At 66.8% G+C, this 329732-nt stretch carries 264 protein-coding genes and 2 pseudogenes (2 of these 266 running past the window's edge); 87 read left to right on the forward strand and 179 right to left on the reverse strand.

Annotation, left to right across the window (positions count from 1 at the left end; genetic code table 11):
* Positions 1-726, forward strand: the 3' portion of a protein-coding gene (locus tag AC6I0Y_RS07960; RefSeq protein WP_497730781.1) for an aspartate aminotransferase type Ic. Its footprint begins 564 nt before the window's first position; the window shows 726 of its 1290 coding nt (coding positions 565-1290); its start codon lies off the left edge, out of view; the stop codon is at positions 724-726.
* A 95-nt stretch (positions 727-821) separates the two neighbouring features.
* Here AC6I0Y_RS07960 and AC6I0Y_RS07965 read toward each other — a convergent pair whose 3' ends face one another.
* From AC6I0Y_RS07965 to AC6I0Y_RS08000, 8 genes are all read right to left on the reverse strand, one after another.
* Positions 822-1682 (reverse strand): dimethyl sulfoxide reductase anchor subunit family protein, encoded by an 861-nt coding sequence (locus tag AC6I0Y_RS07965; RefSeq protein ID WP_497730784.1) that lies wholly within the window; start codon positions 1680-1682, stop codon positions 822-824.
* A gap of 1 nt (position 1683) precedes the next feature.
* Positions 1684-2304 (reverse strand): 4Fe-4S dicluster domain-containing protein, encoded by a 621-nt coding sequence (locus tag AC6I0Y_RS07970; protein WP_160709492.1) that lies wholly within the window; start codon positions 2302-2304, stop codon positions 1684-1686.
* Between the two features lie 13 nt (positions 2305-2317).
* Positions 2318-4714 (reverse strand): DMSO/selenate family reductase complex A subunit, encoded by a 2397-nt coding sequence (locus tag AC6I0Y_RS07975; RefSeq protein WP_497730787.1) that lies wholly within the window; start codon positions 4712-4714, stop codon positions 2318-2320.
* Positions 4715-5021: 307 nt separating this feature from the next.
* Positions 5022-5915, reverse strand: coding sequence for a dimethyl sulfoxide reductase anchor subunit family protein (locus AC6I0Y_RS07980; protein WP_160709496.1), 894 nt, complete (start codon positions 5913-5915; stop codon positions 5022-5024).
* Positions 5916-5924: 9 nt separating this feature from the next.
* Entirely contained in the window at positions 5925-6575 is a 651-nt protein-coding gene (gene dmsD / locus AC6I0Y_RS07985) for a Tat proofreading chaperone DmsD (RefSeq protein WP_160709498.1), read from the reverse strand.
* 199 nt (positions 6576-6774) lie between these two features.
* On the reverse strand, positions 6775-7641 hold the full coding sequence (locus AC6I0Y_RS07990) for a dimethyl sulfoxide reductase anchor subunit family protein (protein ID WP_497730789.1): 867 nt from the start codon (positions 7639-7641) through the stop codon (positions 6775-6777).
* Position 7642: 1 nt separating this feature from the next.
* On the reverse strand, positions 7643-8263 hold the full coding sequence (locus AC6I0Y_RS07995; protein WP_160709502.1) for a DMSO/selenate family reductase complex B subunit: 621 nt from the start codon (positions 8261-8263) through the stop codon (positions 7643-7645).
* A gap of 25 nt (positions 8264-8288) precedes the next feature.
* Complete coding sequence (locus AC6I0Y_RS08000) at positions 8289-10697, reverse strand: DMSO/selenate family reductase complex A subunit (RefSeq protein ID WP_160709504.1); 2409 nt, start codon at positions 10695-10697, stop codon at positions 8289-8291.
* A 328-nt stretch (positions 10698-11025) separates the two neighbouring features.
* Here AC6I0Y_RS08000 and AC6I0Y_RS08005 point away from each other — a divergent pair, with 328 nt between their 5' ends.
* From AC6I0Y_RS08005 to AC6I0Y_RS08030, 6 genes are all read left to right on the forward strand, one after another.
* The gene (locus AC6I0Y_RS08005) at positions 11026-12576 is read left to right on the forward strand and encodes a helix-turn-helix transcriptional regulator (protein WP_497730792.1); all 1551 of its coding nucleotides are present in this window, start codon (positions 11026-11028) and stop codon (positions 12574-12576) included.
* A gap of 264 nt (positions 12577-12840) precedes the next feature.
* The gene (locus tag AC6I0Y_RS08010) at positions 12841-14433 is read left to right on the forward strand and encodes a helix-turn-helix transcriptional regulator (protein WP_497730794.1); all 1593 of its coding nucleotides are present in this window, start codon (positions 12841-12843) and stop codon (positions 14431-14433) included.
* Between the two features lie 408 nt (positions 14434-14841).
* Positions 14842-16299, forward strand: coding sequence for a carboxylate--amine ligase (locus AC6I0Y_RS08015; RefSeq protein WP_497730797.1), 1458 nt, complete (start codon positions 14842-14844; stop codon positions 16297-16299).
* On the forward strand, positions 16296-17219 hold the full coding sequence (gene cuyB / locus AC6I0Y_RS08020; RefSeq protein WP_160710472.1) for a cysteate racemase: 924 nt from the start codon (positions 16296-16298) through the stop codon (positions 17217-17219). The genes AC6I0Y_RS08015 and cuyB overlap by 4 nt, the downstream gene beginning before the upstream one ends.
* Positions 17204-19042, forward strand: coding sequence for an asparagine synthase (glutamine-hydrolyzing) (gene asnB / locus AC6I0Y_RS08025; RefSeq protein ID WP_497730800.1), 1839 nt, complete (start codon positions 17204-17206; stop codon positions 19040-19042). The genes cuyB and asnB overlap by 16 nt, the downstream gene beginning before the upstream one ends.
* 474 nt (positions 19043-19516) lie before the next feature.
* Positions 19517-20110 carry a hypothetical protein gene (locus AC6I0Y_RS08030; RefSeq protein WP_160710470.1) on the forward strand — a complete coding sequence of 198 codons (594 nt, stop codon included), beginning with the start codon at positions 19517-19519 and terminating at the stop codon, positions 20108-20110.
* Positions 20111-20560: 450 nt separating this feature from the next.
* Here AC6I0Y_RS08030 and nifJ read toward each other — a convergent pair whose 3' ends face one another.
* Positions 20561-24106: a pyruvate:ferredoxin (flavodoxin) oxidoreductase gene (nifJ, locus tag AC6I0Y_RS08035; protein ID WP_497730802.1), complete on the reverse strand. Its 3546-nt coding sequence runs from the start codon at positions 24104-24106 to the stop codon at positions 20561-20563.
* A gap of 457 nt (positions 24107-24563) precedes the next feature.
* Here nifJ and AC6I0Y_RS08040 point away from each other — a divergent pair, with 457 nt between their 5' ends.
* The 4 genes from AC6I0Y_RS08040 (at position 24564) to AC6I0Y_RS08055 (ending at position 30285) form a co-directional block, all read left to right on the forward strand.
* Positions 24564-26156, forward strand: a complete 1593-nt coding sequence (locus AC6I0Y_RS08040) for an ABC transporter substrate-binding protein (RefSeq protein ID WP_497730805.1) — start codon at positions 24564-24566, stop codon at positions 26154-26156.
* A 274-nt stretch (positions 26157-26430) separates the two neighbouring features.
* Positions 26431-27387 carry an ABC transporter permease gene (locus tag AC6I0Y_RS08045; RefSeq protein ID WP_160709137.1) on the forward strand — a complete coding sequence of 319 codons (957 nt, stop codon included), beginning with the start codon at positions 26431-26433 and terminating at the stop codon, positions 27385-27387.
* Positions 27388-27391: 4 nt separating this feature from the next.
* Positions 27392-29431, forward strand: coding sequence for a dipeptide/oligopeptide/nickel ABC transporter permease/ATP-binding protein (locus AC6I0Y_RS08050; protein WP_160709135.1), 2040 nt, complete (start codon positions 27392-27394; stop codon positions 29429-29431).
* Complete coding sequence (locus AC6I0Y_RS08055) at positions 29428-30285, forward strand: ABC transporter ATP-binding protein (RefSeq protein ID WP_497730809.1); 858 nt, start codon at positions 29428-29430, stop codon at positions 30283-30285. Before AC6I0Y_RS08050 ends, AC6I0Y_RS08055 begins: the two co-directional genes overlap by 4 nt.
* Before the next feature lie 1198 nt (positions 30286-31483).
* On the opposite strand, the gene AC6I0Y_RS08060 is transcribed toward AC6I0Y_RS08055, so the two are convergent.
* From AC6I0Y_RS08060 to AC6I0Y_RS08085, 6 genes are all read right to left on the reverse strand, one after another.
* Positions 31484-31726: a zinc-ribbon domain-containing protein gene (locus AC6I0Y_RS08060; RefSeq protein WP_497730811.1), complete on the reverse strand. Its 243-nt coding sequence runs from the start codon at positions 31724-31726 to the stop codon at positions 31484-31486.
* Positions 31727-31800: 74 nt separating this feature from the next.
* Positions 31801-32391 (reverse strand): FKBP-type peptidyl-prolyl cis-trans isomerase, encoded by a 591-nt coding sequence (locus tag AC6I0Y_RS08065; protein WP_160709129.1) that lies wholly within the window; start codon positions 32389-32391, stop codon positions 31801-31803.
* A gap of 13 nt (positions 32392-32404) precedes the next feature.
* Positions 32405-32599: a zinc-ribbon domain-containing protein gene (locus AC6I0Y_RS08070; RefSeq protein ID WP_497730814.1), complete on the reverse strand. Its 195-nt coding sequence runs from the start codon at positions 32597-32599 to the stop codon at positions 32405-32407.
* 124 nt (positions 32600-32723) lie between these two features.
* The gene (locus tag AC6I0Y_RS08075) at positions 32724-33068 is read right to left on the reverse strand and encodes a 4Fe-4S binding protein (protein WP_160709125.1); all 345 of its coding nucleotides are present in this window, start codon (positions 33066-33068) and stop codon (positions 32724-32726) included.
* Between the two features lie 150 nt (positions 33069-33218).
* Entirely contained in the window at positions 33219-35840 is a 2622-nt protein-coding gene (locus AC6I0Y_RS08080; RefSeq protein WP_497730818.1) for a molybdopterin-dependent oxidoreductase, read from the reverse strand.
* Between the two features lie 392 nt (positions 35841-36232).
* Positions 36233-37774, reverse strand: a complete 1542-nt coding sequence (locus AC6I0Y_RS08085) for a helix-turn-helix domain-containing protein (RefSeq protein ID WP_497730820.1) — start codon at positions 37772-37774, stop codon at positions 36233-36235.
* A gap of 234 nt (positions 37775-38008) precedes the next feature.
* Between AC6I0Y_RS08085 and AC6I0Y_RS08090 the strand changes: the two genes are divergently transcribed.
* On the forward strand, positions 38009-39673 hold the full coding sequence (locus tag AC6I0Y_RS08090; RefSeq protein ID WP_497730822.1) for a PucR family transcriptional regulator: 1665 nt from the start codon (positions 38009-38011) through the stop codon (positions 39671-39673).
* 70 nt (positions 39674-39743) lie between these two features.
* Here the strand turns inward: AC6I0Y_RS08090 and AC6I0Y_RS08095 are convergent, their stop codons facing one another.
* Complete coding sequence (locus AC6I0Y_RS08095) at positions 39744-41063, reverse strand: MFS transporter (RefSeq protein WP_497730824.1); 1320 nt, start codon at positions 41061-41063, stop codon at positions 39744-39746.
* Positions 41064-41118: 55 nt separating this feature from the next.
* Positions 41119-42399, reverse strand: coding sequence for an MFS transporter (locus AC6I0Y_RS08100; protein ID WP_497730827.1), 1281 nt, complete (start codon positions 42397-42399; stop codon positions 41119-41121).
* 543 nt (positions 42400-42942) lie between these two features.
* On the opposite strand from AC6I0Y_RS08100, the gene AC6I0Y_RS08105 reads away from it, so the two are divergent.
* The 3 genes from AC6I0Y_RS08105 to AC6I0Y_RS08115 are packed head-to-tail and all read left to right on the forward strand — an operon-like array spanning position 42943 to position 46521.
* A complete protein-coding gene (locus AC6I0Y_RS08105; protein ID WP_497730830.1) occupies positions 42943-43887 on the forward strand; it encodes a dihydrodipicolinate synthase family protein in 945 nt (314 codons plus the stop codon).
* 39 nt (positions 43888-43926) lie between these two features.
* On the forward strand, positions 43927-45141 hold the full coding sequence (locus tag AC6I0Y_RS08110; RefSeq protein ID WP_497730832.1) for an AGE family epimerase/isomerase: 1215 nt from the start codon (positions 43927-43929) through the stop codon (positions 45139-45141).
* Between the two features lie 3 nt (positions 45142-45144).
* Entirely contained in the window at positions 45145-46521 is a 1377-nt protein-coding gene (locus AC6I0Y_RS08115; RefSeq protein ID WP_160709111.1) for an ROK family protein, read from the forward strand.
* 685 nt (positions 46522-47206) lie between these two features.
* On the opposite strand, the gene nagA is transcribed toward AC6I0Y_RS08115, so the two are convergent.
* The 26 genes from nagA to tig all read right to left on the reverse strand — a co-directional run bounded on the left by nagA (position 47207) and on the right by tig (position 70916).
* The gene (gene nagA, locus AC6I0Y_RS08120) at positions 47207-48346 is read right to left on the reverse strand and encodes an N-acetylglucosamine-6-phosphate deacetylase (protein ID WP_160710553.1); all 1140 of its coding nucleotides are present in this window, start codon (positions 48344-48346) and stop codon (positions 47207-47209) included.
* A gap of 98 nt (positions 48347-48444) precedes the next feature.
* A complete protein-coding gene (gene nagB, locus AC6I0Y_RS08125; RefSeq protein WP_497730836.1) occupies positions 48445-49185 on the reverse strand; it encodes a glucosamine-6-phosphate deaminase in 741 nt (246 codons plus the stop codon).
* Positions 49186-49651: 466 nt separating this feature from the next.
* Complete coding sequence (locus AC6I0Y_RS08130) at positions 49652-51832, reverse strand: cytochrome C oxidase Cbb3 (protein ID WP_497730838.1); 2181 nt, start codon at positions 51830-51832, stop codon at positions 49652-49654.
* A 75-nt stretch (positions 51833-51907) separates the two neighbouring features.
* Positions 51908-52531, reverse strand: coding sequence for an adenylate kinase (locus tag AC6I0Y_RS08135; protein WP_160710037.1), 624 nt, complete (start codon positions 52529-52531; stop codon positions 51908-51910).
* A 60-nt stretch (positions 52532-52591) separates the two neighbouring features.
* On the reverse strand, positions 52592-53872 hold the full coding sequence (secY, locus tag AC6I0Y_RS08140) for a preprotein translocase subunit SecY (protein WP_160710038.1): 1281 nt from the start codon (positions 53870-53872) through the stop codon (positions 52592-52594).
* A complete protein-coding gene (gene rplO / locus AC6I0Y_RS08145; protein WP_497730840.1) occupies positions 53866-54315 on the reverse strand; it encodes a 50S ribosomal protein L15 in 450 nt (149 codons plus the stop codon). Before rplO ends, secY begins: the two co-directional genes overlap by 7 nt.
* Positions 54316-54474: 159 nt before the next feature.
* Positions 54475-54666, reverse strand: a complete 192-nt coding sequence (gene rpmD, locus AC6I0Y_RS08150) for a 50S ribosomal protein L30 (protein ID WP_160710040.1) — start codon at positions 54664-54666, stop codon at positions 54475-54477.
* A gap of 5 nt (positions 54667-54671) precedes the next feature.
* A complete protein-coding gene (rpsE, locus tag AC6I0Y_RS08155) occupies positions 54672-55196 on the reverse strand; it encodes a 30S ribosomal protein S5 (RefSeq protein WP_160710041.1) in 525 nt (174 codons plus the stop codon).
* A 14-nt stretch (positions 55197-55210) separates the two neighbouring features.
* On the reverse strand, positions 55211-55579 hold the full coding sequence (gene rplR, locus AC6I0Y_RS08160; protein WP_497730843.1) for a 50S ribosomal protein L18: 369 nt from the start codon (positions 55577-55579) through the stop codon (positions 55211-55213).
* Positions 55580-55612: 33 nt separating this feature from the next.
* Complete coding sequence (gene rplF, locus AC6I0Y_RS08165; RefSeq protein ID WP_160710043.1) at positions 55613-56152, reverse strand: 50S ribosomal protein L6; 540 nt, start codon at positions 56150-56152, stop codon at positions 55613-55615.
* 18 nt (positions 56153-56170) lie between these two features.
* The gene (gene rpsH / locus AC6I0Y_RS08170) at positions 56171-56569 is read right to left on the reverse strand and encodes a 30S ribosomal protein S8 (RefSeq protein WP_160710044.1); all 399 of its coding nucleotides are present in this window, start codon (positions 56567-56569) and stop codon (positions 56171-56173) included.
* A gap of 102 nt (positions 56570-56671) precedes the next feature.
* Positions 56672-56857, reverse strand: coding sequence for a type Z 30S ribosomal protein S14 (locus tag AC6I0Y_RS08175; RefSeq protein WP_041239446.1), 186 nt, complete (start codon positions 56855-56857; stop codon positions 56672-56674).
* 95 nt (positions 56858-56952) lie between these two features.
* Complete coding sequence (gene rplE / locus AC6I0Y_RS08180) at positions 56953-57498, reverse strand: 50S ribosomal protein L5 (RefSeq protein WP_160710045.1); 546 nt, start codon at positions 57496-57498, stop codon at positions 56953-56955.
* A gap of 151 nt (positions 57499-57649) precedes the next feature.
* Positions 57650-57973 carry a 50S ribosomal protein L24 gene (gene rplX / locus AC6I0Y_RS08185; RefSeq protein ID WP_160710053.1) on the reverse strand — a complete coding sequence of 108 codons (324 nt, stop codon included), beginning with the start codon at positions 57971-57973 and terminating at the stop codon, positions 57650-57652.
* A gap of 44 nt (positions 57974-58017) precedes the next feature.
* Positions 58018-58386 carry a 50S ribosomal protein L14 gene (rplN, locus tag AC6I0Y_RS08190; RefSeq protein WP_160710046.1) on the reverse strand — a complete coding sequence of 123 codons (369 nt, stop codon included), beginning with the start codon at positions 58384-58386 and terminating at the stop codon, positions 58018-58020.
* Between the two features lie 50 nt (positions 58387-58436).
* On the reverse strand, positions 58437-58697 hold the full coding sequence (gene rpsQ, locus AC6I0Y_RS08195; RefSeq protein WP_160710047.1) for a 30S ribosomal protein S17: 261 nt from the start codon (positions 58695-58697) through the stop codon (positions 58437-58439).
* A gap of 20 nt (positions 58698-58717) precedes the next feature.
* On the reverse strand, positions 58718-58912 hold the full coding sequence (gene rpmC / locus AC6I0Y_RS08200; protein ID WP_160710048.1) for a 50S ribosomal protein L29: 195 nt from the start codon (positions 58910-58912) through the stop codon (positions 58718-58720).
* The gene (gene rplP / locus AC6I0Y_RS08205) at positions 58912-59334 is read right to left on the reverse strand and encodes a 50S ribosomal protein L16 (protein WP_016309215.1); all 423 of its coding nucleotides are present in this window, start codon (positions 59332-59334) and stop codon (positions 58912-58914) included. Before rplP ends, rpmC begins: the two co-directional genes overlap by 1 nt.
* Positions 59335-60054: a 30S ribosomal protein S3 gene (gene rpsC / locus AC6I0Y_RS08210; protein ID WP_160710049.1), complete on the reverse strand. Its 720-nt coding sequence runs from the start codon at positions 60052-60054 to the stop codon at positions 59335-59337.
* Between the two features lie 3 nt (positions 60055-60057).
* Entirely contained in the window at positions 60058-60399 is a 342-nt protein-coding gene (rplV, locus tag AC6I0Y_RS08215) for a 50S ribosomal protein L22 (RefSeq protein ID WP_160710050.1), read from the reverse strand.
* Positions 60400-60413: 14 nt separating this feature from the next.
* The gene (gene rpsS, locus AC6I0Y_RS08220; protein ID WP_160710051.1) at positions 60414-60686 is read right to left on the reverse strand and encodes a 30S ribosomal protein S19; all 273 of its coding nucleotides are present in this window, start codon (positions 60684-60686) and stop codon (positions 60414-60416) included.
* Between the two features lie 23 nt (positions 60687-60709).
* Complete coding sequence (gene rplB, locus AC6I0Y_RS08225) at positions 60710-61540, reverse strand: 50S ribosomal protein L2 (RefSeq protein ID WP_497730851.1); 831 nt, start codon at positions 61538-61540, stop codon at positions 60710-60712.
* Positions 61541-62603: 1063 nt separating this feature from the next.
* Positions 62604-64187, reverse strand: a complete 1584-nt coding sequence (locus AC6I0Y_RS08230; RefSeq protein ID WP_497730852.1) for a uracil-xanthine permease family protein — start codon at positions 64185-64187, stop codon at positions 62604-62606.
* Between the two features lie 1918 nt (positions 64188-66105).
* Positions 66106-68472, reverse strand: coding sequence for a YgiQ family radical SAM protein (locus AC6I0Y_RS08235; RefSeq protein WP_497730854.1), 2367 nt, complete (start codon positions 68470-68472; stop codon positions 66106-66108).
* Between the two features lies 1 nt (position 68473).
* A complete protein-coding gene (locus tag AC6I0Y_RS08240) occupies positions 68474-69472 on the reverse strand; it encodes a diacylglycerol/lipid kinase family protein (protein WP_497730857.1) in 999 nt (332 codons plus the stop codon).
* A gap of 109 nt (positions 69473-69581) precedes the next feature.
* Positions 69582-70916 (reverse strand): trigger factor, encoded by a 1335-nt coding sequence (tig, locus tag AC6I0Y_RS08245; protein WP_497730859.1) that lies wholly within the window; start codon positions 70914-70916, stop codon positions 69582-69584.
* Between the two features lie 323 nt (positions 70917-71239).
* Between tig and AC6I0Y_RS08250 the strand changes: the two genes are divergently transcribed.
* A complete protein-coding gene (locus AC6I0Y_RS08250) occupies positions 71240-72694 on the forward strand; it encodes an MFS transporter (protein ID WP_497730860.1) in 1455 nt (484 codons plus the stop codon).
* Positions 72695-73125: 431 nt separating this feature from the next.
* Here AC6I0Y_RS08250 and AC6I0Y_RS08255 read toward each other — a convergent pair whose 3' ends face one another.
* The 12 genes from AC6I0Y_RS08255 to AC6I0Y_RS08310 form a co-directional block, all read right to left on the reverse strand.
* Entirely contained in the window at positions 73126-73941 is an 816-nt protein-coding gene (locus AC6I0Y_RS08255; RefSeq protein WP_497730862.1) for a 4Fe-4S dicluster domain-containing protein, read from the reverse strand.
* A gap of 1 nt (position 73942) precedes the next feature.
* The gene (locus tag AC6I0Y_RS08260; RefSeq protein WP_497730864.1) at positions 73943-76561 is read right to left on the reverse strand and encodes a molybdopterin-dependent oxidoreductase; all 2619 of its coding nucleotides are present in this window, start codon (positions 76559-76561) and stop codon (positions 73943-73945) included.
* A 156-nt stretch (positions 76562-76717) separates the two neighbouring features.
* Complete coding sequence (locus AC6I0Y_RS08265; protein ID WP_497730865.1) at positions 76718-76903, reverse strand: hypothetical protein; 186 nt, start codon at positions 76901-76903, stop codon at positions 76718-76720.
* An 81-nt stretch (positions 76904-76984) separates the two neighbouring features.
* Positions 76985-77344: an oxidoreductase gene (locus tag AC6I0Y_RS08270; RefSeq protein ID WP_497730867.1), complete on the reverse strand. Its 360-nt coding sequence runs from the start codon at positions 77342-77344 to the stop codon at positions 76985-76987.
* 3 nt (positions 77345-77347) lie between these two features.
* Positions 77348-79924 (reverse strand): molybdopterin-dependent oxidoreductase, encoded by a 2577-nt coding sequence (locus AC6I0Y_RS08275; RefSeq protein WP_160708256.1) that lies wholly within the window; start codon positions 79922-79924, stop codon positions 77348-77350.
* 149 nt (positions 79925-80073) lie between these two features.
* Positions 80074-81360 carry an MFS transporter gene (locus AC6I0Y_RS08280; protein ID WP_497730869.1) on the reverse strand — a complete coding sequence of 429 codons (1287 nt, stop codon included), beginning with the start codon at positions 81358-81360 and terminating at the stop codon, positions 80074-80076.
* Between the two features lie 109 nt (positions 81361-81469).
* Positions 81470-82780, reverse strand: coding sequence for an MFS transporter (locus AC6I0Y_RS08285; RefSeq protein ID WP_497730871.1), 1311 nt, complete (start codon positions 82778-82780; stop codon positions 81470-81472).
* A gap of 283 nt (positions 82781-83063) precedes the next feature.
* Positions 83064-85616 (reverse strand): molybdopterin-dependent oxidoreductase, encoded by a 2553-nt coding sequence (locus tag AC6I0Y_RS08290; RefSeq protein ID WP_497730873.1) that lies wholly within the window; start codon positions 85614-85616, stop codon positions 83064-83066.
* A 134-nt stretch (positions 85617-85750) separates the two neighbouring features.
* A complete protein-coding gene (locus AC6I0Y_RS08295) occupies positions 85751-86089 on the reverse strand; it encodes a 4Fe-4S dicluster domain-containing protein (RefSeq protein WP_160708248.1) in 339 nt (112 codons plus the stop codon).
* Complete coding sequence (locus AC6I0Y_RS08300) at positions 86090-88630, reverse strand: molybdopterin-dependent oxidoreductase (protein WP_497730875.1); 2541 nt, start codon at positions 88628-88630, stop codon at positions 86090-86092. It lies immediately after the preceding gene.
* 231 nt (positions 88631-88861) lie between these two features.
* Complete coding sequence (locus tag AC6I0Y_RS08305) at positions 88862-89080, reverse strand: response regulator transcription factor (RefSeq protein WP_497730876.1); 219 nt, start codon at positions 89078-89080, stop codon at positions 88862-88864.
* A gap of 46 nt (positions 89081-89126) precedes the next feature.
* Positions 89127-90446, reverse strand: coding sequence for a hypothetical protein (locus AC6I0Y_RS08310; RefSeq protein ID WP_497730878.1), 1320 nt, complete (start codon positions 90444-90446; stop codon positions 89127-89129).
* Between the two features lie 356 nt (positions 90447-90802).
* Here AC6I0Y_RS08310 and AC6I0Y_RS08315 point away from each other — a divergent pair, with 356 nt between their 5' ends.
* Entirely contained in the window at positions 90803-93247 is a 2445-nt protein-coding gene (locus tag AC6I0Y_RS08315; protein WP_160708242.1) for a molybdopterin-dependent oxidoreductase, read from the forward strand.
* A 9-nt stretch (positions 93248-93256) separates the two neighbouring features.
* Positions 93257-94033 carry a hypothetical protein gene (locus AC6I0Y_RS08320; RefSeq protein ID WP_497730879.1) on the forward strand — a complete coding sequence of 259 codons (777 nt, stop codon included), beginning with the start codon at positions 93257-93259 and terminating at the stop codon, positions 94031-94033.
* A 94-nt stretch (positions 94034-94127) separates the two neighbouring features.
* Here AC6I0Y_RS08320 and AC6I0Y_RS08325 read toward each other — a convergent pair whose 3' ends face one another.
* From AC6I0Y_RS08325 to AC6I0Y_RS08380, 12 genes are all read right to left on the reverse strand, one after another.
* Positions 94128-94310 carry a hypothetical protein gene (locus tag AC6I0Y_RS08325; RefSeq protein ID WP_160708240.1) on the reverse strand — a complete coding sequence of 61 codons (183 nt, stop codon included), beginning with the start codon at positions 94308-94310 and terminating at the stop codon, positions 94128-94130.
* Positions 94311-94322: 12 nt separating this feature from the next.
* Positions 94323-95315 carry a uroporphyrinogen decarboxylase family protein gene (locus AC6I0Y_RS08330; protein ID WP_497730881.1) on the reverse strand — a complete coding sequence of 331 codons (993 nt, stop codon included), beginning with the start codon at positions 95313-95315 and terminating at the stop codon, positions 94323-94325.
* 72 nt (positions 95316-95387) lie between these two features.
* On the reverse strand, positions 95388-97373 hold the full coding sequence (locus tag AC6I0Y_RS08335) for an FAD-dependent oxidoreductase (protein ID WP_497730883.1): 1986 nt from the start codon (positions 97371-97373) through the stop codon (positions 95388-95390).
* 111 nt (positions 97374-97484) lie between these two features.
* Positions 97485-98492, reverse strand: coding sequence for a uroporphyrinogen decarboxylase family protein (locus AC6I0Y_RS08340; RefSeq protein WP_497730884.1), 1008 nt, complete (start codon positions 98490-98492; stop codon positions 97485-97487).
* A gap of 4 nt (positions 98493-98496) precedes the next feature.
* Positions 98497-99135 (reverse strand): corrinoid protein, encoded by a 639-nt coding sequence (locus AC6I0Y_RS08345; RefSeq protein ID WP_497730885.1) that lies wholly within the window; start codon positions 99133-99135, stop codon positions 98497-98499.
* Positions 99136-99183: 48 nt separating this feature from the next.
* Positions 99184-100173, reverse strand: coding sequence for a uroporphyrinogen decarboxylase/cobalamine-independent methonine synthase family protein (locus AC6I0Y_RS08350; RefSeq protein WP_497730886.1), 990 nt, complete (start codon positions 100171-100173; stop codon positions 99184-99186).
* A gap of 342 nt (positions 100174-100515) precedes the next feature.
* Positions 100516-100740 (reverse strand): hypothetical protein, encoded by a 225-nt coding sequence (locus AC6I0Y_RS08355; RefSeq protein WP_160710301.1) that lies wholly within the window; start codon positions 100738-100740, stop codon positions 100516-100518.
* A 219-nt stretch (positions 100741-100959) separates the two neighbouring features.
* A complete protein-coding gene (locus tag AC6I0Y_RS08360) occupies positions 100960-102360 on the reverse strand; it encodes a helix-turn-helix transcriptional regulator (protein WP_497730888.1) in 1401 nt (466 codons plus the stop codon).
* 107 nt (positions 102361-102467) lie between these two features.
* Positions 102468-104117, reverse strand: coding sequence for an FAD-binding protein (locus AC6I0Y_RS08365; RefSeq protein WP_497730889.1), 1650 nt, complete (start codon positions 104115-104117; stop codon positions 102468-102470).
* Positions 104118-104210: 93 nt separating this feature from the next.
* Complete coding sequence (locus AC6I0Y_RS08370) at positions 104211-104888, reverse strand: cytochrome c3 family protein (protein ID WP_497730891.1); 678 nt, start codon at positions 104886-104888, stop codon at positions 104211-104213.
* A 426-nt stretch (positions 104889-105314) separates the two neighbouring features.
* Positions 105315-108854 carry an FtsX-like permease family protein gene (locus tag AC6I0Y_RS08375; protein ID WP_497730893.1) on the reverse strand — a complete coding sequence of 1180 codons (3540 nt, stop codon included), beginning with the start codon at positions 108852-108854 and terminating at the stop codon, positions 105315-105317.
* A gap of 95 nt (positions 108855-108949) precedes the next feature.
* Positions 108950-109651, reverse strand: coding sequence for an ABC transporter ATP-binding protein (locus AC6I0Y_RS08380; RefSeq protein WP_160708999.1), 702 nt, complete (start codon positions 109649-109651; stop codon positions 108950-108952).
* 469 nt (positions 109652-110120) lie between these two features.
* Between AC6I0Y_RS08380 and AC6I0Y_RS08385 the strand changes: the two genes are divergently transcribed.
* On the forward strand, positions 110121-110294 hold the full coding sequence (locus tag AC6I0Y_RS08385; RefSeq protein WP_160709001.1) for a type II toxin-antitoxin system HicA family toxin: 174 nt from the start codon (positions 110121-110123) through the stop codon (positions 110292-110294).
* A 15-nt stretch (positions 110295-110309) separates the two neighbouring features.
* A complete protein-coding gene (locus tag AC6I0Y_RS08390; RefSeq protein WP_160709003.1) occupies positions 110310-110762 on the forward strand; it encodes a helix-turn-helix domain-containing protein in 453 nt (150 codons plus the stop codon).
* 67 nt (positions 110763-110829) lie between these two features.
* Here the strand turns inward: AC6I0Y_RS08390 and rplW are convergent, their stop codons facing one another.
* The 10 genes from rplW to AC6I0Y_RS08440 all read right to left on the reverse strand — a co-directional run bounded on the left by rplW (position 110830) and on the right by AC6I0Y_RS08440 (position 120359).
* The gene (gene rplW, locus AC6I0Y_RS08395; protein ID WP_160709005.1) at positions 110830-111117 is read right to left on the reverse strand and encodes a 50S ribosomal protein L23; all 288 of its coding nucleotides are present in this window, start codon (positions 111115-111117) and stop codon (positions 110830-110832) included.
* A complete protein-coding gene (gene rplD, locus AC6I0Y_RS08400) occupies positions 111118-111744 on the reverse strand; it encodes a 50S ribosomal protein L4 (RefSeq protein ID WP_160709007.1) in 627 nt (208 codons plus the stop codon). It lies immediately after the preceding gene.
* Positions 111745-111775: 31 nt separating this feature from the next.
* The gene (gene rplC, locus AC6I0Y_RS08405; RefSeq protein ID WP_160709009.1) at positions 111776-112396 is read right to left on the reverse strand and encodes a 50S ribosomal protein L3; all 621 of its coding nucleotides are present in this window, start codon (positions 112394-112396) and stop codon (positions 111776-111778) included.
* A 13-nt stretch (positions 112397-112409) separates the two neighbouring features.
* Entirely contained in the window at positions 112410-112718 is a 309-nt protein-coding gene (gene rpsJ, locus AC6I0Y_RS08410) for a 30S ribosomal protein S10 (RefSeq protein ID WP_160709011.1), read from the reverse strand.
* A 36-nt stretch (positions 112719-112754) separates the two neighbouring features.
* Complete coding sequence (gene fusA / locus AC6I0Y_RS08415) at positions 112755-114872, reverse strand: elongation factor G (RefSeq protein ID WP_160709013.1); 2118 nt, start codon at positions 114870-114872, stop codon at positions 112755-112757.
* An 18-nt stretch (positions 114873-114890) separates the two neighbouring features.
* Positions 114891-115361 (reverse strand): 30S ribosomal protein S7, encoded by a 471-nt coding sequence (rpsG, locus tag AC6I0Y_RS08420; protein ID WP_160709015.1) that lies wholly within the window; start codon positions 115359-115361, stop codon positions 114891-114893.
* Between the two features lie 111 nt (positions 115362-115472).
* The gene (gene rpsL, locus AC6I0Y_RS08425; protein WP_160709017.1) at positions 115473-115844 is read right to left on the reverse strand and encodes a 30S ribosomal protein S12; all 372 of its coding nucleotides are present in this window, start codon (positions 115842-115844) and stop codon (positions 115473-115475) included.
* A 1142-nt stretch (positions 115845-116986) separates the two neighbouring features.
* Positions 116987-118336, reverse strand: a complete 1350-nt coding sequence (locus tag AC6I0Y_RS08430; protein WP_497730897.1) for a M20/M25/M40 family metallo-hydrolase — start codon at positions 118334-118336, stop codon at positions 116987-116989.
* A 132-nt stretch (positions 118337-118468) separates the two neighbouring features.
* Positions 118469-118837 carry a hypothetical protein gene (locus AC6I0Y_RS08435; protein WP_236643368.1) on the reverse strand — a complete coding sequence of 123 codons (369 nt, stop codon included), beginning with the start codon at positions 118835-118837 and terminating at the stop codon, positions 118469-118471.
* A 160-nt stretch (positions 118838-118997) separates the two neighbouring features.
* On the reverse strand, positions 118998-120359 hold the full coding sequence (locus tag AC6I0Y_RS08440) for a putative manganese-dependent inorganic diphosphatase (protein ID WP_497730899.1): 1362 nt from the start codon (positions 120357-120359) through the stop codon (positions 118998-119000).
* A gap of 187 nt (positions 120360-120546) precedes the next feature.
* On the opposite strand from AC6I0Y_RS08440, the gene sdaAA reads away from it, so the two are divergent.
* On the forward strand, positions 120547-122154 hold the full coding sequence (gene sdaAA / locus AC6I0Y_RS08445) for an L-serine ammonia-lyase, iron-sulfur-dependent, subunit alpha (protein ID WP_160709023.1): 1608 nt from the start codon (positions 120547-120549) through the stop codon (positions 122152-122154).
* Positions 122155-122420: 266 nt separating this feature from the next.
* Here the strand turns inward: sdaAA and AC6I0Y_RS08450 are convergent, their stop codons facing one another.
* A complete protein-coding gene (locus AC6I0Y_RS08450) occupies positions 122421-124766 on the reverse strand; it encodes an ATP-dependent helicase (protein WP_160709025.1) in 2346 nt (781 codons plus the stop codon).
* Positions 124767-125374: 608 nt separating this feature from the next.
* Here AC6I0Y_RS08450 and AC6I0Y_RS08455 point away from each other — a divergent pair.
* A complete protein-coding gene (locus AC6I0Y_RS08455; RefSeq protein WP_160709027.1) occupies positions 125375-125734 on the forward strand; it encodes a hypothetical protein in 360 nt (119 codons plus the stop codon).
* 379 nt (positions 125735-126113) lie between these two features.
* Here AC6I0Y_RS08455 and aroF read toward each other — a convergent pair whose 3' ends face one another.
* The 11 genes from aroF to nrfD (AC6I0Y_RS08510) all read right to left on the reverse strand — a co-directional run bounded on the left by aroF (position 126114) and on the right by nrfD (AC6I0Y_RS08510) (position 137198).
* Positions 126114-126914 carry a 3-deoxy-7-phosphoheptulonate synthase gene (gene aroF / locus AC6I0Y_RS08460; protein ID WP_160709029.1) on the reverse strand — a complete coding sequence of 267 codons (801 nt, stop codon included), beginning with the start codon at positions 126912-126914 and terminating at the stop codon, positions 126114-126116.
* Positions 126911-127192: a chorismate mutase gene (locus AC6I0Y_RS08465; protein ID WP_160709031.1), complete on the reverse strand. Its 282-nt coding sequence runs from the start codon at positions 127190-127192 to the stop codon at positions 126911-126913. Before AC6I0Y_RS08465 ends, aroF begins: the two co-directional genes overlap by 4 nt.
* A 224-nt stretch (positions 127193-127416) precedes the next feature.
* The gene (locus tag AC6I0Y_RS08470) at positions 127417-127968 is read right to left on the reverse strand and encodes an HdeD family acid-resistance protein (RefSeq protein WP_160709033.1); all 552 of its coding nucleotides are present in this window, start codon (positions 127966-127968) and stop codon (positions 127417-127419) included.
* 321 nt (positions 127969-128289) lie between these two features.
* Positions 128290-128736 (reverse strand): DUF4405 domain-containing protein, encoded by a 447-nt coding sequence (locus AC6I0Y_RS08475; protein WP_160709035.1) that lies wholly within the window; start codon positions 128734-128736, stop codon positions 128290-128292.
* Positions 128737-128741: 5 nt separating this feature from the next.
* Positions 128742-129101 (reverse strand): hypothetical protein, encoded by a 360-nt coding sequence (locus AC6I0Y_RS08480; protein WP_370520287.1) that lies wholly within the window; start codon positions 129099-129101, stop codon positions 128742-128744.
* Between the two features lie 185 nt (positions 129102-129286).
* On the reverse strand, positions 129287-130486 hold the full coding sequence (gene nrfD, locus AC6I0Y_RS08485) for an NrfD/PsrC family molybdoenzyme membrane anchor subunit (RefSeq protein WP_497730903.1): 1200 nt from the start codon (positions 130484-130486) through the stop codon (positions 129287-129289).
* 10 nt (positions 130487-130496) lie between these two features.
* Positions 130497-131120: a 4Fe-4S dicluster domain-containing protein gene (locus AC6I0Y_RS08490; protein ID WP_160709039.1), complete on the reverse strand. Its 624-nt coding sequence runs from the start codon at positions 131118-131120 to the stop codon at positions 130497-130499.
* The gene (locus AC6I0Y_RS08495; RefSeq protein ID WP_160709041.1) at positions 131120-133645 is read right to left on the reverse strand and encodes a molybdopterin-containing oxidoreductase family protein; all 2526 of its coding nucleotides are present in this window, start codon (positions 133643-133645) and stop codon (positions 131120-131122) included. Before AC6I0Y_RS08495 ends, AC6I0Y_RS08490 begins: the two co-directional genes overlap by 1 nt.
* An 826-nt stretch (positions 133646-134471) precedes the next feature.
* Positions 134472-135485, reverse strand: coding sequence for a slipin family protein (locus AC6I0Y_RS08500; RefSeq protein WP_370520342.1), 1014 nt, complete (start codon positions 135483-135485; stop codon positions 134472-134474).
* 5 nt (positions 135486-135490) lie between these two features.
* Positions 135491-135955, reverse strand: a complete 465-nt coding sequence (locus tag AC6I0Y_RS08505) for a GntR family transcriptional regulator (protein ID WP_160710613.1) — start codon at positions 135953-135955, stop codon at positions 135491-135493.
* A 34-nt stretch (positions 135956-135989) separates the two neighbouring features.
* Positions 135990-137198 (reverse strand): NrfD/PsrC family molybdoenzyme membrane anchor subunit, encoded by a 1209-nt coding sequence (nrfD, locus tag AC6I0Y_RS08510; RefSeq protein WP_497730906.1) that lies wholly within the window; start codon positions 137196-137198, stop codon positions 135990-135992.
* A gap of 897 nt (positions 137199-138095) precedes the next feature.
* On the opposite strand from nrfD (AC6I0Y_RS08510), the gene AC6I0Y_RS08515 reads away from it, so the two are divergent.
* Both AC6I0Y_RS08515 and AC6I0Y_RS08520 read left to right on the forward strand, forming a co-directional pair.
* Positions 138096-138821 (forward strand): B3/B4 domain-containing protein, encoded by a 726-nt coding sequence (locus AC6I0Y_RS08515; protein ID WP_497730908.1) that lies wholly within the window; start codon positions 138096-138098, stop codon positions 138819-138821.
* A gap of 168 nt (positions 138822-138989) precedes the next feature.
* Positions 138990-139313, forward strand: coding sequence for a DMT family transporter (locus AC6I0Y_RS08520; protein ID WP_497730911.1), 324 nt, complete (start codon positions 138990-138992; stop codon positions 139311-139313).
* Between the two features lie 121 nt (positions 139314-139434).
* Here the strand turns inward: AC6I0Y_RS08520 and AC6I0Y_RS08525 are convergent, their stop codons facing one another.
* From AC6I0Y_RS08525 to AC6I0Y_RS08560, 8 genes are all read right to left on the reverse strand, one after another.
* The gene (locus AC6I0Y_RS08525) at positions 139435-140082 is read right to left on the reverse strand and encodes a TorD/DmsD family molecular chaperone (protein ID WP_497730914.1); all 648 of its coding nucleotides are present in this window, start codon (positions 140080-140082) and stop codon (positions 139435-139437) included.
* A gap of 116 nt (positions 140083-140198) precedes the next feature.
* A complete protein-coding gene (nrfD, locus tag AC6I0Y_RS08530) occupies positions 140199-141386 on the reverse strand; it encodes an NrfD/PsrC family molybdoenzyme membrane anchor subunit (RefSeq protein ID WP_497730917.1) in 1188 nt (395 codons plus the stop codon).
* A gap of 12 nt (positions 141387-141398) precedes the next feature.
* Positions 141399-142016, reverse strand: coding sequence for a 4Fe-4S dicluster domain-containing protein (locus AC6I0Y_RS08535; protein WP_497733658.1), 618 nt, complete (start codon positions 142014-142016; stop codon positions 141399-141401).
* Between the two features lie 5 nt (positions 142017-142021).
* Complete coding sequence (locus AC6I0Y_RS08540; RefSeq protein WP_497730920.1) at positions 142022-144400, reverse strand: molybdopterin-dependent oxidoreductase; 2379 nt, start codon at positions 144398-144400, stop codon at positions 142022-142024.
* Between the two features lie 689 nt (positions 144401-145089).
* Positions 145090-146040: a slipin family protein gene (locus AC6I0Y_RS08545; protein ID WP_497730923.1), complete on the reverse strand. Its 951-nt coding sequence runs from the start codon at positions 146038-146040 to the stop codon at positions 145090-145092.
* 37 nt (positions 146041-146077) lie between these two features.
* The gene (locus AC6I0Y_RS08550) at positions 146078-146497 is read right to left on the reverse strand and encodes a GntR family transcriptional regulator (RefSeq protein ID WP_497730926.1); all 420 of its coding nucleotides are present in this window, start codon (positions 146495-146497) and stop codon (positions 146078-146080) included.
* A 90-nt stretch (positions 146498-146587) separates the two neighbouring features.
* Positions 146588-147514 (reverse strand): NrfD/PsrC family molybdoenzyme membrane anchor subunit, encoded by a 927-nt coding sequence (gene nrfD, locus AC6I0Y_RS08555; protein ID WP_497730929.1) that lies wholly within the window; start codon positions 147512-147514, stop codon positions 146588-146590.
* Positions 147515-148446: 932 nt separating this feature from the next.
* On the reverse strand, positions 148447-149499 hold the full coding sequence (locus AC6I0Y_RS08560; RefSeq protein ID WP_497733660.1) for an undecaprenyl-diphosphate phosphatase: 1053 nt from the start codon (positions 149497-149499) through the stop codon (positions 148447-148449).
* 280 nt (positions 149500-149779) lie between these two features.
* Between AC6I0Y_RS08560 and AC6I0Y_RS08565 the strand changes: the two genes are divergently transcribed.
* From AC6I0Y_RS08565 to AC6I0Y_RS08580, 4 genes are all read left to right on the forward strand, one after another.
* Positions 149780-150547: a TatD family hydrolase gene (locus AC6I0Y_RS08565; protein ID WP_497730931.1), complete on the forward strand. Its 768-nt coding sequence runs from the start codon at positions 149780-149782 to the stop codon at positions 150545-150547.
* 502 nt (positions 150548-151049) lie between these two features.
* Positions 151050-151541: a pyridoxamine 5'-phosphate oxidase family protein gene (locus AC6I0Y_RS08570; RefSeq protein ID WP_160710416.1), complete on the forward strand. Its 492-nt coding sequence runs from the start codon at positions 151050-151052 to the stop codon at positions 151539-151541.
* Position 151542: 1 nt separating this feature from the next.
* Entirely contained in the window at positions 151543-151980 is a 438-nt protein-coding gene (locus AC6I0Y_RS08575) for an acyl-CoA thioesterase (protein ID WP_160710417.1), read from the forward strand.
* Between the two features lie 85 nt (positions 151981-152065).
* Positions 152066-152926, forward strand: a complete 861-nt coding sequence (locus tag AC6I0Y_RS08580) for a TrmH family RNA methyltransferase (RefSeq protein ID WP_497730934.1) — start codon at positions 152066-152068, stop codon at positions 152924-152926.
* A 251-nt stretch (positions 152927-153177) separates the two neighbouring features.
* Here AC6I0Y_RS08580 and AC6I0Y_RS08585 read toward each other — a convergent pair whose 3' ends face one another.
* Complete coding sequence (locus tag AC6I0Y_RS08585) at positions 153178-154575, reverse strand: sodium-dependent transporter (protein WP_497730937.1); 1398 nt, start codon at positions 154573-154575, stop codon at positions 153178-153180.
* A 74-nt stretch (positions 154576-154649) separates the two neighbouring features.
* Here AC6I0Y_RS08585 and AC6I0Y_RS08590 point away from each other — a divergent pair, with 74 nt between their 5' ends.
* Positions 154650-155615 carry an L-lactate dehydrogenase gene (locus tag AC6I0Y_RS08590; protein ID WP_201751075.1) on the forward strand — a complete coding sequence of 322 codons (966 nt, stop codon included), beginning with the start codon at positions 154650-154652 and terminating at the stop codon, positions 155613-155615.
* A gap of 515 nt (positions 155616-156130) precedes the next feature.
* Here AC6I0Y_RS08590 and AC6I0Y_RS08595 read toward each other — a convergent pair.
* From AC6I0Y_RS08595 to AC6I0Y_RS08625, 7 genes are all read right to left on the reverse strand, one after another.
* Positions 156131-157474, reverse strand: coding sequence for a serine/threonine protein kinase (locus AC6I0Y_RS08595; protein WP_497730941.1), 1344 nt, complete (start codon positions 157472-157474; stop codon positions 156131-156133).
* A gap of 184 nt (positions 157475-157658) precedes the next feature.
* On the reverse strand, positions 157659-158102 hold the full coding sequence (locus AC6I0Y_RS08600; RefSeq protein ID WP_497730944.1) for a helix-turn-helix domain-containing protein: 444 nt from the start codon (positions 158100-158102) through the stop codon (positions 157659-157661).
* Between the two features lie 105 nt (positions 158103-158207).
* A complete protein-coding gene (locus AC6I0Y_RS08605) occupies positions 158208-158912 on the reverse strand; it encodes a DUF4190 domain-containing protein (RefSeq protein ID WP_497730948.1) in 705 nt (234 codons plus the stop codon).
* Positions 158913-159451: 539 nt separating this feature from the next.
* Entirely contained in the window at positions 159452-160498 is a 1047-nt protein-coding gene (locus AC6I0Y_RS08610; protein WP_497730951.1) for a DUF368 domain-containing protein, read from the reverse strand.
* Between the two features lie 917 nt (positions 160499-161415).
* Positions 161416-162405, reverse strand: coding sequence for a diaminopimelate dehydrogenase (locus AC6I0Y_RS08615; protein WP_160710455.1), 990 nt, complete (start codon positions 162403-162405; stop codon positions 161416-161418).
* A 208-nt stretch (positions 162406-162613) separates the two neighbouring features.
* Positions 162614-164548, reverse strand: a complete 1935-nt coding sequence (locus AC6I0Y_RS08620; protein WP_497730954.1) for a sensor histidine kinase — start codon at positions 164546-164548, stop codon at positions 162614-162616.
* Entirely contained in the window at positions 164538-165257 is a 720-nt protein-coding gene (locus tag AC6I0Y_RS08625; protein WP_160710457.1) for a response regulator transcription factor, read from the reverse strand. The genes AC6I0Y_RS08620 and AC6I0Y_RS08625 overlap by 11 nt, the downstream gene beginning before the upstream one ends.
* Before the next feature lie 325 nt (positions 165258-165582).
* Between AC6I0Y_RS08625 and AC6I0Y_RS08630 the strand changes: the two genes are divergently transcribed.
* Positions 165583-166656, forward strand: a complete 1074-nt coding sequence (locus AC6I0Y_RS08630; RefSeq protein ID WP_497730957.1) for a C39 family peptidase — start codon at positions 165583-165585, stop codon at positions 166654-166656.
* 103 nt (positions 166657-166759) lie between these two features.
* Here the strand turns inward: AC6I0Y_RS08630 and AC6I0Y_RS08635 are convergent, their stop codons facing one another.
* Both AC6I0Y_RS08635 and AC6I0Y_RS08640 read right to left on the reverse strand, forming a co-directional pair.
* The gene (locus tag AC6I0Y_RS08635; RefSeq protein ID WP_497730962.1) at positions 166760-167233 is read right to left on the reverse strand and encodes a hypothetical protein; all 474 of its coding nucleotides are present in this window, start codon (positions 167231-167233) and stop codon (positions 166760-166762) included.
* Between the two features lie 547 nt (positions 167234-167780).
* Positions 167781-168920, reverse strand: coding sequence for a CapA family protein (locus tag AC6I0Y_RS08640; protein WP_497730965.1), 1140 nt, complete (start codon positions 168918-168920; stop codon positions 167781-167783).
* A gap of 1292 nt (positions 168921-170212) precedes the next feature.
* Here AC6I0Y_RS08640 and AC6I0Y_RS08645 point away from each other — a divergent pair.
* Positions 170213-170905 (forward strand): sortase domain-containing protein, encoded by a 693-nt coding sequence (locus AC6I0Y_RS08645; protein ID WP_497730967.1) that lies wholly within the window; start codon positions 170213-170215, stop codon positions 170903-170905.
* 128 nt (positions 170906-171033) lie between these two features.
* Here AC6I0Y_RS08645 and AC6I0Y_RS08650 read toward each other — a convergent pair whose 3' ends face one another.
* The 4 genes from AC6I0Y_RS08650 to AC6I0Y_RS08665 all read right to left on the reverse strand — a co-directional run bounded on the left by AC6I0Y_RS08650 (position 171034) and on the right by AC6I0Y_RS08665 (position 176880).
* Positions 171034-172338, reverse strand: coding sequence for a (Fe-S)-binding protein (locus AC6I0Y_RS08650; protein WP_497730969.1), 1305 nt, complete (start codon positions 172336-172338; stop codon positions 171034-171036).
* A gap of 150 nt (positions 172339-172488) precedes the next feature.
* Entirely contained in the window at positions 172489-173091 is a 603-nt protein-coding gene (gene thrH, locus AC6I0Y_RS08655) for a bifunctional phosphoserine phosphatase/homoserine phosphotransferase ThrH (protein ID WP_160710551.1), read from the reverse strand.
* A 436-nt stretch (positions 173092-173527) separates the two neighbouring features.
* On the reverse strand, positions 173528-174451 hold the full coding sequence (locus AC6I0Y_RS08660; RefSeq protein WP_497730972.1) for a spermidine synthase: 924 nt from the start codon (positions 174449-174451) through the stop codon (positions 173528-173530).
* Positions 174448-176880 (reverse strand): elongator complex protein 3, encoded by a 2433-nt coding sequence (locus AC6I0Y_RS08665; protein WP_497730974.1) that lies wholly within the window; start codon positions 176878-176880, stop codon positions 174448-174450. Before AC6I0Y_RS08665 ends, AC6I0Y_RS08660 begins: the two co-directional genes overlap by 4 nt.
* A gap of 612 nt (positions 176881-177492) precedes the next feature.
* On the opposite strand from AC6I0Y_RS08665, the gene AC6I0Y_RS08670 reads away from it, so the two are divergent.
* The 4 genes from AC6I0Y_RS08670 (at position 177493) to cydC (ending at position 185109) form a co-directional block, all read left to right on the forward strand.
* Positions 177493-178551 (forward strand): class I SAM-dependent methyltransferase, encoded by a 1059-nt coding sequence (locus tag AC6I0Y_RS08670; protein ID WP_160710326.1) that lies wholly within the window; start codon positions 177493-177495, stop codon positions 178549-178551.
* A gap of 423 nt (positions 178552-178974) precedes the next feature.
* Positions 178975-179400 carry a PaaI family thioesterase gene (locus AC6I0Y_RS08675; protein ID WP_497730976.1) on the forward strand — a complete coding sequence of 142 codons (426 nt, stop codon included), beginning with the start codon at positions 178975-178977 and terminating at the stop codon, positions 179398-179400.
* Positions 179397-180638, forward strand: a complete 1242-nt coding sequence (locus AC6I0Y_RS08680) for an acetate/propionate family kinase (protein ID WP_497730979.1) — start codon at positions 179397-179399, stop codon at positions 180636-180638. The genes AC6I0Y_RS08675 and AC6I0Y_RS08680 overlap by 4 nt, the downstream gene beginning before the upstream one ends.
* 925 nt (positions 180639-181563) lie before the next feature.
* Positions 181564-185109, forward strand: coding sequence for a thiol reductant ABC exporter subunit CydC (gene cydC, locus AC6I0Y_RS08685; protein ID WP_497730982.1), 3546 nt, complete (start codon positions 181564-181566; stop codon positions 185107-185109).
* Between the two features lie 758 nt (positions 185110-185867).
* On the opposite strand, the gene ettA is transcribed toward cydC, so the two are convergent.
* From ettA to AC6I0Y_RS08705, 4 genes are all read right to left on the reverse strand, one after another.
* The gene (gene ettA / locus AC6I0Y_RS08690; protein WP_497730984.1) at positions 185868-187547 is read right to left on the reverse strand and encodes an energy-dependent translational throttle protein EttA; all 1680 of its coding nucleotides are present in this window, start codon (positions 187545-187547) and stop codon (positions 185868-185870) included.
* 403 nt (positions 187548-187950) lie between these two features.
* Positions 187951-189984: a hypothetical protein gene (locus AC6I0Y_RS08695; RefSeq protein WP_497730987.1), complete on the reverse strand. Its 2034-nt coding sequence runs from the start codon at positions 189982-189984 to the stop codon at positions 187951-187953.
* 149 nt (positions 189985-190133) lie between these two features.
* Positions 190134-191501 (reverse strand): galactokinase, encoded by a 1368-nt coding sequence (locus AC6I0Y_RS08700; RefSeq protein ID WP_497730990.1) that lies wholly within the window; start codon positions 191499-191501, stop codon positions 190134-190136.
* Entirely contained in the window at positions 191498-193756 is a 2259-nt protein-coding gene (locus AC6I0Y_RS08705) for a glycoside hydrolase family 2 protein (protein ID WP_497730993.1), read from the reverse strand. The genes AC6I0Y_RS08700 and AC6I0Y_RS08705 overlap by 4 nt, the downstream gene beginning before the upstream one ends.
* A gap of 354 nt (positions 193757-194110) precedes the next feature.
* Here AC6I0Y_RS08705 and AC6I0Y_RS08710 point away from each other — a divergent pair, with 354 nt between their 5' ends.
* Together AC6I0Y_RS08710 and AC6I0Y_RS08715 are read left to right on the forward strand one after the other, a co-directional pair.
* Complete coding sequence (locus AC6I0Y_RS08710; protein ID WP_497730995.1) at positions 194111-194884, forward strand: SDR family NAD(P)-dependent oxidoreductase; 774 nt, start codon at positions 194111-194113, stop codon at positions 194882-194884.
* 118 nt (positions 194885-195002) lie between these two features.
* Positions 195003-195521, forward strand: coding sequence for a nitroreductase family protein (locus tag AC6I0Y_RS08715; protein ID WP_160710342.1), 519 nt, complete (start codon positions 195003-195005; stop codon positions 195519-195521).
* A 212-nt stretch (positions 195522-195733) separates the two neighbouring features.
* Here AC6I0Y_RS08715 and AC6I0Y_RS08720 read toward each other — a convergent pair whose 3' ends face one another.
* From AC6I0Y_RS08720 to AC6I0Y_RS08735, 4 genes are all read right to left on the reverse strand, one after another.
* Positions 195734-197335 carry an SLC13 family permease gene (locus tag AC6I0Y_RS08720; protein WP_497730998.1) on the reverse strand — a complete coding sequence of 534 codons (1602 nt, stop codon included), beginning with the start codon at positions 197333-197335 and terminating at the stop codon, positions 195734-195736.
* A 27-nt stretch (positions 197336-197362) separates the two neighbouring features.
* Positions 197363-197920, reverse strand: coding sequence for a DJ-1 family glyoxalase III (locus tag AC6I0Y_RS08725; RefSeq protein WP_160710596.1), 558 nt, complete (start codon positions 197918-197920; stop codon positions 197363-197365).
* 281 nt (positions 197921-198201) lie between these two features.
* A complete protein-coding gene (dtd, locus tag AC6I0Y_RS08730) occupies positions 198202-198648 on the reverse strand; it encodes a D-aminoacyl-tRNA deacylase (RefSeq protein WP_160710597.1) in 447 nt (148 codons plus the stop codon).
* Entirely contained in the window at positions 198645-198917 is a 273-nt protein-coding gene (locus AC6I0Y_RS08735) for a TfoX/Sxy family protein (protein WP_160710598.1), read from the reverse strand. The genes dtd and AC6I0Y_RS08735 overlap by 4 nt, the downstream gene beginning before the upstream one ends.
* Positions 198918-199517: 600 nt before the next feature.
* Between AC6I0Y_RS08735 and AC6I0Y_RS08740 the strand changes: the two genes are divergently transcribed.
* The 4 genes from AC6I0Y_RS08740 to AC6I0Y_RS08755 all read left to right on the forward strand — a co-directional run bounded on the left by AC6I0Y_RS08740 (position 199518) and on the right by AC6I0Y_RS08755 (position 203900).
* Positions 199518-200138 (forward strand): helix-turn-helix domain-containing protein, encoded by a 621-nt coding sequence (locus tag AC6I0Y_RS08740; RefSeq protein WP_160710153.1) that lies wholly within the window; start codon positions 199518-199520, stop codon positions 200136-200138.
* Positions 200139-200386: 248 nt separating this feature from the next.
* The gene (locus AC6I0Y_RS08745; RefSeq protein ID WP_497731003.1) at positions 200387-201310 is read left to right on the forward strand and encodes a MerR family transcriptional regulator; all 924 of its coding nucleotides are present in this window, start codon (positions 200387-200389) and stop codon (positions 201308-201310) included.
* 515 nt (positions 201311-201825) lie between these two features.
* Entirely contained in the window at positions 201826-202365 is a 540-nt protein-coding gene (locus tag AC6I0Y_RS08750) for a rubrerythrin family protein (protein WP_160710154.1), read from the forward strand.
* Between the two features lie 173 nt (positions 202366-202538).
* Positions 202539-203900, forward strand: a complete 1362-nt coding sequence (locus tag AC6I0Y_RS08755; protein WP_497731007.1) for a Na+/H+ antiporter NhaC family protein — start codon at positions 202539-202541, stop codon at positions 203898-203900.
* A 229-nt stretch (positions 203901-204129) separates the two neighbouring features.
* On the opposite strand, the gene AC6I0Y_RS08760 is transcribed toward AC6I0Y_RS08755, so the two are convergent.
* Positions 204130-205074, reverse strand: coding sequence for a DNA/RNA nuclease SfsA (locus tag AC6I0Y_RS08760; RefSeq protein ID WP_497731009.1), 945 nt, complete (start codon positions 205072-205074; stop codon positions 204130-204132).
* Between the two features lie 410 nt (positions 205075-205484).
* On the opposite strand from AC6I0Y_RS08760, the gene AC6I0Y_RS08765 reads away from it, so the two are divergent.
* The gene (locus tag AC6I0Y_RS08765) at positions 205485-208118 is read left to right on the forward strand and encodes a DEAD/DEAH box helicase (RefSeq protein WP_497731011.1); all 2634 of its coding nucleotides are present in this window, start codon (positions 205485-205487) and stop codon (positions 208116-208118) included.
* A 96-nt stretch (positions 208119-208214) separates the two neighbouring features.
* Here the strand turns inward: AC6I0Y_RS08765 and AC6I0Y_RS08770 are convergent, their stop codons facing one another.
* From AC6I0Y_RS08770 to AC6I0Y_RS08815, 10 genes are all read right to left on the reverse strand, one after another.
* Complete coding sequence (locus AC6I0Y_RS08770; RefSeq protein WP_160710158.1) at positions 208215-209705, reverse strand: APC family permease; 1491 nt, start codon at positions 209703-209705, stop codon at positions 208215-208217.
* A 434-nt stretch (positions 209706-210139) separates the two neighbouring features.
* Positions 210140-211708 carry an amidohydrolase gene (locus tag AC6I0Y_RS08775; RefSeq protein WP_497731014.1) on the reverse strand — a complete coding sequence of 523 codons (1569 nt, stop codon included), beginning with the start codon at positions 211706-211708 and terminating at the stop codon, positions 210140-210142.
* A gap of 10 nt (positions 211709-211718) precedes the next feature.
* Positions 211719-212858, reverse strand: a complete 1140-nt coding sequence (locus AC6I0Y_RS08780; protein WP_497731016.1) for an aromatic amino acid transport family protein — start codon at positions 212856-212858, stop codon at positions 211719-211721.
* A gap of 437 nt (positions 212859-213295) precedes the next feature.
* On the reverse strand, positions 213296-215077 hold the full coding sequence (locus AC6I0Y_RS08785; protein ID WP_497731019.1) for an ABC transporter ATP-binding protein: 1782 nt from the start codon (positions 215075-215077) through the stop codon (positions 213296-213298).
* A 148-nt stretch (positions 215078-215225) separates the two neighbouring features.
* Positions 215226-217376, reverse strand: coding sequence for a HelD family protein (locus AC6I0Y_RS08790; protein WP_497731021.1), 2151 nt, complete (start codon positions 217374-217376; stop codon positions 215226-215228).
* 1 nt (position 217377) lies between these two features.
* Positions 217378-217797: a peptide deformylase gene (locus tag AC6I0Y_RS08795; RefSeq protein ID WP_497731023.1), complete on the reverse strand. Its 420-nt coding sequence runs from the start codon at positions 217795-217797 to the stop codon at positions 217378-217380.
* Positions 217798-217991: 194 nt separating this feature from the next.
* Complete coding sequence (locus AC6I0Y_RS08800) at positions 217992-219407, reverse strand: SLC13 family permease (RefSeq protein ID WP_497733662.1); 1416 nt, start codon at positions 219405-219407, stop codon at positions 217992-217994.
* A 95-nt stretch (positions 219408-219502) separates the two neighbouring features.
* Positions 219503-220921 carry an SLC13 family permease gene (locus AC6I0Y_RS08805; protein ID WP_497731026.1) on the reverse strand — a complete coding sequence of 473 codons (1419 nt, stop codon included), beginning with the start codon at positions 220919-220921 and terminating at the stop codon, positions 219503-219505.
* 79 nt (positions 220922-221000) lie between these two features.
* The gene (locus AC6I0Y_RS08810) at positions 221001-221810 is read right to left on the reverse strand and encodes a 4Fe-4S dicluster domain-containing protein (protein WP_497731029.1); all 810 of its coding nucleotides are present in this window, start codon (positions 221808-221810) and stop codon (positions 221001-221003) included.
* A 2-nt stretch (positions 221811-221812) separates the two neighbouring features.
* On the reverse strand, positions 221813-224425 hold the full coding sequence (locus AC6I0Y_RS08815) for a molybdopterin-dependent oxidoreductase (protein WP_497731032.1): 2613 nt from the start codon (positions 224423-224425) through the stop codon (positions 221813-221815).
* 567 nt (positions 224426-224992) lie between these two features.
* On the opposite strand from AC6I0Y_RS08815, the gene AC6I0Y_RS08820 reads away from it, so the two are divergent.
* A complete protein-coding gene (locus tag AC6I0Y_RS08820) occupies positions 224993-225964 on the forward strand; it encodes a LysR family transcriptional regulator (RefSeq protein ID WP_497731035.1) in 972 nt (323 codons plus the stop codon).
* Between the two features lie 811 nt (positions 225965-226775).
* Here AC6I0Y_RS08820 and AC6I0Y_RS08825 read toward each other — a convergent pair.
* A complete protein-coding gene (locus AC6I0Y_RS08825) occupies positions 226776-226994 on the reverse strand; it encodes a hypothetical protein (RefSeq protein WP_160710522.1) in 219 nt (72 codons plus the stop codon).
* 280 nt (positions 226995-227274) lie between these two features.
* On the opposite strand from AC6I0Y_RS08825, the gene AC6I0Y_RS08830 reads away from it, so the two are divergent.
* The 4 genes from AC6I0Y_RS08830 to AC6I0Y_RS08845 all read left to right on the forward strand — a co-directional run bounded on the left by AC6I0Y_RS08830 (position 227275) and on the right by AC6I0Y_RS08845 (position 231105).
* A complete protein-coding gene (locus AC6I0Y_RS08830) occupies positions 227275-227535 on the forward strand; it encodes a hypothetical protein (RefSeq protein WP_497731038.1) in 261 nt (86 codons plus the stop codon).
* 193 nt (positions 227536-227728) lie between these two features.
* Positions 227729-228580: a hydroxyethylthiazole kinase gene (gene thiM, locus AC6I0Y_RS08835; RefSeq protein WP_497731041.1), complete on the forward strand. Its 852-nt coding sequence runs from the start codon at positions 227729-227731 to the stop codon at positions 228578-228580.
* On the forward strand, positions 228581-228877 hold the full coding sequence (locus tag AC6I0Y_RS08840; protein ID WP_497731044.1) for a thiamine-binding protein: 297 nt from the start codon (positions 228581-228583) through the stop codon (positions 228875-228877).
* Positions 228878-229203: 326 nt separating this feature from the next.
* Positions 229204-231105 (forward strand): CLIPPER-2 domain-containing protein, encoded by a 1902-nt coding sequence (locus AC6I0Y_RS08845; protein ID WP_497731047.1) that lies wholly within the window; start codon positions 229204-229206, stop codon positions 231103-231105.
* Between the two features lie 85 nt (positions 231106-231190).
* Here the strand turns inward: AC6I0Y_RS08845 and AC6I0Y_RS08850 are convergent, their stop codons facing one another.
* From AC6I0Y_RS08850 to AC6I0Y_RS08860, 3 genes are all read right to left on the reverse strand, one after another.
* Positions 231191-232072 (reverse strand): DUF362 domain-containing protein, encoded by an 882-nt coding sequence (locus AC6I0Y_RS08850; protein WP_497731049.1) that lies wholly within the window; start codon positions 232070-232072, stop codon positions 231191-231193.
* Between the two features lie 79 nt (positions 232073-232151).
* Positions 232152-232814, reverse strand: coding sequence for an energy-coupled thiamine transporter ThiT (locus AC6I0Y_RS08855; protein ID WP_497731052.1), 663 nt, complete (start codon positions 232812-232814; stop codon positions 232152-232154).
* Positions 232815-232823: 9 nt separating this feature from the next.
* A complete protein-coding gene (locus AC6I0Y_RS08860) occupies positions 232824-234689 on the reverse strand; it encodes a GNAT family N-acetyltransferase (RefSeq protein WP_497731054.1) in 1866 nt (621 codons plus the stop codon).
* A gap of 1302 nt (positions 234690-235991) precedes the next feature.
* On the opposite strand from AC6I0Y_RS08860, the gene AC6I0Y_RS08865 reads away from it, so the two are divergent.
* The 3 genes from AC6I0Y_RS08865 to AC6I0Y_RS08875 all read left to right on the forward strand — a co-directional run bounded on the left by AC6I0Y_RS08865 (position 235992) and on the right by AC6I0Y_RS08875 (position 239103).
* On the forward strand, positions 235992-237437 hold the full coding sequence (locus tag AC6I0Y_RS08865; protein WP_497731057.1) for a DNA cytosine methyltransferase: 1446 nt from the start codon (positions 235992-235994) through the stop codon (positions 237435-237437).
* A gap of 434 nt (positions 237438-237871) precedes the next feature.
* On the forward strand, positions 237872-238336 hold the full coding sequence (locus AC6I0Y_RS08870; protein WP_497731059.1) for a hypothetical protein: 465 nt from the start codon (positions 237872-237874) through the stop codon (positions 238334-238336).
* A 29-nt stretch (positions 238337-238365) separates the two neighbouring features.
* The gene (locus AC6I0Y_RS08875; protein ID WP_160709752.1) at positions 238366-239103 is read left to right on the forward strand and encodes a hypothetical protein; all 738 of its coding nucleotides are present in this window, start codon (positions 238366-238368) and stop codon (positions 239101-239103) included.
* An 88-nt stretch (positions 239104-239191) separates the two neighbouring features.
* Here the strand turns inward: AC6I0Y_RS08875 and AC6I0Y_RS08880 are convergent, their stop codons facing one another.
* Together AC6I0Y_RS08880 and AC6I0Y_RS08885 are read right to left on the reverse strand one after the other, a co-directional pair.
* Positions 239192-239986: a PmeII family type II restriction endonuclease gene (locus tag AC6I0Y_RS08880; protein WP_497731062.1), complete on the reverse strand. Its 795-nt coding sequence runs from the start codon at positions 239984-239986 to the stop codon at positions 239192-239194.
* Positions 239987-240074: 88 nt separating this feature from the next.
* Positions 240075-240284, reverse strand: coding sequence for a hypothetical protein (locus AC6I0Y_RS08885; protein ID WP_497731064.1), 210 nt, complete (start codon positions 240282-240284; stop codon positions 240075-240077).
* A gap of 143 nt (positions 240285-240427) precedes the next feature.
* Between AC6I0Y_RS08885 and AC6I0Y_RS08890 the strand changes: the two genes are divergently transcribed.
* Entirely contained in the window at positions 240428-241105 is a 678-nt protein-coding gene (locus AC6I0Y_RS08890; RefSeq protein ID WP_497731067.1) for a nitroreductase family protein, read from the forward strand.
* Between the two features lie 47 nt (positions 241106-241152).
* Here AC6I0Y_RS08890 and AC6I0Y_RS08895 read toward each other — a convergent pair whose 3' ends face one another.
* Both AC6I0Y_RS08895 and AC6I0Y_RS08900 read right to left on the reverse strand, forming a co-directional pair.
* Positions 241153-242196, reverse strand: a complete 1044-nt coding sequence (locus AC6I0Y_RS08895; protein ID WP_497731069.1) for a VanZ family protein — start codon at positions 242194-242196, stop codon at positions 241153-241155.
* A 145-nt stretch (positions 242197-242341) separates the two neighbouring features.
* On the reverse strand, positions 242342-242563 hold the full coding sequence (locus AC6I0Y_RS08900) for a hypothetical protein (RefSeq protein ID WP_497733687.1): 222 nt from the start codon (positions 242561-242563) through the stop codon (positions 242342-242344).
* 196 nt (positions 242564-242759) lie between these two features.
* On the opposite strand from AC6I0Y_RS08900, the gene AC6I0Y_RS08905 reads away from it, so the two are divergent.
* The 9 genes from AC6I0Y_RS08905 (at position 242760) to AC6I0Y_RS08945 (ending at position 256113) form a co-directional block, all read left to right on the forward strand.
* Entirely contained in the window at positions 242760-242948 is a 189-nt protein-coding gene (locus tag AC6I0Y_RS08905; RefSeq protein WP_497731072.1) for a hypothetical protein, read from the forward strand.
* Positions 242949-243116: 168 nt separating this feature from the next.
* Positions 243117-243329 (forward strand): YlcI/YnfO family protein, encoded by a 213-nt coding sequence (locus AC6I0Y_RS08910; RefSeq protein WP_497731074.1) that lies wholly within the window; start codon positions 243117-243119, stop codon positions 243327-243329.
* Positions 243330-243334: 5 nt separating this feature from the next.
* Entirely contained in the window at positions 243335-246568 is a 3234-nt protein-coding gene (locus tag AC6I0Y_RS08915; protein WP_497731076.1) for a helicase-related protein, read from the forward strand.
* Entirely contained in the window at positions 246562-247182 is a 621-nt protein-coding gene (locus tag AC6I0Y_RS08920) for a DUF4391 domain-containing protein (RefSeq protein ID WP_497731079.1), read from the forward strand. The genes AC6I0Y_RS08915 and AC6I0Y_RS08920 overlap by 7 nt, the downstream gene beginning before the upstream one ends.
* 8 nt (positions 247183-247190) lie before the next feature.
* Entirely contained in the window at positions 247191-248888 is a 1698-nt protein-coding gene (locus AC6I0Y_RS08925; RefSeq protein ID WP_497731082.1) for an ATP-dependent nuclease, read from the forward strand.
* Between the two features lie 16 nt (positions 248889-248904).
* Positions 248905-250788 (forward strand): site-specific DNA-methyltransferase, encoded by a 1884-nt coding sequence (locus AC6I0Y_RS08930; RefSeq protein ID WP_497731084.1) that lies wholly within the window; start codon positions 248905-248907, stop codon positions 250786-250788.
* Between the two features lie 9 nt (positions 250789-250797).
* The gene (locus AC6I0Y_RS08935) at positions 250798-253980 is read left to right on the forward strand and encodes a type III restriction-modification system endonuclease (protein ID WP_497731087.1); all 3183 of its coding nucleotides are present in this window, start codon (positions 250798-250800) and stop codon (positions 253978-253980) included.
* Positions 253981-253989: 9 nt separating this feature from the next.
* A complete protein-coding gene (locus tag AC6I0Y_RS08940; RefSeq protein ID WP_497731090.1) occupies positions 253990-255123 on the forward strand; it encodes a hypothetical protein in 1134 nt (377 codons plus the stop codon).
* Between the two features lie 60 nt (positions 255124-255183).
* Entirely contained in the window at positions 255184-256113 is a 930-nt protein-coding gene (locus AC6I0Y_RS08945) for a DUF4268 domain-containing protein (RefSeq protein WP_497731093.1), read from the forward strand.
* 3 nt (positions 256114-256116) lie between these two features.
* On the opposite strand, the gene AC6I0Y_RS08950 is transcribed toward AC6I0Y_RS08945, so the two are convergent.
* Together AC6I0Y_RS08950 and AC6I0Y_RS08955 are read right to left on the reverse strand one after the other, a co-directional pair.
* Complete coding sequence (locus AC6I0Y_RS08950; RefSeq protein WP_497733664.1) at positions 256117-256542, reverse strand: plasmid mobilization protein; 426 nt, start codon at positions 256540-256542, stop codon at positions 256117-256119.
* 12 nt (positions 256543-256554) lie between these two features.
* Positions 256555-257622 (reverse strand): annotated as a pseudogene (locus AC6I0Y_RS08955) (site-specific integrase); the annotation flags it as partial.
* Positions 257623-257959: 337 nt separating this feature from the next.
* On the opposite strand from AC6I0Y_RS08955, the gene AC6I0Y_RS08960 reads away from it, so the two are divergent.
* A complete protein-coding gene (locus AC6I0Y_RS08960) occupies positions 257960-258373 on the forward strand; it encodes a helix-turn-helix domain-containing protein (RefSeq protein WP_497731095.1) in 414 nt (137 codons plus the stop codon).
* A 1246-nt stretch (positions 258374-259619) separates the two neighbouring features.
* Here the strand turns inward: AC6I0Y_RS08960 and AC6I0Y_RS08965 are convergent.
* The 5 genes from AC6I0Y_RS08965 to AC6I0Y_RS08985 all read right to left on the reverse strand — a co-directional run bounded on the left by AC6I0Y_RS08965 (position 259620) and on the right by AC6I0Y_RS08985 (position 262164).
* Entirely contained in the window at positions 259620-260060 is a 441-nt protein-coding gene (locus AC6I0Y_RS08965; protein ID WP_497731097.1) for a hypothetical protein, read from the reverse strand.
* Positions 260047-260436, reverse strand: coding sequence for a hypothetical protein (locus AC6I0Y_RS08970; protein WP_278853272.1), 390 nt, complete (start codon positions 260434-260436; stop codon positions 260047-260049). Before AC6I0Y_RS08970 ends, AC6I0Y_RS08965 begins: the two co-directional genes overlap by 14 nt.
* Positions 260437-260621: 185 nt before the next feature.
* Positions 260622-261182, reverse strand: a complete 561-nt coding sequence (locus AC6I0Y_RS08975; RefSeq protein WP_278853274.1) for a YdeI/OmpD-associated family protein — start codon at positions 261180-261182, stop codon at positions 260622-260624.
* Positions 261179-261781, reverse strand: coding sequence for a class I SAM-dependent methyltransferase (locus AC6I0Y_RS08980; protein WP_497731101.1), 603 nt, complete (start codon positions 261779-261781; stop codon positions 261179-261181). Before AC6I0Y_RS08980 ends, AC6I0Y_RS08975 begins: the two co-directional genes overlap by 4 nt.
* The gene (locus AC6I0Y_RS08985) at positions 261778-262164 is read right to left on the reverse strand and encodes a MerR family transcriptional regulator (protein WP_278853277.1); all 387 of its coding nucleotides are present in this window, start codon (positions 262162-262164) and stop codon (positions 261778-261780) included. Before AC6I0Y_RS08985 ends, AC6I0Y_RS08980 begins: the two co-directional genes overlap by 4 nt.
* Before the next feature lie 54 nt (positions 262165-262218).
* On the opposite strand from AC6I0Y_RS08985, the pseudogene AC6I0Y_RS08990 reads away from it, so the two are divergent.
* Positions 262219-262589 (forward strand): annotated as a pseudogene (locus AC6I0Y_RS08990) (carboxymuconolactone decarboxylase family protein).
* A gap of 15 nt (positions 262590-262604) precedes the next feature.
* On the opposite strand, the gene AC6I0Y_RS08995 reads toward AC6I0Y_RS08990, so the two are convergent.
* The 4 genes from AC6I0Y_RS08995 to AC6I0Y_RS09010 all read right to left on the reverse strand — a co-directional run bounded on the left by AC6I0Y_RS08995 (position 262605) and on the right by AC6I0Y_RS09010 (position 265627).
* Positions 262605-262973, reverse strand: a complete 369-nt coding sequence (locus tag AC6I0Y_RS08995) for a Sip1-related alpha-galactosidase (RefSeq protein ID WP_497731104.1) — start codon at positions 262971-262973, stop codon at positions 262605-262607.
* A 72-nt stretch (positions 262974-263045) separates the two neighbouring features.
* Positions 263046-263705 carry a hypothetical protein gene (locus AC6I0Y_RS09000; RefSeq protein ID WP_497731107.1) on the reverse strand — a complete coding sequence of 220 codons (660 nt, stop codon included), beginning with the start codon at positions 263703-263705 and terminating at the stop codon, positions 263046-263048.
* Between the two features lie 365 nt (positions 263706-264070).
* Positions 264071-264346, reverse strand: coding sequence for a hypothetical protein (locus AC6I0Y_RS09005; RefSeq protein WP_497731109.1), 276 nt, complete (start codon positions 264344-264346; stop codon positions 264071-264073).
* A gap of 9 nt (positions 264347-264355) precedes the next feature.
* Positions 264356-265627: a Y-family DNA polymerase gene (locus AC6I0Y_RS09010; RefSeq protein ID WP_497731112.1), complete on the reverse strand. Its 1272-nt coding sequence runs from the start codon at positions 265625-265627 to the stop codon at positions 264356-264358.
* A 900-nt stretch (positions 265628-266527) separates the two neighbouring features.
* On the opposite strand from AC6I0Y_RS09010, the gene AC6I0Y_RS09015 reads away from it, so the two are divergent.
* The 18 genes from AC6I0Y_RS09015 to AC6I0Y_RS09100 all read left to right on the forward strand — a co-directional run bounded on the left by AC6I0Y_RS09015 (position 266528) and on the right by AC6I0Y_RS09100 (position 284884).
* A complete protein-coding gene (locus AC6I0Y_RS09015; RefSeq protein WP_278853285.1) occupies positions 266528-266770 on the forward strand; it encodes a helix-turn-helix domain-containing protein in 243 nt (80 codons plus the stop codon).
* A 49-nt stretch (positions 266771-266819) separates the two neighbouring features.
* Entirely contained in the window at positions 266820-267062 is a 243-nt protein-coding gene (locus tag AC6I0Y_RS09020; protein ID WP_278853287.1) for a helix-turn-helix domain-containing protein, read from the forward strand.
* A 4-nt stretch (positions 267063-267066) separates the two neighbouring features.
* On the forward strand, positions 267067-267528 hold the full coding sequence (locus AC6I0Y_RS09025) for a hypothetical protein (RefSeq protein WP_497731115.1): 462 nt from the start codon (positions 267067-267069) through the stop codon (positions 267526-267528).
* A 16-nt stretch (positions 267529-267544) separates the two neighbouring features.
* Complete coding sequence (locus AC6I0Y_RS09030; protein WP_497731118.1) at positions 267545-268351, forward strand: ATP-binding protein; 807 nt, start codon at positions 267545-267547, stop codon at positions 268349-268351.
* A gap of 163 nt (positions 268352-268514) precedes the next feature.
* Positions 268515-269264, forward strand: coding sequence for a hypothetical protein (locus AC6I0Y_RS09035; RefSeq protein WP_497731121.1), 750 nt, complete (start codon positions 268515-268517; stop codon positions 269262-269264).
* A 21-nt stretch (positions 269265-269285) separates the two neighbouring features.
* The gene (locus AC6I0Y_RS09040) at positions 269286-269831 is read left to right on the forward strand and encodes a hypothetical protein (protein ID WP_497731124.1); all 546 of its coding nucleotides are present in this window, start codon (positions 269286-269288) and stop codon (positions 269829-269831) included.
* A complete protein-coding gene (locus AC6I0Y_RS09045) occupies positions 269828-271654 on the forward strand; it encodes a VirD4-like conjugal transfer protein, CD1115 family (RefSeq protein ID WP_497731127.1) in 1827 nt (608 codons plus the stop codon). The genes AC6I0Y_RS09040 and AC6I0Y_RS09045 overlap by 4 nt, the downstream gene beginning before the upstream one ends.
* Positions 271655-271847: 193 nt before the next feature.
* Positions 271848-272063 carry a hypothetical protein gene (locus AC6I0Y_RS09050; protein ID WP_160325015.1) on the forward strand — a complete coding sequence of 72 codons (216 nt, stop codon included), beginning with the start codon at positions 271848-271850 and terminating at the stop codon, positions 272061-272063.
* A gap of 13 nt (positions 272064-272076) precedes the next feature.
* A complete protein-coding gene (locus AC6I0Y_RS09055; RefSeq protein WP_497731131.1) occupies positions 272077-272493 on the forward strand; it encodes a PrgI family protein in 417 nt (138 codons plus the stop codon).
* Positions 272465-274963, forward strand: a complete 2499-nt coding sequence (locus AC6I0Y_RS09060; protein WP_497731134.1) for a VirB4-like conjugal transfer ATPase, CD1110 family — start codon at positions 272465-272467, stop codon at positions 274961-274963. The genes AC6I0Y_RS09055 and AC6I0Y_RS09060 overlap by 29 nt, the downstream gene beginning before the upstream one ends.
* Entirely contained in the window at positions 274963-276588 is a 1626-nt protein-coding gene (locus AC6I0Y_RS09065) for an NlpC/P60 family protein (RefSeq protein WP_497733666.1), read from the forward strand. The genes AC6I0Y_RS09060 and AC6I0Y_RS09065 overlap by 1 nt, the downstream gene beginning before the upstream one ends.
* 11 nt (positions 276589-276599) lie before the next feature.
* Entirely contained in the window at positions 276600-277349 is a 750-nt protein-coding gene (locus tag AC6I0Y_RS09070; protein WP_497731137.1) for a hypothetical protein, read from the forward strand.
* The gene (locus AC6I0Y_RS09075) at positions 277349-278359 is read left to right on the forward strand and encodes a VirB6/TrbL-like conjugal transfer protein, CD1112 family (protein ID WP_497731140.1); all 1011 of its coding nucleotides are present in this window, start codon (positions 277349-277351) and stop codon (positions 278357-278359) included. Before AC6I0Y_RS09070 ends, AC6I0Y_RS09075 begins: the two co-directional genes overlap by 1 nt.
* Positions 278360-278476: 117 nt before the next feature.
* The gene (locus tag AC6I0Y_RS09080) at positions 278477-278947 is read left to right on the forward strand and encodes a DNA gyrase (protein WP_278853308.1); all 471 of its coding nucleotides are present in this window, start codon (positions 278477-278479) and stop codon (positions 278945-278947) included.
* Positions 278948-278957: 10 nt separating this feature from the next.
* Positions 278958-282704: a VaFE repeat-containing surface-anchored protein gene (locus AC6I0Y_RS09085; protein WP_497731143.1), complete on the forward strand. Its 3747-nt coding sequence runs from the start codon at positions 278958-278960 to the stop codon at positions 282702-282704.
* Between the two features lie 101 nt (positions 282705-282805).
* Positions 282806-283477: a class B sortase gene (locus AC6I0Y_RS09090; protein ID WP_497731146.1), complete on the forward strand. Its 672-nt coding sequence runs from the start codon at positions 282806-282808 to the stop codon at positions 283475-283477.
* Positions 283478-283533: 56 nt separating this feature from the next.
* Positions 283534-284592: a MerR family transcriptional regulator gene (locus AC6I0Y_RS09095; RefSeq protein ID WP_497731149.1), complete on the forward strand. Its 1059-nt coding sequence runs from the start codon at positions 283534-283536 to the stop codon at positions 284590-284592.
* 1 nt (position 284593) lies between these two features.
* A complete protein-coding gene (locus AC6I0Y_RS09100) occupies positions 284594-284884 on the forward strand; it encodes a hypothetical protein (protein WP_497731152.1) in 291 nt (96 codons plus the stop codon).
* 104 nt (positions 284885-284988) lie between these two features.
* On the opposite strand, the gene AC6I0Y_RS09105 is transcribed toward AC6I0Y_RS09100, so the two are convergent.
* The 10 genes from AC6I0Y_RS09105 to AC6I0Y_RS09150 form a co-directional block, all read right to left on the reverse strand.
* Positions 284989-285180, reverse strand: a complete 192-nt coding sequence (locus tag AC6I0Y_RS09105) for a hypothetical protein (RefSeq protein WP_497731155.1) — start codon at positions 285178-285180, stop codon at positions 284989-284991.
* A 117-nt stretch (positions 285181-285297) separates the two neighbouring features.
* Entirely contained in the window at positions 285298-286206 is a 909-nt protein-coding gene (locus AC6I0Y_RS09110) for an ORF6N domain-containing protein (RefSeq protein ID WP_497731158.1), read from the reverse strand.
* A gap of 115 nt (positions 286207-286321) precedes the next feature.
* Positions 286322-287026, reverse strand: coding sequence for a hypothetical protein (locus AC6I0Y_RS09115; protein WP_497731160.1), 705 nt, complete (start codon positions 287024-287026; stop codon positions 286322-286324).
* Positions 287027-287082: 56 nt separating this feature from the next.
* Positions 287083-287649, reverse strand: a complete 567-nt coding sequence (locus AC6I0Y_RS09120; protein ID WP_497731163.1) for a hypothetical protein — start codon at positions 287647-287649, stop codon at positions 287083-287085.
* Positions 287646-288881, reverse strand: a complete 1236-nt coding sequence (locus AC6I0Y_RS09125) for a relaxase/mobilization nuclease domain-containing protein (RefSeq protein ID WP_497731166.1) — start codon at positions 288879-288881, stop codon at positions 287646-287648. The genes AC6I0Y_RS09120 and AC6I0Y_RS09125 overlap by 4 nt, the downstream gene beginning before the upstream one ends.
* A 2-nt stretch (positions 288882-288883) precedes the next feature.
* On the reverse strand, positions 288884-289303 hold the full coding sequence (locus AC6I0Y_RS09130) for a plasmid mobilization protein (RefSeq protein WP_278853325.1): 420 nt from the start codon (positions 289301-289303) through the stop codon (positions 288884-288886).
* Positions 289304-289568: 265 nt separating this feature from the next.
* On the reverse strand, positions 289569-290474 hold the full coding sequence (locus AC6I0Y_RS09135) for a ParB/RepB/Spo0J family partition protein (RefSeq protein WP_497731170.1): 906 nt from the start codon (positions 290472-290474) through the stop codon (positions 289569-289571).
* On the reverse strand, positions 290461-291228 hold the full coding sequence (locus AC6I0Y_RS09140; RefSeq protein ID WP_497731173.1) for a ParA family protein: 768 nt from the start codon (positions 291226-291228) through the stop codon (positions 290461-290463). Before AC6I0Y_RS09140 ends, AC6I0Y_RS09135 begins: the two co-directional genes overlap by 14 nt.
* 159 nt (positions 291229-291387) lie before the next feature.
* On the reverse strand, positions 291388-291762 hold the full coding sequence (locus AC6I0Y_RS09145; RefSeq protein WP_497731176.1) for a hypothetical protein: 375 nt from the start codon (positions 291760-291762) through the stop codon (positions 291388-291390).
* A gap of 101 nt (positions 291763-291863) precedes the next feature.
* The gene (locus AC6I0Y_RS09150; RefSeq protein ID WP_497731178.1) at positions 291864-292295 is read right to left on the reverse strand and encodes a YraN family protein; all 432 of its coding nucleotides are present in this window, start codon (positions 292293-292295) and stop codon (positions 291864-291866) included.
* A 445-nt stretch (positions 292296-292740) separates the two neighbouring features.
* On the opposite strand from AC6I0Y_RS09150, the gene AC6I0Y_RS09155 reads away from it, so the two are divergent.
* Both AC6I0Y_RS09155 and AC6I0Y_RS09160 read left to right on the forward strand, forming a co-directional pair.
* The gene (locus tag AC6I0Y_RS09155; protein ID WP_497731181.1) at positions 292741-293730 is read left to right on the forward strand and encodes a helix-turn-helix transcriptional regulator; all 990 of its coding nucleotides are present in this window, start codon (positions 292741-292743) and stop codon (positions 293728-293730) included.
* Positions 293731-293742: 12 nt separating this feature from the next.
* Complete coding sequence (locus tag AC6I0Y_RS09160) at positions 293743-296814, forward strand: sigma factor-like helix-turn-helix DNA-binding protein (protein ID WP_497731184.1); 3072 nt, start codon at positions 293743-293745, stop codon at positions 296812-296814.
* Between the two features lie 28 nt (positions 296815-296842).
* Here the strand turns inward: AC6I0Y_RS09160 and AC6I0Y_RS09165 are convergent, their stop codons facing one another.
* From AC6I0Y_RS09165 to AC6I0Y_RS09220, 12 genes are all read right to left on the reverse strand, one after another.
* On the reverse strand, positions 296843-297307 hold the full coding sequence (locus AC6I0Y_RS09165; RefSeq protein ID WP_497731187.1) for a hypothetical protein: 465 nt from the start codon (positions 297305-297307) through the stop codon (positions 296843-296845).
* Positions 297307-299313 carry an AAA family ATPase gene (locus AC6I0Y_RS09170; protein ID WP_497731190.1) on the reverse strand — a complete coding sequence of 669 codons (2007 nt, stop codon included), beginning with the start codon at positions 299311-299313 and terminating at the stop codon, positions 297307-297309. The genes AC6I0Y_RS09165 and AC6I0Y_RS09170 overlap by 1 nt, the downstream gene beginning before the upstream one ends.
* Positions 299303-299425, reverse strand: a complete 123-nt coding sequence (locus tag AC6I0Y_RS09175) for a hypothetical protein (protein ID WP_497731193.1) — start codon at positions 299423-299425, stop codon at positions 299303-299305. Before AC6I0Y_RS09175 ends, AC6I0Y_RS09170 begins: the two co-directional genes overlap by 11 nt.
* A 52-nt stretch (positions 299426-299477) precedes the next feature.
* Positions 299478-301670 carry a DEAD/DEAH box helicase family protein gene (locus tag AC6I0Y_RS09180; protein WP_497731196.1) on the reverse strand — a complete coding sequence of 731 codons (2193 nt, stop codon included), beginning with the start codon at positions 301668-301670 and terminating at the stop codon, positions 299478-299480.
* Between the two features lie 7 nt (positions 301671-301677).
* Positions 301678-302829, reverse strand: coding sequence for an aminotransferase class V-fold PLP-dependent enzyme (locus AC6I0Y_RS09185; RefSeq protein WP_497731199.1), 1152 nt, complete (start codon positions 302827-302829; stop codon positions 301678-301680).
* Positions 302826-306422 carry a hypothetical protein gene (locus AC6I0Y_RS09190; protein WP_497731201.1) on the reverse strand — a complete coding sequence of 1199 codons (3597 nt, stop codon included), beginning with the start codon at positions 306420-306422 and terminating at the stop codon, positions 302826-302828. Before AC6I0Y_RS09190 ends, AC6I0Y_RS09185 begins: the two co-directional genes overlap by 4 nt.
* 3 nt (positions 306423-306425) lie before the next feature.
* Complete coding sequence (locus AC6I0Y_RS09195) at positions 306426-307361, reverse strand: DUF4007 family protein (RefSeq protein WP_497731204.1); 936 nt, start codon at positions 307359-307361, stop codon at positions 306426-306428.
* Positions 307358-309073 (reverse strand): phosphoadenosine phosphosulfate reductase domain-containing protein, encoded by a 1716-nt coding sequence (locus AC6I0Y_RS09200; RefSeq protein ID WP_497731206.1) that lies wholly within the window; start codon positions 309071-309073, stop codon positions 307358-307360. Before AC6I0Y_RS09200 ends, AC6I0Y_RS09195 begins: the two co-directional genes overlap by 4 nt.
* 620 nt (positions 309074-309693) lie before the next feature.
* A complete protein-coding gene (locus AC6I0Y_RS09205; RefSeq protein ID WP_497731209.1) occupies positions 309694-310773 on the reverse strand; it encodes a tyrosine-type recombinase/integrase in 1080 nt (359 codons plus the stop codon).
* A gap of 2 nt (positions 310774-310775) precedes the next feature.
* Entirely contained in the window at positions 310776-311141 is a 366-nt protein-coding gene (locus AC6I0Y_RS09210) for a plasmid mobilization protein (RefSeq protein ID WP_497731210.1), read from the reverse strand.
* A gap of 5 nt (positions 311142-311146) precedes the next feature.
* A complete protein-coding gene (locus AC6I0Y_RS09215) occupies positions 311147-312220 on the reverse strand; it encodes a site-specific integrase (RefSeq protein WP_497731213.1) in 1074 nt (357 codons plus the stop codon).
* Positions 312217-312417, reverse strand: coding sequence for a helix-turn-helix domain-containing protein (locus AC6I0Y_RS09220; RefSeq protein WP_497731216.1), 201 nt, complete (start codon positions 312415-312417; stop codon positions 312217-312219). Before AC6I0Y_RS09220 ends, AC6I0Y_RS09215 begins: the two co-directional genes overlap by 4 nt.
* A gap of 140 nt (positions 312418-312557) precedes the next feature.
* Here AC6I0Y_RS09220 and AC6I0Y_RS09225 point away from each other — a divergent pair, with 140 nt between their 5' ends.
* Complete coding sequence (locus AC6I0Y_RS09225) at positions 312558-312974, forward strand: helix-turn-helix domain-containing protein (RefSeq protein WP_497731219.1); 417 nt, start codon at positions 312558-312560, stop codon at positions 312972-312974.
* 696 nt (positions 312975-313670) lie between these two features.
* On the opposite strand, the gene guaA is transcribed toward AC6I0Y_RS09225, so the two are convergent.
* Positions 313671-315263 carry a glutamine-hydrolyzing GMP synthase gene (gene guaA, locus AC6I0Y_RS09230; RefSeq protein WP_497731222.1) on the reverse strand — a complete coding sequence of 531 codons (1593 nt, stop codon included), beginning with the start codon at positions 315261-315263 and terminating at the stop codon, positions 313671-313673.
* Between the two features lie 230 nt (positions 315264-315493).
* Positions 315494-316348: a tyrosine-protein phosphatase gene (locus tag AC6I0Y_RS09235; protein WP_497731225.1), complete on the reverse strand. Its 855-nt coding sequence runs from the start codon at positions 316346-316348 to the stop codon at positions 315494-315496.
* 270 nt (positions 316349-316618) lie between these two features.
* Here AC6I0Y_RS09235 and AC6I0Y_RS09240 point away from each other — a divergent pair, with 270 nt between their 5' ends.
* The 4 genes from AC6I0Y_RS09240 to AC6I0Y_RS09255 all read left to right on the forward strand — a co-directional run bounded on the left by AC6I0Y_RS09240 (position 316619) and on the right by AC6I0Y_RS09255 (position 321266).
* Positions 316619-316903 (forward strand): ArsR/SmtB family transcription factor, encoded by a 285-nt coding sequence (locus AC6I0Y_RS09240; protein ID WP_160710325.1) that lies wholly within the window; start codon positions 316619-316621, stop codon positions 316901-316903.
* 192 nt (positions 316904-317095) lie between these two features.
* Positions 317096-317320, forward strand: a complete 225-nt coding sequence (locus AC6I0Y_RS09245; RefSeq protein WP_497731228.1) for a cation transporter — start codon at positions 317096-317098, stop codon at positions 317318-317320.
* A gap of 316 nt (positions 317321-317636) precedes the next feature.
* Positions 317637-319562 (forward strand): heavy metal translocating P-type ATPase, encoded by a 1926-nt coding sequence (locus AC6I0Y_RS09250; RefSeq protein ID WP_497731231.1) that lies wholly within the window; start codon positions 317637-317639, stop codon positions 319560-319562.
* A 462-nt stretch (positions 319563-320024) separates the two neighbouring features.
* Positions 320025-321266, forward strand: coding sequence for a baeRF3 domain-containing protein (locus tag AC6I0Y_RS09255; RefSeq protein WP_497731233.1), 1242 nt, complete (start codon positions 320025-320027; stop codon positions 321264-321266).
* Positions 321267-321414: 148 nt separating this feature from the next.
* Here the strand turns inward: AC6I0Y_RS09255 and AC6I0Y_RS09260 are convergent, their stop codons facing one another.
* The 6 genes from AC6I0Y_RS09260 to AC6I0Y_RS09285 form a co-directional block, all read right to left on the reverse strand.
* Entirely contained in the window at positions 321415-322134 is a 720-nt protein-coding gene (locus tag AC6I0Y_RS09260) for a tRNA threonylcarbamoyladenosine dehydratase (RefSeq protein ID WP_497731234.1), read from the reverse strand.
* 481 nt (positions 322135-322615) lie between these two features.
* Positions 322616-322993: a 50S ribosomal protein L7/L12 gene (rplL, locus tag AC6I0Y_RS09265; protein WP_160710139.1), complete on the reverse strand. Its 378-nt coding sequence runs from the start codon at positions 322991-322993 to the stop codon at positions 322616-322618.
* An 85-nt stretch (positions 322994-323078) separates the two neighbouring features.
* Positions 323079-323600 (reverse strand): 50S ribosomal protein L10, encoded by a 522-nt coding sequence (gene rplJ, locus AC6I0Y_RS09270; protein ID WP_160710140.1) that lies wholly within the window; start codon positions 323598-323600, stop codon positions 323079-323081.
* Positions 323601-323954: 354 nt separating this feature from the next.
* The gene (locus tag AC6I0Y_RS09275; RefSeq protein WP_497731238.1) at positions 323955-326048 is read right to left on the reverse strand and encodes a Tat pathway signal sequence; all 2094 of its coding nucleotides are present in this window, start codon (positions 326046-326048) and stop codon (positions 323955-323957) included.
* Between the two features lie 188 nt (positions 326049-326236).
* Entirely contained in the window at positions 326237-328909 is a 2673-nt protein-coding gene (gene acnA, locus AC6I0Y_RS09280) for an aconitate hydratase AcnA (RefSeq protein ID WP_497731241.1), read from the reverse strand.
* 6 nt (positions 328910-328915) lie between these two features.
* Positions 328916-329732, reverse strand: partial view of an isocitrate/isopropylmalate dehydrogenase family protein gene (locus tag AC6I0Y_RS09285; protein ID WP_497731244.1) — the 3' portion only. 278 nt of this gene lie beyond the right edge of the window; 817 of the gene's 1095 nt are visible here — the last part of the coding sequence; its start codon lies off the right edge, out of view — the gene reads right to left on this strand; its stop codon occupies positions 328916-328918.

Below are 329732 nucleotides of genomic sequence, written 5' to 3' on the forward strand. Positions count from 1 at the left end.
TCCAACCCCGGCGGCATCACCTATTCCGACGAGGTGGTGCGCCGGCTGGCGGCCATGGAATGCGCCGCGCCCGACTTCCGCATCTTCTGGGACAACGCCTACGCCGTGCATCACCTGGCCGACGACCCGGCCGAGCAGGACCAGGTGCTCGACATCGCCGACGCCTGCGTGGAGGCCGGGGTGCCCGACCGCTACCTCAAGTTCGCCTCCACCTCCAAGGTGACCTTCCCCGGCGCCGGGGTGGCGGCGATGGCGGCCAGCCCGGAGATCCTGGCCGAGACGCGTGCGCAGATGGCGCCCCAGGTGATCGGCTACGACAAGATCAACCAGCTGCGCCACGTGCGCTTCCTGCGTGACGCCGACGGCATCGCGGCGCACATGCGCGCCCACGCGGCCGTGCTGCGCCCGAAGTTCGCGCTCGTGCAGGAGAAGCTCCACGCAGCGCTCGACGAGGCGGGCATAGCCACGTGGAGCGACCCGCGCGGCGGCTACTTCGTGTCCTTCGACGGGATGCCCCGCACGGCGGCGCGTACGGTGGCGCTGGCCCGCGAGGCCGGCGTGACCCTGACCGGCGCGGGGGCCACCTGGCCCTACGGGCGCGACCCCGAGGACGCCAACATCCGCATCGCCCCCACCCTGCCGCCGCTCGAGGAGCTCGGCGAGGCGCTCGACGTGTTCGCCTGCTGCGCCAAGATAGCCGCACTCGAGCAGCTGCTGGAGGCGTAGCCCGCGCAGACGGGCACCCGCGCCTGCGACGTGCCTTCCGGCACGATGAGGGCCCCGGCCAGACGGTCGGGGCCCTCGTGCGTCCGAAAAGGCGTCTAGGCCAGGCCGACGGAGAGCTCGGTGGCGTAGAAGGCCAGGCGCAGGGCGAGGATGCCGACGAAGGCGAGCACGACGGCACCGCCTCCAACCCAGGTGGTGCGACGACCCGAGGCCGCGACCACGGTGGCGACGGCTGCGGCGACCGAGCACACGACGCCCACCACCACGGCTCCCGCCACCGACGCCACCTGCTCGGCGCCGGAGGCGAGGGGGCTCGCCAGGGCAGCGGCACCCGTCAGCTGGGCGGCGGCCCCGCCCAGGCCGAGGACCAAGCCCGCCGCCGCCAGCACGCCCAAGGCCAGCCGCGGCGCCCGCGCCGCCAGGGCCGGGACGCAGCCGCCCACCCCGGCCATGAAGGTTCCCACAGCCGCGCCGCCGAGCAGGGCGAAGCCCGCCACCGACACCGGCGTGGCCAAGGTGTCCCACGAGGGGATGGTGCTGACCAGGTAGGCCATGCCGATGAACAGCGCGAACACGATGCCCAGGGCGGCGGTCGCCGTGACGAGGGCCACCCGGGCGCCCTCCGCCATGCGCCCGCTCAGGGCCCAAGCCCAGTAGGCGACCATGAGGACGCCGAACACGATGCCCGCCGCCACCTCGTTGGACAGAGGCGAGGAGCCCACGCCGGCAAGCACGCCCACGGCGCGCCCGGGGCTGGCCAGGTGCAAGGTGGCCGCGGCGAACCCGACGGCCACCAGGGCAACGGGAAGGGCCGTCAGCCGGTCGAGGGCCCGGCGCTGGTCGTCGGTGAGGCCAGCGGCCAAGAACAGGGCGGCCAGGGCCGCGAAGGAACCGGCGCCCATGGGCGCCACGGTGCTGAACAGGGCGAGGGGCATCTCGCTCAGGGCTGCCTCCATGCTAGATCACCTCCAGGGGGTTGACGACCGCGGCCGCCGGGTCACCCGCCGGCCGCGCGTCGGCCGAGGGCTTGACGAACAGGCTGGGGCGAGTATGGGCCGGCGGTGGGAGGGGCGCGATGCTCGCGTGATCTCCCCTCTTGCGCATGGCCTCCACCGAGCCGAAATCGAGGGCCCGGGCCGGGCAGGCCTCCACGCACACGGGCTTGAGGTCGCGCTCGACCCGCTCGGCGCAGCCGTCGCACTTGACCGAGCAGCCGCGCTCGCGGTCGACCTTGGGAGCGCCGTAGGGACAGGCCATGGCGCAGTAGCCGCAGCCGACGCAGCGGCCCTCGTCCACGGCCACGAGCCCGGTGGCCTCGTCCTTGCCCATGGCGCGGGTGGGACACACCCGCACGCAGGCCGGATCGGCGCAGTGGTTGCAGGCCACAGACACCGGATAGCTCGCGCAGGTACTGGCGAAGGTGCCGTCGGCCTGCCGCGTGGTGTCTCCCAGGGTCACCTCGTAGACCTTCCGAAAGGCAGCGCCCAGCCCCAGGTCGTGATAGTCCTTGCAGGCCAGCGCGCACGTCTTGCACCCCGTGCAGCGCGAGCCGTCGAAATGGAACGCGTAGTGGGTCATGGGTCTCCTCTCCCTAGGCCTTCTTCACTTCGCAGATGTTGCTATGCTGGGGGTTGCCCTTCGCCAGCGGCGAGGGGCGGTGGGTGGTGAGCGTGTTGATGCAGCCGCCCCTATCCACCCGGTCGCCGTACATGTCGGCGTCATGCCAGGCGCCCTGGGCCATGCACACGGTGCCCGGCACCACGCGCGGGGTCACCTTGGCCAGAAGCTCCACCTTGCCGAAGTCGTTCTCGACCCGCACGACGTCTCCCGCCGCGATGCCGCGCGGGCGGGCGTCGGAGGGGTTGATCCACAGCTCCTGGGGGTTAACCTCCTTGAGCACGTCCACGCCGCCCCACGACGAGTGCACCCGGCCGCGATAGTGGAAGCCGCTGCAGCGCAAGGGGTAGGACTCGGTAGGGATGTCGGTCTCGGCGAAGCCGGGGGTATAGACGGGCACGGGAGCGATGACGTCGTCGGGCCCGAGCTCCCAGGCATCCGCTATCTGGGCGAGGGTCTCCGAGTAGATCTCGATCTTGCCCGAGGGGGTGGTGAGCGGGTTGGCCTCAGGATCGGCGCGGAAGGCCTCGTGGACGATGGTGCAGCCCCGCGGGTTCGTGCGGAGGTAGACGCCCTGGTACTGGATCTGGGCGTAGGACGGCAGCTCCGGATCCTTGGCGCGGCTCTGCTCGTAGAGCTCCTCGATCCACTCCTGCTGGGTCTTGCCCTCGGTGAACTGCTCCTCCACGCCCAGGCGCCGGGCCAGGTCGGTCAGGCAGTCGTAGAGGCTGCGGCGCTCGAACTTGGGGGTGGTGCAGGGCTGGCCGGCGATGAGGTAGGCCGTGTCGCCGCCGGCGGCTATCATCGAGGGCTGCTCGAAGCGGAACAGGTCGGGCAGCACGATGTCGGCGTACTTGGCCGAGTCGGTCAGGGCCGTCTCCCACACCACGATGAACTCGCACTTCGACTCGTCGGCCAAGATGTCGTGGGCGCGGTTGATGTTGCCGTGCTGGTTGGTCAGGCAGTTGCCCGCGTAGTTGAGGATGCACTTGATGGACTGGTCGAGCTTGGGCGCGCCCTGGACGCCGGCGTTGAGGGCCGTCATCCGGCGGCCGTCCTCCACCGCGTCGGTGAACAGGAACACGGGGATGGACGCCTTCACCGGGTTGTCGCCGGCGGGAATGGAGCGCAGGCCGAGGGAGTAGGTGCCCTCGCGGCAGCCGTTGCTCGTGCCGGGCAGACCCACCTGGCCGGTGAGCAGGGGCAGCATGGTGATGGCCCAGCAGTTCATCTCGCCGTTGCTGCGGCGCTGCGGGCCCCAGCCCTGCACCACGAACAGCGGCTTGGCCGAGCCCACCTGAGCGGCGAGCTCGCGGATGCGCTCAGCGGGGACGCCGGTGATGGGAGCGGCCCACTCGGGGGTCTTGGCCACCTTGTCGTAGCCGGTGCCCATGAGGTAGTCCTTGTAGGAGCGATTCTGGCCACGGGCCGACTCGGGCATGGTGTCCTCGTCGAAGCCCACGCAGTAGGTATCGAGGAACTCCTTGTCGATGAGGTCGTTCCTCACCAGCTCATGCCCGATGGCCGCGACGAGCGCCGCGTCGGTGCCCGGGTTGATGGGCAGCCATTCCCCAGAGCGGCCCATGGCCGAGTCGCTCAGGCGCGGATCGATGTAGATGATGCGCGCCTTCGTGCGCTCACGCAGGCGCACCCAGTCGTAGTGGGACACCGCACCGCCCTGGCGCGTCTCCACCGGACTTGTCCCGAAGGCCAGGATGAGCTCGGCGTCCTCGGCAGCGTTGAGGGTGCTGCCGTAGAAGCCGGTCATGCCCTGGACAAGCGGGATGGTGCGCTGCATCTGCATGGCGCTGTAGTCGCCGTAACCGGCCAGGTAACCCCCGAGGCAGTTCATGAGGCGCGGCAGGGTGCGGGCTGTGGTGGCGCTCACGCCGGTGGCATAGGAGAGGTAGATCGACTCGTTGCCGTAGGCGTCGATGATGCGGCGCAGCTCGGAGGCGATGGTATCGAGGGCCTCGTCCCAGCTGATGCGCTCGAAGCGCCCCTCCCCGCGCTTGCCGACGCGGCGCAGGGGGTAGTTCACGCGGTCGGGGCTGTTCATCCACCGGCGGTAGGTGCGCCCGCGCAGGCAGGCACGAGGTTGGGGTTCGTCGAAGTCCGCGTTCGGGCTCGTGCAGGTGTCCACCCAGCGCACCTCGTCGTCGCGCACGTGGAACTTAAGCGCGCAGCGGCCGGGGCAGTTGATGGCGCAGTGGCCCCAGACGGTGCGCTCCTCGGGCTGGGCGTCGGCCCGGGCAACGCCGGCGCCGAACAGCGAGTCGGTCGCGGCCGCCGCTCCCCCGGCGGCGGCCAGGCCCCCGAGGGCCCCCGACGCGCGCAGAAACGAGCGTCGGCTCAAGGTGGTATCAGCCATGGTCTTCCCTTCTGATCGGGGCTGCGCGGCCGTCTCCTTCCCGCTCGGAGAAGGCGGCCCGCCGCGACCAGGGAGCTGGCGGGCGCAGCGGGTGCCGGCCGCATCCGGGCCGCCCCATCGAGGAGGAGCGAACCCGGACACAACGAGGCAAACCTTACCGGCCGCGCGGGGAAGCGCTGTCCCATAAAGTGAGTGAATTTGAAGAAATACCTGATCAGAAGCGTGTCTAACGAGGCCGAGAGGCGGCACGGGATGACGGCGGGGGATCCGCGGGCGACAAGGGCGGAGCCGCAGGCGGCCGGCAGGCCTAGAGCCCCACGGTCATGCGGGTCATGTAGAAGGCGAAGCGCATGACGAACAGGCCGGCGGCCACCAGAGCGAAGGCCGCGGCGAGCCGCCAGGGCGGCAGCGCCGTCAGGGCAGGCACGCGCGCCGCGGCGGCCCCGGCGAGCGCCACGCCCGCAGCCGCAAGCACCGCGAAGACGCCGACCAGGGGTATGAAGGCGGGCGCGAGGTCGCTCGCGGCTCCCAGGGCGTTCTCGATCTGCGGAAGGGACGCGCCCCAAAGCAGGTAGAGCGCCACGTTCGCCGCCCAGGCGAGCACCGCGACCGCGACGAGTCCGCGCTCAAGCCGGCCGTCCCGCGATCGGTAGCCCGCCGCCGCGAGCCCCACGAGGGCGAGCAGCGGCCCACCGAGCAGCGCGTTGGCCCACAGGGAGAGCGGCACCACCGGCAGGTGCCACGACTCGATGGTCTCCGCGTCGTACGCGAAGGCGATGGCCGTAACGAAGACGACGCCAAGGGCGCAGATGGCGACAAGGGCGGCCCGACGCAGGCGCGGACGGCCGCCGTCGGCCGAGAATGCCGTGAGCCAGTACACCCCCGCCGATCCCAGGAACACCACGCCGCTCGCCACCTCGTTCGACAGCGGGCTGCGACCGACGCCCGCCAGCACGTAGAGGGCGTTCGCCGGGTTGCCGAGATGCGTCGCCGAGGCTACGAGGCCCACCATGGTCACGAGGATGGGAACCCACAGGAAGCGGTCGATGGCCACACGCAAGGCGGTGTCAAGCGCCGGTCCGCGCACCACGAAGACCAGCGCCATGATGATGAGGGCCGCCACCCCCGAGGGCGCGAGGGTGGTGAAGAGCACGAGGGTGATCTCGTCCCAGGCGTTGGCGAACCCGACAGCCGCGTTCATGGAGCCCTCCTATCGGTAGAAGCGCGGTTCCTCAACCGCAAGCCCGCGCGCCGCGCGGACGCCTTCGAGCGAGGTGCGCGTGAGCGCAGCGAGGCCCCGGTAGAAGGGATGGTCGGACGCCGCCTCCACGATGCCGAGGAAGTGCGGCGTCCACGGCAGCAGGTGATCGGCCAGAAACGCGTCGAGCAGCTCCGGGCGGTGACGTGCGAGCCACGCCATGAGCAGCAGCATCGTGCCCACGTGGTCCTCGGGCTCGGACTCGGCGCCCCCACGCTCCACGCCGCTTTCGCGCATCCACTGGCGCAGGGCCAGCGTGGCCGCGCCGAACACCACGCCGTCGCGGTCGGTGTAGACCGAGCCCCACGGGGGCGCCGCCTTCGGCCCCGGCCCCACGAAGAGCCGCCGGTACTCCCACACAAGCGCGTCATTTGCCCCGTCGGCCAGGCCGCGGGCCATCTCGGCGAGCGCACGCGTGGCGCCTGCCGCGTCCCCGAGAGGCCACTCCTCCCCCGCCGCGGCCGGATCGAGCGCCGCGAGCGCGTCATAGAGCCCCGCGACCTCCTCGTCGGCGGGATCGTGGGCGAACAGCGGACCGAGGGTCTCGCCGATAAAGGCGACGCCCTCGCAGATGTCAGCCAGATCAGCGCAGGTCGGCTCCATGGCCACCTCCTTGCAAGCGATCGGTGCGACGCGGCTCCCTCCCCAGACCACGTCGGCACCATGGTAGCAGAAGGCGGGACGCCCCCGAGGGCGCCCCGCCGCAGAGTCATCCGGCATCGTGCGCCAGAACCAGGTTCCGACGCACGATGCGCGAGGAAGAGCCGCCGCGGGGAGGGAGCGTCCGCGGCGGCGCCGTCCCCTAGAGCACGCTCAGCCCCACGGAGAGCTGCATGCCGTAGAAGGCGAGGCGCAGGCAGAGCACGCCGGCGATGGCGAGCACCGAGGCCACGCCCGCCGTCGCCGCGGCGGACTTGCCGCGCAGGGCGAGCAGCGTGCAGACCACCGCGAGCACGAGCGCGACCGCACCCGCCACGATGACGCCCATGACATCGGCCACCAGGTCGGAGCCGGCATAGAGCGGGGTGGACAGCGCGCCTACCGCAGACACCTGCAGGGCGAAGGCGGCCAGGCCGATGACGGCGCCTGCCAGCGCGAGCGCGGCCACCGCCGTCTTGAGCGGGCTCGCGGCCAGCTCGGCGCCGCAGCCGGCAGCGCCCAGGACGAGCACGCCAAGGGCCATGCCGCCCGCCAGGCTGTAGCCGAGCATCTGGGCCGGCACCGCGGGCGTGTTCCACGAGGCGATGGTGTCCATGAGGTAGGCCATGCCCGTGAACACGGCGAACACGAGGCCGACCAGCGCCACGGCCACCACGAGTCCCTTGCGGGCGCCAGCCGACAGCTTGCCGGCGAGCGCGGCCACCCAGTAGACGAGCATGAGCACGCAGAACACGCAGCCCACGAGAATCTCGTTGGACAGCGGCGAGGTGCCCACCCCCGCGAGCACGCCGAAGGCGTTCAGGGGGCTGGCCAGGTGGAAGAACGCCGCAATGAAGCCGATGATGACGACAGCCACGGGAAGGGCGGTCATACGGTCGATCTTCTTGAGGCTGTCGGCCTCAAACGACGTGGTGAGAAACGCCACGGCAAGGGCCGTGAAGGCGCCCGCGCCCAGCGGCGCGAGGGTTGAGAACAGCGCGAGGGGCATCTCGGCGAACGCGGTCTCCACGCTACATCACCTCCAGGGGATTCGACACCTTCGCGGCGGCGTCGCCAGCTGGCTTCGCGTCCGCGGAGGCCTTCACGTACAGGTTCGGCTGGGTGTAGGAGGGCTCCGGAAGCGGCGCGATGGCGGCGCGCTCGCCCTTCTTCCTCATCTCATCGACGGGGCCGAAGTCCAGCGCGCGGGCCGGGCAGGCCTCCACGCACACCGGCTGCTCGCCGGCGGCCAGGCGCTCGGCGCAGCCGTCGCACTTCACGGAGTGACCCTTCTCGCGGTTCACCTTGGGCGCGTTGTAGGGGCACGCCATATGGCAGTAGCCGCAGCCCACGCACTTGCCGGCATCGACCGCCACCAGGCCGGTCTCGGCGTCCTTGTGCATGGCGCCCGTCGGGCACACCCGCACGCAGGTCGGGTCGTCGCAGTGGTTGCACGACAGGGACAGCGGGTAGCTCGCGCACGTGGTGGTGAAGCAGCCCTTGTCGTCGCGCTTCGTCTCGCCGGTGGTCACCTCGTACACCTTGCGGTGCGCCACGCCCAGATCGAGGTCCTTGTAGTCCTTGCAGGCCATCTCGCAGGTCTTGCAGCCGGTGCAGCGAGTGCCGTCGAAAGAGAAAGCGTATTGCGTCATTGTCTATCGTCTCCTTTCCTCGCCGCTAGGCCTTGGCCACGTCGCAGATGTTGGTGTGCTGCGGGTTGCCCTTCGACAGGGGCGAGGGGCGCTGGGTCGTGAGCGTGTTGATGCTGCCGCCCTTGTCCAGCCGATCGCCGTACATGTCGGCCTCGTGCCAGGCGCCCTGGGAGACGCCCACCGTGCCGGGGACGATGCGGGGCGTGACCTTGGCCAGAAGCTCGATCTCACCGAACTCGTTTCTCACGCGCACCGTGTCGCCCTGGGCGATGCCGCGGGGCTCCGCGTCGAGGGGGTTGATCCAGGCCTCCTGCGGGTTGACCTCCTTGAGCTCGGGCATGAAGCCCCACGAGGAGTGGATGCGGCCGCGGTAGTGGAAGCCGGAGAGCAGCAGCGGGTACTCGTCGGTCGTCGTCTCCACGCCGTACCACTCGGGCAGGTACACCGGAATGGCGGGCAGGGTGTCCAGGCCGGGCAGGGTGTCGTCGGCCTCGAGCTCCCAGCCGTCGGTGAAGTCGAGCAGCTTCTCAGAGAAGATCTCGATCTTGCCCGAGGGCGTGGTGAGGGCGTTGGCCACGGGATCCTCGCGGAACTTGGCCATGGAGACCACCGGGGCGTGCTCCTCGATGTAGACGCCCATCTCGACCGCCTCATCCCACGTGGGGAGCTTGGAGCTCTTCGCGCGCGCCTGCTCGTACTGCTCCTTGATGCGCTGCTCCTCGGTCTTGCCCTCGGTGAACTCGTCGGCGACGCCGAGCTTCTCGGCCATGAGCGTGGCCATCTCGTAGGCGCTCTTGCGCTCGAACTTCGGCGAGGTGCAGGCCGTGCCCGTGATCAGGTAGCCCGTGTCGGAACCCGTGGATATCTGGGAGGTCTGCTCGAAGCGGAACAGGTCGGGCAGGATGACGTCGGCGTACTTCAGCGAGTCGCAGAGCACCGTGTCGATGCCCAGGATGAACTCGCACTTGCTCTCGTCGGCCAGGACGTCGTGCGCCTTGTTGATGTCGGAGTGCTGGTTGGTCAGACAGTTGCCGGCGTAGTTGATCATGTACTTGATGTTGACCGGCAGCTTGTCGACGCCCTTGACGCCCGCGTTCTTGGAGGTCATCTCGGTGCCGTGGTCGATGGCGTCGGTGAACAGGAAGCACGGGATGGAGGCCTTCACGGGGTTGGTGCCGGCCGCCATGGAGACGCTCGCCGGGCTCGTGCGGTCCTCGCGGGTGCCGTTGTTGGTGCCGGGCAGGCCCACCTGGCCGACGAGGCAGGGCAGCGCCATGATGGCCCAGGCCGACCACTCGCCGTTGCTGCGGCGCTGCGGGCCCCAGCCCTGGTTCACGTAGAGGGGCTTGGTGGTGCCGATCTCCTCGGCAAGGCTCTCGATGCGCTCGACGGGGATGCCGGTGATCTTGGAGGCCCACTCGGGGGTCTTGGCCACCTTGTCGTAGCCCTCGCCCATGACGTAGGCGTAGTAGGACAGGTTTTTGCCCTGGTACGCCTCGGGCATGGTCTCCTCGTCATAGCCCACGCAGTAGGTGTGCAGGAAGTCGAGGTCCACCAGGTCGTGCTCGATGAGGTAGTGGGCGATGCCGGCCACCAGCGCGGCGTCGGTGCCCGGGTTGATGGGCAGCCACTGATCGGAGTGGCCCACGATGGAGTCGTTCATGCGGTAGTCGATCATATAGATCTTCGCGCCCGTGCGCTCGCGCAGGTGCACCCAGTCGTAGTGCGTGGTCAGGCCGCCCTGGCGCGTCTCGGTGGGGCTGGAGCCGAAGATGAGCACGAGCTTGGCGTCCTCGGCGGTCTTGAACGAGCTGCCGCCGGCGTTCTTGCTGCCGTACATGTACGGCGTGATGCAGGAGATCTGCGCGGTGGAGTAGCTGTTGTAGAAGTTCAGGTAGCCGCCCACCAGGTTGAGCAGGCGGTTGAACGGGCGCGACGTGGTAGCCGACACGCCGGTGGCGTAGGGCACGTACACGGCCTCGTTGCCGTACTTCTCGATGACCTCCTTGAGCTTGGAGGTGGCCAGCTCGATGGCCTCGTCCCAGCTGATCTGCTCGAACTTGCCCTCGCCGCGCTTGCCGACGCGCTTCATGGGATAGCTCAGGCGGTCGGGGCTGGCAAGCCAGCGGCGGTAGCTGCGGCCGCGCAGGCAGGCGCGGGGCTGCGGATCATCGAAGTCCGCGTTCGGGCTCGTGCAGGTATCCACCCACACGACCTCGTCATCGCGCACGTGGAACTTGAGCGCGCAGCGGCCGGGGCAGTTGATGGCGCAGTGCCCCCAGGTGATCTTCTCCTCGGGCTCGGCCACGGCCGCGGCCACGCCGGAGCCGAAGAGCGCGTCCGCGGCGGCCACGGACCCGCCGGCGGCGGCCAGGGCCCCGAGGGCCCCGCTCGTCTTGAGGAACGTACGACGACTTAGATTGGTGTCAGGCATTGACTCCCCTCCTTCTCAGGTGCTGGGCGGGATGCCGGCTCCGACCGGCTGGGAGACGTCCCGCGACGGCTGCGCCGCCGCCCCGCGCACGGCGGCCGTTCCTCCTTCGGCCACCGCATCTCACGAGACGACCATACCCCCACCCGCTCTCACCCTTGTCACATAATCCATGTGAATTTTCGTGTTTTCCCAGGTCAAAAATATTATTCTCGAATGAATATAATGAAGAATGGCCTCGCCTGGCACCTCGGGCGCACGGGCTTTGTCTATACTGGCATCAGGGGAAGCACGACCGGCCGCCAGGGCGGCCGCATGAGGGGGACCGACCATGGATCGGCAGCTGGCCAAGGCCTTCGCGCCCAACGCGGCGTCGATGGGCTACGCCCTGTTCCTGGCCATCAACGCGGCTGGCGTGTGGGGCGGGGTGTTCCCCTTCCTCCCGCTGGAGTTCCAGACGCGCGAGATCATCTTCTGGTTCTTCCTCTCCGAGTCGCTCGTCTACTTCGCCGCCTACGCGGCGAGCGCGGTGGGGGCCTACTATCTCCCGCAGCTCACGCGCAAGTTCCTCGTGAAGACGGCGAGCGTCCCCTACTTCGTGGGCTGGTGCCTCCTCATCGCGGCCATCTACCTCGACGCGGCGGCGCTGCCGCTCGTCATCGCAGGCGGCGCGCTGCTCGGGCTGGGAAGCGCCGGCTACTACATGCTCTGGCAGCGTCTCTTCACGAGCGAGGACGCCGACACCGGCACGCGCGACCTCCTGGTGGGCACGGCCTGGAGCGCCCTGCTCTACTACGGGCTGCACCTCATCCCCCAGGCGGTGACAGCGTTTCTCATCACCGTGGCGTTCCTGCCGCTGTTCGGCCTGGCGGTGACGGTGAAGAGCCGCGAGATAGACCTCGACCAGCCCATGTTCGACGACATCCCGCGCGAGCACCCCCAGGTGTACCGCTCGGTGCTCGCCGACCACTGGCGCGGGGCGCTGTGCGTGGGCGCGCTCGGGCTGTGCGCCGGGGTGATGCGCTCGGTGGCCGTGGCCGAGCCCGCCGTGGGCGGCCTTGTGAACATCCTGTCCATGGGCGGCATGTTCCTCGCGGCGGTGGCAGTGCTCGCCGTCTGGCAGTCGAAGAACCTGCGGCTGTCCATCACAGCCGTCTACCGCCTGTTCTTCCCCTTCCTCATCACGTCGTTTCTCGCCCTGCCGCTCGTGGGCGTAGAGTACGCCCGCTGGCTCGCTGCCATCCTCTACGCCGCCTACGGGGCCGCCATCATGCTCATGATGATGCAGTGCGCGCAGATCTCGCGCGACCGCGGCATCAACCCCGTCTTCATCTACGGCTTCTACGGAACCATCGTCTACGCCCTCCATGACCTGGGGTTCATCGGCGGCTCGCTTGCCGAGGGCTCCACCTTCACGGGCGTGGCGCCGCTTGCCATCGTGGCCCTCATCGCCGTGTGGGCCCTCGGGTTCATGCAGTTCGTGGGCACCGGCGGGTTCTCCGGCGCCCTCGGCCGCCTCGACCGCGACGAGGCCATCGAGCTCGTGTCTCCCCACGGGCCCGTCCCCGGCGCGCTTCCGGCCGCCTCGACCGCGGCGCCGCGCGAGCCCGCCTCGACCGCGGCGCCGGCGATGGAGGCCGGGCAGCCCATCGACCTCATCGCAGCCCAGGCGCAGGTCGTCCGCGAGCGCTACCGCCTCTCTGCGCGCGAGACCGAGGTGATGGAGCTCATCGCCCGCGGGCACTCGGTAGCGCGCATCGCCGAGGCGCTCGTCGTGTCCGAGAACACCATCCGCACCCATTCCAAGCGCATCTACGCCAAGCTCGACATCCACAAGAAGCAGGAGCTCGTCGACCAGCTGGAGAGCGTCGGGGAGCCCTAGGGCGCCGCGCGGCGGCGCGACCGGCGGCGGCGCTCTGTCACATAAAATGGGTGAACTTTCGGAACCACCTGGTCAATCCTTATTATCCTCATTTATGAATAAATGGAGAACGAGACACGCCACGTAAGGGACGGCGCCGCTTCCCTATACTTCTGCGGGTGCCGCGCGCCGACGCGCCCGGGACGAGGGACGCCGAGCGGCGCCGCGGCACGCCCGACAAGAGCCCGACGCGCCCCTCGCGGCGCTCGCACGAGAGGAGGGCCTTTGCCCCTCGGCGTCTTCCGCATCCTCGCCCCCACGCGAGCCTCGACCGGCTATGCGCTCTACCTCGCCATCAATGCCGCCAGCGTGTGGGGCGGCGTCTTCCCCTTCCTGCCCACCTCGCTCCAGTCCCCGACGGTCACGCTTTGGTTCTTCGCGGCCCAGATGACGGCGGCCTGCGTCGCCTTCGCCCTGACCGCGCTCGGCTCCTACCGGCTGCCCGGATCGCCCCGCGCCTTCTGGGTGCGCTCGGCGGGCCTTCCCTACGTGCTGGGCTGGGCGGCGCTCGCGGCGGCGCTGCTGCGGCCCGACGAGGCCGTGGCGCTCGCGGCGACGGGCGGCGCCCTCATCGGCCTGGGGTCGGCTGGGTTCGCGCTGCTCTGGCAGCGCCTGTTCGCGGGACGCGACGCCGAGGCCGCCAACCGCGACCTGCTGGCGGGAACGGCGTGGGCCTCGGCCTTCTACTACGCCCTGTGCCTCATACCCCAGCCGGCGCGCGCCCTCATCGTCCCCGCGGCGGTGGTGCCGCTGTTCATCCTGGCCGTGCTGCTCAACGCCCGCGAGGTGCCGCGCGACCAGCCCATGTTCGCCGACCAGCCGCGCGACAACGCCCGCGTCTACCGCCAGGTGCTGCGTGACCACTGGCGCAGCGCGCTGTGCGTGGGCACCGTGGGGCTCAGCGCCGGGGTGATGCGCGCGGTGGCCGTGGCCGATCCGGAGGTGGGCTCGCTCGTGAACCTGCTGTCCATGGCCGGCGTGCTGGTCATCACGATACTCATAGCCTGGCTTTGGAGCGCGCAGACGCTGAGCCTGTCCATCGTAAGCGGCTACCAGGTGGTGTTCCCCTTCCTCATCACGTCCGTCCTCGCGCTGCCCCTGCTCGGGGACGGCTACGCGCGCTGGCTCGCGGCCGTCATCTACGCCGTGTACAGCGGCGCGCTGCTGCTCACGGTGATGCAATGCGCCCAGACCTCGCGCGACCGCGGCGTCAACCCGGCGTTCGTCTACGGCTACTTCGGAGCCATCGTCTTCACGCTGCACGGCGTGGGGTTCCTCGGCGGGTCGCTCGCCGGGGCCGTCGAGGCGGCGGGCGTCGCCCCGCGGGCCACGGTGGCCCTTGTGGCGGCATGGGCGCTCGGCCTCATGCACTTCGTGGGATCCGGCGGCTTCTCGCGCGCCCTGCGCCGGCCGGAAGACCCCCACGACATCGAGCTCGTGGCGCTCGGGCCGCCGCATCCGGCGAGCAGCTCGGATGCCGACGCAGCCGCAGAGGATGCCGGCACCGCCCCAGCCGACGGGCGCACGACAGGCGCCGCAGACGCGGGGCGCCCCTGCCCGCACGCGTGCGACGAGGCGGCGCCGATCGACCGGGCGACCCTCCAGGCGCAGCGGCTGCGCGGGCGCTACCGGCTGTCGGCTCGCGAGACCGAGGTGGTGGAGCTCATCGCGCGCGGCCACTCGGTGGCGCGCATCGCCGAGACGCTCGTGGTAACGGAGAACACCGTGCGCACCCACGTCAAACGCATCTACGCCAAGCTCGACGTCCACAAGAAGCAGGAGCTCGTCGACCTGCTCGAGTCCATGGCGGAGGGCTAGCCGCGCCCGCGGCGCTCCCCTGCCGCCCGCGCGCCCGTCGCGGGCACCGCCGCGCAGACGCTCGCTCCCCGTCGTTCGCGTGCCTGTCGCCCCCTCGCGCTGCTCGCGCGCCCGTCGCCCTCTGCGCTGCTCACGCGTTTCCGCCGCGCCTGCACCCCCGAGTCTGCGCGCGCATCACCCCCCCATCCTCGTCGCGGGCGCGTGGCGCCTCCCCATCCGCGCCGCCCGCATGTCCCACGCCCTCCTCAGCGTTTAGCGTCCTTCTGCGGCGCGCCCGCGCATCCCCTCGCGGGCGCCCCCCCCTCGCCTTAAGGAAACTTAAGCCCTGTTAAGGGAATGCTCAGCATTTGCTATGGGAAGGTTAAGCGGCCTCCGCGATAAGGTTTTACCTGATCAGAGGAGGACGTTATGAACAATGACCGCAGCAGCTCCCCCGCAGGCCCCGCCAAGCCGCCCGTCTGCTTCCTTCCCGTCATCTTAGGAGGGGACATCGGGGCCTACAGCCTGGCGCGCGCGTTCCACGAGGCCTACGGCGTGCGCGCGCTCGTGCTGAGCCAGTCGCGCACCCACCTGATCGCCGACTCGTCCATCCTGGCAAACCGCGTGGTGGCGCGCCTTGACGACGAGTCGGTGCTGCTCAGCACGCTTGCCGCCGTCGCCGCGGAGCAGGACGGCACGCAGCTCCTCCTCCTGGCGTGCGGCGACTGGTACGTGCGCCTCATCGCCGAGCACCGCGCCGAGCTGGAGGGCTCCTACGTCATCCCCTACGCGGCGCCCGAGCTGCTCGACCGCCTCACGCTCAAGGACCGCTTCCACGCGCTCTGCGACGAGCTGGGCGTCCCCACCGCGCGCACCGCGGTGGTCGACCCGGCCGACCCGGCATGCCTCGAGGGGCTGGCGCTCGCCTTTCCCCTCGTGACGAAGGCGGCGTCCTCGGCCGCCTACCACTATGCCGCCTTCCCCGGCAAGCGCAAGGTGTTCTTCCTCGACGACCGCGCGGCGCTCGAGGAGGTGCTTGCCAGCCTGCGCGCCAGCGGCTACGGTCACAAGCTGCTGATCCAGGAGCTCATCCCCGGTGACGACACGCAGATGCGCATCCTCACCACCTACAGCGACCAGGCGGGGAAGGTACGTCTGATGGCTTGCGGCCAGACGCTCCTGGAGGATCGCCACCCCCTGGCCGTCGGCAACCCCGTGGCCATCGTGAGCCGCGTGGACGAGCGCATCATGGCCGACGCGCGACGGCTGCTCGAGGCGGTGGGCTACGTCGGGTTCGCCAACTTCGACGTGCGGGTGGATCCGCGCGACGGCTCGCATCGCTTCCTCGACCTGAACGCGCGGCTCGGCCGCAGCAGCTACTACGTCACCGCCGCCGGCCAGAACGTGGCCCGCTGGATGGTCGACGACCTGCTGGGGAACGGCGCGCTGCCCGCAGGCGTCACCGTGGCGCGGGAGGAGTCGCTCTACACGGTGGTGCCGCGCGATGTGCTCCTAGGCTGGGTAGCCGACCCGAGCCTGCGCGCCGAGGTGCGCCGGCTCTACGCCGAGAGACGCGTGCACGACCCCCTGGCCAACCCCGCCGAGCGCCGGCTCGTACACCGGCTCTGCCCGCTCGCCCAGCGGATGCGCGCACGCCGCGCCTTCCGCGCCGCACGGCGCGAGCAGCGCACCCAGCTGCGCGCCCCCGGCACGCAGGGCCTGGCCGCCGCCGCGCTCACGGCGCGCGCCGCGGGCGAACGCTGGACGTTCGTCCGGCCCGCGTCGCCCGGCAACTCCGAGCCGTCCCAGACCGCGGCGGCGTGGCCGGCTCCCGCCCCGGGCGACACGGCGGCCCTGGCCGACGCGGCGGCAGGAGCGCGGCCATGACGGCGCTCGTCGGCGTGATCGGCGGCATGGGGCCGGCAGCCACCGCGCGCTTCTCGACGCTGCTCGTGGAGCGCGCCGACGTGCGCCGCGACCAAGACCACGTGCGCACCCTCGTGCTCAACGACGCTGCGCTACCCGACCGCACCGCCTTCCTGCTCGGCCGCTCCCCCGCCTCCCCCGCCCCTGGGCTGGCGGCTGACGCGCGCGTGCTCCAGGATGCCGGCTGCGCCTTCCTCGCGCTGCCCTGCAACACGGCGCACGCCTTCGCAGGCGCCATCCGCCAGGCCGTCTCCGTCCCGCTCGTCTCCATGATCGACGAGGCCGCTGCGGCCTGCCAGGCCCTCGGCCTCGCGCGCGTCGGCGTGCTGGCCACCGAGGGAACCGCGACCGCGGGGCTCTACGACCACGCCCTCGCCGCCCGCGGGATAGAGTGCGCCTACCCCTCCCCAGCGCTTCAAGCCCGCGTCACCGCCCTCATCTACGAGGGCGTGAAGGCGGGAGCCCCCGTGCCCTCCGTCGCCGTCGCCCTCCTCTGCGCGCGTCTGGCCGCCGAGGAGGGCTGCGCGGGCGTGGTGCTCGGCTGCACCGAGCTCTCCTGCGCCTGGCACGCGGCCGAGACACCCGGCGGCGTGGCCGTAGTGGACTCCCTCGCCGCGCTGGCCGACGCCGTCATCCTGCGCGCCGGTGGCCGGCTGCGCCCGGGGATCGCGACGACGAGGCCGGCCCGCACCTCGGACGCCGCGGGCTCCGCCGCCGCAGCCGCCCGCCAAAACCGCGCGGCATCCGCCGTCGCCGCACCTGGCAGCCGGGGGCCTGCGACGGCCGCAGGGGATGATGCTCAGGTCCGCCCCCGGGCCGACCGGAACCGCGCATCATCCAGCCACCCGTCCCGAGAGGAGGCGCCATGTGCGGCTTCGTAGGATTCGCCTCGCCTTCCCGCAGCTACGACCGCGCCGCTGTCGTGCGCGCCATGGCCGATGTCATCGCGCATCGCGGCCCCGACTCGGAGGGCTACCTCGTCGACGAGGCCGTGGCCCTGGGGTTTCGCCGGCTCTCCATCATCGACCTGGCTGGCGGCGACCAGCCGATGGAGACACCCGACGGCCGTGTGGCGGTGTGCTTCAACGGCGAGATCTACAATCACCACGCGCTCCGCGCCACGCTCGAGCAAGCCGGTCACGTCTTCCGCACGAGGAGCGACACCGAGGTGCTGCTCCACGGCTGGGAGGAGTGGGGAGCCGACCTGCTGGGACACCTGCGCGGCATGTTCGCCTTCGTCATCTACGACCGACCCCGGCGGATGCTCTTCCTGGCGCGCGATCCCTTCGGCATCAAGCCGCTCTACTACTATGCGACCGGCGATGAGCTGCTCTTCGCCTCGGAGGTCAAGGCGTTCCTGGCGCATCCCTCCTTCGAGAAGCGCCTTGACGAGCGGCTGCTGCCGGCCTACCTGTGCTTCGAGTACCTTCCCGGCGACCGCACCCTGTTCGAGGGCGTGAGGCGCCTGCCTCCGGCGACGTGCCTCACCTGGCAGGACGGCGAGCTGCGCGCCCACCGCTACCACCGCCTCGCCTTCGCAGAGGAGAGCGCCGCGCCCGAGGAGTGGGACGCGCGCATCGCGGGAGCCGTGCGCGACTCGGTGCGCGCTCACGCCGCAGCCGACGTGGAGGTGGGGTGCTTTCTCTCCGCCGGGGTGGATTCGTCGCTCGTGGCGGCCGAGGCCGCGCAGGTCATGGACGCGCGCACGTTCTCCATCGGCTACGGCGAGGAGCGCTACTCCGAGCTGGCGGCTGCCGGCGAGCTGGCCGGCACGCTCGGCCTGCGCAACACGGCGGCCGTCATCGGGCCGGCGGAGTTCTTCGGCTCCGTCCCCGCCGTGCAGTACCACCTGGACGAGCCGCTGCCCAACCCCTCGGCCATCCCCCTCTACCACCTGTGCCAGCTGGCCGCCCGCGACGTGAAGGTGGTCATGTCCGGCGAGGGCGCCGACGAGCTGTTCGGCGGCTACGCCTACTACCAGGAGTGCCTGGACTTCGCCCCCTACCTGCGCGTGCCCGCGCCCTTGAGGCGCTTGGCCGGTAACGTGGCCGAGGCGCTGCCGCCCTTCCACGGGCGGCGCTTCCTCATGCGCGGACGCCACGCGCTTCCCGTGCGCTACCTGCGCAACGAGTACGTCTACGCCTTCGAGGAATGCGGGCGCTACCTGCGAGCGCCCCTGGACTGCCCGCCTCCTCCCTGGTGGACGGCGGACGTGTTCGCCGAGGCGGAGGGGCTGGACGAGGTCACGGCCATGCAATATGCCGACCTGCGCGTATGGCTGCCCTGCGACATCCTCCAGAAAGCCGACAAGATGTCCATGGCGGCCTCGCTCGAGCTGCGCGTTCCCTTCCTCGACCGGCACGTGGCGGACGTGGCGCTGCGCCTGCCCACGGCCGAGCGCGTCGCCCGCGCCCAAACGAAGCCGGCCCTGCGCCGCGCCGCCGCGCTTTCGCTGCCGGCCAAGACGGCGCAGATGCCCAAGATAGGCTTCGTCACCCCGCTCGCCCAGTGGCTGCGCGAGGAGCCGTGGCACACGCTGGTGCGCGAGCGCCTCACCGGCGCCGAGGCCGCGCGCTTCTTCAACGTGGGCGCCTTGGCGCAGCTGCTCGACGAGCACCGCGAGGGACGCTGCTCCCATATGAAGCGCATCTGGTCGGCCTACTGCTTTTTGGTGTGGTACGACGAGTTCTTCGTCAGGCGCTGAGGCCGACCCTCTCCGCCTCTCTCGCGCCCGCACGTCCTTCGCGCCTCCCGAAAAAACCTTTCCTCCCGCGAAACCATCGACCTTTTTTCCGGCTTGGCCCTCGCAGCCGGGCCCACCTCATCAAGTTGGAAATACGGAGGCTCGGCAAAAGGGTGCTCAACGATACGGACGGTCGCAAAGACCGCCTTTGCCACTTCCGAGGTTGTCGCGAATTCCTATCTGCCTGCCGGGAGAACGGGGGCCCAAGCCGTGCTCTCTATCGGAGGCTCGCGCATCGGAGAGAGCTACTACCAATACAACAACTCGGCATTGAACAGCGGGCAAAGCATAACCGCCGCATATTCCAGCGGCGTGGCAGCAGGCGTGAGCACAAGCTGCTTCTCCTACGGAAACAGGTACTACAACGACGGACAGAGCGGCTCTTACTATTCGCTCTATCAGTCAGGAACCCTCAACCTCTAGGAGGCGAATCCCATGCGACACGATAACAAGAGGAGCATTCGATGGGCCCTGGGCGGAACCCTTGTCGTCCTCTCGCTTATGGCGACCGCAGGACTCCACTTCGTCGAGCCAGCCGAAGGGGCCGATCCCATCAAGACCAACGAGGCAGGCTTATCCTACGGGCCTGTGGAAGGATTCGAGCAGCGAGGCCAATACCCCGACCTCATCGCAGTTCAGGCGACCAACGGAAACAAAGGGTACATCCTGCGAGAGGACGAGGAACGTGCTGCAGGCGTGGTGTCAACGCCAGAAGAGGCCATTGCCTTCGCCACTGCTCGCAAAGAGAGACTTGCCGCCTCTCTCAAGGACGCCATGAACGAGCAGCTACCCCCCGGTGAAGGCATCAGCTTAGCGGAGGCGTCAGAGATCACGGCCGTCTTGCAAAGCACGCCTCCCGCCACTGCCGCCCCGCAAGCGCTTGGCATTCTCTCCGAAAGCGCGGAGGAGAAACTGAGCGAGGAGGCTGTTTTGACCGCCTACGAGAAAGCGCTCAAGGAGGACATCACCTACATCCCCGTTTACGAGGCAGACGGAGTGACCCAGGTGGGCGTATATCCGATAGGCTGACGACGAGGCTCGTATCAGGCTAGGGGCATGCTTGCAAGCGCAGGGGGGGCCTCCCGCACCCCCTGCGCCTATGCGCGGGACACGATTCTGCACAGTTTTTTCGACTTTGCGACAACACTGCCGAGCCGCTTCGCGCAGCTCTTCCACCCGCTTTTCATCCCACCAGGTCATCATTGTTCTCGTAGGGGAATATAAGTCCGCCCCTGCCCGACCCGTCCGTCTTCCCCAGCGCCAGGCCGGTGAAAAGCCGCCCAAGCGTCGCAAAGTCGAAAAAACTGTGCAGAATCGCGCCGGAAGGGCGTGGGCAGGGGCGGGCGGGGGCGCAGCTGCGGGCGCGGGCGGGGGCGCGGCTGCGGGCGTGGGCGGGGGGCGCGGGCGCGGACGCGAACGCGGGCACAAAAAAGGGAGGCCCGCTGGGGGCCTCCCTCCTCAGGACTCGGGCGTCATCGCCTAGGCGTCGGCGTACAGATCCTTCAGCTTGACCAGGTGGTCGTAGCGGGCCATGGCAGCCTGCTCGTTGGCCTCGAACAGCTCCTCGGCGCGCTCGGGGAACTCGCGGGTGAGACGGCTGTAACGGGCCTCGTTCATGAGGAAGTCGCGGTAGCCGCCCGCGGGCTCCTTGGAGTCCAGCGTGAACTTCTTGCCCGCCGGCGCCGCCGGGTTGTAGCGCAGCAGGTTCCAGTAGCCGCACTCGACGGCCTTCTTCATCTCATCCTGGCAGTGGCCCATGCCGCCCTTGATGGAGTGCATCTCGCAGGGCGAGTAGCCGATGATGAGCGAGGGCCCCGGATAGGCCTCGGCCTCGGTGATGGCCTTCATGGTCTGGGCCTGGTTGGCGCCCATGGCCACCTGGGCCACGTAGACGTAGCCGTAGCCCATGGCGAGCTCGGCCAGGCTCTTCTTGTTGATGTCCTTGCCAGCCGCGGCGAACTGGGCCACCTGGCCCAGGTTGGAGGCCTTGGAGGCCTGGCCGCCGGTGTTGGAGTACACCTCGGTGTCGAACACGAACACGTTGACGTCCTTGCCGGAGGCCAGCACGTGGTCGAGGCCGCCGTAGCCGATGTCGTAGGCCCAGCCGTCGCCGCCGAAGATCCAGACGGACTTCTTCGTCAGGTACGTGCGGTTCTCGAGCACCGCCTCGGCCAGGGCCGCCAGCTCGCCGCCGGCAGCGGCCACGCGCTCAAGCTCGGCCAGGTAGGCCGCGGCCGCCTCCTTGGAGGCGTCGGCATCGAGACGCGCGTCCTTCCAGGCGCCAGCCGCTGCAGACAGCGCCTCGTCAGCGCCGGCGGCCAGCAGGGCCTCGGTGTCGGCGAGCGCCTTCTCCTGGACGGCCTCGTAGCCGAGCAGCATGCCCAGGCCGTGCTCGGCGTTGTCCTCGAACAGCGAGTTAGACCAGGCCGGCCCGTGCCCGTCCTTGTTGACGGCGTAGGGAGACGTGGCCGCCGGGCCGCCCCAGATGGACGAGCAGCCGGTGGCGTTGGCGATGAACATGCGGTCGCCGAACAGCTGGGTGACCAGGCGCGCGTAGGAGGTCTCGGCGCAGCCGGCGCACGAGCCGGAGAACTCGAGCAGCGGCTCGCGGAACTGGCTCGCCTTCACCGACGTGCCGGTGAGCTGCTCCTTGACCGACACCTCGGACACGCAGTAGTCGAACACGGCCTGCTGAGGCTGCTCGTCCTCGGCGGGCACCATGGCCAGCGAATTAGTGGGGCACACGCCCGCGCAGAGCGTGCAGCCCATGCAGTCGAGCGGCGAGATGGCGAGCGTGTACTTGAGCCCGGCCGCGGCCTTGCCCTTGGCGTCCACCAGCTTGGCGGCCTCGGGCGCTCCGGCCGCCTCGGCCTCGTCCAGGGCGAACGGGCGGATGCAGGCATGGGGGCACACGAAGGCGCACTGGTTGCACTGGATGCAGGTCTCAGGGTTCCACGTGGGAACGTTCACGGCCACGCCGCGCTTCTCGTAGGCCGAGGCGCCCAGCGGGAACTGGCCGTCGGCATGCTCCATGAACACCGACACGGGCAGGGAGTCGCCCTCCATGCGGGCCACGGGCTCCATGATGTCGGACACCATGCGCACCAGGCCCGGCGCGCCGGCCAGCTCGGGCGCGATGACCGGGTCGACCGCGTCGGCCCACTCGGCCGGCACCTCCACGGCCACGGCGGCGGTGGCGCCCGCCTCGATGGCGCGGTGGTTCATGTCCACCACGTCCTGGCCCTTCTTCAGGTAGGACTTGGTGGCCGCGTCCTTCATGTACTGGATGGCCTCGTCCTGGCCCATGACGCCGGCCAGCGCGAAGAAGGCCGATTGCAGGATGGTGTTGGTGCGCTTGCCCATGCCGATCTCGGCGGCCAGGTCGATGGCGTTGATGACGTAGAGGCGGATGCCGTTCTCGGCGATGTAGCGCTTGGTGGCCGCGTCGAGGTGGCCCGCCAGCTCCTCGGGCGTCCACTGGCAGTTGATGAGGAAGATGCCGCCGGGCTTGACGTCTTGGACCATGCGGAAGCCCTTGATGATGTAGGACGGGTTGTGGCAGGCCACGAAGTCCGCCTTGTTCACGTAGTAGGGGCTGCGGATGGGGGCGTCGCCGAAGCGCAGGTGCGAGATGGTCACGCCGCCGGTCTTCTTCGAGTCGTACTGGAAGTAGGCCTGGACGTACTTGTCGGTGTGGTCGCCGATGATCTTGATGGAGTTCTTGTTCGCGCCCACGGTGCCGTCACCGCCGAGGCCCCAGAACTTGCACTCGATGGTGCCGGGGGCGGCAGTGTTGGGGGCGGGCACCTCGGGCAGCGAGAGCCCGGTCACGTCGTCGACGATGCCGATGGTGAACTCGCGGCGCGGCGCGTCCTTCTTGAGCTCCTCGTACACGGCGAACACCGAGGACGGCGGGGTGTCCTTCGAGCCCAGGCCGTAGCGGCCGCCCGTGACGGTGAGGCCGGCAACGCCCTCCTCAGCGAGCGCGGTGATGACGTCTTGGTAGAGCGGCTCGCCGATGGAGCCCGGCTCCTTGGTGCGGTCCATGACGGCCAGCTTCTTCGCCGTCTTGGGCAGCGCAGCCACGAACTTGTCCGTGACGAAGGGGCGGTACAGGCGCACCTTCACCAGGCCCACCTTCTCGCCCTGGGCGTTGAGGTAGTCCACGACCTCCTCCACCACGTCGCAGAACGAGCCCATGGCCACGATCACGCGGTCGGCGTCGGGGGCGCCGTAGTAGTTGAACAGCTGGTAGTCGGTGCCGAGCTTCTCGTTCACCTTCTCCATGTACTCCTCCACCACGGCGGGCAGGGCGTCGTAGGTGCCGTTGCAGGCCTCGCGGTGCTGGAAGAAGATGTCACCGTTCTCGTGAGAGCCGCGCATGGCCGGGCGCTCCGGGTTGAGGGAGTGCTCGCGGAAGGCGCGCACGGCATCCATGTCGCACAGCTCGGCCAGGTCGTCGTAGTCCCACACGGCGATCTTCTGGACCTCATGGGAGGTGCGGAAGCCGTCGAAGAAGTTGATGAAGGGGACGCGGCCCTTGATGGCGGCCAGGTGCGCCACGGCGGAGAGGTCCATGACCTCCTGGACGTTGCCCTCGGCGAGCATGGCGAAGCCGGTCTGGCGGCAGGCCATGACGTCGGAGTGGTCGCCGAAGATGTTGAGGGCGTGGGTCGAGACGGTGCGGGCGCTCACGTGGAAGACGCTCGGCAGCTGCTCGGCCGCTATCTTGTACATGTTGGGGATCATGAGGAGCAGGCCCTGGGAGGCGGTGTAGGTGGTGGTCAGCGCGCCGGCTGCGAGCGACCCGTGCACCGCGCCGGCGGCGCCGGCCTCGGACTGCATCTCGCACACCTGGACCTCGGTGCCGAAGATGTTCTTGCGTCCGGCCGCCGCCCACTGGTCGACGAAGTCGGCCATGGGGCTTGAGGGGGTGATGGGGTAGATGCCCGCCACCTCCGTGAAAGCGTAGGAAACATGCGCCGCGGCGTTGTTCCCGTCCATCGACTTGAGTTCTCTCGTCATATACTTCCTCTCCTTGAAGGTAAGGGGCGGTACATAACAGAGGATGATAGCAGCCGGGCGGCTCGCGGCGCCCTGAGGAGCGTCCGGGGCAGGGCGAATTCGGTAAAAGGGACACAACGCGCCGCTCCCCCGCCCCGGGCCGCCACCCGCCTCCGAGGGCCGCGCGGGGCGGCCACGCAGCTGAGGATGGGATCCTCCTCGATAACTCCATGAGCCCCTTAGTCGCGCATTGTTACCTTCTTGTTACAAAAGCCGCAGGTCACCGCCGAGCGGCGCTCCTTCGCTTCTCGAGACGCCGTCGCGCGGGACTTGCGGGGATCGAACCAGACCCAGGTTCTTTATTTCTCGCGCGTTTTCGCCGATAATAGGCGCAATGCGCACTAGCACGACTCACCTATATGAACGTTCGCGCGCATGCGGGGCAGGCGCCCCGCCAGACCACCTGTTGGAGGGAAACATGGAAAAGCACAGCTTGACTCGCCGCGGCTTCCTCGCCGGCACCGCGGCCACCGGAGCCATCGCGGCGCTCACCCTGAGCGGCTGCGGCGGCGGCGACCAGAAGAAGGACGAGCCGAAGAAGGACGCTCCTGCCGAGAAGACGGTCGCCGACTCCATCACCGCGGCCGTTGCCTACACTTCCACGAACTGCAACCCCATCGGCAACAGCTCCGCGCTGATGCTGGCCGCCACCTGGCACGTGTTCGAGGGCCTCTACGACCTCGACCTGCACAACTACAAGACCTACACCGCGCTGGCCGCCGGCGAGCCGGTCAAGGTGTCCGACACCGAGTACGAGGTGTCCCTGCGTGACGGCGCCAAGTTCTCCGACGGCACCGACGTCACCGCCGCCGACGTGGTGAACGCCTTCGAGAAGAACATGGCCGACGCCACCTACGGCGCGTTCCTCACCTTCATCGAAACCGTCGCCGCCAAGGATGACAAGACCGTCACCTTCGCCCTGAAGTACCCCTTCGAGTCGCTGCTGAAGGGCCGCCTGTCCGTGGTCAAGGTCTTCCCCGCCTCCCTCACCGAGGACCAGCTGAAGACCATGCCCATCGGCTCGGGCCCCTGGAAGTACGAGTCCATCAACGGCGATGACGGCGGCACCATCAAGTTCGTGCCGAACGACCAGTACAACGGCCCCATGCCGGCCACCTGCGCCGAGATGGACTGGAACGTGCTGCTCGACGGCACCGCCCGCACCACCGCCATCACCGACGGCGCCGTGCTCGCCATCGAGTCCGTGCCGGACGCCAACGCCGACCAGATCGCCAACACCGGCGCCACCGTCGAGTACGTCCCCGGCTTCGCCCTGCCGTTCCTGATGTTCAACACCAAGAAGGCCCCCTTCGACGACGTTCGCGTCCGTCAGGCCATCTACTACGCCCTGGACATCGAGAAGCTCATCGCCAACCAGATGGACGGCCATGCCGCCCCGGCCACCAGCTTCCTGCCCGAGGCCTACGCCAACTACCACCGCGCCTCCACCGTCTACAGCCATGACCCCGAGAAGGCCAAGAGCCTGCTGGCCGAGGCCAACGTGGCCGACCTGTCCTTCGAGCTCATGGTCAACAACAACTGGGTCAAGGACCTGGCTGCCCAGATCAAGGAGGACCTCGGCGCCATCGGCGTGACCGCCACCATCAACGAGACCAAGATCGACTGGGCCGCGCTGGCTCCCTCCGAGTCCATCCTGCCCTACGACGTCATGCTGACCCCGGGCGACCCGTCCTGCTTCGGCAACGACCCCGACCTGCTCATGACCTGGTGGTACGGTGACAACATCTGGACCGAGGGCCGCTCCTGCTGGAAGGGCACCCCGGAGTGGACCCAGCTCCAGGAGCTGCTGCAGCAGGCCCGCGAGGAGGCCGATGCCGCCAAGCAGCAGGAGATCTGGAACCAGTGCTTCGACCTCATCGCCGACAACATTCCGATCTACCCGCTGTTCCACCGCGAGACCTCCACGGGCTTCCAGGCCGAGAAGCTCGAGGACTTCGCCCCCATCTCCACCACGGGCCTGGTCTTCCTGGGCACCACCCCGCTCGCCTAAGCTGCCACGACGCAGCATTCGCGCTTCGCGGACACGAAGGGCGCCGGTTTTCCGGCGCCCTTTTTCGTAGGCGCGGACCTTGCGGGGAAACCACGGCGAACTCCGCCATTTACCACGCTATTTCTCCCCTTCACCGCAGTGATTCGGTTTACAATAAGGCCAGTCTGTGCACGCGTTTGCCCTTAGGGAAAAAGGGGGGCGGCGCGTTCCTGTTTCGCACGGAGGAACGTATCAGAGGGCCGTCCCGTCGGCCCACGCGGGAAAGGGGGGTGCGGTGAACAATCTCTTGCGATTGATAGGCAATCGCCTGCTCTGGCTGCCTGTCATGATCATCGGAGTCACCATCCTCGTCTTCTTCATCATGGCGCTTTCCCCGATCGACCAGGCCTACTCGGTCTTGGGAGAGAACGCCACGGAAGCCCAGGCGCAAGCCTATCGCGAGGAGCACGGGTTGAACGACCCGGTCATCGTCCAGTACGGCCGCTTCATGGCCGGCCTGGTCACAGGAGACCTGGGCAGCTACGGCGCCAACAGCGCCTCGGTGGCCCAGCGCGTGGCCGAGGCCCTGCCCGTCACGCTGCAGCTGACCTTCCTCGGCCTCATCATCGCGGTGTTCTTCGCCGTCATCCTGGGCGTCATCTCGGCGCTGTACCGCGACAAGTGGCCCGACCAGGTGATCCGCATCTTCTCCATCGCCTGCATCGCCACCCCGTCGTTCTGGCTGGCCGTCCTGCTCATCCTGCTGTTCTCCTCCACGCTCCATATGCTGCCGGCCTCCGGCAAGCTGCCGGACTTCTTCGTGGACCCGCAAGGCTGGCTCGCCCGCATGGCGCTGCCCGCCTTCTCGCTGGCGGTGCCCGTCACCGGCCAGCTCACCCGCGTGGTCCGCACCTCCATGGTGGAGGAGCTCGACAAGGACTACGTGCGCACCGCGCTCGGCGCCGGCATCCCGAAGGGCGTCGTGGTGGCCCGTAACGTGCTGCGCAACGCGCTCATCACGCCGGTGACCGTGCTCGGCCTGCGCATCGGCTACCTGATCGGCGGCGCCGTCATCATCGAGGTCATTTTCAACCTGCCGGGCATGGGCATGGCCATCCTCTCGGGCATCCAGTCCAACTACGTCATGCTCGTGCAGGGCGTCGTGCTGTGCGTGGCCGTTGCCTTCATCGTCATCAACATCATCGTGGATATGCTCTATATCCTGATCGATCCGCGGATTAGGACGGTGTAGCGCCATGGTGAAACTACGTGAGAAGACCACCCAGAAGCTCGAGGGCAAGAAGGTCCGCTTCCGCCGCTGGAAGAACATGTCCGTCGGCGCGCGCATCTCCTTCATCGTGCTGCTGGCCATCGTGCTCGTGGCCGTGTTTGCCAACTTCCTGGCCCCGCACAACCCCTACGAGATCTTCACCGCGCGCCAGGCCCCCGATGCCGAGTTCCTCTTCGGCACCGACGACAAGGGTCGCGACGTGCTGTCGCGCATGATGTACGGCGCGCGCTACTCGCTCGTCATCGGCCTGGGCGCCACCGCCTTCGCGCTGGTGCTCGGCTCCATCATCGGCGCGCTGGCCGCCGTGGCGCGCCCGTGGCTGTCCAACCTCATCATGCGCATCCTCGACATCATCATGTCGTTCCCGGGCATCGCGCTGGCCGCCACGTTCGTCATCGTGTTCAGCGCCAACGGCACGGCGGAGAACCGCCTGCCGGCCCTCATCTTCGCCATCGGCTTCCTCTACATCCCCCAGATCGCCCGCATCGTGCGCGCCAACGTCATGAGCGAGTACAACCAGGACTACGTGCGCGCGGTCATCGTCTCCGGCGCCCAGGCGCCCTGGATCCTGACGAAGCACGTCATCCGCAACTGCATCGCGCCGGTCATGGTGTTCACCATCGTGCTCGTGGCCGACGCCATCGTGTTCGAGGCGTCGCTGTCGTTCATCTCCGCCGGCATCCCGGAGCCCACGCCCACCTGGGGCAACATCCTCTCCGATGCCCGTGACGGCGTGCTGGCCGGCCGCTGGTGGCAGGCGCTGTTCCCGGGCCTCGCCATCATGATCACCGTGCTGTGCCTGAACATCCTCTCCGAGGGCATGACCGACGCCCTGGCCGCCGCCCCCAAGGCGCCCGTGGCCGCCGGCGACGACAAGCTCAGCTCCAGCCGCGAGGCCGACCGCATGGTGGCCGACCCGAAGCTGGCCTACGCCGCCCAGGCCGAGATGCTTGAGAAGCGCCTCGCGCGCCTCAAGGAGATGGAGGGCCTGCGCACCGACCGGTTCGAGGCGCGCACCGACGTGCCGCCCATCCTCGAGGTTCGCGACCTGTGCATCAAGTTCCCGCGCCACGGCGACGTGAACGTGGTCGACCACGTGTCCTTCGTGGTGCGCCCGCACCAGACCATGGGCCTGGTCGGCGAGTCCGGCTGCGGCAAGTCCATCACCTCGCTCACCATCATGGGCCTGCTCGACAAGAAGGCCCAGATCTCCGGCGAGATTCTCTACGACGGACGCAACCTGCTCGACCTCAACGAGAAGCAGATGAACGAGCTGCGCGGCCGCGAGATCGCCATGATCTACCAGGACGCGCTCTCCTCGCTCAACCCGTCCATGCTCATCCGCGCCCAGATGAAACAGCTCACCAAGCGCGGGGGCACCCGCACCGCCGAGGAGCTGCTCGAGCTGGTGGGCCTCGACCCGAAGCGCACGCTCGACTCGTATCCCCACGAGCTCTCCGGCGGCCAGCGCCAGCGCGTGCTCATCGCCATGGCGCTCACCCGCGACCCCAAGGTCATCATCGCCGACGAGCCCACTACCGCCCTCGACGTGACGGTGCAGAAGCAGGTCGTCGACCTGCTCAACCGCCTCCAGCAGGAGCTCGGGTTCGCCATGGTGTTCGTCAGCCACGACCTGGCGCTCGTGGCCGAGGTGGCCAACTCCATCACGGTCATGTACGCCGGCCAGGTGGTGGAGCAGGGCCCGGTGAAGGACATTCTCACCGCCCCCATCCACGAGTACACCCGCGGCCTTCTGGGCTCGGTGCTCTCCATCGAGGCGGGCGGCGACCGCCTGCACCAGGTGCCCGGCTCGGTTCCCAGCCCCAAGGACTTCCCCGAGGGCGACCGCTTCACCCCGCGCTCGAGCCATCCGGACCAGGTCTCGACCATCCGCCCGATGCTCAAGCGCTACGGCGACACCGATCACTACTACGCCGAGCTGCCTGACAGCGAGCTCAAGCGCCTCGGCATAGAGCCCTACGTTCCGGGAGGTCCCCTGCTATGAGTGAGAACGAGAAGCTGAACGAGACGGCCGAGGCCGCCGATAAGGACACTCCCATCATCTTCCTCGATGACGTGAAGGTGACCTTCAAGACGCGCACGGGCTCCATCCTGCACCCCAACAAGGTCCAGGCCGTGAAGGGCCTCACCCTGAAGCTCATGCCCGGCGAGACCATCGGCATTGTGGGCGAGTCCGGCTGCGGCAAGTCCGCCACGGCCAACGTCATGTGCGGCCTGCAGAAGCCGACAAGCGGGCGCGTGTACTTCAAGGGCAAGGACGTCACCAACCGCACCGCGGCCGACCGCCGCGTCATCGGCCGCGTCATCTCGGTGGTGTTCCAGGATCCGGCCACGGCGCTCAACGCGCGCATGACCATTCACGACCAGCTCATGGACCCCATGGTGGTGCACAAGGTGGGCGACGCCGCCTACCGCGAGAACCGCGTGCACGAGCTCATCGAGATGGTGGGCCTGCCCGAGTCGGTGCTCGACGCCCTGCCCGGCCAGATGTCCGGCGGCCAGCGCCAGCGCGTGGCCATCGCCCGCGCGCTCTCGCTCAAGCCCGACGCCATCATCGCCGACGAGCCCACGTCCGCCCTGGACGTGTCCGTCCGCGCGCAGATCCTCAACCTGCTGATGGACCTGAAGAAGGAGCTCGGCCTGGCCATGGTGTTCATCAGCCACGACATCCAGACCGTGCGCTACATCTCCGACCGCATCGTCGTCATGAACGGCGGCCTGGCCGTCGAGGAGGGCACCGCCGAGCAGATCTTCGACAACCCGAAGGACGAGTACACGCGCCTGCTTTTGGGCGCCGCCCCGTCGCTGCTCCATCCCGACCTGGGCAAGGCGTCCTAGGCGTCACGCAGGACAACCGATCGCACGAGCAAGGGGCCCCGGCATATGCCGGGGCCCCTTGCTTGGCAGTACATGCCGGGTCGCAGGGCCCGCCCGCGACCCGGCATACGCCCGCAAGCGGGCGAAGTCGCCCCGAGGGCGCAAGGCCCCCGGGGGGGGGGGAGGGGTGCTCGCGCCGGCGCGGGGATAGACGCGAGACCGCGGGGGTCGACAGCGGGCGAGAGGGTCGCCCCCCCCGGGGGCGGCGCAAGGCCCCGGGGCGCGCCGCCGCCTTTTCGGCCCGACGTGGCACAAAACGGCGGTTTGGTACGGTGCCCGCGGCCCCTCGGGAAGGGCGGCCGTCCGCGACCTGGGGTTTTGGGGCGGCGGCGGGGCCACGAGAGCCCGAGAGACCCCGGGAGCCCCCTTCGAACCGTACCAAACTGCCGTTTTGTGCCATTTCTCAGCGAAAAAGTGGCTGTGACAGAAGACGGCAAGACAGGCAGGCTGCCGGCGAGACTCCAGACCGCAAGAGCCGCAGGCGCGCCTGCGGCTGGCGGAGGGATGCAGGAGCCCGTGGAGCCGGGGGCCCGCCGCTGGCGTGCCGAGGCCAGCGAGGAAACCGTGAAGGCCGCGACGCAGGAGCTCGCAGGGTCATAAGCCCGGAACCGGCGCGGGGATAGGCGCGAGACCGCGGGGGGGCGGCGGGCGGGAGGGTCGCCGGGAGGCGGCGCAAGGCCCCGGGGCGCGCCGCGAGCGGCCCGCGCCCGCAGCGCGCCTCCCCTCGGAGGCGCCCTTGGGGGGGTGCTCGCGCCGGGGCATGGCGGACGCGGCGCGAGCGCGTCCCCGGGGTCGCGCCGCCGCCTTTTCGGCCCGACGTGGCACAAAACGGCGGTTTGGTACGGTGCCCGCGGCCCCTCGGGAAGGGCGGCCGTCCGCGACCTGGGGTTTTGGGGCGGCGGCGGGGCCACGAGAGCCCGAGAGACCCCGGGAGCCCCCTTCGAACCGTACCAAACTGCCGTTTTGTGCCATCTGCCAGCGAAAAAGTGGCAGCGCGGCGCGGCGGCGGCCGTCGGATGCGCGGATGCCCGCCGGGACACGGCGCTGGAAAGCCGTGCATCCAGCCCCCAAGTACAAGGGGCGCCCGCCTGCCGCACGCCCTGCGAGGGTGCGACGGACGGGCGCCCCGGAAAGCCGACGGCACCAGCCGCGGCAGCTCCTAGTGCGAGCCGGGAGCCTTAGGCGCGCCGGGCGCCTTGGGGGCACCGGGGGCCGCCGGGGCGCCGGGAGGCACCGGAGCGCCCGGGGCCGCAGGGGCGCCGGGGGCGCCGGGCATGCCCGGCATGGCGGCGGCGCTCAGCTCGGCGCCGCACTTGGTGCAGGCCGTGGTGCCCGGGTCGTTCATGGTGCCGCACTCGGGGCACTTGACGGGCAGCGAGATCTCACTCGGTCTAAAACACATGCTCTTTCTCCTTCGTAGAACGATGAAACTCCGGGCAGCCGACCGCCGGCTGCCCCTATCCTCAGCCCTGCGACCTACTCGTCGGGCGGAAGATCGCGTTCGCCGGCGCGCATGACATCGGCCGGCGTGAGGCCCAGGTTGTCCAGGAAGTTGTTGAACACCGGCTGCTCGCGCACGGGGCGCGTGGCGGCGGTGCGCCCCATGGCCCCGTAGGAGCTCAGCGGCGTGCGTCGGGTACGATCGGGCAGCACCTCGAGCACCTCCAGGTCGAAGACGAGATCCTGACCCGCCAGCCGGTGGTTGAAGTCGAGGTAGGCGAAGCCGTCCTCCACCTTGAGCACCTTGGCCGGCACCTTCTGGCCCACGGGCCCGAAGAAGCTGATCGTCTCCCCCACCGGCAGCTCGTCGGCGTTGGGGATGTAGCGCAGGTCGCGCTTCTGGACGTTGCGCGGGTCGTAGGCGCCGTAGGCGAACTCGGCGGGGATGCGCACCGTGGCGCGCTGCCCCACGTCCATGCTCATCACGGCGTCGTCGATGCCCTTGATGACCTGGCCGCAGTCGGTCTGGAACTCCATGGGGCCCTCGGCCTCGCTGCTGTCGAAGACGGTGCCGTCCTCCCGGTAGCCGGTGTAGGCGACCCTTACGTAGCGGTTCTTTCCTATCATGGGTGCCTCCTTCTTAGCCCCTCACGTTCTTGCCGATGGTGTTGGTCACCCCGGGCCTCAGCTCAAGGGAGGCCCCGCAGGCGGCGCAGACAACGCTCCCGCGCGGGTTCTCGTGGCCGCAGGCGACGCACCGGGGGACGAGGATGGGCTTGGGCAGGATGCCCCGGCACCTTCCGCAGTTGATGCAGGCGTAGCCGCACTTGGACACGGCCTCCTCCTTCCTCGCCCCGCGGGGCGGCTGGCGCCGAGGGCGACCGGCCCTCCCACCGGCCGCCCCGGCGTCGGCGGGCGCGCGTCGGGATCGAGTCCCGGGCGCGCCCGCCGCGGCGCCGTTAGCGCACGTAGATGGCGATGTCGCTCTTGCCAGCCTCGGCGGCCTTGCGCGCCAGCTCCTCCACGGTGCCCCAGACCACGACGGCGTTCTGGCAGTGGTGCACGCAGCTGGGCAGCTTGCCGGCAGCCACGCGGTCAGCGCACAGGTCGCACAGGTGGGTGGGCATGGGCAGGTAGGTGTACTCCCACACCCCGTCGGTGCACTGGCGCGGGCCGTCCTGCAGCAGCACGATGCCGAAGTCCTCAGGCGCCATGCCGTGCTCCATCTTGCAGGCCGTCACGCAGGCCTTGCAGCCCGAGCAGAACTCGTAGTCGATGAACAGGCCGTACTGTCCCTTTTCCATGGTGGTTGTCTCCTTCTCTTTGACACCCGGCCCGCCGCGGCCCCCGGGGCGGCGCGGCGGCACGCGTCGGGAGCCGGGCGGCCCTCCCCTCTCGGAGGCGGGCCGCCCTTCCCGCGGCGGGCCGGCGATGGGATCCTTCTCGCAGGTGAGCTACTTGCGCTCGTGGGTCTTCCAGTACTCCTCGATGTCGAAGAAGCCCTCGGCCGGCTCGTAGTCCGGCGTCCAGCCGTCGTAGAAGCTGGGCTTGTCGGAGAGGTGGGTCTTGCCGTGGGTGTAGCCGGTGGTGCACACCTGGTAGCTGGGCTGGTCTTCGGGCGCGTCGTTCTCCGGCGTCACCTTGTAGACGGTGCCCATGGCGCACTTGATGGGAGCGCCGTAGCCGTTGGTGCCGTTCTCACACTGCGGGATGAGGTTGTTCGGGTTGGAGTCGAACACGCCGAACAGGCTCGGCTCGGCCGGCTCGCGCTCGGGGAACCACCAGCCGTGCTCGGTGGAGATGACGCGCGGGTCGAGCGAGGGGTTCAGGCGGGCGCGCTGCTTCATCTTGCCCATCTGGTTCTCGATCCACACCCAGTCGCCGTCGATGATGCCGTAGGCGGCCGCGGTGTCGGGATGGATGTCGAACATCGGGTCGGGATGCAGCTGGCGGCTGATGGTCTCGGGCTGGCGCCACTCGGAGTGGAAGAACTCGAAGGAGCGCTTGCCGGTGGTGATGATGAGCGGGTACTTCTCGGCCAGCTCCGGCGTGGAGACGGGGCTCGTCGGCGGCTCCTGGTAGTAGGGCAGCGGATCGTCGCCGAAGGCGGCGAACAGGGTGCAGTACAGCTCGTAGCGGCCGGTGGGGGTCATGAAGCCCGGGGCGCCGTCGGGGCGCAGGCCGCCGATCTCGTACTTCTTGTAGCGGAACTTGTGGTACCACATGCCGTGGTACTTCTCCTCGACACGGTCCATGGTCATGGTGGTGCCGTCGTCGTCGAGCACGCCGTCGCGCGCCAGGCGCCAGTCCATGTAGGAGCGGTCGTCCACCACGTACTCGGGCCACTTCTCGGGGGCGATGCGATGGCCCAGCTCGATCATGATCTGCTCGTCGGATTTAGCCTCGTAGAAGGGCTTGTCGGAGGCCTTGGTCAGGGTGCGCAGCGGGTCGAACCACACGCGGATGCAGTCGCGCTCGTTGGACATGGCGCAGGGGATGACCAGGTCGGCGAAGGCCACGGCCGTCGGGGTGATGAACAGGTCCTCCACCACGAGGAAGTCGATGGTCTTGAGGGCGCGGTAGAGGCGCGGCGCGTCCTGGCCCATGTTGGCGATGGGGTTGGCGGACTCGATCCAGAGCATCTTCACCGGGTGGGGCTCCTCGGTCTCGATGGCCTGGAGGATGGAGTCGGCCTGGGACGAGGCGGTAAAGCCGTACTTCTTCAGCGGGTAGCGGTCGACGCCGAGGCGCTTGGCCACCATGTCAGTACCGTCGAGCTCCCAGATGCCGGAGTTGTAACCGAACTCGAGGCTGGCGGCCTGGTCCACCAGCACGTTGCCGCCAGGGATGTCGATGTTGCCCGTGATGCCCACCAGGCAGGCGATGGCATGGGCGGTGATGACGCCGATCTTGGCCATGTCGACGGCCAGGCCCCACTGCACGGTGGCCGGCTTGGCCTGGGCGTACATGCGAGCCGCCGCGACGATCTGATCCTCGGGGATCCAGGTGATCTCCGCCACGCGCTCAGGGGTGTACTCCTGAACGCGCTCGGCGAGGGCCTCGAAGCCGTAGGTCCAGTTCTCGACGAACTCATGGTCGTAGAGGTCCTCGTTGATGATGACGTTCATCATGCCCAGGGCCAGGGCCGCGTCGGTGCCGGGGCGCAGGCGCAGCCACATCTCGGAGCGGGCGCCGATCCAGGTGAGCTGCGGGTCGATGGTGATGAGCTTGGTGCCGCGCTTCATGGCCTCGACGATCCAGTGGCCCAAGAACGCGTCGGAGTTGCAGACCACGGGGTTGGTGCCCCAGATGACGGCCACCTCGGGCAGCACGTACTCGGGGTCGTCCTCGTAGCGGCGGGCGCGGAACTGCGAGAAGTCGGCCACCCACTGGTTGCCCATGATGACGTAGCACAGAGCCGTGCGGGGCAGCATGCAGGAGTCGCCCGACAGGAAGCACAGGGTCAGGTCGGCGCCGCCGAAGTTGGCGTACTGGTTGTGGGCGATGGCCTGGGAGACGTTGCGGCCGGTGCCGATCATGGAGACGATGCACTCCGGACCGTAGTCCTTCTGGATGCGCTTGACGTTCTCGATGATCAGGTCGTAGGCCTCGTCCCAGCTGATGCGCTGCCACTTGCCCTCGCCGCGCTCGCCGACGCGCTTGACCGGCCACTTCAGGCGGCGCTCGGAGTTGACCATCTGGGGAAGCTCAAGGCAGCGCATGCACAGGCGGCCGCCGGACAGTGGGCTGTTGGGGTCGCCCTCGGTCTTCACGAGCTTGCCGTCCTCGTCGGTGTAGAAGATGATCTGGCAGCCGGAGTGGCAGCCAGGGCCCGACCACATGGTGGTGCGCGTGGCGGTGAGGTCGCCCTCCTGCCACCTCACCTGGTCGGGGTAGAGGTCCATGTTGTAGGTGTTGTTATAGGGCATGCCGTAGGCGATGCCCTTCTCGCGGACGAAGTCGCCGACCTGCTCGTTGTCGGAGGCAAGCTCACCACCAGCGATGTTGGCGGTCTTACCGTCGCTGAGAACCTCCTCCTTGGCGACTTCCTCGACGCTCAGCTTTTCCTCACTCATGTTCTTCTCTCTCCTCTTGGTGAATCGCAGCCGGCACGGAACCGGCTGCCCGGCGTGCTCGCGAGGAGCGTGCCGGGGGGGACTCATCGGCCAGGGTCTCGATGCCGCCAGGAGATGGGAGAAGGCAGGTACCCGCATCACAGGAGGCGTCTGGGCCGCATGGCCGCTGGACAACGTCGCCTCATCGTCGTGCACCCCCTTGGTGATAAGGCGACCGCGTGTGCCAAAGCGGGCGTCAGCTCGGGTGAGAATCGCCTCGGACGCGCAACTTCGCCCAGGGCGTCCCGGGCTCCCCTGCCCGCTAGAACGTCTTCAGGTTACCGAGCGGCGCGGGGCCGGAAAATCGGGCATCGGGTCTGATGATGGCCGCGCAGCGGGGCACGGCAGCGTTCTCATACCCGGGGGTTGATGCCTTGACCAGGGGTTTCGAGGGAGGTGAAGTCATCGCCCTCGATGAGGTCGTAGAGGTCTTGGCGCGAGTGGATGTCGAGCTTGCGGTAGATGTTGTAGACATGAGTCTTGGCCGTGGCCCGCGATATGGTGAAGCGGTCCATGATGTACTGGGTGTCGCGCCCGCGGGCCAGAAGATCGAGGATCTCGCACTGGCGCGGGGAGAGCCCGTAGTGGGCGCCGATGTCGTCGAGGCGCCGGCGCAGGTAAGATCCGGCGGGGATGAGCTTGTCGTCGGGGCCGTCGCCTTCGGGGGCTGGCGCCGGCGCGGGCTCCGCCTCCCCCGGCGCCGCGGCGGAGGCGGCCGGCGCCGGATCGTCAGCCCCCGACCAGTCCTCCGGGAAGGAGACGCGGTTCAGCTGCACCTGGACGACAGCCGCGTAGAGCACGACGGCCGCGCAGGCGGCCACGAGGGCCTGGCCCGGCACGAGGAGGCCCACCGCGAAAACGCCGAGCGCGCCGATGACGGAGCCGCCCACCAGGTAGGCGGCCTCACTGAAGCTGTAGAGGGGCGAGAGCTCCTCGAAGCGCACCAGCTCGGCCCCGGCCAGAAACACGATGCACGCCTGAACGAACACCACGGCGACGAGGTAGACGTAGACGAGGCCCGTCCCCAGCCCGCCCACGAGGGGCAGCAGCAAATAGCCCAGGGCGAGGGTGGCGCAGAGGTAGTCCTTGGACAGGCGCTCCATGTCGAAGCCGCGCGCCCGGCAGGCCACGCCCAGGAAGGTGCCGGCGGCCACGAGGGCCGCGCCCATGAGGAGCACCGGCGGAAGCAGACTGCCATCCGCTTGGCGGCTCAACAGCACCCACAGGCCCCCGTCGGCGCCCAGGATGACGCCGACGGAGAAGTAGTTGAGCTCGCCCAGGCGGCTGTACATGCGGTTGCGCCGACGGTCGCGGGACTCCGCCACGCTCACCTGCAGAAGCCGGTCGCGCAGGTCGTTCTGCACGCCCAGGAGCAGCAGGCACGAGGCGAGGGAGGCCATGTCGCTCAGGTAGTCGGTCTGGGGAACGCCGGCCGGCAGGAAGCTCGTGAGGGCCAGCAGCGCGCCGGCGAGAGACACCGCCCCGGCCACGACGAGCGACAGGAGGGTGCGCCCCACGGTGCAGGCGTGGGACCACCACAGAAACACGAGGGCCACCGACCCAGCCGCCACGCAGGGGATGCCGAGGGGCCAGACGGGGGTGGCGAGGATGAGGGGGCAGGGCACGGTGCCCACGAAGGCCACCACGGCCAGCGCCCGCAGGCCCCGGGGAGCCGACAGCGGGCGCGCGAAGACGCGCAGGCCCACCAGGCAGAGGAAGGCGCAGGCCATGAGCAGGGTGTCGACGAGGAAGCGGCCGTCCACGCCCGCGGCGACGTCCACGCGCGCGGCGGCGCTGCCGAACAGCGAGCAGACGGCGAACAGGGCCAGGGCCAGTCCGAGCAGGAGCAGCAGGGCCGATCGGGCGTCCTCAGCCCGAAGCGGGACGTGCCTCATCTCGATCCGATCCTCCGCCGCCGGCAAGCCTCCGCGCCCCTCCAAGGACCGCACCCCCTTTGCGTCTCCTGAGGCCTTGGCGGCCTCGGGGCCATTATCCCCGCTCAAAGCTGGCAATTCCTTAGAGGATATTCCAAAATGTACCCTACAATATTCCATGCCAGCGGGTCGGATATTGTGACCCCCTTGGCTTCAAAGGCGTTAAAATCCGTGGTCAGCCAAGGGGGTAGCACTATGGAGGAAATTACAATGCTGGCAAGCGGATCGTTTCCCGAGCACCAAGCGTGGGGAAACGCCACCGTGGGCATGCTCCTCGACGTGCTGGAGCCCCTCGGCATCATCGGGGCGCCCGATTCCGCCGCGGACTCCCCCACCTTCCGCTGGGCCACCTGCGCCGGCGGCGCCGACATCCCCGAGAGCGCCGTCTGCGTCCCCTGGGACGCGCCGCCCGCCGAGGTCGTCCACGTGTGCACCCCCGCGGACTACCTGGCCCTGCGCCGGGCCGACCCCGCCGCCTTCGCCGTGGTGTGCGTTCCCGACGAGGCCGCGGCGCCTGACGACCCGCGCTGCATAGCCGTCAGGACGAGCCGGCCCCTGGTCTACGTCTACCTCATGGTGAAGGAGTTTCTGGGGTCGCTCTTCGCCTGGGAGCAGACCCTCGCCTCCATCGTGCGCAACGACGGCGGGGTGGCGACGGCCCTCGACGTGTCACGCGCGGCCATCCCCCGCTACCTCTTCGTCGCCGACAAGAACGGCTGCGTGCTGGCCCAGTCCTCCTACCTGGAGCCGCCCGACGCCTTCCACCAGGCCGTCTCGCTGTCGGGCTTCGTCCCCGTCAGGGCCGACGGGCTGCCCCGGGCGCGGGCGGCCGAGGGGATGACTACCTGGGTGGAGGGTGATGGCGAGGCGGAGGCGAGTCGCCTGGTCATCCCCCTCTACCTCGACCACGCCTTCGTCGGCATCCTCAGCATGGCCTGCCCCGACGGGCTGCCGAGCCCAGGGCTGCGCGACCTGGTGCGAGTGCTCGCCCGCTACGTGGAGCGCCTCTGCGCGGGGCTGTGGTCGTCGCAGTCGAGCGTGAACATCCCGCGGCTGCGCTTCTTCGACCTGCTGCTGGAGGGGAGCCGCTTCGACCGCATGGTGGCCAACAGCCAGCTCGAGGAGCTGCGCATACCAACCGGCTCGTGGTTCAAGGTGATCCTCGTGGACATCGACGAGGGCGCCGAGCCGGCCAAGGCGTCGCTCATCGCCATGACCTTCCTGTCCGACAAGCACGTCAACGCGCGCTGCTTCCTCCACAACGGGGCCCTCGTGGTGCTCCAGTACGGCCCCACCGGCCCCGACCTCTCCCACCTGGCCACCGAGCGGCAGCTGGCATCCTACGACTTCTCCCGCTTCGACGTGGCCTTCGGGGTGTCGGACGTGTTCAACGACATCGCCTCGCTGCGCCACGCCTACCACGAGGCGCGCATCGCCCTCGACCTGCGCAAGGTGGTGCTGGCCCAGCGCGACATCGAGCAGACCTCGCGTCGGCGCGGCAACGCGTTCTTCTTCTACGAGGCCCTCCCCTTCTTCCTGGTGGATCCGGCGCCCAAGGACGAGGCCCTCATGCGCTTCGTCTTCGACGTGTCGTTTTTGCCCGTCATCTTGGAGGAGGACGCCGAGCGCGGCACCAACGACTTCCGCCTGCTGTGGACCTACCTCATCAACGAGCGCAACGCCACCAAGACGGCGCAGATGATGTACGTGCACCGCAACACGGTGCTCTACCGCATCGAGCGGCTCCAGGAGCGCTTCCGCATCGATTTGGACGACCCCGACCTGCGCGAGAAGCTGTGCTGCGACTACCGGATGTACTTCCTCTCGTCGCTGGGCAAGCCCCGCTGGGAGACGGCCTAGGCAGCAAGGAGGGCCGGAGCCCGCCGTCGGCAGGCCCCGGCCCTCGAAGGACGCAGGATGCAAGCAGGCCCTAGAGGTGCTCGCCCTCCAGGATTCCCTCGGCGTCGTCGTCGGCAATCTCCCGCGCCGAGGGGCCCTCGGCGCGCGCCTGGTCGTCGGCGATCTTGCCGGCGACGCTCGAACGGACGTTGGGGAACAGGAACAGCGACACGATGGCCACGGCGCACACCACGCCGACGCCCACGTAGACGCCCTCGTAGTAGGCCACGCCGTCCGTGGCGCCGGTGAAGGCGATGGCCAGCGGCGACACCACGTAGGAGGCGATGAGGAACATGCCCACGTTCTGGAACGTGGCCTGGATGCCGCCCACCACGCCGTAGTGCTCCGGCTTGATGTCGGGGATGAGCGTGGGGAGCATCTTGGTGAAGGGCATGACGGCCGCCATGAACACGGGCAGGATGACCAGGTAGGCCACCCAGGTCCACACCCCGTAGGGGATGAAGAACGTCACGGCGAAGGTGACGCCGGTGACGGCCAGGCAGATGACGAAGGGCGCGCGCAGGTTCTTGAACGCCTTGGCGAACACCACAGGCATGAGCATGGAGGCGATGCACGTGATGACCGTGTTGATGGTGGACAGGTCGCCGGCGATGGGCGCGGCCGCCGGGTCGCCCATGAGGGCGGTGACGGCCGGTACCATGTAGGAGCCGTTGATGTTGGTCATGCCGAACACGAGGAAGGCCACCACGCCGATGGCCCAGACGTTGCGGTCGCGGAGCACCTCGCGCAGCATCTGGCCGACCGGCTCGTTGGCGCAGTGCTCGTCGGGGTGCTTGCGGTAGACCGCGAACCACACCACCAGGCCCACCACGATGAGCCCGAAGCTGATCCACCACGCCTGGTGGATCTCGGGCAGGTGTGACCCCACGTAGATGGCGAGCGCCGCGCCGCCGGACATGCCGGCGGTGTAGACGCCCATGGCGAACGAGTTGGCCGTGCCCGGGAACCACATGCGCAAAAGCTTGGCGGAGTTCGCGTTGAGCGCGGCCACGCCGGTGCCCATGAAGAAGCTGGCCGCGAACAGCGTGCCGTAGTCAACGGCGAGGCAGCGGCCCAGCGCCCCGAGCGCGGCTATCACGAAGGCCACGAGGAACACCTTGCCCAGGCCGATGCGGTCAGCCAGGACGCCGCCGGCGATGCAGAGCAGCACGCCGGAGAAATAGGGGATGGACATGATCATGGAGAACGCCATGGGCTCGCACTGGTACTCCTGCATGACGAGCATGGCGGCCCCGCCGGGAATGATGAACGCGAACTGCAGCGAGACGAGCAGGATCGTCATGCCGACGAGGATGGCCCAGCGCCAGGGCAACAGCTTCTCTTCGTGCAACGCTACCCCCTCCTTTGCGAGGATCGATTACCTGACAGCAGCCTGAAGGGCGCCGCTAGTTCTGGCCGTCGGCCGTGCGGGCCGCGGCGATGCCCTCGCGGGAGGCCTTGCCCAGCTTGAGGCTGAAGACGATGGCGCAGACCAGGCCCACCGCCGACACGACGGCCGGGGGCACGCCGAGCATGAACCAGTCGCAGCCGGCCTCGATCATGGCGCCCATGACCGGCGCCGCCGGGATGCCGCCGCCGTTGGAGGCGATGGCGCAGATGCCGAAGGCCGCCGCGATGACCGCGGGGCTGGAGGACACCCACTGGACGTTGGTGAAGATGGCGGGCATGACCATGTTCACGGCCAGGCCGAAGAAGAACATGGAGCAGATGGCCAGGGTCACGGTGTTGAACGCGAAGGCGGCCAGGCACGCCGCCACGGTGAGCACGAAGATGACCACGAGCACCTTGGTGTGGTCGCTCACCTTGTTGAGGATGAAGCCGATGATGAGGCCGGCGGCGATGCCGATGATGTTGAGGATGCCGTTCCAGCTCTGGGCCGCGGCGGGATCCATCCCCACGTCGGTCTGCAGGTAGGCGACGATCTCGCTGGTATAGCAGGAGAACGAGAACGCGAAGCAGAGCACCATGACGAAGCACAGCCACACGTATCCGTTCTTGAACGCGTCGGAGATGCGCACGTTGTCAGACCCGGCCACGGCCTCCATGATCTCGGCCTTGGGGATGCGGACGCCCGCGATCACCAGGACGAGGGCCACCGCCGCGAACGCGATGCCGAACCAGAACAGCGGATGCCAGTCGAGGTTCGGGCCGCCCGTCAGGAAGTTCACGCCCTCGCCGGGGGTCATGAGGAACGGGGCGAGGAAGTTGATGAGCACGCCGCCCAGGGCGATCCACATGGTCCAGATGGCGTTGGGCATGCCGCGCTTGGTGGGATCGCTGAACAGAATGGTGACGAACGTCGGCCCGGCCGTGGCGATGAGGCCGTTGGCGAAGCCGAAGATGAAGCGCCCGACGAATGCGATGGTAATGTCGGTGGTCATGACGACCATGACGTCCGACACTAGGATGCATGCCAGGGCGATGATGATCATGTTCTTCGGCCCGATCTTCGACTGGATGGTGGCCGTGAACAGGGCCAGGATGGTGCCGGCCACAGAGTTCCAGGACATCAGCCAGCCGGCGCCGACCATGTCGCCGCCAAAGGTGTCGGCGACGTAGATCATCGCCGTCGGTATCGCCATCAGCGATATGGAGTAGGCGATGCCCGCGATGAGGATGATGAGGAACGTCCCCCAGGAGGCACCGGCGCTTCTCTCTTGCGTCATGAGCGTTTCCTTTCAGATAACGAGTTGTCACGCTGGGCTCTCTGCGGGGGCCGCCAGGCAGCAGCAGGCCGCCGGCAGCGCACGCGGGCGCGTCGGAGCGGCGCCGGCGAGCACGTCGGCGCGATATGACATCGAGGTACTGATAGAGAACGCCCCGAACCGAGGGGCAAGCTGCACCATCATAGGGCGGTCCCCCTTAGAGAATCAGCGTCGGCAGCGGGCCTCTGTCCGATAGTTGCGGGATCGGACGGGCTCTGCCTTGGTAGCGTGTTCTCCGCGGATCTCTCCCCTGCCTTAGCGAAGCACCCCCAGTATAGGGCCGGCCCCCAGGGGCTCCCATACGTGACTATCTCCATTTTTCGCGCCCATCCCTTGGATGATGCTCCAAAGCTGGGGCGGGGGGCGGTGGGTGAACGGTCGTTTGCGGGGGTTGTGCGGAAGCTGTTCGTTTAGGCGATGCTCCTTGACGCACGGGGGCAAACCCGCAGATAATCAGCGGGTTAGGAACTATTCCGTCCCTTAAGCAGAAAGAGAAGCGCTTACATGGAAACCTCTCAGTTCCGCGGTGTCATCCCTCCCGTCGTCATCCCCCTGACCGAGAAGAAGTCCCTCGACCTCGAGGCCTTCGACCGCACCATCAACCGCATGATCAACGCGGGCGTGGACGGCCTGTTCTTCCTGGGATCGAGCGGCGAGGTGGCCTTCCTCACCGACGCCCAGCGCTACCACGTGCTGCAGGAGGCCGTGGCCATCGTCAACGGGCGGGTGCCCGTGCTCGCCGGCATCATCGACATGGAGACGATGCGCGTGGTGGACCAGGCCAAGCGCGCCGCCGGCTTCGGCGTGGACGCGCTCGTGGCCACCGCCCCCTTCTACGCCCTGGGCGGGCCGAAGGAGGTGGAGCGCCACTTCCGCGCCATCCGCGAGTACACCGACCTGCCGCTGTTCGCCTACGACCTGCCCGTGTGCGTGCACACCAAGCTCGACCCGGACATGCTCGTGCGCCTAGGCGAGGACGGCGTGCTCCAGGGCGTCAAGGACTCCTCCGGCGATGACGTGAGCTTCCGCTGGCTCATGCTGGAGAACGAGGACGCGGGGCACCCGCTGCAGCTGCTCACCGGGCACGAGGTGGTGGTCGACGGCGCCTACCTGGGCGGAGCCGACGGCAGCGTGCCGGGCCTGGCCAACCTCGACCCCGTCTCCTACGTGGAGCAGTGGCGCGCGGCGCAGGCCGGCGACTGGGCGCGCGTCAAGGAGATCCAGGATCACCTGGCCCGCCTCATGTTCGTCACCCGCCGCGTGAAGGCCACCGTGGGCTTCGGCGCCGGAGTGGGCGCCTTCAAGACGGCGCTGTGGCAGATGGGCGTCTTCAACACCAACCAGATGCGCGAGCCCGTGCAGCCCCTGGAGGGCGAGGACGTGGAGGCCATCGTCGCCATTCTCAAGAAGGAGGGCATGCTCGACCCGGACGCCCCCGTCCGCGCCTAGCTGCCTGGCAGGGCAAGAACCGAAACCAAAGGAGGGACTTTGACCGCAGACAACACCGCGAGGCTGATCGAGGCGCGCGCCTGGATCCGCGACCAGCTGGACACCTGCACGGCCTTCTGGCTCGAGCACGGCATGGACCCCGTCAACGGCGGCGTCTACACGTGCCTCGACCGCAAGGGAGCCGTCTACTCCACCGACAAGAGCGTGTGGATGCAGGGCCGCTGCGCCTGGACGTTCTCGTACCTGTGCCACCTCTACGGCACCCGGCCCGAATGGCTCGAGGCCGCCAAGAGCTGCCTTGACTTCCTCGAGGAGCACTGCATCAACCACGAGGCCGGCGGGCGCCTGTACTTCACGGTGACCGCGGAGGGCAAGCCGCTGCGCCAGCGCCGCTACTGCTTCTCCGAGGGCTTCTACTGCATCGCCAACGCCGAGTACTACGGCGTCACCGGCGAGGAGGAGCACCTGGTGCGCGCGCGTCGCGCCTACCAGCTGGTCTACGACCTGAACAACGGCCTCATCGAGGATCCGGCGGGGCTCGGCCCCAAGACCATCGCGGAGACCCGCGCGGGGCACGCGCTCGGCGACCCGATGATCTTCCTCAACATCATCGGCATCATGCGCCGCGTCGACCCCGCCCACGCCGAGGAGTACGACCGCCACGCGCGCGAGTGCACCGACCGCATCGTGGGCGAGCACTACCGCCCGGAGCTGGGCTGCACGCTGGAGAGCGTCAACCTGGACGGCGAGCCGGAGCTGTGGTACACCGCCGGGCGCGTGGTGAACCCGGGGCACGACATCGAGTGCAGCTGGTTCATGATGGACGAGGCCAACTACCGCGGCGACGCGGAGCTGCACGCCACGGCCGAGGCCATCTTCCGCCTGGCCATCGAGGCCGGCTGGGACGAGGAGTTCGGCGGGCTTCTGTACTTCATCGACGCCAAGGGCCTGCCGCCTGAGGCCTACGAGCACGACATGAAGCTGTGGTGGCCCCACAACGAGATCATGATCGCCGCGTCCAAAGCCTACCGCGACACGGGCGACGCATACTACCTGGACTGGTTCTTCCGCACGCTCGACTACTGCAAGGAGCACTTCGCCGATCCCGAGTACGGCGAGTGGTACGGCTACCTGCGCCGCGACGGCCAGCCCACCATGCCGTCCACGAAGGGCTCCACCTTCAAGGGCCCCTTCCACGTGCCCCGCGCGCTGTGCATGACCGAGCGTATCCTCACCGAGATCATAGGAGACTAACCCATGAACTACCTTGGCATCGACTACGACATCAAGAACGTCCCCGTCCTGGACGAGGGATTCATCCCCTTCGGCGTGTGGATGCGCGAGTACCTGAAGGGCGCCGAGCACCCCATCGCCATCGCCGTCGAGCGCGAGGACGGGCTCATCTCCGTGCGCCGGAGCTTCATCCGCGGCGGCGAGTTCGCCGAGGCCGACCTGCGCTACGTCGAGCGCCTCATGAAGTTCGAGCTGTGGTCCATCGGCGGCTTCCGCGTGTACCTGTGCGGCTGCGACGACATCGCCGCGAAGCTGGCCGCGACCTACTCTCCCGACGGCGCGCGGCGCTTCGACTACGGCTTCGTGGGCGACGTCTACGAGAAGCCGCTCGAGGTCATCGCCGTGGACGAAGCGGACTTCCCCGCCGCCAACGAGGCTGCGAAGAAGATCGGCGGCCACATGGAGGGCTGCCGCATCGGCTTCGACGCCGGCGGGTCGGATCGCAAGGTGTCGGCCGTCATCGACGGCGAGGCCGTCTACTCTGAGGAGGTCGTCTGGTTCCCCAAGATCACCGAGGACCCCGAGTACCACTTCAACGAGATCGTGACCGCCTTCAAGACGGCCGCCTCCAAGATGCCGCGCGTGGACGCCATCGGCGTGTCCTCGGCCGGCACCTTCGTGGGCAACTCCCCCATGGTGGCCTCGCTGTTCATCAAGGTGCCGCGCGAGCGCCGCGAGGAGGTCAAGTCCATCTACGACCGCGCCGGCGCCGAAATCGGCGACGTGCCGCTCGTGGTGGCCAACGACGGCGACGTGACGGCGCTCGCCGGCTTCATGTCCACGGGCGAGGGCGACATCCTCGGCATCGCCATGGGCACGTCGGAGGCCGTGGGCTACGTGAACGCCGAGGGCAACGTGCTCGGCTGGATCAACGAGCTGGCCTTCGCGCCGGTGGACCTGTCGCCTGACGCCATGCAGGACGAGTGGTCGGGCGACTTCGGCGTGGGCTGCAAGTACTTCAGCCAGGACGCGGTCATCAAGCTGGCGCCGGCCGCCGGCATCGAGCTCGACCCCGAGCTCTCCCCCGCCGAGAAGCTCAAGGTGGTCCAGGGCCTGGCCAACGAGGGCCACGAGGGGGCGCTCGACATCTACCGCTCCATCGGCAGCTACCTGGCCCACACGCTCGTGCTCTACAGCGCGTTCTACGAGATCAAGACGCTGCTCGTGCTTGGCCGCGTGGCCTCCGGCAAGGGCGGCGACCTGCTCATCAGCGAGTGCAACCGCATCCTGGCCGAGGAGCACCCGGAGCTGGCCGCCCAGATCACGGTGACGCTGCCCGACGAGAAGATGCGCCGCGTCGGCCAGTCCGTGGCCGCGGCGAGCCTGCCGGAGACGAAGTAGCCCGGCCCGCTGATCGCGGACGAGGCGCCCGCCGCCGATGGCGGACGCAAGAGGGGAGGTCCTGCGGGGCCTCCCCTTTTTTGGTGTGGGGCAGGCAGGGGTGTGGGGGGGGCGAGTAGGGAGCGGCACGGGAGGCGACGGGCGCTGCCGGCGGCGGGGATGCGGGGCCCGCCGGCTGCTGGGCGGACTTTCTGGCCATTTTCGGCACGGTTTACGCAACTTCGAGGCCCTCGCAGGCGACGTGCTGCGAGGTCGCCGCCGATGACCTGGGGTTATGCGGAGGCGCACGGCCAGCCGGGCCGGCCTGCAGCCCGCCAGCCGCGTAAACCGCGCAGTTTTTGGCCAAAAACTGCCGAATGGAGTGTCAGAGGACGAGGCATCCGAGCCAATCAGGCTAGCCTGGAGGGGGACGAACCAGGGCTGGCGAGCAGCAGACGCCAGAGAAGCCGACAGCGCCACCAACGAGGCGCAACAGCGCCAAGCTAGGAAGCAGACGGCATCATCACAGGGGAAGCCGGAGGCGACTCAGCCAGGAGGGATCACCCGAAGAAGCGAGCACAGATCCCCCAACAGGACAGCACCATGACCCTCGCCTCACAAGATCCCACGGGCCCCTCCCCGAACGCAACGGCGGGCGGCCCCGCTGGGGAGCCGCCCGCCGCCTCGGGGCTCGGGAGCGCGGCGCCTAGAGCGCCCGACCGCGCAAGACGGCCTGGCGCACCTCCAGCGTCTGCTTATCGAGCAGCACCACGTCGGCCACGGCACCGGGGGCCAGCGTGCCGTAGCGCCCCTCCAGGCCAATGGCACGGGCCGGATTGGCCGTCGCGGCCTTCACGGCACTCACGAGCGGGATGTCCATCTCGCGCACCGCCACGTAGAGGCAGCGCATGAGGTCGCTCACCGATCCGGCCAGCGCGCCGTTGTCGATGCGCGCCTCGTAGCCGTCCACCGTCACGTCCTGGCCGCCCAGGTCGTACACGCCGTTCGGCATGCCGGCGGCACGCAGCGTGTCGCTCACCAGGATCATGCGCTCATCCCCGAACAGGTTGAACGCCAGGCGCACCATGGCCGGGTGGATGTGCACGCCGTCCGCGATGATCTCGGCCGTCACGTCGTCGCGCTCGGCGGCGGCGGGGATGGGACCGGGCGTGCGATGATGCATGCCGGGCATGGCGTTGTAGAGGTGCGTGAGGTGCCGCGCGCCCTCGGCGAACGCACGGGCCGCCGTGTCGTAGTCGGCCGTGGTGTGGGCCACCGAGATGCGCACCTCGTTGGCGAGCGCGCCGATGAACGCATCGGCCCCAGCCTCCTCTGGCGCGATGTCCACGAGCTTGAACAGGCCGCCAGCCGCCTCCTGAAGGCGGCGGAACTCGTCCACGCTAGGATTGCGCACGTGCTCGGGATTCTGGGCGCCCACCTTGCCCGGCGAGATATAGGGGCCCTCCATGTTGATGCCTACGAGGTCGGCTTCGTTGGCCGCCGGCTCATAGGCCGCGGCGACCTCGGCGGCGCGCAGCAGCACGTCCTCGGGCAGCGTCATGGTGGCGGGACACATGGCCGTGACGCCGCGCGACGCCTCATAGGCGCCCATGCGATGCAGACCCTCCGCATCACCATCGCTCACATCTGCGCCCGCACTGCCGTGGAAGTGGATGTCCACAAGGCCGGGGATGACATAGCAGCCGGAGGCGTCGAGCTCCTCCCCGTCAGCCTGAGCCTCCTCAGCCACGGTGAGCCCACCCGCCAGATACACGTCGCGCGCCGTGAAGCGCCCGCCGTCAAACACCTCGCCGCCGCGAACGGCGCCGATCTTCCTCAGTTCCATGGTCGTATCCTCCTTGCACTCAGGGGATGGTCAGGCGCCCCGGCCGAGCAGGCGGCCTCACGCCGCCGCTCGATCCTCAGGCGCCGCGTCTCGTGACGTTACGCCAAATGCTCGCGGCAGCGGGCGCCGGCAGCGGCGTCGCACACCACGGTCACGTCGGGGTGAAGCTGGAGGGCGGAGGCGGGCACCTCGGGCACCACCGGCCCGAACAGCGACTGCTCCAGGATGGCAGCCTTGTCCTCTCCGCTCACCACCATGAGGATCTTACGCGCCTTCATGATAGTGCCGATGCCCATGGTGTAGGCCTCGCGCGGCACCTCGTCGATGGAGTCGAACAGGCGGCTGTTGGCCTGGATGGTGGACTCAGTCAGCTCGACACAGTGGGTGGCCACCGGGAAGCTGTCGGCCGGCTCGTTGAAGCCGATGTGGCCGTTATGGCCCAGGCCGAGCAGCTGAATGGCGATGCCGCCGGCAGCCTCGATGGCCTCCTCGTAGGCGGCGCAGGCCGCATCGGCGTCCGGGTCGAACCCATCGGGCACATGGGTGCGGGTCGGGTCGATGTCCACGTGGTTGAACAGGTTGTCAGCCATGAAGTAGTGGTAGCTCTGATCGTGGTCATGGGCCAGCCCGCGATACTCGTCGAGGTTGAACGTGGTCACGTCGGCAAAGCTCACCTTGCCGGCGGCGCAGTCGGCCACCAGGTCGGCATAGAGCCCGATGGGCGTGGAGCCCGTGGCCAAGCCGAGCACGCAGGAGGGGTCGTCAGCGATGACGGCCTCGATCTGCTCCGCAGCGACGCGGCTCATGTCCTCATAGGTATCGACGATGACAAGATCCATGGATGTTCCTTCCTGATGATTGCGAGACGTGTCTATCTTAGCGGTTCAGGCGCTTGAGGGCCATAAGCGCCGCCATCTCGTAATGCCAGCCAGCGAAGGCGCCGCTCGCACCTGCCGCACGCAGGCGCCAGTCGATGCGAAGCGCGGGAAACTGCACCGTTTCTTCGACTTTGTGACAGAAAGGGGGCTTCAAGAGCGCCCCACCGGCTCCGGCACCGCCCTCGGCTTGTATATCCTTGCCTCAGTATCATTTTGACCAGGCACGCAGCGTAAGCCCGTTGGAAGGGCTCGTGGCTTCTTGTCACAAACTCGAAGAAACTGTGCAGAAACGAACGCAGCAGCCCGCACGCACCCCCGCGCGCCCGCTGCACACGGCAGCGCCGCACCAACGCGCACCCGCACCCGAGCACCCATGCCCGCCGCCCCAGCGCGCCCCAGCGCCCCACGCGCCCGCGCGCTCGTCCGCCTAGGTCCAGAACTGCGCCATCTCGATGACGTCCTGGTAGGCCCAGGGGTAGATGTCGGAGTACCAGCCCGTCTCTGGCACGAAGCACAACAGCGTGCTGTAGAGCAGCGACACGGCCACCATCACGATGAGCACCTTGAGCAAGAGGTCGCGCGCGACGGTGCCGGGCGCCAGGTTCTCGTTGACGACGAACAGCAGCAGCACCGTGGCGGCTAGGAACATGAAGCTGAAATCCGCGTAGTAGCGCTGAAGGATGCCAGCCATCTCCGCGTCGAGCAGGGCCACGATGACGCCGGAGACCAAGAGCACCACGATGACGCCCCAGATGGTGCGCGTGGCACGCTGGCGGTAGCGCATGAGCAGGATGCGCCGCGCGAACGCGAGCACCCACAGCACCGGCAGGCAGGCGAAGATGCCGCCGAAGGTGACTTCGCGGATGGTCTGCCCCATGTAGGTGGTGTCGAAGGGCTCCGGCTGGAGGTACGGGAACACGCCCGTCACGCAGGGCGGCTGAAGGAAGTAGGCGAAGAAGGCCGGCGCGAGGCGGCCGACGTTCATGCCGCGCTTGGTCATGTCGTTGACCGTCAGGTTGTAGTTGGCACCGAAGTCGGTGACCGACCCGAAGCGCGCGTAGTTGTAGCCCATGATGCCCGCCGCCACGATGACATACGGCGCCACCAGGCAGGCGAACTCGCGGGCGCCGACCGGAGTGAGCAGGCGTCGCTCGGTGACGTAGGAGCGCCAGAACAGCGGGAAGGCCAGAAGCGACAGCGCCAGCAGCTGCGGACGGCAGCCGGCCACGAGCGCCATGCAGAGCGAGCCGGCGAAGTACCATGCGCAGGCATGGCGCGAGAGCCGCCCCCTCATCCAGCAATAGAGCCCCCACACCGAGAACGCCAGCCCGCACATGATGGGCAGCGAGTAGAACGTGGGGAACTTCACCAGGTAGAGGATGCCGCAGCAGAACACGAGCGGCACCTGGAGCAGCAGGTAGAGCCCGAGCGAGACCGATTTGAAATGGTAGCGCGCGAACCGGTCGAGCAGCGCCGAGCAACCCAGCACGAAGGCGAGCGCCGCCACGAGCACGCCGATGGCCGTCGGGAAGTTCAAGCCCGTCAGCAGGTAGAACGGCAGGTAGAACAGCAGCACCGGCACCACGCCGAAGTACACGTAGTAGTGCCCGTCATGATAGGCCACGTCAAAGAGGTACGGCTCGCCCGTCTCCTTCTGCGCCTCGTCGCGGGCGCCCTTGTCGTAGGGGTCGTCCATGGCCTTGAGCCACTCGGGCGGCTCCTCGTCCAGGTAGAGCTGGCCCTTGGCGAAGGCGCGCGCGAGCTCGGCGTACTGCTGGGCGTTCTCGCCGCCGGTCTCGTAGACGTTGACGATGCTCTTGCCGTCCCATGATCCGTAGTTGTAGGAGGAGGTGGCCACGCCCACGAGGTTCGACCCGTAGAAGAGAAACGCGCTCACCAGCGCAAGCTCCACGGCCACGGCCGCGATGATCCCCGCCTTCGAGCGGCGCGGGTTCTCCACGATGTTGATGCGGTAGATGGCCGACTTAGGCCGGAACAGGTACACGAGCGCCAGGATGCCCACCGTCCAGGCGAAGCGCGTCAGGTTGAAGTCGAAGGGGTGGTGGGCGTTGAGCGAGACCGTCCACAGCTTGATCGGATAGCGCGTGTCCTCCCCCACCACCTCGATCCGCAGGTTGTCGACGTAGCCCGCGGTGTTGAGGTTGAGGTACTCGCTCTGCGTGGACATGGTGGACACCGAGGTCACCGGCACGCCCACCGTGTACTCCGTGGAGTCGAAGTACGTCTGGTGCGCCTCGTCGGTGAACTGGATCTTGATGGCCAGGTTCTGCGCCGGCTGGTCGGAGTCGAAGTCGATGCGGATGTTGTTGACCTTCGTGTTGAGGTCGGAGAACTCCATGGTGTGGTTGACCGCCGTGAGGCTGAACAGGTCGTCGTCGCGGTCGTAGGGCAGCGTGATGCGGCTCTTCAGGTTGATGGGGTCGTAGCCGGCCGAGGCAAAGTAGTTGAAGTTGAAGACGAAGACCTCAAGCGCGACCGCGAGGGCCACGAGCACCGTAGCCACGCGCAGCGCGTGCGCGAGCGCGCGCCCGTGCGCCGCGCGGACGCGGCCGTAGGCGTAGGCGATGTTGTCCCTGACGGTTGGCATACGCTGGATTATAGACGAAAGGGGGACCTGCCGGATGACAGGTCCCCCTCATAGGACGATGGAAGCGGCCGGGTCTTAGGCCAGGGCCTCTTTGACGTCGGCGTACACCACGTCAGGGTCGCGGTCGCCGTCGATGGTGACGAGCAGCTCGCAGCCTCGGTAGTAGTCGATGAGCGGGCTCGTGGACTTCTCGTAGACGTCGAGGCGGTTGCGCACCGTAGCCTCGTTGTCGTCGTCGCGCTGGTACATCTCGCCGCCGCACTTGGGGCACGTCGCGTCGGCGACAGTGCCGATGTGACCGCACTCGCGGCACATGCGACGGGAGCACAGGCGACCCACGATGACCTCGGGGTCGACGTCGATGAGCAGGGCCGCGTCGAGCGGGCGCTCCAGCTTGGAGAGCTCCGCGTCAAGCGCCACGGCCTGGGCCGAGGTGCGCGGGAAGCCGTCCAGGATGAAGCCAGCCTCGGTGTCGGGCTCCTGCAGGCGCTCGGTGACCAGGCCGATGATGACGTCGTCGGGCACGAGGTCGCCGGCATCCATGTAGCCCTTGGCCTTGAGGCCAAGCTCGGTGCCGGCCTTCACCGCCGCGCGGAGCATGTCGCCGGTGGAGATGTGCGGCAGGTTGTACTCCTCGATGAGCTTAGCCGCCTGCGTGCCCTTGCCGGCGCCGGGAGCGCCCAGAAGAACGATGTTCATGGCAGTCCTTTCCTCTCAGAAGGAGATCCGCCCGCCCTCCCCCGGACGAGCGGATCGTCATTACTTGAAGAAGCCGTCGTAGTTGTGCATCTTCAGCTGGGACTCGATCTTGCTCATGGTGTCGAGGGCCACGCCGATCATGATGAGGATGGACGTGCCGCCGAAGGCCTGGATGAGCTGGTTGCCCGTGAAGAAGAAGATGATCGTCGGAATGACGGCGATGCAGGCGATGAACAGGCCGCCCGGCAGCGTCACGCGGTTGATCACGTTCTTGATGTAGGTCACCGTGGCCGTGCCCGGACGCACGCCCGGGATGAAGCCGCCCTGCTTGCGGATGTTATCCGCCGTCTCCTCCGGGTTAAACACCATGGAGGTGTAGAAGTAGGCGAAGAACACGATGAGCAGCACGGTGAGAATCCAGTTGACCCAGCCCGTGGAGACCGCGTCGGCAAAGCCCGTGAGCCAGTCGACGTTGAAGATGGCCGCCAGCTGCGCCGGGAAGTAGATGATGCAGCTCGCGAAGATGATGGGGATGACGCCGGCCGCGTTCACCTTGAGCGGGATGTAGGTGGACTGGCCACCCATCATCTTGCGTCCCTGCACGCGCTTGGCGTAGTTGACGGGGATGCGGCGCTGCGCGCGCTCCACGAAGATGATGAGCGGGATGCACACGAGCACCACCGCCACGATGAGGATGGTGAGCGCGATGCCCATGCCCATGTCAGCCGTCAGGTTCACCGACGAGAAGATGGCGGACGGCACGCGGGACACGATGCTCACGAAGATGATGAGCGACATGCCGTTGCCGATGCCGCGCTGGGTGATGAGCTCGCCCATCCACATGATGAAGGCCGTGCCGGCCACGAGCGTGAACACGATGATGAGGTCGGTCACGATCTCGGGCACCTCGGGGCTGAAGACCACGCCGTAGGCGGGAGACTTGAACAGCAGGAGGTAGCCGATGGCGTTGATGAGGCCCAGGCCCAGCGTGAGGTAGCGGGTGACCTGCGTGATCTTGCGACGCCCGGCGTCGCCCTCGCGGGCCCAGCGGCCCACGGCGGGGATGACGCCCTGCATCAGCTGCATGATGATGGACGCGGTGATATAGGGCATGATGCCCAGGGAGAACACCGAGAAGTTCGAGAGGGCGCCGCCCGTGAACAGGTCGAGCATCGTCATGGCCACCCCGGTATCGGAGAAGGCCGTGGCGAACTCGTGGAACGGGATGCCCGGCACCGGCACGTAGGCGCCGAAGCGGTACAGCGCCAGGATGGCCAGCGTGAACAGGATCTTCTTACGGAGCTCCGGAACTTTCAGCGCGTCAAGGATTGAGCTTAGCAAGGCTCCTCGACCTTTCCTCCGGCCGCCTCGATCTTGGCCTTGGCGGAGACGGACACCTTATCGACGCGCACGGTGAGGGCCTTGGTAAGCTCACCGTCGCCGAGCACCTTCACGAGGGCGTCGGCATGCTTGATGATGCCCTTGGCCTTGAGGGACTCGCCGTCGACGACCTCGCCGGCCTCGTACTTCTCCTCGAGGCGCTTGACGTTGACGGGCAGGTACTCCACGCGGTTGATGTTGCGGAAGCCGGGCAGCTTGGGAAGACGGCGCGCGAGCGGGGTCTGGCCGCCCTCGAAGCCGGCGCCCTTACCGCCGCCAGCGCGGGACTTCTGGCCGTTCAGGCCGCGACCGGCGGTCTTGCCGGTGCCGGAGGCACCGCCGCGGCCGACGCGCTTGCGGGCCTTGGTAGAGCCCTCGGCAGGGGTGAGATCCTTGAGTTCCATGAGTTGTTTCTCCTTCGTTTCGCTTCCGGGCGGACTCCCCCGCCCGGGGCCGGCAGCTCGCCGCCGGCAAACTTCCTTCTATCATGGCAACGGCGCACCCGCGAAAAACGGGCACGCCGATTGTCAATTATATCTGAGACCGCACGCTCAAGCGAGGGTCTAGATCTCCTCGACGGTGACGAGGTGCTTCACCTTGAAGAGCATGCCGCGGACGGACTCGTTGTCCACCTGCTCGACGGTGCGGCCGATCTTGCCGAGGCCGAGCGCCTTGAGGGTCTTGCCCTGGTCGGCGGGGCGGCCCACCGCGCTCTTCACCTGGGTGACGCGCAGGGTCTTCTTAACGTCTGCCATGGGAGCTACTCCTTCCAGCCGAAGATCTCGGCCACGGACAGGTCACGGCGGGCGGCGACCTCCTGCGGGGTCTCGAGGCCCTTGAGGCCCTCGGCCGCGGCCTTGACGATGTTCATGGCGTTAGAGGTGCCCAGGGACTTGGTGATGACGTCCTGGACGCCGGCGAGCTCCATGATGGCACGCACCGGGCCGCCGGCCATAACGCCGGTGCCGGGAACGGCCGGCTTGATGAGCACGCGGCCGGCGCCGTACTCGCCGAGAATCTCGTGCGGCACGGTCTTCTCGGGGGTGAGGGCCACGGTGAACATGTTCTTCTTCGCGTCCTCGACGCCCTTCTTGATGGCGGTGGGAACCTCCTGGGACTTGCCCATGCCCACGCCGACGCGGCCGTTGCCGTCGCCGACGACCACGAGGGCCGTCAGGGCGAAGCGGCGGCCGCCCTTGACCACCTTGGACACGCGGTTGATGTAGACGACGCGCTCCTGGAGCTCGGGAACGGAGCTCTCCTGCTGTCTGTTGTTACGAGCCATAAGCTTAACCCCTTCTAGAATTTCAGACCCGCTTCACGGGCGGCGTCGGCCAGGGCCTTGACGCGTCCGTGATACAGGTGGCCGCCACGGTCGAAAACAACTTCCGTCACGCCGATTTCCAGTGCCTTCTTGCCGATGATGTCGCCGAGGACGGCAGCGCCCTCCACGGTGGCGCCGCTCTTGCCCTGGGCCTTGAAGTCCGGGCCGAGGGTGGAGGCAGCGCAGAGGGTGCGATGGGCGACGTCGTCGATCACCTGCACGTAGATGTTGGAGTTGCTGCGGGTGACGCACATACGGGGCCGCGTGGGGGTGCCGGAGATCTTGCCGCGCACGCGACGGTGGCGGCGGCGCAGCCCGGCTTGCTTTTTCTGAAGCTTGTTCATGATTATCCCTTCGAATCAGATGCCGAAACGCGCTTAGTCCTTGCCGGCCTTGCCGACCTTGCGGCGGACATGCTCGCCCTCGTAGCGAATGCCCTTGCCCTTGTAGGGCTCCGGCTTACGCCACTTGCGGATGTTGGCGGCAACCTGGCCGACCTGCTCCTTGGAGGGGCCGGTCACGACGATCTCGGTCTGGCTGGGAACCTCGAAGGTGATGCCCTCCGGGGCCTCGACCAGCACGGGGTGGGAGTAGCCCAGCTGCATCTCCAGATCCTTGCCCTTGAGCGCGGCACGGTAGCCGACGCCCACGAGCTGGAGCTTCTTGGTGAACCCGGCGGACACGCCCTCCACCATGTTGTGGATGAGGGTGCGGGTCAGGCCGTGGAAGGCCTTGGCCTCGCGGGAGTCGTCCGGGCGGGTGACGATGATCTCATCGCCCTCGCGGGTAATGGTCATCATGGGCTGGAAGGTGCGGGTGAGCTCGCCCTTCGGGCCCTTGGCCGTCACGGTGGTGCCGTCGATGGTCACGTCGACGCCAGCAGGAACGGCGATGGGCATCTTGCCGATACGAGACATGCTGATTCCCTTCCTTTCCTACCAGAGGTACGCGATGACCTCGCCGCCGACGCCCTTCTTGCGGGCGTCGCGGTCGGTCATCACGCCGTTGGACGTCGAGATGATGGCGGTGCCAAGGCCGCCGAGCACGCGGGGCAGCTCGTCCTTGCCGGCGTAGATGCGCAGGCCGGGCTTCGAGATGCGCTTGATGCCGCGGATGATCTTGGCCTTCTTCGGGCCGTACTTGAGGGTGATCTCAAGGGAGCCGCGGGGCTCGCCGTCGATCACCTGGTAGGAGCGGATGTAGCCCTCCTGCTCCATGATGCGGGCGATCTCGACGAGCTTCTTGCTCGTGGGCATGGACACCGTTTCCTTGCCGGCAGACTGGGCGTTACGCACGCGCGTAAGCATATCTGCGATGGGATCGGTCATTGTCATTTTGTGTTTCTCCTTTGATCCGTGATGAGCCGAACGTTCGGTTCGTCAGCGCCCATAGCGCCTCCGCCTTTCACGCCGGCACACCCAAAGCGTTTTCCAGTCTTACCAGGAGGACTTGGTCACGCCGGGCAGCTCGCCTTTGTTGGCCAGTTCGCGCAAGCAGACGCGGCACAGGCCGAACTTGCGGTAGTAAGCACGGGGACGCCCGCAACGCGTGCAGCGGTTGTGCTGACGCGTCGAGAACTTCGGCTCGCGCTTGGCCTTGGCGATCATCGATTTCTTAGCCATGCATTTCCTTCTTTCTTATGCTTGAGCCCGCTTTCCCCAGCGGGCCTTTGCCTGAGGTTACGCAAGCGGGCCGCCCGTGAGGCGGCCGGCTTGTTTTACTTGCTCTTGAACGGGAAGCCCAGCGCGGAAAGCAGCGCGAAGGCACCGTCGTTGTCACCCGCGGTGGTGACGAAGGTGATGTCCATGCCACGGGTGCGGTCGATCTTGTCGTAGTCGATCTCGGGGAAGATCAGCTGCTCGGTAATGCCGAGCGTGTAGTTGCCGCGGCCGTCGAAGCTCGTCGGCGAGATGCCGCGGAAGTCGCGCACGCGCGGCAGGGCGGTGGCCAGCAGGCGGTCGAGGAACTCCCACATGCGGTCGCCGCGCAGGGTCACCTTGCAGCCGATGGCCTGGCCCTCGCGCACGTGGAAGCCGGCGATGGACTTCTTGGCGCGGGTGACGCAGGGCTGCTGGCCGGTGATGACGCGCATGTCGGCCATGGCGGCGTCGAGCAGCTTGGAGTCGCCGGCAGCGGCGCCGACGCCCATGTTGACCACGATCTTCTCGAGGCGCGGAACCTCGTTGATGTTGGGGATGTTCAGCTCGGACTCGAGCTTGGGAACGATCTCGTTCTTGTACTTTTCCTTCAGACGAGGAGCCATAGTCTCTCTCAACCTCTCTACGATGAATTAAACGCAGGATTTCCGACCCTGCGTCCCCGGCGCGTCCTTACGCCAGGGCCATGGGGCGCGGGGCGCCCGACTGGGGAACGTTACCGGAGTACGCCCCGTCGGTCAAGCCCCGCGATTGGCGCTAGTCCTGAACGGCAGGGATGTCCTTGCCGCACTTCTTGCACACGCGCACGAGCTTGCCGTCCTCCTCACGACGACGGGCCACGCGGGTGGCCTCGCCGCAGGCGGGGCAGACGAGCATCACGTTGGACACGTGGATGGGAGCCTCGATGGTGGAGATGCCGCCCTGGGGGTTCTGCTGGGTCGGGCGCATGGCCTTCTTCATGAAGTTGACCTTCTCCACGACCACGCGCTGCTTCTCGGGGATGCAGCGCAGGACCTTGCCCTGCTTGCCCTTGTCCTTGCCGGAGATCACCTTGACGGTGTCGCCGCGGCGGATGGTCATCTTGTGCTTCTTCTGCTGAGCCTTAGTCAATCTGGACACCTCCTCTACAGCGTCTCAGGTGCCAGAGACACGATCTTCATGTACTTCTTGTCGCGCAGCTCGCGGGCCACGGGCCCGAAGATGCGCGTACCGCGCGGCGCGCCGTCGTTGTTGATCAGCACGCAGGCGTTCTGGTCGAAGCGGATGTAGGAGCCGTCGGCGCGACGGACCTCCTTCTTCACGCGCACGACCACGCAGCGAACGACCTCGCCCTTCTTGACGTTACCGTTGGGCATAGCCTCCTTGACGCTGCAGATGATCACGTCACCGAGGCCCGCGTAGCGGCGCTTGGAGCCGCCGAGGACCTTGATGCACTGCACCTTGCGAGCGCCGGAGTTATCGGCCACCGCGAGCATGGTTTGCATCTGAATCATTGCTCTAACCTATCTTTCTCACTAGTAGGTAGCTTGGCGGAGCCGGTAAGCTACTTGGCCTTCTCTACGATCTTCACCAGGCGCCAGCGCTTCATCTTGGACAGCGGACGCGTCTCCATGATCTGAACGGTGTCGCCGACGCCGGCCTCGTTGTTCTCGTCATGGGCATGGAACTTCTTCGTGGAGGTGATCATCTTGCCGTACACCGGATGGGGCTTGCGCTCCTTGATCGCCACGACGATGGTCTTGTCGTTGGCATCGCTGACGACGATGCCCTGACGGACCTTACGCAGATTGCGCTCATCAGTCATATTCAACACCCTTTCCTAAGCTACGCGCTCAGCTCGCGAGCACGCATCTCGGTCTGGATGCGCGCGATGTCCTTCTTGACCTGCTTGACACGGGCGGTGTTGTCGAGCTGGCTGGTGGCCATCTGGAAGCGCAGGTTGAACAGCTCCGCGCGGGCCTCCTTCAGCTTGGCCTGCAGGTCCTCGGCAGAAAGTTCACGGATCTCTGCTGCTTTCATTATTGCTGCCCCTCCGTTTCACGAGTGACGATCTTGCACTTGATGGGCAGCTTGTTGATGGCCAGGCGCAGAGCCTCGCGGGCGGTCTCATCGTCCACGCCGGCGATCTCGAACATGATGCGGCCCGGCTTCACGACAGCCACCCAGCCCTCGGGGTTGCCCTTACCGGAGCCCATGCGGGTCTCGGCGGGCTTGGAGGTGATGGGCTTGTCGGGGAAGATCGTGATCCACACCTTGCCGCCACGCTTCATGTGGCGGGTCATGGCGATACGAGCAGCCTCGATCTGACGGTTGGTGATCCAGTGAGCCTCGAGGGCCTGGATACCGTACTCACCGTGGTTCAGGCGCGTGCCACCCTTGGCCTTGCCCTTCATGGAACCACGCTGCACCTTGCGGTGCTTGACGCGCTTGGGTACGAGCATTTACTTCTGCCCCCTCTCGTTACGGTCACGATCATTGCGACGGCCGCGGCTCGGGCGAGAGCTGCCCTCGAGCGCCGGCTGGGGAGCCTTCTGGCCGGGAAGCATGTCGCCGTGGTACACCCACACCTGGACGCCGATGGAGCCCATGGTGGTGGCGGCGGTGGCGAAGCCGTAGTCGATCTTCGCACGCAGGGTGTGCAGCGGCACGCGACCCTCGCGGTACCACTCGCGGCGGCTCATCTCCGCGCCGCCGAGGCGGCCGGAGCACTGGATGCGGATGCCCTTGGCGCCGGACTTGCGGGCCGACTGGACGGCCTTGCGCATGGCGCGGCGGAAGGCCACGCGGCCCTCGAGCTGCTCGGCGACGGACTGGGCGATGAGGGCGGCATCGAGCTCGGGGCGCTTGATCTCGACGACCTCGACGGAGACGGGGCCGTTGGCGACCTTCTCGAGCTTCTTGCGCAGGGCGTCGATCTCGGCGCCCTTCTTGCCGATCACCACGCCGGGACGGGCGGTGGTGACGATGACCTTGATCTTGTCGCCGGCGCGCTCGATCTCGATCTTGGAGACGGCGGCGCGGGCCAGGTACTTGTCGAGGAACTTGCGGATGGCAAGGTCGTTCTCAAGGGTCTTGGCGTAGTCCTTGCCGGCGTACCAGCGGCTGCGCCAATCCTCGGTGATGCCGAGGCGGAACCCGGTGGGGCTTACTTTCTGGCCCATGCTTTAGGCCTCCTCTCGCGGAGCGACGACGATGGTGATGTGGCTGGTGCGCTTGCGGATGCGAGACGCGGAGCCCTTGGCGCGGGGGCGGATACGCTTGAGCGTGGGACCCTCGTCCACATAGGCGGCCTTCACCACCAGCGTGTCGGCGCGCAGGTGATTGTTGTGCTCGGCGTTGGCCACGGCGGAGTTCAGCGTCTTCTCGACGGTCTCGGCCACGGCGCGGTTGGTGAATGCGAGAATCTCGCGGGCCTGCTCGACGGACTTGCCACGCACCTGGTCAACGACGATGCGTGCCTTGCGGGGGGAGACGCGAACGTAGCGCGCTACTGCTCTAACTTCCATTCTTCACCCCTATCCTATCGCTTGCCCTTGTCGGCGGAATGACCCTTGAAGGTACGCGTAGGCGCGAACTCGCCCAGCTTGTGGCCGACCATGGATTCGGTAACGTAAACCGGCACGTGCTTGCGGCCATCGTGCACGGCGATGGTGTGGCCCACCATGTCCGGGAAGATGGTGCTGGCACGAGACCAGGTCTTGATGACGTTCTTTTCGCCGGCCGCGTTCATAGCCTCGATACGGGCGAGAAGGCGCGGCTCTACGAAAGGACCCTTTTTCAGACTTCTGCTCACTATTGCTCCTTAATGCTTCCGCGCTACTTCTTGCGACGACGGATGATGAGGCGGCTGGAGGCCTTCTTGGGGTTGCGGGTGCGATGGCCCTTGGTGGGAACGCCCCACGGGGTGACCGGGTGACGGCCAGCGGACTTGTTCTTGCCCTCGCCGCCGCCGTGCGGATGGTCGACCGGGTTCATGACGGTACCGCGGACGGAGGGACGGATGCCCTTCCAGCGGTTGCGGCCAGCCTTGCCCACCTTGATGTTGGAGTGCTCGGCGTTGCCGACCTCGCCGATGGTGGCGCGGCAGGTGATGAGCACGCGACGCATCTCGGAGGAGGGCATGCGGAGGATGGCGTAGTTGCCCTCCTTGCCCATCAGCTGAATGGAGGTGCCGGCGGAGCGGGCGATAGCGGCGCCCTTGCCCGGCTGGAGCTCCACGTTGTGGACGAGGGTACCCACGGGGATGTTGGCCAGGGGCAGCGCGTTGCCGGGCTTGATGTCAGCCTCGGGGCCGCTCATGACCATGTCGCCCACCTTCAGGCCCTTCGGGTGGATGATGTAGCGCTTCTCGCCGTCCACGTAGTGGAGCAGGGCGATGCGGGCGGAGCGGTTGGGGTCGTACTCGATGGTCGCGACCTTGGCCGGCACGCCGTCCTTGTTGCGCTTGAAGTCGATGATGCGGTAGCGCTGCTTCGTGCCGCCACCCTGGTGACGGGTGGTGATGCGGCCGTTGTTGTTGCGTCCCGCCTTCTTCGGCTTCGGGGCCAGCAGCGACTTCTCCGGCTTAGACGTGGTGATCTCCGCGAAGTCGGAGACCGTCTGGAAGCGTCGGCCGGGGCTGGTCGGCTTGTACTGTTTTACTCCCATTTCTTTCCTTCCTGGGGGCATCGCGCCGGGTCGTGCCTGGTAACGGCAGGCGTCTCCGGAGATCGCCCTTCCTTCGAGGTTCCTGCTCGCGCGCCTCTCCGCACACCAGGAGCCTCCTCTGTATTCCGTGGCCAGGCGATTGCCGAACGGGCTCCGAGGGAGGCTCGGGGCCTCGACTCCGCCTAACCACGCGTCCGGGTGTATCTATACACGAGCAGACGCAAAGAGACATTATATCCGCGCGGAATGGTGGATTCAAGAGTGAATTTGGGGTGTGAACTGGCCACACATTTTGCGCACATGGGGGGATGGGGGGGATGGGGGGGATGGGGGGGTGGGGGGGCCGGGGGGGCGGAGCCGAGCGCGCAGAAGGTTGCGGGGTCGAGGGGGGTCGTGCAAGATTACCCCGCGAAACTGGCCAAAAGCGTCGAAATTCCGAGGTCCTCGGGCGTCTCATCGAGCAGCGAGCCCGCAAAACCCCAGGTCGCGCTTTTTACCCAACGACGAAAGAGGCGCTCTGACCCCAAATCAACGCCATCTGCCTCGGAATTTCGGCGCTTTTGGCCAGTTTGCACGCCAATTGCCGCGCTCGTTCTTGGGAATGCGGCGCGGCATGGCGTGGGAAGAGGCGGGCGCGAGCACGGAGTGCGAGACGGGGGGGGCGCGAGCACGGAGTGCGAGACGGGGGGCCTGCGGCGGTCGCGTAACGGACGCGCAAAAGCGGCAGGCTGACTTGGACGGGGAGCAGTGCAGCCCTCTCGCCGTTTCGTATCCAATTTGGCGAGTTATCCGAGACGGAGTAGGGCCGCTTGAGCGCGAGTGGCGGCAAAAGGCCAGGTCGCGCTTTGAGCGAACGACCAAGGCCCTCCGATTCCGGGAAATCGGAGGGCCTTTGGCTCGGATAGCTCGCCAGATTGGATATGAAACCGCCAATCAGCACACGCCCTCCGGGAGCGCGCGGGGCGGCCGCCGAGATCAGAAGGGCGGCAGGGGGCGCCCAAGGCGGCGGCCCACCAAGTGCAGGCGCCGTTCCGGCAACAACCGCGCGCAAGGCGGCCGCCGACTAGCCGATGCGCTCGTTTTCCAGCTCGTCCTCGAGGGCACGGGGCGCGCCGTCCGCAGACGCGGCGGGCGCGGTCTCGCCGCCGGCGGCAACGACACCGGCCTCCGTGCCGGCCACGGCCCCGGAGGCGGCGACGCCCGCAGCGGCAGTCTCGTCCGCGAGCGCGCCCTCCCCTGCCGCGACGGCCTCGCCGCGCTTGAGGGGGCGGCTGGCAGGCTGGGCGGCCAGCTCCTCGACGGCAGCCGCGGTGGGCGCGCCGTCGTCGGGCAGCACCACGTTGAGCAGGATGCCGGCCACCGAGCCCACGGCCAGGCCGGAGAACCCGATGGTCACACCGGCGACCACGATGGTGACAGCCCCGCTCGCGCTGTAGGCGATGCCGAGGGACAGCACGAGCACGATGGCCGTGATGAGCACGTTGCGGCTGCGGGTGAAGTCGACGTGGTTCTCCACGAGGTTGCGGATGCCCACCGCCGAGATCATGCCGTAGAGCACGAGCGAGACGCCGCCGATGACACAGGCGGGCATGGCGGCGATGACGGCCGCGAACTTGGGGCAGAACGAGAACACGATGGCGAACAGCGCCGCCAGACGCACGACGCGCGGGTCAAAGACGCGGGTGAGGGCGAGCACGCCGGTGTTCTCGCCGTAGGTGGTGTTGGCCGGCGCGCCGAACAGCGACGCCAGGATGGTGGCCAGGCCGTCGCCGAGGAGCGTGCGGTGCAGGCCGGGGTTGGCGATGTAGTTGCGGCCGCAGGTGGAGCTGATGGCCGACATGTCACCGATGTGCTCGATCATGGTGGCGAAGGCGAGCGGCATGATGGTGATGATGGCGGTGATGGCCAGCCCGGCGTTGAACCCAGGTCCGAAGAGGGAGAACACCGTGTTGTCCCACAGCACCGGCAGGCCGATCCAATCAGCCTCGGCCACCGGCGCGAAGTCGACCTCGCCCACGAGGGCCGCCACCAGATAGGCGCCGATGACGCCGAGCAGGATGGGGATAATACGGATCATGCCACGGCCCCAGATGTTGGCCACGATGATGATAGCGATGGCCACGAGGGCAACGGGCCAGTTGGTCTCGCAGTTGGCGATGGCCGACGAGGCGAGGATAAGCCCGATGGAGATGACGATGGGGCCGGTGACCACCGGCGGGAAGAAGCGCATGACGCGCAACGGCCCGAAGACGCGGAACAGCGCGGAGAGCACCAGATAGAGCAGACCCGCGCAGGCGACGCCCAGGCAGGCGTAGGGCAGAAGCTCGGCCTCGCCGTTGGGGGCAATAGCCGCGTAGCCGGCGATGAAGGCGAACGACGAGCCGAGGAATGCCGGCACCTGACCCTTCGAAATCAAGTGGAAGAGCAGCGTGCCGATGCCCGCGAACAGCAGCGTCGCCGAGACGGACAGGCCGGTCAGCGTGGGCACGAGGATGGTGGCGCCGAACATGGCGAACATGTGCTGGAGTCCGAAGAGCGCCATCCGAGGCGCGCCGAGGCTGCGCGCGTCATAGACGGCCTTGGCTCCAGGGGCCGCGGCGTCGTCGGCGACAGCCTGGTCTTGGGGAATGGTCTCCTGCTCGGTCATGGGTCCTCCGCTCCCGTGGGTTCCTCTCGCGGGCGCCCGAAGGCGCCGTGGGCGATAGTACCACGTCATGGTCGCTCCAAGCGAGGCGACGGGGCAGAACCCGCGCTTGTAAAGGTGAGCGCGACAGAGGGCGCGGGCGCGAAAGGGACCCATCTCGTGGCGAGCAAACACGGCTCTGCAACATTTTTCCGCGCGCAGGGCGACGCAGCTAGGTGAGATCCAAGCGTTTTCGCAGGTCGGCGCTGGCTAAGGCGGGATTTGCGACGCAAAAGGAAGCCAAACCCCACCGGAAAAGGTTGCAGAGCCGTGTTTGCTCGCCAGAAAAGGGGGGGCATTTGCCGCCCGGGCGGCTGAAGGACAGTGCCCCCGGAAGGAGCATCGAGCGCGATGCGCCCGGAAGGCGGCGCCCTCCCCCCCACGCGACGCAAAGGCACCGCCGAGGGCCCGGGCGGCAAGGCTGGGGGGGGAGGCGCGAGCGCGGGGCAACGGCCGGGGCTCCTCGCGAGAGGCCTTCGCAAAGGCGCGGGGCGGCGAGGACGACAGTCGGCCTCGGCACGAGCGCGGCGCTCGGGCGGCGGCCGGCCCGGCGCCTCGCCCGCGCGGCGCGGGCGGACGCGCGGCAAGGGGACGGACGGCAGCGATACGCAGCGGGAAGGCACCGTTGAAGGCCCGGGCAGCAAGGCTGCGGCCGGGCGGCGCGAGCGCAGGGCAACGGCTGGAGCTCGGCGCGAGAGGGGAGCCAGCGCGAAGACGCGGGGCGGCGAGCGCGGCCGGCGCAGCCCCGCCTGCGCCCCTCATTGCAGAGGACTTGCCGTTTTCTGGCCACTTGCTTCGAAATTCCGAGGCTGATGCGGCCTTGGTCAGGTCTCCCACGCGCACGTGTGTAACGAACGCACCGTTTTTGGTGCCAAACGACACGCAGGGCCCCGGCGGACGCCCGCCTCTCGGATTCACCCTCGGAATTTCGAAGCAAGTGGCCATTTTTCGCCTGGATCCTCGCAAGGCGCCGCTCTCGCTCCGCCCAATGCGTCAGCCCCCCTATAAACAGGCCGCCAGGCAGCTTGCGGGGAGACGAGCCGGCCAAAGCAGGGCGACGCCGAGCGGCGGCGGGCGGGAAGCCGGCGAGGCGGAGGCGGTGCGGAGGGTCGGCTGACGCGGGCTTGCGACTGACCGGCGCGAACGCGGGGCGCGGGCGACAGCCGCCCTCGGCGCGAACGCGGCCAAGGACAACACGCCTCTCGAGGCGCGGCCTCATCGCCCCAGACCGAGACGCACTGCCGACGCGAAGACGCACGCGAGCGGAGGCGGAAGGCACGACGCGAAAAGCGCGGCCGACGCAGCCCCGCAGCCGGCTGACGCGGGCCCACGGCCGACCGATGCGAACGCGGCGCGCAGGCGACAAGGACGGCAGCCGGCCTCGGCGCCTCGTCCGCGCGGCGCGGCGCGGGCGCGCGGACGGCGGCGGGAGCGAAACGCTGTGCGGGGGGGCGCCGCGAGGGCCGGGCGGCAGGGCTGCGGCCGGGCGACGCGAACGCGGGGCAACGACGGGCTCGACGAGAGAGAGGCCTGCGCGAAGACGCGGGGCGACAAGCGCAGCCGGCGCGGGCTTGCGGCCGGGCGGCGCGAACGCGATGCGGGGACACCGCCGAAAGCCCGGGCGGCAAAGCCGTGGTCAGCCTCGGCGCGAACGCGGCCAGGAGCAACGCGCCCCGCGAAGCGCGGTCGCTCCGCGCCAGCCCGAGGCGCACCGCCGGCGCGAAGGCGACGGGGGATACAACGCGAAAGGCGCAGCCAGCACGAAGCCGCAACACGAAGACAGGCAACCCCCCCCCTCCGAAGCGCCCCCACCGCCCCGTGGCCGCGCTGGCCGCAAGGACCAACCGGGGCCACATGCCTCGCGAAGCGCGCCCCTCCCCTGCTACTTGCCCTGCTTGCGGATGCCGCCCTTGTGGCCGTTGGCCTTGGGGGCCGGGCCTCGGCTCTTCCGGCTGGGAGTGCGCAGCCCGACGTCGCGGCCGCCCCGTCCCCCGGGGGCGCCGCCCCGCAGGGCGCGCACGCCGCGGGCGCCGCCCCTCCCAGGCGCATCGGGTCGACCGCCCTTCCCGGCGCCGTCCGGCTTGCCGCCCCCTCCGAGCCCCTCGGCCCGACCGCCCCTCGCGGGCGCATCGGGTCGGCCGCCCTTCCTGGGCGCGGAGGAGCGGCCGTCTCGCGCTTCGCCCTTCGCGTTCGCATCCCGCGCGCCCCTCGCGTTCGAGCCGGCCGCCTCGTCCCCGCGGGTGCCTCGCCCCGCCGCGCGGGATGCGCCCTTCGCGCCGGCGCCGCTTTTGCGCGAGCCGCCCGCGGACGCCCCGCCCTCGTCCGCCTTTTCGGGCCTGACCAGGCACTCTGGGCCGTAGCCAATGAGGTCGGCACGGCCGGCGCGACGCAGGGCCTCGCGGACGAGGGGGCGGTTCTTCGGGTCGCGGTACTGGATGAGCGCGCGCTGGAGCGCCTTCTCGTGAGCCGAGCGCGGCACGTAGACGGGCTCCATCGTGCGCGGGTCGAGGCCGGTGTAGTACATGGCGGTGGCCATGGAGCCGGGCGTGGGATAGAAGTCCTGCACCTGCTCGGGGTTGTGGCCCATGTCGCGGCAGAACTCGGCTAGCTCAACGGCGTCGGCCAGCGTGCAGCCGGGATGCGACGACATGAGGTAGGGCACGAGGAACTGCTGCTTGCCGGCGCGGCGGTTCTCCTCCTCGTAGGCGGCGGCGAAGGCCTCGTACACCTCGTGGGGCGGCTTGCCCATCACGTCGAGGACGCGCCGCGAGACGTGTTCGGGCGCCACCTTGAGCTGGCCGCTCACGTGATGGGCCACGAGCTCGCGCAGAAACGTGCGGTCGGGGTCGGCCATGACGTAGTCGAAGCGGACGCCCGAGCGCACGAACACCTTCTTCACGCCGGGAAGGGCCCGCAGCTCGCGCAGGAGGGCCACGTAGTCGGTATGATCAACTTCCAGCTTGTGGCAGGGCTCAGGCGCCAGGCAGCGCTTGGACGGGCAGGCGCCGCGCCGCAGCTGGGCGGCGCAGGCCGGCCCGCGGAAGTTGGCCGTGGGGCCGCCGACGTCGTGGATGTAGCCCTTGAAGCCGGGGTCGTCCACGAGGGCCCGGGCCTCCTCGATCAGCGACTCATGGCTGCGCGCCTGCACGATGCGACCCTGGTGGAAGGTGAGCGCGCAGAAGGCGCACTCGCCGAAGCAGCCGCGGTTGCTGATGAGCGAGAAGCGCACCTCGTCGAGGGCCGGCACGCCGCCGGCGGCGTCGTAGGCGGGGTGCCACGCGCGAGTGAAGGGCAGGCGGTAGACGGCGTCGAGCTCAGGGGTCGTAAGCGGCTCGGCCGGCGGGTTCTGCACCACGTAGACGCCGTTCGGATACGGCTCGACCAGGCGCGTGCCGGTAAAAGGGTCGGAGTTGGCGTACTGCGTGGCGAAGCTGGCGGCGAAGGCGCGCTTGTCGGCGCTCACCTCGTCCCACGAGGGCAGCAGCTCGTAATCCACGACCGAGCCCAGATCGGAGGTACGGTAGACCGTGCCGGGAATAAACGTGAGGTCGGCAGCCGTGAGCCCCGCGTCGAGCGCCTCGGCGATGGCCACGACGGACCGCTCCCCCATTCCGTAGGAGACGAGGTCGGCGCCGGAGTCGAGCAGGATGGAGCGCTTGAGCTTGTCCGACCAATAATCGTAGTGAGCCAGCCGGCGCAGCGACGCCTCGATGCCGCCCAGGATGACGGGCGTCTTCTTGTAGGTGCGGCGGATGAGGTTGCCGTAGACGACGGCCGCGTGGTTGGGGCGCCGGCCGCCCTCGCCGCCGGGGGTGTAGGCGTCTTGGCGGCGGCGCTTCTTGACCACGGTGTAGTGGTTGACCATGGAGTCCATGTTGCCGGCAGACACGAGGAAGCCCAGGCGCGGCTCGCCGAACACGGTGACGGAGGCGTCGTCGTTCCAGTCAGGCTGGGCGATGACGCCCACCTTGAAGCCGTGGGCCTCGAGCAGGCGCACGATGATGGCCGAGCCGAAGGAGGGATGGTCGACGTAGGCGTCGCCGGACACGTAGACGAAGTCCACCTGATCCCAGCCGCGGGCGCGAGCGGCCTCGGCCGTGAGGGGCGGGAAGGCGGCCTCGTCGAGGCGCGGGGACGAGGCCGCCGCGCGACGGGAGGCGCCGGTCGCGCCCGCGGCAGGCCGGCGGGAGGCCTTCCGCGCTTGCGGGGCGCCGCCGCTGGATGAGCGCGCGCTCGGGCGGGCGGCCATCCTAGCGCCCCCCTTCCGCATCCGGCTCGGGCACGTGGACATAGCCGCGGGGCTCGGGGATCCCGACCACCGAGGGACGCGCCTGGGGCGGCACGAGCACGCGCAGGGCGCGCGGCGCAAGCGTCACGTCAAAGACGGTGCCCTCCAGCCGCTCGCCGTCCACCTGCGCAGGCACCGGCTCGTCGAACTCGATGCGCAGGCTGCGCACGCGGCGGAAGTCCAGCTCCTTGAAGCGGGTGTGGTGGCCGTCCTTGGCCAGCAGGAAGACGAGAGTCGCCTTGCGCCGCGTGATGGGCGGGTGCGCGACCACCACGTCAAGCCGTCCGTCAGCCACCGACGCCTCAGGCGCCACGGCAAAGCCGCCGCCGTAGGTGGGCCCGTTCTGCACGGCGAAGAGGAACATCTCGCCCTCCCGCGGCGCGGCGCCGTCGAAGGAGACCCGATAGCGGTAGCGCTCCAGGTGGTTGACCAGCTGATCGAGCCCGGAGGTCAGGTAGAGCAGGGTGCCCGTGCGGCCCGTGCGCTTGCGGCGCTCCACCGTGTCGAGGGCGATGGCCGCGTCCAGGCCGAACGAGAGCGTCTCGGCGAAGTAGACGCCGTTCACGCACCCCACGTCCACCAGCGTCGGGCGCGCGTCGACGAGCTGGGCCACGGCCTGGGCGACGTTGCGCTCCATGGAGAGCGTGGCCGCGTAGTCGTTGCCCGAGCCCACGGGGATGACGCCGAGCGCGGGACGCGCGTCGGCGGGCAGGGTCATGAGGCCGTTGACCACCTCGTGGATGATGCCGTCCCCGCCGAGGGCCACCACCACGTCGAGGCCGGCCGCGCCGGCGGCAAGCTCTCGGCCATGACGGGGGCCGGCCGTGGGACGCACCTCCACCTGGGCGCCGGGCAGCGCCTCGCGCAGCAGCACCTCGGCCTCGGCGGCCGCATCGGCGCCCCGGCCGTTCTGCGACGCCGGGTTGGCGATGAGCAGCACGCGCCTCGCATCTCGGGCCACGGGCCCTCCTTCCCTTGAAACAGCGGAAGCCGGATCATCCCGGCTTCCGCGTGATTATACCCGTGCGCGGCCAGCGCCCAGGGGCGGCGGCGCGACGTTTGCCGAGGCGCTACTCGGCGGGAGCCTCCTCGGCAGGGGCAGCCTGCTCGGTCGGGTCGAACTCGGTGATGACGGCGTGCTCGAGGACCCAGTTGTTCGCCTTCAGGCGCTCGGCAGACTCGCGCAGGGCGAAGCCACGGCCCGACTGCTCGAACTGCTGGCGCAGCTGCTTGGGGTTGGCCTGGGGGTTCATGGCGCGGCAGGCGGCCTCGATGTCCTCGTCGGTGAGGGTGAGCTTCTCGTGGCGGAACACGGAGTCCAGCGCGAAGCCCTGGACGAGCATCTCGCGGGTCTGGAGCATGAGCATCATGCCGAACTGCTGCTCGCCGCCGTTCTGGGCCACGAAGTCCTCCCAGCTCTGGCCGGACTGCTGCAGCTCCATGCGCATGTTCTCCATGAGGTTCGCGCGCATGGCCTCGTACACCTCGTCGGCGATCTTGCCCTCGAAGCGGCGGGCGAGCTCGGTCACCGCCAGCTGGCGCTTGTAGTTCTCGTACTGCTCGCGGGCGCCGCGCTCGACGTTGCGCTGGATGTCGGCGCGCAGGTCAGCCGCGCTCTTGTACATGGGCATGTTGGCAGCCACCCACTCGTCGTCGATCTCGGGCAGCGTGGGCTTCTGGATCTCCTTCACCGTGACGGTGCAGTCGATGACCTCGGTGATCTCGTTGAAGTCCTCGTCAAGGCCGGGGCCCTCGAAGGTGAAGGTCTTCGTCTCGCCGGGCTGCATGCCGATGATCTCCCGGTCGAAGCCGTCGGGCATGTAGCCCTCGCCGGCGGTGTAGGTGCGGCCGTCGGTGGTGAGGCCGGCCACCTCCTCGCCGTCCTTCAGGCACTTCATGGCGATGAGGCAGCTGTCGCCCTTCTCCACCGGCTTGGCGTCGGCGGTGACGTAGGTGGTGTAACGCTCGGCCATCTCCTTGAGCTGCTGGTCGACGATCTCGGGGTTGAGGGCGAACGCGGGGACGCGGATCTCCACCGGGTCGTAGGACTTCAGCTCGTAGTCGGGCTTGAGGGCCACCACGACGTCGAAGGCGAACTCGCGGTCGCGCTTGAGGGCGGACTTGGGCTCGGGCTGCGGCGGGAAGGACGGGATGAGGTTCTTCTTGTCGAGCGCGAACGGCACGAGGCCCTGGATGGCACCGGCCTCGACGATGGAGTCGAGGTTCTTGATGCCCATCTTCTCCTCCGCCACCTGGGCGATGGTCTTGCCCTGCTCCGGGCGCAGGCCCATGGACTGCGCGAAGCCGAGCTGGCCCGCGTGCAGGGCGTTGTTGACTTCCTCGGGGGTGGCGACGCACTCCAGGCGAACCTGGTTGCCGTCGAGCTTCTTCATGCTCACTTTCATGGATGCGGCTCCTTGCTGTTGACAGGTCGTTCAATGGGGCGGGCGGGCGGCCCGCGTCATGCACGAGGCGTATTCTAGCGCAAGCCGGCCGAACATCCGTCAGCAAGCCGCAACTTTGCCTCCCGGCGAGCGCGGAAAATCACACAGCCCCGCCCTAAGGCCGAGGGGTGTCGCGGGCAAGCGGATTCGGGCGGGCCCCGGCCTGCCGCCGCCGTAAGGCCAGGCGACCCATGGCGTGGTCGGGTTAGGGCCTGGCGGGCCATGACGCACGCTGGCGACGCGCCTAGGATGGGAGGGAAGGACGAGACGCGGGAGGGGGCGCCATGGACGCGCGATGGGGACGACTGGCAGCGGGATGCCTGGTGATGGCGATGATCGGGTTCATCTACGGGTGGTCGGTGTTCTCGGCGCCGCTGGTGGAGGAGTTCGGCTGGGCGCCGTCGGCCCTCTCGCTCACGTTCACGCTGCTCATGTGGGCCTTCTGCGCTGGGGGCATCATCGGCGGGCGCCTGGTGCGCCGCATCCCGGCGCGCGCGGCCGTGTGGCTGGCCGCGGCGCTGAGCTTCGCCGCCTTCGCGACCACCGCGCTGCTCGCCCGCGCCGAGGCGCCCTGGCTACTCTACCTCACCTACGGCGTGCTGGGCGGCTGCGGCGTGGGCATCGCCTACACGGCGGCCATGGGGGCGACCATGGCGTGGTTCCCCGACCGGACCGGCCTGGCCTCGGGGCTCATGCTGCTGTGCTACTGCCTGTCGACCATGGCGCTGAGCTCGGTGGCGGCGTGGCTGTTCGACGCCATCGGCTGGCGCGCGGCCTTCGGCGTGCTGGGCGCCGCCACGGCCGCCGTGACCGCCGCAGCCGCCCTCTTCCTGCGCCCGCCGCGTCCCGGCGAGCTGGCGGCGGCGGACGCGCGGCGCGGCGGGCGCGGGGGAGGGGCGGGCGGCCTGGGCGAGGGCGGCGAAGTCGGGGGCGCGTCGACGGGCAGGGCAGCCAGAGCCGGAGGCGGGGCAGTGGTCGCAGAGGCAGGTCCAGCCGCCATCGCGGTGGCCAGAGTGACCGGAGCCGGAGCCAGCGCCAGCACGGCGGCGACGGCCAGCGGCGGCAAGGCGACCAGGATGGCCGGAGCCGGCGGAACGGCGGGCGCAGAGGCAACCGGAGCCGTCGGCGGGACGGCAGCGGCCTCCCCCGCCGACGCCACCACGGCTGCCATGCTGCGTGCGCCCGCCTTCTGGGCCTATGCGGCCTGGATGCTGGCAGTCAGCTGCATCGGCCTGGCGGTGATCGGGTCGGCCAACCAGCTGGCCCTCGGCGCCGGAGCCGCGCCAGCCGTCGCGGTGGCGGCCGTCGGCATGCTCGCACTCTGCAACGGGCTGGGGCGACTGCTCATGGGCGTTGCCTTCGACGCGCTGGGGACGGCGGCCTGCACCGTCGTTGACGCGCTCATGCTGGGGGCGGCGGTGCTCCTGCTGGCCGGGGCGCAGGGCTCGGGCGAGGCGGCTCTCGCGCTGGCCGGCGTGGTGCTGGTCGGCCTCGGCGCCGGAGGCACCTCGGTCATCGGGTCGGGATTCATGGCCACCGTCTTCGGCGAGACGCACTACGCCGAGAACCTCGCCATCCTCAACCTGACGCTCATTCCCGCCGCCCTGGTCGGGCCGCTCGCGCTGAACGGGCCGCTCGCCGCAACCGGCAGCTACGGCCCGGGGCTTGGCGCGCTCGTGGCTGCCGCGGCGCTGGCAGCGGCCCTGGGGCTGGCCCTGCGCCGGCTGCTGCGCGCGTAGCCAACACGGCCGCCCCGAGAGCGGCGCGCGATGCGCACCGACGGCGTGCGCCCGCAGCCGGCGCGGCCACGCACGCAGGGCAGAGGAGAGAGCGCCAGCGCGCGAGTTTCTGGTCAATTTCGCTACGTTTTACGCAACGCCGACGCCCCCTGGGTGCGGCTCGCGAAAGCCTGCCATCCCTGACCTGGGGTTATGCTAAAGAGCTCTACCGCCGGCCCCGCCACAGGGGCCTCGCCGAGCGTAAAACGCGTACTTTTTGGCCAGAAATCGCGAAACCGGCAGCGAACGCGGGCGAAACGCGCGCCCCGCGTCGGCAAGCGGGGCCTCCGGGGCGCCCCGACCGTCAAACGCGAAAGCGCCCCCGGCTGGGAAGACCGGGGGCGCCTCGAGACAAGCCGGAGCGCGGGCGACGCGACGCGCGGCCCCCGGCGCTAGGCGCGCTCGACGGGGATGTCGCCGAGCGTGCGGTCGATCTCGGTGAGGTCGGCCTTCAGGCGGCGCTCCGCGTAGCCCTCCGGCGCGATGACCACCTCATAGACGTCGGCCGGGACCTGCTCGAAGAGGAAGTCGCCGAACTCATCGGTGACCTGCGACGCCTCGAAGCCCTCCGAGCCCCGCAGCGTCACGGGCGCGCCGATGAGCAGCTCGTCGGCCTCCAGGTCCACCACCGCGCCGGCCACGAAGCGCCGCGGCAGGTTGCGGTAGAACGCGCGCGGCCCGAGCCCCGCGACGGCCGGCAGCGCCTCGGCGCCCTCCAGGAAGTCCGCCAAGTCGGCCTCCTCGCCCCAGAGGATGGCCTCGTGGGCGCAGGCGTCCACGCAGCGCGGCACGTCCCAGCCGTTGTCGAGCAGGTGCGCGCAGCCGGTGCACTTCTGGGCGATGCCCAGGTCGGCGTTCAGGTAGACGGCCCCCTGCGGGCACGCCTCGACGCACGCGCCGCAGCCGGTGCAGGCGTCCGGGTCGATGAGCAGCAGCCCGTCGTCGCGGCGGACGTAGGCGCCGGCCGGGCAGGCGGCAGCACAGGGCGCGTCAGCGCAGTGGGCGCACAGCATCGGCGTGTAGGACACCTTCACCACCGGCACCTGACCGCGCGTCTTCTCGTCGATCCGCATCCAGAACTGGCCCGTCTCGGGCTGGGGCGCCGCATAGGGGCGCCAGTCGTTTCCGCAGTGCTCGTCCTTGCAGACGATCTGGCAGCCGTAGCAGCCGTTGCACTTGGCCACGTCGATGGCAAACACCTTGGCCATGCTAGTCCTCCTTCACGATGCGGGCCGTCGCCACGAGGCCGGCGGCCGGGTCGTAGTCACGCGCGAAGGCCTCGGGGTACTCTGCGGCCAGGGCGGCCACGTCAACCTTCTCGATGCCGACCAAAAAGCCGTTGGTCACCTCGCCCGCGGCGTTCTTGGACGTGGTCGCGCTCGGGCAGATGAGGTTGTTCGCGCCGCCGCGGTCGAGGCCGCCGGCGCCGTAGCGCAGCACGTCGGTGCGGGCGCCGTGATCCTGGTACAGGACGCCGGGCATGATGCGCTCGGTGACGATGACGCCGCCGAGCACCGCGCCGCGCTCGTTGAACAGCTTGGCCACATCGCCGTCGGCCAGGCCGAGCCGCTCGGCATCGCGCGGGTTCACCCAGATGGGCTCGTAGAGGTAGCCGTCGGGGCCGGCCACCTTGCACGTGGGGATCTCGCGCAGCCAGGGGATGTCGTCGTGCTGGGCGTGGACGCGCCAGCGCGGGTGGTTGGACACGAGCAGGAACGGGTAGTCCTTCGCGCGCGCCGAGGTGATGCGCTCCTCGTGGCCGTCGGCCTCCTCGATCCAGTGGGGCACCGGCCCGCGCACCTTGTCATCGGGGAAATGCTCGGCCAGGCCGATGGAGTAGAACTCCAGCTTGCCCGAGGGCGTGCGCAGCGGATGAGCCGTCGGGTCCTTGGCGAACAGCTCCAGGCCCACCGGGTCGTCCTGCCAGTTCTCCTTGGTGGGGAACGCGAAGTACTTCTGCTCCTTGAGCTTCTCGAAGGGGTACTCGTCGAGCGGCACCTCGCTGGTGCGGTAGCCGTGCTCGATGTCCTCATCGATGGTACGACCGCAGGTGAACTTGGCGTAGAGGCCCTCGTATTCTCCGCCGAAGCGCTCGAGCTTGCGGGCTATCTCGCAGACGGCCTCGTAGTCGCCCTTGGCCTCGCCCACCGGCTCGATGGCCTGCTCCTCGTAGACGATCTTGTTCCACTGGCCCGAGAAGATGTCGGCCTGGATGTCCTTGAGCTCGAAGAGGGTGGACACCGGCAGGATGATGTCGGCGAGCAGGGTGTCGTTCTCCATCCAGGGATGCTGCACCAGGTAGAACTCGATGCTCGGATCGCGCACCGCGTCCTGGTAGGCGTTGCCGCCGTTCCAGCACGTCTCCCAGCAGGGGGTGTCCGACCAGATCATGTGGATGGGGTGGGCGTCGGGCTCGGGGTACTGGAACTGGAGGAACTGGTCCTCGCGCTTCATGTAGCACACGACGTGGCCGTACCAGGTCATCGGGTTGTCGTGGGTGTAGCCGCCCAGGATGGCGTCGGGCGTCATCGTCTTGGGAATGAAGTGCTTGGGCGCGCCCATGCGCCACCCGTGGTAGACGCCCATGAGCGTGGGGTAGATCTCGCTCGGCGGCACGGGGTTGACGCCCTGGAGCACCCACTCGATGAACTTGAACTGGTGGACGCCGGGGTTGCCGAGGCCCTGCATGCCGAGCAGGCACACCTCGAGGCGCGCCGGCTCGTGGGAGAAGCACGAGCGGATGTAGCCGCCGCCGTTGCAGTGGGCGATGGACACCTTGTGGCGACCCCAGTAGCGCGCGAGCGCCTTGATGCGGTACGACGGCACGCCGCACTTCTCGGCCGCCCAGGCCGGCGTCTTGGGAACGCCGTCCTCATGGCCGAGCACATAGTACTCGAACCAGTCGAAGCCCTCCACGTGCGTGGCCACGTACTCCTTGTCGTAGAGGCCCTCGGTCATCCACACGTAGGCGATGGCCAGCTGCAGGGCCGCGTCGGTGTTGGGCAGCACGGGGATCCACTTGTCGGCGTGGACGGCGTTGGTGTAGTTGACGTCGGGCGCGATGTGGATGGACTTGATGCCGATCTCGTCGAACCAGTAGCACAGGCGGCTCGGCTGCAGGCCGCCCCAGCCCCAGGGCGTGGTCTCGGGGTCGGCGCCCCAGAACAGCACGGCGTCGCTGTTCTTGCTCACGTCCCAGATGACGTTGTCCTGCGGGTTCTGCTGGCCGTGGGTCTCCATGCCCCAGACGTGCTTGGCGCCCCAGTACCAGCCCTCCCAGCTGTCGGGCTGGCGGGCCTGGATGAGGTAGTCGCCCGGCTCGTCGCCCACGTAGTCGAGCATGAGCGACGAGCAGCCGTGCGCGCCCGAGACCACCTTGGTCTCGCCATGGCCCTCGCCCTGGATGAGGATGGAGCGGCGGCCGTACTCCCGGCCGATGCGCTCGATCTCGGCGGCGATGAGGTCGGTGGCCTCGTCCCAGCTGATGCGCTCGTAGCCGCTCACGCCGCGGTTCTGCGGGTTGCGCTCGCCGGCGGGATCCCAGTCCACGCGCTTGAGCGGGTACGGGACGCGGTTGGGCGAGTAGGCGCGCTTCTTGTAGGCCAGCGAGAGCGGCGGCAGCAGCGTCTTCATGCCGGGGCGGAAGGTGTGGCCCCGCACCTCGTAGCGCCACTCGTTCAGGTCCTCGGGGGTGTAGTCCTCGTCGTAGTGCAGCGGCCGGATGCGCACCACCTTGCCGTCTAGGACGTCGACGCAGGCCGTGTTGGCCGCGCCGCCGAACCCGCACGACCCGAGGTTCTTGAGCACGGTCTTGTCCTTGATCCTCACAGGCACTCCTCTCTCTTCTCTTCTCCTCCCCTCCCGCTGCTGCAGGAGGGCCTCCCTACGGAAAGCGCCCCCGGCCGTTCTCGGCCGGAGGCGCTTCGGAATCAGCCGACCTGCAGGCGGGCGCCTGGGAAGGCGCGCGCCGCAGCCGGCCCAGGGCTAGTCGCGGGGGCTGCCGGGCATAGGCGGAAAGGGAGGCGGGAGGGCGGCCCCGCACTCGGGGCAGGCCTTGACCGCCTCGTCGAGGACGAGCACGTGGCACTGCGGGCATTCGCGGCGTCCCAGCTGGGCGTTCATCTCATCCGCGCGTCCGCAGTCGTTGCAGAGCGTGCAGCAGTAGCACACGTCCTCCTCCTTCCCCGCGCCCCTTGGCGGGGCGCTGCCCGGAGGGGCGGCGGACGAGCCGCCCCTCCTCGGCCTCAATCCCTACGCGCTCGCGCAGGGGCGCCAGAGCACCTGCTTGGGCTTCTCGAGCATCTTGGCGGCCAGCTCCTCGACGGGGCCGAACTCCATGCAGAAGGCCAGGCAGTGGTGCACGCAGGCCGGGTCCTTGCCCTTAGCCACGCGGTCGGCGCACAGGTCGCACAGGTCCGTCGGCACCGGGATCTTGTTCCAGTTGAAGCAGTCGCCGCCCTCGCCGGAGTCGTCCTTCTGCCACGGGCCGTCGTCGAACACGCGGATGCCCCACTTGCCCACGGGCAGGTCGTGCGTCTCCTTGCAGGCGACGACGCAGGACTCGCAGCCGGTGCAGTACTCGTAATCAACCAAAAGTCCGTATTCGACCATGGGTTACCACTCCTTCTTCGCGGAATCGACCTTGAACATCTCCTCGACCAGGCCCATGTCGGTGTCGTAGCTCTCCTGAAGCGGGGTGATGGAGCAGCAGTTGCACTTGTAAGGTCCGCCGTAGCCGAGCTTGGAGTTGTAGTGGTTGGACACCAGGTCGTTGACGTTGGAGCGCCACAGGCCGTAGAGGCCCTTCTCGTCGGCATGGTCGCTCTTCACGTAGCCGTTCTGGATGTGCGTGCCGTTCACCTCGAACTCCAGCGGGCCGTCCTCGAGGATCTCGCCGACGGGGATGACCTCGTCGCGGGCCTCGTCGTCAGCCGGCATCTCGGGGAACCACCAGCCATGGTCGGCCTGGACGGTGCCCTTCTTGACGATGGGCGACACCTTGGCCTTGAACTTGGCGCGGCCGAAGTCGTTGGCGATCTCCACCCACTGGCCGTCGGCGACGCCGATCTCGGCCGCGTCCGCGGGGTTGATCTCGATCAGCGGATCGGGATGCAGCTCGCGCAGCACGGGGATCTGACGGTGCTCGGCGTGGAAGGACGCGTAGTTGCGGGCGCCGGTGGTCAGGATGTAGGGGTACTTCGCGGCCAGCTCGGGATCCACGTGCGGGCTGAAGGCCGGCTCCTGGTAGTAGGGCAGCGGATCCTCGCCGTAGTTGGCGTAGGCCGTCGACCACAGCTCCACGCGGCCCGTCGGGGTGAGGAAGCCGGGATGACGGTCGGGGCGCAGCTTGCCGGACTCGTACTTGCGGTAGTTCACGCCGCGCTGGTAGCCCACCTTCTTGCGCAGGGAGTCGAAGTCCATCTTGATGGGGCCGGAGGTGCGGCGCTGGGTGAGGAAGTCCTCGAGGTCCTTGAACATGCGGCCGCCGTCCTCGTCCTGGAGGCACTCCTGGCCGAGGTACTCGCCGAGCTCGATGATGAGGTCCATGTCAGCCTTGACCTCGCCCACGTCGACGGCCTTGTTGACCGCGCCGTAGAAGACGGGCGATCCGCCGTAGTGGGTCATGACGACGTCGTCCTTCTCGGCGCAGGAGGCCAGGGGCAGGAACAGGTCGCAGGCGGCCTCGATGGCCGGGGTGATGAACACGTCGGTGGCCATGCAGAACTCGAGGTTCTTCAGGCCCTCGTACCAGCCGTGGGGCTGCGCGCAGCAGGTGGGCGCGAGCAGCGTGGTCGACTGGATCCAGCCCATGCGGATGCGGTACGGCTCGCCCTTGGTGAGCGCGTCGAACATCATGTCGGCCTGGGCGTTGCGGATGTTGTCGACGTAGAGCGGGTACTCCTTGTAGCCGATGGTCTTGTCGCGCAGCTCCTCAGGCAGGCTGTCCCAGCCGATGCGGCGCGTCGGGCGCGCGGCGTCCTCGGCGGCGTTGTCATCGGCGCCGGCGTCGGCCTTGTCCAGGTTGAACTCCTGCTTCTCACCGGTAGCAGGCTCGTCGGCCACGCCGGGGGCAGGATCGATCTCGGCCACGATCTGGCCGCCGGGCACGTCGATGTTGCCCGTGATGGCCATGAGGGCCAGTACGCAGTGGGCGGCCTGGTTGCCGTTCTGGTTCTGGTCGAAGGCCAGGCCCCAGGCGATGGAGGCCGGCTTGGCGGTGGCGTAGAGGCGCGCGGCCTTGTAGATGTCCTCGACGGGCACCTCGCAGATCTCGGCGGCCTTCTCGGGGGTCATGCCCATCACCGGGTCGTTGATGCGGGCGGCGAACTCGTCGAAGCCGTAGGTCCACTTCTCCACGAAGTCGTGGTCGTAGAGGTCCTCGTTGATGATGACCCACAGCCACGCCATGGCCATGGCGGTGTCGGTGCCGGGGCGCACGCGCAGGTGCACCACCGAGCGGGTGGACAGCCAGTTGACGCGCGGGTCGACGGAGATGAGCTTCGCGCCGCGCTTCATGAGGTCGATGACCGCGTGGCCGAAGAAGCCGTCGCCGTTGGAGGCCAGGGGCATCTTACCCCACATGACCATGACGCCCGGCACCTGGAAGGCGGGGTTGTCGTAGGTGCCCTCAAGGCCGCCGGCGTAGTCCATCTCGGGATAGTAGGCGCCCAGCACGTGCGAACAGGACATTGAGCGCGGCTGGTAGCACGCGTAGCCCGACTGGGTGTAGCAGGCATTGGGGGTGCCGAGCACGGCCTGGGCCATGTCAGACACGAGGATGCCGCCGGAGCGGCCGGTGCCGGAGAACACGGCGATGGACTCGGCGCCGTAGGTGTCGCGGAAGTAGTCGCGCTTCTCCTTGACGATGGCGAAGGCCTCGTCCCAGGTGATGCGCTCCCACTTGTCGGACAGGCCGCGATCCTTCGGGTCGCGCTTCATCGGGTAGATGACGCGGCTCGGGTTGTAGACGTAGTCCTTGAGCGCCAGGCAGCGGGCGCACAGGCGGCCCTTGGTGATGGGGTTGTTCTCGTCGCCCTCGACGTGGTCGATGACGCCCTCGTCGTTCACGTAGATCTTGAGGCCGCATCCCACCGGATGGCAACCCGGCGGCGACCACATGGAGGTACGCACGACGGTCAGGCCGTCTTCCTCGTACTTCCACGGCTTGCCAAGGTCGTTCTTGAATTCCATACCGCTCCTTCCTTTCTCTCCTCCGGCGCGAGACCTCCGCGCCGCCCTTCGACTATAGGGTCCCAGCCGTTCCCGCCGCATCGGGCGGCAGTGCCCAACGTGGCGGAAACTGCCGGGAAACCGCCTTAGCCATGCGGTATTATTCTTGGTTAAGCAACAACTTGATCAGGCACAACGTTGCTTTCATCACAGGCAATCTGCTTGCGGAGCAAGTAGGCCACCCGCACCGTGACAAAGGCCAGGACAGCGATTCCCACGCCCAGGATGAAGGCCGGGATGAAGCTTCCCGTGGTGTCGAACATGCCCGCCACGGTCACGGGGCCCAAACACCCTATGACGCCGGTGCCGATGCGGGTGTAGGCGTAGATCTTCGGGTAGTCGCGACCGCCGAACAGCTGGCGCACCAGCAGCGGCGTGGACACCGACACGAGCGAGTTCTGCGCGCCGAACAAGAACGCCGACACGTAGAGCACCACCAGGTTGTCGCCGGCGAACACGAAGCCCAGAAGCCCGGCCGCCACGCACACCAGCTGGATGTTCACCGTGAACTGCACGCCTATCTTGTCGTTGAGGAAGCCCACGATGTACTTCTCCACCACGTTGCCGACCATCACGGCCGTCAGCAGCGACGAGCCCACCAGGGGGCTGAAGCCCACGGACTGGGCGAACCCGGGCAGGTGCGAGTTGAAGCCGGCGAAGTAGGCGATGAGGCCGGCGAACAGGAACATGCACCAGAAGGGCACGGTCTTGAGCGCCTGGCGGGCGTCGATGCCGCCGAACTCGTCGGCTGCGGCGGACTCGTCCTCCTCGTCCTCCTGCGTCCAGCCGTAGGGGCGCATGCCGATGTCCTCGGGGTGCAGCTTGAACACGAACAGCGTCCAGGGCAGCACGAGAACGCCCATCACCACCGCGGCGATGAGGTAGGCCTCACGCCAGCCGAACGTCTGGATGAACAGGGTGAACACCGGCGAGAGAATGGCCCCGCCGATGCCGGAGAACGACATGGCAACGCCCAGCGCGATTCCCTTGCGGGTATGGAACCAGTTGCCGATGAGGATGGGGGCCGGCATGACGAAGATGAAGCTGCCGGCCAGGCCGAACACGATGCCCGACACCCACCACTGCCACGGCTCGGTGTAGAAGCCCATGGCGGCCACGGCGGCTATCACCAGCAGAAACGACACCGAGAGCAGCCGGTTGATGTTGAAGCGGGTGATCCAGCGGCCCACGAGCGGCATGGCGAACACCGTGGCGATGAAGTAGAACGTCAGGTAGAGGGATATCTCCGAGCGGGAGAAGCCGAGGCTGTCGCAGACCGGGACGAAGAACACGCCCGCCGCGTCAAGCACGGCCCCCAGCCCGCCCGCCTGCATGAAGCAGCATCCGATGAGGATGAGCCATGCGTAGTGGACACGGGTACCGAAGAAACTTCTCATGATGAGCACCTGTCTATCGCGCGATGCGCTCCCGCGCATCCTACATAGATAATGAAAACGGGGGATAAAAGCCGTGCGGCGCCTTTCGGCGCCGCACGTTCAGCGAAGGCTAGCCGCGAGACTTCTCGGGCTCTCCCTCGGCCGTCCACTTGTCGCGGAACTTCTTGGCGGTCACCACGGCGACGATCATGCACGCCGCGATGATGGCCTCGAACACGATGCCGCAGCCGTAAGCAGCCTGGAAGCCGCCGGTGAGGCTGGCCACCAGAGCCACGAAGGTGGCGCCGAGGCCGCCCAGCAGGGCGATGGGCATGTTCATGTAGGAGTAGATCTCACCGTAGCGGCGGTCGCCATAGCAGGCGCGGGTGACGAGCGGCAGGCCGACGGACATCATGGCGTCGCCGGTGCCGATGCAGAAGCCGGCGATGATCATCGGAACCATGTTGTCGCCCATGAAGGCCACCATGAGCGCAAAGCCGATGGCGGACACGACGGCGAAGCCGACCATGGCGTTCTTGATGCCGATCTTGTCGGCCAGGGTGCCCAGGGTGATCTTGCCGAGGATGTTGCCGACAGCGGCGGCGGAGATCATCGTCGCGCCGAGCATGGCCAGCTCAGGACCGCCCACGGACTGCACGGCGGTGGGCATGAGGGACTTGTAGCCGCCGCCCAGCGAGATCAGACCGGCGCCGATGAGGATGGCCCAGAAGGCGATGGTGCCCAGGGCGAACTTGCCGCTGACGCCGACGGCCTTGGGCTTCTCGCCCTCGGCGGTCTCCTTCTCGATGCCCCACGGCTGCAGGCCCACGTCCTCAGGACGCGTGCGGAAGAAGAAGAACGCGGGGATGAGGATGAGCACAGCGGCGATGACGGCCTCGACGGTGAAGCCGAACTTGTAGCCCTCAGCCTTGACGAGGCCGGCGAACACCGGGGACCACACGAAGGTGCCCACGCCGGTGAAGGCGGACGCGATGCCGAGGAACTTGCCCGCCTGCTTGGGGGCGAACCAGTTGTTGATCAGCACGGAGGGGCCCACCAGGAAGATGGCGGGGCCAGCCAGGCCGAACAGGGCGCCGGAGATGTAGATCTGCCACACCTCGGTCCAGACGTTGAACAGCAGGCAGCCGATGACGATCAGGCAGCCGCTGACGCCGAACAGAATCCGTGCGTCAACCTTGTCGAACAGGCGGCCGCAGAACGGCAGCCAGACAAGCATGACGTACGAATACACGGTCATGAGCAGGGTCACCTGGGTCACGTCGGGCTTGCCATCAGGAGTGACCAGGCCGAAGGCCATGGCCATCGGCGCGAAATAGTTGCCCATCACGTTGAGCACGAGACCCATGCCGCCAGCCATCATCATGCAGACGCCGATGAAGACCAGCCAGGCGCGATGGAACCCCTTCTTTTCTTCAGCCATTTCTTTACCTTTCCTCTTATGTTGCGAAACGAGCATGAGAACGAGTCGTCGGCTCCCCCCCTTCGGTCCCTCGCTCTCCCCCAACCTTTCGCACCCACGCCCTCGCGCGGGTTGCCCGCATTCTGTTCGGATTTGGGGGAAATCGCATGGGGCGAGGGTTCCTATCCTTGGGAAAATTGGGCGGCGCGGGTGATCGGGCGTAGGAAACGAGGGATTAGCCTAGGCTCTGACCTGGGAGGACGCCGATGGTTTTCCGCCGGCGCCCTCCCGTGGCACACGCTGTTTAAGCCTCGACGCCCCGCTTCATGCGCTCCTGCCAGGAGTCCTCCTGGCCATAGGCGTAGGGCTCGCCGGCCACGTAGTCATTGCGGAAACCGCCCTGCTGCGTGACCACCTCGCCCGGAGTGGGCGCCATGTTGTCGGGCGCGCACTTGTAGATCTTGCAGACGATGCTCTTGAACGGGCAGCCGATGCCGCCGGGGCCCGTCTCGTAAGAGGCCGTCAGATTGTTGATGTTCACGTCCCACATGCCGAAGAGGTTGGGGAACGCGGGCTCCTGCTCGGGATACCACCAGCCGTGCTCGGCGTAGACGTAGTTCGGGTTGAGCGTGGGGTCGATATGCGCCTTCTGGCGGCAGCGGCCCTCGGAGTTCTCCAGCCAGATCCAGTCGCCCTCGTGGATGTCGTACTCCTCGGCGGTCTGGGCGCTTACCTTGACGATGGGGTCGGGGTGGAACTCGCGCATGGTGGCCTGCTGGCGGTTCTCGGAGTGGAAGAACTCATAGGAGCGGCTTCCGTTCACGCAGATGAACGGGTACTCGGCGCGGAACTCCGGATCCTCAAGCCACTTGACGGAGTGGATGGACTCGTGGTGCTTGGGCCACGGGTCGATGCCCCAGGCGCCGAAGGTGGCGAAGGGCACGAGCTCGATGCGGCCCGACGGCGTGGCGAAGCCCGGCGTGCCGTCGGCGCGCAGCATTCCCTTCTCGTACTTGTAGTACGTCGCGCAGAAGTCGTCGTACTCGTAGCAGCACTTGTCCTCCACGAGCGACTGGAAGCTGCACGTGCCGTCGGCGTGGTGCTTCTTCCAGAAGTCGGTGTGGGCGTCGGGCACCTCCACCATGCCCGCCTTGGAGCGGCCGGCCGACTTGTAGGACTTGCCCGTTTCCGGGTCCACGATGTTGAAGCCGGTGTCCAGGTAGTCCTGGAGCAGAGCGTCGAGCGTGGGCCAGCGCTTCTGGAAGAGCTCCGGGTTCATCTTGTTGCCCAGCGCCACGATGAGCTCCTCGTCGGACTTGGCCTCGTACCACTCGGAGACGCTCTTCATGGCGCGCAGCGGGGTCCACCACACGCGCATGGAGTCGCGCTCGGCGGTGGTCTTGAGCGGCAGGAAGATGTCCGCGAAGGCCACGGCCGTCGGCGTCAGGTACGGGTCGGCCACCACGCAGAACTCCACGTTCTCAAGCATCTGGTAGATGCGGGGCGCGGCGTTGCCCGTGCAGGTGATGGCGTTGGCCCCCTGGGACCAGAACATCTTCATGGGGTAGGGCTCGCCCGTCTCGAAGGCGTGGTTGACCGCATCGCAGTCGGCCATGCCGATGAAGTGCACGTAACCGGGGTGCGTCACGTCCACCGTGAGCTTCTTGGCGAAGGTCTCCGGCGGGCAGTAGAGCTGCGCGGTGGCGTAGCCCGGGTTGATCTCGAAGCCGTTGCGCACGAGCAGGTTGGTGCCCGGCTTGTCGATGTTGCCCGTGATGGACATGAGGTTGGAGACGGTCTGGCACAGCTGGATGGAGTCGTTCTGCGTGTCGAAGGCCAGGCCCCACTGGATGGCCGCGCGCTCGGCCGTGGCGTAGAAGCGCGCCGACTCGCGGATGAGCTCGGGGTCGAGCTCGCAGATCTTGCCGGCCCACTCGGGCGTGAAGGGCTCCACGTAGGCCTTGAGCTCGTCATAGTAGGCGCACCACAGATCGACGAACTCGCGGTCCTCCAGCTCCTCGTACATGATGACGTGGAGCCAGGCAAGCGCGATGGCCATGTCCGTGGCCGGGCGCAGCGGCAGCCAGTAGGCCGCGTGCGCGCCCCACCAGGTGAGCTGCGGGTCGATGGAGATGAACTGGGTTCCCTGCTGCATGCAGGCCACCAGCCAGTGGCCCAGGTAGCCGTCGGCGTTGGACTTGAGCGGCTCGCAGCCCCAGATGACCACCACGTCGGGGCGCACCCACTCGGGGTTGGCGTAGCGGTCGGCATGGCCCTCGGAGGCGTCCACGATGGGGAAGTCGCCGATGGAGGCCGCCGTGCCGCAGGTGCGCGGCAGGTAGCAGGAGTAGCCCGACGACCCGATGGCGCCGATGTTGGGCGTGCCGAGGCACGCGCCGCCGAGGAACGGCACCCAGGACGAGATGTTGCGCCCGGTGCCGTGGTTCACGAAGATGGACTCGCGGCCGAACCCGGCCTCGTCGATGTTGACGCGGATCCACTCCGCGATGGTGTCGAGCGCCTCCTCCCAGCTGATGCGCTCCCACTTGTTCTCGCCGCGCGCGCCGGCGCGCTTGAGGGGCCACTTGGGCCGGTCGGCGTAGTTCACGCCCTCCTCCAGGTTGAGGCAGCGCATGCACAGGCGGCCGTTGGCGCAGGGATCGAGCGGGTCGCCCTCGATCTTCTCCAGCTTGCCGTTCTTGGTGTACATGAGCACGCCGCAGGAGGTGTGGCAGCCCGGGGCAGAATAGGTGTAGGTGCGGGTGACGGTGTAGCCGTCCTCCTCCCAGCGCCACTCCCCCGCATGGTAGGCCTCGCGGTCGATGCCGTCGAGGAACTCTTGGTAGTTGAACAGCATGGTGACATCCCCTTCTCTCGTCGTGGCTCTCGTCAGGTGCGGGCCGGAGCGCGCCGAAGGGGGCGGCCGGCCCGGAAAGCAGGAAGGCGCGACGGGTTATGCCGCCGCGCCTTCCGCCTCAGGTCAGGAGTGCTTTAACGGGTGAAGAGGGCGCAGCGGGAAGAACCGTCCATCTTCTTGGCCAGGTCCTCCACCTCGCCGTAGTACATGCACCACGCCTGGCAGTGCTGGACGCACATGGGGAGCTTCCCCTTGGCCGTGCGGTCCTCGCACATGTCGCACGCCTTGGTCATCACGGGCAGGTAGGTCCACTCCCAGTGGTCAGCGCCGGTCTTGCCGGCGTACTCGAAAGGACCGGTCTCGGAGAGCTTGATGCCGAACTCGCCCGCGGGCAGCTCGAGGTGCTTCTTGCAGGCCACCTCGCAGGAGTGGCAGCCGGTGCAGAACTCGTAGTTGATCAGGATGCCCTTCATCTAGAATCGTCCTCCCTCGCGCGTCGTGTTGTCATGGGTCCAGGCGAACGGCTCGGTGGCCACGTAGTCGTCGCGGAAGCCGCCGAGCTTCGTCACGACCTCGCCCGGGCTGGGCTCGTTCACGTCATCGGTGCACTTGTAGATCTTGGCCGCGACGCTCTTGAGCGGGTTGCCGATGCCGCCCTGGCCGGTCTCGTAGGAGGCGGTCAGGTTGTTGATGTTGCAGTCGAAGGTGCCGTAGAGGTGCGGGAACGCCGGCTCCTCCTCGGGGAACCACCAGCCGTGCTCGGCGTGGATGTAGTTGGGGTTGAGCGTGGGGTCGATGTGCACCTTCTGGCGGCAGCGGCCCTCGGTGTTCTCGATCCAGATCCACTCGCCTTCCTTGAGGTCGTACTCCTCGGCGGTCTGGGTGGACACCTTCACGAGCGGCATGGGGTGGAACTCGCGCATGGTGGCCTGCTGGCGGTTCTCGGAGTGGAAGAACTCGTAGGAGCGGGAGCCGTTGATGCAGATGAACGGGTACTCGGCGCGGTACTCCGGATCCTCCATCCAGCGCTTCATCGTGAGCGACTCCACGTGCTCGGCCAGAGGCGGGATGCCCCAGGCGCCGAAGGTGGCGAAGGGCACGAGCTCGATGCGGCCCGAAGGCGTGGCGAAGCCGGGCTGGCCGTCGGGGCGCAGCATGCCCTTCTCGTACTTGCGGTACGTCGCGCAGAAGTCATCGTACTCGTAGCCGCACTTGTCCTCGACGAGCGACTTGAACGAGCAGGTGCCGTCGGCGTGATGCTTCTTCCAGAAGTCGGTGTGCACGTCGGGCACCTCGATCATGCCCGCCTTAGAGCGGCCGGCCGACTTGTAGGACTTGCCAGTCTCCGGGTCGTAGAGGTTGAATCCGACGTCCAGGTAGTCCTGGAGCAGCGCGTCGAGCGTGGGCCAGCGCTTCTGGAACAGCTCCGGGTTCATCTTGTTGCCAAGCGCCACGATGAGCTCCTCGTCGGACTTGGCCTCGTACCACTCGCTGACGGCCTTCATGGCGCGCAGCGGGGTCCACCACACGCGCATGGAGTCGCGCTCGGCAGTGGTCTTGAGCGGCAGGAAGATGTCGGCGTAGGCCATGGCGGTGGGCGTCATGTAGGGGTCGGCGACCACGCAGAACTCCACCTTCTCGAGCATCTTGTGGACGCGCGGGGCCGCAGTGGCCGAGCAGCTGATGCCGTTGGCGCCCTGAGACCAGAACATCTTGATGGGGTAGGGCTCGCCCGTCTCGAAGGCGCGGTTCACGGCATCGCAGTCGGCCATGCCGATGAACTGGGTGCAGCCGGGATGCACGAGGTCGACGGTGAGCTTCTTGGCGAAGGTGTCCGGGTCGCAGTAGAGCTGCGCGGTGGCGTAGCCCGGGTTGATCTCGAAGCCGTTGCGCACGAGGATGTTGGTGCCCGGCTTGTCGATGTTGCCGCAGACGCTCATGAGGTTGGAGACCGTCTGGCACAGCTGGATGGAGTCCACCTGGGTGTCGAAGGCCAGGCCCCACTGGATGGCGCCGCGCTCGGCGGTGGCGTAGAAGCGCGCCGCGTCGCGGATGAGGTCGGCCGGCACCTCGCAGATCTTGGCGGCCCACTCGGGGGTGAACTGGGCCACGTGCTCCTTCAGCTCGTCGTAGTAGGCGCACCAGTACTCGATGAACTCCTTGTCCTGGAGCTCCTCGGTGGTGATGACGTTGAGCCAGGCCAGGGCGAGCGCCAGGTCGGTGGAGGGGCGGATGGGCAGCCAGTAGTCGGCATGGGCGCCCCACCAGGTGAGCTGCGGGTCAACGGAGATGAAGCGCGTGCCCTGCTGCATGCAGGCCACCAGCCAGTGGCCCAGGTAGCCGTCGGCGTTGGAGCGCAGCGGCTCGCAGCCCCAGATGACCACCACGTCGGGGCGCACCCACTCGGGGTTGTTATAGCGGTCGGCGTGGCCCTCGGAGGCGTCCACGATGGGGAAGTCGCCGATGCCCGCGGCCGTGCCGCAGGTGCGCGGCAGGTAGCAGGAGTAGCCGGAGAAGCCGATGGCGCCGATGTTGGGCGTGCCGAGGCACGCGCCGCCGAGGAAGGGCACCCACGACGAGATGTTGCGGCCGGTGCCGTGGTTCACGAAGATGGACTCGCGGCCGAGGCCCTTGGCGTCCAGGTTGTCGTGGATCCAGGTGGCGATGGTGTCGAGCGCCTCCTCCCAGCTGATGCGCTCCCACTTGTTCTCGCCGCGCGCGCCAACGCGCTTGAGGGGCCACTTCGGGCGGTCGGCGTAGTTCACGCCCTCCACCAGGTTCAGGCAGCGCATGCACAGGCGGCCGTTGGCGCAGGGATCGAGCGGGTCGCCCTCGATCTTCTCCAGCTTGCCGTTCTTGGTGTACATGAGCACGCCGCAGGAATCATGGCAGCCGGGCGCCGAGTAGGTGTAGGTGCGCGTTACGGTGTAGCCGTCCTCCTCCCACTGCCACTCGCCCTCGTGATAGGCCTCGCGATCGATGCCATCGAGGAACTCCTGGTAATCGAATAGCATGTCCCAACTCCTCTCTCATGGGTTCTCTCCGGCGACCGGGCCGCACGCGGGCAGGACCGCTCGCCTCCCCCACCATAGAGAAGCCCCCGCCGCCTTTCATGAGGTGGCAGGGGCTAAATGGGCAACGTAAGGTTTGGGGGATTATGCCCGCGGGCCGCGAGGACGCCGGCAGGCCCGACAGGGACGCCCCCGGCCCGACCCGCGCCGAGGGCCGGGGGCGCGCACGGCGCGTCACGCGTCGGCGCCCTCGTCGATCTCCGCGCACTCCACGAGGTCCATGAGCTCCTGGCGCGAGTGCACGCCCGTCTTCTGATAGATGTTGTAGATGTGCGCCTTGGCCGTGTGCGACGAGATGACGAGCTTCTCGGTGATGTACTCGGCGTTGCGCCCCTTGGCCAGCATGGTGAGCACCTCGCGCTGGCGGCTGGAGAGCCCGTAGCGGTCGGCCACGGCCTCGCACTTGAGGTGAAAGACGCTCGGGCGGTGCGCGTCGCCCTCAGGCGCCGGCTGCGCAGCCCCGTCGGGGGCCGGGGAGTCTATCTTGCGAATGGGCGTGCCGGGAGACACCGACAGTGACGCCCCCCCCCCCGTCGGATTCGACGCGCTTGAAGCGGTTCTCGTCCGGATAGTTGTCCTCGGTCATGACGAACGACGCCGAGAAGATGACGAGCAGCATGAACATGATGACCGATCCGGGCGTCACGAGCGGCCCGAAGAACGCGGCCGAGGCCGGCATGAACCCCGCGAAGGCGAGCACCATGCCCACCCCGATGCCGATGAAGCACATGAGGCGCCCGAAGGAGAAGGCCCGCACGGCCGACAGGTCGCAGATCACGATGTGCTTGCACACCGCCGAGAGCGAGCAGGTGATGGGGAAGAACGACCCGCACAGAAGCAGCAGCGCGAAGATGACCACCAGCTCGTCGGGCACGAACACGAGGGGGAACACCACGATGGCCGAGCCGGGCAAGAACCACCGCATGGTGACCGACTCGGTGACGCGATGGGTCTTGAGCGCGTCGTAGAGCAGCAGCAGGCAGGTGGCCGCCACCATCAGCTCTATGATGAAGTAGGGCCAGTCATGCACCGTCTGGGTGGACAGGATGCAGCCCACCGCGTAGCCCGCCGCCATGCCCGCCGTGGCCGTGGCCAGGTACGACCGCCACACGATGCGGTGGCGCTGGTCGGACTGGGCGCGGCTGGCGCGGGAGCGCTCGCGCAGGTCGAACAGGCGCATGGCGATGAGGTAGCACGCAAGCGACACGAGCGGGAACAGCGCCGCGAAGGCGAACAGCAGCGCCTGGCTGATGAAGAGCAGCCAGATGCAGGCGAGCGCGGCGGCGGCGAAGATGCCGTTGACGTAGACGCGCAGCGACCCATGGAAGAACAGGCAGACGTACTCGCCGTAGAGCGGGTTCAAGAGCCCGAAGCCGGCGCCGGCCAGAAGCGAGGGAACCCAGAGGATCCCCGACTGGCCCTGGAGCACCCACAGCCCCGCCGTGCCGAGCGCCGAGCAGGCGGCCGCGAGGACGAAGTGCGTCATGCGGTGCGCCACGAGCCCATCGGAGCAGTACCACGTTCCCAGAAGCGCCGCGCACGCGCCGCCTACGAAGGCGAGGTGAGCCCCGCTCGAGATAAGCCCCGCGGGGTCAGTCAGCGGAAAGAACACGGAGGTGCCCAGCATGAGGAAGACCCAGCCATAGCAGGCGACCACGCCGATGAGGCCTATGAGTATGCGGGGGTTCACCATGATCCATCCGCCGGTATGAGCCGCGCCCTCTTCCTGCGCGTCCTCCCTGTCAGCCTCTTGCTTCAACGGCCTCGCACCCCCTCTACCATCTGGCTTCGGCCATACTACCAAGCCTTCCTGAAGCAAAAGGCGAAGGAAGGGCCCGAATGGGCAGTATAAGGCCTGTGGTATTAGGCGCTGACGGAAAGATGGGATGCGGACCCCCATGGGAAATCGGCAGGCGGGAGGACGGAGCGCGAGGGCGGGGGGCTCGTCTGCGGCTAAGCATCGCAAAATAGGACACGGCACCCCATCGTCGCGCAGACGCGCGAGACCAAATAGCATGGCACGCTGAATGCCGCCGAGCGGCGCCCTTCCTAGACTGCTCCTTGAGCGAAGCCCCGCGGCTGCGGGGATGCGCGAGGGAAAGAGAAAGGAGAGTTATGGCCGATTACAAAGAGTGGTTGGACGAGCTCAACCGCGAGGCGTACCACGACGGCGAGTGGCAGTGGCAGGAGGGGGACTTCACCGTCACGCGCACGACGCACTGGTCTCCCCCGGGCTGCCACATGGGCTGCGGCGTCCTGCTGTACACCAAGGACAACAAGCTCGTGAAGGTGGAGGGCGACCCGCTCAACGCCGTCGCCAACGGCAAGCTGTGCATGCGCTGCCTCACCATGCCCGAGGCCGTCAACCATCCCGACCGCCTGAAGTACCCCCTGCGTCGCGCCGGCGAGCGCGGCGAGGACAAGTGGGAGCGCATCAGCTGGGACGAGGCCTATGACGAGATCACCGAGAAGGTGCTCAAGATCAAGAAGGAGCACGGCTCCGAGACCATCGTGGTGGTGCACGGCACCGGCCGCAACATCGGCTGGCAGGTGCCCTACTTTGCGTCCGCCTGCATGGAGACGCCCAACGTGTCCACCTTCGGCTTCACCGGCTTCGCCTGCTACCTGCCCCGCATGATCGGCACCTCCGCCAAGCAGGGCGACATGTTCATCGTCGACGCCTCCCAGGCCCACTGGGACCGCTATGCCAACGAGAACTGGCAGGTGCCCGGCGTCGTGCTGGTGTGGGGCAACGAGCCCATCAAGTCCAACGCCGACGGCTTCCTGGGCCACTGGCTCGTCCAGTGCGTCCAGATGGGGTCGAAGATCATCTCGGTCGACCCGCGCCTGACCTGGTGGGGCGCCCGCGCCGCGTTCTGGCTGCCCGTCCGCCCCGGCACTGACGCCGTGGTGGCCATGGCCATGCTCAACGTCATCATCGGCGAGGACCTCTACGACCACGAGTTCGTCGAGAAGTGGACCTACGGCTTCGAGGCCCTGGCCGAGCGCGTGGCCGACAAGACGCCCGAGTGGGCCGAGCCCATCTGCGAGGTGCCCGCCGACAAGATCCGCGGCGCCGCCCGCCTCATCGCCACGGCGTCGAGCTGCGCCTGCCAGTGGGGCCTGGCCTTCGAGCAGCAGATCGCCGCGCTCGGCGTGACCGAGTCGGTGGCCGACATCATGGCCATCACCGGCAACATCGACAACCCGGGCGGCAACGCGCTGTACCGCTGCGCCTTCCTCATCGAGAAGCGCTACGGCCTGGGCGACGAGTACATCTCCAAGGAGACCTACGCCAAGAAGCTCATCCCGCAGACCTCCGGCATCAACGAGTCCAACATCGTGTCCTGCGCCGACACCGACGCCATCCTGGCGGCCATCGAGACCGGCGAGCCCTACGCCATCCAGATGTTCTGGATCCAGAGCTCCAACGCGCTGTCCTGCGCCTCCATGGACCCGGCCCGCACGCGCGCGGCCCTCATGAAGGTGCCGTTCATCGTGGTGGCCGACCCGTTCATGACCCCGACGGCCCAGGCCCTGGCCGACATCGTGCTGCCCGTGGCCATGAGCTGCGAGCGCAACTCCTGCCGCACCTGGTGGACCCCCGTCCGCACCATGGTCAAGGTCACCGACTTCTACGAGGCCAAGTCCGACGAGCAGATCTGCCTGGACCTCGGCAAGCGCATCAAGCCGGAGCACTGGCCGTGGGAGACCGACGAGGAGTGGTCGAACTGGTACCTGACCGACCAGCTGGCCCCCGGTGGCACCGAGTACAAGCGCACCTGGTGGGAGACGGTGCAGAACCCCTCCAGCCCCGAGAACGGCTGCTATGGCGAGAGCTGCAACGGCACCGCGTACTGGGAGTGGGACGCCACCTACGACAAGTACGCCAAGGGCATGCTGCGCCCCGACGGCCAGCCGGGCTTCAACACCCCCACCGGCCGCGTCGAGCTGTGGTCCTTCGGCTTCGACCACTGGGGCGTCGACCCGCTGCCCTACCACATCGAGCCGCCCGAGAGCCCGCTCTCCACGCCTAACACCTTCAAGGAGTTCCCCATCATCCTGTCCGGCGGCGGCCGCTCCTTCGAGTTCTTCCACTCCGAGCATCGCCAGCTGCCCACCATGCGCGAGTTCCACCCGTGGCCGCTCGTCATGGTCAACCCCGCCGACTGTGAGAAGTACGGCGTGAAGGACGGCGACTGGATCTGGGTGGAGAACAGCCGCGGCGCCCGCTTCAAGCAGCAGGTCAAGGCCACCATCGAGGTGCAGCCCGGCCGCATCCACGCCGAGCACGGCTGGTGGTTCCCCGAGCAGGACGGCGCCGAGCCCAACTTCTACGGCACCTACGACTCCAACCTGAACAACATGACCGAGGCCTTCCGCGTGGGCCAGGGCGGCATCGGCAGCGCCATCAAGAGCATGCTCTGCAAGATCTACCCGGTGCAGCCGGGCGATGTGCTGCCCCATGACGTCATCGCCGAGAAGGGCGACTTCGCCGAGTACGAGCCCGGCAAGCCCTACCAGGTGGTCGAAGAGCCCGTCGTCACGGTCATCAACTAGGAGGAGCAGATGAAGGGAATCCTGATCAACTACGAGTACTGCACGGGCTGCCACTCCTGCGAGGTCGCCTGCCGAAACGAGCGCGGCCTGGCGGCCGGCGAGTACGGCATCAAGCTGACCGAGGTGGGCCCCTACGAGTACACGACCCCCATCGACGCCGACACGCCCTACGAGTGGGTCTACAACCCCACCATCACCAAGGCGTGCGATCTGTGCGAGGCGCGCACCGCGATGGGCAAGATGCCGTCGTGCGTGCAGGCCTGCCAGGCGTGGTGCATGTACTACGGCGAGGTCGAGGACCTGGCCAAGAAGATGGACGGCAAGACGCGCTGGGCGCTCTACACCCCCATCTCCGACGACGCCCGCGCGGTCATGGTGGCCGAGCGCGAGGCGATGGCGGCCGGCACCGCCGAGGCCGGCACCGTGCAGGTGGGCGCCGGGGCCAAGGCCGAGTCGCGCACCGAGAGCTACGGCACGTGGGTCGGCGACATGGAGCTCAACATCGTCCTGCGCGGCGCCGAGAAGCTCGAAGCCTTCCTCGCCGAGTTCGCGACCATCGACCTGGAGGCCGCGAAGAAGGACATCGAGGAGCAGATCATCGCCGACGAGAAGGCGACGGCCTACGTGCTGGCCGCCGACAAGGCCAAGGACGGCGCGGCCCACGAGCTGGGCTTCATGGCCATCGTCATGAACTACGACGCCCAGGGCACGCAGCTGGGCGGCGGCAAGGCCTACCTGGACAAGGGCCAGGAGGTCGCCCGCAAGGACATCACGCTGATGTTCTAAGCCGGAAGCACGCTCCCGGAAAAGGAAAAGGACCCGCACGGGTCCTTTTCCTTTTCTGGCGCCCGTCGCAGAGGACGGCGCGGGTCGCCCCAGCTTACTCGTTGCCGACGGGCGTGGGCGGGGCGGGCTCCAGCTTGACGGCCGTGAGCTTCTTGCCGCCGCACGCGGGGCAGGCGGGCACGCCGGGCGGCACGTCGGCCCCGCAGGCAGCGCAGACGAACTTGGCGCGGGCCGAGTAGGCGCCGCACTTGTTGCAGTGGGTGCAGGGGTAGCACATGGGCGGCTCCTCCTAGGCGAAGTCGCGCGCCGAGCAGCGGTCGATCTCGGCGCTCACCGCATCGTACACCCCGGGGTAGCCGCTCGAGTCCAGGCCGGAGGTGAGGCACGGGATGAAGCCGGTCGTGCGGCCCACCGCGGCGATGGCGGCGTCCACCTCGGCACGCACCTCCTCGTCCGTCCAGTCGGGCTTGTCGACGATCTGCGACTCGATGCCGCCCATGAAGGCGATCTGCCCGCCGTAGCGGTCGATGAGCGCCGGGATGTCGTTGGTGGTGCGCAGGGTGCCCTGCCAGATGTCCACGCCCATCTCCACCATGTAGGGCACGAGCGTCTCGCCGAAGCTGTCGGAGTGATGCACGATCAGCTCCACGCCGTGGTCGCGCCAGTAGCCGTAGATGCGCTTGTAGGGCTCGAGCAGGAACTCCTCGAACATCTCCGGCGCCAGGAAGGTGGATATCTGGGTGCCCCAGTCGTCGTGGTGGAACAGGGCGTCGGGCTTGACGTACTTGAGGTGCGCATCGGCCAGGCGCAGCTCGTAGTCGACCACCTCGTCGATGAGGGCGCGCATCTCGTCGGGCTCCTCGTAGAAGCCGACGAGCGCCTCGGTGATCTCGCACAGGTGGTGCACCCGCTCGAACACGCCGGGGAACACCGCGCTCGTCACGAACTGCTCGGAGCGGTCGATGGCGGCGGCGCGCGCTGCGATGGGCTCCCAGAAGGCGGGGTCGTCCAAATCGCCGGGCACCTTCACCTGGCTGCGCCACTCGGCGATGTCGGTGACCACGCGGTGGGCGGCATCGTGCAGGGGGAACAGCCCCGGCTGGCCCGCGATCTGCCGCTGGTAGCAGCCCCAGGCGTCGATGAGGTAGCCCTCGTCGGCCATATGCGAGCGGTCGCTGAGGGGGCTCGCCATGATGAGCGCGAGGGCCTCGTACTGGTTGACGTAGCGATCAGGGCTGCCGCCCCGAATGCACTCGATGAGGTTCTGCCGCTTGGTGAGCATAGGAGCGGCTCCTTTCTCGCGAAGGCGGCCGGGCCGGCGGCGGAGGGCTCCGCGCCGGCCCGGCCGAGGGCGCTACAACGAGCCGGCCAGCTCGTGGGCGTCCCAGATGGCGTTCATGATGTTGGCGACCGAGCGGGCGTCGCCGATCTTGTGGACGAGGGGGCGGGCAAGGCGCAGCTCGTCGTAGAGCGCGTCGTTGGCGCGGTAGCCCACGCACTCGACGACGCCCGTGGCGGGCACCTGCACCTCTCCCTCGGGCGTCTCCACCACCACGCAGCCGTCGGCGAAGCCCACGGCCTGCGAGCCCGTGAGCACGCGCACCCCGTGGAAGGGCAGCAGGCGGCGCAGCATCTCGAAGTTGGCGGGGCAGAGCGGCCCGTTGAGCTCCAGCACGTCGTCCAGGGCCTCCACGAGCGTCACCGTGCGCCCGTCCTGGGCCAGGTGGAGCGCCAGCTCGCAGCCCACCAGGCCGCCGCCGATGACCACCACGTCGCGGCCCGGGTCGGCCTCCCCCAGCAGCACGTCCTCGGCCGCCAGCAGCGGGGCGCCGGGCAGCGGGAAGCCCTTGGGCAGGGCGCCGGTGGCCACGATGACGTGGTCGAAGCCGCCCTCGGCCGCCATGGCGGCCGTCACGGGCGCGTTCAGGCGCACCTCCACGCCCTCGCGGCGCAGCTGCTCCTCGTACCAGGCGATGAGCGCGTGGTCGTCCTCCTTGAAGGCGGGCGCGCCGCCGGGCACGAGGTTGCCGCCCAGGCGCCCCTTGGCCTCGCAGAGCACCACGTCGTGGCCGCGCAGGGCCGCCACGCGCGCAGCCTCCATGCCGGCCGGGCCGCCGCCGGCCACGAGAACGCGCTGGCCCTTGAGCGCCGGCATGAGCGCGGCGTAGCGCTCACGGGCGCACTCCGGGTTCACGGCGCAGGAGATGTTCTTGTAGCGGATCATGCGCCCGAGGCAGCCCTCGTGGCACGACAGGCAGGGCCGGATGGCCGCCACGTCGTCCTGGCGCAGCTTGTTCACGTAGGCGGGGTCGGCCAGAAGCGGACGACCCAGGCCGACGAGGTCGCAGACGCCCTCGGCCACCGCGGCAGACGCCATGGCCGGATCGTCCATGCGCCCGGCGCAGATGACCGGCACGTCCACGGCGTCCTTGACCATCTTGGCGAAGGGACGGTACATCCCCTTCTCCAGGTACATGGGCGGATGGTTCCACCACCAGGCGTCGTAGCAGCCCACGTCCACGTCCAGGGCGTCGTAGCCGTAGGACACGAGCAGGCGCGCGGCCTCCACGCCCTCGGCCACGTCACGGCCCATCTCCTCGAACTCCTCGCCGGGCAGGGCGCCGTCGCGCAAGCCCTTGACGAAGCTCTTGGGCGAGAAGCGCAGCGTCACGGGGAAGTCGTCGCCGCACTGGGCCTTGATCTCCTCGCACACCTCGCGGGCGAAGCGCAGGCGGTTCTCCAGGCTGCCGCCGTACTCGTCGTCGCGCTCGTTGAACAGGCTGATGGCGAACTGGTCGAGCAGGTAGCCCTCGTGCACCGCGTGGATCTGCACGCCGTCGAAGCCGGCGTCCTTGGCGATGCGGGCCGCACGCCCGCACTGGCGCGTGATGTCGCGGATCTCCTCCACCGTGAGCGGGCGGCAGTCCACGTCGAACCAGCGGTTCTGGATGGCCGAGGCCGACACGGGCGCCTCGCCCTCCGGGAACTCGGCGTAGACGCGGCCGAAGCCGGCCGAGATCTGCAGGAAGATGCTCGACCCGTAGGCGTGGACGCGCTCGGTCATCTCGCGCGCCGTGCGGATGAAATGCGGCGGGTTGACGGTGGCCGAGGGCGTAGAGGGGTACTCGTGGGTCTCGATGTTGTTGGCAGCATGGGTGACGCCGGTGATGATGAGGCCGGTGCCGCCCTTGGCGCGCTCGACGTAGTAGTCGATGCCGCGCTGGGTGAAGCCGCCCTCCGCGTCGCCGAGGCCCATGGGGCCCATGGCCGCCATGGCGAAGCGGTTGGGCAAGGTCACGCCGGCGATGGACACCGGCTCGAACAGGTTGGGATACTTCATGGGGTCTCCTCCCGTGAGTCAGGCGGCCGCGGCCTGCGCGGCCGCGAGGGAAGGACGCCCCGCCCCGGCGCCGCGGGGACGCGGGCGGGGCGGGGCGCCGGGGCCGCGGGGCTAGCGGGCGTCGTAGAACTCCTCGACGGCCGCGAAGAACGCCTCGATGTTCTCCCACGGGCTCATCGGCGGCACGTCGCAGCCGGTGGAGGGCACGAAGTTGGGGTACTTGGCGCACGCCCCCATGAGCGCGAGGGTGGCCTCCCGCACGCTCTCCGGCGTGCCGTTGCGGATCTCGCCCGCCGGGTCCACGTTGCCCATGACCAGCACGTCGTCGGGCATGATCTCCAGCATCTCGGCCATGTCCGAGGCGTTGCCGAAGTGGTAGCCCATGGCGCCCACGGCGGCCACGGCCTCGGGGGCCCTGGACACCGACGGCCCGCAGTTGTGGTAGATGACGGCGAAGGACCCGTCCTGCACGGCATCCACGACGCGGCGCGCGTAGGGCGTGGAGAACTCGGCCATGAGCTCGGGGGAGAGCAGCCCCGCCAGCGGCTCGGCCATGACCACGCCGTCGGCGCCGGCCTCCTTGAACGCCTGGGCGTAGGCGCAGATGAACTCCGCGCACTTGCCCAGCACCGCGTGGACGAGCTCGGGCTCCTCGTAGCACAGCGGCATGACCTCGTTGACGTCCATGAGGCGCCCGGCCAGCGAGAACGGGCCGATGACGCCCGCGAGCACGGGGCGGTCGGAGATCTTGGGAGCCACCTCGCGGATGGCCTGGAGGTAGAGCCCCGTGCGCCCCGCGCCCGCCGCGGGCACGGCCAGCCCGTCGGGGTCGGAGTCCTCGTCGACGACGGAGCCGATGACCGTGGGCACCTCGTCGTCGGTCACGCGCACCTGGCTGCCGAAGGCCTCGGCCTCCACCGACAGGTCCATGAACGACACGGCCGCGGCGGCGTCGACGCGCCCGGCCACGAGCTCCATGGCCTCGGCCTGGCGCCCGGCGTCGCCGATGAGCTCGGCCACCGTGCACCCCATCATCTGCACCGCCGGGAACGACAGCACCGGCAGCGGCTTCTTGCGCTCGGCCGCGATGAGGTCCGCGGCCCACTGCTTCATGTCCATGGCCCTACCCCCGCACCAGCTCGACGGCGCGCGCGGCAGCGGCCCCGGCGTCGGGCGTGTAGGCGTCGGCCCCCACCTCGTCGGCGAAGGCCTGGGTGACCGGAGCCCCGCCCACCATGACCTTCACGCGGTCGCGCAGGCCCGCCTCCTCGATGGCGCGGATGGTCGCGCCGATCTCGGGCATGGTGGTCGTGAGCAGCGCCGAGCAGCACACGATGTCCACGTCGTCGTGCTCCTGGAGGAACGTGACGAACTGCTCGGGCGCCACGTCCACGCCCAGGTCGGTGACCTCGAAGCCCTTGCCCTCGATCATCATGCGCACGAGGTTCTTGCCGATGTCGTGCATGTCGCCCCTCACCGTGCCGATGACGGCCTTGCCGACGGGCTCGGCGCCCTCCTCGGCCAGGTGGGGCTTCAGGACCTCGGTGCCGGCGGCCATGGCGCGGGCGGCCACGAGCATCTCGGGCACGAAGGCCTCGTTGCGGCTGAAGCGCTCGCCGATCTCGGACATGGCGGCCACGAGCGCCTGGTTGAGGACCTCCTCGGCGCCCAGCCCCTCGTCGAGGGCCTGCCGCACGAGCGGGGCGACCTCCTTGCGCTTGCCGCGCAGGACGGCCGAGTAGATGTCTTCGATGATGGTCATGGATGGTTTCCCTTCTCCTGGTGTCTTACGTTCCGGAGGCGCGTTCCCCTACGCCACCGGATGGGCGGCCGCCCACTCGCGGCCGTAGCGGTCGAGCTCCGCGTTGAGGATCTCGCTGTTGCGCGTGCGCAGCAGCGGCGCGGGGGCGCCGGGGAAGAAGCGGCCGGCCGGGCAGTAGGCGTCGACGCAGCGGCGCACCTCGGCCACGATGGCCTCCTCCGACGTGTCGGGGTTGTCGATGGCCGGGCCGTCGATGCCGCCGATCATCGCCAGCTTGCCGCCCGTCTTCTCCTGGATGGCCACGATGTCGTTCTGCGGGATGACGCCCTGCCAGATGTCGATGCCGATGTCCACCATGTCCTCGGCGATGGGCTCGCAGATGCAGTCGGCGTGGTGGACGTAGATCATGCCGCACTCGTGGATGACCTGCGCGATCTCCGTCTGCAGCGGCTTGATCATCTCGCGCCACACATCCGGCGGGAGGAACAGGTTCTGCTTGGAGCCCCAGTCGTCCTGGAAGAAGATGACGTCGGGTTTGAGCCGGCGCGCGGCCTCCTTGATGGCGCGCTTCTTGTAGTCGGCGATGGCCGTGAGCATCTCGAACATGGCCTCGGGCTCCTCGAGGTAGGCGCAGAAGGCCTCCTCCATCCCCATGAGGAAGTGCGAGCGCTCGAACAGGCCCTGGGCGCTGAAGTACTCGACGAAGCGCTCGCCGCGGTCGACGCTGGCGGCGCGGGCCTCGGCCTCGGACCAGTCAAGGCCGTCGAGCGACGGGATGACCAGCTGCTCGCGCCACTTGGTGATATCGGTCACCACGGCGTTCTCGTCGGTCACATGCGGATGCTTGCCCGGCGCGTCGGGCGGGAACACGCACACGGTTCCCCAGGAGTCCTTGTGCTCCAGGCCGTCCCTGGGCACCGAGTCGCTCTTCCAGATGGGATCCATCATGATCTCGACGGCGCTCTGGAAGTCGCCGTACCACTCGGGCTGCCTCCCTTCCAGGATGGCCATCATGTTCTCACGCGGGGTCATTTCCATGGACATCTTTCCTTTCCCCTCGGATGCGTTCGTGCCCGCCGCAGAGGGCGGAACCCCTGGGACGCAGCCTATAAAACCGGCTCCGGGCGGGCATGGGGCCGGAAGCCTTATCTTGGAAGGAGGGCGCAAAACCCCAGGTGGGCCATTAGACCGGAAGGATGAAAATGGGCGGCTGCGTAAGCCGCGGCGTTTTCGGCCAAAAGGCTTTTCCGCTGCTGACCTGGCGATACGGGTGGTTTTGCCCGGTCGGGGCCGTGGGTGAAAAGCCACGGCTTACGCAGCGCGCAAAAAGGCCCCCGGCAGGTGCCGGGGGCCTTCGGGGCGATCGATGTCGCGATCAGCTTACTGGCCGGGAGCCTTGGGAGCAGCCGGGGCGCCAGGGGCCGCCGGGGCGCCGGGAGCGCCAGGAGCCGCGGGAGCGCCGGGGGCACCGGGGGCGCCGGGCATCGCGGGGCCGGCGGGCAGGTCCGCGCCGCACTCCTTGCACTTGGTCTCAGCAGCGCCGTTCTTGGCGCCGCACTGGGGGCAGGTCTTGTCGATCTCGACAGCAGCAGGTCTAAAGCACATGGGAGCATTCCTTTCATCATCCGGTTGAGCTTCCAGAGGGCACTTTACCCTCTCCGAAAGGATCGGTGCATCCCCCCAAACCACTTAAAAAAGGGTGGAAACTCTAGTACCTTTCGGCTGATATGGAAATATATCACCCGGTCAGAGCCGGGTTATCCCATGAAATGAGGTAATGGGGGCCCTCCGTTCCCGCCAAGGGGACAAAACGGGTGAATCGTCCTACCCATCCCCCACGCCAAGCAGCTCGAGAAGCTCCTTGCGCGTGTTGATGCCCGCCTTCTCGTAGATGTGGCGGACATGGGCCTTGACGGTTCCCTCGGCGATGTAGAGGTCGCGGGCGATGGTCGCCATGGTCTTCTTGCGCGCCAGCAGGCGCATGATCTCGTCCTCGCGCGGACTCAGGCCGCAGCGGGCGGACAGCTCGTCGCAGCGGGCGGCGACCGCCTCCTCGCGACGGGACTCCTCCGCCAGGCTGTCGTCGTCGAGCGAGACGGTCCAGTGCGAGTCCCAGCGCCGCTCCGAGAGGAGCAGCAGGGTGATGAGCGCCACGAGCAGCGCCACCATCACCACCGACACCGTGGACTGGGCGACCGCCGACATCCCCAGCGCGCCCAGGCCAGCGTCCACCCCCACGCCCACCATGGTCAGCAGCTGCACCGCGTAGAGCGGCGCCACGAGCACCGGCGCCGGCACCCCGCTCTTGCGCGCCATGGAGCACAGGAGCACCAGCGTGAACACGTGCATGAGCGTGTAGCTGATGGAGATGAGGTAGCTCGACACCGCGTCGCCCATCACGCTCTGGGCCGGCACGAGCAGAAAGCCGCAGACCATGAACAGCATGGGCGCCCGCGATGCCTTGATGAGCACCACGCGGTCGGCGAAGAACCATGCCGAGGCGAACACGACCGCGGCGGCGATCATCGTGGCGTAGGTGGAGCCGCGCCCGGTGCCGGCCACCATCTGCATCTGCCGCAGGCCGTAGGCGAAGGAGTACAGGGCCATGAGGACGTAGAGCTTCCAGGGATAGGAGAAGCGCGGGAACAGGCGGTGGGGCAGCGCCGCCTCGGGAATGCTGCGGAACGCCGCGCGTACGCAGGCGCAGGCGGTGAGGGGCAGGGCCGTGAGCAGCACCGCCAGCTGGAGCGGCGCCATGCCGTTGCCGAGGAAGGCGATGAAGCCGCCCAGCACGTAGGCGGACGAGAAGCACAGCACCACGCGCAGGGTGGAAAGCGACGAGACGGCCTCCACGTTCAGCAGCGAGAACAGCAGGAAGCCGGCGCCGCCGAGCACCGAGGCCACGGCGCCGAGGGAGGCCAGCCCCTCCCCCGCCGCCGCCAGGGCAAGCGCCGTGGACGCCAGCATGAGGCCGAGCGCCGCGGCGCCCGCGGCCGGATGCCCGCCTAAGGGCACCACCCGGCGCGCGAAGACGAGGGCCGCCAGCGCCACCAGCACGTAGCCGCCATCGAACATCAGGTGCGACGACAGCGGCACCGAGGGCACCGCCACCACCGGGTTGGCAAAGAGCAGCGCCACCCAGGCACGCGCGAACCCCACGCCCAGGAAGACGAGGGGGACCGAGCGAACCGCGGGGTCTAAAGTTGTAGGCAGCTTCAAGTTCATGAATCGATTATACGCCGACGGGCGGCCGCGCGCGCCGAGGCGGCCGCGCCCCCAAGCCGAAGGCCCCCGGGGCGGGGGCCTTCGCTGAGGGAGGGATGCTGGTCAGGCTACAGGCCCGCGACGTAGCGGCCGGTCACGAAGCCCGTGGTGATGGCGCGGCCGACGGACAGGCCCTCGATGTCCATGGGGTAGTTGCGGTTGCCGAAGAACGGGCCGGAGGCGTTGCCCACGGCGAACAGGCCCTCGATGGGCTTCTGGTCGGCGTCGAGGCACTGGAAGTTGCCGTCGCACCACAAGCCGTCCACCAAGGCGTCGATGTTGTTCGCGCCGCGGGGCACCGCGTAGCAGGGGGCCTCGATGGGCACCAGGTACTCGCTGCGCTTGCCGAAGTCGGTATCGCCCTCGCCGGCAGCCACCATCTCGTTGTAGCGGTTGATGGACTCCACGATGGCCTCCACGGTGTAGTCGTGGGCCCACTTCTGCTCGTCGGCGTAGGCGATCATGTTGGCCGCCAGCTCCTCCAGGGTCTCGCCCTTGATCCACGCCTCGGGATCGACGTTGCGGTAGGCGTTGTGGATGGAGATGTCAGAGAACGGCTTCCACGCGTCGTAGTGCTCCTGCCAGTTGGTGGGCACGATGGAGAAGAACTTGACGGCGGTGTCCTCGGCGAAGTCCACCTCGGCCAGGTACTTGTTGGTGAACTCGTTGAGGTAGCCCATGCGGCAGCAGCTCTCGTCCATGAAGCGCTTGCCGTGGCGGTCGAGGAACAGGTAGGGCATCTCGAAGCGCACCTTCGGGCCCTCGCCGTGCACCATCTTGGTGTGGGAGGCGGGGCACATCTGGGCGCCGGCCCACAGGGCGGCCTTCAGGCCCGTGCCGTTGCGGAAATCCACGGCCTGGTGCAGGCCCTTGGCGTCGGGGGTGTAGTAGTGCAGCATCTCGGTGTCGCCCACGTAGTCGCCGGCGGCCATGATGACGCCCTTCTTCGCCTTGAGCAGCACGTGCTTGTCGTCGGACTTGCGCTTGCCGATGGCGCCCACCACGCGGTCGCCCTCCTTGAGCAGCTGCACGCAGGGGGTCTCGAAGAAGATCTCGGCGCCCTCGGCCTGCACGGCGTCGCCGATGACGAGCGCGCCCTTCTGATGGCCCTCGTCGTGGAAGTAGGTGTTGGCGTGGAAGTACACGTCGTGGCCGTTGCAGTTGACCACGTAGTCGTAGGGCTTCGAGACGCTGCCGCCGGCGGCCGCGGCCTCCTCCCACCAGGCAAGCGCCTCCTGGGAGTTGCGGGCCCACGCCTCCACCTGCTCGGCGCTGGACCGGTAGTCGCTCTTGTAGCTGATGAACGAGACGGCCGCCTTGATGCCGGCCTCGCTCGTCTGGGTCAGGTCGATCGACGCGCCCATGTTGCCGGCGGTCTGCACGATGGGCAGGCTCTGGAGCACGCCCACCGAGGCGCCGGCGGCACGCGCGGCGTGGATGGCGGCCAGGCCGGACTCGCCGGCGCCCACCACGACCACGTCGTACTCGTGGGTCTCGGCGAAGTCGGTCACCGGCTCGGGGGTCAGCAGAAACGACGGCACGCCGTCGGCGGAGCCGGTGGTGGCGGCGGTGCTACCGGCCTTGGGCACGCCGCCCTCGGGGGCGACGACCTTGGGCGAGCAGCCGGCCAGGGCAGACATCCCCAGGGCACCGACGGCGGAGAGGCCGCCGAACTTGAGCAGATCGCGACGCGACAGGTTGGAAGCGAGCTTGGACATGATGGGTTCCTCCTTCGGGAAGCCGCGCGCATCAGGGCGCGGCGCGTGTTCGATCAGGACGTGCGGCCCGTGCGGGGCCAACGCACGTGCGGCCTACGCGGTGGCGGGCAGCGCGCCGGCCTCCTTCATGGACAGCCAGCCGGCGGGCAGGTCGTCCTCGGCCTCGTCATGGCACTGGGTGCAGTAGTACACCGAGGCGCGGTGGGCCTTGTGGCACGTGGTGCAGTCGAGCTTGTCGTGCTGGATCACGTGGGGGTTGAACGCACGGTCGGCCGTCTTCTCCGCCAGCTCCTCGCGGGTCATGGGGTGGCAGCTGTCGTTGAGGCACAGCTCGTCCTTCGCCACGCCAGACGCCTCGGTGAGCTGGGATGCGCTCCGCTCGAGCAGGACGCCGTCGTAGGCGCCGTTCAGCACCACCTCGTAGTTGCCGCTCACCCAGTTGATGCCCTCGGAGATCTGCTCGCTGAGCACCGGGGTGTGGCAGTCCAGGCAGGACGAGTCCGCCTCGGCGCGGTGGTAGGCCGCCGTCATGGCCGCGGCATCCGTCACCTCGTTGCCCCACTTGTCGGTGCCGGCCTGGCCGGGCTCGGCCTCGTAGGTCTCCAGGTACGGATCCATGGGCACGTGGCAGATGGCCCCGCAGAAGCTGGGCTGCTCGTGCCAGACCCACATGCCGGCCCCTGCGACCACCACGATGGCGGCCACGACGCCGATGATCACCGGCGCCTTCTTGGGGCGCTTGGGACTCGCCTTCTTCTCCTCTGTCGTCATGGGTACCTCTTTCCCTCTCGCCTTCCCGCGCCGCGCCACGCGCCGCCCGGGAGGCCTCCCTCTCTCTCGCCCGCGCTCCCCTCGGAGGCGCGAGCTTTGACCCGATTGTGCGCCGCGGACCCCCGCACGCGCATCTGCCAAAGGGAAGAAAAGGGTGTATTTGCCTAAACCCCGTTATAAACCATGGGTTTGACCTGGGAAAAGAGAGAAAGGAAGCAGAACGGGGAACAGAGCTCCCAGCGCCAGGCAGGCAGCGCTGAGGCGGCGGCGGGGCCGAAGCGAAGGCTGCGAAGCTTCTGAGCGAAGGCCCCTGCCGCCGCCTCGGCGCAGAGGGAGCCGTAAGGCAGGCGGGCGAGACAAGGGCCGCACGGCCCCCGAGCGAAGGCCCCTGCTGCCGCCCCGTCGGCGCGGGGGGGCGCTGCGAGCCTACTCGTTGCTCTTGAGGGACTCCACCATGTTGACGGCGGAGAGCTTGCGACGCATGACCAGCATCACCAGGAAGGTGAATACCATGGTCAGCAGGAAGGCCACGGCGAAGCTGAGAGCGTGGATGTCACGGCCGAACATCACCTGGTCCACCTCGGCCGTCACCACCACGAATCCCTCCAGGAACAGGCCGAGCACCAGGCCCGCGGCCGCCCCGATCACCGAGAGCAGCACGATCTCGCGGTAGATGTAGAGATCCACCTCATGGGCGGTGAAGCCGAGTACCTTGAGCGTGGCTATCTCGCGGGCGCGTTCGGTGATGTTGATGTTGGTGAGGTTGTACAGCACGATGAAGGCGAGGGCCGCCGCGGCCACCACCAGCACGACCACCACCAGGTTCACCGAGCGCAGCATGGTGCGGTAGGACTCGATGGTCTCGTCGTTGTAGGCGATGGTCTTCACCGCGCCCGTGGCCCGGGCCGCCTCGTTGAAGGCATCGTGGGCGGCCGCGCCGACGCCGACATCGCCGAAGGCCGAGCGGTACTTCGGCGCCGCGCCGTAGGCAGCCTCGTAGGCGGCGGGCCCCGCTATGGCGTAGTTGTACACGTAGTTCTCCATGACGCCGGTCACCGTGAGCTCGTGGGTGTCGGAGGTGGCGTTGCCCAGCACGTCCTGGCCCGCCAGGGTGACGACATCGCCAGGGCCCACCCCCAGGGTGGTCGCCAGCTTCTCTGTCAGAACCACGCCGTCCTGGCCCAGGGAAATCGGCTCATGGCCCTCCCGCGTGCGCATGACCCAGAGCCGCTGGAAGGCATCGGGATCGGCCGGCACCTCCAGCGTCACCATGACATCGGAGGCATCGGGGCCCGAGGCCAGGGCCGCCTCCTCGAAGGCGATGGCCGGCGACTCCATGAGGGCCGCCACCGCGCCGAGGGCCTCCTCGTCAGCATCCTCGTTCACCGTGACCACCGCGTTGTAGCGCACCAGCGCGCCGTACTGCTTGTCGATGATGTCGTTGATGGAGTTCTGAAGCCCCAGGCCCGTCAGCAGCAGCCCCGTGCAGCCGGCAATGCCGATCACGGTCATGACCAGGCGCTTCTTGTAGCGGAACAGGTTGCGGAACGTGACCTTCCACGAGAAGCTCAAGCGGCGCCACAGCGGGCGGACGCGCTCGAGCAGAATGCGCTTGCCGGCCTTGGGGGCCCGCGGGAGCATGAGCGAGGCCGGCTGCTCGCGCAGGGTGGCAGCGGCGGCGGCCCAGGTGGCCCCCAGGGTGACCCCCACGCCCAGCCCGGCCGCCAGGAGCGCTAAGGGCCAGTCGACGGGCAGCGGCCCGCGCGGCACGAAGTAGATGATGGAGTAGGCCTCCATGATGACGGCGGGAAGCACCTGGGAGAGCACGGCGATGCCCGCCGCCGCCCCGGCCGCCGAGGCCGCGCCGGCGTAGACGAGGTACTTCGACGTGATGCGCGCGCGGGAGTAGCCGAGCGCCTTGTAGGTGCCGATGAGCACGCGCTCCTCCTCCACCATGCGCGTCATGGTGGTAAGCGCCACCAGGGCCGCCACCAGGAAGAAGATGAAGGGGAACACCGATGCGATGGAGTCCACGCGCGCGGCGTCGGCGTCGAAGCTGACCACGCCGTGGCTCTTCGTGCGGTCCATGACGAGCCACTCGGCCTCGGGGATGTCGTCGATGGCCTGCTGGGCGTCGGCCAGCTGCTGCTCGGCGTCGGCGAACTGGCGGTCGGCCTCGGCGCGGGCGTCCTCCCACTCCGCGAGCCCCTGCTCGTAGTCGGCGCGGCCCTGGGCCAGGGAGGCGCGGGCCTCGGTCAGCTGGGCGGCGGCATCGGCGAGCCGCCGCTCGCCCGCGGCCAGCTGCTGCTCGGCGTCGGCGCGGGCCTGGGCCAGCTGGGCCCGGCCGTCGGCCAGCTGCTGCTCGCCCGCGCGGAACGCGGCCACGGCGGCGCGGGCCTGCTCCAAGCCGGCGCGCCCCTCCTCCACCTGGGCGCGGGCGGGCTCGATCTGCTCCACACGGACCTGGTTGAGCTGGGTCAGGGCCTGCTCAGCCTGGGCGAGCCCGGCGCGGGCCTGCTCCAAGCCGGCAGCCGCCTGGGCCCGCTGGGCCTCCAGCTGGGCGATGGCGCCCGGGAGCGCCGCCTGGGCCTGCTCGAGGGAGGCTATCTGGGCCCGGAGCGCGGCGGCGGCCTCCTCGTCCGGCGCGGCGGAGAGGGCCTCGTGCAAGGCGGCCAGCTGGCCGGGGAGGGCCTGCTGCCGCGCACGAGCTTCGGCGAGGCCGGCGTCGATCGAGGCGAGGGCGACCTGGGCCTGGTCGATCCCCTGCTGGGCCTGGGCCCGGGCTGCCTCGGCCGCATCGGAGCCGGCCTGCCACTGCTGCTCGGCCGCGGCCAGCTCGTCGGCGCCCTCCTGCCACTGGCGCTCCAGGGCGGGCAGGTCGGCCTCCGCCTTCTCCGCCGGGGCGCGGCCCGCCTCAAGCTCCGCGGCGGACGCGTCGAGCTGCGCCTGGGCGTCGTCCATCTGCCGCGCGGCGGCCGCGCGCTGGCGCGCCAGCTCCGCCGCCCCGGCATCATAGTCAGCCTGGCCCTGGGCCACCTCCCGCTCGCCCTCGGCGATGCGCCCGGCCGCCTCGTCCAGCTGGGCGCGGGCGGAGGCGAGCTGGGCCTCGGCATCGGCGCGCTCAGCCTCGAAGTCCGCCCGGGCATCGTCGAGCTCGGCGTCAGCCTCGGCTACGAGCGCCGCGCGGCGGGCCTCCTCCCGAGCGGGGGCCAGGGCCTCCACCCGCGCCATCACCTCGTCCACGCGCGCCTGGTAGGCGTCAGAGCCGGCACGCTCGTCGGCGGCGCCCTTCACGGCGAGGAACGCCTCAGTGAGGGGCGCGTCGGCGGCGAACGCGGCGCGCGGCACGTACATGAACTGCTGGACGGAGCCGGACCCCAAGGTAGTGGCGCCCATGGAGGTGGACGACACGTAATAGGGGGTGCGCGCATAGCCCACGATGGTGAAGCTCCGCTCGGCCAGGGCGTCGTCGAGGTCCTGGGCGCCCTCGGTCACCGTCACCACGTCCCCGAGGTGCGTAGGCGCGCCCATGACCCGATCGCGCGATATTACGCACTCGTCCGGCGCCGCGGGCCAGCGGCCCTCCACCAGCACGAGGCGATTCAGGTAGTCGGGATCATCCGAGGCCACCGCCGACCCGTCTGCCGCCGCCTCGCTCGTGGCGGCGGCGTCGGGCAGCGAGTGCATGCGCACGGCGTACTGCTCGTCGCCGATGGAGGCCATGACATCCGTCTCCCAGGCCCCCATGACGGCCTCGACCCCCTCCACGCCGCGCAGGGCCGCCAGGTCGTCCTCGGAAAGCCCCAGGGTGGACACCACCCGCACGTCCATGAGGGCCGTGCCGTCGTAGTAGCGATCAGCGGCCAGGTTCATGTCCGGGCAGGTCATGCGCAGCCCCGCGTAGAAGCCGGTGCCCAGCGCGACGATGGCCGCGATGGCCAGGAAGCGCCCGAGCGAGCGTCGCATCGAGCGCAGCGTGTCTTTCGCGAAGGCGCCGGCCACCGCGGGCTACTCCCCTGCCGCCCGTGCGCCGCCGCGGCGCTGCGGCACCCGCCGCCGCGCTACCATTCCAGCACCTCGGCCGAGAGCGGATGATCGTTGAGCTCCATGGCGGCCACGCGTCCCTCGCGGATGTGGATGACCCGGTCGGCGATGGCCGTGAACGCGGAGTTGTGGGTGACGAGCGCCACGGTCTTGCCCGTGTCGCGGCAGGTGTCCTGCAGAAGCCGGAGGATGGCCTTGCCCGTCTCGTAGTCCAGGGCGCCGGTGGGCTCGTCGCACAGCAGGAGCTTGGGGTTCTTCGCGAGCGCGCGGGCGATGGCCACGCGCTGCTGCTCGCCGCCGGAGAGCTGACCGGGGAAGTTGTCCATGCGCCGTCCCAGCCCCACCTGCCGCAGCACGTCGGCCGCCGGCAGCGGGTCAGAGCAGATCTGGCTCGCCAGCTCCACGTTCTCGAGCGCGGTGAGGTTCTGCACCAGGTTGTAGAACTGGAAGACGAAGCCGATGTCATGGCGGCGGTAGAGCGTGAGCTCCTTCGCCGAGGCGTGGGATATGTCGCGCCCGTCGAGCACGATGGAGCCCGACGTAGGCGAGTCCATGCCGCCGAGCATGTTGAGGAGCGTGGTCTTGCCCGCGCCGGAGGGCCCCACGATGACGACGAGCTCGCCGCGCTCGATGGCGAAGTCCATGCCGTCGACGGCCGCCACCTGCACCTCGCCCATCTGGTACACCTTCCGCACGTCGCAAAACTCGACGAAGGCCACGATCCACCCCCTGCCCGGTAAGTAAGTAGGTAAACACTCTTACTATACACGAGTTGGCCGACACTCACGACACGAGGCGCCGAGCCCGCAGCCCGTGGCGCACGCAACGCATGGCGCCAAGCCGCGGCGCGTGACGCCGAAACCGCATCACGTAGCGCCGCAGCGCGCGCCGTCACACTCGCGCCCATCCCGCGATATCTTTCTCGCTAACTTCGCAAACTGCTCCTCAACGCGGCCATGTTCTTTTGCGTTTTTCATGCTTTCGCCCCCGAACGTAAACGGCCGTTTACAGCGTTTTTCCTGATAGGACATACAGTATCCGCAGCAGATCTCCGCACGATCTGCCAGCACCCACCCAGAGCCATCGCTCTTACCCTGACGGCATCTCACCCGAGTGATCACATTATTGTAAATTCAGTTTCTATTTATTGCATTCACCCGATTCACCCCCTATGATGCGGAGGAGAACATGACGAAGCGACGAGACGTGGTGCGGTTCTTCACCGAGCATGGGTTCTGGTCGAAGGGCGGCACCAAGCACGAGAAGTTCACCAACGGTAAGGACACCATCCTCATCAAGCGCCATCGGGAGATAGAGGATGCGGTGTTCGAGAAGCTGAAGAAGGACGCGGGCCTCAAGTAGCGAGGAAGTGGTGCCATGCAGTACACCTACGAGTTCGAGATGTGGCGCAGCGAACAGAGCTGGTGCCTCGCCCCCTTCGGAATCCCGGGGGCCACCCAGGGAAGCGATGTGGAGGACGCCTGCGAGTCCGCAGCCGACCTGCTTCGAGAGACGATATGCGATTACCTCATGCGGGGTGAGGAGCCCCCTGCTCCCCGCTTCGGTAATGAGCCCGAGCGCGGCGGCATCCGCGTCATCGTCTCCGTCGACGCCTCCCTCGCCGACATCCCCAGGATGTCGGCCTCCCAAGCAGCCGCGGCGCTGGGAGTCAGTCGCTCCCGTATCTCGACCATGATCGGCGCCGGGCTCCTCGACGGCTGGAGGGACGGCCGCAACACCTACGTCACTATCGCCAGCGTAGAGGCGCGCCGATCCGACCCCCGCCCCGCGGGCCGCCCGCGCGCGGATTCGCATCGCCCCGTCGGCTAGGGATCCCGACAAAAAAGGCGGCACCCAGATGGGTGCCGCCTTCGGCTCTCGAGGGGGCTCGCGGAGGTTAGCTCGCGAAGATCTCGATGGTGTCGCCGTCCTTGAGGGTGACCATGGCCTTCTTCCAGGTGCGGGTCTTGCCGGCCTGGTAGCGCATGCGCTTGGGCTTCGGCTTCACGTTGAGGGTGTTCACCTTGACCACCGTCACGTTGAAGATAGCCTCGATGGCCTGGCGAATCTCGACCTTGTTGGCGTCCTTGGCCACCTCGAAGGTGTACACGTTGTTCTCCATGGCGTCATAGCTGTGCTCCGTGATGACGGGGCGGATGATGACCTCGCGGGGATCCTTGTTCATTTATGCAAGCACCTCCTCGATATGCTTGAGGGCCTGCTCGGTGATGACGAGGGCCTTGTTGTCGATCAGCTCGTAGGTGTTGATGTCGCTCACCGGAACGATGTTCACCTTCTGCAGGTTGCGGAAGGACAGGAAGGTCTCCACGTCCTCGTTGCCGATCACCAGGGTGATGCGCTTGTCCTCCAGGCCGAAGGCCTTGAGGAACGCCACGGCGTCCTTAGTGCGCGGCTGCTCGAAGGGGAACTCCTTGACGATGACGAGCTCGCCGTCGGCCAGCTTGGCCGAGAGCGCGCTGCGCATGGCCAGCTTGACCTCCTTCTTGTTGACCTTCTGGTCGTAGGAGCGGGGGTGCGGGCCGAACACGGTGCCGCCGCCGACCCAGTGGGGCGCGCGGATCGTGCCCTGGCGGGCGCGGCCGGTGCCCTTCTGGCGCCACGGCTTCTTGCCGCCGCCGCGAACCTCGCCGCGCGTGCGGGTGTCATGCGTGCCCTGACGCCAAGAGGCGCGCTGCGCCTTGACGACGAGGTGCATGACGTGGATGTTCGGCTCGATGCCGAACACGGAGGGAGCGAGCTCGGCGGTGCCGACGCCCTCGCCCTTCACGTCTTTGATCTCAATGGATGCCATAGTAGTTGGTCTCCTTGTAACGTAACCGGACTTAAGCCATGCGCACGCGAACCAGGGCGTTCTTGCCGCCGGGCACCGCGCCCTTCACGAGGATCAGGTTCTGGTCCTCATCGATGCGAACGACCTCAAGGTTGCGCACGGTCACCGTGTCGCAGCCCATGTGGCCGGGAAGGCGCAGGCCCTTGAACACGCGGGAGGGCGTGGCGCACTGGCCCACGGAGCCGGGGGCGCGGTGGAAGTGCGCGCCGTGGCCGCCCGGGCCGCCGGCGAAGCCGTAGCGCTTCATGACGCCCGCGAAGCCCTTGCCCTTGGACGTGCCGGTCACGTCGACCTTCTTCACGTCGGCGAAGGCGGCGACGGTCTGGGTGTCGCCAGACTGGTACTCGCCGGCGTTCTCCACGCGAACCTCGCGCAGGTAGCGCTTGGGCTCGACGCCCTGCTTCTCGAAGTGGCCCGTCATGGGCTTGTTCACGCGGCGCGGCTTCACGTAGCCGAAGGCCAGCTGCACGGCCTCGTAGCCGTCGGTGTCGGTGGTCTTCACCTGGCAGACCGTGTTCGGCTCCGCCTGGATGACGGTCACGGGGATGACCGTGTCGTCCTCGGCGAAGATCTGGGTCATGCCGATCTTCTTGCCGTAGATAGCGTTAATCATTCTTCAACACCCCTTACAGCTTGATCTCGATGTCGACGCCGGCGGGGAGGTCGAGGCGCATCAGCGAGTCCACGGTGTTGGGCGTGGGCTCGAGGATGTCGATCAGGCGCTTGTGGGTGCGCATCTCGAACTGCTCGCGGGAGTCCTTGTCCACATGGGGCGAGCGGATGACGCAGTACAGGTTGCGCTCCGTCGGCAGCGGGATGGGACCGGAAACCTTGGCACCCGTCTTCTGGGCGGTATCGACGATGAGCTTCGTGGACTGGTCCACGATCTCATGATCGTACCCCTTCAGGCGAATGCGAATCTTTTGATTAGCCACTTAGCTTACCTCCAATGAAAGCTTCGATGGGGCGACCTAGGCGTTGCCGCCGGCCTTGCTGATAATTTCCTCTGCGACGCTCTTGGGCACCGGCTCGTAGGAGTCGAACTGCATGGTGTACACAGCACGACCCTGGGTGCCGGAGCGCAGGTCGGTGGCGTAGCCGAACATCTGGCTCAGCGGGACCTTGGCCTCGATGACGACGGCGCTGCCGCGCTGCTCCTGGCCCTGGATGAGGCCGCGGCGGCTCGGGATGTCGCCCATGACGAAGCCGGTGTACTCCTCGGGGGTCTCCACCTCGACGGCCATGACGGGCTCGAGGATGACCGGGTTGGACTTCTTCAGCGCGTCCTTGATGGCCATGGAGCCGGCCACCTTGAACGCCGCCTCGGAGGAGTCGACGTCGTGGTAGGAGCCGTCGATCAGCTCGACGCGCACGTCCTCGACCGGGTAGCCGGCGAGCACGCCGGAGTTCAGCGCCTCCTGGATGCCCTTGTCGATGGAGGGGATGTACTCCTTGGGCACCACGCCGCCGACGATCTTGTTCTCGAAGGTGTAGCCCTTGCCCGGCTCCTGCGGGTACATGTTGATGACCGCATGGCCGTACTGGCCGCGACCGCCGGTCTGGCGGACGAACTTGCCCTCGGCGTTCATGACCTCGTGGCCCGGACGCTCGCGGTAGGCGACCTGCGGCTTGCCCACGTTCGCCTCCACCTTGAACTCGCGCAGCAGGCGGTCGACGATGATCTCCAGGTGCAGCTCGCCCATGCCGGCGATGATGGTCTGGCCGGTCTCGTGGTTGGTGGACACGCGGAAGGTCGGATCCTCCTCGGCCAGCTTGGCCAGGGCCACGCCCATCTTGTCCTGCTCGGCCTTGGTCTTGGGCTCGACGGCGATGTCGATAACCGGGTCGGCGAACTCCATGGACTCCAGGATGACCGGGGCGTCCTCGGCGCACAGGGTGTCGCCGGTGGAGGTGTCCTTCAGGCCCACGACGGCGACGATGTCGCCCGCCTGGCAGGAGTCGATGTCGACGCGCTGGTTGGAGTGCATCTGCAGCAGACGGCCGATGCGCTCCTTCTTGCCCTTGACGGCGTTGAGCACGTAGCTGCCCGAGTCGAGCGAGCCGGAGTACACGCGCAGGTAGGTGAGCTTGCCGACATAGGGGTCGGTCATGATCTTGAAGGCGAGCGCGGAGAACGGCGCCTTCGGATCGGCCGGACGCTCCTCGTCAGCCCCGGTGTCGGGGTTCTCGCCCTTGATGGCGGGGATGTCGATGGGCGACGGCATGTAGTCGACCACCGCGTCGAGCAGCTCCTGCACGCCCTTGTTCTTGTAGGCGGAGCCCACGAACACCGGGTTGATCTGGCAGTTGATGACGCCCTTGCGGATGGCGGCCTTCAGCTCGTCGACCGTGACCTCCTCCTCCATGAGCACCTTCTCCATGAGCTCGTCGTCGCAGTCGGCGGCGGCCTCCAGGAGCTCCTGGTGGTACAGCTCGGCGTCGTCGGCGAACTCGGCCGGGATGGCGTCCATGGGCTCGGGGTAGGTCATGCCCTTGTCGTCGGCCTTGAAGTCCCACGCGGTCATGGTCACCAGGTCGATGACGCCCCAGAAGTTGTCCTCGGCGCCCATCGGCAGCTGCGCGGCCACGGCGTTGGCGCCCAGGCGATCGCGCATGGTCTGGATGGCGTGGAGGAAGTCAGCGCCCACGCGGTCGTACTTGTTGATGAAGGCGATGCGCGGAACGCCGTAGCGCTCGGCCTGACGCCACACCGTCTCAGACTGCGGCTGCACGCCGGCGACGGCGTCGAACACGGCCACGGTGCCGTCGAGCACGCGCAGGGAGCGCTCCACCTCGGCCGTGAAGTCCACGTGGCCGGGCGTGTCGATGATCTGGAAGCGGTACTCCTTGCCGTTGTCCTTGCCGCCGGGGTACTTCCAGAAGCAGGTGGTGGCGGCAGCGGTGATGGTCACGCCGCGCTCCTGCTCCTGGACCATCCAGTCCATGGTAGCGGCGCCGTCGTGCACCTCGCCGATCTTGTGGGTCTTGCCCGTGTAGTAGAGGATGCGCTCGGTGGTGGTCGTCTTGCCCGCGTCGATGTGGGCCATGATGCCGATGTTGCGCGTATCCTTCAGGTCAATCTTCGCCATAGTCTCTCCTACCTGTTCCTAGAAGCGGTAGTGGGAGAAGGCGCGGTTGGCCTCGGCCATCTTGTACATGTCCTCGCGCTTCTTCACGGCGGCGCCGGTGTTCTCCGACGCGTCCATGATCTCGGCGGCCAGGCGCTGCTTCATGGTGTGCTCCTTGCGCTTGCGGGAGAAGTCCACGATCCAGCGGATGGCCAGCGTGGTGGCGCGGCGGGAGTTGACCTCCATGGGCACCTGGTAGGTGGCGCCGCCGACGCGCTTGGGCTTGCACTCGAGCGTGGGGCGGACGTTGTCCATGGCCTTCTTGAATACGGACAGGGGATCCTGGCCGGTCTTCTCCTCGACGATGTCGAAGGCGCCGTAGACGATGCCCTCGGCGATGGACTTCTTGCCGTCAAGCAGGACCTTGTTGATCAGCTGCGTGACGAGGCGGTTGTTGAACTTGGCGTCCGGCTGCGTTTCGCGGCGGACTGCTGCTGCACGACGCGGCATGTAGTTCTCCTTCGTGTTCCTGCGCGCTTCCGGGGTCTTTCACTCCCCATTAGGCCCGAGGATGGCCGGCCCTTCCGGCGCTCCCCTTCGCGGGCCCGCGCGTCTTAGCGGTTATTTCGGGCGCTTGGCGCCGTAGCGGCTGCGGGCCTGCTTGCGGTTGTCCACCGGCGAGCAGTCGAGGGCCGCGCGGATGACCTTGTAGCGGACACCGGGGAGGTCCTTAACACGGCCGCCGCGGATGAGCACCATGGAGTGCTCCTGCAGGTTGTGGCCGATGCCGGGGATGTAGGCCGTGACCTCCATGCCGTTGACCAGGCGCACACGGCAGACCTTGCGAAGCGCGGAGTTCGGCTTCTTGGGGGTGGTGGTGTACACGCGGGTGCACACGCCACGCTTCTGCGGGTTGCCCTTGAGAGCCGGCGTCTTCTTCTTGTCAGCCGTCTTCTTGCGGCCCTTGCGGACCAGCTGGTTAATAGTAGGCAAGACTCTTCCTTTCTTTTTCCTCCGTGAGCTTACGTCTTTCATGTACGCTCAGCTGTTGCGCACACGAAAAGAAGCGCCTCCGAGAGGCGCGATGGAGAATATTAGGCCTCTCCGCGCAGCTTGTCAAACGCCACGGTGCCGGGCGTATCTATAGTCGGCGAATCGCGTTTGCGCAGATCACTAAGGGAGGCTGACGCGGGCGGGAAGAAAGTTTGGCCGCTGGGCGAAAAAGTTGCGGGTGCCAGGGGGTCACACCAAATGACACACCGTCCGTGCCAGGGGGTCACACCAAACGTCACACCGGGCAAGGCGGGAGCAGTGCCGGGCGGGCGCAGGCGGGTGCGCGGGATCAGGACGCCGGGAGCGGATCGGGTGGGGGGCAGCCTGGAGGAAGCGAGCGACTCCGAGGACGGCGCGGGCCTGGGACGGCGCAAAGCGCCAGGCGAGCGGATCGCACGCAAGATGTGCGACCCGATCATGCGAGCAGCGTAGGGAAATCTGCGACGGAGCGCTCCGGTGCGCAGGGGTCCTGGAGGTCGATCTGCGGATTTCACGCCGATCGCTGCAAATTCGTTCGGTTTTGCACTCGCTCAGGCAGCGACAACCCCTCCCTCGCCTTGTGTGAGGGAACGCGACCTGGGGTTATGCGGAAACGCTACCACGCCGAACGTAACTGAGAACGAACCAAGGACTGACGAAGAGTGCATTTCCGCTCGAATTTGCAACGAACGGCCTTTTTGCAAGGTGTGCCAGGGGGTCACACCAAATGACACACCGGGCAGGCGGCGGGACAGAGCGCAAGTCGCGAGCCGGCAAGTGCGGACAGCGGGCGCGGGCACCAGGCGCAAGACGGTGACGCGGAACGCGCGTCGGGGCCCACGTCAACGCGTGGATTGTGCCAGACGTCCCGTCGGCACGGAGGAGCAGGCGCAAGAGAGAGCGCAGCAGGCACGGCGACTCGCGAGAGCGCAAGGAATCCCGACGCAAAAGCGCTACGCGATACGCAAGGGAATCGACGCACAAGAGGGGCGCTCGACAGGAGCGGCAACCCGACGCGATGACGCATGCGGCCTGAACGTCTCGCCGGGCAAAGCGGCGGGACCTGGCGCAGCATGGAACTGCCCGCCAGACGGGAAGGCCCGCTAGCCTGCGTACTCGGCGATGAGCGCCTCGACGAGGCGGGCGGTAGCCTCCAAGTCGCGCACGGCGATGAACTCGTCGGCCGAGTGGAAGTTGGCCATGCCGATGCCGAGCGTGACGGACTGGCAGCCCTTGGCACCAAGCACGTTGGAGTCGGCCCCACCTCCGGTGCGCGCCAGGCGCGGCACAAGACCCGCCGCACGGGCGGCGGCCACGGCACGCGCCACGATAGGCGCGTCGTCCTCGAAGAGCACGGCCGGATAATCGCACGTCCACTCCAACTCCACCGATCCCCCGCCCTGCGCGGCGGCCTGCTCGCAGGCGACCGTCATCGCGTCACGCTGGGCGGCAGCGCGATCCGAGCGAAGAGAGCGGCACTCCCCCGCCAGCTCGCATGCCTCGGGCACGACGTTCACGGCCGTGCCGCCGGCGATGACGCCGACGTTGGCGGTAGTGCACTCATCGAGGCGCCCGAGCGGCATGGCAGCCACCGCATCAGCCGCCAGCGCGATGGCCGACACGCCGGCCTCAGGCTCCACGCCGGCGTGAGCAGCGCGGCCGTGGAAGCGAGCGCGCATCGTCCAGTGGCAGGGCGCTCCCGTGATGATGGTGCCCGGACGCCCGTCGGCGTCCAGCACGTAGCACGGCAACGCCTCGTCGCCCGCGCCCACGGCGCCCGCGACCACGGCGCCCCCGTCTGCGGCCCTCGCGCCCGCCTCCGCGCCCTCCGCGCCTTCCGCGCCCCCGGCGCCTTCCGCAACCGCGCCGCCTTCCGCGCGCCCCTCGCCACGCGCCCCGGCGGCACCGGCACCCGCGCACGCGGAGGGCAGGTCGGCCGGCCAGGAAAGCGCGTCGGGCGCGAGGGCCGACGACCCCAGGAGGCTCTGCTCCTCGCAGGTGGTCAGCAGCACGGTGAGGTCGGGGCGCGGCGCACCGGACTCCAGCGTCGAGCGCACGCCTTCCAAGATGGCGGCGATACCGGCCTTGTCGTCGGCGGACAGGATGGTCTCCCCCGCCGAGCGCAGCACCTCAAGCGTGGCGCCTTCATCAGCGTAGGCCGACCCCAGCACCGCAGCCGGCACCGCCTCGCTCAGCACCTCGATGCCGGCGCAGGGCTCCACCGTGTCCAGGTGGGCCGAGAGCGCCAGGCGCCCGGGCGCGGTGCCCGGCAGGCGCGCGATGAGGTTGCCGGAATCAGAGCCAGTGACGACAGCAGAGGCATCGAACTTCACGAAGAACCCCAGTTCAGCCAGGGCCCGCGCGCAATGGGAAGCCATCGCGGCCTCGCAAAACGAGGGGCTCTCGACGGCGACGAGCTCAAGAAACGTGGACAGCAAGCGATCGGAGTTCATGGGAGTGCCTTTCTACGGAAAACGCGGCCTGACGCCAGTCTAGCGAGCGGCGGCCGCAGCAGACGCGCGACGACGCGGCCAATCGGCCTGCGCGGCCCCGTGCCCCGTAGACATCCGACCGGAGCAAGCCGGCTAGCGGACGGAGGCCGGCCTCACGGAGACCACCTCGTCCAGGCGCACGCCATCAGCGGTGCGGCTGAGGGTCTCGGTCTCCTCCACCAGCACGCCGGCGGCGCGGGCGGCGTCCAGGCGACGGTTGCGGAAGTAGACGGCCCAGTTCACCGCCACGCAGGCCACATTGATGAAGTACACCGCCAGCACCCAGGTGAAGCTGCCGGAGGCGAACTTGGCGGCGATGCCGGCGAAGTAGCCAAGCGTGATGAGCCCGATGAACTGCCAGCTGGTGCCGGCGGCCGTGCGGGCCTTGTAGTTCTTGTAGGCGTTCATGGGCCAGGAAAGGCCGAAGCAGACGAGCATGATGGCTTCCAGTATCTCAGCCATGGGTGACGGATCGCTTCCTTCACGAAAATCGGGGCCGTGCGACTCCTATGCGCACGGCCCCGATTCTAGGCCCGCCCGAGCGTCCGTTGCCCAAACGATACGGTTTCTCCAAAGATGGCCCGCCGGCTCCGAGCAGCGGGGCGCCGGCCGCCACGCGGGGCTACGACCCCAGGATGCGCGCGGCCACCTGCTTCTTGCGCGAGAGGATGCCGGGCATCCACACGCCGCCCTCCTCGGGGCACTCGATGTTGAACACGCGGTTGACGATGCGGCGGTTGCCCTCGACGATGAACTGGCTGCCCTCGGCCAGGATGTCGGTCACCATCAGCAGCACGAACTCATAGCCGTGCAGCGCCTTGAGCTCGGCCATGTGCGCGCGGATCTCAGCCTCGCGCGCCATGACCGCCGGCAGGTCCACGGTCTCGTGCTGGGCGATGAGCACGGTGTTGTCGCCGAACTGGAACTCCTTGGAGTCCGCCTCGACCAGCTTCTCCACCGGCATGTCGTCCTCGCCGCCGCGGGTGCGGAACACCTTCAGGCCGAACTCGGTGGGATCGACGTCGAGGATGCCCGCCAGGTAGTCCACCTGATCGCGATCGATGTCGGTGGCGGTGGGCGATTTGAGGATGACCGTGTCGGTCATGATGGCCGAGAGCAGCACGGCGGCGATGTCGCGCGGCACCTCCACGGCATGCTTGCGGAACTCGAGCGTGACGATGGTGGCGGTGGAGCCTACGGGCAGGTTGAGGAACTTGATGGGGTTGGCCGTCATCACGTCGGCGATGCGGTGGTGATCGAGGATCTCCACCACGTCGGCCTCCTCGATGCCGTTGGCCGCCTGGCGCGTCTCGTTGTGGTCGACGAGGATCACCTTGCGCTTGGGCCGCACGGCGATGTCGGAGCGCGTGACAATGCCCACGGCGAACCCGTCGTCATCCACCACCACGCCCTCACGCAGCTCGCTGGCCATGAGGTCGTCGGCAGCCTCCCTGAGCAGGGCCTCGCGGTCGAGCACGAGCACGTTGGTGTAGGTGAGGTCGGCCACGCGCTGGCCGAGCGACTCGATGAGCGACGAGGCCACGGCCATGGGGTTGGCATCGTCGCCGTCCAGGGCGTCGGTGGCCGAGATGTAGCGCTCGGCGATGGCGCGGGTGGAGATGAGGCCGCGGAAGGTGCCGTCGTCGTTCTCCACCACGAGCGAGCGCACGTTGAGCTGGCGCAGGCGGCGCCCGGCCTCGAGCATGCTGGCGTCATGGCGGATGGACTCCGGGTCGGGGGTCATCACGTCGCAGACGCGGGCGTGCACATGGGGGAGCTTGCGCGGCGCGGGAATGCCGTTGGCCTCGAGGATCCACGCGCTCTCAGGCGGCAGGGGGCCGAGGCGCGCGGGGATGTACTCGACCTTGTCGGCGGTGCCGTCGCGCTTGGCTATCTCGTTCTTCAGGTACGCGTACCCCACCGCGGCGCAGATGGAGTCGTTATCGGGGTTGCGATGTCCCACGACGATGACGGGCGAAGCCATGGGCCTCTCTCTCCTTGGGTGTATAGGCAACGATTCCGGGGCAGTATACCCCGGCGCCTCCGAGGCGGCCCTGCGATGTGGTAGCTTCATCGCCAAAGCCCCACGTTTCGCGGGACGGACGGCAGCGCGCTCGCTCGCCTGAAGGCCAGGCGGGGAGGATACGACGGCGAAGGCGAGGAACACGATCATGAAGACCTACGGATTACGCGACATCATCGGCCCGGTCATGGTAGGGCCCTCCAGCTCCCACACGGCAGGAGCCCTGGCCATCGCCACCATGGCCCGACGCCTGTGCGCCGCGCCGCCGGCGCACGCGTCCTTCACCCTGTACGGCTCGTTCGCCCACACGGGACGCGGCCACGGCACCGACAAGGCCCTCGTGGCCGGCCTGCTGGGGCTCGACGCCGACGACCTGGCCATCCGCGACTCGTTCGCCCTGGCCGAGAAGGCGGGGCTGGCCGTGGAGATGACCTTCGACACGAGCACCGAGCCCGAGCACCCCAACACCGTCGACATCGCCGTGACCGACGCGGCCGGCGGCATCCTCACCATGCGCGGCGTGTCCGTGGGCGGCGGGGCGGCCGTCATCACGCGGGTCAACGGAGTGGAGGTCAACATCACCGGCGAGCACACGAGCGTGGTGGTGCACCAGCGCGACGTGCGCGGGGTGCTCGCGCACATCTCGTCGTGCCTGGCGCGGTGCGGCGTGAACATCGCCACGGCCAGCCTCTACCGCACGGCCAAGCACGACGACGCCTACACGGTGATGGAGACCGACGATGCCGTGGACGAGATAGCGCGCGGGATCATCCTCGAGCACCCTGCCGTCTACGACGTGCACGTCATCGCGCCGAGCTTCGCCGACGGAGACGGCGACCCGGTCTGCGTGCCCCTGGACGCCGCCGACGCCTTCGAGCGCTGGAACTACGAGGACGGCGCGGGCCTGCTGGAGACCTGCGCGGCCGAGGGCTGCACCATCGCCGAGGTGTTCTACCGCCGCGAGCAGGCGCTGCGCACCCTTCAGGGCGTCACCGCCGAGGTGGGGCCCTACCTGACGCGCGCGCTGGCCGTCATGCGCGCAGCCGCCACCGGCCCCATCGAGCAGCCCGTGGCGTCCACCGGCGGCCTCATCGGCGGCGAGGCGCAGAAGCTGGCTCGCGCATGCGCGGACGGCGCGGCGCTGCTCGACCCGCTGGCGGCCCGAGCGGCCGCCTACGCGCTGGCCGTGCTGGAGACCAACGCCTCCATGGGACGCATCGTGGCCACGCCGACGGCCGGGTCGGCCGGGGTGCTGCCCGCCGTGCTGCTGAGCCTGCAGGACCTGCGCGGGTTCACCGATGAGCAGCTGATGGAGGGCCTGCTCACCGCCGGCGCCGTGGGCTACGTCATCGCGCGCAACGCCAGCGTGTCGGGCGCCGAGGGCGGCTGCCAGGCCGAGGTGGGCTCGGCGGCGGCCATGGCGGCAGCCGCCGCGGTGGCCATGGCCGGCGGCACGCCCGCCCAGGCGCTGGCCGCAGGCGCCAACGTGATGATGTCGCTGCTCGGACTCGTATGCGACCCGGTGGGCGGCCTGGTGGAGGTGCCCTGCCAGAAGCGCAACGCCACGGCGGCATCCATCGCGCTGGTGAGCGCGCAGATCGCGCTGTCGGGCGTGCAGAACCTCATCAGCTTCGACGAGGCGGTGGCCGTCATGGACGAGGTGGGGCGCGGGCTGCCCTTCGAGCTGCGGGAGAGCGCCCTCGGCGGCATCGCGGCCGCGCCGAGCGCCTGCGCGTGGTGCAACGCCTGCTGCTAGGCTCGCTGCATGCGGTGCGGAGCGGGATTTCTGGCCATTTGCTTCGAAATTCCGAGGCACATCAGCCCGAAACCCCCGCCAGGGATTCCAGCGGAGCACACCGCGCAACCGCGACCTGGGCAAACGCCGTTGCCGCTAACCCGTCGCCTTGAGGCTGGCTCGGAATTTCGAAGCAAATGGCCATTTTCGCGCGCAGAAGAAACGCGCCCCGCAATTGCGGGGCGCGTTTCTTCTGGACTGACTGCGGCGTAACCCCACAGGGCCCCCTATCCGCCGATCTTGACGATGGGGGCGTAGTCCTTCAGCAGCTTCTTGGTCTGGCCCGTCTTGGCGAACTTGACGTGGAGGGTGTCGCCGTCCACCTTCATCACCTTACCGCGGCCGAAGGTCTTGTGGTCCACCATGTCGCCGGCGGCGAAGGTCACCGACGCGGCACCCTTCTTGCCCACGTCGCGCGTGCCGGCGCCGCTGCGCCCGGCGCGAGCGCGGTCGCCGCGCCCGGCCGACCCCGACGCGCTCGAGCGGCCGAAGACGCGCCCCTCCCCCGCCTCGGTACCCGAGCCGGCGATGCCCCGGCGACTGCCGCGCTTCTCCCAGCCGGTACCGGAGAAGCCGGACGACCCGAGGCCCGAGGTGCGCCGCAGCTCGGCGGGGATCTCCTGGATGAAGCGGGACGTGGGATTCGACGAGGTCTGGCCGAAGATCTGGCGCTGCTGGGCGCAGGTGAGGTAGAGCTTCTTGCGGGCGCGGGTGATGGCCACGTAGGCCAGCCGGCGCTCCTCCTCGATGCTCGCGGCGTCGCCGATGGAGTTCATATGCGGGAACAGCGACTCCTCCATGCCGCCCACGAACACGCAGTCGAACTCGAGGCCCTTGGCGGAGTGCACCGTCATGAGCGTGACGGCCGGATCGCCCTCGGCCACCTTGTCCAGGTCGGTGCGCAGACGCACCCACTCGATGAAGTCGGCCATCGAGTTGCCGCGCAGCACGCGGGCCGGCTCCTCGCCGGCCGGCGCAGCCGTGGGGGCGTCGTAGAGCGCGTCATCGTCGGCATGGGTCTGGGAGAACTCCTCGACCACGCCCATGAACTCGCGGATGTTCTCCACGCGGCCGCGCGCCTCGTCGGTGTTCTCGGCCTCAAGCGCGGCGATGAGCCCCGTCTGGTCGACGATCATCTCGATCACGCGGCGCAGCTCGCCCTCGTAGGTGCGAGCCGTCTTGAGCAGCGTGACGAACTCCGCCACCGCGTTGCGGGTGGCCGCGCGCACCTCCGGATCGGCCACCACCAGCTCGGCGGCGTCCATGAAGGACAGGCCCATCTCGCGGCCGAACTGCTCGATGCGCTCGATGGTGGTCTTGCCGATGCCGCGGCGCGGCACGTTGATGACGCGTTTGGCCGCGATGTCGTCAGCCGGGTTCACCACGAGCGTGAGGTAGGCCATGACGTCGCGGATCTCCGCACGGTCGAAGAAGCGCACGCCGCCGACGATGCGGTAGGGAACGCCCGCGCGCAGCAGCATGTCCTCGAGCATGCGCGACTGGGCGTTCGTGCGGTAGAACACGGCCACGTCCTCGTAGGAGAGCCCCTCGGCGTGACGCCGCTCGATCTCGCCGGCTATCCAGCGCCCCTCGTCGCGCTCGTCGGTGGCAAGGTAGACCTCGATCTTGTCGCCATCCTCCGCAGCGGTGAACAGGCGCTTGGCTTTACGGTGCTGGTTGTTGGCGATGACGGCGTTGGCCGCGGCCAGGATGTTGCCCACGCTGCGGTAGTTCTGCTCGAGCTTGACCGTGGCGGCGGCGGGGTAATCGCCCTCGAACTCGAGGATGTTGCGGATGTCGGCACCGCGCCACGAGTAGATGGACTGGTCGTCGTCGCCCACCACCATGAGGTTCTGGTGGCCGGCCGCCAGGAGGCGCGTGATCTCGTACTGCGCGTGGTTGGTGTCCTGATACTCGTCCACCATGATGTAGCGGAAGCGCTGCTGGTAGGCGCTCAGCACGTCCGGGTGGTTCTTCAGCAGCAGGTAGGCGTAGACCAGCAGGTCGTCGAAGTCGAAGGCGTTGGCCGCCTTGAGGCGCTCCTGCAGTCGCGTGTACACGCGCGCGGCCACCTTCCCCACCGGATCCATGGCCTGCTTCTCGAACTCGGCGGGCACCACCAGCTCGTTCTTCGCCTGGGAGATGCGGTTCATGAGCGCGTTGACCGGGAAGCGCTTCGGATCGATGTCGAGCTCGGCCATGACCTCCTTGTACAGGCGCTTCTGGTCGTCGGTGTCATAGATGGTGAAGCTGCGGGTGAAGCCGATGCGCTCCGCGTCGGTGCGCAGGATGCGGACGCACATCGCATGAAAGGTGGACACCCACATGCCGCGGCTGCGCGGGCCGACGAGCGCCATGAGGCGCTCGCGCATCTCGGTGGCCGCCTTGTTGGTGAACGTGATGGCGAGGATCTGCCACGGCTCGGCGCCGAGGTCGTCGATGAGGTGCGCGATGCGGTAGGTGAGCACGCGCGTCTTGCCGGAGCCGGCGCCGGCCAGCACGAGCAGCGGCCCCTCCGTGGTGAGGACGGCTTCGCGCTGCGGGTCGTTGAGGGTATCGATGTCGATGGCCATGGGGATCCTTCTTGCCGGGGAGGCCGGGGCGGCGATCCCGGCGGAGGGCGGGCCCCTCGTCCGCCAGGCGCGTCGTCCCGGTCGCGTCGATGGAAATTCGGCCCACCATTCTAACGCCATCCGGACGCAGACGAGGGAAAGCGCGGAGGATTCCCACAGGGCGGGCGCGGAGGCGGCGGGCGGAGGCCCGAGGCGACGGGCTCGGACGACGCGGGCGGGGGGCAGACGCGGGCGGGGCAGCGGCACGGCGGACGGGGGGCGGAAGCGAACGCGACGCGGGATTCGGACGAGGCTGGGGGCGGGGCGGGAGCGGGCTCGGGCGGCGGCCAGACGGTGAAATGCGAGCTCGTATCCAGCTTCGCATGTTATCCGCGGCCGCTGGCACCCGTCGATCAACGATCACGGCGCGCGACGTTGCAAGCAACGTCGCATCGGTAGCGAACGAGCCCCGTCGCGCGGAGCGAAGGCCCCATACCGCCCGCCAGCCTCGGACAACTCGACAAATTGGCTATGAACGCGCGGCAGGTGCGCAACAGGGCGCCACCGCAAGGGGCCGCGGAGGCAAGCGGACCTCACAATGGGGAGAGACCCCGTCGAGAGGAGGCATCATGACGACGAAGAGAACCGCGCGGCCCCTGCCGCAGGTGGACGAGGGCGCACTGCGCGCGTCGGCTCGCGCGCACCCGCGCGACGTGCTGGCCAACGACGAGCCGGTGGTGCTGGAGTCATCGGCGGCCGACCCGGAGCTGCCGGCCCTGCAGGAGTTCGAGGTGGACGAGGACGGCCCCCGGGGATCGACGCGCAAGCACCCGGGGCTCCTCTGGGGCGCGCTGGCCGTCGTCGCCGTCGCGCTTTTGTGCGCAGCCTTCGCCGCCGCCGGCGACTGGGCCACGCCTAACCAGGCCGAACGCGCCGCCCAGACCACGTTCGAGGAGCAGACCGTCCCCGAGGACCTCGGCGCTAACTAGCCCCCAGCACGCGGCGCAAGGCGCCACGGCGGCCTGCCGCGCAAGGCAGCCCGACAAAGTGGCCAAAAATGACGACCTGACGACAGCGCAGAGCACGTTCCAAGGCGCGTCGCCGGAGTTTTCCCAGGTCGGCGGAAATCGCACGGATGCATCGCGGGCGAAGCAGAGCGAACCTGCCCGATATTTGTCGTCAGGTCGGCATTTTTGGCCACTTTTTGGCCGCGAAGGCGCACAGGAGGCGCCGCCCTACCGAGGCGCGTGCGCCGCGGAAGCCGGCCGTGCGGGTGGTGCGGCTCTCGCCTCATCGCCCCCCAGCAAAAGGACCCCGCCGGCTTCGCGCCGACGGGGCCCCTCGTGCAGGCTCCTTGGCCTTCGCGCGCTAGACGATCTTCTTGCCGAACACGGCCGCCAGATCGCGCAGCTCGCCCACCAGCTTCTCGAACTGGGCCGGGGTCAGCTGCTGCGGGCCATCGGACTTGGCCACGGGCGGGTTGGGGTGCACCTCGATCATGAGCGAGTCGGCACCTGCCGCCACGGCGGCGTAGGCCAGGCTCGGCACGAGGTCGCGCTGGCCGGCCGGATGCGACACGTCGATGCACACAGGGTACAGCGACTGCTTGTGGATGACCGGCACCGCGGCGATGTCCAACGTGAAGCGCGTGGCCGTCTCGAAGGTGCGGATACCCCGCTCGCAGAGCACCACGTTGCCGTTGCCGCAATCGGTGATGTAGTCGGTGGCAGCCAGCCACTCGGCGATGGTGCCGGCAAAGCCGCGCTTGTACAGCACCATCTGCTGGCTCTCGGCGGTCACCTGGCCGATCTTCTTGAGCAGGCTGAAGTTCTGGAAGTTGCGGGCGCCCACCTGCAGACCGTCCACGTAGTCGGCCACCAGCTGGCAGTGGGCCGAGTCCATGACCTCGGTGAGCGTCTTCAGGCCGTACTTGTCGCCGGCGTCCTTCATGATGCGCAGCGCCTCTTCGCCCAGGCCCTGGAAGGAATGCGGGTTGGTCCGGGGCTTGAAGGCACCGCCGCGGATCCAGGAGAGGCCGAGGGCCTTCACGCAGGCGGCCACCTCGTCGAACTGCTCGGCCGACTCCACCGAGCAGGGCCCGGCGTAGATGGTGATCTCGTCCGTGCGCTGGCCGAGATCGGGGATGGGGGCAATCTTCACTTCGCTCATACGGACGGCGTCTCCTTCATGATCTTGAGGATGGTGGCGTAGATCTCACGGAGGTTCTCGTTATAGAGCGGCCCCTCGTTGTAGCTGTCCACCTTGGCGAAGATCTCCTCCTCACGCCGCGCGTCATAGAGGCCCATGTGCGCACCGGGCTTGAGACCGCGGATGACCAGCGAATGACCCGCGCGCTTGTTGAGGAGCGCGACGAGTTCGCGATCGATGACGTCGATCTGCTCACGATGCTTCTGGATCTCGGCAAGATTGCTGTTCTCTTCAGACATCGCTTTTCCTTTCATCATTCAGTGCTTTAACGAGCATGGCCGCCTGGCACGCCGAGACAGCGGGCGCGGCCCTCGTGTGCCAGCCATGATAGCAAAGGAGCCCGCTCACACGGGCTCCTTCTGGAAAGCGAGGAAAGATTTAGCCGAGCGGAAACACGTCGCGCCAGACACCTCGACGACCCCGACGGGCCACCTGGCACGCAGCCAGGCGGCAGGCGCGGAAGCTAGGCGCCGACGTGGCGGAGCTGCTCGCGGCTGCGCCACTCGATGAGCAGATCGGCGCCGCCGTTGACGGCGAGCAGCGCGCCGAGCGCCATGATGAAGGTGACCGTGCTCTCGAACGGGTTCCAGATGATGACCACGCCGCCGATGGCGATGAGCACGCTCACGACGAGGCCGACGATCCACGAGTAGCCGTCCAGGCCGCGCAGCTCGACGGAGCGCACGGCGTTCACCACGCCGCACAGCACGAGCACCACTCCCAGGGCCACCGAGAAGAAGCTGGCGATGACCTGCGGAAACACGAACACGATAAGGGCGCAGACCAGCAGGAACACGCCAGTCATGAGCACACCGGGCTCGCGTGAGTGCCGACCACCCGTACGGAAGTAGGCGAACAGCGACGCTGCGCCGGAGACAGCGAGCAGCGCGCCCATGAGGTAGATGACGGTGGTCACCGTAACGCCCGGCATGAACACGAGGAACAGGCCGAGGGCCAGGAACAGAACCGCCTGCACGAGGATGTTGGACTGAACCATCTTGACGAAGGACTCCATGACGTCCCCCCTTCTTCGAGCGCATCCGGGCCCCATGGCGGGCCCGCCCGGACGCGGGCGAACACCGTACAGCCCGCCAGGATGCATCATACGGGCCCGTAGGGCGCCCGCCCCCGCGCCGCACCGAGCCGGCACAGCGCCGTCACGCACTCGCAAACCGCCCGTCAACCGCACCCCTCGAGGGGGGTAACAAGCAGGGAAAGGCGGCTCGCACAAAACGCGGAGGGGGCACACGCGACGCAAAACGCAGCGAAGCCCCGGGAAGGGGCTTCGCGAGCAGGCGCAGGCGCGGAAACGACGGGCATGCGTCAAGGGCGTGAGCTAGCCGCGGTGGGACTTGCGATTCTTCCAGATTCCCAAGGCGGGGCGCACGTTGATGAACAGGTGGATCAGCAGCAGCGCGAGCAGCACCTTGGCCGATACGGCGTGCAGCGGGTTCCAGAAGTAGTAGCCCTCGGCATAGAGGCCCAGCGTCGGCAGCACCGCGCCCGACACCATCACGCCCGAGGTCACGCACACGGCGAGCGCGATGCCAAGAAGCACCGCCAGCACGGCGCGACCCGCGCGGACGGCGCGAGCGGGCCCCGGCGAGGCAGCGCGGCGGACCGAGGAGACCACGTGACCCAGGTGCTGGGCCAGGTGAACGATGAGCACGACCGCCACGGCAAGGCCGAGCCACTCATGAGGCGCAACCCCCGTGAGCGAGGGCAGGGAGACGATGACGTAGGCGACGAGCGCCACGGCGTCGATGACGAGCTTGACGGGCACGGGGATCACCGGACCTTCCGCATGATGAGCGCGAGGGCCATCACGAGCGCCACGGGCATGAGTATCCAAAGGTTGAGGCTCGCGTCGGAGGCCTGATGGTAGCGCGAGGCCAGCGTGTCCCACGCGTGGCAGTCGACGGAGGCGCAGCCAGCTTCGGGGCAGGTCATCTCATGGATGCCGTCGGGCTCGGGCACATCATCGAACCCGTGGCACGTCCCGCTCGCGCAGCCGGTGGCCGGACAGGGCGAGGAGTCCTCGATGGGAATGGGCAGCGGCGCCTGGCCCGGACGCGCGAGGGCTCCAACCCCCAGCGTGAGACCGCAGAGCGCGAGCATCACCACCAAGGTGATCGCAAGCTTCTTCACTTTGGATACACCTTCTCTCGTCGCGGCGAGCCCCGGCCCGCCATCAACCTGCCGCGCGCCTCGCGGTCGCGCGAGCGCCCCCTCCCTGCCTTCGCCCCTCGCGAGGGAGGCAAGGCGAAGGCGGGCCGGAGGGAGGGGATCCCGGCCCGCCTCGCTCTTCCCGGCAAGGGCCGGGCGGAATCGACCTACTCCCCGTCCGCCGGCTTGAGCGGCAGGAACTTGAGGCCCAGGAGGAAGATCAGCACGGCGAGGGCGACGACGCCGAGCGCCACGCCCCACTCGATGGGGGCCGGCCAGTAGACCATGCCGGCGTAGGCCTGCTCGAGATTGCCCTGCCAGTTGGTGACGGTGGAGGGCGTCATGACGGCCGGCCACTCGATGTTGGGGATCTGGAAGCCGCCCACCAGCAGCTGCACGCGCTTGCAGAGGATGGCGAGGATGGCAGCGACGCCGGCCAGCGCCAGCAGCGGGCTGGTGCGCAGGCTGGGCACGAAGCAGACGACGGCGGCCGCCACGGAGAGCACCACCTCGCCCCAGAAGAAGGGCGCGAGCGGGCCGGAGACGAGCATGTCCACCACGGCCAGGCCACCGGCAGCCGGGAAGGCCTCGGTGAGCAGGTCACACCCGAAGAAGTAGAGGTCGACCACGAGGAAGGCGCCGAGCAGCTTGGCGAGCTTGACCAGGTAGGCCTGCTCGAGGGCCAGGTAGCCCGCCCTGCGCAGGCCGATGGCCACCAGCAGCACCAGGCCGGTGCCGCACACGAGCGCCGAGCTCACGAACCAGGGGGCCAACAGCGCCGTGTGCCACATCTCGTGGGACTGCTGCAGGCCGAAGATCCAGGCGGTCACGGAGTGCACGAGGATCGCGCAGACGAGGGCGACCACGCTGATCACGCGCAGGGCCGTCGCCGACACCTTGCCGCGCTCGGCCTGCACCTGGGCCCAGAGGTAGGCGCAGGACAGCACGAGGTAGGTCGCCAGCACGATGATGTCCCACATGAGGGGCGAGCCCAGGTTGGAGTAGGCGAACAGCTCCCACACGCGCAGCGGCTGGCCGAGGTCGACCACCACGAAGCCGATGGCGGCCACGGTGGCGGCGATCGAGCTCATGACGGCCACCTTGGAGATGCCGCCGAAGCCCCTGATGCCGAACGCCTTGGGCACCGAGCTGATGATGAGGCCGCCGGCCGAGAGCCCCACGAAGAACATGAACATCGTGATGTAGAGGCCCCACGAGTCCAGGTTGCGCATGGCGGTCTGCACCATGCCGCCCGTGAGCTGCACGACCCACAGCGCGACGCCGATCACGGCCAGCACGGCGCATACGCCGATGCCGATGGTCAGGCCCTTGCCGCCCTTGGGGGCGGAGGCAGTTCTTTCAGTCATCGGTTCCTCCTTACACCAGGTAGTAGACGGACGGCTTCGTGCCCTGCTCGGGCAAGAGGTGCTGATACTCGCGCTCGCGGATGAGCTGGCTCACCTCAGACGACGGATCATCGAAGTCGCCCCAGAAGCGAATGCGCGCCGGGCACGGGTCGATGCAGGCCGGCTTCTCGCCCTGAGCCAGGCGATGCCAGCACATCGTGCACTTCTCCACCACCTGCTTCTGATGCTGCGGGATGTCGAGCGAGCCCATGGGCTGGCCGATGGCGTACTGCGGCTCCTCCCAGTTGAAGGAGCGCACGCCCGTGTAGGGGCAGGCCGACATGCACATGCGGCAGCCGATGCACTTGTCGTAGTCCTGACGCACCACGCCGGTCTCCGGGTCCTTGTAGGTGGCGCCCACGGGGCACACCTTCACGCAGGCCGGGTTGTCGCAGTGCTGGCAGGCCATGGGGATGTTGCGGATGGTCAGGTTAGGGTAGGTACCCGCCGGCGTGTCCATGTTGGGGCCGCCGTCGGTGAGGATGCGGTTCCACCAGATGGTGTCGGGCAGGTTGTTCTCAACCTTGCAGGCCACGGCACACGAATGGCAGGAGATGCAAGACTTGCTGTCAATGACAAATCCGTAGCGTGTCATTAGTTATCCTTTCCATCCCAGGGGCGGATCTCGCAGAGCACGTCCATGAAGTTGTTGTTGACGATCCACACGTCGAACTCCGTGGAGCTGAGGTTGGACCAGCCGCCGCCCTTGTGCTGGCTGAGCTGCCAGCCCTTGGGGTACACGAGCGTGCCGGGGCGAATGGCCTCCGAGTAGATGGCCTTGGCCACAGCGGTGCCGCGGTCGTTGTAGGCCTCCACGTAACTCTGATCCTCGATGCCGCGGGCCTTGGCGTCCGCCGGGTTGATCTTCACGATGGGCTCGGGGTCGATCTCACGCAGCAGCGGAGTGCTGAACCACTGCGAGTGCACGCGGTAGCGCGGGCGCTCGCTCATCAGCACGAGCGGGTACTTGTCGTACAGCGGGTTCTCCGGCCAGGCCTCCAGCGGCGGCTCGAAGTGGGGCAGGCGCTCGGCTGCCACCTGCTCAGGCGTCGGGGTCTTCGTGGTGGGCGTGCGCGGGGCAGGCGTCTCGCGGTAGAACTCGAAGCGGCCGGTGGGCGTGGCGAAGGCGCCGTTCTCGTAGGCGATGTAGGGCTTCTTCTCGGCATCGCCGGGGATGAAGCGCACCTGCTTCTTATCGCGCAGGTTGTCCATGCTGGCGCCCACGGCCGTGGCGATGGGGCCGCTGAACAGGCTGTCGAGCACCTCCGAGGTGCTCTGGGTGAAGAACTCGCCCAGCCCCAGCTTCTCGGCCAGCTCGGCGACGATCTCCGGGTCGGGCTTGGACTCGTAGAGCGGCTCGATGGCCTTCTCGTTGTAGTTGTACGAGGAGCACTGGCCGGCGTTGGCCACCTCCTCCAGCTCGAACCACTGGGCCACGGGCAGCACCATGTCGGAGTACATGGCCGTGTCGGTGAGAGCGGAATCAGCCGTCACCACGTAGTCCATGGCGGGGATGATGACATCGGTCCACGCATGGGTGTCGGTGTGGGTGTTGAGCGGGTTGGCCGAGTACATCCACAGCATCTTGATGTCAGCGTCCTTGCCCTGGAACTTCTTCTGCTCCACGACGTTCTTGAGGTCCACGCTGGCGATGTTGAAGCCGGTGGACGGGCCCTTGGGCGCCGTGTACTGGGCAGCGGCGATGTTGGTGATGAGACCGATGCCCCAGAAGGCGCCGTAGGACGCGCCCGGCTTGCCGAGGTTGCCCAGCAGGGCGCAGAGCGTGAGGCCCGCCACGGTGGTCTGGCCGCCGTTGTTGTAGGCCTGCGGGCCGTAGCCCTCGTAATGGTAGACCGGGCCGTCGATGACGATGTCGGCCAGCTCCTCGATCTCCGCCACGGGAATCTCGGTGAGCTCGGAGACCTGCTCCACCGTGTACTCCATGATGTTGTCCTTGAGCAGGTCGAAGGCCGTGCGGCACTCGACGCCCTCAAAGTCGGCCGTGCCCTCGATCTCCGGCGCAGACGCGTCGGTCTCGGGGACGATGGCGCCGCCGGAGAGCACCATCACCGGGTCGAGCATGATCTCCTGGCCGGTGGTGGCGTCGGTCTGGCCGGTGGGCGTGGGGGCCACGCCGGTGTCGCTGCGGCGCAGGAACTTGCCCGTGTCGGAGCGCACGAGGTACGGCGCCACGGTGTGCTGCTGCAGGTAGGACACGTCGTGGGCCTCGCGCTCGATCACCAGGCGCATGAGCGCCAGCTTGAGCAGCGTGTCGGTGGCGGGGCGGATGGGGATCCACTTGTCAGCCTGGCTGGCGATCTGCGTGAAGATGGGGTCGATGACCACCAGCTTGACGCCTGCGGCCTTCGCCTCCTTGATGAGGTGCCAGTTCTGGATCTGCGCATCGGTGATGTTGGCACCCCACACGACGATGGACTTGGCGTTCTTGGCGTCGGTGGGCTCGTTGCCGTTCCACATCATCATGCCCATGAGGGGGCTGACGTAGTTGCCGGCCACCGCGTACATGCCGTAGTAGCTGCCCATATCCAGGCAGGGGCCGATGTTGCTCGCGTTAAGCAGGGCGATAATGCGGCTGTAGGCGCTCGTGATGCCGGCGGCCTGGTTGCCCGAGGCCGTCAGGAACGCCACGGCCGACTCGCCGTACTTGCCCTGGATCTCCTTGATCTTGCCGGCGATCTCCGTGAGCGCCTCGTCCCACGTGACGCGCTCCCACTGCCCGGCCCCGCGCTCGGTGCCCTCGGCACGGCGCATGGGGTACTGCAAGCGCTTGGGATCGTAGATGCGCTGAACGTGCGACAGGCCGCGCTGGCAGATGCGGTCGTAGCAGCTTTCGTTGTACGGCGCGCGGGTGGTCTTCATCACCTTTCCGTCGTGCACGTGCACGTTGAGATGGCAGAAGCCGAAGCAGTTGGGACGGCAGACGCCCCGGAACACCTGCTCCTCTCCGCTTGCCGAAGTCACCGGCGCAGTTCCCTCGGCCAGCGCCGTCATAGGCGCGACGACCCCGCCGGCCACGGCGGCGACGCCTGCCGTGGCGGCGGTCGTCTTGAGGAAGCTACGACGCGTGAGCCCGCCCTGCGGGCTAGCAGTTCCCGACATTTACTCCTCCTTTGAAGGACGTGTCGGGATATCCCCCTTGGATCATCCGAAGGCCGCAGACGGCCAGCGACGCGGTACGCGCCAGAAGCCCTCCCCTTCGGCTCCCCAAGCCAAAACTTCCAGGATATCCCCCTCCGTGCGCCGCCCCGCCTCCCCGACGGCACTGCGCACCCTGATAAGAATCGGCCAAATTCTCTGGCTCGTACTATAGCGAGTTGTCATATGACAATCAAGGGGTATCCTATGACAATTTCCATCGGACCCGGGCGGGCGCGGCGCGGTGCCTCCCCGTCTGGGTTCGGGCCTCGCGCGAAGGGCCGGGACGGGCCCGCCTCCCGGGCGGGATCCCCGGGAAACGGGGCGGCGCGCGCAAATCGGAGCGGTTCTGCACCGGGCGGGCGCGGGGAAGGCGCCCCGGGCGGCGGGGCACCCGCGAAAAGCCCAGGTCGCGGATGAGCCGGCCGCCGAGGCACGCGGGAGGAGGGTGCAGAACCGTCCGTATTTGCAAGGCGGGAGCCAAATCGCGAGGTTCGCGGACCCCGGGGCGCGCCGGGGAGGGAGGGCGGCGCGCCCCCGCGCGCGGGAGGGGGGCGAGAGATGGCGGGCGGGGACCCGCGGTCGGAGGCGGCTCGGACGCACGGGCGGCGCGGCGGGAGGACGCGGCGGACGGGCGGGCGGCACGGCGGGCGGGCGGCACGGCGGGGGGACAGCACGGCGGGGGGGCGGTCGGCGCAGTCGGAGGCGGGCGGGCGGGCAACGGCGCGTCCCGCGCGTGGGGGAGCAGAAACGCGGGCGCGGCGGACAGCCGTGCGGGGAGCGCTCTCCCCTACTTCCCCAGAGACTCCCTCACAGCGTCGGGGAAGACGTCGCTGAAGCCCTCGCTGAAGGAGCTGGGGACGACGATGGTGCCGCCGGTCTCGCGGACGGACTCGTAGAGCAGGTGCATGGCGCGCAGGCGCAGGGCGGCGTCATTGGCGGCGTAGAAGTCGCCCATCTCCTCCATGAGCTCGGCGATGTCCTGCTCAGCCTCCATGAGGATGATGCGGGCCTTCTTGCGCTGCTCGGCCTGGGCCTCAAGCGACATGACGTCCTGGAGCTCGGGCGGCATGAGGATGTCGCGCACCTCCACCGACAGGACGGTCACGCCCCAGGGCGACACCTTCTCCTCGAGCACGCGCTTGAGCTCGCGGTCGAGCTGCTCGCGGCGGATGGCCACCTCGGCGGCGCCTGCGCGGCCGATGGCGTCGCGCAGGGCCGTCTGGGCGGCCAGCTCCACGGCGCGGGTGAAGTCGCCCACCTCGGTGCAGGCGGCGCGCGCGTCCCACACGTGCCAGAACAGCACGGCGCTCACGTCGAGCGGCACGAGGTCGGCCGTGAGGGTCTCCTCGGCGCCGAAGGTGGTCACGCGGGTACGCGTGTCGACGCGCATGGTGTTGGACTCGATAACGGGCCACGTCCAGAACAGACCCGGCCCCGACACGCGGTTGAACCGGCCGAGACGCAGCACCACCACGCGCTCCCACTGCTGGGCGATGTGGCAGGCCGCCACGGCAAGCGCCGCCAGCACCACGGCGACGGCCACCGAGAGCGGGCCCACCGTGCCGGCTACGAGCGCCGACACGCCGAGCACCAGGCCGAAGGCGAGCGCGAACAGCACCACCGAGAACAGCACCACGCCGCCGTTGGACGCACGCTCGCCGATGACCTCGGTCACCGGATCGGGAGCCACGCGCAGGCGGCCGCGACCGCCGCGCGCCAGAGCCGGGCCCGTGCCCGTGCCCGCGCCGCCGTCCGCCATCGCCGTGGGGGCCTGGAGAGCCCGCTTTCGTCCGAAGGCCATGGCCATCACGCTCCCTGAGCGTCCGCGTCATCGCGACCGCGGTCGAAGTCAACGATGCGCGCGCCCGCCGCGCCGCCCGCCTGCGCCTCATCGTACTTGAGACGCTTGATGCGCCGCGACATGGCATGCTCGATGTCGTCGAGGCCCATTCCCATCTCGCGGCAAGCGCCAATGCAATCGTCCAGCACGCCGCGGACGCGCGCCGCCTGATCGCCCCCCAGATCGGCCGCCACGTCGCGCACGAACACGCCGCGGCCGCGCGTGGACTCCAGGTAGCCGTCGGAGACAAGGCTCAGGTAGGCCTTGTTGACGGTGTTGTAGTTGATGGAGATTTCCGCCGCCAAGCCGCGCACCGTGGGCAGCTTCTCGCCGGGCTTGAAGTAGCCCGAGGTGATGAGGTACGCGATGCGCTGCCGCAGCTGCACCCATAGGGGCACGTCGCTGGACTCGTCGATCTCGAAGGGGAACATAGGCGAAAACCTCTCTCTTGCGGTCGGGGCTATCTTACAGGATGACGCCGATGGTGGGCTGCAGGCCCGCGCCTACCACCAGCAGGCGGATCAGCAGGCCGCCTACCAGCACGCAACCTGCGGCGGCGAGGGCCGCGAGGGCGCGGACGCTCGCGGAGAGCGGGGGCGCGGGGGCGCGGTGCGACGGGGCGCGGCCGGCGCGCGGGGGCCGGGGGCCGCGGATGGCGGGCAGGCCGAGGGCGGGGTCAAGGCCGGTGTCGCGGGCATGGAGCGCGGCGCGGCGGGCGCGGGACCCGGCGTCGGCGTAAAGCACCAGATCGAGGCCGAGGGGGATGACAAGTCCCGCCAGCACGAAGCCTCCCCAGAAGAGCCAGGCTCCCGGGCCGGCCACGAGCGCGGCCACCGACGCGCGGGCTGCGGCATCGGTGAGCGTAGCGGCTGCGGCGGGGGCGGCAGCCAGGGCGTCGAGACTCGACGGGTCAGCCGCAGACGCGGGCGTCGCAACGGCAGGAGCGAGCGCGGCGGCACCCGCCGAGATGGCGGCCGCCAAGTCGGGCAAAGAGCCCCCGGCCGCCAGCCACACCGCCACGATGGCGGCTGCGACCGCCACGGCCTCCAGTGCGATGAGGGCGCCGTCAGCCAGAGCCAGGCGCGCGAGCACGACCCCGAAGTCAGCCGAAGCGCTGGTCAGGTGCGCCGTCGCCATCACGAGCGCGATGCCGCACGAGGCGGCCGAGAGCGTGAACAACGCCGGCAGCCAGGGCGTGCACCACAGCGGCACCGCGGGCATCGACGCCAGCAGCAGCCCCGTGTAGGCGGCCGTGGTCAGGGCCGCCAGAGCGGTGAGCGCCTCTAAGGTCGCCAGCGCGCCGGGCCGAACGGCCAGGGCGCCGCGCCAGATGGCGGCCAACAGCGCCGCCAGCCCGAGGCAGACCACAAGGGCCCAGGCGCCGAGGGAGATGTAAGAGGGAGTGGGCGAGACCATCAGCAGAAGCAGGCGATCGGGACGCCCCAGGTCCGCCGCCAGGCATGCGATGCCCACGGCGAGGCATGCCGCCGACACGGTAAGCGCCGGCGCGAACAGGCGCGACCAACGCCGGCCCTCGCCCGTGCGGAGGCGAGCGGCCAGAGCGGGCGCGAGGACGGAGGTGTCGGCCAAGAGGCCCATGAGGGCGCACACCAGACACCCGCCGGCGCCCGTGCCGCCCAGGAAGAGGTAACCCACCACCAGGTCGCCGAACACGCCCCTCCCCCTTTCCGCCACGCGCCCGCGCGCCCGCCTGTCGCGTCGCGGGTCCCCGACTGCGCCCGGCCTCCGCCGACGCAACCCCCAGTCCGCGCCCGGACTCCGCCGGCACACGAGAGACCCCCGTCGCCCCCAGCTCGAGCGCATTACGTGGCGTCCGCGCCTGCTGGCACGACGCGTTCCACCGACGCGCCGCATCACGCGGCGCTTCCGGCGGGGAGCACCGCGCGACGCCCGCCCTTGTCGTTCGGATTATCATAAGACAATCTTGCCTGAAGCGGTAGCTATAACCTGCGGACGTGGAATCGCCCGCCCGGCACGGGCTGCTCGACGCCGATGTCCCCGCCGCCAGGCGCGCCGAGCCCTCACTGCCACTTTTCGCCGCCCAGATGGCACTAATTTGCGATTTGGTACGGTTGCAAGCCGTCGCAGCCGTCCCAAAGACGCCCTCCCCCCGCTGCCATGCCTCAAAAACAGAGACGTTTTCCCAGGTCGCAGTTTGCCATGACGAACTTCAATATCGCCCAAGTCATCTCACAGCCGTACCAAATCGCGAATTAATGCCAGTTTGGCCGAAGAAAGTGGCGGCAGCACGTCCTTTCGGTCATCGGGAGGCACGCCGCGCGCCGCCTCGCCCGACCAGCCCGCTCCATCGCGCGGCACGGCAGGCTCCCGACGAGCTTCGCGTACGCGGGGCGTTGCGCGAAGCCGCCAGCCGTGCTATAGTGCGCGACCGTAGACATACCGCCTGCCGCCGGGTAGGCCCCAAGCACTCATTTGATGCGCATCGTTAGGCCTTTGAAGATGCTCATCAGATGGGTGCTTTTTGTTTATCCGGCCGCCGGCGATCACGGCGCGCAGCTGCACGCCGCAGCCCGACCGAAGGAGGAAGCCATGAAGCAGTTCGTCACCGAGGACTCGTTCTGGGAGCTGTTCCCCGACGCCCGCATCGGCGTGGTGGTGGCCCACGGCATGCGCCCGACCGCCGAGGTGCCCGAGGAGGACGCCCGCGCCATCGCCCGTCGCCTAGCCGAGGCGAACAGCGCAGCCGATGCGCACCTCAATTCCAACACCATCTCGCAGAACGAGGTGGTAGCCGTCTGGCGCGACGCGTACCAGAAGTTCAAGACGAAGAAGGGCGCCCGCTGCTCGGTGGAGAACCTGCTCAAGCGCGTGCTGAAGGGCAACCCCGTGGGCCCCATCACGCCGTCGGTGGACGCGTACAACGCCGTGTCGCTCGCCTACGCCCTGCCGGTGGGCGGCGAGGATATCGACGCCATGGACGGCGACATCCGCTTGGGAATCACTGAGGGCGGCGACGCGTTCCGCGCGCTCGGCGAGGACGAGGACGCCCCCACGCTCGCCGGCGAGCTGTGCTACCGCGACGACGCAGGCGCCATCTGCCGCTGCTGGAACTGGCGCGACGGGGTGCGCACGGCGCTCACGGACGAGTCGGCCAAGGCGTTCCTCATCATCGAGTCGGTGGATCCGGCGCGAGCCGACGACCTGCAGGCCGCCATTGACGAGCTGGCCGATCTGGTCGAGAGCCACCTAGGCGCGACCATCTTCGCGAAGGAGGTCGTCACGCGCGACAACCCGACCATGGTCATCGATGCGTAGGGCCGCGCTCGCCTCGGGCGCGGGCGCCGGCCCGGGCCCGGGCACGGCTGCGGGGCAGATCGCGCCCGGGGCCGGCGCCCACGTCGGCGCTTTCGGCTGCTCAAGCCGGCGCGGGGCGCGAGCGCGCGCCGCGGGGGCCGCGCGCCGCTCAGCTGTGGAAGGCGCGCCATGGACTGGGTAGTGCTCATCGCGTCCGGCATGATGGAGTCGGTGTGGGCCATCGCGCTGGGCAAGTCGGACGGGTTCGCGCACCCGGGCCCCACCGTCGTGTTCGTCGGCGCGCTCGTGCTGTCGATGGCGGGGCTCGCCTTCGCCACCAAGACGCTGCCGGTGGGCACGGCGTATGCGGTGTGGGTGGGCATCGGCGCGGCGCTCACCGTCGTGTACGGGATGGTCACCGGCAGCGAGCCGGCCAGCCTCGCGCGCATCGCGCTCATCGCGGGGCTCGTAGGGTGCGTCGTGGGCCTGAAGCTGGTCGGGGGCGAGGGGTAGGGCCCGCGGAACGCACCGGCACCCAGCCCGCGTATCCCGCGCAGCGCGCGGCCTGGCGTCGCGGCTCCGGCGCTACGGGCGCCCGCCCCCGATGCTGAGCGCCAGCGCCCGCGTCCGACGCTCAGCCCGCCAGCTGCGCGAGCAAGGCCCGCACGAGTGCCAGCAGGCGAACGTAGTAGCCGTCGGGTGCCGCCGCGCGCACCTGCTCAGCGAAGGCGTCCGCCCAGGCCAGGGGATGCTCGACAGCGAAGGAGCGGGCGGCTGCCAGCTGCTCGGCAGCGGCCGCGCCCTCCCCCGCCGCCTGGGCCTCGGCTGCGTGCCGCAGCAGCTCGCTCAGGTAGAGCAGCTCGATGCCCAGGTGATCCTCGTACTGGCGGTTGTCGTTGGACAGCTCGAGGCCCGCCTCGCGCAGCAGGCGGCGCATCTCGAAGGTAGGCTCGCCGAATCCCACGGTGACGCCCTCGGCGCGGTTCATGGTCTCCCACGGCGGCGCGGCGGGCTTGGGCGGCCCGATGAACAGGCGCGTGTACTCCACCGACACGTCGCGGACGCGCTCCTCGCGCGAGCGGTCGTCGGCGACGTCCCGCTGGGCCCAGGCAGCCAGCTCGGCCGTCGCGGCGGCCACCTCGGCCGACCCGAAGTCGGGGAAGGCCGTCCAGAAATCGGCGTCCAGACCCACATCGGCGGTCTGGGACAGCGGCCGCAGCAGCGAGTTGCCCGCGAAGGCGCAGGCGTCGGCCAGCAGCTCGGGCGATGGGATGGCATCCATGGCGAAGCCTTTCTCGAAGGGTCGGGGCGACGGCGCCCGTGCGCAGCCGCCCCGTCAGCAGAGCCGTGCCAGGGCGAGGAGGGAGAGCCGCCCCGACACGGCAGCGAATGGGCATCCTAGGCCGTCTGGGCCTCCAGCTCCAGATCGGACGCGGCGGGTGCGGCCGCAGCCTCCGCAGCGGTAGCCGGCACCAGCAGCTTGGAGCCCAGGGCCATGAAGGCCAGCGCCCCCAGGGACGGAACTCCCAGCACGATGAGCACCTCCACCACGGTGGGCGCGTAGGAGCCGGCCAGCATCCAGGTGCCGTCCAGCACGCCGGGCGCGCCGACGATGTTGGGAATGACGAAGGCGGTGAGCAGCAGCCACAGGCGCTTGCAGAGCACGCCGGCCACCACCAGGACGCTGGCGGCCACCACCAGGCCCGTCTTCTCGCGGTTCTTGGCGAACACGAGGATCAGGAACGGCACGAGCAGCCCGCCCAGGATCTCGGCCCAGAAGAACGGGGCCGTCGGGCCGCTCGTCATGACGGCCAGGGTCTCGGCGCCCGCGGCACCGGGATAGCCCATGGTGAGCACCTCGCAGAAGATGAGGAAGCCGTCGATGGCGATGCAGGTGGCCAGCAGCCCGGCCAGGGACGCGATGAGGCGCCTGGGCGTCTCGAACAGGCCTGTGGCGTTGAGCGCCACCAGCACAATGAGCAGCAGGGCCAGGCCCGAGTCCATGGCCGAGGCCACGAAGATGGGGGCCATGATGGCGCTGAACCAGCCCTCCTTGGCAATCTGAAGGCCGAAGATCCACGCCGTCACCGAGTGCACGAGCACCGCGGTGGGCAGGGCGAAGCGGGACAGGATGGACACCGCACGCTCCGCTCCCTTGCGCATGAAGCGCAGGTAGAGCACGTTGATGACCAGGTACAGCGTGATGACGACCATGTCCCACACAAGCGGCGAGGACACGTTGGGGCTCACGAGCATCTTCCACACGCGCTGGACGCCGCCCAGGTCGATGAGGATGAAGGCGCCGGCGCAGCAGATGCACACCGTGGACAGGATGATGGCGGGCATGGCCACGGCCTTGTACTTGTCGATGTGGAACACCGAAGCCGAGGAGGCCACGATGAGGCCGCCGGCCGAGAGCCCCACGAAGAACATGAACAGGGCGATATAGAGGCCCCACGAGTTGACGTTGCCCATGCCGGTGACGGCCAGGCCACCCATGAGCTGGTAGATCCAGGCGCCCAGGCCGGCCACTCCCAGCACGGCGAGCACGCCGGTCAGGAGCTTGTTCTTGGTAAGCAGTCGCATGATCGCACGCTCCTAATCGAAGTAGTGGACTTGGGGCTTGGTGCCCTTTTCTTCGAGCAGCACATAGGCATGCTTATCGCGGATGAGCCGGGAGACCTCGGAGTCCGGGTCATCCAGGTCGCCGAAGGTGCGGGCGATTCCAGGGCAGCACTGCACGCACATGGGCTCGTCGCCAGCGTCGGTCAGCTCTTTGCAAAGCGTGCACTTTTCAGCAACGCCCCTTACGCGAGCAGGCACATCCTTGTCCCCATAGTCAAAAGAAGGGTCGCGGACAGGCTCAGACCAGTTGAACGATCGAGCATTGTAGGGACAAGCGGCCATGCACATACGGCATCCGATGCAGTTGTCATAGTCAATCTGCACACGACCTTTGTCGTCTTTGTAGGTAGCACCTGTAGGGCATACCTTCAGGCAGGCCGGGTTCTCGCAGTGCTGGCAAGCGATAGGCAGGTACGTGCGCGAGAGATTGGGATAGGTGCCAAGCGAGCCGTCCAGAATATCGCAGCCCTCGGTGATCACGCGATTCCACGTCATACCCTCCGGAACGTTGTTCTGCATCTTGCAGGCGAGAGTGCATGTCTGACAACCGATGCAGCGATGCAGGTTGATGGCAATAGCTAGTCTCGTCATGATGATCACCGGCTCTTTCTCACGGCGACGAGCGTGTCGTTGAACAGGACCTGGGGGCCGAACAGCATCTTACGCTGACGCTCGATCAAGTGGGGGTTGGTAACGTTTTGCATGATTCCGTGATCAAGGTGCTGACCATAGGTGCTCTCCACCATCGTGATGCTGCCCGGACGCACGGAGTTATCCACGACCAGGGCGCAGCCGAAGCTGCCGCGATCGTTGTAGACCTCAACCCTATCGCCCTGCGCGAGCCCCAAACTCTCGGCATCGAGGGGGTTCATGGACACATGCGGCTCGAACATCGCCTGGATCCAGCTCGAACCCGAGAAGTTGGAGTGGATGCGGAAGCGAGAGCGCACCTGGTTAAGCGAGAATGGGAATTGCTCTCGCGCAGGATTCCCCGCGTACGCTTCGTCCGGCCCTTCCCAGGTGGGGAACGCCTGGCGCTCCTCAACCAGGTCATCGTAATAAACTTCGATGCGCTTGGTATCGGTTTGGTATTCTTGATTCCGGAAGAGGGATTGCGGCTTGTCAGCGTTGGGAACCGGCTGATACCCCTCATGCTCGATGAGAGACTCGACCGTGATCCCGGCATTGCGCGCCGCGTCGCTGTCAAGGGCGTTGCGCAGGTAGGCGGCATAGTTCTCAGGAACAAGATCGCCGAAACCCATCCGCTTTGCGATGGCGCACTCCACCTCGAAGTCGGTCTTGCTGTCAAACTGCTTGTCGATGATCTTCTCGATGAGGTAGACATGATCGTGCGAAGAGCGGATGCCGTTGATGTCCTCATCGCCTTCGAACTTAGTGCATACCGGCAGAAGGATGTCCACGTAGTTCGCAATGGAGGTGTAGAAGATGTCCACCAGCACTGTGAACTCAAGGCTCTTCACCCATTCGATGGTATTCTCCGCCACGGCAGCCGATTGCGTCGGCATGTCACCGAAGAACAGCGCGCCCTTCACCTTGTTCTCCTTGAAGGGGAGCTCGTAGAAGGCCACCGGCGGGGTGACTGCCTTGTACTCAGACGGCAGCTTCCACGCCTGCAGACCGAGCTTTCGCGACTGGGAGCCGCCGTTGCACTTGCCCGTGCCCGTACCCTCATAGCCGGAGTTGGCCGTGAGCGCTGCCAGCACGGCATAGGTATGGCCGGCGATATCGCTGTTTGAGAACTTGTCAATGCCGCCGAAGCTGCCCGAGAGGATGGAGGGGCCTTCTGCGTAGTCCCGAGTCATCTCCGCGATAACGTCCTCGGGAATATCGGTGATGCCCGAAGCCCATTCAAGCGTGTACTCGCGAGTCTGCTCGTCGAGCAGGTCGAGCTGAGTGATAGCCTGAACTCCCCCGACGTCAAACGTGCCCCTCAACACCGTGTCGACGCCAATGGACGTGTACGGCACGGCGGCGCCGAGAGCCCCATTCCACACAAGAGGCTCTCCCCCATCATTCTTCATCTGGGCGCCCGTCGCCTTGTCCACCAAGAAGGGGAACGAGGTGTGCGCCATCATGAAGTCGACGTCATAGAGCTCGTTGTCCAGGATATAGCGAATCATGCCCAAGGTGAGGGCCGGATCAGTGCCCGGGACAATGGGAACCCACTTGTCCGCCTTCGCAGCCGACACAGAATACTGAGGATCGACCACGTAGATCTTCGTGCCGGCCTCCTGAGCGTTGAAGAAAGCCTGGGCAAAGGTGATCGCGCTTTCCATAGGATTGTAGGACATGAGGATGATGCACTTCGACTTGGGCCATTCCCACATGGTCATGGGCGAATTCGCGTTCAGGCCCTTGGTGGCGAAGGCGCGATCGACGCCATTTCCCTGACCGCGGTCACGACCGGTCAACCCGCCGTTCTGAGCACCGAGAATGCGCGGCAGGAACGGCGTGTAGCGAGCCTTAGACTCCTCTGAGTTGGTGATGAGCAGGGCGTCCTTTCCATGCTTGTCTTGAATCGCCTTCACCTCAGTGGCAATGGTGTCGAGCGCCTCATCCCAGGTGATGGCCTCGAACTCCCCCGATCCGCGCTCGCCCACGCGGCGCATGGGAGATTGAATGCGATCCTCGCTGTAGATGTGCTGAATCTCCGAGATGCCCTTCAGGCAGATCTTGCCATAGCGATAGTCGTCGGTCTTATGCGGCTCGACCTTCACCAGCCGCCCGTTCCGCGCGGTGCACTTAAGCGAGCAGGCGCACGTGCAGTGCTGCATATGGCAGAGGTAGCCCACCCGCTCCTCCCCCTCGGCGTGGGCCTTGGCGGGGGCGAGCCAGTCCTGCGCGGTAGTCATGCCTGCCGCGCCGGCCAGGCCGAGCGCACCCGCTGCCGCTCCGGCGCCCTTGAGGAAGCTGCGCCGCGAGAGGGTTCCCCTCGAAACTGTGGTTTCTCCCATGTCTCCTCCCAGACAATTCTGACGGGACGGCGGCGCCCCTCGCGCCGGCGTTGCAACGGACCGGCCGATCGGGCCCGGGGAACTCCTCACCCCCGACCGCAGCGCCGCCTCCCCATCGCGGTTACGGTATCAGAACTGGCCTGTTCTCATGGGGACAGTATGCAAAAGTGTCGCAATACAGTCAAGGTGTATTGCGACACTTTTTCGGAAGGGTTGACCGACGCGAAGCGAAATGCCTGATCAGTGGGGATATGCGCGGGGAGATTCGAATGAGGCAGCGACGGTCGCGTCGCGACGTCCCAGCTGAATTCGCAAACGAATGTTTCACGTGAAACATTCGTTTGCGCGCGGCGATCGCGGGGCGCCCCCCGGGGGGCGGCAGGCGCAGACAGCGCGACGCAGCGGGGACGCAGCGCCACGGCGCGGGGCGCGGGGCGGGCACGGGGCGAAGCGCGGGACGCGGGGTGCGAGCGGAACGCCTCGGATGCGGGCGAGACATCGCGGGGCGATCGCGGACGCGTGATGCGGGCACAGGCCACGGGACGCCACGGAGCGAACGTGGACATGAGGCGCGGGCGAGACGTCGCGAGACGAGGCACGCCACAGCGGGAGCGCGAGACACGGGGCGGCACGCCACGCCACGGCGCGGTGATCGCAAACGCGGCGCAGGCGGGGGCGCGTCGACGTGCCTAGGCGTCCTTGCCCTCGAGGCCGCCGGGGCGCTCCGCGAAGCCCTCGGTATAGGCCGACGGCACCACGAGGGAGCTGTTCTCGTCGGCCATGCCCTCGTGGACGAGGTGCATGCGGCGCAGGTCGTAAGCTATCTCGTCGTTGCGGTACACCTCGGCCGCCTCGGAGAGCAGCTCGGCCACCATCTTCTCGGACTCCATGAGCATCAGGCGCGCGCTGCGGCGACGCTCGGCCTGGGCCTCCTGGGACATGACGTCCTGGAGCGAGCGCGGCAGGATGATGTTGCGCACCTCAACCCCCAGCACCGTGATGCCCCAGTCGCCCACCCGGTCCTCGATGGCCTGCTTGATCTCCTCATCCAGCTGGTCGCGGCGCATGATGACCTCGCTCGCGTCCGCCCGGCCGATGGCGTCGCGCAGGGCCGTCTGGGCCGTGAGCGTCACCGCGAAGCAGCAGTCCTCCACCTCGGTGCACGCCTTCTCGGGATCCCAGATCACCCAGTACAGCACCGCGTCCACGTCGAGCGGCACCACGTCGGCGGTGAGCGTCTCCTCTGCGCCGAAGGGAGTCACCTGAGTGCGCTGATCCACCCGCAGCGTGCAGTACTCGAGCACGGGGATGGTGAAGAAGATGCCCGGGCCGGCCAGGCGCTGAAAGCGACCGCCACGCAGCACCACGAAGCGCTCCCAGTCAAGCGCCACGTGGATGGAGGAGACGCCGACCAGGCCCGCGATTGCCGCCAGGATAAGGCCCGGAAGCGACACGCCGCCGGTGATGCGCCAGTCCGCCGCCAGGATGAGCGCGAACAGCACGGCGCCGAAGACCACCTGGAGCGCCACGGCTCCCAGGCGCGACGAGCGGCGATCGCGGTCGGATCGGTAGGCATCAGCCGCCATGCCGAACTCCATGTCCGCGCGCCGTCCCATCGTCACGTCGTCTTCGCAGCGCACCCCGTCCTCTCGCGGACCACGCGAAACGCCTCTCGTGCTACGACTGCTCATCGCCAGCCTCCCCTTCCCCCTCCGACCTTAGCTTCGAGATGACCTTTGTCACGAAGCGAGGGATGTCCTCCAGATCCATTCCCCGCTCGAGGCAACTCTTGACGTAGTCCTCGGTGAGCACGTCGATGTCCGAGATCACCGCCTCGGAGGCGCCGGCGCGCACGTAGGCGCCGCTTCCGTGGCGCGTGACGATGTAGCCCTCGCGCTCAAGCGCCATGAACGCCTTGCTCACGGTGTTGAGGCTCACGTGGTTCTCTGCGGCGAACTTGCGCACTGAAGGCAGCTGCTCGCCCGGCTCGTAGTAGCCCGAGGAGATGAGGAACACGAAGCGGTCGCGCAGCTGCACCCAGAGGGGCAGATTGCTCGCCTTGTCCACGTCGAACTTTGGAACCGCCTTGCCTGCCACCGCGCCTGAAGTCTCCCTCTTTCCGAAGATCCTTTTCCGGCGCCCATTATCGCACGAGCGTCGCTAATGTCATGCGACACTTCGGCGCGCCTAGGCGAAACCCCCGCCGGCGAGGGGCGCCTCGAGCAGGGGCGATCCGGCATGGATGAGCGCCCCGCGCAGGCAGGCCGCGCCGATCAGCGTGGCCGCAGCGGCCAGCGGATACGCCCAGGCGGGAAGGTCGAAGCGAAGCTGCAGGAGGTCAAGGACAAGCGGCACCCCCAGGCCCATGAGCGCGAATCCGCCGACGAACAGGCCCGACTGCGCACCTGAGACAAGCGGCGTCACGGCTTCGGCGCCGCCGGGGCCCGCAGCGACCGAGGCGAGGTAGAGCGCCGTCGCGGCGGCTTCGACGGCGATGAGGACGACGTCGGCGCGGATGGCCAGGCGCCGCGCGGCCGCCAGGCGCCTGTCGCTCGCAGCGAGCAGGACCAGCATGACCACGGCCAGGCCCGACGCCAGCGCCGAGGCGACGAACAGCACGGGGAGGCCCAGCGTGCCGAACAGCGGCGCCTCGTCCGCCTGCCCGAGCAGAAGGCCCGCGTAGGCCATGACGCCGAGCGCCGCGATGGCCGCGACGACCTGCGCCGCGACGCGAACGCCGTCGGGCACGCCGCGGCGGGGCGCATCCGCCAGCTCAAGGACGAGCGGAATCATCAGAGCCGCCGCGAGCAGGACGAGCAGGTAGGAGCCCGCCGTGACGAGCGTGGGGTTGGGTCGGAAGAACAGCTTGAGCGCCAGCTCCGGACGCCCGAGGTCGAACACAAGGCAGAGCATGCCGAAGGCGAGGAGGGCCAGGGCCGCGCCGTAGGAGGCGACGGCGACGCGGCGGCGCGCGGCGCGCGCTCGCGGGTCGCCGGAGCCGAGCCAACGACGTAGGCACCCGCGCCGAGCCGCTAGGCCGAGAAGCGCGGTCAGGAGAGCAGCGCCCGATCCCGCACCCGCGCAGAACAGATATGCCGCCACCAGATCGCTCACCAGGGGCTCCTCCCCGACGCCTCGCGCTTCCTCGGAATTCGGCAGCATTATAGCCGAGCACGCGGCGAGTAGCGGCGGAGCCGGAATACGGGAGGGCGGAAGGACGGGCGGCCAATGGGCGGAGCCGGGGGCTGGGGAGCGCGGCGGAGCCGGTGGCGAGGGGGGGCTCGGGGAGGGTCGGGCGAGGGCGCAGCGAGGGCGACCGGAGAGGCGACCGGGGGGGGGCGGAGTCGGGGGGGGGTCGCAGGGGCGGCGGCCGGGAGGGAGCAGGACCGAAGATCACCGGAATGGCGGCAGGGGCAGGTGGGAACCGGAGGGCGAAGGAGCGGCAGCCGAGGATGCGACGAAGCGCGACGGAGGCCGAGGGCGGAGTTGGGGGGGTCGCAGGAACAGCGGCCGGGGGCAGAGCAGGAGGCCGGGCAAGAGCGAGGGCAGCTGGGAGAGGCCGCTGGCCGAGGATGCGACGAAGCGCAATGGAGGCCGAGGGGCCGAAGAACAGAGGCGGGGCCAGAAGCCAGGGAGGCAACCGGGTACGGCAGGGCGCGGGGCGAGGGGCGTGGCGGGGGGCACAACCAGGGCGACGCAGAACAGCTGGCCCAGCGTGGTGCCAGTCGGTGCCGAGTTTTGCAGCGTCTTCCAGATTTCTGGCCATTTTCGCCATGGTTTACGCTGATTTCGCCGGATATTCGCGCGCTGGACTTCCCCGACCTGGGGAAACGCCGGGGCCTCCCCCTCCGAGGTGCGTAAAACGTGGCGAAAATGGCCAGAAACCTGCGAGAGGGCCAGCCGGAAGGGGGCCTCCGGCGAGAAGGCGGCTCCTCCGCCGGGGCGGGCGGCCGGCACCCGACGCGCGAACAGAACCGCGGACGCCGCGCGTCGCGATGCCCCAGGCGCCCTCGCGACGCGCCCCGGCCAATCGCTGGCGCGCGACCCTACAGGATGCCGGCGGTCTTCAGGCCGAAGTAGCCCAGCACCACCACGCCGACGACGATGCGGTACACGCCGAAGGCGGTGAAGTCGTTCTTCTTGATGTAGCCCATCAGGAACTTGATGGACAGGATGGACACGACGAACGCCGTCACGATGCCAACCGCCAGCACGGCGATCTCCGTGCCGCTCATAGCGAGGCCGCCCAGGACGAACTTGAGCGCCTTGAGCAGGCCCCAGCCGAACATCACGGGGATAGCCAGGAAGAACGTGAACTCGGCCGCCGCCGTGCGCGAGCAGCCGCACAGCATGCCGCCGATGATGGTGGAGCCCGACCGCGACGTGCCGGGAATGATGGCGAGCATCTGGAAGCAGCCGATCTTGAGGGCCGTCTTCCAGTCGATCTCGTCCACGGTGCGCACCTTGAACAGGGCGGCCTCCGCGTCGTCGCCGTCGTCGCCTGGGCCCACGCAGACATCCATCACGCGGCCGTCCGCTGCGCCGGCGGCCACCGGGCGCTCGTAGTAGTCCTGCGGGACGCGGGCATGCCGGCCGCGCGGGCGCTCGAAGACCGGCTGGCGGTCGGCGCGGCTTCCCGCCGCAGGGCGCCGCTGGCTGCGCGCAGCCAGGTAGGCGGCCTCGCGCTTGCGGTTATAGCGCTCGATCGCGATGAACGCGATGCCGTAGACGATGAGCGCGACGGCCACCGTCCACGCGTTGTAGAAGTACTCGCTGAAGAAGTCGTCCAGCGTAAGACCGATGGCCGCCGCCGGAACGCACCCGATGACCACCATGCCCCACAGCCGCCAGGTGCCGCGCTTCTCGGCTGCGGTCTTGCGCGGCGAGAACGGGTTGAGCTTGTGGAAGTACAGCACGAGCACCGCGCAGATGGCGCCGATCTGGATGACCACGAGGAACAGCTCGAGGAACTCGGGGCTCACGGCCAGCTTCACGAACTCGTCGACGAGGATCATGTGACCGGTCGAGGAGATGGGTAGCCACTCGGTGATGCCCTCGACCACGCCGATGAGCAGCGCTTTCAGTATCTCGATGATCATATCCACGGCGAAGTCCTCGTCAGATCGGCAGCAGGTCTGGAGACGCAAACGCGGCCTTACGCCGCGTCAACATCCGGTGCATGGTATCACGGGCCGTCAGAGGGAGCGTATACTTCCGGAAAGGAAACACATTTGGGGGGAAGGCACGCGGCTTTCGTCGAGAGCGCCGCCTGGCCCGCACGCGGGGGCGACAGGCGCTGGCGAAGAACCGGGCGGGAGCTGCGCGTGCCGCGCGCGAGGATCGACGCCCGACGGGGAGGACGAAGCGAAGGGAGGCCCGGTGGCCGACGTCTACGACATGCACTGCCATCTGGGGTTCGCGGCGGATGCGCCGGCGCTTGCCCGCGGGGGCGCGGCGGCGGGCGTCCGCGCGCTGTCGTGCGCGGTGACGCCCGACGACTTCGTGGCGACCCGCGAGCTCCTGGCCCCCTACCCCGACCTCCACGCCGCCTTGGGCCTCCACCCCTGGTGGGTGGCGGACGGCCGCGTGGGCGCGCCTGACCTGGCGTGCTTCGAGGAGCTGGCGGAGCAGACCCCCTTCATCGGCGAGATCGGCCTCGACTTCGCCGGCGCGCGGGCAAGCGCGCACGAGGCGCAGGCGGAGGCCCTGCGGCGCGCGCTGGCCGCCACCGCGCCGCGCGGGGGCCGGCTCTACTCCGTCCACGCGGTGCGCGCCGCCGACGCGGTGCTCGACCTGCTGGACGAGGCGGGCGCCTTCGCGCCTGACGCCGGCAACGATGTGGTCTTCCACTGGTTCTCCGGCACCTCCGCCGAGCTCGCCCGCGCCCGGGCCCGGGAATGCTGCTTCTCAGTGGGGCCGCGCATGCTCGCCACCCGCCGCGGCCGCGCCTACGCCCGCGACCTGCCCGCCGACCGCCTGCTGCTGGAGACCGACGCGCCCTCCCGCCTGGGCGAGGCGCTCGAGGCCGCCGCCTGGCAGGCGCAGCTCGACGACGCCCTGGCACAGCTGGCGGCGGCCCGTGGCGACGACCCCGCCGAGCTCGCCGCCACGCTGGCCGCCACGAGCGCGCGCCTGCTCGCGCGCTGACACCGGGGGCCGGCACGCCGGGAGCCCGGGCCAGCCGCCCTTCGCGGCCGCGCCGGGAGCCCGAGCCGACTGCCTTCCGCAGACCGCGCCGCCCACCCGCGTCGGCCGCGCCGTCTCGAACGCCGCCCTCCCCCTCCGAGCGCTCGGGCGCGGTTTCGCACGATTTCGTGCAAGAAATGACGGCTCTGCATCGAATCGCAAGGCCAGGCGCGCCCCTGCGGCGAACACGCTCGGCATAACCCCAGATCACTGCCGATCGAGGATTCCCGATCACCCGAGCCGCAACGCAAAGGAGGACGATTCGCGCGCTTTTCCCATGCAAACCCGTCATTTCTTGCACGAAATCGTGCTTTTTCTCGTCCGCGAAGGCGCCACCCGCGCTCCTTTCCCACCATCGACGGGGGCGAAAGCCCTACAATGGCGCAATGCCGGCCCAGCGACCGGCCCATCGGGCGCCGCGCCAGCCGCGCGCCGCCCGCCGCCCGACCGAAAGGACCACGCCATGCCGCCCGCCATGCGCCGCCGCAAGCAGGAGCTTGCCCCCGAAGACGCCATCCGCATCATGGAGGAGGGGGCCTACGGCGTGCTCGGCACCGCCGGCACCGACGGCTTCCCCTACGCCGTGCCGCTCAGCTACGCGTGGCTCGACGGCCGCATCGTCTTCCACTGCGCGCCCGCGGGCCACAAGCTCGACGCCCTGCGCGCCGACCCGCGCGTGTCCTTCGTCGTGGTGGGCTCCAACGAGGTGCGGCCCGAGATCTACACCAACGTGTTCACGTCGGCCATCGCCTTCGGCACCGCGCGCATCGTCGAGGACGAGGCCGAGAAGCGCGCCCTCTGCCGCGCCTTCGCCCTGCGCTACTGCGCCGGGCTCGAGGAGGGCGTGGACGAGGAGATCGACAAGCTCATCGGTCGCACGGCCATCGTGGTCATCGACGTGGAGCAGCTCACCGGCAAGCAGGCCATCGAGCTCGTTCCCAGCAAGGAGGCCTAGGATGGAGGTCATCACCCCCATAGCGGTGCGCTACGCCGAGACCGACATGATGGGCGTGGTCTACCACGCCAACTACCTGCTGTACTTCGAGGACGCCCGCACCGACTTCCTGGAGAAGGCGGGCTTCCCCTACGCCTCCATCGAGGAGGCGGGCTATATGTGCCCCATCTACGCCGTCGACCTGCAATACGGCGAGCCGCTGCGCTATGGCGAGGGCGCCTTCGTGGCCACGCGCGTGGTGGAGTCGCGGCCTACCAAGACCACCTACCTGCAGCGGGTGTTCCGCGAAGGCGACGATCCCGCTACGGCCAAGCCCCTGGTCAGCGGTCACGTCACCGCGTGCATGGTGGAGCGCGACACCTTCCGGCCCGTGAGCATCAAGCGCGCCCTGCCCGAGCTCTACGCGTTCTACGACGGCATCGTCGAGCCGGAGGCGTAGGCGCCGCGCCGAGTCTTGCGTGGCGGGCAGGCGCAGCGCCCTGCGGCGCCCTGCCCGCCAGCCGTCCCCGACCTCAGGAGGCCCCATGACGCTCACCCGCCCCGACACGCTGGACGACCCGCGGCTGGCGGTGTTCTCGTCGCTGACCGACGCCGAGCTGCGCGACCCGCGCCAGCTGGTGGGGCTCGCCCGCGCCCTCGACGCCGACGCCGATCCCGAGCGGCTGGCCGGCGGGCTGTTCGTCGCCGAGTCGGCCAACGTCATCGAGCGGGCGCTCGACGCGGGCCTGGCCCCGTTCGCCCTGATCACCGAGGAACGTTGGCGCGCGGCAGCCGAGCCCCTGGTCGCGCGCATGGTCGCCGCCGACCCCGCGGCCCCCGCCTTCGTGCTCACCGCCGCCGAGCGCCGCGCCGTCACCGGCTACGAGCGCACGCGCGGGCCGCTGGCCGCCTTCCGCCGCCCGGCCCCGGCCGATCCCGCGGCCCTGCTGGCCGGGGCGCGACGCGTGGCGGTGCTCGAGGACGTAGCCAACCACACCAACATCGGCGCCCTCTTCCGCAGCGCGGCGGCCCTCGGCATGGACGCGCTCCTGCTCACCGAGCGCTGCCACGACCCGCTCTACCGCCGCGCGGCCCGCGTGTCCATGGGCACGGTGTTCCAGGTGCCGTGGGCGCGGGTGGACGCCGACTGGCCCGCGCTACTGCGCGCGGCGGGGTTCGCCACCTGCGCGCTCGCGCTCGCCGACGACGCGCTGGCCATCGACGATGCGCGCCTGGCCGCCTGCGAGCGGCTCGCGCTCGTGCTGGGCACCGAAGGCGACGGGCTCGCGCCGGCCACCATCGCCGCCTGCGACTGGGTGGCGCGCATCCCCATGGCCCACGGCGTGGACTCGCTCAACGTGGCCGCCGCGAGCGCCGTGGCGTTCTGGGAGACGCGGGTGCGCTAGCCGGCAGGACGCGTCGCGTGCGACGTGCGAGCCGCGGGCGGCCCCCCGAGGAGGTGACGCGCGATCCGCGGGGCGCCCCAGCCGGCCCAGCCGGCACGGCCGGCGCTCCCCCGGCGTGCCGGCCGCTTGACGCGCGGCCGCATCCCACCGGCCCCCTCACAAGAGAAGGGGCCGCCACGCCACGCGCGACGACCCCTTCCCCGCCCTTCCAACGTCCCGACGCCGGCCACGGCCGCGCGCCGATCGCATTCCTAGCCGATGCCCCCGAAGAAGATGCCCAGCACGATGACGAGCGCGGTGACGCCCACGAACCCATAGCGCGTGAGCACGTCGAACCAGCGGCCGATCGGGCCGTGCCCCAGCTCAGCCTGCTTCTTGGCAAACCCGCGCGGGCACACCCAGAAGAACATGACGGCCGCCAGGAACGCGCCCACGGGGATCACGTAGATGGAGATGACGTCCATCCACAGCGACACCGCGTCCCCGCTCTCAAGCGGCAGGCCCACGGCCACGGCGATGACCGCCACCACGGCCACGGCCGCCCAGCGCGGCAGGCGGAACTGGTCCTGCAGCGCCTCCACCGGCGACTCGAACAGGTTCATGAGGCTCGTCACCGCGGCGAACACGACGGCCAGGAAGAACACGATCATGAAGAGGTTGCCCAGCGGCATCTCCTGGAACACGCCCGGCAGCGTGATGAACAGCAGCGGCGGGCCGCTCGACACGTCCAGCCCGAAGGCGAACAGCGCCGGCACCACGGTGAACGCCGCCACCAGCGCCGCCAGCGTGTCGAAGATGGCCACGTCGCGGGCCGAGCGCACCACGTCCACGTCCTTCTTCAGGTAGCTGCCGTACACAAGGGTGCCGCCGCCCGCCAGCGACAGGCTGAAGAACGCCTGGCCGAGCGCGTAGACCCAGGTGGTGGGGTTGGCGAGCGCCTCCCAGCGTGGCACGAGCAAATACTCGTAGCCCTCGAAGGCCCCCGGCATCATGAACACGCGGATGCCCACGATGACGAACAGCACGAAGAACGCCGGCATGAGCACCTTGTTGATGCGCTCGATGCCGCGGGATATGCCCAGGATCATGATGGCGAAGGTGACGCCCAGCCCCAGCAGGTGGAACCCGACGTTGCCCATCTCAGACGCCACGGCGCCGAAGAACGCGCCCACCTGGTCGGTGCTGATGAGCTGGCCGTCGAGCGACGCCACCAGGTAGTTGACGGCCCAGCCCAGCACCACCGCGTAGCCCACGGCCAGGGCCAGCTGGCCGATGGTGGGCACGAGCCCGATGACACGGCCGATCACGCGGCCGTGGGCCACGCCGCGCATCTCCATGGCCTTGCCGAAGGCGCCGAGCGGACCGGCGCCCATCGCACGGCCGAAGGCCATCTCGCCGATGACGCCGGAGAACCCGAGCAAGGCCACGAACAGCAGGTACGGGATGAGGAAGGCCGCGCCGCCCAAGTCGGCCACGCGATAGGGGAACAGCCAGATGTTGGCCATGCCCACCGCGCTGCCCACGCAGGCCAGGATGAACCCGGTGCGCGACGCCCACGCGTCACGCCCCTTAGGCGCGGAGGCGGCATCAGCCGCCGCGTCGGCGGCGCGGGCCTCCACTTCAACAGAATTCTCGCGGTTTTCTCGCACGGTGCTCCCCTTCCTCTGGCGGAGCCTATCATGATACCCTTCGACGACGGAATTTCTCGGGAGAAAGGGTGATCATGGGCCAGGTCAACGATCGGAAGGTAGCCGTCATCGGATGCGGGTTCGTCGGATCGGCGTCCGCCTTCGCGCTGCTGGAGTCGGGGCTGTTCTCGGAGATGGTGCTCATCGACGTGGACGCCGAGAGGGCCGAGGGCGAGGCGCTCGACATCAGCCACGGCATGGCCTTCGCGAGCCCCATGAGCATCTACGCCGGCACCTACGACGACATCGCCGACGCCGGCGTGATCGTGGTGACGGCAGGCGTCGGGCAGAAGCCGGGCGAGACGCGCATCGACCTCGTGCACCGCAACGTCGAGGTGTTCCGCGGCATCATGGGCGAGATTCGCGCGCGGGACTGCGGCGGCATCCTGCTCGTGGTGTCCAACCCCGTCGACGTGCTCACCTATGCGGCCATCCGCCTGTCGGGGATGCCGGAGGATCGGGTGATCGGCTCGGGCACGGTGCTCGACACCGCGCGGCTCAAGCAGATCATCGGCGAGCGCCTGGAGGTTGACCCGCGCAACGTCCACGCCCGCATCCTCGGCGAGCACGGCGACAGCGAGATCATCGCCTGGTCGAGCGCGCACGTGGCCGGCATCCCGCTCGAGGACTTCTTCAACATGCGCGCCGAGGGCTCCTACGCCGCCTTCCGCGACGAGATGAGCGACCTGGTGCGCAACGCCGCCTACGAGATCATCCGCCGCAAGCGGGCCACCTACTATGGCATCGCGCTCTCGGTCAAGCGCATCTGCGAGGCCATCGTGCGCGACGAGAAGTCGGTGCTGTCGGTGTCCAACATGCTCCACGGCGAGTTCGGCATCGAGGGCGTGGCGCTGTCCACCCCCTGCATCGTGGGGCGCGCCGGCATCGAGGGCCGCATGCCCCCGTCGCTCAACTACGCCGAGCAGCAGAGCCTGAAGGAGTCCGCCGCGCTGCTGCGCGAGGTGATCGACGAGATAGCGCTGGAGGACGCGGGCGCGTAGGAGGCGCAGGAGGGCGGGTTCGCGCGAGCGCGGGGCCGCGAGTTCGCTGGGCGCGAGCCGAGCGCGGGCCGCTGGCGCGAGGGCACAGTCCGGCCCAGTTGGCTGCGACCAAGGCCGGGGCGAGGGCGCGGAGCGGCGCGAGCCGCGGGTGCGCCGGGCTGGCGCGGATCGCCGGTGCGCTAGGCGCGGGGCCGCGAGTTCGCTGGCCGCGAGCCGCGGGCGCGAGGGCGCAGTCCGGCCCGGCCGGCTGCGACCGGGGACGGGACTGGAACCGGAGCCGGACGGGATGCGGGCGGAAACAGGCCGACGGCAGCGCCTTCCGGATTTCTGGCCATTTTTGCCATGGTTTACGCAGATTTCCCGCCAAGAACCGCCCTGCCCGCATGCGGCCAATCCGCCGACCTGGGGAAACGCGGCCCGCCACGATTCGCGGGCGGCAGCTTCCCCTCACCGGTTGCGTAAAGCGTAGCGAAATTGGCCAGAAATCCGGAAAGAGCCTCCGCAAGGCGAGCATGCTACGCCACGAAATCCCCGTTGAGCGCCATCATGAGGGCGAACAACGCGAGCCCGACGGCCACCAGGGCCAGCGCCGTCCTTCCCGGGCGCGGGAGGGTCCGCCCCAGCTGGCGCCCGAGCCATCGGCGGTCTGCCAGCGGGTAGAACACCGCCACGAAGATGAGCTCCACGGCGATGACGCCGATCCAGCGAACGCTCGGCGCGTACTGGGCCATGCTCGACCCCGCCTTGGGATCGAGCGCCTCGCCGATGCCGCCCATAAGGAACAGGGCCGCCAGGACGAAGGCGGCCACGGTGCGCGCCGCGCCCTTCCCGCCATTTCGTCGCGGCGGCTCGCCGGCGGCCGCGCGCGCCGCCCCAGCGCCTTCCGGCCCGCTGACGCCCAGGTGTTCGGGACGCCCCGCGAACACGGGCGCCACGGCTGCCTCCCCCGCCGTCGGGATCCGCGAACCACCGCCCGCACCCCCGCCGGTCCAGGCCGGCGGCGCGCCCGGCACCTCCGAAGCGCCCTGCGCCATGGCGGACGCCCCCGGAACCTGAGGGCCCGCGCAGGCCGCCATGAAGGCCTCGCACAGGGCACGGACGGACGGGTAGCGCGCGGCTGGGTCGAAGGCCGTCGCCCGGGCCAGCACGGGGCGCAGTGCCACGGGCACCCCCGGCTCGTCGAAGGCGCCTCCCGCCAGGCGCGGCGAGGGCACCTCCTCGGTAAGCAGGTAGTACAGCAGCATCCCCAGCGCGTAGACGTCGCTGCGCACGTCGGTCTGGCCGTAGCCGAACTGCTCGGGCGGCGCGTAGGCCCGCGTGCCGAAGCTGGCGGTGTCGCCCTCGGCGCCCTCGCGGTAGGCCCGGGCGATGCCGAAGTCGATGAGGGTTAGGTTCCCCTCGGACAGAATGACGTTGCCCGGCTTGAGGTCGCGGTGGATGAGCGGCGGGTCGAAGCCCTCGTGCAGCTCGACGACCGCGTCGCACAGCAGCGGGAACACCTCCTGGGCCAGGGCCGGCGACGGGTCGCGGCGGTAGACCGCCTCATGGAGCGTCTCGCCGCGGACGTACTCCATGATGACCACCAGCTCGTCATCGCGCTCGTAGCAGTCCTCGATCCGCGGCAGGTGCCGGAAGCGGGCGCCGGCGCGCTGGGCGGCCATGATGGCGGGATAGGCCGCCCCCATGCACGCCTCGCGCTTGATGCGCTTGCGAACGAAGGGGCCCAGCTCGGCGTCGTTGGCGCCCGCGAAGCAGACCACCTCCGTGGTCTCGTGAGGCGCCTCCTTTAGCACGCGGACGACGCGGTAGCACGCGTCGCGCTTGAGGGCGTCCAGGTATGAGGCGATGTCGTTTTCCATAGGATGTGATGGTAGCAAATACCGACAGCGGGAAGCGGCGGGGGCGCCGTCAGCCAGCGTCCGGCCAGGATGGCCGCCGATCCCGGCCGTCCCCGCCGAAGCATCCGCGGCGGCGCTCCGAGCCCGCCGGCCCGCGCCTTGCGCCCTGCCCGTTGGCGCGCTCGCCCGCCGCCGCGGACGCAGGTTAGCCGATGGTGTCTTCCTGGAAGCGGTAGAGCTCCTCGTCGGCGCGCTGGAGCGAGTAGCCGTGGGTGAGGGCGAAGATGATGATGGCGTCGCGGCGGCTCTTGCAGTACAGCTCGTTGGCGCCCCCGGCCTTGAGCAGGCGGTTCGCCTCGGTGAGCGTGAGGCCCAGGGCGAAGGCGAGGGCCAGCAGCTTGTCGCGGGAGGCGCCGCGCGCGCCGGTGAAGATCTGGTAGCCGAAGGTCTCGTTGAGCCCCGCGGCACGCACCACGTCGGCGCGCTTGAGCCCCTTCTCGGCCAGCAGCTGCTGGAGGTAGCCGGACAGGCCGCGCTCGCCCACGCGGCGGTCGCGGATGAACCGCTCGGGGCTCGGCGCCGCCAGCAGCTCAGCCAGCAAGTCCTCTGTCAGCGGCTCCTCCACCCGTCTCTTCCTCCTTCGCGCCATCCTGTCTTCTTCCCATTGTAGCGCCAGCCCGCGCGCGGGCGGGACGGAGGCGGGCCGCGACCCGTCCCTCCCCCGCGCTACGCGCCGGCAGCCGGCGCGCCGGCCCTAGTAGGCCGAGGCCTCCACGATCTCGAAGGTGGCTCCCCTCATGGCCTCGAGCTTGTCGGAGGGCACGAAGGTGAACAGCTCGAAGTCCTGGCTCTGGCCGGGACGCAGGTCGCTGGCCATCGCGTAGCCGTCGTCGATGCGCCCGCCATCGGGCCCGACGGCCTCGATGTGGATGTTGAAGGTGGCGGTCTGGTCGGACTTGTTGGTCAGGGTGACCGGCAGCCCCGTGTCCGCGAGGCCGTACTTGTCCTCGGTGGCGGCGAAGGCGCCTATCTGCACGTCCACCTCCTCGGCGAGCACCTGGTCGGTAGCATCGCCGGTCATGCGGTCGAGGTTGGCATCGGCCTCAGCCTTGGCCTGGTCGAAGGCGGCGTCGGTCTCGGCCTGGACCTTGTCGATGGCCGCGGAGTAGAGCGCCTGGGTGCCCAGGACAACGGCCCCGGCCACCACGGCCACCACGATGCCCGCGATGGCGAGCCCGCGGCCCGCGCGCTTGCCCCGGCTCGCGGCCACCACGCCGACGATGCCGAAGATCACGGCCAGCACGGCCAGGATGAACGAGAGGTTGTTGATGATGGGCAGAAACGACGTGACCGCCGCGACGATGCCCAGCACGAGCGAGGCGATGGCCATGCCGGACTTGGGCAGCGGAACAGCGGGGGCGCCCGCGGGGGCGATCGGCGCGCTCTGGGTGTTGGACATAAGAATCCCTTTCTCTCTGAAGCCGCCGAGGCGGCGGTTGCAAAAGTGAAGGGTATTCGTTCGCCGAAGCGACTTCATTAGCTGGGAGCTAAGATCGGGAGCTTTTTCGGAGGCAGAACGCGAGAGGCGGCGCCTTTGGCGGAGCGTGGCCGCAGAGCGAGGGGCGCCTTCCGGATTTCTGGCCATTTTTGCCATGGTTTACGCAGGTTTCCCGCCAAAGATCGCCCCGCTCATGTACGGTCAACTCGCTGACCTGGGGGAACGCAGACTGCTACGGCCCACGGACGGCAGCCTCCCCTCCTCGGCCGCGTAAAGCGTAGCGAAATTGGCCAGAAATCCGGAAAGGGGGCGCGAGACGAGGCCGCCGCCGAGGTTCTGCGCCAGATTCGAGAGGGAATCAGACGCGTGGCGAAGCCGCACGGGACGAACGAGCCGCCGCTCAAGCCCAGCGTGATGTCACGGGAGAGTCGGCTAGCCGCCGGCACGCCGGCCAGCGAGCCCGATGCATCGAGCGCCCGCGAGGCGAGCGCGCCGGCCGGCTAGCGGGCCGCCGCCTGGGCGGCTATGGCGCGGGCCACCTGGCGGCGCTGGACGGCGTGCTTGAGAAGCTCGAGCGCACCGATGACGGCACCGCCCAGGAGGAACGCCGGCAGGCTGAAGGTGTCGGCGGTGAGCGGGGGCTGGGGCACGTCCAGCGTGACCGGCCCCAGCGCGATGGCCACGAGCGACCCCACCATGAAGCCGAGCAGGCAGTAGACCGTCTGCGAGCGGAAGTCGGCGAGCGCACGCTTCACCAGCTTCACGACGGTGAGCAGCCCCGCAACGGCGCCCGCGGCGAACAGCGCGATGGCCGGCAGCACGGAGAAGTCGCCGCCCATGAGGGCCTTGAGCGCGTCCATCACCGGCAGGTACAGGCCGAAGATGAGCAGGAACGTCGACCCGGACACTCCCGGCAGGATCATGGCCGACACGGCCACCATGGCGGCGGCCACCAGATAGGCGCCGCTGCCCGCATCGAGCGCAGCGAGGTCGATGCCTCCCCCGCCGTCGACGTCAAGCGCGCCCTCGGCCACGGCGCCCGCCGCGTCCAGCCCGACGCCCTGTGCGAGCGCGCCAGGATCGACCACGCCGACCTGCGCCGCCAACGCGCCCACGGCCGACACCTCGGCCGCGTCCCCGCCGAGCGCCGCCGCGTTGGCCAGCGTGACGCCCACCACCACGGCGATGCCGACGAACGTCCACGCCAGGTTGCCGTAACGGCCGCGCACGTAGGCATGCTCGTCGCGGACGATGAGCGGCACCGAGAACACGATGAATCCCATGAACATCGAGCTCACCAGGTAGATCTGGCTCTCGAACAGACCTGTGAGCACGGCCACGGCCAGCCCGAAGCCCACCACCCAGCCTGCGCCGAGTCGCGCAAGGAAGCCGGCCGCCCGCCGTCGCTCGGCCGGCGTGCCGGACACGAGTCGATCGAGCGACCACAGCAGCTGGTCGTAGATGCCCACGATAAAGGCGATGGTGCCGCCGGACACCCCGGGGACGCTGTCTGCCAGCGCCATGAGAAAACCGCCGAGCGTGCCCAATGCCGCGCTCCTTCCAGCTAGGGAGAGGTCAAGTCGGGTCAGGGTAGCATGGCCGCGCTCGCACGCGCCGCGGTCGCCGCGCGCGCTCACAGGATGCGCACGGGGTCGCCATGGAGCCGCCACAACGCGCTGTCATGCTTTTTCGCGCCAATCCTGCAAATTCGGACGGTTTTGCACTCCGGCGTAGGGTCTCGGGGACATCCCAGCCAAGTACGGAGATCATTTGCCCAGGTCGCGCATGACGCCCCGCCCTTCCAGCGCGAGAGAGCGACTGTCTTCGGGTGCAAAACCGTTCGAATTTGCAGAATTGGCGCGAAATGCGAAGGTCCGCCCTCCAGCGGCCCATCGCTCGACCGCGCCGCGCGACGCCACTCACCTCTCGTGCAAAAGCAGCCCGCGCGCTTGTGCTCCCGGCACCCGCTCGCCGCTACCCGCAGCTCCCAAGTGCCTGCGACATCTCGCCGTCGCTCGTCCACGCCCGAGCACCCGCGGCGCGCCTCTTGGCCGCCGCCCACGCCCGCGCCGACACGCGCCTGTGCCCCGCCTCTTGGCTGCCGCCCGACGCGGGCGCAGCGTCACCGCCCGTCACCAGCACAAGCCACCGCCCGCAGCCGCGCCCCGGCCTACGTGCCCGCAGCGCCCACGGGCACTCCACGCACTTGCGACGCCTCACCGCTATCCACACCTGCGATGCCGCCGCCTGCGCCCGCGCCTTGCCTCTTGGCGCCGCTCACGCCCGCAGCGCCGCAGCAGCCCCCCGAGCGCCCGCGCCACGCGCCCCATCCGCCCCGCTCGACCGCGCCCCGCACGCCCCGCCCGCCTCGCGCCCCAGCCCTGACCCGCACCCGCGCCCGGACGCACGAGGGCCCCGGGGCGGCTGCGTGCCCCGGGGCCCTCGTGCGTCCGTTGCGCGGCGGCTACAGCATGGTCGCGCGCAGCTCGGCGTCGTCGACGGCGCTCAGGTACGCGGGCGGGATGTCGAAGAGCGTCTTGGCGCCCACCACGCCCTCGCCGGCCAGGCGCCACGCGGCGCGGGCGCAGGCCACCAGCACGCTGCCGGTGAACTCGGGGTTGGAGTCCAGCTTGAGGGAGTACTCGATCACATGGGTGTTCTGCCCCTCGGCGCCCGTCGCGCCCGTGCGGATGACCGACCCGCCATGCGGAATGCCAGCATGGTCGCGGTCAAGCTCCTCCTTGCTGATGAAGGTGACCGTCGTGTCGTAGTCGGAGAAGTAGTTGGGCATCTCGACGATGGCCTTCTCGATGGCAGCCAGGTCGGCGCCCTCCTCCGCCACCACATAGCACTCGCGCGTGTGCTTCTGGCGGGTGGTCAGCTCGGGACGCTCGCCGGCACGCACGGCCTCGAGCGCGGCAGGCACGGGCACCGTGTACTGGCGCGCGTCCACGACGCCGGGCACGCGGCGAATGGCGTCGGAATGGCCCTGCGACACGCCGCGGCCCCAGAAGGTGTAGTCGGCGCCGTTGGGCAGCACGGCGTTGGCGTACAGACGCGCGATGGAGAACATGCCCGGATCCCAGCCGGCCGAGATGACGGCGACCTTGCCGCCCTCGCGCGCAGCGGCATCCACGGCCGCGAAGTGGGCGGGGATGTTGGCATGGGTGTCGAAGGAGTCCACCACGTTGAACAGGCTCGCGCAGGCCGGCGTCTGCTCGGGCAGGTCGGTGGCCGATCCGCCGCCCAGCACCAGCACGTCGACGTCGTCTGCATGGGCCGCCAGGTCGTCGGCGGAATAGACCGCCACGCCCTCAGTCAGCGGCGTGATGCTCGCGGGGTCGCGGCGCGTGAACACGGCCACGAGCTGGACGTCGTCGTTGTCGCGGCAGGCCAGCTCGACGCCACGGCCGAGGTTGCCATAGCCCAAGATGCCAATGCGGGTAACAGACATTCTTCCTCCTTGGGGGGATGCGAGGGTAGCGTTGATGGTGTCCATTATGGCCACCCTATGTTTCGAAGATGTGAAGGAAGGGGGCTCTTCGCGAAACAACCAGGGAACAGGCGGCGGCGAGGCCTGGGGATAAGCCGCGATGCATGCGCGAGGCTCGAGAGGCCCACCGCCGCCAGACTCGGCCGCGCCGGGATGTGCTGCCCGCCCCTCAGCGCTTCCGGGACGGTCGGCGCGCGGGAGGGCCCACCGGCTTCACGGTGAGCGGCGCCTTGCCGGAGGCGTCGCCTCCACGCGAGACGCCCCGGGGGCCGCGGCGCGGGCGGGCCGCAGCCCCCTCCCCCGCCTCCTCGGCGCGGCTTGCCAGCGAGCGCGCGAAGGACACCTCGCGCGGGACGCGCAGCGTGAAGACGGTCACGCCGTCGCGGCTCATGGCCGTGATGTCGCCGCCGTGGGCGCCCACGATCTCCTTGGCGATGGCCAGGCCCAAGCCCGCCCCGCCGCTACCGCTCGTGCGCGCGCCGTCCTCGCGGTAGAACTTCTCGAAGATGGCCTCCAGGTGCGCCTCGGATATCTCTCGGCCGCGGTTGCGCACGGCGATGGACACCCACGGCCCGTCGCAGGAGGCGGCCAAGTCGACGGAGGTACCGTCCTCCGCATAGGCCACGGCATTGCGCATGACGTTGCCGAGCGCCCGGGCGAGCTTGTCGGGATCGACGAAGAACCGCACGTCAGGCGGGGCAGCCACCCGCAGCCCGATGCCGCGAGCCGAGGTCTCGGGGAAGAACGACTCGGCCACCTGCTGGCAGAACAGCCGCACGTCCACGTTCTCGCGCTCGATGGGGATGGCCTGCAGGTTGTAGCGCGTGATCTCGAAGAACTCGCCGATGAGCCCCTCCAGGCGCTCGGCCTTGGCGTAGGCCGTCTCGGCGTACTTGCGCTGGGTGTCGGGCGGCAGCACCGCGGCGTCACGCAAAAGGTCGAGGTAGCCGAGCACGGAGGTGAGCGGCGTGCGGATGTCGTGGGCCAGGTAGGCCACCAGCTCGTTCTTGCGGCGCTCGGCTGCCTGGGCGGCGCGCTCGTCGGCCAGCGACTGCGAGCGGATGACGGCCAGCTCGTTCTGGGCGATGGAGAGCCCCGGCGGCAGCTCGATGGGCGCATCGCGGTCGGCCAGCAGCCGCGCCACCGCCTCGGACAAGTCGTCGAAGTAGCGCAGCGACCGGTTGAGCGCCATCACCACGATGACGAGCCACCCTGCCGCGAGCACCGCGGCCGCGAGCGGCAGCTTGAAGGACTTGATCAGGGCGTAGGTGCTCACGTCGCGGATGAGCCAGTAGCCATCAGGATTGAGCGACTCCTGCCAGACGGGGTTGGACGAGGCGACGCCCAGCTGCACGGCCTGGTCGGAGGCAGGCAGCTGCCTCCATTCGTCATGGACGTCGGTCTGAGACTGCTTGAGGGCTTCCGCCACCAGCTGATCCAGGTCTTCCTGGCTGTAGCCCATCACCGAGGCGTTGAGCAGAATCTCGTTGACGTTGACGCCGCCGATGGCCTGGGGCACCGCCAGGGAGAGCTGCTCGGGCACGCCGGCCAGAAGGGCGCCCATGGCCGCCACCTGCGCCGCGCTCGCATCACTCGCCCGCTTCACCACGCCCGTTGCCACGAGCGCGTCAAGCGCCTCCTGGAGGGAATGCGGCGAAGGCGTGCCCACCACGTCCCGGGAGACGACCGACGCCGACACGCTGCCCGAGGAGTCGACGGCGCTCTCGTTGGTTCCGGCGCCACCCGCGGCATCGGAGAAGATCCCCGTCATGCCCACCTTATCGGCCCAGGTCAGGGCATCTTCAGCAGTGCCCGGATCCGTGGGAAGCCCCTCCTTGCCCATCTGGTCTGTCAAGTCGTCCAGATAGGCGGTGCCACCGGCAAGGCCGTAGTCGGCCATGATCGCCTCGAAGCGGTCCGTCGAGTCCAGCACGCGCCAGGTGGACGTGCTGTCGGCCACGAAGTCGGCCAGAGGGCCCATGACGAACCCCTCGAGCAGAAGGCAGATGAGGGCGAACGCGGCGGTGAACGCCGCCAGGTTGCGCCCGAGGCGGCCGAGCAGGGTGCGACGCAGGACGCGCGCCTGCTCGCTCCTAAGCGCCATGGCCGCCGGCGCCCAGGGCGTCACGCAGCTTGTAGCCCACCCCCCAGGCGGTCTCGATGAACTGCGTGGACGAGTCGATGGCCGCGAGCTTCTGGCGCAGGTGGCGGATGTGGACCATCACGGTGTTGGCCGCCGCGTCATCGTAGCGCTCGCCCCAGGCGCCCTCGAACAGGTCGCGCGTGGAGACCGGCGAGCCGGCCGACTTGGCCAAGATCGAGAGGATGGCGAACTCCTTGGGCGTGAGCTGGAGCGGCTCACCGAGCAGCGTCGCCTTGTGGGCGCGCAGGTCGACCTCCACCGCGCCGGCGCGCAGCACGTCAGCCGTCGCCTGCGCCCCGGCCCGGGCGCGGCGCAGACGCGCCTTCACGCGGGCCACGAGCTCGCGGGGCTTGAAGGGCTTGGTCACATAATCGTCCGCGCCGAGGGTGAAGCCCACCACCTGGTCGGCCTCCTCGTCCTTGGCCGACAGGAACACGATGGGGATATCGGAGACGGCGCGCACGCGCGTGCACAGCTCGAAGCCGTCCATGCCGGGCATCATGATGTCGAAGATCCCCAGGTCGTAGCGCTCGCGCTCGAGCAGCTGGAGGGCCTGGGCGGCGCCATAGCAGGCGCGCACCTCCATCCCCTCGGCTCCGAGGAGGCTGGCTACCAGATCGGCGATGGCCCGCTCGTCGTCCACCACCAGTATGCGCGCTGCTCTCTCCATGGGGCCTATTGTAGGCGAAGACGCCCCGATCCCGCAGCCACGCGCCGCGACGTGCGGCGTCTTAAGGAAAAAATAAGGGGCGTTAAGAAAGTCCTCAGCATTCGCTATGGGAACGTTAAACGGGCCCTCCCCTAAGGTAGGGGGCACGACGCGGAGCCTTGCGGAGGAGGGGCCCGACCCCCTCCGTGAGGCGCAGGCGCCCGCCAGCTCACCGACCCTCCCGACAGGCGAGGCGCCCCGCGTCGGCAACGCCAGATCACCCGGCATTCCGGCGCGCGACGAGTCGCCGCCAGCCGCCGCGCACCCGCCAAGGAGGAGACGCGCCATGGATGAGTTTTCCGCCCCCAACGCCCTCAGCTTCAGCCGCAGCCAGTGGCGCCGGCCCGACCAGCGCGCCGCGCAGGAGGCCGGCTCGTGGCGGCGCGAGGACGCCCCCGCGATCGCGGCGAGCGGCGCCGGCGCGGGCGGCACTGGCCTGGGCAGTTCTCGCGCGGGCGCAACTGGCAGCACGACCGGCAACCCCCGCCTCCGCGCTGCCAGCGGGGCAGACGAGGTGGCGCCAGCCCCCACGTGGTATGAGGTTCCCGCCGCGACGGCGCCGCCCCGCCGCCCTTCCGCGCGCCGGCCCGCCGCCACGACCTGGCACGGCGGGACCGCCGCAGCGGCGCGGGCCGGCAGGGGCCTGGCCGCATCGCTGCGGCTCGTGCCCATGGTGGCCGCCCTCGGGCTGGCAGCGCTGATCCTCGCCGGCGCGATGGGCCTCGCGGCGCTCGTCGGTGGCGGCGAGGCGAGCGACCAGTCGGGCACGCTGCTCGGCCAATCGGGGGCTGCTCCGACCGGCGACACGACCCCGAGCGCCCCCGATGAGGACACGCCGCCCACGAGCACGCCGCGCAGCCAGTGGGCACGCGGCGCCGTTCCCTTCCTCTACCAGACCGACGAGGAGTGGGCCGACGCCCCCTATGCCGGCGCCAGCGTGGCCGAGTCCGGCTGCGGCCCCACCTGCCTGTCCATGGTATATGTGGCCCTCACCGGCAAGACCGACCGCGACCCCGCGGCCATGGCAGCGTTCAGCGAGCAGGGCGGCTACGTCGAGAGCGGCATGACCGCCTGGCGCCTCATGAGCGACGGCGCCCGCACGATAGGCCTGCGCTCGCGCGAGCTCAGCGCCAGCGCTGACGCCATCCGCGCCGAGCTGCGGGCGGGACGGCCCGTCATCTGCAGCGTGGGGCCGGGCGACTTCACCACGAAGGGCCACTTCATCGTGCTGTCCGGCGTGAACGAGAACGGTGACGTCATCGTGCACGACCCCAACAGCGAGCAGCGCAGCCTCCAACCGTGGGACCCCGACCGCATCATCAGCCAGTGCCTCAACCTCTGGTCCTTCGAGCGCGCCTAGCACCCGGCCGCCATCCGACCGCGGCGGCGGGAACCTGAACGCGGAGGGGCCCGGCTCAGACGAGCCGGGCCCCTCCTGCGCATCCTCCGCCTCGCGCGCGCCGCTACGTGAGCAGCAGCACGATGAGGATGACCAGCAGCACCACGATGAGCGGCACCGTCACCTTGAAGAACAGCGGGACGCCCGCGAGAAAGCCGCCCCCGGCGCCGGCGTAGTCGCCGCGCCCGCTGACGACGCCGCCCGAGAACCCGACCCCCGACGGCGCGCGATGCCCCGGCCCGTGGGGCCGCACGCGGGCGGGGATGCCGCCCATCGCGCCGGCGTCCGGCACGGAGTCGAAGCCCTGGCCGGCCCGCGAGTGCCAGCGCGTCTCGGTCATGGACGCGTCGATGGCCGCACGCGGGCGGTCGCGGTCGTCGTGGGACAGCGCCGATATCTGGTGGCTCTCGTTGAAGGTGCGCGAGTCGATGGAGCCGCGCCCGTCGATGACCTCGCGATTCCCGGCGGCGCGGCGGGCCTCGTCCAAGACGTCGCGGCTGGCGCGGGCGCGCTCGTAGGACGCGCGCGAGCGGCGCATGCTGTCGTAGCTCTCCTGCGATGAGAGGGGCTCGGCTATGCGCTGGCGCGGCCGGCGCTGGGGGGTCTTCGGGGCCGAGGGGCGGCCGCGGCCGTCGCGGGGCGCGCGGGAGCGGGAATCACGACCTCGACGTTCGTCGGAAAAGCTTCCCATGGGTGATAACCTCGTGTTCGTTTGTGCGTGGGTTCGTTATCAGCGCCATTATGGCGCAAAACTCCGCGCGCGTGGACCACCTTAAGGAAAAGACCAGGTTTCGGGAACGACCGCGCCGGCGCTGCCGGGGTGGGACGGTAGGGCGCCCGGTCGCAGGCCTCCCCACCGCCGCTTTTTCGGCCCGGGGTGGCACTCTTTTGGAGTTTGGTACGGTTCGGCATGGCCCCAAGCGCAGAGCGGCCGGCGTTTCCCCAGGTCAGGTTTTACGCGTGGGAGGCCGACCGCGCCCACAACGGCCATTTGGGCGAAAAAAGCGTACCAAACTCCGGATAAGTGCCATCCCGGGCCGAAAAAGTGGCATCGGCGTCCGGCGACGACGCAGAAGCCGCCCGCCCTAGGCCAGCGTGGCGGCCTTCTGGGCGATGGCGTCGGTCGAGCGCTGGATCTTGGCGTCGATGCGCGCCTTCTCATCACCCTCGGCCGGCGTGGGCTGGTAGTTGTTGCGCGAGCTCGACGACGACACCGAGCAGGCGATGAACTCCACCGCATCGTCGCGCGCCACCTCGTCGCCCGTCACGGTGAACGTCTGCTGGAAGATCATGCAGTCCTTGTCGGCGGGGTTGGAGTTGCCGCCGAAGCAGAAGTTCCCGAGCGAGTACACGATATAGCGCCCCTCGTAGACCTCCCAGCCCTGGATGACGTGGGGATGCGATCCCACCACCAGGTCGGCGCCGGCGTCGATGGCCGCGCGACCCAGCATCATCTGGGTGTCGTTGGGCACGGTCTCGCGCTCGATGCCCCAATGGATGTAGACGAGCACAAGCTGCGCGCCGTTGTCGCGCGCCTCCTGGATGCGCGCCACCATGTCGTCTTTCATCCCCTCGTGCTCGGCCAACTCATAAGCGCCCACGAGGCCCACCTTCACGCCCTTCACGTCCACGTAGCCGATGCGCTCGTAGCCGAACGACGGCACGCCCTCCGCGTCGAGGGCGGCAATGGTGTCCTGGTAGCTCTGCTCGCCGTAGTCGCGCGAGTGGTTGTTGGCCAGCGAAGCGGCCTCCACGCTCGAGCTGGAGAGGATGGCGGCGAACTCGGCCGGGCCCTTGAAGGCGAAGGTCTTGTCGGCGCGGGCGTTCGAGGTGGTGAGCGTTCCCTCCATGTTGACGATGGTCAGATCGTCGGCGGCGAAGAGGGGCTGGACGTTGCGCAGGAAGTAGCTCGGATCGTCCACCGCCTCGAACATCGCGTTGAGGCTGGTGGCGTAGTCGAAGGCGGAATCGGTGCCGAGCGTGCAGTCGCCCGCGAACGTGACGGTGAGGCTGACCGGCTGGGGCTCGGGCTGGGGCTGGTCAGACGCGTCGAGCGCGGGAGACCCCTGCGCGTCGGGCGCGGGAGCGGGAGCATTGGCGCGATCCGCCAGCTGGAAGCCGATGGCCACCAGCAGCACCGCGATGACGCCGATGGTGGCGACGCGCGCCAGGGAGAGCCCCCGCCCGCGAGGCTGCTCGTAGCCGTATCCCCCTCTTCGCGCCATGGTTCTCTCCCCTTCTGCCCTCCGAGGCCGCTCCTGCTGCCGCTTTTCTCCGCCATTCTGGCACTGATCGACGGTTTGGTATGGCTTACCGCGGCCCAAGGCGCGCTGCGGCCGACGTTTCCCCTGATCGCGTTTGCGAGAGAGGAGCCAACCGCGCAAAACACGCCCTCTGAGCCGAAAAGCGTATACCAAACCGTCGATTAGCGCCATCTCGCAGCCGAAAGGCGGCGGTGGCCGGATCCTGGCGCGCGATACGCGCCGCGCGCGTCACGAGGGCGAGGCAGAGCTGGGGCAGGCCCACGAGGGGGGTCGCGCTATCGGAGGGCAGGCGGCGCCCCGATTGTCAGGCGACGACGGGCGCTGGGTCGCCCCGGCTGCCGACACCCCAGCGCCCGGCCGTCGCAGAGAGCCCTCCGCCGCCCCGGCCAAGCCCGCGCACCGGAAGGCGCCATGGACGGCGGGCGATGCACGAGCCTCCGGGCTCCTCTGGGGAAGCACCCGGCATGCGGGAGCCGCTAGGAGGCAGGAGCCCCGAGCGCCACAGGGCACCGCTGCGAGAGCAGCCTCCCAAGGCGCTGCTGGGGCATCGGACCTCACCCAAGGCGCCGCCAGGGCGACCCGCGCGCCGGCGCCCCCCCACCGCGACTCCGCCGCTGCCGCAACTCGCCCGCCCGCCGCCCCGCGCCCCGCGCGGCGGTAACGGGGCGCTGACGTTGGCAACGGGCGCGTGAGAAGGGGGTGACGCGCACGCCACGACCGAGCGTGGGCGCGGAGGATGGCCGCGGGCATCCGTAGAATGAGGGGCGACCGTTGGGAGAGGTCGGGTTCCGCGAGAGCGCAGCCGCTGGCAAGGCGGTGCCGTCGCGGAAAGGTTGGACGCCATGAGACTGGGTGTCACTGCGAGGAAAGCCGCGGGAACGGATCGTTTCCGCCGATCAGACGTCAGGCAGGCGCCGCGTCGCCTCGCCGATGCGCGCGGAGCCGCGATCGCCTGCGCGCGGGCAGAGGCCCCCACGCAAGCAGCCGTCGCGCTGGATACGGGCGCGCAGGGCCGGCGGGCTGCCGGGCGCAGGCAGCGCGGACGGGCAGTCGCGCCCGTGGGCGTCGCGCAGAACGCGAGCAGCCGGCGAGCAGGCGTCGCAGGCGTCGCCGGTGCGCCCAGCGCGCCGGCGCGGGAGACCGCCGCGGGTCGCACGGACGCATGGGCGCAAGACGCCGGGCAGGCGAGCGCGCGCACGCGGGAGGCGCCGGCGCGGGCGCATCCGTGGTTCGCGCTTCTCGTGGCGGCCGGCGTGGCGCTCGGGCTGGCAATCCCCTGCGCAGCCTGGGCGAGCGAGGCCACCGTCGCCGGCATGGTGGAGCGCCAGGCCGCCTGCGCTGCCGACGGGCTGCTGGCCAGCGGCGTGGAGACCGGCACGGCAGCGGCTGAGCCCAAGGCGGTGCTCGATGACAACGACCTGCCCGCCGAAGCCGCCGAGCGCGCAGCCGCCGAAGCCACGCGAGCCGCACGAGCCGCCGAAGCCGAGGCCGAGGCCGCCCGCACCACAGCCCCCTCCGCCGAGGCCGGCGACGACGCGGCGGGCGGCTCCTCTTCCGGCAGCGCATCCTCCCTTCCGCCGCGCACCATCAGCGTGGCAGGCTCCTCTATGGGCTACGTCGACTCCTACCAGAGCGCCTCGGCGCCCTCTTCCGGCGCGGGCCTGTGGATGGGGTCGGATAGCACCACCGACGGCAGCTGGGCCTACTTCATCGGGCACAACCCCGGGCCGTTTCATGGCGTGATGGAACTGGGGCAGGGCGCCGCGGTCACCGTCTGCGACGGCAGCGGCAACGCGCGCACCTACCATGTGGTTGACGTGTTCACCGTCCCCGACGCCACCTACTGGGAGGACATCCAGGGTCGCGTGACCGGCCATGGCGAGTCGGTCATCCTCCAGACCTGCGTCGGCGACCATGCCAGCTACCGCATCGTGGTGGCCGCTTAGCGCCACGGTCGGCCGGAACCCGAGCGCGCCCGCCCGCCTATGGCGCGACACGGGCGCCCGCCCGCCGCTCGTCCGCCCACGGCGCGCCGCGTCCGCCCGTCTGCCCGCCGCCTGCGGCGCCGGAGAGCCTAGAAGAACGTCTGCGTGAGCCAGGCTGCGTACTCGCCGGTCCACATGGCGCCGAGCTCGTCGAACACGCGCGCCCAGTCGATCTCCTCGTCGAGCAGCAGCTCCAGGTAGTGGCGGCTGCGCAGGGGCGTGTCGGGTGCGGCAAGCAGGGCCTGCGCGATGGTGTAGGTGCAGGTAGGACACATGGTGACGAGGGTCTCCGCCCGCGTCTTGAGCGCCTCGTCGATGACGCGCTCCACGCGGCGCTGGGTGACGTCGGTGTCGTAGGACGCCACGGCCCCGCCCGCCCCGCAGCAGAGCGTCCCCTTCATCCGGTGGTCGATCTCGCGGCGCTCGGCATCGGGCGTGTAGCGCTCCAGCAGCCCGCGGATGGCGCGGCCGTGCCGGCCCTCGGCGCGGTCGTGGCACGAGTCGAACACCGCAAACGACGCCACCGGCGCCGGTGTAAAGCCAGGCGCGCGCCCCTCCGCCTCCAGCTCGGCGGCGCGGCGCAGCATGAGCTCGGGCAGCGGCACCACCTCGATCACGCCGTCGAGCAGCTCGGCGAACTCCTCGCCGCAGCCCGGGCAGACGGTGACCAGGCGCGTGATGCCCGCGGCGAGCATCTGGTCGAGCACGCGCTGGCGCAGCGCCGCCGCACGATCGAACAGCCCCGCGCTCATGAGCGGACTGCCGCAGCAGTCGTCCGACAGCGCCCAGGCAAAGCCGGCCTCGGTGAGCCACGCGCCGGCCTTGCGAACAACCTCGGGCGCGTAGCTGACGAGCGAGCAGCCGGGGAAGAACAACGTGTCAGCCAGGCCCGGCCCGTGCTCGGCGGCCTGGGCGAGCGATGTGAACTCCGGATAGCCGATGCCGCAGATGGCCCGGTAGGCGCTGAAGATGTGCCACTCCTCGTCGACCATCACCAGCTTCTCGGTGGGCATGAGGCCGGCCTCGCGGAACAGCGCGCGCCACGCCCGCATGCGCTCGGGCGCCAGCACGTGATGGGCGCACGAGGCGGTGCAGTAGCCGCAGAAGCAGCAGCGGCGCAGCGCGTGGTAGAGCTCGGGGCGCTCCTGCACGAGGGCGAGCGTGGCCGCCGGACGTTCCTCGGGCGTCAGGGCCATGAGCCCGTCGTAGGCCGCCTCCACGGTGCCCACGTCGAGTCCCGGCTGCTGGAGCACCTCGCAGCGCAGGGTGCAGCGACGACAATGCGAGCAGGTCAGCTGCTTGTTGGCCCAGGCGGCCAGGATGTCGATCTTCGGTGCGGCGAGCCCGGCCAGGGCGTCCTGCTCGGCCGGCGTCAGCTTCTGCGCTCTCTGCATGGCGGGATCCTCTCTCCTCACCCGAGCAGTCTAACGCAACCGGGGCGCGACCGGCCGCCGCGCCCCGGGGTTCATCGCAGGTTTTCGGTCGCCTCGCCGCAACGAGCCGCTGGGGCGGCGGGCTGGCGACCAGGCAGGTGGGCGCGGCGCCTAGCCCATGGCCGCGCGGAGGGCGGCCAGCAGGTCGTCGTACTCCTCGAAGGCGGTGAGGTCGGGGTTCTCCGCCTTGATCTCATCGGTGCTGCGGAACAGGAACCCTGCCTTCGAGTCGCGGATCATACCCAGGTCGTTGTAGGAATCGCCAGCGGCCAGCGTCTGGAAGCCACAGCTGTGCAGCGCGCGCACCGTGGTGAGCTTGGTCTGCTCGCAGCGCATGCGAAAGCCGGTGATGGCCCCGTCGTCGGCCACCTCCAGCTCGTTGCAGAAGATGGTAGGCCAGCCGAGCTTCTCCATGAGGGGCTGCGCGAACTGGGTAAACGTGTCGGAGATGATGATGACCTGGCCCTCGGCGCGCAGGGCGTCCAAAAACTCCTTGGCGCCGGGCATCGGGTCGATGGTGGCGATGATGGCCTGTATCTCCTTGAGGCCCAGGCCGCGGTCGCGCAGGATGCCCAGGCGGTACTCCATCAGCTTGTCGTAGTCGGGCTCGTCGCGGGTGGTGCGCTTGAGCTCGGGGATGCCCGAGGCCTCGGCGAACGCGATCCAGATCTCCGGGACCAGCACGCCTTCCAAATCCAAGCAGGTGATGTACATGGGGGTTCCTTCCGTCGGCCGAGATGGCGGGACGCGCAGCCGCCAGGCAGGCAGCGGGCGCACGCCCGGCGGCCGGCAGCAGGGGCGAGCGCGCCCTCCGATGGCGCCATTCTAGCGCCGGCCCGCGGCCGATCCGCCCGCGCGGCGGATCGGGGGGCGCGTGCGCTGCGCGAGCGGCGGGGCGAGGGGTTGGGGAGCTGGGGGGTTGGGGGGTTGGGGGTTGGGGGGCAAATCAGGAGGCGAACCTTCGAAAAAGAGCGCGCCGCCGCAAATTCGCGCGGTTTTGCACCCGCCAAAGGCGGCTAGAGGGCCGAAAAGCGCCCCTTCGACCCCCTTTGAGCGACGTTTTCAGGGAAAAGCTGCGATTAGGGGGCTAGCAAGAGTGCAAAACCGCGCGAATTTGCAGAAACACCCGCGAAAAACGAAGGCCCGCGGGCTAAGCGGGTGGCAGAGGGAGGGCACCAGGGACGCGGGCCAGGCCGTCCGTGGCCACGAGAAGGTAGTTGTCCTGAGCGGAGAAGCCCTCGTCCGCGCAGGGAATGACGGAGACGTGATCGAAGGCACGCTCGAGGGCGCGGCCGGCGGCGATGAGGGCGGCAACACCCTCCGGCGAGCCGGGCACCACGACATTAACCAGGTAAAGGCCACCTGGCGCCAGGCCCGCGCGCACAAGCGCGAGGCCCTCGGGCGCGAGGAGCCCCGCATCAGGGTCGACACCTTGAAAGACGTCGTTGAGGATGGCGTCATAGGGTGCCAAAGGGTCACACCTAATGGCACCTAATGTCAAAGGGTCACACCCAATGGCACCCAGCGGGGCAGCAGCGCCGGCCAGGCGGGCAGACGACCTGAGCGCAGGCGCAACGTCCGAGCAACCCAGCGGGGTAACCGCGTCAGGTGTCAAAGGGTCACACCCAATGGCACCCAATGGGACAGCAGCGTCGGCCAGGTAGGCAAGGGCATCGGCGACGATGACACGCAGCCGGCCGGCATGAGCGCGCTCGGCGTCGGCCAGGAAGAAGCGCTCGCGGGCCAGCGCGACGATGGCCGGATCGGCCTCCACCACGTCAAGCTCCACATCTCCGCGGCGTGCGAGCACATGACGCGGGTAGGCGAACGCGCCGCCTCCGAGCATGAGCACGCGACGCATGGGCACGCCTGCGTCAAAGATCGCATCGAAGGCGCGCAGGTAGGCAAAGGGCGCCTCGGGCCGGCCGTCCACGTAGGCAGCCGACTGAAAGGCGCCGCCCACCTCGAGCACGCGGATGGCCGCGCCATCAGGCCCCTCGGTATCGTAGACGCGCGCCGGGCCGAACATCGTCGGCGCCGCGCCGTCTCGCCCGCGCCGCCACGGCCACCTCATCGCACGCGCCCCCTCTCACCGCCGGCAGCGTGCGGGGCGCGTTCCTCCCCCGCCTCGCAGCACGCAGCCCCGCACGACGCGTTAGCATCGGCCGCAACCACAGATCGCACCGGAGGCGCAGGCATGCCAGCCCCCTCGACCGGCCGCTCATCGGAACGAGGCGCGTCAAGAGCGCCTCCCGTGGCTGCACCCGAAGCGTCCCGAAACCGGCGCTGGCAGCAGGCAGCATCCGCGGCAGGCCGCATCGCGAGGGCGGGTACGCCCAAGCCACCCCCACCCGAACGCCGGACAGCCCCACGCGCCGCGTCCACGGACCGCCGCTGATAGAGGCCGACGTCCTCGAAGCCCAGGCGACGGTAGTAGTCGCGCGTACCCACGGCGCTGATGACGTTGACGGCGCCATAGCCGGCCGCCGCCGCGCGGGCGCACGCCTCCTCCACGAGCCGCCGGCCCAGGCCGCGGTGCTGAACGCCAGCCGCCGTGCGCGCGAGCGGCGAGGTGCGCCCGTAGACGTGCACCTCGCGAATCATCGCCTCGCCTGCGCCAACGGGTACGCCCGGGTGCTTCGCGAGCGCCTCGGGCATCGGCAGCGACAGCCGCAGGAAGCCGGCGATGCGGTTGTCCGGCGTAACCCACTGCAGGAAGAGCTCACGACTCGCTACCGTGTCGTACGGCACGACCTCAAGGCGCAGCGACGCCTCGTCCACCTCCGCCCCTGCAATCTCGCGGCTGCGGATCTCCCGCACGAGCGGCGCGACAGCTTCGCCGCGCCTTCCCGCCGTCCCCCGGGGCGCGCCCCTCCTCCCGTCGCCCGCGCCCAACGGCGTGCCAGGCGCCTGCGCGACGGAAAGACCCGCGCGCGCGTCGACCGAGGAACAGCCGCCGGAAGGCGTCTCCCGGCCTGCCGTCCGTCCGGCGACGTGCGGGAACTCCGCCAGCGCGCAGCCGCCGAGGCCGGATTCGCCGCGCTCCCCCGCCCCCTCGCCAAGGCGACGATCCACCAGCTGGCGAAGGTTGGTCTTGCGGTTGCCGGCCACGATGTCGTGGGCCGATATGTCGCGGATCATACGCGAGATGCGCGTCCAGGACGGCGTGACGCGCACATCGGCGGCGAGCAGCGCCACGAGCGTCTCCTCATCGTAGGGCGCCCACTCCCCCGCCGCGTAGCGCGCGGCAAGCGGCGTGCCCGCCGTGAGCACGCAGGGGTAGAGCTTGACCTCGTCGGGCAGGAAGCGCGGCTCGCTTACAAGGCGATGGTAGTCGCGCGCGTCGGCCGCGGGCGTGGCACCCGGCAAGTTGGCCATGAAGTGCGCATGGATCTTGAAGCCGAACAGACGCAGCAAGGCGAAGGCGCGCGCGACGGCATCCACCGTCCGCGCATCGCCGCGTCCGCTGGCAGCCAGAACGGCGGGATCGAGCGACTGCACGCCCATCTGCACCTTCGTGCAGCCGAGCCGCCGCAGGTCGATGAGGGCCGGCACGTCCACAAGCTCCGGACGCGTCTCCACCACCAGCCCCACGCATCGGCACGCCGCGCCCTCGTTGTCCCGCTGCGCGGCCTCCACCTCGTCCCAGGCGGCGACCTGGAACGCCGCCGCTCGCTCCCAGGACGCGGACGGCGCGCCGTCCGCTGCGCGCGAGGATCCCGCCGAGCCGCCCGGGGGCTGAGCATCGGCGGTACCCACCTGCTCCCCTGTTCCATAGAGCTGCCTGACGGCCTGGTTGTAGGTCAGGCGGCCCTCGTTCACCGATTCCTGGACGGAGGCGACGCGGGCGGCGCAGTCGGCGCGCTCGGAGGGGATGCCGAGGGCCTCGTAGCGAGCGCGGCGCTCGGCCGCCTGGCGCTCGGCGGCAGGCGCGACGCCGTCGTTGAGGGCGCGAAACAACTCGGCGACGAACCAGCGGCGGTAGCCCTCCGGGTAGTCGCTCCACGTGCCGCCGAGCACGATCAGCTCCACTTTGTCCACCGGATGCCCCATCTGCGCGAGCGTGCGCAAGCGGGCGCTCACCTGCAGGTAGGGATCGAAGAACGCACGCTCGGCCCGCTGGCAGGCGGGCTCGTCGGCCAGGTAGCTCTTGGGCATACGCACGTCATTGGGACAGTACAGACAGCCGCCGGCGCAGGGCCACGGCTTGGTGATGACGGTGACGGTGGCCACGCCCGAGGCCGTGCGCCGCGGCTTCATCCGCAGCAGCGCCATGAGGCGCTCCTCTAAGGCGGCGTCCACCGCCCACGCGCGCCAGCGCTCGGGCTCCTCGTCGCGGACACGCAGGTAGAACGGCAGGAGCGCCTTCTTCACGTAGCGACGTTCCGAGCCGCCCGCGCGACGGTTGCGCTCGTCGAGCAGCCGCGCGAGGCCGCGCGCGTCAAGCGGTACGCCCGTTCCCGCCGCCTCGGCCCGCAGCCGCGTCAATATGTCGAGGATCACCTCTTCCATGGCACGAGATTGTACCGGAAGCGACGTTGCCACGCCGCAGTGAGGGGATAAGGGGGCGGGGGCGGGGGCGGGGGCGGGGGCGGGGGCTGGGGCTGGGGCTGGGGGCAGAATTCCACCCCTTTACCTGGGGCGCAGCAGGTTTTTCGCGAAGTTACCCAAGATTATGTGACAACGAACGCATGCGACTCCCCCACAATGAGCCGCTCCGGGGCAGCCGAGAAGGTCTGGCAGGCGGCCCTGGAGCCAGGGGGCGCGGCCGGCGGCCACGGGCCCGGGGGAACAATGGCCCCGAAGCCGCTGCCGCGCCCAACCCGATGCCCCGGCCGACCCTCTTCCTCTTGCGGCCGGGGCACCTGCGGCAACGCCTTCTGCACAGGGGGCTGCCGCCCTGCCCGCCCACCCCTTGGCCACGCGAGTCGCCAGGCGTCTTGCCCTTCGCCTGTCGCTTGCGGTCGCCCCTCCCTATCTCGCGCCCCGCCGTCCTGCTCCTCACAGGCGGCCGGGGCGCGCAGATCCCCGTCGGCCCGCGACCGACGCGATGCCGCCCTGCAGCCGCGGCGCGCGCGGATCGCGGGCCGACACGCTCTGGGCTACAATGGCCCCATGGACACCACCACCGCCCAACGACTCAACGAGCTGAACGCCCGCTTCTACCGGGAGCACGCCTCGTCGTTCTCAGCCACGCGCCAGGCACCGTGGGAGGGCTGGCGGCGCTGCCTGGCCAGGGCGCTCGAAGCGCTTGGCGAACCGCACGCCTCTGACCCCGCCCCGGCCGATCCCGCCGCGGGCGCGATGCCACCTCGCAACCTCCAGGCCACCGGCAAGATCCGCGCATCCGGGGGTGCCGCCGCGGGAGACGCGCCACGGCCCTCGGACGAAAGCGCCCCGGCCGGGGACGCACGGCGCTTCGCCTGGCCTCCCAACGCCCGCACGTCCCCCGCGCCTGACGGGCGAACGCTCCGCGTGCTCGACCTGGCATGCGGGAACCTGCGCTTCGAGCGCTTCCTCATGGACGCGCTGCCCGACCTTGCGATCCGCGTGGATGCCGTGGACAGCTGCGCGACCCTCGCCGACGGCGCCACCGCGCTGCCCGGCGTGCGCTTCCACGAGCTGGACGTAGTGTCAGCGCTCCTGGGCGGCGCGGGCACGGCGGCGAGCCAAGCGCGAGCCGAGGCCGGCGACCGCGCGTCAGCGGACAATCCGACGGCGGTCGTGGCGGGCGCCCCGCTCGCCCTGCCCCGACTCACACCCTGCGACCTGGCCGTGAGCTTCGGGTTCCTCCACCACGTGCCCGGCTTCGAGCAGCGCGCGGCAGCGCTCGCGGCGCTCGTCGCGCAGCTGCGACCCGGCGGCGTGGCGGCCGTTTCGCTCTGGCAGTTCCTTGATGACGAGCGCCTGGCGCGCAAGGCGGCGACCAGCCATCCCGCCGCCCTCGTCGACCTAGGCCTTGATGAGTCCGCGCTCGACGAGGGAGACCGCCTGCTGGGCTGGCAGGACGCTCTCGGCGCCTGGCGCTACTGCCACCACTTCGCCGAGTCCGAGGTCGACGCCCTCTCGGCCGCCGTGTGCGCCGCCACCGGCGCCCGCGAGCTGGCGCGCTTCAGCGCCGACGGCGCCTCCGGCCGCCTCAACCGCTATCTCCTCCTCCAAGTCTCCGCGTAGCCACGCCCTCCCCGCAGCGCGGGCGCCCGCCCTCCCGCGCTCGCCGCGCAGGCAGCGCTCCACGACCCGGCGGCCCGGCCCACAGCGGGCCGCCGCCACTTTTTCCCTCCGAAATGGCACTAATTGGCAGTTTGGTACGGTAAGACGAGCGCGCTGGAGCGGCAGGCCGGCCAGCTGGTTTCTGCGACCTGGGAAAACGCCGACTGGGCATCATCCAGCGCGCCCTCGGAAACGCCAAAGGGCCTCGCGCACCGTACCAAACTGCCAATTAGTGCCATTTTCCGGCGAAAAAGCGGCTGTAAGCCCCCCCCCCGCTCCGCCCCGGCGCTTCCTACGGTTCGGAGGAACCCGCCGCACGGCCGGGTCGGGCGCGGGCGGCGCCGCTATACTGTGACGCGACACCCGACCACGGAAAGGCACGCCATGGAACACGAGGATACCGCCTGCGGCGTCGACGGCCTGATCAGCTTGCTCGGCATCCGCTTCACCGAGGCCACGCCCGAGCGCTGCGAGGCCGTCATGCCCATCACCGATGCCGTCCTCCAGCCTTTCGGCTTCGTGCACGGCGGCGCCACGCTCGCCCTGCTCGAGACGGTGGCCAGCCGCGCAGCCGAGCTGCGTGCCGACCTGGAGACCGAGCGCCCCTTCGGCACGCGCGTCGACGTGCGCCACCGCAAGTCAGGCCGTGCGGGCAGCGTCCGCGGCGTTGCTGAGCTCGAGCGCGTGGAGGACGTCAAGCAGATATGGCGCGTCAACGCCTACGACGACGAGGGCGACGTCATGTCCACCGGCACCTTCGAGACGAAGATCGTCACCCTCGCCTACCTGGCCGAGAGGGGGCGCCGATGAAGGTTCTCACGCTCAACGCGGGCAGCTCGTCGCTCAAGTACCAGCTCATCGACCTGGCCACCGGAGTCGTGCTCATCCGCGGGCTCTGCGAGCGCGTGGGCGGACCCGATGCAGTCCACACCTTCGACCGCGGCTTGGGCGAGCTCAAGCGCGCCGAGCCCCTCCGCGATCACCACGACGCGCTCCAACGCGTGATCGCCGTGCTCACCGAGGTCGAGCGCGGGCCCATCCGCAGCCTGGCGGACATCGACGCCGTGGGCCATCGCATCGTGTCGGGCGGCGAGTTCTTCAGCGCATCCACCCTCATCGACGATGACGTGCTCGACAAGATCGCCGTCTGCTCGGAGCTCGCTCCCCTGCACAACCCGCCGGCGCTCAACGTCATCCGCGCCTGCCGCGAGCTCATGCCCGACATCCCCGAGGTGGCCGTCTTCGACACCGCGTTCTTCCAGACGCTGCCGCCGCGCGCCTACGTCTACCCGCTGCCCTACGAGTACTACACCGACTACCAGATCCGCAAGTACGGGGCCCACGGCACGTCGCACCGCTACGTGGCGCGCCATGCCGCCAAGATGATCGGCGCCGATGTGTACGACCTGCGGCTCATCACGTGCCACCTGGGCAACGGCGCGTCCATCGCCGCGGTGGACCACGGAGTGGCCGTGGACACCACCATGGGGCTCACGCCGCTCGACGGGCTCATGATGGGCACGCGCTGCGGCACCATCGACCCGGCCGTGGTGACCCACATCCAGACGCGGTTGGGCTACACGCCCGAGCAGATGAACGAGGTCATGAACAAGAAGAGCGGGCTTCTGGGCGTGTCCGGCGTGTCGAGCGACCTGCGCGCGGTAGAGGAGGCGGCGCTGGCCGGCAACGAGCGCGCCGTGCTGGCGCTTGAGCTGTACGCGTACTTCATCAAGCGCTACATCGGCCAGTACTTCGCCGTGCTGGGCGGCGCGGACGCCATCGTGTTTACGGCCGGCGTGGGCGAGAACTCCGAGTACATGCGCGAGAAGTGCCTGGCCGGGCTGGAGCCGCTCGGCATCGTGCTCGATGCGCGAAGGAACCGCCTGCGCGCCGGCGAGCGCATCATCTCCGAGGATCGGTCGCGCGTGAAGATCATGGTGATCCCCACCAACGAGGAGCTGATGATCGCCCGAGACGTGGAGAAGATCGTCGACGAGCTGCGCCACGCCGAGGAGCGCCGGGAAGAGGTGGAAGAGACGCTGGTGTAGCGCCGGGCCGGGACGCGGGGACGCCGGGGGGTGGATGCGCCCCGTCGCGGCAGGCGCTCGCGGGGCAGCGGGAGGCGCGGGGCCGGATGCGTGCCGCCGCGGCGGGCGCTCGCGCGGCAGCGAGGGACGCGGGAGGCGCGGGAGGCACGCTGGGCGGGAAGGACGCCCGACCTGATGGAGCCAGGCCGCGGAGGCCGCGTGCGGCTTGTCCGCCAGGAGGAGCCAGATGCGAGCCACAGCGGCGGGCGCGAAACTGGGAGAAGTCGGCCACCCACTGGTTGCCCATGATGACGTAGCACAGGGCCGTGCGGGGCAGCGGGGAACGCGGGGGCCGGATGCGGGCCGTCGCGACGGGCGCTCGCGCGGCAGCGGGAGGCGCGGAGAATCCGCGGAAGCCGCGTGCGGCATGCTCACTGGGAGGAGGCGCGGGGGGCAGGGCGAGGGGACGCGGGAGGCCGCGTGCGCCCCGTCGCGGCGGGCGCTCGCAAGGCCACATAACCGGATGAGGGCCGTCGCGACAGGCGCTCGCGGGGCAGCGGGGCAGCGGGGGACACGCTGAGCGGGCTGCACTGGGCCAGGCCGCGGAGGCCGCGTGCGGCTTGCCCGCCAGGAGGAGCCATACCGGGCCAGGGCGCGGGGGGGTCGGATGCACCCCGTAGCAACAGGCGCTCGCAGGACCACAGAACCGGAGCCCCCCCCCCGCAGCAGGTGCTCGCCCCCTGCGGGAGGCCTCCGCGACGCGACGGCCACAGGGACATGGCCACGGGAAACGCGGCCATGGGAAGGTTGTGGCACAAAATTACCGATGGTTTACTTTCTTCCTCCCTCCCCCTAGAATACGCGTGTTAACCATATTAAACTTGTAGGCGGCACCGGAGCCCATCGCCAAGCGAGGGCGCCGCGCCGCGAGAGGGGGGAACGCTCCATGCTTGACAGGCGGCTGCTGGCCCTGGCGCCGGGCGCGCGACGCGCCATCGCGCTGGACGTGGCGCTCCAATGGGTGGGACTGCTGGCAACCATCGCGCTGTTCTACCTGATCGGCCTGTTCCTGCAGGCCGTGCTGGCCGGGACGGCCACCGCCGAGGGCGCCGCCTGGCTGGCCGGCGCGGCCGCCGCGGCCATCATCGTGCGCTGGGCCGCCCAGGCCCAGGCGACCGCCTGCGGGGTGCGCGCCGCCACCGCGGCCAAACAGGCCGTGCGCCAGCAGGTCTACGACAAGCTCGTGCGCCGAGGGCCGGCCTACCGCGAGGACGTCTCCACCGCCGAGGCCGTCCAGGTGTGCGTCGAGGGCTGCGAGCAGCTGGAGAGCTACTTCGCCCAGTACGTGCCGCAGCTGGCCTACGCGCTCATCGCCCCGCTCACGCTGTTCGCGTTCCTCGCGCCGCTGTGCCTGCCGGCCGCCGTGGGGCTGCTCGTCTGCGTGCCGCTCATCCCCCTCTCCATCATGGCGGTCATGCGCGTCGCCAAGCGCACCATGCGCCGCTACTGGGGCTCCTACACCGACCTGGGCGCCAGCTTCCTCGAGAGCATCCAGGGCCTCACCACCCTCAAGGTCTACCAGGCCGACGAGGCGCGCCACCAGGCCATGAACCGCGAGGCCGAGGGCTTTCGCCAGGCGACCATGCGGCTTCTGCGCATGCAGCTGTCATCCATCGCCATCATGGACCTGTTCGCGTTCGGCGGCGCCGCCGTGGGGATCCTGCTCACGCTGGGCAGCTTTGCCGCCGGCAGCGTCACCTTCGCCGGCGCGTTCACCGTCATCTTCCTTTCGGCGGAGTTCTTCATTCCGCTGCGCGCCCTGGGGTCGTACTTCCACACGGCCATGAACGGAATGGCCGTGGCGGAGAAGATGTTCGCCATCCTCAACGTGGCCGAGCCGGCGCGCGGAACGCGTCCCGTGGAGGGGACGGCCCTCGTGGCGCGCGGCGTGGGCTACTCCTACGACGGCGAGCGCACGGTGCTCGACGCCGTGGACGCAGAGGCCCGCCCCGGCGAGCTGGTGGGCATCGCCGGGGCGAGCGGATCGGGGAAGTCGACGCTGGCAGCCGTCCTGTCCGGTGCGGCGCAGGGCTTCACGGGCACCGTGGAGCTGGGCGGCGCCGACATCCGGCAGATCGACCCCGATGCGCTGCGTCGCGCGGTGGTGCGCGTGGGCCACGACAGCTACCTGTTCAAGGGAACGGTGCGCGAGAACCTGCTGATGGCGGCGCCGGCCGCCCCCGACGAGGCCCTCTGGGATGCGCTGCGCCGCTGCCGCCTCGACGCCTTCGTGGCCGCAGCCGGCGGCCTGGACGCGCCGGTGGCGGCGCGCGGCTCCAACCTCTCGGGCGGCCAGCGGCAGCGCCTGGCGCTGGCTCGCGCCATCCTGGCCGACGCGCCGGTGTACCTCCTCGACGAGGCCACGTCGAGCGTCGACGCCGAGAGCGAGGCGGCCATCGTCACGCTCGTCGAGGAGCTGGCGCGCACCCGCACGGTCGTCATGGTGGCGCACCGCCTGAGCACGCTGGCCGGCGCCGATCGCATCTACGTGATGGATCGCGGCCGCGTGGCGGAAAGCGGCACTCACGCCGAGCTGGCCGCGGGCGATGGCCCCTACGCCGCCATGTGGGCGCGCCAGGCTGCGCTCGAGGAGCGCCTCGCCCAGGAGACGCGGGAGGGCGCGGAGACGGCCGCGCGGGCGGCTGCGGCGCCGGGGGCGGGCGCGGAGACGACCGGGGCAGACGGAGGCACGACCGGCCAGGAGGGCGCGGCGGGTGCGGGTGCGGACGCGCCCGGCGCCGGCTCGCACGACGGGCTCCCCACCCGGCGGCGCTCGGCGCTCGCCGTCATGGCGCGGCTGGCCGGCCTCACCCGCCCGCTGCTGCCGGTGATGGCGCTCGCCTGCGCACTCGGCGTGCTCGGCTTCCTCGCCGCCATCTTCCTCACGGTGCTGGGCACGCTCGCGCTGCTGGGGCTGGCCGGCGAGCCCTCGGCCCTCGCGCCGGCCGTCGCCTGCGGGCTCGTGGCGATATGCGGCGTCGCTCGCGGGCCGCTGCGCTACGGCGAGCAGCTCTGCAACCACTACCTCGCCTTCCGCATCCTGGCCCTCGTGCGCGACCGCGTGTTCGCTGCGCTCAGGCGCCTGGCTCCCGCGCGCCTGGAGGGGAAGGATCGCGGCGATCTGGTGGCCCTGGTCACCGCCGACATCGAGCTTCTGGAGGTGTTCTACGCCCACACGCTCTCGCCGGCGGTCATCGCCCTGGTCACCTCGCTCGTCATGGTCGCGTTCATCGGCTCGCTCTCGCCGGCGCTCGGCGCCCTGGCCGCCGCGTCCTACGCGCTCGTGGGCATCGCCGTGCCGTGGGCGGCCTCGCGGGCCAGCGGCACCGGCGGGCGGGCGGTGCGCGACGGCGTGGGTGCGCTCAACACCTATGTGCTCGACAGCCTGCAGGGCCTGGCCGAGACGCTCCAGTACGGCTGCAGCGCCGAGCGGGCCGCCGGGCTGCGCGAGCGCATGGTAAGCCTCTCCGCAGACGAGGAGCGCCTCAAGGGGCGCGGCGCCCTGTTCTCCGCCGGAACCGGCGCGCTCGTCACCGCGCTCGACGTGGCCATGCTGCTGGCCGCGGCAACGCTCGTGGCAGCCGGCCAGATCTCCTTCGCCCAGGGCGCCCTGGCCACCGCCGCGCTCATGGCCTCCTTCGGGCCGGTCATCGCCGTGGCAGCGCTCGGATCGGGCCTTCAGCAGACCCTCGCCTCCGGCGCGCGCGTGCTCGACCTGCTCGACGAGCGCCCCGAGACCGCCGAGGTGCCCGAGGAGGAGGGGGCGCCGCTCACCGCCTTCACCGGGCTCGAGGCGGACGCGGTGAGCTTCGCCTACCGCGGCGGCGAGGAGGTGCTCGCCGACGTGGAGCTTGCCGTGCGCCCCGGCGAGGTGGTGCAGGTGACCGGCCGCAGCGGCACCGGCAAGTCGACGCTGCTCAAGCTGCTCATGCGCTTCTGGGACCCGCGCGCTGGCATCGTGCGGATGAGCGGGCGCAACCTGCGCGAGGTGGGCACCGCGAGCCTCCGGGCGCGCCAGGGCCACATGGCCCAAGACACGCACCTGTTCACGGGAACCCTGCGCGACAACCTGCTGATAGCGCGCCCTGACGCCGATGACGGCGCGCTCGCGGACGCCCTGGAGAAGGCGGCGCTCGCCGATCTGGTGGCCCAGCTGCCCGAGGGGATCGACACGCCCGTGGGCGAGCTCGGCGGCGCGCTCTCCGGCGGCGAGCGGCAGCGGCTGGGACTCGCCCGCGTGTTCTTGCAGGACGCGCCGCTCGTGCTCCTCGACGAGCCTACGTCCAACCTGGACGCGCTCTCCGAGGCGGCAGTGCTCGAGGCGCTGGCCGCCAATCGTGCCGGGCGCACCATCGTGCTCGTGAGCCATCGCGCCACCGCCAGCACCCTCGCCGACCGCACCTACTCGGTGGATCGCGGCGGCGCGTCCTAGGGGCGCGGGCCCGGGCGGGTGCCCCCACCCGGCGTGCCGCCACGCGCCCGCCGCCGCACCGCCCCCCCCAGCGCGGGCGGCGGGCGGGTGCGAGGGCCACACGCTCGGCACCCGCCCGCCGCCCGCGCGCCTGCCGCCCTGCCCGCCGCCACCGCCCGTCTGCCAGGTGCCGCTCGCCTGCCCGCCTGCAGTCCCCGCCCCGCTCTCGGCCCTCGCGCGCCCGCCGCCACTGCCCCGCCCCGCCGTGCGCCGCCGCACGCCTGCAGTCCCCGCCCTGCTCGCATGCCGTTGGCCTACCCGCCGCTCATCCGCCCCGCGCAGCTTCCCCTGAAAAAATGGCCAAAAATGACGACCTGACGACACGATACGGCGATTCTGCGCTTCGATTTCCCGCCTTGGCGCTGTCGTTACGGAGAGAGCCGCTCGCGACCTGGGGGTTTCGGCTCGGAATCCGCTAGAGAACAGCCGCGTTTGTCGTCAGGTCGTCATTTTTGGCCATTTTACGCGCCGCTTCTGCAGCGGCGGCCCGCTCCCCGACCTCCACCCGCCCCGCGCCTACCCGCCCGCGACCCGCGCACCAGCCGCGCCGCCGTCCGCCTGCCCCACGCCTATCCGCCTGCGGGCCTCACGCCAACCGCGCCCCCGCTCCCCGGCCCCTTCGCCAGCTCCTCGCCCCTTACGCGAGGAGGGCCGCCCTCGGGCAGCCCTCCTCTCACACGGATTCTCCTTCGCGCCACGCCACGCAGCGCCCCCTCGCCTTAGTCGCGGGTCAGCTTGCGGTGGAGGCGATGCGGCTTGGCGGCCTCCTTGCCGAGGCGCGCCTCGCGGTCGGCCTGGTAGCTCTCGAAGTTGCCCTCGAAGAAGTGCCAGCGGCCGGGGTTCTCGTCGTCGCCCTCCCACGCCAGGATGTGGGTGGCGATGCGGTCGAGGAACATGCGGTCGTGGCTGACGACCACCGAACAGCCGGGGAAGTCGAGCAGGGCCGCCTCCAGGCTGGACAGCGTCTCCACGTCCAGGTCGTTGGTGGGCTCGTCCAGGAGCAGCAGGTTGCCGCCCTCCTTGAGGGTGAGGGCCAGGTTCAATCGGTTGCGCTCGCCGCCCGACAGCACGCCGGCGGGCTTTTGCTGGTCGGCGCCCTTGAAGCCGAAGGCGGCCACGTAGGCGCGGCTCGGGATCTCCTGCTCGCCCACCATCATATAGTCGGTGCCGCCGGAGACCACCTCCCACAGGCGCGTGTTCGGATCGATGCCGGCGCGGTTCTGGTCGACGTAGGAGATCTTCACCGTCTCGCCGAGCTCAAGCGTGCCGCCGGAGAGCGGCTCCAACCCGACGATGGTCTTGAACAGGGTGGTCTTGCCCACGCCGTTGGGGCCGATGACGCCCACGATGCCGTTGCGCGGCAGCTCGAAGGACAGATCGTCGATGAGCACGCGGCCGTCGAACTCCTTGTGCAGGTGCTCAGCCACGAGCACCTTCGAGCCCAGGCGCGGCCCGACGGGAATGGTGATGTCGGCGAAGTCGAGCTTCTTCGCGGCGCTGGCCTCGGCCACCATCTGCTCGTAGCGCTCAAGGCGCGCCTTGGACTTGGCCTGGCGGGCCTTCGGGGAGGAGCGCACCCATTCCAGCTCCTTCTCCATGCGCTTGGCCAGCTTGGCCTGGGCCTGGCCTTGGGCGGCGATGCGCGCGGCCTTGGTCTCCAGGTAGGTGGAGTAGTTGCCCTTGTAGGGGAACAGCTGCCCGCGATCCACCTCGCAGATCCACTCGGCCACGTTGTCGAGGAAGTAGCGGTCGTGGGTGACGGCGAGCACGGCACCCGGGTAGTTCTTGAGGAACTGCTCGAGCCACAGCACCGACTCGGCGTCCAGGTGGTTGGTGGGCTCGTCGAGCAGCAGCAGGTCGGGGGCCTCGAGCAGCAGGCGGCAGAGCGCCACGCGGCGCCGCTCGCCGCCGGAGAGGATGGTCACGGGCGCGTCGGGGTCGGGACACTGCAGGGCGTCCATGGCCTGGGAGAGCTGCGAGTCGATGTCCCAGCCGTTGGCCGCGTCGATCTCGTCTTGCAGCTTGCCCATCTCGTCCATGAGCTTGTCGAAGTCCGCATCGGGCGCGGCCATCTCCTCGCCGATCTGGTTGAAGCGCTCCACCTTGGCGAGCACCTCGCCGAACGCCTGGCGGATGTTCTCGATGACCGTGGCGTCCTCGTCGAGGGCCGGCTCCTGCATGAGGATGCCCACCGAGTAGCCAGGCGTGAGCCGGGCGTCGCCGTTGGAGACCTCCTCCAGACCGGCCATGACCTTGAGCAGCGTGGACTTGCCCATGCCGTTGGGGCCTACCACGCCGATCTTGGCGCCGGGGTAGAACGACAGCGTCACGTCGTCGAGGATGACCTTGTCGCCCACCGCCTTGCGCGCCTTGTACATTTGATAGATGAACTCTGCCACTTCGGTTGCTCCTGGTTTCGAGTTGGGTATGAACCTGGGTATTGTCGCATGGGCACGGGGTTAACGCCAGCGCAGGGCGGGCCGTGCGCGAGAATCGGCGGATTTCGGCCATTTGCTTCGAAATTCCGAGGCAGGCGCCAGTCTGGTGTCGGTCTGCGACGGCGTTTCACCAGGTCGGCGAAAAAGCAGTGGCTCAGCGTGCCGCAAAATGGCACGAAGGGGACGCGATTGCCTCGGAATTTCGAAGCAAATGGCCACAAAAGAGGTGAGGAGTTGCATGGCGGACGCGGTTTGCGGCAAAAAAGCGAGTTATCCGAGGGGGTGGCGCCTTTTGGGCGGTTCGGAGAGGCGACAAGTGCGTTCGTCCAGGTCGGCGGTGGTCGCACGGCCTTTGAGCGAGGCGCTAGGAGCGCGCCGGACGAGCCTTAAGCGTGGCGAGAAAGCGGGCGCGGGCGCGGCGGCCGGCAGAGTCGGGCTTGAAGACGGCAGTGGCCTGAAGCACCTGGTGAAAGACCTGGGCGACCTCGTCGCGTACGACGGGCGCGAGGGGGCCGGACGCGGAGGAGGCGCAAGCAGGAGCGGCCTCGACGGCGGAGCCGGCGGGGCTCGGGGCGATGGGGTCGAGGCCAGCGCATCCAGCAGCGGCACGGGCTGCGGCCTCGGCGGCGAGATCGGCGCGCCGGCGCGCGAGGACGGCGGCGGCCCAGGGGGCGTGGGCGGCCGTCAGCGGATCGGCGGCGAGGCGCTCTTGCAGCGCGGCCGGTGCCTCCCCCGACAACGCAGCATCCCAGAGCGCCTGCTGGACGACGGGCAGCTCGCGCGCCAGCCGCGGCGGCAGGATGGCGCGGCCCATGACCTCGATGAGCCCGATGTTCTCGCGCTTGATGTGGAAGAGCGACTCGTCCGGATGGAAGAGGCCGAAGGGTCGCTCCGGCGTCGTACGGTTGTTGCGCAGCACCAGGTCGAGCACGTAAAGCGAGGGAGCGGCCCCTCGGACGGGCCCGCCGGCGTCGCATGCCGGCAAAGGCCCGCTGGCGGCGACGCGCGGAGCTCCACCCAAGGCGCCCACCCCGCCGATCAGGCTTTCCCCGGCAACGGGAATAGCGCAGGCCGCAGCACCCCGGCCTGCCAGCACGCCCGCCTCCGCAAACCCGGCGCGCGCCCACCCGCCCGCCGCCGGCAGCCGGCGCAAGATGGGGCTCACGGCGTTGTGCGGCGCGTCAGTGCGGGAGAATATGCCGGCGGGCTCGTCGTCGAAGCGCTCCCAGGCGGCGATGACGCGCTCCGCACCCGCCAGGATCGATGCGCGGCCAGGCGACGCGAGGCGCAGCACGCTCGCCGGCCAGTCCACGACGCCGGCGCGCACCGCCGGCAGGCCCTCAAGGGTCATCTCTTGCGCGATTGAGGCTCTCATCAGGGGGAACTCGTATCGGCCACCTTGGAAGTGATCGTGGCAGAGAATGGATCCTCCCACCACCGGCAGCCCCGCGTTCGAGCCGATGAAGTAGAACGGGAACCGGTCGGCGAAGTCGAGCAGGCGCGCGACGGCCGCCGCGTCCACCCGCATGGGGCGATGCTCGGCGCAGAGCGCGATGCAGTGCTCGGGGAAGTAGGCGTAGGGCGAGAACTGGAGTCCCCAGCGCTCCCCGCCCAGCTCGACGGGCACGATGCGCAGCCCCGGCTTGGCGGGACGGCTAGCGCTGCCCGGCCACCCCTCGTTCTCCCAGCACAGGTCGCAAAGCGGCTCGTGGACGGCGCGTCGAGGGCCCGAAGAGAGGGAGTGGCGAGGCGCGGAGCTCGCGAGCCGGACGCCCGCGAAGGGGGCGCTGCCTGATGCGGCGGCCTCGGATGCGCCGGCAATCGCGGCGTTCGCAGATGCGGCGGCCGCAGGCAGGTCGCCCGCGCGCCACGCGCCGGGCAGCGCGCTTGCCGGCAGAACCGTAGCGCGCGCAGCGTCCTCGAGCGAGGAGCCGAGGGACGCGGCGCTCGCGATCAGGGCGGCAGCGCCCGCAACGGAGACGCCGGCGGGCGGAGCGGCGGCCGAGGGCGACCCGCTTGCGAGGCGGGCAGCAGACAGCACGCCGTGGGGCGAGTCGGGGCAGACAGTCTGGGCGGAACGGTAGGCGGCGGCTATGGCCCGGGGATCCTTCTCGGGCTTGGCAAGGTTGATGGTTATCTCGAGCGGGCCGCAGGGGGCGTCGGACGTCCAGCGGATGGTGCGGGCGACGGCGGCCTCGTTAAGGTAGCCGCATGCGCGCTCCAGCTCGTAGAGGTAGCGCACGGCCGCCTCCGCGCCCTCGGTCGCCTCGATGCGCGCGAACCGGGCCCGCACCTCGCGCGGCGGCGGCGCGCCCGCATCGTCGAACGCGGCGGCGCCCCCGTCCCACGCGCCCGGCGCCGCCTTCCCGGCCCCGCGCGCGTCGCCCTCCGCAGGCACCCCGCGCCGCTCGTCCCCCGCTGCGCCCGCGTCACCTGCGGGTCGGGCGGCTTCCGCGCCTCCCGCGACCCGCTCGTCCCCCGCCCCTCGCACGCGCCCGGCGGGGCCAAAAGCCGCAGATTGGGCGGTTTTCGCAGGTCGGGCACCCATCACAGGGCCCGGGCCCACACACCGGGGGCACCGGCCTCCACCGCGGAGCAGGCAGGGTAGCCGAGCATGTCGTCCACGGCGGCCGTGAAGGCGGCCAGCTCGTCGGCGGGCACGAAGGCGAGCACGCTGCCACCGAAGCCTCCGCCGTGGATGCGCCACGCGCCGCGCTCGCCGAGCAGGTGAGAGCAGAGCCCCAAGATGGCCATGGCCGGCTGGTGGACGCGGCCTCCCTCGCCATGGCTCGAGACGCTCTGGAGGAACTGGGCCGACGACGCGCCGGACACCCGCGCCGCCGCGAGGAAGGCGCGGAAGTCGCCTTGGGTGAGCGCGAGCCGCTGCTCGCCCACGCGGCGCACCTCGTCGTAGTAGTGCAGCGCGCGCATGGCCCGCAAGTCGCCCAGCTCCTGGCGCACCCGGCGCAAGCTGGCGAAGAAGCGCTCGGGCGGCACATCACCCAGACGCGCGCCGCCGAGCAGGTTGGCCACGGCACGCATGTCGGCGGGGATGGCGCAGAACTCGTCGGTGTGCAGCGAGTGATCGTGTCGGCTGTCCACCAGCACGAGCGCGTAGCCGTGGCCCGCCGCGTCGAAGGGAACGGGGGTCACCACGGGGCGCTCGCCGGAGAAGTCGAGGAGCAGCACGCCGCCGCAGGCGCTGGCCAGCTGGTCCTGGGCGCCGCTCCCCTTGCCGAAGTAGGCGCCCTCCGCCTCGCAGCCGGCCAGGGCGAGGGCCACCGGGTCGGACGGCACAGCGTCGGCCCCGGCGCCGCCGAAGAGCGCCTCGAGGCAGGCGCCCGCCATCATCTCGAAGGCAGCCGAGGAGGAGAGGCCGGCACCGGCGGGCACGTCAGACGCAGTGGCAAGGTCGAGGCCGCGCACGGGATGCCCCGCGCGAGCGAAGGCGGCGGCCATGCCGCGCATGAGCGCCGCAGAGGTGCCGCGCTCCACCGCCTTGGGGGCAGCCCAGCCAGGATCGGACAGGTCGATGACGGCGCGGCCGAACCCCTCCATCGCCAGGCGGATGAGCGGCAGGCCGTTGGGTGCCGCGAGCCCCCACAGGCGCTCGTCGATGGCGGCGGAGATCACCTGGCCGCCCTGGTGGTCTACGTGGTTGCCGGCCAGCTCCAGGCGGCCGGGGGCCGAGGCGAGCACCCGCGGGCCGTGGACGGCGCGGCGGGCGAAGGCGCGCGTCACCGCGGCGTCGGCATCAGCGTCGGCGTCGCCGATCAGGCGCGTGGGGGCCGCGGTGCCGAAGGCGTCGTCGAAGCGGGCCTCCAGCCGCGCCCGCATGGCGCCGGCGCGGGCATCAGGCGCGCCGGCGGCAGCCGCGGGAACCGCAGGCTCCCATTCCCAGGGCTCGGTCATCATGGGCGCTGCTCCTTCCCCCGCGGCACCCGCACCTCAGGCGCGCGGAGCGACTCGATGGTCTCCCGGGCCTCGCGCACGCCCTCGGCCGCGCGGGCCGCGAGCGTCGCCATCCCCGCCGAGGCGCAGGCGGCGGCGCGGCGAAGGGGCGCGGCGGCGGGCCGCTGGGCCTCAGGGCCGTCCGACGCAGCTGCGCCCGCACCGAGCTCGTCAGGCGCGGGCGCCCCGCCGTCACGAGCGGGATCCGGCGTAGCCGCAGCGTCTGGGCGCGGCGCGCGCCTCCCCGTCTCACGGGGCCCAGCCAGGACCGAGGCCGGCTCGCCCTCCGAGGACGCCTCGCCCTGCGGAGCGCACGCCTGCCTCACCGCCTCCGTGGCCAGCGTCAGCTTGTTCACGCGCCTATCGTAGGTGAGAATGCCGTTGACCTCCTCCTCCACGTCCGAGAGCTGCGTGTACACCCAACCGGCCAAACCCGCCGGCTCAAGAGCGTCCGCCGCAGCCAGCGAGGCAGCTACCGCAGCGCCCCACGACGCCGCGTCCTCGTAGGTATCATAGCCGTAAAGCTCCTGGTAGGCCATGTGATCTTGCACCCCAAGGGCAAGGCCTCCGAACTCCGACACCACAAAGGCGCGCCCCCCGCGCGAAGCCGCCTCCCCCACCAGGCGCGCCGGATCGTCCGGATACACCTCCAGGTCGCGGAAGTAGTTGTGCACGCTCAGGAAGTCGCCGCAGCGCTGGTCGTACCAGCCGCTCACGGCGTCCACGGGTCGCGTCGGGTCGGCCGCGCGCACCTCGGCCGCGGCCACGGCGGCGTCGAACTGCCCCCAGCCCTCGTTGAACAGCACCCACGTCACCACCGACGGGTGATCGGCCAGGTAGGCCACCGTTTCCCGGCAGCCCGCGCGCCACTGCTCGCGGTAGCGCTCGTCTCCCGCCGAGAGCCGCTCGCGATGACGCGGGGTGTCGTCCGCATAGGCGCCCCACGACCGGCGCAGCAGCGTCGGCTTGTAGCTCGACGCCCACGCGTCGAGCGGCCCGCCGCCGCTCACCATGTCCTGCCACACGAGCATCCCCAGCCGGTCGCAGTGGTAGTACCAGCGGTCGGCCTCCACCTTCAGGTGCTTGCGCAGCAGGTTGAAGCCGGCATCGCGCATGGCCTGCACGTCGAAGGCGAGCGCCTCGTCCGAGGGGGCCGTCATCAGGCCGTCGGGCCAGTAGCCCTGGTCGAGCACGCCGCGCAGGAACAGCGGCTCGCCGTTCAGGAGGAAGCGGAAGACGCCGCGCTCGTCGCGGGCCACCTCCACCGTGCGGAAGGCCGCGTAGCTGTGCACCACGTCATGCCCGTAGCGCAGGGCCACCCCGTAGAGGCAGGGATCATCCGGACTCCAAAGTCGCAGGTCGGGGATGGGAACTTGCACCTCAAGGGCAACGCCGTCGTCGTCCGCGCGCACCGTCTCGCGCGCGACGAGCGCCCCATCGGGCGCCGTCACGTCCACATGGAGCAGCCGCCCCGCCCCGCAGACGCGCACCTCCAGCCGCAGCATGCCCGCCGCCGGGTCGGGCCGCAGGGCCAGCGACTCCACGCGGCAGGCCGGCACCACCTCAAGCCACACCGGCTGCCAGATGCCGCTCTGGGCCGCGTACCAGATGCCGCCGGGCGCAAGCCGCTGCTTGCCCCGCAGCTGCGTGCCCTCATCGCTCGGATCCCACACGCAGAGAACCAGGTCGTTCTCCTCGATGAGCCCGTGGGCAGGCACATGATCGGGCCTCTCGCGTAAAAAGTCGGTGACGTCGAAGGCGAAGGGCAGGTAGCCGCCCTCATGCAGGCCGACCCGCTCGCCGTTCACGTAGCAGGCGCAGGCATGATCGACGGCCTCGAAGTGCAGCAGGCAGCGCTCGCCCTCATCCAGCTTCGGCGTGGCGAAGGCGCGGCGATACCACAGAAGCTCGGTGGGCAGCACCGTGCGCCCCACGCCGGAGAGCGGCGCCTCCGGCGAGAACGGCACGAGGATGCGCCCGTCATAGCGCGCGGGAGGGCGCATCCGCGCCCAGGACTCGCCCGCGTTCAACGTGGGCACGATGGCATACTGCCACCAGCCGTTGAGCGAGCGGATGCCCTCGCGGGCGAACTGGGGGTGCGGGTGCTCGGCGCGCACGCGGGCGGGATCGATCGCCTCACCCCAGGGAGTGGTCAGCTGGGCTGGCTCTCCCCGATCGTGCTTGCGCGGGGCGCTGGCCAGGATGCGTTTGATGTCCATGCGGCTTCGCCTCGTCTTCCGTTGCGGACGGTTCGCGGTCTTGCGACCCAACGATGATACCGCGACTCCCCGATCCGCCCGCAAACGTAACCGTTCCGTGTCCCAGCTGCGCGGCCGCCATGCCGCCTCCACGCCGTAGGGCTATGATCACGGGAAGCGCCGAACTCAACGGGGCGCCGCAGCAGGGGCGTGGCGGCCCCGCCAGCGGGAAGAGCCCGCACGCCTCTGGAGCCGCCAGGGGCCGCCACGCCCGCAGAGCCCGCCACGCCAGGGCTGCCACGCCGCCGCGCCCCGCGCAGCCCCGCAGCCGCCGGGGCCGCGACCAAGGCGCGACCGCCGAGGAAAGGAGCACGCATGGCAAAGCGCATCGCCGTCATCACCGGGGCCTCATCGGGCATGGGGCGCGAGTTCGCGCGCCAGATCGACCTGCTCCAGCAAGCCGACGAGCTGTGGCTCATCGCCCGCCGGGGCGACGCCCTGCGCGAGGTCGCCGCCGACCTCACCACGCCGGCGCGCTGCCTGGCCGCCGACCTCACCGACGCCGCGGCCCGCCAGGCCATCGCCGACGCGCTCGACGCGGAGGCTCCCCTCGTCACCCACCTGGTGAACGCCGCGGGCTTCGGCAAGTTCGGCGACTGGCGCTCCGTCGACGAGGCCGATGCCGAGGCCATGATCGAGCTCAACTGCCGCGCGCTCGTGGCCCTGACGCGCGCGTGCCTGCCGCACATGGGCCGCGGCTCGCGCCTCATCCAGCTCTGCTCGGCGAGCGCCTTCACGCCGCTGCCGCACCTCAACGTGTACGCATCCACCAAGGCCTTCGTCCTCAGCTACACGCGCGCCCTGCGCTGGGAGCTCCGCGGCACCGGCATCAACGCCACCGCCGTCTGTCCCACCTGGGTGAAGACCGGATTCGAGCAGGTGGCACGCAAGTCGGGCGCTGGCCAGGACGTGCGCCACCTGCTCGGCGCCCAGGAGGCGTCGACCGTGGTCTCGCGCGCCCTGGCCGCCAACCGCGCCCACCTGGCCGTGGCCACCTGCAGCCCCCAGGCGCTCGGCCTGCGCGTGCTCGGCAAGGTGCTCCCCCACAGCGTGACCATGGCCGGCTGGGACGCCGTCCGCCGTCTCTAGCCGCGCGCCAACCCGGACGCGGCGCGGAGGACACAGGCTGCGTCGCGCAATTGCCTCGCGCGCCGCCCCGCGCTATGCTGGCCCCGTTCTTCCCCCCCCCTCGGAACAGGAGCCCGCCATGCTTTCCAACCCCGTCATCGATGCCATCCTCGCGCGACGATCCACGCGCGCCTTTACCGCCGAGCCCGTCGCGCGCGAGCAGCTCGAGGCCATCGTGGCCTGCGGGCAGTGGGCGCCCTCGGGCATGAACCGCCAGGAGCTCACGTTCGCCGTGCTCTCCGACGGCGAGCAGGTGGCACGGCTGGCGGCCGCCCTCGAGCCGCTGCTCGACCGCGGCTCCTATGATATGTACGGCGCCCAGGCCGCCGTGCTCGTCGCCGTGCCCGCGGGCTACCCCTACGACCGGCAGGACGACTCGTGCGCGCTGGAGAACATGTTCCTCGCCGCCACGAGCCTGGGGCTGGGCAGCTGCTGGATCAACCAGCTCAACGGCCTCTGCGACGAGCCGTCCGTCCGCATGCTGCTCGGCGAGTACGGTATCCCCGCCGACCACCAGGTCCACGGCATCTGCGCCCTCGGCCACATCGCCCGCGAGACTTCCGCGAAGCCGCGCAAGTCCACCGTCATCTGGGTGTAGCCGAGAGAAAGCCCACCGCGCCCCTCCCGCAACGCGCGATCCCGCGCCTGCGCCGCCCGCGGGATCGCGCGTCATCCGCGACGCCGTCCGCCATTCGCCGTTCCGCGGCACACGTCACCCGCCGGCAGCCCCTTCGGCCGCGCGCCGCATCCCGCCGCCCCCAACGTCGCCGGCAACGACCCGGCCCCGCAGACGAAGTCAAGCGCGGCTACCTACGCAAACGCCGCCGCGCACACGGCCAGCAGCACGGCCAGAAACGCGAAGCCGAGCGCCGTGAACCAGGCCAAGAACACGCGCGTGCGGGGAACGCCCTCGCGGGGACTGCGGGCGAACAGGGCCCGGACGGAGCGGTAGTGGCTGAACGTGATGAGCCCCGCGAGCGACGCCACGAGCGTGCCCGCTCCGCCCACGTTGACGCCCACGAGCAGCGGCGCCCACTCCCCCGTGAAGTGCGAGAGCAGCACGGCCGCCGGCACGTTGCTGATGACCTGGCTCGCCCCGGCGCTCACCCACAGGCCGCCGTCGGCCATGAGCGGCGCGAGCACCTCCACCACCTGCGGGATGCGCGCCATGTTCCCCGCGAACACGAAGAAGCACGCGAAGGTGAGCAGCAGCCCGTAGTCCACCTGCGCGAGCGCCCGTCGGTCGAGCGCCAGGAGCGCCCCCGCCACGACCGCCACCGCCGCCGGCCAGGGAACGACCCGCAGGACAGAGGCCACCATCAGCACCAGAAGCCCCAGGCAGATAAGCGCGCGGGCACGCCGCGAGAGACGCGGGCGGAAAGCGCGGGCGCGGGCGCTGGACGCAGCTGACGAGCCCCCTCCCGCGCGGGCGCCGCCAGCGGCTCCGCGAGAAGGCGCGAGCGCAGTCCGCTCGGCGTCTGCGCGAGCCCGCCCGGCGGGATCCTGCGAGACGCCCGATGCGCGCCCCGGCTCCACGGAGCCCTCGCCGGCGCCTGAGAGTGCCTGGCGGGACGCGGCCCCCGCGTCGCCCACATCCCGCCCGTCGAACCCGGCCGGAGCGCTTTCCGCAGGTCGCACGCCCTCTTCCCGCCGAGGCGTCACCCGTCCCGCGCGGGCGCCCTTCCCGGCATCCACCGGTACCAGCAAAGCGCAGCAGAGAGCTATCAGCGCCACGGATACGGCAAAGGGCAGGGCCATCGTGGCGAGGAAGTCGCCTAGGGGAATGCCGAAGAACTCGTAGAGGTAGAGGTTCTGCGGGTTGCCGAAGGGCAGCACCATGCCGCCGAGGTTGGCGGCCAGGTTCTGCAGGACGAAGGCGACCGGCAGCGCGCGACCCCAGCCGGCCTCGAGCAGGGTGGCCGCCGCCAGCGGCAGCATCATAATGAGCGCCATGTCGTTGGTGGCCACCATCGACAGCACGAGCGTGGCGCCCACGAGCGCGGCCACCGCTCCGCGGCACGTGGCGAAGCGGTCGACCACCAGGCGGGCCGCGCGCTCGAACACGCCCAGGCGGCGCAGGGCCGCCACCACCGCGAGGATGCCGAAGAGGCACCCGATGGTACGCAGGTCGAGGTAGCCCGCGTACGCCGCATCAGGCGGCACGACCGCCATGGTGGCGAGCGCCGCGGCGGCCGCCACGAGCAGCACCGCATGGCGCGCCGCCCAGTAGCGCGCCCGCCGCGCGATGCGCCGCGCACGACGTGCGGGCGGCCGGGGCGCCCGGTCGGGCGTGCCCGCGCCCACGCTCGCGGCATCCGAGACGTCACCGGTCGAGGGCTCCGGGCCCGCCTCCGCGTCCTCCGCCGACGGCCTCGCGTCACGCGCGTCGCACGCGACCCTCCTGCCCTCCACGTCTTCCCCCGTCCGCCTCGTGCGCTGCTAGCGGGCCATCAGCATGTCCGCAGCCACCTCATCGGCCACGGCGTCGCCGGCCACCGCGCGCACGAGCGCGATGCCGAAGTCGAGCGCCTTGCCGGGGCCCGTAGCCGTGACCAGCCCGCCGTCGACGCACACGTCCACGCCCGCCTGGTACGCGCCGGCCGGGAAGCCCTCCTCGCAGCCGGGGTAGCACACGGCGCGGCGGCCCTCCAGAAGGCCCAGGTCAGCCAGGATGGTCGGGCCCGCACAGATGGCGCCCACCAGTCGGCCGCCGGCCATGCGCTCACGCAGCGCGGCGGCCAGCGCGTCGCTCTTGGCCAGGTTCTCCACGCCGAGCGAGCCGCCCGGCACCACCAGCAAGTCGAACGCCCCCAGGTCAACGTCGACCTCAAGCGCGTCGGCCGTCACCCGGATGCCGTGGGCGGCCTCCACCACCGCCTCGCCCATCGTCGAGACGAGCGTCACCGCCACGCCCGCGCGCCTGAGCGCGTCCGCCGGCGCGATGGCCTCCACAGGCTCGAAGCCCTCCCCCAGCATGATCGCCGCTGTCTTTCGCATGGCGCCCTTCCTTTCCTCGCCGCCTTCACGAGCGCCCATGATACCGCACCCGGGCGGCCCCTCCCCTCTGCAGCACCGCGCCCCGCGCCCCCTCGCCATGAGTTTGGGGGCGATTCCTGCAAATTCGGACGGTTTTGCACTCCCCAACGAGCATGATGCGCGCCTTTTCGCCTACCCCGAAAATCGCGACCTGGGGTTTTACGTCCGCACCGCTAGTCATCCGGCCCAATCGTACGCACGGGAGAGTGCAAAACCGTCTGAATTTGCGCGCAGGGGCCGCGCTACAGCTGATCGGTGTCCAGGCAGACGGTAAACGGGCCGCGGTTGACGAGCGCCACGTCCATCATGGCGCCGAACACGCCCGTGCCCACCTCGGACACGTCCGCGCGCACGAGCCCGACGAAGTACTCGTAGAGACGCTCGGCCACGTCGGGCGGCGCCGCATCGGTGAACGAGGGGCGGTTGCCCTTGCGGCAGTTGGCGTAGAGGGTGAACTGGCTCACCACGAGCACGCCGCCGCCAATGTCGGCCAGGCTCAGGTTGGTCTTGCCGTCGGCGTCGTCGAACACGCGCATCCGCGCGATCTTGCGCCACAGGCGGTCGGCCTCGGCCTCGGTGTCGCCCTGGCCCACACCGAGGAGGATGAGGAAGCCGGGGCCCGTCTGGCCGGTCACCGCGCCGCCCACGGTCACGCGCGCCTCGCTGACGCACTGGATGACGGCCCTCATCGCGCGCCTCCCGCCGGTCGGTGCGCCGCGGCGAAGGCCTTGAGCTCCGTCTTGCGCTCGGCGCTCAGCTGGGCCTTCGGGATGCCGAGCACCGCGCCCTCGAGCGCCTGGAGCTGATGGAGGCACACGCCGGGGTCGACGGTTTGCAGGCGCAGCCACGCCTCCTCGGCGCCAAGCGCCGCCAGCTGGGCGGCGTCATCGATGCCGACGGCGCGCAGCAGCTCAGCGGCGCGGGAACCGATGTTGGGAAGGTCGGTGAGCGCTGGCATGAACGTCCTTTCACGCGAAGTTACGAAGTCAGCGCCATTGTCCTCCCGACCGTCGTGGAAGGCAAGCCGCGGATGGCCCCGCCCGCGCCTCGGTCACTCTCCGCAGGTCGCGCGGGCCGCATCCGGGCGGACGTCGGCGCGTGCCGGCGACGCCCCAGACCGTGCGAACCGCGCCAACGACGCCCCAGACCGTGCGGGCCGCGCCGACAACGCCCCCGACCCTGCGGGCCGCGCCGGGCGGGCGCCGGCGTCCGCGCGTCCGCGACGACCCCCGCCTCGCCCACACCGGCCCGCCCCCCCCACGCCGCTGGCCCAGCACGCCTCTACGCTCCGTAGGTTGCCGGGCGGGCGACAGGCGCCCATAATCGTCATCGCGGCGAACGCCCCGGTGCCGCCCGGCCGCCCGCCCCGGCTTCCGGCCCGCACCACGCCGCCTGCCCCCAGCCCCGGCTTCCGGCCCGGCACGGCCGTCTGCCCGGCCCAGCTCGGCCGCGCGGCACCCGGCCGCCTGACGCTCGGCCGCCCGGCCCCGGCCCCGGCTTCCGGCCCGCACCACGCCGCCATCAACCGCCCCCCCGATCCCAGCCAAAAGGACCCGCCATGACCTCCTACGTAACCTGCTCCGCCATCCGCTCCCTGCGCGAGGGCGCGGGCCTCACCCAGCGCCAGCTCGCCGAGCGGATCGGCGTCACCGACAAGGCCGTCTCCAAGTGGGAAACCGGCCGCGGCCTGCCCGACGTCACGCTCGTGGAGCCGATCGCCCGCGCGCTCGGCGTCTCGGTAGCCGAGCTGCTCTCCGGCGAGCAGGTCGTCAACGCCAACCGCGCCGGCAACCTGCTGCGCTCGCGCTTCTTCGTGTGCCCGCTCTGCGGCAACGTCATCCACGCCACTGGCGAGGCGTCCCTCAGCTGCTGCGGCATCGCCCTGCCCGTCCAGGAGGCCGAGGAGCCCGACGACGACCACGCGATCGCCGCCGAGGTGGCCGACGGCGAGGTCTACCTGACCGCACGCCATCCCATGACGAAGGATCACTTCGTCAGCTTCCTCGCCTACGTCACCACCGACCAGGTGTTCTTCCGCAAGCTCTACCCCGAGCAGACCGCCGATGCGCGCTTCCCCTACCGCGGCCCCGGCATCCTCTACGCCTACTGCAACCGCCATGGCCTGACCTCCCAGCGCGCCCCGCGCCCCGCGCGCCGGCCCGCCGCCCAACCCCTCTAGCGTGAAGGCGCGCCGGCGTGCGCTATCGGGCAGTCGCGGGGTTGCCGCAGATTCGGGCCCACTCGGCGCAGAGGGGCGAAGCCCGCAAAGCCGCAGGAGCGCCCCGCGCCTGCGCGCTCCCAGCCAACCCGCCAGCGGCATAGGGGGCGCGAGCCCTCAGCTGCCCTTCGAAAAAAACGAAAACTCCCCCTTGACCCTCACGTAACGTGAGGGTCTATTCTTTCCCTCGGCAAGACGAAAGGAGCCCCATGACGCCACAGAAGACGGACTCCGCCAGCAGCACCTCGGACAGCGCGTGCGCCATCCGGCCCGCCGTTGCGACCGGCGCCCACGCACCCGCCAACCCGGTGGCACACGCGCCGCGGACGGCCACCCCGTCCCCGGCCGCCTCGGCACCTGCCGGCGGCTACACGGCCGGCGCGCTCGCCGAGCTGGCCGGCGTGACGGTGCGCGCCCTGCACCACTACGAGGCCGAGGGCCTGCTGCGCCCCACGCGCGACGCGAGCGGGTACCGCCGCTACGACGCCAGCCAGGTGGAGCGCCTCCAGCAGATCCTGCTGTTCCGCGCCTGCGGGCTGGCGCTCGGCGACATCCGCCGCAGCCTGGATGATCCGGCCTTCGACCGCGCCGCGGCGCTCCGATCCCGCCTTGCCGACCTGCGCGCGCAGCAAGAGCAACTGAAAGCCCTGATGAGCACGGTGGAGAAGACCATCGCCGCCCTGGAAGGAGAAACCACCATGACCGATAAGGAACGATTCGAGGGCCTCAAGCGCCAGGCCGTCGACGACAACGAGAGAACCTACGGCGCCGAGGCCCGCGAGCGCTGGGGCGACGCAGCCGTCGATGCCGCCAACGAGAGGACGCTCGCCCTGGACGAGAAGGCCTGGAACGACCGCGAGGCGCTGGAGCGAGCGGTGATCGACCAGCTGCGCGCCGCCTTCGCCGACGGCACCGGCGACCCGACCGGCCCCGAGGCCCGCACCCTGGCCGAAATGCACGGCCGCTGGCTCGCCCTCCACTGGGGCGAGGGCGCCTACAGCCGCGCGGCCCACGCCGCCCTCGCCGACGGCTACGTGGCCGACGAGCGCTTCACCCGCTACTACGACGACGCCGTGGCCCCCGGCGCCACCCGCTTCCTCCGCGACGCCATCGCCGCCTGGTGCGCCGCGTAGCGCCCGCGCCCAACGATTCCGCCCGCTCCGCGCGGGATGCCTGCGACGCGTCCCTCGCGTCCCGCGCCCCCGCCTGACGAGCCGCACCCGCCCTGCAACGATGCCGCCGCAGCCACGTTTCCCGGCTGCGGTGGCAGTAATTCGCGTTTTGGTACGGCTCTCGCCTCTCTTGCAGGCCCAATCACGGCATGCCGCCAAAGCCGACCTGGGGTTTTGCTGGCACGACTCTCGGCAGAGGGGCATGGGGGTGCCCGCTTACCGTACCAAAACGCGAATTACTGCCACCAAACGACGAAAAAGCGGCTCTCGCGCCCTCGACCGCCGGCTCGACCCCCCCCCCGCCCCCCCCGCGCGAATCCCGCAAATCCCCCACCACGCGGCAACGCGACGGGAACGCCCCGCCAAAGCATCGGCCCCAACTGCGGCCCGCACCGCCTCCCGCGCCACACGTGGTAGCACCATGGTCAACGTCACGTCACGAAACCGTCGCACGAGGAGCACGGAAGGAGACGACCATGAAGCTGCAGGAATCCCAGTCGTGGAAGAACATCGAGGCCGCCCTGAACGCCGAGGCCCTGGCCTACGTGGAGTACGTCTTCTACGGCCAGCAGGCCAAGAAGGACGGCTACGTCCAGATGTCCAACTTGTTCCAGGAAACGGCTGACAACGAGCTGCACCACGCCAAGCTCCTGTTCAAGAAGCTGCACGACGGCACGGTGCCGCCGACCCCCGAGTGCCTGAGGCTGGCCAGCGCGTCCGAGCGCTACGAGTGGGACGTCCAGTACAAGGAGTTCGCGAAGGTGGCCCGCGACGAGGGCTTCGACGACCTGGGCGACTTCTTCGACGGCCTAGCCGCCATCGAGAAGAGCCATCAGGAGCGCTTCGACGTGCTGGCCAGACGCATCCAGGATGGCGAGGTATTCGAGCGCGAGCAGGTGCAGGTGTGGTACTGCACCGTCTGCGGCCACCTGCACATCGGCACCGCGGCCCCCGAGGAGTGCCCCGTCTGCGGCCATCCGCAGGGCTACTTCCAGGTGCGCGCCGCCAACTACTAGGCGCCGAGCGCGACCCGAGCACCCCGCTCCGGCGTTCTCCGCGCACGCATGCCCCGTATGCGACCGCGAAGATAACCGGCGACCGGGAACGCCTATGGCCCTGCGCAGCCAGGCCCGGTGCCGGTAGTGTAAGATAGGCGGCTGTACGCTATCGACCGAAGGACGGGGAGATCATGGAGAAGGGAAGAGTGGGCGCGCTGCTGCCCATCGGCGTGTTCCTGGTGCTGTACCTGGGGCTCGGCATTCTGTTCGAGTACGGGATGGGCATCACCATGGGGTTCTACAACATCCCCATCGTGGTGATCTTCCTCATCGCGCTGCTGGTGGCGTGCTTCCAGAACCGGTCGCTGTCATTCGACGACAAGCTCGTCATCATGGGGCGCGGCATCGGCGACAAGACCATCGTCACCATGATCCTCATCTTCATGGCCGCCGGCGTGTTCGTGGGCACCGTGGGCCGCGACTCGGCCGAATCGGTGGCCTATCTCATGCTCTCGGTCATTCCGGCTGAGTTCTCCGTGGCCGTGCTGTTCGTGGTGAGCTGCTTCGTGTCCGTCTCCATGGGCACGTCGGTGGGCACCATCACGCTCATCACGCCCATCGCCGTGGCCGTGTCCGCCGCGTCGGGCTTCAGCCTGCCGCTGTGCGTGGCGTCGGTCATGGGCGGCGCGATGTTCGGCGACAACCTGTCGTTCATCTCCGACACCACCATCGCCGCCTGCCAGGGCCAGGGCTGCGAGATGAAGGACAAGTTCCGCGAGAACTTCAAGATCGCGCTGCCCGCGGCCGTCGTGACGCTCATCATCATCCTGGCGCTGTCGCTCAGCACCGACCTGGCCGGCACCGTCCAGCACGACTACGAGCTGCTGGAGCTCATCCCGTACCTGATCGTGCTCGTGGGCGGCATCATCGGCATCAACGTGTTCGTGGTGCTGCTGCTCGGCATCGTGTCGGGCTCCATCATCGTGGTGGCCGAGGGCGCAGTGGCCGCCACCGACCTGCTGGGCAACATGGGCACCGGCGCCGCGGGCATGTTCGAGACCACCATGGTGGCCGTGCTCGTGAGCGCCATCTGCGCGCTCATCCGCGAATACGGCGGCTTCACGGCGCTGCTCAACGGCATCAAGAGCCTGTTCAAGAGCCGCAAGGGCGGCCAGCTGGGCATGGGCCTGCTCGTGGGCGCCATGGACATCGCCACGGCCAACAACACGGTGGCCATCGTCATGGCCAACCCCATCGCCCGCGACATGGCCGAGACCTACGGCATCTCGCGGCGCAAGACGGCGTCCATCCTCGACACGTTCTCCTGCGTGTTCCAGGGCGTCATCCCCTACGGCGCCCAGATGCTCGTGGCCATCAGCGCCTGCGCCGAGCTGGGATTCGCCGTGACGGCGTTCCAGATCATCCCCTTCTTGTTCTACCCGTTCCTGCTGCTGGCCAGCTCCCTCGTGTTCATCTTCCTGATCCCCGACAAACGTGGACGCGGGGACGCCGCAACCGACGAGAGGCCGGCCGCGGAGGAGGCGACCGACTAAGACGCGAGGCGCGCCGATGAGGCGCGAAGGCACGACCGCCACCGAAGGGGGCGGCCGCCGAGGGCGAGGACCCGGGTGGCCGCCCCCTTCTTGTTGGGATGCAGCGGATCAGGCAAGACGCGGCCCGGCAGGCGGGACGAAGGGTGGCAGCAGGGGCGGGATGGACGCGGTCGTCTCCCTACCAGGAGGGGCGGCGCGTGAACCCCGCGCGGGCGCCGAGCAAAGCGCGCTACCACTCCTCCAGCGGGAAGTAGCGGCGCAAGGCCACCGCGCGCGGCGTGACCTCGAAGTCGGCCTGCCATAGCTCCACCCCGGCGGCGCGGCAGGCGTCCACCGTGGCGAGCACCTCGTCATAGGTGGTGCCGTGATAGAAGCGGAAGCCGTCGTTGGCGTAGTAGAGGCAGTAGAGGACGGCGGCGCGCTCGTGATCCGCCAGGGACGCGGCCAGCTCACGCAGATGGCGCAGCGCCCGTTCGGTAGACGAGAACGGCGCTTCGGGCAGGCGGGGCACGGAGGCGGGCACAGCGGTCTGGATCTGCACGAGCGGCGTCTTGACCTCCAGGTACAGCCGGTCGTCCACGAGAAAGTCGAGCCGCGACGCGCCGAGCGGAACCTCGCGGCGCACCTCGCGCGGCTGTCCGGCGATGGCGTCGAGGGCCCCGATGCGCAGGAAATGCTCGACAGAGCGGTTGGAGGCGTTCTGGTTGATGCCGATCCAGCGCTTCTGCGGCGCGTCCGGCTCGTCGAGGGAGAAGGCCTCCACCGTAAGCGGCAGCTTGCGCTTGGGGTTGCCGCTGTCCGAGACGAGGCAGGGGCGTCCCGCCAAGTCGAGGCCGCCGATGCGCGACACCGCCGGGCAGTGGCAGCGCACGACGGACGTGCCGGCCGAGAGGACCGAGCCGCCGGGCGCAGGCGAGGACGACAAGGCGCCCTTCGCGGGAGCCGGCATCGGCTTCCGCGGGTCGGCCGCCAAGGAAGGTGCCCCCGTCGCGGACGACCCGAGGGGCGCATCCGTCGCAGCGACCGCTGATGCCTTGCCCGCAGGAGGCGAACCGCCCTCCCCCGTCGGGAAGGCCACCTCCATGATGAAGCGGTTAGGGCGCGCGAGGATGAGCCCCTCGCGCAGAGGCGCGGGAAAGGGAAGCGGCGCGCAGGTCGGCTCGTAGATATCCATGGACCTATGGTACGCCGTCGGCAGGGGGCGGAGGCGCGCCGCGGGGCGCCTCGTTTCCCAATCGTGCGCTATCCCGCTGCAAAGTGGCCAAAAAAGTCGACCTGACGACAGAAATCGGCCAGATCGCAGCCCCTCTCGCCGCGAATACGCAAGGAGACCTCCCGCGACCTGGGCTTTCGCTCGCCACCCTTGGAACCGGAGGTGCTGACGGGCCTCGTAAACGTCGTCAAGTCGACTTTTTTGGCCACTTTGCACGCGCGCCTTGCGCAAAGCGCCCGATTTCCCCGCCCCGCGGCCGCCGCCGAGCGCCTCCGGCGTCCTGCGGCGAGCTCGGCGGCTCCTCCCGCTCGCAGCGCGCCGGCATCCCTATAATAGAAGGCCACCCACACGTCCTGGCCCAAGGAGCCGCCATGCCCACCGAAGAACCCGCCTACGAGCTGCCCGACCCCGCGGCTACAACAAGCCCCGCCGACGCCCCCGCGCCGGACGACCCCTTCGCCCCCGGCTCCCTCGGCTGGCTGCTGCCCTGGGCCGAGACGGGCGAGGGCGACGTGCTCGACCCCTCCGAGGCACTCGAGGTGTTCCTCGGCTGGGTGGAGTCGCGCGGCCTGGAGCTGTGGCCCCACCAGGAGGACGCCCTCATGAACCTGGCCGTGGGCGACTCGGTCATCCTGGGCACCCCCACCGGCTCGGGCAAGTCGATGGTGGCGCTCGGCCTGTGCTTCATGGCCCTGGCCACGGGCCGCACCGCCTACTACACGGCACCCATCAAGGCGCTCGTCAACGAGAAGTTCTTCGCCATGGTGGACATCCTAGGCCGCGAGAACGTGGGCATGATCACCGGCGACACCACCATCAACACCGACGCGCCCGTCATCTGCTGCACCGCGGAGATCCTGGCCAACCAGGCGCTGCGCGAGGGCGCGGCATCGAAGGTGGGCTGCGTCGCCATGGACGAGTTCCACTTCTACGCCGATCCCGACCGCGGCTGGGCCTGGCAGGTGCCGCTGCTCACCCTGCCCCGCGCGCAGTTCCTGCTGATGAGCGCCACGCTCGGCGACGTCAGCTCCATCGCCGCCGACCTCCAGGAGCGCACCGGACGCCCCGTCGACGTCATCGCCGACGCACCGCGGCCCGTGCCGCTTTCCTACGAGTACTCCCTCGAGCCGCTCGAAGCCACCGTCGAGCTGGCTCTGCGCGAGGGCGACGCACCCCTGTATCTGGTGCACTTCTCCCAGGACGCGGCGCTCGCCTCGGCCCAGTCGCTCGCCAGCTACGGCGTGGCCACCAAGGAGCAGCGCGAGGCCGTGAAGCAGGCGATGAAGGGGACGCGCTTCACCACCGCCTTCGGCAAGATCCTCCAGCGGCTGCTCGGCTGCGGCGTGGGCGTGCACCACGCGGGCATGCTGCCGCGCTACCGCCTGCTCGTGGAGAAGCTGGCCCAGCAGGGGCTGCTGCCGGTCATCTGCGGCACCGACACGCTCGGCGTGGGCATCAACGTGCCCATCCACACCGTGGTGCTCACCCAGCTGACGAAGTTCGACGGCCATCACATGCGCCGCCTGCGCGCCCGCGAGTTCCACCAGATAGCGGGCCGCGCCGGCCGGTCCGGCTTCGACACCGAGGGCCTGGTCATCGCGCTCGCCCCCGAGCACGAGATCGAGAACCACCGCGCCCAGGTGAAGGCCGCGGGCGACCCGAAGAAGCTGCGCAAGCTCAAGAAGAAGCAGCCGCCCGAGGGCTTCGTGAGCTGGGACGAGAAGACGTTCACGCACCTGGTGGAGAAGGCGCCGGAGAAGCTGACCCCGCGCATGCGCATCACGCATTCGATGGTACTGGCCGTGGTCTCGCGCGGCGGCGACGCGCGGGCGGCCGTGCGCCAGCTCATCGCCGACTCGGCCCAGGAGCCGCAGGAGAAGGCGGCCCTCACGGCGCGCGCCGACGAGATATTCGCCACCCTCATCGAGGCCGGCGTGGTGGAGCGCCGCGAGGGCGCGGGGCCCGACGGCGCCGACGAGTACCTGCTGACCGTCGACCTGCCCGAGGACTTCACCCTCGACCAGCCGCTCTCCCCCTTCCTGCTGGCGGCCCTCGACCTGCTCGACCGCGACGACCCCGACTACGCGCTCGACGTCATCTCCCTCGTGGAGGCTACGCTGGAGAATCCGCGCCAGGTGCTGCGCGCCCAGGAGCGCAAGGCCAAGGACGCCGCCCTGGCCGAGATGAAGGCCGACGGCGTGGAGTACGAGGAGCGCCTCGAGCGACTGGCCGACGTCACCTACCCGCGCCCGCTCGAGGACCTGCTCGACCATGCCTTCGGGCTGTACTGCCAGACGGTGCCGTGGGCGCGCGACTACGAGCTCGAGCCCAAGAGCGTGCTACGCGACATGGTGGAGACGGTGAGCGACTTCAAGACCTACGTGGGACGCTACGGCATCGCCAAGTCGGAGGGCACGCTGCTGCGCTACCTGTCGGACGCCTTCCGCGTGCTCGACCGCACCATTCCGCCCGCCGCGCGTGACGAGCGGCTCCAGGACGTGGTGGCGTGGCTCGGGTTCCTCGTGCGCACCACCGACTCGAGCCTGGTAGACGAGTGGGCGGCCTCAGGCGAGCTGCCGGACGCCGCACCGCCCGTCGATGCCGACGCGGTGGTGGCCGACCGCCGCGGCCTGCGCGTGCTCGTGCGCAACGCGCTGTTCGCCCGGGTGCGGCTGGCCTCCCAGGGACGCGCCGGCGACCTGGGGCGTCTCGACGGCGAGTGGGGCTTCGGCGAGCGCCGCTGGCAGGACGCGCTGGACGCCTACTTCGACGCGCACGAGACCATCGGCATCGACGCCGACGCCCGCTCGGCCGCCTACCTGGAGATCGACGAGTCCCCCGAACGCGCCGAGCGCCTCTGGCGGGTGCGCCAGGTGTTCGCCGACGAGGCAGGCGACCGCGACTTCCAGATCGTCGCCGCGGTGGACTTGGACGCCACGCAGGAAGCCGGCGAGGCGGTGTTCCGCGACTACCGCGTCGGCTTCATCGAGGACCTGCTGGACTAGCGGCAGCCAGGCGGCCGCGTTGGAGCCGCCGGGCCGGGCCGGGCTGGGGCCGTCGAAGCGGAGCGATTCGGGACGACGCCATCCCCGCCGCCCGCGTCACGCGCCAGCGTCGCCCAAGTCCACGTCACGCCGCAGAACGCGCGTGGTGACCAGGTAGTACGCCACGCCGATGACGATCCACGCGATGCCCACCAGGTGCGCCACCATGCTCAGCGACGCCAGCACGGCCAGCGTCACCGCCATGCCCAGGAGAGGACACACGAGCAGCCGCCACGGGTTGGAGTGATCCTTCTGCCGCACCCAGTAGTACCAGATCACGGTGAAGTTGAGGATGAGGTAGGTGGACAGCGCGCCGAAGTTGCTCACCTTCGCCACCTCATCCATGCCCAGGTACAGCAGCGCCGGCAGGATGGCGAGCGACAGGCCCGACACGAACAGGGTGGCCACCACCGGCACGCCCGTCTTCTCGTCCATGCGACCGAGCACGCGCGGCAGCGACCCGCCGCGGCCCATGACGTAGAGCACGCGCACGATGGACACCTCGAACACCATGCCGGTGAACACGCCTTGGGCGAGCGCCACGGCCACGGCGCACAGGATGCCGAGCCACGGGCCGGCCACCATCTGCGCCACCAGGTAGAAGCCGTTGTCCTCGTTGCCGGCGAACACCGCGCCGGTCGGGTCGACGCAGGTGGCCACGAAGCAGGTCAGCACGAACATGGCGCCCAGCAGCAGGATCATGATCATCATGGCGCGCGACGGCCCCGTCTTGCCGTCCTTGGCCTCCTGGGTGAGCGTGGCCACGCAGCCGAAGCCCACGTAGGAGAACGCGGCCAGCGACACGGCGCCCATGGTGTCGCCGAAGTTGAACGCGGAGGGGTTGACGAACGCGGTGGCCGAGAAGCCCGAGGTGGCCGGGTGCCCGATGACGTAGGCCACGCCCAGCACGAGGAACAGCGCCAGCACCAGCAGCTCGCCCACGAGCGCCACGCGGTTGACGGCGATGGTCGTCTTCATCCCGCGCAGGGCCACGAAGGTGGTGAAGGCCAGAAACATGAGGCACCAGCCCCACACCGGCACCGCCGGCACGTACTGGTTGAGCGCCAGACCGGCCATGATGTAGCACAGCGTAGGCCCTACCAGGTACTGAAGCAGCATGAGCCAGCCGGCCACGAACCCCACGAGCTTGCCGATGCCCTTGGTGGCGTAGGTGTAGATGGATCCCGACGAGGGGAAGCGGTTGATCATCACGCCGAAGGAGAGCACCGTGAACAGCATAGCCCCCAGCGCGATGAGGTAGGTGAGCGCCGGCATGCCGTGGGAGGCGTTGAACACACTCGCGTAGATGCTGAACGGCGCGATGGGCACCATGGAGATAAGCCCGTAGATAACCAGGTCGAACACGGTGAGCGTGCGCTTGAACCCGCCGTTGGCGGCACCGGTAGGCGGCGCGGCGGCCAGGTTGTCGTCGACGGGCGCGGGCGCCGGAACGGCCGAGGCCGGGCGGGCCGGATGCGCCGAGGCGGCGGGCGCAGATACGGGCGCCGCGGCAGGGGTGGGCGCGGGCGCGGCAGCGTGCTTGTCCATGGTTCCTCCCAACAGATCGCGCGAAGAGTCGCGGACGCGCCGGGAGGGCCCGCCCGCAACCCCACCATGCCACGACCACGCCGCAGGAGCGCCCCGGGCGCCCAACCGTAACGCATCGAGGAAGGAACAGTTCCCGCATCGTCACCGAGGGGGGGTGCCAGGGGGTGCCAGGGGGTCACACCTGATGGCACACCCCTGCCGGGGTGTGCCATCAGGTGTGACCCCCTGGCACCCCCTGGCACCCCCGGCACCCGTCACTCTGGCCATTTTCACCACGGTTTACGCAGCCGAAGCGACATTGCGGATGACAAAGGGAAAACACCTCGCCTCTGACCTGGTGCTTCGCCAAGGACATCCCCCACCGGACGCCCCATCAGCGTAAAGCGCACCATTTTTGGCCGCAAACCGCCGCGGCGGCCTCCGCGGCGGGACGCCTACACCAGACGCGGCCGGCGCGTCAGAACGCGCGCCAAGGCACCCAGGCCCTCAGACAGCGGGCGGTAGGGCCGGCCGCGCAGCCACAGACCGCGAGCGCAACATCCCTCAAGTGCTGCAGGCTCGCAGGCCTCCAAGTCCACGTCGCAGGCGAAGAAGCTCGCCTCCCAGCCCTCGCGCAGCAGCCCCTTGCGTTCTCCCAGCATCTCGCCGCCGCTGGCGGTGTAGGTCCGCAGCGCCTCGAACCCCGTCAGCGACTGCCCCGGCACGGCGAACTCCCGCATGCCGCGCATCTGGAGGAACGGATCGACCGACTGCACCGGCGCGTCACTCGACCCGCACACAGGCACGCCGGCGCGCACGAGATGCGCGAGCGGCACCTGAGACCCCACCTGCTCCTCATCGAGGAACCGCTCGTAACCATGGAGAAAGCGCGCGTCCACCCACGCATAGCCCGGCTGGACGGTGATGAAGGGGTGCCGCTCGCACGCCCAGGCCACGGCGTCTGCGGAGGGAAACTCGAAGTGGTCGATGCGATGGCGCCCGGGGACGCCGTCGAGCACGCCCACCAGCTGGTCGATGGCCGCATCGCCGATGGCATGCGCCGTCACCTGGTAGCCCTGCCCCGCCAGGCGCCCCACCGCATCCGCCAGCTCGGCGGTGTCGAAGTAGAGCGACCCGCGCGTACCATCGCGGTACGGCCGGGAGAACGCCGCCGTACGCGACCCCACCGACCCGTCCGTCTCCCACGCCATGCAGCCGCCGACGCGCGCGGCGGCCATGCGCGGCCGCACGCGAGCGAGCTTGCGCTCGTCAAGGTACTGGGGAAACAGACGCACGTCGATAGGCAGGCGCTGGGCCAGGAAGGCCGCCAGCTCGCCCACCACGTCACGTTCCACGTCATCGGTGCCCTCGAGGGCGCATACCGTGCCGATGCCGAACCCCGCGCACTCGTTGCAGAAGCGCGCGATGCCGCGCGCGAGCGCCGCCGGAGTGAGCCGCGAGGCCAGATGAGCGGTGAGCTTGCCTAGGTTGGCGTCGTGTGCCTCCCCCGAGAACACGCCATCGGGCGCGACCGCCCCAAGCCCCAGCTTCTCCAGCAGCGACGACGAGCACGATCCCGCATGCCCGTCGATGTTCATCACCCACACGTCGGCCCCATTCGCCCACGCGTCAAGCTCGCGCCGATCGGGCAGCCGGCCCTCGTCCACAGCCGCCGACACATAGCCGCTCAAGATGAGCAGCCTCCCCGGCCGCGCGCCTGCCCGCCCAGCCACGGCCCGCACGCGCGCCTCGACGCCAGCCAGGTCATGAGGCTCCACGCGGCCATCGGCGAGCATGCACACCGGCTCGCCCACGCTCGCCAGCGCGATGGCCTCCATCAGGTGAAGATGCGCGTCGATAAGCGCCGGGTACACGTGCGCGCCGCCCATATCGACCACGCGGTCGCCGCCGCGCGCGCTGCCGTCAATCGCCGCGATGACGCCGTCCTCCACCACGAGCGAGCGACCCGTGGCGCCCTCGCCCTCCAAGGTGTGGAACACGCCGTTCTCGAAGACGGTGCGCATGGCTGCCTCCCTACAGGCTCACAGCGCTGCCGACGGCCATGAGGAGGAACGCCGCCAGCACGATGACCTGCATGGGCGTGCTGGCCAGGACGTCAGGCAGCAGGATGCGCCCGTTCGCACGGCGACAGCGACGGAAGGCCGGCACCACCATGACGGCCATGAGGATGGCGATGAGCCCGCCGGCCGTGCGCATGATGGCGAGAAAGCCACCCAGGTTGAGCAGCACCAGGATGAGCGAGGGCAGCGTCGCGATGGCCCAGCACACGCGACGATGGAGCCCCGTCTGCTCCTGCACGATGTCCGACAGCGCCAGCGAGATCGACCAGTACGTGGTAAGCATGGCCAGCACGGTGAAGGCCGAGCCGAGCACCTGGGCCCACAGCCCGATGCCCTCCGACCAGCCGATGATGCCCAACTCGGTGACACGCGCCGAGCTGCCGAGCGCGCACAGCACGATGACGACGCTGAACAGCAGGTTGATCCCGAGGCCCAGCAGCACGGCGCGGCGCACGCGCACCGGATCGCGCCCAAGCCCCTCCACCGCCTGGGGCACGCTGAAGAACGCGACGAACGAGAACATCGCCATGCCGAAGAAGGCCAGCAGCTCGTTGGGCTGGCCGACTACGCCCCACGGCAGCGGATTGCGCCAGCTCAGCACCGACGCGACGGCCAGCACGGCCACGATTCCCAGGATGACGCTGATGGAGAGCGCCTCGCTCACGCCGAGCACCTTCAATCCGAAGAGCACGATCACAGCCGCGATGGCGTAGAACAGCAGCGTAGCGGCAAGCGGCGGGAAGCCGGCTGCCTCGAAGATCTCCGCGCCGCCGGCCACATAGGCCGCCAGGTTGGTGATGAGCACGAGCGCCGTCAGCACGAACAGCATGCCCACGAAGACGTTGCCACGCGGGCCACGGAACAGGTAGGTGCGGAACACCGATATGATCTGGGAGCCCTTGCCGCTGCCAAGGGTGATCTCGGCCAGCATCAGGTGCATGCAGTAGCTGAAGAAGAACGCCACGCCCAGGATGAGCAGCCCCGGCACGAGCCCCGCCCGATCCACCAGGTACGGCAGCGTCATAACGCCGCTTCCCACTCCGTAGCCCGCAATGATGCACGCGGCCTGCCAGACCGTCAGCCTCTTCTCCACGATGTCCCCCTCGCTCCTGCGGCAAACGGCGTCCATTGTACCCCAGACGAGACGTCAATCGTCCAGATGCGTCCGTCGCGACAGACACGGCCAAACGATACGACGAGACCGAGGGAGGAGGGACGCAGAAGGCAACGGATCGCGTTTCTGGCCATTTTCGCCACGGTTTACGCAGCCGAAACGCCGCAGCACGCGACGGGAAGAAAGCGTCCTGCGTGCGACCTGGGGTTATGCCGAGAGCCGTTCGCGGCAAGCACGACGCTCGGCGTCAACGCAGCGTAAAGCGCATCGTTTTTGGCCACAAATGGGGGTGCGGGGTGACGGAGGGTCACACCTAATGGCACGCCCCGGCGGGGCGTGCCATTAGGTGTGACCCTCCGTCACCCCCTCCCGTCATCCCGCATACGCCGGGGCGTGCCATTAGGTGTGACCCTCCGTCACCCCGCATAAGCGCCGGTCTGGCGGCTCCAAAGCGCGGCGTACTCGCCGTTGCGCTCCACCAGGTCGGCATGGGGGCCGTCCTCCGCGATGCGGCCGTGGTCGAGCACGACGATGCGGTCGAGGCTCGCCACGGTGGACAGCCGATGCGCCACCACGATGGCAGTGCGCCCAGCCATGAGACGCCCGAGCGCCTCCTGCACGGCAGCCTCGCTCTCGGAGTCGAGCGCGCTCGTGGCCTCGTCCAACACCAGGATGGGGCAGTCGGCGAGCATTGCCCGCGCGATGGCGATGCGCTGGCGCTGACCACCCGAGAGCTTCACGCCGCGCTCGCCGGTGACGGTAGCGAAGCCCTGCGGCAGCGCCTCGATGAACTCGAGCGCGTTCGCAGCCTGGGCCGCCGCCCGAATCTCCTCGTCAGTGGCGTCGGGCCGCCCGTAGGCGATGTTCTCCGCGATGGTGCGGTGGAACAGCAGCGCCTCCTGGGGCACGTAGGCTATCTGGCGCCGCAGCGACTGCTGGGTCACGTCGGCCACGTTCTGGCCGTCCACGAGAATCTCGCCCTCCTGGATGTCGGCCAGGCGCAGCAGCAGCTTGGTGAGCGTCGTCTTCCCCGCGCCGCTCATGCCCACCAGGCCCACGCGCTGCCCGGCCGGGATGCGCAGGTTGAAGTCGTCAAACACCTGGGTGCGCGCATCGCCGTCGGTGTACCAGAAGTTGATGTCCCTAAAGTCGATGGCACCCCGCTCCACCACGAGGGGCTCCGCACCCGGCTTGTCGGCCACGAGCCGCGGCTCGTCGAGCACCGCCGTCATGCCGCTCGCATCGCCGAAGGCCTGGTTGATGCGCTGCAGGCCCGTGTTGATGAAGTTGAACTGGTTGGTCACCGTGTTGGTGTAGGTGAACATGAGGATGACCGTGCCCGGCGTGATGCCGAACCACGCGTTACCGCCCGAGATGAACACCGTCACCACGCTCATGATGACCACAGTGATGGCCGCCGTGGTGATGCCACGGGCGAGCGAGGCGCGCATACGCTTGGAGTCGCGGGCCACCACCTCGCGGTTCGCCGCGTCGAAGAGCCCCCGCTCGTAGTCCTCGCGCCCGTAGGTCTTCACCGCCAGGATGTTGGCAACCGCATCCGACAGCTCGCCCGACAGCTGGTTCTGGGCGCTCGCCGCCTTCTCGTTCAGGTGCAAGATGCGCTTGTACATAAGGTAGCTGACCACCGCATACGCCGCGAGCATGCCCATGAGCACCGCCGCATAGGCCGGCACCACGGGAACGAGGATGAGGCAGGTGAAGGTGACCGAGCACAGGATGGGCAAAAACGGGAAGTTCATGACCTGGAGCAGCTGGGTGTAGCCGGCCATGAACTTGGACGCCTGGCTCACGAGCGCCCCGCCGAAGCGGTTGGAGTGGAACGACAGCGACTGGTTGCACAGGCAGTCGAAGGAGGTGGTGGCCAGGTCGTAGTTCACGGCTATCTGGAGCTTCCACAGCGTGTAGTCCTGCAGCTTGGAGCACGCCTGGCCCGCCAGGTTGATGCCGATGAGCGCCGCGACATAGGGCCCGAACACCGAGAACACCTCGTCAGAGCCCACGGGCGCCGCGCTGATGCGGTCCACGATGAGGCTCATCACGTAGGGGTTGCCGTAGGTGAGGAACCCGCAGAACCCGATGGTGGAGGCCACGAGCGCCACGAACAGCCCCAGGTGGTTGCGCGTCGCCAGCCAGTAGTAGTGCAGGCTGCGCATCGTAAGCGATTGTTTCTTGGCCATGGCCTCTCTTCTCCTAACTTCCCACCAGCCGAACGCGGGGGACGCCCGACGCCCTCCCCACTTGAGCGGGACGCGGCTGCGAGGCGGATACCCGCACCGCAGCACACAGAACTGTCCCCTGTGCGCCCCTAGCGTCCCCTGTGCGCCCCTAGCGTCTCAGCAGCTCCGTCAGCTCGCCGTCGGCCAGGATGGTTACGTGGCGGGTGGCGCGGGAGAGGGCGGTGTAGAGGCGCCGGCGCGCCAGATCGGTGGCGGGGAACACCCGCGCCGAGGCGTCGGGGATGATCACGCGGTCGAACTCCAGGCCCTTGGCCAGCGCAAGCGGCAGCACCGCCACGCCGGCATCGGGCAGGCTGTCGCGCTCCCCCACCACCACGGCGCCCTCGCCTAGGGCCCGGGCCACGCGACGCGCCTCGCTCTTGTAGGGCACGATGACCGCCGTGAGCCCCGGGGCGCCGGCCGCCTCTTCCGCCACGCGGCGCAGCTCGGCGGCCCAGGCGTCGCCGTCGGGCGCCACGATGACCTCGGGCGGCGCAGCCTCGCGCTGCACAGAGGACACCTCCAGGGCCTCCTCCGGCGGCAGAAGCGACGCGAACAGGTCGGTGATGGCGGGGGTGGAGCGGTAGCTCGTCATGAGGCGGCACTCGCTCACCGGGCCGCGGGCGGCCTCGAACACCGCGCGCACCTCGTCCCACGAGGCCGTCCCCTCGATGATGGCCTGGTTCGGGTCCCCCAGCAGGAGGAACCGGGCGCGGCGGAAGTAGCGCGCCGCCACCGCCAGCTGAGCGGCCGTGTAGTCCTGCACCTCGTCGATCATCACGTACTTGGCCCCGGGGTCGGAAAGCCCCGTGAGCGCCATCTTCAGGTAGACCCACTCCACCGAGGTGAGCCCCGGGTCTCCGAGCAGGCGCAGGGCCACCCGGTCCACGTCGAGCCACTCGTCGCGCTCCACGCGGCCGGGCGCATCGGCGTGGCGGTCGCGCAGGTAGCGCAGGGCCAGCGCACGCTCCTCGGCCTCGTCGACCGGGTCGGCCGTCTCGCCGAACAGGCGCAGCTGCTCCTCGATGGAGAGCGCCGCCACCTCGTTCTGCACGGCCTCCGTCGCCGCCAGCTGGCCGAGGCGCGCCTCCAGGCGCTTCGCCAGCTCCTCGCGCATGAGGCTCACGCGGTGCGGGCCGGCCGCGACGTTGCGGAACTTCTGGCACGCCTTCCACACCGCGTCGGAGCCGATGAGGGTGACCCCCGCGCTCGTCACGGGGCGGAAGTCGCGCGGGTCGAACTCGAAGGAGGCCACGGCCGCATCGATGCGCGCCAGGTCGTCCAGACTGGCCGATCCCTCCCCCACGCCGCGGCCTGCGGGCAGGAGCGGCGCGAGGAGCTCGCCCCAGGTGAGGGTGCGCGGGTTGCGCTCACCCAGGTCGGGCAGGACGTTCGCGATGTAGCGGCTGAACACCGGGTTGGGCGTGATGAGGCACACCTCCTCCGGGCGCAGGGTGTCGCGGTTGCGGTAGAACAGGTAGGCGATGCGCTGGAGCAGCACCGAGGTCTTGCCCGACCCGGCGATGCCCGCCACGAGCAGCGTCGGCACGTCGTCATGGCGGATCACCACGTTCTGCTCGCGCTGGATGGTGGCCGTGATGGCCTGCATCTGCGCCGAGCGTTGGCGCGAGAGCGACGCGAGCAAGAGCGAGTCCTGGATGGCCACGTCGCTGTCGAAGTAGCCGCGCAGCTCGTCGCGCTCGATGTCGAACTGGCGGCGCAGCAGCAGGTCCACGTTGATCGTGCGCCCGTCGGCCTCGTAGGAGGTGGGGCCCATGGCCTGGTTGTAGTACACCTCGGCCACGGGGCTGCGCCAGTCCACCACCAGGCGGCGATACCCCGCATCGGAGATGCCGGCGGTGCCCAGGTAGAGGTCCTTCGGCGCGTCGCCCTCGCGGAAGCGCAGGGACACCTTGGCGAAGTAGGGCTGGCGCAGAAGCGCCTCCACGGCAGCCAGGCACTCGGCCTGCACGCTGTGGGACAGGTTGTACCCGTCGATGATGCGGTTGAGTGCCATGAAGTCGGCGTGGGTCTCCATGGCGTCGTCCCAGGTGGCGTAGTTGGTGGCCAGCTCCTCGGCCATGGACTCCTTGTCGGCCGCGGCATCAGCCGCCAGCTCGCCCATGGCGCGGGCGGCGTCGCGTCCCAGCTCAAGCAGGGTGGCGTAGGTGGCGGAGAGGTGGGCCTGCTCCGCCTGGAACACGGGGTCAGCCGCGCCGTCGGCCGCGCCCGGCGCGTGCCCCTCAGCGGGGGCCGTCATGCTACACCAGCTCGCCGTTGCAGTGGTCTATCATGTGCTGGACGAGCTGGGCCTGCCAGCCCTCCATCTTCTTCTTGCGGGGCATGAGCTCGCCGTTGAGCAGCACGTCGTAGGACACGCGGATCCACTTGTAGCGGGTGACGGCGGCCGCCTCCTCGCGCGAGAGGCACGCCTCCACGGCCGGGAAGGGCTTGAGCGCCTGGGTGATCTGCGGGTTGTACATCACCACGGGGCGGTCCTTCTCGTTGAGGTAGGCGACGATGGCCTTGGTCACGCCGATCTGGTTGGCCGCCAGCGCCGCGGCCTCCTCGTTGGCCAGCAGCGTGTCCACCAGGTCCTGGGCCACCTCCGCGTCGGCCGCCGTGGCCGGCTCGCAGGGCTGGGAAAGGATGGCCTCGTCCGTGACGATGTCCTTGATCATGGGAATGCCTCCGCTCGGTATCGAAAAAACGCATCGAAGCATTCTAACGTAAACCGGCGCCGGAAGCGAAGGCCCGCGACAGCGGCCCGCCGACGCGCCCGGCCGAGCGCGCCCGGCCGCCACCCCCCAGGCCACGCCCCCGGGCTGCGCGACGGCCGCCCCCCTGGGTCGCGCGCCGCGCCAGGCCGTCCGCCCTACGCGAACCCGAGCAACGCGCAGAGCGCGGGCAGCAGCGTGGCCGTGAGCACCACGAGCGCCACCGTGGGCACCCACCCGATGCGCGCCATGTCGCCCATGCGGTAGTACCCGGTGGAGTACGTGAGGATGGGCACGCAGTCGAGCGGCAGCACGTAGGCGAGCGACGCCTGCCACGCCACCACCATGAGCATGCAGTACATGCTGATGCCGAAGTCGCCCGCCAGCACGCCGAAGGGGTAGGCCAAGATACCGGCCACCGCCGGGCCCACCGGCACCACGTTGTGCACCACGGCCCCCACGGCCGAGAGCACCAGCAGCACGAGGAAGGGCGTCTTCCACGCATCGGGCATCACCGCCATGATGGCGCTCACCATCCAGTCGCCCGCGCCGGTGGCCACTACGAAGTGGGCCACCGACAGAATGCACATGATCATCACGAGCACGCCCCAGTTCATGCGCGACACCAGCTCCTTGAACTCGAGCGTCGAGCCGCCGGGCAGCGACAGCAGCACCACGGCCACGATGGCGATCATGGCCGTGTTGAGGGCGGGCACCCACGAGCTGGCGATCCAGGCCGCCATGGCCGCGGCGATGATGCCCATCGTCGCCTTCTCCGGCCCCGTCAGCGGGCCTAAGGCCGCGGCCTCGGCGCGCGTGGCGTCGATGGAGGCCTGGCTGATGGGCTCCGGCCGAAACGCGCCCACGATGACCACCCACGCCGCCAGCAGCATGATGAGGCAGAACGGCACGCCCAGCATCGACCATTCGATGAAGCTCATCCGGATGCCGAACAGCTCGGCGAACAGCCCCACGGTCACCACGTTGCAGCCGTTGCCCGTCATCACCGCCAGGCCGCCGGCGTAGGACGCCCACGGGATGGCGATCATCAGGGCCTTGCCCATGGGCGAGCGCAGCTTCTCGGCCCCGTTGAGCTCCAGCAGGCGCTTGCCCACCGATATGAACACGCCGCACGCCGCCACGTCCGACATGAAGAACGAGAGGAACGCCGTCGCCGCCATGAAGCCCAGCAGCATCTTCGGCGTGCTCGTGCCTGACCAACCCAGCACCCGCGCCGCGATGCGCGTGGGCACCGTGGTGGCGTCGAGCGCCACGGTGAAGGCAAACGTCCCCATGAGGAAGAACACCGTCGAGCCCATGGCGTTGGCGTAGGCCGCCTCGAAGGAGCACACGCCGGTCAGCGGCATGAGCACCAGGATGAGCAGGGCCGTGGCAGGCAGCGGCATCGACTCGGTCACCCACAGCAGGATGCCAGCCGCCAGGATGCCCAGCACCATCCGGGCCTCGTAGGCCAGCCCGGGCGTGGCCGGCGCCCACGCCGCCACGGCCACGATGCCGGCGGCGAGCGCCAAGAACAGAATGCTGCGCGGACGCAGCGCTTGCCGTGCGATCATCTCGACCACGATCGTCCCCTATCGATCGGGCCCCGCGAGGGGCCGCAGACGCGCGGCGGGCCGCCCTCGGGACGACCCGCCGCGCACGGACTATCCTACGCTGCCCCCACCAGCGGGCAGACGATCAGCAGAAACGCGCTGAAGAACACCATGGTGGCCACGGTGATGGGCAGGCCGCCCTTCCACATCTCGTTGAACTTGTAGTACCCGCCGGCGTAGGACACCAGCAGCACCGAGTCCAGCGGCACGAGGAAGCACAGGGCGCACCACAGGGCGATCATGAGAATGGTGGCGGTGTAGTTGCCGCTCACGGCCCCCACCAGGCCCAACACCGGCGCGGTCACGAGGGCCGCCAGGCCGGGGCCCGAGGGGAAGAAGTTGTGCACGATGGCCAGCACCACGCTGATGACCATGAACAGCATGAAGAAGCTCATGCCGTTGGTCACGCCCAGCAGCAGGTTGACCATCCAGGCCACCGAGCCGGCGGCCGACATGGCGGCCACGATGCCGTTGATGGAGGCCATCATCAGCAGGATGTCCCAGGGGCTGTCGGAGCGGTACTGGCGCATGGTGATCATGGACGTGCCCGGCAGGAACAGCAGGCCCAGGGCCACGAGGGCCACGAGCGTCGTGTTGAGCACGGGCACCCAGGAGCTGGCGATCCAGCACACGAGGGCCAGCAGCAGCACGCCGATGTTGAACTTCTCCTTGAAATCCATGGGCGGCAGGGCCGACACCTCGCCGAGGAACTTGTCGACGGTCTCCTTGCTCAGCGGCTCGGGCTTGTAGATCTTGACGAGGATGAGCCAGCTGGCCAGCAGGCTCAGCACCACCGGCACGACGGTGAAGCCGAACCACGCGGCAAACGAGATGGTCACGCCGCAGGCGCTCTCAGCCAGGCCGAGCACCACCACGTTGATGGGCGTGCCGGAGGGCAGGAGGCACCCGCCGAACATGACGGCGAACGGGATGGCCAGCGCCAGGCAGCGCCCGAGGTTGGACTTGCCCGGCTCGGCGCCCGCGGCGCGCAGCAGCGTCTCGGCGAAGCCCATCATGATGGCGGTCAGCGCGATGTTGGACATGACCACCGAGATGACGCAGCAGATGATCATGAAGCCCAGGATCACCTTGTTCACGTCACCCTTCACCAGGGCCACCATCTTGGCGATGAGGCGCTGGGGGAACGTGGACTGGGCCAAAAACGTGGTGAACCCGAAGATGCCCACGAACATCCACAGGGCGCCGGTGAACGTGGCGGCCCAGATGGTGTTGTAGGACGCGATGCCGAGGGCGCCGCAGGCCGCCACCATCACGAGCGAGGTGATGGGAAGCGGCAGCGCCTCGGTGGCCCACATCACCACGGCGGCGACGAGCACCGTGATGGCCGACTGGCCCTCGCGCGAGAGGTCGGGCGCCCACTGCGGCCCGAACTGCCCCACGAGGATCAGCACGATGGCCACGGCGATCCACACCCATTTGAACAGAACCTTGTTGTCTTTGGCAGTCTCTGCCATAACAGCCCCTTCCTTGAGTCTGCGTACGGGGCCCGCGCCGACCGTCCCCGGCGCGGGCGCGGGCCCCTCCCCTAATCGGCTAGGCAACGGCCTTGAGGAAGATGTCGCCCAAGACGACGTCCTCCTCGGTGGTGTCGGCGGCCAGGGCCACGTCCTCGTAGCCCTCCACCGAGGCGCGCACCGTGTGGGGCGCGCTCGCCAGCTCCTTGAAGCGGAACTCGCCGAAGTCGTCGGTCTGGACGGCGGCCACCTCGTTGCCCTCGGCGTCCATGAGGCGCACGGTGGCCCCGATGATCACCTCGTTGACGGTGCGGTCCACGAGCACGCCGTAGACCCAGCGCCGCGGGATGTTGAGGTAGTACAGGTGCGGGTGATTGTCGGCCAGCACGGGCATGGGCTCGGCCTCGGCGGGAATGTCGGCCTCGTCCACGTAGGTGAGGGCGCCGGTGGCGCACACGTCCACGCAGCGGGGCGCCTCCCAGCCGTCGTCCATGAGGTGCGCGCAGCCGGTGCACTTCTGGGGGATCTCCAGCTCCTCGTTCCAGTAGATGACATGCGCCGGGCAGGCGTCGACGATCTGGCGCTGGCCCTTGGACTTCTCCGGGTCGATGATGACCAGGCCGTCCTCGCGGCGGTACACCGCGCCGCCCTCGGCGGCCTCCAGGCAGCTGGCCTGCTCGCAGTGGGCGCAGAGCACCGGCGTGTACTGCACCTTCACCTCGGGGGTCTTGCCCCGGGTCTGCTGGTCCACGCGGCACCAGAACTGGCCGGTCAGCGGCTGCTCGGCCGCGATGGGCAGCCAGCTGTTGCCGCAGTGCTCGTCCTTGCAGGCCATCTGGCAGCCATAGCAGCCGTTGCAGAGGCTGGCGTCAAAGAGAATTGCCTTCATGGTTAGTCCTCCTGCAGGTAGTCGTAGACGTTGGTGCCCGTCTCGATGGTGTAGTGCTCGGCCTTGAAGGCCTCGGGGTAGCGCTCCCTGAGCGCGTCGATGTCGCACTTGCGCACGCCCACCAGGAAGCCGCCGGTCACCTCGCCGGCCGCGTTCTTGGAGGACGTGGCCGAAGGCGCGATGAGGTTGTTCGCGCCGCCGCGGTCGATGCCGCCCACGCCCGGGACGATGGGGTCGGTCTCGGCGCCGTGGTCCTGGAGCACCGCGCCGGGAATGACGCGCTCGGTGACGTAGGCGCCGCCGAGCACCGTGCCGCGCTCGTTGAACACCTCCACGATGTCGCCGTCGGTGATGCCCAGGCGCTCGGCGTCCACCGGGTTGAGCCACACCGGCTCGTAGGCGTAGCCGTCCTTGCCGACCACCTTGCAGGTCTCGATCTCGCGGGTCCACGGGCAGTCGTCGAAGTTGGCGTGGATGCGCCAGCGGGGATGGTTGGATACGAGCAGGAACGGGTAGTCCTTCGCGCGCTCGCAGGAAAGGCGCTCGTGATGGGTCTCGGACTCCTCGATCCACTTGGCCACGGGCTGGCGCTCCGGGTCGTCGGGGAAGAAGTTGGCCAGGCCGGTGGAGTAGAACTCGATCTTGCCCGTGGGGGTCTCCATGGGGTTGTTGTCGGGATCCTCGTAGAACTCGATCATGCCGGCAGGCTCGGTGTCCCAGCCCTCGCGGGTGGGCAGCATCTGGTAGCCCTGCTCCTTGATGAGCTCCAGGTCCTGCTGGTCCTCAGGCAGGCCCGAGCCCTGGTAGCCGATCTCCTGCCACTCCTCGACGGTCATATCGCCGGAGAGATGGCTCGCGCAGTCCTCGTAGATGCCGCCGTACTTCTCCAGCTTCTTGGCCACCTCGAGCACCGCCTCGTAGTCCGAGAGGGACTCATGCTGGCGGTCGCACGCGTGGCGCTCCCAGATGATGGAGTTGAACTGGCCCGAGTAGGTGTCCACGCCGAAGTCGTCCAGCTCGAGGGTGGTGGAGATGGGCAGGATCATGTCGGCGAACAGCGTGTCGTTCTCCATCCAGGGGTGCTCCACCAGGAAGAACTCCAGGTTGGGGTTGGTCAGCGCATCCTGGAACTCATTGCCGCCGTTCCAGCAGGTGGACCAGCAGGGGCTGTCAGACCAGATCATCTTGATGCCGTGGTCGCCGTCCTGGGGGAACTGGAACTTCTTGAACTGGTCGGTGCGGTGGTGGCGGCTGGTGGTGTGGCCGTACCACTCCACCTTCTCGCCCTCCTTGACGGTGATGCACTGGGGCACGAGCGTCTTGGGGATGAACGAAGCCGGCAGCTCGCCGAGAACCGAGCCGTGGTAGCAGGCGCGCACCTCGGGCAGGAAGTACCCCGGGGGCAGCGGGTTGAAGGAGTCCATGCCGATGAGGGCCCACTCAATGAACTTCACCTGGTTGCGACCCGGCTTGCCCACGGCCTGCATGGCCAGCAGGTACACCTCCAGGCGCGCCGGCTCGTGGGAGTAGCACGAGCGGATGTAGGAGCCGCCGTTGCAGTGGCCGATGGACACGTTGTGCTTGGCCCAGTAGCGTGCGAGCGCCTTGATGCGGTAAGCCGGCACGTGGCACTTCTCCTCGGCCCACTCCGGGGTCTTGGGCACGCCGTCCTCGTTGCCGAGCACGTAGTACTCGAACCAGTCGAAACCGTCGGTATGGGTGGCCACGTAGTCCTTGTCGTAGGTGCCCTCGGTCATCCACACGTAGGCGATGGCCAGTTGCAGGGCCGCGTCGGTGTTGGGCAGGATGGGGATCCACATGTCAGAGTGCACGGCATTGGCGTAGTTCACATCCGGGGCGATGTGGATCTGCTTCACGCCGATCTCGGTGAACCAGAAGCACAGGCGGCTCGCCTGCTGGCCCGACCAGCCCCAAGGCGTGGTCTCAGGGTCGCAGCCCCAGAACAGCACGGCGTCGGAGTTCTCGGAGATGTCCTTGAACAGGTTGTGCTGGTGGGTGTTCTGGCCCAAAGGCTCGTTGCCCCAGGCGTGCTTGGCACCCCAGTACCAGCCCTCCCAGCTGTCAGGCTGGCGGGCCTGCATGGTGAGGCCGCCAGTCATGTCGAGCAGGTTGGCCATGGTGCCGTGGGGACCGTGGATGGAGCCGGTCTCGCCGTGGCCGTCGCCCTGGCAGAAGATGGAGTTGCGGCCGTAGGTCTCGTCGATGCGGACGATCTCCTTGGCGATGATGTCGGTGGCCTCGTCCCAGCTGATGCGCTCGAACTTGGACTTGCCGCGGTTCTCCGGATGGCGCTCGCCCTCCGGATCCCAGTCCACACGCTTGAGCGGGAAGGGGATGCGGTTAGGCGAGTAGGTGCGCGTCTTGTAGATGAAGGTGAAGGGCGAGTTCAGGGTCTTCATGCCCGGCTCGAAGGTGTGGCCCCGCGCCTCGATGGTCCAGTAGTTCAGGTCTTCCTTGGTGTAGTGCTCGTCGAAGTGCACCGGGCGCATGCGCACCACCCGGCCGTCCATGGAATCGACAGCGGTGAGGTTGGCGCCGTTGCCGAAAGAGCACAGCGACATGTTCTTATAGACTGTCTTGTCCGATGTTTTCATGCTCCTCCTACTTTCCTCGCTTGTCGCGGCCCCGCCCGGCGCGCGGTGCGCGGCGGGCCTGGAGGACTCGCAATCCCGACCCGGGCGGTCGCCTCGCGCGCAGCAGGCCGTCCCGGCTCTCTGACTCGCATTATGGGAAGCGGCGCGGCAGTCGAAAACAAACGCCCCGTTGCCCTAGCCCTCGTTTTCGTTGAGGCAGGGGCAGCGGCTGCCCTCCCCCGCCGCGCTGGGCAGCAAAACAGGCCGTTTTTGGCGAGCGATGACGGGTTTGCAACATCCTGGCGCCCTTCGCGCCCCCTCGGCACGCCCCAACCTTCCGAGGCGTCATCCGCGACCTGCGGAAACGGGGAGACGTCTTGGGCAATCCGTCGCAGAGCGCGGGGGAAATACTGCAAACCCGTCATCGCTCGCCAAAAACAAGCCGAAACCGCGCCCGTACCCCAACGATTCGTTGCGCTCGGCGCCGCATCCCGTTGAGGCACGGGCGCGGCGGCGGGAACCGCAGCCGCTCGGTCGAACGGCGCCGTGGCTATAATGGACGCGTCGGACGACGCGAGGCGAAGGGGGATGCCCGTGAACATCGAGTACCTGCACTACTTCTTAGATGTGGCGAAGACGAAATCCATCGCCCAGGCCGCCAAGCTCAACTTCATCTCCTCCCAGGGCATGAGCCGGGCCATGGGAGAGCTCGAGAAGGAGCTGGGGTGCCAGCTGTTCATCCGCTACTCCAACAAGCTCTCGCTCTCCCCCGTCGGGGAGGAGCTCGTGGACGCGGCGGCGCGGGTCGTCGACGACTACGGCGCGCTGCTCGACCTGGCCGCGGCCAAGTCCCAACCCGACCACACGCCCTGCGGCTCCATCCTGCTGGACTGCCAGAACGTCGCCACGCTCGCGTTCTTCACCAAGGAGGCGAAGGACTACCTCTTCGGCACGCGCGAGATCATCTTCCGCGAATCGCAGAACTCCCAGATACGCCAGAGCCTGCTCACAAGCCTCGCGGAACGTCCCGACGACGCGCTGCCTGCCGTCGGGCTCTTCTGCTTCTTCAACCAGGAGCGCCACTCCGAGAAGGAGGGCATCGCCGCGCTGGAGGAGCGCGGCTTCCGCTACCGCCCCTACCTGCGCACCTACGACAAGGCCATGGCGAGCGCCGCCTCGCCGCTCGCGCAGCTCGACGTCCTCACCGACGAGGACATCGCCACGCGCCCCCTCGTGGCCACCAACAGCCACCTCTACAGCGTGCTCGCCAAGCGCTTCGGACGCGATGCCATAGCGCTCTCAAGCGCCAATTTCGCGCTTCGGCGCCAGATGGTGGAGAGCGACTCGGCCGTCTCGTTCCTGCCGGCCATCGCCGAGCTGACCATGCCCGAGGAGCGGGACTTCGTCCTGCGCGACATGGAACGCCCCTACGAGGTGGAGATAGGGTTCATCGGCCGCGAGCGCGACCTCGAGCGACCCTGCTTCCGCCGCCTCATCGACATCCTCGACGACTTCTACCGCGCCCACCAGGACAGCGGCCTCTACACGCTCTGCGAGTAGACGCCAGCTACAGCGAACGGCCAAGGGAGCGAGCAAGAGGCGCAGGCGCACGCGGGGCGGGACGCGGGGCGCGGGATGCGGCGGCCGGCGAACGCGCGGCGCGAGGGGGCGAACGAGGCGCGGCGCGGGCGCAGGGCGCGGGATGCGGGCGCGGACGAGCGCAAGGCGCGGGGCGGGACCGCCGGCAAACGCGAGGCGCGAGGGGGCGAACGAGGCTCGGCGCTGGACGCGGGCGCGGGCGGAGCCTTGGCCAGACGCTGGCGCGATGCTGGGCACGGGTGCGGGGGAGACACGGGGCCTCAGCCGGGCGCGGGCGCGATGCGCAGTGGGCGAACGCGAGCGGGGTGCCCGCCCCGCGTGGCGCGGCGCTGCACGAGCGCGAGCGAGATCCGTGCCCCGTGCGGGGTGCGGGTGCGAGACAGAGGGGTGCTGCGTGAATTGGGCGCTCCTCGCAGGGCGCGAAGGACAGCTGCGGAGCGAGGCAGGGAGCGCGAGCGCGTGGACGCGAAGTGCGACGCAAGACAGGTTTCCGACGATGCGGCGTCACAGACGAGGGCAGGATACGATCGCGCGCGGAGCTATCGGCCAAGTGCTGCAGACACGATGCGACCATGTGGGGCTGCCGACAAGCGCGGGGCAGACGTAACAAACGACCACGAAATGAAGCGGGGAGCGCGAGCGCGCGGACGCGGGGCGGCCGAGTGTTTCACGTGAAACACCTGACCCTCTCGCTCATAATTAGAGCTTGAGCAAACAAGAGGGCTCGCCAATCGAACGCGGCGAGCCCCCTTGCCCATTCGCGGGTCGGAGCCTACGCCCCCGGAGCCTTCGGGGCGCCGGGGGCCTTGGGAGCGCCGGGCGCGCCAGGAGCCTTTGGGGCGCCGGGCGCGCCGGGAGCCTTGGGCGCCGCGCTCGGGCCGGACGACGCGAAGCCGCACTCCTCGCACGCCGCAGCGCCGAGGGGATTCTCGTGGCCGCACATGGGGCAGGCGATCTTGTCGCTGCTCACGGCTGCTGGTCTAAAGCACATGGGTTGCCTCCTATCAGGTCGCAGTACCTGCCTCGCAGTCTAGGGGCCCGCGCCGCCTCGCAACAGCAGCGGGACGTTGAAGCGCCCGCAACGAAAACTTGCTACGCGAAGAAACGCCCGGTGACCACGGGCGTAAGCGTCCGCCAAAGCCTCCTGCGGCAGGCATATCCCCCTTTCGTTGCGGCAGCACCCGCTTTCGTTGCCCTCGCGCCGCCCCCTCCCCGCCTCCTCGGCCGCTACCATACCGCCCAAGGAACAACCCCTAGCAAAGGAGGACGACATGCTCGGACCGCTCGGCGGAGACCGCCTCTGGAACCCGAAGGAGCTCGACAAGTGCAAGGCTGCTGCCCAGGAGCTGGCCGACGCCCAGGACAAGGGCGCCGAGGAGGGCGGCATCATCTACGGGTACATGTACACCATGAACAACAGCAACTACGGCTACAAGGGCGATGACCTGGAGTTCAAGACCGCTGCCGAGATTGCCGCCTTCGACGCCAACGGCCAGGTGAAGGAAACCTACGTGGCCTACAAGCAGGCCTAGCACGCCTACCCCCCCCCGAAAGCACGCTAGAGGACATCGCCGGGAATCCCCGCACGCATCCTCCGACAGGCAGTTGGGAGCGCCTGGCGCCCCTCCCCTGCGAAACGGCAACCTCGGGCCGTCGTCCGCTTGCGGACGACGGCCTTGCTCTATCATGGACGGATCAGGCCTCCCCCCTCGGAAAGGAACGCCCATGACCGCCCCCTCCTCCCTCGAGAACCTGCGCGCCGACATCGCGCGCGCCGTAGACGCCGTGCGCGCCTCCACCCCGCTCGTCCCCTCCATCACCAACGCCATCACCATGGACTTCGTGGCCAACGCCCAGCTTGCCGCAGGCGGGTCAGCGGCCATGGTCTACCTGGCCGAGGAGGCCGCCGCCCTCGCCGCGGCCGGGGGCGCGTTCTACGTGAACCTGGGCGCGCTTCTGCCCATCCACCGCGACGCCATCCCCGCCGCTGCGCGCGCCTGCCGCGACCTGGGACGTGCCTGGGTGCTCGACCCCGTGGGCATGGGCATCGGCAGCCTGCGCGCCGAAGTGCTCGCCGAGCTGCGGGAATGCCGGCCCGCCGTCGTGCGCGGCAACGCCTCGGAGATCATCGCGCTCGCCTCCGCGTGGGACGCGACCTCGACGCCGGATGGCGCGTGCGGCGTGCGCGGCGTGGACAGCACCGACCCCGTGTCCGCCGCTGAGGGCGCTGCGCGCGCCCTTGCGCGCCAGACAGGCGGCGCCGTGGCCGTATCCGGCGCAGAAGACCTGATCACAGACGGGCGACGTGTCGTGCGCGTGGCCGGCGGCAGCCCGCTCATGAGCCGCGTGACCGGCTTCGGCTGCTCGCTCGGCGGCGTGACGGCCGTCTATGCCGCCGTAGCCGAGCCTCTCGTGGCCGCCGCGACCGCCGCCGCGCACTACGCCGCCGCCGGCACCGTCGCCGCGGCGCAGGCGGCCGGCCCCGCCAGCTTCAAGGTCGCCTTCATCGACGCCCTGTTCAACCTGTCTGCGGCCGAGGTGGCCGCCAACCCCCTGACCCTCGAGGAGGTCGAGTAGATGAACACCCTGATCGCCGTGGCCATCGCCCCCTTCGGCGTGGGCGACGAGCTGGCCGAGCACGTCGCCGAGGTCGTCCGCGTCATTCGCACCTCGGGCCTGCCCTGCCGCACGAACTCCATGTTCACCGAGATCGAAGGCGAATGGGACGAGGTGATGGACGTCGTCAAGCGCGCCACCTTCGTCCTGGCCGAGCAGGGCATCCGCACCGAGGTCATCCTCAAGGCGGACATCCGCCCCGGCCACGCCGGCACCATGGAGTCGAAGGTGCGGAAGGTGGACGAGCTCCTCGGCTAGCGACCCCCCAGGCGCCATCCCCGCAATCGGGGCGCAGCCGGATGCGCCCCGAGGGCCGACCGCGCGGCATCTGATTGCGCGCCAGCCCGCACGCCACCCCCTCCCAGCCGCGCGGCACGCCGTTTTCACCCGGCCGCCAACCGCTCGCCGCGCGCCTCCCAACAGGCGGGAAACAACCCGAGCGCGGCGAGCCAACGCTTGCGCCGCCTGCCCCTCGCCCGCGCACGCCGCCCCTATGCTGGGGAAAACGCGGCAACCTGCGCCCGTCGACGACCTTATGACCCTCCGCCGTCCCGGACGCAGCATCACGAGAGGGGCGATGGCTCATGGGGATCATCGGAAAGCAGAGAACGGGCGCGCCGGCGAAGCGTCCCCGCGATGCGCGCTCTGCCGAGCGGCGGCGGATGGGCGCCGCGCTGGCAGGCGGCCTGGCTGCCCTCGCCCTCACGCTGCTCATGGCGCCCGCCGCCCCGTCCTTCGCGGAGGACGCCGCGGCGCCGTCCGCTCCCGCGAGCGCCACCCCGGATGCCGGCCCCGCCGCCGACCAGCGCGCCACAGCCCCCGCCCCGGCGGCGACAGCGCGCGTAATGCCCGACGCCTCCGCGCCATCGGGCACCACGTCCTCCCAGCCGCAGGCCGGCCCCGCCGCAGCCCCGGCCGCGCCGCAGCCGGCCGCACCCCGGCCCCCGGCGCTCACCGTGCCCGAGCCCGTCCCCGCCGCCCTCGCCCCCACGCCCGCGCCGCACCCCGGCTCGGCGCCGGAGCGCCCTTCCGCCGACGGCATCGCAACCGCCGACGGCGCCTCCCCCGCGCCAGCCGACCCCGCCGACGGCGCCTCCCCCGCGCCAGCCGATCCTGGCGACGGCGCCGCCCCGGAGCCTGCGCAGCCCGAGCGGTTCGTCACCATTCTCTACCGCACCTCCCCCGGCACAGCCGGCAACGTCAACCCCTCCGAGGAGCAGGTGCGCGCCGATGACGGCGCCGGGCTCAGCGGCAGCACCGCCCTGCCCCTCAGGGGCTACGTGAGCATCGGGTGGTACAACGGCGCCAACCAGGTGAGCGCCGACGCGCTCCTCACGCGTGACGAGGCCCTAGCGGGCGCCAACCGCAACGCCGACGGCACCCTGGCCGCCACCACCTTCATCGCGCGCTTCGCCCGTCCCTCCGCGTCCCTCCAGCTGGCCGAGGAGCTCGTATCCTCGCCCGCCAACGGCCGCTTCTTCACCGAAGGCGAGCCTGTCACCTTCCGCGCCACCGTCACCAACACGGGCAACGTGACGCTCTCGGGCGTCACGTTCGCCAGCGACGAGGCCGCCTTCGCGTCAGTGGGCCCGCTTGCGCCCGGGCAGTCCCGCACAAGCGAGTGGACGCACGCCGTCACGGCCGCCGACGTGCAGCGCGACGCCCTCGTCAGCACCGTCTCCGCCCACGGCGAGGCGCCCGAGTACGGCCTCTCCGCGGAGGCGGGGCCCGAGAGCGCCACCGCCCAGACGGGCACGCTCGCCGCGGGGGATACCTATGTGCTCTACGGGGCCTACCCCGCCGACGCCGGCCAGGTGAGCCGCAGCGTCTGCATCGTCGAGTCGCGCACCGGCGCAGGGCTCGACGCGGTCATAGCCGAGCCGCGCTCCGGCTACGTCTTCGAGGGCTGGTACGAGGACGACGAGCGCGTCTCCACCGAGGCCACCCTCGCGCCCGAAACAGCGCTCGCCTTCCTGAACCGTGGGCGCGCCGCCTACTCGCCCACGCTGTTCCTGGCCTACTTCGTGCCCGAGGAGCCGCAGCCGGTCGTCCCGGACGAGCCGGACGAGCCGGATACCCCCGTCGTGCCCGACAAGCCCGAAGAGCCCACGACCCCCGACAATCCCGACACCCCGGACGCCCCCAACACGCCGGACGATCCCGCTCACCCGGACGCCCCCGCCACGCCGGACGACCCCGACGAGCCGAGCGTCCCCGCGGCCCCCGACACCCCGGACGCCCCCGCAGCCCCCGACGCCGGCGACGCACCCGCCCCCGCACCCAGCCCCGACGCCCGCAAGGCCACCCCCAGCAACGGCGCGCCCACCGGCCCCGACGCCCGCAAGGCCACCCCCAGCAACGGCGCGCCCTCCATCCCCCAGACCGGCGACAGCACGCCAGCGCTGGCCACCCTCCTCCTCGCGGCCGTCGCCGTCAGCGCCTTCGCCCTCCACAGGGCCCGCCGTCACCTCGGCGACCCTCGCTAGCCCCCCTACGCAAGAAGGCGGGGCGCCCACCCGGCGCGCCCCGCCTTCCCTTCTCCGCCCTCGCCCCCCGCCGGAGCCCGCACGCCTAGATCTCGATCAGCTCGTAGTCCTTGGTGCCGTAGCCCAGGCGCGCCGCGTCGTCGATGATCTTCGTGCCGTTCTTCGAGTCGATGCGCTCGAGCAGGTGGTCGCGGCCCGGGTCGTCCGAGGCCCGCACGGCGTCGATGCACGCCTGGTCGACGGCCACCGGGTCGAGGCTCGCGAAGATGCCGATGTCGGCCATGCACGGATCCTCGGCCACGGCACAGCAGTCGCAGTCCACCGAGAGGTTGCACGCGATGTTCACGAAGGCCAGGTTCTCGCCGAAGTAGTCGACGATGGTGCCGGCCGTCTCGGCCATGGCCTCCAAAAAGTCATCCTGCTCGGCGTGCTTGTCCCAGAAGTCCCCCTGGGCGCGCGACGCGCCGCCGGTGTGGATGGCCACCTTGCCCTGGTTGGACGCGCAGCCGATGGAGAGCTGCTTGAGCGCGCCGCCGAAGCCGCCCATCGGATGCCCCTTGAAGTGCGAGAGCACGAGCATGCTCGCGTAGTCCGCCAGGTGCCGGCCCACCAGGTTCTCCGTGAGCACGCGCCCGCCTTTCACGGGAAGCACCAGGTCAGGGCCTTCCGCATCCATGATGTCCACAGCGAAGAAGTCCGTCCAGCCATGCGCGGCCATCAGCTTCTCGTGCTTCTCGGTGGTGTCGCGCGCGCCGTCGGAGGCGGTGTTGCACTCCACGACGGTGCCGCCGACCCGCTCCACCATGGGACGCATGAACTCCGGGTGCAGGTAGTTCTGGTTGCCCTCCTCGCCGGAGTGCACCTTCACCGCCACCTTCCCCGGCAGCTCCACCCCCAGCGCCTCGTACAGCCGAACCACGTTCTCCGGCGTGATCTCGCGGGTAAAGTACACGTTGGCCTTAGCCATAGCAGGCTCCTCTCGCCCTCCGTCGAAAACCTTCGTCCACTCTATATCTTCGAGTTAACTCTAAGTCAATCCATCCCGCTCAGAACGACCGCAGCGTAGGGTCGCTCTTCGGCGTCGTGGCCAGGAACCGCACGTAGTAGATGGCGTCGCACACGGCAGGTATGCACAGCAAGAGCATGGTGAGCGCCGCCTCGATGCCCAGGTAGCTCATGTCGTAGGCGATCGTGAACAGCAGATTGGCCAGCAGCCCGTCGCGGTCAGGCGGGTAGAACAGGTTGGCCGCCAGCACGTAGCACGCGCCCAGGCATACCAGGCCGACGAGGTAGCCCACGCGCAGCCCGAAGCTGTCGCGCACCACCCCATCCAGCTCGCAGGAAGCTCCCCGCCGGTCGAGCGCCAGCCCGCCCAGGGCAAGGGCCCCGAAGGCGACGGGGTACTCGAGCACGAGCGCACCGGGCGCGTAGTTGATGTGCTCGCCGGTGAAGTAGGTCACGGCCAGCCTCAAGATGCCGAACACCGCCCCGGCCGCGAGCCCGTAGCGCGGGCCGTAGAAGAACGTGACCAGCCACAGAAACAGCAGGCTGAAGTACGTCACCGCCCCGCCGTCGGGCAGTTCGACCGGCTTGATGGCCGAGAGCAGCGTGGCTATCGCCAGCAGCACGGCCGTCCAGAACAGGCGGTTTCCCCGCAGCCCGTCCGCCCGCGTGGTACAGAACAGCGGGCGCTCGCTTCTCTTCCCCATGACCCCTCCCTACATCTTCCGCTGCTGCAGGTGCCGGCGACGACGCTGATTGATCAGCACGACGAGCACGAGCAGCAGGATCCCGCCGAGCATCCCGTAGTTGATGGTCGTGTGCGCATAGGCCACCTCAACTCCCAGCTCCTCGTAAAAGCCCTGGAGCAGCTCGATGAGCAGGGGCTGGATCTGGGCGATGGCCAGGATGATGGCCACGACGTTGATGACCATGCCGTTGCGGCTCTCAGTGACGGCCGCCTTCGCCGCCACGACGTGCTCCAGGTACTCCTGGTGCTCGGTGTAGGCGTCGCGCAGCTCCCGGTTGAGGAAGGCCTCGCGCAGCTGAGCCGCCTCAAGCTGGGACGAGAGGTACTTGAAGTTCTGCATCTCCCAGAAGCGCACCGTCCGGCCGTACTCCTGATCGATGAGGATCTTGGTCTGTGGCGTGATGTCGACATCCTGCTCGAGGATGCCCGTCACGCGCCGACTCGCCTTCGCGAGCGCCGTGTTCTGGAACAGGACGAGGGTGACGATGAACAGGTAGTCGGCAAAGTCCGCGATGCGCCGCTCGATGCTCGGGGCGAACTGCCGACCCACGTAGACGACCGCGCGGCTCGAGAGGTAGACCTCGTAGTGCTCGAACTGCGAGCGGTTCGCCTGGCTCGCCTTCCGGATCTCCTCGCTGCGAATGCGGTAGGAGCGCTCGTAGTTCTCGTAGGCCTCCGCCGCCAGCATGTCCTGGAGCTCGCACTCGTCGGAGGGCTTGTCGGAGAGCAGCAGCACGCTCGTCTCGCCGCCGCAGCCATGCAGGCCGAACCGCTTGAGCAGGTAATCGTAGAAGGGGCGGTACCCCGTAGGCGCCTCGACGTCGCGGATCTTCAGGTACCCGTAGGACACCTGGTCTTCCATCTGCGTCATCGAGTAGGGAAACGCGGGCATCATCACGCACAGGACGTGCATGTGCGTCTTGCGGTGCGCCACCAGCACGGCATGCCCGCGCACGTTCCCGATGACCGTCTCCGGCTGCGTGCCGTCAAGCCCCGCGTACTCGTCGGTGGTCTGGAGGAAGTCGAAGCTGCCCAGGTACGCCAGGTCGAGCTCGCACACCACCTCGTTGGTGCACTCGTAGGCGATGCAGCCCCGCAGCTCGTCGATGAGGAGCGTGGCGAGGGCGCGCTCGGCCGCCTCGCCGGGCACGTCGGCGCAGCCCGCAGCGCAGTCGTCCAGGAAGTTGCCCAGGCGCAGGTTGTCAACGTGGTCGGCCAGCGGCAGCATGAGGAACACATCGCCCCGGTACGAGCGCAGCGGGAGCCGGTGCGCCAGCAGCCGTTCGAGCAGCTTGCCGTCGCAGACGTAGACGGTGTTGCCGTCGTCCAGGGTGCGCACCTCGCGGAACAAGTAGTTGGCCAGGGCCTTCTTCCCGTCGGACGACACGGCCGTCCCCATGATGTCAGTAATGGGGAAACCCTCGTCCTGCAGGCGGTTCAGGTAGTCGATGAGCCCGTCAGACAGCAGTCGGATCACCTCGGTGCCCTGATAGCGCGGGTGCACCGCGAGCGAGATGATGAACAGATGGTTGGCGTCCGCCCGATACGGCGCCACCTCCTCGGGGAGGATGTCGTCATCGCGAATCACCGGGCTGCGAAAGAGGTTGTCCTCGTAGAGGCCCTGCTCGCAGGGGAAGAAGTTGACGTAGCCGGCCACGTCCCCGCTTGCCTGGTCGACGACGAACACGAACGAGCGGCGGTTCTTCCGGAAGCGGTCGACCGTCCGCTGCGGGTCACCCCAGTACTCCTCCTCGTAACAGGCCTGATCGACCGGCACGAGCTTGGCGAGAAACGCCTCGTCGACCTGCTCGCCGCAGAGAACCTCGTATGCCATGGGCCTCCCCCAAGAATCGCACGAACACTGTCGAGCATTCTACTGGCATCGGGCTGCCCGCGCCAGCGTCCCCCCCGGCCAGGCGCAAGGCCGGACGGCAGAGGAGCGGACGAATACGATCGGGGGGGCTGGGGGGGGCTGGAGGGTTGGGGCCGCCGTGCAGGATAGCGCGTCAAAGTGGCCAAAAAAGCCGACTTGACGACGAAAAAGCACCCCCGGCAGATACCGAGCTTCGCCGGAACACGCCAAAACCCCAGGTCACATATTACGATGCATACATTTTCCACCCGAAAGACGCCCTCTTCAGCCCCCTGAGCGTCGTCAGGTCGTCATTTTTGGCCACTTTGCGGGCGAGAAACGTATCCCCATACAAAGCGAGCGGGAGTGAGCCTCCGGACGAAGGTACGGGCGCAGCCGCCGCAGAAAACCCTGAGCTCAGACGAGCCGAGCGAGAACGCAGAAAAGTTAGCCGTGTGCGGATGTTTCACGTGAAACATCCGTACGCCCCAATTACGCCGCGCGCCACAGCGAGAGGACGATCAAACGCGCAAGCCGAGACGCCGGAAGAGAGCCGAGGCCCCGAGCTAGCACGAACGCACGCAAAGCCAAAACCCAGCCGATCACAAAGCGTCCTGCGGAAGGCGCCTCCCGCAGGACGCGCGAGGCACACGCAAGTCCCCCAGCCCGCAGCCTCCGCTCCCCCCCTCCCTCCGCCCGAGGCCTCCGCGCTCGCCCCCCCCCCTCCTTCCGCCCGCGCCCCCCAGCGCCGACGCGCCCGCCGCACCCCCCCATCATCGTGCCCACCGCAGCCCCTCGTCATCGCGCCCGTCGCGGCTCCATCCCGCGTCCGCGCTGCCGCACACCCCCGCCCACGCCGCCGCGCCGCCGCAAGCCCCCCTCCGTCCGGCCGCCAACCGCGCCCCGCACCCCTCCCCGCAAGCACGGCCTTGGGCGGTGGCCCCTTCCTCCCTTCCTCCCTTCCTCCCTTCCTCCCTTCCTCCCCTCCTCCCCTCCTCCCGCAAGCCCCCCCCAGCTCCGCTGCGTCCATCGCAAGCCTCTCCGTCCGCGTCACTACGGCCGCCGCAACCCCATCCCGCGTCCGCGCTGCTGCACCCCTCCGCCAGTGCCATCGCGCCCACCGCAAGCCCCCCTACGGCCGACCGCCAACCCCATCCCGCACCCCCCGGACGCCCGGCCGCCGGCCCCGCCTCGCCTCGCTCTCCCATCCTTTCTCTCCGCCTCGCTCCGTCTTCCGCTATCATGGACTAGAAAATTTTCCGAACAGAAAGCACAGCCATTCAAATGACGACACCAACATCCACCCCGACCGCGACGAGTGACGACCTCCTCTCCGCCGACGACGTCGCCCGCACGCTCGGCGTCACCAAGCAGACCGTCTCGCGCCTCATCCGCACCGGCGCGCTACCAGCTGAGAAGGTCGGCAACAAGTGGGTGATCTTCGCCGACAAGCTGGGCGCCTACCTCGCCGAGAACAACCTCGTCCCCGAGCCGGCCGACCACCCGCGCCGCCCCGGCGTCACCCCGATACCCGCCGGCGCGCCCGGCGATGCCATCCCATCCCTCGCCAGCGAAACAAGCCCCGCCGGCAACGCAATCTCCGCCGCACCCATCCGCGCGCTCAGCTTCTTCTCCGGCGCCCTCGGGCTTGACCTGGGAATGGAGCGCGCCGGCATCCACCCCGCGCTCTATTGCGAGAACGACCGCAAGTGCCGCATGACCATCCATTCCATGCGCCCCGACGCGGCGCTCATCGGCGACATCAACCGCTACGAGGCCGACCAGATCCTCGAGATGGCCGGCCTTGCGCCCGGCACCGTCGACGTCATGTTCGGCGGCCCGCCCTGCCAGGCGTTCAGCACCGCCGGCGCGCGGCGCGCCTTCGACGACGACCGCGGCAACGTCTTCCTACGCTACCTGGCCCTGGTGGCCGAGATCCAACCCACCTATGTGGTGGTGGAGAACGTGCGCGGCCTGCTCTCGACGCCGTTTCCCCTGGTGGAGGGCGGTCAGCCCGAGCGCGGCGGCGCCTTCCAGCTCGTGCTCAGGCGCCTGGCCGAGGCGGGTTACGAGGTGAGCTTCAACCTCTACAACGCCGCCAACTTCGGCGCGCCGCAGATCCGCGAGCGCGTGGTTCTCATCGGGAAGCGCGGCGGCGGCCGTGTGCCTTACCTCACGCCCACCCACGCGCCGGCTGGCGAGTGCGGGCTGCCGCCGTGGCGAACCTTCCGCGACGCCGTGGACGATCTCGACACCGCCGGCATGCACCACACCGACTTCCCCGAGAAGCGCCTGCGCTACTTCCGCATGCTCAAGGAGGGCGAGTGCTGGAAGAACCTGCCCGACGAGATGCAGCGCGAGGCCATGGGCAAGGCCTACGCGCTCTCCGGCGGCAAGACCGGCTTCTACCGGCGCATCCGCTTCGACCGGCCGTGCCCCACCCTGGTCACCACGCCCACGATGCCCGCCACCGACCTGTGCCACCCCACGGAGGACCGGCCGCTCTCCATCGAAGAGTACAAGCGCGTCCAGGGCTTCCCCGACGACTGGCGCATCTGCGGCGACCTCATGGACGTCTACAAGCAGATCGGCAACGCCGTCCCCGTGGCCCTCGGCGAGGCCATCGGCCGAGCGCTGCGTGCCGACATGGCCGGCGAGGCCGCCGACCCTCGGTTCGAGGGATTCCCCTACTCCCGCTACAAGCGCACGAGCGACCAGACCTGGGGATAGGCCAAGGCCACGCCCGCGCGCGGCCGCATCGGCAGCCGGCTCGGCGCAATCAGTCGCGCAAGCGGCAGAGCAGCGGCAACGCCTGGCGCGATCCGCGCACCCTCCCCCACTGCCACTTTTTCCGTCTCGCATGGCACTAAACGGCAGTTTGGTACGGTATGGCATGGCGCGCGAGAAGAGCCCGCATCCCGCGAAAAGCCACGACCTGGGCAAACGTCGCGCCTCCTTCGGCCCGGAGAGCGGCTGCGCGCCAAGAAGCGCCGTCTAGCGCCTTGCAAAGCGTACCAAACTGCCGCTTAGTGCCAATTTTCGCCGAAAAAGTGGCAGCGGGCGACTTCCGAGCGCCCTGCGCCCCTCGGCATGCCCGCCGACGCGCCCCGCTGGCGCGCCGAGCGCCCTATAGTAGAATCCGAGAGGATGAGAAGGGAGGCGCCATGGCCAGCGAAGTGCTTGCGAGCTTCACCGCGCGCGATGGGTCGGGACTCTGGGAGCTGACGAGCGCGGGCGTGCGCGTGGACGGCCGGCTCTACCGCTTCACTGACACGTCGTTCGTCATCTGCGCCGTCACGCCGGGCCGCATCGAGCAGAGCAGCCGCGTCATCGAGGAGGACGACGGCTTCGGCGCGCTCGCCGGGCTGGCCGTGCTCCAGGAGACCGGTAGCCTTAGGGACGCCGCGCTGGCCGCCTGGGCGCTCGGCGGCCCCACCACCAGCGTGCAGACCGAGCGCCGCGAGGTAGCCGGCACCGCGCAGCTGACCATAGGCAACCTCCGCGACCTGCGCAGCACGCGCGACCTACGCTACCGCGAGGACGGGCGCCACGTGCAGGAGGCCGCGCTGCGTCGCTTCGCCACCGCCGCCAAGCGGGCCATCAACGACCACCGGGAACGCGGGCTCTAGGCAACCGCCACGAGAAAGAGAGAGTAACCATGCGAGGCCTCATCGTCGAATGCGAGGACGACAAGGAGTTCGTCATCGTCGACACGCGCAGCGACCAGCACGGACGGCTACGCCTGTACCACGGCGAGCCCGCCGGCACCCTCGCTGTTGGGATGACGGTGGACTTCGAGCTCAAGGTGAGCGGCGCAGGGAACACGTATGCCAAGCTCACAAGCGTCATCGAGCGGAACCAGACGCCCTTTAGCACCGAGGATAGGGCGCGGTGGTACGAGTGGGGCGAGGACGCGGAGGCGGACTTCGTCGAGAAGATCGTCCCCCAACTCGGCCTGGACATCCGCAAGAACCCGGAGAAGGAGCGCTGCAGCTGGGCCATCGACCTCTTCGACTACACCAACAACCGCCCGGCCGACCTCAAGGTCCAGAACACGCCCTTTTTCACCGTCGTCAAGTACCGCTACTGCGGGAAACGGTGCGACCCGGCTTACTCCGTCACCCTCAACCGGAAGGACTTCGAGAACTACCAGGCCAACCACCCGGACTGCTTCATCTATTTCTGGGTGCACTGGACACAGCGGGAGTACCGCGGCATCACCGTCCCCGAGCTTTACGGCGTCTGGCAGGCGGAGCTCTCGAAACTCGGCGAGCGCATCCAGCGCGGCGAGGCCCCGCTTCACGCGTACCAAAACCGGCAGACCGACGACCACAACGCGCGGGACAGCTACGTGTTCTCCCTGCTGGACGAGGACGTGTTCGAGCGGCTCCTCTAGTCGGCTGGCGCCTCGCGGGCTCGTGCGGAGCGACCTGGAAGCGCGGCCCGAGGCGCGCTTGAAAGCCGAGATGCGCCCGCGGAGATTCCTACCCCAGCGCCCTCTTCAGCTTGAGCACGTCGTTCATCGTGTTACCCAGCCCATGCTCGGCAAGCGCCGCGTGCATCTCGGCCTGCAAGCGTGCCAGGCAGGCGGCGCGCGCCTCGGCCACGCCGTCGTTGGCGATGAGGCTCACATCGCTGACGAGCCCCTCCACCGAGTCGAACCCGGTGAGCCACTGCCAGAACGCGTCGCCGGCCAGGTAGCGGTACGCGAAGCCGTCGATATCGCGGTTCGGCAGATCACGTGGGTCAGCGCGGTAGGTGCGCACCTCGTCGATGGACTTCTTGTGGCGCATCACGCAGAAGGCGGGACGCACCGGCTGTCCGCTCGCACGACGGAAGCGCTCCTGGGCCGCGCACTTGTCCTTCAGCTCGCGCAGCTCCTGAGGAAACGACGACGAGTTCACCGTGTTGGCCTGCGACTTCAGCTCGCACACCCACAGCGCGCCCTCGCGCACGGTCATCATGTCGCCCGTGTCCAGGGTGTCCGACGAGATGGCGGCGATGACCGCCTGCCACGTGTTGCCGATGACCGTCTCCTCGCTGGAGCTCTCGCAAGCGCGGAAGGCCTCAGCCACGAATTCCTCGGCCGACACCACGCCGCGCGCCGCGAACATGATGACATCCTTGGCCAGCAGCTTGCGCAGGTTGATCTTGGACGCATCACCGTACCACGCGATGCGCTTGCGCGCGAACTCGCCCAGGAGGTCATAGGCTACCTCCCGCTGTCGCTCAATGCCCGCGTCTTCGACTGCGCCGGCCATCTCGTCCCGCTCGTCCACCTGCACCCCGCCTTCCCTTCGGCCGCTGATCGTCCCCAGCATACCGGAAGCGGGCCCTGGCGCCCAGGGCGGCGGCACAGCGACAAACCTAGCGCATCAATCTCAAGCTGGTGCTGATGGAGGCCAGGTGGAATGCGCGCATCATATCTGTGTGCCAATTGTTCGAGGACTGGGCGTTCACGTTGATGGTCTGGTGCAGATGTACCTCCCCGCCCCCGAAATCCCGGCTGAACGAGCCTCGGCTCGCACCGTTTTCTTCCTCATAGTCCTCGTAGAGCCAGGAATTCCAGCCGCCCATGGGGGCCTCCTCTCAAACGGATCCTGCGAACGACCTCACCCTATCAAGAAATTTCCCCTTGCCTGTCCCACGTAAAGTACAGGCAAGGGGAAATTCGCCCTCGCACGCGTATAATGAACCCCATTCACGCGAGAGGAGACCTCATGATCGACGACCAGGCGCTCAGAGACGCCATTGAGGCACGCCATTCCGTCCGCAGCTTCATCGACCGGCCTCTGGCGCACGAGGCGGTCGAGGCCCTGCGCGCCGAGGTCGACGCCGCCAACCGGGAAAGCGGACTGCGCCTCCAGCTCATGACGGACGAGCCCGATGCGTTCAACTTCTTCATCGCGCGCTACGGAAGCTTCAAGAACGTGCGCAACTACCTGGCCTGCGTCGGCGAGAAGGAGCCCGGCCTCAACGAGCGGGTCGGCTACTGGGGGCAGCGCATCGTCCTGGTCGCCCAGGCCCTCGGGCTCAACAGCTGCTGGGTCGGGCTCTCGTTCAGCCGCCGCAAGAGTCCCGCCGTCGTCGGGCCGGGCGAGAAGATGGCCTGCGCCATCACCCTCGGCTACGGCGAGACCCCGGGCGTCCCCCACAAGGTGAAGACCGCAGCCGAGGTGTCGCGCGCCGAGCAGCCGGCGCCCCGCTGGTTCCAGGAGGGGGTGCGCGGCGCCATCCTGGCCCCCACGGCCATCAACCAGCAGAAGTTCCTGCTTACGCTGGAGGGTGACCGTGTGCGCGCCGAGGCCACCGGCGGCCCCTACAGCGACATGGACCTGGGCATCGTGAAGCGCAACTTCGAGATAGCCTCAGGAAGGGATCACGCCGTCTGGCTCTAGGGCGATTGCGGGCGCCCGGCCGCGGGTCGCGCGCGGCGCGGCGGGCGCTACTCCAAGGAGGCGAGAACGGGTTCATCGCCTTCGACGGAGCCTTCCTCCCGCAGCGCCCCCTTCTCCCCTGCCGGGGCCAGATCATAGGGCATCTGACGGGCCACCAGGTAGAACAGCGCCAGCGGCAGGAGGGCGAAGCGCGGGAAGACCATCAGCGCGAAGAGCATCACCGCCCGCAGCGCGTAGAACGCCACGCGGCGCAGGCCGGTTCGCTCGCGCGTCTCGCAGGACATGCGGTAGAACATGCCCGACGGCGTGCAGCCGCCGCTTCGCCACGGGACGACCACCTCCACGATCACGAAAGCGACGACGAAGCACACGAGGGACGCCACCGCGTTGAACCGATCGAGGAACGCGGCGTCGACGACGCCCTCCCCCAGCGCCACCCGCAGGCCCACCACGACCACCATGCGGGGAACCACCGAGCACACGTCGATGATCATGGCGTCCGTCCACAGCGTCACGCATCGACGCGCGAACCCGGGGCGGTGGGTGACGGGCGGCAGGCCCTCCGGCCCGCGCCGGGTCAGCGTGACCGCCAGGTGGCCCAGCGCCCAGCCGATGAGGCCGCCGAGCGTGTTGCACATGAGGTCATTGACGTCGAAGGTGCGAAACGCGAAGGGGTACACCCCGAAGAGCCCCGTGAGCTGCGCCGCCTCGATGAGGCACGTCGCGGCGAGGGAGATTCCCGCCGTCGGAAGCAGCCCGAGTCTCAGAAGCGTCTTGGCGATGAACCCGAGCGGCACGAAGAGCACCACGTTAAACAGCAGCTGGAGCACCGCCGACAAACCGCCGCGGGCGATGTCGTGGATGAAGTTGAGGGGATCTAAGATAGGCGGGATGCCGTAGGTGATGCCCGGCCCCGAGTCGCCCGACGGCAGCGGATACAGCGTGAAGCACACGAGGCCCGCCGCATAGAGGATGCTCGCGTAGATGGCAAAGACCGCCGTCAGCCGCAACCACCCGTCGCGACGATACAGAACCACCAGGAACGGAACGGTGAGCAGCAGCGAAAGCAACGGCCAGAGCAGCACGGCCATGTTGAAGTTCCCGCTGAAGGTGGAGAGATATGCATTGACGACAGAACCCATAGTGGGAAGGTTAGCATAAGGGACGAGGGCGTGGGAGCGGCCTTGAGCTGGTGGCGAGGTTGGGGCACACCCGCGTTACCCGCGCCCCGTCGCACTAGCCGACGAAGAACCGCCGCAGATACCCCCTCAACACTGGGTTCGCCACATAAACGTGCGTCCCCATAACTCCACGTGTGAGCGACGGCGACATGTCGTGGGGTTTCAGGTGCTTGCGAACCGCGGGCTCCGACACTCCTGCACTCCTTGCGATGGATGCGATGGATTCGCCTTCCATGCGCAGTCTTCGTATATTCTGAACAACAGACATGCTGATCATTCCTTCCGACCTCCTTTGGACGATTACCTAAGCAAATCCAAAGTAGATCAATCGTGGTGGTCGGCATGTCTTCCTCTTTTGATGAAACCCGAAATATTTTCTTAAGGACGATCGAAAAGCACCGATGGTGAAACCAGCAATCAGAAGCTTACGTTGAACATGCGACGCCGGGAGGCTTGCGAGGGGCCTTGACCAGTTGCTCGAGTCCCTGGCGCACGCCGACCAGCTGGACCCGCTCGACGTCGAGGGGATCCTGGCCCTGAGGTCGATAAGCGAGAGGCGCGCCGAGCGCATCGGCGACGCCGCGCGCATCCTGGAGGCCCAGAACGAGGTCCTCTATGCGGAGGAGCGGGCAAACGCCAAGCCTCGCGAAAACGAGCGATGAGGGCCCAAACGAAAACAGCCATCCAAGCTCAATCAGGGCGTTCTTCGCCGTCCGCGCTCATATAAAGCCTGGGCATCGGCTGTCCTCGCATTCCCAGTGCCGCCGTGTGCTGCCGCGTTATAATGCTGCAAACGCATTTGTATTGCATTTCGAGCGATGGAAGCGCAGATGTCTGACAGCTACAAGGAGCTCATCAAGGGCAATCCCGACGAGACCGAGATCAGGAGCTTCCTGGTGAACGGCGACCAGGTCTCCGTAACCCTGCGCATCCCCGACACCCTGCGAGACGCGGCGAAGGAGGAGGCGGCGCTCCGCGGCATGAGCTTCTCCGCCTTCGTGCGCACGTGCATGATCGAAGAGCTCGCGAAGAAGGGGGCATAAAGCCTATGCAGCCAGACTTCTTCGACAACAGGGCGCGCATCGTCAAAGACGACCTCGTCGCCAACATAGCCGCCGGCGACCGCGTGGCGATAGCCGCGTCGGTCTTCTCCATGTACGCCTACCAGGAACTCGCCGAGCAGCTTGAGGGCATCGACGAGTTGCGCTTCATCTTCACGTCGCAGGCGTTCACCAAGCAGCGCCCAGCGCGCGAGAAGCGCGAGTTCTACATCCCGCGCCTTTCCCGCGAGCAGGGCCTTTGCGGCACCGACTTCGAGATCAAGCTGCGCAACGAGCTCACGCAGAAGGCCGTCGCGACCGAGTGCGCCGACTGGATCCGCCGCAAGGCGCGCTTCCGCTCCTTCGAGGGCGAGGGGCGCATGAGCGGCTTTCTGGATGTCGATAAGGCGGACGACAACGTAGCCTACATGCCCTTCGACGGCTTCACCACGCGCAAGCTCGGCTGCGACAATTCCACGGACGTCCCCGACGTGACCATGCGCTTGGACGCCTCCCAGTCGCGCGCCCTGCTCAAGCAGTTCGACGACGCCTGGGACTCGGGCGAGCTCCACGACGTCACCGATGCCGTCATCGACGGCATCACGGCCATGTACCAGGAGAACGCGCCCGAGCTCATCTACTACATGGCGCTCTGCCGCATATTCAGCGAGTTCTTAGACGACGTCTCCGAGGACGTGCTCCCCAAGGAGGGACTGGGCTTCCGCGACAGCCTCATCTGGAGCAAGCTCTACGATTTCCAGAAGGACGCGGCGCTCGCCATCATCAACAAGCTCGAGACCTACAACGGCTGCATCTTGGCCGACTCGGTCGGCCTGGGCAAGACGTTCACCGCGCTCGCCGTGATCAAGTACTACGAGAGCCGCAACAAGGACGTGCTCGTGCTGTGCCCCAAGAAGCTGCGCGACAACTGGATCACCTACAACTCGAACGTCGTGAACAACCCCATCGCGGGCGACCGCTTGCAGTACGACGTGCTCTACCACACCGACCTCTCGCGCACGCGCGGCACGTCGGAGACGGGCCTGCCTCTCGACCGCCTGAACTGGGGCGCATACGGGCTCGTCGTCATCGACGAGAGCCACAACTTCCGAAACGGCGGCGACTCGGCGTCGGAAGACAGGATGAACCGCTACCAGCTGCTCATGGAGAAGGTCATCAAGCAGGGCGTGAAGACCAAGGTGCTGATGCTGTCCGCCACGCCTGTGAACAACCGCTTCCGCGACCTGCACAACCAGCTCGCTCTGGCGTACTGGGGCGACCCCACCGGTTGGTCTGAGAAGCTGCGCCTTGAGAACGACATCGAGACGGTGTTCCGCAACGCGCAGACCGTCTACGCCCGCTGGTCGAAGCTGCCCGGCGAGCAGCGGACGACACGCGCCCTCACCGACATGCTCGACTACGACTTCTTCGAGGTGCTCGACCAGGTGACCGTGGCACGCAGCCGCAAGCACATCCAGCGCTACTACGACATGAGCGCCATCGGGCCCTTCCCGAAGCGCCTGCCGCCGATATCGAAGCGCCCCAAGCTCTCGACGCTGCCGAACGCGATCAACTACCGCGAGATATACGAGGAGCTTGACTCCCTCGTGCTCGCCGTGTACATGCCGAGCTCGTACGTGCACCCCAGCAAGATGGAGAAGTACGCGAAGATGGGCGGCGGCGGAAACCTCACACTCGGGGGGCGCGAGACGGGCGTGCGCCGCCTCATGACGACGAACCTGCTCAAGCGTCTGGAGAGCTCGGTGTGCTCGTTCCGCCTGACGCTCGAGCGCGTGCTGGCGGCGATGAACGCCACCCTCGACACCATAGACGACTACCGCAGGGGCCTCGCCTCGGGCGCCAGCGTGGCCGACGGCGATCTGCCGGGCGGGTTCGATTTCGACCCCGACGACGAGAGCGGCTTCGAGGTGGGCGGCGCCACGAAGATCCTCGTCGAGGACATGGACTGGATGAGCTGGGAGCGCGACATTGAGGCGGACGTCGCCGTCATCGAGGTCCTGATCTCGATGGTGCGCGACATCGACCCCGCTCACGACGCCAAGCTCATCGAGCTGTGCGAGCAGATCCGTGAGAAGTCGCAAAGCCCCATCAACCCGGGCAACCGCAAGGTGCTCGTGTTCACCGCGTTCTCCGACACGGCGGACTACCTCTACGAGAACGTGTCCTCCTTCGCGAAGCGCGAGCTCGGCCTCGAGTGCGCCAAGGTCACGGGCGACGGCTGCGCCTGCACGATAAAGGCCGTGCCTCCGCACATGCAGGAGGTGCTCGCCTGCTTCTCGCCCGCGTCGAAGGAGCGCGACGTGGTGGCGCCTCAGCTTTCCGGCTGCGACGTGGACATCGTTATAGCCACCGATTGCATCTCGGAGGGCCAGAACCTCCAGGACTGCGACTACCTGGTGAACTACGACATCCACTGGAACCCCGTGCGCATCGTGCAGCGCTTTGGCCGCGTAGACCGCATCGGCTCGAAGAACGTCCGCATCCAGCTGGTGAACTACTGGCCCGACGTGGAGCTCGACGAGTACATCAAGCTCAAGGCGCGCGTCGAGGAGCGCATGCGCATAACCGTTATGACGTCCACCGGCGACGACGACTACATCAACGCCGACGAGACGGGGGATCTGGAGTACCGTCGCCAGCAGCTCGAGCAGATGCGCGACGAGGTCGTGGATTTGGAGGACGTTTCGGGCGGCGTGTCCATCACCGACCTTGGCCTCAACGAGTTCCGCATGGACTTGGTGGGCTACTACCGCGACAACCCCGACATCGACCGCCTTCCGAGCGGCATCAACGCCGTGGTGGAGGGCGACGAGCCCGGCGTCATTTTCGTGCTGCGCAACGTCAACAGCAGGATCGACCGCGACGGGGCGAACCATCTGCACCCGTTCTATGTGGTTCGCATGGGATCCGACGGATCCGTTGCTCGCGGACACCTGGAGCCCAAGGCGGTGCTCGACGACATGCGCCTTTTGTGCCGCGGTAAGTCCGAGCCCGACATGGCACTCTGCCGTGCCTACAATCGCGAGACCAAGAATGGCCGCAACATGCGCCGCGAGGCTGGGCTCTTGCGTGACGCGGTGGCGTCGATTGTGGACTCCAAGCAGGAGTCCGACGTCGACAGCTTCTTCACCGACGGCACGACGGGCTTTCTGGAGAACGACATCGAGGGACTCGACGACTTCGAGCTGGTGTGCTTTTTGGTGGTGAGGCCCAGATGCTAGGGCTTCCGAGCACGACCGAGGTGGGAAGGCGTATCCCCAAGGAGGCTTTCTACGGTCACCTTAAGGTTGGCCCCGCCCTGCGCCAGTCGTTCGTGGATGACGTGGGGCGCTTCACCGTTGCGAACTCAGTTAAGACCGCCACAACGGGCATCGCATCAGGAGAGCGTGTCGATGAGGTGCTGGTGCTCGAGGTTGCTCTGAAGGCTCACCGCGTGCCCGAGGACGTGCTCGCCTGCGTGGCCAATGCGAACCCGCACAAGCTCCTGTTTGTGTGCACCTATGGCACCGAGGCGTGCATGGCGGTCATGCTCAAGTCCCTTGTGGTCGGCGCATGGCAAGACGCCTCTGCCCTCAGGCTTGACGTGAACGCGACGGACATGGACGAGGTCTGGGACTCTCTGGCCTCGCAGATTGCCTACGGCGATTCCGGCAACGAATCCGAGACCGTCGAGGAGCGATTCGAGGCCGACGCAAGGCTCGAGGCTCTTCACGCGGAGCTTGCCAAGGTGGAAGCCCGTGGCCGCAAGGAAAGGCAATTTGCTCGGAAGAACGCGCTTTTCGAACAGGCGAAGGAACTCAAGAGGCAGATTGTCGACATCGAGAATGGCAGGTGAGCTGCAGAGTGAAGATCAGCAAACTGACGGTAAACAACTACCGAAGCGTCAAACATCTTGAGCTCGAGTTGTCTCCGCGAATCAACGTGTTCATCGGCGCCAACAACGTTGGCAAGAGCAACATCCTGGCCTCGATGGAGTTCCTACTCGGTCCGTCCTTTCCGACCGCCAATCGCCTTGAGCGTTGGGATTTCTATAAGGGCGACGAAGAGCTGCCTCTGGGTATAGAGCTACGTTTTGGCGACGGCAATTGTCTGTCATTCGATTCGACATGGCACGACTATCGTGGGAATGAAAAGCATGGGCTGAACTATAACGGCGGATATATTACCGACGAGACGCGCAGCCGCTATGTCTCAGCCTCAATTGGCCCAGATAGGCGCATTCTCGACAACCCAGCGTCTAGCCAGTGGAGCTTATTGGGGAGGATGCTCAAGGAATTCAATGAGCGCCTCAATGAGGAAACCATTCCTACTCCCGACGGGGAGGAAGTCAGCAAGGCGGCCGCTTTCAAGCGGCGAATGGAAGAGATTCGCGATCAAATCCTCTTCTCTATCGAAGATGAGGACGGAACCAATCTCATGGGCGAACTCAGCAGGATCATGCAAGAGGAGACGGCCCATCAGCTCAATTGCTCGCCGAACGATTTGACTGTCGACCTGAATGCCTACGACCCGTGGAATCTCTACAAGACGCTCCAGATCTTCGTGACAGAACGCGAGACCGGCGTTCAGATGCGTGCGTCGGACATGGGAATGGGCGTTCAGGCGAGCCTCACCATCGCCATACTTCGCGCCTACTCTAGGCTGAAGCTTAAGAACCATACGCCCCTGTTCATCGACGAGCCCGAGCTTTACCTTCACCCCCAGGCAAGGCGCAAGTTTTATCGGGTTATCGAAGAGCTCGCGGACTCGGGCACGCAGATATTCCTTACCACCCACTCGACCGAGTTCGTCGACCTTGGGCATTTTGACCAGCTATTTCTGGTTCGGAAAAGCGCGGAGCGGGGGACGTACGTCAGAACGGCGAGACCACAACGTTTTATGGATGACCTGCAAATGCGTCTCGGGATACAGACCGACGAAGAACGTCTCATGCTCGAGTATCGTAACGCGTTCGAGAACACGGGCGACTCGCAGAAAGCTGCAGAGGGCCTCTTCGCTTCGAAGGTCGTGCTCGTTGAGGGTGAGAGCGAGTCGCTGATCTTGCCTTACTCGTTCGACAAGATCGAATACGACTACGATGGCAAAGGCATCTCGATAGTGCGTTGCGGCGGCAAGAATGAGCTCGACCGCTTCTATCGCCTCTACAGCGAATTCGGAATCCCCTGCTTTGTGATATTCGATGGGGATTCGCAAAACAAGGGCACCGAAGACGAGAAGCATACGGTTGGTGCCAACAAAGCGATTCTGTCCCTCTTTGGTTGCAACGACGATTACCCCGACGGCGAGCTTCACGATTCGTATTTGGGGTTCAGTACTCTGCTGGAAGACAACCTCGGCATCGGTCCCGTTGGTGCCAAAACGAAGGGGCTTCGCCTGTTCGTCAAATACAAGAACGAGATCGAGGGAGGTAAAGCAAGCGTCCCCGATTGGATTTGCAAGCTTGCCAAGAGGCTGGATTCCATGCCAGGTGAAGCCGATTCCGTCCTCTTGGAGATGCCCGCCCCGGAACCTGAATGGGCCTACGATGACTATCCCTTTTAGAAAGAGGTGCGTTTAGATGGAAAAGATCGAATTGGGAACCGCCGATGGCGCCACGGAGAACATAGAAAAGATCGCCGAGCTATTCCCTCAAGTAATGACGGAGACGAAAAACGCCGAAGGAGAGCTTGAGCGCGTCGTCGACTTTGACGCCCTGCGCGACCTTTTGGGCGACGTTGCCGAAGGGCAACGCGAGCGCTACCAGTTCACTTGGCCAGGCAAGCGCGAGGCTAAGGCCGAGGCGCGCCGCCCCATCTACAAGACGATGATTCCCGAGCTTGGTAAGTCCAAGGATTGGGACACCACCGAGAACCTCTACATCGAGGGCGATAACCTTGACGCGTTGAAGATTCTGAAAGAGACCTACGCCGGCAAGGTGAAACTCATCTACATCGACCCGCCCTACAATACGGGCCATGACTTCGTCTATGACGACGACTTCGCCAAGACTCGTGGCGAGTACGATGCGGAGAACGGCGACTACAACGAGGAAGGTGGTCGTCTGGTTGCCAACACCGAGGGCAACGGCCGGTTTCATTCGGATTGGTGCTCGATGATGTACCCGCGGCTATTGCTGGCTCGCGATTTGCTCACGGCTGACGGCGCGATATTCATCAGCATTGACGATAACGAAGATCGCAACCTTCGGAATCTATGTGATGAGGTGTTTGGAGGCCAGAACTTCACCGCGCAAATCGTTTGGCAAAAGAGGACTTCTCCAGACGCTAGGCTCAATCTTGGAGCGGCTCAAGACTATATTGCCGTCTATGCTAAAAGCTTGGAGCGATTTAAAGAGTCCTTGCATAAATTGCCGCTTTCTGATGAACGGACATCGCAATACAAAAACCCTGATAACGACGCGAGAGGCCCATGGGCTTCTGTCGATATAACTGGTCAAACCGGCCATGCTACGTCCAGCCAATTCTATGAGATTACTACTCCAAGCGGTATTGTGATGACTCCGCCGCAAGGTCGTTGCTGGGCTTTGTCTAAGGCTTCTTTTGACTCTCTTGTAGCTGATAATCGAATTTGGTTTGGTGAAAACGGCTCCTCTAGACCGCGTCAGAAAAAGTTTTTAAGTGAATCAGATGGTGGGAATGTTTGGACATGGTGGTCAAACTCTGAAGTCGGTCATACTCAAGAGGCGTTAAAGGAGCTGAAGACTTTATTTAGGGAAGGTGCTCCGTTCGATACCCCTAAGCCAACTCGCTTAATCAAGAGAGTCCTCGATTTAGCTTCAGACAAAAACAGCCTTATCTTCGATTTCTTCTCTGGTTCTGCAACGACAGCGCAGGCGGTCATGGAGAAGAACGCAGAGGACGGTGGAAGTCGTCGCTTTGTGCTCGTTCAGATTCCCGAGATGACCACAGGCCAGTTCTCCACGCTGACCGAGATCGGAGAGGAGCGCATACGTCGCGCAGGAGCGAAAATCGCCGCAGGCATCGACAAGGAAAACGAACAGCTCGAGCTGGGTGCCGAGCCCAAGCCTTGTCCCGACTTGGGCTTCCGCGTGCTTCGCATCGACTCCTCGAACTTAAAGGACTTCTACCTCACGCCTGGCGAGACCTCCCAGGAGGACCTCTTCGACTTCGCCGACAACGTGAAGGAGGGCCGCTCCGACCTTGATTTGCTCTTCGAGGTGCTGCCCAAGCTCGGCATCTCGTACTCCGCGAAGATCGAGGAGCGCGTACTTGCCGGCAGAAAGGTGTTCTTTGTTGATGGCGACAAGTTGGCGGCCTGCTTCGATGCGAACGTCGGCTCCGACACCATTGAGGAGATGGCGAAGGCCAAGCCCTGGTACGCCGTCATCCGCGACTCATCCATGGCCGACGACGCCACGCACGCCAACTACGAGGAGCTATTCCGCACCTACAGTCCCGACACCGTTCCCCAGGTGATTTAAGGCGTCGACATGAAGTTCAAGTTCAAAGTTCAACAGTATCAAACCGACGCCGCAGACGCGGTGACCTCGGTCTTCGAGGGGCAGCCCAACCAGGGTGCTTCCGTCTACCTGCGCGATCTGGGCCGCAAGCCCAAGCGCGCGCAGGGCGAGATCGACTTCGGCGGCGATGACCCCGAGGGCTATGCCAATGCGCCCGTCGCGCTTTCGGGCGCCGACATACTGGCAAACGTGCGCGCGGTGCAGCGACGCAACCAGATCCCCGAGTCGGAGGAGCTTTTCTGCGGCATGGGAGCCTGTCAGCTGGACGTTGAGATGGAGACGGGCACCGGCAAGACCTACGTCTACACCAAGACGATGCTCGAGCTCAACCGCCTGTACGGCTGGTGCAAGTTTATCGTGGTGGTGCCATCGGTCGCCATCCGCGAGGGAGTGGCCAAGAGTCTGGAGAACACCCAGGAGCACTTCTTCTCCCAATACCACAAGAAGATCAGGTTCTTCATATACGACTCGGACAACCTGACCGAGCTGGATGCGTACTCCCAATCGAGCGACGTAAACTGCATGGTCATCAACATGCAGGCGTTCAACGCGTCGATGAAGGAGGGCGCCAAGAACAAGGCGGCGCGCATCATCTTCGACGAGCGCGACGAGTTCAGCAGTCGCAGGCCCATCGACGTCATCGCCGCGAATCGCCCCATCGTCATCTGCGACGAGCCACAGAAGATGGGAAAGAAGGGAGGCGCGACCCAGAAGGGCATCGCCCGCTTCAACCCTCTGTTCGTGCTGAACTATTCGGCAACTCACAAGGAGAAGCACGACCTGGTGTATGCCCTGGACGCCCTGGACGCCTACAACCAGAAACTCGTCAAGCGCATCGAGGTGAAGGGCTTCGCCCTCAAGAACATGCGCGGAACCGACGGCTACCTGTACCTGCGTGACATCGTGGTGTCCAAGAACCGCGCACCAGAGGCCGTTATCGAGTTCAAGTGCATGGGGTCTGGCGGCAAGGTGCGCAAGAAGACCGCGCGTTTCGGCGAGGGCGACAGCATCTACGACGCCAGCGGCTCGACGAAGCTCGAAGCGTACCGCGGCTACACCATCGCGAGCGGCAACGACGGCGTGGTCCCGCCCCAGGACGGACGCGCGGGCTACGTGCGCTTCCTGGACGGCTCCATCGGGGACGACGGGCGCATCTACATCGGCGAGGTCTACGGCGACTCCGCCGCCGACGACATGCAGCGCATGCAGATACGCGAGACGATCCTGAGCCACCTGCAGAAGGAGGAGGCGCTTTTCCGCCGCGGCATCAAGTGCCTGAGCCTTTTCTTCATCGACCAGGTGGCAAAATACCGTGACCTCTCCGGCAACGGCGAAACAGTGGGCTACGGCAAGATCTTCGAGGAGGAGTACGAGGCCATCGTCTCCGACAGATTGAAGCGCCCGACGCAGGACGACATCCTCGACCCCTCCTACGCGCAGTACCTCGGGCGATTCGAGGCGCGCTCGGTGCACTCCGGCTACTTCTCTGTAGACAAGAAGGGCAACGCCGTCGAGTCGAAGGCCGAGAAGAAGGCGGAGCGCGAGGACGGCATCGGCATCAACGACGACGACGCGAAGCGCGCATACGACCTGATCCTGCGCGATAAGGAGCGCCTGCTTTCGTTCGATGAGCCCGTGCGCTTTATCTTCAGCCACTCGGCACTGCGCGAGGGCTGGGACAACCCGAACATCTTCCAGATATGCACGCTCAAGGAATCGGGCTCTGAGACAAGCAAGCGCCAGGAGGTCGGCCGTGGCATGCGCCTGGCTGTCGACCAGGACGGCAACCGCCAGGACGCCGCTCTGCTGGGACCCGACGAGGTGCACCGCGTGAACTTGCTCACCGTGATCGCGTCGGAGAGCTACGAGACGTTCGTGAGAGATTTGCAGACCGATATAAGCAAGAGCCTGCGCGAGCGCCCGAAGAAGGTGGAGATGAACCTGTTCAGCGGGCGCGACGTCGTGCTCGATGGCGAGGCGGTCTCCTTCACCGAGGAGGAGTCGAAGCGCATCTACAAGGCTCTTTATAAGTGCGACTTCATCGACGACGACGATAAGCCGACCGCCGAGTTCCGCAAGGCTGTCGAGGACGGCGCCTTCGTGGGGTACTTCGTCGTGAAGCTGCCCGAGGGCATCGCCGACACCGCACACGCCAGGGCGGTCGAGGCGCTGGTGAGAAGCGTCTACGACGCGCACGCGCTCGACGGCATGATCGGGCGAGCCCAGGAGAAGATCACCGAGAACACGCTGACTGACAACTTCGCCAAACGCGAGTTCAAGGAGTTGTGGGCGCGCATCAACCGCAAGCATGCCTACACGGTGAGCTTCTCGGATGACGAGCTGAGGCGCAAGTCGATAGAGCGCATCAACAGCGATTTGCGCGTGAGCAGGCTGCAGTACACCTTGACGGTCGGCGGGCAGAAGTCGCAGGCCACGCGCGACGAGGTGCAGGGCGGCAGCTCGTTCGACCGCACGCAGACCGAGACCCGCGATGTGGACGCGGGCGCGGCGTCCGTGGGTGTGACCTACGACCTCGTGGGCGAGGTGGCGCAGGCCGCCGCCATCACGCGCAGGAGCGCCGCGACGATCCTCGCCGGCATCGACGCCAACGTGTTCGGGCTCTACCGCGTGAACCCCGAGGAGTTCATCAAGAAGGCCGCTGCGCTCATCGTGTCGGAGAAGGCGACGATGGTTGTTGAGCGCATCAGCTATCACGAGATCGACGACGCCTACGACGAGGCGATCTTCACCGAGCGCATGCCCGACAACGCGAGCAAGGCGTACGAGGCCAAGAAGAACATCCAGCGCTTCGTGTTCCCCGACTCCGATGGCGAGCGCAGGTTCGCCGAGGACATGGACGCCGCCGCCGAGGTAGCGGTCTACGCCAAGCTGCCTCGAACGTTCCAGATTCCCACACCGGTAGGCAACTACGCCCCCGACTGGGCTATCGCCTTCAAGGAGGGCAGCGTACGCCACGTGTTCTTCGTCGCCGAGACAAAGGGCACCATGGACACGATGGAGCTCTCTGGTGTGGAGAACGCCAAGATCGCCTGCGCCAAGAAGCTCTTCAACGAGATGAGCACCAGCGACGTGCGCTACCACAACGTGGCGACGTACGAGGACCTGCTCGAGGTGATGGGCAGGATGAGCTAGGTAACGCTTATGAGCCATAAGGAAAACCAGGAAAACGCAGAACTATCGATTTATGAGCAATCGCTGAAAGCCGCGAGAGCAAAAGGCGGAGAAGCGAGAAGGAACATCGCCCGACTGTCGGGCGACGCCCGCCCATTCGATAGACCCGATATTCTCATCACGGCCGAAGGCGGAAGAAGAATAGTCGGTTTAGAGCACTTCCGTGTTGACCACCATATCGGGAGAGGCAAGAAGGTTGAATCTAAGTCCGCGAGGTTCTCTTCGGATGCGGAGCGGTTTCGAAAGCAACACGAGGATGCAGCTCGTAGGGACGCCTTGACAGAAAGGGCTTACCAAGGGTTCGGCGATTTGATCAGCCGGGCGATACGGGAGCAATCGAACGCCTGCGTTGATGACATCAGGACTTCGCTCGACGCGGGACTGTTCGGCAAAGACGGTCGCGGGCATGCGTTGAAGCTCGATGCGTATCGCGATCGGGTGGCGGAGATCAACTCTTCTGCTGATGTTCAACTCGGGTTCGTAATCGAATTCCATACCGATTTGCGCGGCTGGTTTCTCAATAATGGCTTTCATGAAAGAAAGATTGCTCCCGGGGAGTTTCCGGTTAGCCTCGAAGTCTACGACCTTCTCAAGAGAGCATCCGCGCATGTCGATTGGATCGTGCTTGCGTTTTGCCCGCTTTACGGCGATGAGGTAAGAGACGCTGCGATTATCAGATGCTGCAACGGCATGTTCGAAACGAGCGCTGCTCGACAAGGCATTATCCAGACACCATATTTAGGCCTTGGAAAAGAAACGCCTTTCGAAAGGCAGAATAGACAAGGAGAGGTTGAGTTCGGCGTCGGAAGCGACGGTGTTGACTATCTGGTCGAAAACACGTCCGAGCAGATGGACGCCATCGTGTTGTTCAACAACGCGATAAGCGAAGCCGCCGAAGCACTCAATCTGGCGCGGAGGGGAAAACCCTTTGCTGCGACGACATCCGTTCAGCTTGCCTACGACATAGCAAAAGACTCCTTGAAGCATAAAACCGGGGATGTTGAGCCGCAGGATGTCCTTAAGGCGATTGGCAGAATGGATCCGTCAGAGAAGAACGCGCGGATGGAGAACTGGCGGAAGCAGTGGCTCGTCGATAACGTATAGCTCAGTTTTCGATTGATGCGGACGAGGCGCTTTGTGAGCCAACGATTTGATAGGAATGCAATGAAATACAATCTCGACAAGCTGAAGAAAGTCGATCTGCGCGACGTATGGCCACACGAGGCGCTTGACTTCACCAAGTGGCTCTCCGAGGAGCCCAACCTTGCCATACTGAGCTCGGCAGTCGGCATTGAGCTCGAGCTTATAGAGACCGAGTCGGCAGTGGGCTCGTTCAACGTCGACATCTATGCGCAGGAAGTCGGCACCGGACGCAAGGTGATCATCGAGAACCAACTCGAGGACACCAACCACGACCACCTAGGCAAGGTAATCACTTACGCCGCCGGCAAGGGCGCTGAGGTCGTCATATGGGTGGTGGCACGCGCACGCGACGAGCACCGTCAGGCCATTGAGTGGCTCAACCAGCACACCGATAGCGATTTCGGGTTCTTCCTAGTGGAGATAGAGCTGTGGTCCATCGGAGACTCCCTGCCCGCTCCGCGTTTCAACGTGGTCGAGCAGCCTAACGAGTGGACGAAGGCCATCAAGCTCAGCGAGGGCCTCTCCGAGACCGAGCGCGTCAAGCTATCGTACTGGACCAAATATCGCGAGGCGGCCCAGGCGTCGCCTGAGTTTTTGAAGGCGTTCAACCCGCAGAAGCCCTCGAAAGACCATTGGGCCACGTTGCGCTGCGGCACGTCTGCCTACCACATCGCGCTGCTTATAGACACGCAACACGGCAGAATCGGCATCGAGTTCTACGTACCCGACGACAAGGAAATCGGTCGCAAGGCCATCGACAATACCGATTTGTTCGAAGAACGTCTCGGCCTTGCGGCCACGCCCTTCGACGCCAAGAAGGCATCGGGGCTTCGCTTCTACAAAGATGGCTGCAAGATTAAGAACAACGAGACCGCCTGGCCGAGATTCATATCCGAGCAGCTCGAATGGGCCCTCGCCATGAAGAAGCTGATTGCCGAGCTGGAGCTTTAGACGTTAGCTGCGCCCCATTCCGAAGATGCTTGCGGTGTTGGATTCTGTATTCATTGCGGTCGCCGCCGGCTCTTCCAAAGACGCGGCCTGCTGCAGCGATTCAGATACCGAATCATCAGCCCCCTCGCTGAGCGCCAGGAAGAACCTCATCACGAGCTCGATTCTCTGCTGCAGAGACTCGTTCAGCTCGCCGTGGGAGGCCGCCAGTCGTACTTCCTTGGCCAACTCCGCCGTCGAGCCCTTCAGCGCCTTCTGCACGCTCACAGAGGGTCTCACCTCAACCTGAGTGTCTGTGAGTTTGGCGATGATGTAGTCCTGCCTGGTCATGCCGCTCCAGGCGGCCATCTCGCATATGAGCTTGTGCTCCTCGGGCGTGCAGCGAAACGCCATCGTCTTGCTGCGCTTGCGGGCGCTGTTCTCGCACGGCATCCTTCTTACCCCCCCCCTTGCTCCGTCGAGCGCGGCGGCCATCTCGTCCTGCTTCGTGGGGAACAGGTGCGCGTAGCGGTAGGTGATGTCCACCGCCTCGTGGCCCATGCGCTCGGCGATGGCCAGCGCAGAGAAGCCCATCTCGATCAGCAGGCTCACATGGCTGTGGCGCATGTCGTGTATGCGGATGCGCTTCACGCCCGATGCCTTGCACCCTCGCTCCATCTCGTGGGCCAGGAAGTGCTTGGTAACGGCGAACAGGCGCTCGTCGAGGGCGACGTCGTCGCGCATCTCGATGAAGTCCGCCATCTCGTCGCGCAGGAAGGCGGGCATGACGATCGTGCGCACCGACTTTGGCGTCTTGGGGTCGGTCACGGTGTCCACGCCGTGGAGGCTCTGGTACGACTTGTTGATGCGCAGCCGCGAGCCCTCCAGCATGAAGTCGGACGGTGTGAGCGCCAGGAGCTCGCTGCAGCGGATGCCCGTCCAGTAGAGCAGCTCGAAGGCGTGGAACGAGAGAGGCTTGTCCATGACGGCCTCACTGAACCTCAGGTACTCGTCCTTGGTCCAGAACTGCATCTCGCCGCCCTTCTTCGAGCCAATCTTGTCGATCCTGCGCACTGGGTTGTCCGCGAGGCCGTAGCAGCGCTCGGCGTGGTTGAAGATGGCGTTGAGCTGGTTGTTCACCGTGCGCAGGTACGTCGGCGCCCAGGGCTTCCCGTCGGCGTCCCGGTGCTCGGTGAGCTCGTTCTGCCACCTGATGACGTCGATCGGCCTCACGTCGCACATGCGCATGTCCCCGAAGAACGGCACGAGCTTGTCGTTGATGATGTACTCCTTGGTGATCCACGCGTGCTCGCGTACGCGCGGCCTCACCTCGGAGGCGTACACCTCGACGAACTCGGAGAACGTCGTGTCCATGGCCCCGCCGTTAAGGCTCTTGAACTGGCCCTCCCACATGGCGGCCTCCACCTCAGAGGAGAAGCCGCGCTTCGTCTTGTGGCGCTTCGAGCCTCGGGCGTCTCGGTAGCAGCACTGCACGTAGAACGTGCCGTTACTGTCCTCCTTGTACACGGGCATGTCAGTCCACCTCCGGGAAGTACAGGGCGTCGAAGACGTCGCTCCGGACGCGACCGCGGATAACCGCGCGCCTCCTGCTCGGCGTTTATCCTCCTGATCACCTCGTAGGCGCTGCCTTTCTTGATCCTCAGCAGCTCCGCGACCTCGTCGGCGTCCAGCATATGCGGCCTCGGCGTCTTCGCTACCTTCTCGTCCATGGATCCTCCTATCAATAGCGTACGAATACGTACGGTTTACAGATTGAGAGTAAACGTACATATCTGTACTGTCAATAGAATTGCGTACATTTACGTACGCTGATAAGATGTGCTGGTACGTAATTCCAGGAGGAGGGCGCATGTCCGTAGGCAAGAACATAAGGCGGTACCGCAAGTCGCGCGGCATGACGCAGGCTCAGCTCGCCGAGACCGTCGGCTTGACCGAGGGGGCCGTGCGCCACTACGAGAGCGGCATCCGCGCCGTCAAGCCCGAACTGCTCGAATCCATCTCCTTCGCGCTCGGCGTGTCCGTCAACGCCCTCAAGGATTACGGCGTCGAGACCGCGGACGACCTCATGTCGCTGCTCGTGCGGCTCGAGGACTCCTTCGGCATCGTTCCCGCAGCCGACGGCACGGGCCTTTCCCTGAACCCCAAGGCGCCGCACGCGCCCAAAACCGCGATGGCTATCGAGCTGTGGGCAGAGAAGCGCGCGCAGGTCGAGAACGGCGAGATCGACGTCGACGAGTACGAGGACTGGAAAGCCTCGCTGTAGCGGCTCTCCGCATTTCGCAATCAACGCAACCGAATCAGGACGCCAAGCTAGGCGGTGAGCGCCGCTCGCACCTGAGTATGCTGAGTTTTTACTCCCCATTGCATGCAAAGGCATTTTCGGCGCACCTGGGGAGTAAACGACGCGGTGGCTTACACGGCGGCACACGGCAGTACACCGCGGCATTTCCCCTGATTACTCCCGTTTCCATTGAGATGGCGAGATTCTTTACTCCCCGTTAACCATCTGGGAAAACGCCATACGTAGACCGCCGAAAAGCCCGTTGAGTTCGATTTGAGTTTCACGGACCCCGAAACGGCCACGTTTCGCCCTCGGGGACAAAAACAGCGCGTCCACTCACTTGGGATAAATCCTTACTCCCATTCCTCCGAATACCGCCCAATGCCTTGCTGTCTTGAAACACGGGGAGTAAATAGCGAAATCGCAGGTGAAAGGGAGTAAAAAGGCGAAGAAAAAGCCCCCGTCCCAACACGGGAACGGAGGCTCGATAATCGGATTTACTCACCAATGTCGCTGGTGGCTTTGCCGTAACTCTCGTACGAAACGAAACTCAGAGGCACAGTGCGGCACTCAAAAGTGCAGGTCAAAGCCCTATCGGCTTACTCCCACTCGATTGTGTCAAGTGGGTTTTCTTGTTTTATGGGCACTGTTGTTTCCGTCTCGTGCTTCATCGTCCAATCCTTGCTCACTGATTTCAGTATCGTTTTGAACTCACTTCAAAGAAGGCGAAAAGGGCTTAGAGCCTGGAATAAATCTAAGAAGCAAATCCTAGTTCTCTGAACTGGGATTTTATTGTATCTGGGCATGTTTTGAGTTCAGGATTTCAGGCTCGTCATCTCGAACCTCCGAAAATTTACGCGACGGGAATAGTTCAGGAATAAAAACAGACCTTGTGAGTAAATTCCTGACCAGCAGAAACGCGAAACCCTGAGTTCAAAGTGAGTTCAGATTGAGTTCACTCATTTTTGAGCGAAGTCCATACTTGATGGCCTGAAAGCTGGGATACTACACGTTTTATTTGACGGCTAGTCTTGGCTTAATAGATCCTTCGCCCTTAGTCCAGCAACCCATTCGCAGCCACCTCCTGAGCCTCGTAGGCTAAAAGCGCCTGAGAATTATTCGACACCCTATATACAAGCAAAGAGAAACACGCAAGTGTGCTTGAGGAAACCACCACTGCGCCAAACTGGCGCAGTGGCCCTGACCTGGAGATAAAACTCAGTTTTGCTCAATCGACAACGCTGGCAGCATCTCTCCTGAGCAATAGGTTCGAGTACAGCTGGGCGATACCTAGAACCAGATAGGCGACCGAGATGACGTTGGGTATGAAGGCCAGCTCAAATGTCGTCCAAAGCACCAGGACGCAACCGGCAACAAGGCCCCAAAAACAGAAGCTTTTCTCTTTCTTTCTTAGCCGTTCAACGACGGCGCATATATTCGGAACTCCGTTCACGATCACAAGCGCAACACCCGCCCAGAGGAAACCTTCCTTCATAAAGGTTGGGATGGGCAACGGATTCAAGATCGAAACGGGCATGAGGACGTTCCAAGAAAGCGGCAATTCCGCGACGGCGCTCAATGCCATCAGGAGACCGCAAACTGTGGCGCAAATGCCATTGAACCACGCAATAAAAAGCGCGAATCCTTGACATGTCTTATGCAAGCGCATAGATCATGTCCCACGTGATGATCTTGCGGATTGCCCCGCATGCGCGGCGATAGTCACCGGCAGCTACAGCAGCCTCGTATGCGCGTCGCACCGTGAGCTCGTCAATCCCCACTGCCTCTGCGATCCAGAGAATGGAGGCTGCGTTCATGAGGCTGTTGTAGCAGCGGCGCGCGCTTTGGTTCGGCGCCTGCCGCGAATACGATCCGAAGCCCTTCGTCTCGTTGGACTTGAACCACTCGACCATGTGCTCGCGCTCGGTTCGGCTGGTCTTGTCCTTTGAGTCGTGAACCTCAGCGATATATCTGTCTGAGTACGGATAGTGGTCGGACTTGGCTTTCAGGATGTCCGAGAACTTCTTGCATCTGATGTCTGGCACTTGCTTCTTCGCCAACCTCTCCCAGCGCATCCTCGCTCGCGCGCTGTTGTAGGAACATTTTCCCACAAGGGTGAAAAAGCACTTGCGGGAAGCGCGGACGTCTGCCGAGTACGGCAGAATCAGGGAGACGAAAAGTTGCGTGGACAAATTGTCCACGCAGGCCTGAACTGGCGTTCCTTGCCGTTTTACATCGGTTTGAGGTTCTGGTTGAGCCTGTCCACCATCCAAGCGAGTCGCTTCTCTCGACCGGCATCGGTCTTGGCATCCAGGTATGCCTTTGTGTAGGTCTTTCTCACCGAAGGCGACATGCCGAGGAAGTTCGCGTGCGCCGTCTCGTAGGGCTCAAGAATCTGCGCGACCCGCCCGATGTCCTCTTCGGTGATACTGGGAGGCTTCGGGGCTTCCCATTGACCATTCGATTTCGCCTCCTCGATCTTCACACGACCATGCTCGGTCATAAGCCCACGTTTCTCAAGATCTGCGACGATCTTCTTGTTCTTCTCGGACCATTTGCTGTTGGGCCTACGCTGAGAGAAGTACTTGCGATAGGATACGTCGTCTATCTTCTGCATCTGCCCATCGATCCAGCCGTAGCAGAGCGCCTCCTCAAGCGCCTCGGACGCCTTGAGGGTCTCAGGCCCTCCCGCTTTGCCGAAGATGAGCCAGACGCCTTCGTCGGATACGGCGTTCTCGCTCAGCCAGTGTCTAAACTCGTCTCTATCAGTGAATCGCAGCTCTTCGCTCATGACTGCCTCCTGCATACGACACAATACGCTTTCCCGCCCATAATGGTTTGGACCTCAACCGCAAAGTCCGCATTCTGCGCTGCCGAGAGGATCTCACTCTCTGCGCGCATCCTATAACCGAACTGGGTATGCGAATAGGATTCGAGGGACTGGTTCGTGTAATGGGTGCCGATAAAGAGGCCGCCGGGCTTGAGCACGCGGGCGATTTCAACGAAGCCCGAAGCCAGGTCCTCCCAGAAGTACAACGTGTTAATGGTCAGAGCCTTGTCGACCGTTGCGTTTTCAATCGGCATATCATCCACGGGGCAGCAGAGAAGCTCGACGTTCTTACCTTTCAGTCTGTGCTTGGCGGACTTCAGGACATCGCCAGAGATATCCGTACCGATCAGGCGGCAATCGCACCTGCGAGCGACCCTCCCCATCATGACACCGTTGCCGCAACCTATGTCGAGGACGGTGTCGCCAGCCTGAGGACGAAGAAGCCTCTCGGTCACTTCGTACATCTGCGCGTTCTGACGATTCATGACGGCCATCACGATACGTCCGCCTGTTCCCCGTGGATTGGCGAACTGCTTTGCTATGTACTTGTTAAGGCTCATTTGCAACTGCTCTTGATCTCATGCTCGTAGAACTCTATCTTCTTATCAAGATGGTCGAGGTTCTCCTGCCATTTGGAAATCGTGGCGATGACGCTCTCCCGATGGCTGACCAGCATGGCCATCCGCTCTTCGAGCGTTGAATCACCCTTTGCACGCAAGTCCGCATATCGCTTGATCTGCGCAAGCGGCATCCCGGTTTCCTTCAGACGCTCGATGAAGGCGATCCAGGCAAGGTCAGCCTCGTCGTATTCTCTATGGCCAGATGCGTTCCTCTCTGGCGAGATAAGCCCTTTGCGCTCGTAGAAGTGCAGGGTGCTCACGGGAAGTCCAGTTCGCTTCGAGAAATCCCCGATCTTCAAAAGATCCTCCTTGACCTCAACCATGGTTCAGATTCTAGCATCTAGCTCACATATTCGGATCAAGAGGAAGGAAAGCACATGAACGAGCGCTACGAGAGGGGCTTGGAGCTCCTACAGCGGGTCGATGGAGAGGGCGGAGCACAGGTGGTAGATTCACTGAAAGATATCGCACCCGATGTCGGCAGGTACATCATCGAGTTCGCTTTCGGAGACATCTATGCGCGCGAGGGCCTCTCCCTACGCGACCGTGAGCTCGCTACCATCGCGAGCCTTTGTACGCAGGGAGCCTGCGAGCCTCAGCTGAAGGTGCACTACGCGGTGCGCGAAACGCAGGGTTGACGGTAGAACAGGTCATCGAGACCTTCGTACAGCTCATCCCGTATGTAGGATTCCCGAGAGTCCTGAACGCGATCAGCGCAGCAAGAGGCATAATCCATAAGATAGACTGAGACGTGCCATAGAGGTCAGAAGACCTCTATGGCGACGGAGGGCTCGACGTGGATCGAGAGGTCCTCATTGTCGCCGTTCGTGCGGAACTCGACGTCGTCCCAGCCCTCGCCTATGCGGCAGAACTCGTAGGGGATCCCCTGCTCGTCGAGCTCGCCGAGCGCCTCTTCCACGTTGGTAACGTCGCAGAAGAGACCGACGCACCAATCGATGCCGTCCCAGCCGAACACGACGCATCCTCCCTCCTCCTTGAAGAAGCCCGGTCGGCGATTGCTACCCATGAGCGGAAGACTGTTAAGACCCGAGCTGATGAAGTCGATGCGGTCGCACATGAGGTCGTAACCGTCGCGGGTGGTGGCTATCCTGACTTCGCTTCTGTATCCCATGATGCGTTCCTTTCCTTGCGATGTTCGAAGTTCTGGAGGCCGCCGACTCGTGAGAGCCGACGGCCGTGGATGCTAGCTTCTAGGGGCTATACGGCAGGTGTCCTCGCGCACGTAGTTGTTGATGTTCCAGGACCAATCGCCGTCGTGGCCGTAGCGCTTGACGCAGGGCACGCCGGTCATGTCCTGTCCGTTGCGCCTTCCGTCGCCGAAGCCTGCGACCTCGAAGAGCTTGTAGCCGTTCTCGTACTCGCGCATCCAGACCTTGTCGCCGACGCGCACCCCAGAGACCGGGATTTCCTCGGCGTCGAGGAAGGCACCGAGCCTCAAGGCCTCGGGCATCGCGGCGTCGAAGGCGTGGAGCATCTCGTCGAAGTCGTGGTAGGACTCCTCGCGGGACGGGTCGATCTGCTTCCAACCGACCGGGTTCCAGTCCTCGTCGTAGTCGAGCTCGATGCGGTCGACGATCTTCCATCCGTCGATGACGTAGACGCCGTTGTCGCCCTGGTCGCCGAGTCGGTCGAAGCGGTCGATGCCGAGACTGAGGGAGCCTCCGAAGAAGTTGCCCACTACTTGGGCCATTCGCGCCCATCCGTAGGAGTCGGTGCTCGGGGGACGGTACCCCTGAAGCTCGCAGTACTTTAGGAGCGGCTCGACCGTATCGCGTCCTCCGTTCCAGTGAAGGTAGAGCGCCAGGACCTTTTCCGGCGTGGTGATGACGGCTCGGTTTCCCATCTTGATGTCCTCCCTTTCGGTGCGGCGGCCGCCCTGTGCGACCGCCTCGTGGCCAGGAGACGGCATGCGGTTCCGGCAAGCCGCAAGGAGGAAAGCGGCATCTTCGCAAAGGCCTTAAGGCCGCAACCTGCACCAGCTCGGGTGCGAGCAGCCTGAGCTTGTGCGGGTTTTGCGCAGGATGTCCGCGCCTTGCGGCGTGCGCCGGGTTCCATGCGAGAGTGACTGGACTGGAGGCGGGGCAGGGCGGTGCATGCGCCAGGAGGTCATAGGGAAACGCGCCATCGATGCCGGAGAAGGCATGGGGAACCACGTGGACAAATTGTCCACGTAGGCCTGAACTGGCGTTATTTCGAGTAAAGCGAGCTTCAGGCGGGAACGTCGTCCGCCACGATCTCCTCAACGAACCAGCGCGGATCCTCGTAGTACAGCTGCTTCTTCGAGCCCCCGATGCTGACCGTGTAGCATAGCCCGTCGCCCCCGACCCGCTTGGACGAACGGCGGCAAACGGAGTAGACCTGGTCGATCGGGTAGGTCCTGCCGTCGTACCACTGGATGGAAAGCGGCCGGATGCGCCCGTCCTCGTCGACCCGCATCGTCACGCTGACGCAGCGCTTCACCCTTCCGTTGATGCCCTGGACCATGGCTCCCTCCTACCTCAGGAACCCGATGGGGTGGACGGTGTTGTCGCGCTTGATATCGAGGGTGCCCATCACCTCGTCGGTGAGCTCAACTGCGCGGTGCACGCACTTGTTCCCGAACCTGCGGCGCAGCTCGTCTACGGCGAGGTCTAGCCTCTCGCGCTTCAGGACCTCCTCGGCGTCCCCGAAGAGGTCGACCTGGAGCGGCTCCCTCATGGTCACGAGGTTGGAGGTCCTCACATGGATGGCTCGGATCGCATGGCACTCGTCGAGCGGCTGGTTCTCGCGGATCAGCTCCATGGCCATGTTCGCTATGTCGCTCGCGAGGCATGTCGGCACGCGCAGGGTGCGCTGGCGCGAGTAGCCGGTGAAGTCGTGGGCACAAACTCCCACCGCGATCGTCCCGCACCGGAAGAGGGACTCGCGCAGGCGCTGGGACACGGACTCGGAGAGCAGCCAGACGAGCGCCTTGACGTCGGCCTCGCAAACCAGGTCGCGAGGCGCGGTGAGCCCGTTGCCGATGCCCTTGATGACGTAGTCCACGTCTGCACGCTTAGGGTCCATCACGCGCACGGGGCTCATGTCCTCGCCGCGCGCGAAGGAGCGCAGCATGAAGCCTATCTTGCCGAAGCGGTTCTTCAGGAAGTAGTCGCCTGCTTGGGCGAGGTCGCCTATGGTCTCGGAGCCCGCCGCATGGAGCTTCCTCATGGTGGCAGGTCCCACATAGATCATCTCGGAGGCGGGCATGGGCCACGCGAGATCCTTGTAGTTGTCCCTTGTGATCTCGATGATGCCGTCGCCTGGGTCGGTGTCGCTGCCGAGCTTGGCGAAAACCTTGTTCCAGGAGACGCCGACGGAGACCGTGAGCCCGAGCTCCTCCTTAACGCGCTCGGAGATCTCCTGTGCGATGAGCATCGGGTCGCCCCCGAGGAGGTGAAGGGACCCGGTCACGTCTATCCAGGACTCGTCGAGCCCGAACGGCTCCACCTGGTTGGCGTACTCGTAGTAGAGCAGCCGCGCGAGCTTCGAGTAGCGCTTGTAGGCGGCGTAGTCCGGCGGCACGATGATGAGGCCGGGGCACTTCTGCTTCGCCTGCCAGATCGCGTCTGCCGTCTTAACTCCCGCCGCCTTAGCCTGCCTGGACTTGGCGAGGATGATGCCACTGCGCTTCTCCGGGTCGCCCGCGACGACCACGGGCTTGCCGCGCAGGCTCGGGTCGAGGTGCTGCGCGACGGACGCGTAGAAGGCGTTCATGTCGATGTGCAGCATCGCTCTGTCGCGCATTTTCACCTCCGTTATAAATTAGGAACATTTGTTCGATAAACGGATTTAATATACACCGACTTTTCGCACCTGCCGTCAATCGAACAGATTGTGGAGTTTCTCGCGTGGGATGCAAGCGGAGCGCGGGTAGATCAACGTGGACAAATTGTCCACGTATGTCTGAACTGGTATTTCTTCGCAAAAAACGAAGTCGAATCCTCGTAGCGATACAATTTCTGCATCGACCCGTGATTTCATCCATGTCCCATGGAAGCACATCTACAAGCTCGCATAATCTTGATAATGAGCATGACGGATTAGGAGAACCCATGCCCAAGAACGCGTACGACATCTTCACCGTGAAGTACGGCAACATGACCTCCCGCTCCTGTAAACTGTCGGACAGGCCGAACTGAGAGTCCGTCCTCGGGAGAGAGCACGTATTCGAGCAATAACAATACGTCAGCATGTCCCACGTATGCTCATTTTCGCACCCCTGCTGGGGTACCCTGTAGTTGGCGCAGGAGCGCCGATCCCGCTCCCCTCAAGGAGTCGTCAGACCCGGGGGAATACAGACCGTTTGAAAGTGATTGCCAAGATGAGAAACGCATATCGGATACCAAGCCTGATACGCCGAGGCGTCTGGCCGATCGAGCCACGGGCCATGCCGCGCCGATAAAGTCACCGCCCATATCCACCCGCTTCAGCCTCGACGAGAGTCGGGGCTTTTTTGTTAATCGAGCAGGATTGGTGCGACGACGGCGCCTCCTTCAGATGTGAAGGTTTTGTCAGAGCGGGACTTAGCGGGACTAACTCGGGAATTCTCGTTTGCGAAGCCATGGGGCAGGTGCAAACATCCCCGGTACAGTCCAGAGGCTGGGCAGCCCGAGAACGCTCTCAGTCAAGACCAGGAGGCCGCATATGCCACAAGACTTCAGAAGCATTGAGCGAGACATGGAACACGCAAATGAGGAGCAAAAGCCCGAGCCGGTCGGACTTCTCACCCCAAAGGACATCGCGCAGAGGCTGAGCGTTTCCGACGCGATGGTATACAAGATGGTTCGCGAGGGCGATCTTGAGGCGGTTCACATCGGACGCCTCGTCAGAATCAGGCCAGAAAGCTATGAGCGTCTCCTTGACGAACGCTCATCGAGGGCGCGGTAGAGACTGTCGGAACACCTCCACTGTTCAGAGTGAGAACAGGAAAACTGACATGTCCAATCCAAAGATAGACAGCGTAAAGCCCCAGAAGGTAGCCGTGCAGGACTTCTACAGCGTGCAGGAGGCGGCCGCGCTCCTGTGCATCTCGAAGACTAGGGTCTACGAGCTCGCGAAAAGAGCCGACGACCCGTTCCCCCTCCGCAGGCTCAAGGGCTTCAAGAGAACCTCGATCGTCCTGCGCAAGGAGCTCATCGCATGGGTGCAGCGAAACTACGTCCTCGCAAGCGACAGGTAGCGCCATGCCCAAGAGCAGATCGAAAGCCGGTGCCCCGAGGGGGCCCGACTCCTTCCTCGTCGTGCACCCCTTCATGTGGAGGGCGCTCGACCTGAAGGGAGTCGAGCTGCTCGTGTTCGCGCGCGCATACGGGTTCTGCAAGAACGGTGGCACCTTCTACGAGAGCCGCGCCGGAACGGCCAGCTATCTCGGCATCTCCGAGCGCTCTGTCACGCGGGCGATCGGCTCCCTGGTTGAGAGAGGGGTCCTCGTTGACCTCGATCCCGACGCGCCCCTCGATGGCGTGAGCACGCGCGCCTATACGCTGTCCGATCACGTGGCCAGGGAGTTTCCCTGCGCTACCCCCGACAAGTTGCCACCCCCTGACAGCCTGTCGGGCGAAACGGCGGCAACGGGTGACGGGGTGTCCGGCGAACGGGTGCCAAGTTGGCACCTTAAAAGTAAATCTGAAAGCAAACTCGATTGAAAGAAAAGGAGCCGATATGGCGAACAAGAGCATGAGCCCGTTCATGACGGCAGAACAGGCACGGGAGGCAGGATTCGAGTTCACCGACCCGGAGCCCAAGCACTGCGAGTACTGCGGGGAGCCGATGGAGCCGCTGTGCATCGAGGGGCGAGAAGGGCACCTGCTATGGATCAGCTGCGTGTCCTGCACGTGCGACGGCGCGCGACAAGCCGAGGAGCTCGCGCGCAAGGAACAGGAGGAAAGGGCCGCACGCGAGCTTGAGCAGGCCTATGCCAGGAGCGGGATCAAGAAGCGCTTCCTGGGAGCGGAGGTCGAGCGGCCCCAGCTCGCCCGATACCTCAACTCGTTCAACGACGAGCCCTCCGTCGGCCTCTACATCACAGGCCCCTCCCGCGCCGGGAAGAGCCACAGCGCGTCCGCCCTCGCCAAGGCCTTCGTGGCGTCCGGCTACAGGACCGTGCTCACCACCTCGATCGCGATGCTCGACGACGTCAAGGCGAGCTTCGACGGGGACGCCAAGGCGGGAGCCGCAAGGTTCTCCTCCTGCGACGTGCTCATCATCGACGACCTCGGCAAAGAGAACGCGAACTCCTGGGTGATGACCACGCTCTTCCAGATCATCAACGACCGCTACGAGGCAATGAAGCCCACGATCATCACCTCCCAGTACACCCCAGACGAGCTCTGCCGCAGGATGTCGCGCGCCGGAGAGCGCGAGAGCGCCGTCGCCATCACCGAGCGACTCAAGGAGACGTGCAGGTTGGTCACATTGCCGAGACGGAAAAGTGTGTACTTGGTGGAGGCGGGACTTAGCGAGACCTAGATGCACCAAGTCGGGAAACGCCGCCTCAACGATCTCAGAAACGGTCATTTAATTCGTCGAGGCGACGGGCTGCGCGGGCAGCCGAAACGCAACGGATAGGGAAACGGGCAGCGGCGCTCCCGTCGCTGCCTTTACACGCACAACGACCCATTAGGAGGTCTCGATGTTCAACATGGCACCGGTCACGCCCGAGGAGCAGGAGTCCCTTGAGGCGAAGTGCCAGGAGAACGGCTGGCTCAAGAGGGGCGGCTTCGACTGGCAGGACGACCCCTGGATGGAGGAGTACCCCTACGAGTTCGACCGCTGCTTCACGATGCAGGACCTCCAGGACTTCTTCAAGCAGGGCAACTGGGGCATCCGCCAGGGAGTCGTCTACGGTGACGTCGCCTTCATCCAGCAGGTTAACGGCGGCGACGAGTGGTGGACGCTCAAGAAGGCCGACGACGGCACCTGGCACGACTTCGAGTCGATCAGCTTCGGGCGCATCGCCGGAGACATCTCCGAGCTCACCCGATACGTGGCGGGCATGCGCATCGCCACCGTCGAGGAGTGCGAGCGGCTCGACTACCTCCCTCCCAAAAACGACATGCAGTGGGTCGGCAACGCCTTCCCGTACCTCGACGACGGGTGGGTCGCCGCACGCAACTGCGACTTCCGCATCCACATCGCCCAGAACTACGAGGGCAAGCTGCTGACCGTGAACGCACCGTCGGAGGACTACATGGTCGACCAGCTCCAAGAGGGCATGACGCTCCTGGACATAGTGAAGGCCCAGATCGGCGAGGCGGACCGCTACAAATCAGAGCGCATGGAGCCGAGCCTCGCGGTCAAGGTCCAGGAGGCGCTCCGCGCATCCGAGAACCAGCACCGCGCAGAGCGCGCCGCCGAGGAGCGCGACGCGTCCGTTCGATAGAGAGAGAAACGAGGAGGAGACATGGCAAGCGATTTCGGGGACGAGTCCGGGGAGAAGCTATTCGACTGGATGCTCCGCATGGGGCAGGACGCCGGGCAGGACGCGATCAGGGCGTCGGCCGAGCGGCTGCGCAACGCCATCCGCAACGTCCGGGGGCAGATGGGCGAAGAGGGGCAGGCCCAAGGGGGCGGAGCGCGCGAGTTCGCGCGCCTCAACATGTCCGAGTTCGAGGAGCTTCCCGACTACGCCACCCTGAAGGAGATCATCGACGAGAAGCTCAACGACGCCGCCATCGAGCACGACTTCGTCAGCGTCGACGGCCACGACCACCTCGTGTTCCGGGTTGCCGCCGCACCCGAGGTCGACGAGGTCTTCGCCAACCTTGAGAAGGACGTCGACAAGGCTGCCGAGCAGGCCATCGAGCAACACGAGCACGACCTTTCCGAGCAGCGCGACGCCGAGCCGCTAGAGCAGAAGGCCGAGGCCGCCAAGGCGGCTTCTGCGGCAGCGCACGAGTCGAAGGAGGCAACGCGCCAGATGGAGCGCGTCGAGGTGAAGGCCCGATGAGGTCGGAGCTGATACTCATCGCCGCGCTGTCCGTCGCGGCGTTCGTCATGGGAGACGTCACGGTGGGATGCCTGCTCCAGGCAGGTGACGTCGAGAGCGACATGCTCGCCCTAATCCTCTCCCAGATCCAGACAGGAAACATGTTCTTCTTGGACGCGCTCCCGCTCTCGGTGGGAGCCGCCTGCGCGTGCGCGGTCTGGCTCGTGTGGGTGCGCTGGTGGGAGCGGCGCGGCCGCTACCGCAAGGGCGAGGAGCATGGCTCTGCCCGCTGGGCGACGCCCAAGGAGATGAAGGCGTACTCGGACGCTAAAGACGCCGACAACAACATCCTCCTCACCGAGCGCGCCTCGATCCGCCTGATCGACGAAGCGCACGACCAGAGGACAGAGACCAACAACAACGTGATGGTCATCGGAGGCCCGGGAACGGGCAAGACCCGCTACTTCGTGAAGCCCAATCTCCTCCAGGCAAACGCGAACTTCTTCATAACGGATCCAAAGGGGACGCTCATCCACGACATGGGATGGGTGCTCTCCGACATGGGATACGAGATCAAGGCGTTCGACACCATCGACTTCTCACGGTCGCTGCACTACAACCCCGTCGCCTACATCCACGGCGAGGCCGAGACGCTGCGCTTCGTGGAGTGCCTCATACGCAACACCACCGGCGACAAGGAGCACACGGGCGACCCCTTCTGGGAGAACGCGGAGAAGCTGCTCTACACGGCGCTCGTCTCCTACCTTCTGCTCCACTGCCCCGAGGAGGACCGCACGGTCCCGGGGCTGCTTTCCCTGCTCGCGCTCGCGGACGCCCGCGAGGACGACGAGGACTACATGAGCCCGCTCGACATGCTCTTCAACGAGCTTGAGACTGGCGAGAGGCTGGTGAAGAAGCCCGCTCCCTCCTGCTACGACCCCTCCACGCGAGAGTTCGACAACGGCTCTGGCGACTACGAGTGGGTGAAGGTCGCGGCCCCGATCCGCCCCGAGGACGACTTCGCGCTATCGAGCTACAAGCAGTTCAAGGTGGCTGCGGGAAAGACGCTCAAGTCGATCATGATCTCCTGCAACGTGCGCATGAAGCCCTTCGACATCGTGGAGATGAGGGAGCTTTTGGCCTACGACGAGATGGAGCTCGACCACATGGGAGACCCTAACCGCAGGGTGTCGCTCTTCGCCTCGATGTCGGACACCGACTCGACCTTCGACTTCGTCTTCGCGCTCCTCATGCAGCAGTCGCTGAACTCGCTCTGCGAGGTGGCGCTCTCCCGCTTCGCCGGAAGGCTTCCGCGCTGCGTGCACTTCGTATTCGACGAGTTCGCCAACATCGGGGTGATACCGGACTTCGAGCGCATGATCACCGTGACCCGAAGCCGCAACATCGCCGTGTCCATGATCTTGCAGTCGCTCTTCCAGCTCGACGAGAACTATGGCGAGAACAACGCCGCGACCATCATGAACGCCTGCGACACGCTGCTCTACCTCGGCGGCAAGTCGGCCGACACCAACCAGAAGATCGCCGACATGATCGGCAAGCAGACGGTATCGAGCGTGTCGGTGAACGACTCACGTGGAGCCAACCCCACCTACACGCACAACTACAACCTCATCGAGCGCGACCTCATGCAGGCGTCCGAGGTATCGAGGATGCCCCGCGACGAGGCGCTCGTGCTCATCAACGGAGCCCAGGCCTTCAAGGACAAGAAGTACCCGCTCGCGCGCCACCCGAGGCGCTCAAGCCTCGACGCTGCGGACGGGCGCGGGATCTTCGACTTCAAAAGATACAGGCAGAGGTTGGAGGGGATGCTCTTGGAAGAGTAGGGCGGAGGCTGCGACAGACACGCCAATGTCTTCAAGGGCGGCGGGTGATTCCACGCACCTGCCGCCGCCGCAGCCCAACAAGACGCAAAGGAGCGCTATGCGCCCTTCGCGTGGTCAATTCTATCACCGCACGGCAGCCCCGCATTCCACGCCAGCGGGAGCTCCGGCAAAACAAGACGCAAAGGACATGAATATGTTAGCCAACATCATCAGCCTGGTTTCGGGCTGCGTGACCTTCCTCGGCGGCTTCCTGGTCGTATGGGGAGCTGTCTCGCTCGGTCTCGCGATCCGCGAGCAGCAGGGAGGCTCTCAAATCGCCTCCGCCATCTCAACCATTGCAGGCGGCGCGATCATCATCGCTGCCGCGGTCTACTTCGGGATGCTAGACACGTCCTGGCTGCCCTCCTAAGAGGAGGCGCGCCATGTCTTTGCAGATCCCCATCCAAAAGGACATAGGCGAATACGAGGAGAAGATCGTCGGCAAACTGTCGTTCCGCACGCTCGTCTGCGTGGCAGGCGGGTTCGGGAGCGCGATAGCCGTCGCGGCAGCATGCCACTTCCTGCTCGGCATCGAGGTGTCCAACGCCGCCCTCCCCGTCATGTGCGCGTCCATACCGTTCTGGCTCGCCGGTTTCTGGCGGCCCTTCGGCATGCGCGCCGAGAAGTTCGCACCCCTTTTGGCAGACCACCTACTTAAAGACCAGAGGCTCCTCTACACGAGTCCCGCCGCCCCGGGCGTGACGGGACCTTCGAGGGGCAAACCGAAGAGACGGGCCAGGAGACTGGCCAAGCGCAAAGGAGCGGAGGCCCATGAGCCATCGAAAGAACAGCAAGAATAGGCCCGAGGGACCAGGCAAGAGGAAGTGCGCCCTCGGGCTGCTCTTCGGAAAGACCACCAACGCCGACAGATCGAAGAAGGAGCACGAGGAGAAGGTAAAGGCCCAGCAGAAGCAGCGCGCCCAGGCGCGAGACATCGCCGCCTACATCGGCTACAACGCCATCTACAAGGACGGCATCGCCCAGGTGGAGACAGGCCTCTTCTCCCAAACCGTCGAGTTCTCCGACATCAGCTACCAGTCGGCCAGGCGCGAGAGCCAGCAGAACATCTTCACCGTGCTCTCGTCGCTATACAACTACTTCGGGGCCGATTCGTGCGTGCAGCTCACCATCGCCAACGTCCCCATCCCCGAGGAGGAGATCGGACGCAAGCGCTTCTTCTCGACCGAGAGCGATGACACGGCCCTCTACGCCAAGGAGTACAACAGGATCCTGAACGACAAGATGCGCGAGGGCGTATCGAACCTCACGCGCCACCGCTACCTCACCTACATGGTGGGCGCGGACGACGTGTACGACGCCGTGCCGAAGCTCTCCCGCATCAAGGGCGACGTGATCGACACGCTCTCCCGCATCCGCTGCGAGGCGCACGCGCTCGACGGGAGCGAGCGCCTTGCCGCACTGCAATCGCAGCTGCGCCCGAAGGCCCCCTTCACGTTCTCCTGGGACCAGGTGAGCCCGCAGTCGAGCACGCGCACGAAGGACCTCATAGCCCCCGCGCTCATCGACTTCAAGCCGGAGGGGCGATCGGACATCTTCCGCGTGGACGAGACCTATGGCTGCGTCCTCTCGATCCGCACGTTCGGCTCGATGCTTGAGGACCACTACCTCGCCAACATCATCGATCTTCCGATGCCGCTGTCGGTGAACCTGCACATCGGGCCCATCGCCCAGTCCGACGCGCTCGCGCTCGTCAAGCGCCAGCTCGACTGGATGGACAAGGAGATCATCGATGAGCAGATGTCGGCCATGAAGAAGGGCTACGACTACACGATACTGCCGCCGGAACTTCGCTACTCAAAGGAGGAGGCCGAGGAGCTGCTTGACTTCCTGCGCAACAAGAACGAGAGGCTCTTCACCTACACCGGCCTCATCTACACCTATGCCGAGAGCATCGAGCAGCTAGAGCGCCAGGTGGCGCAGATCATCTCCATCGGGCAGGGCAACTCGCTCGGCATCGAGCCGCTCTACTACCGCCAGCGCCAGGCGCTGAACTCGGTGCTGCCGCTCGGCGCGAACCACATCGACGTGACGCGCTACCTCACCACGGGCCAGATCGCGATGCAGATGCCCTTCGCATCGCTTGAGCTCAACCAGGAGGGCGGCGGCTACTACGGGCAGTCCAAGCAGTCCGGCAACCTCGTCATCTGCAACCGCAAGAAGCTCGCGAGCCCCATGGGATTCGTCTGCGGCAAGCCCGGCTCGGGTAAGTCGTTCTCGGTCAAGCGAGAGATCACCAACACCGTGCTCGCGTACCCCACCGACGAGATCATCATCTTCGACCCCGCAGGCGAGTACGGAAACCTCATCGAGGCGCTGGGAGGCGTGAACGTGAGGCTCGCGCCGGACGCTGACACCTCCCTCAACCCCTTCGACCTCACAGACGTCGAGGGCAAGGCGGACGCAGCGCAGCTCGCGTTCAAGATAGACGCCTTCCTGGCGCTCTCCTCCGCTATGATGGCGGAGAGCTCCGAGGGGCTCCCCGAGGCAGATAAGTCGATCATCACCCGCTGCGTCGAGGCGGCATACGCCCGCTACGCGGACGCGGGCGGGACGCCGACGCTCTCCGACTTCCACGAGATCCTGAAGGACCAGCCCGAGACCGAGGCGAGGGACATCGCTCTTCGCTACGAGCGCTACGTCACTGGCGCTCTCTCCTTCTTCAACCGCCAGTCCAACATCGGCTTCGACAACCGCATCACCAACATCGACCTGCACGACCTCTCCACCAACATGCGCGTGTTCGGAATGCTCACGGCGCTTGAGGCCGTGCGAAACCGCATGTACGCCAACTACGACCGAGGGGTCACCACCTGGCTCTATATCGACGAGGTGCAGTCGCTGTTCGGGCATCCCACGATCATCGAATACTTCGCTAAGTTCTGGGCGGAGGGCCGCAAGTTCAACCTCATCTGCACCGGCATCTCTCAGAACACCTCCCACATGCTCACCCACGAGCGCGCTCGCACCATGGTGCTCAACTCCGACTTCATGCTGTTGCACAAGCAGGCGTCCCAGGACCTCGCGGCATGGGCGGAGATGCTCACGCTCTCCGGTGCCGAGCGCGAGTACATCGACGAGTCGATCAAGGCCGGTGAGGGACTGCTCGTCGCGGGCGGCGCTCGCGTGCCCATCCGCGACGACTTCCCCAAGGGATCGCTCTACGACCTCTGGAACACCAAGCCCGAGGAGATCGCGCAGCTCAAGCGGGCGCGCGCCTTCGAGGACAACTCCAAGAAGGGCGATAAGTGATGGACCCCAGCAAGCTGGACAAGGAGACCGAGTCCATGACGGAGGTCGTCACGCGCGACAAGGTGGACGCCGTGAGCGCGGGGATCGTCAAGGACGACCGCTCCCAGAAGCTCTCCGTACTGGCAGAGACGCAAGACGCCCTCGGCGTCAGGGCGGCTCGCAAGGGCCGCAAGGCCAAGAGACGCCATCAGCAGGTGGCCGACCGCGCGTCCGACACCTTCCCTGAGTCCTCATCAGCCGAGGGCGTCCACACCGATGCCGAATCCTCCCCCGAGGGAGGAAAGGCCCTGAAGACGCGCCAGGTGCTCGCCGCACGGGCGGTATCGGAGCTCGACGACGCCGACGAGCTCGAAGGCACCCAGGGCGCATACGACGCGGGACGGACCGCCAAGCGCATCTCCTCCGCCATCAGGTCCCGCAAGGCGACCGACGCCGCATGCGGCAGGACGGTAGGCACAGCCAAATCAGCCAAGGCGACGAGCGCGGCGGGCTCTGCCAAGGGCACGGCCGCCAAGGGAACGGCAGCAAGGGCGGCGGGCGCCCAGGGAGCTTCGAAGGCCGCCGCCGGAGCCGCCGCCAAGACCGCCGCATCCTCGGGCACGACCACCGTGGCCGGTGCCGTCGGGGGCAGCGGGCTCGCAGCAGGCGGAGGCGTGCTCTGCGGGATCATCGCCTTCGTGCTAGTGGCGCTCGTCATCGGCCAGGTGATCTCGGCGCTCTTCGGGTTCTGGGACGCCGAGGACAAGAAGCGCTCCATGGAGGGTCTCCCGCCCTACATCACCTACGAGATGGTGGAGGAGGCCGTCCGCTGCCAGGAGGAGTACGGGCACCCCGCTGGCTGCACCATCGCCCAGATCATCTGCGAGTCCGGACAGGGCGAGACCATGAGCCAGCTCGCGACGCGCGACCACAACCTCTTCGGCATGAAGTGGGCGTCATCGTTCGCGTCCGCACCCGAGGTCGCTGGCAAGTCGGGCTGGTCCACGAAGGAGGAGTACATACCGGGGACCTTCACCACCATCACCGCGTACTTCACGGTCTTCAAGGGCGACGTGGAATGCATCCGCTTTCGCAGCCGCGTGTTCCTCCAGGCATCGCACTACAAGAACAACGCGCTCATCAAGCAGGCGATATCCGAGAAGTCCTCCGACAAGATGGCCGAGGGGCTCAAGGACGCCGGATGGGCCACCTCGTCGGCCTACGTGGACTCGCTGAAGTCCGCCATGGACACCTACGGGCTTCGCAGGTTCGACTCCATGACGGTCTCCGACCTCGAATCTGGCGCGTTCTCGTCGGATGCCATCGTCCAGGCCGCCTACAGCCAGCTCGGAGTCCCCTATGTGTGGGGCGGCACCACGCCGGGCGTCGGGCTCGACTGCTCGGGACTCACCCAGTACTGCTACTCGAAGGCGGGCATCTCCATCCCGCGCAACTCCGAGGACCAGGCGCGCGCGGGCCGCAAGGTTCCCGTGTCCGAGGCATCTCCTGGCGACATCTTGTGGCGTCCGGGGCATGTCGCCATCTACATCGGGGACGACCGCTACATCCACGAGCCGCACTCCGGTGCCGTCTGCTGCATAGCCACAGGGGCGAGCTACTTCACGAGCGCGGTCAAGATCAGATAGGAAGGAAGAACATGTCAAGGAAGAACAAGATCATGGCGGCAATCGCCGCAGGGGCGCTCGTCCTGCTCGTGGGCTCGGGCGTGGCGCGCTGCTCGCTCGCGAGCGCGGACGGCCCAGCGCCCGAGGACGCGCCGCAGCAACAGCAATCCCAGGAGCAGCGCTCCCCCGATTTCAGCGAGCCGGAAGGGCAGGGCGGCGCTTCCGCGCCAGAGCAGGCGCAGGGCTCGGCCTTCGAGGCGCTCGTCGGCACCTCCTGGATCGCAGAGGACGACCCGACATCGACGCTCTCCATCGTGAGCGGGGCGTTCGTGGAGAAGTCCGGCGAGGACACGATCGTGACCTACTGGACGATCGACTCCGAGGACGCTGGTTCCGCCGTGCTGCTCGCATCCAAGTCGATGACCGAGGCGGCGAGCCCTGTCACAGCGACCATCGAGGAAGCCGGAGGGACCACCGTCATCAGGTGCGACGCGCTCTCCCATGCCTACAAGCAGGTCCAGGCGGGGGCGCGCTCCCTCTACTTCTCCGGGGTCACGAGCAAGCTCGCCGAGTCCCTCGGCTGCGAGCTCACCGACATCGAGTCGGCCGTGTCGCTTCGCGCGGCCGCAGTCTCTCCAGCATGCGAGCGCGCGGTATGGGACGCCGAGGTCTGGATCGACTTCGCGGGCAACATCGCCACCACCACGTTCACGCTAGACGACGGCGCATCCACGCTCATCTCAGTGACGCGCGCGCCCGACGGCACCATAGAGGTGCTCTGATGGGCATGGGAAAGGTCAAGTCAATCGCATCCAACAGGGCGTTCCTGCCGGCGTTCGCATCCACGCTCGCCGTGCTCTGCGCACTGCTCGTCCCTACCCAGTTCGCATGGGCTTCCATCGCAGACGACATCAACGCATGGCTCTGCGGGGTACTTCGCGACTGGTGCAACTGGATCTTCGGCGCTCAGACCGACGTCATGAAGTCCCTCGGGGCGAACGGCGTGCTGTCCGCCCCCTTCGAGACGATGCTCACGAGCGCGGGCGACGTGTCCATGTACGACATCGCGCGAGGCGTCTGGCAGGTTGCCATCGTGCCGATAGGCTGCGGCGTTCTCGGGCTCGTGTTCACATTGAAGCTAATAGAGATCTCCCAGCGCATGGACGGCAACCAGGCGATGCCCGGAGTGAAGGAGGTCGTGTTCCTGCTCGTCTTCTTCGCCGTGTTCCTGTTCCTCATCCAGCACTCGTTCGACCTCATGGCCGCGATCTACGAGGTGGTGGGGCTCGCCATAGACCGCGTGGAGAACCTCTTCGGCTCGGGAGGCGCGCTCAACATGGCGGCCGTCTCGATAGTCACGGGGGATGACGATCTGTCAGCCCTCCTGGCGCTCCTCGTAGTCGCGGTCATCAGCTGGCTCGTCGTGCTCATCGCCTACATCGTGGCCTTGGTCGTGTGCTGGGCGCGAGCGATACAGCTCTACATCATGGCAGCGTTCTCGCCCATACCCCTCGCGTTCCTGGGCTTCGACCAGACGCGCCAGATCGGCATCGGCTACCTCAAGAGCTTCGGGGCGGTGTGCCTGGCCGGGCTCATCATCTTGATCCTGCTCATCAGCTTCCCCGTGATCCTCGGCAGCATCGTCGCCGTGAACCCCGGCACGGGAACGCCGATTGACGCCATCGCCAACGGCCTCACCTACGCGCTCCAGTACCTCGCAATGTGCATCCTGCTCGTGCTCTCGCTCGTGAAGAGCGGCAGCTGGGCGCGCGACATCGTGAGCGGCTTCTAGGGATAAGGGAGATTCGAGAGGAGGTGGTGCCTATGGGCTGACGCACCCTGAGCACCGAAGGCAAGCGGGCATTCCACTTCAGGCCCGGAAACACAAGACGCAAAAGGAGGCTTCCCAATGGAAGACAACGCAAAGAAGAACGTGTATTTGACCCTGCACCGCAAGTTCGTGCACGAGGACATCCCCTACACCGACCGAAAGACCGGCGAGGAGAAGACCTTCCACTCCGTCACCCTGCCCAAGGGCACCGTCATCGACGGCGTCGATGTCAGCTACTACCAGTTCAGCCCCATGTTCGTGAACCCCTCCCGATTCAAGGGCGAGAACTTCCGCGACATGCCGCTTCTGGCAGACCGCGAGGTGTGGCTGAAGAAGGGTCTCATGAACCCGGACGGCACGCCCGTGGTCGACGAGACCGGCAAGGAGGTCAAGGACATCGTCAAGGTGATGCCAGCGGCACTCAAGGAGGCCGTGGACAAGGGCCGCGCCGAGTTCCTGGCTTCCCTCGACGACAAGGCCAAGGACGCCCGCGAGGCAGCAGACAACCAGACCCGCGAGGCGCGCCATGCCGAGCCCGTCGCACGCTAGAGGGGGCCGCATGGACAACGCTATCGAGAAGACGAACGGATCGAAGGCGATGCGCTGCGTGCTCGCGGCGCTCATCGCCCTCACATCCATGCTGGGAACGCTCACGGCGGGCGCGCAGAGCGCCTCGGCCGCAGAGAGCGTCTACCTGGACATCCAGGGCAAGATCCAGTATGCCGGGTACCACACCACTTGGATGTACGCAGACGGCGAGATGGCCTACTGCGGCAACCCCTCCGCCGCCACCCCTCCCGAAGGCAACTACTCAAAGCACAAGATCGCATCGACCTCCGGGCGCGACGCGGAGACCGAGGCCGACCTCTGGTTCTCCTACGGCAGCCCCGGCTTCGAGAAGTCGCTCTGGCCGGACAAGTGGTACGACGGCACGGACATGACGAACGCCCGCTACGCGGCGCTCGCCCATATCCTGCTCTCAGACACCTTCTCCTCCAACGGCGACTACGCCCTTTTCGGCTGCAACGAGGACTTCAAGAGCTGGTGCCGCTACAGCGTCATCGGCTACGGCACCGACGGCTCGATGATCAACGACAACGCCACTGGACGCCGGATCCTCGCGCGCATGAGCGAGGTACCGAAGAACTTCGAGGCGTTCATGCTCTACACCGGCGAGGGCAACCAGCTGATCCTGTCGTTCAAGTACATCCCCTACGGCAACATCGACCTCCAGAAGGTCACCGCCATCGAGGAGATGTGCGAGGGCAACGACCACTACTCCCTTGAGGGCGCTGTATACACCGTGTACGGCAACTCGGGCCTCACCAAGGAGGTCGGCGCCATCACGACCGACAAGGACGGCTACGGCAAGCTGGAGGACCTGGAGCCGGGCGACTACTGGGTGAAGGAGACCAAGGCCGCCCCTGGGCACTCCCTCGACCCAGGGACCTATCCGGTTAAGGTCATCTCCAACGAGGCGACCCGCGTGAACGGCGACACCATCTCCGACATCCCGCAGTCCGACCCCGTCGGCATGCTGGTGGGCAAGGTGGACGCATCCAAGGGCGACGCCGCGCCGCAGGGCGACGCCACGCTAGCAGGCGCGCTCTTCACCGTGCGCTTCTATCCCGGCGACCACCTGACCGTAGCCGGTGCAGAGGCGTCGGGAGACCCGCTTCGCACGTGGGTCTTCGAGACAGACGCCGACGGCTTCGCCTACCTCGCCGAGGAGTACAAGTACTCGGGCGACCCCCTCTTCCACCAGACCAACGGCGACGCCTCGATCCCGCTGGGCACCATCCTCGTCCAGGAGACCCGCGCGCCCAAGGGCTACAACCTCGACGACGGTCACGGCGGCGAGCCCAAGGTGTTCCTGGTGCGCATCACGCAGGACGGCGCTGTCGGCGAGTCCGTCTACACCTACAACACGCCCAAGGTTCCCGACACCGTGAAGCGCGGCGACTTCCGCCTCGTGAAGGAGGTCCCGGTCACGATCTACTCCGACACCAACCCGGACATGCCCCAGGAGGTGAAGCGCGTGCTCGCCCCTGGCGTCAAGTTCGAGCTCTACAACGACTCCGAGAACATGGTGCTCTCGCCCGAGGACGGCAGCAAGGTCCTGCCGGGCGACCGCGTCTGCACCATCACCGTTGACGAGAACGGGCTGGCCACCACCAAGGACGACAATGCCTCCGTCAACGGCTGGAGCAAGCCCGCCGACTGGTCGGGCGCGCTGGCATACGGCACCTACCGCGTCCACGAGGTAATCCCGGCAGACGTGGCGGCCGCCTTCAAGGCGAAGTGGAGCAAGGAGCTCCTGCCCGTGGAGGACTGGAAGACCACCATCAGCGAGGAGGGCCAGTACGAGCCTCCCGCGCTCGTGAACGACCACATCCCGCAGACGCCTCTCAAGATCGTGAAGACCGATGCGGAGACGGGCAAGCAGATCCCTCTCCCTTGCAGCTTCCAGCTTGAGGACGCCAACGGCGAGCTCGTCACCTGGACGAACCGCTATCCCGAGGAGGAGACCCTCGACACCTGGATCGCCAACGAGCGAGGCGAGCTGACGCTGCCGATGCTCCTTGAGGAGGGCGATTACGCCATCGTCGAGGTCCAGGCACCCTACGGCTACGTCAAGGCGCTGGAGGGCAAGACCTTCCATGTCGACGCCGAGTACAAGGGCTGGGACGACCCGCTCGTCGTCGAGTTCGAGAACATGCCCCAGAAGGCGACCGTCACCGTGGCAAAGGCCGACTCCTGGACGGGAGAGGCCGTCGCGGGATCAACCTACCTGGTGGTAGCGGCCGAGACCATCCAGACCCCCGAGGGCACCATCCGGGCGCATGAGGGCGAGATCGTAGCAACACTCGTCACCGATGAGGAGGGCAAGGCCACATCGCCGGAGCTCTACCTCGGCACCTACAAGGTCTATGAGGCCAAGGCAGCCGACGGCTACGCGCTCGACGTGGCCGAGAAGACCGTCGTGCTCGACTACGCCGGTCAGGACGTCGCAGTCTACGACCACGAGGAGGCAGTAACCGACGATCCCACGAACCCCTCGATCAAGAAGGTCGACGCGCTCGATCCCGGCAAGGCCGTCAAGGGGGCGCGCTTCCACATCTGGAACGACGAAGGCACCTTCGACGAGGAGCTCGCAACCGATGCCGAGGGCGCGATCTCGCTCGCCTATGCAAAGCACGGCAGCTACCACATGCAGGAGGTGGAGGCCCCCGAGGGCTACGTCATCGCCGACGTCGACGAGGAGGGCAGCCCGACCATCCTCGATTTCAAGGTGAACGACCAGGGCATGGTCGAGTGGAACGATACGGGGGCAATGGCAGCCTCGCACGAGTTCGTGCTGGAGAATATGCCCAAGACCATGAAGACCACTGCCATCGACGCAGACTCCGGAACCCACGAGGGCCAGGCGCGCGAGGAGCTCACGATCGTGGACACCATCGCCTACACCGGCCTCGTCCCCGGAAAGGAGTACACCGCATCCGGCACCCTCATGGACAAGACAACCGGCAAGCCCGCCCTCGACGACGATGGTAACGAGATCAAGGCCTCTGCGACCTTCACCGCCGAGGAGAGCTGCGGCACCGTGGAGGTGACGTTCACTTTCAAGGGCGCGAGCCTCGCGGGCAAATCGCTCGTAGCCTTCGAGTCCATGGAGCAGGACGGCAAGGAGCACATGGCGCACGCCGACATCGATGACGTTGGCCAGACGGTGAGCATCGTCGACATCTCCACCCAGGCGCGCGATGCCGCATCCGGCACGAGCACCGGCACCATCGGCGAGAGCATGAAGCTCATCGACACGGTGGCATACACCGGGCTCACCCCCGGCAAGACTTACCGCATGTTCACTACGCTCACGGACAAGGCCACGGGTTCAGCCATCGCAGGAGCCGACGGGCTGCCGCTCGTGGGCACGACCGAGTTCACCCCGGAGGAGGCCAACGGCACCGTCGACATCGAAATGACCATCGACACGCGCTCTCTTGAGGGCCACGACATCGTGTTCTTCGAGAAACTCGCCGACTACGACGAGAGCGTGATTGCGGTGCACGAGGACATCGAGGACGAGGGCCAGACCGTGAGCTTCCCCGAGGAGCCCGTGCCCGGCAAGGGCTACCCGAAGACGGGCGGCCTCGCCGACATGGACCCCGTCAAGGCGAGCGTCATGGTCATCGCTCTCTGCGCCATTGGCGGGGCCTACTACGCCTACGTGCGCCGCTCCCGCCGACAGGCCGCAGAGATCGGCGGCATCGAGGAGGAGGTGATGGAGTCCATCGAGGATTAGCTGCGAGCTAAGATTCGCTATTTGAACTGGCAACATTAGCCAACTACCTGTTACGGGGCGGGCCTCGCGGTTCGCCCCTTTCTTTATGCAAAGGAGAGAGAATGAAGAAGATGAAGAGGCCACTGGCCATCGCCGCGATACTCTGCGCGGCCATAGCGACGTCCCTGCTCGCGACATGGCTGTCCGAGATCGTCGAGGAGGAGCCGCCTGGGATCGAGGCGGCCACAGACGCCGACCCGGAGAGCCCCACAGGCAGGGCCATCAACTGGGACGCGCTGCCGGATGAGGTCATTGCCTGGGTCGAGGTGCCGGGCACGGAAATCGACGAGCCCATCGTACAGGCGATCCCGGACGCGCCGAACGCCTACCTCTACGCGGACGCGATGGGACAGGGCGCTTACGGCACGCCGTACATCGACTGCGAGTGCTCGATCGACTCGCGCTTCGTCATGGTCTACGGCCACCATATGTCCGACGGGTCGGCATTCGCGCCCTTCGCGAGCTACATCGACGAGGGCTTCGCGCGGGAGCACGACCGGATCATCATCTACCGGCGCACGGGCGGGGCGCTTGAGCTCAAGCCCGTCGCGGTGGATGTGGTGAACGCAAGCCGGGAGAGGCTCGTCATAGACCAGGAGAGGGATTTCAGGGAGATGATCGAGGGTTCGGATCTGGTCGTGCGAGAACCGGAAAATGATAGTCAGCTCTTCGCCTTCACCACCTGCTCGTACCAGACCGGGAATTCAAGGACGACGGTTTATGCCGGACTTTGAAATTTAATTCATATTCTGCTTGACTCGGTCGTTACGTCATAGTTTAGGCTGTCTTCATGGAGGTGATCGAAATGAAAACGGTTCATGAAGTAAGCAAGCTGACAGGACTCACAATCAGAACGCTGAGGCACTACGATGACATTGGGTTACTGAAGGTCCAGAGAACAGGCGAAGGTATCTCCAATGATAGGAAACTCTATTCGGATGAGGATATCGAAAAGCTGTTCACGATAATGATCTACAAGGAACTAGATGTTCCCCTCAAGGAGATTAAGGCGATCATGCAGGCTCCAGGCTATGACAGATCTAGGTCGCTAGAAGATCAAATCGAGAAACTAAAGGCCAAGCGCCGCCACCTCAGTAACATCATCACATGCGCTGAGTTCGTGCATGCATATGGCACAGAGCTACTCTCGGGAAGCGATTTCTCCCCGACCGGAATCGATAAGCTGGCGAAGAAACTCAGGAGTGCCAAAGGTTACAAGACAGCCCGTGAGCATACACGGTCGATGAATCAAACTCAGCTCAACGATCTTGCAAAGAATATGCGTGGGAGCTTGGAACGATTGGCCTCCGTAGGCGAAATCGAAGAATACGACGAGATCGAGTGCAGGGTCTTAGATTTCGCAAAATCGTTGGCCAACATAGGCGGGCTCGAAGTATCTGAGGGGATTCTGACTGATCTTGCCTTCATGTTCTTTTCGGAAGACGGAGCCTTCTCCATTGTTGTTGATGACATAGGTGGAATTGACACGCACGAATCGGTCATGTTCGCATTTCTGCTCGTATGTTTAAACAATTGGTCAAAAGGCATTCTTCCACTTGCCCATAAGGCCATCAATTCAAATACCCCAGAGTCGACCAGCGAACTCTGGAGTGAGATGCAGAAGAGCTTTGGCAAAGAGCTACAGGGCGAAATCACGCTTCAAGAATACTTCGATTACATATGGGTCTGCTTGTGGACGGGCTTGATATTCCTAGAAGAGAAGGAGGTTAGAGACAAGCTGGGATTAGAGGAGAAGCTCAAACTGACAGAAGAGGAGGCGATGCAGCTACAAAACAGATTAGCTGACCACCTTGGCGTACATGCACATATCGACTTAGGAGGAATCTAATATGGATTGGGATTATGCACAGATGGCACATGAAGCCGCGCTTTGCGGAGGACCCGAGGCTTATGTAGCAACCATACGCTACGGAGGCGTGATAGACGGACGCGTTGAAGGTGCAATCGGAGCAACTTTGATTACCTTGGCGGTAGGCGGACTCGTTAAACTTATCCGCGATCAGGTGAAGAAGAAGCGTACGCAAGCATCCGTCGCTGAGGAAAAGCTAAGAAAGCTACTCGAGGAAAAGGGCATTACGCTCACTGAGGACGCAAACCCCGGAGTCACCGAAACCGAATAGATGCGATATTTGTAGCCAGCTAACGAAATAAGCGGCTGGAGTCTTTATGATTCGCGTCGAGGGAGCCGGATGTGCGACCAGCTGGACTACCGGCTCCCCGTCCCCTAGTTGTACCACCCCTCAGGAATAGCATCTTGGATCTTCTCGATCTCGTCGTGGAGAACCTTGCTGAGCATCTGGCACATGTCGTAGTCGGTGGACACGTCGGTCACGTGGCCAAGGGCCTGCTCAACGCCCGTTAGGTTGTGTATTGCGCTGAAGAGCGCATCCCTGAGCTCAGATGTTTCCGTATTCATTCAGAACACCTCCTTCGCTTGCAAGATACCCAAAAAAGGAAGAAGGGCTATGTCTCAAAAGACATAGCCCTAACACATCCGCCTTCATTGCCGAGGTTATACCAAGGAGCCGCTTGCCTAGTTCGTCCAGCTCGCTTCGTCCAACTTGTCTAGCAGGGCGCTTTTCAGCTCCTCGTCGCCGATCAGCGTCATTGCGAACGTCTTCTTTCCAGCATCCTTCAGTGAAGCGCCGATGTGATAGACGGCTTCATCGTCGACAACCAGGAACCTGTCATGGAAATCGCTTGTCCTGCAAATGCTGAGCGGTCCGTGCTGTGACTCGAATACGGCGACATCGGATGAAGTGAGCGGCGCAGAGGGGTAAGTCACCAGTCGGCACTCAACCCCATCGTTCTTCTTGGATAGTATGTTCAGCGTCTTCTCGTCAACGTACCCGTCGATAACTGTCAGGCTCTTCTCTGCCGTCTTTACCAGATCGACGAGCAGCGTGAAGGCATCGAACATCTCGCCCTTGAAGAAGATCTTCTGGCTAGGCAAGGCATGGGCATCAAGATAGCCGAAGACCTTGTCGAATCGCTCGTCGGTGCTCTGCTGGTACTCCAGCTGCCTGTACTCGATGGTCGCCATGCGATCCAGGAGGGCGGCGTTGCTCGCGATGAACCGCCGCATCTCGACGAAAGCATCCATAATGCCGATGCTGACCTTCACTGCCTGCTCGCTCCTCAGCACAGCTGAGAGCATGGCGACACCCTGCTCAGTGAACGCATAGGGAAGATAGCGGCGGCCGCCATGACTTGAGGTCACAATCTGTGACCTCAAGTTGTCGAACTCCTCGGCGGTGAGCTGGAAGCGGAATCTATCAGGGAACCTTTCGATGTTTCTCTTGACAGCCTGGTTGAATACCTTGGTCTCAACTCCGTACAACCAAGCCAGGTCGTAGTCCAGGATAACTTGCTGATCCCGAACTACATGGATGAACCGCTCCGGGTTGCTTTCAAACTCTTGCAAAGACGAATCTTCAGCCATGCACATCTCCTTTTTGAGGTGTCAGATTGTCACCTCAAGGCCATACTGTATTTATTATCCCGTACCATTCATCTCCTTGCACCACATTCACAAAACCTAGTGATGCGAGCAGACTCTATTCCCAATGACCGCCTACGACCTTGGTCTCCCAGTGTCCTTCTGCAGGATGGTTAACGGTGTTGTAGCCGGTGACGACCTTCTGCACTTCGTTATGGTGCCCCGAACCCTCACCGGCCATCATGTGGGCCTTGGAATGAGCCGCCGTGTTGCCGGTGATGTCTGCTCCGCACACGTTGCAAATCGAGACTTCCTTGGTGCCGTACACGGGCACGCTCTCGCTCCACGCCGCCTTATCCTCTACCCACACGCGCTGCGTGTCCTCGACCCACTTCTTCTGTGGAGCGGGGTTTGAGGGAGCGGAGTGTCCACTCTTGGAGTCCGACGATCCGCCGGAGCTTTGGGCAGGGACGCTAGATGCGACGGGACCGCTTTGTCCACTCGACGCATCGCTACGCTGCTCAGCAGCCTGCGCCTCCACGACTTCGCCTTGCACGGGCTCGGCAGCCTCTTGGTCTTCTGCTACAACCTCTTCCAGCTCCTCTTCCGCCTCGGCCTCCTCGGTGGCCGGAGGCTCGATGCCGTCCGCCGCATGGCCCATCACGAATCCGACCGCGTTGCCGCTGCCAATGTCGCCTGCCTCGGCATGGCCGGAGAAGAACGCAGCCATGCCCCCGGCGAAGGCCAGGAGGATAGCCGCGATCACGATTCCTGCGATCGCGAATACCTGCTTCTTGCCCTTGATGATCTCTGTAGCCTTCATCTTGAAATCCCTTCTACATGAACCGGAACACTGCCCGGATAAGCCAACGTGTGAAACTACCAACCAACTTCATCCAAATCGCCCCATTCCTCTTCGGTCTCTTCCTCACTCTCGGCGTTGACGCATGCCGCGAGGAGCTGACGTGCCACATGACAGGGAACGCCTGGGATGACTGGCTCTGCCTCTCCCGTGAACCTTTGGAGGTACTCGAAGAGGTCGCAGATGCGCTCGTGCAGCCCCTTGGAGGAGGCGCCTATGCACTCGTAGGCCTTCTCGTCGAAGCTCTGGAGGTCTACGAGCTCGCCGCAGACGCGCTTGATAATCGCCTCGCCATCTACCACCACGAGCTCCACGTGATCCAGCTCCTCAGAAGACGACAGCAGAAACCTCCATCCCTTCTTCCGCCGGGCGATCGGGACCTCGTCGGCCTCCGTGTTACTTGCCGTCGAATCGTCGATGCGGTAGCTGTGTGCCGCGAGCCAGAGCCCCTCGGTACCCATCTCGTCGAAGCGCACCTCGAAGTTCGTGAGCATGTTCTGCTTGCCGAGCGGGGCGGGACAGGTGAAGGTCGCGGTGTCGAACACGTCTAGCCGCTTGTCGTCGTAGGTGATCTTCACAATCATCGCTCGCCCCTCTCTCTCGCCCTTGTGCGCTGTTGCTCCTGGATCCTCTGCCTCGGCTGCTCTGCCGAGTTGCCGCGACGCCTCGTGGCCTGCGGCTGACCTTCGCTCCTGTCGCTCCTTCGCGTCATGAGCTCGTTCTCGGCGACGTAGACCCTGGCGGCAACGAGCCTCCTGAATCCCTCGGAGTCCTCGTGGCCCCGGCGCGTGAGCGTGGCCAGACGCCTGTCGAAGTCCTCCAGGTAGCGCACATCGAACTTCGCGCATGTCTCAAGGACTGCCGACAGCCTGCTCAAGTCGTTGAGGTCGTTCAGCCTCACGGCGTCCACGGCGCGGTGCCGGATCTCGCTCGCGCTCCTCGTGCTCGGCTGGTAGGCCGACTGCCTTTGGAAGCGATCGGAAAGCATCGACTTTCCGAACGTGTAGCCGAGCCTCTCTCCGGACACCTTCTTGGAGGGCTCGTCTGCGAGCGAGAAGATCCAGTCGTCCCGGCGCGCCTTCTCGGAGTTGTCCGCGATCTCGATGCCCAGGCGGCTCAATGCCTCGAAGAACTCCTCCTGGCTTCGCGAGGTGTTCTTGGCGAGAGCCACGCGCGCCCTGATGTCGCCGACCCATGAATAGCCCCCGGATGCCGTGAGCTCCTTCTCGGCACGCCCGAAGTAGATCGACTGCCTCGTGCGGGGCTGCTTGCCGGATGAGCTCTTCTCGCCTCGGCTCGGCATCTGGTTGGAGAGCCCGGAGAGGCCCATCTCCCTCGCTATGTCCTGGAGCTCTCGGTTGAGGTCCTCGGGATGGTCGGTATGGAGCCTGCGCTCCGTCTCAAGGTTCGCGTTGTTGACGACGATGTGCGCATGCGGGATGCTGCCCTCGTTGTCGGAGTGGTAGACGATCGCGACCTCGTGCTTCGGGAAGTTCGATTCGACCCACCTGTGCGAGAGCTCCCTCAGCTGCTCCAGGGTTATGCGGTCGTCCGGGTCCGGGGACACCACGAAGTGCTTGAAGGTCCGCGCCCTCATGCCGCGCCATTCCTTGTTGGTGCCGTACGCCTCGCGCGTGTCGTCCATCTCGACGTCCCACTCGACCGGGATGGCCCTTTGGCCCCGCTCCTCGCAGATCCATTCGTCACGCAAAGGGAGGTTGAGAACGTCCCTGCCAAGCGCCCTGTTCTTCTTCTCAAGATAGGCGCGCAGCTTCGAGACCGTCCCGTGACCGGATATCGGCTTCAAGATCGGCATGGCTACGCCTCAATGAGGTGCTTCGCCTGAAGCTCGGCGACCGCGTAGACGAGGCGCTCCGCGTTGGCATTCACAGCCGCCAGCTCGACCTCTATCGACTCCGCCTTCCCGTCGAGGATGGCCGAGTCAGCCTTCCCATGGGCGCAGTAGTAGTTGATCGAGTTCATCGCATGCACGGCCTGGTTGTAGTGGTAGCCCCAGCGCGTCAGCTCGCGCGAGATCTTGCGCAGCGCGACCTTGTCCATGATCACGCAAGGGACATCCTCGCGAAGCTCCTCGCCGACGACCAAGGGCGTGCGGATCAGGTAGCGGAGGTACTTGGACTGCGTGAGCTCCGCCTTGCGGCATCGCTCAGCGAGTCTCTGGTAGTCGTCCTCGGCGAGGCGGAAGCTCAGGGTGTGGGTCTTGTTCTTGTCGGCCATCGTGGCCTCCTTGTCATCTGAAGTTGTCTCGATTAGGGGCGCGGGGGATCCCCCGCCGGGCAGGGATGTGGGCTCGCTTGCGAGCGCGCATCGCTCCCGTCTGATCCCCCGGAGTCGTCGGAGCCGAGACCCTACTTATCTCGGCGACATAACTGATCCAACGCCTCCGGGGGCAAGTGCCATGGCATGGAATCGAAGATGTAATACGCCATGGGCTACTTGCTAGGATTCGCGTCTAAGCGCCTATCTCACATGAAGCGGACTTCTATACCGCCATTTTGGAGATACGGGCGCTCAGACGCTTGATTTCGAGGATGGTCTCTCGGTCTGCCTGGGAAGGCTCGTCGGGCATGGTGGACGCGTATGACTTGAGGTCGTCGAGGACGCGCAACAGGCGCTTGTCCGTGGAGGACTCGACGCCGAGCTTCTGCTTGAGGTAGTCGGTCGTCTCCTTCTTGGAGAGCCCCGCTGGCCTCTCGACGTAGAGCCGAGCCTGCTTCTCACGGGGAAGCTCCTTGAGCATGTCGATGCTCGAAGCCGAGAGCCGTCCCTCGTCGGCCTCGTTCGCCCAATGACGGGAAAGGTCGTTCTCGATCACCTTCGCGAGCTTCTCCTCGCGAAGGATCGTCTTGCCGGATACGGCTCGGCCGGTCTGCTCTTCCACCATGGCGGCCTTGATATCGCATGAGCGCACACCAGCGAGCTCCTCGTTGCCCTCGCGGATCCGCTCCACCTCGATGCCGAGGGCTTCGGTCGCGCGTGCGCGCTCCGTGACGGTAAGGGCGCGGACGAAGTAGTTGGCGGTGTGAAGGAGGACGATCGCCTGCGAGTCCGTGATGCCCTCCACGACCCGGCACGGGATGCGGGAGAACGCGTCGTCCTCTGCCGCGAGCATGCGGAATGCCTCAAGGCGGCGGTGCCCGGAGATCATCTGCCAGGAGCCGTCGTCGAGCTTGCGCACGAGCGGGATGTCCGTGAGGCCGTCCTTCTTGATGGAGCGCGCGAGGTTGGCTATCGACTTCCCGTCCATGGAGTACGCGACGTTTGCCGGATGGCCCTCGATCGCGCCCACCTCTATCTCCACGATCGGGAAGCGCTCGCGCGTCTTGGAGCTCTTGTCCAAAAGCCCGGAGAGGGTGAAGGACTCTGCCACTTCGCTAGGCGAGCTCATGGAGCACCTCCTCGGCCAGGGCCGCGTAGTCCTTGGCAGGTCGGCTTCCCGGCTCGAAGGCCGTCACGGGAAGCCATTGCCAACTGCCCTCTGCGACTTTCGTGGAAGCATGGATGACGCTGTCGAATAGCACGTCCTGGAAGTAGCGGTCGAGGACTTCGGCACCGGTGCGCTCCGCATTGGTCATGCGACCAGGGACGCAAGTGCGAAGTATCTTGAACTTGGGGCGGGGAAGGCGGAGGGCCTCCGTGATCGAGCGCGTAGCCTCGACTGTGAGGGCGGTGCCGCGCATGACCGTCGAGTCTAGCTTCACCGGCACGATGATGATGCCGTCCTCCGCTGCCGCCAAATAGGCGTTGAAGGCCAGGCGCTTGAGCACCGGCGAGCAATCGATGATCGCGATATCGAAGTCTTCTGCGGCGTCATCGAGGGCGAACTTGAGCCTCTGCTCTCGGAGCAAGAGCTCGTTCTGGTCCACCAGCTCGATCACCGACGGGATCACCGAGAGCGTCGTCCCCTCTATGGGGAATGCGACCTCGCTTACGGGTGCGTTGCCGTAGAGCAGCTCGATGGAGGTTCTTCCCTCCGACTTCGCCCACTCGTAGAGCCCGTAGTAGTCCGTCGCGCTCGCCTGCGGGTCGAGGTCGATCAGAAGCACCCTCTTGCCCTGCTGCTCGTACACGCTCGCGAGGTTCACCGCAGTGGTGGTCTTGCCCACGCCTCCCTTGTAGTTGGATATGGCGATGGTGCGCATGAAATTGCTCCTTTCCCTTGCGTCTTGCCTGCCGACCCCGAGGTGGAATGGGTCGGGCTGATTTGTATTACATTTCCATGATAGCACAAAACAGCACAGAACTGTGCTGTTTTGCAAATCTTTTCTATTCGGCGCTCCAAGGCACCAGCTGCCTCGCTGCTACCACCACGCGTGGTAGAAGAGCTCGTCGTCATCTGTCGTGTCAGAGATGACCTGCGCGAGCATCCGCTCGGTCTCAGCCAGGTTCTCGAAGTAGTAGTCGTCGTAGACCTGGCTGCCGAAGAAGAAACCCTCCTCGCAGGGAAGGACGTCGGATGCCTTCGAGCGATCCGAGAGCACCAGCCTGCAATCGCTCATGAGGCAGTTGAGGTTCTCCAAGCACACCGGGTACAGCTCGCAGTTCTCGATGTATCCATCGGCGAGGTTGCGCTCGAACCATCCGTGGATCTGGTTTGCCTTGCGCCAGTAGGCCACGAGCTCCTGCTCGGCATCGCTTCCGCGACGGCGCTTGGTGAGGTACATGTCGAGTCCCATTTCGATGCTTCCTTTCAAGTGGGGGTTTGGGGTTCGTTGTGTTGAGGGAGCTGCCGAGCCAGATCGACCCGGCAGCCAACCTCGCCCCGGAGGGCCCTGGCCTAGGCGGCCTGGGCGGCTCGGGCTTCCTCGGACGGCTCGGAGGTCTTGGGCAGATCCGAGGCGCAGGATTCGGAGAGTGCGTTGATGTGGTGTCGGATAAGGGCCTTGTTGGCGTCGGCGCCCATGACGATCATCGAGATGGCGTCGAAGCGGAACTGGGCGTCTGCGAACTCGTCGATGTTGTCGCGGAACCAGTTGACGGCGAAGGCCTCTGCCTTGTCGCGGTCTAGGCCCGCATCGTCGAAGCCCTCGCCGAACTCGGCATTGCGGCCCCTGGCTCTTACGAAGACGACCGAGTCCCCGTCCTTGGCCACGATGTCGATCGGGAGCATCCCGCCGTCGCGCTTCCAGGGCTCGTCGAGGATGTCGTAGCCCCTGCGGTTGAGGAACATCGCTGCTGCCTTGTTGACCTTGGTGTTGAAGCTTTCCATGATTCAGACCTCCTGATCTTGCGGCTCGCCCCTGTGGCTTGCCTTGTGAGATCGCGGGCGCACGGGTTCGCGGCCTGCGCAAGGGAGGAAGCGAAGCGAGACGTGGAAGAGAACGTCAATCTCGCGCTAGTTTTTCCATTTGTTTTTCGAGATGTGAATCATGCATGCATCTCGCAAAAGAAATCGAAAAAGTATCGCGGCCCTTGCGGAGGTTGAGCGGTTCCGTGCGAACGTGCGTCGAATAAGGAAAGGCGCAGCGGCGGGACACGGATGCGAGGTCACATGGATGCTGGAACTGGGCCAACGCGGGCGTGCGGTGGCAGCCGCTGGGGTTTCGGCTTTGTGCGACCATGGGACACCCGGCTAGGAGATGCTGACTAGCTAGCGTAAAATAACAGAGGAAGACTTTGTAATGCAGTCAAGGTCGAGAAGGCGAAGGGTTAAGATGACGAACAACCCCAAGGCAAAGCTCAAGACGCTATACGTCATGCGCATCCTGCAGGACGAGACGGACGCAGAACACGGACTGTCGCTTCGGCAGATCATCGAGCGTCTAAATGACTACGGCATACAGGCTGAGCGCAAGGGCCTCTATCGCGACATCGAGGCGCTACGGGAGTTCGGCTTCGACATCCAGACCTTCCAGAGGAATCCGGTGCAGTACGCCATCGTGAGGCGCGACTTCACACTCTCTGAGCTTATGCTGCTGGTCGATGCGGTGGAATCTTGCAAGTTCTTGACCTCGCGCCAGTCGAGGGCCCTCACCACGAACCTGAAGCTTCTAGCAAACGATCACGAGCGCGCGCTCCTGGACCGCCGTATACACGTGCCGGGCAGGATAACGTCGAAGAGCGACTCCGTGTTCAGCTCGATAGACTCGCTGCACGACGCCATGAGGCGCAAGCTCAAGGTGGAGTTCATGTACTACAAGTACGGACTCGATGGGAAGCGCTTCGCTACCCATGACGGGAAGCCCCATCTGGTAACGCCCGTGGGAATCACGTTCGCGGACGGATACTATTACCTGACCGCATGGAACGACGATCACGAGTGCATGACCGAATACCGCATCGACCGCATGGAGAAGCTGAGGGTGTCCGATGAACGGTCAACCAGGAACGAGCAGATAACTCATCGTGAGTTCGAAGGCGAAGAGCATGAGCTCTTCGGACGCTTCGGGGGCGAGCCGGTAACGGCGACGCTTCTTGTCGACGGAGACAAGGTCGAGATCATCATGGACCGCTTCGGCGATTCGGCAGAGTGGTACAAATACGATGATGAGACTGCGAAGGCCGTCGTCAAGGTCCGCAAGTCCGAGCAGTTCTTCGGATGGATCGTAGGCCTCGGGGGCACCGTGCGTATACACGGCCCGAAAAGCCTAAAGAAGGATTATTGCGACTATTTGAGTTCGCTCATCGAGATCGAGCAGTTTTAAGGGCATCAAACAATGGCAGACGATGAAAAAATAGGGTTCGAAGAGTTCCTCGGAGAAGGCTCTGAGGGTAATAGGGTTACCCTGGAAACAATGCTTGCAGAGCTCGGAGACCTACTTGAAGATAACGGTCATGGAGAAGACTGCTCAGTTCCTGACGCCGAACCACTATCGGACGAGGAGACAGCCTTGAGGCTATATGAAGACCTCAATGTTGATCTAAGGTGGGCAAATAAGTTTGAAGACGGCGGTGTCATTACGGTAGGAGACCTTTTCGGACGCAATATTGAGGATCTACTTGGAATCAAGGGGATCGGAGCTACCGCTATCGCTGAACTAGAGAGAGGTCTGAGCGACAGAAACCTACCTACTCTGCACACTCTCTCATATTACGAAGCGCTCCCTCGGGTAATGAATACCGTTCCGCAAGACATGCCGTATCGCTTCAGACCGTTTCCAACGGGAATCGAAATTGATTATCTGGAAGGCCCTGATCGATTTATCTCCCTCGATGGATGGGTTCAACATACTATTGCAGAGCTTCCTTTCCTCCCCAAGAACAGAGAGCTAAGTCTTGAAGCTTTTGACGAGGTACCTGTTCGCGAGATTCCGGAACTTTACGAAAGCCTTCCATATCCCCAAAACGAATTCCTCGGTAAAGAAGAGCCTGTCTCAACTTTGCTCTTTTCGAGTCTGGAACACTTGATAACCGACTTTGGGTACCGGGCTGTCTCACGAGTGGTGGACATAATTCTGGAGCAAGTCTATCGAGTTGATCATATCGAAACGGTGCTTGAGTGTTATGCAGAAGAGGTCAAAAGGTCGATACAGCCGGAACTTCTTCCAACACCTATTGAGTGGTTGATATCGTCCCTGGATCCAGAACTAAAAAGATATGGCACAGTCGATGGTCTTTTGGGAAGCAACAAAAGCTTCCTATCGGTTTATATTGCCCACAGCTTCAGCAGCTCGCTTCAGAGGCTTACCTCAATTACAAAGATCCCGTATAAGATTGGCGCATTTTTCACGGATACGTTCATAGAGCTGAACAGTGACTGCGACACGAGGGCGATAGAGATTTTCATTATGCGCAATGGGCTCGGAATGCCTCGTAAAACCCTTGAGGAAACGGGCAATGAGCTTGGAGTTACGCGCGAGCGCATCAGGCAAATTGAATCGATGACTATGGAGCGATTCAACCCATTGCGTTCTGAACGTTTATTGCTTCTCCGTCTAGCGATCTTCAGCATCGCCAAGAGAGCTGGGGCGATCGGGAGCGTCGATGCCCTTCAGGCCTCGTTGGCGTCGAGCGGCATCATCGACGAAGGGGAAGATTGCCTAGGTCTGTTAGAGATGCTTCCAGAGTTTGAAATAAACCGACAGGAGGGGCTTTACACGCTTGTTGGGTACCCTTGCGCGACATGCGAGATCGCCGCCAAGGAAATAGACAGCCTTATCGCCAACTCTTCTTTTACAACACATGATGAATTCATAGGCAGCATTGGATGCGAGTCCTGCGGCTTAGAAAGCGAACCGATTCTTTCGGTCTTCGACAAGCGGGGCAGCCTGAGAGTTGCCGAAGATCTGATCGGCGCAGCTGAGCATCCAGTGATGAGGGCGGCACTCAAACCGAATAGCGAGAGGGCGCTTCTCCATGCAGTTCTATACGAAGCAGGTAAAGCCCTTACCTACGATGAGATGATTGACGAGATTTTCAAGAGAACCGGGAACAGGCCATCAAAAAGTAAAATTGGTAGCCAGGCGGGAAGTTTTTCCGATTGCATGCTGTGGGGAAGAGGCGCTTATATTCACGAAAGGAATGCGCCTTACCCCAGGGAGTTGCTAAGCATAATCTCCGATCTTGTTGTCGAGGTATTTGCCGTCAACCATATCCCGATTGTAGGCGTAGAGGGTATATACTCCGAGTTCCAGGATCAACTGCAAGCTCAGGGGATCCCAACACATCACGCTCTTTACAGCCTTTTGAGGAAGTACGGAGACAAGCGGCTTGCTCTTCGAGAGTACCCGTGGATCTGTGATGTAGAAAACATCGGAGATCGGACTAGCTTCGCGAAGTACTTCTATTCGGTACTTGAGGACAATAATGGCTTCATAACCGATGCGCATGCTAAAGTGATTGCCGAGAAGACGATGGCTCAGTCGTTTGCTCTTGGAGGCTTGGCAGAATACTCGCCTTTTGTCATCAACGCAAACGGTGGATGGTACGACGTTGAAGCAGCCGGTTTTGATATGGAAGGCATTGCCTCTTTGGCAGAGGAAATAGCCGCGAAGATGAGGGATAACGACATCGTATCCGCAGTGAGAGTCTTTGAGGATCATCGCGAGCGCTGTTTCAAATACGGCGTAAAGTCCTATGACATGCTCTACTACCTCGTTGATATGATGGAAGACAATCTGCCGATAGAGGCAACCCGCAAACCGCACTTTGTAAAATCTAACCATAAAGGGCTTTCTGCAGTTGCCGTTATGCGTATGTATATCAAAGATGCTCCAAAACCTGTCTCCAAGGACGAGCTATATGAGGAGTTCATTACAAAGCGGCGCCTGAAACTTCGTGGCATCTGCGGATCATTGCTTGTAGACAAGGATGTCATCGAGGTTGGCAATGGTCGATACTGGTCACGCGAGAAGCTCTCTCTGGGCAGTAGTTTCATCGACTCCATCAATTCTGTCCTAGCGTCGCAAATTACGAAAGTCGCCAGTCGCAAGGTCTCGAAGCTATTTTACCCTCGTAAGGTCGTGATACCGAACCTTTCAGCCCTCCCTCAACCTTCTGGAGTGAGCTGGAATTCAGTCCTCTTGCGCACCGCGCTCACGCAAAGCCACGAATTCAGACTGTTTGGAGAAGATGGCAGCTGCGTTGTAGACCTTCGAGAGAACCCCGACGTCGTGGATACAGAGTCCTTCTTCCGAGCGGTGCTCGATAATGAGTTCTACGGATGGACTTCCTTCGACCAATTCGCTGCTTTTTGCAAAGCCCATTCAATACATAGCGGCATTGAGCCCGAGTTTTTCGATGCGTTCTCAACGATTGAGGCTGACGAAGGATCGATACAAGTCATCTAACAGCTCGTATCGACGTACTCATGCGACCCTAGTTATAGCGTGAAGCGAAGCTATCAACCAGGTCGTAGAGCTCGCGAATACGCTCATCTTGGGTATTACCCTTGCCGATTATTCTGTCATAGAGAAAGTCTACTCCGCCTCGAACGTACGCTTCGTATCTCTCAAGATCTGCTGGATCGCGATCCTTGGGAGAAATCTGGAATGCTTTCTTGATCCGGGCCTCTTCGCTTGGCTCGTGTTCTTTGTCCAATAGCATTATCGTCTTATAGTTGAGCTCAAGCTTCGAGTCTGCCTTTTGGAGCTGCTCGAGGAAGACCTTGGTGTCGTCATCGTCCTGATTGTTCTTATCGGCTCGCTTTCCGTATTCAAAACCCACAATAGGGGCTACAAGTAGAACGTCGACGTTTCGTGGAAAAAAGCCGAAGCCCACGAGCTCCTTTACGCGTGAGGCATGCGTACCTGTGAAAGTATACTGGCCGTAACCCTCATACATTAGTCATCAACCCTCTCAATTTCAGAAAGGCGCTCTGGTTCAATGCTTACTATTGCATACTCGACGCCTACCTTGCCCTTGAGATGCTCCTTGGCGAGCTCGCCATCGGTATCTTTGATCATAATTATCGTTTGCTCGGCGATGCGTGGCACCACTTCGCAAATCGCGGCAATCCTCTTTTTGTCTAGCTTTGACATAGGTGCGTCCATGACGAGAGGATAGGACTCGGTTAGCAGCATTTCATCGCTCTTTCGCTTTTCATCAGTAGCAAGTCTTATGACGCCAGCAATAAAAGCAAAGATTACCGCAACGGTCTGCCCCTCGGACGTCTCGACATCGTAAGCTTGGCGATCCGGATCCATGTTCAGAACCGTAACATTGTACTTATCGTCAAGCTCTAGTTTTAGCGTGCCGCTGAAGAACTCTCTGAAGATATTGTTAATCTCGTCTTCGAGGTCTTTCCTCGTCTCGGCTTCCTTACGCGAGTGCTCTGCGTTTAGCTCGTTGTATATCCACTCGGCGTACTCCTTATCTCGCCTCACTCTCTTGTTTGTCTCATCGTTCGTGGTGAGGCTATTGCGTTTGATCTGAGCCTCCTTGAGCGTGGCTTCCGCCATGCCCATGGCCAAGTTGGCTTCGGATATCTGGCCGTCAATCTCCCTTAGATGCTTGCCAGCTGTCTGAAATTTCCTCTCGGTATCCGACATGTCCTTCGCCCCGGCGAGGAGCTTGTCCAGCTTTCCTATCTCAATCTCACTTTGGGTGATTTCGTTTTCGAGCCTTCTCGTATTGGCCGTGTGCAGTTCCACATCATCTAAGAGAGACAGCGGTTGTTCATCGAGAATGATGTTGACGCCATCTCGGTAATTCTTGATAGCCGCGCCCATATGTTGCGGAGGCACAACATCGATCCACGCCATAAGAGACTTATAGGCATCATCTCCGAACTCGACGGCGCGGCCACAGAGGCACTCTTTTCTCTCGATAAGATCCTCGATTGTGTCCCGGTTCACGCCGGTCGGCGCTTCCTTGATTTCAATATCGGAGCTATCCAAGGCACGAACAGCTGAGTCTAGGAGTGGGGCACTGAAGAAGCTCCAGGCGTTCTTCCCGAACCTATCGCATAGGGCCCTTGCTTCACGCTCTCGATCAATCCGCGCCTTACCTATTGCACTATCTAGTTCCGATCGTCTCTCAGCCCACTCTTTGGACTCTTTCGACTTCTCTAGCTCTACTTTATAGCCATCGCGCATCTCGGCAGTCCTGGACTTTTCAAGCTCAAGTTCCTCAAGCTTCTCCTTCAGCTTCGATATGCGTGCTTCAGCGCCCTGAATCTCCTTTTCGGCCTTTTGATACTCCGCATCGCTGTCACCGTTATATTCCTTCATGTACGAGCCGATGACCATGGAGGGGCTGCCTTTAAGGTGTTTGATTGCCTCAGAGATAGCGCTCAAGCCGAGTAGATTACCCACTGCCACCTTGAATTCCTGGCTCCGTCCATCTTGTATTTCGTTACCCATCTTCTCGACGCGTTCGCCATCGAAGAAGAAGTACGATGAAATGGATTTGGGGATGATCTCGTTGATTATGTCTCTCTTGGATGCTTCGTCTTCGATTGGCTCTGACTGACCGTCTTTGGCTTTGTAGAAAACGCTGAGCACCGTCTCACCCGCACGCAGCTTTGTCTCCGAATCCTTGCGGTACTCCTGTGCTCTTGTAATCGCATATTCCGTATCATTGTGTATGAGGGTAAGTGCAACTTTCACAAGAGCCGTTTGTCCGACCAGGAGCTCGTCGCGTGCGCTGAACGATAAGAGGTCGTTGCTGCGCTTAAATGTTGTCGTCTCGTACAAGCACCACGAAAAGGCTTGCGCAAAAGTGGTTTTACCCGAGCCGTTGTCGCCCATTATCACGGTAACGTTCTTGTCGGGGTCTACAGAAAACTCTACCTTCTGGCTACCTGCGAAGATGCGGAAATTGGTTAGCTCTATCGATTTAATCAGCATAAGCGTCCGCCTCCTCACGTATGATTTCCTTTATTTTCTGGACCATCTTGGTATCTGAATATTGCTTTGTCTGGATATTGCGCTTCTCTTGCTTGATGATTCTGTCCATCATGCGATGCGCCTTTTCCAAGTCTATCTCTGTTTGACTATTTGCAGACTCCACCTTACGCCTCTCTCTCGCGCCTTTCGATCAACATCCTAAGTTCGTCCATTCTGTAGCTCTCGCTTATCTCGTCGAGGGTAGTTTGAGCCTCGGCAAAGTTTTGAGCGTATCTAGCAAATTCAAATCCTCTTTCAACCTCGTTGTTAATTAGAGTGTACATACCCCTGATATCATCTAGGGGCAGACTGGACGCATCCTCAACAGAAAAGGGCAAAGTGATGAGGTCATAAATCTCAGCGTACTCTTTGCCTGGGCTCAAACGGAGCAATCGACCCCTTCTCTGAATGTACTCTTTAGGGTTTGTGGTGCTGGAGAGCATAAACGCTGTTCTGATGTTTGGAATATTCACGCCTTCGTCGAGACACTTGATAGCCACTAGAGCTTGGATATTCCCGTTGCTGAATTCCTTTTTCAATACTTCCCGTTCCGACATATCCTCTTCTGACGTGAATTTGGAAACTGCCATTCCTAGGTCGTTCCCGAGCATATCTACCACCACGCTGATTTGTCTGATGTCTTTGTCCATATCATCCTGGCCGTTTTCGTCGTCCATTAGACTCGCTGCTCCGCAATAAACAAGCAGATGCCTATCCTGTGAGTAGCCGGTAATTAGATCCTTGAGGACCTCCAGCTTATTCCTAGCAGCAGCGACCACGCGTGCTCTTTGTTGGGCTATGATCTCGCCTCTTTGGGTTATAGCCCTTTGACCGCCGGTGCTCTTGAAACATCTCCCCAGTTCTTTTGTAAGGCGCTGGTATTCATCTAGCTCATCATCGTCAAGGGTGACCGGTGCCGGATAGTATTTATACTTCGTCAACATTCCGTCCCGAATAGCCTGTTCAAGGGAATACTCGATGCAGGTCTCGCCGAAATAGCTCCTAAGTACCTCTGTACCCTCATCGTCATGATGACGATTGAATGTAGCCGACAATGCGAGCCTGTAAGAGTATTTGGGATCTAGAATCTTTCTGTACTTCGGCGCGCCCAGGTTATGAGCCTCGTCAGCGATAAGAAGAACGTCTGATTTAAGCCTATAAAGGGTATCCTGCATCCAATCCGAGGAGAGCGATTGGTTCGTGCTAATAAGGCAGACGAACTTGGCGTTGTCTAAGCCAAGCTTATGATCGACAATTGCATCTTTCAGCGTCTTCCTCCAGTTGCGCTGCCCTGATTCACTGTGGGCAACGATCGGATCGATGCCGAACAGTTCCAAATCTCCTACCCACTGCTCAACGAGATGCTTGTATGGGCAGGCAATGATCGCAAAGAGAGCGCCCCCGACTTTTTCGTATAGCCTGGTCAATGCGATAAGGGCTGTTATCGTCTTGCCAGTCCCTGTCGCCATATCGAATAGGCCCCTCCCGTTGTTTTTCAGCCATCTCTCGACTGCCAGATTCTGATAGTCTCTCACTTGAAAGCCGTCAACGTCTGGCATTCTTGGATAACCGAATTGGGCGACCATCCTAGATGGCGAACTATCCTGACCGTTATCAATCCGATCGAGATTGACCTTTGGCGCTCCTTGCATATACTTCGCCTTTATAGCTTCAGCCACCTCGGGGAATTCATATGTTGAAATACCTATTTCCGAACCGTTCCAGATAGAGGCGAAGGCGGCGCTTTTCATAGCAACCCGACCCTCGGGATCGCTCCAGGATTTGAAGACATCTATTGCACCGTAATTGTCGAGCATGCCTGTTTTGCTCTCGTTCATAGATCCTGTGAAAGCTACTATATCTCCGCTTGTGTCCTCAACAAGACCAAGTTTTTCATGGTAGATGCCCAAGCCGTTGTTGTCGTCAACGACCGCAATCTTTATGTCCATAAAACCGTTGGCCACCAGATAGGCTAGTAGGTTGAATCTGTCTCTTTCTTCTAGGCTGAGGCTTTCGAGATCAGGCAGCTCTCGTAGAAGCGACTCGCTTATCGCATCCCGCCGAGTTTTATAGCCACGGTCTATCGCATCTATGTCCCCTTCGGACAAGTTGGGCGACGCGACTAGCTGTATCTGCCCACCGTTGGCGATAAGCGATCCTAATCCCTTAGATATCTCAAGAAGTGCGCTAGAGGAGAAGAATCCGACCGCGCGCCTGTAAAGCACTCCTTCATTTAGAAGGGGCACGATGAATTCCTTAGGAATATTTGAAATCTTCGTTCTATACTCTGCCTTTATCTCAAGATCGCGTAATGTCATGGTTCTCCTAGCTGTTTCTATCAATGTAGTCGAGCGCTTCGCGAAGATGTTCAAGAGCGCCGTCCGTTGTGAGGGCGCTGACGCTGAACCTAACGGTGCCTAGAGGCAGCGTCCCGAGGAACTCGTGAGCGTACGGAGCGCAATGCAACCCGGTACGCACGGAGACGCCAAGATCGCTCAAAACGCTCCCTATTTCATCTGGCGCATACCCTTCGAAAAGACACGAAACAACGCCTATTCGCTCGCATGCCATTTCGTCCGCAACGATGCTGATCTTCGGATAAGAGCGCAGGATCTCTAAAAGTCTATGCGAACGATCTTCCTCAATTGCCTTCGAATCAACATGATCCAGGAGCCACTGAGCGGAGGCCTTCAGCCCGGCAATCGCGTATACATTTTGGCTGCCGATTTCTTCCATTTGGACTATGTTGCTGGGCATGTCTTGGTTCACGGAGTCGATGCCGTTGCCACCATACAGAACTGGCTTGATACGCCTCTCTCCCGGCAAGCATACGAACCCACCTATTCCAAAGGGCGCGAGCAATGTCTTATGACCAGCGAATACCGCGAAATCTATGGTATCAAGGCTGAGGCGCAGCGGCACCAATCCAGCAGTTTGGCTCATATCAACAAGCGTCATGGCCCCAAAGGACTTTGCTATTTCGCATATAGCTTCAACTGGTAGAACAGCACCGCAAACATTGCTAGCATGAGTAAGCACTACCAAATCAGGTTTGTTTCGTGCGAACTCGTCGAGCGTCTCTTGCTGTTTAAGCCTCAACGACCGTCTATCGAAGGGCAATTGCCGCACATTAATAGCCATCGTCGAGGCGAGATGGTGCAATACACGAGTAACTGCATTGTGCTCAAAAGGAGAAACATAAACCGTTGCGCCCTCCAGGCTGAGGCCTAGAAGAATACGGTTGAGCGCATCGGTGGCAGATGCTGTGTAAACGACCTCTTTGCCCTCGCATTGCAAAAGACGCTTTAATATCGTTTTGCTGTCTCTCGCCAAGGCGGTGGCCGTCTTGGCCTGCTCGCCATCTCCGCGTCCTATGCTTCCTCCCAAGGTGCGAAATGCGCGATCCGCCTCGCTGTAGACGATTTCGGGTTTTGGGAAGGTTGTCGCGGCGTTGTCGAAATAAGATGTTCGGCTCATGAGCACATCTCCTTGAGCACATCGAACAGCACTTGGCGCTTTTCGTCCGCAGAAACGGATTGCCCCATTTCGTCGAGAGAACTGACGATCTGGTTCTTGAGTAGCTTCGCGCGAGGCGAGCATTCCACATTATCGAAAGAAAGCGTTTCTTCGACACCGCCAGGAGATAGAAACATGATTGTTTGGCACAGATTGCCTGTGCCACTTTGCTGACTCTCAAACGATGCGACCTCTTCTACGAAATCGCGGAAAACATCAATGAAGTCTGCATACAGATCATCGTCCCAGTCTTCAATGCGCAACGAGACGGCCGCCTTGCAAAGTCTCATGATCGAGGTCCTTGTGTCGGGGGTAAAGTTCTCTAATGCGCTCATGATTCTGCTGCCAGATCCTGAAAAGACATGATGCCTTGCATGAGGGGAGAGCGAGTCAAGCCAGGTCGACACGGATGAGCTGAGCGTTTCTCTGCTTGATGCCTCTGGCGAGAGGATAGACCGGATCTCTGCACCCAAGACATCGACTACATCATCAATATAGGAGTCACAAGCGGCTATCTCGCGCCTGAGCTTCTGGGTGAGTTGCATACCCGCCGAAGGACAGCCAAAAGCTTGTGGGAGCGTTTCAAAAAGGAACTGGTTCACATTAAGAGATGGCTGACTCAATGCCTTGAAAAACGCGCTATGCTCGACGCCAAACGGCGTTCTGGGCGAGGAAGCATTATTGATTTTTGAAAGCCGCGTAAACTGGGGAAGGGAGAAGAACCATGTGCGAGCGAGCTCAACAACTTGGGTCTTGCTCGGGCTGCCTATCCCCCCTCCGAACAACGAACCAACTTCGCTCACATAAGCAGCCTTCTCATCGTCCCAATCAATGAGGGATATGCTATAACTTTGCGGCGATGCTTCGATGTCCTCTAAAGTCTTCTTGTCTAGAGGCGCTTCGTCCTCGCCGCGCATAAGGCAAACTACATCGCGGTATTCCCTCAATACTACTGCCAGCAAAATGGGTATTGGGCCGCGTTTCGCACCGATACCGAAAGACGGCGATGTAAGTCGCGCGTAGAGATCATCAAATGTCGCGCCTTCGGAATTAGTAAGGTAGTCCTCTATGACTGCTATTGCCGCACCGACCTTAGGATTCTTGTGATCTATATTGACCACGGGATTGGAGTCTAAATCATCGATGATCCCCGTTACGCCGAGAACGCTTCTGGCGATAGACGTCTCTTGTCCATTCCCCACAAAACCAAGGCTTGGCTCCAAGCTCTTCGAGCAAATCGCCGTTAGGATTTTAGCCCTGCTTGTAAGCGCTATCCCCGTGGGCTCATTTTTATTGATGACCTCGTTGTTGATAATGGGAGTCTTCGAATACACCTGATCGCAGACTTCCGAGAGAAGACTGGATAACTTCTTTCTGTGGTTGATACCGTTCTTGCGATGCCCGTTATAGTAGTAGGTCGCTCCACCCTTTTCTGGCCAGTAGTACTTTGCCACGAACCTGGACAGTATTTCTGAGTAGTCCTCTGCCACGATCCCGTATTCGTCCCGCAATACCTCATCGTTTCCAGCGCGATCTCTTAAGGCCAACGTAGCCTCATATCCGAAAGCTACCTCGGCGATGTCATCGAGAACCTTGGGAACCGAAAAGACGATCGTACTCGATTTCGCTTTAGAGGCTTTTAGTGCTTCATTTACAGAGCGCAAAGACGCTTCGTCGCTGGGAAGAACCGCGACAACAGCGCCATCGCCGGTAAAATCGAAACTTGCACCCGAGGAGAGACGGTCGACGATTTCCTGCGCATCCATGAAATAGCAATCGAAGTATCGTGTGATTTTCTTCTCATGATTGTGCCTGGACGGATAGAGGGCGCGGCCATTTTGATAGCGATTGAGGATATCCTCAACGGTCGTTCTTGCCTTCAACAGCTCCACTTCGTTGCTGATCGCCTCATCGATGCGTACGCCTGATGTTTCCTTCAGCTTCAATCGAGAGTCGGACCGGCGCAAGTACACTATGGAATCTGCATCGAGTAGATTCTCTACCGCTTCATCCAGTGATTTGATATCTACGCCAGAATCGGCAAAAGCCTTCGCTACCACCTCTCTTGTGGGTGGCAACTGGTTGAACTGAGCGACAAGATGGATCAGAGCTATGGTCTTTATGATTCTTGCCTCGATGGAGGCAGCATCTAACCTAGAAAGCGCAGATCTAGCCAACGTGTATAGACCGTGAGCCGTCGATCCGAATTGTTCTTTCCTGAGCAGCGGCTCGAAATAGTCATACACTAAATCGGGCGTGACAAAATATCCGTCCACCTCGCCCCTTTCGGCGCGCGCAGGCAGCGATCCCGACTCGGAGGCGGCCAAGAAGGTGAACAAGGTCCTCTCGTTTTGCGCAACGAGCTCGGAAACGCGCGGAAGCAGGAAGGCGGTTATAGGATGCAGGGGGTAGCAGCCGTATATGACATCGTCGGCATTCTCCGCATCTAGTAGGCCAGTTGCGATATACCGACTGCGAATATCCATCAACTCGCGCTCTAACGTCTCGAAGGCAGCCGTCCACAACTTGGGATCTTTGCCTATCGCGTGCGTGATCAGCTCATATGATTGGTTAGGATTATCCCGTACCTCAAGCTCTTGAAAGCGACCTGATACCCCTCTCCATCCATCCACCTTTTCCTTCGGCAGACTAGAGTCGATGTAATTCGACAGGTTCTTATGGCTAATGAGGAGGAGGTGCATTTGCTCCTGCTGATCGCTTCGGTTGCATGCCTCAGCAAAGTCCTGCAGAAGCTTGACATCTTCAATCGTAGCGTTTTCAATACTCGACTCTAGGTATTTGCTGAACTCATCGAAGACAACGTACACTCCGGAATAGCCGTGCTTGCGCAGGCTCTTTACTACATCAATGAAAGTGGCTACGACATCGGCGTTCGCAAGCGTATCGAAAACGCTTCCTGACGTCAGTGCAGGATAAGTGTCGATGAATTTGAGGTAGGTTTCCGTTCTGTAGTTCTTCAGAGATGCCTCGATGGAAGGGCCGCTTTCTCCGAGCATCTCCTCCATCAATTTATAGGTTGCTGGATATTCTTCTCTCCAGCGAACCACTACATCGAGAGCGCCGCTGTAGTTCGTTTTTGGCATCAGATCTTCCAGATTGGCATCCTTAAGTGCGTAACGAAGGGCGTAAAGGAATGACCTAGCAATATCCGACGAGCTTCCAGAGACAACTACCGGAAGGAGAAGGGGACCATCAGTAACGAAGTTAGCGATCACCTCGGAGAAGGGAGATCCGTTCTGCCTGTAGGCATTGATGAGATTTTGGTAGAGCTCTGGTTCCTTTAAGGACATAGCGGCAAGGGCCGCTAAGGCTATATGGGATTTGCCCTTGCCGTACGCGCCAACGAAGATCTTCGCACGATTCGAGGATCTGAAGACAATATCGCCGAGAAGCGCCTCGATGTAACCGCATACGCCAGATGTTGGTATCAGAGCTCTGATCTTCGCTCTATCCCCGAGGTCGTAGGCGATGTTAACGGAGGACTGGAATTCTGCATTAGCCCGAAGGAACTCTTTTATGTCCACAGATGTCATTACCTATCCCACCTCCTCGTAGTGCTCTTCTAGGCATTCGATGGGTGACATATCCGACTCTATTCGAACCTCATCGAGACCGGCCGTCCTGATCACCCTCAGAAACCCCCTCGATTCCAATCGTCGCAATATCTCTAGCAGTGAAAAGGTGTCGAGATTAAACGCTTTTCCCGGAGAAGCAGGTGTGTTCAATAAGTCTTCCACCCTTAAGGCATTCCCGGAAAGCCCCCTCTCCTCACGAAAGCGCAGAATCGCATACAGGGCGATGAAATCTGGGATCAAATCAGGAGCTGCTTGTTTCTTGCGGTAAGTTTTATCGCGCAAGCTATCGACTCCTAGCAATTCCAGCTCTCCAAAGGGGCAGTCGATGTTGCTTTCTGGAGAGACCCTCGAAGCTTGAAGACTCCCTTTGGAGATGTAGGTACCAAGAATGCAGTTGAAGTCATCTGTGCTGAGTCTGGCAGCCGGGGGCTTATCTGCGCCTAGGATATTTACCGAGTAGTTGTCGATTAGCCGTACAAAGTCATCTTGAGTGAAAGACTTCATTTTCAGCTCGTTGAAAACGAAGTACCAAGATGGGACGAATTCCCGCTTGTTTACTAACTCATAATGGAGAACCCAGAGCGTTCCGATGTCTTCTAGATAGGGATCGTTCTCCAATACCAGTTTGCCGAGTTCCGTGACCCTTTGAACACGCCTCCCGCGCCTATCCTTATCCGCCTCTTCACGTGTCACGCCGGTAGCCTGAAGCCAGTATCTTAGCGACTTCACCATATTGGAGCCGATGCCGAGCTCGTCCATCTGGTTGACATTCTTGTCGACGAAAATATCGTCTTTCTCCGCTACGGCTTGCAAGCCTTTGCTAAGCCAACCCTTGCGAATAAAGAACGTTTCGTGTGCTCTCCACTTCGGCTTTATTGTTGCATCTATAGTCGTCATGATTCCTTCGTTCTTAAGTACTTCTTCATAAGGCATCCGCCTTCCAGGTACTTATCGGTGACGCATTGGAGGCAGTGCGTACATTTCTGGTCATTGATGGCATATTCGCCCAACGAGACAGAGATAGCTCCAAATCGGCATAGCGATTCACACTTCAGGCACTGTCGACATGCGTTGAATTTAACTACCTGATATCTCGCCATGCGGAGAACATCCTCCGTCTTAGATTCGTCGAGAATTCTCACCTTTATTGCGTGCTCGTAGTCCGCGCCGTGGAAGGGCATGATGGAGAACGATGGCTCTTTGCTCTTCGGATCGAGGAACACCTTCTCTTTGAGGAGCTTGCGCCCCACTCCGGGGGCGAAGACTCCAAAGGGTGTGAATAAGCCCTCTAGCTCTTCGGAATAAGGTCTGTCAATACCGAAAACATACGCCGAGTCTTCAGTTGCACACTGATTTGACTTCAACTTAACTGAAGAAGATGCCGCAACGCCGTTCCCGCCCTGACGCGCTTTCCACCATCCCTCGTCGACATACACCTCGGGGTCTGGTTTGCCAATCCTGGTAGCGAAGTCGACGAGGAAATCACGCCAGCGCCTCGATTGATCAGGCATGTAAATCTTCGAGAGGAACTGAGCTCTGGCATTGTTGTTAGGACAGCACCAGCAACCAACGCGGTCGTACCCCAATCTGTATGCTTCATTAAAATCGATGCCCTCGCCCAGAATATAGAGCCAGATCTCAATATCGCTCCAGAAGAAGACAGGAGATGCAACTTTCTGGCGCTGTATCTTCACCGATTCAGCATCGTCTTCGGTTCTGTTGTATTTGCTTCTTGAGACAGATTCACGCTTTCTTATGCCATAGTAGGTGAGAATGCTTTGGTTTCTGTACAGGCTATTGAATACCCTGGAAATCGGTCCCGTTTTGAACATAGAACAGCACCAGCGCATCATTCTAGCTGGCGGTCCGATGATATCTGCCATCTCATAGAAGGACTGCTCGTCATTCCGGGCGGTTTTGAAGATAGCCAAAGGATGGTTTTGCCTGAATCGTTGTGCGTACTCGATAGTCGTCGGAAACTCTAAAGTCGTATCTCCAAAAACATGCACGAGATAAGGATTACTGAGCGCCCTTACTGCAAGATCAGCTGTGACAGTCGAGTCTTTCCCTCCCGAAAACGAAACTACTAGGTTTTCTTCGGGATAAGGCTCGGCAGCTTTACGAATGAACGAAGCCGCTTCGTTAGTAATCTCCCTCAAATGTGGCCTGTTGGCAGAAACGAACTTTTCAATGCTTTTGTCGAAATACGTATAGTTATTCTTCGGGGATTGGTTCTTGAGTTCTGAAATTAAGTTCGTTACGTCGGCATTCTCATAGAAGGATACCGGTACGGAAATCGGAGCTCCGTCAACGTAATACTTACTACCAGATGCCCAAACAGCAGAATCAATGTATTTGAAAGGCTCGCCTTCAATGAGCTCGAACAGCAGTCTTTCTTCGGGAAATACGGGTCGTAGGTCGGAGCAAAGGTACGACGCTTCGCCTGTACACAGGGGACAATCCACCTTCTCGACAGAGTGATCGTGAACGATCGGAATGCGACAATCAGGGCACCAAAAAACAGAGGATGGATTGTCCTCTCGTGTTTCCGCGCCGCAGATGCTACAAACAGCCTCCTCGGTCTCCCTGTTACAGCTATCGCACCACATCGTGATTCCTGTACTTTAGTCGTTTTGGGTCTTGAGACCCAAAACGTATTGTAGCAAACCCATAAGATTCCACCTTCGAACGAAGCAGAACAACACATCAAGAGGAGTAGTAATTCGGTAAAAACAAATTAGTAAAACAATAACCAGTTCACATGATCGTCTTGTCCATTCATGGGACACTATGAATGGACGCGTCATCCACTTTATCTAGGATTAAGCGCAAAACGCCAGTTCTGCCTATAAAACGGGACCAGGTACAATCCCTTTGCCAACATAGGCACCTATTCCCGTCAATCTCTCTTGCTGCACTTTCAGGATCCGCGGTATCGACTATTCCCGCTGTTATTGCTACCGATCCTTCAACACTGCTTAGAAGCAAGTCGTTATTCTCGAAACGGAAAACTATCGGATAGGCGTCATGCCACTCCTTCTCATCGCAGTCCCATATACGAAATACGTCGGCAAGGCAATCCTTGTCGAGCTCTTCGAATAGGACTTCCGACTCGTTGTCGATGAAGGGCAGTGTTTCGTTACTCATTTCAACCTAGCAATCTCTCGTTTCCCTGGAGTCTAAATCTCTTCCAAGCGAAAGGGTGCCCCATCATGGGACACCCTCGTATCTATCTCTTCTTTCGCTCGTCCGAAATCCCCTGGAGCGAGTTCGCCATGTCGTCCTGCACGTCCGGGAACAGGTGCGCGTAGCGGAATGTTATCTCCTGCGACTCGTGCCCCATCCTGGCGGCGATGGCCACCGCGCTGAATCCCATGTGTATGAGCATGGACACGTGGCTGTGCCGCAGGTCGTGGATGCGGATCCTCTTCACGCCCGACTTGAGGCATCCACGGTCCATCTCATGGTGGAGGAAGCTCTTCGTGCGGGGGAAGATCCGCTCTCCCTCGGCGAAGTCCGCGTACTCGAACCAGGTACGTATCTCTTCAACGAGAAAGTCGGACAAAACGATAGTGCGGTAGGACATCTTGGTCTTGGGAGGCCCTATGACGTCCTTTCCATTGCGCCTGGCGAACGACTTGCTGATGGTGAGAGTCGCCGCATCCAGATCGAAGTCCTCTGGCGTCAGCGCCAGGAGCTCGCCCTCGCGTATGCCCGTCCAATAGAGGATCTCGAAGGCGTAGAAGGATATGTCCTTGTCGGATATCGCATCGAGGAAGTGCTCGTACTCCTCCTTCGTCCAGAAGAGCATCTCGTCCGCTCTGGCAGACCCGGTCTTCTTCACCTTCTTCGTGGGATTGGGCTTCAGCCCCAGCTGCTTCTCGGCGTAGTTGAAGAGAGCCGAGACCTCGCTGTTCGTCTTGCGGATGAATGTGGCGGAGTAGGGCTTCCCGTTCTTCTGCCGCAGTCCGTCCAGCCATCCCTGCCACCTCACTATGTCGAGAGGCCTCACAGTCCCGGCCAGCTTGTTCTTGAAGAAGGGGACCACCTTGGTGCGCAGGGTGAGCGCCTTGGTATCGTAGGTTGACCACCTGATGCGCGGCCTGACGTATGCGAGGTAGGAGTCGATCAGCTCTAGGACCGTCATCTGGGACGGGTCTCCGGCATTCTCAAGGAATCGCTTTTCGTAGGCCTCAGCCTCTGCCTCGGTATCGAAGCTGCGCTTGTACTTCTTCTTGAGCTCGCCCGACGGGGTACGGTAGTAGAAGGACGCGTACCACCTACCGTTGTCCAATTGGTATGCGGGCATTCCTACCTCCTGAGGTTCCTGAAGGAGCGGTCCTCCTCGTCGATCTCGCAGGTGTCGGGGGCGTTTCGGAGCCCCAGGATGATCTCGGAGAGCATGTCGCAGGTCTCAAGCAGGTGCTCGCTCGGGCTCTCGCCCTTGCGCAGCCTGTTGAGCTGCTTTGCGACCTCCCGGAGCTCCTCTCTGAGCGCCGCTTGCACGGAGGGGCACGGCTTCACGGTTATCTCCTGGTCGAGGAGCTTCGAGACGATGTAGTCCTGCTTCGTCATGCCGCTCGCGGCGACTAGCAGGTTGATGGTCTCGTTGAGCTCCTCCGACACCCTGAACGCGATCGTTATGGGTCTCTGCCGGTTCTCGTTCTTGCATGGCATCGGCTTCACCCCCTGTACCCTGAGAGGGCCTCGGCCATCTTCTCCTGGGTGTCCGGCATCATGTGCGCGTAGCGGTAGGTGATGTCGGTGGACTCGTGCCCGGTCCTTTCCGCGATCGCGACGGCGCTGTAGCCCATGTCGATCAAGAGCGATACGTGGGAGTGCCGCAGATCGTGGATGCGGATGCGGGGCACCCCTGTAGCCTCTATACCGGCATCGAGAGCGTCGCGGATCTTGCGTGAGTCGATGTCCTTGAAGATCCTCTCGTTGAAGGCTGCGCCGGAGACGTTCTCGATGTAGTCCCTGATCTCGTCACGCAGGAACTCGGGCATGACGACCTTCCTCACGCTCTTCTCGGTCTTAGGCGGGGTCATCGTCTCCTTGCCGCCCTTGATCCGCCTGAACGAGTGGCGCACATGGATCTCGCACCTGTTGAAGTCGATGTCGTTGGGCGTGAGCGCTAGCAGCTCCCCGAGCCTGAGGCCGGTCCAGTAGAGCACCTCGACGGACGTGAACATGACAGGGTCGTCGGAGAGGAACTCGCTGAAGCGGAGGTACTCCTCCTTGCTCCAGAAGGCCATCTCCTGGGCCTCGTGCTCGCCGATCCTGGGCGACTTGGCGCAAGGGTTGGGGCTGAGCCCGTAGTAACGCTCGGCGTGGGCCATGATAGCCACGAGCTGCGCGTCGAGCGTTCTCACGTACGTGCCGGAGTAGGGCTCGCCGTTCCTCTTCCTGGCCTCAAGGATCCCGTTCTGCCAGGCGAGGATGTCCTGAGTGGTGATGTCGCGAAGCCTCTTCTTCCCGAAGAACGGGATGATCTTGTCGTTGATCATGTACTCCTTGGTGTTCCAGGTGTTCTCGCGGATGAAGGGCCTCATGTCCTCGCCGTACACCTCTACGAAGTCGGCGAAGCGCATGTCGAGGGAGCCGCTCGTGCGGCGCAGGAAGCTGTCCTCGAACTCGTCCGCCTCCTCCTCGGTGGCGAAGCCTCTCTTGCACTTGTGCTTGGTGTTGCCGTAGATGTCCTCGTAGCGGAACTGGCTCGTCCACGTTCCGTTCTTCTCCAGTGTGGCGCTCATCTCGCGCCCCCTTCCTCGTCCCCGAAGTAGACGGCGTTGAAGTGCGACTCGCTGACGCGACCGGGGATCACCCTGAGCCCCTTGGCGGCGAGCTCCTCGTTGAGCTCTCGCATGATCACGTAGGCGGTGGACTTCGAGACCGCGAGCCGCTCCGTGATGTCCGTCACGGTGAGCATGCGGTGGTTCTGCTGCTCCATGATGCTTCTCCTTCCTAACAGCACACTTTTGTGCTGTTACATGTCGGAGAATCCTATCAGCACGATTCTGTGCTGTCAAGTTTGCGCACGATTCTGTGCTGTTTTATAATTCGGTGAACCGAGAAGATACAGGAGAAGCAGTGAGCACCGGCAAGAAGATCAAAGAGCTCCGCAAGCTGAGGAAGATGACCCAGGCGCAGCTGGGCGAGGCCTCAGGCGTAGTCGAGGGAGCCATCCGCAACTACGAGCGAGAGGTCCGCACTCCCAGCGAGGAGCAGCTGGAGAAGATCGCTGCCGCCCTCGACGTTCCCGTCACCGCGCTGGAGGACTACGAGATCGATTCCGCCAGGGCTGCCCTAGAGGCGCTCTTCAGGATGGAGGATGCGTTCGGCATCGCTCCCGGACCCGACGGCACCATCGCCATCGATCATAAGGCCAAGGGTGCGAAGAAACTCACGCAGGCCCTCAAGGCATGGAGCCGCGCTTTGGCCGATGTGGAGTCCGGCAAGATGACCGAGGCTGAGTACGAGCTTTGGAAGGCATCGTTCCGAGCCTAGAAGATACATTCTTGATTTACTCACACCTGTTTGAGTTTTATTCCGCATTCATGAGGCATCCGATACTGTGGGTGCCCCTGCATTTCAGGCAGTATCGGCCATGCCTCAGAACTCTTTGCGAAGAAGAATCAAGCCTCTGGCAAGATAGACGAATCTGCCAGGTAGTATCGCCTGGAAGAGCTCGGAAGTGCGACATTGATGGGCTCTCATGACCTTAATCTCGCCGGATACATGTGCCAAGTCGCATCCCCCGATACTGCTAGCTTCTAGTCAGAAGCCAAGATCTGCTTCATCCGAAATCAGTATCGGCGGAATTTTTACTCCATTGTCTGAACTGGGAGCTCTTCCATCGTGTGCCCCCCAAAAGCGGGTGAGTTCAAAACGATACTATCGCGCATTCTCAACGCCGTATAGCTCGAAAGTGAAATGGTTGCGGGCGGCTTGCAAGCACCGCACCCAGTTGATAGCGATTACTGGACGTGAACCTGAATGAAGGAAGCGCACGGACTTTGGATGAAAACACAGCATTTCTTAGCCTCTAGCTGGGAAAAGAAAAGACCGTCGAGCAATCTCAACGGTCTTGGCAAAGTGAGAGGATTCACTGGTGGCTGTCAGATTTTGGTTGAGTCCATCAAATTTGACAACCTCTGTGAACTGGAGTAAATTACCTTCACACTCCAAAAAGCGAACAAATGTTCACTCCCACTCCACCGTAGCAGGCGGCTTGCTCGTCACATCGTACACCACCCGGTTCACCCCCGGCACCTCGGCCACCACGCGGCTGCTCACCCGCGCGAGCACCTCGTAGGGCAGCCTCGCCCAGTCGGCGGTCATCGCGTCCTGGCTCTCCACGGCGCGCAGGATGATCGGGCGGGCGTAGGTGCGCTCGTCGCCCATCACGCCGACGCTCCGGATGTCGGGCAGCACCGCGAAGTACTGCCACACGCTGCGCTCGCTGTCACGCACGCCGGTCTCCTGGAACAGGCGCTCGTTGTAGGCGTCCAGCTCCTCGCGGACGATGGCGTCGGCGTTCTTCAGCACCTCCAGCTTCTCGGCGTCCACGTCGCCGATGATGCGGATGGCCAGGCCGGGGCCGGGGAACGGCTGGCGGTGCACAATGTGGTCCGGCAGCCCGAGCGCCGTGCCCAGCGCCCGCACCTCGTCCTTGAAGAAGTGGTCGAGCGGCTCGATGAGCTCGAACGACACGCCCTCGGGGAACGGGATCAGGTTGTGGTGGCTCTTGATGGTGGATGCCTTGCCGCCCGTCTTGCGGGCGCCGCTCTCGATGATGTCGGGGTAGATGGTGCCCTGGGCCAGGTACTTCACGCCGTCGAGCTGCTGCGCCACGGCGAAGAACTCCTTCCAGAACTGCGTGCCGATGATGCGGCGCTTCTCCTCCGGGTCGCTCACGCCGGCGAGCAGCTCCAGGTAGCGGTCGCGCGCGTCCACGCGGATGAAGTCCACGTCGAACTGCTCGGTGAAGACCGCCTCCACCTCCTCGGGCTCGCCCTTGCGCAGCAGCCCGTGGTCGACGAACACGCACACGAGCTGCCGCCCGATGGCCCGCGCGCCCAGAGCCGCCACCACCGACGAGTCCACGCCGCCGGAAAGCCCTAGGATGACGCGATCCTCCCCCACCTTCTCGCGGATGGCCGCCACCGAGTCCTCGATGATCGAGTCCATGGTCCAGTCGGGCTCAAGCCCGCAGACGCCGAAGAGGAAGTTCGCCAGCAGCTCGTTGCCGAACGCGGTATGGCGCACCTCGGGATGGAACTGCGTGGCGTACAGCCGCCGCTCCGGGCACTCCATCGACGCCACGGGGCACACGTCGGTACGCGACGTCACGACGAACCTCTCGGGCACGCGGCTCACCGCATCGCGATGGCTCATCCACACGGTCTGCTCCCCCGGCGTGTCCGCGAACAGCGCGCTCTCGCCGCAGCGGGTGAGCGGCGCGGGGCCGTACTCCCCCTTCTCGGTGTGCCCCACCTCGCCGCCAAGCGTCACGGCCATGATCTGCTGGCCGTAGCAGAACCCGAGCACGGGAATGCCCAGCTCCAGAATCTCCGGGTCGATGGCGGGCGCGTCCTCGGCGTACACGCTCGCCGGGCCGCCGGAGAAGATGATGGCCGCCGGCGCCATCGCGCGCACCTCATCAGCAGTGATGTCGCAGGGAACGATCTCGGAGTAGACGTGCAGGTCGCGCACGCGCCGGGCGATGAGCTGCCCGTACTGGGCTCCGAAGTCGACGACGATGACGCGCTGGTCGGGAAGGGCGGACTGGCTCACGATGGCTCCTCGCATAGGCTGGGCGCACGACGGCGCACGACGGTTTCGAATGCCGTCCATCATACACGAACCAGGTTGCAGCCGTGTTACCTGTCCCCGGACGAATCCACGCCGGCCGCCCAGCAGGGCGCGGGCGGCGCAGCTGGCGCAGCCGGCGGCGGGAGACAGCTCCGAGACGACGACGGCAGCAGCAGAAGCGACCCCCCGATGGCGCCGACAGCCGCCCGCCGCTACTCCAGGTAGCGCGCCCGCAGCTCCGCCACCGCGTCCGGCCCGAAGCCCAGGCCGTCACGCAGGTAGTTGCCCATGCCGCCGAACTCCTTGCGCACAGCGTCGAAGGCGGTGTCGTAGTACTCCCTCTGGGCGTAGAACAGCGCGTCCACGTCGGCGTCCGCCCCCTCCAGCACATGATGGCGCGCCAGGGCGTCGAGCATCTTCTCCGCCCACGTGCGCACGAACAGGTTGGTCGCTAGGTAGTCGGCGCGGATGGCCTCCTCCGGCACGCCCAGCGCGTACTCCACCAGGATGGAGCCGAGGCCCGCGCGATCCTTGCCCTCCGTGCAGTGCCAGAGCGTCGCGCCCGAGGTCGCCCCCAGCAGCACCTGCAGGAAGTCGCGATAGGCGCCCATGCCCCGCTCCCCCAGCAGGCACTCGGGATACAGCTGGCGGATCATCTCGAACGGCTTGCCGTTGAACCGCCGTAGCGCCCGCACGTCCTGGGCCACGTCGCCCTCGTGGGTGATGCCCACCGCCCCCTCCTCGAGCACGGGGAAGTCGTAGAACACGACGCCGGCCATCTTGCCCTTGGGATCCGGCTCCTTCTGCCGCTCCATGTCAGTGCGGAAGTCGACGACCCGCTCCACGTCATGCATCGACTCCAGCTGGCGAAGGTCGGTGTCGGTGGCGTGATGGAGCGCGCCCGACCGGACGAGCCGCCGCCGCGCGATGCGCTTTCCGTCAGCTGCCGGCATTCCTCCCAAGTCGCGGGTATTGGGAAGCCCCTGCAGAGACATATGCCCGAAGTCGGGAAAACCCGGAACGGCCCGCGGGGTCTCCGCCCCGCCCGCAAGATCGCTCTCAGCCATGGAAGCCTTCTTTCGCTCGCTCGATCGTTTCCCCCGATCATAGCGAGCCCGCGCTCCGGACCTCCCCCTCCCCACCCATCCGTTTCCCGACGGTCGCCAAGCAACATCCTCACGATAGGTTTCGAAAACCTGTTGACAAGTCGCGTTCTATTCCTATACTTATGAACAGTTGCTCATATGTTTAGATGAATGAAGGAACCCATGATGTCCCATCAACACGAAACCACAGACCTCGCCCCCGAAGCCCCAGACGCGGCCGCTCCAGAGTGCATGCCCGACGAGGAGCTGCTCTACGACCTGGCCGACCTGTTCAAGGCGTTCGCGGACACCACGCGCATCCGCATCCTCTATGCGCTCATGGGCCAAGACCGCTGCGTCGCGGACATCGCCGAGATCATCGGCGTCTCCCAAAGCGCCGTTTCCCACCAGCTGCGCACGCTCAAGCAGGCACGCCTGGTGAAGTTCCAGCGCGACGGCAAGAACATCATCTACTCGCTCTCCGACGACCACGTCTACACCATGCTCGCCCAGGGCATGACCCACATCTGCGAGTAGCGCACCTCGCGCAATGCCCGCCAAAGACCCGCCAGAATGTTTCACGTGAAACATTAGTTCGCAAGAAAGAGCAAGTGAAGCAGCACCGGCAGCAGCGAAGCCGAACAAAGCATTCGAAGCACCATCGGAACAACGTACGGAAATGTTTCACGTGAAACATTCGTACCCCAAAATTGAGAGAAGGGACTAACCATGCGCAAGGCACTCAAGCTCCAGAACCTCGACTGCGCGAACTGCGCCGCCAAGATGGAGAGCGACATCAGCGCCCTCGAGGGCGTCAACAAGGCCTCCATCAGCTTCATGACCCAGAAGCTGATGATCGACGTCAGTGGTGACGCCCAGACCTTCGATACCATCCTCGACAAGGCCCAGGCCATCTGCGCCAAGTACGAGCCCGACTGCGTCATCCTCCGCTAGCCAGCGTATTCGGGGCACACACCGCAGCAAGGCCCTGCGGCGCGCTCAGCACCCCAACGAGTCAGGCAGAGCCACGAAAGGCGGCCTGCGCTACGCCACATCGCACCGAACGAGCAAACTCTTAGAGCTGGTTCAAATTAAGTGCACCCGCAGCGCCGCCAACGCCACCCGTCTAGCCTGTTCCGAACACGTGCCGTCAGCACCGCCGATGTCGCCTACCCCGCACCATCCCGTCAAGCACCAACGCCCCGACCCACCCGACCCACCCGCCCCCGGCTTCCCCGACCTACCCATCCCGACAGAACGGCAGCCTCCTATGACTACCCTCACCGACAAGCAGATCCGCTGGCGCAACCGCATCATCGCGGCGCTCGCGCTGTTCGCCATCGCCTTCGCCATCGAGCAGGCTGGCCTCCTCATAGCCTGGTTCGGCGAGCCCGGCGACCTCTACGCCGAGCTCGTGCTGTTCCTCGTGCCCTACCTCATCGCCGGCTACGACGTACTGCTCAAGGCGGCGCGCAACATCGGCCGCGGGCAGGTCTTCGACGAGAACTTCCTCATGTCCGTGGCCACCATCGGCGCGTTCGCCCTCGTGCTGTTCCCCGACACCGAGCCGCATATGGCCGAGGGCGCCGCCGTCATGCTGTTCTACCAGGTGGGCGAGCTGTTCCAGAGCTACGCCGTGGGCAAGTCGCGCAAGTCCATCGCCGACATGATGGACATCGCCCCCGAGTTCGCCAACATCATGCGCGACGGCCAGCTCGTGCAGGTCGACCCCTACGAGGTGTCCCCCGGCGACGAGATCGTCGTCAAGCCGGGCGAACGCATCCCGCTCGACGGCGCCGTCGTCGGCGGCCAGTCGCAGGTGGACACCGCCGCCCTCACCGGCGAATCCGTCCCACGCCAGGCCGACCCCGGCGACGAGGTCATCTCCGGCTGCGTCAACCTCACCGGCGCCCTCACCGTCCGCGTCACCAAGCCCTTCGAGGACTCCACGGTCAGCCGCATCCTGGAGCTCGTGGAGAACGCGGCCGACAAGAAGGCCCGCACCGAGAGCTTCATCACCCGCTTCGCCCGCTACTACACCCCTGCCGTCGTCGGCGTGGCCGCGGCGCTGGCCATCCTGCCGCCGCTGCTCTTCGGCCAGGAGTGGGCCGACTGGATCCTGCGCGGCCTCACCTTCCTCGTGGTGTCGTGCCCCTGCGCGCTGGTCATCTCGGTGCCGCTGTCCTTCTTCGGCGGTATCGGCGGCGCCTCGCGCATCGGCATCCTCGTCAAGGGCAGCAACTACCTGGAGGCCCTCGCCCACGCCGAGACCGTCGTCTTCGACAAGACCGGCACGCTCACCAACGGCACCTTCACCGTCACGGCCATCCACGCCGAGGGCGACACGACCGAAGACGAGCTGCTCGCCCTGGCGGCCCATGCCGAGTCACTCTCGAACCACCCCATCGCCGCCTCGGTGCGCCAGGCCTACGCCGGCCCCCTCGATCCGGCCCGCATCCAGAAGGCCGAGGAGGTCAGCGGCCAAGGCGTCCGCGCCGTCATCGACGAGCGCGAGGTGCTGGTGGGCAACGGGCGCCTCATGGACTCCGCCGGCGCGAACTGGCACGACTGCGAGCTCGTCGGCACCATCCTCCACGTGGCCATCGACGGCGTCTACGCCGGCCACATCATCATCGCCGACATGGTGAAGGACGACGCGGCCGCCGCCATCGCCGCCTTGCGGAAGGCCGGCGTGCGCAAGACGGTCATGCTCACCGGCGACCGCGCCGACGTGGCCCAGGCCGTCGCCGCCCAGCTCGGCATCGACGAGGTGCGCGCCGAGCTGCTGCCCCAGGACAAGGTGGCCCAGGTGGAGGCGCTGATCGACGCCCAGGCGGCCGCCAACCCCAAGGGCAAGCTCGCCTTCGTGGGCGACGGCATCAACGACGCGCCCGTCCTCACCCGCGCCGACCTCGGCATCGCCATGGGCGCCATGGGCTCAGACGCTGCCATCGAAGCCGCCGACGTGGTGCTCATGGACGACCGCCCCTCGCAGATCGCCCGCGCCATCTCCATCGCCCGCAAGACCATGGCCATCGTCTGGGAGAACATCGTCTTCGCCCTCGGCGTCAAGCTGGCCGTGCTCGCACTCGCAGCCGTCGGCATCGCCAACATGTGGATGGCCGTCTTCGCCGACGTGGGCGTGGCCGCCATCGCCATCCTCAACGCCATGCGCGCCATGAACGTGCGGAAGTAACGCGCGACGTCACCCGCGCGACCTCCAACACGCCCCCAGCGCACCCGCGGCGCACCCACGGGGGCAACGCCCCTCCCGAGAGCCGCCCCCTCAGGGCGGCTCTCGCGCGCCCTCCCAACCCCACGCCCCACAGACGCCCCGCCCGCGCCCCCAGCGCCCCCAGCGCTCCAACCCCCAACCCCCACCCCCCAACTCCAGCAGAACGCCCGCCTCGCCAAGCATCCAACCCTCCCTCGCCAGACAAACCCCACCCCGAGAGCCGCACCCCAGGCGACTCGCCCCCCGAAACCCCTCGGCACAGGATCGGCAACCAAACGACAACAGCTCCCGCCGGCAATCCGCCCACCCCTCCCCCGGGTCTATCCTGAGGCTCGAACGCACGCGCCCACGCGGCCGACACCGTCCGCCACCAGCGCCAACGCGCTCCCGAACCAGTAACCAACCGCGTATATGGAGGTTCCCATGAAGGACGCTTTGAAGGAGCTGCAAGACAGCATCCACCTGCTCGATAACTTCGATCCCAAGGCCTACGAGCAGGCGGAACCGCCCCTGGTATCCCTCTACCTCCCCATCCACCGCGACCAGCGCGAAGAGTCGCGTCGCGACGAGTGGGACGGCATCGAGCTCAAGGACCTCAAGGAGGAGGCCGAGCGCACCCTCCGCGAAAAGCTCCCCAACGAGCGCGACTGGGCCGGCATCAACGAGCGCCTCGAGTACCTCATGGCCCACCCCGACCTGCCGCTGTGGCAGAACGCCCGCGAGGGCGTGGCCCTGCTGGTCAGCAACACCGACGTCTACGCCTTCAACCTCGACTTCCCCGTCAACCCTTGCGTGGTGGTGGGCGCCGCCTACTACACCAAGCCGCTGCTCCGAAACTTCCAATATGGCGCGCACTACTACCTGCTGGCCCTGGGCGCCGACCGCTTCGGCTGGATCAAGGGCGACCAGCGCAGCGTCAAGCGCATGGCGCTCCCGCCCGAGGTCAAGAGCTCCTTCTCCGAGCTCTTCGTCAACTCTGACGAAACCGAGGCCAACGAGCGCAAGCACGAGGAAGGCGCCCTCGACTTCATCACCCTCGAGGGCCACATGTCCCCCCACCACGACTTCCAGTCGCGCAAGAACGTGGCGAAGGAAGAGGCCGAGAAGTTCTTCCGCTCCGTGAACAAGGCCGTCGACGACCACCTCGTGCGCGACGACGCGACGCCTATCATCCTCGTCACGCTGCCCGAGCACGTGGCCGCCTTCCGCAAGGTCTCGACGCTGCAGCACCTGCTGCCCACGGCCATCGAGAAGGATCCCGCCAGCCTGACCGGCGAGCAGCTGCGCGACGATGCCATGGCCATCATGGAAGCCGACCGTCAGGCCAAGCTGCAGAAGGTTCTCGACGAGTTCGCATATGACCTGTCGAAGGGTAAGGCGACCGACGACTACAACGATCTGGCGATGGCCCTGGTGGAGCGCAAGGTGGCGGCCCTGCTCGTCGAGGAGGGCAAGGAAATCCCGGGCACCTTCGACCCCCAGACGGGCGACGTGTTCTTCGACGCCGACCCCAACCCGACCGACGACAAGGTTCTCGACCCGGCCAGCCCCGACCTGGTGGACGCCTTCTCTCAGGCCGCGCTCGCCCAGGGCGCGCACGTCTACGTCCTCCCTGCCGCCCAGATGCCCAGCGCCAAGGGCGTGGCGGTCCTCTACCGCTACTAGCCCAGGCGAAAACACGCAGAGGGGACGGGCCCAGCATCGGGCCCGCCCCCTCTGTCGTTCCAGCCGCGAAGGCGCATCCGCCGAAGTTCCCCCGCTTGCCAGCCAAGGCTTCCCCGCCGCGCCAGCAGACGCCGGCGACCGCAGGCAGCTACCGCCCCACAAGCGCGCGGATCACGCGCCCGGCCAGCATCTGGCCCATGATCGGGGGGATGTACGACATCGTCCCCAGCTCCGCGGGCTCGCGACGCGGCGTGCCCTCGGGCACCTCTACGGGCAGCGGCGGCTCATCGGAGTAGAGCACCTCCAGCCGCTCGACCCCCGCCGCGCGCGCCTGCTTGCGCACCGCTCGGCTCAGCGGGTCGCCTCGCGTCTCGTACAGGTCGGCGAACCGCAGGCGCGTCGGATCGGCCTTGTTGGCCCCGCCCATGGACGCCACCAACGGCACGCCCTCCCGTTGCGCATAGAGCGCCAACGCCAGCTTCGACGACACGGTGTCGATGGCATCCACCACGTAGTCCGGCCGCCGCGGCAGCCCCGCGAACAGGGCCTCCACCCCCTCGGGCAGCACGAACTCGTCGCGCGTCTCCACGCGCACGTCCGGGTTGATGGCCCGCGCCATAGCCGCCATCACCTCCACCTTGCGCCGCCCCACCGTATCCACGAAGGCGATGGCCTGCCGGTTGATGTTGGAGGCCTGCACCGCATCGCCGTCGACGAACACGAGCGACCCCACGCCGCCGCGCACGAGCGCCTCAGCGCAGTTCGACCCCACGCCGCCGACGCCCACCACCATCACGCAGGCCGCATCCAGCCGCGCCAGGCCCTCATCGCCCAGCACCCGCCGAAGCCGGCTCTTCGCATCCTCCATAGCAGTATCCTCCTCAACAACGTACAGGAACGCACAGGCCGCCGGGCTCGCGCCGGGCGAAGCGAGGTCAAGCCAAAGGCTCCGTGAGACCTTGGCTCACGGAGCCGACGCGTCGAGCGCAGCCCGGCGCGAGCCCGGCGGCCGTCCCGCAGGTTGAGCAAACCCCCGACGCGTCGAGCGAAGGCCGCTCCCCGCCCGGCGGCCGCCCCGCAGGTCGAACAAACCCCGACGCCCCAAGCGCAGCCCGGCGCGAGCCCGGCACCCGCCCCGCAGGTCGAGCGAAGGCCGCTCCCCGCCCGGCGGCCGCCCCGCAGGTCGAACGGCAAGCGCGCCAGCGCGAGCCCGCAGCCGCTCCACAAGCCGGCGCAGCAAACGCGCCAGCGCAAGCCCCGCAAGCACGCCAGCGCAATCCCGCCGCCCGAAACGAAAAGGAGCGCGCACCCAAAGGCACGCGCTCCCCAAAACACCAAGTAAGGCGAAGTTACTTGAGGGTGACGGCGGCGCCGGCCTCCTCGAGCTTGGCCTTGACCTCCTCGGCCTTCTCCTTGTTGGCGCCCTCGACGACAGCCTTGGGAGCGCCCTCGACGACCTCCTTGGCCTCCTTCAGGCCCAGGCCGGTGATCTCGCGGACAACCTTGATGACGGCGATCTTGTTGTCGCCGAAGCCCTCGAGGATGACGTCGAAGTCGGACTTCTCCTCGGCAGCAGCGCCGCCCTCAGCCGGGGCAGCGGCAGCCACGGCCACGGGGGCAGCGGCGGACACGCCAAAGGTCTCCTCGATGTCCTTCACGAGCTCGGAAGCCTCGAGCAGGGACATCTCCTTCAGAGCCTCAATGATCTCCTCACGGGTAACAGCCATGTTAGTTTCCTTTCAAAGGCGGCTGGGCTCTTCCCAGCCGGTGTGTCTTTCAAGTCATGCGACGCATCTCACGCCGCGCGGGCTACTAGGCAGCCTCCTTCTGGTCGGCCACAGCCTTGACCACCTGGGCCAGGCCACGCGGCACGCCGTTGATGGTCGTGGCCAGGCCACGGGCCACGCCGGAGATAGCGCCGGCGATCTGGGCGATGAGCTCCTCGCGGGACGGCAGAGAGGCGATAGCCTCCACCTCGGCGGCGGAAACCGCCTTACCCTCCATGAGACCACCCTTGATCTCCAGGTTCTGGTTGTCCTTCGCGAAGTTCTTCACGGCCTTCGCGGCAGCAGCCACGTCGTCGCCCGCGAAGACGAACGCGCTGGGGCCTTCCAGCATATCGTCCAGGGTGGGCAGCTCGGACTGCTCCAGGGCGATGCGCATGAGGGTGTTCTTGTACACCTTCATGTTGGCGCCCGCCTCGCGGATGCTGTGGCGCAGGTTCTGGATCTCCTTCACGGTCAGGCCGCGGTAGTCGACCACCCACACCGCGCTCACGCCGTCGAGGTCGGCCTTGATGGCCTCGAGCATCTCCTTGTTCTGAGCGTTGGGCATATTCTACGTACACCTCCTTCTTCTCAAACTCGCGTTCCGCCCTCGCGGGGTGGGATCGCTGCCTGAGAAAGAAAGCGACCCCTGCCGCGCTTAGAGCACGCAGGGGTCGCACAGCAACGTATCGTTGACGACCACCTCGGCGGGCCGCGTCTCCGCGATTAAACCCTTGCGGGTACCTGCTGTCTTAAGCAGCGGAACTATTCCTGATGTAGCAGCCGTCGTCGAAACGACAGCTTTTCTAGTATAGCCTCCATCACGGCGATGTCAACCGAAAACACGAAGGCGGCCCGCACCTCACCGGCGCGGGCCGCCTCAGGGGAATCTCGGCCGCCAGACAGCGCGAAGCCGCGCGACCTAGGCCGTCTTGGCCGGCTCGGCCGGCGCGCCCTCGGCCGTCTTGGCCGGCTGGGTCGCCTCCGCCGTCGGCTCCTCGGCCGCAGCCTTCTCCCCTGCCGGGTCCGCCACGTTCACCGCCGCATCCTCCGGCAGGCCGGACGCGGTCTCCTCCTCGCCCGCCTTTTTGATCGCATAGGCAGGGCTCACGCCGGCGCCCTCCAGGTAGGTGAAGGTGATGGCGTCGCCTTCCTTGTAGCCCACGATGTCGATGAGGCCCGGCAGCGCGAAGTCGTAGATCTTGCCGTCCTGCCCCTCGATGGTCACGTAGAAGTGCGAGTTGCCCTCGATGACCGCCTGCGACAGCGAGCGGATGGTGCCCGACATCGTCTTCACGTCATCCTCGCCCGCCGCGTCAGAGGCCACGCCGTTGGTGGCCAGCAGCGCCTCGTAGGCCTTCTGCGTGTCGGCCACCGTGTCGCCCACGGCCACGTTCTGGTAGCGCTGGATATCCACCATCGCGAACTTCTTCACCAGGCCCGCGCCGTCCTTGAGCGCCATGAAGTAGGTGGGCTGGTTGGACACATTGATGAGCAGCGGGAACGTCGCGGTGTAGCGCAGGTTCTGCACCTGGCCCTCGGCCGACTCCATGGCCGAGTCCTCGGTGGCGCCCGACACGCTGTAGAAGTGCGACTCCTGGGTGCGCTGGTTCACCAGCACGAAGCCGATGATGGAGTTGTCGGCCGTGGCCGAGGTCACGCCGGTGTACACCCACACGTCGTCGTCCTTGGCCAGGTAGTTGTAGCCGAGCGTGCCGTTGGTGCCGGGAGTCGTGCGCACCACGCCCTCCTGGCCCAGGAACGAGTTGAGCCAGCCGTTATGGTAGGAGCCCCACCAGTTGTACTGCTGGATGAGCAGCTCGGCCGGGAACACGCGGTCGACCCACTGCGGGCACTCCTCCACCATGAGATCCTGCGTCTCGCCCGTGGTGGCGTCGCAGAGCACGACGCGGCTCACCGTCTCGCCGCCGAACAGGCCGATGGTATAGTCCTTGACGGGGCAGATCCACCAGGGATGGCCCTCCTCGTCAATCTCGAAGGACTTCTCGCCGAAGATGTAGAAGGGATACTTCAGCTGCACGTGGCGGTCGATGTTACGCGCCAGCGGCTCGGACTGCGAGTAGTAGATGGGGCTGTCGCCCAGGCGCACGATCTCGGCGTTCTGCGTGGTCATGTCCACAAGCGCGTAGGCGGGAATGCCGGCCTCGCGATTGGTGAACCACTTGAACAGGTCCGCGTACCCAAGCGGGCTCACGCGCACCGGCGCGCCCTGGTAGTTGATCTGGCTGTAGAGGGTCGACACCTCGAACTGGCTCACGTACTCGGGAATGGAGCCCATCTCGCGGTTGCCCAGCAGGATGGCCGAGTCGCGGTCGATGATGGGAATCTCCGAGTAGTTGACCTCCTGGATGTCCTGGGCGAACTCGAGCGTGTCGGTCTTGAGCACGTTGGAGTAGCGCTCGGCGTTGCCCGGGATGATGGAGAGCGACAGCACCGCGCCGAGCACGCCCACCACCAGCACGGCCACCGGCACGTAGGACAGCCCCTTGAACGTCTTGGCCTTGGCCGGGCTCGCGTTCACCTTGTCGGTTCCGCTCTTGTACGCGCGCGACTTGGCCGTGAAGAACAGGAACAGCGGCAGCAGCACGAACACCGCCACGAACGTCCAGGTGTCCACCGAGTGGATGTTGATGGGCGGATGGAACCACCAGTAGGCCGCCAGCAGCACCAGCACGAGCACGATGGCCAGCACCACGAGCAGCTTCTTGCTCAGGCCCTTGAAGGCGTCGAGGAAGGAGAGGTCGATGTGCGGCTCTTGGCCGCCTCCACTCCGCCCGCGCCCGCCAGCGCCTGCGCCGCCGAAGCCGCCGAAGCCGTTGCCGAACCCGCCGACGCCGCCGCGCGAGCCCGAGGCGCCCGCGCCCCGCTCGCTCGATGCGTCCTCGGCGTCTACCGTGAAGGGCGAGCTGCCGCCCGCGCCTCCCGCGCCACTCGCGTCGAAGCCCGATTGCCTCAGCGCCTCCAGCAGCGCGTCAAGACCAGATGATTTCGCCATGATCCCCTTTTCCTTGCGTAGATATGGGCGCGCACGCCCCTGTCATGGTGCCTAAAGTGCCCATTATACGGGAAGGGCCGGGCCCTCAACGGCCCGGCCCCGCAACACACGCTTTCGCCGCATCTGCCCGCATCCGTCCGTCGTCATCGCGCTGCGGTGCCAGGCGGCAGGTCCCAGGCAGAGGGCGGCTACCCCCGCTCGACCAGGTCGCGCAGGACGAAGGGCAGGATGCCCCCGTTCTCGTAGTAGCGCCCCTCGGTGGGCGTGTCGATGCGCACCACGGCCTCGAAGACGGTCTCCGCGCCGTCAGGACGCACGGCACGCACCTCCGCCACGGCCGGCTCAGGAAGCCCCGCGGAGAAGTCCACGGCGCCCACCGTGTAGCTCTCGGAGCCGTCGAGCCCCAGGCTCTCGGCGCTCTCGCCCTCCTTGAGCTGCAGCGGCAGGATCCCCATGCCGATGAGGTTCGACCGGTGGATGCGCTCGAAGCTCTCGGCGATGACCGCGCGCACGCCCAGCAGGTTCGGCCCCTTGGCCGCCCAGTCGCGCGACGAGCCGCTGCCATACATCTTCCCCGCCAGGATGATCGACGGCACGCCGCGGTCAGCGTAGCGCTCGGCGGCGTCGAACACGCTCCTCAGCTCGCCGCTGCGCCCGTCGCGCGTCCAGCCGCCCTTCCGGCCGTCCGCCAGCTTGTTCTGAAGCTTCACGTTGGCGAAGGTGCCACGCATCATCACCTCGTGGTTGCCGCGGCGGCTGCCGTAGGTGTTGAAGTCGGCTGGCGCCACGCCCCGCTCCTCCAGGTAGCGCGCCGCCGGCGAATCAGCCGCGATGGCGCCTGCGGGCGAGATGTGGTCGGTCGTGATGAAGTCGCCGAAGTACCCCAGCACCGCGGCGCCCTCCACGGGAGCCGGCGGCTCCACCGCGCGCGTCATACCGTCGAAGTACGGGGGGCGGCGCACGTAGGTAGACGCATCGTCCCAGGCGAAGGTGGCGCTCGGCTCCGCGCCAAGGGCCTGCCAGGCCGCGTCGCCCTCGTAGAGCCTGCGGGAGCCCTCCTCGTACAGGTCGGCGGTGACGTAGCGCTCGGCCAGCTCGGCTACCTCAGCCGGGTCGGGCGCGATGTCGGCCAGGTACACGGGGCCGCCGCTCGCGTCCACGCCCAGCGGGTCACGCTCCAGGTCGATCGCCATGGTGCCCGCCAGCGCATACGCTATCACGTTAGCCGGCGCCGTCAGGTAGTTCTGCGATACGTCCGGCGAGATGCGCCCCTCGAAGTTGCGGTTGCCCGACAGCACGCTGGCCAGCTCGATGTCGTCAGCCACGGCATGGAGCGCCGGCAGCACCGGGCCCGAGTTGCCGATGCAGCTCATGCAGCCGAAGCCGCACGTGTAGAAGCCGAGCTTCTGGAGCGCCGGCAGCAGCCCGGCGCGCTCAAGCAGAAGCTCGGTGGCGCGGCTGCCTGGCGCGAGGATGGTCTTCACCCAGGGCGCGGGCGCCAGACCGCGCGCAGCGGCGTTACGGGCCAGCACGCCGGCAGCCAGCATCATGGCCGGGTCGGTGGCGGTGGTGCAGCTGGTCACGGCCGCGATGGCGAGCGCGCCGTGGCCCAACTCGTAGTTCTGCCCCCGAACCTCAACGGCCACCGTCTCGCCGCCCAGCCCGCGCTCGGCGCAGATGGCGGCGACGCGCTTCGCCGCCTCCGACCGCGCGATCAGGTCATGCGGCCGCGAAGGGCCGGCCACCGAGGGCGTCACCGTCCCCAGGTCGAGGCGCAGCACGTCAGCATAGACGCGCGGCGCGGCCTCCGGGTCGTTCCACAGCCCCTGGGCCTTCGCATACGCCTCCACGAGCGCCACCTGGCTCACATCGCGCCCGGTCAAGCGCAGGTACTCAAGGGTGCGCTCGTCAACGGGGAACAGCGTGCAGGTGCAGCCGTACTCCGGCGTCATGTTGGCGATGCAGGCCCGCTGGGTGGCGGAGAGCGCGGCCACGCCCTCGCCGAAGCACTCGACGAAGCAGCCCACCACGCCACGGTCGCGCAGCATCTTGGCGAAGGTGAGCGCCAAGTCCATGGCCGTCACCCCCGGCGCCAGCGCGCCTGTGAGCTCCACGCCCACCACCTGCGGCACGAGCGTCGTGATGGACTGTCCGAGCGCCGCGGCCTCCGCCTCGATGCCGCCGACGCCCCAGCCCAGCACGCCCAGGCCGTTGGCCGTCGGCGTGTGGGAGTCGGTGCCCACCAGCGTGTCGAAATACACCACCGGCGTGCCGTCTGCGCCTACAGCTCCTGCGGGTGAAGTCATCACCACGCTCGCGAACTCCTCGATGTTCAGCTGATGGCAGATGCCCATCCCCGGCGGCACGATACGCACGTTACGGAAGGAGCCCTGCGCCCACTTGAGGAACTCATAGCGCTCGCGGTTGCGCTCGAACTCCAAGGCCATGTTAGCCTCAAGCGAGCCGGCGCACCCCGCCTCGTCGGCGATGACCGAGTGGTCGATCACCAGGTCGCACGGCACCTGCGGGTTAATGACCGCCGGGTCGCCGCCCAGATCCGCGCATGCCTCGCGCATCACGGCGAAGTCCACGAACACCGGCACGCCGGTGAAGTCCTGCAGCAGCACGCGCGCCGGCATGAACTCCACCTCGGCGCCCTTCGCGCCCGCGAGCCCGGCCTCCACCACGCGCTCGGCCAGCAGACGGGCCTCTGCGCCCGTCGCGCCGTTGCGCAGCACGTTCTCCAGCAGCACCGTCAGCGAGAAGGGCAGCTTCTCGTGCCCCTCGACGACCGCCACGGGATAGTAGGTGTAGCCGGTCTCGCCAACCCTCAGCGCGGCCTCGAACTCGCGATTTCCCACGGCGTCCTACCTCTCCTCGAGCGCGCGCACGAGCGCGGCCGTGAACTCGCTGCAGCTGGCCGGCACCACGTCCGACCCGGTCGCGCGGCGAATGTCCGCCGTCAGGGAGCGACCCTCCGCATACACCGCGGCCACCGCGGCGCGGATGCGCGCGGCCGCCTCCAGCTCGCCCAGATGGTCGAGCATCATGGCCGCCGAGAGAATCTCCGCCGTCGGGTTGGCAACGTCCTTGCCGGCGATGTCCGGCGCCGAGCCGTGGACCGCCTCGAACACCGCGTAGTCCTTGCCGATGTTGGCACCCGGGGCAATCCCCAAGCCGCCCACCAGGCCCGCCGCCAGGTCGCTTGCGATGTCCCCGTACAGGTTGGGGAACACGATCACGTCGAACTGCGACGGATCCATCACGAGGCTCATGCAGAACGCGTCGATGATCTTATCGTCGAACGCAACGCGCCCCTCGTAGCCCTTGGCCACCTCGCGCGCCACGCGCAGGAACAGGCCATCGGAGTGCTTCATGATGTTGGCCTTGTGCACGGCGGTCACCTTCTTGCGCCCGTGCTTGAGCGCGTACTCGAAGGCGTACTCGACGATGCGCCGCGTGCCCGTCACCGAGATGGGCTTGATGGAGATGCCCGAATCGGGGCGGATGGAGCCGGCGCCGCTCTCGTCGACGAACTCGATGAGCCGCCGCGCATCCTCGCTCCCCTCCTCGAACTCGATGCCTGCGTAGAGGTCCTCGGAGTTCTCGCGCACGATGACGAGGTCCACGTCCTCATAACGCCCCCCCGCACCCGGGATGGACGTCACAGGGCGCAGGCACGTG

This window comes from Adlercreutzia sp. St.1H8, assembly GCF_059728655.1.

What these genes read in the sequence shown, in the direction of transcription:
- AC6I0Y_RS07965 (WP_497730784.1), bottom strand. Translation starts at nt 1,682, where the DNA reads ATGGAGGCAGCCCTGAGCGAGATGCCCCTCGCCCTGTTCAGCACCGTG.
- AC6I0Y_RS07970 (WP_160709492.1), bottom strand. Translation starts at nt 2,304, where the DNA reads ATGACCCACTACGCGTTCCATTTCGACGGCTCGCGCTGCACGGGGTGC.
- AC6I0Y_RS07975 (WP_497730787.1), bottom strand. Translation starts at nt 4,714, where the DNA reads ATGGCTGATACCACCTTGAGCCGACGCTCGTTTCTGCGCGCGTCGGGG.
- AC6I0Y_RS07980 (WP_160709496.1), bottom strand. Translation starts at nt 5,915, where the DNA reads ATGAACGCGGCTGTCGGGTTCGCCAACGCCTGGGACGAGATCACCCTC.
- dmsD (WP_160709498.1), bottom strand. Translation starts at nt 6,575, where the DNA reads ATGGAGCCGACCTGCGCTGATCTGGCTGACATCTGCGAGGGCGTCGCC.
- AC6I0Y_RS07995 (WP_160709502.1), bottom strand. Translation starts at nt 8,263, where the DNA reads ATGACGCAATACGCTTTCTCTTTCGACGGCACTCGCTGCACCGGCTGC.
- AC6I0Y_RS08000 (WP_160709504.1), bottom strand. Translation starts at nt 10,697, where the DNA reads ATGCCTGACACCAATCTAAGTCGTCGTACGTTCCTCAAGACGAGCGGG.
- AC6I0Y_RS08005 (WP_497730792.1), top strand. Translation starts at nt 11,026, where the DNA reads ATGGATCGGCAGCTGGCCAAGGCCTTCGCGCCCAACGCGGCGTCGATG.
- AC6I0Y_RS08015 (WP_497730797.1), top strand. Translation starts at nt 14,842, where the DNA reads ATGAACAATGACCGCAGCAGCTCCCCCGCAGGCCCCGCCAAGCCGCCC.
- cuyB (WP_160710472.1), top strand. Translation starts at nt 16,296, where the DNA reads ATGACGGCGCTCGTCGGCGTGATCGGCGGCATGGGGCCGGCAGCCACC.
- asnB (WP_497730800.1), top strand. Translation starts at nt 17,204, where the DNA reads ATGTGCGGCTTCGTAGGATTCGCCTCGCCTTCCCGCAGCTACGACCGC.
- AC6I0Y_RS08030 (WP_160710470.1), top strand. Translation starts at nt 19,517, where the DNA reads ATGCGACACGATAACAAGAGGAGCATTCGATGGGCCCTGGGCGGAACC.
- nifJ (WP_497730802.1), bottom strand. Translation starts at nt 24,106, where the DNA reads ATGACGAGAGAACTCAAGTCGATGGACGGGAACAACGCCGCGGCGCAT.
- AC6I0Y_RS08040 (WP_497730805.1), top strand. Translation starts at nt 24,564, where the DNA reads ATGGAAAAGCACAGCTTGACTCGCCGCGGCTTCCTCGCCGGCACCGCG.
- AC6I0Y_RS08050 (WP_160709135.1), top strand. Translation starts at nt 27,392, where the DNA reads ATGGTGAAACTACGTGAGAAGACCACCCAGAAGCTCGAGGGCAAGAAG.
- AC6I0Y_RS08055 (WP_497730809.1), top strand. Translation starts at nt 29,428, where the DNA reads ATGAGTGAGAACGAGAAGCTGAACGAGACGGCCGAGGCCGCCGATAAG.
- AC6I0Y_RS08060 (WP_497730811.1), bottom strand. Translation starts at nt 31,726, where the DNA reads ATGTGTTTTAGACCGAGTGAGATCTCGCTGCCCGTCAAGTGCCCCGAG.
- AC6I0Y_RS08065 (WP_160709129.1), bottom strand. Translation starts at nt 32,391, where the DNA reads ATGATAGGAAAGAACCGCTACGTAAGGGTCGCCTACACCGGCTACCGG.
- AC6I0Y_RS08075 (WP_160709125.1), bottom strand. Translation starts at nt 33,068, where the DNA reads ATGGAAAAGGGACAGTACGGCCTGTTCATCGACTACGAGTTCTGCTCG.
- AC6I0Y_RS08080 (WP_497730818.1), bottom strand. Translation starts at nt 35,840, where the DNA reads ATGAGTGAGGAAAAGCTGAGCGTCGAGGAAGTCGCCAAGGAGGAGGTT.
- AC6I0Y_RS08085 (WP_497730820.1), bottom strand. Translation starts at nt 37,774, where the DNA reads ATGAGGCACGTCCCGCTTCGGGCTGAGGACGCCCGATCGGCCCTGCTG.
- AC6I0Y_RS08090 (WP_497730822.1), top strand. Translation starts at nt 38,009, where the DNA reads ATGGAGGAAATTACAATGCTGGCAAGCGGATCGTTTCCCGAGCACCAA.
- AC6I0Y_RS08100 (WP_497730827.1), bottom strand. Translation starts at nt 42,399, where the DNA reads ATGACGCAAGAGAGAAGCGCCGGTGCCTCCTGGGGGACGTTCCTCATC.
- AC6I0Y_RS08105 (WP_497730830.1), top strand. Translation starts at nt 42,943, where the DNA reads ATGGAAACCTCTCAGTTCCGCGGTGTCATCCCTCCCGTCGTCATCCCC.
- AC6I0Y_RS08115 (WP_160709111.1), top strand. Translation starts at nt 45,145, where the DNA reads ATGAACTACCTTGGCATCGACTACGACATCAAGAACGTCCCCGTCCTG.
- nagA (WP_160710553.1), bottom strand. Translation starts at nt 48,346, where the DNA reads ATGGAACTGAGGAAGATCGGCGCCGTTCGCGGCGGCGAGGTGTTTGAC.
- nagB (WP_497730836.1), bottom strand. Translation starts at nt 49,185, where the DNA reads ATGGATCTTGTCATCGTCGATACCTATGAGGACATGAGCCGCGTCGCT.
- AC6I0Y_RS08130 (WP_497730838.1), bottom strand. Translation starts at nt 51,832, where the DNA reads ATGCCAACCGTCAGGGACAACATCGCCTACGCCTACGGCCGCGTCCGC.
- AC6I0Y_RS08135 (WP_160710037.1), bottom strand. Translation starts at nt 52,531, where the DNA reads ATGAACATCGTTCTTCTGGGCGCTCCCGGCGCCGGCAAGGGCACGCAG.
- rplO (WP_497730840.1), bottom strand. Translation starts at nt 54,315, where the DNA reads ATGGAACTCAAGGATCTCACCCCTGCCGAGGGCTCTACCAAGGCCCGC.
- rpmD (WP_160710040.1), bottom strand. Translation starts at nt 54,666, where the DNA reads ATGGCAGACGTTAAGAAGACCCTGCGCGTCACCCAGGTGAAGAGCGCG.
- rpsE (WP_160710041.1), bottom strand. Translation starts at nt 55,196, where the DNA reads ATGGCTCGTAACAACAGACAGCAGGAGAGCTCCGTTCCCGAGCTCCAG.
- rplR (WP_497730843.1), bottom strand. Translation starts at nt 55,579, where the DNA reads ATGAACAAGCTTCAGAAAAAGCAAGCCGGGCTGCGCCGCCGCCACCGT.
- rplF (WP_160710043.1), bottom strand. Translation starts at nt 56,152, where the DNA reads ATGTCTCGTATCGGCAAGATGCCCATCGCCGTTCCTGCTGGCGTCGAC.
- rpsH (WP_160710044.1), bottom strand. Translation starts at nt 56,569, where the DNA reads ATGACAATGACCGATCCCATCGCAGATATGCTTACGCGCGTGCGTAAC.
- AC6I0Y_RS08175 (WP_041239446.1), bottom strand. Translation starts at nt 56,857, where the DNA reads ATGGCTAAGAAATCGATGATCGCCAAGGCCAAGCGCGAGCCGAAGTTC.
- rplE (WP_160710045.1), bottom strand. Translation starts at nt 57,498, where the DNA reads ATGGCTCCTCGTCTGAAGGAAAAGTACAAGAACGAGATCGTTCCCAAG.
- rplX (WP_160710053.1), bottom strand. Translation starts at nt 57,973, where the DNA reads ATGACCATCCGCCGCGGCGACACCGTCAAGGTGATCTCCGGCAAGGAC.
- rplN (WP_160710046.1), bottom strand. Translation starts at nt 58,386, where the DNA reads ATGATTCAGATGCAAACCATGCTCGCGGTGGCCGATAACTCCGGCGCT.
- rpsQ (WP_160710047.1), bottom strand. Translation starts at nt 58,697, where the DNA reads ATGACTGATGAGCGCAATCTGCGTAAGGTCCGTCAGGGCATCGTCGTC.
- rpmC (WP_160710048.1), bottom strand. Translation starts at nt 58,912, where the DNA reads ATGAAAGCAGCAGAGATCCGTGAACTTTCTGCCGAGGACCTGCAGGCC.
- rplP (WP_016309215.1), bottom strand. Translation starts at nt 59,334, where the DNA reads ATGCTCGTACCCAAGCGCGTCAAGCACCGCAAGGTGCAGCGTGGTTCC.
- rpsC (WP_160710049.1), bottom strand. Translation starts at nt 60,054, where the DNA reads ATGGGCCAGAAAGTAAGCCCCACCGGGTTCCGCCTCGGCATCACCGAG.
- rplV (WP_160710050.1), bottom strand. Translation starts at nt 60,399, where the DNA reads ATGGAAGTTAGAGCAGTAGCGCGCTACGTTCGCGTCTCCCCCCGCAAG.
- rplB (WP_497730851.1), bottom strand. Translation starts at nt 61,540, where the DNA reads ATGGGAGTAAAACAGTACAAGCCGACCAGCCCCGGCCGACGCTTCCAG.
- AC6I0Y_RS08230 (WP_497730852.1), bottom strand. Translation starts at nt 64,187, where the DNA reads ATGACCGAGCAGGAGACCATTCCCCAAGACCAGGCTGTCGCCGACGAC.
- AC6I0Y_RS08235 (WP_497730854.1), bottom strand. Translation starts at nt 68,472, where the DNA reads ATGGCCGCCCGCCCGAGCGCGCGCTCATCCAGCGGCGGCGCCCCGCAA.
- tig (WP_497730859.1), bottom strand. Translation starts at nt 70,916, where the DNA reads ATGAAAGTGAGCATGAAGAAGCTCGACGGCAACCAGGTTCGCCTGGAG.
- AC6I0Y_RS08250 (WP_497730860.1), top strand. Translation starts at nt 71,240, where the DNA reads ATGGACGCGCGATGGGGACGACTGGCAGCGGGATGCCTGGTGATGGCG.
- AC6I0Y_RS08255 (WP_497730862.1), bottom strand. Translation starts at nt 73,941, where the DNA reads ATGGCCAAGGTGTTTGCCATCGACGTGGCCAAGTGCAACGGCTGCTAC.
- AC6I0Y_RS08270 (WP_497730867.1), bottom strand. Translation starts at nt 77,344, where the DNA reads ATGGTCGAATACGGACTTTTGGTTGATTACGAGTACTGCACCGGCTGC.
- AC6I0Y_RS08275 (WP_160708256.1), bottom strand. Translation starts at nt 79,924, where the DNA reads ATGGAATTCAAGAACGACCTTGGCAAGCCGTGGAAGTACGAGGAAGAC.
- AC6I0Y_RS08280 (WP_497730869.1), bottom strand. Translation starts at nt 81,360, where the DNA reads ATGAGAAGTTTCTTCGGTACCCGTGTCCACTACGCATGGCTCATCCTC.
- AC6I0Y_RS08285 (WP_497730871.1), bottom strand. Translation starts at nt 82,780, where the DNA reads ATGGCTGAAGAAAAGAAGGGGTTCCATCGCGCCTGGCTGGTCTTCATC.
- AC6I0Y_RS08290 (WP_497730873.1), bottom strand. Translation starts at nt 85,616, where the DNA reads ATGCTGTTCAACTACCAAGAGTTCCTCGACGGCATCGACCGCGAGGCC.
- AC6I0Y_RS08295 (WP_160708248.1), bottom strand. Translation starts at nt 86,089, where the DNA reads ATGAAGGGCATCCTGATCAACTACGAGTTCTGCACCGGCTGCCACTCC.
- AC6I0Y_RS08300 (WP_497730875.1), bottom strand. Translation starts at nt 88,630, where the DNA reads ATGCTATTCGATTACCAGGAGTTCCTCGATGGCATCGATCGCGAGGCC.
- AC6I0Y_RS08315 (WP_160708242.1), top strand. Translation starts at nt 90,803, where the DNA reads ATGGCCGATTACAAAGAGTGGTTGGACGAGCTCAACCGCGAGGCGTAC.
- AC6I0Y_RS08320 (WP_497730879.1), top strand. Translation starts at nt 93,257, where the DNA reads ATGAAGGGAATCCTGATCAACTACGAGTACTGCACGGGCTGCCACTCC.
- AC6I0Y_RS08325 (WP_160708240.1), bottom strand. Translation starts at nt 94,310, where the DNA reads ATGTGCTACCCCTGCACCCACTGCAACAAGTGCGGCGCCTACTCGGCC.
- AC6I0Y_RS08330 (WP_497730881.1), bottom strand. Translation starts at nt 95,315, where the DNA reads ATGCTCACCAAGCGGCAGAACCTCATCGAGTGCATTCGGGGCGGCAGC.
- AC6I0Y_RS08335 (WP_497730883.1), bottom strand. Translation starts at nt 97,373, where the DNA reads ATGAAGTATCCCAACCTGTTCGAGCCGGTGTCCATCGCCGGCGTGACC.
- AC6I0Y_RS08340 (WP_497730884.1), bottom strand. Translation starts at nt 98,492, where the DNA reads ATGGACATGAAGCAGTGGGCCGCGGACCTCATCGCGGCCGAGCGCAAG.
- AC6I0Y_RS08345 (WP_497730885.1), bottom strand. Translation starts at nt 99,135, where the DNA reads ATGACCATCATCGAAGACATCTACTCGGCCGTCCTGCGCGGCAAGCGC.
- AC6I0Y_RS08350 (WP_497730886.1), bottom strand. Translation starts at nt 100,173, where the DNA reads ATGGAAATGACCCCGCGTGAGAACATGATGGCCATCCTGGAAGGGAGG.
- AC6I0Y_RS08355 (WP_160710301.1), bottom strand. Translation starts at nt 100,740, where the DNA reads ATGTGCTTTAGACCTGCTGCTGTCGAGATCGACAAGACCTGCCCCCAG.
- AC6I0Y_RS08360 (WP_497730888.1), bottom strand. Translation starts at nt 102,360, where the DNA reads ATGAACTTGAAGCTGCCTACAACTTTAGACCCCGCGGTTCGCTCGGTC.
- AC6I0Y_RS08365 (WP_497730889.1), bottom strand. Translation starts at nt 104,117, where the DNA reads ATGTCCAAGCTCGCTTCCAACCTGTCGCGTCGCGATCTGCTCAAGTTC.
- AC6I0Y_RS08370 (WP_497730891.1), bottom strand. Translation starts at nt 104,888, where the DNA reads ATGACGACAGAGGAGAAGAAGGCGAGTCCCAAGCGCCCCAAGAAGGCG.
- AC6I0Y_RS08375 (WP_497730893.1), bottom strand. Translation starts at nt 108,854, where the DNA reads ATGCGACGCTCGCTCGGGCGCTTCCTGGCCATCGCGGCCATCGTCGCG.
- AC6I0Y_RS08385 (WP_160709001.1), top strand. Translation starts at nt 110,121, where the DNA reads ATGACGAAGCGACGAGACGTGGTGCGGTTCTTCACCGAGCATGGGTTC.
- AC6I0Y_RS08390 (WP_160709003.1), top strand. Translation starts at nt 110,310, where the DNA reads ATGCAGTACACCTACGAGTTCGAGATGTGGCGCAGCGAACAGAGCTGG.
- rplW (WP_160709005.1), bottom strand. Translation starts at nt 111,117, where the DNA reads ATGAACAAGGATCCCCGCGAGGTCATCATCCGCCCCGTCATCACGGAG.
- rplD (WP_160709007.1), bottom strand. Translation starts at nt 111,744, where the DNA reads ATGGCATCCATTGAGATCAAAGACGTGAAGGGCGAGGGCGTCGGCACC.
- rplC (WP_160709009.1), bottom strand. Translation starts at nt 112,396, where the DNA reads ATGATTAACGCTATCTACGGCAAGAAGATCGGCATGACCCAGATCTTC.
- fusA (WP_160709013.1), bottom strand. Translation starts at nt 114,872, where the DNA reads ATGGCGAAGATTGACCTGAAGGATACGCGCAACATCGGCATCATGGCC.
- rpsG (WP_160709015.1), bottom strand. Translation starts at nt 115,361, where the DNA reads ATGCCGCGTCGTGCAGCAGCAGTCCGCCGCGAAACGCAGCCGGACGCC.
- AC6I0Y_RS08430 (WP_497730897.1), bottom strand. Translation starts at nt 118,336, where the DNA reads ATGAACTCCGATCGCTTGCTGTCCACGTTTCTTGAGCTCGTCGCCGTC.
- AC6I0Y_RS08435 (WP_236643368.1), bottom strand. Translation starts at nt 118,837, where the DNA reads ATGGCTGAGATACTGGAAGCCATCATGCTCGTCTGCTTCGGCCTTTCC.
- AC6I0Y_RS08440 (WP_497730899.1), bottom strand. Translation starts at nt 120,359, where the DNA reads ATGGCTTCGCCCGTCATCGTCGTGGGACATCGCAACCCCGATAACGAC.
- sdaAA (WP_160709023.1), top strand. Translation starts at nt 120,547, where the DNA reads ATGAAGACCTACGGATTACGCGACATCATCGGCCCGGTCATGGTAGGG.
- AC6I0Y_RS08450 (WP_160709025.1), bottom strand. Translation starts at nt 124,766, where the DNA reads ATGGCCATCGACATCGATACCCTCAACGACCCGCAGCGCGAAGCCGTC.
- AC6I0Y_RS08455 (WP_160709027.1), top strand. Translation starts at nt 125,375, where the DNA reads ATGACGACGAAGAGAACCGCGCGGCCCCTGCCGCAGGTGGACGAGGGC.
- aroF (WP_160709029.1), bottom strand. Translation starts at nt 126,914, where the DNA reads ATGAGCGAAGTGAAGATTGCCCCCATCCCCGATCTCGGCCAGCGCACG.
- AC6I0Y_RS08465 (WP_160709031.1), bottom strand. Translation starts at nt 127,192, where the DNA reads ATGTCTGAAGAGAACAGCAATCTTGCCGAGATCCAGAAGCATCGTGAG.
- AC6I0Y_RS08470 (WP_160709033.1), bottom strand. Translation starts at nt 127,968, where the DNA reads ATGGAGTCCTTCGTCAAGATGGTTCAGTCCAACATCCTCGTGCAGGCG.
- nrfD (WP_497730903.1), bottom strand. Translation starts at nt 130,486, where the DNA reads ATGACTGAAAGAACTGCCTCCGCCCCCAAGGGCGGCAAGGGCCTGACC.
- AC6I0Y_RS08490 (WP_160709039.1), bottom strand. Translation starts at nt 131,120, where the DNA reads ATGACACGCTACGGATTTGTCATTGACAGCAAGTCTTGCATCTCCTGC.
- AC6I0Y_RS08495 (WP_160709041.1), bottom strand. Translation starts at nt 133,645, where the DNA reads ATGTCGGGAACTGCTAGCCCGCAGGGCGGGCTCACGCGTCGTAGCTTC.
- AC6I0Y_RS08500 (WP_370520342.1), bottom strand. Translation starts at nt 135,485, where the DNA reads ATGGCCTTCGGACGAAAGCGGGCTCTCCAGGCCCCCACGGCGATGGCG.
- AC6I0Y_RS08505 (WP_160710613.1), bottom strand. Translation starts at nt 135,955, where the DNA reads ATGTTCCCCTTCGAGATCGACGAGTCCAGCGACGTGCCCCTATGGGTG.
- AC6I0Y_RS08515 (WP_497730908.1), top strand. Translation starts at nt 138,096, where the DNA reads ATGAAGCAGTTCGTCACCGAGGACTCGTTCTGGGAGCTGTTCCCCGAC.
- AC6I0Y_RS08520 (WP_497730911.1), top strand. Translation starts at nt 138,990, where the DNA reads ATGGACTGGGTAGTGCTCATCGCGTCCGGCATGATGGAGTCGGTGTGG.
- AC6I0Y_RS08525 (WP_497730914.1), bottom strand. Translation starts at nt 140,082, where the DNA reads ATGGATGCCATCCCATCGCCCGAGCTGCTGGCCGACGCCTGCGCCTTC.
- nrfD (WP_497730917.1), bottom strand. Translation starts at nt 141,386, where the DNA reads ATGCGACTGCTTACCAAGAACAAGCTCCTGACCGGCGTGCTCGCCGTG.
- AC6I0Y_RS08535 (WP_497733658.1), bottom strand. Translation starts at nt 142,016, where the DNA reads ATGACGAGACTAGCTATTGCCATCAACCTGCATCGCTGCATCGGTTGT.
- AC6I0Y_RS08540 (WP_497730920.1), bottom strand. Translation starts at nt 144,400, where the DNA reads ATGGGAGAAACCACAGTTTCGAGGGGAACCCTCTCGCGGCGCAGCTTC.
- AC6I0Y_RS08560 (WP_497733660.1), bottom strand. Translation starts at nt 149,499, where the DNA reads ATGATCATCGAGATACTGAAAGCGCTGCTCATCGGCGTGGTCGAGGGC.
- AC6I0Y_RS08570 (WP_160710416.1), top strand. Translation starts at nt 151,050, where the DNA reads ATGCCGCCCGCCATGCGCCGCCGCAAGCAGGAGCTTGCCCCCGAAGAC.
- AC6I0Y_RS08575 (WP_160710417.1), top strand. Translation starts at nt 151,543, where the DNA reads ATGGAGGTCATCACCCCCATAGCGGTGCGCTACGCCGAGACCGACATG.
- AC6I0Y_RS08580 (WP_497730934.1), top strand. Translation starts at nt 152,066, where the DNA reads ATGACGCTCACCCGCCCCGACACGCTGGACGACCCGCGGCTGGCGGTG.
- AC6I0Y_RS08590 (WP_201751075.1), top strand. Translation starts at nt 154,650, where the DNA reads ATGGGCCAGGTCAACGATCGGAAGGTAGCCGTCATCGGATGCGGGTTC.
- AC6I0Y_RS08595 (WP_497730941.1), bottom strand. Translation starts at nt 157,474, where the DNA reads ATGGAAAACGACATCGCCTCATACCTGGACGCCCTCAAGCGCGACGCG.
- AC6I0Y_RS08600 (WP_497730944.1), bottom strand. Translation starts at nt 158,102, where the DNA reads ATGGCGCGAAGGAGGAAGAGACGGGTGGAGGAGCCGCTGACAGAGGAC.
- AC6I0Y_RS08605 (WP_497730948.1), bottom strand. Translation starts at nt 158,912, where the DNA reads ATGTCCAACACCCAGAGCGCGCCGATCGCCCCCGCGGGCGCCCCCGCT.
- AC6I0Y_RS08615 (WP_160710455.1), bottom strand. Translation starts at nt 162,405, where the DNA reads ATGTCTGTTACCCGCATTGGCATCTTGGGCTATGGCAACCTCGGCCGT.
- AC6I0Y_RS08620 (WP_497730954.1), bottom strand. Translation starts at nt 164,548, where the DNA reads ATGGCGCTTAGGAGCGAGCAGGCGCGCGTCCTGCGTCGCACCCTGCTC.
- AC6I0Y_RS08625 (WP_160710457.1), bottom strand. Translation starts at nt 165,257, where the DNA reads ATGGAGAGAGCAGCGCGCATACTGGTGGTGGACGACGAGCGGGCCATC.
- AC6I0Y_RS08630 (WP_497730957.1), top strand. Translation starts at nt 165,583, where the DNA reads ATGGATGAGTTTTCCGCCCCCAACGCCCTCAGCTTCAGCCGCAGCCAG.
- AC6I0Y_RS08635 (WP_497730962.1), bottom strand. Translation starts at nt 167,233, where the DNA reads ATGCGCCGCTCGCGCGCGTCCTACGAGCGCGCCCGCGCCAGCCGCGAC.
- AC6I0Y_RS08640 (WP_497730965.1), bottom strand. Translation starts at nt 168,920, where the DNA reads ATGGCGCGAAGAGGGGGATACGGCTACGAGCAGCCTCGCGGGCGGGGG.
- AC6I0Y_RS08650 (WP_497730969.1), bottom strand. Translation starts at nt 172,338, where the DNA reads ATGCAGAGAGCGCAGAAGCTGACGCCGGCCGAGCAGGACGCCCTGGCC.
- thrH (WP_160710551.1), bottom strand. Translation starts at nt 173,091, where the DNA reads ATGTACATCACCTGCTTGGATTTGGAAGGCGTGCTGGTCCCGGAGATC.
- AC6I0Y_RS08660 (WP_497730972.1), bottom strand. Translation starts at nt 174,451, where the DNA reads ATGAGGTGGCCGTGGCGGCGCGGGCGAGACGGCGCGGCGCCGACGATG.
- AC6I0Y_RS08670 (WP_160710326.1), top strand. Translation starts at nt 177,493, where the DNA reads ATGGACACCACCACCGCCCAACGACTCAACGAGCTGAACGCCCGCTTC.
- AC6I0Y_RS08675 (WP_497730976.1), top strand. Translation starts at nt 178,975, where the DNA reads ATGGAACACGAGGATACCGCCTGCGGCGTCGACGGCCTGATCAGCTTG.
- AC6I0Y_RS08680 (WP_497730979.1), top strand. Translation starts at nt 179,397, where the DNA reads ATGAAGGTTCTCACGCTCAACGCGGGCAGCTCGTCGCTCAAGTACCAG.
- cydC (WP_497730982.1), top strand. Translation starts at nt 181,564, where the DNA reads ATGCTTGACAGGCGGCTGCTGGCCCTGGCGCCGGGCGCGCGACGCGCC.
- AC6I0Y_RS08700 (WP_497730990.1), bottom strand. Translation starts at nt 191,501, where the DNA reads ATGATGACCGAGCCCTGGGAATGGGAGCCTGCGGTTCCCGCGGCTGCC.
- AC6I0Y_RS08705 (WP_497730993.1), bottom strand. Translation starts at nt 193,756, where the DNA reads ATGGACATCAAACGCATCCTGGCCAGCGCCCCGCGCAAGCACGATCGG.
- AC6I0Y_RS08710 (WP_497730995.1), top strand. Translation starts at nt 194,111, where the DNA reads ATGGCAAAGCGCATCGCCGTCATCACCGGGGCCTCATCGGGCATGGGG.
- AC6I0Y_RS08715 (WP_160710342.1), top strand. Translation starts at nt 195,003, where the DNA reads ATGCTTTCCAACCCCGTCATCGATGCCATCCTCGCGCGACGATCCACG.
- AC6I0Y_RS08725 (WP_160710596.1), bottom strand. Translation starts at nt 197,920, where the DNA reads ATGCGAAAGACAGCGGCGATCATGCTGGGGGAGGGCTTCGAGCCTGTG.
- dtd (WP_160710597.1), bottom strand. Translation starts at nt 198,648, where the DNA reads ATGAGGGCCGTCATCCAGTGCGTCAGCGAGGCGCGCGTGACCGTGGGC.
- AC6I0Y_RS08735 (WP_160710598.1), bottom strand. Translation starts at nt 198,917, where the DNA reads ATGCCAGCGCTCACCGACCTTCCCAACATCGGTTCCCGCGCCGCTGAG.
- AC6I0Y_RS08740 (WP_160710153.1), top strand. Translation starts at nt 199,518, where the DNA reads ATGACCTCCTACGTAACCTGCTCCGCCATCCGCTCCCTGCGCGAGGGC.
- AC6I0Y_RS08745 (WP_497731003.1), top strand. Translation starts at nt 200,387, where the DNA reads ATGACGCCACAGAAGACGGACTCCGCCAGCAGCACCTCGGACAGCGCG.
- AC6I0Y_RS08750 (WP_160710154.1), top strand. Translation starts at nt 201,826, where the DNA reads ATGAAGCTGCAGGAATCCCAGTCGTGGAAGAACATCGAGGCCGCCCTG.
- AC6I0Y_RS08755 (WP_497731007.1), top strand. Translation starts at nt 202,539, where the DNA reads ATGGAGAAGGGAAGAGTGGGCGCGCTGCTGCCCATCGGCGTGTTCCTG.
- AC6I0Y_RS08760 (WP_497731009.1), bottom strand. Translation starts at nt 205,074, where the DNA reads ATGGATATCTACGAGCCGACCTGCGCGCCGCTTCCCTTTCCCGCGCCT.
- AC6I0Y_RS08765 (WP_497731011.1), top strand. Translation starts at nt 205,485, where the DNA reads ATGCCCACCGAAGAACCCGCCTACGAGCTGCCCGACCCCGCGGCTACA.
- AC6I0Y_RS08770 (WP_160710158.1), bottom strand. Translation starts at nt 209,705, where the DNA reads ATGGACAAGCACGCTGCCGCGCCCGCGCCCACCCCTGCCGCGGCGCCC.
- AC6I0Y_RS08775 (WP_497731014.1), bottom strand. Translation starts at nt 211,708, where the DNA reads ATGCGCACCGTCTTCGAGAACGGCGTGTTCCACACCTTGGAGGGCGAG.
- AC6I0Y_RS08785 (WP_497731019.1), bottom strand. Translation starts at nt 215,077, where the DNA reads ATGGCCAAGAAACAATCGCTTACGATGCGCAGCCTGCACTACTACTGG.
- AC6I0Y_RS08790 (WP_497731021.1), bottom strand. Translation starts at nt 217,376, where the DNA reads ATGACGGCCCCCGCTGAGGGGCACGCGCCGGGCGCGGCCGACGGCGCG.
- AC6I0Y_RS08795 (WP_497731023.1), bottom strand. Translation starts at nt 217,797, where the DNA reads ATGATCAAGGACATCGTCACGGACGAGGCCATCCTTTCCCAGCCCTGC.
- AC6I0Y_RS08800 (WP_497733662.1), bottom strand. Translation starts at nt 219,407, where the DNA reads ATGATCGCACGGCAAGCGCTGCGTCCGCGCAGCATTCTGTTCTTGGCG.
- AC6I0Y_RS08805 (WP_497731026.1), bottom strand. Translation starts at nt 220,921, where the DNA reads ATGGCAGAGACTGCCAAAGACAACAAGGTTCTGTTCAAATGGGTGTGG.
- AC6I0Y_RS08810 (WP_497731029.1), bottom strand. Translation starts at nt 221,810, where the DNA reads ATGAAGGCAATTCTCTTTGACGCCAGCCTCTGCAACGGCTGCTATGGC.
- AC6I0Y_RS08815 (WP_497731032.1), bottom strand. Translation starts at nt 224,425, where the DNA reads ATGAAAACATCGGACAAGACAGTCTATAAGAACATGTCGCTGTGCTCT.
- AC6I0Y_RS08820 (WP_497731035.1), top strand. Translation starts at nt 224,993, where the DNA reads ATGCCCGTGAACATCGAGTACCTGCACTACTTCTTAGATGTGGCGAAG.
- AC6I0Y_RS08825 (WP_160710522.1), bottom strand. Translation starts at nt 226,994, where the DNA reads ATGTGCTTTAGACCAGCAGCCGTGAGCAGCGACAAGATCGCCTGCCCC.
- AC6I0Y_RS08830 (WP_497731038.1), top strand. Translation starts at nt 227,275, where the DNA reads ATGCTCGGACCGCTCGGCGGAGACCGCCTCTGGAACCCGAAGGAGCTC.
- thiM (WP_497731041.1), top strand. Translation starts at nt 227,729, where the DNA reads ATGACCGCCCCCTCCTCCCTCGAGAACCTGCGCGCCGACATCGCGCGC.
- AC6I0Y_RS08840 (WP_497731044.1), top strand. Translation starts at nt 228,581, where the DNA reads ATGAACACCCTGATCGCCGTGGCCATCGCCCCCTTCGGCGTGGGCGAC.
- AC6I0Y_RS08845 (WP_497731047.1), top strand. Translation starts at nt 229,204, where the DNA reads ATGGGGATCATCGGAAAGCAGAGAACGGGCGCGCCGGCGAAGCGTCCC.
- AC6I0Y_RS08850 (WP_497731049.1), bottom strand. Translation starts at nt 232,072, where the DNA reads ATGGCTAAGGCCAACGTGTACTTTACCCGCGAGATCACGCCGGAGAAC.
- AC6I0Y_RS08855 (WP_497731052.1), bottom strand. Translation starts at nt 232,814, where the DNA reads ATGGGGAAGAGAAGCGAGCGCCCGCTGTTCTGTACCACGCGGGCGGAC.
- AC6I0Y_RS08860 (WP_497731054.1), bottom strand. Translation starts at nt 234,689, where the DNA reads ATGGCATACGAGGTTCTCTGCGGCGAGCAGGTCGACGAGGCGTTTCTC.
- AC6I0Y_RS08865 (WP_497731057.1), top strand. Translation starts at nt 235,992, where the DNA reads ATGACGACACCAACATCCACCCCGACCGCGACGAGTGACGACCTCCTC.
- AC6I0Y_RS08870 (WP_497731059.1), top strand. Translation starts at nt 237,872, where the DNA reads ATGGCCAGCGAAGTGCTTGCGAGCTTCACCGCGCGCGATGGGTCGGGA.
- AC6I0Y_RS08875 (WP_160709752.1), top strand. Translation starts at nt 238,366, where the DNA reads ATGCGAGGCCTCATCGTCGAATGCGAGGACGACAAGGAGTTCGTCATC.
- AC6I0Y_RS08885 (WP_497731064.1), bottom strand. Translation starts at nt 240,284, where the DNA reads ATGGGCGGCTGGAATTCCTGGCTCTACGAGGACTATGAGGAAGAAAAC.
- AC6I0Y_RS08890 (WP_497731067.1), top strand. Translation starts at nt 240,428, where the DNA reads ATGATCGACGACCAGGCGCTCAGAGACGCCATTGAGGCACGCCATTCC.
- AC6I0Y_RS08895 (WP_497731069.1), bottom strand. Translation starts at nt 242,196, where the DNA reads ATGGCCGTGCTGCTCTGGCCGTTGCTTTCGCTGCTGCTCACCGTTCCG.
- AC6I0Y_RS08900 (WP_497733687.1), bottom strand. Translation starts at nt 242,563, where the DNA reads ATGATCAGCATGTCTGTTGTTCAGAATATACGAAGACTGCGCATGGAA.
- AC6I0Y_RS08910 (WP_497731074.1), top strand. Translation starts at nt 243,117, where the DNA reads ATGTCTGACAGCTACAAGGAGCTCATCAAGGGCAATCCCGACGAGACC.
- AC6I0Y_RS08915 (WP_497731076.1), top strand. Translation starts at nt 243,335, where the DNA reads ATGCAGCCAGACTTCTTCGACAACAGGGCGCGCATCGTCAAAGACGAC.
- AC6I0Y_RS08920 (WP_497731079.1), top strand. Translation starts at nt 246,562, where the DNA reads ATGCTAGGGCTTCCGAGCACGACCGAGGTGGGAAGGCGTATCCCCAAG.
- AC6I0Y_RS08930 (WP_497731084.1), top strand. Translation starts at nt 248,905, where the DNA reads ATGGAAAAGATCGAATTGGGAACCGCCGATGGCGCCACGGAGAACATA.
- AC6I0Y_RS08935 (WP_497731087.1), top strand. Translation starts at nt 250,798, where the DNA reads ATGAAGTTCAAGTTCAAAGTTCAACAGTATCAAACCGACGCCGCAGAC.
- AC6I0Y_RS08940 (WP_497731090.1), top strand. Translation starts at nt 253,990, where the DNA reads ATGAGCCATAAGGAAAACCAGGAAAACGCAGAACTATCGATTTATGAG.
- AC6I0Y_RS08945 (WP_497731093.1), top strand. Translation starts at nt 255,184, where the DNA reads ATGAAATACAATCTCGACAAGCTGAAGAAAGTCGATCTGCGCGACGTA.
- AC6I0Y_RS08950 (WP_497733664.1), bottom strand. Translation starts at nt 256,542, where the DNA reads ATGCCGTGCGAGAACAGCGCCCGCAAGCGCAGCAAGACGATGGCGTTT.
- AC6I0Y_RS08960 (WP_497731095.1), top strand. Translation starts at nt 257,960, where the DNA reads ATGTCCGTAGGCAAGAACATAAGGCGGTACCGCAAGTCGCGCGGCATG.
- AC6I0Y_RS08965 (WP_497731097.1), bottom strand. Translation starts at nt 260,060, where the DNA reads ATGCGCTTGCATAAGACATGTCAAGGATTCGCGCTTTTTATTGCGTGG.
- AC6I0Y_RS08975 (WP_278853274.1), bottom strand. Translation starts at nt 261,182, where the DNA reads ATGAGCGAAGAGCTGCGATTCACTGATAGAGACGAGTTTAGACACTGG.
- AC6I0Y_RS08980 (WP_497731101.1), bottom strand. Translation starts at nt 261,781, where the DNA reads ATGAGCCTTAACAAGTACATAGCAAAGCAGTTCGCCAATCCACGGGGA.
- AC6I0Y_RS08985 (WP_278853277.1), bottom strand. Translation starts at nt 262,164, where the DNA reads ATGGTTGAGGTCAAGGAGGATCTTTTGAAGATCGGGGATTTCTCGAAG.
- AC6I0Y_RS08995 (WP_497731104.1), bottom strand. Translation starts at nt 262,973, where the DNA reads ATGGGATACAGAAGCGAAGTCAGGATAGCCACCACCCGCGACGGTTAC.
- AC6I0Y_RS09000 (WP_497731107.1), bottom strand. Translation starts at nt 263,705, where the DNA reads ATGGGAAACCGAGCCGTCATCACCACGCCGGAAAAGGTCCTGGCGCTC.
- AC6I0Y_RS09005 (WP_497731109.1), bottom strand. Translation starts at nt 264,346, where the DNA reads ATGGTCCAGGGCATCAACGGAAGGGTGAAGCGCTGCGTCAGCGTGACG.
- AC6I0Y_RS09010 (WP_497731112.1), bottom strand. Translation starts at nt 265,627, where the DNA reads ATGCGCGACAGAGCGATGCTGCACATCGACATGAACGCCTTCTACGCG.
- AC6I0Y_RS09015 (WP_278853285.1), top strand. Translation starts at nt 266,528, where the DNA reads ATGCCACAAGACTTCAGAAGCATTGAGCGAGACATGGAACACGCAAAT.
- AC6I0Y_RS09020 (WP_278853287.1), top strand. Translation starts at nt 266,820, where the DNA reads ATGTCCAATCCAAAGATAGACAGCGTAAAGCCCCAGAAGGTAGCCGTG.
- AC6I0Y_RS09025 (WP_497731115.1), top strand. Translation starts at nt 267,067, where the DNA reads ATGCCCAAGAGCAGATCGAAAGCCGGTGCCCCGAGGGGGCCCGACTCC.
- AC6I0Y_RS09030 (WP_497731118.1), top strand. Translation starts at nt 267,545, where the DNA reads ATGGCGAACAAGAGCATGAGCCCGTTCATGACGGCAGAACAGGCACGG.
- AC6I0Y_RS09035 (WP_497731121.1), top strand. Translation starts at nt 268,515, where the DNA reads ATGTTCAACATGGCACCGGTCACGCCCGAGGAGCAGGAGTCCCTTGAG.
- AC6I0Y_RS09040 (WP_497731124.1), top strand. Translation starts at nt 269,286, where the DNA reads ATGGCAAGCGATTTCGGGGACGAGTCCGGGGAGAAGCTATTCGACTGG.
- AC6I0Y_RS09045 (WP_497731127.1), top strand. Translation starts at nt 269,828, where the DNA reads ATGAGGTCGGAGCTGATACTCATCGCCGCGCTGTCCGTCGCGGCGTTC.
- AC6I0Y_RS09050 (WP_160325015.1), top strand. Translation starts at nt 271,848, where the DNA reads ATGTTAGCCAACATCATCAGCCTGGTTTCGGGCTGCGTGACCTTCCTC.
- AC6I0Y_RS09055 (WP_497731131.1), top strand. Translation starts at nt 272,077, where the DNA reads ATGTCTTTGCAGATCCCCATCCAAAAGGACATAGGCGAATACGAGGAG.
- AC6I0Y_RS09060 (WP_497731134.1), top strand. Translation starts at nt 272,465, where the DNA reads ATGAGCCATCGAAAGAACAGCAAGAATAGGCCCGAGGGACCAGGCAAG.
- AC6I0Y_RS09065 (WP_497733666.1), top strand. Translation starts at nt 274,963, where the DNA reads ATGGACCCCAGCAAGCTGGACAAGGAGACCGAGTCCATGACGGAGGTC.
- AC6I0Y_RS09070 (WP_497731137.1), top strand. Translation starts at nt 276,600, where the DNA reads ATGTCAAGGAAGAACAAGATCATGGCGGCAATCGCCGCAGGGGCGCTC.
- AC6I0Y_RS09075 (WP_497731140.1), top strand. Translation starts at nt 277,349, where the DNA reads ATGGGCATGGGAAAGGTCAAGTCAATCGCATCCAACAGGGCGTTCCTG.
- AC6I0Y_RS09080 (WP_278853308.1), top strand. Translation starts at nt 278,477, where the DNA reads ATGGAAGACAACGCAAAGAAGAACGTGTATTTGACCCTGCACCGCAAG.
- AC6I0Y_RS09085 (WP_497731143.1), top strand. Translation starts at nt 278,958, where the DNA reads ATGGACAACGCTATCGAGAAGACGAACGGATCGAAGGCGATGCGCTGC.
- AC6I0Y_RS09090 (WP_497731146.1), top strand. Translation starts at nt 282,806, where the DNA reads ATGAAGAAGATGAAGAGGCCACTGGCCATCGCCGCGATACTCTGCGCG.
- AC6I0Y_RS09095 (WP_497731149.1), top strand. Translation starts at nt 283,534, where the DNA reads ATGGAGGTGATCGAAATGAAAACGGTTCATGAAGTAAGCAAGCTGACA.
- AC6I0Y_RS09100 (WP_497731152.1), top strand. Translation starts at nt 284,594, where the DNA reads ATGGATTGGGATTATGCACAGATGGCACATGAAGCCGCGCTTTGCGGA.
- AC6I0Y_RS09105 (WP_497731155.1), bottom strand. Translation starts at nt 285,180, where the DNA reads ATGAATACGGAAACATCTGAGCTCAGGGATGCGCTCTTCAGCGCAATA.
- AC6I0Y_RS09110 (WP_497731158.1), bottom strand. Translation starts at nt 286,206, where the DNA reads ATGGCTGAAGATTCGTCTTTGCAAGAGTTTGAAAGCAACCCGGAGCGG.
- AC6I0Y_RS09115 (WP_497731160.1), bottom strand. Translation starts at nt 287,026, where the DNA reads ATGAAGGCTACAGAGATCATCAAGGGCAAGAAGCAGGTATTCGCGATC.
- AC6I0Y_RS09120 (WP_497731163.1), bottom strand. Translation starts at nt 287,649, where the DNA reads ATGATTGTGAAGATCACCTACGACGACAAGCGGCTAGACGTGTTCGAC.
- AC6I0Y_RS09125 (WP_497731166.1), bottom strand. Translation starts at nt 288,881, where the DNA reads ATGCCGATCTTGAAGCCGATATCCGGTCACGGGACGGTCTCGAAGCTG.
- AC6I0Y_RS09130 (WP_278853325.1), bottom strand. Translation starts at nt 289,303, where the DNA reads ATGGCCGACAAGAACAAGACCCACACCCTGAGCTTCCGCCTCGCCGAG.
- AC6I0Y_RS09135 (WP_497731170.1), bottom strand. Translation starts at nt 290,474, where the DNA reads ATGAGCTCGCCTAGCGAAGTGGCAGAGTCCTTCACCCTCTCCGGGCTT.
- AC6I0Y_RS09140 (WP_497731173.1), bottom strand. Translation starts at nt 291,228, where the DNA reads ATGCGCACCATCGCCATATCCAACTACAAGGGAGGCGTGGGCAAGACC.
- AC6I0Y_RS09145 (WP_497731176.1), bottom strand. Translation starts at nt 291,762, where the DNA reads ATGGGACTCGACATGTACCTCACCAAGCGCCGTCGCGGAAGCGATGCC.
- AC6I0Y_RS09150 (WP_497731178.1), bottom strand. Translation starts at nt 292,295, where the DNA reads ATGGAAAGCTTCAACACCAAGGTCAACAAGGCAGCAGCGATGTTCCTC.
- AC6I0Y_RS09155 (WP_497731181.1), top strand. Translation starts at nt 292,741, where the DNA reads ATGACGAACAACCCCAAGGCAAAGCTCAAGACGCTATACGTCATGCGC.
- AC6I0Y_RS09160 (WP_497731184.1), top strand. Translation starts at nt 293,743, where the DNA reads ATGGCAGACGATGAAAAAATAGGGTTCGAAGAGTTCCTCGGAGAAGGC.
- AC6I0Y_RS09165 (WP_497731187.1), bottom strand. Translation starts at nt 297,307, where the DNA reads ATGTATGAGGGTTACGGCCAGTATACTTTCACAGGTACGCATGCCTCA.
- AC6I0Y_RS09170 (WP_497731190.1), bottom strand. Translation starts at nt 299,313, where the DNA reads ATGCTGATTAAATCGATAGAGCTAACCAATTTCCGCATCTTCGCAGGT.
- AC6I0Y_RS09175 (WP_497731193.1), bottom strand. Translation starts at nt 299,425, where the DNA reads ATGATGGACAGAATCATCAAGCAAGAGAAGCGCAATATCCAGACAAAG.
- AC6I0Y_RS09180 (WP_497731196.1), bottom strand. Translation starts at nt 301,670, where the DNA reads ATGACATTACGCGATCTTGAGATAAAGGCAGAGTATAGAACGAAGATT.
- AC6I0Y_RS09185 (WP_497731199.1), bottom strand. Translation starts at nt 302,829, where the DNA reads ATGAGCCGAACATCTTATTTCGACAACGCCGCGACAACCTTCCCAAAA.
- AC6I0Y_RS09190 (WP_497731201.1), bottom strand. Translation starts at nt 306,422, where the DNA reads ATGACATCTGTGGACATAAAAGAGTTCCTTCGGGCTAATGCAGAATTC.
- AC6I0Y_RS09195 (WP_497731204.1), bottom strand. Translation starts at nt 307,361, where the DNA reads ATGACGACTATAGATGCAACAATAAAGCCGAAGTGGAGAGCACACGAA.
- AC6I0Y_RS09200 (WP_497731206.1), bottom strand. Translation starts at nt 309,073, where the DNA reads ATGTGGTGCGATAGCTGTAACAGGGAGACCGAGGAGGCTGTTTGTAGC.
- AC6I0Y_RS09205 (WP_497731209.1), bottom strand. Translation starts at nt 310,773, where the DNA reads ATGCCCGCATACCAATTGGACAACGGTAGGTGGTACGCGTCCTTCTAC.
- AC6I0Y_RS09210 (WP_497731210.1), bottom strand. Translation starts at nt 311,141, where the DNA reads ATGCCATGCAAGAACGAGAACCGGCAGAGACCCATAACGATCGCGTTC.
- AC6I0Y_RS09215 (WP_497731213.1), bottom strand. Translation starts at nt 312,220, where the DNA reads ATGAGCGCCACACTGGAGAAGAACGGAACGTGGACGAGCCAGTTCCGC.
- AC6I0Y_RS09220 (WP_497731216.1), bottom strand. Translation starts at nt 312,417, where the DNA reads ATGGAGCAGCAGAACCACCGCATGCTCACCGTGACGGACATCACGGAG.
- AC6I0Y_RS09235 (WP_497731225.1), bottom strand. Translation starts at nt 316,348, where the DNA reads ATGGCTGAGAGCGATCTTGCGGGCGGGGCGGAGACCCCGCGGGCCGTT.
- AC6I0Y_RS09240 (WP_160710325.1), top strand. Translation starts at nt 316,619, where the DNA reads ATGCCCGACGAGGAGCTGCTCTACGACCTGGCCGACCTGTTCAAGGCG.
- AC6I0Y_RS09245 (WP_497731228.1), top strand. Translation starts at nt 317,096, where the DNA reads ATGCGCAAGGCACTCAAGCTCCAGAACCTCGACTGCGCGAACTGCGCC.
- AC6I0Y_RS09250 (WP_497731231.1), top strand. Translation starts at nt 317,637, where the DNA reads ATGACTACCCTCACCGACAAGCAGATCCGCTGGCGCAACCGCATCATC.
- AC6I0Y_RS09255 (WP_497731233.1), top strand. Translation starts at nt 320,025, where the DNA reads ATGAAGGACGCTTTGAAGGAGCTGCAAGACAGCATCCACCTGCTCGAT.
- AC6I0Y_RS09260 (WP_497731234.1), bottom strand. Translation starts at nt 322,134, where the DNA reads ATGGAGGATGCGAAGAGCCGGCTTCGGCGGGTGCTGGGCGATGAGGGC.
- rplL (WP_160710139.1), bottom strand. Translation starts at nt 322,993, where the DNA reads ATGGCTGTTACCCGTGAGGAGATCATTGAGGCTCTGAAGGAGATGTCC.
- rplJ (WP_160710140.1), bottom strand. Translation starts at nt 323,600, where the DNA reads ATGCCCAACGCTCAGAACAAGGAGATGCTCGAGGCCATCAAGGCCGAC.
- AC6I0Y_RS09275 (WP_497731238.1), bottom strand. Translation starts at nt 326,048, where the DNA reads ATGGCGAAATCATCTGGTCTTGACGCGCTGCTGGAGGCGCTGAGGCAA.